This window comes from Chryseobacterium sp. MEBOG07 (assembly GCF_021869745.1).
Taxonomy (GTDB): Bacteria; Bacteroidota; Bacteroidia; order Flavobacteriales; family Weeksellaceae; genus Chryseobacterium; species Chryseobacterium viscerum.
The window spans coordinates 57,672-519,044 of the sequence record NZ_CP084579.1; the positions used below are offsets into that span (position 1 = coordinate 57,672).

Consider the following 461,373-nt stretch of genomic DNA (forward strand, 5'->3'; position numbering starts at 1 on the left):
GCAGGAACCTGATGCATCATCTTTTCCTAACGGAGGTATCAGAAATACTTTTGAAGCAAGAGGTTATACAGCTTGGGATCCTACATCTCCGGCATTCATCATGGGAACTACATTGTGTATTCCTTCAATCTTTATCTCTTATACCGGAGAAACATTAGATTACAAAACACCACTTTTAAGATCTCTAAGTGCTGTGGATGATGCTGCTACGAATGTAATGCAGTATTTTGACAAAAACGTTACCAAGGTAACTCCTACTTTAGGTTGGGAGCAGGAATATTTCCTTGTTGATTCAGCATTATACCAGTCACGTCCGGACCTTGTATTAACAGGTAAGACATTATTAGGACATTCTCCTGCAAAAGGACAGCAGCTGGATGACCATTATTTCGGTTCTATTCCTACAAGAGTAATGAACTTCATGAAAGAATTGGAAATCGAATGTATGAAATTGGGAATTCCTGCAACAACAAGACATAACGAGGTTGCTCCAAACCAATTCGAGCTTGCTCCAATGTTTGAAGAAGTGAACGTTGCTGTAGACCACAACTCTTTGTTGATGGACATCATGGCAAGAGTAGCTCACAAACACCATTTCCATATTCTTTTCCACGAAAAACCTTTCGCAGGAGTAAACGGAAGCGGAAAGCACAACAACTGGTCTTTGGCAACAGATACAGGTGAAAACCTATTAAGCCCGGGAAAAAATCCAAAGAAAAACTTACAGTTCTTAACATTCTTTGTTAACACAATTAAAGCTGTACATGAATATGCAGATCTTTTAAGAGCAAGTATTGCTTCTGCAAGCAATGATCACAGACTTGGTGCCAACGAAGCTCCACCAGCAATTATTTCCGTATTTATCGGAAGTCAGTTGTTCAGTGTGTTGGAAGAACTTGAAAAAGTAACCAACGGAAAATTATCTCCGGAAGAGAAAACAGAATTAAAATTAAACGTAGTTGGAAAGATTCCTGAAATCTTATTAGACAATACTGATAGAAACAGAACTTCTCCATTTGCATTTACAGGAAATAAATTTGAAATCAGAGCTGTAGGTTCTTCTGCTAACTGTGCAGAATCTATGACTGTAATGAACACTATTGCAGCGAAGCAGCTGAATGACTTCAAAAAAGAAGTAGATAAACTTATCGAAGGTGGATTAAAGAAAGATGAAGCGATATTCAATATATTAAGAGAGTACATCAAGCAATCTAAGAACATCATGTTTGAAGGTGATGGATATTCTGATGACTGGGCAAAAGAAGCTAAGAAAAGAGGATTGAACAACCTGAAAACTACTCCGGAAGCTCTTAAACAGGAAATGGACAAAAAATTCTTAGACCTTTATGAGGAAATGGGAATTTTCAACCACAGAGAAGTTGAAGCGAGAAACGAAATCAAATTAGAAAAATATTCTACCGTTATCGATATTGAAGCAAGAGTTTTAGGTGATATCGCAAGAAACCACATCATTCCTTCTGCTTTAAACTATCAGAACAGATTGATTGAAAACGTAAAAGGTCTTAAAGAGATCTTCGGAGATAAAGATTTCAAGCCATTGGCGAAAGAACAGATGAGCTTAATTACAAGCATTTCTGAAAATGTTTCTAAAATCAAGCTTGGTGTTGAAGATCTTCTTAAAGCCAGAGAAACGGCAAAAAATATATCAGACAGCCAAAAACAGGCAGAACAATACTGCAACAAAGTAAAACCATTATTCGATCCTATCAGAGAAGCTTCAGATGCTTTGGAAATGATGGTAGATGATGAGCTTTGGCCAATGACAAAATACAGAGAAATGTTATTTACAAAATAACCTCTGTAAAGTTCCATATTAGTTCAAATTCCCCGGTTTTCCGGGGAATTTTTTATTTTATTTAAAACACTAATAGACAAAGACTTCCACAACTTCAAAATTGGTACAGAATTTAATTTTACCTTTGTTTTCATTATGAAAATCCTCATCGTAGAAGACAACAAAGAGCTCGCCCAAAGCATGGAATATTATCTTGAAGGCGAGAACTATATCTGTGAATGTGCTTACCATTACAGTGAAGCCCTGGAACGTCTGAGCTTCAATTCATATGACTGCATTTTACTGGATATTATGCTGCCCGACGGAAACGGATTGAACATTTTAAATTACATTAAAACCGAAAAAATCAACAGCGGAATTCTCATTATTTCTGCTAAAAATGCATTAGACGACAAAATAAACGGACTGGAAAAAGGAGCCGACGATTATATTACAAAACCTTTCCATCTCCCAGAACTGCATGCCAGATTAAGAGCTGTTTACCGCAGGAAAAAAATGGATGGCTACAGTGAAGTCAAATTCAATGAAATACTATTAAATACAGATACATTCGAGGTTGCCATTCATAAAGCAAGACTGGAAGTTACTCAAAAAGAGTTTGAATTATTGCTCTATTTTCTCGTCAATAAAAACCGCGTATTATCAAAGCAATCCATCGCCAATCATCTTTGGGGCGACTATACAGATAATTTGGCTAATTTTGACTTTGTGTATCAGCACGTCAAAAATCTGAGAAAAAAAATAGGGGCTGCCCAGGGAAATGACTATATCGAAACCATCTACGGTTTGGGCTACAAGTTTAATGCTTTAAAATATAATGGTTCATGAATTTATTGAATAAAATATCGGTCTGGTTTATTGCCATTGTATTGCTTGTCACCCCTGTAAGCATGTATATTTCGTACACCAGTATAAAAAAGCGCCTTGACAGTGTTGAAATCGAAAGACTTAAAAACGTCAATAACTACGTCATCAACCAGATAAAAAAAGGTGAAGCTCCCGCAAAAACTTCCCAGGGACTTCCAATTTCTGTAAGCTTATTTAAAGGAAAAAATATTCCCGCAGAACCTCAGGTTATTCACACCTGTCTGGAAAACAAAGGCGTTTCAAAGAATGAATGTAAAATTCTGATCAATTCCTACGCAAAAGTTGACAACACAACTTACAGGATATCTTCATACGGTTATATTACCGCCACCCAGCAGATCATGGACGGAATGCTGGTTGCATTTTTTTGGAAAGTACTATTAATCACAGTCATCGTTTTCATTACCGCAAGAATTCTATCTCGATTTATTTTAAAACCTTTTCACCATGCCATCAATGGATTGCAGCAATTCAGTATTCAGAAAAAAGAACGCCTGCAGCTTTTACCCACAAGCACAAAAGAGTTTAAAAAATTAAATGAATTTCTGAAAACAATGACAGACAAGGCGCTGGAAGATTATGCTTCAATGAAAGAGTTTTCAGAAAACGCTTCGCATGAAGTTCAGACACCTCTAGCCATTATCCAGAACAAAATTGAACTGCTTTCACAAACAGAGATTAATGAAAATCAAGCTATTTTATTAACCGACATTCAAAACTCCATTGATAAACTGAGCAGAATAAACCGTTCATTAATTCTTCTGACCAAGCTTAACAACAATGAATTCCTGACCGATGATGAGTTGAAATTCTGCCGTGTGGAAAGAGAAGCATTATGCATGTATGCCGATCATCTCGCCCTGAAGAATATTACCTTAAACAGAAATTGTGAAAAGAGTGTTTTTGTCAAAATTCATCCGGCATTAGCAGAAATTCTATTGAGTAATCTCCTTTCAAATGCAATCCGTCATAATCTTGAAGGAGGGAAAATTGAAATCAATTTAACGCATAATTACTTTCAGATCAGCAACACCGGACTGCCACCCCATGTTCCCACACAGGAACTGTTTAAAAGATTCAAAAAAAGCAATCAGTCCCAAGAAAGTATAGGACTCGGACTTTCTATTGTGAAACAAATCTGTGAGGTAAATGACTTTTCTGTTCATTATGATTTTGCAGACGGATGGCACAGTATCACCGTATATTTCGACAATACCAAAGTACACAAATCATCAATTTCTAAAAGGATATTAACTGAAAATACAATGGCTTTTGAAAGCGTAGAACAGATAGTAAATTTTGCTAAATAACTGCCGCTTTCATTATTTTTTCTAACTTCAAATTTGCTTCAAAATGTATTTTTTACTTTGAAAAAAGAAAAATACGTTAAATGCTTTCAAGAGTTTTTATTCTCGCATTATTATCCGTCTTTTTTGTCAACAACGTACAAGCACAGGAAGTTCTCACACTTCAGTCTGCGCTGGAAACGGCCGTTCAAAATTACGGATCTATCAAAGCCAAGGAATCTTATCGGCAATCATCAAAGGAGTCGATAGAGCTGGCAAAACGGCAATACCTGCCTAATCTTAACATCAGTATTCAACAGGATTACGGAACAGTCAACGGACAAAACGGTCCTCTGTATGGTTTCGGAGGATATGGAGTAGCTTCATCCGGACTTCCGCTCCCCGATCAAAACTGGAATGCTTCTTTCGGAGCCTTATATTTAGCCAATGTCAACTGGGAGTTTTTCTCTTTTGGAAAAGCCAAACAAAGAGTGAAAGTTGCAGAATCTAAAAATCAGAGAGACACTAAAGATGTATCTGATGAAATTTTCCAGCACAAAGTAAAAGTCACAGCCGCTTATCTGAATGTTTTAGCCGCTCAAAAATTAAAACTTTCCTATGCCCGAAATCTCGGAAGAACCGATACGATCAGAAGAATCGTTGAGGTAAAAGAAAAAAACGGCATTGTTCCGGGAGTTGATTTATCCCTTGCAAAAGCAGATTACGCCAATGCAATGATCACCTACACCAAAGCAAAAGACAACGAGCAGGAGCAGGAAAACAAGCTCGCCCAATTGCTGGGAATTCCGGCTCAGGAGTTTGTGCTCGACAGCACTTTATTAAAAAGAATTCCTGAAGAGTTCCCTACAGAAAAGAGTTCTTCTTTGGAAAGCCATCCTCTATTGGCATTATATAAAAGCAGAATCAATGTAAGTGAACAGGAAAAACAATTCCTGAAAACACAATATTATCCGTCATTTTCAATGGTTGGTATTTTCCAGACAAGAGGTTCTGGATTTGGAAACGGGTATGCACAAAATCAAAATGACTATTCCACCTCTTACTGGGACGGCATTCACCCTACAAGAAGCAACTACCTTCTTGGGATCGGTGTTTCATGGAACTTCACACAAACCTTTAGGCTATCAAAGGAAATAAGCGCTCAGGAGTATGTAAGCCAGGGTTTACAACATGAATATGATCTTGCAGAGCAACAATTGAAAGCCCAGCTGGATCTATCTGATAATAAATGGAAAAACGCCATCCTGATTTATGATCAGGTTCCGGTTCAGCTTAAATCTGCCGGAGACGCTTATATTCAGAGGTCTGTTCTCTACAAAAATGGTTTAACAGATCTCGTTGATTTGTCTCAGTCCATTTATGCACTGGTAAGAGCCGAAACAGACAGAGATATCGCGATTACCAATGTGTGGAATGCTTTATTGTTAAAAGCTGCCGCCATGGGGGACTTCTCTGTTTTCGAAAACGAACTGTAAGATTAATATCAATTATAATCAATAGTATTTCAATGAACTTAATAAGATTTGCATTAAGAAAACCCATTACGATTTTAGTGATTGTTGCCGGGCTGTTTTTCTTCGGATTACGGTCGGTAAGCTCTATTAAAGTCGACATTTTTCCAAAATTGGATTTACCTGTAATCTATGTTTCCCACCCTTTCAGCGGATATACCCCGCAACAGATGGAAGCATTTTTTGCCAAACAATACATCAATATTTTCCTCTTCGTAAACGGGATTAAAAGTATTGAAACCAAAAATATTCAGGGACTGACTTTAATGAAAATTAATTTCTATCCCGGAACCGATATGGCACAGGCTGCAGCAGAGCTAAACTCTTTTTCCACCAGAATTCAGGCCGCCTTTCCGCCAGGCTCCAATCCTCCTTTTATCATCCGTTTTGATGCTTCTACTCTTCCGGTGGGACAGCTTGTTTTGAGTAGTGACAAAAGATCAAACAATGAATTGCTTGATCTCGCGAATGTATACGTCCGATCCACTTTCACCTCCATTCCGGGGATTGTTTCATCTCCTCCCTTTGGGGGAAATATCCGTACGGTGGTCATCAATGCCAACCCGGATTTGCTCCGTCAGCATAATATGACCCCCGATCAGCTTGTGGAAGCCTTACGTCTGAACAACCAGACAGCGCCTTCAGGAAACGTAAGAATAGGAGATAAATATTATATTACTCCGACTAATACGATGATTAAAAATGTAAAGGATTTTGAAAATATTCCTTTGTATAAGGGCAGTGTTCAGAATCTTTATTTAAGAGATGTTGCCACAGTTACCGATGGAGCAGATATGACTTCCGGCTATGCTTTAGTCAATGGCCGGCGTTCCGTTTATCTGAGTATTGCTAAAAGTGCCGATGCTTCTACCTGGGATGTGGTTCAGAATTTGAAAAAACAATTGCCACAGATTCAATCCAATCTTCCGGATGATGTGAAAGTCAGTTTTGAATTTGACCAGTCTACGTATGTAATCAATTCTGTTAAAAGTTTATTGAGTGAAGGAACCATTGGCGCCATACTCACCGGATTGATGGTTATTTTATTCCTCGGGGATATCAGAGGTGCATTGATTGTGATCCTCACCATTCCGACCTCCATTATTTCGGCAGTTTTATTTTTAAATCTTTTCGGTCAGACCATTAATATCATGACCTTAAGCGGACTTGCCCTCGCCATCGGAATTCTCGTGGACGAAAGTACCGTTACCATAGAAAATATTCACCAACATCTGGATATGGGCAAACCAAAATCTCTCGCGGTCTGGGATGCCTGTAAGGAAATTGCCTTCCCGAAATTGCTAATCTTATTCTGTATTTTGGCGGTTTTTGCGCCTGCATTTACGATGGGAGGAATTCCAGGATCGCTGTTCTTACCTCTTGCGCTGGCGATCGGTTTCAGTATGATTGTTTCTTATTTTCTTGCGCAGACCTTCGTTCCCATCATGGCCAACTGGATCATGAAAGTGAAGCATCACAAAGCAAAAGACGGACATATTCTGACAGATTCCGAGGAATTACAGGCAGCAGGCTTAAGTGATGAAAGTGATACATGGAGCCAGAAAGAAATTCTGCTCCAAAATGAAGACAGCAACCGTGATGGCAAAGTAAGCTTGTTTGAGAAAATACGTTTCCGTTACCTTAAATTTTTAGACCGGATCATGCCCTACAGAAAGATATTGGTTTCAGCTTATATTATACTGATGATGGCAATGGTTGCCTTATTCCTGAACAGTATCGGACGAGATGTTTTACCGCAGGTAAATGGAAATCAATTTCAGGTAAGAACGCGTATTCCTGACGGAACAAGGATTGAAAAAAACGAACTTCAAACTTTAAAACTATTGGATGGAATTAAAGAAATTGTAGGAAAAGACAATGTTTCGATCACCTCTGCGTATGTAGGAACACACCCTACTCTTTTCTCGGTAAGTCCGATTTACCTTTGGATGGCGGGTTCCCATGAAACAGTATTACAGGTTGGCTTACATGAGGATTATCACACCAACATGGATGATTTGAAAGACAAAATCAGAGAGAAAGCGAAAAGCATTAATCCTGATATGAAATTATCTTTCGAACCGATAGAATTAACAGAAAAAATCCTTAGCCAAGGTTCTCCAACACCTATTGAAGTACGATTGTCGGGAAGGGATAAAAGCATGAATGAAGCGTATGCTAAAAAAATAGAGACAGAGCTTAAAAAGATTCCGTATTTAAGAGATGTTCAGATAGGGCAATCTATAAAATATCCAGCACTAGACATCAGTGTTGATCGTGTTCGTGCGGCTCAATTGGGTATTGACATGTCTGATGTTTCACGTTCGCTGGTGGCTTCTACATCATCTTCAAGGTTTACAGAAAAAAATATCTGGACGGATGAAAAAGCAGGCTACAGCTACAATGTACAGGTTCAGATCCCTGAAAATAAAATGAACAGTAAAGAAGAAATTGCAGGAATTCCGTTGCTAAAAAACACCAACAGACCGAATTTGGGAGATGTAGCAACCATTAAAAACAGCTTTACTTACGGTGAAACCGACAACCTGGGAGCAATGCCTACATTAACGGTTACTGCAAACCTTAATCATACCGATTTGGGAACAGCTTCAAAAGATGTACAAAAAGTCATTGATAATATCGGAGAGCTTCCGAGAGGGCTTAATATCCAAATGATTGGTTTGAGCCAGACTTTACATGAAACCTTAAGCAGTTTACAAAGTAGCCTGATCATTGCGATCGTCGTGATTTTCTTAATGCTGGCTGCCAACTTCCAGTCTTTCAAAGTTTCAGCGGTTGTATTAACAACAGCTCCGGCAGTTTTAGTGGGATCATTGGCTTTATTAATCATCAGCGGATCAACGCTTAATCTTCAATCCTACATGGGAATTATCATGTCGGTTGGGGTTTCAATCTCCAATGCGGTCTTATTAATCACCAATGCAGAGCAATTAAGAAAACATAATGGAAATGCTTTACTTTCTGCCAGAGAAGCCGCAGCGTTGAGGTTAAGACCTATCGTAATGACTGCTTTAGCGATGGTTGTAGGAATGATTCCTATGGCTTTGGGATTGGGAGAAGCCGGAGATCAGGTTTCGCCACTTGGAAGAGCCGTGATCGGAGGTTTGGTCGCATCTACTTTTGCAGCCCTTTTCATTCTTCCGCTAGCCTTTGCATGGGGACAAGGAAAAGCAACCACTCAAAGTGTTTCCCTTGATCCTGAAGACGAAGAAAGCATTCACTTCATGCCCGAAATTGTAAAATAATAAGCTTTTAAAAATAAAATATGAATCGATTATATAAATATCTAATCCCGACAATACTTGTTTTCAGCTTGCAGAGCTGTGGACATGAGGAAAAAAAGGAAGTAAAAAAATCTGCAGAGCCTTCATCCCCTGAAATTGAAACGGTGAATCCCAAGCAGGAAGAGTTTTCTTCATCAACAGCCATTCCTGGGGAGCTGCAGCCTTATCAGAAAGTGGATGTCTATGCTAAAGTAAGCAGTTTTGTTAAAAAATTATACGTGGATGTTGGAAACGAAGTAAAAGCAGGACAATTGCTGGCCACTTTAGAGGCTCCTGAGATCAATTCTCAGCAAAGTGCTGCCTCATCGGCTTTGAAATCAAAGGAAGCGCTATATATTGCCAGTAAGGCAAAGTATGACCGTTTAAAAGAAACCAGCAAAACTCCGGGAACAATTTCTGCTCTTGATCTGGAACAGGCTTTAGCGGCTCAAAAATCTGACATGGCTCAATTGGAAGCTGCAAAAGCATCTTACCGTGAAGTGGCTGATGTTAAAAACTATTTGCAGATCAGAGCTCCATTTAGCGGAAACATTGCAACGAGAAATGTAAGTGCAGGAGCTTATGTAGGCCCATCAGGAAAAGGATCGGATCTTCCGATGTTCAGTCTGGTTCAGCAGGACAGATTACGTTTGGTTGTGAATGTCCCGGAATCTTACACCGGATTGCTGAATAAAAATGGAGCTATAAAGTTTTCAATTCAATCTATTCCGGGTGAAACATTCACAGCAAGTGTGTCGAGATTTGCAGGCGCTTTAGACAACAAATTACGTTCTCAATGGGTGGAAATGGATGTTTATAATAAAGACAAAAGACTTTTACCGGGAATGGTTGCCAACGTAATTCTTCCTTTAAGTGAAAACAACAAGTCATTGTCTGTTCCCACTTCTGCTGTTCTCAACTCTACCTTGGGGGTATTCGTTATTAAAGTAGAAAAAAACATAGCCCATTGGGTACCTGTAACTTCAGGAATTGCTAATGGCGATATCACCACGATCATTGGGCAGGTATCGTCAAGCGACGTAATTGTTAAGAGTGCATCAGAAGAAATCCGTGATGGACAAAGTATTAGAATTAAACTCCCAAAATAGGCTCATAACCATCTGTTTATTAACAAAAATTATAATCTGTCTTTCTGGTATAAAAAATTAAAAAACACACTCATGAAGGATAAAGTGAAATAAGTTTGTTAAAGAATCTTAATAAAAAAAACCGCACACTTACCAAAAACAGGCTGTTGCGGTTTCTTTTTCTTTAACATATGTAAATAATATGTTAAAATGTGTTAAAGTAAGATCCTGATAATTATCATAACAGGGGTCTTTTATTTGGAATCTCTACTTTTGTATTGCTTTTGAAAATAAATTTTCCTTTTTAACACGGATAATCAAATATATATGAAGAAAAGAGTTTTGTTTTATTTAGTTGCTTTAGTTACTACAGTTTCAATGCAATCGTGTGCTACAAATTATGTGGTTTCAAAACCAGCAACTTACGCAAAAGAATACAAAACAGATGCCAAACTAGCTTCTATAGATAACAAAAAAATGGAGCAGGATAAGCAGAAACTTATCGACTCTTTTCTTGCTGAAAAGGCTGCATCTATAGCAAATGCTAAAAAAGCAATTAAGAATTCTGAGATTGCGAAAGTAATCAAACATAATAAAACCATTGATGGTATCCTTACAGAAGCTGAAACATACCTTGGAACTCCTTACAGATACGGAGGGACTACAAGAAACGGTATAGATTGTTCAGCTTTCGTTCTTTCTGTATTCGGAGCAGCAGCAGGTCTTAGCTTACCAAGAGTAGCAGCATCTCAAGCTCAGGAAGGGGAAAGAATTGAAAAAGGAGAATTACAGAAAGGAGACTTAATCTTCTTTTCTCATGGAAGAAGAATTTCTCACGTAGGTATTGTAGAAAGTGTTACTGAAGAAGGTGAGATCAAATTTATTCACGCAGCAACTTCAAAAGGAGTCATGATTTCTTCACTGAATGATTCTTATTGGGGACCTAAGTTCAGATTCGCGAAAAGAGTAATCAATGAAGAAGGAGAATCTTACAACAACTTAGCATCTGTAACTCCTGCTACACCCGCAAATTTTTAATTTTATAAATAATTGATTTAAATAATGAAGCCATCAGATTCCTGATGGTTTTTTTATGTGCTTTATTTATAGTAATTTTTGGTAAAGCCAATGGAATAGATAACTAAAGAAAAAAGCGGACTAAAGCCCACTCCTATTGAATCAATATTATATTTTTTATAATAGCCAGTACATGGCTAGGGACATCAGCTGTGCTTATCAATTTCAATATCCAGCTTATATAACAGTCCATATATTTCGGAAAGGGAAAATTTGGCCTTTTTAAGCCTATTTAAAGCCGGATCTATTGAATAGTTGACCGAGGTTCTGAAATCTGCCTTTTCGAGGTTTGTATTATCGAAAACAGCGCCTGACAGATCACAGTTACTGAAGACTGCATTGGATAAATCACATTCAGCAAAGTCTACCTCAATTAATTTAGAGTTTTTGAAAACTGCTTTCTTAACGGATGTTTGATAGAAAACAGAATTATTCAAAGCACTTGCATCAAATCTAAAAGATAATCCGAATGGATTACAATCATTAAACTGAAGCCCAAACATTTTGCATTCTTTGAAAATCACATTGTGAAAAGCAGTCTTGATAAGCTTTGCCATGCTGAGGTTGCACTCCACAAATTCACAATCTGTAAAACTGAATCCCGACAGGTTAGCATATTCAAAATTACAGTTCCTGAATGTACAGTTTTCATACTCACCTTTTTCAAACTGAGAAACATCTGTATTTTCAAAATCCTGATCCAGGATATAAGCTTCTTTCATATTTTTTATGATTTATAAAATGAGAACACACTCCGTCATCTGACCGATTTTTAAACAACAGTAAAAACTTTCGTCCTTTTTGCGATTTTGTATTTCCGCTTCAAAGACAGTTATACCAGGCTGTTCTTATCCGAATAATTAAGCTTAAAGAAGATAAAAGTCATGATAGAGAATGCCAGCAAAGAACTTCCCCCGTAACTGAAATACGGAAGAGGAATCCCAACGGTAGGGAAAAGCCCCATAACCATCCCCAAATTGATTGAAAAGTGCATCATTAGAATAGATGCAAAGCAATATCCGAATACGCGGTTAAAAGCAGATTTCTGTTTTTCTGCGAGATAGTATATTCTTCCGATATAGACCATATAACACAGGATAAGGGTAGCACTTCCTAAAAAGCCCCATTCTTCTCCTACCGTACAGAAAATATAATCCGTTTCCTGCTCTGGCACAAATTTCCCTTGGGTAACAGATCCTTCACGGTATCCTTTCCCCCAGATTCCACCGGAACCTATAGCTGTTTTGGAATATAATAAGTTGTATCCTGAAGTATCTCTGAATGCTTTCTCACCTTTATAAAGAACCTCAATTCTTTCTCTCTGGTGTTTAGGAAGCTTTTCTAGAACATAAGGAGAACCGAAAGCCAGTCCACATAATAAAATAATAGATCCGGCAATTCCTGAAATTGAAATCACATCCCATGACATTCTATGATAATTCATAGCAATAAGAACACCAGCAATCAGCAAAATAGCTGCTGCAACATAGATGGGAGGAATCGCTAATGACACCAGAAAAACTCCGGCAAAAACAAATCCTACACCGAATAAAAGACCATTAAGCCCCTCTCTGTATAAAGCGATGAAAAATGCAATAAACACAAGCATGGAACCTACATCCGGAATAGCCAGAACAACCGCTGCCGGAATACCGATAATCGCTAAAATAGTCCATAGAGACTTCTTATTTTTAAGATTAAAATCCGGTCCGGAAACATAATTGGCCACCATAAGCGCTGTCCCGATTTTTGCGAACTCAACAGGCTGCATGGTAAAACTACCAAACTTATACCAGTTCTTTTGCCCCAGGATCTCCTTACCAAATGGAAAAAGCCCTACCAGTAAAAGAACACCGCCAATATAAATAATTCCGGACATATTTTCGAAGAACTTACTTCTTCCAACGAATATAATAAGCCCCACAAATAAGGAGATACAGAAGAAAACCAATTGTTTCTCCCCCAGTTTCTGGTCAACACTGTAGATATTTGCAATCGCAAAAATACAAAGCAGGAAATACAGCCCAAGGCCCAGTTTATCTATTCCTTCTGTCCATTTCATTGCTTTACAGGTTTAGCGGATTTATTCTTTTTAGTTTCTTCGTCTATTCTTTTCTGCAGTTTGGCTTTTTGTTGTTTCACAAACTCCAGACTATCCTTTATTCTTTTTTGTTTAATCGAATCAGGTTTAGGGTCGACATATAAACCTTTACGTTTAAGGTCAATCACCCATTGTCTCTTATATTCGGGCATGAAACTGGAAGTGATCATCTTTTTGTAAAGATTTTCACGTTTCAGATCTCCTGTGATATATTTTTCTGCAATTACTGTAGAAGCAGGGCCTGCCCAGGTAGCCCCAAATCCGGCATGTTCCATTACTGCAACCACCACAATTTTGGGTTTATCAGCAGGAGCTATCAATACAAAAATTGAATTATCTTTTCCTTGCGGAACCTGTGCTGTACCTGTTTTAGCCAGCTGGGTAAAGTCATTTGACTTTAATCCACGGGCTGTACCTCTCAAAACTACCGCTTCCATTCCTTTTAAAACCGGTTCGAAATGCTTAGGATCTACAAGTGTCTTATGTTTTACTTTAAATCTCGGATCAGGATTTGGCTTTCCATCAACACCTTTTACAATATGAGGGGTATAATACCAGCCTTTATTTGCGATTGCAGCGACATAGTTAGCCAGCTGAAGAGGGGTGATCATAATATCTCCCTGCCCCATTCCGTTGAAAACGGCTCCTGTCGCTAAAGGATCCCAGTTTTTATAATCTTTTGTTGAACCACTCGCCTTAAGAATAGATTTCATTCTTTTCTCATAAAACTCACCGCTTGGAATTTTTCCTCTTGCACCTGAGGCCAGATCATTATTTAAAAATTCCCCGACTCCGAAACTGTTCATGATTTTTTTCCATTCATCAACCCCTTTGGAAGGATTTCCAGGATATTTATTGACAATTGCTAAATAAGCATAAGAGAAAAAACAGTTACTGGAAATCTGAATGGATGGAATTAATGGGTCTGCTCCCCCGTGTCCTTTAATTCTTAATCCACGATAATTAAACCCACCGCCACAAGGGAAAACTGTATTTTCGGTCATTACTCCCATTTGCATCGCAGCAAGAGCTGTCAGCAGTTTGAATGTAGAACCTGGAGGATACGCTGCCTGAACAGACCTGTCAAACATGGGCTTATTTTCGTAAAGCGTATCTTTATTTAAAGCGTAAATATTTTTGGATTTATAGGGTCCTGTAAATAAATTAGGATCCACATCAGGACCTGTTGCCAGGGTTAAAATATCCCCGTTATTCGGGTCGATGGCAACAATGGCTCCATGCTTATTAACAAGCATTTCTTCTGCTGTCCTTTGAAGATCATAATCAATTGTTAAAGTAATATCCTTTCCGGTAATAACGTCTTTATCTAAAGTCCCATTTTTGTAAGAACCAACGTTTCGGAGTCTGATATCTTTTTGGATATATTTTACTCCTTTTACTCCACGAAGTTCTTTTTCATAGGATTTTTCAATCCCTTTCTTACCGATAAAATCACCAGGAAGATAATATGTAGAATCTTTTTTAATTTCGGGTTCATTTACTTCGCTGGTATATCCCAAAAGATTTCCAGAAGTAGAAACTTCATATTGACGCTGAGGTCGCTGTACAATAGTAAAAGCGGGATATTTAAAAATAATTTCCTGAACTCTTGCAATATCTTCTCTGCTGAGATCTTTTAGAAAAGTCATCGGAGTCAGCTTTGAGTAATATTTTTCTTTTTTAATGATATTGATTCTTTGGATAAAATCTGCTTTATTGATCTTCATCAGACTACAGAATCCAAGTGTATCAAAATCCGGTCTCATTAATCCCTGCGTAAAAGATATCTCATAAGCAGGCTGGTTTCCCACCATGATTTTACCGTTCCTGTCAAAAATAACCCCGCGCTGAGGGATAACATACTCAGTCTTAATGGAAGTATTGGCAGCATTCAGTGCGTAACGGTCTGTAAACAACTGCAAATACGCAAGCCTCGCCACAAAAATAAGGGCGATGGTAACAAGGATGGAAAAAATTTTAAAATAACGTGTGTTCAAACTTTTTGTTTGATTTTAAATATTAATGCGTAGATGACTATAAAGATAAACGAAATTACACTTGTCACCAAGACATTAAATAATATTTCAAAAAACCTGCTAAACTTAAAGAACTCGATATACTGTAATAAAAGCTGATGCAGGAAAATACTTGAAAATAAAAACAGCAAAAACTGCGCCCATTGAAGGGACTGAAAAGAGAAAAAGTCGGTAGACGTATCTGTGGAAGTCCTGAAGATCAACGTTCTGAAATAAGCAATCAACGTTGTCGCAAATGCATTGATCCCCCACGTATTAAGGAAACCGTCAATAGACAAGCCTATTAAAAAGCTCAATGCCAGGAACTGAAATTTATTTCTAAAAAATGGATAGAACATGACAAACACAGGATATAATACCGGAGTATATTTCCCGAAAAGCGTAATCCTGTTCAATACAAATATCTGTAATGCCACAAGAAAAATCATGATCAATATATCAGTAAATAAAGTCCTGCTAATCATTTTCTTTTTTTATTACAGCCTGCATAGTATCCTGAATCTTCTGCACTTCTGCTTTCTTAAGATTCTTCACTACATACACTTTATTCAACGCTCCCATTTTTTCACTCAGCTCAACGGATATATCCCAGAAGCCGGTTTTGTTGTCTACAGAATACCCTGCAATGGTTCCTATGGTAACACCTTTAGGAAAAATAGCAGATTTACCATCAGTAACAACGGTATCTCCTACTTTTAATGCAACATATTTCGGAATGTCTGCCAGGTGCATGACCCTTGAATTATCTCCATTCCATGTTAAAGTACCAAAATATCCTGAGCTTTTAAGTGCTGCATTAATTCTGATCTTATTTACACTTAAAACCGATTGAACTAATGCATAACTATCTGTAGAATTGATTACAATCCCCGCAATACCTTTTGGCGCCATTACCCCCATTTGAGGAAAGACTCCGTCTCTTCGGCCACGATTGATTGTAAAATAGTTATTTCTTCTGTTGATACTGTTGAAAACAATTTCTCCATCAACAAAAGTATAGATCTGCCCTCCACCAATGGTATCATGAACTCTTTTGAAAACAGGATTCTTCGTCCCGTCTTTTCCATAAAGTTCAGTCATAAGGGCTTTATTCTGAACTACAAGATCTTCGTTGATCTGTTTTAGTTTCAGATAAGAAACTCCTTCATCAATATACCCGGAAACCCATGAGTTGAACGCAGCCGTTTGACCCGCTACCCATGATTTCTGCATTGCATTTCTGGAGAATATCAAAACCAAAGCAATAATTTGCAGGAATATAAAGAAGACGAAAAGAGTGTTCTTCGAAAATAATCTCAGCAAAAATCCCATTCAGATATAAAGTCGTAAAAAGTTAAAATTATTTAATTAAGAAATTGAACTTGTCCATATTCTTAAGGGCAATACCTGTTCCGCGAACTACAGCTCTCAACGGATCTTCAGCAACAAATACAGGAAGACCTGTTTTTTTGTGGATTCTGTCCGCAAGACCTCTTAGTAACGCTCCTCCTCCCGCAAGATAAATACCTGTTTTGTAAATATCAGCTGCCAATTCCGGTGGTGTAAGAGAAAGTGTTTCCATTACTGCATCTTCGATTCTGATGATCGATTTGTCTAATGCACGGGCAATCTCTTTATATCCAACCATAATTTCTTTAGGTTTACCTGTAATAAGGTCTCTACCTTGTACCGGGATATCCTCGATGTCTACATCAAGATCTTCTACTGCAGAACCTACTTCAATTTTGATTCTTTCAGCAGTTCTTTCTCCGATATAAAGGTTATGGTGAGTTCTTAGATAATAAGCAATATCATTGGTAAATACGTCTCCTGCAATTTTTACGGATTTATCACATACGATACCTCCTAAAGCTACTACAGCAATTTCCGTAGTACCTCCACCTATATCGATGATCATATTCCCCTCAGGCTTCTGCACGTCGATTCCTACTCCAATTGCGGCTGCCATTGGTTCGTAGATCAATCTTACCTCTTTTGCGTTTACTTTCTGAGCAGAATCTCTTACCGCTCTTTTTTCAACTTCAGTGATACCAGAAGGAATACAGATTACAATTCGTAATGCTGGTTGTATGAATCTACCTTTGATCCCAGGAATTTTTTTGATAAACTCCTTGATCATGTGTTCAGAAGCATGGAAATCTGCAATAACCCCATCCTTCAAAGGACGGATTGTCTTGATGTCCTCATGAGTTTTACCTTGCATATGCTTAGCTTGTTCCCCTACAGCAATGGGTTTACCCGTAGAACGTTCAATTGCAACAATTGACGGTTGATCTATAACAATTTTATTATTATGGATGATTAGGGTATTAGCCGTTCCGAGGTCTATCGCAATTTCTTGCGTAAACATATCAAATAAACTCATATTTTTCTTCTGATTTTAAGTTTACAAAGATATAAATTTAAGACTACTAAAGAAATTTCCCACCAACTTAATTTGGTTAAAGTTTTATTAAAATTTACAATTCTTTATTAACTTTCAATTTAGATGTTTACAGACTTTGAGTTCAACTAAAATTAATGTGACGTTGAAAGGGCGGAAAAGCAAAATTGCAAATGAGAAAAACGGTAAAGAAAACAATATGATCGAGAAATTTAATACGCGAATTTGAAAATTGTTTTTGGGGTATAGGGCAGCAATTTCCGTCTAATTCAAGAATAACCTTATTTAACTGACTCAAAATCAAATTTTTAAAATAACATTAAAAGAGTATTTCATTTTTAAAATTTCACCAACAAGATCTGTAAGAAAATCCGCTTTTTCACCTTTTTGCACTTTTGCCCTTACTTTCTGGCGTCATATCAACCTTCTCTATTCTCTTAGCTTCTGACAAAATCGTTTACTTCCTATAGTTTTTTACGATAATTATCATATACACTATCAGAGAATGATTAATTAAAAAAAGCGTAAATTTGCGACTGCTTATGTTACAGTATTCCAACATCCATCAAACGTCAAATTTTGCCGTGCTTTCTATAAGCTACGAGAAAGCCGACGTAGAAACGAGAGGAAAGTTTGCATTCTTTGATGAAAACATCAAAAACTTTGTTTCCAGGGTTCACCAGGAAGATTTAGGGGATGCATTTGTGGTTTCCACTTGTAACAGGACCGAGATTTATACCACGTCTCCCAATTACCTTTTAGTCGCTGAAGAGTATTGCAAAACCATTGGAGTACATCTGACTGATTTTCTTCAATTTGCCAATATTCTTACCAAGGAAGAAGCGTTGATTCACCTTTTCAGAGTAGCGGCAGGTCTTGAAAGCCAGATTATCGGAGATTTTGAAATCATCGGACAAATCAAAAAAGCATATAGCCGTTTCAAAAAAGAAAGGCAGAATTCTAACCCTTATCTGGAAAGAGCAATCAATGCGGCGATTCAGATTTCGAAAAGAATAAAAAACGAAACAGGTATTTCCAATGGAGCTGCTTCTGTTTCTTATGCTGCCGTTCATTATATTTTAAACAGCCAAAAGAGAATCGCCGAAAAGAACATCCTTCTTTTAGGAGTAGGAGAAATTGGACAAAATACGGTTGAAAATCTGGTAAAACATGTTTACCAGCCCAAAATTAAAATCGCCAACAGAACTCAGGAGAAAGCTGAAAAGATTTCCCAGAAATACAATATCCCTCACGTTGATTATTCTGATTTTGACCAGGAATTAAAAAACACGGATATTCTTATTGTAGCAACAGGAGCCAAACATCCTATTGTAAACCAGTCTCATTTTCCCAATGGGAAAGAAACACTGATCATTGACCTTTCCATTCCTCACAACGTTGAAAAGAACGTTACCGAAAATAAAAACGTAACATTGATTGATGTAGATGAGCTTTCAAAACAGATCCAGGAAACAATCCAGCAGCGGGAAAGAGAAATCCCGAAAGCGGAGAAAATTATCAAGGAACTGATGAAAGACTTCATTGAGTGGGAAAAAAAGAGAAAATTAGCACCAAATATTCATCATTTCAAAGCCGTTTTAAAGAATATGGAACGCAATGAAATGCATAATTTTTATAGAAAGAACAAATATATAAACATCACGGACATGGAACTTTCTGATAAAATGATCCAGAAAATCACCAACCGTTTTGCAAAATATATCATTGACAATCCTTTAAAAGCCGAAGAAATTAGTAAATTAATGCACGAAATATTAGTTGAACAACCAAACAACGAATTCAATGAAAAGCATTAGAATCGGAACGAGAAATTCCGCACTTGCACTTTGGCAGGCTAGAGAGGTTGCGAGGCACCTTCAGAACAACAATTATTTAACGGAAATTGTTCCTATCGTTTCTTCTGGCGATAAGAACCTTAATCAACCTTTATATTCTTTAGGAATTACCGGGGTTTTCACAAGAGACCTTGATATTGCCTTATTGAATGATGAAATTGACATTGCCGTTCATTCTTTAAAAGATGTTCCTACTCTATTGCCTCAGAATATCGAGATGATCGCCTATCTGGAAAGAGATTATCCCCAAGACATCCTGATCAGAAAAGAATCTGCCAGGAATAAGGAGTTCCATGAGCTTAAACTGGCAACCAGCAGTTTGAGAAGAAGAGCGTTTTGGCTGAGAAATTATCCAAACACAGACTTCTCGGATATCCGTGGAAATATTCAGACACGACTTCAAAAATTGGAAGACGGGAATTTTGATGCGACCATTTTATCTTTGGCCGGTATCAAAAGAATGAAAATGGAAATCGATTATGAAATGCTTCCATTAATGATTCCTGCGCCGTCACAAGGAGTAATCTCTGTGGCCGGACACACGGACAAACCTGAGATCAACGAAATTGTACATCAGATCAATCATAAACAGACTCAGATCTGTGTAGAGATTGAAAGAAACTTCTTAAGCACTTTAGAAGGCGGTTGTACTGCACCTATTGGAGCTTTTGCAGAAATTATCGGTGACCAGATCCGCTTCAAAGCAGCACTTTGCTCTTTGGATGGAAAAAACTGTATTGCTGTTGACGAAAACTTTGTCTATACTCCAGCAGAGAATTTTGGAGAAAAGTATGCAAAAGTAGTTCTTGAAAACGGTGGAAAAGAATTAATGGCAGAAATCAAAAGCCAAATCTAGAAATCTCTGTTATAGATTTTACATTCTTTATAACCGCATTTTTTCATCTTCTTAATTTTACCTACAGACATGAAAATCTTATTTACCAAAAATATAGACCAAACCATTATATCCAAAGAATTAGGAGAGGATAACATGGTTGACTGTATTGAGGTAATTAAGACCAAACCTATTATGATCAGTCCTTTTGATCTGAAAAACTATTCTTTGATTTTTACCAGTGTCAACGGAGTAATTTCGTTTTTTAAAAACAAGTTTAAGCCCAATGAAAATTTCACTACAAAAAATTACAATAAGATCTATTGTGTTGGCGAAAAAACGAAAAGGGAATTGAGGAAACATGGGTTTGGAACATTTAAGGTTTTGAAAAATGCTGAAACTCTTTCGAGGTTTATTATCGGAAAATGCCAGCAAGAGCAGTTTCTCCACTTCTGTGGGAATCTTGCCATTAATGTTCTGGACAAGGAACTTCCTTTACAAAACATTAAATACAAAAAAGTTACGATTTACAATACCGAAGAAATCAATCCTTTAATAACTGAAAAATATCATGCTGCAGTATTTTTTAGTCCGAGCGGAGTTCGTAGTTTTGCAAGGCGAAATTCTCTGGAAGGGATGACGCTTTTTTCAATTGGTGAAACTACTTCTGGTGAGTTGAGAAATTATACGCAGAAAGAAATTTTCACTTCTGAAGAAAATACACTGACTTCGATCTTTGAGCTGATAAGAAGAGAAATCAGGAATAAAATTTAGAATATCAGTTGCCGAACATAGCCGGTAATATTAGTTTAAATAGATTATGATAAAAAACGACCTATATTTAAAAGCACTTCGCGGAGAAACCGTTGAAAGACCTCCTGTCTGGATGATGAGGCAGGCTGGAAGATATCTGCCGGAATTCATTGCTTTAAGAGATCAATATGATTTCTTTACAAGATGTCAGACCCCTGAACTTGCGGCTGAAATTACCCTACAACCGATCCGTAGATTTCCGTTGGATGCTGCGATCCTTTTTTCAGATATTTTGGTAGTTCCTCAGGCAATGGGAATCGATTTCAAAATGAAGGAATCTGTTGGCCCATGGTTAGATACTCCAATCAGAACGATGGAACAGGTTCAGAATATTGAAACTCCGGATGTGAATGATACTTTAGGCTACGTTTTTGATGCTATTGAACTGACTCTTCAGAAGCTTGACAATGACATTCCATTGATCGGTTTTGCTGGTTCTCCATGGACTATCCTTTGTTATTGTGTGGAAGGAAAAGGAAGTAAAGCTTTTGATATTGCAAAGTCTTTCTGTTTCCAACAGCCTGAAGCTGCTCATTTATTATTACAGAAAATTACAGATACTACGATTGCTTATTTAAAAAGAAAAGTAGAGAAAGGAGTTTCTGCAGTACAGGTTTTCGATTCTTGGGGAGGAATGCTTTCTCCGACTGACTATCAGGAATTCTCATGGCAGTACATTAATCAGATTGTTGAAGCATTAAGCCCGCTTACCCATGTTGTTGTATTTGGAAAAGGATGTTGGTTTGCTCTTGAAGAAATGACCATGTCTAAAGTATCTGCTTTAGGTGTTGACTGGACCATTAAGCCGGAACTTGCAAGAACATTAACAAACCATACAATGACGCTTCAGGGGAATTTTGATCCTGCAAGACTTCATTCTACTCCTGAGACGATCAAGAAGATGGTAACTGAAATGATCAACCGTTTTGGAAAAGACAGATACATTGCCAATTTAGGACACGGAATTCTACCTAATATTCCTGTTGAAAATGCTGAAGCATTCATCAGAGCTGTTGTAGATTGGAAACCAAACATTTAAGGTTTATTTCATACAAAATAAAATCCCTTTCAAAATAATTGAGAGGGATTTTTTATAAGAAAAAATCAGTAATTAATTCACTTCGGTAATAAAAGCTTCTTTAGGCTTTCTCACTTTCGTAAGATTCACCAACCAGTCTGATTCCGTATTTCTGTACCCGATTGGTAGCAACAAAACACTTTTCAACCCTTTTTCTTTTAAGTTTAGCACTTCATCTACCGCATCAGGTGAAAATCCTTCCATGGGTGTAGAATCTACTTCTTCAAAAGCAGCTGCGATAATGGCAGCCCCGAAGGAAATATAAGCCTGTTTTGCAGCATGGGTAAAGTTTTCTTCAGCAGATCTTTGAGGATATGTTCCCAACAGCATTTGTCTGTAGTTTTCCCAACCTTCATTTTTAATGCCTCTGATCTCATTGGTAAGATCAAACATACTGTTGATTCTTTCTTCTGTATAATTATCCCATGCAGCAAATACCAAAAGATGCGAACAGTCTGTGACTTGTGGCTGATTCCATGCATGAGGCTTAATTTGCTCTTTTACCTCCTGATTAGTGATTACAATGATCTCAAAAGGCTGAAGCCCGCTGGATGTGGGCGCCAGTCTTGCAGCTTCTAATATTTTATCCACTTTTTCCTGTGGTACTTTTTGACCGTTCATTGCTTTGGTTGCAAATCTCCAGTTCAGTTTTTCTATTAATTCCATTAAATTAAATTTAGACTAAGGCAAAATTACTCCAAGAAGAAAGACGAGCAGATATAAAAATTCCTATCTCAGAGATTGTCAAAGTCTATTATTTACGAACTGGTTCCTAATATTCCATGAATTAAACTAATAAACCCTCCAAAGTTTGGAAGATTTATTAGTTTTCCCGTGATATTTTTAATTATCTTCATATCACCATTAACATTTTAAATCATTGAATATGAAAAAATTAAACAAAGACAAAATGAAAAGTATTATGGCCGGAGGAGAGATCTGCCTTGAATGCGCGATTGGATATTATCAGGTTATTATTAATGGCCGATGTAATTGTATTCCGTGGGAATAAAAAAAGCAGCTTAATAGCTGCTTTTTAATTTATATAATAATGAATATTGTATGATTAGCTCAACATTCTTTGTGCCTTCTTAACTCCTTCTACCAGGCTGTCAATTTCCTCGAAAGTATTATAAACAGCAAAACTAGCTCTTACTGTTCCTGCAATATTAAAGAAGTTCATGATAGGCTGTGTACAGTGGTGTCCTGTTCTTACCGCAATACCCATTTTATCAAGGATCATTCCTACATCAGACGCAATCCCTACTCCTTCTAGATTAAAGGAAACCACCCCTGTTCTTTTTGCTTTTTCACCATAGATTTTAATTCCTTCTATTTCCAAAAGCTGTTTCTGGGCATATTCGAGTAAAGCATTCTCATGATTCTGAATATTAGCATGGCCTACATGGTTCATAAAATCAACAGCAGCTCCTAAAGCAATATTTCCTCCTACATTCGGTGTTCCTGCCTCATATTTAAATGGAAGGCCTGCATAAGTAGTTCCTTCGAAAGAACATGTTGCAATCATCTCCCCTCCTCCATGAAAAGGCGGCAGGGCTTCTAATATCTCACGTTTTCCATATAAAATACCCGTTCCCATAGGAGCATACATTTTATGACCTGAGAATACAAAGAAATCACAATCCATCTTCTGAACATCAATATTGAAATGCGGTGCAGATTGAGCTCCATCAATAACAATATAGGCTTCCGTATTCTTTCTTGTTTTAGCAATAATCTCTTCAATAGGATTCACAATTCCCAACGCATTGGAAACCTGGTTTACAGAAACTACTTTAGTCTTTTCGCTTAAAAACTGATCAAAATGATCCATTTGAAGGATCCCATTTTCATCAATAGGGATCACTCGAAGTTTTGCTCCCGTTCTTTCGCAAAGCATCTGCCAGGGAACAATATTGGAATGGTGCTCAAGATATGAAATAATGATCTCATCATCTTTCTGCAGTTTCTGTGTTAAAATATAAGCGATAAGGTTCAGCCCTTCTGTTGTTCCTTTTGTAAAAATCACTTCAAAATCATGCTCAGCATTGATGAATTTCTGGATTTTTCTTCTTGAAAGTTCCATTTCTTCTGTAGCCAGCTGGCTCAGGGTATGAATCCCTCTGTGAACATTAGCATTAAGTTCTGTATAATATGTGTGACAGACATCCAAAACTGAATTTGGTTTTTGAGATGTAGCTGCATTATCCAGATAAACCAAAGGCTTACCATTCACTTCTCTGTTCAATATAGAAAACTGACTTCTTATTTCCTGAATGTCAAACATTTATTTATTTTTTAAATTAAAACGTCCTTATTTAGAACACTTCAAATTTACGGTTTTTTTTCTGAAAGAAGGCATGGGGTTGCATGCTGATACTTGTCAGCTGATAGAAATATTCGATGGTTTGTGGTGGAGAAAAACAATGAGATAAAGGAAGGTGAGAAGGATCGATGTACAAATTCACTTATTTATCTTCCACTATAATATAAATAAAAAACCCGCCAAAATTGACGGGTTCTTATATTGTTTAAATAAGCAATTCTTATTCTGCTGCAGTTTCTGCTGCTTCAGGAGCTGCACCTTCTTCAGTTGCAACTTCTTCATCCTCATCATCTTCCTGTACTGCACCACCTTTCATTGCATTTCTAGACATCTTAACAGCAACTACTACTGCGTTGTCAGGGTGAACGAAAGAATATCCTACTGTTTTGATGCTACCGATGTAAAGTTTGTTACCGATTCTTAATGGAGTAACGTCTACAACGACTTCATCTGGCAAGTTAGCAGGGATAGCTTTTACTTTTAGCTTTCTGAAAGACTGACGTAAAACACCACCAGCTACAACACCTTTAGAACGTCCAACAAGTCTTACTGGAACTTCCATAACAACTGGCTTATCGTCAGATAGTTGATAGAAGTCTGCGTGAAGAATTTTGTCCGTGATTGGGTGAAACTGAATATCTTGAAGAACTGCTGGAATTGTTTGACCATCAACTTCAATAGATACCGTGTGTGCTTCAGGAGTGTATACTAACCCTTTGAAAGCTCTCTCTTCAGCAGAGAAGTTCAATGGTGCACCACCTCCATAAACAACACAAGGAACTAATTCAGCATCACGTAAAGCTTTTGTAGACTTTTTGCCCACGCTTTCTCTTTTTGTACCTTGAATTGTAATAGATTTCATTTATAAAAATTTAAAAAATTGTTCTAATTATAATTTGCAATTCGCTTAAAATCAATTAAATAACAAACTTACTGCTAATTGATTTGTGCTCATGAACCATTGTCATAACATCTGCAAATAATGGGGCGCAAGATAGCACTTTTATTTTAGATGACAAATTATTTTTAACAGGAATTGAGTCAGTTACAATAACTTCCAAGAGTTTTGAGTTCTCAATATTATCGTAAGCCTTTCCTGAAAGCACTCCGTGAGTTGCCATTGCTCTTACTGTTTTTGCTCCTTTTTCAATTAAGATTTCTGCTGCTTTGCAAAGCGTACCTGCAGTATCAATCATGTCATCAATAAGGATTACATTTTTACCTGTCACGTCTCCGATAAGGAACATTTCTTCTACAACGTTTGCTTTTTTTCTTTCCTTATAAGCAATTACTACTTCAGCACCAAGGTGTCCTGCATAGTTTTTAGCTCTTTTTGCACCTCCCATATCCGGAGAAGCAATAGTAAGATTATCAAGATTCAAAGATCTGATATAATCTACGAAAATAGAAGATGCATACAGATGATCTACCGGGATTTCGAAGAATCCTTGAATCTGATCTGCGTGAAGATCCATGGTCATCACTCTTGTTGCTCCCGCTGCTGTAAGAAGGTTGGCAACTAACTTAGCACCGATCGGTGCTCTTGGTTTGTCTTTTCTGTCCTGTCTGGCAAGTCCGAAGTAAGGAATTACAACGGTAATGCTCTTTGCAGAAGCTCTTTTCGCTGCATCAATCATTAGAAGAAGCTCTAAAAGATTGTCTGCAGGAGGGAATGTAGATCCGATTAGGAAAACTCTTCCTCCTCTTACAGACTCGTCCAAAACAGGCTCAAATTCCCCGTCGCTGAACTCCTGAAAGTTGATTTTTCCTAATTCTTTCCCATAATTCTGGGCAATTTTCTCTGCCAAGTCCCTGCTGGTTCTTGTACAAAATAGATAACTTAACTGATCGGCCATTTTTACTTTTTAAAAGATTTTGCAAATTTAAAAAAAAACCACAAGATTTACTCTTGTGGTTTCTAAGTTTTTATTTTATCAATAATTAAGGGAATTTAACTCCTGAATATTTGTTCGGATCTACCTGTGGAAGTGTAGAACCATATTTTGCATTAATAGTTTTGATAAATTCATTAGCTACAATACCGTAACCACGTCCTGTAAGGTGTACCCCATCTAAAGAGAAAGCTCCTCCTGTAACGAATGTTGCTGTATATTTCACGCCATCCCACATAATTCCTGATTTGGAATTCAGCTCCTGCATTTTAGCATCCATATCTACGAAAGCAATTCCTTTATCCGCGGCTGCCTTTTTAATAGCATTGTTATAACCAGTGGTTGCAGCAATTACTTTTGCAGTCTCAGCTTCTGTAAGTACAAGTTTATCCTCTAAAGGAACTGAAGTACCACCACCTGCTTGCGGAGTAAGAACTTTACTTGCCGGTAAAAGAATTAAATCTTTAGCTGTAGTCTGTCTGTATTTTGGAAGTCCTGGAACTGTTGAAAGATCTTTATCTACAATAACCGCTCCGTTAACCGCTGCTCCTGCAGTGAATTTAATTAATCTTCTCTGGTATTCAGCATCGTTGATCGCTCCCAGGGTTTTAGCCTGAAGTAATCCTGCATTATACTGACCATATCCTGTATTCAACTGAGTTACCTGAGCATCTGTTAATCCTGTTAATGGCATTGCAGGAACTCTTGTAAAATAAGGTACATTGGTAACAGTTGGAATATTCGCAAGAATTCCTTTTCTTTTTGTTCCAGCAGGGAATAATTTATCTACTAAATATGCATAGGTATTACTGAATCCTACTCCTACAGCACCATCTACCGGTGTAATTGGAATATTGGGATCAGCACCTCCTGAAGTTGCATATAATAAAACATCATTATTTCCAATCCATAAAGAAACAAAGGTAGGATCCTGCTTCAACGCATCTTCTAATACAGAAGCTGTTGTTGTTGATGCAAATCTTACAAAATAAGGATTGGCTGTAGCTGGTGTAGATGTTAATCCAGCTGGATTTCCATATCCTGGTGCTATTAAATGAGCTACTCTTGCACCTGGAACTCCCATATTCTGGTAAGGACCACCTGAAGAGACATTATCTAATGCTCCACCAGGAGCTGTTGGACCTGGAGTTAAAGCACCGTTAACAACACTTAACACATATTTACCTGCAAAATCTCCAGTTGCCGGGTTAAATAGATTGGTAAATCCTCCGATATCATTAGGCATCATAGGCTGCTTAAAAGCACCACCACCAGCCAATTGCATTTGTGCTGCAATCATGCTTGGGTAAGATTCATTCTGCCCGCTGCTATAAAGAGCTCCGTCTCTATAACCAGCAGTTAGTGAGTTTCCTAAAGAGATATATCTTGTAAAGTCTGCGTCTCCTTTTGTTACCTGGATATCTTTCACATCCGTATCGAAATCCGTATTACAGCTTGTTACTGTAAAAAGAAGTGCAGAAACTGCAATTGTCGATATTATAATTTTTTTCATAGTCTTCTAAAATTAAAAAGGATTATAAGATAAACCTAGACCCAAGTAGAACGCTGTTGCTTTCGACTGTCCGTAGAAACCTAGACCAGCGTTATTTACATTTCTGTATTGAGGCATTGCATATCCTCCTGCGATATCAATTCCGAACTGCTTCAATTTGATACCTATACCTCCTGTTACCACATAAGTATCGTATGAAGGTGTTTCCGGAATAAAGTTATCTGTAGTATAAGGCGCTTCATCATAATAAGCTCCCAAACGTCCGTAAATCATATTGGTGAAGGCATATTGAGTCCCCAATCTGAATGTTTTGGAGTTTTTGAAGTTCTTAGGACTTGTAAGAATAGTCGGATCCGATGGATTATTTCCGATAGGTGCATTCTCGAAATCTAAAGTAAGTTTGCTGTATCTTTCCCATCCGTGGTAGTTAAAGTCTGCAGAAACCTGCCATTTCGGTGTTACTCTATATGTTAAACCGATTGTATATTCTTCAACAAGAGGAAGAACTGCTGAGAAGCCATCCTGTCCTGCTGCATTCAGCTTCAACTGTGTATAAATAGATTGAGACGGGAACTGGAATGTTGCTGTACCGTTTTTAGCTTTCATATCTATTGCAGAGCGGTAAGCAATACTCACGTCTAATTTTGGATCAGGTCTGAAATAGAAACCGAAACCATATCCATGTCCGCTTGCTTTTTTATCATTGATATTCACCTGCCCACCGAATTGTGTTACAGCTTTATCCCAATCTACAACTCCTTTTGCATAAATATAACTTGCACCAAAAGATACCCAAGGGGCAAGTTTCACAGAAACCATCGGCTGGAAGTAGAAACTCTTCAGTTCCAGTTTCTGAACCATTTCTCTACCTTCCCAGTTTTCCGGCCACTTAATTGTACTTCCAAAAGGTGTTGTAACACTAAGACCTACTGTTAGTTTTTCTATTGGTCTATAAGTAATCGCAGCATAGAAAGGAGTTCCTACAGGGTTATCTGTTTCTGTACTTTGTAAAGTATTAAAGTTTTGAAAAGTAACCTTGTTACTTGCAGCAAACCCTCCAGCCACTACACTCAGTTTGGAAGGGATAAATGACATACCCGCAGGGTTAAAAAATGTCACACTCGCGTCTTCGGCATGAGCACTAGTATGCGCCATTGCCAATTGTTTCACCCCTTGCAGGGAAACTCTGAAGCCTCCTGCGTAAGATAGAACTCCCGCCAATAAAGCAGTTGATACTAATATTTTTTTCATAGACTATTATATATAAGTCAAATATAAAATTATTTTGAATACGTCTGTTAATATTTCCTAATATTTTAAACAATATCTTAAAAGAAAACTATGTTTAAAATAACACATTGAAATAAAGGCAATACAATATTTTAATTATTAAACACTTAAGCACACTATAAAATAATTAAAATCAAACTGTTTAATATTAAACAACTGTTTAACTATTAAATAATCTTACTCCAAAAAAATGAAGCGGGAGGGTAAATGATAATAAATGTTAATTTAAAAAAGAAGTCAAATAAAAGATATTTATTATTTAATATCTTCTCCTTTTATCCCTCTGTGACATCCTTATTTCAGTTTCGAGCTCTTATTCTTACTTAAAATACCCAAATGTTTTATACCGAATTCAGGTTATTTAAGTATTTTAGAATTGCATAAAGATAAAAATACATAAATTTGCAGATTATAAATAATAGTAATATATGAGTTGTGGATGTAAAACATCCGGCGATTCTGCACATTCTTGTGGTCCTAAAAAAACTGCAAGTGGCTGTGAAAGTGTAAATACCTGCGGGAATAGTTATAAATTAAGTGTTTTTGACTGGCTTTCTGACATCAACAATCCGGCACCAAACAGGTGTGATTTTGTGGAAGTTAGATTTAAAAATGACAGGAAATCGTTTTATAAGAATGTAAATAATATTCCTTTACATATAGGTAGCGTAATTACAGTAGAATCAAGTCCGGGACACGATGTAGGTGTTGTAAGCCTTACAGGAGAACTAGTAAAGATTCAGATGAAAAAGAAAAAATTTTCTGAAGAATCTGCACTCAAAATATACAGACAAGCCAACCAAAAGGATCTTGAGGTATGGCAGGAAGCAAGAAAAAAAGAAGATGGTGTAAAACTTGAAGCGAGAAAAATCGCTCAAAGATTAAACCTTGAAATGAAAGTTACTGATGTGGAATATCAGGGTGATTCTTCAAAAATCACTTTTTATTACACAGCTGATAACCGAATAGACTTCAGACAGCTAATCAAAGATTTCGCTGGAACTTTCCGAACTAAAATCGATATGAAACAAATCGGTTTCAGACAGGAAGCTGCAAAAGTAGGTGGAATAGGGTCTTGTGGACGTGAGCTTTGCTGCTCTACATGGCTTACAGATTTCAGATCTGTAAACACCAATGTTGCAAGATACCAGCAATTGAGTATTAACCCTCAAAAACTAGCTGGGCAATGTGGAAAGCTAAAATGCTGTCTTAACTATGAACTTGACAGTTATTTGGATGCATTGAGCAATTTCCCATCTTCTTCAACAATGTTGGAGACGGAGAAGGGGAAAGCATTCTGTATCAAAATTGATGTTTTCAAAAAGAAAATGTGGTTTGCCTACGTAGATAGTTCTATGGCATGGTACGATTTTGACATTGATCTTGTGAAAAAGCTGATTGCAAAAAATAAAAGAGGAGAAAGAATACTTCCTCTGGAAGACCTGAAACAGCCGGAACCTTCTACTCACAATATTGACCTTATCCAGGAAAATAATGTGGATCGTTTTGAGAAGAAGAACAGAGGAAACAGGAACAAAAACAACCAGAATAAGCAAAATAACAATCAGCAGGCACCGACCGCACAAGGACAAGGGCAAAAAAGAAACAGACCGGAGAGACAAGAAAGACCGGAAAGATCTGATAAAGCCGAAAATCCAAATGCTCAGTCTGGAAATCAGCCTAGACCACAAAAACAACAGCCACAGCAAAAAGGACCTGTGGAAAAAGTAGAAGGCAATTCTGATGCTGACAATAAGCCACAAAACAATCCGAACAAGAAGAAATTCAAAAAGAAATTTCCCCCAAAAAAAGATAAAGATGCGTAAAATTTTAGGATTATTTTCCCTTATCCTTTTCTTTAGCTGTAACTCTTCTTCAGGAGGAGATGTTATCATGAATTCCGTTGATAGTAAATGGAATAAGAAAAGTGAGCAAAAATTTAATCTTGAAATTTCAGATCCGCAGAATCCTAAAAATATTATATTTGTCGTAAGAAACAACAGTAGTTATCCTTACAGCAATATAAGGTTCATTGTAAATTTCACCAATCTCCAGAACAAGAAAAAGGAAACCGACACCTTGAATTATGTTTTGGCAAAACCAAACGGAGAATGGCTTGGTACAGGCTTTGGTGATACAAAGGAAACATTGTTTCAGTATAAATTAAACTATAAATTTCCGGGAAAAGGAAAATATGAAATCGGCTTGATTCAGGCGATGAGAAACGATAACCTTCCGGGAATTGAGGATATTGGGGTAAAAATAGAAACGGCTAAACCGTAACCATAAATGGAAGAAAACAAAAAAAATGCAGGAAATAAGGGGAAAACATTTCCTCTGCCTCCCAAAAAAAGAAAGATACCTCCTGGAGAAAATGGGTTTCATTTATTTGGATTGGACTCATTGCAGTAGTGCTGGGAATTTCGGGGCTTTTCTTTGCGGTTTCCCAAGGATTCGTTGGGGAAATGCCTGATGTAAAAGAACTGGAGAACCCAGATATCTTTGTCGCTTCTGAAATTATTTCTTCAGACGGAGTTACTTTAGGTAAATTTGAAAAAGAAAAAACGCAGCCTATCGTTTATAAGGATCTTCCTCCTTATCTTATTTATGCTCTTCAGGCTAAAGAAGATGAACGTTTCAAAGAACACTCAGGAATCGACTTATATTCTGTTGCCAGAGCTGTAGCCTATGGTGGTGGACGTGGTGGTGGTTCTACCATTACCCAACAGCTTGCAAAACTTCTTTTTACAGGGAATGCTTCTCAAAACAAAGTTGAAAGAGGATTCCAGAAATTAAAAGAATGGGTTGTAGCAGTAAGTCTTGAGAAAAGATATACGAAAGAAGAGATCATCACTCTTTATTTCAATAAATTTGATTTCCTTTTCAATGCTAATGGTATTGAAATGGCTTCCAGAGTTTATTTTAACAAAAAAACTTCGGAACTTACATTACCTGAAGCTGCAACATTTGTAGCAATGCTTGAAAATCCAAGAAAAAACAATCCTTACAGATATCCTGAAAAGGCAAAAGAAAGAAGGAATGTCGTATTGGATCAAATGCAGAAAACCGGATATATTGATGCTGCTACTTATGAAAAGGCTGCCAATACTCCGATTCAAGTAGACTTCCACCCTATTAAAAGCATTACTGACGGATATTCTGCTTATTACAAGTTTTATCTGAGAAAAGAGATTGACAAATATCTTGACGCTAATGAAAAAGAAACGGGTAAGAAGCTTAACCTTTACAAAGACGGTTTAAAAATATATGTAACCCTTGATTCTAAAATGCAGAAGTATGCAGAAGAGTCTATCAAGGAACACTTAACTGATCTTCAGAAGAGATTTGATGCAGAGCAGAGAGGAAGAAAAAACAGACCTTTCTATTATCTGAACGATAAACAAATCCAAAGCGTGATGCTTCAGGCCATGAAAAGAACCGGCCGATATAAGCTTTTAAAAGCTGACGGCATGCCTGAAGATTCTATTATGATGGAATTCAAGAAACCTATCAAAACTTCAAGATTCACATGGAGTGGCGAAGAAGAGGTAGAAATGTCTCCTTGGGATTCTATCAGATATCACAAACAAATTGCACAGGCCGGCCTTATGTCTATGGTTCCCGGAACAGGAGAGATCAAGGCATGGGTAGGTGGTATAGATTGGCAGCACTTCCAATATGACCACATCAAGCAAGGTAAGAGACAGGTAGGATCTACCTTCAAGCCTTTCGTATATGCAACTGCTATTATGAAACTGGGAATGACTCCTTGTTCAGCTGTTTCTAACGGAACTTATGATCATAACGGATGGCATGTACCGGGAAGAGGAGGAATGCTTACTTTAAAAGATGCATTGGCACACTCTCAAAACCCTGTTGCTGCAAGACTTATTGAAATGACAGGAGTAGACGCTGTAATCCAGACCGCAAGAGATCTGGGAGTAACAGAAGATATTCCGAGAAACAATACAATTGCTCTAGGTTCATCAGACATTACAATTTACGAGATGCTAGGAGCTTATAGTACTTTTGCCAACTATGGTAACCACAACAAACCGGAAATGATCTGGAGAATTGAAGATGCCAATGGTAGAGTAATTAAGGAAGTAAACGTAGAACCAAAAGAAGTGATGAACCCAATGTATGCTTACACCATGATTGAACTGATGAAAGGTGTAGCACAGTACGGAACTGCTTCTGGAGAATTAGGAAGAAGAGGAATCTCAAAAGCGGTAGAAATTGCTGCTAAAACAGGTACAACTCAGAACAACTCCGATGGATGGTTTATGGGAATCACTCCAAAATTAGCAACCGGAGCATGGGTTGGATGGGAAGACAGAGCAACTCACTTCTTCGGCACAGGTGAAGGTCAGGGTGCGAAAATGGCATTACCGATCTGGGCAATCTTCATGAAGAAAGTATGGGCAGATAAGAGTTTAGGAATAACTCCTGACGATAAATTTGTCAAACCTTCAGACTGGAAAGATGGTTGTTCAAACCTTAAAGGCTTAAGTGGAGGATATGGAGATGATGGAAGTCTTCAGACCATCGATGAGATTAAAAATCCAAGACCGGCAGATCCTACCCCTAAAAAACCTACAGAAAAGAAAGAGGACAACGTCAATGAAAACCTTCATTCCAATGATGAAGTAGATTTCAATAAATAAATTCTCTTTTAGAAATACACAAGACCTTTCAATTATTTGGAAGGTCTTTTCTTTTATAATTAATACCTTTGAAGCATGAATATCGAACGTATCAGACAGCCTTTCATTGAGAAATTCCCTGGTGATTTCTCAAACAATTCTATGCAGAGAAATACTCCAAAGGTTTTATTTGCCACCACTAAACCTGCTGGCTTTGACAAACCTGAACTGATTGCTTTTAATGAAGCTTTATCAGAAGAAATAGGATTGGGGAAATTTGAAGATAAGGACCTGAATTTCCTGGTAGGAAGTAACCTTCCTGAAAACGTTCAAACCTATGCTACAGCCTATGCAGGACATCAGTTTGGAAATTGGGCAGGCCAACTTGGAGATGGAAGAGCGATCCTTGCAGGTGAAATTACCAATGAAGCCGGCAAAAAGACAGAAATTCAATGGAAGGGTGCAGGAGCCACACCCTACTCCAGACATGCTGATGGAAGAGCCGTATTAAGATCTTCAGTACGGGAATACCTGATGAGCGAAGCCATGTATCATTTAGGAGTACCTACAACCAGAGCGCTTAGCCTGGCATTTACAGGAGAGGATGTGATGCGCGATATTATGTATAGCGGAAATCCACAACTTGAAAAAGGTGCCGCAGTCATCAGAACGGCTGAAAGTTTTATACGCTTTGGACATTTTGAATTGATGTCTGCCCAAAGAGAATATAACACTTTACAGGATCTTGCCGATTTTACCATTGAAAACTATTTTCCGGAGGTTACATCTACCGACAGTCAGAAATACAGAGACTTTTTTGAAAGCATCTGCACCCGGACTGCCGATATGATCGTGGAATGGTTCAGAGTGGGGTTTGTACATGGAGTTATGAATACAGATAATATGTCTATTCTCGGATTAACGATTGATTACGGGCCTTATTCTATGATGGATGAATATGATTTGAATTTCACGCCCAATACAACCGACCTACCCGGAAGAAGATATGCATTCGGAAAACAGGGACAGATTGCTCAGTGGAATCTCTGGCAGCTTGCCAATGCCCTTCACCCATTAATTAAAGATGAAAAATTTTTAGAAGACACCTTGAATAGTTTTGGAACATATTTCTGGGAAGCCCATGATCAAATGCTTTGTAAAAAATTTGGGTTTGATCAACTTCAAAAAGAGGATGAGGAGTTCTTCACCAATTGGCAGGGATTAATGCAGGAACTTCAGTTAGACTATACCTTGTTTTTCACTCAACTGGAAAAAATAACTCCGGATACCGATATAAAAGAACACTTTAAAGACGTCTCTTATGTTGCCATTAATGAAGAAAAACTTTTAAAACTTACCAGCTTTATAAAGAACTACGAAGCAAGATTAAGCTTAAACTCTATTTCAAGAGAAGATTCTTTAGCGATGATGAAAAAAACAAACCCCAAGTTTATTCTTAGAAATTATCTCCTTTACGAATGCATTGAAGAGATCAGTAATGGTAAAAGAGAAATGCTTGAAAAACTCACCAAAGCATTAGAATCTCCTTATCAGGAAATACATCCTGAGTTCTCCGTCAAAAGACCATCCGGCTATGATGACACAGCAGGATGTTCTACACTTTCATGCAGTTCTTAAAAAATTAACAACAAAAAATACACTTATCTAGTATATTTTCAACATATTAAATATTTTCACTACATTTAGAAAAATCTTTAATATGAAAAAAATTGTATTTTCTCTAGCATTGGCATCATGCTTTTACAGCAATGCCCAAACCTTGCTTTCGGAAAGTTTCGAAGGAGCGACATTTCCCCCAACAGGATGGACCAGGTCTAATACAAACGCGACAAGGGCCTGGGATTTAACCAATGCTGTTTTTATCGGGACTTCCGCAAATTCTCTCGAGTTAAAAGCAAGATTTACTATTCTCGGAAACAATTCTGCTACTATTGACTGGGTCTCCGGAGCCAATACTGCGAATCTTGTAAGTCCGGCATTCAGCTTAGTCGGAGCGACAAGCCCCATCTTCAGCTTCAAAGTAAAAGTAGGCTGGGGATATATGATAAGCTTGAACAAAGGTAACCTGGTAGCACAGATCTCAACAGATGGAGGAACCAACTGGACTACCCTCTGGAATGAAGACAGTGAACCCGCTTTTACCGACGATGGTGACGGAAATATAGACACCGACCTTTACAACACTGTTATTGTACAGAAAAGTCTTAGCACCTATATTGGACAAGCTAATGTAAAAGTAAGGTTCCAATATGTTGCCAATGATGCTGATGCCGTTTCAATTGATGATGTAGTGGTTGTTGCCAACGGAGTTCTCGGCACCAATGAAATTTCAAAAACAAAGGCAAACAATCTTTCTGTTTATCCTAATCCTTCAAAAGGAGAAGTCAATATTAAGTCTGATAAAAAAATCAAATCAACATCCGTGATTGATATGTCAGGAAAAACCATTAAGGTGAGCGATTACGGAAATACAGATATTTCTTCACTTCCAAAAGGAACCTATCTGTTGAAAGTAGATTTCTCAGATGGAACTTCCACCACAGAAAAAGTGATCAAACAATAACAACGTTTATACAATCTTTATACAACCACCAATTTTGGTGGTTTTTTATTTTACTTTTGCAAAAAATTTGACACGTGTCTTTTATCAAAACAAAAATCATCAGTTTCCTTAAACTAGTTTTCCCTTCCACCTATACCGAGCTGGCTGTTTTCCTGTTTTTCATTACCTGCTATGGAATTCTAGGTTCCTATATTGCCATTCATTACAGAATCATATTTGACAGCAGAATACCGTGGGATGCTTATTTTAGCTTTGATAACAAATCTATCCTTATGACTGGAGGAAGCTTTGAAAGACACCCGCTATCCTATTACTTTTTCAACTGGGTAAGAGAATTTTCATTATTCATTTCAGGCGGAAAAATGGATGTGAACTTCAGACTCACCCTCGCATGGCTTAGCAACATTATTATCAGCTTGAATATTATTCAGGTTTTCAAATACTTAAAGAATATCATCTCTCTTCCACTGTGGTTAAACGTTTTGATCATTCTATTCTTTGGAACATTTTCAACCAATATCATCCTATCCTTTACTCCGGAAAATTTCACGTATACCTTATTTTTATTATCCTTATACAATCATTATGCGGCGATAAAACTAAGGAAAGAAGAAAAAACACCTGCTGCAGCTCTTACTCTTGCAGGAATTACCATTGGAGGGCTTACCATTACCAATTTTGTAAAAGTTTTCATTCCCCTTCTTTTTGAAAAAAATCTTTTCAGAGACTGGAAAAAATTCGGAAATGCTGTAATCAGAGTAGCTATAGCCACCATTTGCTTTATACTCCTTTACCTGAACAGAATAGATTTCAAATACCAGACTATCTTTTCTAAAACAAACCAGCAATATGAGAAGTTTTCCAATGTAGAATCTATTCCGACATGGGATATGATTAGCTCATTTTTTTTCGGAGGCAATATTCTTTTCCCAGGATTCATTCTTTCGGACAAACATAATATGAAAGGATTCGATTTCAAGGGCCTTTACATGGATGTTTATTCTTCAGTTTTCCCTTACCTTTTTATAGCGGTATTATTAGCCCTTATAAGTTGGAGTTATTTTAAAAATTTTAAAAATAAATGGGTTCAGGTTATTACTCTTTCATTCATTGTTGACATTGTCATTCATTGTGTTATGAGATTCGGACTTCATACATCATACATCTACGGAGGACACTTTGTTTTTGTATATCCTCTTCTCATAGGATGGCTTTTTTATGCATACAGATCATCACCAAAAACACTCTCATTTTTAACATTGACAGTAGCCATATTGTTTGTTTATCTTCTGGCCAATAATCTATTTAGAATGTCAGAATTTTTCTGGTTTATGGAAACTTATTACCAATAAAAAAGCCGAGAAATTTTCTCGGCTTTTTGTTTATTTTAAAAAGAATCTCTTCTATTTTGCTTCTGCACAGAAAATCCTGTACTGTACTGGTACTGCAGATTTGAAGTACTCTCTTATTTTTGAAAGATCTCCCGCAGCACTTTGTTTAGTGAAATAACTTCCCGCCAAAATTTTATAATTCGGTCTTAAAGAAGCATCCGTTTCTACTTTCAGATTAGGAAATCTTTTTCTGAAATAAGACTTCACTTCGTTGGCCTCTTCATTACTTTTTACTGTTGTAATCTGAATTTTAAATCCTAAAATTCTTGGATTTTTCTTACAAATTTCAGCATTGGTAAGTTCCCTGTTTGGAATATAAATTTTGGGAGGCTTCGTAATTGTCCCTGTAGAAATTCCACTATCAATATTCGTAATATCTTTAGAAGAATTATTGGTGACAACTTTAGAACACTTTCCTTCGATTCCTTCCAAAGCAGCATTTATTTTGGAGTCCATTGTCATGACAAGCTCTGTTCCTGAAAGAGTGTCCTTCTTAACAACCTGCTGTGCTTCAATATTATAAAACCAAAACAATGATAATATCGAAAATATTTTAATCAAATTTCTCATTTAAACTTGTTTGCGCAAATTTATACAAATTAAAAAACTATACCAAACTAGTTATTTAGAATCAATACAAATTAAACGTAAATGATATTTTCCCTTTTGGATATACCGTTAAATTCCTGTTAAAAATATTATTTTTGCGGAATTGATTGAATGTTCAATAATTTACTAACATAAGATAATTTAAATGATTAGTTGGAGAAAGCATTATAAAAAAACGTTGATTGCAATAGGTTTATTGTTATCAACCAGTGCTTCATTTTACGGGCAAGACGGCGATCCTAAAAACGGAGAGAAACTTTTCAAAGCGAATTGTACTGCATGTCACGCGCTGGACAAACAAGTTGTTGGACCACCATTGAAGGGGGTTGTGGAACGAGTAAAGACAGAAGGTGGTGTAGACAAAGATTGGCTTCACAAGTGGATCAAAGACAACAAAGCTCTTAGAGCTTCTGGGGATAAATACGCCAATGAGATTTTTGAAAAGTTTAACAAGACTGAAATGCAGGTCTTTCCAAATCTTACAGATAAGGATATTGACGACATTTTAGCTTTCACGACTAATCCTCCTGCTCCGGAAGAGAAAAAGCCGGAAGCAACAACTGCAACTGACGCTGCTGCGGCAGCTCCTGCAGACAAAACTACTACAAACATAGTAATCATTTCACTTTTAGCGATCGCAGGTTTACTGGTTTGGATCTTAGTTAAACTAAGACAATTGGTAACTTTAGGTCAGTCTGAAGAATTAGCAGGACTCAACGAAACAAGAGTTCGTTCGTTCAGTGAAATGTATGAGAAGTTCCACTTTATTGGTAAGGGCTTATTAGCTATTCTGGCTATTTTAGCGGCTTATGGAGTATGGAACTGGTTAATGTGGATTGGGGTTTATAAAGGGTACAAACCTGAACAGCCTATCTACTTCTCTCACAAGATTCACGCTGGAGAACAGAAAATTGACTGTCAATTGTGTCACTCTAGTGCTAAATACGGAAAAGTATCTGAGATTCCTTCTATGAACGTTTGTATGAACTGTCACAGAACAATTTCTGAATACAACAAAGATCACTACATGGAGCCAGGAAAAGACAAGGCTTTCTATGACGGAGAAATCCAGAAGATCTACGCTGCAACAGGTTGGGATGCTGCTAAACAACAGTACACAGGAAAAACACAGCCGGTTGAATGGACAAGAATCCACAACATGCCAGATTTCGTATACTTCAACCACTCTCAGCACGTAGTAGCAGGTGAACAAGCGATCATCAATTCTTTCAACAAAAAGAATCCTAACAACAAAATTGACGTTGTATGTAAAGCTTGTCACGGTAAAATTGATACAATGAATGTTGTTCAGATGGCTAATGACTTTACTATGGGATGGTGTATTGAATGTCACAGAACGACTGAGGTTGATATGAACAACGGTTATAATAAAGAGTACTTCAAAAATCTACACGACAAGTTGAAAAAACAATATCCACAAGATGGAGGTAAGATCACTGTAGATGCAATTGGAGGTCTTGAGTGTGGTAAATGTCATTATTAATAACTAAAAAATTAGAAGTATAAATGGCTTCAAACAAAATACAATTCAGAAGTATTCATGAACTTAAAGACCCAGCTTTAAATGGTAAGCTGGCTCTTAAAGAGTTTCAGGAAGAAATTCCGGTAGAAGATTTCCTTGGAGATGCTGAACAAAACGGATCAAGTACTTCAAGAAGAGATTTCCTTAAATTATTAGGATTCTCTACAGCAGCAGTAACATTAGCTGCCTGCGAAGCTCCGGTAATCAAAACAATCCCTTACGTGGTAAAACCACATGATATTATTCCAGGGGTTCCTAACTATTACGCATCAACATATTTTGACGGTTTCGATTTCGCTAGTGTTTTAGTAAAAACCCGTGAAGGGAGACCCATCAAAATTGATCCAAACCCAGCTGCTGGTGATTTAGGAAAAACAAACGCAAGAGCTCAGGCAAGTGTACTTTCTCTTTATGACAATGATAAAGTAAAGCAGCCTAAACTAGACGGTAAAGACGAAACTTTCGATAAAGTAGACAGTTTTGTTCTTAAAGGTCTGGAAGAAGCTAAAGCGTCAGGTAAAAAGATTGTGCTTTTATCACACTCTTTTGCTTCACCTACTTTCAAAAAGCTATTTGCTGAGTTTAAGTCTAAATATCCTACAGCAGAATTAGTAACTTATGATGCTTTCCCTTATTCTGCAGCTCTAGATGCTGCTCAGGAAGTATTCGGACAGAGAGCATTACCTGTTTATGACCTTAAAGGTTCTGAACTAGTAGTTTCTTTCCAGGCTGATTTCTTAGGGGATTATAACGCTTCAAGCTTAGAAACATCTTATGCAGCAGCTAGAAAGCCTGGTCAAAACATGTTGAGACACATCCAAGTGGAATCTAACATGTCATTAACTGGTGCTAACTCTGACTCAAGATATAGATTAAAACCAAGTGCTGTAAACAAAACTTTAGTTGAAGTTTACAACGCAATCGTAGGTGGCGGTACTACTGATAAGACTGCTACTGAAATTGCTAACGAACTTAAAGCAAAAGGAAGCAAAGCTGTTGTTTTAGCTGACGGTTCTAAAGGAGCACAGGTTTTAGCACACTTAATCAACCAAAAATTAGGATCAGTAGCTTTCACAGGTAAAGCAAACTTCCTTAAAGAATTTGATAAAGCAAGATACCAGGAATTCTTAGGATGGGTAAATGCAGGTCAGGTTGGCGTATTAATCGCAAACAACGTAGACCCTATCTACTCTCATCCAAAAGGTGAAGATTTCAAAAAATCTTTATCAAAAGTTTCTTATGTAATTGCTGTAGCTGATAAGAAAAATGAAATGTACAAAGCAGCGAAAGCTGTAATTCCAGTGGCAAACTGGCTAGAGTCTTGGGGAGATATCGAACCACAGACTGGTGTATATTCATTAATGCAGCCTACGATCCAGAAGATCTACAAATCAAGACAGATTGAAGAGTCTCTATTGGTTTGGAAGAACGGTAAAAACAATGCAGCAAATAATTACTATGATTATTTAAAATCAAGTGCAGCTTCTATCTTAGGTGCTACTTCTTTCAACAAAGCATTGTACAACGGTATTACTACTTCTAATAATGCAACAACATTAGCTTATGCAGGTGGAAACGCTGCTCAGGCTGTTGCTGAACTAGGAAACTTCAAAGCTTCTGAATTAGAATTGGTATTATATACTAAGACTTCAATGGGAGATGGTACACAATCTAACAACCCTTGGTTGCAGGAGTTACCAGATCCATTGACAAGAATGTCTTGGGATAACTACTTAACAATTTCTCCTAAAGATGCAGAGAAATTTGCAATTGATAACGATCTTAATGCAAGAATGCAGTTGGATGGTTCTATTGTAAACCTTACTGTAAACGGAGTAACAATAAAAGATGTTCCTGTATTTATTCAACCTGGTCAGGCAGAAGGATCTGTAGGTCTTGCACTTGGTTATGGTAAGAAAAACTCAGGAGCAACTGCAGATACAGGGGTAAACGCTTATCCTTTATTTGACGGTTCTAATCTTGCTGTTTCAGGTGTTAAAATTGAAAAAACAGGAGAAGACCACGAATTTGCAGGTATCCAGCTTCAAAATACATTAATGGGTCGTTATGAAATCGCTAAAGAAGTTCCTTTGGCTGAGTTCATCTCTGTTCCTTTTGATGATGAGCACAAAGGATGGAACAAGCCTTTGGAATACCACACAATCAGTGGAGCTCTTCCAGCAAGAAAAATTGACCTTTGGGATGCTTTCGATGATACAGATGGACCTCACTTCAACTTATCAATCGACTTGAACTCTTGTACAGGTTGTGGAGCATGTGTAATTGCTTGTCAGGCTGAAAACAACGTTCCTGTAGTAGGTAAAGAAGAGGTAAGAATGTCTAGAGATATGTATTGGTTAAGAATTGACCGTTACTATTCTTCAAGACAGAAAGTAGAAGTATACGAAGGATTGAAAGAAGGAATGGCTGTACCAGAATTGTACGGTACTGCTTTCGGAGACGGAGGTGCATTGAACCACCCTGCAGACAATCCGGATGTAATCTTCCAACCAGTAATGTGTCAGCACTGTAACCACGCTCCTTGTGAAACTGTATGTCCGGTAGCGGCTACTTCACACGGTAAGCAAGGTCAAAACCATATGGCTTACAACAGATGTATCGGTACAAGATATTGTGCAAACAACTGTCCGTACAAAGTAAGACGTTTCAACTGGTTTACGTATAACCTAAATGATAAGTTCGATTTCAACATGAACAACGATTTAGGAAGAATGGTACTTAACCCAGACGTAGTTGTAAGAACTAGAGGGGTAATGGAGAAATGTTCAATGTGTATCCAAGAAACTCAGGCTACTATTTTAGCAGCTAAGAGAGAGAACAGAAAAGTAACAGATACAGAGTTCAAGAACTCTTGTGCTTGTGCTGCTGCTTGTTCTACTGGAGCAATGACTTTCGGAGACATGAATGATAAAGAGTCTGAAGTTAGAGAATTGTATTCTAGCAACAGAAGATATTATTTACTAGAGGAGATCGGAACAAAACCAAATGTGTTCTATCATACTAAAGTAAGAAACAGAGTAGAAAAATAAAGTTTAAATAATAAATAGGTAAAAAATGTCAGGACATTACGAAGCTCCGATAAGGGAACCTCTAATTATTGGTCACAAAACTTATCACGATATCACAGAAGATATTGCACGACCTATCGAAGAAAGAGCAGGTAAATTATGGTGGATCTCATTATATGCTGCGCTAGTTCTCTTTCTCTATGGATTCGGCTGTATCGCTTATACTATCGGGACAGGTATTGGAGCATGGGGGCTTAACAGAACTATTAACTGGGGTTGGGACATCACCAACTTTGTATGGTGGGTAGGTATCGGTCACGCCGGAACCTTAATCTCAGCAGTATTATTATTATTTAGACAGAGATGGAGAATGTCTGTAAACAGATCTGCAGAGGCGATGACGATCTTTGCGGTTGTACAGGCAGCAATCTTCCCTGTAATTCACATGGGTAGAGTTTGGGTTGGATACTGGGTATTCCCTTTACCAAACCAATTCGGTTCTCTTTGGGGGAACTTCAACTCTCCTCTACTTTGGGACGTATTTGCGATCTCTACGTATTTCTCAGTATCAACTGTATTCTGGTTCATGGGATTAATCCCTGACTTTGCAATGATCAGAGATAGAGCTAAAACTCCTTGGACGAAGAAAATCTATACATTCCTAGCATTCGGTTGGGGTGGTAAAGCAAAACACTGGCAGAGATTCGAAGAGCTTTCTTTGGTTCTTGCAGGTTTGGCAACTCCCCTTGTATTCTCGGTACACACAACCGTATCTTTTGACTTCGCAACTTCAGTTATTAAAGGATGGCACTCTACAATCTACCCTCCTTACTTCGTAGCTGGTGCGATCTTCTCAGGATTCGCAATGGTACAGACTCTATTGTTGATTGCTAGAAAAGTGTGTCACTTAGAAGAATACATCACAATGTATCATATCGAAATTATGAACATCGTAATCGTTCTTACAGGTGGTATGGTAACGGTAGCTTATGCTACTGAATATTTCATCGGATGGTATTCAGGATCTAGATTTGAAGATTTCACATATCTTTCTCCAGGTGCTGCAGTAGGACCTTACTGGTGGGCATTCTGGGCGCTAATTACTTGTAACTTGATTGTTCCTGCATTATTCTGGTTCAAGAGAGTAAGAACAAATATTATTGCTACATTTATTATCGCGTTAATTATTAACATCGGTATGTGGTTTGAGCGTTTTGATATCATCGTTATCAACCTTTCAAGAGATTACTTACCAGGATCTTGGACTATGTTTAAGCCAACGATCATTGATGTGGGTGTATATTTAGGAACAATCGGATTCTTCTCTGTATTATTCTTACTATACGCAAGAACATTCCCTGTAATTGCACAGGCTGAATTAAAATCGATTCTGAAAATTTCAGGTGAAACTTATAAAGCAAAAGAAGGAGATGAGCACCACTAAAATTGTATACGGACTTTATGCTGACGACGACGATTTAATGAACGGCGTTAAAGCATTCAACGATAAAGGAATCGCAATAAACGAGGTTTACACTCCGTTTCCGGTTCACGGACTAGACAAAGCTTTAGGGTTAAAGAAAACTAGAATTTCTGATGCTGCTTTCTTCTATGCTCTTTATGGTGTTACTATCGGTGCTACGGTTACCTGGTATGTAATGAATCATGACTGGCCTCAGAATATTGGTGGTAAACCAGCTTTTGACTGGGCTCACAACATGCCAGCATTCGTAGTTCCTATGTTTGAATTAATGGTATTCTGTGCTGCTCACATGATGTCTCTAACTTTCTTAGTTAGAAACAAAATGTATCCAGGGTCTCCAGCTCAGAACCCAGATCCAAGAACTACCGATGATAAATTCATGATGGAATTTGTAACTGAAGATGTAGAATCTGTAAAGCAGTTGCTTATTGAAACTGGAGTTGAAGAAATAACTGTTAAAGACGCTTAAAATGAAAAAGAATGTATTAAAAATTACAGCAGTTTTAGGTTTAACAACAGTTTTACTTAACTCTTGCGGTCCAAAAGAAAATACACCACTGGTATACTTCCCGGATATGTATTTTCCGGTAGCTTATGATCCATTGATGAAAGCGCAGGATGCTTATTCAGATCATGAAAATGAAATTCCCGCTTTTGTTAAAAATAATGGTGCAACAGGTCTTTCTCCCGTAGAAGGATCAGTTCCTCAGAATAAAGACGGAGTTTTTGAAGAAAGTTTATTACCAAAGAATGTTGACCAGTACAACGCAGGATATGATGCTTCTAAAAAGCTTAATGTTTCTCCTCTAAACCCAGCGAATGCTGCTAAGGATATTGAAAGAGGAAAAGTATTGTTTGATCATACTTGTGCTGCATGTCACGGAACAGGAGGTGATGGACAAGGACCTATCGTACAAAGTGGAGCATTCTCCGGAGTGCCAAACTATGCTGACAGAGAAATTACTGTAGGATCTGTTCATTATGTATTAACAAACGGTAGAAATGCAATGGGATCTTATGCGGGACAATTGAACGCAGGAGACAGATGGAGAGTAGCAATGTATGTGATGAGTGCTTTCAAAAAAGGAGCAGCAGCACCGGCAGCAGCTACAGCGGCGGCACCAGCAAAAACTGAAACGACTACCGAAACTAAAAAATAAGAAAAGAAATGTATAGTTTTTCACCAAAATTAAAATCAACTTCTATAATACTTCTTGTTGTAGGTTTAGTTCTTTTCGGTATTGGTTTCTTTTTGAACAAAGGAATTTCTACTGAGAAAATAGAACAAATGATGGAAGCTGTTCATGCTTCAGGTCACGACGCTCCTACACACTCAAGTGAAATGGTGGGACCTCAGGATCACGCAGCTCATTTAGAGCATACTGAGCTTCAGGTTCACAACCAGCCATTGGCATCGCTGCACTTTGTAGCTGTCTTTTTCTTTGGAGTAAGTTGCGCTGTACTGTTTTTCTACTGTATTCAGCACGCAGCTCACGCAGGATGGCCGATTATCATCACAAGAGTAATGGAAGCCATCGCTTCTTATATTCCTTATGGAGGTGCTATCTTGATTATCATGATGATCTTAAACATCACTCATAATGGTCATTTATTCCACTGGATGGACCCTGAATTGACAAACCCGGATTCTCCGCATTTTGATGTGATCTTATTCGAAAAGAAAAGATTCTTAAATATTCCTTTCTATGCTATCAGAACGATCATCTATGTAGCAGGTGCTTCTTTCTTCGCATGGAAATTGAAAGCTCAGTCTAAAAAAGTAGATGAGACTAAATCTAAAGTTGAATATCAATTCCTTTACAGATGGGCAGTAGGATATATTGCATTCTTCGGATTTGCTTCTGCAGCTTGGGCTTGGGACTGGTTGATGTCTATTGACCCTCACTGGTATTCTACAATGTATATCTGGTATTCAATGGTTAGCTGCCTTTCAAGTGGTATTGCTGTAATCATTCTATTAAGTGTTTATCTTAAGAAAAATGGTTTCTTACCACAGTTCAATGACAACCACTTACACGATTTAGGAGTTTTCCTTTTCGCAACAAGTATGCTTTGGACATATACATGGTTTGCACAGTTCATGCTATACTGGTATGCAAACGTTCCGGAAGAGGTAAATTACTTCTTCGGAAGATTCCAACACTATGGTACTACATTCTTACCAATGCTGATTGTAAACTTCTTATTACCATTATTGGTACTAGTGAGCAGCAGCATCAAGAGAAATTACAAAGTAGTAACAATAATGGCGGTTGTAGTTATTTTAGGTCACCTTTTAGATTACTTCAATATGGTAATGCCGGGAACGGTAGGGCCATACTGGAAAACTCCTGAAGTGTTCTTATTAATTGTTGGAGCTGTATTATTTGTTGGAGGATTGTTTATGTTTACTGTACTTTCAGCTTTATCTAAACTGAAGTTGATCCCTACAGGAAACCCTTACCTACACGAATCTGAAATTTATGAGTATCCTTTCTAAGGACTTGTAACAAAATAAAATTATAAAAGACTGATTGTTAAACAATCAGTCTTTTTTTTGCATATTAATCACCAGGCAACCATTCTGAACTTTTTGCGTCTCTATAATGAGATGAATAACTAAACCAAATTCTTATTATGAAAACAAAATTTTTCCTTTACTCGCTATTCATATTCCTGTTCGGCTTGATCCAGGCTCAGACGATCACTTTCGTTTCTGAAAAAAACAATCAGCCCCTTCCAAGAGTTTCGGTGTTTGGAAAAGACGGAAGCATACTCGCTTTTTCTGATATCGACGGAAAAATTGATAAACATGCGTTATCTCCGGCTCAGGAAAAATTCCAGCTGGTTTATAATAATTTTCCAGTAGCCACACTATCCTATTCAGACTTTGATCAGCCCATCATTAAAATCAATGATCAGGTAAAGGAAATTGAAACTGTGGTTATCAAAAATAATAAACCGGCTAAGTACATTTTCATCAAAGGAAATTTTAACGCCTATGTAACGGTAAACAATAAACTGAATAGTTATACAGACGGAATTGTAACTTACATTTTTGATAATAAGTCCAAAAAACTGAAAAGCACCAATGTTGAACAATACAGAGTTTTCAGACTGACAGATTCTAAAAATGAGAAAAAAGAAACTTCCTCATGGGATTATGGCAATTCTCTGCAGCTCCCAAAACTTAAAAATGTAGGAAATCCCGAAGACTATAAAACAAAAAGAAATACCATTAAAGAATTAAAAGGCGAACGTAAAGATCAGATCGAAGTAACGGATGCTGCCCTTCAGGAAAAAGAATTTTCATTATTCGGATTTCGATTCTATGATATCAGAACCATCCTGAATATGTCTTTCGAAAAAGGATCAGAAAAAACACTGAAAGATTTCCTGGAATATAATGAATTAGCTTTTGTAAAACTGAAACATAAAAGCGAACCCGATTACAACCAGATCATTCTGTATAATAATTTTTATCCTACAGAACTTAGCTTCAGCAATGACAATGATGTTGAGAAAGTAAAATTTGATAAAGACAACAGCAATTACAAAATACCCTACTGGCAGGATCCTTCATTCCCCAATATGCAGACTATTTTCAGCAGCTTTTTCAAAGGAGAGCTAAAAGAGCAGCCTAAAAAACAATAATACGCTCTAAATTAATATGAAAACAGCATTGAGATTTCCGGGAGAAACAATAAAATCAGCTTGAAAACATAAAGTAAAAAATAAAATCCAGTATTAATAAAGGTTTTATTAAATTTGCAACAAACCAAATAAAAATGAAAAAGTTTTCTTTTCTACTTGTTTTCAGTCTGTTGCTTTTTACAGCATGTAAGAAAGATCATGTAGATGCTACGAATACTAAAACACTACAGTCAAGTATCAATGATATGACTGCCAGTTTACCTACCATTAAGCAGATTAAGTTTAATGAAGCTCTTTATATCCTTAAAACATTTGGTGTAGAAGCTGATGGCGATATCAATGAGCTAAAAGCGCTTGGAAAATTGATCAACGGGAAAAAAGTTCCCGAAGTTATGGCACTTGCAGACGAAGTTGCACAGAAAAACGGAATAGAATGGGCAAGTACTGCCCCACCATCGCTTGGAGAAATGAATATCTTCGGGGATGATAAAGCCAAAGAAAGCGATCCTAATGACGTTAAAGCCGGTTCATTAACCCTTATTACAACCCCTACAGGAGATGACGGATCTGGAGCAGCTACGGCAATTCAGATTGTTCCAAGACTTGTGGATGCGGCTGGAAAGCCTGTTGCCTTCACTGGAGCAGGTCTGGAAGCTACATTGGAAGTCTTCAGTAATGGAGTAAGACTTGCTACGGCAAAGAACCTGATGCAGGATAATAATTTTAAAGGATTCAACTTAAAGTTCTCCTCTATTCCTGCGGCAAAAGTAGTAGACAACAAAATTGATATCACGGTTTCTGTAAAAACAACTGCCAAGACTTTCAAAATGTCAAAAATCGGGCTTGATGTAAATGCAGCAGCTCTGAAAGTTCCTGCAGTTCCTAAAACTGATACAACTGCAGTACCGGAACAACCAAGTGCTGTGATAGATCCAAATAATCCATCAGCGACTCCAGCAACCACTACAGATCCAGCGACAGCTACTCCAACAGCTTCAGCTTCTCCAAAACAGCCAACTACAGATCCTAAAAATACAGTAAATAAATTTTTGAACAATGTAAGTTCACAGAACTTGAAAGCAGCTTATGAAACAGCCAGCAATCCAAGCTGGGGAAGTTATGAGTCTTTCTCAAATCCTACTTCAGGTTTCGGATCTGTGAAAAATGTAAGTGTGAAAAATATTACAACAAACGGAGCCACAGCAAACGGGGCCAGTGTAAACGCCACTTATGATGTAACGGATAAAAGCGGTAAGACGACTTCTTTAAAAGTAACTTTCGGCCTTAAAAATGTAAACGGAGACTGGAAAATTTCCAGCTATAAAATCAATTAATAAATGGCTTCAGCAGAACTGATCAAAAAATTAGAAGAAACAATTGAAAATATCCCTGATTTTCCGATTCCGGGAATACAGTTCAAGGATATTTCGCCCATCTTTTTAGACCCAAAACTTTACGAAGATGTTATTGCAGACCTTGTTACCTTCAGTAAAGGAAAAGTAGATGCAGTCTGCGGAATAGAAAGCCGTGGTTACTTGTTTGGGATCGCCATTGCTGTAGCATTAGAAGTTCCGTTCATCCTGATCAGAAAAGCAGGAAAACTTCCACCCCCTGTCATTTCAGAAAAATATGACCTGGAATATGGAAGCGCTATTATCGAAACTCGTGAAGGACAAATAAAACCCGGACAAAGAGTTTTGATTCACGACGATCTTTTAGCAACAGGAGGAACTACTGAAGCAGCAGCAAAATTGGTAGAAAAACAAGGGGCTACTGTTTCCCAATTCAGCTTCCTTATTGGCTTAAAAGGCTTGAATGGAGATGAAAAACTGAAAAAATTTGGTGCAGAGATCTACCACATTTTAAATTATTAAGAATTTACCCTAACAATATATTTTGACTCCGCTCAGTATGCCAATCAGTACAAAACTGTTTCTCATACTGAGCGGAGTTGATGCTTTTTACAGTAAATAAAAACAAATTCACAACATTTATACAATAATCGCAATAAAGTATTTTGTAAATCTCTCAGAAACAATTAAATTTGCATTTCAATTTTTAAAAACTTATGGCAAAATTGGGAAAGAGTGCTCAGAACGAGCAAGAAGGTAAAGAAACAGTTGAGTTCTTTAAAGACCTTGATAGAGAAGCTTTAAACACTGAAAGATTTGTTGAAAAATATTCAAAGCCACTAGGTTTTGTATTTGGAGTATTGATTTTGGGAGTTTTAGGATTCTTTGCTTACAAGCAATTTGTAGTTGCTCCGAAGAACACTGAAGCTGTGAAAAGTTTCCTTTCTGCTCAAAAAAGCCTTGCTGAAGGTAAAGATAAAGACGCTTTGGGAGGAAAATCTGCAGCTAACCCAGGTTTTATAGGTACAGCTAATGAATATTCTTCAACGGAAATCGGTAAACTTTCTTCTTACAACGCTGGTTTATTAAAATTCAAAGAAGGAAAATATCAGGAAGCTTATGATCTTTTAGACAAGTTTTCATCTGACAACAAAACATTAGTAGCAATGAAATTCGGAGCTATGGCAGATGCAAAATCAGGTCTTAATAAAAACGACGAAGCTTTATCTTTATTAGACAAAGCGGCATCAGCTTCTGACGATCCTTACACAACCTATTACTTCACAAGAAAAGCGGGTATTGTTGCTTTAGGATTAAAGAAAAATGCAGAAGCTAAAAAATACTTCTCTGCAATTGACGAGAAATATCAGGACTACGACAACGGAATGTCTGATTCTTATATTGAAATGACTAAATATTACTAAAAATGGCAACAGTTAATCTTTCGGATTACAAGCCACTTCATATAACTAATGCCGAAGAATTTTCTATCGGCATTGTTTTTTCTGAGTGGAATGATTTTGTAACGTACAATCTTCGTGATGCAGCTTTGGAAATTCTTGAAAAAGAAGGCGTAAAACCTGAAAACATCAAACTTTTCCCTGTTCCCGGAGCTTTTGAATTAAACTATGCAAGCATGCAGCTTTGCAAAGAGAGAAAATATGACGCAGTAATCTCTATCGGATGTGTAATCCGCGGAGAAACGCCTCATTTCGATTATGTATGTTCTGCAGTAGCACAGGGAATCAAAGACTGCAACATCATGACTGATACTCCTACTATTTTCTGTGTATTGACAGATGACACAAAAGAACAATCTATCGCTAGAAGCGGTGGTGATCTTGGAAATAAAGGAGTGGAAGCAGCTGTAACAGCTCTAAGAATGATTGATTTCAAAAAGAAATTATCTGATAAAAAAGGAAATATCGGTTTCGGGCATTCTTAACCGAAGATCAACCTTAACGAACACATAGGGACTATTTTTTAATAGTCCTTTTTTATTGGGATAATTTTAAATCTAAAATCTCATTAATAAACAGGATGTTTTTGTTTTTTTCCATCAAAAGTTCTGTACAAAAACTATCTTTGTGAAACTAATATAGACAGTCAATACATGTTTTTAAAAAAAATAAAGCCGTTCCTATATTTAGGAGTTTTCTATCTTATTATTTCGTTGATAATAAGAACAGTATTCTTTTTTCATCCTATTACAACAGCTAGTTTTGGATTTTTCGAAATCGTAAAGGTTTTGCTGATAGGTCTGGTGAATGATATTTTCGTTTTCATTCTCGCCAGTTCCATTCTCGCACTCTACTTTCTCTTCCTTTCCAATTCAAAATATAAAAAACCTTACGGCTATATTATTTTTGGAGCGCTTGTTTTATTTTTTCTCTATATCTGGCTTATTCCCAATAATATTTTCAAGCAATATGGAGGTTCTGTAACGGAAGTAGCCCTTGTTTTTGTAGGAATAAAGACTTTTTTCTTTGGACTAATGCTTTTCCTTCCCACACAAAGGATCAAAATACGCAATACACTGTATTTCATAACATTATTATTATATGTTCTTCTGATTATTTTCAACGGGGTAAGTGAATACTTCTTTTACAATGAATTTGGAGTACGCTATAATTTCATTGCAGTAGATTACCTTATCTATACAAATGAAGTTATTGGAAATATCATGGAAAGCTATCCTGTTATTCCATTGTTTTCTGGCATCATGATCGTTACCCTTACCATCACGTGGTTTATTTATAAAAGAACAAAAGATGAACTGCTGGAACTTCCGGATTTTAAGCAAAAAATGGTTCTTTTAGGAAGTTTCATAGTACTTGGTGCTCTTAGTTTGCTGGCAATACCCTCTCTAATGCAAATTAAATCTGATAATGTTTTTGCAGATGAAATTGAAGCCAACGGAATCCCAAAATTCTATTGGGCCTTTACTCATAATGAGCTGGATTATTTTCAGTTTTATTCACAGATCAACCAGCAGCAGGCAGAAAAAAATTTCCTAAGTCAATATCCGCAACAGACCTTATCAAGAAATATTGTTGCTGAGCAGCCTGATATGAAGAAAAATGTAGTGTTGATCTCTATTGAAAGTCTTTCTGCAGATTTCATGGAACATTATGGAAATACACAAAAAATCACTCCATTCCTAGACAGCCTTGCAGACAAGTCAATGATGTTCACCAATCTGTATGCTACCGGAAACAGAACGGTACGCGGACTGGAAGCTTTAACATTGTGTATTCCTCCAACAGCTGGAGAAAGTATCATCAAAAGAGATGATAACAAAAATAAATTCACAACCGGGAGCGTTTTCAAATCCAAGGGATATGATGTTAAGTTTTTATATGGTGGTTACAGCTATTTTGACAATATGCAGGACTTCTTCAGTGGAAACGGCTATGGCATTGTAGATAGAAACAACTTTAAACCTGAAGAAATCAGTTTTGCCAATGTTTGGGGAGTTGCTGATGAAGATATGGCTAAAAAAGCGATTCAGGTAATGAATGCTGAAGCTAAATCAGGGAAACCATTCTTCAATCACTGGATGACCGTTTCCAATCACAGACCTTTTACTTATCCTGACGGAAGAATTGATATTCCCGGAACAGCAAAATCCCGTGAAGGAGGTGTAAAATATACAGATTACTCCCTGAAATTGTTCTTCGATATGGCCAAGAAACAGGATTGGTATAAAAACACCGTTTTTGTCATCATTGCAGACCACTGTGCATCGAGTGCCGGAAAAACCGAGCTTCCGATGGATAAATACAGAATTCCTGCTATGATTTTTTCAGAAGGATTTATTCAGCCTCAAAAGTTTGATGCGTTGATGTCTCAGATAGACCTAATGCCTACCCTTTTCGGATTATTAAACTTCAGCTATCAATCTAAATTCTTGGGTCAGGATGTCTTCAAACAGGAATTCCAGCCCAAGGCATATGTTGCCACTTATCAGGATCTTGGACTCATAAAAGATGGGCGATTGACCATTATCTCACCGGTAAAAAAGGTGAAGCAATATTCTTTAGAACTTGAAAAAAGTGATCTTGCTCCGGCATTTAAGCTGTATTACGACGAGAAATTATTAAAAACAGAAGATCCAAAACTGGTAAATGATGCCGTATCCGCGTATCAATCTACCTCTTATTGGCTTAAAACAAAACAACTTAACAAATAAAGATTTAAATATTTTACCGCTATAGTTTAGCTTAAAATATTTAAATTAACCAATAAATTTATTAGTATGAAATGGACAGACGACAGAGGCGGAAACGTTGATGACCGCCGTGGTTCCGGAGGCGGAGGTGGTGGTATGATCGTAGGTGGCGGACTTGGAACTTTAATTATAGCAGCTATCGTATTCTTTTTGGGAGGTGATCCATCCGGTATTCTGAATTCCGGCAGTATGCAGTCTTCAGGAAACTCCGGGGAACAAAGAGAGCTTACAGCCGGTGAAAAACAAATCGGACAAATGGTCAAAATGATGGATGCATGGAATAGCCAGACCTGGAATCAGATTTTTAAAGAAAATGGGATGACTTATACTGATCCGGGTATTGTTCTTTTTGAAAATACAACTTCTTCAGCATGTGGTACAGCTCAGTCTGCCATGGGACCATTCTATTGCCCCGCTGATCAGAAAGTCTATATGGATATGAGTTTTTTTGGTGAACTACAGCAAAAATTCGGGGCTAAAGTAACGGAATTTACGGTAGCTTATGTTTTGGCCCATGAAGTAGGACACCATGTGCAGACTCTTTTAGGTACTACTCAAAAAGTAGATGCATTAAGAAGAAGCGGAAGATATTCTGAGGCTGAAATGAACAAAGTATCTGTTGCTACAGAATTACAGGCTGATTTCTATGCCGGAGTCTGGGCGAAAAGAACCAATGACAGCAAACATATTCTGGAGCCCGGAGATATTGAATCTGCAATAGATGCAGCGGAAGCTGTAGGAGATGATAATATTCAGAAAAGAGGGCAAGGATATGTTAACCAGGAAAGCTTCACTCATGGATCATCTGCACAACGTAAAGAATGGTTTATGAAAGGCTATAACACCGGTGATATCAGACAGGGTGATACTTTCAATCAGCTTTTGAAATAATACTGAACCATTAAGAGTCGTTAAAAAGTTAAGTATCATTAAGATAAAAGCTAAAGCTATTGATAAGCAGTCTGCTTTATCATCTTGGAAAGATGAATCTTAATGGATCTTAACCATCAATTTTCTTAATGTTTTAAATAGCATACAAAATAAAATGCGGTCTCAGAGTGAGACCGCATTTATTATTTATTGCAATTCGATTGGGTTAGAATTTTTCTTCGCTTCTTCTTTTACCCTTTCTTCCATTCTTTTCTTAAAATCGCCAGGATTTTGATTTCCGCCTCCTCCAGGTCCTCTTCCTCCCCCAACTCTCACTGTAGTCGAAAATCCACCTTGTCCGCCGCCTTGATTCATGAATGACATAGGGTCACTAATAAATTTCTGCTGCTGCTTTAAATAATCTGTTCTTTTCACTTTCAACGTGTTTCCAAACTGGTTTAATGTCGGAAGTTCTGGAATCTTATAATTTTTCATTAAATCAAAAGAATATTCTCCTTTGTCATCTTCTACTTTTACAATCAATCCTGGAAGGCCTCCAAACTTGTAAGGTCCATCCTGATAAGGAAGATCAGTGGTAAACCATGCAGTCCATTTCCTTCCGCCAAAGTCTGCTTCAGCTTTCTGAACTTTATATTCTCCTATTTTTCTTGTCTCCGACTCAATTTTCCAGTTCAGAGGTCTGTCTTCTTCATACGAATAAACATCACGGCCAATTCTGTCTTTAAAATACGTCTTTTGGTTCTTTTTATCCTTTTCTATAGAATAGTTGATATTCGTTCTCAAGCCTTCCATCTGATCTCTGTTGATGCTTCCTCTTCCACCTCCTCCCTGAAATGCTTTTTGCATGATAGAGTCTCTTTTGATTCTGTTTTCAGAATAAAATACAGATTTTTCGGAAGAAATATCCAGATATGCATTTTCTGTTTTGATATCTGTTTTGTTTTCTGCATCCGGTTTCATAGTCACCTGATACACAAACCTATTTGTCTGTGCAGAAACATTCTGGATGAAGAGTGCCAATGCGATGATACCTAATTTTTTCATTTATATTTTTCTTTTATTTTAATTCAATTGGATTCTGGACCATACTCCCCGTAAAAGAGTGACTTTCTATAGATGAATTCTGCTGTGTAGGAAAACTTTGGCTTTCTCCACTCATTCCTCTATGCATTCCGCCACCTCCGTGACCTCCGTCTCTCATTCCTCCTCCATTCATGCCGCCACCGCCCATACCGTTTCCGCGTCTTCCTCCTTCAAGATTCATATTTCCTCCTCCATTATTTCCGGCCATAGATCTTCTGTTTTTACCAAACTCCATCTCCAGCGCAGCTTTATCTCCATGGAAATTAACTCTTGTACTTTGTTTTGCGTCAGCGTTTATCTGTTCTTCAAAAGCATTTTTGACTATCATTTTTTTAACAAGATCAAATTTATAATCCCCCTTGTCATCTTCCAGTTTTACAATCAATCCAGGTAATCCTGAAAATTTGTACGGTCCGTCAGAGAGAGGTATCTCTTTTGTAAACCATGCTGTCCAGACTCTGCCTCCAAACTCCGTGACTGCCTTTTGAGCAGAATATCCATTTTGCTTCTCAACAATATTGGTCGTTTCCCATTGTATGGGTTTGTCTTCCTGATAATAAATTTGTTTTCCGGCCGCCTTTTCGTAGTAATATACTTTCTGATCCGGAACACTTTTAGTAATAAAATATTCAAAGAAAGTAGGTTCAAGATTTTTACCTCCTTCCGGTTTTGAAAAATCTTTTTCCTCTTTTTTATGAGTTTCCTTCATTTCTGACCTTAAGGAAGCAAAAAGAGAGTCTCTTTTCAATTTATTTTCACTAATAAATAGAGAATGATCTCCTTTAATATCCAGAAAAGTTCTTTCACTTTTCATACTTACCAGATTGATTGAATCTGGGTTTACTAGGGTTTCATAAACAAATCTTGTCGTTTGTCCATAAGACACTGCGGTGAAAAACAGCACAAAAAAAACAGTTATTTTTTGTTTCATTACCAATTTTATTTATAGATCGAAAATACGATTCAAGGTTAAAGCTAGAAATAAAATCTTCACACAAGGATAACAATTTTATCTATTTTTAACATAAATGATCCCTCCAAAGTCGCTATTAATATCATAATCATTAAAATAGACATCTTCGATTTGAGATTGCGGAAATTAGTTCGTATTTTTGCATCATTAAATCATTCTAAATAAATACAATGATAAAAGTATCAGACTATGCAAAGGAGAAAGCCATCCAGTTGATGACGGAAGATGGTTTTAACCCTGCTGAAGATTATATAAGAGTAGGGGTGAAAAGCGGCGGATGCTCTGGTTTAGAGTATGTTTTAAAGTTTGATAACCAAAAAACAGACGCAGATCAGATTTTTGAAGATAATAACATCAAAATTATCATAGATAAAAAATCCATCCTTTATCTAGCAGGAACAACTCTTGAGTATTCAGGAGGATTGAACGGAAAAGGGTTTGTTTTTAACAACCCGAATGCATCCAGAACATGTGGATGTGGGGAATCATTTAGTCTTTAGTGAAAAGACATTAGATCCTAGATTTCAGATCTCAGAGTAACTTCTGAATTCTGAAATCTAAAATCTGAAATCTAAAAAAAATAATGAGTAAATATACAGAAGACGATTTAAGAGTCGATCTAGAAAATAAAAAATATGAATTCGGTTGGGAAACGAAGATAGATTATGAAGACTTCCCAATTGGTTTGAATGAGGATATCGTCCGTGCAATTTCTGCTAAAAAAGAAGAGCCGGAATGGATGACTGAATGGCGACTGGAATCTTTCAAAATCTGGCTGAAAATGGTAGAGCCTACCTGGGCAAATATCAAATATCAAAAACCAGATTTCCAGGCAATCCGTTACTACGCTGCTCCAAAAGCAAAACCTGAACTGGAAAGTTTAGACGAGGTTGATCCTGAATTATTGGCAACTTTTGCCAAATTAGGAATCAATATTGAAGAGCAAAAAAGACTCTCTGGTGTCGCTGTAGATATTGTAATAGATTCAGTTTCTGTGAAAACTACTTTCCAGGATACATTGGCAGAAAAAGGAATTATTTTCTGTTCAATCTCTGAAGCGATTAAGAATCACCCAGATTTAGTAAGAAAATATCTAGGAAAAGTAGTTCCAAGAGGAGATAATTTTTATGCAGCATTGAATTCCGCAGTATTCTCTGACGGAAGTTTCTGCTATATTCCTAAAGGGGTAAGATGCCCAATGGAACTTTCCACTTATTTCCGTATCAACCAGGCAGGAACAGGACAGTTTGAAAGAACTCTTGTGATTGCAGATGAAGGAAGCTATGTTTCTTATCTTGAAGGATGTACAGCACCATCAAGAGATGAAAACCAGCTTCACGCAGCAGTTGTAGAGCTGATCGCGATGGATGATGCTGAAATTAAATACTCAACCGTTCAGAACTGGTATCCTGGTAATGAAGAAGGTAAAGGAGGGGTATTCAACTTTGTAACGAAAAGAGGGCTTTGCGAAAGAAATGCAAAAATCTCATGGACACAGGTTGAAACGGGTTCTGCAGTAACATGGAAGTATCCATCTTGTATCCTTAAAGGGGACAATGCAATTGGAGAGTTTTATTCTATTGCTGTAACCAACAATCACCAGTATGCTGATACAGGAACAAAAATGATTCACATTGGTAAAAATACCAGGTCAACGATTATTTCAAAAGGTATTTCTGCGGGAAAATCTCAAAATTCATACAGAGGATTGGTAAAAGTAATGCCTTCTGCAAAAGGAGCAAGAAACTTCTCCCAGTGTGACTCTCTATTGATGGGTAATGAATGTGGAGCACACACTTTCCCTTATATTGAAATCAAAGATCCTACTGCACAGTTAGAGCACGAGGCAACGACTTCAAAAATTGGGGAAGACCAGATTTTCTACTGTAACCAGAGAGGGATTGATACAGAAAGAGCTATCGCTCTGATTGTAAATGGATTCAGTAAAGAAGTTTTAAACAAGCTTCCGATGGAGTTTGCTATTGAAGCTCAGAAATTGTTAGAAATTTCATTAGAAGGTTCAGTAGGATAAATCCTTCAAAAAGGATCTCTCAAATAAAAACTAACTGATATAATGGCAAGGTTTTCAGCGTTTTTATGAGATCAAAAACCGTTATAAACGGAAATATAAGTTCTAGTCTTCACAGAAGATTATAACAAACATAAAATATAAAAAGCTTCTATCCGTCTGTTGGAGAAATTTCCAAATAAAGACATAATGTATATACAGGAGAAGCTCACACAATTATAAAAGCAAAAGTTAGCAAGAATGTTACAAATTAAAGACCTTCACGCCAGAATTGAAGATGGCGCAGAAATATTAAAAGGTATTAATCTTGAAATAAAGCCGGGCGAAGTTCACGCTATCATGGGACCCAACGGAGCTGGTAAGTCTACCCTATCTTCTGTAATCGCTGGAAAAGATGATTACGAAGTAACTGGTGGAGAAATTCTTTTCCAAGGGGAAGACATCAGCGAAGACGCTCCAGAAGATAGAGCTCACAAAGGGATTTTCCTTTCTTTCCAGTATCCAGTGGAAATTCCGGGAGTTTCTGTAACGAACTTTATCAAAGCTGCTTTAAACGAGACTAGAAAAGCAAACGGACTGACAGAGATGCCGGCAAAAGAAATGCTTGCATTGATCCGTGAAAAATCTGAAAAGTTGGGTATCAAGAAAGATTTCCTTTCAAGATCATTGAACGAGGGATTCTCAGGAGGTGAAAAGAAAAGAAATGAGATTTTTCAGATGATGATGCTGAATCCTAAATTGGCTATTCTTGATGAAACCGATTCCGGATTGGACATCGATGCACTAAGAATCGTTGCAGATGGGGTAAACCACTTTAAAAATGAAGGAAATGCAGTTCTTTTGATTACTCACTATCAGAGATTGCTTAACTATATTCAGCCTGACTTCGTTCACGTTTTAGCTAACGGAAAAATCATCAAAACGGGTGATAAATCTTTAGCGTTAGAACTTGAAGAAAAAGGGTACGACTGGCTTCTTAACTAAGAAGAATATATTATTTCAGAGATTAAAGTTTTCTGCGATTATTCATGAAACGTAACAAAATGAAGAATCTCTAATATTAAAAATTGGGTTCCACATTGTTTGGAATAACAATATTTTAATTCAAAATAAAAAGAAAAAATGGTGCAAACCACAGATATACCAGTAATGGCATTAAAAGAACAAATTATAGAGAACCATAATGAATTTTTGGAGAGTCTTCGTCACAGGTTTCTGGATGATGAAAGAAAAGCGGCTCTTCAGAGATTTGCAAACATTGGCGTTCCAACAAAAAAAGACGAAGAATATAAATATACCAATCTAAAGGAGATCACGGAAAAAAGCTATAACTTCTTCCCGAAAGAGAGCCACAATATTACTAAAGAGCAGTTTGATGAATTGCACCTTGGAGAGGAAAATTTTGATTGGATTGTTTTTGTAAACGGTAAACTTCACAAGGAACTTTCAAAAGTTTCTATTGAAAATGTAGAGTTTCTTTCATTCAACTACGCATTGAACGACGAGAAGCATAAAGAAGTTTTTGAAAAATATTTCAACACGGCAGCTTCTAAAGACGAGGCTTTTACCAACTTAAACCTTGCTTACTGCAAATACGGTTTCTTCCTTAAGGTTCCTAAAAATGTAGTGATTGAAAAGCCAATCCACGTTTTTTATATTTCTCAAAATCAAGAGGAAAATACGTTCTACAATACAAGAAACCTCTTGATCGTAGAAGAAGGAGCAAAAGTAGAAGTGATTGAAAGCCACCATAATTTTGACAGCACATATGTATTGACTAACTCTGTAACGGAGATCTTTACTTATCCAAACGCAAAAGCAGATTGGCACAAGCTTCAAAATGATAACAATACAACTTATCTTATTGACAGTACTTTCGCAAAACAGGAGAAAGACAGCGTAACGACTGTAAATACATTCTCTTTCGGAGGTAAACTGGTAAGAAATAACCTGGATTTTATTCATAATGGATCAAACATCAATTCATTCATGAACGGAATCACCATCATCGGAAAAGATCAGTTGGTAGATCACCATACAGCGGTTCACCATAACTTCCCGAACTGTGAAAGTTACCAGAACTACAAAGGAATCTTCGATGGCAATGCTCACGGAGTTTTCAACGGAAAAGTTTTTGTAGATAAAATTGCTCAGAAAACAAACGCTTATCAGCAAAACAACAATGTATTGCTAAGTGAAGGGGCAACCATTGATACAAAACCTCAGTTGGAGATCTTTGCAGATGATGTAAAATGTTCTCACGGATGTACGGTAGGTCAGCTGAATAAAGATGCTTTATTCTACCTGAGAGCAAGAGGAATCTCTAAAAAAGAAGCTCAGGCATTGCTTTTATATGCTTTCGCAAATGATGCTATGCAAAATATTGATATAGAGCCTCTAAAAGAAAAAATTTCAAAGCTATTGGCTGAGAAACTAGGAGTAGATATAGAATTTTAAAACTTTATATATATTGATACATAAAAGCACTTCTTTTGAAGTGCTTTTATAGTTTTAGCTGGTTTATTTCCGCTTTATTTCTTTAACCAGCCTTGGTTATCTTTATTATCTGAACGTTTCTTACCGTTATCAAAGTTATAGGCTAAACCTACGCCTAATGTCTGCTTCAACTGTGTTTTCCATATCTGGTTATGATCATACAGCAAATCCAGGGTAATATTGGATGAAATATACTTATTGATCTTCATATTTAAGATCGCTCCATAAGCCAACACCAATCTATCTGGATGATCCAGATAATTTGAAAATACAGACGCTGTATTGGTCAGGTTAATATTCTCCATGATTTTGATCTTATAGATAGCTGTCCCAAGGAAACCAAACTGGAAAAGTGATGAATCACCATTATTTTTAAGACCATACGTTCCTGCAGTTTGAAGATCTTTATCCAGGACAAAAGTCCATCTTCCATTGGCCGGACGTAAAGTCACTGTCAAATTATCATTAGGACGGTAGGTAACCCCTGCACCCACATTTAAATATCCCGGAGCCATGAAATTGGAAATCTTCTTAGCATCAGGATTGTTCCCATCTTCATATCCCGGAGCAAACTGAGTCTGAAGCCCGACTCCTCCTGAGAAATACCAGCTTTCAGCAAATTTTCTACCATAGTTTGTAGAAAGGTTGATGACATCCTGAGTTTTTCTCACTCCCGTTCCCTGAGTATTGTTCTGTCCGTAGCCCAGAATAATAATATTTTCCCAAAGATCTTTCCCTTTTTCATAAGTCATGTTGTAATTGACACCGGCAAGCCATCCCACGTTGTTGGCTCCCCCACCTACCCAGTTTGAAAAGGCAGCCTGATTAAGCATTAATGTGTTTTGTCCCTGAATAGACCAGGCTTTAACGGTGTCTACTGCCGGAGCATCTGTTTTAGTCTCTTGCGCCAAAGCTATCGCTCCAAAAGAAATGGAACTGATCAATAAAAGTTTTTTCATAATGTCGATTTATTACAAATGTATAAATAATAATTTACGCCGGAAGAAAATTCACTTTAAAATGAATTTAACATAAGCGAATTTAGCCTCATAACACCATGAAAACAACTCGTTTAAAGATAACCCATATCCATTATGAACTTAAACCAACTTAAAACGACAGTATTTTAAAAGCAAAAAACACCTCATTTCTGAAGTGTTTTTATCTATTGAATATATGATTCTATATTATTTTTTTATCCACCATTGGCTGTCTTTACGCTCAGATCTTTTCACCCCATTATTCAGGGTATAGGCGAATCCAATTCCAAGGGTCTGTTTCAGCTGCGTTTTTTCTATCTGATTGTGATCGTACAGCAAATCTAATGTCACATTGGATGAGATATACTTGTTTACTTTCAGGTTCAATAATGCTCCATACGCAAGGACCAATCTGTCCGGACGGTCAAGATAATTTGAAAAGACAGAAGCTGTATTCGTTAAGTAAATATCTTCCATTATTTTCAGTTTATATATTGCCGTTCCCAGAAAACCGAATTGTAATAAGGAAGTATCACCATCGCTTTTCAAACCATAACTTCCTGCCGTCTGAAGGTCTTTGTCTAATACAAAAGTCCATCTGGCATTGGTAGGACGTAAAGTGACCGTAAGATCATCATTAGGTCTGTACGTGATACCCATACCGACATTCACGTAACCTGGTGCCATAAAATTCGATATTTTCTTTGCTTCAGGATTATTCCCATCTTCATACCCTGCGGCAAACTGGGACTGAAGCCCTGCTCCTCCAGAGAAATACCAGCTTTTTGAAAACTTCCTCCCATAATTGGTAGAAACATTGATAACATCCTGGGTTTTTCTTATTCCCAATCCCTTCGTATCATTCTGCCCATAGCCCAGTATAATAATATTCTCCCAAAGATCATTATCCTTTTCATAGGTCAGATTGTAATTGACACCGGCAAGCCATCCCACGTTGTTGGCTCCCCCACCTACCCAGTTTGAAAAGGCAGCCTGGTTGATCATTACTGTATTTTTTCCTAAAACTGACCAGTATTTTACTGTGTCTACCACTACGGAATCTTTTTTCAATTCTTCTTGTGCACTTGCATAAATTCCCATAAAAATGGAAAGAATCAATAAAAACTTCTTCATTACTGTAAATAATTTTCGGTACAAAAATATTAATATTTTTTTTTTAAAGGTAAATTCTGCTTTAAAGAATCCAATTTCCTTACAGTTGAATTACTTCTAAAACTTATATTTCTATAAAATCAATGCCAAAATAATAAGTTTGAAAAATAAATTTGATACCTTTTGTCTTAAAACCAGTTTGATAGATCCATATTCATCGACAAATTTTCCGAAATTTATCATTGGCTTTTGATTTGACGTAAAATCCTCATGTTTAAAAATGTAATTTCCAAAAAAGCAGTTATATACCCATTGTTGATGCTATCTGCGATGTGGTTCGGGTATTTTTTACAAATGCAGGGCTTTTTTCAAAGCTGTTTTGGAGCCATCATTCCGCTTTTGCCAGAAGGACTGCTGGGTATAGTTACATCTCCCCTTTTACACGGAAATATCGATCATATTATAGGAAATTCAATCCCGATAGCGGCATTGATGTTTCTGCTCTATCAGTTTTATCCTTTAGTTGCGAACAAGGTTTTCATTATCGGCTGGCTAGCAACAGGACTTTTGGTGTGGCTGCTTCCTCCTATTGACATTCTCACCGGCGAATATATGTACACCTGTACCATCGGAGCCAGTGGTGTGGTATATGTTCTTGCATTTTTCCTCTTTTTCAGCGGCGTATTCAAATGGAATACAAAACTTCTGACCATATCAATGCTTGTCGTTTTGTATTATGGAAGTTTAGTGTGGGGAATGCTTCCGGAAGAATTGTTCTATAATATGCAGGAACCGAGTAAGATTTCATGGCAGGCCCATCTTTCCGGAGCGGTAGTGGGAAGTATCATTGCATTTGCTTTTAAAAATGTTGGGGAAAAGAAGAAAAAATTCATTTGGGAATTCCCTAATTATTATAATGAAAAGGATGATAAACTGTGGCAGGAATACAAGGAAAATCACCCGGAAGACTTCATGGAGCTTCCTTACAAGAAAAGAGATGACATCTGGGATCATTTGGATGAATTAAGAAAAAGATAAAGCTTATTTCACTACATTTGAAAAAACACACACATGATCTCCGAAGAATATTTTTACGCCATCGCTCTCCGCGAATGCAGCCAGATTGGCGACATCCATTTTCACAGACTGGTGCGTACTTTCGGAAGTGCTCAGGAAGCATGGAAAAGAGCAAAGAAAGAATATAAACAACTTGATGGAATAGGACAAAAAACTGTTTCTGATATTGGCAACAAGGATCATTTGAAATTCGCAGAAGAAGAATTAAAATTTTGCGAAAAGCATAATATCCAAATCAAGCTTAGACACCTTAATGAAATTCCTTCTCTCCTTAATGAATGTACGGATGCTCCAGCTATACTTTACCAAAAAGGAAGCCTTGATGATACTCTTTCCACAATAAGCATGGTAGGATCCAGGAATATGACAGCCTATGGCCAACAGTTTATTGCGGATTTTTTTGAGGCCACGCAATCTTCAAAATATATATCGGTAAGCGGCTTGGCATTAGGAGTGGACAAAGAGGTTCACGAGCAGTCTATTCATCACCAAAAACCTACAGTAGCAGTTCTTGCCCATGGTTTTCAATATTTATATCCGGCAAAAAACAGAAAACTTTCAGAAAAAATTCTTCAGGAAGGAGGAGCATTAGTAACAGAGTTCAGTTCTTCCAGAAAACCAGACCGTGAAAACTTCATCCAGAGAAATAGAATTGTGGCGGGAATATCACCTTCAACTATTGTCGTGGAAACCGGTTTTGGGGGAGGCTCAGTAAGTACAGCAGCTTTTGCCAATGACTACAACCGTGATGTTTTTGCCTTACCGGGAAAAATCACAGACCTCTGCAGTCAGGGGTGTAATCAACTGATTTTCCATAACAAAGCGACAGCCATTTCTACCATAAAAGATCTTATCGGCTTACTGGGGTTGAATGGTCCTAAAGAAAAAATTGAAGAGTTATTTCCTTACAGCGAGACCATAATAAAACTGTCTGATAATCAACATTTAATATATCAATCTATAAAAGAGCATCCCCAGATTTCTCTGGACGATTTGTCACAGAAAATGGATGTCTCTACTCACAAAATCTTACCAATAATTTTAGAATTGGAACTTTTAGGGAAAGTAAAATCATTTTCCGGGAGGCAATTTGTGGCAATTTAAGAATTAATGATTTCTTAATATTGCATTATTTCATACATAACATTTCATTTTTAATAAAATTTAAACACAAATTATCAATTTAATAATATTATGAAACATTATTATTTAATTTTTAACAATCTTAAAATATAGTGTTGTGAATCTTGAAAAAAAAATTAAATTTGTTGACAATAATATTCAACCTTAATATATGGAACAATATAATATTGACCAGAAAATCCAAGAGTTTATTGCAAAAATTGAAGCAAAAAATCCTAACGAACCAGAGTTCTTACAGGCCGTAAAAGAAGTTGCCGTAACTGTAATTCCGTTCATTGCTACTAAAAAAGAATATACCGGAATGAAGCTGCTTGAAAGAATGGCTGAAGCTGAAAGAATTATTATTTTCAGAGTTCCATGGGTTGATGACAAAGGAGAAATTCAGGTTAACAGAGGTTTCAGAATTCAGATGAACTCTGCAATTGGTCCATACAAAGGAGGAATTCGTTTCCACCCTACTGTAAACTTATCAGTTCTTAAGTTCTTAGCTTTCGAACAAGTATTCAAAAACTCTCTGACAACTCTTCCAATGGGAGGTGGTAAAGGAGGTTCAGATTTTGATCCACAAGGAAAATCTGATATGGAAGTAATGCGTTTCTGCCAGGCTTTCATGACAGAACTATGTAAGCACATCGGTCCTGAAACAGATGTACCTGCAGGAGATATCGGTGTTGGAGCAAGAGAAATCGGATATTTATTCGGACAGTACAAGAAAATCAGAAACGAGTTTACCGGAGTTCTTACAGGAAAAGGTCTTGCTTACGGAGGTTCATTAATCCGTCCTGAAGCTACAGGATACGGTGTTGTATACTTCGCTGAGCAGATGCTTAAAACTATCGGACAAAATTTCCAAGGTAAAATAGTAACTGTATCAGGTTTCGGAAACGTAGCTTGGGGAGTTATCAAAAAAGCAACTGAACTAGGGGCTAAAGTAGTAACGGTTTCTGGTCCTGACGGATATATCTACGATAAAGATGGTATCAGCGGAGAAAAGATTGATTATTTATTAGAGCTTAGATCTTCAGGAAATAACAGAGCTGAAGATTATGCTAAAAAATATCCATCTGCTGAATTCCACGCTGGAAAACGTCCTTGGGATGTGAAGTGTGATGTTGCTTTCCCTTCTGCAACTCAAAACGAATTAGATTTAGATGATGCAAGAAAACTAGTTGAAAACGGATGTGTTTGTGTAACTGAGGCGGCTAACATGCCTTCCACATTAGATGCCATCAACTATTTCTTAGACAATAAAGTATTATTCTCTCCTGGTAAGGCTTCCAATGCTGGAGGTGTTGCTACATCAGGATTAGAAATGACTCAGAACTCTATCCGTCTTAACTGGACTTCTGAAGAAGTTGACGCAAGATTAAAGGAAATCATGATCGGTATCCATAAAGCTTGTAGAGACTACGGAAAAGACGAAGACGGTTATGTAAACTACGTAAAGGGTGCAAATATTGCCGGCTTCGTAAAGGTAGCAGAAGCAATGTTGGCTCAAGGAGTTGTGTAACAGAAAAAAATAAAGGTTGGGAAAAATTCCCGACCTTTTTTGATAAAGCCTGTTCCCGGGATAATGGGAAAAAAGTAAAAAGTGAAAGGAGAAAGCGCTGCTATATGCAGCGCTTTTTTTTATTTTTATGTCATGAAAAACACTTTTAAAAATATAGATGAATACATTCTTCTATTTCCAATAGAAGTGCAGGAAAAACTGCTTGAGCTGAGACAAGCCATTCACTCACAGGTTTCGGATCTGGAAGAGTATATTGGATACCAGATGCCTACTTTCAGGTATAAAGGAAAACCTTTGGTTTACTTTGCAGGGTATAGAAAGCATATTGGTTTCTATCCGGGGGCTGAAGGCATCAGCAATTTTGAGAAAGATTTTGAGGAAAGAAATTATAAATTTTCAAAAGGAGCTGTACAGTTTCCGATTACCGAAGATCTTCCGCTGGATTTGATTCATGCAATTGTTCAGTTCAAAGTAGAAGAAACGGAACATAAAAAATCCTGAAATACAAGATTTCAGGATTCTGACTAGTGTTTACTAAAGTATTTACTTTTTCTTCTTTTTGTCTTTCTTTCCTTCTTTAGGAGCATCTGCAGGCTTAGTGGCATCCGTAGGTGTTGTACTTACCGATGGATCAGCTGCGGGAGAAGTCTCCATTGTGGTAGCGGGTGTTTTTTCCTGTTGATTCTTTGGATCCGAAGGACTTGTAGTCTGTGTATTCGGTTGTTGAGTTTGAGTTGTCGTTGGTTTATTAGTGGAGGTATCAGCTGGCTTTTGTGGTGTTGATTGTGCTGATACTGCGATTACTCCGACTAATGTAAACGCTGCCGTTAAAAATAACTTTTTCATAATGTAATATTTAAATGATTGTTTAACTTAAACGAGGTATCATTTATAAAATTATGTGTAAGAAGCTTATTTAACGTACTTTATAATTATTTAAGAGGATTTTGCAAAAAATTATTTTGCTATATTTTTCATCATTCTTTCTACAAATTCAAATGCTGCGGGGCAGATTACTGTATTTTTCAGCATCAGATTATTAATCTGATAAATCTTCTTACGGTCTGTATGAGGGTATTCTCGGCAGGCTTTGGGTCTTACTTCATAGATAGAGCAGGTATTATCAGTGTTCAGGAAAAAGCAGGGAAGATTCTGTAATACTTTGTCATTATCTTCATCTACCCTTAGAAACTTGGCTTCAAAGTCTGCAGACTTCATGCGGAGATGCTTGGCAATACGTTCAACATCCTTTTCAGTATACAACGGACCGGTTGTTTTGCAGCAATTGGCACATTGTAAACAGTCTATTTCATCAAAAACTTCCTCATGGGTTTCCTGTACGATATAATCAAGGTTTTTGGGCGGTTTTTTCTTTAATCCGTCCAGAAACTTTTTGTGCTCTTTCTGTTTTTGTATCGCTTGTTTTTTATAAAAATCTAAATTCATTTATTCTTTATTTCTCACGGCATCCGGAAGTTCTTCTTTCTTATATTCATTGATTTTATCCAGATCCAAAACAGTCGTGATATTTTCTCTGCTTGGATAATACATCGGGATAAATCTGGCTCCATAAATAATCTCTCCTGTAGTGTACGAAGATCTTTGAACTACTGTATTTGAGAACACTTCATCAAACGCCCGTACCTGTACAATAAGCTCAATATCCGTATTTTTAAAATCATCTTCAGAAAAGCCATAAAACGGGGAATTCTCATCAATTTTATGCACAACGGTCCAGTTGAGTGCCAGAGTATTAATCTTATTTAATTGAGTTTCCAGTCTGTAAAAATTGCTTTTAGCAATACCATTTTCTATTACTTCAATAGCCGCCGACAAGATCACATCAGCATCTGTCAATGCATTATTTTTATAAGGAGCAAGCCTGAACATTAATGCTGAAGATTCCTGAAAAGGAGCAATAACAGCTATATCAGAAAACCTCAGGTATGCTCTCGGTCTTGAAAACCGTCCGTAAAAAAGTCCTGTTGCAATGGCAAAGGTAAGCAATCCCAGAAAAGCTTCAAAAGTAGCCACAAGACTGGCTAAAAACCCCACAGGAGCTATTCTTCCATACCCAACTGTTGTAAAGGTCTGGGAGCTGAAGAAAAAGACATCAATAAATTCATTCAACGGATCACTTTTATCAATTCCGGTAAGATGCTCCACCCCGATCAGGTAGTAGATCATGGCAAAAATAATGTTGATCACAATGTAAGCAATGACCAGATAGGAAATAAAACGAAATGAAGAGAGATTCAGCATGGTATGATACCAGCTGAGCCTGTTGAAAACATTCACTCCTCTTCTCTGAACATTCGGAAGGCCGTCTTTGTTGATAAATCTTCCGGATGCATTGGTTCCGAAGCCACTGTTCTCCGCATTTTTCTGGCGGATTTTTTTTCTGAATCCTCCTGTCATTTTTTAATCATTTTGACTGTGTTATATAATGATTTCTCTGCAAACAAGCCGGTTGATGATCAGCTCTTCCCTTCTGTTTTATACTATTTAAAAAAGCAAAGTTATGTTTTTTAGTCATCATTTCTTTAACATTCATCATTCAGATGACAGATTATTTTCCCAAAGATCTATATGATGTTTTTACTCAAAATAACCTATACAAAAACAGCAGAAAGTTTTTGAATTCCTGCTGTTTATACAATATTGATTATAGTGACTTTATATCGTTTGTGCAGGCGACTCTATGACAGTAACACTTACATTGCTGACAGATTTTACAGTCCCCGACTCTCCGTGTATATCAGAAAGAAAATTAGGAAAGTCTTCAATAGGAAAAGCCCAATAATAATGCCCATTGACCGGAGAAGAAAAGTTGGCTTGCAATCTTCCATTCAATTTCATTGGTACAAAGTATTCTACAGAAGACCCTTTTAATTTCGTTAGGATAGCAATGGTCTTTTTAGAGTGCGCCGGAACAATCGTTTTATAAGTACTGGTTTCTGTAATTTCTTCAGAATTTTCTGTGCCTTCCGTTGTATCTCCTCCTACAACAACTTTAGTGCTTGCTGAAGCTTTTGCAACCAACGGAATATCAACGGATACGGATGCCGCCACTTCAAATGATCCTGAAACAGTACGTTTCCACGAGGTAGAATATCCCTTTTTGTAAGAATAGGATACTGTAATTTCGCTTTCACGATCTCCATTATTAATAGCTTCTGTAGTATAAGCATTATCCGGCAAATCTATTCCGTCTGTTTTTATCGTTACCTCAGGAGTTCCCAAAACAATGGAAACATTAGGATTAGGAGCTGTATTCCGGGTATCTCCATCTACGGACAGATCGGGATTAAAGATAATACCATCCGGAATTTGGCCATTGTATGCAAAAACATTTTTTAACCTCGTTCTTTCTCCGGAATAATTGATATCATATCCTATATCTTTCAAATGGTTAGACTTGAAAGGGATTTCACGCTCTTCATTGACCAAACTGTTTACAACCAGACTATTATTATCCGGCAATTTAAACTCATCTACAATTTTCCAGCCTTTCTGCAGCATCTCAGCCTCTGTCAGCTGTACTTTCTTTACTTCAGCAGAATTTACCTTTGCTGAATCATCATTAATTGCACTCACTTCATCTCTTGAACATGACACCGAAAACATCAATAAGAGAAACCAAAAAGAATTGATTTTTTTAATCATTTTAATAATTTTTTAGTGTTTAATAATTAAATTTACAAAAAATGAACTTTTTTAAGCCATTTTTTTGCGAATTAATCAAATTTTAATGTTTCCCAATTTTCCATCTGATTATCCTATATTTTGCTCTAAAATGCTGTTTATATGAAATTTATCAATTTAGAGACTGGATTTTTTTATATGATTTATACTAACTTTGAACTATGAAAAAGCTTGAATCACGAGAAGATATTGAAGACCTAGTCAATGCATTTTACAATAAAGTCGTTAAAGATGAAACCATAAGTTTTTTCTTTAATGATGTCGCTAAAGTAGATTGGGACCAGCATCTTCCTAAAATGTATTCTTTTTGGGAGACTATTCTTTTTGGACAGATGACCTATAAAGGTAACCCAATGGGGGTACATTTCCCCATCAATGAGATACAGGCCATGGAGCAGAAACATTTTGACAGATGGCTTGAGCTTTGGCGAACGACAATTGAAGAAAACTTCGTTGGAGAAAATGCCGATATGGCGATTTACAAATCCGAAAACATAGCAAAGCTGATGGCTTTCAAGATGGATTTGGCAAGAAGACTTTAGCGAGTTCTTGGATCCGGGATTCTAAATTTCGAGGATTTATTTTGTAAATAAGTGCAAATGCGATTGTATCATTACATCCTTCTAAGGAACGATTACCGTAAAGATATAGGCCGCCAGATTCACTAACAGAACTGTTCCATAAAGGATATTGGTCTTTCCGCGGCTCAATGAAAGCATTACAATAAAGACTGATAAAGAAAGAAGGATAATGTCTTTCTTGTCTAAGCCCAGTACCAGTGGAATATCATACATAATACACACTGCTGAAACGGCAGGAATACTCAATCCGATACTTGCCAGAGCTGAACCTAATGCCAGGTTTAAACTAGATTGTATCTGATTGGCTCTTGCGGCACGAATCGCGGCTACCCCTTCAGGAAGCAGGACTACAGCGGCAATAATTACCCCAACCAAAGATTTAGGAGCTCCTACACTTTGTACCATCCCTTCAATAGTACCAGAAAGTCCTTTTGCCATTAACACAACAATGATCAGGCAAACGACCAAGAAGGCAAAACTGATCAGGGTTTTTGTCAATGACGGGATATAGTGTTCTTCAGGATGTTCATCAGGAATGATAAAATAGCTTCTGTGGCGCACTGTTTGTACCATCAGGAAAATTCCGTAGATCACCAGACAGGCAATGGATATAAAAATAAGCTGTGCTTCGTTATAGAAAGGACCGTTTACACTTGACGTAAAATTGGGAAGAACAAGGGTAAGCACCAGGATGGAAACAATACTTACCAGATAAGTAGTAGCAGAGGTTCTTGCGAAGAACTGCTCATGATATTTAACACCGCCTACAAGGATACATATTCCCAGAATTCCATTTAGAATAAGCATGACAGCGGCAAAGACTGTATCTCTGGCCAGCGTGATCGCCTGATCTCCGCCGGCAACCATGAGCGAGATGATAAGCGCGACTTCAATAATGGTGATACAAAGAGCCAGAATAATGGTTCCAAAAGGTTCTCCTACTTTATGAGCCACTACTTCTGCATGATGTACTGCTGATAAGACACTCCCGATCAATAAAATACCGGCAATGACATCATAAAGAACTCCTCCCCCCATCAATCCAGAAAAGTAGTAACCTACCGCAAGGACAGGGAAAATATAAGTATAATGTAAGAATTCTTTAGGTCTCATAAGTGACTACAAAATACAAAAAATCTATTGAATTTTCAATATTAAAAGAAAATATTAATAATATTTTAATGAGGCCAGAACGTAAAGTCCTGAAAATCTGTCAACATATGAAAAAGAAGCCCGATTCCAATAATTCTGATATTTCCTTTAAAAAACAACATCAAAAAATACACCGCAATGGCATAATATGAATGTAAAAAATGAAAACCGATGCTTCCTCTTGAAGGATCAAAAATAGGATTGGCAAAAAGATGATCCAAATCTACCAGCATTGTCGCCAATAGGATAAGATATACTTTCTTCCAGTTTTTAGGATAAAAAACCAATGCAATAAAGACTGGAAATACAAAATGTAAAAAATAATGTGTGCATGTTTTGAGCAATGCAATGTCTGATGGAGCCATTAATAGGTATTTATTTTTCGGTTTCTATGCTTACCACCGTAAAATTAAGGGTAATTCTCCTTTCTTGGCTTTTATTTTTACCCAATAATTCTGTGACTTATTCCCATACAGCACATAATCTATGTCGGAAATGATCTTTTTTTCAGTATTATTCAGCATTTTCAAAGAAGAATACAGCAGGGAATTGTTTCTGATGAAAATATAGTTTTCGTTGAATTGAGCCGATAACATCACGGGGTTTCTGGTCGATTTTATTACAACTCCGCTATTATTTTGGCTGATTTCATTGGGTTGAAAGGGAATTGCGGTGAATTGATTTTCCGTATTAATCCACTTTTTAGACTGAAAGTATTCCCATGTCTGTGCAGGGTTTCTAGATTGGATATCGATGATATAATTAGGCTGTGTTATCTTTTGAAAGGTCTTCTTTTCAACTTCATTGAAATTGTCATCATACTCATAACTGATAATGGTGTCATTAACGCGTTCAAGATCTACCGCCGCTTTAATGTAAGATGCCTGCGAAGAATCCGCAATGCTTTTATTGAAAAACCGGCTGAAGTTCCTGATATTTTCTTTATCTAATTCCAATGTCAGGAAGTGGCTTTCCTTTTGAACTTTAGAAGCCATCGAATTAAAGATTTCCTGATTTGCATTATTTTTTATTTCAATCTCATCATCATGTAATTCAATCGAAAAGTTTTGAATGTTCTCTCCTGAAATGAAAGAAAGGCTCCCCAATGTATTATCAATAAACTGATCTGCATTCCAAACACGATTTGCGGAAGTTTGCAGAAGTTTTTTTCGAATGGCTTCAAAAGCCTGGTCAGAAGTTCCCGCAATACAGCGGTCCCCATTAAGCATAATGAAAATCTGGTCCTTCTGAAAGCGATTGTTCCCTTTGTCTGTAAATTTTTGCTTCTTTAAAAAAGCAATGAATTTCTGTGGATCTTTAAGTTCTATTACAGTGTACCATTCTGAAAACTTACTGTCTTTTACATGGAAGATCTGTAAAAAATCCGGGATTCTGATTCCTGAATCTTTCAATGACCCGGAGCTTTTACCTTTTGTTTTGCTTCCGGACCAATGTGAAGGATGGGTTATCCAACTGAAAAGATATTGCCCCGTTACTTTCTTGATATCAATTAAAACAACTGCATCTGCGTTCTCAGGAATATATCTGAGGTTCTTATCTTTATGAAAAACCACAAAATATACTGCAACAGCGAGCAATAAAAGTAACGGGACAATAATTTTCTTTTTCTTCATTTATAAAATTTGTGGCTTCTCTTCTTTTTCTTTTGTTTTAAAAACCTGCTCGAATACATCAAAGAAATACATCAAGCTGTTTTCAGAAGAATCTTTAATATTATAATTCATTTCAGTCTGGATACTTTCTCCTTTTACTTCAGTTTTATAATACAATTCGCCTACATTTTTTCTGATTGCCTCTAATGTTTTTCTTTCTTTAGGACTTTTGAACTCTTTATCTAAGCCTGTTAAAAGTTTCTGAATATCCAATCTTCCGGATAAAGGATACTTCGCGGAATCTTTCGCCCATTTTCTGGAAACATCAGACTGGCTGACAGGCAACATATTATCAGCAGAACTCATCATATACACCACACCGTCTTTTACGGTAAAGAATAGTTGATCAATATACCCTCCGTTTTTCTCTTCTTTAAAAGTGTAGACGTTTCCTTTTTTAGAGAATCTTTTAGCCAGTTTTTTATTGGTTGCGAGTACATCAAAAATACGGTTCCAATATCCTTCATTTTCCGTTGCAAAAGCAAAAGTGAAGTTAGGAACAGCGATCTCTTTGGTTTTCTTTACTTCTTTTTCATTAAAATCAGCATCGTATTCGTAATCAGTATATTCTACTTTTTTGGATTTCAGTTCGTTTAAAACAAAGATTCCGTTTCCTGGTGCTATTTTGGTAATGGCTTCTTCATCCAAAACGATTTTCATGGTTTCCATGATCAGTTCCATTTCTTTTTTGTACTCATTTTCTCCGGAGTTCTGAAGAAGGCTGTACATCATGTCAAAACATTTCGCCCCATTGACGTTCATTGCATAATAGCCAACGCTTTTTTCATTGATCAATTCCAGCAATTTTTTGTTTTTCTTGCCTTTATAAATGGCAGAGATATTCTTTTGAATGTCAGCATCTTTGTGCTGATAATTATTCACCAGCCTTACTTTGTCTTTATCAAAATACAGATTATAAGCATAGTTAGAGTTGTAAATATTTTTGAAGAACTGTCCATAACTATAGAACTTCGCCATCTTACCATAAATTCCTTCATTTACAATTCTGCCGTAGTCTGTATAGACAAAAACATCGGAATTGCCATCTCTGAAAGCCAGCATTTCTTTAGGAACTTCTATTTCTAAATTTGAACTGAAGTATTGGTCAAAACGATCTTCTGCGTTCTTTTTAACGATCTTGAAGTTTTCTCTGCGGATAGAATCCTGCTCTTTTTGGAAGGCTTTCCCATCATCTTCATATCCCTCATCAGGCATATTTTCATCCTCATGCTGCTCTGCATTTTCTTTTTCCTGTGGGTATTTGTGATGCTTCTGCAGGTATTTGATATCTTTCTGAATTCTTGCGATCTCGTTGTTATTATCTTTAATGCTTTCTTTCAGATATTTAACATCTTGCTTCAGGCTTTTAATTTCTTCTTTATAATTAAAAGGCTTTTCCGGCTCATCGGTATAAGCACTATCTCCTGCCTCTGCATAAGCGGTATCAACAACAACGGCAGCACTATCTGCAACAGCTTCCGTTGTCCAAAGGTCTTTGTAAGGTTTGGTATAGCTTATCATGCTAAGCACCGCACGGCTTCCGTTCCAGGCTACAAAAACATCATCATTGATATCAACGTAGGAATAGTTGGGCTTCTTAGAAACTTCCTGTCCTTTTTTCTTCACAGAATTAACGAATTCCTGAAATTTCTCTTTATTATCAATGATAAAATGGGTATTGTAGGTCTTAATGGAATCATTAAAACTTGCATAATGGTATTGAACAGCATCGTATTTAATTCCTGTTTTGGAATAATCTGTCCATGAAAGTGTTTCTTTGCTCTTTTTGCTGAGTTCGTGCAGCAAAGGATTCAGTTTATTCCAATTGATTTTATTGTTAAGCTGTTTTCCGTTGACTTCCATATAAAATACGGCGTCAGACGGGATTTTCATACTATTTTGAGCAAAAACCAGTGTAAGCCCAAAGAGTATAAAAATAATTTTTTGTGTTTTTAATAAGATAGATTTCATGACGATAGTTTAGAAATTTATTGAAAAAGAATTGTGTTTTGTATTTGTTTTTTCTGAAGAATCAGATCCAGGATATCAGCCTCCAGTTTGAGTGCTTTTTTGTTGGGAGAAAGCACATACGTATTATTCGTCTGTGATTTCACTGTACTTTCGAACTGCATAATGGAAGTATATTTTGCATCGTTAAAAACCTCCTTATCTGCCTTGCTCATCTTGTCGTAATCTGCTTTGAAGGTATTGACTTTATTCCTTGTCAACGTCTTTTTTTCAAGATTCTGGCTGTAGACTTGTGTTGGAACCATTTTGCCCAATATATTCTGAGCTTTCAGTTTTTCCAGGCCGGCATTGATATTTTCGATCTTTTTGAAATTACAGCTCAGTTTAATGATATAATTATCAAAATCCATGGATGTTTTCACATTGCTGATTCCGGGAGTTCCTTTGAAAATTTTTGCAGCTTCATTGATTTTATTCTCAATTTCAGCCTTTTTCGGAACTTTTTTCCCGTTGATGGTTTCCATTTTGGAGATGGATGCTAGTCTTGTTTTGCTTTTACTGGCGTTAAGAATAATAGTATATTCCCCTGTTCCGTCAGCCTTTACATTCACTTTATCAAGGATATCGAAGCAACTTGTAAGGAATAGCAAAGGAAAAAATAGAAGAAATAATCTGAGAAAATTTTTCATGATTGGTTTTAAAGCCACAAAATTACTCAATTTTGACCTTAAATCCTTATCATCTTTGATTTTTCGAGCATAAATAGCTGTTTTCCGGTACTTTTTTAAGACAGGAAACGACACCACTTTTGGTTTTATTCTTTTTTAAATACGTCCTTTCAAATAATCCTGGCGAAGATCTTCGTCCAGCTTTTCAATAGCGTACCGAAGGCAGGTTCTGGGCATTTCTTTATAATACTGATTCAGATAGCTGATCAGTGCTCCTTCATTTTTATTTCCCATTTCCCTTAATAACCAGCCATTTGCTTTATGCATCAGATCATGAGGATGTTTCAGGTTTCTGGTTACGAATTCCTTAGTAAGATCAAACGATCCTTTTTTTATGTAATGCATTGTCCCCACAACGGCTATTCTCTTATGCCACATTTCTTCAGATCCCGAAAGTTCTCTAAGAAGGTTTTCTTTCTGATTTTCAAAAGCATACCTGCCTAAAATTTTATAACAGGTAGAGTCTACCAGATCCCAATTGTTGACATAAGGAAGGTGATTAAGATAGAAAACGACCACTTCTTCTTTTACAGCTTTATCCTTTGTTTTTTCAAACTTTGAAATCAGCATAAAAAGAGCTGTCAGCCTATGTTCATGATATTTTGAAGAAAGTAAAGTACTGAGGTCTTCTAAATTGATTTTCGAATAATGCTCTTTGGCTACAGAGCGCTGATCCGGAACTTTTACGCCCAGAAACAGATCTCCTTCTCCATATTCTCCTTTTCCGGTTTTAAAAAATCTTGGAAAGAATTCTGCCTTTTCAGGAATGGATAAAACAGCTAAGGCTTCCTGTATTTCTTTGACAATACTCATATTTCTGAACGATTGTTACTTCTAGGCTTTCTCCTCTGCCGCAAGGCTCTCCTGCTCCTGCTCTTCTTCTTCTTTTGCAATCTTGTTAGGATTAGCCACTTTAGCAATAGTAAGCCCCTGAACAATGATAGAGAAAACCACTACACAGTAGGTAATACTTAAAATAATCTCACTGTATTCACTTTTAGGAATAGACATTGCCAGCGCAATAGAAACTCCTCCACGAATTCCTCCCCAAACCAGAACTTTTACAGTCTGCGGGCTGAAACTTTTTCTCAGAGAGGTAAATTTTGTAGGCCCCCAAATGGAAATAAATCTTGCCAAAAGAACAACAATAATTGCCAGTAAGCCAGGAACCATAAAATGTTTCAGATCTTTAATCATCAAAAGCTCAAATCCGATGAATAGGAATAATACAGCATTCAGAATTTCATCAATCAGTTCCCAGAACTTAATCAGATAATCCTGAGTGACCGATTTCATTTTAAAACTTCTATTGAAGTTCCCCATAAATAGTCCAGCTGCCACCATTGTTAATGGCCCTGAAATATGCATTTGACGGGCAATAAGATATCCTCCCATTACAACAGAAAGTGTCACCAATACGGAAATAATATAATCATCCACTTCACGCATAAGTCTTGACGTAACCCATCCAAGTAAAACTCCCAGTAAAAGACCTCCTCCTGCTTCTTTAAGCAGAAGTAACCCTATTGTTTCAACACTCAGATCCACTTCTTTCCCTACCGCAAGCTGTAATATCACTGTAAAGACTACTACCGCCATACCGTCATTGAAAAGAGATTCTCCAGCTACTTTTGTTTCCAGTGATTTGGATACATTAGCCTGTTTTAATACACTCAGAACAGCTACCGGATCAGTAGGTGAAATCAAGGCTCCAAAAACAAGACAGTAGATAAAAGGAAGCTTAACACCCACATAAGGAAGCAGATAAAACATTCCAAATCCTACCACAAAAGTTGAAATCACAACACCTACTGTGGAAAATATAACAACAGGTCTGAATTGTTCTTTCAGGTCGTTAATATTAATATGAATTCCTCCTGCAAAAAGAAGAAAATTAAGCATAGCTCCCATCAAAACCTCCGTAAAGTCGATGCTGTCCATTAGGTTGTGAAGGTGCCCGAAAGTTCTCGGAAGCACTGTTTCTCCGAACATTACCAAAAAAATAGAAACCACAATTGCGATCACCATAATTCCGATGGTACTCGGAAGTTTTAAAAACCTGTAATTGAGATATGCAAATATTGATGCTAATACGATTAACGCTGAAAATGAATAATATAATTCCACTAAGTGTCTTTATTTTGAGATTAATTGGTGAGTTCCCAATAGAGTATTTTTATGTAAATCTTTGTACCATCTTTTTCCCAGATATCAAACATACCATCTTTAACCGTTTTTGAGTTTCTTTTGTAATCCTGCCCTATGTTCAGAATGTTCAGCAGAATGTACTCATCTCCTACGGAATTAACGATATAAGCCGTCTTCTCAGATTTCCCGTCCCCAGAGCTTTTTATGCCTTCAGTAATCGCACGGAACTGATTCAAATGGTGTATAAAATTGTTGCCGTCCTTTACAGAGTCATAAGCCCTGAGAAGGATCAGCAGGATATCCAGATTTGTTGGATCTTTATTATACAAAGCTTTCCCTTGTTTGATACAGTCTGCAAAATTGTTCTGCTTAAAGGCATCTACAAGGTTTTTAAAGCTTTCTTCTGAAGTAGTTACTTTATCTTTTCTGAAATTTCTTCCATAATAAAGATATTGTGACTCTATACTATCCAAAGACTTTGGATATCCTTTATACTTGAAAATAAGCTTCTCGTAATTATAAGGAGAGTCAGAATTTTGGAGACTTTTCTCAATAGCTTTTAAGTCTATTTTCGAGTTCTGACCGAAGCCAAAAACCGAAAATAGAATGAATAAAAGGAAAAATTGGTATTTCATTAATTGTCGCTTTCTTCTTCCTCGTCGTTATCGAAATATTCGAAAAGGAAATCGTTGTATGGAAATCTCGAAATATGAATTTTCATAACCTCGTCGTAGATCATTTTCTTCATTTCCGGGAAGTTTTCCTTCGTTAAGGCAGAAATGAAAACTGTTGGATATTTCGATTTTGCCATCCATGTTTTTGTCCATTCTTCCAGAGAGATATTTTTACGGGTTGACGGCGTAAGATCATCATCATCCTTTTTCTCATAACTGAAGTCATCAATCTTATTGAAAACCATAATCATAGGCTTCTGGTGAGCATTGATTTCCATCAGAATATGATTTACAGATTCTATATGGTCTTCAAAGCTTTCGTGAGAAATATCCACCACATGAATCAGAAGATCAGCTTCACGAACCTCATCCAAAGTAGATTTGAACGATTCTACCAGCTGCGTTGGCAATTTTCTAATAAATCCTACGGTGTCTGTAAGCAGGAATGGTAAATTTCCGATCACCACTTTTCTTACAGTCGTATCCAGTGTTGCAAATAATTTATTTTCTGCAAAAACCTCAGATTTTGAAAGAGAATTCATCAAAGTAGACTTACCCACGTTGGTATACCCTACTAAAGCTGCACGAACCACTTTTCCACGGTTGTTACGCTGAGTAGCCATCTGCTTGTCAATCGTCTTCAGTTTTTCTTTCAGCAATGTAATTCTGTCACGGATAATACGACGGTCAGTCTCAATTTCCGTTTCACCGGGACCTCTCATCCCAATCCCCCCTTTCTGACGCTCAAGGTGGGTCCACATTCTTGTCAATCGTGGTAAAAGATATTGATATTGTGCCAGTTCCACCTGAGTTCTTGCATAAGAAGTCTGTGCTCTTTGGGCAAAAATGTCAAGAATAAGATTGGTACGGTCCAGAATTTTAACCTCCATATCTCTTTCCAGATTTTTAAGCTGTGAAGGAGAGAGTTCATCATCGAAGATTACGGTCCCGATCTCGTTTTCTTTTACATATTCTTTTATTTCAATAGCCTTTCCACTTCCGATAAAAGTTTTGGAATCAGGCTGAGTCAGTTTTTGAGTAAAACGTTTTTCTACGGTTGCTCCTGCTGTGAAAGCTAAAAACTCAAGTTCATCTAAATACTCCGTCAGTTTATCTTCGTCCTGATTTTGGGTAATAACACCCACCAAGACTGCTTTCTCATAGTTATGTTCTTTCTTTTCTAACATTAAGTTCGGTCTATGTTTATGATTTTTACAAGTTAATATTTTTCAGAAAAAAAACAAAATCAATTTTTATTTAATAACATATTTTAATATAAATTTAAGTTTACATGAGGAAGATTCTACAAAAAATCAATAACTTTATATAATAAATTTCTGATTTTTAAATATTTAAATTAAAAATAATATCCGGAATATCATGATTAGCCATATAAGATGTATGATTATTGATAATGATGAACTGGACAGGCTGGTTCTTCAGCATTATATCAGACAATATCAAAACATTGAGATTGTCGCCTCTTTTGATTCTGCAGAAAAGGCTGTTCCCTATCTTGATCTCCCCATAGATCTTCTGATCACCGAAACCAATTTGCAGGGAATGACCGGGCTTGAATTCCGGAAGCTGGCTCATAAGATCCCTGCCTGCATTTTTGTAAGTTCCCATCCTGAATTGGCTGCCAGAGTTTTTGAGATCAATACATTAGATTTTATTACCAAACCTCTTACTGCCGAGCGCTTTCATTATTCTATGCAGAAGCTTTTCGATTTTTTTGAAGTCAAAGAAAAATGTGAATGCTATGATGCTATGGTAGGTGAAAATTGTATTAAAATAAAAGAGGGTGGAAATATTTTTCAACTCAAAATGAAAGATATTCTGTATCTGGAGGCTTTAAAAGATTACACCCGGATCATCACCCTTGAAAAAAATCACTGTATTTTAAATTCTCTGGGGAATCTCCTCCAAAAAAGTTTTTTCGATTCTTTTGTCAGAATACACAGAAGCTATGCTGTACCACGCCATCTCATTCGCGGGAAAAACTGTCATGAAATAGAGCTTACCCATCACATAAAGCTTCCTATAGGCCGTACATACAAGGATAATCTTTCTTTTTTCAATCCTTAAAAACCTAACCGGACATTCAACCAATAATTCATAAAATGCCATTGGTCGATTATTTCTGCCGTTGGTCTATTTTCCTGTCATTTGATTAAGATAGATAGTAATTTAGTCTTCCCAAGTTACCCCACATTATAACACTGAAACCTAATACTTTAAAAACAACTCTCTATGAAAAAAAAATCTATCTATTCTCTCATTTTTTGCAATTCCGTATGTTGATTCTAAGTTTTGGCAGCAGATCCGATTTTCTAAACAGGGACTTGATGTAAAAAGCAAGAATGTAAAAACAATATCTTTATTTGAACTCTTGGAAAACTTTGTTCCAACATCCTAAATTTCGACTATTTTAAAAAACTATGACCAACAGGCATGCCCATCATACTATTATAAATTCTAGGAACACAAATACAAAATTTATTGAATTAATCATTATATAGACAAGCACATAAAAAAACTATTCTCAAAAACTAATAATCTTCAGAACTAGTAACCCTCAAAAAGCTGATAACCAAACTAGATTTTTTAAACAAAAAAGTCCGCTCCGGCGGACTTTTATATTGTAAAACGGGAATCATTAATCCCAATCGGCTGCTACAAATTTCATTGAAACTCCTTTATCATCGGATAAAGTGAGAAAATGTCCTTCTATCGAATACCTGGTCATGGTTTCAATTTTTTTCTGAAAAGATGTTTCAAGATCCATATCCTGACAAGCCTTCATGGTACTCACTCCTTTTGAGATTTTCACTTTTCCTCCTTTTTTAAACTCGGATACAAAAGACATTTGATTACAACCCATATAGGTACTCGCTTGAATTTTACCATTATTCATACTGCCTGTCAGATTCATTTCGGCTTTATTGGCTATCAATTGATCTTTTGAAAAACCATCAAAAGAAACCAGCATCCATTGCCTTTGAAGGGAGGGATTTTTATCAGGTACAGTGGAGCAATTTAAAACAACTCCTAAAAGTAAAACGGCAAAAAGTGGTAATAGTATCTTTTTCATAGAGGTTATCCTCCCATTTTCATACCAATCCGGGACAGAATCTCGTAAAAATTAGTAAATTAGCGACACAAAAATTATTTTATAAAATGAAAAGACTATTTCTACTATTCACTTTCTTATTGGGCTTTGCTCAGATGAGGGCGGATGAGGGGATGTGGCTGCTTATGCTCATCAAAAGACTTAACGGTGTTGATATGCAAAAAGAGGGTCTACACCTTACGCCTGAAGAAATTTATTCGGTAAACAATTCAAGCTTAAAGGATGCTATCGTAAGTTTCGGTGGTTTCTGTACAGGTGAGATTGTTTCTGATAAAGGACTTATATTTACAAACCACCACTGTGGTTACGGTGCTGTTGCTGCTGCTTCCACACCGGAAAAAGATTATTTGAAGAACGGTTTCTGGGCAATGAAACAGAAAGACGAGTTCAATGCAAAGGATCTTTACGTAAGATTTTTAGTGAGAATGGATGATGCTACTCAAAGGATCACTTCTAAACTAAACAACAATATGACCGGAGCAGAGAGAAAAGCTGTTATTGATGCTGAGACTAAAGCAATCCAGACAGAAAACTCTGAAAACGGAAAATATACTGTAGTGGTAAGAGATTTCTTCAACGGAAATGAATTCTACTATTTCGTATATCAGGATTATAAAGACATCAGATTGGTAGGTGCGCCACCTTCATCATTAGGAAAATTCGGAGGAGATACAGACAACTGGGAGTGGCCAAGACATACTGCAGACTTTACCGTTTTCAGAGTGTACGCTGATGCTGCAGGAAACCCTGCTGAATATTCTCCAAGCAATACTCCTTTGAAGCCTAAGCATTTCCTTCCTGTTTCTCTTAAAGGAATTAAGCCTGGTGACTTCTCAATGATCCTTGGATACCCTGGAAGAACAAACCGTTACCTGACTTCTTACGGAATTCAGCAGATGGTAAACAAAGATTACCCGGCTTGGGTTGAAGCTTCTAAACTTGCTATGGACGTAATGAAAAAGTACATGGACAAGGATAAAGCGACTCAGCTTAACTATGCTTCTCAATATGCTTCAGTAGCAAACTACTGGAAAAACAGACAAGGTACTATTGATGCAGTAGATAAGAACGGAACCATTGCTGACAAGCAAAAAACTGAGGACATTTTCAGAAAATGGTCTATGACAGCTGGTAATGAGGCTTATGACGGAATTTTGGAAGACATTGCCATGTACTACAAGCAGGTTTCTGAAAGAAATGTTGAAAGAAACTACGCTTCTCAGTTCTCAAGAAATGCAAAATACATATCACTTGCTCTACAAGTAGGATCTGTTCTTAAGGCTTATGCTGCTCAGGATATGCAAGGAAGACTGGCTATGAAAGCTAAAACTGAAGCGGCTATTAAAGCAGCTTATGAAAACATTAATCCATCTTTAGAAGGAGAAATGCTTACTTCTATGGTTAACTTATACCAAACAAGAGTTACCAATAAAGACATTGCTTCTGCTACTATTTTAGGTCTTGATGCTAAAACAGTTTCTAACTTGGCATATTCTTCAATTTTTGCCAACAAAACTTCTGCAACGAACTTCTTATTGAACCCAGATGCATTGAAGCTTGATGCTGATCCACTTTGGAAGGCGGCTAACGGAATTGCTGCTGATCAAAAAATGAGTACTGAAAGATATGTTCAGGTAGATGATAATTTTGCTAAAAAGAACCGTATGTTCTTAGCTGGTCTAATGAAAGCTATGCCTGAGAAAAAATTCTATCCAGATGCTAACTCTACGATGAGATTAACTTACGGTACTGTAGATAAACTTCCTGTAAGAAATGACAGAAACTATTTCGGTATTACGGATAACTATTATACAGACATGACTGGTCTTGTTGGAAAATACAAGAAAGGTGATGAAGAGTTTGATCTTCCTCAAAGAGTGATCGATCTTTATAACCTTAAAGACTTCGGACAGTATGCTGATGCTGCAGGATATATGCCTGTAAACTTCCTTTCTAACAATGATATTACGGGTGGTAACTCTGGTTCTCCGGTAATTGACGGAGACGGTAACCTTATCGGTATCGCTTTCGACGGAAACAGTGAAGCATTAAGTGGTGATATCGTATTCGAGCCTGAATGGCAGAAAACAATCAACGTAGACGTTCGTTTCGTTCTTTGGACAATCGATAAGTATGCAGGTGCAAGAAGATTAGTTGACGAATTGAAGCTTGTAAGAGGTGAAAATACTCCAGCTGATACAAAAACTAAAAACTCTGGTACTACTACAACCCCTAAGAAAATCAATAAAAAATAATCTTATCTGATTTATTTTTAAAACCGTGAAATTTACTTTCACGGTTTTTTTATTTTTGACTATTAAAATTTCTCATCATGAAGTCTCAAACTATCAAATTCACAGCTGCTATACAGCAAAACGGAGAGATGGATGCTGCGTTTGTGGAATTTCCCTTTTCTACGGAAGAACTTTTTAATAAAAAAGGTCAGGTAAAAATTAAAGCTCTATTTGACGGTAAAGTTGAATATCGCGGAAGTCTTGCCAAAATGAAATCGGACTGCCACATGCTTGGTCTCACGCAGGAAGTCAGAAAACAGCTTGGTAAAACGTTCGGAGATCATGTCTCTGTTTCTCTTACTGAAGATAAAGAAGAAAGAGTGGTAGAGGTGGCCGATGATATTGTTTCTGTTTTTAATGAAAGCCCCGAAGCAAAGGCTTTATTTGACAAGATGAGTTATACGCACAAAAAGGAATATATCCGTTGGATAGAAGAAGCCAAGAAACCGGAGACCCGAGAAAACAGAAAGATAAAAATGATTCAGATGATTCTGGATGGAAAAAAAGGAATATAAACCTATCTGCACTCCCCTTTCACTCACTAAAAAATCTTTAGGCAATACGATAAGTTTGCTCATTTGTATGAATTAAAAACTGAAAAACATCTGGCTTTTCCCTCATGTAAAACCCTTTTTGCATAACTCCAAAACTTACGTATCATTTTATCTGGTAAAAAATATTTATTATTTTTTGTCAGGATCTCAAAAAGTAGTCGACTATAGTTACAGATATCAATTATAACTATAAAAAAATTACTTTTATGAACAAGTTTATTTTCAGAACATCAGTTTTAGCGGCAGCTACTCTAGCTGCATTTACTCTTTCTTCATGCAATGATTCGGATAACGACATGATGATGGATATGGCTTTTCAAAGAACTATTACTTTTGAAAACGTTGTAACTCCTAAAGATTTTGTAGAAAGCGGGAGTTTTCAGGGAGTGGGAACTCCTCCTATTATTTTACCCGGGCAATCTGTTTCTGTTAAATTCAGTGCAGGAAAAACACAAGCTTTAATGTTTGCCACCATGTATGGAGCTTCAAAAGACTGGTTTTTTGCTTCCCAACAACCAGGCATCAAATTGTTTGACAACAATGGAAATGCCATTACCGGAGACGTTTCTTCAAGCGTACGATTATGGGACAACGGAACGAAAGACGATGTATCCGGGCAAACGGAAAGTAAACCCATCATGCCGGTTGCTAATGTAAATGCAGCTCAGCTTATGAAACTTAATCTGGCTTACAATGACGTTTCTTCTGAATTCACCCTTACGATCACCAATACTTCTGGCGGAACAGCCAACGAGACTCCTTTTTCTCCCGGAGTATGGGCGGTTTCCAATTACAATGGTTCTCAGCTGCTGAACAGTGCGCCTTTCTTTACCCCTAATGCTTTATCCAATCCTGAAATCACAGATATTGCTCAAATGGGGAATATCAGCAAGATGATGACTAAACTGAATGCCAACACAGGAATTATGACTGGTCTTTCTCCTGCATTGGTGGTGGTATACCGTGGAGATAAAAATCCTATTTATGAACTGGGAAAAACAGACAGCGGAATGGGACTGAAAGACATTGCTCAATTTGGAAATGTAGCCAAGCTTCAAAACAGTCTTAAATCCTTACCGAATGTAAAAGGGGTATATGTTGCAGGGAGTGCTCCTGTAGCGCCGGGAAGTAAAGTGACAACAAGCTTTAATGCTGATCCGGGTGATAAAATTGCCTATGCAACAATGTTTGGTTTTTCCAATGACTGGTTCTATGCCAACGAGCAAAGTATTGACGCAAATACTAAAGGGGATCTTACTTCAAAAACCTCATTATTTGATTCAGGGACAGGGATTGACCAATATCCGGGAGCTGGAAATCACCAGGCTTTGTTTGGTGGAACTCCACAGGCTGAGAATATGGTTATTTCCAAAGTTGGAAATCACTATCCGGTTCCTGCTGTTCAGAATGTAGTGAAGGTAACAGTAAATTAAAATTAACCTTCAGATAAAGAAAAGGCCGAACATTAATAATGTTTGGCCTTTTTTAATGGTAAAATATAATGATTTCCGGAAAGGAAAATTAGCCTTCTTATATTTTCAATTCCCCTTCCAAATATTGTTTTCCGCCACCATTGGTAATGGTTATAAAACCTTCATAATGGCTTACTTTCACCCCTAAATCATTAATTACTTCTTTAAAATAGCCTGTTTTTTCTCTGTTACCTGAGATGATATCTCCCTGCCAAAGAAATCTGGCTGACAGTCCTGTTTTATTCTGAAACGTGAGTACTCCTAGTGGGTTTATAAATCCCCAGGATTTAAGATCAATCACGGCACTCTCATTGGCCGCAAAATCTTTAGACAATACAATAAAATTATTCATTTATTATTATTTACTTTCAGTTGATAAGGAAACAGAGCAGTGACCTCATTTTATTACGAGACAAATATCAGTCTGTATTACGACAAAACTTGACGCTTCATTTATTCTATTAAAAATTTGTACGCCCCCATAACCGGGTCCGGATAAAATTCTTTTTTCAATAGAAAAGCCCAAGCAGAATCTGTTTGGGCTTTTTAAATCTTCAAATATTATTCAACCTGAATTCCGAGGTATTTTAGGTAGGAATCCAATATTTTTTTATCAAATACCGGTTCCTGAATATCTGAGCCTTCCAGAAACTGAATGACATTGGAACAATCCCATACATAGGTATTCTGATAAAGCTCTACAGTGGATAACCCTTCGTGCATATTGTCCCTGAAAAGACTCGTCAGTGGATACAACCTATTTTTGCTGTCATCTTCCCATTGTTTTCTCCATTCTTTATAAGGAAGATCTTTCAGCGTGAAAGGATAATATTTTTTCATAAGTCCAAAGAAATCTTCCAATGTAAGATTGGTTTCCGGGCGGGCAATCAGGTTGAATTTTTTGCCTATCGCTTCTTTATTCTTTGTAATATGAGCCATAGACTTCGTCATATAATCTACTGTGATAAGACCTTCTCTAAGTTCTGTCAATGCCGGATAAGATTTGAATTCTATGCAGTTTTTCACCAATCCAGACCACCATTGATAAGATGCACTGGCTCCCGTTTCACTATGGCACATGGCATAACCAAGACGATAAGTAATCAATGGCAGCCCTTCTTTTGCTGCTAAATCTGCGACTGCTTCCATTACCCATTTGCTTCTTACATAGCCTATATCTTTACTTACCGACATCAGGTTCTGTTCGATATCATCAGATTCAAGCATCACTGTTTTCCCTGTAAACAGATGTCCCCAACTATACACTGAAATGGTAGATAATAAAGCAAGACATTTTGTTCTTTCTGCTCCTGCCAGTTTTATGATTTCTCTTAATCCTTTTACATTCGGGGCTTTCATATAAGAATAAGGTTCAATAAAGTTTACTGAACTTCCTGAATGGTAAATCAGATCGGTTTGCTTTGCTAATTTTCTGAATGTTTCTTCTGACAATCCTAATGAAGGCAATGCTAAATCTCCAATTACAGGGATAATTCTTGATTTCTGTTCTTCTTTTTGAGGGATATGGTATTGTTTAAAACATCTCTCAATTTTTTCCATCGCGTAAAATTCATCCTGCGCTCTTACGAGGCAATAAATATCAGCAATTGTCGTATCCAGAAGTTCCTGTAAAAGATGAATCCCTACAAATCCTGTAACTCCGGTTAGAAATATTGTCGTTGGGTTTTCTATCTGTTTAGGATCAAATCCTCCCGCAAAAATAGTTCCTGGGGCAAGATAAACGTCTTTCTGCAGTTCGACATATGGTTCCATATCTTCCATGGGAAGAGCTTCCCTGGTTTCTCTGGCTCTTTCTATAAGCACTTCCGATAGCTGCTGTAATACCGGATATTGATAAACATCCCTGAGATACACTTTTACATCAAGCTTTCTTTGTAATGTGACAGCAACCGTTGCCACCAGCAAGGAATTTCCTCCAATATCAAAAAAGTTATCTGTGATATTAATCACAGGACGTTCCAGTGCTGAAGCCCAAACATCTACGATAATTCTTTCGGTCTCATTAGTTGGTGGCTCAAATGAAATAAGTTCTTTAGCTTCTTTATCGGCCAGATCTCTTAGCGACTGAGTATCTGTTTTACCATTTGCTGTTACGGGAAATTTATCTATAAAAATAATCTGTGCAGGGATCATATAACCCGGAAGTTCTTCTTTCAAGGCATTCCGGACTGATGCAATATCTTTTTCAGCTTCTGGTTTTAGAACAATAAAAGCAATAAGATATTGAGTACTCCCTTCTGTTTCTCTACTGATGACTACGGCTTCCGTGATATCATCCTGCTGAACCAATGTACGTTCTATTTCTCCCAATTCAACCCGGAATCCACGAATTTTCACCTGATTATCTATTCTTCCTAAAAATTCAATATCGCCATTCGGCTGCCATTTCGCCAGATCTCCGGTACGATATAATTTTTCCGTTTCATTAAATGGGTTGGTAATGAATTTAGATTTTGTGAGTTCTTCATTATTAAGATATCCTTTCGCTAAAATATTTCCGCCGATGCATAGCTCTCCAACCGCTCCCAATGGTAACAATTCCATATTTTCGCTTACAATATAGGCTTTGGCATTGGCAATAGGTTTACCTATTGAGGAAATATATTTACCATTCGTGTCTTTCACTTTTTTGAAAGTAGCATATACTGTACATTCGGTGGGACCATAATAATCTACCAATTCGTAACTTAATTCAGAAGTCAGCACCGGTTTTAGCTTTTCACCACCGGTAAAAAGATATTTTAATTTCAGATCATTATAATTTCGGGTACAATTGACTACAGATGGAGCCAGAACAGATGGTACGAAACCGTGTGTAATCTGATTTCTTCTATAGTAATCTACCAACGCGTGAGCATCTGTCCTATCCTCATTATCTGCAATACAAAGAGTTGCTCCGGAGGTAAGTGCCGACCAAGTTTCCCATACCGATATGTCAAATGCCAATCCTGCAACAAGGGTCAACTTTGAACTGTGATCCACATGGAAATGATGATTATGCCATGTTACCAGATGCTGTATCGCCTGATGGCTTACCATTACTCCTTTCGGCTTTCCCGTTGAACCCGAAGTATAAATTGTATACGCCAAATCATTCTGGTGAATGTTAGTTTCCGGATATTCTGAAGGTAAGTCGTTAAGATGATCCATACTGCTCAAATCCAATACTTTTACCTTTTCTTTTTCAGATAAAAGACCCTGAAGATTTTGATTGGTAATGATTATATCAGAAGCGGTATCTGAAAGTATATATTCCACTCTTTTAACGGGATAGGCAGGATCTATTGGAACATAGGCTGCTCCTGTTTTAATAACTCCAAGCACCGCAACAATCCATTCTAAGGAACGATCCAGCCAGATAGGAACATACTTTCCTTCTTTGATACCCTGGCTCAATAATGTATTGGCAACCTGATTGCTTCTTTGGTCTAACTCTCTATAAGTGATCTCCCGATCCTCATAAATAACGGCAAGCTTATCGGGATGAAGTATTGCCTGTTTCCGGAAAAGAGACTCCAATGTTTCTTCATGGTGATAGTCCCAACCGGTTTTATTAAATCCATTTAAGAGCTTTTCTCTGTCTTCAGCTGACAGCAATATAGCAGCACCTATGGATAAGGTTTCGAGTGAGGGAATTGTATTTGACATTTTAATAGTGTGATTTGGTTAAAAATTTTGTAGTCAATAAATTTCTTTCTCTGTGAATCTGATTTTAAACTATAAGAAAAGATGAAACATCAGGGCATAAGCTATAGGCACAGTTTATTTACTAAATGTGTTTTCATAATAGATTATTAAAAATCTGATTTACAATGATTTTAAATTGATCCACTTAATAAGCAGAACCGTAAACAACTTGAAAAACGTTATTTATTGCAATCGAAAAGTAGGAAGAATATATTTTCATTATTCTTCAGAAGTTAGATCTACCCCCCTACACAGTGTTTAAGATTTTTATTTTCATAATGTAATATTTTAAATAATTTGGTAATCAAACTTAACATAATAAATTAGACCAATTGTTACATAATTACTATTATTTGCCACAATCGCGAATTGACATTCTAGAATAAAATATTGAATTTTAATCTATTACAACTATAACATTCAATATCAATCCACCTATCGATCAAGGTATGGGAATAATCTTTAAATTTGCAAGAAAGAAAAAAACACTTCATTTTAATATGGATCACAAACTGAAGAGAGAGCATGGATTTATACATATTCCATGTCATGAGCTGGATATTTTTATACTTTCTGACGGGTATTTTGGTATTGGTTACCATCAGCCGATTTTAACACCCGGTATTCCTCAAAACAAGGTAAAAAATGAGCTCCGAAATCTTTATTTATCGGACTCTTATTATGAAGCACCCATTAATGTAATGCTTGTCAAGAAGGCCGACCGCATTATTTTAATAGATACCGGAGAAGGGTTTTATGATGAAGAAAATGCAGGGCAACTGCTGCACAGCCTTGCGGCGGCTGGATTTGCACCTGAATCCATAACGGATATTCTGATTACACACGCCCACAGGGATCACATTGGAGGAATTCTTTCTAAGAATGATGAGATGATATTCCCGAATGCGAATTATTATATTTCACGTCAGGAATTCGATTTCTGGATAACTAATGAACCCGATTTTCAGAAAAGCAAAAACCCGGAAGGAGGAAAACCAAGTATTCCATTGGTGAGAAAAATCCTTTCCATCATTGGTAGCCGACTTACAACATTTGAAATGGGAGATCTTCTGTTCTCGTGTATTCAGACACAGGCTGCTCCAGGACACACTCCAGGACATATTATTTATACCGTAAATGATGGAGATATTTCAATCACCAATGTAGTAGATGTCTTCCATTCTCCCCTGCTTATTGCAAAACCTGACTGGGGAACGCAGTGGGATATTGATTTTGAAACAGGTGTAGAAACCCGTAAAAAGGTTCTGGAAAATTGTTATAATAACAGAACACTTATCTGCTCCGCTCATCTTCCATGGCCAGGGATTGGGTATATTAATAAGGTGAATGATCAGTTTCAATGGATTCCAAAAGTTTACAACCATCCTTTTTTAATCAATCTTAAAACAGATCTTGAAATAACTACATAGATAATTTCAGAAATAGAAGTCCTGATCAGCCATTCCAAAACTCCCGGTCAAGACTTCTATACTGTATGGCTTCGGAAATATGAGAAGAAAGGATGTTTTGAGATTCTTCAAGATCTGCAATGGTTCTGGACACTTTCAGGATTCTGTCATACGCTCTTGCCGAAAGGTTTAGTTTCTCCATTGCTAATTTTATGAGATTGAAAGAGGCCTCATCCAAACTGCAAAATTCTTCAATTTCTTTGGGGCCTATCTGAGCATTGCTGCTGATATTGAGGTTCTGATAGCGTTTATTCTGAATGTCTCTCGCTTTCAATACCCGTTCTCTAATGTCTTTGCTTTTTTCTCCTTTCCTTTTTTCAGAAAGCTGTTCAAATTCTACTTTCTGGACTTCGATATGAATATCAATCCTATCCAGAAGAGGTCCCGAAATTTTATTCATATACCGCTGCATCTCATAAACAGAGGATGTATTGTTAGGATCATCCGGAAAGAATCCGCTCGGACTGGGATTCATTGAAGCGACGAGCATAAAACTTGCCGGATAGTTTACGGTAAACCGGGCTCTTGAAATAGTGACTTCTCTGTCTTCTAAAGGCTGTCTCATTACTTCCAGTACTGTCCGTTTAAATTCAGGCATTTCGTCCAAAAATAGTACCCCGTTATGAGCAAGAGAAATCTCTCCGGGTTGCGGGTAGCTTCCCCCTCCTACTGTAAATTAGCAAAGAAAACGAGAATATTTACGCGATATTGAGCTTCATTCTCGTCTACTATGCTGAATAAATTGCATAGTAAATAAGAATAGTTTAACTTTTAAGCTAAGTAAATGCGAATAGTTCAGAATAAAGTGAGAAAAATTGGCTTAAAATATCGATCATTATCAGGACGCTTTTATAGTGTAAAAAATAATTCGGAAGTAATATTCGAATCCTCATTGGAGCGGGATATGATTATGATGATGGAAATGGATAATTTTGTCCATAGCTATTATGAACAACCTGTAAAAATCATTTTTACAGATAAAACAGGAAAAAAGCGAAGTTACACTCCTGATTTCTTGATGCACTATCATCCCGGGCTCAAATCTGAGGGTTTAAAGCCATTGCTTATCGAAGTAAAATTTAGGAAAGATCTGAGTGAAAACTTTGCTAATTACAAGGAAAAATTCAGAGCTGCAATTGATTTCTGTAAAATCAATAACTACGAATTTAGAATTATGACGGAAAACGAAATCAGAACTCAGTTTTTAGAGAATGCATCCTTTCTCTATCGTTATAAAAAAGATAATCAATTAGATTTTGGTCATCCTGATGTAGAACTTTTATTGAAGATAATGTGTAACTTACAGTATACAACTCCAAAAAAACTAATAAATTTATCAGCACAAGACAAAGCAAAGCAACAAGAACTGATCTATGTACTATGGTACTTAGTTTCCAGGAATATAATTTGTTGTGATTGGGACTCTCCAATTAATATGCATAGTGAAATATGGATTGATGATTTATTTGCAAACAGATATGACAAGGAATAGCAAATGAATAATATATTAAACGTACAAGAAGGCGCTAAAGTACTCTACAAGGGTTTAGAATGCAAAATTTTCCGCGTAATTGATATCAAAAGGATAAGCATACAAGAAATCGCTACAGATATCATCCATACTGTAAGACTTGAAGAAATATCCCTTCCCTTAAGCAACAAACAAAATGTTCGAGACTTTATTGATTTTACAAAAGAGGAATGGGATAAAGTTCAATTTAGATATGATATTATTTCTCCTATCCTTAATAATAAAGGGGATTCTAAATTAATACTTAGAAAAGCTAAAGAAGCCAACGTTCACCGTTCTACCCTCTATAGATGGATTAACTGGTTTGAATCAACTGGTCAAAAATATCCATTACTTGGAGATCGTAAAACAGGCGGAAAAGGAAAATCTCGTTTAAATAAAGAACAAGAGGAAATTATAAAAGAGTCAATAGAGGAAGTTTATCTCAATCCATTACGGAAGTCAATTTATGCCGTTATAATTGATATAAGTAGAAAATGTAGAGAAAGAGAAGTTCCCCCCCGCATGAATCAACTATTCGTAGAAGAATACAAGCTATTTCAAAAAAGGAAGCTATAGCAATGCGATATGGAGCTAAAGTTGCAAAGGATAAATTTGCTCCTTTGCGAGGATCTTTCCCTCATGCAAACACCCCTCTATCTGTTGTTCAAATTGATCATACTCCTGTTGATATTATTCTTGTTGATGAAGTTTTCCGAAATCCTTTTAACCGCCCACATTTAACCCTAGCAATAGATGTCTTCAGCAGAATGATTGTTGGTTTACATTTATCTTTTGACCCTCCTGGTGCAGCCGGTACGGGAATATGCATTTCAAATTCAATATTACCTAAAGAAATGTACCTTGAAAAACTTAGCATTAGTGGAGAATGGCCATGCTGGGGAGTAATGCAGACCATCCACGTAGACAATGCAAAAGAATTCAGAGGGAATATGTTGAGAAGAGCATGTGAGAATTATAATATAAATCTTGAGTTCCGTCCTCCTGCAACTCCGGAATACGGAGGTCATATTGAAAGACTTTTGGGGACATTGTCCAAAAAAATTCATGACCTGCCAGGAACTACATTCTCCAATCCACAGCAAAAAAGCACTTATAAATCCGAAAAGCATGCTTCATTTACTTTGGAAGAATTTGAAAAATGGTTAGTAACCTATATTGTTAATGTATATCATAAACAAATCCACTCAGGTATAGGAATGTCTCCAGAGAAAAAATACCAAATTGGAATTGAAGGAGATGAAACGACTATAGGAACCGGAATTCCCCCAAGACTCCTAAATGAAAGAAAAATAAGATTGGATTTTATGCCTTATTATGAAAGAACTATTCAAAAATATGGCATTATTATCGATCACATATACTACTACTCTGATGTTTTAAAAAATTACATTAATATAAAAAACAATAAATCTTCTGTTTCCCCCAAATATATATTTAGAAGAAACCCAAAGGATATCAGCACTGTTTATTTTTATGATCCGGAAACGAATGAATATTACGACATTCCATATCGAAACTCAACATATCCACCAATCTCAATCTGGGAATATAGAGCTGCAATAGAAAATTTAAAAAAGCAAAATATAAATGATATAGACGAACAAAGTATTTTTGATGCTTATCAGAAGTTAGAAGAACTAGAAATTAAATCTATTAACTCTACCAAGAAGATGAATAAAAAATCAAGACGCATTCTCAGCAAAAAATTTAATACAAATAATGATTTTTTAGATGAGATTATTAAAGGAATAGAACCACCCACTTCAAAACAATCACCTCAAAAGGAACAACCTCGTTATACAGACTATAGTTATTTAAAACCTAATGTAAATTTAGATGATGAAGCATTTAACTCTTAGGACCAAAGAAGCTGCACAATTAAGCAAAGAGGAAAGAATCAATTACCTACTTAAACCTAAGTGGATCCCTTATCCTCGTGCCCAGAATATTATCAAGAAAATGGAAGATATGATGAGCTATCCTACTGTTGACAGAATGCCAAATCTTCTAATTGTTGGTCAGACAAATAATGGTAAAACAGCCTTAATTAGACATTTCGAAAAAAACAATGCTCCATATATCAATAAACATGATGAAAAACTTGTTTTACCAGTTCTTCTTATCCAGGCTCCACCGGAACCTGATGAAAGAAGCTTTTACAACAAAATCCTTGAAAAACTAAATGTACCTATCGTTAACAGCGAAAAATCTGATAGCAGAAGAAGAAGAATCGTATTTTTTTTCAAGGAAATGAATATTAAGCTTTTAATTATTGATGAAATACATCATGTTCTTTCTGGAAGTGCACATAAACAAAGATTGTTTCTTACTGTTCTAAAATACTTAAGCAATGAATTAAGAGTATCAATAGTTTGCGCTGGAATTTTAGATGCATTTAATGTTATACAGTCAGACCCACAGCTTTCTAATCGTTTTGATAACAAAATGCTTGATACATGGTTGGAAAATGAAGATTATTATCAATTACTGGTTAACTTTGAGGCTCTTTTACCATTAAAAGAACCTTCCATGCTTATTGAAAATTCTATTGCCACAAAGATTCTTCAACGTTCTGAAGGTTTAATTGGGGAGATCACAACCATATTAACACTTGCGTGTAAGCTTGCAATAGAAACCGGAAGAGAAAAAATTACTCATGGAATTTTAGATAGTATAGATTATACATCTCCCCAAGATCGTAAAAAATCATTTAGAAGATTTTCATAATTTAAAGCTCACAGGCATTTAATTTCTTTATATATTTGCTGCAACATATAATAAAACGTAAAGCGTAAGCTATCGTATTGGACAAAGAAAACCGCTAATTTTCAAAAAATATCCAAAATTCGATAGACTTACGCCCATGTCATATATTGGCGTGGGCTGAGTCTTTTTGGATATTGGGTTCTTAGCGGTACCTCTTTGTCAGATTGATGTCAGTTCCACGCTTTCTGTTTTTCTTAAGAAAGATTACACGCCAATATTATGAAAACAATTTACCATGCATCTTTAAGCATCCTTCTGGTATCAATACTTAGCTGTAATAATGCTAAAAAAGAAAATACTTCAGATAACCCTTCATCCATTCAAAAGCTAATCAATCCTGCTGACGATCTTTTAGGATTCTATTCAACTAAAAAAGACAAGATCAAAGAAATTGATTTTAAACTCGTTAAAGAGTCAGGGAGATACATTTTATATAATTACAATAAAAATAAAAGTTCCTGGGTCTTGTACACTGAAATGACACCTATTTCAGGAGAGGATACTAGAGCATTTGTAGGGTTCTCAATATTTAAGAACCTATTAAACGACACAGGTCTTTATAGTGATAAGACCGGAGGTATGGGCTTTTTTAAAATAAAACAAGGAGCTGAAGTCCGTACAACCTGGGCTTCGGGAAAATCAGCTTCAGAATATCTTTTAATATCCTCTAACGGGAGTGCAAAAAATGCGTTTAAAGTAACTCAGTAAACACCTTAAGTTATTAAATGGTTTTTGTACCAGACCTCCAAAAAGATGTTTGGGGAGGTTATATCCCTCCCTATAAAGATGAAATATTCTCCAGTTGGTTTTTTAGACTTTCTCAAGCTCACTTATTGAAGAGTCACAGTTTCAGTAAGGCCGTTTTGAAAGGTTACTCAATGTGGAACAGAGATAATGATTTGGCAGCTAACGAAGATTTAATTCAGATACTAGCAGACAATACCCCCTTACATACAACAGAAATTAATAATCTTTTTTTAAAGAGTTATGAAGGATTCCTATATGAAAAACTTAATATTTTCGGTTTTACAACAGGAATAATTCCACTTAAAATTTACCATAGAAAGAGAAAAGGGAATAGTATCATGTACTGCCCTTCTTGTCTTCAAAATAAGCCATATTATAAAAAGCAATGGAGGATTTTCTATTCTATAGCCTGCACAGAATGCGGTGTCGAGCTTAATGATCATTGTACACAATGTAAAAATCCGGTAACATTCCACCGCTTGGAACAAGGATACAAGTATGAAATCCTTCGAATTCCTCTCAACCATTGCGCTTATTGTGGTTATGACATTTCTCAAAACCCTATCAGAGCCAGTAAAATACAGTTAATGTTTCAAAAAAAGATTAATTTTTATCTAATGAAGGGATTTACAGAAAATTTGAATTATTCGCATCTATATTTTAGCATGTTATATAAAATTTGCTCCTTAATAAGCAGAGAAAATGACCAATGGGGGCGCCTTCGAAAAGCTTGTTGTATAGAATTTGGTCATCTACCGGATATTAAAGACAAACCATTTTATCTTACTAACCTTGAGGGCCGTAAGGAGATTATTTTATTATCACATAGGTTAATTCAGGATATCGACCTTTTAGAAAAAATAATAAAAAAATACAATGTAAGATTATCAGAATTTACCAAAGATAAAGAGATTCCTTTTTACTACCTTAATAAATTAAAATCTGCAACATAATTCGTACAGTATTATTAATTACGGGTTTCCGTAATTATAGATGTATAATGATTACTATCTTCGTTGATTAAAGTACATATTTGTTTAATGTACGTCAAAATATAATTTTATATTTATTTCTATAATAACAAAAATATGGTTGAGCAATTAGACTTTTTAAAGTGTTACTACAGACCTGCCTTTTTTCAAATTAAAATTGATTTACCTGTAGATTTAGGTAACTTACAAGAGGCTACAGATGCCACTCTTTCTTTATATCTACATGAATACATACATTTTATTCAAGATCTTTCAACTATTTATGGTCTTATGAATATTTCAACTATAAACTATTATTTACAAGATTGTGCTGCCCGAATCTCAAAACAGGAAGAAAAAGGTTTTGAAGTACCTCAAAAGCTTGTTAAAAGAGACGACTTTGGCTATTTAAACTTTAATTTGAGTCCAATATATCTTGGTAGTGATATCAATCCTAAATATAAAAAGATAACATATTTATCCTACCAAAAAGAACAGAAGAAAGTAGATAATAATGATATAGACACAATCATTATTTATTTTAGAGATGAAATTTCTGGTGTAGAAAAAAAAATCTACTTAGGAGGAAAGATAATAACTGAAGGAATGGCCTATTTAGCAGAAAGGTATATCTATGAAAAAATATTAGCAGAACAAAATATAAATATTCCCGTTGACGAGTACCCTTATTGTTTAGTAGAGAAAATAGCTAATTCTATCTATCCTGAAATTGCGGAAGATATTATTCTTATTGCAATATGTGATTGTTGCTTGATGACTTATCACCCAGGATTAAGTTTCATTAGAGCTATTACCTTTTTAAAACAACAGAATTTTATAGAAAATAATGCAGACAATCCCGATTTTATTGAAGAACTATATTCAATTTTGGAGGCATATTTAAAGGGAAGTCATGTTTCATTCGAAGTTATTTTAGAAGATGTAAGAGCCTCTATTAAAAAAAGTTTTAAAGCTGATATCTTAGAAGAAAACAACCAATGGATAGATATCATATTCAACAGGATTAAGTCTGCCCGAACAACTAGACCTCCCTTTATCGTTGATTTTTTACAATTTGGAGAGTTAAAAAACAATCAATTTTTTTCAATAGTTCATAAGTCACTAGGCTCACCACTAGTTTTAAATAGTGAAAATATTGCTACAATTACCTTACCTACAGGATTTACTCCTACTAGCTTTCATCCATACTTATTTTGGGCTATTAATCAGACGTTGAGAATTTTTTCGAAGCCTACAACCTCACCATGCGAAATGAAAGATTTTTGTAAAAAAAGTAACAAAATATCAGATCCTAATATTATTGTAGATAAAAGATGCGATACAGAACCATGGACCCGTTATAACGATCGAAATTTATGTCCCATGGGAATAATGTGGAAACATTGGGGATTATCAGGCTATTTTCCAATCTATAAATAAGAATAGATTAAAATTTTATTTTTAATTTATTAACTTATGAAAAAATTCACGAAACGATTATCACAAAATTACATATAAAAAAAACTAATAATTAATGCAAAAAAAATTTAGCATAGATGCACGCGCTCTGATTCATTTGGGCCGTGAGAGTATAAAAAACCATACAACAGCGTTAATTGAGCTTGTAAAAAATTCCTATGATGCTGATGCTAATGTCGTAGAAATTGACATAAATACAGACCCTCAAAATAGTTATGTGAGAATTTCTGATGACGGAGATGGAATGACAGAGGATGACATAGACAATAAATGGCTTAGAATCGGTTTCTCACATAAAAAAACAGAAAAATCATCAAATACTAAACAGCGCAGAAAAACGGGAGAAAAAGGAATTGGAAGACTATCTGCTGATAGACTTGGAGAGGTTTTAGAAATAAAAACAAAAACAGATGAAACTGAGATCTTCGGGTTAAAAATAAATTGGGAAATGTTTAATCAGGATGGACTTGACCTAACTGACATTCCTATAGATGTAATAGATGAACCAGATTTACAGTTACCAAGACTAGCCAGAAAAGAAACTGGTACAGAAATGTTAGTGTATAACCTCAGAGAGAACTGGACATTTGAAAATATTGAAACCCTTTACAATGAGCTTTCAATTTTATCTTCACCCTTTGCAGACGTAGAAGACTTTGAAATTTTTTTAACTAATGATGTAGCTAAAGAATTTAATGGTAAGATCAAACCTCCCCAACAAGTAAGACCTGAAATTGAAATAGAACTAGATTATGACGGGGAATCCTTTGATTTAGCTTATTCTATACGAGATAGATCCAGTGAAGAGGAATTTATTGATGTAATTAGCTGGCAAAATTTAATGCAAAAAGTAATTGATCCTTTCAATTACCAATTTACAGATAAGCTCCTGTGTGGGCCTGTTAAAATAAAACTATTGTTATACCCCAGAACGAAAGCTTTAGCGGAAGGTACAGATTTCACATTAACAGAACTTCGCGAATATGTTAACAAAAATGTTGGCGTAAAGATATATAGAGACCAGATAAGTGTAAAACCATATGGATTTACAAATATACAGCATGGTGGTGATTGGCTAGGATTAGCGGAAAGGCATTCTAGAAACCCAGCTGGTGTAGATAGAGAAGGCTACCGTGTATTGGGAAGCCAATTAGTTGGGGCAATTTTTATTGAACGGGACAAAAACCCTTTACTTACGGATAGTGCTTCAAGGGAAGGTCTTGTAGAGAATGATGCCTTCTACGACCTGCGTGCATTAACATTAGGAGCATTAGCTCTTTTAGAAAACAGGAGGCATAAATTATTTAAAGATCAAAAAGGCACCCAAAAACCAAAAACACCTTCAGAAAAATCGGACATCTTTAAAAGTAAAATTGACAATGTTAAAAAAGATGTAGATGTGATTAAAAATACAGCTAATATTCCAGATGAAGTTAAAAATGCTGTCGACAATATCGAAGAATTTATAGACCTATCTCAAGAAACATCTGTTGCTCTGGATGAAGTACTTAACCATAATCGCGTTTTAACAGGATTAGCTACTTTAGGAATATCCTCAGCGGTATTTGCTCACGAAACTCAAACTGCTATTACCGGGTTTAACAGTGCGGCAAAAGTTGCAAGAGACTGGTTAGAATACCCCAATCAGGTAGCAAAAGTAAAGAAAGAGTTGGATAAGGCTATTGATTATGGAGATCAAGTGTCAAGTTGGGGAGCTTTTGCATTAACGAGAGTCCATACAGAAAAAAGAAAAAAAGAACCCAAACAAATTGATGATATAATTGAGAAAATATTAAAAGACTTGGAAAAGGTTTTCTTAGCAGTAAATATTATTGTAGAGACTAATATATCACCAGTAAAGGCAAAAGTTTTTCCAATGGATATTGAATCTATAATATTAAATGTGCTAACAAACTCCTATACTGCCTGCCTACAAAAACCTGCCGATCTACGAAGAATTGTGATTGACCTAAGTGAAGCAGAAAGAGAAAATATTAAAGGATTTAATGTAACAATATCAAACTCGGGACCTTTTATCGACGAAAGTTTATTAGAATGGATATGGAAACCATTAAATACGTTAAAAAAAGATTCTGAAGGAAAAGAGACTGGTACTGGATTAGGACTATTTATCATCAAATCGACAATTGAATCAATTAAAGGTAAATATGAAGTACTTAATAATACAGATAATGAAATGGTTGATTTTAATTTTTGGATTCCTTTAAAATAATCTTATGGCTGGAATTTGTATAATTGATGACAGAGTAGACATTCGAGAAACTCTGCAAAATAGGATTGAGCTTATTTTTCTACGTAATAATTTAAACTGGCATGTTATAAGCAATGATCCTTTTTCCGACAAAATGGAATACTTAAACTTTATTAAGGAGCATGATATTGCCGTGTTAATTTTAGATGAAAGATTACATGAGTCAAGTGGTAGCAACGGAAGCGTTAGCTACAATGGAAGCCAGCTGGTAACTTTTCTAAGACAATATTTAAAAAGTTTTCCAATTTATTCAGTAACAAGTTTTCACTTAGACAATGATTTAGAAAATCAATTCAGTGAATTTGATGAAATAATAGCCAGAGATACTTTCTACGCAAAACCAGAAGAATATGTAGCTAGATTTATTCGAGCCGGCCAAAGGTTTCATGAGGCAAACAGTGAACAATTACTGAGATTATCTATTCTATCAGAGTTAATTGCAAAAGGCACTGCTACAGAGCAGGATTTAGCAGAGCTTAGGGTTGTTCAGGAAAATTTAAATATTCCATTTAGTGATTACGGCTTCTCACATAGAGAAAATTGGTTAAATGAGTACGAGAGTAACATTAATGAGTTATCTACTCTTAGTAATGATATTTCTGAATTTTTAAAACAAATTGAGGATGTGGAAAAGGATACCTAAAGAAGTGTCAACATGCCCTACAGAAGGGATATATTCAGATTGGAAACCTAATTTATCGGTAGAAGGATATCATCAGTGTGTTTATTGCTTTGTTAGTGAGACATATTTTGGCGGAATAAGAAATTTTCACGTAGAACATTACAGACCCAAAAAGAAATTCGAAGAATTAACTAACGATTATAAAAATCTCTTTTATGCTTGTTCTATTTGTAATTCTTTTAAATCGGAAGATTGGCCTAATGAACCTAACGCGGAATATGATATTGCTTTTTATCCTAATCCATCTGTAATTGATTACTCTGAAATTTTTGAAATAGATGCTAATTCATTTGATATAACGGGAAATAATTTTACATCCCGATATTTAGTTAATAGACTATTTTTAAATAGAAGACAGCTTATTGTTTACCGCAAAAGTAATTTTGTTGAAGAAAAATACAGAACAGAAATAGAAAGAGCTGGGCAAATAAAGGAGTTATTATTTCGAAAAATAGAACAGCAGAAAAATCCTACTCAATGTGTGGGTTATTTGCGTAAATTTGAAGAAATATTAAATAGACTTCAGAGTGTCTATAGAAAAAAGAAACAACCATTCCTTATACTCGTGAAGACATAACTAAGACGTGAATAATAAGAAAAATACAGGATCATATTATACACCTGCATATTTAGCTTCTTTTATAACTAAAAGGGTAATAAGAAATTTATCCTCAAAAAAGTTTGAAATTTTGGAGCCGAGTGTAGGTGATGGCTCATTTATAGAGGCATTGCAGGAATGTAGCGAAAAAGATATTTCTGTAACGGCACTCGACATCAATAAGAAAGAGCTTCAAAAAGCATCTACAAAGTGGATAAATAATAATTCTTTTATTCATCAAAATTTTTTAGACTTTGCAAGTGTAAAGAAGTTTTCTGCTATCATAGGTAACCCGCCGTACATCAAAAAGAAACTTCTTACTGATGAGGATTTACTTAAAATTAAAGAGATCCATTTCAATTCAAATTTAACTGAAAACTCAATTAGTAATATTTGGACAGCTTTTTTAATCAAATCAATTTCCTTACTTAAAAGTAATGGAATAATTTCTTTTGTTTTACCATCTGAGCTTTTACAAGTAAAATATGGAGAGGAAATCAGAAGATTTTTAATTAGTCAGTTTGAGCGTATAGAAATTTTCACTTTCAATGATCTTATGTTTGAATGTAAAGGGCAAGATACAATCGTTGTTATTGGATATAAAAAGCATAGAACAAAAGGACAATATTTTGTTAATATTGAATCACAAGAACAGCTAAATAACAACAATTTTTCACTTCAGAAAAATGATATTTTAGTGCGTAATGATACAAAATGGTCGCATCATTTTCTGAATGAGAGGGAGCTCAATGTAATTGTAGAATTAAAAAGGAATCTCAACGAAATAAAGTATTATATTGAGTCAAAGCCCGGCATTGTAACGGCTGCAAATGATTTCTTTATTGCAGACTCAGAAACTATAGAAAAATATGATTTAAGAAACTTCGCTGTCCCTATCATTAAAAGGGGTCTATATGTTAATGGTAGCGTTGTTTTTGATAATAATAATTTGAGACAATTAAGCGAAAATAATATTCCTACAAACTTTATCTACATCAAAGAATCTGATCAATTATCAGATAAAGCAAAAGATTATATAGAAATTGGAGAACAGCAAGAGCTACATAAAAGGCATAAAACTTCAATAAGAAAAAAATGGTATGCTGTTCCAAACGTAGCCTCTGCTCCTAAAGCTTTTTTCTTTAAAAGATCTCATTTATATCCAAAGCTTGTAAAGAATAATTCTGATGCCTACGTTACTGATTCTGCTTATAAAATTGAAATGAAAGAGAACTTCAATATTAACAGTTTTATATTTTCTTTTTATAATTCTTTAACACTTTTGTTTGCAGAATTAGAGGGTAGATATTATGGCGGTGGAGTCCTTGAACTTATTCCTAGTGAATTCAAAAAATTACCTATACCCTTTATTGATATTAGTGAGGAAGATTTCAACGAATTTGTTATAAATTTTGAAAATAAAAGAAATATTGAGGAGATTCTGGATAAATATAACTACCGAATATTAAACCAAGCTTTAGGATTAACCCAAATAGAAATAGATCATATTGAGATGATCCGAAGAAAATTAGTTGATAAAAGAACGAGAAAATAATCATTTCAGATATAAAAAATAAACCAATTTGTTTATTTTTTATATCTTTTTCTTTTAGCAATAAATAGTATCATTTGACTTAGAAAATTTAAAAGCAAGAATCTTGTTTATTTAAGGCAAGAACTAACTACTTATAATTGCCATAATTCTCTCAAATATTTTTTCTGACTCCTTCTTATAAAAATCATAATCAGCATTATTATCCACACCTCTATTGATCGAAACACCAAATTCCATCCCTTCAAAAGCATAATTACTTTTTCTCCATGGCAGCCAACTATTGAAATTATGATTTTTAACCGAATCAATGACATTCTTCAGTTCTTTTTCTGAATAACGAGACAATGTTATATGATAAATAACTTGAAGTCGTTGCCCAAACGCATCAATAAAATACACGAATTTATCAGTATCTTTTTTGTTAATTTCTACAAAATCAATTCTTGTATTATCTCCAAGTACATAATAAAATGAATAAACCTTAAAATCATCAAACTCCATAGTAAAGACCTTTATAACTTCTTTTAAATAAGTTTTGGTTTTCTCTTCATTTCTGCTATTATTATCACTATTTTCAGTATTCTCAGTACTCGTTTTTATACTTCTCTTTTTACTGTCTTTCTCTCCGTTTTCTGGATGCAGACTATCTCCGTCTGAGATTTTATTTTCAATAATAATTTTATCAGTTATAAGTTGAACTGTGGATTTTCTATCACTATACTTTTCAACAGGAATAATATCACCAAATCGTTTTTTTTCTTGTATCATATTCCTTGGTTTGAAAGATGAATTTGAGGGATATGAACCGTAAATTTCTAATGAATCTATTGCTGCTTGGTTTTTAATACTTGGTCTTCCTATAGCATCCTCAGGTTTTCTCAGACCTTTTAAAGAATACTCAATGTCTGGATGGTATTCAATCTTATCTACAGTAAATAAATTTTTCATACTAGATCCTTTGGTTTCAAAATCTAAAATCTCCTTAATTAAAAAGATTCCAATACCATATTTATCTTTAAAATAATTTCCTCTCACTTTCAATTTTAATTCTGCATCAATAGGAATTTTGTAATGAAAGGGAATCTTATATGGATTATGATAAACAGATCTCAAATTTTGATTAAATGAATTATATAGAGCCTTTATTAATTGGTCATTTTTAGAAAATAGAAAATTACTTGCCGCTGATAAAACATTATCATTCTTGCACTGTTCCCACTCATAAAAAAATTTCCCGATTTTCAACCCATCCCGATATTCTATATTTTCTCTATTATAATTTCGGAAAATATATTTCAAATTGATACTATATAACAAATTACTAAAATCACTTTCCAGAAAGTAAAAAAATTGGCCTATAACACTTGCTGGCAAAATAATAACGTTCTTTTGTGAAATCACTTTCTCATTATCTTTCTTATCATAATCAAATAGATCGTAATATAGCATTCCATCTGAAGAGCAATTTAAAGGGAACGAATCTCCCAAATTTAAAAAATCCAAGTGGTTGTAGACTTTCATTTCCAACTTATCTGGTTTGGTTACAATATTCCATTCTAAAGTTTTTAACCGTTTTTTTTTAATTCCTCTTCCTTCAAGGTCAAATTCATCACCAGCAGTGATATACATCATATATTGTAAAGGATACGGATTAACTATCCTATCACCAAAAATATATTTTTCAAGCATGAGATCATAGATCACATGTACAATTTCAATCTTAACCCAAATATGATGATCTGAGTGCTTAAAACACTCCAAAAAGTCTGTTATTAACCAGAACCCATTATCTTTGTCTGGAACGTCAATATTAACCCTTATACTCATTTAATATTTTCCATAGGATCATGTTAAACAATAGGCTAAGCTTTGATAAATTACACTCTAGAAGGTATCCAACAAAATTATTTTTCTCTTTATAACTTGTTGAAAGATCTATTCGCCTTTTAGTGTAGGGCCCATTCCCCAAACTGACAGATAATAATAAAAGATTACTCTCAGTAGAAAATTGATTTGATTTTTTCTTCATATTGTAATTGGATATTGTGTAATTGATTTTGTTATCTTTGTAATACAAATAGCCGAATAGACTAAGAATTTTTTCTTAATCTTCAGCGATATAGTTTAAGATCCACTTAAGTGTTCCTGCACAGTGGATTTTTTGTTTAACAAATATATTAAGTTCATCAATTACTACAAAAATATAGTCCGATTCTTATAATCTGTTTTCAAAAACTAGAATTTAATATTTGAAATTAGCCTCAAGAAGCTAAAATACTTACTTTAACAAATATCAACATTAAGAAGTAAACCCTTCTTAAGATTCAGCTAATTTATTGTTGATTCAGAAACACAAGCCTACAAAGAAGTAACAGTATCCTTGATCTTAAATAGTATCCCGTTCCATACAAGGGAACTTAATATGCTCTTGGTCCTACTAAAGATATAAACAATGCTAATAAGAGATAAAATAGTGTGATAATAGAAGTGTTAATTTTAAAATTAACACTTTTGGATGGTATTGAAACATTTTGTACCTTCGTTATCGAAGACAAAGTCTCTCGCTCAGCGAGGGGCTTTTTTTTTGCGCCCTATAAAAACTAAAATTTGGGTTGAATGTAATATTAATTTTTATGAAAAGTGTTAAACGCTGTATACTTTTTCCGGGACAAGGTGTATTACACAAGTATATTTTTTAATGCTTTAGAGAAAAGTTGAATATTAATAATAAATATTTTTTACATATGGAAACATTTTTAATTGTAGTAGTAATAGGATTGTTCGTCTTATTCACAGTAGGAATTCTCGGTAAGAGAAAATTTAAAGGTTCGATAGAATACGAATCATTTAAAATGGGAATAGAGGCAGAGGATTAGCCTCAATAAAAAGATTAGGCAGAATTATCTGCCTAATCTTTTTGCTTTAATTTTAATCCGCCATGTAAATTGTAAGGAGGCCTTCTTATTTTTTTAATTTCTTTTTAATTGAAAGCTTCTGATTCCTAAGAAAATTAAAATTTATCTAGTTCGATATGGTCTTCCTCAAACTCTTGTTCTGCTTTACGTAAATCAAAAGCAGACTGTAATCTAATCCAAAAGGCAGGATTTCCTCCAAAAACTTTAGAAATTCTTATGGCCATAATAGGAGTAATTGCACTCTTTCCATTAACAATATTTGATAATGTAGGCCGAGTAATACCCAAATGTTTAGCAGCCTTATCGACTGTCAAATTATTAGCTTTAACAATTTGGTTCAAAAGGATTTCTCCTGGATGCGTATTGTGCTTTATACCACGAGTTAAACTCTTCATAATTCTTTTATATTTTTATACAATTTACAATTATAAATAAAGTAAATACATCTTAGTTGCCTCTAAAATTTATTTTTGATTATATAGAATATATATATTAACTTTGATAAACTAATGACAACAAAAGTATTACATATCAATAAGCCAAGTAAAGACGCTCTTAATGTTTTTATGAGACTCCGTATTGAAAAAGAGGAAAAAATAAGATCTGTAAAAGAATCTAATCTTTATAAGACTTTTAAAAAGATATAATAATTGGAATTAGAAATTCTCTTTGAAAAAAAGAAGGGAATAAATATGTATTACATTTCTCTTCTTTCAACGGTACACCAACAAATACAACCAATGGTAGATATTCCTTTAAGAATCTCTGAATAATTGCACAAAAAAAACTTACAATTTACAAATGCCAGGAATTCTCACATTTCTGGCATTTTATCACACAAATATTGCCTTTAAATTCTAAATAATCAATTTTTAACTATAAAATTTGTTTTTAATAATTGCATAGTGTATATTTGCACTATACAATTCAACAATAATTAAATCATAGCACGAACCATGAATACAAAAAAATTGATGACACGGTATAGGAACCGGAATTAAAAATTATTGTTATGGCTATAGCCCACATTAAGCATAAAGGCTTATATAAGTTATTCGTCGAAGGAGACGGAAGTAAAATTCAACCACACTTGGTAAAAAAATTAAGTTTATTACTTATTGTGATTGATACTATGGAAAGTATTCCTGAAGATCTGGATAGACTTCAACATTTGGACCCCCATAAATTAAAGGGTAAGCTATCTGAATATTGGTCTATCTCTGTATCAGGGAATTACAGATTATTATTTAAATTTGATAATGATACTCAAACAGCATCTCATCTTGATCTGGTGGATTATCATTAATCATAAGAGTTTTATTATATGGCAATCAAAAGACACAAAAGTCTATATGTCCACCCTGGTACAATATTAAAGGATTTAGTAATTGAACCAGCTGAATTAAGCATAGGTGAAGCAGCTAAGCATCTAAAAACAACAAGGCTGACTTTATCTAATATTCTAAACGGTAAATCTGGAATTTCACCAAATATGGCGATCAAAATCAGCATTGTTTTTGGTGGAAGCGCTAAACTGTGGGTTAAACTGCAAAGAGAATACGACCTTTTTAAGGCCGAAGAAGAATTTAATGAAGAGTTAAAAAGGTTTTCACACCAGGACTAATAAGGATTATAGTGTAAAACATGAAACTCTTTCCACAATCAATTACTCTAAAAAAGATAAGGCTTCTCTAAGTGAGAGGCCTTATCTTTTTGTTTTTTTCCTTCAGTTATTTTACACAAATGGGTAATTGTTCACTCTTTTTATTATCGTGAAATTTGAAGACACATAAATCATTATCGAACTGACTATAAAAAACTATTATTAAATAAATATCAATTTTGTAAATTAGAAAAACAAAACATAACCATAATTAAATTAACAATAAAAGCAGAATAGAATCATTATCCCTACCTATCCACATATTGATAGTAAACGCTAATTTACCTAGCATAGAGTATAGAACGAACAGCTGGCCACATTAAACCAATACGCTAGCAGTTAACCGGACCAGAATCAATACCTGGCTTTTCGATTAATATTTTATTACCAACAAAAACAAAATAATCCCTAATGAAAACTCGAACAATCACATTACTATTGATTGCTTTATCTCTCGTTGCCTGTGAAAGCCAAAAAGAAAAGGAAAGAGAAAAGCTAAAGGAATTCACAATATCCCAAAAAGGCTACAGTATAACTAAAAGCGCAACTCCTTTCATCGCTATAACATCTTACAGTATATATTACAACCCATTATCAAATGGAACAGTTAAAATAACACTGGAAGATGGTTCAGCTTATACCTCCAAAAATTTAGAAGGAAGCAATATTTCTGCAGTTATTTTACTGCTAAAAGACTCCCGAACAGTATTCGATACTAATAGAAAAGAACTCGCCATTAGAGAAGCCATTGACAAATAGTAAAAACATAAATCATGAAAATAATAACTTTTATAGTACTTACTTTACTTGTGTCCTCATGTAACGCAAAAAAAACAGTATTTGCTGGACAAAAGGTCTACAAATATGTGAATAGACAGGGACAGGAAGACGGCAAAGATCAGATTATTGAGTACACTGTAACCAAAAAATTCGCTACAGTACTTAATGACAGAACAACCCGGTTTGAAATACCTGAAAATATTAAAGAAAACATTTCCCAAACAGATATCGTTGACGTAGAACCTGAAAATGTTGTGCTATATAAAGGGATGGAAAATATTTATTATACTTCTGAAGTCAGAAAATTTGCTAATAACAAGTATTTTGAACAGAAACCATTTCACTTCTACTATAGTAAATTTTCACTTACCGCTCTGACAGTTCCATTAAAATTCCGAAAAGGAATTGGTGATGAATTGTTAAATCCTCCAAATGTGGAGACTGGATTTAATGTGAATTTTGCTCCTGCCTACAGATTGAACTATAGCAGCTTTAATCCTTCAAAAAAATTTCTGGGCTCCAATATAACTAACTATTCAATAACTTTTGGCGGAATATTCGGTATTGGCGGAGTGGATCTAAAGACTAAATCAAATGCTCCAGGTCTTATCTCTGATAGAAAGTCAGCAGCTTTTACATATGGTGGAACTGTTATTTTCGGGCTTAATTCAATAGGGTTAGGCTATGCATTTGGATTTGACAATGTATTGGGAACAGGTAGGAAATATTGGGTATATCAGAATAAAATCTGGCATGGTATCATTGTATCTGTAGACTTAATAAAATAAATCTTTTGAAAATCTCAACCTTAAATGGATTATTTTCTATAGAAAAGAAGATTTTGGAAAAGATTTTAAGAAAAATGGAATTGAGAACTATGCTTAAGGTTTATGGGCAAAAAATTCTAGTTTTTGCCAGTGGGAATAAAAGCAGTTAGAAACCTAACTGCTTTTATCATCATTAAGAATCTCCTTTATTAAAGCAAGTTTTTTATCATCTATCCCCAACTTTTTTATACTTTCTAAAATATTAGTTTTTGGTTTAATTTTGGTAAGTATAGAAAGTTCATCTTTATAAGAAAGGAAAGGTTCATAAATTTTATGAAAGGTTTTTCCAATAGCTCCCTGAAACATAACTAATTTTGGATTTTTTTAATATTTAAACCATTTTTCAGCGTATGCTTAGAGGCAATACCCGGATAAGGATCTGAATTGGTATTTGAAAGAAGAGATAAAACGTATTAAAAATATTGCAATGATTGAATTCCATCTTTTCTGGCTTCTCCAGAAAAATAGTATCTAAATTATTTCTTATTATGTTTTCAGGTAAATATAAATTTTATTCTCGTTTACTTTGATAATATTCGCATTTACTTTGAATATTCTCGTTTACTTTGAAAATTAACACCTACTAAAGCAACATCAGAAATCGTGTGGTGTGGCGATCTGAAGGGACGAACGGTCATTAATGAGGCTTCGGTTCCTATCTTTCCTGCTACAGAATGAATTTTGGTGGTTTCTAGTGCTTCTCTCAATGTTAATGGCGGTAAAATACCGGGAACTCTTTTAGCCAACATCGTCTTTCCGCTTCCGGGAGGTCCGATCAAAATGATATTATGGCCGCCTGCTGCTGCCACTTCCATCGCTCTTTTGGCGGCTTCCTGACCTTTAACTTCAGAAAAGTCAAAAGGAAAGTCGTTGATTTTCTCCTGAAATTCCTTTCTCGTATCCAATATAACTCTGTCCAGAGGCTTTCCTTCATTAAAAAAGTCAATGACCTCTCTGATATTCTCTATACCATATACTTCAAGATCACTTACAATGGCCGCTTCTCTGGCATTTTGCTTTGGGAGAATAATGCCTTTATAACCTTCTTCTTTGGCCTGAATAGCAATTGGTAAAACGCCTTTAATAGGCTGCAGACCTCCATCGAGAGACAGCTCCCCCATAATAATATAGTCTTTAATATTTTCTGCCAGTATCTGATCTGAAGCCGTTAAAATACCGATTGCAATACTCAGGTCATACGCGGAACCTTCTTTCCTGAGATCTGCCGGAGCCATATTAATTGTAATTTTTTTCCCGGGAATTTTATATCCTACATTTTTTAAGGCGGCAGAGATTCTATAACTGCTTTCCTTAATAGCATTATCGGGAAGACCCACCAGGTGGTATCCTATTCCACCGGTATCTACATTCACTTCAATTGTTATAGTCTGGGCAGCTACTCCATGAATGGCACTTCCATAAATTTTGATCAGCATGGTGTGTTTTTGAGGTAAAAATAATCAATATATTATTTTGAAAATCTGAGAGTTACTTTAATGATTTTCTATAGAAATAAGTATATTTAAAAAGATATCAATAAAAGAGCATTGAGAGTTGATTTTCAGAGCGATCAGGCCTGCATAAGAGACTTATTCCAAATTATTTTTGGACGAAACATTATGCAAAATATTCTATCACTTTCAAGTCAGGAAAAATATTCCTTCCCTATAATTATCTACCCAATGAGATCCTTTTTTACGGTCTTCTCTTTATTTCCCATAGCATACATCCTAATAAAAATCAGGTTTTAAAGGAGAAATAAAACCATCTCACTGTTTAGAATTAGTATAAATAAAGTTATATTTGTAGCTTATTTATTTTTAATAAGACTAAATAGATATAAAAATGCAGCAGACCGCCATCAAGAAATCCAAAGGTACCTTCAAAAAATATATTCTGAAAGCTCATTTATGGCTCGGATTGTTTTCAGGTATCATTGTGTTGGTAATTTCTCTGTCAGGTGCATTTTTTGTTTTCAATGAAGATATTACCGCTGCCCTGCGCAAGGAAAATACTTTTCATGGAGAAAAAGATATTCAGCATAAGAAGCCCATTCCTATACGCGAGTTAAAAGATCTGGTGAATGCCCAGCTGAAAAATGAAATTGTAAAAACAGATGAAGTAACCATTCCTATAGATCCTGCCCGCTCCTACCAGTTCGGACTCATTAAAACGAATCCCGATGGCTGGAATCACTTCAATACCTTCATTATTTATAAAAACGTTTATGTAAATCAATACACGGGAAAGGTCCTCGCCATATACGATGTAAAAAACAATCCTTTCTTTATCTGCATGATTTTGCACCGCTCTCTGTTACTGAGTAATAAAATTGGGGGTACTATTGTGGGGTATCCACGATTATCTTTGTAATAATGCTGATTACCGGGATTATCCTATGGTGGCCGAAAAATAAAAAAATGCGTAAACAACGTCTATGGTTCCGTTGGGAAAAGGTAAAAGGCTGGCGACGCAAGAATTATGATGTACACAATATCCTTGGCTTTTATGCCTCTTTTCTTGCAATCGTTGTAGCGATTACCGGTATTATGTATTCGTTCCGTATTACCCAAATGTGGCTATATGCATTACTCAATGGTTTTTCTTCTGCTACACCAGATTACAGTCAATATAAAACAACCGCACCGGAATCTGTGGAAACCGTAACCACCATAGACCGTATCATAGAACAGGTAAAAACTCATTATCCGAAAGCTTATTCTTTTGGGATTGATCTTGAAGACCATGCTGAAGCAGACCACAAACACGACAATTTAAGCATCTGGATCAAGGATAAAGAATTCACTTATGCTGAGTCTTCCATGATGATTTTTGATGAGCATTCAGGGAAGCTTTTATTTAATCACCCATACGAAGACAAACCTATGGCTGAAAGAGCTACAGACGCTACGTATGATTTGCATGTAGGAGCTTTTTTCGGAATGCCTGGGAAAATATTGGCATTTATCATGAGTTTATTCTGCGCCTCATTGCCCATAACCGGATTTATGATCTGGTGGGGCAGAAAAAATAAAAAAAAACCAACAACCTAAATCTATTATCATGAAGAAACACTATATATGGCTCCCTTTAATGGCGAGCCTGAATGCCTACGGACAGACAGAGAGCCAGAACGATTCTTTACAGACAGATAAAATCTCCGAGATTAGCGGCATTGTAGTAAAGGGGAGTAAAGTCGTTTTCCAGCAAAAAGCTGATAAAATGATTTTTAATGTAGAGAATAGTGTATTATCTGATGGTACTACTGTTTTGGAATTGCTGGGCAAAACACCCGGTGTGGTCGTTTCGCAGGAAGGTGAACTTTCTTTACGGGGCAAAAAAGGAGTAAGTGTAATGATCAACGGGAAACTCAGTTCGCTTTCAGCAAAGGAGCTGGCCAACCTGTTACGCTCTACCAATTCCACATTGGTAAAAAATATTGAAATTATAGCCAACCCTTCCTCCAAATATGATGCTGCGGGAAATGCCGGTATCATTAATATTATACTGAAAAAGAGCTCATCGGAAGGACTGAGTGGTAACTATTATCTAAACGGAGGAAGAGGCCGTAAAAGCAGAGTAAATACAGGATTAAGCCTGAACTATACTCATAACAAACTCTCTCTACACGGAGACTACAGCTATACTTTCCGTGGTGAGGAAGAAAGAAGGGACTTCAGTCAGATTTTCTTCGATGAAAAACAACCTCAGCAAATGACTCGGAGAACCGATCAAAATTCAGTAACCAATGAGCCTTTAACTTCTAATAATTTTAAATTCGGGGCTGATTATGCTTTGAGTGACAAAACAACTATTGGTGCTTTATTTGATGCTAAAATAGGGCGATATGAAGATTTTTCGAAAGGGGAAAACAGAATATTTCAGCCCATAGATAATCTGTTTGCTCATGTACTCTCAGATAATAAAAGCAAGGAAAACTGGTACGATTATACCTACAATTTAAAGGGTACCCACATCTTCAACGACAAGGATTATAAGGTAGATGTGGATCTGGAATACGAAACTTCACGTTTCTCTTCCCGCCAGAATCAGATTTCAGATGCATTGGTGAATCTGGGAACAGAGAAATTCAACAATAGAAGAGGCAGCATTGCTTCCCGTCTGAAAGTCTTCAATGCTAAGGTAGATTTTACCCTGCCTTTTAGCGATATGCATAATCTGGAAACAGGGTTGAAATCTACTATAAAGTCTAATAACAATCCTTCGGAGTATTTTATACAGCAGGGTGACGAATGGATTAATGATGATAAAGCAAGTAATGAATATGCATACAAAGAGCAGATCCATGCATTGTACGCCAACTACAAACTTAATCTGACAAAATGGACATTCCAGCTGGGGCTGAGAACGGAGATGACCCATACGGATATCAACCAGAAAACTTCCCAGGAACAGCGAAAAAGAAATTACACCAACCTTTTCCCGAGTGCCTCCATCAAATATCAGATGAATGATCAGCATGGATTTTATGCTTCATACAGTAAAAGAATCAACAGACCAAGTCACTTCGATCTGAATCCGTTCCGTTTTTATGACGATCCTTTCAACTACTGGCAAGGAAACCCTAATCTGAATCCGGAATTTACACACGCAACAGAATTGGGATATACCTGGGGAAAATACATTATTGCATCGGCCTATTTTAGTGTTACAAATGATGTAATGACAGAAGTATACAACTACCAGCCGGACACAGGAATCCTCGTAAAAACGCAGGACAATCTAAACAAATCTTATGTATATGGAGCCAATATTACCGCCACTACAAAGCTTTTCAAATGGTGGTCGCTGACCTCTATGCTGAATGTATTCAACAATGAATATAAGGGTAATTACCAGAATTATTCGATCAACAGTTCGCAACTGGCATTTACCCTAAACGCACAAAACAGCTTTACTATTGCAAAAGGAGTAAAAGCAGAGGCTAATGCTCAGTATTTTTCGAAATCTAACATTGGCTTGTTTATCCGCGATGCTTACTTTGACCTAACCCTTGGTATTTCTAAAACATTATGGAAGGATAAAGCAACCGTAAAACTTGCAGTGACCGACTTATTGAAGACCAATAATTACCGTGTAACAGGAAATAACTTCAGCTCTACAATCCGACAAAAATACAATCTGGACAGCCGGGTGGTAACACTGTCATTCAATTATAAGCTTTAAAAGAGCAAATTATTGTAGTAGACCCTTGTCAAGGTTTATAACCTTGACAAGGATCTACTTTAAACAAATAAAAAACAATGCATTAAGCAACAAAAAGCAGTTCTCAAAATTTTTGAGAACCGCTTTTTTAATCAAATAAATATTCTATATTTTCTACGAAGTTTATAGGCTATAATTAGTCATATAATTTATCGAAACGGGCAAACCCGGAAATACTATTAGGAAGCTTCATCCCTTTAGTTACTTTATCAGTCTGCGGATCGTAAATCCATACATAGTTCCCTACTTTATTGGTATTTACAGCAATATATAGCTTTTTATTCTGAACAAACATGCCTTGTTCATAAGGTTCATCTCCCGGCAGTTCGTCCAGAACCCGCACCAACTGCTTGGTTTCAATATCTACAATAGCATATCGACCATTGTAACTGCTTCCTAATGCCGGATCACGGTACAGAACTACCATTTTATTGTTCCCAATATATTCTATAACGGTTTCCAGAGGCTTGCCGCCAACTACATTGGTAAGATTGATCTGATAGCCTGCATCAGGTGAAGTTGCTCCTTTGAGAGCCCTGAAAAGGTAAATATCACTTGTTCCGGCTCCTACACGTGGAAAACATGTATAATAAAAAGCTTCTTTATCTTTTGTAAAGGTAGTTTTGAAATAAGGAGAACCATTGGCTATACCAGGGCTTCGGCTATCCGTTATAGAGTTTTTCACTTTGAAGGTTTTATAATCTATTACCGCAAAATTGTAATATTCAGGAGTGAGCCATTTACCATCACGGAAGCTGTACTGCAGGTAGATCTGCCCATCCATATAGGTCATAGCACCCACCGAATAGAAATTATAAACATTTGGGAAAGGCTGAAACCCTTCGATCTCACCCTGACGGATAATACTAAGGTCGGCAGCATTGAAAACAGTATAGCGTATATGCTGACCATCCCCTGTTTCTCCAACGATAACCAACGTATTATCATCTATCCAAACATAGCTGGAAATATCACTTATATAGGTATAAGGTACTTCTTTTACGGTCGTCAGTCTATCCTGTGTATATTTAAATTTTTTGAAGATCCCCTGATCGGTTTTATAGTTATAGATAAAACCATTTTTTACAATGTAGGAGTAGGTTCCTTTGGAGTTAATTTCATCTCCTTCTTTGGTAATATCCATTTCCCCTTTTGTAAGGTCGTTGGTAGCTGTCATATAATGAACAGTATTGGGCCAGCTTCCAAGAGCGGAAAGTAAAAAGTATTTATAGTCTTTTTCACCGCTTTCAGAGTCACCTAAACCGGGTTCTCGTTCACAACTCATGATGGTTAAACATGCGAGTATTAAAAATATACTGTTTTTGATATATTGTGTCATAATCTTTTACTTAAGTAGGTATCTGAATTTTATATAGAAAGCACGTCCCTGCTTCTGAAGTTTGAAGTTATCATATGCCAGTGCATCCCCAACGTTGCTTACATCGAACGCCAAATTATATCTTCCCTTCTTCATAGAATAACTTATCCCTATGTTGTGAAGGGTTTGTCGTGGAATAATCGGAATGTTTCGTGGGTTTCCATAAGATTTCCAGTTTTTGTAGAACCACTCTGTCATCTGTAGTCCGTAGTAAAGTTCTATTCGGCTGTCTTTCTGAAACCAGTCGTCTTTACCAATGCTTACATTTACATTTCCAAATAACCAAGGCTGGTTAGGAACATCTTTTTTGTAAGTAGCGGAAACTACATCATCACTGTTGTTGGCAAATTTTGTATTGTCAGAAGCTTTGTTGTAGCTCACATTCATTAACACATTCAGGAGTCTTTTATATTGGTAATTTATCTCTCCTTCCAGTCCGCGTGTAAAGATATTGGACAGGTTTTCATATTTGAAAGTACTGTTATATAAATTAGGAACGGTATAGATAAAATCCTTTGTATCCCGAATGTATCCTGCCCCTTCTACACGGAAAGCGTGTTCCCCCCAATGGTGGCCATAGTAAAACCCTACATTTACATTATTGCTGGTTTCAGGCTTCAGATTCATATTACTGGTTACAGCAACACCATCTCCGAAAATTTCCTGTGGTTCTACTAAACGATAAGAACGTTCAAATGATCCTTTTATCCCCAATCCTTTTGTGATTTTCACCGTGGTAGCAAAGCCGTACCCCCAACTGCTAAAATGATCCTTTGCCGGGTTATCAGTTCTGGTCACCGGATCGAAAACCATTTTCTGAAGTCCTACCTGATAGTATTTAGCAAAGAAAATATTAGTCCAATGCTTATTGAAAAACTCCTGTTGATAAGCCATAGACAAGATCTGTTTGGTCATCTTCGCCGGAGGTACATTCTTTTTTTCCTCTTCAAGTTGATTGAATGTGGTATTCTTAAGATAGTCAAGTACATAATTGAAGATAAGCTTGTGATGCTCAACTATTTTGTAAGTAGCCCCTACCTGTGAGTAAAGACGGTCTTCATGCTGCATGATAATAGTCCGTCCTCCTTTTTCACTTGTTGCGGAAGGCTCAAAAGTGTTATCCCAGCTGTATTTACGCATAAGGGTATCTGTGGCTTTCTGAACGCTTTTTGAGAAACCTGCATACACATTCACATCCAGATGATCATTGAACAGGTTCGCTTTTTTATACTTCATAAAGTAGTTATTAGCTTCTCCGTTTTGTTTTACCCCGCCATACACTACTTCCTGATTGGAACCGGTCTGTATCTGTTTATCAAAAACCGATTGTGACATTCCTACAAAGAAAGAATCTGCCCAGCTTTTGTTTTCTAATCCTACCTCAGCCATTCCAAAAACAGATTGATATCTGTCATTAAAACGTTTCAGGTCTCTTAGCTCATATTCATTTTTGGCAGCATTCCAAATTTTCATATCCTTCATCAGATAGTTGTTATCGGAATGATTATAAAAACTGTTGATACGCAGGATAATTCCGGTCTTATCATCTTTAAACTGTCCATTCAGATTGATACGCTGTGTATTAAAAGAACCTAGACTTATACTTGCATCCAGGTAATTTTTGCTGCTTGCCGGCGTAATAATATTGACCGCTCCCCCCATAGCATCCGTACTTAAATGGATAGGAACAACCCCTTTGTAGATCTCTACACGGTCGGCCATATTTACAGGCAATGTACTCAGATCCACTCCTTTTCCAAGCATTTCCAAAGGAACACCATCTATAAAGAATTTCACGGCTTTTCCAGACATTCCGTTGATAGAGAAGTTATAATCGGAACCTATACCACCCTGCTGGCGGACTTTAATCCCTGTGCTTCTGTTCAGAACCTGATTAAGATCTGCCGTGGTATTGGCCAATTTAGCAACATCTATAGTATTAACAGTAAAAGCACCGTCTTGCAGTGCTTTTACTTTACCTTTGCCGTGTACTATAACTTCTTGCACAGTCGCATGATCCTCAGCTAACTGAATATTTACCAGAGATTCTTCGCCACCGAAGTTTATTTTCTTTTTGAGCTTTTTGTAGCCATCCAGACTGAATACTAATGTAGCTTCTCCTTTCTTGTAACTAATTTTGAAATTTCCGTTTTGATCGGTTTTTGCTTTTATTTTTGTGTTTTCAACAAAAATGTTTACTCCATTTAATCCCTGCTTTGTATGATCCTGTACAACTCCCTGAACCGAAAAGCCAGTATCCTGTGCTTTGATGAGGAAAATTGTAAGGGTAAAAATGAGAAAGATAAAAATACGCTGATACAATTTCATTATTTATAATTATAAAGCGCAAAATTAGAGGTTACCTTGTAAATTCCCAAACGAAAAAGGATTTTATTTTTAATTGTTCTAATTATAATTAATGGTTGTTTATATATAATTTTACCTTTCAAACCGTAACAAGCTTACATTCAGATATCAATATAAAAACATCGTGATACTCTATCTTGTCCGTATGAAAAAAGTCATACGAAGAGCAAAACATACCACTAGAGAATATTCATCTTATAGATTTAAAAGAAAGAAGCAGCCATAAACAAGCTGCTTCCTGTAATTGAATAATTGTGAATCTTTTCTTATAAAAAATCATTTAATAGGCTAAAGAAATTCCGGCTCCCCATCCCATATCACTGTCATAGTGGGCACGAATACTCACATTTTTATTAAGAATATACTTTAGTTCGGTCATGTATTCTTTGTCGGTATTCACCATAAAGCCTCCTCTCAATCGTTTTGATATTGGAATATCTTCTCTCATCAACTGTAAACGAACGATCCCATCATGATATACTTCTGCCTGAAAGTTGACCAACATCGGAAGGGTGTATATAAAACCTAAGCTGACCGCTCTTCGGGTGTCTTTTTCGTTCTTTTGTCCAAAGATATTTTTCTCCTGTTCATCCATTCCCATTTTTCTATAACGGAAATCAAATCCTACAAACGGCATAAACCACTGCATTTTCCCGATGTATCTTCCCAAGTGCGTTTCTACTTCATATCCGTGCATATCATTGTATCCCAAACGCCATTCTGTAGAGAGGTTCCATCTTGCATTCTGAAGCATGGCATCCCCGTCGTTTCCATTGGTTGCAAAATCGTTCTGAATCATGAAATGGGGCATATTGCTTTCTTTTTGAAGCATATTATACGCCTCTTTTTTGTCTGGTAAATACGGATTTTTGTAATCATCCACCGCAAAAACTCTGTTCATCCCAGCCATCATATGATACAGGATATGGCAATGGAAGAACCAGTCTCCTTCTTCATTGGCCAGAAACTCGATCGTATCGGTTTCCATTGGCATCACATCCAGTACATTTTTCAGGGGAGACTTCTCTCCTTTGCCGTTAATCACTCTGAAATCAAAGCCATGTAAATGCATCGGGTGTCTCATCATGGAATTATTATAGATGGTAATCCGCAATATCTCTCCCTTCTTTACAGGAATTTTATCGGTTTCTGATAAGATTTTATTGTCCATGCTCCATACATAACGGTTCATATTTCCAGTGAGGATAAATTTTAATTCTTTTACCGGAGTATTTTTGGGAAGTTCAGTGTTATAAGGAGACTGAAGCATGGCATAATTCAAGGTCTTGATGCTGCCTAAAGCATTGGCATTATATCGATTGCTGTCCATGTTCATTTCCTTATCCATTCCTTTATCTGCATTCATATTGTGCTGACTGTGATCTACCTTCTTACTGCCATCTCCGGTGATCTCAGGATACATAACCACATTCATATCCATTTGGTTGAGGCTCATTTTCATCCCCATATCATTGAGGTCTCCGTTCATTTTCATCATATCATTCATCATTTTCATTCCTTCAAAATATTTAAGTTTGGGAAGAGGAGAAATGAGCTGTTTTATACCATTCCCTACGAAGTAGCTTGCGGACTGGGTTCTGTCTTCTGTGGTGGCTAAAAATTCATAGGCAACACCGTCCTGAGGAATTGTTACCACAATATCATTGGTTTCAGAAACAGCAATAATCAGCCTGTCTACTTCTACAGGTTCCACGTCATTACCATCGTTGGCAACAACTGTAATTTTACCTCCGGCATAGCGTAACCAAAAATAGGAGGAAGCACCGCCATTTGATATTCTTAACCGTACTTTATCTCCCGCTTTCAGTTTTTTTCCATCTACGGTTTTTAAATCTGTATTGTTGTTTCCATTGATTAACACTTTATCATAATACACATCACTTACATCCATTGCCAGCATACGTTTCCACTCATTGGTAAGTTTTGTTTTAAGATGTCCTTCTTTAATGGCTTCTACATAAGACTGTGTCGCATTTTTCTTAATGGCAGCCCAGTCATTGGCGTTATGCAGCATTCTGTTGATATTGTCAGGGTTCAGGTTGGTCCATTCGCTTAAAATAATGGGAACTGTCGGCAGGTCATCAATTCCTTTTCTGAAGGTTTTGTCATCGGCTCTTTTTTTCATGATGAAACTTCCATACATCCCAATCTGTTCCTGAAGCCCGGAATGTGAATGATATCAGTGTGTTCCATGCTGAATAATTAGGAAACGATAGGTATAGGTGGCCCCTGCCTTTATAGGTTTTTGGGTGAGCCATGGCACTCCATCTTCTTTATTGGGTAAAAATATTCCATGCCAGTGTAATGATGTACTCTCCTTCAACTGATTGTGCACCACAATCTCTGCTATATCTCCTTCTGTAAAGGTAAGAGTAGACATTGGGATCTGTCCGTTGACGGATATGGCTCTTTTTTCTTTCCCGGCGTAATTGACCAGGGTATCTTTTACATACAACTCATATCGTACTACTTTTTGTGCAAAAATACCCTGCCAGCAGAAGAGGATCAAAGCTACCTGAAGTAGTCTTATCGTGATATTATGAGGTATATTCATTGTACTATTTTTATTCATAAACTTTGTTCTGTGCGTTTAACCAATCGGTTATCTTTTTAATTTCATCATCACTCAGCTTTGCTTTTCTGTGCATTAGAGTATATGATGACAATGGCATTTTTCTGTTTACAATCTGTTCTTTTATTGAATTCAACAATCTTTCCTGCTTTCGGCTTGAATAGGTATCCCATTCGCTGAAATTAAGGTCATCTTTTGCCTCTCTAATGTGATTTTCTACAAGTGTTCTTGCAGGCTGTATGTAATCGTACCAAGCATACTCGGTATTGTTACTATGACAGTCATAGCATGAATTCCGAAACAAAGTTTTTACTTCATCCGGCATTTTATAAACCCTTGTAAAATCTTTTGTAACAGCCTGTCCTTTATCTACATTTAAGGCAGGCTGATACAGTTGTATTGCAATAAAAATGAACAGAACAAATACCAAAATTCTTTTTAGTATTTGTTTCATTTTCAGAACTCTTTTTTCACAGAACCACAGCTTAACATCTGATTTCCATAATATGGATTTTTGATCGCTTTGGTTTCACTGATCCATATCGCTCCTTTACCGTCATTAAACATTGGGCAATGATCCTGATACAGTTTTTGTGAGCTTCCAAATAAGGTAACAAGGTCTGAAACATCTTTACTTAAAAAAGCAAGATGCTCTCGCTGATGGTCAATCTTTCCTGCATTATCACTTATATGTTCAGCATTTTCCCTAGCGTCATCTGCTATTTCTTTATATTCTTTTTGCTTTCCGGAAGGAATGCTTTTAACATCTACATTCTTTAAGGTATTCAGCAATTGTTTTCCTGCATTGGATGCACCTTTATCATTATCAGCTATCAACGCATTTTTAAGGGCTAAATAGTCTTTAATAATAGGGTCAATGGTAAAGCTTTGGGATTGAGCCTCTATTTTAACCGTTTCAGCTTTCTGAACCGGAGCGCTTACAGGTTCAGCAGAAGCAGCTGAATCATGTAATGGCAATGTCTTTGTTTCAGATACTGATGTGCTATCCTGTGTCTTTAATTCATTGTTTTTATTTGGAGATTTTTTGCAGGAAACTACTGTTAATGCTGCGGTTGTTGATATGATGATTGATAAGATTATATTTTTCATTGTATTGATATTTACTTATTAAGTCCTTTATTATTTGCTGTTAATCGTTTCCTGAACACTTCCACAGGTAAGCATTTTGGAACCGTAAAACGGATTTTTGATTGCTTCTTCTTTACTAAGCCAGTTCGCTCCTTTTCCATTATTAAACATTGGACAGTGCTGATAATAAACAGGTTCGTCCTGTTTTGAAACTTTGGTAAGGGCATAGATATTTTCAGACAGAAGCGCAAAAGTGTCTCTCTGTTTTGAGATATCTTTGGTGGCTGCCATCTTTTCTGCCTGTGCTGTAAGTTCTTTTAAAACTTTCATCCAAACGGTGTGCTCTTCATTGGAAAGCTTACTCATTTCAACGTTTTGAATGGCTTTTACCAAAGAGGTGGCTTTTGCAGATGAGGTGGCTGTATCAGTATTTACAAGAGCATCTTTTAAGGCAAAATAATTGTTGAAAACCACACTAAGCTGGGAAGCGTTCTTATTTTCAGAGCTATTGGACTGGGTCATTTTACTATGATCATGATTTGAATGTTCATTATTCATATCCATTCCTTGATCTTTATCCACGCTGGCGGGTTTTAGCTCTCTTTTGTACTGGCAGCAGCCCGCTAATTTATTGTAGGCATCATCCGGTGCTAAGAATTTTTCGCTGTCATAACCGGCTAAAGCAATACGCTTGAGGATTTCATCTTCATTTGTCTTTTGCGCGTCATAGCTCAGCGTAGCCATTTTGGTGTCTTCATTCCATTCTACGGATGAAATGTTCTTTAGATTACCTGCTTTTTCGATATTAGTTTTACACATGTCGCAGTTGCCATATACTTTTATGGTTGATGTTTTTACATTTTTTATCTGTGCAAAACTTAGGGTGTATGATAGTAATACCGTGATTACCATCAATATTTTTGATATTGATTTCACTTTTTGATTTTTAAAAATTAAGAATTGGAGTACAATAGATTGTCCGAAAACAAAAATTTTGCTTTCGACAAGACATATTTCTGGCTGTTAAACCAGGAGTTACCCTATTTTGGGAGGTTGCCAGATGGAAGAAAAACCTGAAGAATAATAGGTTTGGCTGAAACTAAATTTAAGTTTCCTTTCTTCTATAAAATGATTTTTGATTTTTAGATCGGACATCACAGGCAGGCCTGTTAATGAGATCACGGTTCCGCATCGGCAAGAGTTGTGTTTGCATTTGCCATTGCAGTCATTATGGTCTCTGTCTTTTTTACAAAAACCAGGCTGGCAGCAGAATTTATCAGAAAAAGTTCTGGTTTGACACTTATAACCTAAGGTTTCATCCTTTTTTACATTTTTCTTGGTACAGGCAAAACTTAAAGTAGGTACTAAGAAAAGCACCAAGCACAGGATAAGAATGTGACCAATATTTTTGTTATAAGTTTTCAACAAAACAAAGTTACAATTTTTATCATTTATATGTTTTTTTATCAAATTATTTTCTAAAATTTTATTTTATTGACGAGAACAGGCAGGTATATTTAGCCAAGAAATCCTATCAAAATTTTCCACGGAAAGCTTATTCCAATGGGTAAAATAAAAAAATCGGTACAAATAAATTTGTACCGATCCAACCATTATTAAAACTAACGAAAAGATTCTTTATCTGAATTTTGCATAAAAAATGTAAGTCAGGAAGACGGATGCCAAAAAGAGGGCTCCTTTGGGGGTAATTATGACCGTCTTAGATTAACAAGGATGAACTTTATCTATTGAGCGTAAAGTACCAGAATAAAAATACTTTAGTCCTTCTTCAATACAAGGAACATCCCTCCTCTGACATCCTTTCTTCCTTCCCACAATCAATCTTTAAACATCTTCAGATTCTATAATCCTATTTCTTTATAAATCTATTTTTGTATTCACTTCCATCTGCACTTTTAGAAACAATGATATAATTTCCGGGTACCAGCTGGCTCACATCAATTGCCTGATTATATCGGTGGTCATTTTTCTTCAGAACAAGTTTTCCGGACATGTCTATAATGGTAACTTCCTTATAGACTTTATCTGATTCTTTCCCAATATAAAGGTGCTGCGCGGTAGGATTCGGATAGATTTTCAAATTGTTATCTTTAATTTTTGTATCTCCAGTTCCCAGATTGCTGCAGAATTCCCAGTTTCCAAAATTCACCTCCACAAAAGCAAAGGGGTCTAACATCTGACATTGATCCGGGCAGTATTCTGTACAGGCATAAAATCCATATTTCCCTGAAGTTGTTGCTACATAGGTATCTCCTATTACGCCAGGAATAATGCAGGGATCTCCCGCAACCGGAGGGTTACTGCTTGGGACACATCTGAACCAGGTATGCTTGCCATATACTACAGGAAAGATGTTGTCAAACTGTACAGAAGCACCGTTGCAAACATTCACTGTTCCTCCATTTTCCTCATACGTTCCGGGAGTATAAGTGGTCATCATAGCCGGAAGACCATATACAAAACCATCTGCCATTGCTGTGGTACTTTCTGCTGTACAGTCTCCTTCTGTAACCACTACTTTAAAATAGTTCAGCTGATCATTCCCATTGATGGTTAACTGTTGTGAGGTAGCCCCCGGAATCAAAACCCAAGGATTGTTATTGGGGGTCTGCCAGGTCCATTCCTGTTTATACCATTGGTAACTGGCGTAAGTCTGTGTAGTGGAAAGTATCTCATCTTCCGTATCACAGAATAAAATCGTTCCAGGGTATTTTTGCCCTAATCTCGGGCTGGTAAGTGTAGGGGTACATTGTGCTTTTACATTCAAAATAGTGAATAATAAAACCACTAAAAAAATTAGCTTTGTTTTCATATATAGATTATTAAGTTTGGTGTTATAATAAAATCATCTACATTCAATCCAGCAGCACTCTGATCCCGAATTTCATATTAAAATGAAGCGGTTTTTCTTTATAAATTGTATTGGGAGCTTCTTCTTCCTTAAAATGATATCCTATTCCCGGTTCTGCATACACTCCAACTTTATCAATGATTTTCAGCTGAAATCCTACTGCTGTATTGACAGAAAACTGTAAGGGTTTGTGATCCAGACTTTCCTTCGAGGATTCTTTTATTTCATCATTGACAACATAAGTCGTTGTAATGCTTCCTGATACGGGTTTCTCTATGAGTGCTCCTCCCGTAACATATCCTGTAAATCTTCCTTTCTGAATAACATTGTAGTTGACCTGAACAGGAATTCCTATATAATGAACGGTCTGGTCTCCTTTTATATAGTTATTATCACTTCCCGAATGCAGCTCAGAAGCCAGTTTGGTATAATTCAAACCTGTCCCGATTCCCCATCTTTTCCCCAAATTGTAGTAAAGGGATAATCCGAATGTTACAGGTACTTTATGCCTGATTCTCGCTTCTACCGGCTGACTCTGATTTGCCAGGAATATTGCTGTCAGAGGATCATCATTATATTCAGCCGTACTCCACAACTGCTCAACATTCATTGCTTTTCCCGTAATCGAAGCATACCCCGGAAACTGCTGTTCTGCAGAGTTGGAAGCAACATTTCCTGTAAGCATACTCAGCATCCAGGACTTTTTATCACGGGATTTTCCAGTATTACGCTTGGTATTTTCAGCATATAATTCCTTTGGTTTCTCCTGTTCAAAAGGAGTCGCATCGGTTTCCTTTTCTCCAACCGGATCTTTTACTGTATCCTCAGTAGGAGCTATTTTCTGAGCCATCTTACTTTCCTGCTGAAAGGACTCGGCTCCTGTCGAAAGCCTGAAGATATCCTGAACATTCTGATTATTTCCGGCTTCATTTCCTTCTCGGCTATTAGAATATCTTTGGGTTAAAATTTTCTGCGGAACTTTTGTATTCAGCATATTGTCAGCTAAAAAAGCATCTGATCCTGATTTCACTTCACTGCTTGAAATACTCTCAGTTTCTATAGGTTTTAAAGAATTTCCTCCCTTTCCCTTTTCCACATCTTCCGGCTTCTGAGACAAGGTTTTCTCTATATCTGTATCATTCTGTGGTCCTATTTTCGTCAGTAAAAACAACAATGCAATAGCAGCAGCAATACCTCCTATACGATAGAATAAAGATTTTCGTCCTGCACTGGCTATCTTTTCTTTTTTCTTCGCTCCCCCTTCATGAATTTCTGGAATAAACCCGGGAATGCTGTTTTTTTCTTCCCCGGAGAATAATTCATCTTTGATGTCATCCCACAACCCTTCCGGAACGTCCTCTTCATGGTCATCCATTCTGCTTCGCAGGTTATTTAGCCACTCGTTATTCATATTGTGCTTTTTTTGACATTTTAAATTCTTTTATTTTCTGAACAAGCAGTCCTTTTGCACGGTGAAACTGAGATGCAGAAGAGTTTTCTGCAATCCCCAGCAGTCCGGCAATCTCTTTATGGCTTTTTTTCTCAAACACATACAGGTTAAAAACAGTTCTGTATCCTTCGGGAAGAGCTTTGATCATCATCATAATATCATCACGCGGAATCTCTTCAAAATCCGGTTCTTCTTCATTGGGAATGTCCGGAAGATCATCTACTTCAACAGCAGATTTAAAATCGCCTTTCTGTTTTATATGCTTCAACGATTCATTGATGGTGATACGGGTCATCCAGGCTTTTAAAGAGCCACTTCCTCTGTACTCAAAAGATTCTATCGAACGGAACATTTTGATAAAACTGTTTTGGAGTACATCATGAACATCTTCTTTCTCCGCTACATAACGAGAGCATACATAGGACAGATTTCTGGAATAAGCCCCAAAAAGCTCTTTCCAGGCAGCTTCCTCCTTCTTCAGGAGATGCTTTACCAAAATCTGTTCTTTACTTTCTTCCATATATGCTGCCGCCGTATCCAGTGGATGTTATAAAACTGTCAAGCAAAAATAGATTGCATCTTATTAATAAAGTGCAATCCATTGATGATAATATCTATTAATTAATTTTTTATACAGAAAGGAAAATTATAATTAATAACCTCATATGGTGTAATCAACGTACCATCTACGGTAATCTTTTCTGCTGTGACAGCAAACCTCAGCGATTGATCCAGTCCTACATAATATCCTTTTTGCTTAGAGACGAATTCTACAACCGTCTTTTTATTAACACCATCTACAGGAATCTGAAGTTCCAAAGCTTTTGGCGCTAAAGTCAGCTCAATTACATTATTCGCTGTATTGATCGCTGCTGCATATTTTAGATCATACTTCACTTTTGCCATTGCTTTTAATGCAGCTTCCGCTTTTACCGGGTTTTTCACTACTGTTTTTACAATTTCCTCTATTGGAAATTCAGCAAATGAGATGGTATCTTTTTTTACTTTAAACTCTTTTATGCCTTCTCTTTTGCTATTTCCCTGTACTATAACCAGCTTTCCTTTATAATTTCCTGGTAAATTTTCCATTTTTACAGGTGGAATATCCGGACCTTCATTATCATTGCATGCGGATAGGGCAAATCCTGCTAAAACCATTAAAACTGTTATAAAAAATCGGGGTACTGTCAATTTTTTCATTGCATTACTTTTTCGTTAAACATTAATTATTTTCGAGTACTCATCTATATAAATCTCACTTTCTAAAAATCTTGCATGATTTCTTGAAAAAAAAGATAAATTTTCCATAACCATTTGATTTTATGGAGATAAAATTTCATCACTTCTTTGCAAATTCCGGACCTGATGTAAAAATTTCATTTTATTTACCCTCATAAATAACAAAAAAGGAAGCTACATCACATAGCTTCCTTTTATTATTTATCATTTACATTTTACTGTACTCCTCCGCCAAGTGCTCTGTAGAGGTCTACCTCAGCATTTAGTCTCTCCAGGGTTACATTAATCGCTTCCAGATCATTCTGAAGTTTATTATTCTGAGCGGTGATCACTTCAAGATAGGTAGCCATACCGCTTTTATACAGCTTAAGCGCATCATTGATTCCTTTGTCCAGAATGGCTGTTCTCTGGTCTAAAAGCTGAAGTCTTTCCGAAGAACCTTTAGACTTAGCCATGGCATCAGAGACTTCTCCAACAGCAGTCATTACAGATTGTTTAAAATTGATGGCTGCTTTTTCCTGTTCAATCAAAGCTGTTTCGTAAGCTGTTCTCAGTTGTTTTTTCTGAAAAATCGGAGCCGCTAAATTCGCAGCTATTGCTTTGGTAATGGATCCCGGAATATCAAACCACGAGCTGAATTTATTGGAATTCACTCCTATCTGCGGACTCAGACTGATACTTGGATACATCGCTGCCTTTGCCAGTCCGGTTTTAGAATTTAAACTGATTACGTTAAATTCTGCTACTTTCAGATCCGGTCTCCGGCTCAGCAGTTGTGCCGGTAATCCTTCTGACAGCTTATTTTCAGGAATCATTGTTTTCAGATTTCCTTCCCTTTCTATCTGGGTTGGATATCCTCCGCAAAGAATACTCAAAGCATTTTCCTGGATAGAAATATTCTGTTTCGCCAAAGGAATCAGCAGTTCAGCTGTTTTCTTTTGTGCTTCTGACTGCTGAATAGCCAATGATTTAATCTGTCCTGCCTTAAACTGAAGATTCATCATTCTAAGAGTATTATCACTCAATTCAATATTCTGTTCAGCAATTTTCAGCTGTTCATCCAGACTTATAAGGTTGTAATAAGCCTGTGCTACCTGAACAACAATTCTGCTTTTGATGGCATTTAAATTTTCTTTTTGACCAAAATATTCTGCAGCAGCAGATTCCTTTTGCATTTTAGCTTTCCCCCAAATATCTACTTCCCAGGAAAGTTTCAACGCAGCACTAAAATCATCTATGTATTTTGTCCCTACAAACTGTTCGTTAAGAGAGCCGTTAAGTGTATTGGGAGAAGCCCAGCTTCTGTTGGCTCCCGCAGTGAAATCCAGTGTTGGCATCAATCCTAGCTTCGCTTGCTTATAAATCAGATCCAGCTGTTCTATATTCTTCAGGGCTACATTCACTTCATTATTTCTGGAAAGGGCTTTATCTATTAATCCTATCAGTTTAGGATCTTTGAAAAAGGTCTTCCACGGCAGTACTACTGTATCTCCCGTTACCTGTACAGATTCTTTGTATGTTTCGGGAACCTGAAGATCTGTTCTTGTATATTTTTTCCCTACGGCACAAGACACCAGCAGTGATGCCATTGCGCCTGAAATAAGGAAATTCTTTATATTAAATATTCTCATTTGTCAATTGATTTTCTGTCGTATTATACTTCTTTTTGGTAGAGAATTTCTCATCCAGATACTGAAAGAACATGTATAGTACAGGAATTACAAAAACTCCTAAAACCACTCCACTCAGCATCCCCATTGCCGCACTCGTACTGATGGATTTGTTTCCTGAAGCCATCCCTCCTGTGGAAATCATCAGCGGAATCATCCCCACAATAAAGGCCAGTGAAGTCATGATGATCGGACGTAATCTTGCTTTTGCCCCTTCCAGTGCAGAATCCAGAATCGAAAATCCTGATTTTCGCCTTTGAATGGCAAATTCTACAATAAGGATGGCATTCTTGGCCAAGAGACCAATAAGCATGATCAATCCTACCTGTACATAGATATTATTATCCAGTCCAATTGCTTTTATTCCTAAGAATGCCCCTACAATACCTGTCGGAATGGAAAACATTACTGCCAGAGGAAGAATATAACTTTCATATTGTGCTGCCAGCAGCAGGTATACGAACAGTAAACATAATCCAAAGATGGCAATCGTCTGATTTCCTGCAGATTTCTCTTCCAAACTCAATCCAGTCCATTCGTAGCTGTAGTCAGAAGGTAATTTGCTTAATGTCTGCTCCAGCTTGCCCATTAATTCTCCGTTACTTACTCCAGGTTTCGGAGACACATTGATATTTAATGAGTTGTAAAGGTTATAACGCTGAACGGATTCCGGACCGTAGACTTTTTTCAAAGTGATCAGTGTATTCACCGGTACCATATTTCCTTTGTCGTTCTTTACGAAAATATCATTGAACGCCTGTTCATCCATTCTGAAAACTCCGTCCGCTTTAATATTGACTCTGTAGAACTTTCCGAATCTTGAGAAATTCTGAGACTGGTCTCCTGAAAAATAGGTCTGAACAGTTCCCAATAGATTTGAAATACTTACTCCCAGCTGTTTTGCTTTATCTTCATTCACTTCAAGCTCCATCTGAGGGTAATCTGCTCTGAACATTGTGTAGGCGAATCCCACTTCCGGAACCTTCATCAGCTGACCGATCAGTTCGTCTGCTTTGGCTTTAAGAACCTGAGGATCTCTACCCATACGGTCCTGAAGTACAATTTCGGCATCATTCGTCATTCCATATCCTTCTACCGGAGGCATTCTGAAGGTCATTACGCTTCCTTCCTTAATGACACCCAACTTTTCATTAGCCATATCTACAACCGCCTGGATATCCTGAACCTCACCTCTTTCTTTTTTAGGTTTCAGCTTAACAAACCCCATTGCATAAGCCGGTCCTGCACTGTTACTAAGAAGGTTGTATCCTGTAATGGATGTATTTTCCTTCACCGCATCTACCCCTTTTAAGATTTCATTGATCTTATTGGAAACTTCTGTCGTTTTTGTCAATGCTGTTCCTGGAGGCATACTTAAGGTATACATGAAGAATCCATCATCTTCCATCGGTACAAAGCTTTTAGGTGTGCTTGACATCAGCCATCCTGCAACACCGATAATGGCGATCACCAATCCTCCTGCAATCCATTTTCGTCCGATTAAAAAACGAACTCCTTTCGCATAGCGATTGGTCATATTACTGAACCCGGCATTGAATGCTACCGCAAATCTCTGTCCGAATCCTTTCGGTTTTTTACCTTCTCCTGTGTGGTTGTTTTTCAAAAACACAGCACATAAAGCCGGAGTTAAAGTCAGTGCGTTGACCGCTGAAATAATAATTGCGATGGCCAATGTATAGGCAAACTGCTTATAGAATAACCCTGCTGAACCGGACATAAATCCAATTGGAATAAATACCGCTGACATCACTAATGTAATGGAAATAACCGCTCCTGTGATTTCACTCATCGCTTTGTGGGTAGCCTCTCGTCCTGAAAGGTCTGTTCCTTCCATATTACTGTGAACGGCTTCCACCACTACAATGGCATCATCCACTACAATACCGATCGCCAGTACAAGGGCAAAAAGCGTCAGTACATTGATGGTAAATCCTAAGACCAAAAGGAAGAAGAAGGTACCAATAATGGCTACCGGAACAGCTATTGCCGGAATAATGGTAGATCTAAAATCCTGTAAAAAGATAAATACTACGATAAATACCAGAATAAATGCTTCTATCAGGGTAGATTTCACCTGTCCTGTCGCTTCATCCAATCTTTCTTTGGTACTCATTACATTCGTAAACTTAATTCCCGGAGGAAACGATTTTGACAGTTGAACAAGGGCTTTGTTTACTCCTATTTCAATCTGATTGGCATTGGATCCTGTGGTTTGCATGATCGCTACCGTCACCGCATTTTTCCCATTGGAAAGGTTATCTCCTGTATTCGAAATAGCCCCGAATTCTACGCGGGCCACGTCTTTAAGTCTGATTACCTGACTTCCGGTATTTTTAACAATGATATTCTCATATTGTTCCGGCTTGTTCTTTTTCCCTTTATATCTGATAACATATTCCAGGGCTGCATCTGACTCTTCCCCCAATTTACCCGGAGCAGATTCCAAACTGTGGTCGGCTATTGCTCTGGAAACATCAGCCGGTTCAAGTCCGTAGGAAGACATTTTCTGAGGATTAAGCCATATTCTCATGGAATAATCTTTCAATCCAAAAACCATGGCCTGCCCTACTCCTTTTACCCTTTTGACCTGTGGAATAAGGTTGATGTTCGCATAGTTCTGCAGGAAGGTTTCATCATATTGTTTATTATCTTCAGTATAAATATTGAAAATCAATACCATACTGTTCTGCTGTTTGGATGTGGTAAGCCCCATTCTCACTACCTCCTGCGGAAGTATCGGGGTGGCCTGCTGTACTCTGTTCTGAACATTTACGGCTGCCTGATCGGCATTCACTCCTTGTTTGAATATAATGGAGATGGAGAAGGTACCGTCATTACTTGCGGTAGACTTCATGTATTCCATGTCTTCCACTCCGTTGATCTGTTCTTCCAGCGGAGTTACCACGGAACGGATTACGGTCTCACTGTTCCCTCCCGGATAAGATCCTGAAACAGTGATTGTAGGTGGAGAAATATCCGGAAATCTGGTTACCGCCAGCTGGTTTAATCCTATAGTCCCTAAAATAACAATGATAAGGGATATTACTGTCGCCAATACCGGACGGTCTATTATCTTTTTTAACATTTTTGAATTTTCTATGAATGGTTATACAACTATTTCAAAGGAACTGTTTGAGCAGCAACCTGTGCACCATCTGTAAGAGCATCAATCCTGTTGATGGCAATCTTATCTCCCGCATTCACTCCTTCTTTGACAAAGTAATCCTGAGATGTACTTCCTGAAATGGTAATCTGGGTCATTTTCACTTTGTCTTTACCGTTCAGTTTATAGACAAAAAACCTGTCCTGAATGTCTTTCACGGATCCTTTTGGAATCTTGATCACTCCGTTCAGTGCATTATGAATCATTACTCTTGCTGTTCCCCCGGCTCTCAATAATTTATCCGGGTTTTGGAAAACAGCTTTCATCTGAATACTTCCGGTATTTTTGTCGAAGTTTCCACTGGCATTTTCCAATTTTCCTTTAAGAGAATAGGTGGAACCATCTGCAAGGATAAGCTCTACATCTTCTGCTGCATTTCCTGAAGTTGCCGCTTTGCTGTGTGCAATAAAATCTGCCTCATTCATCGAGAAATAAACATTGACACTGTTTATGCTTGAAAGTGTTGTCAACGGAGACGCATCCGACGGACTGATGAGATTTCCTACTCTATTGGGAATTCTTCCTATGTATCCGCTAACGGGTGCTTTGATGTACGTAAAGTTGGCATTGATTTTTGATGAACCTAAAGAAGACTGTGCCTGAGCTACCTGTGCTGATGACGCTTTGTAACTCGCCTGAGCTGTTTTCAGCTGCATATCAGAAACTACTTTTCCTTCTACCAACGGTTTCAGTTTTTCAACTTCAAGTCTCGCTGTTTCCTGTGCTGCCAAAGCTGACTTCAGAGCTGCGGCATTGGTATTTACCTGCTCATTGTACACCGATGGATTTATTCTGAAAAGGGTCTGTCCTTTACTTACATACTGTCCTTCTTTGATATATACCGCCTCCAGATAACCTGTCACCTGTGCCTTAATGTCTACATTGTCCTGCCCTTCTATGCTTCCAGGGTATCCCGTAGATACATCTGCATCTCCGGATTTCACCTGAATAAAATCTGTTGGAAACGCCTGCTGCATCTGCTGGGCATTTTCCTGGCCATTCCCCGAACCACACGAGTATAGTATCGCTGCAGCTGTAAGTGAAAGTACCAGATATCCTTTTCTGTAATTCATAACATTGGTTTTTAAATTTTACAGCAGCAAAATAACTTCATCTTATAGTGATATTCATTCAGAAGTTGGGTGAAGTGTCGTTAATCGCAGGTGAAGCGTATCATACTAAAAATGAAAAGAAAACATGCATTTCAGCGTATAAAAACGATAGAAAAACCTCTTTTTCGGTTGAATATTTCAAAAATACGGTTGAGATTCAAATTTATACGGTTCACATTTAAAACTCTCGGTTCAGGGCATTTACGGGCATAATTTCGCAGTATCAATACAACAAAAAATAAGTTATTAATTTAAATTTTTATCAAATGAAAAAGTTTTTAGCAATCACGGCTCTTGTATTCGGTTTGGGAGTACAGGCACAACAAACAAAGGAAACGAAAAAAGAATCCGGCATAGAACTGATTCCTAAAGCGGGGATCAACTTTGCCAACCAGTCTATTAAAAATGTGAATGGAGAAAAATCCAAAGTATCCTTCCAGGCAGGTTTAGGGGTAAATATACAGACAGGCGTGAAGAATTTTTCCATACAGCCGGAAGTTAACTTTATCAGCAAGGGAACCAAGTTTAAAAACAGCTTCGGAAACGAAACTTACAATTTCAATTATATCGAGGTTCCTGTATTGGCTAAATACAGCTTTGGTCCGGTATATGTAAATGCAGGTCCTTCTATTGGCTTCCTGATGGGGAAAAGTGATAAAATAAAGGCGGCCTATGGGAAAACCAAGACTATAGATTTCGGTGTACAAATGGGTGCCGGTATAGCAATTCCGGCCGGTCCTGGTAAAATGATTATCGATGGAAGGTATAATTTGGGACTAAGCAATATTTCTGATGAAAAAGGGGTTGATGTGAAAAACAGAGGTTTTACTGTTTCTTTGGGTTATGCTATTCCTTTGTAAGGCTAGATTGCTAAAAGGCTAAATCATAAAAAAGTAAATTTACTGATCTGCTTTTTACAAGTATATTCTTTCTTTATATTTCTGATCTCCTCAAACTTTATGAGGAGATCATTTTTTATCATGTCGACCTTATAGAAAAATAAAAGTTGCCCTCTGAAAAGGCAACTTTATGTACTTTATCTTATTTTGTTGACTAATAATCCATCCAGGATTTGAAAATAGAGGCTTTTTCTCTGCTTACAATCACGTCTATATCTGGTTGTTTTCTGAGTTCCAGCTTCAGTTTTCCATTAAAATGATTGAAAATTTGTTTTACAGAATCTATGTGAATGATAAACTGTCTGTTGGCGCGGAAAAAGAATTTCGGGTCTAACTGCTTTTCCAGTTCTTCCAGAGTCTGAGGAAGATTTTCCACTACTCCGGTAGTCAGCATGGCTTTACTGATTCCCAATTCAGTATAAAAGTATAAGATATCTTCCGCCAACACGGTTTTATATCCGTCCCGGTGAGTAATCAGAAAGCGTTTTCTGTAATCTTTGGGCTGGATATAATTCAGCAGTCCTTCAATAGCTGTTCCCAATACCGGGACAGAATCCATAAAGGTTTCATAGCGTTTTAAAGCTGCATCCAGCTCTTCTTCTTCAATAGGTTTCAGAAGGTAATCTACACTGTTGTATTTAAATGCCTGTACTGCATATTCATCGTATGCTGTGGTGAATATGACGGCACTCTTAATTTCATGCTTGTTAAATATTTCAAAGCTGAGTCCATCTGCCAGGCGGACATCCATCATAATAATATCCGGAACCACGTTATTTTCCAACCAATGTACCGTTGAGGTAATTGAATCTTCTACAGACAAAATCTCGATATGGGGTCTTAGCTTCAGCAATAGTCTTTTTAATCGGTCTGCATTGGGTCTTTCATCCTCAACTATTAAAATTTTATTAATCTTCATATCAATGGAAGTTTTACAATAAATTTATCTTCAGTTTTTTCAATAACAGGTTTAGGATATCCTAAGATTTCGTACCGTGCAATGATATTGGTAAGCCCTACTCCAGAAGAATCCGGCTTATTGATCAAGGGCAGGAATGTATTGGATACCACCAGCTCTCCTTCAGGATTAGTATAAACCTCTATTTCCAAAGGATTTGCCTTTGATGTCTGATTATGCTTAATGGCGTTTTCAACCAGCAGCTGTAAAGACAATGGAAGGGTATACATCGATTTGTATTTTTCCTGAACATCTATTTTAAATACTACTCCTTCACCAATTCTTTTTTCAATCAGAAAAATATAGGATTCTAAAAATTTCAGTTCCTCTTCCACTGCAATGATGTCTTTTTTGGAGTTGACCAACAAGTATCGGTATACTCTTGCAAAATTCTCCGAATAGTCATAACCTAGCTGCTGATCTTCCAAAATAAGCTCAGACAATACACTTAAGTTATTGAAAATAAAATGAGGATCTATCTGCAGCTTGAGCGCCTGAAGCTCTGCCGCCATAGCTACTTGCTTATGTTTGGATGCCCTCAATTTATGCTGAGCTGCTTCCACAGCTGTTTTTTTCCAGTTTTCCAGTAAATAATCCACGGTATTGAATGCGCTGATAATCAAAGATATTACTAGATTGGTTGCAATCCACTGCCCCAGGAGTGTATATTCTTTGCGGGAATCCATCTCAGGTAATTGCAATGAAGTACAGTCTACAATGGCGTTAATAATAATCACAATCATAACACTTCCCACGATCTGGAGTAAACACTGAATGAGCAGTCGTTTTATGGTTCTGTCTCTCCAGGGAAGCAGTTTATTAAGAGTCCTGTCTATAAATATACTTACCTCTGAAATAATGATGGAAAAAAAGATAATCCATGTGGCATCTTCCAGGATCATTTGCAGCGGAGCTTCCAGATATCCTTTCCAAACGGGATCAAATGGATCAATAAGATAGGAAAAAACACAGAAAGTGACCACTGCTACCGCCCAGATCACGAGCCTTCTCTTCATGGTAGAAAGAATCTTCTTATTCCGTACTATATTTTTCCTGATGGTAGAAATCCTATTCATATCCGGGATTTTATGAATGTAAATATAGAAATAGATTTTATATGAGTGCTCCCTATTTTGGCCGAGACCGCCAAAACCGTCCCTGAAACGTAAAATAGAAGACTTAAAATGGAGGCTAACGTTTCATCACCTGAAAAAGACATTTCATCATCATTTTATGCAACATCACATTATTTTTATCACTAGAAATCAATGGTCTCTCCTAGTTTTGCAGTATTAAATCCGGTACAATGAAAACAATAATTGTCTGCACAGATTTTTCCCCTGAAGCTGAAAATGCTACCCATTATGCAGCTTCTATGGCTAAAGAAAATAAATACAGAATCGTACTGTTTAATCTACAGACTATTTCTATTCATGCTTTGAATGCTCAGGCTTCAGCAGATTTTTTCTATTCCCAGACTTTTAAAAATCAAAAAAAACTTGAAGATAAAGCCACTGAACTTAAGGTGCTATACACTATAGAAACCGACCATCATCTGGCTTCCGGTAATTTCATTGAAGAACTGGAAAACTGTATACAGCTCCACGGGGGTGATTTTATTGTTATGGGAATGACAGAAAAGACCCTTGAACAAAGGCTTTTGGGCAATAGTGTAACAAGGGCCATCCATAGAATACAAAAACCGATATTAATTGTTCCTGATCATATAGAATACACAGGAATCAGGAAAATTCTCTTTGCTTACGACAATCATAAAAATATGACCTGGTCTGCGATGAATGACATTTATTATTTCATTAATGAATTTAATGCTGAGGTAGAGGTATTCAACGTAAGTGAAAGGCTGGAAGATTTTGCTGAAGTGATCCATGATATCGATCTGAATTCGGGGCATGATCTGGATGATATTAAATACAGCTTTAAAATGATTCAATCCATCGAGGTGATCAAGGCTATTGAAGAAGAAATCAGATTGACGAACCCAGATCTTTTGACTATGGTTCCCTATAAGTACAACCTTGTGGAAGCTCTTTTCCATCGAAGCAAAACAGCTATTATGGCTTATAAAAATAAAATACCATTGCTATCAATTCCCCTAAACGTAGATTAAGATCAATAAAAATCTGTACACATTTTGAATTATCCTTTTTTGCCTTTGAAGGCTAAATTTTACACTTAATCTTGTTTAACAGGACCGGAAAGAGGTTTCTGGTCCTGTTTTTATTTTAATTTCATATTATTGATAATCAAATAGATAAAACTATACCATTAGAGCCATTAAAGCCTCATAATAGTTTTCTAATAAACGGTGATCTCCATTCAGAAATAAGTAAGGTTCTATCAGCTCCAATTCCATTAATTGAAATGAATTGCTGATTAAAACACCATCTACTCTTGCATAAAGTGTCGCTTGTGGCAGGCTTTTCAAATAGGAACCCGCTTGTTCTATGTGTAAGGGATCCGGAGCAGGGTAACTGATGCTTCCTCCATGATAATGCTGCACTCTAAAATCTCCTTTTTTAGGTGTTTTTAATGAACAATGGCTATATTTTCCATTAAAAAACAGGAAAGACCATTCTCCGTTTCTGATCTCATCTACAAATGGCTGTACCATATAATCCTGCTCTTTCAAAAGGGTTTCAATTTCCACAGAACGTTCATTGAAATTATCTATGCTTACCGTGATTGTATTTTGTGCTCCTGCACTTACGCAGGGTTTTACAACCAGCTTATCCGTATTGAAATACGCAAAGAAACGGTTGTCAAATCCGGAACCTTTTTCAATATATTCAGCAGGGATAACAGGAAGTTGTTTTTCTGCAAGATCTTTCAGATAATGTTTATCGCTATTCCATTGAATGATCTCAACAGGATTTAATACCCTTACTCCTAATTTTTCAAGGTTGTCCAGCCAGTTTACGAATTCATTTAAGTGATTGTGGTAATCCCAGGGAGATTTGATGACAACGACATCGAAACTGCTCCAATCAACATTTCTATCATTCCAGATGGTGGGAGCAACGTCTAAGCCTTTATGTATTAAAAAATTAATCAGTTCTGTATCTTCATCATTGGCAACCCCCTGCGAGAACCTCTCTTCTTTTTTATAACCTACTATTGTGATTTTCATGCTTCTGTTTTTGAGTTTTATTTCAACCTCAATTTCGGGAAACCTTAAGAATAAACTCAGACACAGATTTTTATATTTTTAGGGGTACAATTGGGATTTTTTCTGATAAGGAAAACAAATTGACAATTCCTATCCATCTGAATATCAAAAAGTCGTAGATTTATTAAAGGATAAAAAACAGTGTTTTCCCTCTTTTTTATAGTTATACCGTTCGCTAATTTTGTTCAATAAAATTAAAAACCATAAAAATGAAAACTTCCTTTTTTACTAAAATCTTAAGTCCGCTTTGTGCAGCATTTGTTATCGCTTTTTGTTTACTAAGCTGTACCCGCTGCTCCGAACCTCCTAAAGAACCCTTTAGCAACAGTTATAAAAAGAAACTGATCAGCTATCGTGAAGGCCGGGTTCTTTTTGATGAATACACGAGAACCAATCATGAAGCTCTCACCAAATACAGGAACGGTGAGCCAGATTCCCGATGGTACTGGTTTTCGCTGGAAGATATGGAAGGATATATTAAATATGTAAAAGAAAATGCCAAAAAACAAAATTTAAAAAATCCGGGAATCAGGATTTACATGGGAAAATATCCTTTGAATCATCCTAAAAACCGAATGGCAAAACCTGAATATGCAGGCTATCAAACCATATTTTTGGCCCCTACTGCCCAAAAGAAAAAAAGAGACAATGCCATGTCGAGATCCGCAACATCCGCAACATCCGAGGAAAATACAGATGTACCTTCAATAGAATCTATGAATATGACCAATCTGGCTCCGCCACCAAAAACTTTGTCTGGAACAATGCCATAAAAAAATAAAACTATGAACTGGAATATTGAAATAGGAAAACAGATATCTATGGTCATCTCTATTGTAGTCATGATTTTAATGATTATAAAATATAGAAAAACGGGAAAGGAAAATTTGTTTTTTATCATCGGATATCTGTTGTTTTCCCTGATTGATATTTTCTGTTATTTCTACTTTGCGCTGAAGAGTCTGCCTACGGATATATTCTATGTCATTGGTTTTTTGATGGTCGTATTTTTTTTATACTTACTGTATTATTATCATTTGTTGTATGTTCCGCTGCTCAAAAAAATACAGATGCTTATTCTGATGCTTTTTGTCCTCAATATTGCGGTAATGTTTTACACGGAAGATGATCTGCTTCATCATTTTTCTTTTAATATGCTGTATGTAGATATTCTGCTGCTGCTATTTTCAATTATTTTGTTCCTGTACCAAACCTTTAATTCAGATAAAATACTAGAAATCAAAAACTACCTGCCCTTCTGGATTTCAGTAGCTTTACTGATCTTTTTTATAGGAAGTATTCCTATTTTCTTTTTCAGGACTACGGTTTCGGAGAATATTTATTTCTTCATTTTATTTATGTTGAATTTGATCAGCAACAGCATCCTTATATTGGGTTTAATTTGGAACAAACAAGACAGAAACAGATAAATGCTTCTTAGATATGGAAGAGAATAACTTGGTCATCATCTTTACCATTACTTTATTCATCGTTGTTTTGACAATGATCTTCATTTATGCTGTTTTTATCAAGAAAAAAACAACGCTGCTGATAGAGCAAAAGGAAAAAGATCTGCGGTTTGAAAAAGAACTGGCCACTTCTCAGGTGGAAATGAAGGAACAGACCCTCAATTATATCGGGCAGGAATTGCATGATGATCTTGGGCAAAAACTTTCCGTGGTCAGGTTACGACAAAATCAACTGATTACGAAGTTAAAAAACACGGAAAAAGAAGATCTGATGGAACTGAATGACCTTTTAGGCGAATGTATACAGGATATAAGAAACTTATCCAAAACATTGATTACCGAACAAATCATTCATTTCGGACTGGCAGAATCCATAGAAAGAGAGGTTCAAAGGATCAAAAAACTGAAATTATTAAAAATAGAATTCGTCACTCAGAAACAGGACATTGATATTTCGCCGAAACATGGGCTGATCCTCTTCAGAATCATCCAGGAAAGTATCAATAACGTTTTGAAACATTCAAAAGCCAAAAATGTTTCTATACAAATGGAAGATGACTGTGAAAAATTACACATTAGTATCTCAGACAATGGAAAAGGCTTTGATACGAGCAATATTCAGGACGGTTCAGGATTGAAAAACATGAAATTGAGGGCCAAGCTTATTCATGCTGAACTGTCTATACAATCGGAACTGAACAAAGGAACACAAACTTTGATAACCTATCACAAAAATTTATTATGAAAACCATTCCCATAGCCATCGTGGATGATCATACTTTAATTTCCAAAGCATTGGAAAATATGATCTCAGAAAATCCTCAATATAGGGTGATCATGAACCATCCCAACGGAGAAGATTTTATTGCTGGCATAGAAAAAGCGTCCGAATTGCCGGATGTTGTATTGATGGATGTCAACATGCCTTATAAAAACGGCATAGAAACTACAGAATGGCTTAGTGAGCACTATCCTGACATCAAAGTCATTGCTTTGACAATGGATGATGATGAAAAAACATTGATTAAAATGCTAAAGGCAGGAGCTAAAGGATACTTACTCAAAGACATGCAGCCTTCTATCCTCTTTCAGGCGATCGACACTGTATTTGAAAAAGGGAGTTTTTATACTGATTTTGTGGCCCAGAAACTTCTGAAAGTAAAAACAGAAGAAATAAAAACTGCCTCTTTACTTTCGGAACTGAAAGACAGGGAGAAAGATTTTATAAGATGGGCCTGCAGTGAGCTTACCTACAAAGAAATAGCAGACAAGATGTGCCTCAGCCCCAAAACAATTGATGGCTACAGAGATTCCGTTTTTGTAAAACTGGATATAAAAAACAGAGCCGGTTTGGTGCTCTTTGCTTTAAAACACGATCTGTGTTGATAGAATATTTCAATTTTCTGATCTTATTTTATCTCATAACATAAACATCCTTACATCCTACTTACCCATCCGGCAGCTTTTCAAGCTGCCGGATTTTTTATAACATAACATCCTCATACAGAATTAAAAAGGGGCTTTTCCCTTTACTAAAATACGGTTTTATCCTCTGTTTTTGTTCTGTAGAATGACGGAATTTTGTCATAGAAAAACAAAGGAAGGCAGAACCCGAAAAGCCGAAACAGAGTAGGGATTATTTTAAAACTAATACAATGAAAAAAGCACTCATCGTAGGAATCAATGATTATGCACCTATCGGATACGGAGGACCGGATCTTAATGGCTGCGTAAATGACGCGAGGGATATGGCCAACACATTGGTGATCTGTGGTTTTAGTCCGGCAAAGATTAAAATCCTGACCAATCAAAATGCCACAAGAGCGAATATATTAAACTATCTGAAATCGATCATCAGTACCAGTGTAAAAGGAGATTCTCTTGTTTTTTATTATTCAGGACACGGAACCCGAGTGGCTAATATCGGGTTAGATCTGGAACTGGATGGTCTGGATGAAGCTATTTGTCCGCACGACTATGCCAATAATGGGGTCATCCGTGATGATGATTTTAAAACCGTTCTCAGCAAGCTAAAACCAGGAGTGAATATGGAGGTCATCTTCGACTGTTGTTATTCCGGAACTGGAACCCGAAAAATGGATCTTGGACTGGAAGCAGACCTCCTTAATGAAACTGCCCGTTATATTCCTCCAATGCTTGAGGATGAATTTTATCTGACATATGCCAGTGAAATGGAATCTTCTAAAAATGCTAAAAAATCAACTGTTCTGACTAAAGCATTGATCCCTGTTGCCGGAATGAATCATACGTTATGGGCTGCCGCGAAAGACAATCAGGTTTCTATGGAAGGAAATATCAGCGGTCAGATACGAGGGTATTTCACGTATCACTTCTGTAAAATATTGCGTGCGACCAATGGTAATATCGTCCGAAAAATCCTGGATAAGCAGGTTGCTATCGCATTAGCAGCAATGGGAGCCGCTCAGATCAACCAAACGGAAAGCATCCCGGCAGAATTTTCACAAAAAATATTCACCTAATCATAAAACCACTACCGGCGGAATCCGAAAAGCCATCAAAAGAGTAGGAATATACCAGATTAAAAATAATAATCATGTCTAAAATTGAAAACAACAACCCAATGACAGCAGAAGAAGTTTTAAGACTTAGAGCTGTTAAAGCAAAACTAACTGAAAAACCTGCAGCAATTGAAAAATTATTCAGCCAGCTTCCAGCCATGGAAACCATTAACGGAAGAACTTTTCCTAAAGGAATGAAAACAATAGGAATGCCCATGGATGAAAAAACAGCAGAAAACCGATCGCTGGAAACTGACCATTTCTATCCTACCCATGCTGATTTTGAATACAATCCCAAACTGGAACCCAAAAGAGACCGTAAACCTAAATTCATTGACAGAGATTCTTTCCTGACTCCTGAAAATGCAAGAACTATTTTCGGTGCAGATCAAAGAAAAGTATATAATTCTACTGCTTATCCGTGGAGATGTGTGGGCAGAGTAGAAAGTTCTTTAGGCTCAGGAAGCGGTGTAATGATCGGACCAAGACACCTTCTTACCTGCTCTCATATTGTAGACTGGCAGCCTAATAATACAACAGGATGGCTGAAATTCACACCCATGTATTACAACGGAAGCGCTCCTTACGGAACTGCCTGGGGTACATTAACGTATTATAAGTATAAAGTAGCAGGCCCTAGCATTGATTCGACAGAGATACAATATGATTATGTAGTGATTGTATTAGACAGACCTATCGGAAACAGCACAGGCTGGTTAGGCTCAAAATCATATTCCGATTCTTGGGATGGAGGTGCTTACTGGACTCACGCAGGATATCCGGGAGACCTTACAGGAACCCAAAGACCCACTTACCAAACAGGAATTGCTCTGGACGGAGACTTCTGGAGTGCAGATGATAACGAAAGCATGAGCCACAAAGCAGATATATGGCCTGGACAAAGCGGCGGCCCTTTCTGGGGATATTGGGACGGCTCTCCGTATGCTGTAGCCACTCAAAGCGCTCATAATCCGAGTGATAATTTTGCAAGCGGAGGCTCAGATTTAGTAAATCTGGTCATCAAAGCAAGAAATGAACATCCTTAATTTATTTTTTAGTTTAAATAGCCCGGCAGCCTTTAAAGGCTGCCGGGTTTTACATAAGCATGATATTTTAGAATTATTAACTAAAATATCATGCTTATGATTCTATCCAGAAAAACTTATATTCTAAGTTAATGTTTTATAATTATTTTTCTTGACACTCTCATGTTTTCAAAAGTAATGTTTATAAGATAGTTTGAATCAGGAATAGAACGTACATCTACTCTATTGGAGTTCCCCTTTTGTACCATTTTTCCGGAAAGGTCATACATTTCCCAGGAAATTACTTTTTCCTGATCTGTATTAATATCAAAATATGTTGATGCAGGGTTCGGGTAAATTTCAAAATTTGAATTTGAAATTATTTTTTCGTCATTTCTTTTACTAGAATAGTTTTCAATGTCTGAAATTGCTGCCATGCGTTCTTCGCTTTTTAAATCTAAAGAAATTAAACCATTTTGTCTCTGGGAAGATGTAGGAGAACCTCCAGAACAATCACCGATATAGGCATGAAACAAGCTATTACTATCTGTTGCTTTCACACTAAACCCTGGTTGGAGAGATACATAATTTTTTGCTTTATACTTTACCAGTAATCCATCACTAATATTTGACAATGCAACAATAGAATTACTAGCCTGATAAATATTATTTTTTATTACCGGTGTATTTATTGTCAAATCAGGAGCACATTGAGTTCTAAAACTAATTGTTCTAACATCATTATTTTCATGATTATTTAAACAAGCATGGGCAACTGTAAAAGTATAAGGAGTATCAGGGCTAAGATCGGTGTAATCTTTTTGTAAAGGATGATAATTATTACTATATACTAATGTCCCTGTTGAATTATTATATAATCTAATATCATACCATAGCCCTGTTCCAACAGCTACATTCCATTCTAATCTCACCGAAGTATCTGTTAAATTTGAATATTTCAGCATAGTAGGTGGTGGTAAATTACAATCATTAGAACCTGAACCTGAATTACCATCATAATACATTTCAACTTTATCAATATCTACGTATTCTCTAAAATTTAGAGTTGTATTCAAATTGGATGTAATCCACAAATACTTATAAGACTTATTAGGAATTATTTGTCCTTGTTCTTTAGATTTTACTTGACAAGTATATGTATCCTGCAAGACCTCCCCATTATTAAAAGTAAGAATTTTCATCTTTTCTGATACATTCGGGAATGTTTCTTCATCACAATTATTATTTGACTTTTCAATCATACCATTGGCAAGATATACATCAAAATTAATGGCTCTATTGGGGTTATGAGGTAAGGAATAACGATAGGAAACGATTATTTTATATTTTTTAGAAGTATCAATATTGATCCCTATATTATTTAAATCAATAAATACTCCCTCTGATTTTCTATTTGTAATATTATCATTTTTACTATATAATCGAACCACTTTATTACCACAGCCTAAATCTATAACATTAGGACTTCCATGGCTGGGCTTCCACTGATTATTATAGTTTCCCATTAAGTTATTACATTGAGAAGAAGCAAATGGAGTTGGCGTAAAGGCTGGGAGTGCTTGAGACTTGCCTAAATAAAAGGATAAAAAAAGTAGAATTACAAATAATCTTTTCAAGTGCATTTGGGTTATGTTTTTTTCAAAATTAACGTTTTCTTCTGTAATAGAGGACAAATTCAATGATCTCTTTATTGTAAAATATCATATACATTTCTCAACTCTTTAATCTTCAAATATTTTCTTAATTTCTCAATATTTTAATACATTTGTTATTAAACATATTTCAGATGAATTTCGAGCAGATCAACTTACACCTTGAGGCTTACAAAGAGCATGACCAGATTTTGGATGCTGCAAAATATCTGATCCATTCTTTTGATCTTGAACATGAGAACTTTGCAGGATTTGGATTCAGGGAAGAGCTTTCTCCCACTTCAATGCTTCTTACAGCAGAAGGAGGTCTGGGTGGACCGCAAACGGTAATGATCCCAAGAAATTTATTTGATTTTGACCTGAACCTTGTTCTGAATATGGTGGCTCACGAAATGCTTCATGTAAGACAGAAAGCTCCCGGACAGGTAATTGAAGACAAAAATGAAAGAGAATTTCAGGCGTATTATGAGATGCTTTTTCACAAAGTATTTCCGCAGATTCCGGAGGTTTCAGATTTTCATAAAAAATTCTTCGGCGGAAAAGCGTTGGAATATTACAAAAGAATGGGTGAAGGATCAGTATTACAACAAAAATATGCAGAGCAGAAAACAGAAGTAGAACATTTAATCAACGAATTACCATGACAGTAAAACCAGACATCTCCTGGGCAGATTTTGAAAAAATAGACATCAGATGCGGAACGATAATTTCAGTGAATGATTTTGAAAAAGCAAGAAACCCATCTTACCAGCTGGAAATAGACTTTGGAGATCTGGGAATCAGAAAATCATCGGCACAAATTACTTCTCTTTATGAAAAAGAGGAACTGGTAGGAAAACAGATTTTAGCCGTGGTTAATTTCCCTAAAAAGCAGATTGCCAACTTCTTCAGCGAATGTCTTGTTTTAGGATTGTATGGTGATGATAAAAAAGATGTTACTCTTTTAGCCCCTTCATTGCCTGCAAAAAATGGAATGCAGGTAGGATAGATACCAACAAAAACACATATGATACAGACCATACCCTTAGAAAGAGTTTTATTCCTTGATATTGAGACGGTTCCACAGTCAGGATCCTGGGACGAATTATCCGAAACAGAGCAATATCTGTGGGACAAAAAGACCAGATTCCAGAGAAAGGAAGAAATCTCGGCAGAAGAATTTTATGAACGAGCCGGTATTATGGCTGAGTTTGGAAAAATCATCTGCATCACCATCGGGATGATTGAAAAGAATGATACTTTAAAAATAAAAAGTTTTTCCGGACATGATGAAAAGAAAATGCTTCAGGAATTTGGAGAAATTTTCAACAGTCCCAGGCTCTATAATGTTATTCTGTGTGCTCATAACGGAAAGGAATTTGACTTTCCCTGGATTGCCAGACGATACCTTATCAATGGGATGCAGCCCCCAGCTCCGTTTCAGATGTTTGGGAAAAAACCCTGGGAGGTTCCTCATATAGATACTATGGAACTGTGGAAGTTCGGGGATTATAAGAGTTTTGTATCACTGGAATTACTGGCGCATGTCTTTGGCATTCCAACTCCGAAAGATGATATTGACGGCTCAATGGTTTCATCAATTTACTACATAGAAAAAGACTTGCAGAGAATTGTTGACTATTGTGAAAAAGATGTCTTAACTTTGGCAAATATTTTCCGGCGCATGCGTCAGGAAGATTTGTTGAAAAGGAATATCAATCTAGATTAAAAATGAAATTTACAGACGATCAAATTGCTGACATTGGTGAGGAAATCATTGGTGTACTAAAAACCGTATATGACCCCGAAATCCCGGTAGATATTTACGAATTAGGACTGATTTATGATGTCCAGATCTCCGATGATGCTGACGTAAAAATTATAATGACACTTACGACTCCCAACTGTCCTGTTGCAGAAACGCTACCACAGGAAGTAAAAGATAAAGTGGCTGAAGTAGAGCTTGTAAAAAGTGTAGATTTAGAGCTTACTTTCGAACCGAGCTGGAATAAGGATATGATGAGTGAAGAAGCGAAGTTTGAGCTTGGAATGCTTTAATTACTCTTAACAATATAAACCCCTGAAAGAATTCTTTCGGGGTTTTGTTTTTTAAATATCTTTTGCAATTTCTTTCCCTTCTCTCCTGCTCCACTCACTCCAGGATCCTACGTACAGATCCGGCATTGGAAAACCTGCATAATCCAGAGCCAAAATAGTGTGGCACGCAGTAACGCCTGACCCACAGTGAATGATAAGATGCTCAGGGTTATTTTGTAATAACTGACTGTATTTTTCTTTTAAAACTTCTGGACTCAGAAAATTACCGTTTTCATCAAGGTTTTCAGAAAAAGGAATATTGATCGCTCCCGGAATATGCCCCGCAACCAGATCTATTGGTTCAGACTCACCTCTGTATCGATAGGCATCTCTTACATCAATGACCGTAGAAGAATCGTTTTTTAATTCATTTTCAACAATTTCCAGGCTCGAAATCGGAAGGTTCCATTGATTTTTTTCAATCAAAACAGCCTTATTAAAAACTTCTTCTCCTGAAGAAAATTCAAAGTTATTTTTTTCGGCTGCCTGCATTCCGCCATCAAGAACCTGAACATTTGCAAGGCCGAAAGATCTTAACATCCACCATGCTCTTGCTGCTGCATTCGAAGCATTTTTATCGTCATACACAACAACGTGAGAGTTTTCAGCGATCCCTAGGTTTGACAATGTTTCAGCAAATTTTTCTACGGAAGGAAGCGGATGTCTTCCACCAAAAGCAGCATCTTCTCCTATCTCAGCCAGATCTTTATCCAGATCAATAAATCTTGCTCCTTTAATATGCTTTTCAAGATAGTTTTGCCTTATCTCTTTTCCTGTTCTTGCATCAAGAATGATAAGATTTTCTGTAGAAAGGTTCTTTAATTCGGAGGGTGAGATGATTGGAGACATTTTGTTGATTTTGGGGTTAATTTAATTATGTTTTGGCTAAAGCCATGTGTATCTTAATATAGCAAAGCGGGCTAAAGCCCGCTCCTATTGATTTTTTTATTCTTTATAACTATTTAAAAATGAAAAATATCCTTCGCTTTGTTATAAGAACTTTCAAAGTTCAGGAGGTTCAGCTTATGTTCTGCTTTTTCAACACTCATAAAGTTGATTACCTGCTCGGTAGGCATATTTCCTACCAGATCATCTTTAGCCATAGGACAGCCGCCAATTCCTTTGATAGCACTGTCAAATCTTCGGCAGCCTTTATCATAAGCCGCTTTTAATTTCGAGTAAGAATCTTCATAACGGTTATGAAAATGTCCTCCGAAGTTGATCTCAGGGTATTTTGAAGGTATTTTTTCGAACAAAAGAGCAATGGTTTCCGGAGTTGCCACACCGGTTGTATCTGACAATAAAATGTCTTTCACACCGATATCTGAGAATCTTTGTGCCCACTGGTCTACATCTTCCCATTTCCACATTTCACCATAAGGATTCCCAAAAGCCATGGAAAAATAGATATTCAGTTGTTTTCCCTCACCTCTTGTCAGCTCAAGCATTTTAATAATCTCCTCAAAAGCTTCTTCCTGACTTTTATTGGTATTTCTATGCTGAAAGGTTTCAGAAATAGAAAACGGAAAGCCCAGAATATCTACGGATGAGTGTTTCAATGCTTTTTCGGCACCTCTGTAGTTTCCGATAATTGCAGAAACTTTCGTTTTGGAACGTGATTTATCAATATTTTCAGCCACTTCATCAGAGTCAGCCATCTGTGGAATTGCTTTTGGAGAAACAAAACTCAGACAATCCAGCACATCAAAGCCAACATCCATCAAGGAGTTGATATAATCGATTTTTTTATCGGTAGGGATAAATTCTCCCCATCCCTGCATCGCATCTCTAGGACATTCGGTAAGAAACATTGTTACTTTTTGATTTTCTCAAATATAATAAAACTAAACTACTTAGTATACTGTACATACAAATCTAACACTATTTTGATTTTCAAAGTTTTATATCTGATTTATAATTTCAATAACTGATATTAACTCTCAAATAATGTATTCTGAGCATCAAATTTGCTAACTTTGTTAAAATTTATGATAAATCTGATGAGTACAATAGAATTCAACCCAATGTGGAAAGAGAAATTACTGAACCGTTTTCTTAGCTATGTAAAAATATATTCAACCAGCGATGCAGAAAGTGAAGCAACACCTTCTACTCCGCGCCAGTGGGATATTGCCAACTATATTACTGAAGAACTGAAGACTATCGGTCTGGAAAATGTTTCAATTGATGAGCATGGTTATATTATGGGATATGTTCCTTCTAACCTTGAAAATGATGACAGACCTACTATCGGATTTATTTCACACTATGATACTTCACCGGATTTCAGTGGAGAAAATGTACAGCCTCAGGTTTGGGAAAACTATGATGGAAATGATCTTCTTTTGAACCAGGCAACAGGATTCACATTATCCCCTTCAAGATTTGAAAGCTTAAAAAAATACGTCGGTAAGACCTTAATTACTACTGACGGAACAACCCTTCTTGGTGCTGATGATAAGGCAGGTTGTGCAGAGATTGTAACTGCTGCAGAATACCTTATCGCTCATCCAGAGATCAAACATGGAAGAATCGCTATAGGATTTACTCCGGATGAAGAAATCGGAAGAGGCGCCCATAAATTTGATGTCGCTAAATTTGGTGCAGAGTGGGCTTATACCATGGACGGTGGAGAAGTTGGAGAGCTGGAATATGAAAACTTCAATGCTGCCGGAGCTGTTGTAAAAATCCACGGATTGAGCGTTCACCCAGGTTATGCATATGGAAAAATGATCAATGCAGCTCTTTTAGCAGCTGAATTTGCTCAAACACTTCCGGCTAACGAAACTCCTTCAACAACAAAAGGTTTTGACGGATTCTACCATTTAATGGATATTACGGCTGACATCTCTGAAGCAAAACTTCAATACATCATCCGTGATCATGATGCAGAGAAATTTGAAGCCAGAAAGAAATTCATGGAAGGGAAAATCGGTGAATTCAACCAGAAGCATGGCGAAGGAACCGCTGAAGTGGAGATCAAAGAGCAATACAGAAACATGAAGCAGCAGTTTGAAGGTAAAATGCACATTGTAGATCTTGCTGCAAAAGCAATGACTGAAGCTGGTATTGAGCCTAAGATCAAAGCGATCAGAGGAGGAACGGACGGTGCACAGCTTTCTTATATGGGGCTTCCATGTCCGAATATTTTCGCAGGAGGAATCAACTTCCACGGACCCTACGAGTATGTAGCATTGGAAAGTATGGAAAAGGCAACTGAAGTAATTATTAATATTGTAAAAGCTTAATAAATCATGAAAAAGGTCTTAGCATCAGCATTCATTTTCACTTTTATTTTCGGCAGCGCCCAGATTTCTGAATTTCAAAGGGCAGATTCCCGCTATGAAAGAAAGAAAGCGGCTCTGTATAACAAATATCCTAAGCCTAATGATTTAAAAACCAAGAAAGAATGGCTTCTGACCGAGGATAAAATTGCAGCCTACAAGGATGCTTTGGATAAAGCTTCAGTTGAGGATAAGAAAATGATCGCTGCAGATCCACCCGCAAAAGGAAAGGTTACTAAAGAAGCTGAATACGATAAAGGTAAAGCCGCTTTCCAAAAGCTTTTAAATGAAGCAGTGGATCTTGGCTTTCTCAACTTTTCTTCAGATGCTTACAAAGCAACAATCACTTTTGTTGTAGACTCCAAAGGAAATGCTCTTGACCCCAACGTAAAAGGAAATAATGAAGATGTAAATGCATTCATTGAAGCCGCTTTTTACCGTATAAAAGACAAAGGCAAGTGGAAGCCGGCAGAAGATAAAGGAAAACCGGTATCTTCTACTGTTTCTATTCCTTTAGCATTGATTTTAAAAAAATAATCTATACAAACCCGCTCTCATCGAAGCGGGTTTTTCATTTCCTATATCTTGGAAATTCGTATTCACGATTAACGGGACAAAATGTAAATCTCACTGAAAATCATTATGTTATTGACAGTAATTTAATATAATTCTTTTGGGAGCGTTAAATAATTCATCTAAATTAGATAGAAACTTAAAATCACTGTTTATGAAAATGAAATCTAACCTCTTCAAAATCAGCAGAAAATTTTATATCTCTATCTTTTTTTCTATTTTCTGCTTGTTTCTTTTAACGTCTTGTTCTCAGGATGATCCAATGGATATTCCTGTTGAAAATTCTACACAGTCTGTTCCTATGAAGACATTAGGAAAACTGACTTTACAGAAAAATGTTATTATCTTGAGTGATGAATCGGTAAATGCAATTTCTGCCCACAATGACGGGGAAATTACATTTAACCGCAGTACTCCACAAACAGACAGTATTTTGGCAGGAACTGTTATTGTCGGTACAAAAGTAGAAGGTAACCAGGTGAGCACAATACTTTCAAAAGTGAGCTCTGTTTCCAAATCAAATAACGGCTTCACGGTACAAACTTCCAGTGCAAAACTTGAAGAATTTATCTATAGCGGAACCCTGAGCGGAGTGTATGATCCATCAGATAAAGCGCCCATTAATATCAATGGAAAAATGGTGAATTATGTTCCCGTAGAGGGTTTGGTTTCTCAGGAGATCAATCGTAAAATACTTTCTATTGAAGCCAGGAATCTCCAAAATCAAAAAGTAGTTGCTTTCAACCGTTTTGATTTTGATAAAACCTTTTCATTTCCCTTATCCTCGGCAGGAACTTCCAGTGTGAACGTAAAGGGCGGATTTACTCCAAAAATTGATTATAATATCACTTTTTCGTGGGGTCATTTATCTGATTTTTATGTCAACCTCATCATGGATGACATTAAACTTCAGAGCTCTGCAAGTATTGTAGGAAGCCTGGGCTATACAGCCAGCACGACAGATTATCTGAATATTCCTATCGTTCCTATTGTCTTGGGGCCTACTGGTCTTATTTTAAGCCCCACCATTTCTGCAGGACCATTTCTTGGAGTACAGGCAACAGGAAAGGTACAGGGACAGCTTTTGGATCTTGAAGGAAATGCCAACTTCCTGATAAGCAAAACTCCGGCACTGAATATCAATCTTCAAAAGAAATCAGATCCCGCCATCACCGGTGTGGAAGGAAACTTATCTGCTGAAGCAGGTTTAGAGGCTAAAGGAGCCGTAGGACTGCTATTTATTTCTATTCCTATTGCCAATTCCGGATTAAGAGGAAGAGCTTCTGCCCTTTCATCTTTAGGATTGACATTTATTCCTGAAAGAAAAGGAGTATTTTCTGTAAAAGGCAAAATTCAGGCAGATATGTTTTATGGTTTTGGAATAGCTCCTCTCAGGTATGAAGGGACTATCCCTCTTTTCAAAAAAGAATATCTGCTGTATCAAAAGGATTTCAGTTTCTAAAACGGAGCATATCATCTATCTCATTATCAATAAGCCACTCTTGAAGTGGCTTATTTTAGTATAAAAAAACACCATACATATAATTCATTTACAATTAATTAACGCAATTTTATTATATTTACAAGGATGTACAATTTTAAACTATAACATTTAATACCAAATTTAATCATGAAAAAAATGAAAAAACTTTTGAGAAAAGACTTATCTGCAATTCTGGGCAACGGTATCGGAGGCTGTCATATGGGAGGAAATTCCTATAATTGTCAGGATGACTGCCAGTGTGCCTGGGGAAATGCCTGTGAAATGTATGAAGACGGAAGTCCGGGACAATGCATCGCTGTAGGAGGTGGTGGAAATCCTGGCGGAGGCGGAGGTGGATGCATTCCTCCTTCTATCTGTGAAGAACAACCTTATTAGTAATAGAAAGCCGGGAGTAGCAAACTTCCGGCTTTTATTTTTCACCCGAAAACAGAACCTTGTCAAAGCATCTCTGCCGTTCATCAAATAAAATTTCATCTCCTGCTTCATAATTGTTGTTTTGCATCAGATTTTTAACAACACTTAATTTATGAAGCAGCAATTTTTAGCCTTGAGCTCTCTATTATTGTGCATTTCCTGCACCATAGACATTAAAGCACAGCAAACCCCAGCTTTTCACATCGGAATAAAGGGAGGAACAAATTTTACAAAAACCTCAACGGAATCTTCTTCCTTGGAAGGGAAATACGGCTTCGGTTATCAGGCGGGAGTTATGACAAGAGTAGACCTGGGAAGCCTGTATGTACAAGGAGAAGCACTCTTCAACAAAAGGAAAACATCATTCGAGTCCCAAGACGGAAGCTCTTCAAAACTTTCATGGAACGCTATTGATATCCCTGTAATGGTAGGATATAAATTCATTAAGACTGATGATTTCAATGTAAGGGTATTCGCCGGAGGTGTTTACAGCTATGCTTTTAATAATAATTTATCTACTTCTCAGGCTCTTCAGGAAGGTTTTAAAAAGTTTGACAAATCCAATATTGGAGTTACGGGAGGGGTAGGATTAGACTATAAAAATTTCACGGTAGATCTAAGATATGAGACCGGCCTTACAAGCATTAGTAAAGAATTTAAGTCCAAACCCCACAGTTTTTCCCTCGGGATAGGTTATTTCCTATTCTAAAAAACTTAAATTATCTTTACCTGTTAGAAACTGTTTTCCCTGCAGTTTCTAATTTTTTTATCAATCTACTTTATAACCACCCATGACAAGATCTTTTATTTTAAGAAAATATATTTTCATCGCTATTTTCTGGCTCGTTTTTGCGGTGGCAATCTGGAGTAATTTTCAGGCTACATCCGATGGATCTACAGCTGTATTTCAGACTGTAGTGATAACCGTTACCTCTTTCTTCTTCACTCATTTTCTCACGACAAAGCTTCTTCCAAAAGCATTACGTTTAAAGAAAATGAGATTATTCCTCATTCAAGCAACTCTTATTATTTTTGCATTAAGTTTTATATACTCTCTGATATTTACTTATGTCGAAGGGAGTACTCAAACAGTGCTTCCCGCCTCTTTTTCGGAACAGATTCCTATTTTATGGAAAGGATTTTATATTGCTCTCCCTGCCTCTTTCCTTATTAATGGGGCTGCCTGCGGAATTAAATTTTATCAGGAACACGGGGAAATAGAACGTGATCACATTCTCCTTCAGCAGGCTCATCTGGAAAACCAGCTTAAGCTTTTGCAGGATCAGATCAATCCTCATGTGGTATTTAATATTCTGAATCATATTCATATTCTGATGAAAACGGATACGCAGCTTGCAGATTTTCTACTGATGAAATTTTCGGATATTCTCCGGTATCAGCTGTATCATTGTAACCAAGCCATGGTTCCTTTGGATAAAGATGTTGAATACCTTCAAAACCTTGTTGAGGTAGAAAAACTGAGATGGGGAAATGAGCTTGATGTGAAAGCAAACTGGGAAATCGGGAATAGGAAAGCCTTTATTGCGCCACTGCTTCTCGTTCCTTTTATCGAAAATGCATTTAAATACGTCTGCAGGCTGCCCGGCCATAAAGGGTATATAAAAATCTCCTGTAAAGAGAAAGACAACCACCTCTATTTCTATGTTGAAAATTCCTATTCGGATATGGCTACTTATAAAAAGAAAGACGGAACAGGAGGAATTGGTCTTCAAAATGTAAAAAAACGTTTAAAACTACAATATCCGGATTCCCATGATCTGAAAATTGAAACAGATAATCATATCTTTAAAATAACTTTACGACTAACGCTATCTGACCATCATGAGTAATATTATTCCTAAAATGAAATGCCTGATTATAGATGATGAACCTCTGGCAAGATTCCATCTTAAAGAACTGGCTGATCAGATTGACTTTTTATCGGTTGAGGGAACCTGTGCCACAGCCCTGGAAGCTGACACCAAAGTAAAGGAGAGTGAAATAGACCTCCTTTTCCTGGATATCAATATGCCTTATCTTTCCGGTCTGGAGTTTCTGGAACAGCTTGAAAATCCGCCTTTGTGTATTCTTACCACAGCTTATTCCGAATATGCTTTGGAAGGATTTCGTCTGCAGGTAGCAGATTATCTTTTAAAGCCTATTGCTTTTAACCGTTTTTATCAGGCAGTAAATAGGGCACAACAGCAGTTTATCATCAGTGAAAAACTGAAAAAGAATACTTCACTGGATGATCCTTTTCTATACGTGAGGCAGTCCGATTCCTTTATTAAGGTTTCCTGGGTAGATATTCTTTACATTGAAAGTATGCAGAATTATACCAAGCTTCATTTTAAAGATAAATCGCTGATTATCCATCAGACGATGAAGGCTATTGAAGAATCGCTTCCTTCAGATCACTTTTTCAGGATTCATAAGTCATACCTCATCAATATCACCCATATCGATATGATCTCCGGAGGGCGGCTTTTCATTAATAAAATTGAGCTTCCTATTTCCCGTACCCGAAAAGAAGAATTACTTAATCAGGTGGTGTACAAGAAACTGATCAGCAAATAAAGAAATAACTTATTATAAAAAGGGAAGGTGTTTTAATACCTTCCCTTTCTTATTTTATGGCAGATTCCAGCGCAGTGATACTGCGGCGTAGAATGTACTTGCAAATTTTGGATCTGCTACTTTTTTGTCTCTGAAAATACTTTTGATCTTTCGGTCATTTTCGCTGAAGCTTCTCAGTATTGCTGTTCCACCTGTGAGACGTAACGTAAGTCTGTCATTGATTTTCAATTCCGGTCTAAGTCCTGCAGTGATCTGCTGGTAACCCAGCAACATAGATTTTCCGCCTACATTTCTCTCAACAGTCATCCCGTTAAGGTCTACAACAGCTTTTAAAGCAAATTTGTCTGAAAACATATAACCGGCTTCCATTCCTTGTGGGAAATTGAGGCTGAATTTTATCTTTCCATTCGTTTTCCAGTCAAGATAAATCCAGGGTAAAATCATAGGAACTCCAAAAGCAGTGGTAAGTACCGGCCCTCCACCCAATGAAAGATTGGGGTTAAAATGTCTGATAAACAAAACTCCTCCCTGCCCCAGTACATCATCAAAACTGACTCTTTCAAGGTCTGTATAAACTCCCACGGATGCGGTCATCATCATACTCCATTTTTTACCCAAAGGTCTCATATGCTGTATTCCGACTTGCGCATTCAACATCTGATCCGGAAATAATTGGGTTTCGTAATTTTTGTGTGTCATCTTTGCATAAGACCCGCTCAGCAGCATAGACCACAATCTTACTTTCCCATCGGTATCTTTTTTTACAGATAACGGAATACTCAGATTAAGATCGATCCTTTTAAAATCACTTTTAGAATTCGTCTTTGTGCTGTCTTCAGGGCGGATATAGTTTGAGCCCGGAATATATTCTGTTTTCAGCTCCGCAGAGAGCCCTGATTGTGCACTTACCCAATACCCTAATGGCATTAAACAGCATAAAACCGTCGAAAGGGTTCTTTTCATATTTTAAATTTTATGCAAAGAGAACCCTTTGGTGATTTTTTACAAAAATTACTTGATTAAGTGTCCGGATAGTATGACAACAGGATCAAATAAGAGGATTAGTTTTTCTGTTGTATGAGAACAGATACTTAAGCTGTTACTTTTTGAGCCTTAAAAATACGGTATCCGAACCACACTGCGATTAATGCCATTGCAGAACGTGTCACCACCATCGGGATGATGGAATCTGCTTCTAAAAGACCTATCAGCCCTGACATTAAGAATGTAACCATCAATTGCATGAATCCAAGTAATGCAGCTGCTGTTCCTCTTCCTTCTTTAAATGGAGATAGCGCATGGGCTGATGTGATAGGAAACAAAATACCGATGGCCAGTAATGACAGATAAAGCATTGCAATTTCCAGGGCTACAGAAACGTTTTCTGCAGCAATCAGAATATGGAGAGAACACACCACCAGCAGTACAATGGTAGCCGTAAATAAAAGCGTTGAGTTACTAATTCTTTTGATCAGCTTAGGGGTAATATACGCTGCCGTTATCAAGGCCAGAGAGTTAAAAGCAAATATAAAACTGAACACACCGCTTGAGAACCCATGGATTTCCATAAACAGGAATGGTGCATTCGAAATGTAGATAATAAGGGATGCAAAAGCAAGACTTCCTACCATCGTACTGTTGATAAAATCTTTATTGGAAATGATCATTTTCAGCTGATCTTTTAATCCTTTTTCATTCAACAGTTCATCATCCGGAAGATTAATTCTGCTATTGGTTTCCGGTACATATTTGTAAACCATGAAAAGCGTTATCAGCCCCATGATGCATAAAAAAGCAAAAGAACTGTTCCAGCCCCAGAATTTAAGGAAAACACTTCCCAATAGAGGTGCGACAATGGGAGCAATACCACTGATCTGAGACTGCTGGGAAAAGATCGTTACCGATTTCTGTTTATCGTAAAGATCAATAATGATAGCCCTGCCAATAACGATTCCGGCACTTCCTCCGAACGCCTGCAGAAAACGCATTGCCCATAAAACATAAATATCTGAGGTAAAATAGATGGCTGCTGTTCCTATAATAAAAAGTAAAAGCCCACAATACAGCATAGGTTTACGTCCTTTTTTATCGGACAAAGGCCCCCACAACAGCTGCCCGAAAGCAAACCCGGCAAAGAACACCGAAATGGATATCTGGATATGACCGATATCGGTATTAAAGATTTGGGCCATACTTGGGAAAGCGGGAAGATAAAGATCTATACTTAGCGACTCCAATGTGTTGAGCAGTGCTAAAATAAACACTACAATATTCAAATTCTTCTTCATAAATAACATAAGCCCTCACGGGCGATTTTTCAGCTGCAAAGTTGCTGTAAAAAGCTTAGTTTTTCAATAAAAGAACTGAAGGAAGGATAGCACAAACTGAAGATTTATGTACAACAATAAATAAAAAACATTAGTTTAAGCTTGTCATTATAGTAAATATTGAAGATTACTTTTTTTCATTATTCTTAAAATAGTCGGGATTTTGGCCAGTATGTTTCTTGAAAAATCTTGAAAAATATGAAGTATCATTAAAGCCAAGCTTAAAAGCAATTTCCTTCACCGTGAGCGCTCCAAAGCTAAGTTCTCTTTTGGCTTCCAGGATAAGGCGCTGAGAAATCATTTTTTTTACAGTTGTACCTCTTAAAAGGCGCACAATATCATTAAGATGATGGCTGCTTATCTTTAACTGGCCAGCATAGAAATTGGTTTCTTTATGTACGATATAATGTCTCTCAATAAGCCCTATCAGTTCCTGAATACGTTGACGGTCATTCTGTAAAGGTTCCTGAGGATTAATTTGTTCTCCGATGATGATACAAAATGCTTTCAGATAAGCCTTTAAGAGTTCTGTTCTTGCTGTTGTTTTATATTCCTGCTCCATTAATGCTATAATTGTACTGCAGGTGTTTTCATTTTGGGGATTTAAAAAAAAGGGAAGCTCTCCTCCCGTAAGTACCGATTCTATATTACAGGCCTCGTTGAAAATTTCCCTGCTTATTGCCATTGCATATCCTTCCTCTCCTTCTAATTTCATATTGAATGCCTGCCCTGGAGCAATGATGCAGATTTGATTGTTCTCAAGGGTATAGCTTTCAAAATCCAATTCTAAACGGCTGTTTTCATACACCTTTCTAAACCAGATAATCTCAAAAAAATTATGCCTGTGAACATCGTGAAAATTTTCAGGACCTGCCGCACTTAGCGTACTCATCTGAAATTTTTCAGAAGTGAGATGGTGAACCGGGATTTCTTTTTCTGGTGTAATCATCACTATATAATAAAGTAATTAGCTATAAACAAAAACCGCAGCAAAAAATACTACGGTTTTCTTACAATATTTAAAATTAAATATAATTTTTCGATTTTACTTCCCTAAAAAAGCATCCCATCCCTGAGCTGTAAGGGCCACAAGCTGGTTAGATCCTCTTGCTACCATAAAGTTTCCTTCTTCATTTTCTACCGCATATCCGATGATGGAAAAATCAGGGTGGTTTCTAATTTTATCAAAATCATTGGGTGAAATAGTGAACAAAAGTTCATAATCTTCTCCTCCACTTAAAGCAGTCATTACCGGATTCAAATTCATTTCATCTGCAGTAGAGATCGTAAGGTTGTCCAATGGAACTTTTTCCTCATACAATCTGAATCCTACTTTTGACTGATCTGAAAGGTGAAGGATTTCAGAAGCCAGACCGTCTGAAATATCAATCATTGAAGTGGGTTTAACATCCAGTTCCTCCAAAATATTTTTAACATCTGTTCTTGCTTCAGGCTTCAGCTGTCTTTCCAGGATATAATCGTAGCCTTCCATTTCCGGCTGCATATTAGGGTCGGCAAGGTATACAGCATGTTCTCTTTCCAGAATCTGTAAGCCCATGTATGCTCCACCCAAATCTCCTGTTACCACAAGAAGATCATTTGGTTTTGCACCGCTTCTTTTGACGATGTTTTCTTCATTTTCAATTCCTACAGCGGTAATGCTCATTACCAGCCCTGAATTGGAACTTGTTGTATCTCCTCCTACCAGATCGACTTTATATCTTGAACAAGCAGCCTGAATCCCGGAATAGATTTCTTCCAAAGCTTCCACCGGAAAACGGTTTGAAACCGCAAGGGAAACCAATATCTGGGTAGGCGTCGCATTCATTGCAGCAATATCGCTTAGGTTTACCACCACAGCTTTATAACCTAAATGTTTTAATGGAACATAGCCCAGATTAAAGTGTACTCCTTCCGCCAGCACATCTGTTGTAAGAACTACTTTTTTGTTATCAGGATTAATAACTGCCGCATCATCTCCTACTCCAAGCTCCGAAGATTCATTGGATAGAGGAAAATGCTCTGTCAAATGTTTAATAAGACCGAATTCTCCTAATTTCGAAATGGGCGTCAGCTCCTGTGATTTATCTTCAAACATAAATTTCTGTTTATAAGTGATCTTTGAGAAATGATAATTGATACATCATGAATACAGATTTTCATCGTATATCATTGATCAATCATCATTCATCATTTATATATTAATCTCTGCCGGGTCAATATTGTGTGGGTGGAAAGGAAACTTTTTGAAATCTTCTTTCGACAATACAACGGTTTCCGGGCTCTTATACTTATTCATTGCTTCCACAACGTCATCCGGCGGAGTGGTCATTTTTCTAAGCATCATATCGATCCATACTCCTGTTGCTTCTGCTGTAGCACAGTGTAGCCCATCCGGAGTATAGAATTTGTGAACGAAACGGTAAATAGAAGAATCTTCCGAGCATCCGTCAATTTCTACACTTACGATTACGATCTGATCTGCATAAATCTCTTTGAAGAAAGAATATCTTTCGTGCAGAATTACCGGACCAATTCCCCATCTGCTTAGCTGGGTAACTCCCATTTTCTCTTTAGTCATAAAAGCCATTCTGGCTTGCGCACAATATTGTACATATGATGAATTGGCTAAGTGCTTGTTGGCATCAAGATCGCTCCATCGCACTTCAAATTTATGGTAGAAAATCATTTGAAAATCGTTTTTGGTATGATTAAATTATAATCTTCAAAAATACTCAAATAAGATGGTTTATAAAAATTGTACTTTTGAAAAAATAATCTTCCGCATAGGATTACATAGACATGAAACAGATCATTATTATCGGAGGCGGTGCTGCAGGCTTTTTCTGTGCATCCAATCTTGACGAAAAAAAATATACAATTACGATTTTAGAGCAGAACTCTGATGTTCTTCAGAAGGTTAAAATTTCCGGAGGCGGACGCTGCAATGTAACCCACGCCTGCTTTGATCCAAGAGAACTTGTTCAGTTTTATCCTCGTGGAAACAAGGAACTGCTAAGTGTTTTCAGCAAATTTCAGCCTGGTGACACGATGGAATGGTTTGACCAGCGTAATGTTCCCTTGAAAATTGAAAATGACAACAGAACTTTCCCTGAAAGCAATTCTTCACAGACTATCATCAATACTTTTTTGAATGAGACCCAAAAGAAAAATGTCTCTATACAAACGAAATGTTCGGTAAAAGAGATTGAAAAACAGGATGAAAAATATATTGTAAAGACCTCTTCAGGAGATTTTGAGGCAGATTATATCGTGTATACTACCGGAAGTTCTCCAAAATCGTTGAAAATGGTTGAGAATCTTGGGCATAAGATTGTAGATCTTGTTCCTTCCCTTTTTACTTTTAATATTAAAGATAATTTACTAAAAGATCTTCCGGGAACAAGTTTCGAAAACGCGGGAATTTCCATTCCGAAGCTGAAAACTGAAGAAAGCGGACCGTTGCTTATTACCCACTGGGGACTTTCAGGACCTGCTGTTCTGAAAATTTCTGCATGGGAAGCAATAAGCCTGGCAAAGCTTAAATATAACTTTGAAATTGAAGTTAATTTTATTTCCATAGAAACGGATGAAGCGGAAGAAATTTTTACTCATTTCAAACAAAACAATCCTAAAAAAACCATCGGACAGTCTAAGATTTTTGATATTACGAACAGATTCTGGCAAAAGATTTTAGATATTTCAAAAGTCGACCTCAACAAACAGGTTGCGAATATTTCCGGAAAGGAAATGCAGAAAATCATTGAAAACCTTTGCCAAAAAAAGTTTCAGGTTACCGGAAAATCAACCTTTAAAGATGAATTTGTAACAGCCGGAGGCGTTGATTTAAAGGAAATTAACTTCAAAAACATGTCTTCAAAACTGCTTCCTAATTTTTATATTGCAGGCGAGGTTCTCAATATAGATGCTGTAACGGGAGGGTTCAATTTCCAGGCATGCTGGAGTGAAGGATGGCTAATTGCGCAGGATCTCAATAACTTATAAAAAACACTAAAACTAAACACATGAAAAAAATACTAGCACTCATTTTATGTCTTGGATTTGGGCTTGCATTTGCTCAAACAGAAGAAAATACAACACAACCTGTGGAGAATCATTCCGGAGATCAACTTAATCCAGAACAAAGTAAACCTGCAAAATATCCTGGTGGGGTTCAGGCATTTATGCAAGAGGTCTCTCAAAAAATTAAGATTACCAGAATAAAAGGAGCCAATGGTATGGTACGTTCCAAAGCAAAGTTTTCTGTCAATGTTAAAGGTGACATAGAAACGATTATTGTAACCGGGGAAAATGAATCTCTTAATCATGAGGTAGAAAGAGTAATGAAATCTATGAAAACCAAATGGACTCCCGGAGAATACAAAGGATATCCTATAATGATTTGGTTTGCCCTTCCATTCATTGTCAATTTTGATTAATTAAAATGCTCTCTGCTAAAAGAAATATATCTACCCTTTTTAAAATCCTTCTCATCATAGGATTTGGATACTTCTTTTGGCTGATGCTGAAGATTACGTTAGAATATATTCCTTTTAATCCTGAAGCCAGTTTTCTGATGATTAAACAAACGGAAGTGGTAGAAAGAACCGAGTATCTTGCGTTTTTCTATACTCATGTCTATACAAGTATTTTTGTACTTCTTTCAGGGTTTCTGGCTATTCTCAGACGGAATATGGGATTAAAAAACTTCCACCGGAATATGGGAAAAGTGTATATTTTTCTCATTCTGATCTGTGCTGCACCATCGGGAATTTATATGGGAATATTTGCCAACGGAGGCATCCTATCGAAGATTTCTTTTGTTATTTTGGGCATTTTATGGTGGTTTTCAACGTTTAAAGCCTATCAACTGGCAAGGCAGAAAAAGTTTAAAGAACACAAGCAATGGATGTGGCGGAGTTTTGCTTTTACATTATCTGCTATTACTTTGAGAATGTGGAAAGTTATTATTGTATATTTATTTCATCCCAATCCTATGGATGTCTATCAGATCATTGCATGGCTGGGCTGGGTTCCTAACCTCCTTATTATTGAATATTTAATCACAAAAAAACATATATGAAAATTCTAAATTACACTCTCATTTCTTTACTGACAGTTTCTTTGGTAAGCTGCAAAAAAGATGGGAAGACCAATGAATCGGGAAAAGATTCTCTAACCGCAAAAAAGGATTCTGTTGTTGTTCCTGAAGTTCATAAAGAATACTATGGAATTTATACCGGTGAATTTGCAGGAATGGAAAAGGTAGTTGACGAAATGGACGGTTCGGAATATGATGTCAATAATTATAAAAGAATTTCTTTGAAGATCAACAGGATCACAAAGGACAGTGTTTACGGACAAAGTATTGTGAATGGAAATCAGCGCCCATTCCGAGGAGTTTTCAATGAAACGGCAGCCTCTTTTGTTCTGGATGAACCTGGAAATGACAAAACAGACGGAAGATTCGAGGTAAAACTGAAAGGTGACAGCTTAACCGGAAAATGGAATGCCTTCAATAAAACATCGGTAAAAGCGCCTTCAAAAACACTTAAGCTGACAAAAAAAGAGTTCGTTTATAATCCTAACTTTATGCTGGATAAGGATTCTGATATCGTAGACTGGTCAAACCCTAAAGAGTTTACAGAAAAGTACAAGGACGAAGAAACCGGAAAAACAGAAAGCTATAAAACTTCTAAAAACCGTATCGCCTCAGAAGCGATATTCAAACTGAATGCATCCAAGCAGAAGCTGACGGAAAAAGATCTTAAAAACTTAAGAAAACTTGATCTTGAAATCATCAAAAATTCTGTATTTGCAAGACATGGCTATTCTTTTAAAAAAGAAACTTACAGAAACTTCTTTGAGCAGACAGATTGGTATATTCCTGTTTCCAGTAATGTAGATAATGATCTTTCTCCTATGGAAAAGGACAATGTAGCTTTACTGAACCGCTTTACCAAGTATGCGGAAGATAAATATGATAGTTTTGGAAGATAGGTGTTAGGTTGCAGGTATTAGGTATTAGGTATTAGGGGTCGAGGTTAAGCCATCATTGTTTGTCGCCTTTACAAAAATATAGAGAATTAGGCAGCCTACGGCATAACACAGATTATCAATCCACGAAAAAGAATTTCCGATGACAATATACATTAGGCTTCCAGGACGGAAGCCTAGTTTTTCTGCAATATGGAAATACTGGGCAAATTCTACCAGAAATGAAAAAATCAGAATTCCGAGGATCAGCTTCTGGTCATTTACTTTTACAAAACTCTTCACAAAGGTGTACATAAGCATTACCACAATAACATCTCCAAGATAGGCTCTGATGAAGAAAATATCGCTCAGTTTTGTAGCGATTAAAATTTCTACAAGAAAAATAAGAAGCGTCAGAAGGAGATACTTCAGGCTGAACTGTAATTTCATTTCAAATTGGGTTTAAGGCATAAAAAATCGGTATTCTAAGAACACCGATCGTATTGTAGGTAAGCAAATATATTATTTCTTTACTTTGATTGTACATCCGATGGCGACTGTTTTTGTCATTTTTACAGCATCTCCTTTTATTAAAGCATTTACAGCATCCTGAGCATAATATTCTGATACATCATTCGGATTATCATAATTGTTGTCGATAGCACCAATATATTTTACCATATTCTTTCCGTTTTCCTTTTTCAATACAAAAACATGCGGAGTCTTTGTAGCCCCGTACTGTGGGTAAATTTTCTGCCCTTCATCCACTAGATATGGGAAAGTAAAGCCCTTCTGCTTGGCTCTTTCGATCATCTGCTGATAACCGTCTTCCGGCTGTGCATTAGGATCATTAGGATTAATGGCAATCACCGGATATCCCTGAGCTTTGTATTTTTTATCCAGCTCAATGATTCTATCTTCATATTTCTTTGCATAAGGACAGTGGTTGCAGGTAAATACCACAATGAATCCTTTTGCACTTTTAAAATCGCTCAGAGAGACCATTTTCCCATCAATATTCTTAAGCTTAAAATCAGCAGCTTCATCTCCTACTTCATAGCCTTTTACAGTTGAAACATTCTCTTTTTTATTTTTGCCTTTATCGTGATCCGTTGTCGTAAAGCTCAGTAATCCAAGCCCAACAATGAATGCCGTCATTACAATTTTCAGGTTTTTCATAATAGATTATTTATTGTAGATTTTCTTTAATTGTTTTTTCAAGATCTTCTTTGCTCATTTCACCATCATTAAAATGAATTTTCTCCCCATTTTTATAGAACAGTGTTACCGGAATATTCCCATCCCAGTCTTTTTCTAACCTTGGGATCCAGGTATTCATTCTTTTGATATCATCCAGCAGAATTACTTCAGCCGTAAGGTTTTTATTTTTAATGAATTTCAAAACTCTTTCTTTATCTGCAAGCCTGTCCAGTGAAACCAGGATCATTTTAAATTTAGGATTTCCTGCATATTGATGATTGACCTCCATAAAATGAGGCATCTCCTTTACACAAGGGCCACAGGTGGTTGACCAAAAGTTGACCACAAGAAGTTTATCTTTCTCTTCCTGAATTCGTTTTTCCAGATTTTCATATTTCACCACTGAAATTTCAATCTGCTGGGCTTTAAAAACCGTACAAAATATAAATACAGCCAATATTTTTATTAAACTCTTCATATTAAAATTATAAAATACTACAATTCAACAATGTACAAAAAAAATAAATTTTACCTATTTCATAAATTATTTACAAATGAACAATTTATTTTTATCATGGATACATTTTTTAATACTTTTACAGCCTTAAAAAATTAAAACCATGAAAAAAACTTATTTGCTTCTGCCAATATTCTTTTTGGCATCATGCTCCAGCAGTAACAATGATGATGATTCATCCAACAACAACGGGAACAACAATGATAACAGTCCGGTTTTGGTAACAAAAATGACGATGGACGGAGATGTTTTAACGTTTTCTTATAACGGGTCAAAAATTTCCCAGATCAAAAATCTTACTGAAGGAAGTGTAACTACATTTATTTATTCAGGTGATCTTATTTCCCAGTCTGTAGTCAGTGGTTCAAATACATCTCTTACTACGAAATTTACCTACGACGGAAATGGCAGATTATCAAAGAAAACAATTAACGGTATTGATTTCGGTGGACAATGGAACTCAGAATCCAACTATACTTATCAAGCGAATAACAATGTGAAAATAGTATACACTGCGTCTACTTCAGCATCAACAAGAACCGAAACAAGAAATGCTGTCCTGAATGCTGATGGATCGATGAGCAGCTGGACTGGTACTCTTTCAAGAACTCAAAATAATACTACTGAAACAGCAACTTCTACCTTAAAAACAGTGGTATATGATACAAAAAATGCTCCTTTAAAAAATATTACCGGATACCTAAAGATCATTGACAATGAAGATGAAAGCGGATCTGCTCACAATACATTAAGCTACAATCACATCGTCAGTTACAATAATGGAACCGGAACTGAATGGACAATATTCAAATCCAATTTTGAATACAATGCCAGTGGTTACCCTACAAAAGAAATTCGAAGCTATTACGAGAAAACAGGAAATACACCTTCTGGTTCCACTGATGTTAATACTTACGAATACAATCATTTATAAAACACAGAGCGCTTAAGGCGCTCTTTTTTATAGAAGAAGATCGCGACATTAAAATTCACAAACACCTTATAATCAACAACATATAAAAATAGGTTTTATATATTTTACAAATAAACAGTTTATTTTCATCAGCAATTCATTTTTTTGATATTTTTACTGCCTTAAATTAAAACCATGAAAAAAGCTTATTTACTTCTGCCAATTTTCTTTTTGGCATCCTGCTCTAGCAGTAATGATGATAACGAATCATCCAACAATAACGGGAACAACAATGATAACAGTCCGGTCTTAGTTACAAAAATGGTTGCTGACGGAGACACTTCAACGTACACTTACAATGGCTCAAAAATCTCTCAGATTAAAAATATCACCAATAGTGAAGTTACCCTATTCAGTTATTCAGGAGATCTGATTACCCAGCAGGTAACTACCGGTTCAAGCACCAGCTACAAAACCAATTATACCTATGATGGAAACAGCAGATTGAGCAAAAAGATATATGTTGAGAATAATCTTTCATCCGGAACTGTTTCTACAGTAGAAACCAATTATACATATCTTTCCAGCAATAGTGTAAAAATTACCTATACCGCAAACTTTACAGGGTCTCCTGCTATGAGAACCGGTACGAAAATGGCAACATTAAATGCAGACGGCTCACTGAGCAGCTGGACAGAAACAGCATCAGTTCCTGCTAACACGGGAGGATTTCATAGTGCAACGGGATCTTTACAGCCTATCCAATACGATACTAAGAACATTCCTTTTAAAAATATAACCGGATTTTTAAAAATTATTGATACCGAAGATGAGAACGGATCTACCCACAATATCCTAAGCTATAATAATCTCCTTAATTATAACAATGGCTCAGGAAGTGCTGAATGGGATATCTTTAAGTCTACTTACGAATACAATACCAGCAATTATCCTACTAAAAATGTCAAAACTTATTATAATAAGACCGGCACAGGGGTAACGAACAGCGAATTGAATACTTACGAATACAATCATTTATAATAGAAAAGAGAGCTTAATGCTCTCTTTTTGTTTTCGTTAACACCTATGTTAAATTTTTCCCAATCTATGGAATTATATGAATGATTTTGTATATTAGCTCTGAATCAAAACTAAAAATTACCATGAAAAAATTAAACATTCAAAAAAGAAAATTAACCAAAACTGAGTTAAAAGAAATTAATGGTGGAGCACTTCCTCCGAGATGTCTCCGCGGATTCTGCACACTCCCTGACTCAGGAGAGATGGTACCCGGGCTTATCGGAAGAGATGGATTTTGCTGCTAATCAAAAAATAATACTAAAAAACTAATCAAACTAAAACTACCATGAAAAAATCAAACATTCAAAAAAGAAAATTGACAAAAAGTGAATTGAAAGATATCAAAGGAAGCGGAAGATTATGCTTTGATGGATTCTGCCGTATGGGAGAATTTGAAGAATGGCAGCTTGGCGCTGGTGACAAAAATGGATTTTGCTGCTAATCATTAACACTTTAATAATCAATTATCATGAAGAAATCAAACATTCAGAAAAGAAAACTGACAAAAAGCGAATTGAAGGAAATAAACGGAGGTAACGGACCTATCGTTTGCCCTGAAGGATTATGCAAAATAGGTGATGACCAATATGTTATCGGTCCTGTAGGTAGAGACGGGTACTGCTGTTAATATCACGTAATCTTGTTAGATAAAATAAGGATTGAGGAAACCCCTCAATCTTTTTTTGAATTAATATTTTAAACCTAAAAAAAGTTAACAATTTGACTCACAATATTTTGAACATAATAAAATAACTTGTAAATTAGCTTTTACCAAATTAAAATTATTATGAAAAATTCAAAAAATCAGAAAAGAAAGCTTAGTAAAAATGAGCTGAAAGAGATCAGCGGAGGAGCCAACAGACCTATCTGCCCAAGAGTAATAAGCTGTACAGATCCTAATACCGGAGAGGAAAGATCTGGAGTTCCCGGGATGCAGGATGGATTTTGCTGTTAATTAAGCTTTAATTTTATAACAAAAAAAATGATTGGATTATTTTCCAATCATTTTTTTTATCGCATTCAGCTTCATCAAAGCTTCAATCGGTGTCAAAGTATTGATATCTATTTTCGTCAGTTCCTCACGGATATTCTCCAGAACAGGATCATCCAGCTGGAAGAAAGAGAGCTGCATATTTTCCTCAGTCACTCTTTTGATACTCTCAGACGTATTTCCTCCCTGCGTTCTGCTCGCTTCAAGTGTTTTAAGAATTTCATTCGCTCTGTTCACCACTTTGGATGGCATTCCGGCTAGTTTTGCAACATGAATACCGAAACTATGTTCACTTCCTCCTGGTACCAGCTTTCTCAGGAAAATGATATTTCCTTTGTTTTCCTGGATAGAAACGTGGAAATTTTTCACCCTTTCAAAGTTGATGGTCATTTCATTCAGCTCATGATAGTGGGTAGCAAACAGGGTCTTCGCCTGCGTTGGATGCTGATGAAGATATTCTGCAATAGCCCATGCGATAGAAACCCCGTCATAAGTGGAAGTTCCACGGCCGATTTCATCCAGTAAAATCAGGCTTCGTTCTGAAATATTATTCAGAATGTTGGCCGCTTCATTCATTTCTACCATGAAAGTAGACTCTCCTGCAGAAATATTATCTGTGGCCCCTACCCTTGTAAAGATTTTATCCAGCATTCCGATTTCAGCATGCTTTGCAGGCACAAAACTTCCGATCTGAGCCAAAAGACATACAATAGCCGTCTGCCGTAGAATTGCCGATTTACCGGCCATGTTCGGACCTGTAACCATAATGATCTGCTGAGAATCTTTATCCAGGAAAATATCATTCGGAATGTACTTTTCTCCCAACGGAAGAGCATTCTCAATGATCGGGTGCCTGGCTTCTTTTAGATCGATCGCATAGCCGTCATTCAAAACAGGCCTTGTATAACTCTCAGAAACAGCCAGTTCAGACAAACCGGCAGCCACATCAAGTTGTGCAGTGATATTGGAGTTCCCTTGAATCTGATCAATATAGATCATCGTTTCTGCACATAAATTCCTGTACAGTGAAGTTTCCAGAACACCGATTTTTTCTTCGGCTCCCAGAATCTGGTTTTCATATTCCTTTAGCTCTTCGGTAATATATCTTTCAGCATTCACTAAAGTCTGCTTTCTTACCCAGTCATCCGGAACTTTATCTTTATGGGTGTTTCGGACTTCAATATAGTATCCGAAAACATTATTAAAATCAATTTTAAGACTTGTAATTCCCGTTCTTTCAATCTCTCTCTGGCACATATCATCCAGAAACCCGCGTCCTTTACTCTGCAGGTTTCTTAACCTGTCCAGCTCTTCAGAAATACCAGCTTTAATAATGTTTCCTTTGGCAATGTTTACCGGAAGTTCTTCATTAAGGTGGTTTTCCAGGAATTTAATTAATTCTTCCAGATCAAATAACGGTTCCAGCCACGCCAGCACTCCTGCATGAGGATGCAATAACGCTTTGATTTTATGGATATTAATCAAACTTTGACGCAGATATCCCAATTCTTTGGGTGAAATTTTTTCTGCAGCCAGTTTTCCCATTAATCTGTCAAGATCTGAAATCGATTTCAAAAGCTGGCAGATCTCATATTTCAGAGGTTCATTTTCGTTTAAGAAATCAATCAGAGAAAGTCTTCTCATAATCTCATCCACTGATTTTAAAGGAAGAATAATTCTCCTTCTCAATAATCTCCCTCCCATCGGAGTAGAAGTTTTGTCAATGATATCCAGCAGAGATTTTCCTTGTGGATTGCTTGGATAAACGATTTCCAGGTTTCTCAGGGTAAAATTATCCATCATCAGATAATCTTCCTGTGGAATGATCTGAAGTTTTGTAATATGGGAAAGCAGGTTATGGTGAGTATCCTCCACCAGATAAGCAAAAATAGCCCCTGCTGCAGTAATCGCCAGTGGAAGGCTTTCTACCCCAAATCCTTTTAAAGAATTGGTTTTAAAGTGATTCGTTAATTTTTCGTAGGCAAAATTATATTGGAAAGCCCAGTCTTCCAGTTTGAAAGCATTTTTATTTTTTATCTGCTCCGGAATCTGTGTACTTCTCTGGAAAATAATCTCGCTGGGATCAAAAGTATTGACAATATGCAACAGTTTTTCCAAAGTTCCTTCACTTACCAGAAACTCTCCAGTAGAGATATCAACTAAGGCCATTCCGTATTTCTCTTTTTCTTTGTGTAAAGAAAGAAGGAAATTATTCTTTTTTGAATTTAAAACCTGGTCATTGAAGGTAACACCGGGTGTAACCAACTCCGTAACGCCTCTTTTTACAATCCCTTTCACTGTTTTTGGATCTTCAAGCTGATCACAGATTGCCACTCTCATGCCTGCCCTTACCAATTTTGGAAGATAAGAATCTACAGAGTGATGTGGAAATCCGGCCAGCTCTATATGCCCATCACCATTGGCCCTTTTGGTAAGCACAATCCCCAGAATCTGAGAAGTTCTGACAGCATCCTGCCCAAAAGTTTCATAAAAATCCCCAACCCTGAATAATAATAGCGCATCAGGGTATTTCGCCTTGATGGTATTGTACTGCGTCATTAATGGGGTTTCTTTCTTCGCTGCTTTTGCCATAGTAAAAAATGAGCCCCAAATTTAGAAAAATAAATTCAGGGTATGAGAATTGTTTATCAGTTAATCTTTTATACTTTTCTTTATCAGCAATTAATCGTATTTTCACCATCAAATCACATTATTCATGGAATTTCCTGTTTTAGAAACTGAAAGGCTTATTTTACGTCAGCTTACTTTTGATGATACCCAAGACTTGTTCGAGTATTTTTCTCTGGATGAAGTTATGGAATATTATGATCTGGATACTTTTAAAACAGAAGAGGATTCCCGACGTATTATTCAACATTTTAACGATGAATTTGAAAAAGGAAAAGGTTTCAGATGGGCTCTGGAACTGAAATCCAATGGAAAAGTCATCGGAACTTGCGGTTACCACAACTGGTACAGAGAACACTTCCGGGCGGAAGTCGGCTATGAACTTAATCCCAAATTTTGGCAGCAATCTTATATGAAAGAAGCCATTCTCCCGATTCTGACCTATGGATTTGAAACAATGAGACTGCACCGTATAGATGCATTCATTGATCCCTCCAATATCTCTTCTGAAAGACTGTTATCTTCTTTAAATTTCAGCAAAGAAGGTACTTTAAAAGATTTCTTTTTTGAAAAAGGGAAATTTGTAGATGCCACAATCTTCGGGCTTATTAATAAATAAGCAGGAAGCACGAAGATGGAAGTTTCGATTGGTCGTTTTAAGTACTGCCTATCCTTTAAATAAAAATGAGATCCAGTAATACTAAGCTGTGAAGAGGCTTCCCTCCTCCAGCTTCCTTCTCCTCTTCCATTTTATTTTTCTGTTTCCAGATGTTTTTCCAATGCTTCTGAGCTCTTTTTATGAGCCCATTTCTGCTTGTAATTTACCCATTTGGCTTTGAAAAGCTTACGCATGAGTTTATCTGTATATCTCATAATAAAGACATGATACAGCATATTGGCAAAGACATTAGGCTTATTGGGAAGGGCTCTTAAAGAGAGTGAAAAACCGGGCTCCAGATATCTGTTGAAGTGCCAGAATGCCCCAGGAATAAAGAGCGCATCACCATGTTCCATGAAAATTTCATAACCTTTCGCATATTTCAGGGCGGGAAATTTTTCATAATCCGGATTCTCATAATCCAGTTCATAAATGGTATGAACCGATAAGGGAACTTTATATAAAAACGGAGATTGCTTCTGATCAAATAGCAGGATTCTTTTTTTTCCTTCAAAATGGATATGCATAAAATCACCCAGATCCACATCATAATGCATTAAAACATGAGCTTCACTTCCCCCGAAGAATAAAGTAGGCAGTCTTTTGAAAAACTTCATCCCCAAATCCGGATAGGTGAAATTTTTCAGTAACTCTGGAAGTTTGTCTGTGATGATATAGAAAAAGATTCGCAGATCTGAAGGTTTACTTTTTATAGTATCAATATACTCCTTCATTTTCATATGGGTGACCGGAGCATCTGAGCTTTTCGCAGCATCAGCCGGCTTATTGTTGTACAACGGAACCTCCTGATCTCCTGCTTTTTCCCGGATATATGACAGATTCCACTTTTCAAAAGCATCCCATCGGCTGGCGAAATTCTTGATTAAAAGAGGTTTCTGTTTTTTAAAATAGTTCTTCTGAAAATCTTCTTTACTGATATCATTTACAATATCTACGTTTTCGAGGATCATGTATTTTATATTTAGTGCGAACTAAAAATAGTCTTTTTTTGAAACCTGCAAAAATTTTAAAAGAAGAGATAAAAACTTATTTTAATAAATACAGCAGTATGGAAATGATTCCTCCCAAAAAAATGACAGCACAGCCCGGAGAACTTTTGCTTCCCCTTCCTCTGCCGCGGGTATTCACATAATGACCGCTTACCCAGGTTCCGTTTTTTTTGAAGTGTCCCTTTCTATAATAACCCATGTTTTAGTTTTTAAAGCAAAATAAAGAGGTCTTTCAGGATAAATTTTACGGTTTCCCATAAGTCAGCACTAAATGAAAAAAAATTATATTTGTAGTAATAAGTCAACTTATGAGAGCCTACAATACCAAACATTTCATTAAAATCCTTTTCAGTTTACACAAAAGCGATACCTTAAAAATTCTTTTCCCGAGTATGGTTCTTGTAGGATTGTATTCCTGGGGCATTCAGTATCTGGAGGTAGGATATTTCCATCTTACTTCAAAATCAGGAATCAGCAATGTGGGAATGATTCATTCTCTGCTGGGTTTTGTTCTTTCTCTTTTACTGGTTTTCAGAACCAACACGGCTTATGACAGATGGTGGGAAGGGCGTAAACTTTGGGGGAAACTGGTAAATGATACAAGAAACTTTGCTATAAAGATCAATACCATTTTGGGGGACAATCGTCAGGATGCAGAACAAATTGCACGATATTTAAAGTTTTTTCCACACTTTTTAGCCAAACATCTTTCTAAAGAATCTACAAGGCTGGCTTTGGATGAAGATTATTCTGAAATAGAAAATTCTTTAAAAAATCATGGTCCGAGTGAGATGATTATTCTGATGAGCCATAAATTGAACCTATTAAAGAAGGAAGGTAAGATTTCAGAAATTGAAATGCTGTATTTAGACACTCAGCTTTCGGGGTTTCTGGATGTATGTGGCGGTTGTGAGAGAATCAAAAATACACCGATTCCCTATTCTTATTCCTCTTTCATCAAGAAATTTATTATCCTGTACGTTTTTGCACTGCCTATTGCTTATGTCATCACCATCGGTCTTTTTATGATCCCGCTTACAGTTTTTGTCTATTATGTACTGATGAGTCTTGAGCTTATTGCGGAAGAAATTGAAGACCCTTTCAATAATGATGAAAACGATATTCCTATGGAAGCATTAGCACAGAATATTGAAAAAAATGTACATCAGATTATGAACAGAAAATAAAAAATCAAGCTTTTAAAGCTTGATTTCTTTTAATTCTCCGTCTTGTTTTATTTCTACAAACTTGCTTTCCCTGTTTGCAGCAGAATAGCCGTAGAAAAATGTATTATATATAGGAGAGGAATACATATATCCTCCCATCCCATTATAAGTATCTGTGGTTCCTGTCTGCTTCTGATAACTTGCCGTCGCTGTAAAATTGATAATCGTTTCAAGATAATATTTGCCGGGTTTCAGTTTTTCAAACTTAAATCTGCCGCGGTCATCCGTTAATGCCTCTACTCTATATTTAAAAGCCTCTTCAGACATATACACCGTATTTTTTTTGTTTTCATATTTCCTTCTCATGTCATAAAACTCTTCAAAATAAGGAGTCACCGGAAAGAGCATAATTACTGTTCCTTGTTTTGCATAATGTTTTTCCCCCAGCAAAGGTTTAATGCCCAGAGCTGTTTTCTGCTTGGTAGAAGCCACTCCTTCAATGGTAGAATTCCCGAATCCAAGCATATCACGGGCCATTTTTTTATCAAAAAAAGCTTGAGGATAATACGTGTTTTGTGCTCCCAGGTATACAAACCCCAACATCAGTATGAATAATGTGAATGATTTTTTCATAGTATATTTTTGAGTCAAATATAAGTATTTTACTATTTTTGAAATAAAAATAGCTATGAAGTACATGTTTCTATTGTTCTTTTCCGCTTCTGCTATCGTTATGGCACAGAAACCTTGTGGATATAAAGACGGATTACAAGAGGGATCTTGTAAAGAATTCTATGATAACGGACAGGTAAAAAATACCGTAGAATGGAAAAAAGGGAAAGTGGATGGCGATGCCGTTTTTTATTACGACAGCGGAAAAGTACAGTCAAAAGGAGAATACAAAAAGGGATTCAAAGTAAAAGAATGGTCCTATTTTGATAAGAACGGAGTACTCACATCTAAAGAAGCTTTTAGAAATGGGGAAAAGAATGTTTATGACAACAGTCTTACGGCTACTTTTTATTCTCCTGCAGGTAAAATAACTGAAATTTCGAATTATAAATTCAATAAATTACAGGGTGAAAGCAAAACCTTTCATGAAGACGGAAAATCATTGAAAGATATCGGGCAGTATGACAACGGCCTTGCTACCGGAAAATGGAAAGCGTTTTATCCATCTGGAAAACTACAGCGTGAGACGGAGCTTGTCAACGACAAAAGAAATGGCAACAGGGTTCATTACCGTGAAGACGGAAGTATAGAAAAGACCGAGGTCTATAAAGAAGGAAAATTAATCTCAACAAAATAATACAATTGGTACAGAAACTAAAACTGGAAGAACTTAACAGAATAGATGTAGAAACATTTAAGAAGGTTGAAAAAATTCCGTTGGTCATCATTTTAGACAATATCAGAAGTATGCACAATGTAGGTGCAGCTTTCAGAACGGCAGATGCCTTTTTAATTGAAAAAATCATTCTTTGCGGAATTACTCCCCAGCCTCCTCATCGTGAAATTCATAAAGCAGCATTGGGAGCTACGGAAAGTGTAGACTGGTCTCATGAATCAGACACCAATACGGCGATTGCTGATCTGAAAAGCAAAGGGTACGAAATCATCGGAATTGAGCAGACGACCAGCAGCAGGCTTATTACTGATTTTATGATTGACAGATCGAAGAAATATGCCCTTATTTTAGGAAACGAAGTAGAAGGAATCAGTGACGAAGTACTGCCTAATATTGATATATTCTTAGAAATTCCGCAGCTTGGAACCAAACATTCTCTTAATGTAAGTGTATGTGCTGGAATTGTGATGTGGGAATTTGCAAAAGCTTTAAAATAAAAAAACTGCATATGTCCTTAATAGACAGTGCAGTTTGAAATAAATCTAATAAAAAGTAAAAATGAAAGGCGACAAAGGTACTTTTTTTTCTTTACTATCAAATTTTGATGGCATTTTTTTTGTTTCATCTTAAAAAAAGTGGTGTTTTCAGAAAAAGATTCATTTAATTTTTTATAAATTAGCACAATGTTTATCAAGGACTATATCTCTAAAGACTTTCCGTGTTTTAGCCTGTCTGACTCTATAGAGTCGGCCAGAAACATATTGGAAGATTTCGGATATTCCCATGTTTTCATCAAAAAATCCCATCACTTCTACGGAGCCATTGCAATGGACTTTCTGTATGAAGAAGAGGGCGGAACCCTGAAGGACCTGGAACGCCAGATTGAGCGGTTTGCTATTTTGGAAGACAATAATATTATGGACAGTATCCGTCTGTTTTATACATTCAGTTCCAACGTGATTCCGGTGATTAATAAGAATGAAAAATATCTGGGATATATTACCTGTGAAGATATCTTTCAGGACCTTTCCCGTTATCCTCTATTTTCAGAATCAGGAGCTATTCTTACTGTAGAAACTCCCGCCAGAAAATATTCAATGACGGAAATTGCCAGTATTGTAGAAACCAATAATGCTAAATTCTACGGTGGGTTTATAAGTTTCATGTCTGACGAGGTGATCCATGTAACCATAAAAATCAGTAGTGAAAATCTGGCCTCGATAGACTCAACTTTTGATCGGTACGACTACAGAATTGTTGAAAAATATTATTCTGACGAGAAATCCGATCTGTTTAAAGACCGTTTTGGTTTTTTACAAAAATTCATAGAAATATAACATGAAGGCAGCCATATATTCTCAGAAAAAAGATCTCGATACTTTTTTATATTTAAGCAAGTTTATCTCTGAACTTGAAGCCAGAGATGTAAAATCTGTTCTATATGATGAAATGGCTGAAGCACTTCAGTTTTCAAAAATCTTCGAAACATTCAACTGTAAACAGGATCTTCTGGATAAAGAAGTAGATCTGTTTTTCACTTTTGGCGGAGACGGAACGATCGTAAACTCATTAACATTCATTGAAGATCTTGAAATTCCTGTTGTAGGAGTGAATACGGGAAGACTTGGATTTTTAGCCTTTTTCACGAAAGAAGAAGCCTTTAAAGAACTGGATTCCATCTTAAAAGGGGATGTAAAAACAAGCCGCCGTTCTGTCATTCAAGTCGTATCTCCCAATCTGGAAGGTTTTTTTCCTTATGCATTGAACGATGTCACTGTTTCCAGAAAAGAAACCACCTCCATGATTACGGTAGATTCTTACATCAATGATGAGTTTTTGAATGTATTCTGGGGTGACGGTGTGATCATTTCAACACCTACCGGTTCTACCGCCTACTCTTTGAGTTGTGGTGGACCGATCATTTCTCCGAACAACGAAAATTTTGTCATCACTCCTATTGCCCCTCACAATCTGAATGTGAGACCATTGGTGGTAAATGATAAAGTAGAAATAAAATTCAAGGTAGAAAGCCGTGTACCTCAATACTCCCTTTCTTTGGATTCCCGATTGATCCATATCGAAACTGATAAGGAAATTATTATCAAAAAGGCGGGATTCCAGCTTCTTCTGGTACAGCCCAACGGTTTGAGTTTCTATGAAACCATCCGTCAGAAGCTACTTTGGGGCAGGGATAAAAGAAATTAGTAATTTCTTAAAAATGATTACCTTTACACAAAATTAAAACACCTAATAAATTTATAATAAAAAGTAAAACATGAGCAGAATTTTTCCGGCAGGAGTTGCCACAGGTCAGCTAGTTACTGATATCTTTCAGTATGCTAAAGAAAACAAATTTGCATTACCTGCAGTAAACGTAATTGGATCAAGCAACATCAATGCTGTGATGGAAACTGCAGCGAAATTGAACGCTCCTGTAATTATTCAGTTTTCAAATGGTGGAGGTGCATTCAACGCAGGAAAAGGATTAAACAATGACGGACAAAAAGCTGCCATCTTAGGATCTATTGCTGGTGCAAAACATATTCACACTCTTGCTGAAGCGTACGGAGCAACAGTAATTCTACACACAGACCACTGTGCAAAGAAATTACTTCCTTGGATCGACGGATTGATGGATGCTAACGAAGAATTCTTCAAGCAAACAGGAAAATCTCTTTACTCTTCTCACATGCTGGACCTTTCTGAGGAATCTTTAGAAGAAAACCTTGAGATTTCAGCTCAATATTTCGAAAGAATGGCAAAACTTCAGATGACTCTTGAAGTAGAAATCGGAGTTACTGGTGGTGAAGAAGATGGTGTTGACAACTCAGACGTTGATAACTCTAAATTATATACTCAGCCTGAAGATATAGCGTATACTTATGAAAAATTAAAAGCTATTTCTGATAACTTTACCATTGCTGCAGCATTCGGTAACGTACACGGAGTTTACAAGCCAGGAAACGTAGTTCTTACACCGAAAATCCTTGACAATTCTCAGAAATATGTTCAGGAAAAATTCGGAACGGCAGCGAAACCTGTTAATTTTGTATTCCACGGAGGTTCAGGATCTACTTTAGAAGAGATCAGAGAGGCTATCGACTACGGAGTAATTAAAATGAATATCGATACTGACCTTCAGTTTGCATATACAGAAGGCGTTAGAGATTATATGGTAAACAATATTGAGTATTTAAGAACTCAAATCGGAAACCCTGAAGGAGAGGAAAAACCTAACAAAAAATTCTATGACCCAAGAGTTTGGGTAAGAAAAGGTGAAGACACATTCTCTACAAGATTGGTGAAAGCATTTGAAGATTTAAATAACGTAAATACTTTAAAATAAGACTGTACATTTGTACCGATGTAAAAGTATTCATGAGAAATACATTTACATTGGTACATTTTACATTTATACATTAATACAAGCAAAAATGGCATTCGACTGGTTTAAAAGAAAAGCAAAAAACATTACCACTTCTACTGATGAAAAAAAGGACGTTCCCAAAGGTCTATGGCATCAGACTCCATCCGGAAAAGTTGTGGAACATGATGAACTAAAGAGAAATAACTATGTTTCTCCTGAAGACGGATTTCATGTAAGAATAGGAAGTTCGGAATTTTTTGACATCCTTTTTGACGGTGGTAAATTTACCGAACTGGATGCTAATGTTGAAAGTATTGATATCCTAAACTTTAAAGATACAAAACCTTACAAAGACCGTTTAAAAGAAGTAAGAGCGAAGACAAAACTTACAGACTCTATCAGAAATGCTGTAGGAACTGTAAAAGGTACTGAAATGGTAGTTTCTTGTATGGATTTTGCTTTTATTGGTGGATCTTTAGGATCTGTAATGGGAGAAAAAATCAGAAGAGCAGTAGATTACTGTATTGCTAATAAACTTCCGTATATGATTATCTGTCAGTCTGGAGGAGCAAGAATGCAGGAAGCAACCTACTCTTTGATGCAGCTGGCAAAAGTTCAGGCTAAATTAGCTCAGCTTTCTGAAGCAGGACTTTTATACATCGCTTACCTTTGTGACCCTACATTCGGAGGAATCACAGCTTCTTTTGCAATGACCGCTGATATCATCATGGCAGAACCGGGAGCATTGATCGGTTTCGCAGGGCCAAGAGTAATCCGTGAAACGATCGGTAGAGACTTACCGGAAGGATTCCAGACATCAGAATTCTTACAGGAAAAAGGATTTGTAGATTTCATCGTAAAAAGAACTGAAATTCAGGATACTGTTGCCAAAACAGTTAATTTATTAGCTGTAAAAGCATAGTATCTGTAACAAAAACAATACAATCTCTCTCTAATTAGGGAGAGATTTTTATTTATGAGGACTTTTAAGATATTTTTCAATACCATCAGAAGTATGAGTTTTAAAAAGATTATGCGTCTTTTATCACTTATCCTTCCCCATCCTCTTTTTGCCCTATTGAGTTTTCACGCTACAGTAAAAGCATTTACTATTGCACAGAAAAAATTCCCAGAAACAGCCTCCAATAATGGAATTGGGAATGCTTTCAGACATGCTCTGTGGTGCTGCTTCATTATGATGTACTGCTGCAAGGTCTCTTCTCCTAAAAAAGCACTTGATTTTTGCAAAAGAATTACAGATATGCATGAAGAACTATTCCCGAATGAGCCTTTGGAAACAAAAATGGACCTCCACAACAATAAAATCGGAATGGACTATTTCATGGAGATCCTGCCAGGCATTCACCGACAGTTTTTTGAAAAAAGCTTTTTTGTAGAGGCATTGGTCAAAAAAATGAATGATGCCAAAGTTCTGAAGAATTTGGACGACAATTTTGAGGGGCATCTTGTATATTTAGAAGAGTAGATCTATTTTTTTCAGCCACAAAGTTTTATTTAGAATAACACTTTAGAACACTTAAGTAAGTTTAATAGGATACTGAATAAAAAAGTACACATAAGCAGAAAATCATAGATTTTTAAAAACTTAAGTGCTCTTCTCTGCTGTATAATATTTTACTTATGAAAACTTAAATGTTTAATTCTTTTGTGACTTTTGTAGTTTAAAGTATTTTTGATAAGTTTAAACAATTAAATCAATCAGATGGTTCTCAGCAGAATTTGGTCGGCTTTTATTATTATTGCCATTGCCATTGCCAGTATAAAATACGTTTCATCAGCTCACTACAAAACTATTTTCAATGATATGGTTGTGGGAAAAGGTGGTGATACCGTGAAGGTTGTGTCTCAACCGATGAACAGCCTCTCTCCTGTTATCAGAGACAGTCTGATGAAAAAAAATGATTTTGCAGACAGCAGAATTCACTACAAAACAGATTCTTTAAAACAAAATGTAAGCGTTTATCGTGTTCAGGAGGCTGATGGAGTGATCGGAACCTCAGAAACAGCAGTAAAGATCTGTATTGGCCTTATCGGAATCATGACCCTTTTCATGGGATTCATGAGTATTGCTGAAAAAGCAGGAGGAATCAATCTTTTAAGCCGTTTGATCCAGCCGTTTTTTTCCAAATTATTTCCTGACATCCCTAAAAACCATCCCGCTTTCGGGCATATGCTGATGAATTTCAGTGCCAACCTTCTGGGATTGGATAATGCAGCGACTCCTTTTGGGTTAAAAGCAATGGAAAGTTTACAGAGTTTAAATCCCAATAAAGATACCGCCAGCAATTCGCAGATTATGTTTTTATGTCTCCATGCCGGAGGGATGACCTTAATTCCTGTATCCATTATTGCGATCAGAGCATCCATGGGTTCAAAGACCCCTACTGATATATTTCTGCCCTGTATGATTGCTACTTTTGCGGCTACATTGGCTGCGATGATTATCGTTTCTTTATACCAGAAGATCAACCTGCTTCGTCCTGTCGTTATTGCTTATGTAGGAGGAATTTCAGCCGTTATTGCTTTACTGGTGATATATCTTGTACAGCTAAGTAAAGATGAACTGGATGACTTCAGCAAGGTATTAAGCAATGGACTTATTCTCTTTATTTTCCTTGCCATAGTACTTGGAGCTGTTTATAAAAAAATCAATGTTTTTGACGCTTTTATTGAAGGAGCAAAAGAAGGTTTTACCACCTGCGTCAAGATTATCCCTTATCTGGTTGGAATGTTGATTGCCATTTCCTTATTAAGAACTTCCGGCGTTTTTGATGTGATCATTGACGGAATGAAGTGGGTGGCCAACGTGGCTAATATGGACCCAAGATTTGTTGATGGGCTTCCAACGGCTTTAATCAAACCTTTATCCGGTTCAGGAGCAAGAGGAATGATGGTGGATACGATGTCAACATTCGGAGCTGATAGTTTCCAGGGGAAATTAGCGGCCGTGCTTCAGGGAAGCTCAGATACGACGTTCTACGTGATCGCGGTTTATTTTGGCGCCGTTGCCGTTAAGAATACAAGATACACGGTAATTGCTATGCTTCTGGCCGATTTAGTCGGTGTTATCACTGCAATTGCCTTAGCTTATTTGTTCTTTGCTTAATTAAAAGCTGCTGGTTGAGACCGATGTTATTAATTTTAAACACTAAACTTAAAACTTTAAATCATTATGATTACAGATAAAGAATTTACTTTAAGACTTATTCGCCAATTGACTCAGGCGCTAGAAAAACTGATCCTGGATAAACCTGAAGAAAGCTTAATGCAGAAAGAACTGGATTTTGATACTTTGATGAGAGATATTTTCAAGATAAGTTTCACAGAAGTCTCTTCTAAGACCAAAGAAGAAATAATTGCTATCGTTAACGAAAGACAGGAAAGGGATCACAAAGATTATTATGAAATGCTTGGAAACCTTTTCTACTTCAACAGCAGACATGATCAGAATAAAGATTTTCAGGATAAAGCAAAGACATTTTATGAGCTGTATCTACAGACCAGCGGTATTTTTGCCCTTCCGATTATCAACAGAATAAATGAATTAAAAAAAGCACTTGAATAAAGTGCTTTTTTATTTTAGAATGTAATTTTATAACTTCCGGTTGATGATGTATTGGCTTTCTCTGCCTTTACATATTTCTTCACCCAGGCCACAGATGTAGAAGATACACAAGGGTCTGAAACCCCTCCGGCTCTTCTTGCAGACACCACATTTCCTGCTTTATCTACAGTATAAGCAATGGTAATCGATCCGCTTACAGTACAGCTGTGAGAAGGCTGAGCCCCTCCTCTTCCCATTGTTCCGGGAATATAGCCCACGAGCTTTCTATCAATTCCAACTTTACTGTCTCCGTTTCCATCTCCTCCCAAAGGATCTCCTGCATTTCCAATACCCTCTCCTGTCCCTTGGCTTCCTGCTTTTGTACCTCTTCCTTTAATCAGGTTTCCAATAGCAGCATTTCCTTTTCCATCCCCGTTTCCGGTTTTTGAATTGGCTGTAGCAGCACCTGATTTCTTGGTATTTTTTGAAGCGCTTGTTGCGCTTGTTGCTTCTTTTTTCTCAGCTTTTTTTGAATCTTCCTTTTTAGGAACTGTTGCTTTTGAATTGTTTCCCGTAATAACCTTCTCCTTAACTTCTGTTTTCTTTGGTGCAGGAGTAGGTACCGGCTCTGGTTTTACTACAGTTTTTGTTTCCGGAACAGGTGTTTCTGCTGGTTCCGGTGTCACTTCTTCTGTAGCTGCAGCAAGACTTCCCGGCTGCTCAGCAGGCTCTTCAATACCCTTACCGTTTCTGTTATCTCCGAAGTTCACCAACATAGTCGTTATCACTTCAGGATCTTTATCCAGTTCAGGTTTTAATTTATATAAAAAAACAAAAAGCAAAACGGCAGCCCAGATGAGAATAGAAAGCACGGCGCTCTTTATCCTATCTTTGTTTTCGTCGTTTCTGTTTGCTGTATAGCTTTTCATCTTAAAAAGTAATTCTTTCCGGAAATCCGGATCTGTTATTTATCTTTAACCGTTGCAATAGCAATGTTAAATTTATGTTTTTCAGCGATTTCCATGACAAAAACAACATCTTTATGCAGTGTATTTTCGTCGGCTCTGATCGTGAAAGATTTATTCGTCTGACTGGCTAATTTATCAACAATAATCTTCTCCAGTTCTCCTTTATTAGCAGGATTATCATCTACAAAGAATGAGCCATCCGGCTTGATACTTACCGTAACAGGATTGGGTATATTATCGTCAACAGCTCCGGCTTTCGGCAGATTCACATCAATGGCGCTTTGATTGGCGGCAGAAGAGGTGATCATAAAGAAGATCAGCATTAACAGGATAACGTCTGTCATCGCTGCTAAACTGAATTCCGGGTTTGCTTTATTTCTTCTCTGAATTTTCATCGTAAGAAATTTTATAAAGGTTTATTGATAAGGTCTAAAAATTCTCCTGACATATTCTGAGCTTTCAGTACAAACTTATCAATCCTTGTCAAAAGAATGTTGTAACAGAAATTAGCAGGAATTGCTACTGCCAAACCTACCGCAGTCTGTCCCAAAGCAGTATAAATACCTTCTGAAAGTGTTTTTGGAGAGAAAGATCCTGTTGCGTGGGATAGATTAAAGAAAGCAATAATCATCCCGATTACTGTACCCAAAAGACCTAACATCGGCGCGATACTTGGTACTACAGCGAGAAGGTTCAGGTTTTTCTCCATATTAGCAACCTCTACCTGAGCCTGCGATTCCATGGCACTTACAATATCAGAAACAGGACGTCCCAATCTTGAAATTCCTTTTTCTAAAATTCTTCCTTCCGGAGAGTTCTGTGTTTTGCAATAATCTGCCGCAGCCTCTATTTTTCCAGCTTTTATAAAGTCTTCGATATTGTTCATGAAGTTGGAATCCGTTTTTGAAGTGAGTCTTTTGATAAAGAAAAATCTTTCAAAAAACAGATAGAGAGAAAATATCCCCAACAGCAACACAATGGCCATCACTATTTTAGCGAATGCACCCCCATGGAACATGATTTTCCAGAATGAGAACTCTAAGTTGTCTGCAGCAACTGCAGGTGTGGAGATTTGTGCAAATAAAATCTGAGAAAGTTCCGTTAACAGCATTAAATGTGAATTTTATTAAAGTTTCAACGACAAATGTAATAGAATATTATGAATTGAACTCTTAAAAATTGCTTAAAAACAACTTAAAATTTGTTATTATTTACCAATAGCAAATTTCTTTCCAAAAATAATTTTGAAAAGAAATTCGATAGTAAAAAAGGAACAAGGCTTCTGTTAATCCTCGTCTACCTCAATATCATCCTGCTTGAATTCGCATTTTAATCTAAAAGGAATCGGTGTATCAGATCCGGTATAGAAATCATCAATGGTGCCCTTCCAGATGACCTGAAGCTCTCCTTCTTCATTTCTTTCGAAAAGAAGCTCGTTGTCGTAGATATAAGCATCTTCGTCATCGAAAAGATCTACTTCTGTGTAGGTTTCTTCATCAGAGTCATTGATTTTGATAGTTTTTCCTTCTATTTCCGTCGATTCAATAGGCAAATCGAAAACTTCAAGTGAAAGCTGCGGAAACTTGTACTGTAGTGAATCATCGTCTACGTGATCCAAACTGTCATCCGTAATAACTTCAACCTCTAAAAAATGTTGTTGATTGCTGTAGACGGCTTTACAATAAGTATTTCTGATATTGTATTTTAGCGTCTCCTCCGGATGGTAAATTTTTAAAATCCCTTTCATTATTTCTTAAAAAAGAGCTGTAATAATATGATTGTTAAACGTTTTAGACAAAGATAAAAAATTGATTCAAAGTTGAAAGGATTTTAAAAATAATTTTTTCAAAATCAATTCATACCATAAGTCTGAATACCCCAATAATACTTATTTTTGTTTTCATAAAGATTCTGAAAATGAAAAACATTTTATCAAAAGGTATTCTAGGACTAGGATTGATGATCGGTCTTGCTTCATGCAAAAAATCGGATTCTCCCCTTACGAAAGTAACGCCCAGCAACCTGGACTCTATTGCTTCCAACTACTACGAGCAGTATTTGAAGCTATACCCTTTGGATGCTACTTCTCAGGGAGATACAAGATACAACGACCAGCTTCCTATCAATATTGATAAAGATTTTATCTCGGGGGAAGTCGCTTTCTATAATTCTGTACAGAAACAACTGGAGCATGTAGATTACAAAACGCTTTCTGATGAAGAAAAAGTAGTATATGATGTACTGGATTATACTTTAAAGGATAAAATTGAGGCATATGCTTATCATCCTGAATATATTCCTTTTACCCAATTCGGAGGTCTTCCGCTTACTTTTCCATTGTATGGAAGCGGACAGGGAAGCCAGCCTTTCAAAACTGAAAAAGATTACAGTGATTGGTTAAAAAGAATGGAAAAATTCCCGGAATGGATGAATGCAGCCGCAGATAACTTCCGTGAAGGAATCAGCAATAAGGTAGTCCTTCCTAAAAAACTGGTTGTCAAGATGATTCCTCAAATGAAAGCTGAGGAAATAACAACCTCTGACATGGAAAAAAACATTTTCTACGGACCGGTTAAAAACTTTCCAAAAAGCTTTACTCAGGATCAGAAAGACAAATTTTCAGCACTTTATAAAGATGTTATCACGAAAAAGATCATTCCTGCCTACACAAAAATGGGAGTATTCTTAGAGAAAGAGTACCTTCCAAAGGCAAGAGATACAGATGGATACAACAGCCTTCCTAACGGTAATGAAATTTACAACTATTATGTAAAAAGCTGGACAACCACCAAAAAATCTCCCACAGAGATCAATAAAATCGGACTACAGCAGGTAGCGATGCTTCGTGCGGAAATGGAAAAGGTAAAACAGCAGGTAGGTTTCTCCGGAACACTGGAAGAATTTATCACTTTTGTAAAAACAGATCCTAAGGCAATGCCTTATAAAACTTCTAAAGAGGTTTTGAATGCTTTCAATGGTATTCTAACGAAGATTACGCCAAAGCTGAAAACGATGTTTAACGTAACTCCGAAAACAAAATTTGAAATCAGACAGACGGAGAAATTCAGAGAAGCAAGTGCCAGCGCAGAATATATTCCCGGAACTCCGGATGGAAAAAGAGCGGGGATATTTTATGTTCCGCTACCCGATCCTACCAAATTCAATGTTACTTCAGGAATGGAATCTCTTTTCCTTCATGAGGCAATTCCAGGGCACCATTACCAGATTTCTCTGCAACAGGAGAATACAAAACTTCCTAAATTCATGAGGTTTGGATGGTTTGGAGCATATGGGGAAGGATGGGCACATTATTGTGAAACACTAGGTCCTGAGTTCGGTTTGTATACAGATCCTTATCAGAAAATGGGATACCTGAGCGACCAGATGCTGAGAGCCGTAAGATTAGTAGTAGATACAGGACTTCATACCGGAAAAATGTCAAGAGAAGAAGCCATCAAATATTTCTTAAGCAACATTTCTTATGACGAGGGATCTGCCACAGCAGAAGTAGAAAGGTATATGGTAATGCCGGGGCAGGCTTTAGGCTACAAAATAGGTTCTTTGAGAATCCGTGAGTTGAGAGAAAAATATCAGAAAGACCTTGGAAAGAAATTCAATCTGGCGAGCTTCCATGACGAAGTATTAAGCCAGGGATGTCTTCCTTTGGATGTTCTGAACAGAAAAATGGAGCTTTGGGCTCAAAAACAAAAATAAACTTACGTTAATAAAAAAGGATACTTCATTCAATCGGTATCCTTTTTTATTTCGTTCTTTCTAAATAAACAAAATTGATATGATCACAGAAAGCCTCAGATCTCTTTACAACAGAGATTTAAACAAACTAAAAACAGAGATAGAAGCCTATCAGAACGAAGAAAATCTTTGGAAAATTGATAAAAACATTGCCAATTCTGCGGGTAATCTAGTCCTTCATTTGGTGGGAAATCTCAACCATTTTATAGGAACCCATCTTGGAAATACAGGATATGTAAGACAACGTGACCTGGAGTTTTCATTAAAAGATATCCCAAGAACTGAGCTTATTGAAAAAATAGAGGCAACAGCAGCAATGATAGAGTCTTCTCTTGCTCCATTATCAGAAGATGATCTGAAAAAAGAATATCCACTGGTTGTTTTCGAAAATACAATGACCACAGATTACTTTCTGATCCACCTGCTTGCTCATTTGGACTATCATTTGGGGCAGATCAACTATCACAGAAGGTTGCTGGATATTTAATTTCCTTTTACTTTCTTTTGGATGATCTTTTATACCCTGTCAAGGTTTAAGATCTTGACAGGATATAAAATTCAAAATTTTTCAGAGAAAACTATTTCTCAAACATCATTTTCGTAATAAAATCCTTCTCTCCTTTTCCTCTTGCCGGAGAATATTCTCTTCCGTAGAAAATAATCTGAAGATGAAGTTTATTCCACACTTCTTCAGGGAATAAATTCTTTGCATCGCGTTCAGTTTCTACCACATTTTTTCCGGAAGTAAGCTTCCATTGTGTCATAAGACGATGAATATGGGTATCCACAGGAAAAGCAGGAAATCCGAAGCCCTGGCTCATTACCACCGAAGCAGTTTTATGTCCTACTCCCGGCAGCGCTTCCAATTCTTCATACGTTTGGGGAACGATACCATTATGTCTTTCCAATAATAGCTCGGCCATTTTTTTTAGGTTTTTGGCTTTTGTATTGGACAAACCTATTTCTTTGATCAATTCTTTAATTTGAAACTCCTCTAGTTTTGCCATTCTCTGAGGGGTTCCTGCAACCGCAAAAAGATCAGGGGTAACCTGGTTTACTTTTTTATCAGTTGTTTGTGCAGAAAGTGCCACAGCAACCATTAATGTATACTGATCAGTGTGATCCAACGGAATAGGTGTTGTAGGATATAATTTCTCCAGTTCTATCTGAACGAGCTCGGCTCTTTGCTTTTTTGTCATGTAACCCTTAAATTTGAACAAAATTAAATCATTATGTTGAAAGTTGGAGACAAATTACCTGAATTTGAAGGAACCAATCAAGATGGGGAAACAGTAACCTCATCAAAATTAATGGGAGAAAAACTAGTGGTTTTCTTCTATCCACAAGCAAGTACCCCAACATGTACCGTTGAAGCCTGCAATCTAAGTGACAATTATACTGAGCTTAAAAAGGCTGGATTTCAGCTATTGGGAATAAGTGGTGATTCTGTGAAAAAACAGAAAAATTTCCACAGCAAATTTGCTTTTCCTTATGATCTTATTGCAGATGAAAATCGTGATATCATTGAAAAATTCGGAGTGTGGCAGGAGAAAAAAACGTTTGGAAAAACGTATATGGGAATTGTAAGAACAACCTTTATTTTTGATGAAAATGGGGTATGTATAAGAGTGATTGAAAAAGTGACTTCAAAGACTGCTGCTGAGCAGATTCTGGAAGGATAATTCTTTTTTTAAAACACAGATATCACAAATCTTTTCACAAATAACACAATTATGTATCTGTGTTATTTGTGAAAATATTTTTTTTATGGATGTATTATTCTGTTTCGTAATAGTTTAATTCTTCGGTCTCTTCAGGAAGAGTCACGTGTTTTTGAAACTTTAAACCTAGCTTTTCGATCAACTTTTGGGAAGAAATATTATCTTTTGAAATGATTGCAGAAATCTTGGATAATCCAAAATCGTCCATCCCTATAGATTTAACTTTCTGAGCCGCTTCAAAAGCATATCCTTTTCCTTCAAACTCTTCCAGTAAAGAATATCCGATGTCTAACACATCAAGCCCTTCTCTTTCGAAGATTCCCACTGCTCCTATTTTTTCATTTCCTTCTTTGGTTACTAAAAGATAGTTTCCAAATCCTAGTCTTTCAATCTGTGGGGCAAATCTGTTTAGGATATAATTTTCAGCGTCTTCAATGGTATTAACATTACGGTTGCCGATATATTGAATAAATTTTGGTCTGTTATAAAGTTCAAAGACAAAATCTCTGTCTTCACGAGACATCGGACGTAGTATTAATCGCTCAGTCTCATAGGTATTATTTGCGCTTGGGTGTTTTTCTAGGCTCATCTTTCTTTGGTTCTTCCTTTTTTTCGATTTTTAAAAGTCTCGGGTTATTAGCACATTTTTTATTGTAAAGCTCAATATAAGTACCATTGTTCTTTACATTGCTTACAGCACCTGTAGATTTATTTACGGTTACTGTATAATGCGTTTTCTGGTAAGGGCACTCTTTTGAAGTAAGTTTTCCAAGATCCAGATAATAATTTGATTTGTCTTCATGATAGTTACCTGCAAGATCTTTGAATTCCTCATCTACCATGTATCCGTCAGCGGCTAGCATTATAGATGCTTCCTCGGCATTATCAATTCTGTCTACAAACTTTTTAAGTCCTTCTATATCGGTAATGTAGTTTATTTTACCTCCTTCTGAATAGGCGATATAATAAAAACTGTCTTCACTGGGAAACAGATTGAATCCTGAGAACTGAGGGGTATAATTCACCTTGCCCGAACTCTTTATTTCTTCTCCTTTTCCATAGCTATTGTATACCAAAACCCATGAGTCAACTTTGTTACTTGGGTTGATCTGTTGTAAAATACCAGGAATGCTTGAAAACTTTTTCTTCTCCTGAGAATATCCTAAGATTCCCAAAAGTAAAAATATAAGAATTGTAAATCGGGTTGCAGCTTTAATCATAATTAAAAAATGAGCAGAAAATATACCAAATATTACATAAACTTCTCGCCCTTCTTAAAGTTTTTTAAGTCAAGAACATAATCTTTAATGAGCTGGTCATTATCCCTCGGACAAATAAGAAGTGCTTTATCGGTATCTACTACAATATAATTTTCAAGACCATCAATGATTACGGCCTTGTTATTATTCCTTAAACGGATAATATTTCCTTTTGAATTATAAGAAAGTAAATGTTTCAGTGTTACCGCGTTTCCGTCTTTATCCTTTTCAGTATTTTCAAACACTGACGTCCAGGTTCCAAGGTCACTCCATCCTAAGTCTGATGGAATTACATATACATTCTTTGCTTTCTCTAAAATCCCATTATCAATGGAGATTTTCTGAACCTTAGGATAAATGGTTTCAATACAGCTGTTTTCTTTTTCCGAATTATACTCACACGCCATAAAATGCTGCATCATCTCAGGAAGATAAAGGTCAAAAGCATGATGAATACTTTTTACATTCCATACAAAAATACCCGCATTCCAAAGGAAATCCCCACTTTCTAAAAAGCTTTGGGCAATCTCGAGAATCGGTTTTTCTGTGAATGTTTTTACTTTAAAATATTCAGAGGCTTTCTTTTCTACAAACTGAATGTATCCGTAACCGGTATCAGGCCTTGTAGGGGTAATACCCAATGTTACCAAATAATCATGCTGTGAAGCTACCTCAAAGGCAAGCTCTACTTTTTCCAAAAATACATCTTCTTTAAGAATCAGGTGATCTGCCGGCAACACAATCATGGTAGCATCCGGATTGATCTCAGCAATCTTATTTGCCATATACAGATTACAGGCAGCTGTATTTTTCATAAGCGGCTCACCCACAATATTTTCTTCAGGAATCTCCGGAAGCTGCTGATGGGATAGAGTAACATACTCTTTGTTCGTAATCACGAAAATCTGCTCCTTAGGAATCACTTTACTGATTCTGTCATAGGTTTGCTGAATCATCGTACGTCCGGTTCCTAAAATATCCTGAAACTGTTTTGGAAATTTCTGCGTACTCATCGGCCAGAATCGGCTACCGATTCCTCCCGCCATTATAACACAGTATCTATCTGATTTTAACATTATTAACTACATTTTTGCACCCTTGCTAAAGGTTTGAAAGAATACTTCCTTCCAGTAGCCAGGTTCTTACAAAGATAGTTTTTTTTAACTAGACCTTCCAATAAATACTTTTCGTTGCGGTATATAAAAAACTCACCCTTCTGAAGTTCTTCTACAAAATGAAGACTACTATCCTGTTTTTCAGTATGAAAATACCTTACCAGATCAGGGCTCGCCATGAAATTTGCTTTGGGTGATTTGGAAAACTTTACGATGATAGGTTTGAGGTCTTGATCATAAATTTCAAGACTTTCAAGAAGCATATTTCTAAAAGTTTCTTTCCACTCGTTGCCATGAGGAGAAATTCTTCGTCCATATTTTTCAAAGGCAATCAAATGAGCCAATTCATGGGTCAATACAAAGAAAAAAAGTTGTGGGGTAAGCGTAGAGTTTACCGTAATTTCATGAGAATTATCCGGAAGCTTTCTGTAATCTCCCAGTTTTGAATTTCTATTTCGTGTAACTTTTATATGTATATAGTGATCTGAAAACCAGATTCTTAAATATTCAAGAGTATTTTGAGGTAAATATTTTTCTAATGATTGGATAGACATTTTACAAACTTAATGGAATTCCCGCATAGAAATTCAATAGTTTAAGACTGAATAGATAATTATATTTCGCCTGTGCTACTGATCCCTGTGCATTTGCATAATTATTTCTTGCCACGTTGACGTCATAGATGGTTGTTCTTCCTGCAGCATAGCTTTTATCAGCAAAATCAAGAGCCAGTTTGGAGCTCTTTTCTGCTTCCACAGCTGCCAGATAGTTTTCATAGTTGGCATCTGCATCAAACTGAGCTTTCTGTATATTCTGTCTTACCGTTTGTTTCTGCTGTTCAAGGGTAATTTTGCTCACGCTTTCATTTAATTTGGACTGCTCAACCTGTAATTTTGTTTTCCCTTTATTGAAAATAGGAATATTAAGGGATAATCCTACATTTTGTCCAAACTGATCTTTATATTGTTCGAAAAAAGTTCCCTGTACAATACCTGGAGGAACATTAAATTGTCTATTATAGAAAGTGTTAAGACCAGCACTTGCTGTTAATGTAGGCCAGAATGCTGTTTTACTTATCTCAGTTTGTGCTTCAGCAGATCTTATTCTGCTTTCGGCTGCTTTTATCTGGGGTTGTACATCATAGGCTTTTGTAAGAACCTCGTCAGCAGTTACCAATTGTGAATCTAATGCTTCTGGAATATCTACATTTTCCACATCAAAATCTTTATAATCTGAAAGCTGTAAAAGCTGAGCGATCGCAAACAGAGCTCTTCCTACGTTTACCTCTGCCGTCTTAAGATTTTGCTTTTCTCTCGCCCAGGCTGCATCTGCTTCCGCTAAAACAGTCTGTGCGGTAGTCCCAACCTGAGTGGTTATACTTGCTCTGTCACGCTGTTTTTTGGCATTTTCTACAGCGCTTTGAGAAATCTTAACAATTTCTTTATTCAATAAAGCAGTTAAATATTGTTGTGCAATTTGTACCGAAATATCATTTTTGATGGTTTCAATATCATACTGGCTGGCTTCTACATCAAACTGGAGTTTTCTTACATTCTTCTCCAATCTCCCATTATTATAGACCAAAATATCGGTACCTATACCAACACTGTTATTGAATCTATCATTTCTATAGCTTCCTGCTCCTAATGATCCTTGTCCGAAACTCACCCCACTCGTAATACTCCCCGATACGGAAGGCAAATAGTCTTTTTTTGCTGCTTTAAGGTTGTATTCTTGGTTTTGTTTGGTATACTGATTTTGGATAACCTGAAGATTATGCTCCACTGCATAGCTTACACATTCTTTTAAGGACCATTTCTTCTGAGCACTTAAACCCAGATAACCTAATCCAAAAACGATGATCCAAACTTTTTTCATATGTATATGTTTATTTGTTTTTAATGGTCATATGGAATCGTGTCATCTTCATCAGTATTGTAACTTGTAAATCACAACGATTTCATATTAAGATTTTTCAATATTAGACGAATTAAATATAAAAAAGTTACAGATTGAAAAATTATATTTTATTTTAAAAAAACTTTTGAGAATTTTGTACCATGACAAACGAACAATATCAGGAAGCTATTGACTGGCTTTTCGTACAGATGCCCAACTACCAGATCGATGGACAGCAGGCTTACAAACCCGGGCTTGATAATATAACTAAGCTTTGTGCTTTCTTTGGAAATCCCCAGGATAAGATCAAATGCATCCATATCGGTGGGACCAACGGAAAGGGCTCTTCAAGCAACATGCTGGCATCAGTTCTTCAGGAAGCTGGCTATAAAATAGGACTATACAATTCTCCGCATCTTATCGATTTCACAGAACGTATTAAGGTTAACGGGGAAAACTGCAATAAAGAATTTGTCTTTGATTTTATTCAGAAACTGAAGACAATTCCGGAAGATATTCGTCCTTCGTTTTTTGAGTTTACCACGATTATGGCTTTTGAATATTTTTATCAGCAGCAGGTAGATTTTGCCATTATTGAAGTCGGATTGGGAGGAAGACTGGATTCAACCAACATTATTAAGCCTCTTATCTCCGCCATAACGAACGTTCAGCTGGATCATCAGAATATTCTGGGAGATACGATTGAAGAAATCGCAACGGAAAAAGCGGGAATTATTAAAAGCAACATCCCTATTATCTCGGGTGACGATAACGAAGTAGTGAAAAATATCATCAGAGAGAAAGCAATTAAAGAAAATGCTCCGTTTATAGATGCCACCTATATCGATACTTCTCTTTCTTCCGACCTGAAAGGAAACTACCAGAAAAAGAACATCAGAGTTGTACTGGCTGTCGTAGAAGAATTAAGAAAACAGGAAGTCTCTATTTCCGATAAAGATCTGGAAAACGGACTACTTCATGTTCATCAGAATACAGGATTCATTGGCCGTTGGTTTGAATTTTCAAAAAATCCGCTTACAATTTGTGATACGGGACACAATCAGGCAGGTTTGGAGTCTGTTTTTTCACAATTAAATTCAATTGACAGGCACAAGCATGTCATTTTGGGGTTTGTAAATGATAAAAAAATAGATGATGTGATGAATTTACTTCCTGAAAATTCTGAGTTTTATTTTGCAAAACCATCTGTCAACAGGGGAAGACACCCGAAAGATTATGAAAATCTGCTTCAGGAGGCGAAAATTTTTTATAAAATTTTTGATTCCGTACAGGAAGCGTATCTAGCTGCAAAAGAACGTTGTACAAATGAAGAAATGATTTTTATTGGCGGAAGTAACTTTGTTGTGGGAGATTTTTTAGAAAAAAATTTGGAGATTTCTGAATAAGTTGTATATTTGCACCACTCTAAACGAGGAAACAAGTTATAGGGGCTCTTAGCTCAGTTGGTTCAGAGCATCTGGTTTACACCCAGAGGGTCGGGGGTTCGAATCCCTCAGGGCCCACACAAAGGATACTGAAGCCTTTAAAAAAATTTCAGGGCTCTTAGCTCAGTTGGTTCAGAGCATCTGGTTTACACCCAGAGGGTCGGGGGTTCGAATCCCTCAGGGCCCACAAAATCTCTCAGGAAACTGGGAGATTTTTTTGTTTTATCCCTATTACAAAAACTCTTTTTTCTTTTATATTTATTTACCTTTGCCTGCATTTGAATTCGCTCACGTGAAGGAACTCCATATCATATCATTCAACTATCCCTACCCTCCTTCTTATGGTGGAATTATTGATGTTTATTATAAGATCAAGAGTTTACATGATCTGAAAGTAAAGATCTATCTTCATTGTTTTGTAGACCAGGTTCCTAAAACGATTGATCCGGAAATTAAAGAGATTACCGAAAATGTATTTTTTTATAAAAAGAAAAAGAACCCTTTCCTTTATTTTTCAGGAACACCATTTGCCGCTGCGATCAGAGATTCCCAAGCCCTCCTTCAAAATCTTGAAAAGATAAAGGCTCCGATCTTATTCGAAGGCTTGCAGACAACCCGAATCATCCAGTTTCTGAAAAGTAACGAAACTCCACTCTATCTCCGCCATCACAACAACGAAACGGAATATTATAAAGGGCTTTCTTTGTCAGAAAAAAACATATTCAAAAAGATTGTGTATAAAATTGAATCTTTAAAATACACAGGATATCAAAAAAAGCTTCTCAAGAGATTTAAAACCGTATTCTGCCTGTCTGAAAAGGAGTACAACGAAGTCAACAATTATTCGAAAAATGCGCAGCTTATTCATATTTTCCACGGCAACCAATCGGTAAAACAATTGGACAAAAAAGGAAATTATTTTCTTTTCCATGGAGATCTCACTACCGCCGATAATAAAAAGGCGCTGAATGAAACTATAGATTTATTTAAAACTCTTCCTCAATATAAGCTGGTTGTCGCATCTGACCGTGCCAGTGAAGATATTAAGAAGAAAATTTCAGCCATTGAGAACATCAGCCTCACTCCTATTCAAACTACTGAAAACCTTCATCACCTTCTGGAAAATGCCCATGCAAACATTCTGTTTTCTTATCAAAATTCAGGAACCAAAGTGAAGCTTTTTAACACCCTTTACAACAGCCGGTTTGTTATTATTAATGAAAATATCACAGATGATCACACCCTGATGAGTTTATGCCTTTATGGTACTGATATGGCAGAAATTCGCCAACAAATCATCACTTCAGCTGAAAAAGACTATGATACCGCCAGAAACAGGAAAGAAATCCTGGAAAAAAGACATTCAGATCATTCCAAAGCCGAAGAAATGGTAAAAATTATTTTTAAAAATTAACCCTATTTATTACTTTCTGAATATTAAACTCTTCCAGGCAAGCCCAGTCGCCTCTGTAACACTCTTTGTCCCCAAAAACAGAACATGGTCTGCAGGTAAGATCCTTTACCTGAACAACATCTTCTTCACTCTGTCCGAATCCTAAAAATCCGGCATAAGGATGGGTTGCTCCCCAAATAGAAACACATCTGGTTCCCACAAGACTGGCAAGGTGCATATTGGCAGAATCCATAGAAATCATCAGCTCCAGTTGAGCGATTTGGTTGAGTTCTTCAGTAAGATTTAGCTTTCCGGAAAGGTTTTTTGTATTAGGAATTTCAGCTTCCCATTGGTCAAGGGTTTCTGTTTCTTTTTGCCGCCCCCAAAGAAATAGATCGTATGCTTCTTTGCCAGAATTCTGACCAGTTCGTATGATTTCTCTAAAGGAAGCATCTTCCCTCTATGTTGGGCAAAAGGAGCAAAACCAATCCCCGATTTGTACTCTGAAATAGGCCTTAGTGAATGTGAAAGCTCTACTTTGAATCCCATTTTACGAAATACATCAGCATAGCGCTCCACTGTTTTTTTCAGCTGTACTTTATCAAGATTCCACACATCCGTAAGATGTTCTTTCTCTTCTTTTCCTTTATCTATTTTGAAAACTTTCAGCCCTTTCCTTCTGTATATCCTATCTAAAATCTTGGTCCGGATTACATCATGAAGATTGGCAACACAGTCGGGATTAAACTCCCGGATCAGTTCGTTGCTCAGTTTTCGCAATCCGAACAGACCTTTATAATCATCCAGATCAATTCCTTTAAAGATAACATTGGGAATTCCGGCAAATAAGGCTTCAAAGTTCTTCCTTGAAACCATAATAATTTCCACGCCGGGGTTCTGCTCCAGAAATTCTCTGAAAACAGGCGCAGTCATCGCAACATCTCCGAATGCGGAAAAACGATATGCTAAAATTCTAGTCACGGTTATGATTTCAGTTGATAAGCAACAGCATAAAATTTGATTTGCTTGGTCATTGCCATCAATCCATTCGCTCTCGATGGCGAAAGAAATTCCTGCAATCCTATTTCTGCAATAAATTCGAAATCAGAATCCAGTATTTCCTGAGTGGAATGCCCACTGTAAATACTGACTAAAAGAGACACGATCCCTTTTGGTAAAATACCATCAGAATCTGCATTAAAGAAAAGTTTACCTTCTTTATATTCAGCATCTATCCAAACCTTACTCTGACAGCCCTTAATCAGATTGTCTTCGGTTTTCCTGTCTTCCGGTAAGCCTTTCAGTTCTTTTCCAAGATCGATAATGTACTCGTACTTTTGCTCCCAATCCTCAAGAAATGCGAATTCATCGATTATTTCCTGCTGTTTTTCTTTAATGGTCATTTTAAATCAAATTTCTTTATGCAAAGATAACCAATTTTGTAAAAATTATTTAAGGGATGCCTTTTCAAAAAGTTGTAGAATTTTCAATTCCTCATTCTCCCAGCAAAATACGTCTGCAGCTTTATTAAGTTCGCCCTGATAATACAGTCTTCCTCTTTCAAGAACCAGATTAATTGCTTTCTCAATAGTTTCTGGCTGATGATCTGTAATGATTTCTCCTACATCAAACTGATTTTTGATTCGCTGCATCTCAGGAAAATTAATCATTACAAGCGGTACTCTGGATTGAATATAGTCACAAACCTTATTAGGAAGAGAATAATAATAGCTTACCCCATTATTTTCCTCAAGACTGAAACCCGCATCTGCCGTTTTAGTTATTTCTCTGAGGTTTTCCGGTTTCAGCTTACCCAGAAAGAAGACTTTGTCTTGCAGTTTTTCCTGAGTAACCAATTCTTCATATGTTTTTTTCTTTGGCCCGTCCCCTGCGATTTTCAGAACAGCATCTTTAATATGATGCATCGCGACAATCATCTTTTCAATTCCCCGGGACTGATTGATTGCTCCCTGATACAGAATTATTTTAGGCTGGTTTTCCGGAATTTCCGGCAAAGAAAGAATTTTTCTCGGAATATTTCTTACCACAACAGGATCCACATTGTATTTTTCATGGAACCATTCGGCGTAGCTTTCACTTTCTGTCATCATGAATTCTATTTGAGGAACCAGTTTCTTTTCCAGTACTCTCCAGAATTTCTGTGAAAATCTGTTTTGGACCGATGGCATTTCTGTGAAAATTTCATGACTGTCAAAGACCAAAGGGATATTCAGTTTTTTGGCAATGAGATAATTTGGCAGAAGTGCATCTATGTCATTGGCATGAAGGATAGTATCTTTGTCAGCTTTTTTCTTTAGCTCCTTATACAGCTTCCAGTTGAATTCAAAATAGGCAGTCTTTAGACTTTTTGACTTCAATTCTATTCTGGAAAAGGGATAAGGACGCTCCATTTTCTCATTTCCTTCCCAGTCATTTCCTATAAGTTCTATGGGATATCCGTTATCAAAAAGGGTTTTACACACCTTTTCTATTCGTTGGTCGGTATACAGGCTGCTAAAAGCTGAAGTGATTACTTTTTTCCTCATTCCTTTTTCTTGCCTAGTATTAAATGATAGATCTGGATAAGGCAGATCAATCCGTTTGGAATGATAACCGGCCATAACGGCCCACTAAAAAAGCCATAAATGACAAAACAAAAACAGCCAATCATGTTGACAATTCTAATTTTTCTTACATCTTTCAGTATGAAACTCAGCACGATAAAAACTGAGGCAGAATATCCGATATAAGTAGTAGATTCGGGGCTCATGAGAAATTTTTAAGGATAACAAACTTAATCATTTTCAATAAGATAATAAAATTTTTTACTGCCATAAAGTCATTAATTGATTTTTGGTAAAATATTTGTAATTTAGATAATGAATAAATGGCAACGTTGCCATTATTCTAATGAGATATATTATGGATTATAAGTTTTCACAAGGTTTGAGCCAAGTGTTCAAACAAAGCAAAAGCGAAGCTAAACGGCTGAAAAGTGAATTTCTTAATACAGAACATCTACTTTTAGGTATTATAAAAACGGAAAACTCTGCAAAAGAAATCCTTCAAAACCTTAATGCGGATTTAACACAAATCAGAAGAAAAATTGAAACTTTAAATACAGCAAGTCTTAATCCTATTTCTGAAGAGGTTACCAATATTTCTTTCACCAAGATGGCGGATCATGCCATTAAACGTGCAGAGTTAGAATGCCGACAATATAAAAGCAATGAAATTAATACCGTTCACCTGCTTTTAGGTATTCTTTATAAATATGAGGATCCTACTTCAAATATTCTGGGAGCTTATGACATCGATTATGAAGGAGTTTCAAGAGAATATCAAACTATGCTTAAAAATTCAGGGCAGTCACCACAGATGAGTGCTTATGATGATGATGATGAGAGAGAAGAATTTGAGCAAATGAGAAAGCCTACAGGAAACTTAGGTTCTGCAAAAAGTAAAACGCCTACATTGGATAACTTTGGTAGAGACCTTACTTCTTTGGCCAGAGACGGAAAACTGGACCCAGTAATCGGACGTGAGAAAGAAATTGAGCGAGTTTCTCAGATCTTATCCCGTAGAAAGAAAAACAATCCGCTTCTTATCGGGGAACCGGGTGTTGGTAAATCTGCGATTGCGGAGGGGTTAGCATTAAGAATTCAACAGAAAAAAGTATCCAGAGTTCTTTACGGAAAACGTGTGATCACTTTAGATTTGGCAAGTTTAGTTGCCGGAACAAAATATCGTGGTCAGTTTGAAGAAAGAATGAAGGCCATCATGACGGAACTGGAGAAAAACAGAGATGTCATTTTATTTATTGATGAGCTTCATACGATTGTAGGAGCAGGAAGTTCTACGGGAAGTTTAGATGCTTCCAATATGTTCAAGCCGGCTTTAGCAAGAGGTGAAATTCAATGCATCGGGGCAACTACCCTGGACGAATACCGCCAGTATATTGAAAAGGATGGTGCTTTAGAAAGAAGATTCCAGAAAGTAATGGTAGAACCTACCAATATTGAGGAAACTATTCAGATTTTGAATCAAATCAAGGATAAATATGAGGAACATCATAATGTAATTTATACTCCTGAAGCAATTTTGGCGTGTGTCAATTTGACATCAAGATATATTACAGATCGTTTCTTACCGGACAAAGCAATTGATGCGATGGATGAAGCAGGATCTCGTGTTTATATTAAGAATATGAAAGTTCCTACAGAGATCATTGATTTTGAAAAGAAAATCGAAGATATCAAAGAAATGAAGCAGAAAGCAGTAAAAGCTCAGGATTATCTTGAAGCAAGAAAGCTTAAAGATGAAGAAGAACGTCTTCAGATGGAACTGAATTCTGCTCAGGAAAAATGGGATAAGGATGTAAAAGAGAAAAAAGAAACCGTAACGGAAGAAAATGTAGCAGAAGTGGTTTCTATGATGAGTGGTGTTCCGGTAACGAAAGTTGGTAAGAACGAGCTTGACAAACTTGCCCAGATGGATGAAAAGCTGAACGGAAAAGTGATTGGTCAGGAAGATGCTGTGAAAAAAGTCGTTAAGGCTATTCAAAGAAACAGAGCAGGTCTTAAAGATCCGAACCGTCCGATTGGTACATTTATTTTCCTTGGAACAACCGGGGTTGGTAAGACAGAATTGGCTAAAGTAATGGCGAGAGAGCTTTTTGAATCCGATGAATCTCTGATCAGAATTGACATGAGTGAATACATGGAGAAATTTGCTGTTTCAAGATTAGTTGGTGCGCCTCCGGGATATGTAGGATATGAAGAAGGAGGTCAGTTGACTGAAGCGGTAAGAAGAAAACCTTATGCTGTAGTTCTTCTGGATGAGATTGAAAAAGCTCACCCTGACGTCTTCAATATTCTGTTGCAGATCCTTGATGAAGGACACGTTACAGATAGCTTAGGAAGAAAAATTGATTTTAGAAATACGATCATTATTCTTACTTCAAACATCGGAACAAGAGATCTTAAAGATTTTGGAGATGGTGTAGGATTTGGAACCTCAGCTAAAAAGACCAGTTCAGATACCAGAGCGAGAAGCACCATTGAAAGTGCCCTTAAGAAAGCTTTTGCTCCTGAATTCTTGAACAGAATTGATGATATTGTAATCTTCAACTCTCTTGTACAGGATGATATCAAGAAAATCATTGATATTGAACTGAACAAGCTTTATGGCAGACTTGAAAAATTAGGATATAAAGTTGATCTTACTGAAGAGGCTAAGGACTTTATTTCTGAAAAAGGATGGGATAAAGATTTTGGGGCAAGACCATTGAAACGTGCGATCCAGAAATATATTGAAGACTTATTGGCAGAAATGCTGGTAAACAAGCAATTGAATGAAGGAGAAACCGTAGTTCTTGACCTTAATGAAGCAAAAGACGGACTGATTGGAAAAGCGCAGAAAACGAAAAAATCAGCGGCTGAGAAGTCTTCTCAATCTTAATTAAATAAATAATTTAATTTTCATAGAAAAGCCCAGGGAAATTTCCCGGGGCTTTTTGTTTTTATACATTTTCGCTGAAGCAAATAGCATTTTGAATATTGTATTGAACGGACCAAAGCCCACTCCTATTGATTGAATTATAAGATTAAAGCCCCACAACAAAACCGATATTAGGAACCAAACCGCTTGAAAACACACTGGAATTTTGTTTCCAAAGTACATTATACATGAGTCCCAGCTGCATAAAGGAGTTATTCCCGATCCTCTGCATATATCCTCCTCCTAGAAACAGGGCATTTTCTTCTGTATTGTATTTATAATCAAAGTATTTATCCTTATAATCAACAAAATAGTGCTGATAGTTCGCTCCCACATAAAATGATCTGGCGAAATAGTAATTCATAAATGGTCCCACTCCAAACATGGTAGATTTATAATAATCTGATGTCTGCCACGAAACAGTTCCTATTACTCCACCTTCAAGATCATTGGTAAGCCTGTAGCCTACTCTGGGTGAAGCCGACAAATTAAAAGCGCTGTTGCTTCCGAAACCCACTCCAATTCCACCACCGAAAGTCCATTTGCTGCCTTCCTGTGTTGGTGTACCCACAGAAACCTGGGAAAAGACGGATCCTGAGCCAATCAGCATTAGAGAAATAATAAGCTTTTTCATATATAGATATTTTGTTTTTGTAATATTCTTTGCTTTCTCCACTTATTCTGGTGGATGATAGTGGTGGTTACGATTAACATCGTTTTTATCAATGTTTAAAATTATGGTTTTTTTACGAATGTTTTTAATTGTATTTTTGCCGCATCAAACTAAGAACTCCCGTTAAGAGTTTCGTAAAATTGAAATACAATGAAAATAGTAGTAGGCCTCTCTGGAGGTGTAGATTCCAGTGTTACAGCATATTTGCTACAACAACAAGGTCATGAAGTAGTGGCTTTGTTCATGAGAAACTGGAATGATGCTTCGGTAACATTAGAAGATGAATGTCCGTGGATCGAAGACAGTAATGATGCCCTTATGGTCGCTCAAAAACTGGGCATCCCATTTCAGGTAATAGACATGAGTGAACTGTACAAGGAACGTATCGTTGACTATATGTTTGCTGAATATCAAAAGGGAAGAACGCCAAACCCCGATGTATTGTGTAACAGAGAAGTAAAATTCGATGTTTTTATGAAGACCGCAATGTCATTGGGCGCGGATAAGGTGGCAACAGGACATTATGCAAGAGTAAATTCTACTTTTGATCAAAATGGGAAAGAAATTTTCCACCTTCTGGCAGGGAAAGACAACAATAAAGATCAGTCTTATTTTCTATGCCAGCTAAGCCAGGATCAGCTTTCAAAAGCTTTATTCCCAATTGGAGAATTGACAAAACCTCAGGTAAGAGAAATCGCTAAAGAAATTGGATTGGTAACTGCTGATAAAAAAGATTCTCAGGGATTATGTTTTATCGGAAAAGTAAGCCTTCCTCAATTTCTTCAACAGCAATTGAAACCCAATGAAGGTGAAATCGTAGAAATTTTCAAAGATTCACCTCTGTTTTCGGAAGAAAAACCTGAATTTTCATCTAAAGAGGAGGAACTTGAATTTTTATCCAGAAAAATCGATTATAAAAAAGCTGACGGAAAAGTAATCGGGAAACATCAGGGAGCCCAATTTTTCACGATCGGACAAAGTAAAGGTCTTGGAATAGGCGGTCATAAAGAAAGCTGCTTTATCATCTCAAGAGAAATGGAAAACAACATCATTTTTGTAGGAGAAGGAAGCCATTTCCCCGGACTTCACAAAAAAGCCCTGAAAATTGATAATTCTGAACTGCATTGGGTTCGTGAAGACATGAAGCTTCAAAACGGAGAGTCTATGGAAGTACTGGCCAGGTTCAGATACAGACAATCTTTGCAGAAAGCAACCATTTATCAGTTTGAAAATGCTTTTTATATTGAATTTGATGAGCTGCAGTCTGCCATTGCTGAAGGACAATTTGCATCATGGTATATCGATGATGAGCTTATCGGAAGCGGGGTGATTGCATAAAAAGATTTGGAATTCAGTTTGCGGGAACGCAGTTTAAGGTTGTCTTTTTAAAAGAAAATAATTTTTTTGAAATTTTCTGTAACGTTTTTTAAGTTGTCATACTTACTGAGTAAATAACAATAAAAAATAGTACTATGAAAACAACGACAAAAAACCAGTATGCCTATGCAAACAATATCCTGATCTCAATTGTATCCGCTGTTTTTGGATATAACCTTTATCAGGCAATTGTACATCCGGAAAATTCAAATATTGCGATAAGCCTTATTTTGATAGTCCTGACCTCGATTATGGTTCGTAAGTATGGTTACCAGCCCACAGAGGAAAAAAAGAAAAATATTTAATATTAATAACTCATTATAAAACCCGGGACATTTTTGTTTCGGGTTTGTTTTTTTATTACTATTTACCTGATCTTTTTATTGACATGAGCCAACATAAAAAACACGGTGACAATACATTCTGCTATTAAAATCATGATCAAAAATCCGATAGGCTTTCCCAGTAGCATTCCTCTTATCAGTTTTATAATTCCCAATAAAAAAATAAGACCTCCGAAATACAGTGTTGTTTTCGGAATTGTTTCTGTCAGAGAATTTATCATAAAAACAGAAGCATAAAATCCTAGAAGCAGGATAATATAAAACTTCAGGAAATCTGGCCCTTTAAGAGTAAAAGGATTAAAGGTCTGACATGTTGCAAAAAGCCATATAAAGCTTATTACAACTGGAACTGAGTGAATGGTTATTTTTTTCATAATTATTCATTTTTTATCCACCGCAGCCTCCACATCCACCACCACAACCTCCGCCACAGCTTCCTCCTCCGCTGCAACCAGAGCTGCCGCTACAACTTCCTCCTCCATCAGGGCTTTGCTTATCCTTTTTACCAGGATCAGAAGTCTCCTGATCTCCCATTATTGACGTCATAGCTCCCAGGATAAAAATAATCACAAATACTACAGCCGTGATCAGCAATCCCGTAAACCCTGTTCCCTCTGTACAGGAATACAGCAGAAGTAAAATAAAGATCGGAGCAAAAAAAGTCATCCTTTTTATCCAGGACTGCACTTTGGATTTTTTCTTCAGTTCTTTCCATATCTCTTCAGGGGCTTCCTGTTGAAATACTTTCCGATACTGTACCAATGTATCTTCGAACCAGTTCTGGTGTTTCTTTTTCTCCAAAGCACCCCCTTTAGAAGGATGATGATGAAGTGATTTCTTTAAAATATGGGGGCAAAATTCTTCCCAATAATTCTGGGTATAAATGAGGTGCATATGCCATACCTTATCCACCGTTTCACTTGGTGAAGCTCCGTTTGGCAAAATACAGCATAAGTAAACGAATCTTTTATATTCTTCTATCGCTTTCTTCGCAAAATCCTGGCTCCAGCGTTCTTCTTTTGCCAGTTTTTTTGAAAACGGAAATGCAGCGTCTGCTTTATCAATGGAAAAATCTGAGATTCTTTGCCATAACTCGTTATCTGTTGCTAATTTATTCGTATTCATTTTGTGATTATTTAATTGTTTTTTTTTTGATCGTTTTTAATCTCTATGTCTTCATGTATGTACTGCTCTTTATAATTTAACTGGTGTCACTTTTAAGGTATTTAAATCTCTTTTTTAGACTTGATTATGTTTGGTTTTAAATCATTAAACTTATTACTGAAGAGAATCTTAATGCTTAATCTTGAGTCGTATCATCAAAGTTTCTCTTTTCCACTTTTTTTACCGGCTTTTTGGCATCTATCTGCTCTAAAAGCTTTAGACCCAGCAATCCGCTGATTCCCCCGTTTGCAGAGTCTCCTCCTCCGATTAGGATATCCGGCATTATCTTAACATTTTGATTGGCAATAGATTCCATTACTTTGAGTTGGGTAAAGTTGTCTTCACCCATTGCGTCTACCGACAGCTTATAGGCTTCCGCATTGGATTTACCGATGGCCAGGATTTTTTCGGCTTCCGCATTCCCTATTAAAGAGATCTGTTCGGCATTGGCTTTGGCAAGCAATCTTGTTTTTTCAGCTTCCCCATTGGCTTTTTTCACAGCTGCTGCGGCAACACGTTCTGCAATCAATACTCCCTGATCGGCCGTTACGATTTCTTTTTGGATATCTGCAACTGCGGTTTCCTTTTCAAGGCTTTGGCGGGTTTCCTGTGCCAGTTTCTGAACCTCGAATGTTGTCTTTTGTTCTTCCGCGATCTTCCTGTCTGTGAGAGTTTTCATTAGTGTTTCAGGAGGAACAATATCTCCAATCAGCGTATCTACTGCGGAAACGTTGTACTGTTCCAATACATTGCTGATATGCTCTCTTGCCGATTGCTGGCGTTCTTTTCGGCTTCCAAGGAAAGCGATCACATCGCTGTCCTGAGCAGAATTTCTGAAGTAATTCCCAATGGTAGGTTCTAAAACCTGCCCCACCAGATTCATCATATTTCCGAAGCGGGCGATTACTTTTGGAGCTTCATTGGATGGAATGTGAATGATCTGGGAAACATCAAGATTGAACGGGAAGCCGTCTTTACTTCGTACTGTGATTGTTGAAAGATTTTTATCCAGCTGATGAGATTCACTTCTTGCCGAGGCCCAGTTTAATACAAGGTTTGTCGTAGGAACCAGCTCTGTCTTCATAATGTATGGGTTGACAGGATATTTACCAGGTCCTAGTGCTTCTCCCCAGACTCCCTTGCAGCCTTTTTCGACAATATTTCCATGCTTAAATTCTATTCCGCTTAGATCTTTTCCTTCATTTCCTACATAACTTATGACAACTCCTACAGAACCTATTGGAATTTCAGTCATTTTTACCATTTCCAGAATAACAAACCAGGGGTTTAAAAAATAAGAGCCGGCTAAAATAACCTGCTCCTGCAATCCTTTATACCCTCCATTATTCAAAAAAGAATCTACATCCTGAAACTTATTATGTTCTTCCACTATTTTCCCCGCGATCTTCCCTTCTTCCAAAGGTTTTCCTTCTAAAGTAGTAATAACTCCGACTGCATTATCCGGAATCTGCGTCATATCCGTTAATGAAACTTCAAATAATAAAGTATTTATCCGGTATGATCCCGGTGCAATGACTGCGGTCTGCCTTCCTTTTCTTCCGCCGGTTTTTAGAAAAGCTTCTGCGTCCTGAAAGGAATCGCATTCTACTTTTCTTGCCAGAATTCTTCCTGTTTCCAGCTCTCTCCCGTCTCTCGCTAAAATTAAACCTATCTTTCCTGTCGGAATAATTGTAAAAGGCTGAAAATGGATAGAATACTGCCATATCCATTTCCAAAAGTAGATCCCCGGAGCCAAAGTCTGGGCCTGAAATCCTGCTTCACCGTTTGTGGCTATAATTCTGCCCTCCGGTAATTCCTGCTTTCCAATTAATACAAATTTCTTAGTGACCAGTCCTATCTTATCTTCGGGAATAATGACCAATCCGAAGAATACTCGTAAAATGAGTTTATAAAATAAGAGGCTTCCAATGATAACAACTGCTGGTATTAACCAAGCTGATTGTAAAATGTTTTCTATTTCCATGATGTTTATTTTGTTTGTATTCAAATATCATTGGATTTTAAAATATAAAAGTCTTGCCGCAGTATTTTTTAGTCTGATAAAAATCTTAAATTAGTCTCATAAAATAAAGCCCATGAAAAAGGACGATATTCTGCATCTTGAGAAACTCATGAATTTTTTAAGCCGGCAATTTTTAAAGAAAAACCATTGGGAAGATGTTACCAAAACAGAATGGTCTTATGTCTGTGCTGAGCTGAATGATCTCATTATTAATGATCTTTCAGAAAAAGGAATAAAAAAAGAACCTGATCTTCTGGGAACCAATTACCTTTATGAACACCTGATCATCAATAAACTGAAAAAATTCAGGCAGAATGAAAATGCTGTTCCGAGCAGACCCAATCTTGCTAAGCTAAGCCAGATTGTCAAAGTTTTGGGGTATTCCAATTATATAGATTTCATTAATTCTAATACGGAATCATTCAATTTCAATGATCTCAGAATTGATATGAATAATATAAACCAGAATACCGCTCTTTTAGACCGTTTAGTGGGCTGCTGGTATTCATACAATAGAAACCTACCCGACAACCCTTTGCTGGCAAAAGAAGACCGGATATGGCGTTCTGCAATGGAAATTTATAAGTCTGAAACAACCGGAGAGTATTTTATTGAAAGAAGCGGTGGTGACCAGCATAAGTATTTTGGTAAGGTAACAGCATATTCTGATTATGTTTTTATCATCATGAACAGCAATACTTTTATCCGGCAGAGACATTTTATTTCAAGAATAAAAGATATTAAAGAAAAACTTAAGAACCCAGACTATAAACTCCACGAAATCCATTTCATAAGCACCTGTATAAGTTTCAATCAGGAACCGATTGCTTTGTTTGAAATCTTCCGAAAAGCAGACAGAAAAAACTTTATTTCAGATTCTATCAGCTTCCCGATTGACAGTGATGAGATTCCTGAATCGATCATTAAACAGCTTGAAGACACTGAATCTAACAGAATAGATTACAGATAATTAAGAATTAAAAAAGACCTTAGCATTTTTGAAAGCTGTTGCAACGGATTTAAAACTGTCATCTCACTGGATCAATAACAATAAGAAACATCATTATCAATTCATATATACACCTCCCCGGAACAAAACTGCTCCGGGGATTACCATTTTTCTCCTATGCTTTGAATATATTTAACCTTTAAAAATCAATACATTACAGCAATATTTCTCTAAATTGAGAGTTCTAATTATGAATCCTCAATCCTCTTGCTATGGAATATTATGAATTGTATGAAGTTTTGAAAAGTCATTTTGATTCCGGAAAAGCGATGATTGAAATAAAGGAATTGAATGTTAGTATTGAAGCCATTTCTTTTGAGTCCAAGGCTTCTGAGCTTCTTTATGGTCCGGAACATCAACGTTGCGGCCAACACAATAAACAACTAAAAATCAACGAAAAAGAACACCATTTTCATGATCACCCAGCTGTAGACATCAACGATTTTGATATTGAATGCAATAAAAGATTTGAATATTATATCCTTAAGAGGTCTGATGTGGAAACAGCGAAAGGATGTATTTTTTTCTTCCATGGTTTGAATGAGAAGAAATGGGACAAATATTTACCCTGGGCCTATGAATTGGCTCAAAAAACACATAAAGCCATTATCCTCTTTCCCATAGCTTTTCACATGGACCGGGCAGAACCTATCTGGAGTAACCGTCATCATATGATGGAAGTGGTAAGTTTTAGAAAGAAAAAATTTCCAGAGAATACGAATTACTCTTATGTGAATGCCGCGATAAGTTCCAGGCTGGAGGCTCATCCACAAAGAATTTTTTGGTCCGGGCTTCAGACCTACTCGGATATTACGGAGGTCGTAAAAGATATTAAAAACAATAAAATCGGAAGCATTTCTCCTAATGCAGATCTGGATTTATTTGGATATTCTATTGGGTCTTTCCTTTCTCTGATCATCAAAATGGCTGATCCCAATCATTATTTCACCCAATCCAAAGTTTTCTGTTTTTGTGGAGGAATGACGATAGACCGGATGTTTCCGATATCCAAATACATTATGGATACACAGGCTGCCATTAAAATGCAGTCTGTTTTTACCGAACTACTCAGCTCAGATTTCAAATCGGATACCCGTCTGAAACATTATCAGAATGAAGGTTTACATCCTCAGGAAAGCTGGTTCAAAAAGATGCTCCGTTATAATTATTTTCAAAAGGAAAGGGAAGAAAGAATGCATGAAATTCAGTCTCAGATAAAAGCATATGTCTTGGAAAAAGACAGTGTTGCTCCTCCGATGGAAGCTTTAAATACTTTACAGGGAGGCTACAGGAATATTAATGTTGACGTTGAAATTAAAGATTTCCCGTATGAATATTCACATATGGTTCCATTTCCTTTGACCCATAAACACAAGAAAGAGGTTACGGAAGCCTTTCATCAGTTTATAAAATCTGCCAGCGATTTTTATAATTCTTAGTTATTATTTATAAAAAAGAGACAGAAATAGTTTAAAAATCAATAATATAAGATCCATGGTGTTTGTTTTTGGAGTGATGAGGAAGCATGATCAAACATCTTCCTTCTTTATCAGCTGACTAACCAGTCTTTGAAATCTTTCACGCGATCTCTGCTTACCGTAATCTCTTCTTCGGGCTGAAACTCCATATCTACTTTATAATAAGGCGAAGTATGGATGTTTTTGATGTAATCTGAGCTGATAATAAACTGTCTGTTGACGCGGAAGAATTTCTTTTCATCCAGAACATCTTCCAATTCATCAAGGGTAAAATCTGACGGATATGTACGGTCTCCTGTCTGAAGATATACGATTTTATTCTCACTGAAAAAGCAGCTTATTTCCGGTGTCTGTATAATTTTAAGGTTGTACCCTATTTTAACCAAAACCCTGGAAAGAGTAGACTTTTCTTTTCTGATCAGCTGTTTTATATCCTGAGAGCCATTCGTGTCATTGGCAGGAATGAATGATTTAAATTTCTCCACCGCTCCTTCAAGATCTTCATCAAGAATAGGTTTTAAAAGATAGTCAATGCTGTTCAGCTTAAATGCTTTCAGTGTGTACTGGTCAAAAGCTGTCGTATAGATAATGAATCCTTTGGTAGGAACTTTTTCAAAGATATCGAAAGACAATCCGTCACCCAGAACGATATCAGAAAAGATCAGCTGCGGGTGTTCGTTTTCAGAAAACCAGGCTACGCCTTCTTCTACTGATTCTATTTTGGTAACCACCTCAATTTCAGGAAATTTACTCAGCATTCTTTCTAATTTCCTTGAAGCAGGTTTTTCGTCTTCTATAATGACAGTTTTGATCATCGATCTTTAATTTTGGTTTTTAGATTTTAGAAAATAAAGTTAGATAAAAGTGGGCAGATTTTAATATTTTATCGGCTTTTTCTCTTTTTCAAGCTCTTTTTCGATCATATTTCTTTCCCATTCAGAATCAAAAAGAAACAGTTTTGATGCTTTTATAAGGATGATAAATCCCCAGATCCCAAGGATGGTATATCTGTCAAACAAATTGAAGCTGATAATCTTTTCTCCAAAAATATCATCGGGAATGATAAGAACAGCAAAAATTGCAAAAATAAAAAGGCTTTTATAGAATCTTTTGATACTTCTTGTTCTTGTAGCAGCTGTTTCGTAATCCATGATTGTATAGGTTTTTAGTTATTTTATTCGTTTATAATGTTTTTATTTTCCCTTTTTCTTCTTTCTCCATCAGTTCTTTTATTTTTCTTTCTTCCCAGCCTTTTCCTATTCCGAATACCCCTACTGCATGAAATGCAATACCAATTCCCCAGCCCATTGCCGGCCATAAAAACCATAAATATCCCGGAGCAGTCAAAAGATTTAATATGGCTAAAAAAGGAATCACCAGGCAATAAGAAGTAAGGTTTCCATAGAATTCTTTCAGTTCTCTTACTCTTCTTGAAGCTTTTCTGTAAGCAATTGTTTCTTTATTTGGTAAAATTTCCATAATGTTTTGTTTTAAAGGTTAATTTGTTTTTTCTTGAGTCAAAGGTAGGTCAGGAAAAAGCTCAAATCAATTTTATATTACTGAATGGTAGAAAATGCTATCCGAATGGTAAAAGCCTGTCATTAATAGATAAACGGGATCAGTTTCTTTGTATTTTTCCTGTATTCTATGTATTCATCACCGAACTTTTCCACCAAAGCCTGTTCTTCGATTTTAATCCTGTAAGCAAAGGCTAAAAACGGTGGTACAAAAGCGAAGATTAATGACAGCCAGTTATTCAAATACAAACCAAGCCCAATGGAAGTCAACAAAGAAAAAGCGTAGGAAGGGTGTCTCAGAAATTTATAAAAGCCTTCTTTTTTGATCTGATGATCCTGTCGGATGGTAACATCTACTGTAAAATATTTTCCCAGTGATCTGATGATTATATATCTGACAATAATTCCGATCAGAATAAAAAGCTCTCCCAGATAAAGAATCCAGCTGCCATCCACCATCGGAAAATGAGTATAAGTAGAGATGATGATTGAGGTTGCAATAGAAAAAGGGATGGCCAGCCATAGAATATTCAAGGTTGATTTATCCTTGTTCTTTTGGTCCTCTTTACCAGATTTCAGCATGTTTTTATAGAGAAATTCACTGAGAAACCAGGCAGCCATTGAAATGTAAAATAGTATGGATAAGGTGTTCATTTTTCAGTTTTTTTAAGGTTAAAAGGGCAAAATTGCAAAGCAGCTTTATAAGGATTGCTTTTTACTATTTTGTGTCTAATGATTTTTCTGTTTATCCATCAGCTCTTTAATCTTCTTATCTTCCCATTTTCTGATAAAGTTAATCTGAGGCACAAAAACCGTAACGGCATGTGCCACAAGCCCTATTCCCCAGAAAGTGGCTGTAAAGAAGTTTTTAAACTGAAAATAACTTTCTCCAGGCTTCAGATGGTTATAATTATACAAAACGATCATTACATTCACTGCCAAATAGGCAAATAGATGTCCGTAAAAGCCGCGTAGTTTTTCTACCTGTCTTTTGGCGCGTTGATATTCAATATCATTTTCATCAAATGTTTCCATCGATTTATTTTTTTTGTTTGTTCATTATTTCACGAATCTTTTTTTCCTGCCATGAATCTCCTACTCCAAACACCTGAAAGGCGTGGGAAGCAACCCCGATTCCCCATCCAAGAACAGGAAACCAGAACCATTGCGTTCTGCTGCTCGTAAAAAGATTGATAAAGATTAAAAAGGAGCAAACCGTACAATATGAAATCAAGTTCTTATAAAATCCTTTGATCTCTTTTACCCTTTTCTGTGCTCTTTTGTAAGCCGCAGTTTCATCCTCAGGTTCCGAACTGGAAACATGAGGCTTAGCTAAAAGCATCGGAAGTTTCACTTTAAAATAATTTTCAGATTTTTCTATAAACACATTCCGGTCCGTAAGCAGGGAATAACGCTGTACAATATTGGAAAGACCAATGCCTGAGCTTTCTTTGATCTGTTCTCTTACCTGTAAGTTGTTCTCAATACAAAGCGTATTTCCGTCTGAAAAAATTCTGATGATCAAAGGTTTTGATGATGTAGCAAAATTATGCTTGATACAATTCTCTAACAGCAGCTGTAAAGCCAGCGGAACAACATATTTCTGATAGTCTTCCTTTGGAACATCAAACGTAAAACCTACGCTGTCTTCAAACCTGGTTTTTAACAGTTCACAGTATGTTTTGGCAAATTCTATTTCATCTTCCACCGTTACCAGCTCTTTATCTTTCTGTTCAAGTACATACCGGTAAATCTTTGACATTGAAGCAGTAAACTTCTGAGCCTGTAGTGGGTTTTCATCAATCAAAGAACTTAAGACATTCAGAGAATTGAAAAGGAAATGAGGATCCAGCTGATTCTTTAAACTTTCAAACTGAGCGTTTGCCGACTTAGCGATAAGCTTCTGCTCTACTACTTCTTTTCGGGAAGTCTTCTTCAGTTCTTCCATGAAGCTTCTGGCATGAAGAAATGCTGATATCAACAATGCAATATTGATCGTAAACCAGTTGAGGAAATTATATTTTCCCCAGAAAAACTCTTCTGTAGTCGCTGCTTTTTGAATGAGTACAAAATTGACATAATTACAAAAATAGACGAGTACAAAATTGGCTACAATAATAGAAACAATACTTATAACTGCTCTTTTAGTAGTAGCTTCAGACCACGGAATTCTTTTATTCAGAAAGCTATTCAGCATTCCGTTTCCTCCTCCCAATACAAAAGAATAAATAAAAGAGATAAGTATGGTATAAAAAAAGTTTTCAAAATTCTTTTCTTCTGTAAAAACAAAAAAGAAAAACATCGAGACTGTAAGCGATACCCAGAATAGTATGATAAAATTTTTCCGTTTCATGATCTTTTTTCTTGACTCAAAATTAGCTTTTATTAAAGGTATCAAAAATTAATTCTTACCGAGAGGCTTATTTTCTTCTCCGAATGGTATAAAAAAACCTTCACGAATGAAGGTTGATTTTGTATATGAAAAGTAGAAATAGGACTATTTCGCTTTTTCAGCCGGAAGGCTAATGAAGTAATCCGCTTCTCCTTTTCCCCAATTAGGATCTAAAGCTGTTTTTGTTTTGTAAGCTTTAAATTTTGCCTGAGCATCTTTGAACATTTCCAATCCTTTGGTTTTACTTCCTCCGTACTGTTCAGGAGTAAAATAAATATCTTCTGCTTTGATAAGAGCGATTCTTGGATTCGCAGGCTCTAATTTCTCTGCAATATTAAGTTCTTCGGCAGCTCTTGCACCGTCTGTCATATATCGCTGCTGGGGATTTACCATCATTCTAAGAGAGTAAGACATTTTTCTCAACAGGTGAATTTCTGCATTATCTGCTCCTGCAAGATTCTGAGCCATTGACAAATGTTTCTCAGCCTGGTCTGCAATACCATCCAGTTCCTGCATTTTTCCGTCTCTCATCAATGTTCTTCCTTTCTGAATATAAGAAAATGCTGCATAATAAGCCGGAAGCCATTTGGAACTCTCTTTACTTCCTATTCTCTGGAAATCATTGGCCAGTGTTTGGAAATCTTCAGCCGTTTTGCAGGTTTCAATTTTGGCAATTTTCTCAGACATTATTTTGTCGTAATCGGCCTGTGCAAAAGCAGTTAAGCTTATAAAAGCTAAAGCAAAGCTTAAAAGGTATTTTTTCATGATATCAAATTTTAAAAGTTAGTTATGTTTGTTTGTCCTAAGTTATGTTTTTTATAAATTATTATTGATGGCATCATCGGTTTTATCCACCCCAAAGCTTATAAATGCTCCTATGAACACAAAAGTATTTACCGGAGGAACGACTGCTGAACTTCTGGATCCATCCGCAGAAAAGTTATAGCCATATATATTCTTTGATCCTAAAATATTACTTACACTCAATACAAATACAGGAAAAGCCTTCGCATTTTTCTTACCAATATTAGGCAGGTAATTGATACTGAAGTTCAAAGCATTGTAATCTTTCATTCTACCTTCGTTTCGGGTATAATTAACTGCTGTTCCATTCTCAAAAGTAGAAGCAATATCATAATAGGGACGCCCTTTTGCATATGTGTATGATAGATTTACCCCAAGTTTCCATTCCGGAATAAATCTTTTTGCGACAGCTGAAAGTGTATGTTCAGCAGCAAAACTTGGTTGAAGGCTGACCGGATAATTGAGAAAATCTCTTTTGGAATCCAGGAATGAATAGCTGATCCAGTAGTCGATATTTTCAAACGTTTTTTTGTTGTCTCTCCAGAAAAATTCAACGCCTTTTGCATAGCCATACCCACTGTTATTCAAAGCAGTCTGAATCTGCTGATTCTGTTCTTTATTCGGTGTTACATTAAATGTTTTGATCAACTGGTCATACTTTTTATAAAATGCTTCCAAACGTAACGTTCTGCCTTCTGAAGCTCTTTGAACCTGAAAAATATAATGCTGTGATTTCTGGAAACCAAGATCTGCAGGACCATTGATATATTTACTTTCAGGATTCTGATAAAAAAGACCGTAAGCTAATGAAGTTGTCCAGTCTTTTGCCAGACGATAAGCGATAGCAAAACGCGGGGCAATATTGCTCTTTCCTAAGAAAGATGAATTCTCTGCCCTTACTCCGATTTTCGCAGACAAAGCATTACTAAAGCCAAGGTCTGTTTCTACAAAAGCCGAAGAGATTAAATCTTTATAATTTTTCTGTACTTTTTCAAAGTTTAGATTTTCATCGGTATTATTCAGTTCAAAACCTCCTCTTACAGCACTGATTTTGTTGATCTTTCTTTCCAGGACCGCTTTAAAATTCAAATAATTTCCATCGGTAAGAAGCTGGCTTCTGTTGGATTCTACCTCATTCGTTTCTGTAGAAAAATGAAGATCTGATTTGTTGTAAGAATAAGACCCACCTACATTCAGAAGGTATCTTCCAAATTTCTGTTTAAAAGACAGATTATGAAACGTATTTTTACCATTAAGCTTTACCAGACTGAAATCATATCCAGGTTCAAGACTTTCTGATCTTACTCCCATTTTATTGGAATTGAACATCCCGTAATATTTGAAAAAGCCCCCTGATTTTGTTTTGAATCTAAAATTCATATCCCCATTAAGCCCTTGTGGTGCTTCCACAAAATCGGTATTAAAATTCAGGACTTTCTGCATCAGGCTTAAAAGAGAATATCCTGCTGTAGCTCCGTAGGAATAGTTTTTATTGTCTCCCAGCTTCTGAAATCCGGCACTCAGGAAAATAGGCGATATACCAAGGCTATAGGAACTTTCATCCGGAAGATCAACACTTTCCAGCATCAAAGCACCTGAAAGAGCCTGCCCATACAATGCAGAATAGCCACCACTTGAAAATATATTCCCTTTGAAAAGAGAAGTATTGAACTGATCCCTTCCTGCAATTCCCGGAACAGAGTTAGAAAAATAATTGTTGATAAGGCTTCCATCCATAAAAATCTTAGATTCAGTGCCTGTACCTCCACGAATAAACAACCCTTCAGTTCCTCCTACTTTCTGTACCCCAGGAAGATAGGTCAATGCTGAAGAAATCTGTCCGTCTGCTCCTGCGGTGGTATAAATATCAATTGGGGAAAGCAGTGCAGTCGCTCTTTTCTTATCACTGGCTTCAATAGAACCTGCAGAAACGACTACCGCATCAATCTCGCTGATCTGTTCTTTAAGATCTACATTCAAAGAAACATCCTGGTTATCAATAGTGATTGTTCTTTCTATGTTCTCATATTTCGGATGGGTAAAGGTTATTATGTGAGATCCTTTTTCTGAGGTCTCGAAAGAAAAGTTTCCCTGGGCATCGGTGGTAGTACCATCATAGGTATCCTTCAGGGTTACATTTACTTCACTTACTCCTTTATTTTTAAAGGCTACTTTTCCTGAGATTTTCACTTGTGAATATCCCATTATGGAAATGATAAGGAAAATCAGAAGCAGTAGATTTTGTCCTTTTGTTTTCATTGTTATTATTTTCTGAGTCAAAAATAGGATGAGAAATGCCTTTCTGGAAAAAAATTTTGACCGAAAGGCATTCTTTTGTTACCGAATGGTAATTAATGGATTGGAATGCAAAAATCCACGATCATTTTTCCTTCCGGATGTTCTTTAAAGTTGGAATGATAGATTTCAAAAGGAAGGGTTCTTCTTATGCTGTATTTATTTTCATTCATCCATAAAAATAAAGAAACCCAGCATTGTTCAAAATCGTCGAGGGTAACTTCACCACTTCCTACAATAAATCGTCCGGCATCTATGGTTTCGGCAAATACTTCTCCCTCCTGCTGTGCCAGTTTTTCATCCAAAAGCATACAGGCGTGAATCCTTACTTTATCCAGAGGTGTTATTTTGCAGCTGTCATGATACACTGAAATCATCTTGACGTTTTCCCTTGGGAAAAGAGCTTTCTTACTTGCCCAGTCTATTAAAATATTGAAGGAAGGCTCCACATTTGCAATTCCCAGGCTCATCACTGCTGCCAGATTCATTTCCGGCATTTCTTTTACTTCGATTTTTAAATTCATGTTCGTCCAATTTAATAGGTTTTCGATATTGCAAATGTATTGGCTGAAAACTGTATCAATTTGTCCGTTCTTGCTTTGTGTTTGTAAAATCTTGTGAAATATTTTGGGAGCTGATTTACGGAATTCTGTAGGAGGCAGACCGTAATGTTTTTTGAATGTTTTGCAAAAGGCTGAGTGGTTTGAAAATCCAAGATTCCAATAGATCTCTTTGATCTCCATATGTTTATACAGCGCCAGATGAAGAGCGCTTTTCTCTATTTTCTTCCTGATAATGTAACTCTGAAGGGTTTCTCCTGTAATCTGCTTAAATATTCTGTGGAAATGAAACGGTGAATAGGCACTTATCTCTGAAACCTTTTCCAGAGACAAATCTGCATCAATATGATTATCAATATATTGAATTGTCTTTACAATTCGCTTTTTATACTCTTCCAATTCAAAATTGTTAGTTAACAAAGATATTTTTCTGCCCTGGAATTCTGTTGTCTTTTATTGCTATTGTCAAGAGAACTTTTCATTTTTTTACTGTACAATATCCTCTTCAAAATGTTTAAAAAAAGGAATTACGTCTTTAATATTCGGATCTGAAGAGGCAATATAACTATGGTAGTCTTCATGAATAAAAATCTCTTTGGTAAAGAATTTTTCATCCTCAATGACGCATTCGTTATTAATTATTTCAAAAGAATCCAGAGGAAGCAGCATCCCTGCTCCGTGCGCTTTTATGACAGCCTCTTTTCGGGTCCAATAGGTAAAGAAGCTTTCTGTTTTATCTTCAGAAGTATCCATTTCCTGAAACTCATTTGCTGTCATTTGGAATGTAAAATCCAGATAGCTGGTCTTAGGATTATTGAATTCTACATCTATTCCCAAGGGATATTCTGCAATAGCACAAGCCACAAGATCTTTGGAATGCGAAATATTAAAATGAAGGTTTTGGTCTTTTAAGTAGGGTTTTTTGTTGGGAAGTATACCCGTTTCTGCTTGAGGGATGTTATAATAAGTCCTCAATCCATATTGCAAAAGAATCTTTCCCAGTAAAGAAAGCTGTGCATCCTGCCATCTTCTGTATCTCAGAATATCCTGTTTAGCTTCCTGAGAAAATGCAGGCAGATATTTGTCTAAAAGAGACTCATGTTTTTCTTCACTGATGAATGCATACAGAATAATCATTTTCTTTTTTCCTGCCAGAGATACCGGATTTATAAATTGCTTTCTGACGACTAAAATAAGCTTTTTTTCATCTCTTTTTAAATAAGTTAACCATCCTGTCCAAGTTTAAAAATTTAAGGTTAAAAGCAGCCTAATTGCGTTTATTATTTACACTATCTTTTTAAAAAAGACCCGGATCATAAAGCGCTTTGGAAAATCTTTTATAAATTTATCGTAAAATCACTATAAATCATTTAAAAAATGAAAGTACAAACATTAGCACTATTGGCGGGATTTGCATTTTTAGCAGTTTCATGCGGAACAACAAAAATGTACTCCGTAAATGCCAAAAGCGGAACACAGACAGGAGGAACTGCGAAGTTTACCCAAAATGGAAATGGGGTAACCATGAAGCTTGATATCACGAACCTTACTCCTGGAATCCACGCAGTACACATTCATGAAAAAGGAGACTGCTCTGCAGCAGATGGAACTTCCACCGGAGGCCACTGGAATCCTTCCAAGAATGATCACGGTAAATGGGGTGCTGAACATTTCCACATGGGAGATATAGGAAACCTGGTTGCTGATCAGAGCGGAACTGCCACATTGACTTTCAAGACAGACAAATGGTGTCTGGGTTGTACAGATGAGTCTAAAAACATCATCGGAAAAGGTCTTATTGTACACGCAGCAGCAGATGACTTCCATACTCAGCCTACCGGAAATGCAGGAGGAAGAGTGGGATGCGTAGAAATTAAGTAATCTTTTTACTCAATAAAAAACCGCTAATTTTCATTAGCGGTTTTTTTATGTTTAGGATTTAGCTCCCATATCTGATACAATATTCATTGCTTCCTGCAGGTAAAGATCTTTTTTCAGATTCTTAATCCACATTTCAGATTTTTTCTTGAAAGCTTCGTCTTTTTTCTCTCTTTCAATCTCACTTGGATACATCATAAACTGAAGTCCGTTCTCAAATTTAGTCAAAGCCTTGAACTTTTCAATCTGAGATTTTCTGTTCTTCATCAGCTCATTGAACTTGTTTATATTCAAGGTGATATTTTCTTCTTTATCTAACCTTTCTCTCCATTGAGCAGACTCTAGTAACAATTGATAATTGCTGTTTTTAGCCATTCTGTCTGCACTTGCTTTTTCCAGCGCCTGAATATTGAAGTAGTTCAGTTTCTGGAATTTTGTAGAAGGAATTTTATCCCATGCTAAAGCATAATCGTCATATCGCTCTCCTACTTCAGCATACGTGAAGAAATCTTTCATCTGAATATCAGAAACAATTCCTTTTCTCTGAGTAGATTCTCCGGTGATTCTGTAGAACTTCTGAATCGTTAGTTTTAAAGATCCGAAATCATCTTCCGTGTTCAGGAATCTGTTTAGGTCTACAAATGTCTGAACGGTACCTTTTCCGAAAGATTGCGGAGATCCTATAATCATTGCTCTTCCGTAATCCTGCATTACTCCTGCAAGGATTTCTGAAGCTGAAGCTGAAAGTTCATTTTGCATGATGACAAGAGGTCCTGTCCAGATAGGCGTTTCATTTTTATTTTTAAGGGTCTGTATTTTCCCGTTTCCGTCTTTCACCTGAACATAAGGTCCTGCCTCCATGAAAAGCCCCATAATATCCCCTACTTCAGTTAAAGAACCTCCTCCGTTATTTCTAAGGTCAAGAATGATTCCTTCAATATTCTGTTCTTTCAGTTTAATGATCTCATTTTTGATGTCATCAGAAGCATTTCTTCCTTTGGCATTTTCAAAATCAGCATTGAAACTTGGAAGATTGATGAACCCATATTTCTTACCGTTTGCTTTATTTACAACAATACTTCTTGCAAAAGTGTCTTCAATAGCTACTTCCTCACGAATCATTGTTACATCCTTGGTAGTACCATCTTTTTTCTGAACAGTAAGCGTTACCGGTGTTCCTTTCTCTCCTCTGATCAATCTTACTGCTTCATCAGAAAGCATTCCTACAACATTTACAGCATCTTCTTTCGGTTTGGATCTTACTTTTAAGATTTTATCTCCTTCTGAAAGCTGTTTAGACTTCCATGCCGGTGCACCAATGGTAAGAGCCCCGAGATAAAGGTTTCCTTTTTTCTCCTGGATCAATGCTCCGATACCGATTACTTTTCCGGTAAACTGAGTATCAAAGTCTTCTTTATCTTTTGGAGAATAATAGTTGGTATGTGGATCGAATACTTCTGTATAAGCATTCATATACACTGTAAACCAATCCATTTTCTTTCTCTTTTTGAATCGGGTAAAGGTATCTTTTACAAGATCTTTTACTTCATCAGTCGCTTTTTTGATCTTTTCATCCTGAGTAAGAGGCTTAAACTTGATCGTATCTTTAAGCTTGTACTTCTGAACAGAGTCTTTCTTTTCTTTCTGAGCCTCTTCTTTGCTGTTCATCGATTCAACTTCCTGAAGGATATTGTATTTGATGAATTTTTTCCACTCATTATACTGTTCCTGCTTGTTGGCAGGTACTTTCTTCAATTTTGGCTCAAGGGTAAGCGCTTCATCTTCCTGAAGGTTGATTGGTTTGCTGAAGATATCCTGAGTGATTTTATCGATCTCATCTACTCTCTGATACAATCTGTCGATTGTAAGTTTGTAGAATGTCAGGTCTCCTTGCCCAATATAATCATCAAGCTTTGTTTCATGCTTGCTGAATTCATCCATATCAGATTGTACAAAATATCTTTTTGCAGGGTCTACCAATTCGAAATAATGCTTATAAACATCCTTAGAATAGGCATCATTGATAGATTTTGGGCTATAATGCAGATAAGAAAGTGTATTTTTTACGCTCACCATTATTGTTTGCATCTTTTCATCGTCATTCTTTGGCGAGTTGAAACAAAACATTAGACTGGTTAATGGAATAAGAAGTAAAAATTTATTCAGTTTGAAATTTTTCCACATAAACTGTCTTTAATTTATTAATTTTTAAAATAAGTATAATAATTAGTAGCAACAAGTTTGATACTGTTACAAACGATCAAATTTAATACCTTATTTACAAATATCAGATAGTTTTAAATATTTTTTTATTAAAGGAATACAATTTCTGTTCATACAGAGATAATCTGACACAAAAAAGCTTGATCAGAAATATCATTCTATTTTTACATCTATAATTGGATAAGAAAAATATACGCACTAAAACTTTATAATCTAATAAAAGTATAAGACAAGAATATGACATTAAAAAAAGAATCTTATTTAACAGTTTATTGAGATTAAAATTTATAAAAATTGGGGCCAGATTTTAAAGGAAAATACTTTTTTCAAAGTTTCTCCCTTACCATAGATATAAAAATTCAAAACATTCAGTTTTCTACAACTTTACACTCTGTAAATATGATAGTTACACAAATGTCATATATGTGTAATACACATTGTTTATCAAAAAACAATGATAAATAATTACATTCACAGTCAAAAAGTTTGAGGACTCATAGGTCAAATTGATTTTGTATAACGATTCACTTCTTTCAAAAGTGAAATAATAAATACTAAAATATATTTTCTATTTGCATCCTGATAAACATTTCAAAAAACACATTTTTAAACTCATAAATATGAAAAAAAATATTCAATTGTTGTAGCAATTGCTGCTTCAGCGATGCTTAATGCACAAGCCAGTGCTGTAGGCATAAACACTAGTACTCCAACAAACACATTAGACATTAATGGCACAGCCCGCGTAAGAACCTTATTTCCCAACACTTACGTTTCTGGCGTTGATAAAATAGTAGTTGCAGATGCAAACGGAGTATTAAAATCTGTTCCTGAAAGTGCTATTCCTGCCACTCGTTCATATGATATTTTATTTGATCTAAATTCTTTAGGAATTGCTGCTATTGATGATTCCGACACCAGTGCAAGCAATGTCAGAACTCCTACTGAAATTCAAAGTAAAACTATAACCCTTGCGAAGGATGCCTTGGTACAGATTAATTTTTCTATCCCTCTTAATAAAATTTACGAACATGGTACTTCTCTGCCTCCAAAAGACGGAAGAATCAAAATGCTTAGAACCAATTTGGTTGTGGATGGTAACATCGTTACAAAATCAACTAACACAGCTACTAATTATGTAAATCCTGATGAGCCTACTCCTCCGCCTGCTTTAACTGGTGTTTTTTTTAACACTGGCAGTTTCTTCATCAATCTAACAGCAGGAACCCATACGATTAAAGTGGAAGGCACATGCAATCCATACATATCCTGTGAACAGGGAGGTAATATATCAGGATCCCGATTTCAGGCTGTAGCCTTTTATTAATAATTTTTTTACAAAAAATATTTTAACCTTAATTTTTAAATTAAATTCACGATGAAAAAAACAATTTTGGCAGGTGTATTACTTGCAACATTAAGCACTTCGTTACTTATGAGTGCAAACACAAAAGAACTTAGAACTAATGCTAACAGTGAAAAAACACTCTGTTGTTGGTTTAAAGTTTGTTATGAGGCCAGACAAGAAGGTTCTTGTACAGTTACATATAAAGTTGTAACTAAGTATTTTCTTTGCTGCCCATTAGGGACTACCAGAACAGTTTCTTCAAAAAGTTGCACTTCTACTACTATTCCTACCAATCCAGGAAATCCTGGGAACCCTGGTGGGGCAAATAAAACTGCAAAATAAAGTATTACTTATTTTAATTTTTAATTATTCCCTTCAGGTATAGCGTGAAGGGAGTTTTGTTTATATTCAATAATTTAAAAACAGATACCACAAAAATCAGTTTTCACCCATAAGGGCATAAAATATGATAGTATTACCATATACAAATTCAAAATATTAAGTTATGAAAAGTTTACTATGGTTAGTCGCAGTCATCTGCATAGTTGTTTGGCTATTAGGAATGTTGGGAATAGTTCCTGGAATTAGTACGGGTTATTTAATTCACATTTTACTGGTTATTGCCATTGTTGTTATTCTTTATAATATTATTTCCGGTAGAAAACCTCTTGATTAGTTTATTATTTTGTTAAACCACTTAAATCAAGACCGTCAAGCTTAGCAGGTGTTTTCGGATAATAAGAAATTATGTCTGTAAAAACACCTGCAAAGCTATGATGTAAATGTGATGAAGATATTAGTCTTTATTAATTTTTCTTCATTTCAGTTTCATGTTCTGAACTTTAAATTCATCTTACACTCCACTTTCATCCTCATTTCATCGTTAAAATATTGATATATTAATTCTAAATACACTATACTTAATAATAAACCTCTGTTTTATTGCGTCTTATTTTTAACTACATTTGATGTGTTGAAATTCTATTTGTTCGATTCTGAAAATGAACAAACTCACTCTATTTGAATAAAAAAATATTAAAGATAATTTATGGAAAGACCGCTTATTCTGGTTACTAATGATGATGGAATTACAGCTCCTGGTATCAGAAATCTTATCAGTTTTATGAATGAAATCGGAGAAGTTGTTGTTGTAGCCCCTAACTCTCCCCAAAGTGGAAAAGGCCACGCTATTACCATCAATTCTACCCTAAGCTATGAAGAAGTTACGCTGGATGGTCCACAGACTGATTTTTCATGCAGTGGAACTCCTGTAGACTGCGTAAAAATGGCTCTTGATAAGATTATGTCAAGAAGACCTGATATTGTGGTTTCAGGAATCAATCATGGAGCAAATTCTTCAATCAATGTGATCTATTCAGGAACTATGTCTGCAGCTGTAGAAGCTGGTGTAGAAGGAATTCCTGCTATTGGGTTCTCATTATTGGATTTCAGCTGGGAAGCAGATTTTACTCAGGCAAAAGAATTTATTCAGAATATTGTAAGAAGAACGCTGGAGCACCCAATGCCAAAAGGAGTTGTTCTGAATGTCAATATTCCGAAACTTCCTGCAGCAGAAATAAAAGGAATAAAAGTATGCAAACAGGCTAACGCAAAATGGGAAGAAAGCTTCGACGAAAGAATAAATCCACATGGTAAAAATATTACTGGCTGACGGGGTATTTCAACAATATGGATGATTCTGAAGATGCTGACGAAACTGCATTGGCGAACGGATATATTTCCATCGTCCCTGTAAAGTTTGACATGACTGCCTATGAATATATGAAAACACTGGAAGAGGTGATGACCTTTGAAAATGTAAATGAGGTGAAATAATCTTATTAATCATTTGCTTATTAAACAGTATAAAAAACTTCACTTCAGCAGATATCAGAAGTTGAAGTTTTAACGATAACACGGCATGAAAAATGGTATTTCATGCCGTCTTTTTATGTCATCTGTGACAAAATACATCCATTCAAAAAGCATCCGCTTCGGATTATTCACTACCTTTATTCTGACAAATAATTACAAAATGCGTATAGAATATGACATAAAATTAGGGTTCAAGGATGTAATGTTCCGCCCTAAACGTTCTACTTTAAAATCCCGGTCAGAAGTTGATTTACAAAGAGAATTTACCTTTAAACATACTAAGAAAAAATGGACAGGAGTTCCGATAATTGCCGCCAATATGGATACGGTAGGAACTTTTGAAATGGCCGTAGAACTGGCAAAAGAAAAAATTATTACAGCTGTTCACAAACATTATACTCCCGAAGAATGGAGCCAGTTTCTGGAAAGCCAGCCCGATAGTATTCATCAGTATATTGCTTTAAGCACAGGAACAGGAAAGGCTGATGAGGAAAAGATAAGACAGATCCTCGAAAAGCATCCAAAAATTGAGTTTCTCTGTATAGATGTAGCCAATGGCTATTCTGAGCATTTCGTTGGATTTGTGAAGAAAGCAAGAGCCAATTTTCCCGATAAAATTATCATCGCCGGAAATGTTGTGACCGGAGAAATGGTAGAAGAACTTCTTCTGGTAGGTGCAGACATTATAAAAGTAGGTATTGGCCCTGGATCCGTTTGTACGACCAGAGTAAAAACGGGGGTAGGTTATCCTCAGCTTTCTGCCATTATTGAATGTGCTGATGCTGCTCATGGCTTAGGAGGACATATCATCGCAGATGGTGGCTGTAAAGTCCCGGGAGATGTTGCTAAAGCCTTCGGTGGGGGTGCAGATTTTGTAATGCTTGGCGGTATGTTTGCCGGACACGACGAAAGCGGTGGAGAAATGATTGAAGAAAATGGTAAAAAATACCGTCTCTTCTATGGAATGAGTTCCAAAACAGCTATGGATAAACATTCCGGAGGTGTAGCAGAATATCGTTCTTCCGAAGGAAAAACCGTGAAAGCAGCTTATAAAGGTCCGGTTTCAGAAACGGTAAAAGATATTTTAGGAGGAGTACGCTCTACATGCACTTATGTAGGGGCGTCCAAGCTTAAGGAACTTTCTAAGAGAACTACTTTTATCAGGGTTCAAGAGCAGGAAAATCAGGTTTTTAATTAGTATTGACTTTACAAAGAATGAAAAAGGCTGCAAATATGCAGCCTTTTTTATATTTTAAGTTAACATTCCACCGTCAACGTTTAATGTTTGTCCGGTAATGTATCCTGACATTTCGCTTCCAAAGAATACACATGCATTTGCGATATCTGCAGGCTGTCCACCTCTTTTCATCGGAATCTCTTCTCTCCATCCCTGAACTGTTTTTTCATCCAGAACAGCTGTCATTTCTGTTTCAATAAATCCAGGCGCAATTGCATTACATCTTATATTTCTTGAACCTAATTCCAATGCCACAGATTTTGTAAATCCGATAACCCCAGCTTTAGAAGCTGCATAGTTGGCTTGTCCGGCATTTCCTTTCACCCCTACTACAGAAGTCATATTGATGATAGATCCTGATCTGGCCTTCATCATCGGCTTGATTACCGCTTTTGTAAGGTTAAAAACTGAATCTAAATTTACCTTAATCACTTTATCCCAATCTTCTTTGGACATTCTCAATAACAGGTTATCTTTTGTAATCCCTGCATTGTTTACCAAAATATCAATCTGCCCAAACTCTGCCATTACATCCTCTACCAACTTCTGAGCAGCATCATAATCTGATGCGTCGGACTGATATCCCTTAATTTGGGTTACAGAACTTAAAGCTGCTTCTAATTCTTTTGCTTTGTCTACAGAACCGGCATAGGTAAATGCTACTTTTGCCCCCTGTTGAGCAAACATTTCAGCAATCCCTTTCCCGATTCCTCTTGTAGCTCCGGTAATTATTGCTACTTTTCCTTCTAATATTTTCATATCTATTGATAATTATTTTCTTTTATAACTCATTCAGCTTGTGACAGCTGACTCTTTTAGTTCTTATACATTCCTTTCCGGAATTAAACGGTTTGCAAAGATATTATAAATTGTTATTCAACCCATTTAAATTGTTAAAATACTGATTTTTTTAATGTTTATTTAGCTTTTATTACAGCTGAACAGAATTATTTCTAAATCTAGTGAAATAAATGAAGTCTATTTTTTTATCTTTATCCAGTTTCAGAACTTCTTTCTGCCAAAAATATTTATCATAAATAATTTCCTTTAGAAGTTCATTCTGGAAATTTGAAACTCCGAATTTTCCTTCTTTTCTTACCACAATTTCGTTTTCAGCATTCCCGAATGTGATGATATCTTCGTAAACAAAGGGTACAATTTCTGTTCCTTTTCCATCCAGAATGCCATAAAAGCTGGCTGTATTTTTACAGACCAAAGGTTTTGAATATTGATTAAGAGGATTAAAGTACTCAACATCCTCATTTTTTATCTGACTGATGTTTTTCAGCTCCTTCATCGAGTGATCTACTACCGAAAACGTATAATATTTATCTTGTTTCTCAAGGATAAGACTCTCAGGATAGAAACCGAAAATTTGTACTCCATCTCCTACAATATTCTTAAGGTCTTTATCCAGAAATTGTTCTTCATTCCCTTTTTTAAGATAGATAAAATCTTTTCCGGAAATGGTAAAACTCCTGATGAAATCATATTCCTGCGGGAGAATGATATTCCCCTGAAGATCAATAATACCGGATTTTTTTACTTTATCGTTATAAACACTGAAGAAGTTATTCAATAAAGGATTTAAATATTTAAAAGTCTGGGGATACAAATTCCTGTCTTTCTTATTAAAAACAGTTGTTTTTCCTTTTTTTTCGAGGTAAATATATTCTTTTCCGCCAAAATATTCCGGGGTGATATCACTATAGATTTCTTCAGCAATGGTATTTTCCTCAGCATCGATTAAGCCATACTTACCCGTACTCTTATTCCTGGTAATCAGATAGGGATAAGCATTGATGTTCATCACCTGTTTAGAAAATTGATGTAAAGTATGTCCATTATCTCCAATGATTTCACTTTCATTATTATCATTGATAATCAATGCTCTACCGTCTTCAAAACTATAATCTTCTTTAAATTCCCTTCTGGTGACCTGCTTTCCATTGAGATCATATAGAAACCACTTTTTATCCTTTAAAACAAAAAATCTGTTCTTCCCTGAAAAACGGATCTTTTCTGAATAAGGAATAATTTCCTTTCCATTGTAATCATAAACTGCTTCTTTGTCTTGTTTTGAAGAAATAATGCGCTCCCTACTCCACCATGGTGTATTAAACTCCTGATTATCCAAAGAGATAATTTCTTTTCCTTTCTCGTCAATAATAGCTGATTTTCTATTGTTTCCTTCTTCAGAATAAAGGATAAACCTGTTTTTAAAAACATGCAGAATTCCCCCTTTATAAGGAGATTCAAAGGTAATGGCACCCAGAGAATCTACAATTCCCTGTTTTTTGGTCCCTGAGTCATATATTGTTCCATATCCGTCCGAATAGGAATTGACCTCCTTCCCTATCTTTTTTGACAGGATAACCTTCATATATTGGTTAGTCTGTGCTGTACAAACTACAGAACACAATACAAAAACTAATTTCTTCAAGGAAAATTAAATAGAATTATTGACTATAAGAACGATTTCTCCCTTTAAAGTTTTACTCTTGGAAAATTCAATTAACTCGTTGATTGTTCCTCGCTTAGTTTCTTCAAATTTTTTGGAGATTTCGCGGCTCAAACTTGCCTTGGTTTCTTCTCCAAAGAATTCTTTGATCTGCTCCAGAGTCGTATTGATTTTGTGTGGGCTTTCGTAAAGAACGATCGTCTTTTTTTCTTCAGCAAGCTGTTTTAGCTTTGTCTGTCTTCCTTTTTTTTGTGGTAAAAATCCAGCGAATAAAAATTCATTATTGGGAAGTCCTGAAACTACAAGTGCCGGAATTAAGGCTGTCGCTCCCGGAAGGCAGATCATATCAATCTGATTATCTGCGCCTGCTTTTGCCAGTAAATATCCCGGATCCGAAATACCCGGTGTTCCGGCATCGGTAATAATAGCGATATTCTGACCGCTTTTAAGATCTCCAATTACTTTCTCTGTTGCCTGATGCTCATTGTGTAAATGATAAGATTTTAAAGGCTTGGAGATTTCAAAATGTTTTAAAAGTATTCCAGAAGTTCTGGTGTCTTCACATAAAATATAATCTACTTCTTTCAGGACTTTTACTGCCCTGAAAGTCATATCTTCAAGGTTCCCAACGGGTGTGGGAACAAAATATAGGATTCCGCTCAAAATTATAAGAATTTATTTTCCACCAATATCCAAAGTCTCTGGGCATATTCATCCACTTTATTCCATTTTCTTTCGTAGTACAGATCACTAAGATATTCTTTAGCTTCTTCCATCGTTTTGAATTGGTTCAGCTGGAATACGGCATCATTAAGATCGATCTGGCTTCCTTCAAACAGCATTTTTGAGAAAGCAATTCTGTCATTCAGATCAAGCTTAAACTCAGGTTTCTGCTTGTCTGCTTCCATAAAGTTCGTAGGAATATTAGATTTCAGAATGCTTCCTGTATCTTCTTTTACAACCGAAACAGGAGTTTCTTCCTTAGGAAATTCCCTTTCCAGGTGATCGTCATCAAAAAGTGACTGAACAGCCTTCATTCCTTTGATATTGGCTAATTTTATTTTTTTCTCCCGATGATATTCTTCTAAATTTTCGAAGCTTTCATCGGAACGATGTTTATCTGTTTCTTCAGGAACAGGTTTGTCAATTTCTACAATTTTTCTTCTGTCATAGACTTCAGCAAGGATACTCTCTTCCTTTGTATTTTCTTCAGAATGGTCATTTTTGATCTCACTTAGAATATTTTCCACGTTGGAAGTTTCTGTAATCATCTCTCCTTCTTGTATTGAAATGTTTGAGGTAACAAATTGTTCTTCGTTTTCCTCGATCAGTATTTCATCTTCCAAAGTTTCAGTATCAAAAATACTAGGAATAGTTTCTGTTACTGCTACTTTAGCCTCATTTACAACAGCAGAATCTGTTTCTTTTTTGGCTTCTGATTCGGAGATTTCCTCTTCTGTATCGTCTATTTCATTCAGCTGATTATTGAAAATAACTTCTTCCTCAGTCACTTCATCATAAAACAAATCTTCATTGAGGTCTTCATCAGAATCCGGTGTAGCATCAGCAAGAATTTTATCTTCGTCTACAAATTTCAGAACAGCTCTCTGCTCTTCAGAAATTTCGTTTTCGTCAATTTCATTCAACTGATTATTGAATACGGCTTCTTCTTCAAGAATTTCATGATTAGAAGCGTGTTCCTGAGTGTTTTCAGGTACTATTCCTTCGTGATTTTCTTCTACAAAGCTTACCATATTTTCATGGAATTTATTTTCAACAATTTCATTCAATTGGTTGTTGAAAACGGCTTCCTCTTCTTCAGATCCGTCTGAAAAAATTTCATTTTCATCAATTTCGTTCAGTTCATTATTAAAAATAGCTTCCTCTTCCGTCACTTCATTCCCTGAATCATGATATTCTGTTTCTCCTGATACAAAAGAGTGGTGTTGATGAGCCTGATCATCTGCTACGAAATATTCAATATTTTTTTCCAGCAGTTTCAAAAAAGAAATTCTGTTAGCAAGCTCATCTACAAGATCTTGCTTGGAAAGTAATTCGTCTATATTACTTATTTTGTCCAGATTATCAATGATATTCATGGATTCAAAAAAAATCTTTTCCCTTAAATCTTGGATATTCTGCATAATAAGATTCTTATTAAAATTGCTTACTTTTGATGTTAAAAATATACGGCTAATTTAACAAATGTTTTTAGAAAATACAATTAATCATTCCAAACAAAGTGGTTGGATGGAAGTAATTTGTGGCTCTATGTTTTCCGGTAAAACCGAAGAACTGATCCGCAGATTGCGAAGGGCAGAGATGGCAGGACAGAACGTGGAAATTTTTAAACCCAAATTGGACATACGATATTCTGAAGAGGACGTAGTTTCTCATAATCAGAATAAAATCCGTAGTACAGCAGTAGAAAACCCTAATGAAATTCTTCTGTTAGCTTCCAATTGTGATGTAGTAGGAATTGATGAAGCTCAGTTTTTCGATGAAAGTATTGTTGATATTGCCAACCAACTTGCCAATAGCGGTGTAAGAGTGGTTATTGCAGGATTGGATATGGACTTTTTGGGCCGTCCATTCGGGCCTATGCCCAATTTGATGGCTACAGCCGAGTATGTTACAAAAGTGCATGCTATTTGTAAGAGAACAGGGAATCTTGCCAACTATTCTATGAGAACTTCCCAGGGGGATAATCTGGTAGAGTTGGGAGAAACTGAAAGCTATGAAGCAGTAAGCCGCCGTGTTTTTATTGACGAAGTACTTTTAAAAAGAAAATAAATTGCAAAACAGCAAAAGCTGAATGCACCAAAACATACATTATATTCACTAATATAAATGAAAAGCGAAAAAGCAGCATTGTGAAATTTCAAAAAGGAGAAGTTAGCTTATAAAAACTTTTTCTTCCTCTTTATTATTTTACCTTTTTGCCATTTCGCCTTAAAAATAAAGCAGAAAGGGTACCAATGGATTATACAGTACAACACATTGCAGAGATCACCAATGCACAAATCATTGGAGACGGAAATTTATTGATCAAAAATATAGCGTACGACAGCAGGATTATTTATTCTACCAAGAATACTGCATTTATCGCGATCAACACCTCTAAAAATTCGGGTGAAAAGTTTATAGAATCTGCAATAGACAGAGGGATCAATATTATTATTTCTGAGCATCATTATCCCGGGTTTGAAAATATAACCTGGATCATTGTTGAAAATTCTGTAGACTTTCTTCAAAAATTAGCAAAGTACCATTTCGAGAATTCTCACATACAATCTATCGGAATCACCGGTAGTAATGGTAAAACTATTTTAAAAGAATGGTTATATCAATGCCTGTGGAATGAATTTCCTACTGTAAAAAGTCCCAAAAGTTTCAATTCCCAGATTGGCCTTCCGCTCTCTCTTCTCCAAATCAACAGCTCTTATCAGCTTGGAATTTTTGAAGTGGGAATTTCAAAACCTCATGAAATGGAAAAACTTGAAAATATTTTCCATCCTCAGATCGGTTTGCTTACCCATATAGGAACGGCTCATGCTGCCAATTTTTCTTCCGAAGAAGAACTGATTGATGAAAAGATCAAACTTTTTAAAGATTCTGAAGTCATCATCTATAATGGTGACCATTCTTTGGTAGATCAAAAAATTAAAAATTCCTATTCTGATAAAAAATTAATTTCTTACGGTTTTAAAAAAGACAATCAGGTTTTCATCAAAAATAATATTTCAAAGGATGAAAACATCATTGTTGAATATTTTGGGGAAGAAATCAGTTTTCCCGCCCACCAAAGAGACGAAGCGACATTAACCAATGCTATGGCGCTCATTACAGTCCTTAAGGAACTTCATATCGAAAATAAAAAGATCGTTGAAAAAATCAACCTTTTAAAAGCCGTTGAAATGAGGCTTGAAGCGATTGAAGGAAATAAGAGCAATATCGTTATCAACGATTCTTTTAATCTTGACCTCGATTCTCTGAAAACTGCCCTTCAGTTTTTGAATGAGTATAACAAACCTAAAAAATCTCTGGTCCTAACAGATATTGTAGGAGTAAACAGCAATTCTCAGGAATTGTATGAAGAAGTCTCCGAACTGGTGAATGAACAAAATTTTGATTCCGTATTTTTAATCGGCGATGAAATATCATTATTTAGTGAATTATTTAAAACTAAAACATATACTTTCATTGACACTAGAGAGTTAATTGAAAGTAAATATCTTACTGAATTAGAAAATCAGATCATTCTGCTGAAAGGTGCCAGAAAATTTGAGATCGAAAGACTAAAGGATATTCTTGAACTTAGAAAACACGATACGGTACTGGAAGTAAACCTTAATGCAATTCTCCATAATATCAACTATCATAAATCTCTGCTGAAACCAGGAACCAAAATGATGGCAATGGTGAAAGCCAATGCTTATGGACTTGGAAGTTATGAGGTATCAGAATTTCTTCAGCATCATCATATTGATTATCTAGGGGTGGCCTATGTTGATGAAGGTGTTGAACTTCGTAAAAAAGGAATTACAACCCCCATTATTGTAATGAACCCTGAGCAGCACAGTTATCATACCATTATAGAATACAACCTTGAGCCTGAAATTTATAGTTTCAGAGTGTTGGAATTGTTCTATGAAGCTGTTCAGAAGTCAGGGCATGATAAAAAATACCCGATCCATATTAAGCTGGAAACGGGAATGCACCGTCTTGGTTTTAAAGATTTTGAACTGGATCAGCTAAGCGAGACTTTAAGTCAAAAAAATCTAAAAGTCCAAAGTATGTTCAGCCATTTATCATCTTCTGATATGCCTGAAGAGAAAGAATTTACTTTGAAGCAGCTTGCCGTTTTTGAGAAAAATTCCAGCTACCTAACTGAAAAACTAGGCTACACTCCTATCCGCCACATTCTGAATTCATCCGGGATAACGAGTTATACGGATCATCAGTATGACATGGTAAGAATTGGTATCGGTATGTTGGGAGAATCTCCCGATGACGAAATACAGAAACAATTACAATCTGTGGTAAGCTTTAAAACAGTAATTTCACAGATATCAATGGTTGAGAACGGAGAATCTGTTGGTTACAGCAGAAAATATAAAGCGGATCACCCTACAAGAATTGCAACAATCCCTGTAGGATACGCAGACGGCATTCCAAGGCTGATAGGAAATCAGGTAGGAAATTTAGGGGTCAACAAAACGCTTGCCCCTATTGTTGGAAATATCTGTATGGACATGATGATGATCAATGTGGACAATATTCCGAATGTAAAAGAAGGTGATACAGTAACTGTTTTCAATGCCAAACCAAGTTTAAAAGAATTTGCAGGATACTGCAAAACGATAACCTATGAAGTATTAACCTCCATTTCCCCTCGGGTGAAACGGATTTATATAAAAAATTAACTATGAGAAAACTCCTGATTCTGCTTTTCATATTCCCACTGCTATTGATCCATTCTCAGGTAAAAAAAGATTTGGTGATTCCGAAAAACCCAAAGATAGGACTCTCCCTCGCCGGTGGTGGCGCCAAAGGCTTTTCACATGTCGGAGTTCTTAAAGTATTAGATTCATTGGGAGTAAAGGTGGATTATATTTCGGGAACAAGCATGGGAGCCATAGTTGGAGGACTCTATGCGGCAGGCTATTCCGGAAAAGAAATTGAAAAAATAGTCATGGATACAGATTTCTATTCCTTGATTATGGATCCGAAATCACGACAGGAAGCCAGCTTTTTCAACAAATCTGTAGACAAATACCTTTTATCCATTCCACTCAAAAATGGAAAAATTACACTTCCCTCTTCTATCAGTACCGGCCAGAGAAATGTTTATCTTCTGAAAGAACTTTTTAAAAACGTTTCCAACATCGAAGATTTTTCTAAAATGCCCATTCCTTTTCTTTGCGTTGCCACCAATCTGGAAAGTGGAAATATGCAGATTTTTGAAAAAGGAGATCTGGTACAGTCTATTATGGCGAGTTCTGCATTTCCTTCTTTAATGGATCCTATTAAAATTGGTGACAGCATATATATTGATGGAGCAATGACGGTAAATTACCCTTCGAAACCTTTAAAGGATAAAGGAATCGATATTGTCATCGGTGTGGACCTGAATCAGGATCTGTCAAAAAGAGAGGATTTAAACAACATTATATCCATCCTGAATCAGGTAATCGATTTCGGAATTAAAAAAGATACCCGAAAACAGTATAAATATACAGACATCAATATCAAACCCAACCTGAAAGGGATGTCAGCTACAAGTTATGATGATAAGAAGAAAATTCTGGACAGCGGATATGTAGAAGGACTGAAATATTCTCAAATATTGGATCAATTACCAAAGCGCCCATTTGATCGTCTCAGACAGCGTGTAAACCCTATCTATTCCAACGTATATAAGATCGACAGTATTTCTATTGAAGGAAGCAAGATATACGGAAAAAACTATACGCTAGGGAAAATGGGACTACGTCTACCCTCTTTACAGACTTATGGTAGCATCAATAAAATGGTCGATAAATTGGTTGCTACAAACAATTATAGTTTTATCAATTATGATATCGTTCAGGAAAATGATGCCAACTATTTAAAGCTTTATGTAACCGAAGATGATACCCGTCATTTTTTAAAATTCGGATTGCATTATGACGAAGTTTTTAAGACCGGGCTTCTTTTGAATTATTCTGCAAAAAGACTTTTATTCAAAAACTCAAATCTTTCTTTTGATTTCGTTGTGGGAGACCGATTACGATATTATCTGAACTATTTTATAGATAACGGATATATCCCTGGATTTGGTATTTATTCATCAGGAATGAGCTTTGACCTGAAAAACGTCGACAATTATGTTATCGACAGATGGGAATGGAGCAGAAATGAAGTTTATATACAGTCTATATGGAAGGATAAATTTGCCATTGGAGGAGGTATGAGCCACGATTACTTTAAGGCGGAAAACAGCAATGGAGACAACAGACGTTACAGCCGTTTTCTGAACCCTTATGTCTTCATAAAAACAGATACACAGGATGACAAAGAATTCCCTACCAAAGGGGTTTATTTTGCCGCTGAAGGAAAAGTTATAGACCTTTTAAAATCTGAAGTTGACAAAAGGATTATTCAAATCAAGGCAGATCTTAAAATCAATATTCCTCTTGGCAAACAATTCTCTTACCGTCTTAATCTATTTGGAGGGATTACACTTGGTGAATATCTTCCTGCCTATTATCAATACAGATTAGGGGGAATTTTTGAACAAAATCTTATTAATTTCAAAAGCTTCGGAGGATTTTATTTTGCCCAGCTTTATACAAATAATGTAATATTAGCATCTAACGATATTCAATTTAAATTCAATAAAAACTATTTCATCAGTGGAAACTTCAGCTTTGCTAACTTATCAAACGATATCAAGTTTGAAGATGCAGTTAAAGTAAATTACAGCTCACTGGGATTAACAGCTGGTTACAAATCTCCTTTCGGGCAGATTAAAGTAAACTTCAGCCACTCACTTAAAAATAACCAAAAAGGTATATTCAGTGTTATTTTAGGACACTGGTTTTAAAAAAATGATACAGTTCTTTTACGAAAACTTACCAGAGTCGGTAAGTACAGATTACAAAAAATGGCTGGAAGATCTTATTCTTTCAGAAGGAAAAAAACTAGGAGAAATCAATTATATTTTCTGTGATGACGAATATCTTCTTAAGATCAATCAGGACTATTTACAGCATGATTATTATACGGATATCATCACTTTTGATTATGTAAAAGGCAAGACAATAAGCGCTGAGATTTTTGTATCTTTGCAGCGCATTTCTGATAACGCCTCTACCCTTTCCCGAGATTATGAAGAAGAATTAAGAAGGGTTTTAGCCCACGGAATTTTACACCTTGCAGGCTATAAAGACAAGACGGAAGAGGAAGAAAAAGAGATGCGGAGAATGGAAGATTTGTACTTGACCAAGTATCGGGATTTAAAGATTTAAAATTAAACAATCACTTAAGGTCCGTTATCTAAAGTACTCTATTCTAGCAGTAATATAAGCTTACCTAGAGTGCATTCTTCAAAAATGTTTCACGTGAAACATTGGTTATAAAGATAAGATTAAAAGCTTAAAACAAGCGAGATAAAAATGATTTCAGAAATATATGATGTGATCGTAGTAGGTGCCGGACACGCAGGTTGTGAAGCCGCTGCCGCAGCAGCCAACCTTGGTTCAAAAACACTACTCGTTACAATGAATATGCAGACCATCGGACAGATGAGTTGCAACCCGGCAATGGGCGGAATCGCAAAAGGACAAATCGTAAGAGAGATTGATGCAATGGGAGGATATTCCGGAATTATAGCAGACAAATCTGCTATTCAATTCAAGATGCTAAATCTTTCAAAAGGTCCAGCGATGTGGTCTCCGAGAACCCAAAATGACAGAATGCTTTTTGCCGAAGAATGGCGCTTAGCATTAGAGAATACTCCCAATCTTGATTTCTTTCAGGATATGGTGAAACAACTGATTGTTGAAAATAATAAAGTAACCGGAGTCGTTACTTCTTTAGGAATTGAGATCAAAGGAAAATCTGTTGTTCTTACTAACGGAACTTTTCTTAATGGATTAATTCACGTTGGAGATAAACAGTTAGGCGGAGGAAGAATGGGTGAACCAAGAGCATTTGGAATTACAGAGCAATTGGTCACTTTAGGTTTCGAAGCAGGAAGAATGAAAACCGGTACTCCACCAAGAGTAGATGGAAGAAGTTTGGATTATTCAAAAATGGAAGAACAGAAAGGAGATGAGAATCCCCAAAAGTTCAGCTATCTTGATACTCCAAAATTGACAAAACAATTAAGCTGCCATATCGTATATACAAACGAAACAGTACATGATATTTTGAGAGAAGGTTTCGATAGAAGCCCAATGTTTAATGGCACGATTCAAAGTTTAGGTCCAAGATACTGTCCAAGTATTGAAGATAAAATTAATCGTTTTGCAGAAAGAAACAGACATCAGCTTTTCGTAGAACCGGAAGGATGGAAAACTGTAGAAATCTATGTAAACGGATTCAGCTCTTCACTTCCGGAAGATGTACAGATCAAAGCTATGAAACATATTCCAGGATTTGAAAACGTAAAAGTATTCCGTCCCGGTTATGCTATTGAATATGATTACTTCCCTCCTACCCAATTGAAACATACTCTGGAAACAAAATTAATTGATAATTTATATTTCGCAGGACAGATCAATGGAACAACAGGATATGAGGAAGCAGCAGGTCAAGGTTTAATTGCCGGTATCAATGCCCATAACAAAGTTCATGAAAAAGGCGACTTTATTCTAAACAGAGATGAAGCTTATATCGGAGTATTAATTGACGACCTGATCACCAAAGGAACTGAAGAACCTTACAGAATGTTTACTTCACGTGCTGAATACAGACTTCTTTTGAGACAGGATAATGCTGATATCAGGTTAACTGAAAAAGCTTATCAATTAGGATTGGCAAAAGAAGAAAGATTAAGAAAAGTAGAAGCTAAAATATCTGAAAGTCAATTACTTGAAGAGTTTCTTCGAGAAACTTCTTTAAAACCAGGTGTTATCAACCCTATCCTTGAATCTATAGAAAGTAATCCGGTAGATCAGGCTTACAGAGCTGCTCAAATATTGACCAGACCTAATATAACTTTGAAAAAACTGGATGAAATAGATTTCATTAAAGAGTTTTCTTCTCAATATAATGACGAAGTAAGAGAACAGGCAGAGATCAATATCAAGTATAAAGGCTATATTGAGAAAGAAAAAGAAAACGTAGCAAAATTAAACCGTCTGGAAAATATAAAAATCCCAGAAGATTTTGATTATACTAATCTTTCCAGCCTCTCTACAGAAGCAAAACAGAAGATGTCTAATGTACGTCCGAAGACAATTGCCCAGGCAGGAAGGATAAGCGGGGTTTCTCCAGCCGATATCAATGTCTTATTAGTATATTTAGGACGTTAAAAAGAAATGTTTCACGTGAAACATTAAAAAATAAAACAAGAATTAAGGTATTTTGAGTGTATAATAGTCTCTGAATATCTTAATTTTTTTTAATAGATAAAAAAGATACCGATTTCAATGAAAATAAAAGATCATTTTCTTTCACAGGAAATATTTGAAATACAAGAAACAGAAACAAAAGGTGTATTTAAAACCACCCCTACTCCATCCAATATTTCCAGATATTACGAAAGCGAAGATTATATTTCTCACCACCAGGATTCCGGAAGTCTGAAAGAAAAGCTTTACAAATTTCTACAGTCTTTTAATCTGCAGTACAAAAAAATATTCTTATTGATAGAATTAAGAAAGGATCAAAAGTTTTGGACTACGGATGCGGAGCCGGAGAATTTGTAAAATATATAGAAAATGATTTTGAAACCTTCGGTTTTGAACCTGATGCCGACGCAAGAAAAGCTGCACAAAGTAAAATCACAAAAGCAGCAATACTAGACGACATTAGTAAAATTGAAGATAAAAGTTTAGATGCGATTACACTCTGGCATGTTTTTGAGCATATCGAAAACCAAAATGAAATGCTAAACATTTTTCATAATAAACTAAAGGAAAAAGGAATTCTTATTATTGCAGTTCCCAACCCTACTTCTTATGATGCTAAACATTATAAAGAATATTGGGCAGCCTATGATGTACCAAGACACATCTACCATTTTTCTAAAAACGGAATGGAAAATTTAATTTCTAAAAAACCAGACTGGAAATTAAGAAAAATAAAACCTCTTGTACTAGATTCGTATTACATCTCAATGTTAAGCGAAAAATACAAAAAATCACCCCTATTTTGGGCAAAAGCGGTCATTCACGGAACAATTTCCAACGTAAAGGCGTTATTTTCAAATGAATTTTCGAGTTTGATATACATTATCGAAAAAAGATAGAAAATCGATTTTTGACCCATTTATGAAGGTCAGTTTTCAGCATTTTCACTATAAAATTTAAAAAACTCAGGAAAAAATCCTGAGTTTTTTATTTCATCGAAATTAGTTTTTATCCATTTTTAAGCTTTCTAAAAAATACTTTAACTGGGATCGAAAAATTTTACATTGCATTTCTTAATTTTTAGAATCTTCTCCCCTACTCCATTTCATACGAAAACAAAAATCAATGATCAATAATTCTCTTCTTTGATTTCTTAAAATTTTCCACCTGCTTGCAAAAATTCACTTTTTAAAAAAATTTTACATAAAATTGATTGCAATGGAAAAAAATAGAATTTTAAAAACCAAATTCTTTCAGAATTATGATTAATTTCTCCTAAAACATACTTAAATGTGTTGGTAGTCGGAAAAGTATAATTTATTGATTTAAGAAGTATTTATGAAAGTCAATTTTATCACCTTACAAAAGTAAAAACCGGAATTGATCCGGTTTTTGTTATTTATAAATCAACAATCAAATTACTTAATAAGCTTGAATTTGCTGGAAAGGTAAAAGGAGTCATATTATCAACTTTAAATCTCACACTTAAAGGTGCTGTCGTTCCAAAAGTATGTGCGTTAAAAAAAAGTTCAGGAAAAGGATAGGTAGGTTGAATCGTGTACATTGCCCCTACTCTTCTATGACTATTGGAAAGTACAGGGCTGATCAAAGCTGATGTCATTCCATTAATAGTGGGTACAGGAGTATTTATCTTAGATAAAATATATTTAGCTTTATTCGATGGATCTGCTAGAAATACAGCTGAAGGAGTAAATTCCACTTTAGGTTGATTAGAGATATACACATTATCTCTGATGGTAGTAGACTGAATAAAATCACTTGTAATACTGATTACGTCTTCCATCGTAGACACCGGTATAACCAACGCATTATCAGATATTAAACAGTAATTTACTCTTTTAGCAACCATTGTTATCAACTTAGAAATGGCTGTAAAATGATTTCTGGAAACCTTTATGAATGAATATTCTGCATATTGACCGTTAATTTCATCATGATCCTTATCAAATAAGAAGCCCAAATAATGGCCTACAAATTGATTATCAGTGATTTCCAAGGACACTGTGGAAGCTAAAACACCTGCAGCATATCTAGAATAGTCTCCCTCTGTATAGAGAATATGTGAAGTGTTATTCGTCACTGCAACTCTCTCACATTTACCACCTTTACCTTGAATAATAAATAAACACTGTCCTCCATTATACAACATCCCTTTTCCTTGTACATGAAGATGCTTAATGTTATTAGAAGTAATAAATACATTAGAGATTGTACAATTTTTATCCGGCCACAGGTATACACCTGAATTAACAATTTCAGCAATATTATCTGAGATTGAAATATTTGTAATATTACCCTTTTCAGTGTAAATTCCAGCCACAAAATTCATTCTAGTATAATTGTACACCTTATTATTGGTAAAGGAAGAATTACTTCCGTGAATTTCGCAGGCACATCCAATTAATCTCGTCCGTTCATTACCTAAGAAGACATTATCATGCACCGATAAAAAATTAACATTTCCATAGATTGTAGAGTGATCATTATTAATAATTTCATTACTCTTAACCAAATCTTCGAAGATACAGTTTTGAATGGTAACTTTGCTGCCATTCTGAGACCAACCAACACTTATACAATTGGTTAGATCACCGTTAGTCCAATAAATTCCATCTATATCAACATTAGTACAATTGCCGCCTTCAAAGCCAATTCTACGCATATATGAGCTTCTCATTTGTGACAATTCACCACTAAAATTAATGACTCCCCTGCCCTTCATCGTAATATTATACAAAGGTTTAAACTTTGAACTGTCACTATCATTAAAACCGGAGAATAGAACAAAAGGCTTATCATCAAAAAAATCACCAACTTTTATGACGCTATATTCTTCAAATTCAATATCCAGATAAGATCTTAATTCTAAAATATTAGCGTGTGCAATAACTAATTCAGGCCTATCACTGTAAGAATTTATAAGAAAATGACCATTTGGAAAAACCAATTTCAATCCAAGCTTGGAACTAACATCAAAGGCTTTTTGAATGGCTGGTCTTTGATCTACAGTATATGAAGATTTTACACCAAAAGTCGTTACATAGACTCTTTTAGAAGAAAAAACTACGGTATTTACATAGTAATCATTCCCCCTGGATCGGTAAATAATCTCATCTTCCAGAACTTTGGGATCGTTAATAACGAGAATCGTTTCATCAATCCAGATGCTTACTTTTTGAAAAGTAACGCTTTCTCCTGTAAAGCTATCGATCAGCTGCACTAAATTGTCATTGGGAGCAGTATTTCCAACGGCGAAAAACTCATTTGTATACATCATAATATTTTAATTTGATACTGCAAATGTATTCGCTGACAACGTCAAAACTTGACGTAAAAAAAATATAATCTGAACAAATAATTTTATTATTACATTCAAGAAGAAAAAAAATCTGTCTTAAAAAGCGCATACGCTACATATAACCTCAGGTTATATCTGTAATCATTAGAAAACTACGATCAATAAAGGATTTTCTTCCTGTTTTAGAAATAAAAAAAGTCTGCTAATATAATTAGCAGACTTTAAAATATTTATTTTATTTTCTCTTAATTGTTGATTGCTGCTACCCCAGGCAACTCAAGTCCTTCAAGACTTTCAAGCATTGCTCCACCTCCGGTAGAAACATAACTTACCTGATCAGCATATCCAAATTGCTTAACAAAAGCTACACTGTCTCCTCCTCCAACTAAAGAGAAAGCTCCTAATCTTGTAGCTTCGGCAATACTTTCACCAAGAGCAATCGTTCCGCCAGCAAAATTTGACATTTCAAAAACTCCAATTGGGCCATTCCAAAGAATAGTTCTTGAATTTAACAATACATCATTGAACTGATCTCTAGATTTATGACCAGCATCAAGTCCCATCCACCCTTCAGGGATTGCATAGATATCAACCTCTTTTCTTTCTACCTCATTACTAAAGCTTTCTGCAATGATTGCATCAGATGGAAGATATACTTTTACTTTATGTTCTTTTGCTTTTCCTAAAATCTCAAGAGCTAAAGGAAGCTTATCCTCTTCTACTAAAGAATTTCCAATTTTTCCTCCCAAAGCCTTAATAAAAGTGAATGCCATACCCCCTCCAATGATCAGATTATCTACTGCAGGAAGGATATTTTCTATAATGGTGATTTTAGTTGAAACTTTAGAACCTCCCAGAATAGCTGTAACAGGTCTTTCTCCACTCTTTAATACTTTATCGATTGCCTGAAGCTCATTAGCCATCAGCAAACCGAAATATTTAGTTGACTCGAAATACTGAGCAATCACTGCTGTAGAAGCATGAGCTCTGTGTGCAGTACCGAATGCATCATTTACATAAGCATCCCCTAACTTAGAAAGCTTCTCAGCAAAAGCAGCATCTCCTTTTTCTTCTTCATCATGAAAACGCACATTTTCTAATAATAAGATTTCCCCTGGTTTTAGTTCAGCAGCAGCTTGCTCTGCTTTTTCCCCAATACATTCATCCACGAACTTTACTTCCTGTCCTAGAACATTAGAAACTTCGCCAAGAATATGTTTAAGAGAAAATTCATCTTTAACCTCCCCTTTAGGTCTCCCAAGGTGGGTAATTAAAATGACAGAACCACCATCATTAAGGATCTTCTCCACTGTTGGTTTTACAGCAACAATTCTTGTGTTGTCTGTCACCTTTAGCTGATCGTCCTGAGGAACATTGAAATCCACTCTTACCAGAGCCTTCTTGTCTTTAAAATTAAAATCATTGATTGTTTTCATAAGTAGATTTATTTTTTTCTAAGTTTCATGAAACCGCCGTGGTCAAAGCCCGGGATTCATTCCGGAAAATCTCGCAACGATAATTTCATAAATCTTATTGAATTTCTGTTTCACAAATGTAAGGTTTTAAACTTTTTCAACACTTTCATTAAAATAAAAGTTTTCAAAAACTTTCCCCAAACCCAATCACCCACTAATCAACAAATTTATCTCTTTATAGAAAAAGAATAATGTAGTTGTTGTTGTATGTTGTTAGTTTAGGGGATAAGTTTTAGCTTAAAAGTTGGTAACACTCAACTTGTATTGAATTCATATTTAACTCACAATATAAATCCTTGTAAACCCGCTATTTCACATACTTATTAACAAATGTTGGTAACTTTGAAAAGAATCAATTATTAGTTATTTTATTATGGAGAAATCTGGGGATAGCTGAAGAAAACATCTGGAAAGTTGTGGTGAAAATTTGCTGAAAGATTTTCTATTACGAAATAAATTGATCTTTAAAAATAGAAAGTTGATAAAAGTTTTCCACAGTTATTAACATACCTTTTCACAATTAACTCACGGTTTACTAACACGAATTGTTATTATTCTTACCTTTGTAAGGAAATAGAATCTAATAAAGCTTAATAAGAGTATTATGAAAAGAAAAATTGCGATTGCAGCGGACCATGCAGGCTATGAATATAAGGAGATTGTTAAGAACTACCTTTCAGAACGTTTTGAAGTACAGGATTTTGGAACGTTTTCCACAAACAGTGTGGATTATCCGGACTTTGTACACCCTGCTGCAACCTCTGTGGAAAACGGAGAAAATGAGCTCGGAATTTTGATCTGCGGAAGCGGAAATGGGGTTCAGATCACTGCGAACAAACACCAGAAAATAAGATGCGCACTTTGCTGGATGCCGGAGATTGCAACACTGGCAAGACTGCATAATGATGCCAACATGATTTCAATGCCGGCAAGATTTATATCAAAGGAACTGGCTCTTGAAATTGTAGATAAATTTCTTTCAACAGACTTCGAAGGTGGAAGACACCAGAACAGAGTTGATAAAATTGCTGTTTGCTAAATATACTAAGGCTTGTAAATCGTATTACAAGCCTTATTTATTTTTTATTCGTACATTTGCAATGTCCAATAGAAATTACACTCTATTATTCTCCAAAGCCTTTCTTATATTTGAAATATATTTAATAGAAGGTTTTTCTCTTTTCTTCTCAAGAATTGTATTAAATTTATACAAAACTAAAGCTCCCGTTGTAAGTAAACTGAAAGATAAGTTCTGATGATTTACACAAAGAATCTAATGATGAAATTGAATAATCTTTATAAGGAATAAAGAAGGAAGATTAGAAAAAGGTTTTATTTTAACTAAGACCAAAACATTTAAAAAGAAAATTAAAATGCCAAAAAAGGAAAATATATAAGTCATAAAAATGATTTAAAAATGATGGAGATCGGAAGATTGATTCTCCGTTTTATGAATGCAAATGCATCTAAAATTTATAATTATAAGCAGATCTCTGACGGTATAGATTACAAAAATCCGAGACAAAGAGAACTTGTAATCCAGGCACTGCACAAACTTCAGGGATCTGAAAAGATCAAAGAAGTAGAAAAAGGGAAGTATATCGTGAACCTGAAAATAGCAGGAACCCTAACTGGAATTATTGACTTCAACCAAAGCGGAAATGCGTACGTAAAAGTGGAAGGATTGGAAGATGATGTCTTTGTACATGCCAAAAATGTGAAGGATGCTTTGCAGGGAGATAAGGTTCTTATTATAACTTATCATTATAAAGGAAAGAAACTGGAAGGTTCTGTTCTGGAAGTTTTGGAAAGAACCAGAACTGAATTTGTAGGAATATTTCAGAAGGTGGCTCATAAGGATTTCGGCTTTGTTGTTTGTGATAAAAAATCAATCAACACGGATATCTTTATTTCAAAAGCAAAGTTCAACAATGCTGAAGATGGAGATAAGGTAATTGTAAAAATGACCGAATGGAGACCGGGAGATAAAAATCCAGAAGGTGAAATCATTCAGGTGTTGGGTGCTCCGGGAGAACATGAAACGGAGATCCACTCTATCCTTGCAGAATATGGTTTGCCTTATGAGTTTCCACAGGAAGTGGAAGCAGATGCAGATAAAATTGACAGAAGTATTACTGACGAAGAAGCTGCAAAACGATGGGATATGCGTAACATCTGTACGTTTACCATTGACCCTAAAGATGCTAAGGACTTTGATGACGCTTTATCAATGAGAAAACTGGAAAATGGAAACTGGGAAATCGGTGTTCATATTGCAGATGTGTCCCATTATGTAGTTCCGGGGACTATCCTTGATGATGAAGCGTATAAGAGAGCTACTTCGGTATATCTTGTAGACAGAGTGGTACCAATGCTTCCGGAAGTTTTGAGTAATGATGTTTGTTCCCTTCGTCCACACGAAGATAAATATACTTTTTCAGCTGTTTTTGAATTAAATGACAATGCAGAAATTCAGAAAGAGTGGTTTGGAAGAACAGTTACTCATTCAGACAGAAGATTTACCTATGAGGAAGCTCAGGAGCGTATAGAAAGCGGACAGGGAGATCTTGCTGAAGAAATCAATGTTCTTGACAGACTTGCGAAGATCATGCGTAATGAGCGTATCAGAAGAGGTGCTATTACTTTTGACAGAAGTGAAGTAAGATTTAATCTGGATGAAAATAATCAACCGATCGGAGTTTATTTTAAAATAAGCAAGGATTCCAATCACCTGATCGAGGAATTTATGCTTCTGGCCAATAAAAAAGTATCTGAGTTTGTATCCCTGACCAAAAAGAAAGAGATCACAAACAATACATTTATTTATAGGGTTCACGACGATCCGGATCCGGCAAAACTAGAGTCATTAAGAGACTTTGTAGCTACTTTCGGATATAAAATGGATCTTGCCAATACCAAGAAGGTTGCAGAATCTTTAAACAAACTTCTTCATGATGTGAAAGGGAAAGGAGAAGAAAATATGATCGAAACACTAGCGATGAGAAGTATGAGTAAAGCGGTGTATTCTACAGAACCAATTGGCCACTATGGTTTAGGTTTTGAATACTACAGCCACTTCACCTCTCCTATCCGTCGTTACCCGGATTTGATTGCCCACCGTCTTCTTCAGCATTATCTGGATGGAGGAAAATCTCCGGCCAAACCTGAGCTGGAGGAAAAAGCTAAACATTGCAGTTCAATGGAAAGATTAGCAGCTGATGCGGAAAGAGATTCCATCAAGTATATGCAGGTGAAATTCATGGAAAAACATCTTGGAGAAACTTTCACGGGAGTAATTTCAGGGGTTGCTGAATTCGGATTCTGGGTAGAAATTCCAGAAAACGGTGCTGAAGGTCTGATCAAATTAAGAGACCTGGTAGATGACTCTTATATGTATGATGCCAAAACTCACGCTGTTTATGGATCAAGACATGGAAATAAATATCAGTTGGGAGATCAGGTTCAGATCAAAGTAGTGAAAGCGAATTTGATTCAAAAGCAGCTTGATTTCAAGATTGTAGAATAAAAATAGGTCTTTAACAGACTGTAGATAAAATTATAAAAAGGCTGATTTGTTACTGAACAATCAGCCTTTTGTTTTTTAGGCTGAAAAAACTTTTGAATGCCCTATTCTATCATCTTTTCATATAAATCTTTACCTTAAACTCTTATTAAAATCCAGTTGATATATCACAGCTTTATTGAATAATTAAATCATAAAGTATAACTTTGTATAAAACGGAATGAATTTTTATTCATTTTAAAATACCACTTAATGCTAGAACTTGTACTATCTGCCGTCATATTAGGATTTATGCTGAGCCTGGTTTTTATAGGACCTATATTTTTCCTGTTAATTGAAACCAGCTTTTCCAGAGGCCCAAAACATGCCTTATCACTGGATCTTGGCGTTATTACTGCAGATTTATTATGCATTGTAGCGGCGTATTATGCCAGTACAGATATTGTTTCCTTAATAGATAAACATCCCGGGTTCTATAGAATAACTTCTATTCTTATTTTTATTTATGGGATTGTGATGCTGGTGACCAAGACCAAAATGCATATGCCGGGTGAAGAAAAGATTATTGGCCAAAATTATATTAAAACATTTTTCAATGGTTTTTTCTTTAATCTTTTAAATGTTGGAGTTATCCTTTTCTGGCTGGTAACGGTAATTTCCGTAAGGAATCAATACCCGGACACCAGCAGTTTTATTTTATACATAGGCATAGTATTGGCAACATACCTTTCTATAGATCTTGCCAAAATATTTCTTGCTAAACAATTTCACGATAAGCTTACACAGAAACTGGCCAACCGGATCAGAAGAGTTGTTGGCTGTATTCTTATTGTCTTCAGTTTCTTTATCTTCCTGCAGAGTTTCAAAAAGTTCAATCAGTTTGAAAGACAACTTGAAGAAGCAGAAAAGAAAGAAGTAAAATATCAAAAAACAAAATGAAAAAAATGATCTTTCAAAAGTTCCTTAAAAAAGGCGACAAAATAGCTGTTATTTCCCCTGCAGGAGCGGTAGATGCCACTCAACTGGAAAAGGGAATAGAAATGATTAAAAGTAGAGGTTTTGAACCCATTATCGGGGAACATCTTTACACCAAATTTTCAAACGGATATAATTATGCCGGAACAGAAAAGGAAAGAATAAAAGACATCAACTGGGCCTTAAATGACCATGAAATTAAAGCGGTTTGGGCTTCCAGAGGAGGCTATGGATGCCAGCATCTGATTCAGCATCTGAAGTTGAAAAACTTTATAGAGAATCCAAAATGGTACATTGGCTATTCCGATAATACAGTGATACAAAGTTATCTGTTGAAAAAAGGTTTTGTTTCGATCCACGGGCAGACCATCAAAACATCAAGTTTTGGAGTTACCGACGAAAGCTATGACCTGATCTTTGATATTCTAAAAGGGAAAACGCCAAAATACACCCTTGAATCTCATCAATTGAATAAAGAAGGCAATATTGAAGGAGAATTGGTTGGAGGGAATTTAGCCCTTATCTATGCCCTTCTGGGAACTAAATATTCTTTCGACTTTAAAGATAAAATCCTATTTATTGAAGATATCGGAGAAAACTACTATGCACTGGACCGTATGATCATGAGTCTCGAGCTGGCAGGAGTCTTCAATAAGATCAAAGGACTTATCGTTGGGGGGATGACCAATATGGGAGATGAAAAAGAAAATAAAAACTATGAAGAAAGCTTTGATGAATTTGCCTATAAACTGATCTCTGAGAGAATTTCAAAGTATAAATTTCCTGTGGTATTTGCTTTTCCAAATGGACATATTAAAGACAACAGACCACTTCTAATCGGAGGAAATGTTAAAATGAAAATTGGAGCTAAGGTAAAGATCGAATTTTAAAAGAGCACCACTCTCCTATCTCCAAACTCTTAAACATACAATATGGCTGATCATAATGATTTTGGAAAAATAGCAGAAGATCTGGCTGCCAATTATCTTCAGAAAAACGGCTATAAAATTCTTATCAGAAATTTTAGGTTTCAGAAAGCTGAGATTGATATTATCGCTGAAAAAAATGATCTAATTATCATTATTGAGGTGAAGGCGAGATCTACAGATACTTTTATGCTGCCCCATGAAGCGGTAACCAAAACAAAAATAAAATCAATTGTTTCTGCTGCCAATCATTATATGGAAGAATTTAATAAAGATAATGAAGTCAGATTTGACATTATCTCCGTTCTTCCCGATGAAAATAAGAACTTAATTATTGACCATATCAAAGATGCTTTTCAGGCCTTTGATGCCAATTAATAAAACAATTTTATGAAGACAATATTAATCACCGGAGCGACTTCCGGTATAGGAAAAGCCACTGCTGAGCTTCTTGCAAAACAAGGAAACAGAATTATTATTTGTGGAAGAAGAAGTGAAGTGTTGGAGGCTGTGAAATCAGAGTTATCTCAATATACCGAAATATTTAGTTTATTGTTCGATGTAAGAAATCTTGAAGAAGTGGAGACCGCTGTTAATTCTCTTCCTGAAAACTGGAAAGATATTGATGTTCTGATTAATAATGCTGGGAACGCCCATGGGCTAGACCCTCTTTCGGCTGGTAAGACAGATGACTGGGATTCTATGATCGACGGAAATGTAAAGGGACTCCTCTATGTTTCTAAAATGATCATCCCAAACATGAAAACTAAAAACTTAGGTCATATAATAAACATCAGCTCTGTGGCAGCAAGGCAGACGTATTCGAATGGGGTAGTGTACTGTGCAACGAAGAAAGCAGTAGATGTTATTTCGGAAGGAATGAGACTAGAGCTTACCGAGTTTGGCATCAAAGTAACCAATATTCAGCCTGGAGCTGTAGAAACCGATTTCTCTTTGGTAAGATTTAAAGGAGATAATGAGAAAGCTTCAACGGTTTATGCAGGGTATGATGCTTTGAAAGCTGAAGATATTGCCGATGCCATTGCTTACTGTGTAAATGCCCCGAAACACGTTACCGTTTCAGATATGACCATCTATCCAAGTGCTCAGGCAGAACCGAGAACGATTTATAGAAAATAGTCCAAAATAATGGATTAAATTTGCAGAAAATTGAAAGCGATTTTGCTCTCGCAATTTTGCATTTAGCTTAAAACAAAAAAATGAAAATTCTATATCTGGAAACATCTTCCAAGAACTGTTCAGTAGCAGTATCAGATAACGAAAAGCTGCTATGTCTGTGTGAAGAAGTTTCTGAAAACTACAAACAGTCTGAAAGTCTTCATTCCTACGTAGAATGGGCATTGGAAGGAGCAGGAATTTCAATTAAAGATATTGAAGCCGTTTCTTTGGGAAAAGGTCCCGGATCTTATACCGGTTTGAGGATTGGAGCAGCATCTGCAAAAGGATTCTGTTACGGACTCAAAGTTCCTCTGATTGCTATCAATTCTCTTGAAAGCATGATAGAACCTTTTTTAGGGGATAACTATGACTTTGTAGTGCCATTGATTGATGCGAGAAGAATGGAGGTGTATACGGCCGTTTATGAAGGTAATACAGGAAAGGAATTGTCTCAGACAGAAGCTAAAATTTTAGATGAGACTTCTTTTGAAGAATTCAAAGATAAAAAAGTTCTGTTTGTAGGGGATGGGGCTAAAAAAGCAAAAGAGATACTGAATCTTCCTGATGCTGTTTTTAAAGAGGATGTGTATCCTTCTTCCCAATATCTTATCAAGAAGACCCTGGAAAAGATAGAAAGCAAAGAGTTTGAAGATATCGCTTATTTCGAGCCTTTTTATCTCAAAGATTTCCATGGAGTAAAGAAAAAGAATTCTTAAAATTCTGTATAATCAGAAAAAAGACAACACATAAAAAAGCGAAGAGTATATCTTCGCTTTTTTGTTTTTATTGAGGTCTCGGTGGTGACTTTGACGATGGTTTGGTTTCGTTTGATTTTTTTGGTTTTTGCTGGGCTGGATTTGATACCTGTGGAGTCGTATCCATATTCAGGTTTTGTATATTCTCCAGTTTCTGTACTTTCCCGTTATTCATTTGTGGGATTCCCGTACCCTGGTTACTGGAAGTAGGTTGTACAGGAGGTCCTCCCGGTTGTTGAGGTACAGCATTTCCTTTGGTGTCCGTAGCCTGGAAGCTGAGATCACTTTTCAGGTAATTCAGCATTTCTTTAGCCCTTATTCCTTCCGGTGTCTTAGAATAATTCAGAGCGATCTGTTCCAGTTGGAGAATCATTACTTCTTTTCCGCTGGATTTTCCCGCATTGAATGCATTTAAAAGATATAATTTAGGAATAAGTGCATCCTTCGGGAATTTCAGAATAGTCTGATCGATGATATCCTTACTTTCTGCAAATTTTTCCGATTCGAATAAGGCGTATGCTTTTTTATACTCATTCTCAACTTCTTCCGTTGATTTTACGAAGGACTTGTTTTTAGGATTTCTTGCAAATTCAGCATAAGAAGTGTATGGATAATCCGCTAATAGAATTTGTTTTGCTTTTTCGGACGCCTGTGGATTTTTCTCATAATTCATGGCAAAAATCTCATACAATGCCTGCAGCATTACTTTTTCTTCCGGCTTTACATCCACAAGATCATACAGCGTTTTGGTCGCTAGGGGAGTATTGGTAAAATAGTTCTGATACATGATTCCTAAACCTAAAGAAGCGGTATCTCTGTCCTTTTTTAGCTGAGATAGCTTGCCTTGATCCGTAGGAATCTGCTCAATATAAAAAGCAGGTTCAAAACGTCTTGGATTAGGAGCTGAAGTTACCCCCAGCGCTTCATTCTTCATATCTTCAATAGAAGCCATTTTTTTGGAAAAACGCCAGTTATCAGCAAGAGCACGGTCTCCCCATACTTGCTTAAACGAAGATGTACCTTTGCTTACAGTTCCTGTATTACTGAAATAAAATCCTTTGGTTGTCACTCCAAAATCCTCAAAAGCATTAGAACTCTTAGCAAAAATAGAGTTGGCACTATAGTCTCCGGTATCAAATCCTTTGCTTCTTTCTGCACGCCTTCTCTCTTGTTCTTCTCTTTCTTCTTTAACCTTTAATTTTTCAATATATTTTGTGAAATAGTCTGTTTTCTGAGTGTTATCCATTTTTGCCAGGGAAAGAATACTGTCATTCTTTTTGATCAGATAGTAGTTCCTGGATATCTTTTTAATGTAGGCAGACTGATCTTTTAATAAAATCCTTGAAGGTTCATAAGTCATTACAGCCAGGGCAGAATCATAATAGCTTCCAGCTCCGATATAATCGTTCTTTTCCAGATAGCTTTTCCCTATTTCATAATAAGCCAACCCACGGATCTGAGGGTCAGAAACCTTTTCAAACAAGGATTTTCTGAAAAATTGCTGAGCTTCATCTTTCTTTCCCGCTTTGTTGGCCATCAAACCTAAAGCATAGTAAAATTCATTCTTTCTGGAGACATAAGTTCCTTTTTTACTGATTCCTTCCAGATAATTTTTTGCTCCTGCATAGTCTCCTTTACCGTTAAAAGTTTTGGCAATGGCGATCTGAGATTTTACTTCAAATTCAAAATCATTAGCATATTTGTACGCTGCAGTATAACTTTCTCTTGCTTTATCATTTTGATTCAGGTTTTCAAGAACCTGTCCTCTTAGGTAAGCAATTCTGCTCTTCAGTTTTCTATTGGAATTTAGTTCAAAAGCATTGTCAAGCTCTTGAGCCGCTTCCTCTTTTTTACCTGCATCAAGCAGAGACTCAGAATAGTATATGCTTAGCAGTTTTGCATAGCTTTTATTAATGTCTTCTCCTTTCAGTTTTGCAAAAGTTTCATGGGCTCTGTGATAATCCTTGATTTTATCATACGCAAGCCCCTGATAAATTCTTGCCAGTGCTATCCTTTTATCATCTTTCATGTGGGTGAAGACATAATTAAGAGCATCCAGCGCTTCCAGGGATTTACCTCGATAGATTCTCGATTGTACAAGGATCATATAAGCGTCAAAAATCGTCTTGTTTTTTTCTTCACCATTTCTGGTCACAGAATATTTATTAATTGCTTTTAAAGCTTTTGCTTCCGCAATTTCAAGCGTTGTTGCTCCTTTACCTTGTTCGCCATCGGGTCTCGCAGGGCCATTTCCAGAAGATCCGCCAGGTCTGTTGGGTGCTCCGGAATCACCTCTTCCAGAAGGTCTGTTGGCTACTTCAGCCATCTTCATAGAATTCTCGGCAAAAGCCTCTGACTGTCCAAGATCACTTCCTAAAGGCTGTTCTTCGTACGTAAGAATAGGAATATAAGGCGCATAGAAATTGTCTTTGTGCCCTTTGTCTCTGGTCGTAAATTCACTGTTTAATGCATCTTTCGCATTAAAAAGAGTGTTGTAATATGTGGAAAAACCTTTCAATAGCTTTGATCGCTGCTCTGGCTTTTTTGTTTTGGTAGCACAGGATGCAATAAGGCATATTACTAAAAGGAATAATATATTCTTTTTCATTATTCAATATAACTTGCTAATCTGCTTTTTATTATCAGCAGGTTGATGATTTTGTAAAAATAATAAAATTTTATAATGAATAATATTTATATTTCTTGCGGAAATATTTATTTCTTCTTTAATGGAGTTCTGGAACCTTAATAATTTTTTTAAATCAGTGAGGTTTCTTTCAATATTTTGTAAACAAGATGAGTAGGGAGTCCCATAATCGTATAGAAACTTCCTGTAAGACTTGTGATCTTCGCCATTCCCAACCATTCCTGAATACCATAGCTTCCGGCTTTATCGAAAGGCTTATAGTTTTGAATGTAATACTTTATTTCTTCATCGGTAAGTACATTCAGGGTCACATCGGCTACATCTGTTTCTGTAAAGGATTGATTAGCAGTTTTGATGGTAATTCCGGTGTAGACCTGATGGGTTCTTCCTGAAAGGCTCTGAAGCATCTTAAAGGCATCCGCTTCATCTTTAGGTTTTCCAAGAATCTGATTGTCGATGGCTACCACCGTATCAGCGGTCAAGAGGACTTCATCTGCCTCCAGGTTTCTGAAAGCCGCCGCTTTTAAATCAGAAAGATAAGCAGCAGCGTCTTCTATTTTGATCTGTTCCGGAAGAATTTCTTCACAGTCTATTTTTACCACTTCAAATTCAAAACCAAGGCTGGAAAGAAGTTCTTTTCTTCTTGGTGATTGTGATGCTAAAAGTAATTTCATATCGGTTATACAGATTGTGTGTTATCATCATGCCAGTTCCCCTGAATTTTCATCACCTGTTCGATCACGTCACGTACCGCTCCGGTTCCTCCTTTTTTCGGAGAAATATAATCGGAGATTCCTTTTACCTCAGGAACTGCATTTTCAGGACATGCGGCAATAGCTGAATTTTCCATGATATGAATATCCGGAAGATCATCACCCATGGTCAGAATTTCTTCATTTTTAAGATTATATTTTTTCTTAAAATCTTCAAAATCCTCAATTTTATTGTGAGACTTCGGGTAGTAATCCTGAATACCAAGATAATTGATTCTGTGTTTTACCATTTCATCATTTCCGCCCGTAATCACACCTATTAAATAATTGTTTTTTAATGCTTTTACTACGGCATAACCGTCCAGGACATTCATCACTCTGCACATATTTCCACCCGGAAGAAGATAAACACTTCCGTCTGTGAAAACGCCGTCAACATCAAATACAAATGCCTTAATATCTTTTAATTTCTCTTTATAACTCATACATTTTCTGAATAGAATGATTCATTGTTTTATAAATTTCAAGACTTTCATCTTTTAATAACTGTTCATGCAGCTGTAAAATTCTTACATCATTTCTTACTGCAGGTCCGGTCTGCGCCATTTTTGGTTCAATTTCATAGATTTTCTGAACCGTTTCATCAATTAATGGAAAGAAATAATCAAACGGAATTTCTTGTGAATCTGAAATTTCTTTAGCCCTTGAAAAAAGATGATTCACAAAATTGCACGCAAAAACAGCGGTCAGATGAATATATTTTCTTTTTTCGTGGCTGCTTTTCATTACCTTTTCTGAAATCTGAGAAGCAAGAGCAAGCAATATTTTCTGATCCTCTTCATTCTCTGCTTCTACAAAAAACGGAATTTTTTCATATTCCAGTTCTTTGGATTTTGAAAAAGTCTGTAAAGGGTAGAAGCTGGCTTTCCTATAGTCACCAGCCAGGACTTCTTTTGCAAGTGATCCTGATGTATGGGCAACCAGACAGTCTTTTCGGGTAATGACCTTTGAAACTTCTTCCACAGAATTATCACTCACACAGATGATATAAAGATCTGCCTCTTCCAGATGATCTTTGGAATAAGGAATGTGTAATTCTTCAGAAATTTTACTTAATTCTTTTTCGTTCCTGCCAAAAATCTGGGCCAGGGGAATACTTTTCAAAGTGAAAGCTTTTGCCATATGATAGGCAACATTTCCGGAACCAATGATTACAATTTCCATATAACAAATATAAGATTTTAAGCTGAGCCGGAAAAGGATGATGATTTCAGAAATGCTGTACCTCAATATAGGCACGTTTCTTGCGTAAGTGTCTCATATTATTTTTAATATTTAAATTGAAAATTGAATTTTTAATTTAACTTTCAGTTACTTTTGTAATCCAAAACAGTGTAAGGCATCTTATGAAGATTAAGGACGCGGAGATTATTTCGTTGATGCAGAATCCACGGACCCAGGATAAAGGGGTCCGGGCCTTGATGGATGCCTATCAAAGCAGATTGTACTGGCACATAAGAAGAATTATTGTGGACGGAGATCTTGCACAGGATACTTTGCAGGATACTTTTATTAAAGCTTACCAGAATTTTCATCAGTTCAAAAATGATAGCCAGTTGTATACCTGGTTGTACAGAATCGCTACCAATGAAGCGCTGCAGCAGGTCAACAAAATGAAGAAAATGCAGAAGACTGATGAGGACCCGGAGTATCACATGCAGAATCTGGTAGCTGACAATGCGGGAGGAGATGCTGAAGAAATACAGATATTACTGCAGAACGCTATACAAAGCCTGCCCGAAAAGCAGAAACTGGTATTTATGATGCGGTATTATGATGATTTGCCCTACGAAGAAATATCAAAAATTGTAGATATGTCTGTGGGAACATTGAAAACAAATTATCATTATGCCAAACAAAAAATAGAAGATTATATTAAAGAAAATTACGAAAAATAATTTTTGATTCAACAAAGATGAAAGAGTTCGACATAGAAAAACTAGAGCGTAAAAACATTTACACAGTTCCTGATAATATGTTTGATAATATTCAGGAGAACGTTATGAATGATATAAAGACAAGTAAAAAAGCGCCTGTCTTTAAGCTGAACTGGATGTATGCAGCAGCGGCATCACTAGCTTTGATCTTTGGAGCAACTTATGTTTTCAATTCAAATAATGATTCCGTTGAACAAGAACTGAATTCTAAAACAGGATATATTGCTCATAATGAAGAGCCAAAAACAGATGGCCAACTCGCTTATGAAACCTTAAAGTCTGATTTAACTTCTGTTGAAAATAATAATCAAACAGTTGAAAATCAAAAAAGTAACAATGATTACGCTTTCAAAAGTGACAATGAAACTGAAAAAACAACAGAAACACCAAAACCGGTGAAAGCTGTGAAGAAAAAAGAAGAAACCCGTATAAATGACTATCTGGACTCGTTTTCTAATTCTGAGATTGCAGAATTAGCAAGTAACTCGACTCAGGACGTTTATTTGGATATATATAACTAAAAGAAGATGAAAAAGATACTATTGACGTTTTTGATTATTTATGGCTTTGGCTTAAATGCCCAAAGGACAGATTATGATTGGAAAAAGATGGATCCAAAACAAAGGAAAGAGGTCATCAATAATCTTTCTCCGGAAGAGAGGAAAGATCTCCTTAAGAAATTTAGGAACAATATGATCATGGATAATCTGAATGTTGATCCTGGTGATAAAGCAGAATTTACACAATTATATAACGAATATCTGGATAGCCAGAAGCAGATAAAAAGTCAGTTTAACTCAAGTTTTGACCCTGAAGCTTTGACGGATGATGAAGCGAAAGCTAAATTGCAGCAAAGCTTTGAAGTAGGGCAGAAGCTTTTGGATAACAGAAAAAAATACGCTGATAAAATGCAGCTTGTTATTCCCTGTCAAAAAGTTCTGAAGCTGTTTCAATCCGAAAAGATGATGAGAGATAAAATGGATGAAAGAAAACCTCACGGAAATAATAATGCTTCGGGGCCTAAGCAGAACCCATAATAGTTTATTTTTTTAATGTTGGACGGCTCTTACGGATATTTCTGTGAGAGCCGTTTAATTTTTACAACAAAAAAAATTACTTTTACCACAAAGTTTACCTATGAAAAACACACTTTTCTTTTTATTATTTTCGATAATATTATTGGGTCAGAAAATAGAAACAATTGATCTTTCAAAATCCATTAAAGACAGCAAAAATTTTATCAAAAGTCTTACGGTGATAGATCAAAGAGCCAATCAGGAAGTCGGAGTGGTCATGTATCATAAGGATGAGGTGAAAATTATTTTCGAAAATAATGCCAGTAAAGACATACAAGATTGGTTTTATAAATACAATCCGGTAAGGGGGAATAATGACATGGTTTTTTTGCTGGAAAATTTGAATATTTCAGAAGATAAAAAAGAAAAGTTCTCTATCGGAAAGCTTGAATTAAGAGCAAGTACGTTTATTAAGAAAGAGGATGGCTATCATCTTATTGATAGAAAAGATACGATAACAACAGTTTCATCACGTACAACACCTTATTTAGGACAAAATCTAGCAAGAAAAACGACTTTGATTCTTACTGATCTGTTTAAAGAATCTTATAAAAAAACACCGTGGGAATTTAGTGTTTCTGAAAATGATCTTCCTAACTATGCCACTTTATTAAAAGAAAAACTTAGTATTTTAACAGCTAACGAATTAAAAGAAGGGGTTTACAAAGATTATTACAGCTTTTTTACTCACAATCCTGAACCTGGGTTTACTTTACAGGCTAATGATAAAGGAATCGTTACAAAGGCAGTAAAAGGAGAGGAGAAGATGGGAATAAGACATTTTTATGCTTTTGTGTATAAAGGGATAGCATACAAGAATATCCCTTTTGGTTACACCGAGATTTTCAAAGATGAAAATGGTGTTTTTATTGAGGCAACAAAAGCAGAATTGTTTCCTGAAACGTCTGTAAGTGGTGTCACGATTGGTGTTGCTGCCGGCGGTCTGATAGGTGGCGTTATTGGTGCAGTTGTTGACGTCAGTTTATCAAATAAAAAGAAGAATACGTTAGGAAATAAAGTTTATCTTGATCCTTTTACAGGAAATTATTTGTTACCGGAAGACTTTGGTAAAACGAAATAATAGGTAAAAAAAATTGGAGAAATTTGGCTTCTCTTCTTATTGTTACCTGTGTTTCAGTTAAAAGAAAAAATTAAGAATGAAAAATTCTCTTTCATTTTCTTATCTTTGCAAATTACAAGATTCTTAAATGAAAAACATACGAAATTTTTGCATAATCGCTCATATCGACCACGGTAAAAGTACCTTGGCAGACCGTCTATTGGAGTATACGAATACCGTTACCCAAAGAGAATTACAGTCTCAGACGCTGGATGATATGGATTTGGAGAAAGAACGTGGGATTACAATCAAATCACACGCCATCCAGATGGATTATGAGTATAAAGGAGAAAAATATATTCTAAACCTTATTGATACACCGGGACACGTTGACTTTTCTTATGAAGTATCCCGTTCTATTGCTGCCTGTGAAGGAGCACTTCTTATCGTGGATGCTGCACAGAGTATTCAGGCACAAACCATCAGTAATCTATATCTGGCCTTGGAAAATGATTTAACGATCATTCCGATTTTGAATAAAATTGACCTTCCATCTGCCAATCCTGAAGAAGTAACCGATGAAATCATGAATCTGATCGGATGCGAATATGAAGATGTATTGAGAGTTTCTGGAAAAACAGGAGAAGGTGTTCACCATCTTTTGGAGCAGATCGTAGAAAGAATTCCTGCTCCTGTAGGAAATCCTGATGGTCCGCTGCAGGCTTTGATATTTGACTCTGTTTACAACCCGTTCAGAGGGATTGAAGCTTATTTCAAAATAATAAACGGAAGTATTACTAAAAACGAAAAAATTAAATTTTTCGCTACAGGAAAAGAATATGGTGCTGATGAAGTAGGAACATTGAAACTGAAGCAGGTTCCAAAGAAAACGATTCAGTGTGGAGATGTAGGATATCTGGTATCGGGGATTAAAGATGCCCGTGAGGTAAAAGTGGGTGATACCATCACTTCTTTTGAAAACCCTGCAGACGGTCCGATTGATGGATTTGAGGAAGTAAAGCCAATGGTATTTGCCGGTATTTACCCTATTGATTCTGAGGATTTTGAAGAATTAAGATTTTCTCTTGAAAAATTAAGACTGAATGATGCATCTCTGGTTTTTGAACCGGAAAGTTCTGCGGCTCTTGGTTTTGGTTTCCGTTGTGGATTCTTAGGAATGCTTCACATGGAAATCGTTCAGGAACGTCTTGACAGAGAGTTCAATATGAACGTAATCACAACGGTACCTAACGTTTCTTATTTTGGATATACTAAAAAAGAACCTGAAGTTCCTATCCTGATCAATAATCCGTCTGAAATGATGGATCCTTCAACGATGGATAGAGTAGAAGAGCCGTTCATTAAGGCTTCTATCATTACAAAATCCGACTTTGTAGGAGCGGTAATGACTTTATGTATTGAGAAGAGAGGAGAGATCGTTAACCAAAGTTACTTGACATCAGAAAGAGTTGAGTTAATTTTCAATATGCCTCTTGCTGAGGTTGTATTCGATTTCTATGACAGATTGAAGTCGATCTCTAAAGGATATGCGTCATTCGATTATCATCCAATCGGATTCAGAGCTTCCAAGCTTGTAAAAATGGATATCCTGATCAATGGTGATATGGTAGATGCATTGTCTTCATTGATTCACGATTCTAATGCGTATTACATTGGTAAAAGGATGTGTGAAAAACTTCGTGAGCTGATCCCAAGACAGCAGTTTGATATTGCGGTTCAGGCAGCATTAGGAGCGAAGGTAATTGCAAGAGAAACCATTAAAGCCTTGAGAAAAGACGTTACTGCAAAATGTTACGGTGGGGATATCTCCAGAAAGCGTAAACTATTAGAGAAGCAGAAAGAAGGTAAGAAGAAAATGAAGCAGATTGGTAGAGTAGAAGTACCACAATCAGCGTTCATGGCTGTATTAAAATTAAATGATTAATTCATTATAAAATAAAAACCGCTTCAGATGAAGCGGTTTTTTTATTAATTTATTTCTTACGAGTATATTTTATCTCCATTGTTTTGTACTCCTTTCCAGTCTTGGAATCGGGACCATACATTTCCAGTTTCTGAGTATTGTCATCCACAAAGGTGAAAACTTCTCTGAAATCACAATCCTTTCCAGGTCTTGAAGGATCAGTCATTTTTCCTTTAAACTCAACTGATTTTGTGGAAGCATTCCAATCTCCTTCACTATGCATCATTCCGGTTCCCATATTGTCAATCCATGTATTGACAAACTTCTTTTTTGAGTTGTCATATCCTACAATGCTCATCCCTTCAAAAGGCATTCCCATAAAGTCACCTTGTGATTAGTGATCTGATAACGTCCCCCATACATCATTTTATTAGTAGCTTCGGATTTACTTATCATAGGTTTTGCTCCGTTTTCCATCCACATGGTAGTTTCTCCGGTCCAGGTTCCGTCAGATTTGGCCAGCATTTTTTGCATTTCCCCAGGAGTAGCATACTCCATCCAGGATTTCATAGCCGTTGCAGAGTCTACAGGTTTCCATTCGGAATTTGCTGCTGTAGAGTCGTTTTTACCGGAACCATTGGCAGCAGTTGTTTTTCCTTTCTCACAAGCCATTAATAAAAAGGCAATAGAAAGAATTGATAATAAATTTTTCATAATGATTTAGTTTTAAGATTGTTAGATTTGTAACTTAAAGATATGAACTTTTATTATATCTGAAATTATTTTTTACTACGGGCATAAATCGTAACTTTGTGTATTCGTAACGCAAATCAATTTATGGAGTCTCCAAAAAAATTACAAGATATAAAAGTGGCTGTAGATGCAGTTATTTTCGGATATTTTGACAAAAAAGATCTTCAGATCCTTCTGATTAAAAGAAATATTGAACCTTTTAAAGGAGGTTGGGCACTGCCCGGAGGTCTTGTTCTTGATGATGAAAGTGTAGATGATGCCGTAAAAAGAGAACTCTATGAAGAAGCGGGCATAAAACCCGATTTTTTAGAACAACTCTATACATTTGGCAATCTGGGTCGTGATCCAAGGAATAGAGTGGTTTCTGTGGCTTATCTGGGCCTTGTGAATCCATCTTATCATGAACTGTTTGCTGATTCTGATGCTGAAGACGCACAATGGTTTAGTGTAAACAAACTCCCTTCAGTGGCTTTTGACCACAAAACAATCATTGAGACTGCCTTAAAAAGACTTCGTACAAAAATTCAATACCAACCCATCGGTTTCAATCTTCTCAATGAAGAATTTCCTTTTTCAGACCTTGAAAACCTTTATAAAGCCATTGTAGGACAGGAAATTGACAGGAGAAACTTCCGTAAAAAAATCATGAGCTATGGACTGCTTAACGAAACCAACAACGTTAAAAAAGAGGGCAGCGGCAGACCCGGAAAGCTTTTTACATTTAATAAGGAAAAATATAAAGAGCTGGAAGAACAGGGCTTTTATTTTGAAATTAAATAGCTTGTTCTAAACACAAATATCACAAATGTCTTGCACAAATTTTCACTAATATTTTGAAGTATTGTGAAAATTATATTACAAAATATAAAATTTAAAATATTCAATAGGAACGGGCTTTAGTCCGTTTTTTTTATACCCTATTCTATTGGCTTTAGCCAAAACCTATTAAAGATTTGTGTCATTGGTGATATGAATTTGTGTTATTCGTGTTTCATAAAAATAAATTTTTATCATTGTAAATCAGTTGATTATATTTATTAGTGTAAAATTAACGCAAATAAATTTGGTGCAAAGACTGATTTTCTTTTAAATTTGTGTAAAAATAACACAATCATGAATTACACCTTACACAATATTACAGAACGCTTTCAGAAAAAAGAAAGAATAAAATTTCTTTTTTTCTGGGGACACACAGCAAAAGATATCATTACCAAATCATGCTTTAGCCAGTGGTTTCCTGGAAAATTTGAAGAAAATGGGATTGTTTATAAAACGGCTGAACATTATATGATGGCTGGAAAAGCAAGACTGTTTAATGATGCTGAAATCGAAGAGGAAATCTTAAAGGCGGCTACTCCTAATCAGGCAAAAGCCCTGGGAAGGAAAGTAAAAAACTTTGATCCTACAATTTGGGATGAGCATAAATATGAAATGGTAACCCAAGGGAACCTTTTAAAATTCTCTCAGAATCAATATTTTAAAGACTTTCTTTTGTCAACAGGAGATAAAATTCTGGTGGAGGCAAGTCCTTATGATAGGATTTGGGGAATTGGTATGCAGGAAACAGATACCAGAGCACAAAATCCTTTACTCTGGAATGGAGAAAACCTCTTAGGATTTGCTTTAATGGAAGTAAGAGATGAATTAAGAAAGTAAAAACATAAGACCAGACACAAAATACTATCATGGAAAAAGTTGAATTACACACACAGATATTTCTGATTGAAGATTTTCTGACCGAAACAGAATGTGACCATTATATCAGCCTTTCACAGGAAAAAGTTTTTGAAGAAGCAAAAATCAATGTTTTTGGGCATCAGCAAATGAACAAAGGAGTCAGAAATAACGACCGGCTGATGATCTTTGACGAAAGAATAGCTGAGGAACTTTTTAAAAAAGTTGCTATATTTCTACCCCAGGAACATGATGGACATCAGCTTCTTAACTTTAATGAAATGCTCAGGGTTTACAAATATGCTCCCGGACAGCAGTTCAAAATGCACAGAGACGGAAGTTATATCAGGAATGAGAAAGAGAAAAGTTTTTACACCTTTATGATCTATCTGAATGATGATTTCGAAGGTGGTGAAACAGAATTTGAAAACTTATTTACCGTAGCTCCAAAGAAAGGAACAGCACTTATTTTTTATCATCCTTTAAGGCATGAAGGAAAAACCCTTATCAGCGGATTAAAGTATGTGCTGAGAACAGATGTAATGTACTCAAAGGAATAAAATCATTCGTAAAAAGAGATCGCATTACTATGCCTTGTTTGATTAGCGTAATATTAACACAAATAAAAATATTTGGTCATGGAAGATGAATTAAAACCAAGATTTATCGAATCATTACAAAGAAATAATGATCAGATCAGAGAAGACCGTGCACGGATCATCGGAGGAGATTCCGAATTGATTTACAGACGCAGAGTTGAAGATATAGAATTAAAAATCAAAAGACTCGAGCGCGAACAGGAAGGGCTTATTGATATCAGTCCTTTAGACAGAAACAGTCTGACTTTTGCGGATTTCAATCCCGAAGCATTCGTTCAGAAAGACATGGAATTATCATTAACAATCAGAAATCTGAATATTCAGCTCGAAGTAACTCAAAAGAGATTTGAATATTTATTTGGAAAAATATTATAGTCATGGGAAGTACAAGATACGATTTAGACGCTCGTTATGACAGAGCAAGCAAAGCAGGTTACGGAACAAAATCCGCGGGAGAAATTTTCACCCAAAACGCCAAAAGAATGGCTCATGAATCCATGAATCCACATGGTATTTCTTTCAGAGAATCCAGAGATTCAGAGATTCATCCCAATTCTGTTCCGATTATTTTAGGATTGGATGTTACAGGAAGCATGGGACATATTCCCCATGAACTGATCAGAGAAGGGTTGCCAAAACTGATGGGAGGAATTATCCAGGGAGGAGTTCCCGATCCAGCCTTGTTATTCCTAGGAATCGGAGATCATGAATGTGACGGCTATCCGCTTCAGGTGGGTCAGTTTGAGTCAGGAGATGAAGAACTGGATATGTGGCTTACCCGTACTTACATTGAGTCTGGAGGAGGCGGAAATGCCGGAGAAAGCTATCTTTTAGCCTGGTATTTGGCTGCTTTCCATACCAGAACGGACGCCTTTGAAAAAAGAGGACAAAAAGGATTATTGTTTACCGTAGGTGATGAACCATGTTTAAAAACGCTTTCTGCCTCTGCAATCAGAGAAATTATGGGAAAAGGGCAGCAAACTTATACTCATTTTGGACTGCTGGAAGAAGCAAAGAAAAAATATGAAGTATACCATATCAGTGTTTTGCATTCCGATCAGGCACTCAGAGCAGACAGAGGCTGGAGAGAATTATTAGGCCAAAACTGTATATCCATAGAAGATCACAGGGAAATTCCCAACGTTATCAAAGGGATTATCTGTGATAAGTTTAAAAATAAAACCTTTGGAACAACAGGAGCAGAAGGGTTAGATCAGTTTCAAATGCTTTAGAACTAATAAATTGCCATCAGTACAATTATAAAAACACAAATGAAAATGGCAATGGAAAAGGATCTCAAAAAATATAACAACATGAAAAAGGCGCAAATAATAATAGGACTTGGTTTTGGAGATGAAGGGAAAGGAATAACCACCGATTTTCTCGCTTCTCAGAATCCGAAGGCTGTCGTGATCAGATTTTCAGGAGGTCAGCAGGCGGCACATACCGTAATGATTGATGAAAGAAAACATGTACATTCCAGTTTTACGAGCGGAGCACTTCGCGGTCTGCCTTCTTACTTCACCGAGCATTGTACCATACATCCGGTTTTTCTGCTCAACGAAAGAGAAGAATTGAAAGCAAAGAATGGTAACATTGAACTGCATATTCATCCGTTAGCAAAGGTTACAACTCCTTTTGATGTATGGCAAAACAGAACAAATGCACGGAATCTGGAGAATGGAACCTGCGGAAAAGGAGTAGGCGCTACCATGAAAAGACACGAAAGTCCCTATAAACTATTTGCAATAGACCTCATAGCACCCAAAGAAATGTTGTTAGAGAAACTGAAAGGGATCGCTTATTACTATGGTTTTGTAGATGAAAGTGAGATCAGTAAACTTTTACAGCCTTTTTTAGATGCTATTGAAGCCATTGATTGGAATATAAATGATTATAACTGCCTGGCTTCGTTTGATCACCTTATTTTTGAAGGAAGTCAGGGAGTTTTACTCGATATGGATCATGGGGTTTTTCCCAATGTGACTTATGCTCATACCACTTCAAAAAATGCATACGAGATCTGTCGGCTTTTAAAAATTGAAGACATAGAAATGTATTATGTGACCAGAAGCTATGCAACGCGCCATGGAAACGGCTGGATGAGCAATGAAAAAGAAATGAATCTGAGAAATAATGAAGAGGAAACCTGTACATTTAATGAGTATCAAAAGGAATTAAGATTTGGAGAAATAGATTACAAACTGCTGAATTATGCCTTAAAGCTGAATGGAGCTTATGTATTTCCGGTTAAAAAGAACCTTGTCATCACTTGTCTGGATCAGATTGACGAACAATTTAAAATAGAAAACCTGGATGTTGAATTTAATACCGTTTATGGATCCTATTCTCCGTATTCAAAAGATTTTAAACAGATTTTTTAATTTCCAAAGAAGATATAGGCATAGGATAAAAGCATTAATTTTATATTTAATGATAGAAAAAATAACCATGAAAAGAATACAATATATAAAGGGTGATGCTGCCCGTCCTCATGCTGAAGGAAATAAAATAATTGCTCATATCTGTAACGATATAGGAGGTTGGGGAAAGGGGTTTGTAACTGCCATTTCAAAAAAGTGGAAACAGCCGGAACTGAAATACCGTGAATGGTTTAAAAACGGAGAAAATTTTAACCTTGGAGAAATCCAGATTGTTCAAACAGAAGAAGATATTTGGGTCTGCAATATGATTGCTCAGCATAAAATTATAACCCATTCAAGTGTTCCACCTATACGATATGAGGCCGTTGAAGAATGTTTATTGAAACTCAGTCATGAAGCTTCACAACAGAATGCTTCAGTGCATATGCCGAGAATCGGATGCGGTCTGGCGGGAGGAAAATGGGAAGAAATAGAACCGATTATTGAAAGAACATTGCTGACAAAAGAAGTAGAGGTATATGTGTATGACTTTGAATAAATGAACAACAATGAAAGAATTTGAGATAAGAGCAGACTATAAAAATGACACCTTGGTGGTATATCAGGCTTATAATAAGGCAATTGCAAAATCTGCTCTGGAACATCAGAAATTTACGGCTCCGTTTTCATTCAACAGGATGACCTGGATAAAGCCTTCTTTTCTTTGGATGATGGAACGCAGCAATTATGGACAGAAACCCAATCAGGAACATACTCTTGCATTACATATTAAAAGGGAAGCATGGGAAAAAGCCTTATACAAAGCCGTTCTTACTTCACCTGAAAAAAGAGCCTACCCTGATCCCCGAAATTGGGAAAAAGAGTTTGAAAACGCTGAAGTATATGTACAATGGGATCCCGAAAGGAATATCAAGGGAACTAAACTTAATTATCGCTCCATTCAGGTCGGGATTAGCCGTTCGCTGATCGAGGAGTTTAATGAAGAATGGATTGTTAAAATAGAGGATTATACCCCTTTGGTTAAGAAAATATTGAATCTTACCAAATCCGGAGAATTCGACAAAGCAAAGAAGCTGCTACCCATTGAAAAAAACTATCCCTTATTAAGTGAACTGGCTCAAAGAATTGGAGCTGAGGTTTAATGAGTAATAATCTAAATATATGAAGACAACCACATTATACAGACCGGTAGGAGAAAAAGAAATGATCTTGATTATAGAAAATGGATTTAAAAGATTCCCTCCAAGATTGGAATGGCAGCCCATCTTTTATCCCGTTCTCGATGAAAATTATGCTTCAGAGATTGCTGAAAAATGGAATACCAGAGACGAATCCGGAAACTATCTTGGTTTTGTAACTCAGTTTGATGTATTGGAAAAAGTGGTATATCAGTATCCTGCACAGAATGTAGGGGCTAGAAACCATAATGAATTATGGGTTCCTGCAGAAGAACTGGAGAGTTTTAATGAGGCCATTGTAGGGAACATCAAAGTAACCAAAGTATTTATTGGAAATGATTTTGAAAAAGCTGGAAATACTGAGTTAGAAGACCTGATTTTTAACATAAAAAACGAACGATGACAAATAAAGGAATGGCAAAAGATACATTGGATATCCTTGCCAAAAAATATTATATCAACGAACATAACGAAAAAATAAATATAGAAAACGAACTGGAAATCTGTAAAAAAGGAACCGTTCTTTTCACTCCGGAGCAACTTTCTGAAATGAAAGAATCTCCATTATCAGAAAATAATTTTGAAACCAAAATTGAAACCCGAAACTGTAGCTCTTTAAAAGCAATTTTACAATTAACCGAAGAAGAAGATCAGGAGAAAATCATGTGTCTGAACTTTGCATCAGCAAAAAATCCCGGAGGAGGATTTATCAATGGAGCAGAAGCACAGGAAGAAAGTCTGGCAAGAACTTCAGGTTTATATGAAAGCTTACTTCAGGCATGGGATTATTATACGATTCACCGTGCAATGGAATCCTGTTTTTATACAGATACAATGATTTACAGTCCGAAAGTTCCGGTATTTAGAAAAGATAAAGGTGAATTGCTTCCTAAACCCATTCTGTGTAATTTCATCACGTCCCCGGCAGTCAATGCAGGAGTGGTAAAACGTCAGGAACCGGAAAGAGCGCATGAAATTCTCGATGCCATGGATCTAAGGATGGATAAAATGCTTTCACTGGCTTTACAGCAAGGAAATGAAGTACTGATCTTAGGAGCCTGGGGTTGTGGGGTATTCAAAAATGATCCAAAAGAAATTGCCGGATTGTTCAGGAAACATCTTCAAGCGAAATATAAAAATAAATTTAAAAGAGTGGTTTTCGCAGTGCTTACGAAGAAAGAAGAAATGCTGAAGCCATTTGAAGAAATAAAATGAAAATTGAATTAATAAAAGGCGACCTCACAGAGATCCACGCCGATGCGATTGTCAATGCTGCCAATTCATCCTTACTTGGTGGAGGCGGAGTGGATGGAGCTATTCACAGAGCAGGAGGCCCACAGATCTTGGAAGAATGCAGAGTGATCAGAAGCAAACAAGGCAAATGCAATACCGGAGAAGCTGTAGTAACGAATGCTGGAAATCTCCCTGCAAAATATGTTATTCATACAGTAGGTCCGGTTTGGAATGGAAATGAGGAAAAAGAATCGAAACTTCTGGCAAACTGTTATCGCAATTCTTTACAATTAGCAGAAAGCCTAGGAGTAAAGACCATTGCTTTTCCTAATATCAGTACAGGCGTTTATAGATTTCCAAAAGAACTGGCAGGAAAAATTGCAGTAGATGAGGTCAAAAACTTTTATTCAGATATCATTGAGAAAGTTATTTTTGTCTGTTTTGATGATGATAATGAAATGATTTATAAAAAACTATTAGAATAAACCAATGAAAAAACTAACCATATTAAGCGGCGCAGGAATCAGTGCCGAAAGCGGAATAAAAACCTTCAGAGACGGAGATGGTCTCTGGGAAAATCATAATGTAACGGATGTGGCAAGTCCGGAAGGATGGAGAAAAGACAGAGCTTTGGTTCTTGAATTTTACAATCAGAGAAGACGTCAGCTGCATGAAGTACAGTTCAACGAGGCTCATCAATTACTGGCAGAGCTGGAAAAACATTTCGATGTTCAGATCATTACTCAGAATATTGATGACCTTCATGAAAGAGCAGGATCTACCAACATTCTTCATATTCACGGAGAATTGTTCAAATCATGTTCTTGTAACAATAAAAACCTGATTTATGATCAAAAAGAGGATATCAATATCGGAGATAAAGCAGAAGATGGGGCACAGTTAAGACCTTTTATCGTTTGGTTTGGAGAAGATGTTCCTTTGTATCAGACGGCAAAAGAAATTGTAAAAGAATCGGATATCTTACTGGTAATCGGAACTTCTTTGCAGGTATATCCGGCAGCCGGACTGATTCATGATATAAAAGATGACTGTCTTTTAATTGTTATCAACCCTAATGAAACAGGATTTGGATACGGCCAGAGAGCGGTTGTCATGAAAGAAACAGCCACTCAAGGAATGAAACTCCTGTTCGATAAACTGGTAAACCTTGCCTGATGGAAAACAAAGTAAAAGCAGGAATTATGGGTGTTTGCATTGGAGATGCTCTCGGTGTTCCTGTAGAATTTAAAAAAAGAGAAGATTTAAAACGTTTTCCAGTCACAAAAATGCTGGAATACATGTCCTGGAATCAACCCAAAGGAACCTGGAGCGATGACAGTTCTCTTACACTTTGTCTTGCAGAAGAACTTACCAAAGGCTATAACCTGGAAAAAATAGGACAAAGCTTTGTAAAATGGAATAAATACGGTCACTGGACTGCCCATGGAAGGCTTTTCGATATTGGAGGAACTACAAGGCATGCTTTGGCAAGATTAATCAAGGGGTAGAGTGCTAGATTTTCAGGAAATATTTTTGAAGAAGACAATGGGAATGGTTCTTTAATGAGGATTCTTCCCTTAGCTTTTTATCTTGAAAAGGAAGATGATATTCAGAGGCTGTATCTTACAGTAAAAGAAGTTTCAGCGATAACGCACGGTCATTTCCGTTCTGTTTTTGCCTGTTTTATCTATGTGATTTTTGCCATTCAATTGTTGAAAGGGAAGAACAAAAAAGAGGCCTATTCTCATACACAGGAAGTTGCGTTGGAATATGCAGAAAAGCAAGAATTTAACCCAAATGAAATTGAACTTTTTCATAAGATTTTAAAAAATAATATTTCCGATTATCCTGAAGAAGAAATCAAGAGTGGCGGATATGTCCTTCACAGTCTGGAAGCTTCCTTATGGTGTTTTCTAAACTCAGAAAGCTACTCAGAAGCGGTTTTAAAAGCCGTCAATCTCGGAGAAGATACCGATACTACCGGAGCAATCACAGGAGGCATTGCAGGAATTTATTATGGATTTGAAAGTATTCCACAGGAATGGATTGCTGAGCTGGTGAGGAAGGATGATATTGAAGTATTGTGCGAAAAACTACACGAAAAATTAATGAATTAAAAAACAAACCATGAACGAAATAGAAAAGAAAAAATAAGTAAATTTCTAAGCCTTATTCTCCGGCATCAGCCTGACAGCATTGGACTTACGCTGGATGAAAATGGATGGGCAGATATAGAAGAGCTGAGAGCAAAATCCGCCAAGAGAAGAATATATTTTACTTCCGAAGAATTAGATGAGGTTGTAGAAACTAATAATAAAAAACGTTTTGCTTTTAACGAAGACAAAACCATGATCAGGGCAAGCCAGGGACATTCTATTGATATAGATCTGGCTTTGGAAGCAAAGCAGCCCCCTGAATTCCTGTACCACGGAACGGCAGAAGCTAATATCACTTCCATTTTAGAAAAAGGAATTGAAAAAAGAACACGCCAGCATGTACACTTAAGTGCTGATAAAGAGACGGCTACAAAGGTAGGAATGAGACACGGTAAGCCTGTGATTCTCACCATCAGAACCGGAACAATGCATCAGGAAGGATTATCTTTCTATCAGTCAGCAAACGGAGTATGGCTGACGGATTTTGTAGATTCAAAATACATTTCGAAGTAAAAATGAGCAGAACATTAGTAATAGGAGACATTCACGGAGGATTTAAAGCCCTGCAACAGGTCCTTGAAAGAGCAGCTGTGACAGAAAATGATCAGCTGATCTTCCTCGGAGATTATGTAGACGGATGGAGCGAGTCCTCCCAAATTATACAGTTCTTACTGGAACTTTCCAAAAAGCAGGAATGCATTTTCATCAAAGGAAATCATGACGCATGGTGTGAAGATTGGCTGGCATTGGGACAAAATCCTGATGTGTGGCTTTTCAATGGAGGAAAAAGTACCATAGAAAGCTATGCTGATTATTCCCTTGAAGAGTTGGATATTCAGCTCGAATTCTTTCAAAGGATGAAAAACTATCATATTGATGATCAGAACCGGCTGTTTATTCATGCTGGATATGCTTCCATGCACGGCCCAGAAAGAGAAGTGTATTCCAGTAATTACCGCTGGGACAGAACCCTTTGGGAAACTGCGGTGGCAATGGATAAAAAACTTGAAAAGAATTCAGAATTATATCCCAAAAGGCTGCTTCTGTACAAAGAAATATTCATCGGACATACCCCTACGCTGGATATCGGAATCAAAACACCCGTCAATAAAGCCAATATCTGGAATATGGACACCGGAGCAGCCTATACAGGATCTTTATCCATTATGGATATCGACTCCAAACAATTCTGGCAAAGCGACCCGCTTCCTTCCCTGTATCCCAATGAAAAAGGGAGAAATTAATAGAATGGAACAAATAAATCAAGCTTTTAGTGCTATTAGTAACAAACCTCACAGGTTTTCAAAACCTGTGAGGTTTCTATTTTCAAAACAATTCTGTTAGTCAGCACATTCTCTTTTTTCACAAAAGATGATTAATTTTAAAGTCTGAAAATATGACTTCAATGAAACTGAAATATCTTTTATTCACGCTGAGTTCTACCTTGTTTTTGGCTCAAAAATCATTTCAGACCCCTTTTGAAAAAGGAAATGGAAACCAGACTGTTACCTACGATGAAATGAATAGCTATTATGAGAATCTGGCTAAGAACTTCAATACCATTCAGTACCTTAAAAAAGGAGAAGATGACAACGGAAAACCCATTTATGTGGTCGTTTATAATCCTTTTCCTGAAAAAGACCTTGAAATAGTAAGAAAAGACAAAGCCATTCTCTTCGTCAATAATGGGATTCACCCAGGAGAACCGGATGGAATAGATGCTACCATGATGCTGATGAGAGATCTTGCAGTCAAAAAAATCAAAACTCCGCAAAACTTTGTCATTGCCGCTATTTCCGCCTATAATGTGAGTGGAATGCTCAACAGAGGATCTTATTCCAGAGCCAACCAAAATGGTCCGGAACAGTATGGTTTCAGGGGAAATGCAAGGAATTATGATCTGAACAGAGATTTTATTAAAGCAGATTCTAAAAATGCAAGAAGCTTTCAGGAAATTTATCAGTGGCTTAAACCGGATGTTTTCATAGATAACCATGTGAGCAATGGAGCAGATTATCAATATACATTTACCTATATTTCTACCTTTAAAGAACGTCTGGGAAATACTCTTGGAGCCTATTTCTATAACGATTATCAGGCTAAAAATCTTGAAGATATGAAGAAACTGGGCTACGAAAGTACTCCTTATGTCAACATTCACGGAGATGTTCCTGAAGTGGGATTTGCTTCATTTGAAGACTCTCCGAGATACTCTACAGGATATACTTCCCTTTTCAATTCTTTAGGAACTGTTCCCGAAACCCATATGTTGAAACCGTATGACAAAAGAGTAGATGCTACTTACAAATATATGCTGGTCAACCTGCAGAATTTAGATAAAGAGTATCATACCATAAAACAGCTCCGCATTGAAAATTTAAAACAATACCAGGCAGGAAAACAATACGGAATCTGTTGGAAAATAGACTCCACGAAGTTCTCTACGATGGATTTTAAAGGTTATGAAGGAAAATACAAGCCAAGTGAAATCTCTGGTAAACCGAGACTGTATTATGACCGAAACAAACCTTTTACGAAGAATATAAAACTCTTTACCACTGCTGTTCCTACTGGATATATTACCATTCCGAAGTATTATGTGATTCCACAGTCGCAATACCGTGTGATTGCCGAATTTAAAAGAAATAAAATTCAGATGAAACCGATACAGAAAGACAGTACTCTAGCGGTTGAGTCCTATAAGATCAAAGATTTTAAAACTGTTAAAAACCCTTATGAAGGTCATTATCTGCATTTTGAAACTACGGTAGATACTTCTCGTAAAAACATGACATTTTCTGCAGGAGACTATTTGGTTTCTACCAATCAGCCTGGTGTGAAGTATATTATAGAAACCCTTGAACCTGAAGCATTAGACTCATTTTTCAACTGGAACTTCTTTGACGGAATTCTGGCTCAGAAAGAATATTATTCCGCCTATATTTTCGAAGATACCGCTGCGGAACTCCTGAAAAAAGACAACAAACTACAAGAAGCTTTTGAAGCAGCCAAAGCATCGGATAAAAAATTGTCTGATGATGGAGATGCACAGCTGGATTGGGTGTACAGACACTCTCCTTATTTCGAAGAAAAAACCTTCAGGCAGTATCCTGTTTATAGAGTCTTTTAATGTTCTGATATTCAATAATTAAACAAAAAAATGCGTTTCGACCGAAACGCATTTTTAATTATCTTGGTAAGCCTTTTTTAAGGCTAATTCTGCTCTTTCAACTGCTAATTTTTCTTTCCACTCCATGTAATCCTTTTTGAAATTGGCCTTCATTATATCGTCAAATTTTCGCTGTACAGTAAGATTCCACAGTGAATGTGCTTTTACTGCCCACGATTTGTCCCATGCTCTTAAGGAAATAGAGAAACTTCCGTCCAGATATTTCATCCAGTGCCACCATCCCCTAGGCATAAACAGAGTATCTCCGTGCTCCAGATAGCATTCAATGCCTTCTACACCATCCAGTGCCGGAAATTTTATGAAATCCGGATTTTCTATATCATAATCTTCCAGTGCATACGTAGCATAAGGAATCTGGTAAAGCCTTTCTCTCCATTTGTAATCGAAAAGGAGAATATGTTTTCTTCCATTGAAATGAGTATGGAAAATATGAGCCATATCAATATCAAAATGAAGGAACGTTTCAGATCCTTGTCCGCCGAAGAACATATTAGGATATTTATCAAGAAAGCCTCCCATGAGTTCTTTTGGGGCAATATAATCTTCTAAAAGCTTAGGAGCATATTTTATAGGATCGAAAAGAAATATTCTGAGATCAGTTGGTTCCCGCTGTATAAGATCTATATAATCTCCAAACTTCATTTTGGCAGCCGATGCGTTGATGGGGGCAGAAGGATCTGCCTTTGAACTGTCATATAGTGGAACTTCCACATCTCCTACAACCTCCTTCATATATTCCATCGTCCATTTTTGATAAGCAGGCCAGTTTTTTGCCATATTCCTGATGACAACGGGCCTTCTTGGCTTTAGATATTTTTCGTAGAATTCTTCTTTTGAAATGTCTTCTACAATATCTATAGGCTTTAAAATAATTCCCATTTTAGTAAATTTAATGTTACAAAATTATTAAATATATATTTATGTGCCCATTTTTAAGGTTTTTTTAATCTATAATTCAAATCAGATTTTACTATCTGGAATAGATAAAAATATTAAAATTTATACTTCTCTTGAAAAGTTCTCCTTTTTTATTTAATATGATAAAGTGTATTAAGATTTTGTTACCGAATTTTTAAAAATAAATGATGAAAATTTTTGGAGATTTTATACGCCAAATATAATTTTTGAAGGAAAATAATCAGCTGCATAAAAAATAGCAGACAGAATTAAAATGGATATAAAATAAGCACACTTTTTAAAAAAATTCAAAGGTTTAAAAAATATAACTATGTTTGTAGTGATAATGATTTAACTTTTGTCATTAAAAATCATCTTTATAAAAAGTGTAACAAAAAACTACAATGATTAACTAATTGAGCAAATAATAGGTATGAAAAAAAATATTTCTTTATTTCTGATGCTTTTCTTTACTGTGCTTACTTTTGCACAGAAAACGGTTTCAGGAAAGATCACTGATGATGACGGGGTAGCAATACCAAGTGCCAGTGTGACCATAGAAGAGCCTGGTAAAGATGCTATTCTGGCTTATGGAATTACCAATTCTAAAGGTGAATATAAAGTAACGTTCACTTCCGCTGAATCGAATGTGGATCTTAAAGTAAAAGCTTTCAATCAGAAACCTCTTACGAAGCAAATCAGCAACAGTGATCAGAACTTAAGTTTCAAAATGCAGTCTGAAGCAACAGAAATTAAAGAAGTACAGCTGAAAACAAAAATGATTACCGCAAGAGGGGATACCATTTCCTATGATCTTAAAGCATTCAACAACAAAAATGACAGAACCCTGGCAGATGTTATGAAAAAGATTCCGGGAATTGAGGTGAATACCGACGGAACAATCCTTTATCAGGGAAATGCCATCAATAAATTCTATGTGAATGGAAAAGACCTTATGGAAGGTGGCTATGGAACGATCAATAACTCACTTCCGAAAGATGCTGTACAGAAAGTAGAAGTTCTCGAAAATCACCAACCGGTAAAAATTCTTCAGGATAAAGTGCCTTCAGATCAGGCAGCGATCAATATCAAGCTTAAAAATTCTGTTACCATGACAGGTAGAGGAGAAGTAGGAACAGGCTTCGGAGATCCATGGCTTTGGAATGTAAAACTGACTCCCATGTTTTTCGGACAGAAAAGCCAATGGGTAGTCAATTATAAAACCAATAACATGGGTGAGCAGGTGGAAAATGAAGGGAATATCCTGGCATTCGGGAACAGATTTGAAGGCAAGAGAATCAATGCTTCTCAAAATGACTGGCTGAATGTAGAAAATGCAAGTACCCCTAATCTTCCGGTGAAAAGATATCTGATGAATAATGTTCATTACTTATCAGCCAACTATCTTACCAACATTGATAAGAAAAAAGAATGGGAGCTTAAAGCTAATGCAAACTATACCAATAATTCGGTAGAAAGAGAATCTTATAGCCAGACGGATTATTTTGGAGGAACTTCTAATATTATAAAAATCCTGAATAATTTTTATACAGATAAAGCGAAGGGAGAGTTAATATTTACAAAGAATGCAAAAAAAGGATTCTTTAAAAATACTACAAGCTTCTCTCAATACTGGAATGCAGACAGGGGAGTTGTTGACAGAACAGATGTGAAAGCTGGAATACAGAGAAACGCTAATGAAGGAGTTGAATCTCCTACAACATCATTCCAGAACTCACTAAGTACAATTATTCCTTGGAAGGAAAAAATGGTAAATCTTTTATCTTATGTAAGCTACCAAACAGATAGACAGACTTTGGAAGTTAACCCATCATCTTATTTGGACATCCCTGGATTCGAGTCTGTAGCTAATACAGAGTTTGCCACACAAAGTTTAAGACTTAAGACGTTTGAAGCTAATCATTCTGCAAATATTGGTTTTTCTGCTAAGGGATGGACGTTTACTCCTGAAGTTGGATTTAATTTTAAAAGTACAGATATGATGTCAGATTTGTCAAATATTAAAGCAATTCCATCTACCAATCCTAATACTCCTGACCCAAAACCTGAGGCATATAGTAATGACTTAAAGTATACCACAGCTACGCCATACGGAAGTTTAGGGATAAATTATAAAAGTGAATCATGGATGATCTATGCCAATCTTCCAGTAAATTCAAATAACATTAAAGCGGAAGACCCTCTAAGGCTTGTTTCAAAATCGGTAAATAAAGTAACGTTTGAACCTAATATTTTTGCTCAATATTCATTTGCATCATTCTGGAAAGCGTCCGTAAATGCTAATATTAATAATAATTTTGGAGAAATAAATACAGCATATTCTGGGTTTTTAATGACGTCTCCAGGAGGAATCATTGCAATGGATGTTAAAAACCCAATTCCTCAAAATAACAACAAATCTGCAGGAACAAGAATAGAATACAGAAATCCATTGAATAATTTATTCTTCAATATTAATTACAGATACTCTGATGCGAAGAGAAACTTAATTTCAAATCCGGAGATCAATGGAGCTGGATATACCATAATGAAATATAAAGAGCAGGATAATCATGTATTAAGTAATGGATATAGTGTAGAAGTTGGAAAATATTTTCCAAAGTTTAAAACGAACGCATCCCTTAGTTATAGTAACAATACGACAGAATCTGATGCATTCTTGAATGATAAATCCTATACTAATAAAAATAATGGACAGTCATTTGGTATTAAATTCAATAATACCTATTTCAGTTGGATGAGTATTGATTATAATGCTAGTCTTACTAGAACAAGACAAACAAGTGTCGGGGAATTAAACTCTAATGCCACCAGAACAGGATTTACTCATAATCTAGGTCTTTTCTTCTATCCTATGGAAAATCATACTGTTGGATTTAATTGGGATCAGGTAAATACAAATGCAGCAGATCAAAAATATCATAACGGATTCTATGATGTATCATATCAGTTTACTTGGGCTAAAAAGAAAATTGATTTTGAAGTGAAATGGATGAATATCGCGAACAAAAAAGTTTTCGAAACGTATGAAATTAATACTACAAATATTACGTATACAAGATATCAGCTCCGCCCTAGTCAAGTCATGTTTACCGTAAAATTCAACTTTAAATAAAAATAAAAACCAATCCATCCGGATTGGTTTTTTGTTGAGATATACTTAGGTATTAAAATTAAAAACTTTGCTGGTCTGCTGAAGGCCCATAGCTTCCCGGCAAAGGAATGTTGTTCAGTCTGTAATATACTCCCAGTTGAGCTCTGTGATGGGTGATCTGGTTCAAAGCATGGCGAATTGCTCCATATTTGCTCCAGCTTGCCAGTTCATGGCCATCATTTTTAATGGTCCAGCTGGGGTTCAGATCATCTTCGTTACTGTTTTCCAACGCCTTTTTACCGGCCTGAAAATCTTCTTCCAGTTTTTTCAGAAGATCTTCTCTCGTTGAAAGAACCGAAGGTTTGTAGTCTCCCTTGCCAAAATCCAGTTCGGAAGTATTTAAAATAGTATTCGGCCATTCAAAAACTTCTACAAGATGAGTGGCAAGCGGCATCATCTTCATGCTTTTTTCATGGGGGGCGAAGTCATTTTTTCCTTCGGGGAATAGTTCAATAAATTTTTTTGTGGTTTGGAATTCTCCCTCCAGTTCGGATTTTAATTGAGATAAGGTATCCATAATATTTTGTTTTTTAGAAACTTAAAGGTAAGCGTTTTAAAAAAGAAACTGTTTTAAGAGAATCATAATTTTTTAATCATCGGTTATCTGGAATGGGTGAATATTTTTATCAGAAAATAAAATTTCAGAAAAATTGTAACAAAACAAGACATATGAGCACTAATTATATAAACTTGCTACAATGAAAAAGTTATTCTCCGTATTTCTTATCGCTCTTTTTGCTTTTGCAGGAGCTCAGGAGTCAAAGGAAACTGCAAACCGTTTCTTTTACGAACTGACTTTTAAACCGAAAAAAGACTCAGCAAAGCTGGAAAAGATCATTACGATTCTTGATATTACTCCAAAAAAATCAATCTATCAGGATTACACAATGCCTGCTCAGGATTCTATCATTAAAATTCAGATAGAAGAGATGGAGAAAACCAAGTCTTTCAAGGATATGACCAAACTGATAAAATGGCCTAAATTTTCCTATAAAATTATCAAAAGCTATCCGGATATGAAAGCTCAGTATGTAGACAGAATCAGTAGAAACTTATTCTCATACGAAGACGATCCGAAACTGCAATGGAGCATTTTACCAGATAAAGAAAAGGTAGGTGCATACAATGCTCAGAAAGCAACTACAGAATTTGGAGGAAGAAAATGGACAGCATGGTTCAGTTCAGATATCCCTTTTCAGGATGGGCCGTACAAATTTAAAGGACTTCCAGGTCTGATTGTAAAAATTGAAGATGCTGATAAAAATTACTCATGGCAGCTGAGCGGAAATAAAAAGATCGAAAACTATGATGAACTGTCATACGCAGATAAGATCAATGCCAAGATGGGAATGATGAGCAATACAATAACGCCTACATCCAAAGAAAAATTCCTGAAATCTTACGAAGGATATAAAGCAGATCCATTCGCAGAATCAAGACCTTACATGACTGCAGAAAACATGAGCAGACCAATGCCTGGTACAGACGGAACGGTAGGAGATTTTATGAAGAGACTGGAAAAGCAGGTGAAAGATTTCTTTGGTTCTAATGACAATCCAATAGAAAAAGAACAAGCTTCTGAAAAGAAGAAAAAATAAGCATTCATATCAACTAAATTATATTTTGAATCAACCCAGATACAGCAATGTGTTTGGGTTGATTCCTTTTTGGTAGATCAATTCTATGCTTGATTAGAAGAAATTTTTAAAAATTATTCAGGAAAAATTTGATTTTGTTTTTTATTCTTTTATGTTTGTTAAAACTAATTTTAAAATTATACCATGAAAAAAATTCTTGTCACAGTTTTATTGACAACGTCAGCTCTGTTATTTGCTAAAAATGAATCTCCAACTAAAAATACGGAGTCCAAAAAAGCAACAGAAACTGTTTTAGTCGCTAAAAAAACGATCCAAACGGCAGATCAACAACAAAAACCTATTACAATATCTACAACAGCAAAAGAGATAGAATTGACTACAGCAGAAAAATGCGCTATTGAACTTGCTTTAGGTTCTGTAATTGCAGGTCCTCCTTACCACTGCTTACAACTTTAATCCTCAGAAGAAAATTCTTAATAAGATTCAAATCAACCCAGATACAGCAATGTATTTGGGTTGATTTCTTTTGTATTGAAACGTTATTTAGATTAAATTTAAATAGCGTATATTTGCAGGACTAAAAATTAGGCTTTGAAAGAGAAAGGATTACATAAATTAAGTGGATTCCCTAAGAATAAAATGGGGAAGATATTGGGGTATGATAATGACCATCTGAAAATGCCCAATAAAATTATTGAAATGGGGCTTCTTCCGGAGACCACTTTCAGAATTTTGTATCAGGCACCGTTCAATGGGCCTATGTATGTGGAGTTTGGAGCAGAAAAAAGCCGGATTGCTCTTCGTGAGGAAGAAGGAGATTATATCATTGTTGAAGAATTGAATTAATGCAGGAAAACAAGAAAAAACAGATACTTTTAGTCGGAAATCCTAATGTAGGGAAGTCAACGGTTTTTAACATGCTTTGCAACAAAAAGCAGAAGACCGGGAACTATGCCGGCGTTACCGTAGCAAGTCATTCTGGGAACTATGCCTATAAAAACGAAGATGTTGAGGTGATCGACCTTCCGGGTTCTTACAGTTTATATCCCAGTTCGGAAGATGAAGCTATTTTTTCCAAATATCTTATTGATGAGCAGAAAAACTATGCTGGAGTTGTTTATATTCTTGAAGCATTAAGTTTAAAAAGAGGACTGCTTCTGTTTCAGCAGATCCAGGATCTTGGTATTCCTATGATTTTGATTGTCAATCAGATTGACCAGGCTGAGAGAAGAGGAATTACCATAGATATTGAGAAGTTTTCCGATGCATTAGGCCTTACAATTATCCAGACCAATGCAAAAGAACAGATAGGAATTGATGAAGTAAGAGAAGCCATTTACAAAAATGAATTTGTAAAAGCAGATAAAGTTTCTTTTGAAACCCCAAACGAACACAAAGATTTTATTCAGAAACTGGCAGCACATAAAGGTTTCGACAACGAATATAAAGCCTGGATGAGTCTTTCATTGGGAACAAACCTGGGAAGAATAGGATCCGCAATGGAGCAGTTGAATGAAGCTGATACTAAAAGCTTGGTTCCAAAAGATTACAGGTTCAGGAAACCGTTAGAAGATATCAGAATGTAGATAGAATATTGGAGAATGTAATTTCCAAGAAAGCTCAGTTTAAAGAATTACTGACCGAAAAGCTGGATAAGGTTTTAGTTCATAAATTCTGGGGATATGTCGTCTTTTTATTGATCTTATTGGTTATTTTCCAAAGTGTATTCTTCCTTGCAGAATATCCAATGAACTGGATTGAAGAGACATTCTCGTGGCTGGCTGCATTTACCAGCGAACACCTGCCTGAAGGCCCTGTTAATTCATTGATCTCAAACGGAATTGTTCCGGGAATAGGAGGAATTGTGGTTTTTGCACCGCAGATTGGGATCCTGTTGTATTTCCTTTATCTCCTGGAAGATTCAGGATATATGGCGAGAGTGGTATTCCTTATGGACAGACTTCTTCGTCCATTCGGGCTTAACGGTAAAAGTATCGTTCCGCTTGTATCAGGAACTGCCTGTGCCATTCCTGCAGTAATTTCTACAAGAAATATTGAAAACGTTAAAGAGAGATTGCTGACGATCCTGGTAACACCGTTTATGACTTGTTCTGCAAGACTTCCGGTTTACAGCATCGTTATTGGACTGATCATCTCAGAAGGAACGTTTTTAGGAATAAAATACAAAGCGCTGGTTTTGATGGGAATGTACCTTCTTGGGTTCCTGGTTGCTTTATTCTCAGCGGCAATTCTTAAAGGATTTATTAAAAGCAAAGGAAAAACATACCTGGTAATGGATCTTCCGACCTATAAAAAACCACTTTTTGCCTATGACCTTAAAATGGTTTTAGGAAAAGTATGGGACTTTATTACCGGGGCCGGAAAAATAATTTTCATCGTAAGTATCATCATCTGGTTCCTGAGCTATTTCGGACCAAAACAGAAAGCGGATGAATTGGTAGCCGCCAATGTTCACCTTGACCATTCTTACCTGGCCAAAATGGGGAAAGGGATAGAACCTATTATTGCTCCATTGGGGTACGACTGGAAAATGGGAGTAGGAATCCTTACAAGTTTTGTAGCCAGAGAAGTTTTTGTAGGAACAATGTCTACACTATACAGCTTGGAAGATGATGCTCCGGAAGTAAAAGTAATTGATAAAATGAGACGCGATGTAAAACCGAATGGCGAAAAAGTCTTCAGTTTTGCAACAGGAATCTCAGTGCTTCTTTTCTATGCATTTGCAATGCAGTGTGTCTCTACACTTGCAGTAGTCTACAGAGAAACCAAAAGCTGGAAATGGACTGGCTTTCAGGTGGTCATGATGACAGGTTTGGCATACTTTGTGTCGATGATAGCATATCAGATTTTAAAGTAATGAATTCATCATTAATTTTTCAATACGTACTCATCTTATTGATTGTAGCATTCGCTTGTTACTCTCTATTTAAGGTGCTTAAAAAGAATTTTGCCCCTAAGAAATTCAGTTCCAAAAGAACAAACTGTGATAAAGATTGCGGCTGTTCTTAATATTGGGTTTATCGGATAATTGGAAAAAATAGAGTAAATTCATTTTTCTAATTTAAATTATTCGATTTGAATTTCTTAAAAACAGGATTATTAATATTATTTTCTTCATTTTCCACACAGGGAAAAGCACAATCCGATACCACGAATACCAAGTCCTATGCAGATCAGGTAATGATTCGTGTGAATCTTGATACCAATATCGAAAGCTATATTTTTTCAGAAGGAGAAGGGAAGAATGCAAATAAGACAATCCTGTCAATCAACAACAAAACCAAAACATCCCTTTCAGTCGATTATAGAATAATAAGTGCGACGTTATCATTTTCACCCAAATTTTTACAGGGAAATAGTGATGATCACATGAAAGGCGAAAGCTCATACACCGATTTTAGCTTCAGACTCTTCCCCGGTAGATTCATTCAGAATCTGTACTATAAAAATGTTACGGGCTTTTATATTGAAAATATGAAAGACCGGTTCCCGCAATGGCAGGAAGGTCGTGATCCGTACATTCAGTTTCCGGATCTTAGGGTACAAAGCTTTGGTGGATCCACCTCCTATATTCTTAATAAAAATTTTTCAGCAAGAAGTATCTACACACAGGGGGAATGGCAGAAGAAAAGCAGTGGAAGCTGGGTACCTTTTGTAGATTATGATCTTACTATTTTCAGAAATAAAATTGACGAAGTAAAAAGTAAAGAAACTCAATATAATATTGGAGGTAATATGGGGTATTTTTACAACTGGGTAATATGGAAAAATGTGAACATCTCACCGTATTTAGCTATTGGAATAGGAAGTAAATTCTCAAGCTACCGGAACTTTCAGAATGGAGGAGCAAAAGAAAATGCTCAATATGCCACCATAAGAATGCAGGGCGGTTTGCATGTAGGGTATAATACGGATCGGTTTTTATTCGGGGGTAAAATGAATTTTAATACATACGCCTACGATCAGAAAAACAACCAGGCAGTGGAGAATAATAACCTCTATGGCTTGCTGTATGTGGGATATCGTTTTGCACCACCGAAAGTTGTAAAAAATACCTACGATAAAATCCAAAAAAAGATTCCGGTTCTATAAGTTGAAAGGTCTTTTAAGTATCTTTGTCTGGTAAAATTTAGAAAATTATAAATTAAAAACATAATGTCGTTAATAAAATCTATTTCCGGAATTCGCGGAACCATTGGTGGAAAAGTAAATGATAACTTGACACCGCTTGATGTGGTAAAATTCGCTTCTGCATTCGGAACCTGGCTTCAGAATAATAAAAATAAAAAAGACCTTACCCTTATCATTGGAAGAGATGCCAGAATTTCTGGTCAAATGGTTTCTTCCTTAGTAACTGCAACATTGCAGGGATTAGGAATTAATGTTGTAGACTTAGGACTTTCTACAACACCTACGGTTGAAATAATGGTTCCTGAGCTGAATGCAGATGGAGGAATCATCCTTACCGCTTCTCATAACCCAAAACAATGGAATGCCCTTAAGTTATTAAACGAGAAAGGAGAGTTCATCACGGGTGAAAATGGAGCTGAAGTATTGGCTTTAGCAGAAAGTGAAGATTTCAACTATGCAGAAGTAGACGATCTTGGAAAATATGAAACAAGAGAGGATGCTTTTGATATCCATATTAAGCAGATTTTGGATTTACCAATGGTAGATGCAGAAGCCATCAAAGCTAAGAATTTTAAAGTAGTTCTGGATGCTGTAAACTCTACAGGAGGTATTGCAATTCCTATGCTTTTGGATACATTAGGATGTGAAACGGTCAAATTATACTGTGAGCCTACCGGACATTTCCCACACAATCCAGAACCCTTGAAAGAACATTTGGGAGATATCTGCGAATTGGTAAAAAAGGAAAATGCAGACTTAGGAATCGTGGTAGATCCGGACGTGGATAGATTAGCTTTGATCGATGAAAAAGGTGAAATGTTTGGCGAAGAATATACATTGGTAGCTGTGGCAGATTACTTGCTAAAGCACAAAAATGGTGCAGCAGTTTCTAATCTTTCTTCAAGCCGCGCCTTGAGAGATGTAGCACATACCCACAATTCTGAATATTTTGCAAGTGCTGTAGGAGAAGTAAACGTAGTTACTTTGATGAAAGAGAAAAATGCAGTCATTGGAGGCGAAGGAAACGGAGGAATTATCTATCCTGATTTACATTACGGAAGAGATTCTTTAGTAGGTGTCGCTTTATTTTTGACCCATTTGGCTAAAGAAAACAAAACGGTTTCTGAGCTAAGAGCAGGATACCCAAGCTATTTCATGGGGAAAAAGAAAATAGAACTGACTCCTGAGATTGATGTAGATGCAATCTTAAGCAAAATGGAGGAGGAATACAAAAATGAAGAAGTTTCTGTTGTAGACGGCGTTAAAATAGACTTTGAAAATAACTGGGTTCACCTTAGAAAATCTAATACAGAGCCAATTATCAGAATTTATACAGAAGCTAAATCTCAGGAAGAAGCAGATAAATTAGGAGATGACATCATTGCTAAAATCAAGAGTTTAATCTAAAAATATATGAAGAACGGACGCACTGTCCGTTCTTTTTTATATCAGGAATGTTTGAAAATATCAAAAACAGGTTTCCCTTTCCTAAAGAAAAATGGAGGAAATTTCTCGGCAGTTTCGAGCGTATGGAAGTTCCTGCCAAAACTTTGCTTTTAAAAGAAGACGAAGTTTCCTATAATGCCTATTACATTGAAAAAGGCATGGTAAGAGCCTGGTATAATAATGATGGGAAAGACGTTACATTCCAGTTTTTCCTGGAGAATACAATGTTCTCGTCCCTTGAAAGCTTTAGAAAAGGATTGCCAAGCATGGTTTCATTCGAGACCATAGAACCCTGTATATTATACAAAATCAAAAAACCTGATGTGGAAGCCTTCTTAGAAGAAGTTTATGAAAATCCTGAGCTCAGAACCCTGTTTATGGATGCTCTTTTCGAAAGGGTATTCGATTATATGAAGCATTTTTTTCATTTATTAAAGATACACCACAGCAGCGGTATATCAATCTGGTCAAAACCAAGCCGGAGATCATCAGAAGAGTTCCCCAGCATTATATCGCTTCTTATCTCGGTATTACAACGGTACATCTCAGCAGGATAAAAAGTAAGATCCTGAAAGAGAGACTTTAAGAGGTTGGAAGAAGGAAGTCAGAAGCTGGAAGTTAAAAAAACACTGTATAACTTCGGACTCATCTTAAACACGATGTCCGCAAAGAATAGTTTCCTTAATTGAAGAGGGTCGCAAAGGCGTTTCACTCAGCAATGTTGATTGTTCATTGCTAAACGAAGTGCCTTAACGAACACATAATACACAATATCCTGTCTACGCTTCTTAACTCTATTGTCCGCTTTATAAACTCCCAGCCTCCCTCTTCCAGCTCCCTTTCCTAAAACTGATAACAAATGTTATTGCTTTGCCGAGGTTCCCGGTAATAATTTTGTATAAAAATTTAGAGCAATGAAAGCAGCCGTAATATTCGAAAAAGGAAGAAGTCCTCAATATGCAGATTTTCCAGAGCCGGAAGCAGTAGCGGAAAACGAGATTTTAATATCAGTAAAAGCAGCATCTATTAAAAACCTTGATAGGGCAAGAGCGAGTGGAAATCATTATTCCATAGAGAAAGAAGAACATAAGCCTACCGTTATTGGTTCAGATGGCGCAGGATATCTTGAAAACGGAGATAAAGTTTATTTTTTCAGCAAAAAAGGGACTATAGCAGAAAAAGTGGTGGTCGATACAAAAATGACTGTTCCAATCCCCTCGGAACTGGATTTTTCTATAGCAGCAGCATTACCCAACGCGGTGATGGGATCTGCAATGGCATTAAGATTTAAGGCGGGCATACAACCTGGAAATACAGTTCTGATCAATGGAGCAACAGGAATTACAGGGAAGATCGCTGTTCAGATTGCCAGATTATATGGCGCAAAAAAAATTATTGTTACCGGAAGAAATGAAGATGCTTTGCAGGCCTTGCTTGAACTGGGGGCTGATGATGTGATTTCCCTCAAAGCAGATGATCATGATTTTAAACAAAAAATAAAAGAAATTCATAGCGAAACTCCTATAGATATTATCCTGGATTATATCTGGGGGCATTCCGTAGAAATGATACTGTCTGCTCTTAAAGGAGACGGAACATTTTCTCACCGATCAAAACTCGTTACCGTAGGCGGAATGAGCGGAGATACCATTCAGCTGTCTTCACAGATTCTCAGAGGAACCAATATTCAGATTTCGGGATCAGGATTGGGAAGCTGGACGAAAGAAGAATCAGCGCTTCTCTTTTCGGAAATCATTCCTGAAATGTTCCAGGCAGCTTTAGACGGAAAAATTAATATGGAGACGGAAAATGTTGATATTAAGGATGTTGAATCTATATGGAATGGGTATGTACAAAGTGGAAAACGGCTTGTCATAAGAATTTAACCCCAATTTGCGTTTTTTTATCCACAATCCTTTTATTGGTTTTCTTTTTTTACTATTTTTATAATAGAAATTAATGAAATGGAAAATTCAAAAAAAAGTTGCAACTTTGCATAAATATTTGAATATCAGTTTCAGATGTATTATTAACTAAAAGTTTGCCGAGGTTTGTAAGCAAATTCAGACATTGGGCCGACAGAGAGGACACTATTGGAAGAGTATTTTGGAAATGAACTTGTAAAAAAGTTCGAGGAAATGATGGAAAACAATGACGAATTCTACTTCGATACCGAAGAATTAGAAGATATTATTGTTTATTATTTGGAGCTTGGAGATTTTAATTACGCTGATATGGCGGTTACTTATGGTCTGAAGCTTCATCCCAATTCATTGGATATTAAGATTAAAAGACTTGAGATCCTTTTGGAGTGGGAAGAGTATAATGCAGCGAAAGAATTAATCAATGAGTTAAAAGGTGCTTCTATGGAGAACACAGACTTTTTGGTTTGCTACGCGAAGTATTATTCGAACCTAGGAAATCCTAGAAAATCCATTGAAATTTGTAAAAAAGCTTTGACATTAGAGGAAGAAGAAAACTTTCTCCACAACTTTATTGCGGATGAATATGTGAATCTTGGAGATCCTTTTAACGCTCTTAGACATTACAGAAAGGCACTTAAAGAAGATCCAACGGATGAATATTCGCTGGAGAATTGTATGGTGTGTTTCAGTGAACTGAATAAGAACGAGGAGGCTATTGCCTTTCTTAATGAATATTTAGATGAATTCTCTTATTCTGAAACCGCATGGTTTGAGTATGGACAATTCTATTTCAACAGAAAAAATTATGATGAAGCGATAAAAGGCTATGATTATTTGTTGGCAATCAACTCTACTTCTGTAGGGGTATATGCCAATAAAGCAGCCTGTTATGAAGCTTTGGGACAATACCAAAAGGCAATCGAGACGTATGAAGAGATGCTGGAGCTTGAATATACGAAGGCATTTACTTTTTATAAGATCGGACTATGCAATAAGGCATTAAAAAATCCTATTTTAGCTTTAAATGCATTCCAGAAATCATTGAGAGAAGACCCTCAGTTTTATCTTGCGATGATGGAACAGTCTTATCTTTACGAAGAAATGGGCGGAATGTCTGAAGCATTGCATTATGCTAAAGAAGCCACACAGCTGAATGAAAACAATCTTGATTATCAAAAGAGATTGGCTTTCTTATTCATCGATTCAGGGAAATTTGAAGAAAGTCTTTCCTGTCTTAAAAAACTCGTAGATGCTGAGCCCACAAGGTTCTACAACTGGTATGCCTATTCAGAAGTTTTGATGTTGGTAGGAGAATATGAAGATGCGGTAACGGTTTTGAATAAAGCGTTAAAAAATCACCACAGAGCGGAACTGTTTTATCAGTTAAGCAATTGTTTTTTTAACCTGAAAGACCAGGATAAAGGGATGGAAGCTCTTCAGAAAGCATTAGATCTGGATCCGTCTTTAGTAAAGGATATGCAGAAAAAGTATCCATATATTAAAGATGAGGTGAAAAAGGCTAAGGCAAGTAGAGTGAGAAAAAAGAACTAGATTGATCTAAAACAATAAAAAACCTGCAGAAATGCAGGTTTTTTTTATTGATAATTGTATTCGTACATAAATCGATCAGGAGCGCTGGTCATTGGGTTTCCATTGATATCAAGAGTTTGTCTGCTTTCTTCAGATGGATAACCGGCTGTATTAAATGTTGTGGTATACTTATGACTGCTGGTTCCGGTTCCAGTTCCGCCTCCGGCTGTTGTATTGGTGAATTGTCCTTTATAAGTACTTAAGCTGTTCTTTATATTCGAAAACAGCATGCTTACCCCGTCACTGCTTTCATTTCCATTGAATATAATTTTGTCAAAACCTTTTACATTTTTAAAAGGATAGTTTTTATCCGTATAAGTATAGGTCTCTTTTTCTGTGTAAGTAACGGTATTTCCATTGACGGTTCCGGTTCCCGATCCCACATTGCTTACCATATTTCCATTGTTGTATGTAAACACACTATTGATGGTAGAAGAACCTGCGATTCCCGAGTTCGTTTGTCTTTTCACATTGATCTCTGTAGTACTCGTATACGTATAGGTAAATGTAACCGTGTTTTGTACGGTACCGGTAGTAGAATATTCCTTAGTAACTGCTGAAGCCATACGTCCGCTGGAATATCCATATTCAACCGTACTTTCAAGAACGTTATTTTCGTAATTTTTGATGCCGGTAACGTAATCATCAGTATAAGTGAACTCAATTCTTTGTCCATGATTAATGTTGTTAATCATGCTGATGATTTTAGTTCCGTTGTAATTGATTTTCATGACAATACCATCCTTATTCATTTTTGTAGGAAGGATTACATTTTGAGTAGAAGGATCACTGTTATCAAAGGGAGTATCCTCAGAAGAAGTAGAACACGAAAGTGTAGATAAGGCTATAGAGCCATAAAGTAGAATTTTTTTCATAGTTATAAGTTAAATCATTCAAATATAATTTAATTTATAATATGATTTTATTTTTTTGGATTTGATCTTAAAAATATAAGCCCTGCAATGATAATTCCTGCTCCTGCAAACTGTAGGGAAGTCATTTTTTCACCATCTAAAATTCCCCATATAATAGCCACAATAGGCATTACTAAAGTAACAGTGGATGCAAAAAGTGGAGAAGAAACTTTCAGTAAACGATAATTCATCATCATCGCCAGCCCGGTTCCGAAAATAGAGAGTAGGCCAACGAACATTAACCCAAGCAAATTATCCTTTGAAAAACTAAACTCTGAGAAGAATCCGGTGCTTGTCAATGCAATTACGGAAGGAAATAATAAAACAAATGAGAAAACAAATGCAGACAAAACAGTAGAAGAAACCTCCATAAGCTTTGATTTTACCGTAGTTGTGCTCAAAGCATAGCATAAAGTGGCCAATAATAACAAGAGGATCGGAATCATCTTAAATTCCCCGCTGTCACCCCCTCCAAATGCCAGAATACAAACTCCCGTAAAGCTTATTAATATTCCTATAATCTGCTTTTTTGTGGTTTCGAACTTCCATACCAGTGCCCCTACAATAATCACAAAAATAGGCATCATAGAGTTGATGATTCCAGCAATACTACTGCTTATCTCGGTCTCTGCAATGGGAAACAGAAACATAGGAATAAAGTTTCCTGTAAAAGCAGCCAGAATCAGCCATTTCAAATGCTTTTTCGGGAAAAGCTTATAGTTGGAGATGGCAATAGGAAGTAAAATAATCCCGGCAATAAGAACCCTTAAAGATCCTACCTGAAACGGATTAAAATGTTCAAGTGATTTTTTGATCAAAATAAAGGATGATCCCCAGATGATGCTCAGGATAACCAGAAGAATCCATTTTTCTTTATCTGCGTTCATTATTTTCGTGTAAGATTTTTAGAAATTCTTTTTTAGCAATCATTTTTGCGCCCAAGCTTTCCAGATGTTCGGTATGAGATTGACAATCAATTAATTCAAGGGTGTTTTTGTTGCTTTCTACAAAATGAATAAATCCTGCTTTGGAGGCATTGCTCACTTTAGCAAACATACTTTCTCCACAGAAAACGTTTCCGATCTGCAGTCCGTAAAAACCACCCACGAGTTCTCCATTCTGCCACACCTCAATGCTTTTGGCCAAGCCATATTCATGAAGGGTAATAAATGAATTCATCAATTCATCAGAAAGCCATGTTCCAGACTGTCCTTTTCTGTTGGTTTGCTGGCAGTTCCTGATCACTTCCCTGAAATTCTGATTCTCTGAGAAAGTAAAAATATTTCTATTTAATATCTTTCTCATTGATTTTGAGACTTTTATTTCTTCGGGAAGAAGAACGAACCTTGGATCCGGGCACCACCATAGAATTTCTTCATCAGGATTGTACCAGGGAAAAATACCCAGCTGATAGGCAAACCAAATACGTTCTACAGACAGATCACCTCCGAAGGCAATCAGCCCGTCATGCCCGTCATAGAGCTCAGGATCGGGAAATGAAATTTCGTTTTCGTCTAATCGAACCATTTTTAGCAAAAAAATCCTACTTCAAAAAGCAGGATTTATATTTGATCTTTTATTCTTTTAATTAAAAAGGTAAATCATCGTCATCGTCACCAGCAAACGGATTCTCGTTAGAAACCGGTGATGCAGACTGCTGAGGCATTGCCTGAGTAGGTTCTGAAGCATTTTCAAAAACCTTCTCTATTTTCCACCCTGTAATAGAATTGAAATATTTAGTCTCACCCTGAGGAGAAACCCATTCTCTTCCTCTGATATTGATTCCTACCTTTACGTTTTCCCCTTCTTTAAGGTTATCTAATAAACTGATCTTATCAGATAAAAATTCTATGTTTATCGGCTGTGGATACTGCTCTTGAGTCAAAATAACCATTTCTCTTTTTTGAAATCCGCTCGCAAATGTTTGAGCATCAAAAAGTTTCTTTACCGTTCCTTGTAATTCCATATCGTAAATATTAACGATGTAAAAGTAAGAAAATGAAATGTAATAAAAGGTGTGGTGAAAAAAAAATGTGGAAATTTTATTTTTTTTTCCGGAAAAGTTTGCTGGTAAAGGAAATTGTCCTATATTTGCACTCACAAAAAAGAAGCAAGCTCTTTAAAACTTACAATATAAAAAAACCAGCGGATGTGGTGTAATTGGTAGCCATGCCAGACTTAGGATCTGGTGCCGTGAGGCGTGGGGGTTCGAGTCCCTTCATCCGCACTATGCGAAAATAGCTCAGCTGGTAGAGCACAACCTTGCCAAGGTTGGGGTCGCGGGTTCGAATCCCGTTTTTCGCTCCACACCATGCCCTGGTGGTGGAACTGGTAGACACGCAGGACTTAAAATCCTGTGTCCGCAAGGACGTACGGGTTCAAGTCCCGTCTGGGGTACAAGACCCTCTGTAATATCTTACGGAGGGTTTTTTGTTTTAATAGAGAGTGTTCTTTAAATAAAAAGTCTTATATTTGTAAGAAATATAGCCTGAATCTGTAAATTCAGATCAGCAAATCAGCGGATGTGGTGTAATTGGTAGCCATGCCAGACTTAGGATCTGGTGCCGTGAGGCGTGGGGGTTCGAGTCCCTTCATCCGCACTATGCGAAAAGACTCTTTCGAGAGTCACTGAAAAGGTTGGAACACTTAGTTCGGATCTTTTTTTTGCCCACACCATGCCCTGGTGGTGGAATTGGTAGACACGCAGGACTTAAAATCCTGTGTCCGCAAGGACGTACGGGTTCAAGTCCCGTCTGGGGTACAAAGTCCTCTGTAAGAAATTACAGAGGACTTTTTTGTTTACTACCTATACATTTTCTCTTCCTGTTTTTATACTTAAATAAAAAACCGTCTCACAGGCTGTGAAACGGTCAAAAATATATTGAGAGGTGATTAGTTGCCCAATTCAAGCTGATTTTTTACAAGACTGTAATAATCTGCTTTTCTGTTCACAAGCTCCTGGTGGTTTCCTTTTTCTACAACGGCTCCATTTTTCAGGACTATAATCTGATCTGCATTTTTTACGGTACTTAAACGGTGTGCTACGATAATTACCGTTTTTCCTTTGAAGAATTCCTGCAGGTTATCATGAATAATCTTTTCATTTTCGGCATCCAGCGCAGAGGTTGCTTCATCAAATAATATAAAATGTGGATTTTTATAGACCGCTCTTGCAATAAGGACTCTTTGTTTCTGACCTCCGGAGATTCCATTGCCGGCAGCCCCGATTTTGGTGCTGTATCCTAAAGGAAGATTATCGATGAAAGAGGAAATATTAGCTACTCTTACTGCATTTTCCATTTTTCTGGTGTTGATCTCTACTTCGCTGGTAGCAATATTTCTTTCGATGGTGTCTGAGAAAATAAAACCGTCCTGCATGACAACACCATAGTTTTCTCTGACACTTTTTGGAGATAGCGTTAGAATATCGTCCTCGTTATAATGAATGGTACCATGAGTTGGATTATAGAATTTCAATAACAGCTTCATTAATGTCGTTTTTCCGCTTCCGCTGGCCCCTACAATAGCAGTGACTTTACCTTCAGGGATAAACAGATTGACATCCTTTAAAACAAACTGAGATTTTGGACCTTCATATTGGAAAGAAACATTATTTAAGGTAATTCCTCTTTCTTCTTCTGAAGATGTACTATTAATTTCAAGGGCTTTCATTCCTTCTTTCTCCTCTTCTTCGTGATTCTGAACTTCATTTAATCTTGAAAGGCTCAGTTTTGCATCCTGTAAAGAGCGGAAGAAAGAAATCATTTGGTTGACAGGAGAGTTGAGCTGTCCGATGATGTAAGATATCGCCAATAGCTCACCAATAGTCATATTTCCTTTTACAACCTGCAATGCCGCAAAGAACGTAACGAAAATGTTTTTAAGCTGATTAAGGAACTCAAAGCCTGAAAACTGATACTGATCTACTTTTAAGATACGAAGGGTTGTTTTGAAAAGTTTATTTTGAATACCTTCCCATTCCTGTCTTTTATAGTCTTCAAACTGGTTCAGTTTCATCTCAGAAACCCCGTTCAGAATTTCATAAACGCTTTCCTGGCTTTGTCCTTTTTCTCTGAATCGGTAATAATCGAGGATTTCTCTTTTTTTAAGCCAATATTGAGCCCAAACCAATGATAATGCCGTCAGAGATGAGTAAATAAGCACGATTGTTACATTATAATACCAAAGCACTCCGAAAAATACAAGGAAGGTAACCATAGAGAAGAAAGTCATAAGACTCTGAGAGGTAAGGAAATCTTCTATTCTCTCGTTATCCTGGATTCTCTGGGTAAAATCTCCCTTCATTTTGGTGTCAAAAAATCCCATGGGAAGGAGAAGCATCTTTTTTAGGAAGTCTGAAATAATGGAAATACTAATTCTGGTTCCGATATAAAGCATCAGCCAGTTTCTGAGAATTTCTATCGTAATACTTCCTAAATACAACACTACCTGAGAGATAAGAATGATTGTAATCAAATCTACATCTTTCGTGTTAACTCCCTTATCAATAAGTGTTTGTGTAAGGAAAGGGAAGACAAGGCTCAGGCAGCTTCCGATAAGAAGCATACCAGACAAAAAGAGGAATTTGCTTTTATGCTCTTTGAAATATTTCATGGCAAAAGAAATACTCAATTTATCTTCTTCCGGGAATGTCTGCTGATAAAAACTATTGGTAGGACTTACGAAAAGAACGATTCCTGTTTCACCGTCTGACAACCAGCTTTTAAGAAAATCTTTTTCGTTCAGCCAGATCATCCCATGGCTTGGATCGGCAATTCTGTAACGTTTTTTCCCTGTGATAAGGCTTTTCTTTACATCAAGAAGGACAACGAAGTGGTTTTTATTCCAGTGAAGGATACAAGGCAGGCTGCCGTTTTCATCCAAAGTCTGTAATGTAAGCTTGGCAGGATAAGTTTCAAATCCAATATCTTCACATAGTTCACTGATGCTCAGTAAGCTAACTCCTTCTCTGGATAAGTTGGCATTTTCTTTTAAAAAATGTAACGGAATCTGCTTGCCAAAGTAGGAAGCCACCATTGCGATACATGCAGGACCGCAGTCCATTTGGTCGTGTTGAGGGATAAATTTTAGCTTCATGATACTAGATATTTTCTTTTGCCGATTTTCATTTTATAATACTTCTCTACAATTCCGTAGATGATCAGTTCGTGCATTCTGTGTCTGGATCTGATCAGCCTGTTGATATGCATATGAATAAAACTGCTGACTAATCTTTCTTTTTGAATGGTCTTCAGATTCTCTATTTCTCTGCAGTTTTCTTTGATGGAACTGACAAATTCTGAGAAATAAGGGCTGTTGTCTGTTTCTACAATCTCGCTGATGATGTTCAGGTTGTTTCTGTATTTCAAATCGAGTTGCTTCTTAAGGTTGCTGTCTACATTAAACTCCCGCTGAAACTGAGTATAAAGTTTGTTGATGACTTCATATCGTTTATCCAGATCCAGGTTGAAGACATTGAAGTATGTATCAATACTTTTGATGGTGTACAGCCAAAGGTCATCGTTATTGGGTATGTTTTTCAGTAGATTAACGGTCAGTTTGCTGTCATAATGGAAGATGTGTTCTGCGGCATCGATAAATTCACCTTCATATCTTTCATATTCTCTGTCATAGGTTCCCATTTCCACTTTATTAATAATTCCTTCGCTGATATATTTATCAAAATAATCGTTGAAAGTGGTAATGATCTGAGCGGTATTGGTGAGTTTACTGTCATTGATTTCCAGTCTCAGTCTGATGTGATTATCAGGGTCGCTGTATCTGATGTAAAACCATTTTTTGATCAGTTCTTCCTCACTGAGCTGAGGCAAAAGATCTGGGAAGACGTCCTGTAATATTTTGTCTGAGAACTTGTTGCCGCAATAGATTTTATAGTACAGCCACTTGTTTCCGGGAATAAACTTATTATCAGAAACGTTGATGTTGAAAAGATGATGGTCAAGCTCTGTTTTAAATGCTTTATAATTTTTGTTGATCATTGGGATGACAATCTCGTTGTTGAATTCGTCTGTCTCAAGATCATAAAGACATTCTGTAAGGGTTACCATTTCCTTGGATCTTAGTTCATCAATCAGGAATAATAAAAGGTTCTCATTTTCCGCGTCGATCAGTAACTTATTATCTCCCTGAGAAATAAAGAAATATCGGTTGACCTTTTTATCTGAAAGATATTCTTTTATCGTTTTAATGCTTTCGGTATTGTTTTTAGTCTTTACTCCTGATACTTCATTCTGGTATAATCTCCATAATGCCGGAGTAAAGATGATATCTTCGCCATACGTGATACGAGGAATATAATCATACATCAGATAGTTGGTATCTCCAATGTTTAAAACTAATGCAGAGGAGACATCCTGGTGCTGAAGGTCACATAAAAACTGATAGACCGGAAGCGAATTATAATCAAAATTGTGGGCGGTAGAATGGAAGATTTTAACCTCTTTATTCAGTCCTTTGTGGAATAATACAACTCTTTTATCAATCATTTTAATATAAAGATCCGTCAGGGCTATTGTATTTTCCGAAGCTGAAGATTTGGTAAGAAAGGAAAGCTGATTTCCTCTTTTCACCTGTCTCAGTAAGATATTTCCTACTCTGTTGTCTGGTAAATGAAGCAGCTCTGCGTAGATAAAATGATCATCATTCTGTTCTTCTTTGATAATTCTGTTCATTGGAGCCAGGATTTCTTCATCTTCATTGGAAAATCTGGCGATAAGATTGGTCCCGCTTGTTCCGCCTACAGAAGAGATTGCTATTTTATCAGAAACCTTTTCAATCATTACCGAAAGAGATCTTGCAAGGCTTACTTCTTCCGTATTCTGAAGGCTGTCGATATCGTGCTGGCTAAGGTCTATCGCAGTATCTCCATTGATATTGGCTTTGTTGATGAGTCTTCGCCAGAATTCATGAATTTTTTTATTGTAAGTGATGGAAAATGAATCATTGTTAGAATTAGGCCAGCTTAGAGTATCCAACAGGGAAGAAAAATCATTTTCATTGTTTTGCTCCTGAATATATCCGATGCCGCTTTCATTATCCAATACTTCAACCAAAGGCACCAGGCTTTCTTCATATCTTGTGTAAAAAGCAGATTTAAATTTTTCTAAATTTTCATTCACCGTTTCACTTCCTTTGTCCCAAAAGCAGGTTAAGGTATTGATTCCTTTTTTGATTTTGGAAAGATCTTCTCTGGTAACAGGTGAGAAGTCAAGATTTCTTTTTAAGGATGAGTTGATCAGATATTTTCTGTCATACAAAATCGAAAACTGGTTAGCAAGTGCGAATATCTCGTTGTAATATTCCTGAGCTTGCCCTATTCCTGAGTTCAGCAATTCCATATAGCCATCCATTTTGATGAGGGTTTCCAGATAGGTGTCGAGTTCAGGATGGATCCCTTTTTTTGAACTTAAATATTCAATAATCTGATACAAAGGAGAATGTTCATTTAAGCAGATGTCAAATCCGCTTTTAAAGAATTGGGCATCAATCAGGCTGAAAATGTAATATTTGGCATCTTCTTCAGAAACTCCTTCCACATTTTCTGCAACTAAGGCAACCAGGCTATCAAAAGAATAAGATTGGTCTGCTATGGTATCAACCAGAAAATCCAGAAGTTCATCTTTTTCCAATGAGCTTAAAGTGTAGACTCTTTTTTCGTTTTGTATTGTAGTTTCGATATATCGGTAATAATCACCTAACTTATAGATCGAGTCATTAAGTTCATATTCGTGAACTTCCGGAAAGTCTCTGTTGATTAATGTTATAACCTGAAAAAGGAAAGACAGATCCAGGGTAGTATACCGATGGATAGAATTCATATTTCCTGCTTCAATATTTTTGTTTTCTGAATTGAGTTCAAAAGCAGAGTGGGAAGCAAATGTTCCGAACGGAGTAGATCTGGTAGTAATTCTGATGTAGTATTTCAGAATAGAATTATTGATTTTGTTTCTCTTTACCAGAGATAAAGAAGGGTCGTTCTGGCACAATCTTGCCCATTCGTTATACAGCTCATAAGAGGCTAAAAAGATAGATTCTCTGAAAACTTGATCATTCCACAATTCCAGTACGAAATGATCAAGATCTGCCGTATTTTTCGGTATATTATTATATTGTTTGAATGAGTACAAAGAGTTCCTCATAAAGCCAATATTGATGTTATCTAACTGCGTTTTCATGTTGAATAGATTGTAAGTTGTAGTGATTGCTTATCGTTTCAGCGTTTTCTATTTTCTTGTCACTGTCGGGTTCTGTATCATATAAAATGAATTCATCGACGGACAGTTTTTCATCCAGTTTTTCAATCAGTTCAAAAAGCTCTTCAAAGTTGAGATTGAGAATTTTGAATGATTCGGATTCATCGGCATCGGATTTTATTTCGTTGACTTCCGAAAGATTGATGGCCAGTGCCAGCGATATTTTAGGAGCAAATCCGTTTTTCTGTACAAATGAGTCTCTGTATCTGTTGATCTCTTCTTTTTTATCTTCAAGATCTTCAAGGAATTTTCCGCTTCCATGAAATGCTGATACACAATAGTTTGAGTGTAAACTGATGGCGTCATCCAGATTGTTCAGAGAAGAAGAAAGATACCAGAGATCGGGGATCAGCCCGCCGTACGGAGGGATTAAAATTCCTTCTTTTTCGTTCTTTTCGGCTTCAGAATAAAACAATTCGTGAATTTCGTGGGCATTTTCTTTGAAAACCACTCCGGTGCCTCTTTCAAGGATATCCGGATTCAAAAGGTTTTTGGTATACGTGCTTTCAGGAATTCCTTTTGATAAACCAAGGTCTATTCTTCCGTTGAATATATTGTTGATCAGTTTATAATTGGTAGCGACAGCGTAAGGAGAATAACTGGGTACTGATGTTCCCGCTGATCCTACTCTTATCTTTTCTGTCATTCCGGCGATCATGGCAATCACGATATCCGGATTTGAAAATGCAAGATTCTTAAGGTGAGAATAATGATGCTCTGCCAGCCAGAATCTGCTGTATCCTAATCTCTCTGCATGAAGGGCATAATCAACTACATCGTTAAGAGCTGTGATGGAATCTTTGCCGCTTCTGTATCCTAGTTCTAGTAATCCTATGCTTTTTGTTTTCATGTTACAGTAAAAATTTTAGGTATTTAGTTTTGTCGATTTTATCATTCAGAGTAATCAATGCTCCGGTTTTCCCAAAGAGTAAAGAGCCGTCCTGCTCAGTAAGGGGTTGATCCAATTCGTTTTCCAGGATTTTCAGTGATCTTTTCACCCAGAAGTTTTTGGACTGTTTATAGTCCGGATGGGCATCTTTTTTATTGATCTCATCATAGAGCTGTACAAGTCCAGAAGTTCCATGGCAATATTGGATAAATTCTACGCCTGTATTGGCCATTACTCTTCTTTTTGTAGTTTCTAAACCCAGTTCATGGGCCATATCTCTGTATCTTGTTTCCTGCAGTGTTTCTCCTGTTTTATAAAGAAGATAAGAGAAGGAGAGGTCACTGTTGCACCAGCAAAGTCTGTTGTTGTGGAAAGGCTTCAACAGGTTTTCTGCTATTTTGTAATTGTATGGTTTATATATTCTGGCGTTTTCTACTTCGTGGACATCAAAATTGGAAATAATGAAATCCAGACAGGTGTTAATAATATGCCTTGCTTTTTCAGTCATTACCGGAAGGCTCAAAAGATTATTAACAATAGAAAGATAGCCATAGTTGAATCCTAAGTTAATACCATCTGCATAGCTGTCGTTCAGCTTATTTTCAAATGGGATAGGGTGGGAAATGCATTCATCATAAAGAATGTCTACAATTTCGCTGCTGTACTGTTCATTTCTGATGGTGTTGAAGTAATGAAGATTTCCTATCGGCCCATCAAAAAAAGTATAATTGTCTTCCTTCAGCATGGTAACGGATTGCTGGAAGATCAGTTCTCCGATGTCAGTAATCTGCTCATCAAAGTCATTTTGTATTAATCCGTCTTTTTTTAATAAATCCAGGATAATGCCCAATCCGGTCATTCCTTTGGATAGATTCGGGAGAGTATATACGTTGCTCTCTTTTTGCAGATTGCCATTCTCAAAGACTTCTTCAAGGATAGCTCCTACCTTGTTTACATAGATATCATTTCCGGAGATTTGATATTGTGTTAAGAAATAGAGCAGCAGTCCCAGTTTTCCATAAAGCAATCCATCAGATAAATTTCCATAATCAAAATCAAGAAGTTTTTGATCGTATTCATGAAGAATGGTCGTGATATTTTGAGATTGTAGAGTTTCCATTATAGATCGTAATTATAGAATGAGACGTAGTTATGATTGGTTTTAATGACATTGTTCATCAGGGTAATCCCGATTCCTGCTATGCCTTGGCCCAGGGCCATATTGATATTGTCAAACTCTGCATTGTAATAGGCTTTGAATCCTGCCCATTTTTCACTTTCATTATTTTTTGATTGAAGAAGATGCTCGTGCCAATATTCTTTGGCTTCCAAAAAGACATCCTGTTCAGTAAGATGATAGATTTTTTTGTACAAGGCGGATAATCCTGCGGAACCATAAATGAGTCCCGGCTCCAGGATGGCAGACTGATCAGTATCTTTAAATTTTGTAGTGTTGATCAATATTTGTAATCCTTTGTCGCAATACTCTTTATGTTCTAAGAGAATTCCGGCGTTGTAAAAAGTATAGCCGATTCCTATTTCACCGTAAGCTAAATTGTGATAATCTATGTAGACGTCTTCAAAGGCATTGAACGGGAAAAGCGTGATATTGTCCGTGTTGCTTTCTTTGCAGTTCCATATGAATGATAATCCTTTGTGAATGAGTTCCAGGGATTCCTGGTTGTAGATGTTATTTTTATAAAGGAATAATAAATAGTTGATCACTCCTGTGGTTCCATGTCCTAAACCTAGTTCTACATAAGGATTTTCTTTATCCCGAAGATCAAATTTCCAGTAGCTTCCGCTTTCATGAGGATGAGCAAGCGCAATGATTTTATTCAGCGTTTTGTCTATCAGATGTTTTTTGCCTTCAAGATTTCTCAGTACAAAATACTTGGCAAAACTCGGAAAGCCGCTTGTTAAGTCAAGATCTCCTTTTTCTGTTTGCTGGATCAGTATTTCTTCCAGAATTTCATCTATATTCTCCAGTAAAGAATCAATTTCGCTGTCTAAAACTTCTTCCTGTTTCAGGAACATAAGATATAATCCTAGCTCTCTTATTTCGTCATTAAAATGAAGACTTTTATAATCCTCTGTTAAAACAGACAGAGACTTCTCAATGTAATGGGTTACCAGTTCTAAAGATTCCGATTCTTTGGTCATTAGATAATGATAATAATAGAACATTGAAGCACTTAGAATCCCGTTATTAAGACCGATTCCGGTAAGGGAAGTATCTTTTTTGCGGATACATTCTTCTATTTCTGAGATGATTAGTTTTTCTTTTTGCATGATCTGAGAGCTATGAGATTATATAATTTTTTTTAAAAGAGGGAGGTCTGTGAAAAGTTCTCCCTCTTTTATAGGAATAGATTACTTTCTTGTTTGTACCACAGTGTTTCCACCACAAGAACATTGTCCACAAGACTGAGCTGCAGCCTGAAGACTGTTAACACCTCCTTTTAGGCTATTCATTTGCTCTTCCTGAAGTTTGCTGATTTGCTCTTTGTTGATTTGAAGACCCTTAGTTAATTTCATTTTGTTCATGATGTTTGATTTTAATTGTTATTGTTTATTTTAAATGTGATTTGGGAAGCTTATTATTGAGCTGCTCTTGTTTTTACGATTGTGTTTCCACCGCAAGAACACTGTCCGCAAGATTGTGCTGCCGCCTGAAGGCTGTTAACACCTCCTTTAAGGCTGTTCATTTGCTCCTCCTGAAGCTTACTGATTTGCTCTTTGTTGATTTGAAGACCTTTAGTTAATTTAATTTTGTGCATGATGTTTGATTTTTAGATTGTTATAAATATTTTCGAATTTTTGTGAGAATTACTTAGCAGCTCTTGTTTGTACCACTGTATTTCCACCGCAAGAACACTGTCCGCAAGACTGAGCTGCTGCCTGAAGGCTATTAACCCCTCCTTTAAGACCATTCATTTGCTCTTCCTGAAGTTTGCTGATTTGTTCTTTGTTGATCTGTAATCCTTTAGATAATTTCATTTTGTTCATGATGTTTGATTTTAATTGTTATTGTTTATTTTAAATGTGATTTGGAAAGCCGATTATTGAGCTGCTCTCGTTTTTACGATTGTGTTTCCACCGCAAGAACACTGTCCACAAGATTGAGCCGCTGCCTGAAGGCTGTTAACACCTCCTTTAAGGCTGTTCATTTGCTCTTCCTGTAGTTTGCTGATTTGCTCTTTGTTGATCTGTAATCCTTTTGTTAATTTAATTTTGTGCATGATGTTTGATTTTTAGATTGTTATTGTTTATTTTAAATGTGATTTGGAAAGCTTATTATTGAGCTGCTCTCGTTTTTACGATTGTGTTTCCACCGCAAGAACACTGTCCGCAAGATTGAGCCGCTGCCTGAAGGCTGTTAACACCTCCTTTAAGGCTGTTCATTTGCTCTTCCTGTAGTTTGCTGATTTGCTCTTTGTTGATTTGTAATCCTTTTGTTAATTTAATTTTGTGCATGATTTTAAAATTTTAGTATGGTTAGTTATGGTTATCTTTTCAAGTCATAAAACCTTTATTGGACCCTACTTGCAAGTATATATTTGATTAATTAATTCTGTTTCTTTCGTCCTCGTTTCCGAAGTTTCTCTGTTGTTCAGATTTTAGATTCTTGTTTCCGAACCTGTAGCTTAAAGAGACTCTTACCCCTCTTGTGTCACCATAGCTGCTGAAGTCTGTTTTTACACCATTCGATTCATAAGTGATCACAGGACGCTGGCCGTTCAAAAGATCCATACCGGTAACGGTAAGCGTCAGTTTCTTATCCAGGAGCAGGAATTTCATAGAAACATCCAGAATATTCATTGTTGAGATATGAAAGATCTGATACCGTCCCGGAAGCTGCAGCCCATAATTGGCACTGACGAATATGGTTTTAGACTTATTCAGCGTGAAGTCATTATTAGAATAGAAATAGGCATTATATCCGTCTATCGAGCTGATGAAATCTGTTTTGGACTTTACCTTCTGATAATTGACATTAAACCCTGTAAAACTGTTCCACCACGACCATTTATTAAAATTGTAATACGTTGAAACCCCGATCTGATAGGTGTTGGCATAATTCAAAGGCGTGCTTCTTGTGATATTGGTATTCTGATCCAGAATGGCAAGATCCTGGCTGAAGTCTGATACCTGAGAATAATACACTGAGGATACCCATTTTTGATTTCTTACGTATGAAAACTCAATATTGTCTATTATTGACGGCTTCAGGAACGGGTTCCCTTCCGAATAATAATAAGGGCTGGTGCGTACCACAAACGGATTCAGATAATCGAAATTCGGTCTGCGGATTCTTCTGCTATAGTTCAGCGAGAAAGAATTTTTATCATCAGGATTATAGGTCACATACGCTGTCGGGAACAATTTGACATAATCATTTTTGTTGGTTTGATTAAGATTATGCGAATATCCGGTCGTCTGTGTAGCCTCCATCCTCAAACCAGCCTGAGTTTCCCACTTTTCACCCAGCTTTTTGCTTGCAGAAACGTACAACGCTTCATTATGCTCTTTATAATTAAAAATATTAGACTGATCTGTATTTAAAACAGGTGCTCCGGTTTTATGATCCAAAACGACAAGGTCATTATTGGTATTTGTATACGTGTACTTCCCCCCGAAGGTTAAAGAAGCCCATTTCAACGGCATTTCCACATCCACTTTTCCAGAATAGTTTTCAATACGGTTCACGTTGGTATTCGTGGCTGAGAAAAACTTTCCAGGAAGAATATTTCTTTGAGGATCCAGCTCATTTCCTGCATAAAAGTTGTAATCACTTTTTCTGTAGTGGAAATAGTCAAAATCCGTGGTGATTTTTGTCCCTGCAGAATCTACTTTAAAGGTGTTGTACCAGTTAAGAGAATTCATATTAGGCTTATTGTTGGCATCCACATCAGACGTAATGTATGAGTTCACGGCTCCTGAAGGATTAAACCTTGAGGTGAAAGGACTGTTTGATGAGGTATTTCTGGTAAAACTGCCCAGATATTTTGCACCCGTTGTCCATTTATCCGATATTTTATAATCAATGCCAAACCCCAGCCCTAGATTGTTCTCTTCCGATTTATTTTTCACATTCAGGATCCATAGTTCATCCGGATAGTAAATCTTACTGTCAGATGTAGTCCGAAGCCTTTGGGAATTGGTATTGGCAGTGATTTGTAATGACAGCCTGTTGCGGTTGTAATTAAAGGCTCCCTGAACGCCTCCTCCTGCATAGGTTTTTTGGGTATAGTTGCCTCCGATATTGGCATTCCAGGAATTTGCCTTTCCTTTTTTCAATTTGATATTAATCAGTCCGCTGTCTCCTTCTGCATCATACTTCGCTGGTGGGGTAGTGATCACTTCAATAGACTGGATATTGTCTGATGGAATAGATTTTAGTAAGCTTGACAAATCATCCGGGGACATTCTCTGAATGCGGTCGTCAATCATGACCAGAACTTCACCCTTTCCAACAATAGAAACCTTTTCATCCTGAATACGAACCAGAGGAGTAGTTTTCAAAGCATCCAATGCCGTTCTTCCTGTTGCCGCAACCGAATTTTCTACATTGAAAACAAGACGGTCTATTTTTCTTTCAATCAGTTTTTTCTTTTTTGTCAGACTGATCGCCTGAATCTCCTGGCTTTCTTGCTGACTGTCTTTTATCGTATAGCTTCTTGTAATTTCACCTTCAATATTTTCATTTCCTTCATATACTTTGCTTCCGTTCAGGAAAAATTCCATTTTATAAGAATCAGCTTTCGGAAGTTTAATGGAGAAAAGTCCGTTTTCATCAGTGATCGTTGAGAACTTATCATTTCCTGCCAACAGGATCACTTCTACATAAGAAATATTTTTTGCCTTTTCATCAGATACTTTACCGGAAATACTCTGAGCATTAAGATGAATGCCCATTCCTAAAAAGGATAATAACGGTATTAAGTATTTCTTTGTCATGTCTTTTATTTTATATTTCAAATGTAGAATGTTGCGTTTTGAATGTTGCTACACGGAAGTGTAGTTTTAGGCGGTTTGTTTCAATACTACACTTTGGTGTAGGGCGCTCACCTGCTGTGTTGACATCAAATGACAGTTCTTATCAAAGAAGTTTTTCAGTCCATTATAAGTAAGCATTACAGGAATTGTTTCAGACCCCAGATAATGAATAGGTTCAGCCAGTATAACAGCTTCTATTCCCATAAGCTTAAGGACTTTCAAAAGCTTGGCATCACATTCAGCAATGGCAACAGAATTTTCATTCTGACAAACTTCATTAAGCGCATATGCCATTAACGTTTTGAAAATTCCAAAGCCTGTTTTATCAATTCCTTTTTTGATAGCAAATCTTCCGATGTGCCAAATGTTGGTTGTTTTATTTTTGATAAAAGAAGATGGATTGATCTGGAAAAGTTTTTCCAATGGAAGGATATCCTTATGATTCCATTTAAAAACTCTTATAGAACCATTGATCTTACCTTCGTGATCTCTGGAGACAAAAACCTTAGACTTTTTAAAGTTCTTTTCCTCATGATAGATATCCTCTACTTCAGCCTTAAACTGATCCGTATCAGAATAACTTTCATGATGATTAAAGTTTTCGGTAACAACAAATTCTGCTAATTCGTATAAGTTTTTATTACTTAAAGAATAAAAGTTAAGATGTTCCATATTTTTTTTATCTTTATAGTAAAATTATTACACTGAATAGTGGGATATGCTACACTTTAGTGTAGATTCCTTAAAGTCTACACTAAAGTGTAGTAACCTAAAAACTGTACCTTAAAAACTTAACTATGGAAGAGATTGGTAAATTCTTTTCGAAAAAAAACAGCATTGATGCGATCTCAGAGTCAGAGAATCATCAGACGTCTGATTACCTTGAGGTGATTAAAGCCTTTGCCAGGATCACTTATATGAGTTTGTATGTCATCGATTATCAGAAACAAAATTTTGAGTATGTCTCAGATAATCCTTTATTTCTTTGTGATCATACTCCCAAAGAGGTAGAAACAATGGGGTATGCTTTCTATTTCCGGCATGTGAAAAAAGAAGACCTGGATCTGTTGTTTAAAATTAATGAAGTAGGGTTTGAATTCTATGAGAATCTGCCCGTGAATGAGCGAAAATTATATACGATTTCCTATGATTTTCATTTAGTCAATGAAAGTAAAAATACCATCCTTATCAACCACAAGCTTACCCCGCTTTTCTTGTCTTCAGAAGGCAAAATGTGGAAGGCGATGTGTATTGTATCACTATCCCATAATCATGCATCCGGAAATATTTCTATTGTAAAGCAGGGAACAGATGAGATCTGGAATTATGATCTGAAAGACAACAGATGGATCAAAGAAGAGAAAGTAAAGCTCTCAGAAAGAGAAGCAGAGATACTGAGGTTATATGCCCAGGGACTTACCATCAATGAAATTGCCGATAAGATCTACGTGACAGGAGATACGGTGAAGTTTCACCGAAGAAAATTATTTGACAAAATGGGCGTAAGTAATATCACAGAAGCATTATCCTATGCAACCAATTACAAACTGATTTAAATTCCTGATATTTATTCGGAGATAGCGTTCATATAAAACTGAGGAAAAGTTTTATAAGGCTTTCCTGTGGCTATTTTGAACATTACATGCGTACACATTCCGGCAACAATCCATGAAGCGATCGCTAATTGAGGAGGAGGAAGATTTTCTTTTTCGTTCTTATAATCGTCAATAATATTTTCAAGCCACTCATTGGGAGTTCTCCAAAAGCGAAGATAACCCGCAATGTATTCTACCATTTTGAGTTCATTAAAATTATCATCAGAAAGAATGTCCAGAGGAAGACCATTAGGCTCCAGAACAGCTACTAAGCCTCCCCAACCAAGATTATAAGGATGCAATACATGCATGTCCTTTTCCTGACATATTTTGTCGAAGACCACAGGGATGTTGCTTGAAAAATCCAGTGCGTTGATTGCAATATCATGGTTGCCAATAATTTCATGAACATTATCCTGGGTGATAAATTCGCTCCGGTACCGAATATTGGCATCAGGGTTAATGCTTTTCAGACGATGGTATAAGGTTTCTGCTTTATAGGAAGAAATATCCTGATGGGTATAGTTTTGTCGGTTAAGATTAGACTGTTCGATGGTATCGCCATCCACAATGGTGATATTTTCAAAACCAAAACGCAAGGCACATTCGGCAATATTGCTGCCTATGCCACTTCCTGCCAGTAGAATAGAGAAGTTTTTTATTGCTGCTTGCTCTTCTTCCTGTACGTATAACCTGTTTCGAGAATATTTTGTTTCCATTGCTTCTATTTTAAAACAAAAATAGGTTTAAACGTCTTAATTTCGACTACACAACAGTTTAGTTTTAGGTCTGAAAATCAAAGTGTGCAAAACATACATTAAATATGGGTTTTGACACAATTGCAATATTTTATTATTCAATAATTGGTGATTAATTTAATGGTAGAAGCCATCTCAGTAATTTTACCATTCAAACGCTGTTGAATTGATGATTTAGTTTTTGAACTTATTTTCAAGATTTTCCAGCCTTTCAAAAATACCTGAGAAAATATTTTTATCTGCAGTAGAAACGTATCCTACAATCTTATAATACTCCTGATTATCAGTATTTTTGGTTTTTATTTCAGATCCGTATTGCAGGCTGCCGTCTGCATATACCAATAGATTAGATAAAGGATTGTTTTTCAGATCTGCTTTATTTAAAAATAAAACGTCTCCATAATGATATTCAGGAAGCAATTGTTTTTCAGGAGTAAATTCATAGACAAGGTCAACAGATGCTAATATTTTTTGCAATATTGGTGCGTTGGGATTAATATTGTCCGTTTTTGCCTGAACTTCTTTGCTGTTCTGAATAGCCAATTCAGGGAAAAGCATTAGCTGGTCTATGTCAGATACACTTACCAGTTGATTTACCTGTAGAGGCTCTGTCAGTAATTTATCAAGATTAAGGTTAAAATGATGGGCTACCTTTAATATCGTTTCGATTTTGGGTTCGGCACGCCCTTCCTCATAAGAGCTTATGACTCCTCTGTTTAGATCAAACATGTCTGCAAAGGCTTTTTGGCTCAGCCCTTTCACCTGTCTTATTTTCTTAATATTAGTTCCGAAGAAGCTCATTTTTGTCTAATATTTTTTGCAAAGATAGAGAATCTGAAATAAATAATTGCTAATAATATTTGCATTTTGGAAATTTTATTTTATATTTGTGTAGACGAAAAATAAAACACTAAACCAGCCATCATGAGAAATCAAATATTCAGTACGGTCAAAGAGTGGTTGTTAGATTATGAGTTTAACATCACGTTGGAGGATGAGGCTCAGAGAATCTTAATCATTGAAAAAGAATCCAACGGGATAAAAAATATGATCCTTATAATATCAGACTCTATTCTGATTATGGAACAGTTTCTTTTTGAAATCAAAAACCCATCCGAAAAAATATTCCTGAGACTGCTTCAGAAGAACAGAGATATCGTTCACGGCGCATTTGTACTGGACGGAACCGGAAGACGGGTAATTTTCAGAGATACACTTCCTACCGATAATATGGCTCAGAACGAAGTAATGGCCTCTATCAATTCACTGGGAATCCTTGTAGGAGAATTTACAACCGAAATGCTTGAAATGAGTAAGTAATTCACAAAAGATATTTAAAATGAACATTTTTAAAAGATTGTTAACAATAGGAAAAGCAGAGATCCATTCTGTGATCGAGAGCTTTGAAGACCCCATCAATTTAACGGAAGAGGGTATCCGTGAAATGAAAGAACAGCTGGGAAAAAGCATTGAAGCACTTGCTCAGTTGAAAGCACTTGCCATTCGCAAAAAAAATGAAGCGGAGACAGAAGAACAGACAGCTAAAGATTATTACAATAAAGCTATCGTAATCATTCAGAAAGCAGAAAAAGGAGAAGTGGAAACTGCAGAAGCAGACCGTCTTGCCAAAGAAGCCCTGAAAAAGCAGACTTCTTCACAGGAAAAAGCCAATACGCTTCAGAAAGAACATGAAAAATTGTATAACGAATGCGAAAAAATGCAGGGAAATATCAATCATCTGAAATCGAGCATTGCCAAGTGGGAAAATGAATTGAAAACCCTGAAAGCAAGAGTTCAGGTAAGTGAAGCCACAAAAGATATCAATCAGAAGATGACCCAGATGGATACCGGAAGTACGGTAAGCATGCTGGAAAAACTAAAGGACCGTATTGTACAGCAGGAAGCTCTGGCAGAAGCCTATTCGGATCTTTCAAAATCAGGAAAAAGCATTGATGAAGAAATAGATGCCATTGTAAACAATCACGATACAAAAGCTGAAGAAGCTTTAAACAGATTAAAAGAAACACTTAAAAAAGGCTAATATATGACCTTTCAGGAATTTTTAAATGTAGCATTTTCTCCGGTGAATACGGTGCTGACCGTCCTTCTTGGTCTTTCAGTGATCTATTGGCTCTTTACCATTCTCACAGGGCTGGATATCGATGTAGGAATTCATTCCGACCTGGATGCTGATACAGATATAGACGTTCCGCATGGGCACCTTCACGCTCCGGATCATGATCCTTCGGCATGGATGCATTTCCTGAAATTTCTTAATCTGGATATCGTTCCGGTGACCTATTTTCTTACGTTGTCATTGCTGATAACCTGGCTGGGGTCATTTTATCTGAATTATTTTATTCCACTTCCTACATGGGCCGGTATACTGATCCTGTTTCCATTGATGATTGGAGGAATGCTGCTGACCAAAATAATTCTAAAGCCCCTGAATCCCTTTTTTAAAGAAATCAACCATAAAGGCGAGCTATCATACGCCTTTTTAGGAAGAGAGGGAAGATTAAAATCAAGCATTCAGGATGATAAAATAGGAATGATGGAAGTCTTTATCGGAAGCGACCCTATGACGCTGATGGTGAGAAGTAAAGACGGAAGCAGGCTGGAGCATGGCACCCGTGTCATGATTGTAGATGAAGAACCGGAAAAAAGACTCTACTATGTACAGCGATCAATGAGATATTAAATATAAAGACTAATAACCATGTTAACCATTTTTTTGATCATGCTGAACTATATTCTGGAAATCCTTTTCCAGTATATCTAAACAAAAAACACATCTATATATAAACTATAAACTTATAAAACTATGAACTTACCTTTAATTGCTGGAATTATTGTTGCTGTCGTAGCAACAGTCGGATTGATTTTCTGGATTTTATCGATGTATAAAAAAACCGTTCAGGGAATCGTTATTTTAAGAACTGGCTATGGAGGTACAAAAGTCTTCTTTAATGCCGGTATTGTCATCCCCATCATTCACCGTATGGAATCTATTGATATTTCAGTAAAAAAATTGGAGATATCAAGAGAAGGAAGGGCGGGACTGATCTGTAAAGACAATATGAGAGCAGATATTCAGGTGGCTTTCTTTATCCGCGTTAACAAATCTGTAGATGATATTGTGAATGTGGGTCAAACGATTGGTTGTCAGCGTGCTTCGGATGCCCAGACCCTGAGAGAGCTTTTTGAGGCAAAATTTTCAGAAGCCCTTAAAACCGTAGGAAAGAAATTTGATTTTACCGAATTATACGAAGCCAGAAGCGAATTCCGTCAGGAAATTCTTGATATCATTGGAACAGACCTTAACGGATATGTACTGGACGACTGTGCAATAGACTACCTTGAACAGACTTCTATTGATAAACTGGATAAAGATAACATCCTTGATTCTGAAGGGATTAAAAAAATTACAGAACTTACAGCAACCCAGAATATCAAAGCCAATCAGGTTCGCCGTGATGAGGAAAAAACCATTACCAAGCAGAATGTAGAAGCTCGTGAAGCCATTCTGGAACTGGAAAAACAATTGGCAGAAAAAGAAGAATCTCAAAAGAGAGAAGTAGCCAATATCAAATCCCGTGAAAATGCGGAGATCTTAAAAGTAGGAGAAGAAGAACGTCTGAGATATGAAACCGTACGCATTGCAACGGAAGAAAAACTGCAGATTGCAGAAGAAAATAAACTTCGTCAGGTCGTTATTGCTGCTAAAAATAAAGAACGCGCAGACCTTGTAGAAACAGAAAGAGTATTAAAAGACAAAGCGCTTGAAGCTACCGAAAGAGAGAGGGTTGTTTCTCTTGCTCAGATTGAAAAAGAGAAAGCAATAGAACTGGAGAAGAAAAGCATTCAGGATGCCATCCGTGAGCGTTTGACCATGGAAAAAACGGTAGTTGAAGAGCAGCAGGGAATCAAAGATCTTGAAGCTTTCAAAACCGCAGAAAGAAACAAGCAGGTAGAAATTACCATTGCCACTCAGGAAGCAGAGAAAAAGCTGATTGAAGAAACCAGAGCTGCAGAATCCCGCAGATTGGCAGCAGAAAAAGATGCACAGAAATACGTCATCGAAGCACAGGCAAAAAGAGATGCAGCAGAAAAAGAAGCGGAAGCCCGTAAAATCATTGCAGATGCTAAAGCAAAAGAAGAAGCAACAGTAGGGTTATCAGAAGCTCAGGTACTGCATGCTAAAGCTGATGCTGCAGAAAGACAAGGGATTGTGGAAGCAATTGTTATTGAGAAAAAAGCAGATGCCAATAAGAAAGAAGGAATTGCACAGGCAGAAGTGATCAAAGAAAAAGCATTAGCAGAAGCAGCGGGAATCACCGAAAAGGCAGAAGCGATGAAGAAACTGAACGATGCCGGAAAAGACCACGAAGAATTCCGTCTTCAGCTGGCAAAAGAAAAAGATGTGGAATTGGCACAAATTGCTATTCAGAAAGATATTGCAGAAGCTCAGTCTATGGTACTGGCAGAAGCTTTCAAATCTGCAAAAATTGATATCGTAGGAGGGGACAATACTTTCTTTGATAACGTGATCCGTCAGGTTTCAGCAGGAAAAGGACTGGACAAGTTTATCAGCCACAGTGAGAATGTACAGATTGTAAAAGAAAGCCTTCTGGGTGATGGAGAAAACATCATTGGAAAAGTGATGGGAATGGTAGATAAATACAAGATTTCTTCAGAAGATATCAAAAACATGAGCATTGCTTCTCTGATCTTTAAGCTGAACGGAGTTGCCAGCCAACAGGAAAAAGGAATTCTGGAAAGAGCACTTGATATGGCGAAACATCTGGGCGTGGAAAACAAACCGGTGAATAATAACCATGTTTAATTCAACAATACTTTAGGGATACTTAAACCTTATAGGTTTTCAAAACCTATAAGGTTTCAATAAGGTAAAATTTCCAAAGTATCATAAGCTTATACAAGGATCTGCTGTCCATCAGCAGTCACGACAACCTAAATACAAACGATGTCAGAACAACTTAATTCCGGAACCTACGAAATCATTCAAAACCGTCTGAATGAGCAGAAAAATGACCTGATTCAGAGGCTTCAGAAGCTCAACGAGAGCCGTAAAAATATATTTGGAGGCGTAGATTTTTCTCTTATTGCTAACGAAAGAATTTCTACAGATCACACGTGTATTGCAAAAGATATCTATTCTTTGGGCGATCAGTTGATATTTGGTTCCAATGCACACCTTGGGCTTCAGACAGAAATCAACATTTCGGATGTTTTTTCAATCTATAAAATTAATAACAACCGTTTTGAACCTCAGGACTATATCTTAATCAATGATGAGGTGTTTATTGACGAGTTCAAAAACCTTTACAAATATTACAGAAATACATTCTTTGCCAGATTCGCCTTTACGGAAAACTATCTGTATATGGTTTTTCAACTGTCAGAAAGTACGACGGATATCAAAGCTTTTAAATGGCTTATTAAAGAAAATAAGCTTATTTACGTAAATTCCAGGAGTGCTTCAGAAACATCTTATCCTCCTCAACATGGTTTTGTTTGGACAAAGGCAACAAGAGATATGCAGCGGTCGGGAAAGCATCCGCATATTTCATTAGCAGATAAAGTTTTTGTAGAAAGTATTGGCGGAGATATTACCATCAAAGTAGAAGACAATACAGATACGGGAAAAGGGATTTATTCCGAAGATGTACTCCATAAAGACCAGAACCTGGATGATGCAGAGATCCATTTCTGCGATCTGGATAATCTTGTTTTGTTTAAAATAAAACCTTACCAGGAAACAGAACGTTATTTCATTTATAACCACAAAGAAAAAAAGGTTTCCAGAGCTGATGCTTTGAGATATTCAGGACTTTTGCTTCCGGAAAATCAAGGGGTATTATTTTCCAACGGATATGCCCTTCAGACCGGAGGATTAAAAGTTATTTCTCAGGACGAGAACAGGCTTTACTATCTGAAAACCGTTATAGAGCCTAATGGTGAGAATTTTTTATATGTTTTCTATGATGATAAAACCAACAATTATCAGCTGATTTCCTATAATATCATCACCCAAACCATAGAAACACCCATTAGATGCAGTGGGTTTACATTTCTCAACGACGGAAAGCTGATCTATCTCAGAGAAAGTATTGAAACAACCAAACACCATCTGGCTCAGATCTGGCAGACCCCATTTTCCAAAGAACTGGCTCCCAATATTGAAAAAGCAGACAGTTTATTATACAAAATCGGAAATAAAGATATAGTCCGGGTAATGGCAGAAAGCCAGGAACTGATCACACTTCTCAATAAAAAAGATTCATACAGTGGTCTTTATGATGATATTGTGAAGCTTTCCACCTTTATTTTGGATACATATTATTTCCTGAATGAAGATGAAGTTCAGAAGTTGGATGTCCCATTGAAAGAGATCAGAGGGATTGCCCATTCTGCAATCAATGAATACGAAAAAGTAGTAGAGCAGAAGAAGAACACAGAAGAAGCTTTAGAAAAGATAAAACAGGCCTGTGAAAAAATCCTTGACGATACCAAAAGGCTTCACTATTCACAGCTGACAGAATATATTGATGCCCTTTCGCAGATAAGAGCGTTAAGAGGAGATGTAACAGGAGCAAGAGAACTTAAATATGCGGATACCGCTTTGCTGGACTTACTGGATAAATCGCTTGCAGACCGTTATACGGAACTTTCAAATGCCTGTGTGGATTTTCTTTTGCAGGAAGGCGCATTGCTGCCTTATGAAGAAAAAGCTCAAAAGATCTCAGAAGATATCATTGCACTGCAGAAAGCAATTGATGCAAAAACAATTGAAGAAAATATCAATATCCTTTCCAGCCAGCTTGAATTACTGGTAGATATTGTCAATAATCTTAAAATAGAAGATACCTCTCAATCTACTCAGATCATAGAAAACATATCGCTGATCTTTGCGAGACTGAATCAGGAAAGGCTGGAACTCAGCAAAAGAAAAAGAGAAATTTCAGGAAAAGAACTGGCTTCAGATTTCCAGGCTCAGATTACCTTATTTGACCAGTCTGTGATCAATTTCCTCGAGCTTTCCCAAACACCTGAGAAATGTGATGATCATCTCACCAAACTTTCTATTCAGCTGGAAGAGATGGAGACGAAATTTATCGACTTTGAAGAATTTATCCAGCAGATAGAAACCAAAAGAGAAGAAGTCTACGGACATTTCCAGAACAAAAGAGTACAGCTTACCGAATCAAGAAATAAAAGAACTCAGAACCTGTTCGATTCCGCACAGAGAATTCTAAAATCCGTACAGACCAAAGCAGAATCTTTAGACTCTGAAAATGAGATTAATGGCTATTTTGCTGCAGATCTGATGGTTGAAAAGGTAAGAGATCTTTCAAGACAGCTCGCAGAACTGGAAGATTCGGCAAAATCGGAAGAGATTCAGACCCTTTTGAAAACTTCTCAGCAGGAAGCTGTAAGAAAGCTTAAAGATAAAAAAGAGATCTATACAGATGGTGAAAGCATCATTACATTAGGAGACTATAAATTTGCGGTTAACCAGCAGAAACTGGATCTTACCCTGGTTTTGAGAAATGCTCAATATTATTACCACCTTACCGGAACCAGTTTTTATGAACCCCTGAACTTCACGACAGAAGAATTCAAAGAAGTCTGGAATCAGGAATTTGTTTCAGAAAACAACAAGGTAAAAAGATTTGAATATCTTGCCTGGAATGTATTTTCTGCCCATAAGGAAGTGGCTACGGAGCAGCAAAACGAACAAGCTGTACAAAAATTCACGGCCGAGCATTTCGGAGAAGGTTTGGTAAAAGGAATTCATGATAAAGATGCCCAAAGCATTGTAATGAAACTTCAGCAGATGCACAATGAGCTGGGACTGATGAGGTTCACGGCACAGGAGAGGGCATTGGCACAGCTTTTCTGGTTTTTCCTTGAAAATGAAAGAAAAGAATATTATGCTAAACAGTTTGAAGCGGCAGCCATTATTGTTCAATCATTTACTGTAAAACAGGGATTTGAGTATTTAAGCAGGGAATTGTCACAGGAAATGAATGTTTTTGCATCATCTCATGGCGTTTTTGCAGATACAGATTATATCAGCGCTGCCTTGTATCTTAAACAGGAAGACAAAGACAACTTCCTGATATCAGAAAAAGCAGGTGCTTTATATGAATTATTCTTGAAAGAGCTGAAAGAAAAAGGCAGAGATCTTGAGTTTATTGCGCAGTTACAGGCTATGTATCAGTATCCTTCAGCATGTTATTATATTGCTGAAAGCGCATTACGGGCCTTTGATTCCGAAGCGGATCAAAATATCATAAAGGAGACCACAGCATTTATCATTACCCAAAAGTTTGATCCCAAAAATATCAAAAGCATCTCTTTTGAAGTAGCCATAAAAGAACTAAGATCTCTTGAAAAGGACACAGAATACCATCTTAACTATTTTGAATTCGTATCCCGCCTGAACCATTTTAATACAGACACTGTTCCAAAGTATAAAAAATTACAGGAATTAAAATACAACTGGGTAAGCGAAAAGAAAAAAGCACTCAAACTAGATACTTTTAAGACTCAGGTATTAAGCTCATTCGTGAGAAATAAACTGATCAATGATGTCTATTTTCCTTTGATTGGAGCCAATCTGGCCAAACAATTAGGAACATCAGGTTCAGACAAAAGAACAGACAGAATGGGAATGCTTCTTCTCGTATCTCCACCGGGATATGGGAAAACAACCCTGATGGAATATATGGCGGAGCGTATGGGATTGGTATTTATGAAAATAAATGGACCGTCTTTAGGGTATGATATCGTATCCACAGATCCGGCAGAAGCCAAAAATGCAGGAGCAAGACAGGAGCTTGAAAAGCTGAACCTTGCGCTGGAAATGGGGGATAATGTCATGTTATATCTTGATGATATCCAGCACTGTAACCCTGAATTTTTACAGAAATTCATCTCCCTTGCTGATGGGCAGAGAAAAATTGAAGGGATCTATAATAGGGAAAGTAAAACATACGACCTTCGATCCAAGCGATTCTGTCTGGTAATGGCAGGAAACCCATATACCGAGAATGGAGAGAAATTTAAAATCCCGGATATGCTTGCCAACCGTTCAGATACGTACAACCTGGGAGAAATATCAGGATCAAAAACAACTCTTTTTGACCTGAGTCTTATTGAAAATGCCTTGATGTCTAACAAATATCTGACCCGATTGACCCATCCGGGAATGGAGAATCTTTATGAATTGTATGACTGTGTGATGACCGATAATCCTGCTGATAACCTGAAAGGAAACTTTAGTTCAAATGAAATCGCTGATTTCAGAGCAGTATTGCAAAATACCATCATGGTAAGAAATATGGTTTTAAAGGTCAATAAAGAATATATTGCATCTGCTGCCATGTCAGATGATTACAGAAATGAACCGCCATTCAAACTGCAGGGATCTTATCGTAATATGAATAAGCTTATTGCGCAGATCCAGCCGATCCTGAAAACGAATGAAGTCATTCAGATTGTATTGAATCATTATCAGAACGAATCCCAGACTCTGACAACAGGAGCAGAATCTAATATCCTGAAATTGAAAGAGCTGATAGGTGCTATTTCAGAAGAAGAAATGGGGCGTTGGGAGGAAATCAAGAAAACTTTTGTAAAAATAAAACCCTAAAAGGTTTAGGAGAAAACGACAGGATGTCACAGATTGTGGCACTGCTGGCACAATTTGGGGATGGGCTGGAAGGGATCAAAGAAGCCTTGAAAAAAGCAGAACAATAACCATGAAACTTTAATGAGTATCAAACAGGCTGTTTCAGATAGAAGCAGCCTGTTTTGTATTTCTATCCTTTTGTCAATCTTACAGCCACCAGTTCTTCATGAGAAAAATCTGCACAATTTGCTTCATCTGCGAGAGTAAAAATGATTACATAAAAAATTCTGTACCCATAATATTGTATAGTTCTGTATCTGTATCCAAAATTAAATACTCCATAATTTTGTTTAGCTAAAGAAGAAAATATGGAAACCATCGTTCAACATCAGAAAAAATTCCAATATGCTGAAGCTTATATATCAGATATGTGGATGCTGAAAAATATTTTTCTGGAGACACAGAATTTAAAGAAAGCAGATCAGAATTTCGGACTTCCTTTTCTTTTGGCTAAAAACGGAAATAAAGTAGTTGCTTTTGCCAGTCTTATTATGAGTGAAAAAGGTGAAATCTCTTTTAAAATTTATGATAAACGTAGAATGTCAGAAGCAGAAATGGAGAACTTTTTTTCCAGTGCTGAAAGATATTGTAAAAAGAATAATACTCCCAATTTCAGAGATCCGGAACAATTGAAAAGCAGTATCAATCAAATGATCAGCTGGCTGAATCTTGAATAAAGCCCGTATAAAATTGTACATTTACTTAAAACCGTATTCATGCCGAAAGACGTTCTATACCTTAAAATAGCCAATTCTGTTACAGAGCAGATCAAAAGCGAAACCCTGCAGTTTGGAGACAGGCTGCCTTCGCTCAGAAGTGCTCAGAAATTGTATAACGTAAGTTTGAATACGATAAAGCAGGCTTATATGGAACTGGAAAGCCGCTCCCTGGTAGAATCACGCCCCAAGTATGGATATTATGTAAGCCAGACTTCCCAGCGAAAGCTGGCGCTACCGTCCGTTACCCAGATGAAGGTTTCGGAAAGTAAGAATACACCACAGGATTTGATTGATAAAGTATTTGGAAGCATCGGAGGAACAGATGTTACGCAGTTTGCACTAGGTATTCCCGGAAAAAGCCTTCTTCCGGTTGCCAAGATGAAGAAATGTATGATTGATGTGATGAAAAGGAAAAGTGACAGCGGAACCAATTACGAACCCGTACAGGGAAGCGAAGTGCTGCGTCGGGAAATTGCCAAATGGTCGATGGTCATGGAGGGGAGAATTACAGAAGATGATCTGGTCATTACTTCCGGTGCGATGAATGCTGTTTATAACTGTTTAATGGCAGTTACACAGCCAGGAGACTCGGTAGCGGTAGAAAGTCCCGTGTATTTCGGAATTCTTCAGGCGATTCAGTTATTAGGATTGAAAGCTGTGGAAATTCCTACTCACCCAATTACAGGAGTAGATTTGGATGCCTTGAAAAAGGTGCTTCCAAAGCTCTCTGCGTGTTGTTTTGTGGTGAACTATAATAATCCGCTGGGATTTCAGATGCCTGATGAGAACAAAAAAGAGCTGGTAAAAATGCTTACCGAGCACAATGTTCCTTTGGTTGAAGATGATGTGTACGGAAATATTTATTTCGGAGCAGGAAGACCGAAGCCTTGTAAATTTTATGATGAAGCAGGAATTGTAATGTGGGTAGGCTCTGTTTCCAAAACATTAGCTCCGGGTTTTAGAGTAGGATGGGTGGCACCCGGAAAGTTTAAAGAGAAAATTATCCGCCAGAAACTGGTTCAGACGGTGAGTGGACCTTCCTTGTTTTCAGATGTGATTGCGGATTTCCTTGCGCACGGACGCTATGATCATCACTTGATGACATTCAGGAAAAAGCTGTATGCTAATTATCTGCAGATTCAGAAGTCGGTGACTCAATATTTTCCGGATAATACCAAAATTTCAGAACCCAAAGGAGGTTTTATGCTTTGGCTGGAACTGGACAAGAGAATCTGTACAGAAGATCTTTATGATAAAGCTGTCAGCCAGAAGGTAAACTTTGCCCCTGGAAGAATGTTTTCACAATATAATCAGTATCAGAACTGTATGCGGTTGAATTACGCCCTGGAATGGACAGACCGCGTAGAAAATGATCTGGAAAAACTGGGAAAAATGATTAAAAATAGAATTTAATACCATTTAAAAAGATGAATGATATGAATAATGAAGTGACCATAATAAGGTATCAACCTGAATATAAAGAAGCTTTCAAAGTTTTGAATGAAGAATGGATCAAAACATTCTTTGTGATGGAAGCCAGTGATTATAAGCTGTTGGATCATCCTGAAGAACAGATTTTAAATAAAGGAGGATATATTGCTTTTGCTTTGCTGAATGGAGAAGCAGTAGGAACCTGTGCATTAGTGAAGGCGAAAGATGAGCCTCTTACTTTTGAGCTTTCCAAGATGGCAGTAAGCCCTAAAGCTCAGGGTAAAAAAATAGGATATTTACTGGGAATGACATTGATCGATCTGGCGAAGAACCTGAATGCTGAAAAAGTAGTCCTGGAAACCAACTCGGTACTGGTTCCGGCCATAAAGCTTTATGAAAAAATAGGTTTTGTACATGTTCCCATCGTAGATGCCGGCTATGACCGTGTAGATGTGCAAATGGAACTGACTCTGAACAGATAACAAAAAAAATATTAGAACTCGGATAGGAATATCCTTGTTCTAATATTAAAATTAAATCTAATTGCTTTACTGTTTTATTTCTTGATAAATGTCTTGGTCAGTGACTTTTTGCTTCCGTTGATTTTAATGAAATATACGCCTGCCGGAATATTTCCAATACTAATTTTCTCATCGTAATATCCTCTCGAAGACTGTAAACGGGTTGTAGAAACAAGAGCCCCTTTACTATCGATGATTTCTGCTTTAATTTCCTTATCATCAGACTTGTACTGGATTCCGATGAATGTTGAAACAGGATTTGGATATACCTTAAAATCATCAGTTGTTACCTTCGTTTCTTTTGTTGTCAGAACCTCGTTGATACAAGCAGGAATTCTGTTGATTCCATCAATTCCCCATGAAGATTGTACCGGAATACAAAGCCAGTTCAATACCGTAGGGAAGTGGTCGGTTTCTCTTGTTGTTGAGGTATAATCGTAAATTTTAAAATTGTTGACTGTATTGGCATTATAGGCTGGAGAACCTGTCACCGTCATGTTATTGCCATTTGGACTTGAATCTGTCAACGTATTTCCTGAGGTTTCATTACATCTCCAATTGCCCAATAGCTGAGAATAATAAGGATGCGAAGGTGTAATATCCTGGTTAGCCCAGTTCACGATGACATCATTGGGAAGAGCAGATTTCCAAACTCTTACATCTTTATAAGAAGCGGCAAGATTGATCCCGTAGGTATTGGTTCCATCCTGATTTAATGTGAAAGGAAGCCCGGAATCAATATTTCCAATGGTATTCATTTTAGCAAAAGTTACAGGAACACCATCTTCATAAAGGGTTACAAGACCATCTCTGTCAAAGCTGGCAGCAATATGTTTCCACTTATTGGTTTCCACTTTTCCGCCAACAAGATCAATTCTGTTCGTACCGTCACCAATATTCATCTTGAAAGTCTGCCCGGAATATCCTGAGAAGATAATCCCTTTATTTTTTCCGTTTGCCCAGTTTTTATTCCCGATCATCACCGGATCACTGGAGTAGGCTTCATTAGGCTTTACCCAAAATTCAATCGTAAAATCCTGATTCGATCCAAAATTAAAAGGAGTCTGGTTAGCAGGTTTTGCATAAGTTCCCGCCGGGAAATTCAACTGATTAAACGTTTTGTTAGATTCCAGAACGGTTTTGCTGATCTGCTGTGGTGTAAATCCGGGATTGGAATACACCGTAAAAATATTTCTTTCTGAAAGGTTTCCTCCTCCGTGAGAGCTTTCAATGGCTCCATGATCTGTGGTCAGTACTACCAGCCAGTCTTCATTATTATAGGAAGGCCTGTTTTTCATAGCGGCCACAATTTCTCCTATATAAGTATCTGTCGTCTGAATAGAAGACACATATTGTGGAACGCTGGAAGCAAAACCATAAGAATGTCCTGCATGGTCTACATCATCAAAATCTACGAATAGAATATCAGGATTATCATTCTGCAAAGCGGTTACGGCCGCATTTTTCACGGCAAGATCTGTTGCTAGATTAGTTTTTACATCAGCATTCTGTACAATCTTATCATTGATGGGGGCCCAGTGAGCAAGAGAAATCGTTTTCAGACTGGGATTGAAGGTTTCTGCTCTTGTTAAAAAGTCAGGATAATTGACATAGTTCGGATTGGTAAAATTATTGTCCTGAACATTGTGTTTGGTATGCCATACGCCTGTAAGCATCGTGCTCCATCCGTTTCCGCTCCAGGTAGTGGAAGCGCAAAGCCCGTCAATAGAATAGATGGACTGACTAATGAGGTTTTGGATGTTAGGAGTGGGGGTAGACATCATTACATCTGCACGGCATCCGTCAATACCGATAAAAAGAACTTTTTTGGTCTGAGCTCCAAGGAAACAGCTCATTACAACAGCCATTGAGAATAGTTTTGTTTTCATGGGGAAAAAGGGTTTTTAAATCGTAAAAGTTTACAAATAGTAATTTATTTTTAACTATTGTAAAATTAGTTTACTATTTGTAAACATGTGTGAACTGAAAATTAATTTATTGATAATTAAAAAAGCTTGAATGCTAACCACAAAAGTCACAAAAGAAAAATGACATTACTTATTGTAAGCTAAAGACTTAGTGAATAGAAAGTCCACAAAAGCTTGCTTGAAGTTTCTAGTTTTAATAAATATTCAATCGAACGTCCTATATTCCCATCCTTTGGAGGGGTGGCAAAAATTCAAAGAATTTTTGACGGGGTGGTTAAAAAAACACAAACATTTTCAATAGAAGTATCCATGAAAACATTTGTGCCAAGAAGTATTAAAAAAAATAAGTTGAAAAAGAGGATGCTAAAGAAGACCTTCAGCCTCCGAAATGGTATTCAGAATATAATCAGGCGACGCTTTTTGAAGCTCTTCTCTGCTTTGAGCCCCTGAAAGTACAGCAACCGTTAGTCCGCAGCCCGCATTTTTACCTTCTTCGATATCAATCACAGAATCTCCTGCCTTTAAAACCTTATTGGCTTCAGTAATATTGAATTTTTTCATCGCAAGAAGAATCATTTCAGGGCTCGGACGGCTTTCTGAGACATCATCTGCGGTAATCAAAGCATCAAAATGAATGCTTTCTTTCCAGTTGAGCTTATTCAAAAGCTGATGAGCGATTTCAGAAGTATATCCTGTATTCAAAACGATTTTTTTGTTTTGAGACTTCATGCTTAGAAGAAAATCCTCGGTTCCGTTAATAGGTTTTACCTCAAGGTTTTTATAGGATTCCTTTAGCTGGTCAGAAAAATTTTCAAAAATAGCAGGGGCATCCTCTTGATTGCCATTGATTTCCTTTAAAAGACTTGTAATGGCTTCCAGTTTTTCCATTCCGGCACAGCTGGATAATACCTTTTCCAGGCTTACCACATAGCCATAATCGTTCACAGCATTCGTAAGCGTTTTGTATACTACATTGTCCTCATCAATTGTTGTTCCGGCCATATCCAGAACCAGTAATTCTATATTTTTCATTTAAATTTTATGCGTAGATTTTTTCAATATTAAATTTGGAGAAGCCTCCGCTTCCCGTCATTCCTTTTCCACCGATACCCGTTACAATATGAATGTTGGCAGATGGGCTGTGCTCAAAAAGATCTTTTGTTTTGCACTGGGAATAGATTCCAAACCATCTTCTCTGGATTTCATATGTGGGAAGATCAATAATTTTTTTAGCCTCGTGAATCATAAACTCATCAATCTCCATATTGAGATCATATCCAAGATCATCAGCATTTTTAGCATCAGCATATTCATGAGAATCGCCTATGATGACAGAACCGTCAAGAGCCTGCTTGAATAAAATATGAACACCATATTTCTTCTCAAATGAATTTTGATCTTCTAAAGCCTTGATTTTCTGAAAAGAAGCACATTCACCGAAAGATTCATATCTTCTGATAGAAAGCCCCGTAAGAATATTTCCCTGAAGCGAATAGATTCCCTGCGGTTTGGTCTGAAGCATCTGAAGTTTGCTTACTTCCAGATCGCTGTCATTGAATACTTTAGGATATAAAGTTTTGAATTCGTGTCCTCCGCAGATAATGATTTTAGAAGCATTGAATTCCGTTCCGTCTGCTGTTACCGCCGTGCATTTCTGATCATCTTCATGGGTTTCCAGTACCGTTGTATTGTAGAAAATCTGCAATCCCATTTTTTCCTGAAGCAGCTTATGAAGCTTTACAATCATATCTGCAGAATCTACAGAAAGTTCCTGTGGGAAAAACAGACCTCCTTTGCAGTAATCGGAACGAAGCCCGTCAAACTTCTTGATGCAGTCGTTTTTTGATAGCAAAACAGATTCATAATCATTGTTTCTGTTGATTTCATAAAGCTCTTCAATCAGCTGAAGCTCTTCATCATTGGAAGCGATATATACAGATCCATTTTGTCTGATGGTAAGATCTGCCTGATCATGAAGTTCATTATATATGGCCAGACTTTCTCTTCCGAAATTCTGCCATTTAAGATCCATTCCGGAAGGCACTACCTGTCCGAAGTTTCTTACCGTGGCACCCTGAGGAACAGAATTTCTTTCCAGTAAAGCGACCTTAAGATTTTTCTTCAGCGCATGATAAGCGTGGAATGTTCCTAAAATTCCACCTCCTACAACGAGTAAATCAAATTTTGTTGTCATTGTATTATTATTTATAAAATTTTCGACGTATCGAAATTGATGAATTGATTAGAGTTTGAGTTTGATTTTGGCTTCGATTTATTTCTGAAAGCCAGAAAAGCAATCACCGAGAGAATTAAAACAGCGATTGTTATAATATAATTTAAGTTGATATAGAAATTAAGCCATGAAGTCTGAGCTGATCCGAAGTTTTTGTACAACAGAATCAAGACACTTCCAAGGTACCCGAATGAGTCTACAATGTAGATCAGAAAACCTACATTTCCTTTGATTTCAAATGCTGCAATCATTCGGTCAAAATAAATTCCGTTGAAAGGAATATAGCAGATATACATTCCGAAGCCAGAAATGGTCATCCATAAAAAAGGGGATAGTGAGCCCTGCTGAAACAGATAGGTAGAAAGTCCTACCGTAATAATTCCGGCAAAAAGAATATAATGATAGTAGGCAAACGCCTTTTTATTGTTCTTTACTTTTACCATAAAGCTTAAGATCAGCAGTACCATTACTGCAATAGGGATTTCCGTTAAGGTGAAAATAGAGCTGTCAAAACTAAAATGAAGGCCATCCCAGATTTCACGGTTGAAATTATCCCTGAAGTCCCTTAAAACCGTTAAACAGATATACAGAAATATAATACACACAATAGGAATAAAAAACTGCTGGATAAGTGCTCTTCTTTCTCTTCCATTCAACGGCTGTCTCTTGTTTTTAAGCAAAATATCCTCTTCCGTAGGCTTCGGGATTTTATTTAAAAGCAGTCCGAAAAGCAGTAAAGGGATGATGAAAATAAGTCCGGCAGCAAAGGGCATCCAGAATTCTGAAATGTTGAAAGTATCCATCAGAAATTTTCCCACAGATTTTGTAAAACCTGAAGAAACCACAAAGCTTGAACATAAAAATAACCCTATAATTTCTGTCGTTTTGCGTCCTTCAATGTAGGAGAAGACAATTCCCCAGATCATTCCCAACGGAATACCATTGATAAACATAAACAAAATGTTGTAAGGAGCAGGAACAACTGCAAATCCTAATAAGGCAAGTTCAGCAATAGCAATGAAAGTAAAGAGATAAGTAATTCTTTTCTGAGGTTTCAGTTCGGAAATAAATTTGATTCCGATGAATTTTGAGATGAAATACCCTACAGCCTGGGCAATAATAATCAGAATCTTATAATCAACCCCGAAATAGGCAAGTCCCTCAAATGAAGCTACAGTAAAAGGTTTTCGGAACCCGTACATGCAGAAGTAAACACCGAAAGCGGCAAAAGCTGCCCTCAGTGTTACTAATGTTTTTTTATTGATGGTTCTGGCCATGATTTAGAAGTTCAGTTTTATTCCAAGATTGAATCTTACGCCATAATATTCTACCTGCTCAGGACGGTCTTCATTTTTACCGAAATGATAGATCAGAGGCTTGTTCAGAATATTGTTCACATCTGCATACAAAGTCAGGTATTTCGTAAATTGATAAGAACCTCCGAAATCCAGATTGCTGTATTTACCATAATAAGAATCATTGATATCGTCTTCAGCATATTCTACAGCGTATTTTCCTTTATAGTTATAAGCCAGTCTTGCGTTGAATCCTTTTTTCTCAAAGAAAAGCTGTGCATTATACAATTCCTTTGCCTGGTACGGCAGAGCTACCTTTCTTCCGCTAGGTTTCTCCATTTCAGAAGTCATGAATGTGGCATTCAATTGAACTCCGAAATACTGTAAAAACCCTGGAAGGAAGTCGAATCTTTTATTAATTCCCAGCTCAATACCTCCCAGCCATGCTGCTTTTCCGTTGTTGGGAGCCGTAAACTGTACTCCATTCATTCCATTATAATTTCCGATAAAAGAATCCTGGAAAATAGGATCTGTAATCGATTTATAGAAAACGCCGCCACTCAGAATTCCTACATTGGAAAAGTAATATTCTCCCATCAGGTCAAAATTCAAAGAATACGTAGGATTAAGATTTGGATTTCCACCTTTAAACTCATTATCCGCTTCACTATAAGTACCACCAGGAGTCAGATCTCCAAAATTCGGTCTTGAAAAAGTTCTTGTCGCGGCAAAACGAAGGTTGGTTTTATCATTCAGCGTATATTTCAAATGAATCATCGGAAGCACTGCCAGGTAATTTTTGGTATTTTCTACAGGGGTTAGAACATCATCATTCACACTGTATCCTTTCACTTTAGTATTGGTGTTGGATAATCTGATTCCTCCTAAAATGGTGATTTTATCGTTCAGTTTATACGTGGCCATTCCATAAGCATCTGCATGTTTTTCAAGCACATCAAAGTTTCTTCCTAATGCTTTATTATATTCCAATGCTTCGGAATCTGCTGTATTGATCTTTAAATTTCCCTGATTCTGATACCAAAACTGGTTCATTCCGGTGGTAGAAAGTACCGGGCCAAAAGTATTGCCGATGTGGGCATTCATTTCACTTAAATATTTCGGTCCGTTGGCTTGTGTCGTGATATATTGCGAATAATCAGACAGAAGAGGAGCTGTTCCGCTGCTCCAGTTGTAGAAAATATCAGAGAATCTGGCATTACGCTCTTTATCCCTGTATTTAAAACCATATTTTAAAGTAAGCTTATCAGAAGCATTGATCTCATGGTTGAATGCTGCTACAATCTTATCTTTTTCCTCTACAAAAACCTTATAGAATTCAAGATCTGTAAATCTCATCTGAGAAGCATCCATTTTAAAGTTCGGATCGCTGTAGAAACCGAAAAGAGCATCCGGATTTTTATAATCTAACTTTCCGCCATCAGCTTTCCAGTAGGCTCTCGGCCCGTTTCCATGATTTGAAATATAATCAGGATTGATGCCTACACCGGATTGAGTATATTTAATAGCATAGTAAGAATTGTTCTGTTTGTCAGGAATATTTCCATACTTGAATTTGTTGTCGTAGTAAGATAGATCCCAGTCGATCTTTCCTTTATTTAAATTATGAATACCTCCCAAAGACACAGAAGTAAGTTCTGTAATCAATAAGTTGTGGATATTCTGAAGCTCCACTCTTGCGGTATTGTTGGCACTGCTGAATTTGTCAAATCGGATTCTGTGCTTATAATGTGTTTCATCATCCGAAAGCGTACCATACATTCCTTTTAAATAAAACGTGGTTTTTGGAGATAATACATATTCAAAAGCAGTATTGATCCCTGTTGTTTTTCGGACTCCGTTATAATCACGAAGCTCCAGTCTGAAAACCCCTTCATCACCACTTCTTCTCGCTTCAAAATTATCCGTAGACCAATTCCTGATGAAATGGGCAAAATTAAATAGATACCCGAATTTTTTATCCTTTGTTCTTCCGCCATATAAAAATCCAAGGTTGTAAACCCCTTTGTCAGACTTAGCATTATATCCGCTTCCTACCGTTGCTTTGAACTCTGTTTTCATAGGCGGCGTTTTGGTGATAAAATTCACACCACCTCCTATGCCGTCAGCTTCCATATCAGGGGTAAAAGACTTATTTACATGCACATAAGAGATCAGTTCCGTAGGAAAGAAGTCAAATGCTGTTGCTCTGGATGTTGTTTCTTCTTCAGCAGTAGGTAGTCTGTTCCCGTTGATGGTTGTAGAGGCCCAGAATGGCGGAAGTCCTCTCAGAGAAACAAATCTTCCCTCTCCCTGGTCTCTTTCGATAGAAACTCCCTGTACACGCTGTACCGTCTCTGCTGCATTTCTATCCGGTAGTTTCCCAATCCCATCAGAAGCAATTACATTGGTGATATTGATCGCATTTTTCTGAAGGTTTAAAGCTCTTGCTTCCGTATTTTTCAACGTTCCGGTAACAACAACTTCATCAATGTTTTTTCGCGGCTGAGAAAGTTTGATGATTCCCAAATCTACCGTTTGCTCTGATTTCAGATCAATATTGATGTCTGTAGATTCATAACCGATATAGCTGATTTGTAAAATATATTGACCTTCTTTGATATCGTTAATGGTAAATTTTCCTTCAATATCAGTCGCTATATTCTTAGATAAGCCTTTTATTTTGACTGTTGCCCCGGGGAGAGGCTGGCTGTCGTCAAGAACCGTTCCTATAATTAATTGTTTCTGCGCTGAAATAAAGACTATGAAACAGACAAAAACAAGGGTAAGTAATTTCTCTAAATTTGTTTTCATTTTTACATATATTAAATTTTTTATGCAAATCACGCCAATAATTTTAATATATATAAATATTTTGTGTTAAGTATTATTTAACAAATAAGTGCTATTTGTTACGCCTATTTTACTTTTAAACCCATTAATGCCAGCCTTTGAAAACAGGTTGAAAGAAAGTTTAAATTCACTATTTCAATACTTTTCGCAAATGTTTACTAAAAATAAAAGGAATAGAAATCTTCCGAAAACAAGCCTGTTTTGGTTAATATTTCGTTCATCTTGGAAGAAAATGGAAAAGTAAAAGTTGCATATTTGTAAACTTTTATATTTGAATAGAAATTGGAAATAGAAGAATGATAGGAAAAATAGATAAAAAAGTGATTATTATTTAAACGCAAAGTTTAATAAGTCAACGGATATGTTTTAAGGAAGCAAAGGTTGCGACGTTGTCGTTAATGAAGTGTAATTATTAGGTATACGCTTAGAAAGAATCAATGAAATTGATTCCATTCTTTGCTCTCTTAAAGGTCGTGGGTTTGCTAGATAAAAACTTTGCGTTAAAAAAGAACGCAGTTAAGCAGTATAAAAATAAAGAACAAGCATCACGCAGCTTTCATCGCTGATGCTTACCGGAACGTGAGGAAACTTTCCGTTGAAATATAAAGAATCACCTTCTTTTAAGATGATCTCCTCATTATCAATTAGATACTTTACTTCTCCTTTCAGGATATATTTGAATTCCCAGGCATCTGTAATTACCTTTTCTCTTTTAGAATGAGGTTCAAGAGTCAATAATACCGCTTCAAAACCCAAAGAATGAAGGCTTTTGCTGAAGATATGCATATACTTGAATCCTTCAGCCTCTACTTCTTTTTCTATGGTTTGCTGGCTTTCTTTCGGAACATAAATGAACTTGGCATGGGACTTTTTCTCCACTCCTTCGAAAAAATAACTGGCATCAATCTCAAGAGACTGAATCAGATCCAGTAAAACAGGGAGCGAAGGAATTGTTCTTCCATTTTCAATCCTAGAAACAAGACCGTTACTCACATTCGCTTTGAAAGCCAGTTCGTTGATGGTTAAATTATTCTTTTTTCTAATATCCTTTAATCTCTTACCGATACCTATTAAAAAGTCGTTCATACGCTGTGCAATTTAACCTGAATTATTTTTTCGTCATTCTATTAAAAGCAAAGGTAATATTATTCTATAGAGTTTGGACAAGGGCGGGAATCAATTCATTGAAAATTATTATAGAGGATGAAAAGCTGAAGGAGGCCAATGATGTGAAAGAACAACAAGGCAGGTTTTCTTTTGAAAAGAATTGAATCGCTAATTTCCCTTTTTGCCCATCCCAAGAAAATTTCCCTATTTTTGTAAAACTCCTTATTTCATCTATGAAAAAAATTATTCTTATCGAAGACGAAACCAGTGTAGTTTCTTTTATCAAAAAAGGACTTCAGGAAAATGGATATGAAATTTCTGTGGCTTTTGATGGTCGTACAGGAGTGCAATTGGTGCAGGCCAATGATTTCGATCTGGTAATTTTGGACATTATGCTTCCGGAAATGAATGGTCTGGATGTATGTAAAGAAATAAGAAAAACCAATCAGAGTGTTCCTATTTTATTCCTTACAGCTTTGGGAACATCTGAAAATATCGTTCTCGGACTGGAAAGTGGAGGAGACGATTATCTGGTAAAACCTTTTAAATTCATTGAACTGGTAGCGCGTGTGAAGTCTTTGTTGAGAAGAAGCAACAACAATGGACCTCAGGAAATCGCTGAACCGGAGCCTGATAATGAACATGTGTTTCAGTTTTCAGACCTGATGGTAAATGATTATACCAAGAAGGTGAGCCGTGCAGGAGAAGATATTTCTCTGACATCAACAGAATACAAACTTCTGCTGTATTTCCTGAATAACCCTGAAAAAGTAATTTCAAGAGCGGAAATTCTGGATGCGGTATGGGGAGTAAACTATGAGCTGGGAACCAATGTAGTAGATGTTTACGTCAACTATTTAAGGAAAAAGCTGGATCATCAGGATGATAACAAACTAATTCATACTGTAATAGGAATGGGGTATGTATTGAAAAAAACATAATGTATGTTTAATAAAGTGATTACAAATCAGACCAAAACGATGGTGCTTTTGATGTTGGTTTTTACAGCCATCATTTTGCTGTTCAGTGGTTTGGTGTACTTTTCAATCGTTAATTTTTCACATCAGAGATTTTATGAACTGCTAAAGATCAGAACGGCAACCATTGTTCAGATTGAAAAAAGCAAAGATCACCTCGATCTTCCGGAAAACTATGTTCTCAGCAGTCTGAATGATGAGGAGCTTCCGATGGAAAAAGACTACGTTTTCGCGGTGCCTACGGATTCCAATTTCAAGAAGATTTCTCAGGAAGTTCATATTCCGGATTATTTCTTTAAAAATATTATCAAACAAGGTGAATCCAATTATAATGATGAGGAATTTTATTATATAGGTCAGAGCTTCAGGTATGATGATAAAGATTATATTGCGATTGCTTCGGCTAAAAACCATTACGTCGTTTATTATCTTGGCTTTTTAAAAAGAACCCTGCTTACCTGTATTGTACTTTCGCTGTTCTTCAGTATGATCTTTTCTTTTTATCTGTCTAAAACTTTATTTAGACCGATCTTAAAAATTACAGGAAAAGTAAAGGAGATCAGTTCTGAAAACCTTCACTTAAGGCTAGAGGCTCAGGCGGACAATAAGGAGCTTAATGAATTGGTGGATACCTTCAATGATATGCTCAACCGTATTGAAACCTCTTTTGAAACCCAGAATCACCTGATCGGAAATGTATCTCATGAATTGAGAACTCCTCTTACATCAATTATGGGAGAGGCAGACGTTGCACTTTCTATCAGTAGAACAGCTGACGAATACAAAGAAACCCTAGGAATCATTCTGGATGAAGCCGAAAAGCTGGATAAAAAGATCAAAGCTTTACTAATGATTGCCCAAACCGGTTTTGACGGAAAGATCCAGAAAATGGATAAAGTAAGAATCGACCAGCTGCTTTGGGATGTCATTGAAACCCTGAGAAGAATTGATTCCAGAAATAATATTTACCTTGATATCAGTATGCTTCCCGATAATCCGAAGAAATTAAAGGTACAGGGAAATGAACAGCTTCTCCATCTTGCCGTTGCCAATATCATCAGTAATGGCTGTAAATATTCTAACTTCCAGCAGGTAAAAGTTTCTTTAGGAGCCACCAATACAGATGTCTACATCATTATAAAAGATAACGGTATCGGAATTCCTGAAGTAGAAATGAATAAAATCTACGACCCATTCTTCAGAGCCTCCAATACAAACAACTATGAAGGCTACGGAATCGGGCTTCCGTTGGCAAGAAACATCGTAAGAATGCACCATGGCGAACTGATCGTAAGTTCACACGAAAATCAAGGAACAACTGTACAAATGCGTTTCCCGAATTTCTATAGTATGATGCAGAAAGGGGAATAAGCGAATAGGCAGATAAGGATCTTCCTTTATGGGTGTTTTCAGCTTACGACACTCTTTTTTTTCTTTTATTAGTCTGAAAAACAATCTTATAGCAAATAACTTCTATAAGCCATTCGCCCTTTTGCGATTTTGCTTTTTTGCCATGTTAACACCCCCTTAACAATTTTCTAATCTCATTTTAATCTCTTTAATCACATTTTAATTCCATTCCAAAGATCTTCTAATTTGGTCGTTCTAGTTTTGTATTATCAAAAAGATAACACAATACAAAATAATAAAGAACATGGCTAAAACAATTTTAATTGCGACAGATTACTCTCTTGAGTCATTGAATATATTGAAAAAAGTACTTAAGGAGAAAGATGCATCAGAAGATCAGAATCAATATAATATCCTTCTGACTTCCGGATACGATTCGGGAGATTCTATCAGAGACCTTTTATTCACGACCAAAACATCGGTTTTCAATAAAATCAGACCTGAAGAGTTTTGTGATGCCTATGGAATAATCAGTAATAAATACCCTCATCTGGTGAATAAAGTTATCTGCGATGTTTTTACAGGAAGCTTCCAAAGAACATTCAACCAGTATGTAAAAGCGGAAAATATTGAAGAGGCATATTATTCTCCATCTATCAAAAGCAAAGGAAAAGGGAAATTCGACCTTATTCCTTATATCAAAAAATGCAAAGAGCTGCAGTCTCGTGAAATTACGGTTGAAGTAAGAGAAAGACTTCCGGAAAGAGGAAGACTGGCGGAGATCTTTGTAGAGGTCTAAAAATTAAACACTATTTAAAAAGATAAAAAATGTTAAGAAATTATAGTAACAGCAGGACACTGGGAGACAATATCAGGTTGGGGACGCTGACTGCCTTTACGGCGGGTACTATAAATATTGCTTCCCTATTGATATTTCTCTCTTTTACATCGAACGTAACGGGACACTACGCTATTTTGGCGGCAGAAATCAGTAAAGGAAACTGGACTCAGGTAGGCGTAGTAGGCGGATGGATATTTTTATTCTTCTTCGGAAGTTTTCTATCCAACTTTATTGTGATCAATTTTAATAAGAAAAGTAAATACTTTGCCCATTCTATGCCTATTGTGCTGGAAATTATATGTCTGCTTTTTGTAGGGGTGTATGGGCAGTTCTATTATCAGAAAACATTAGAAGAGACAGAATATTTGGTAGCCCTGATGCTTTTTGCCACCGGATTGCAAAACGGATTGACGGCAAGTATCTCCAATTTCTCTGTGAAGACCACCCACCTTACCGGAACAACCACCGACTTGGGAATCCTGGTATCTATGTTTACACAGAAAAAATACAGAAGAAACGGAGAGCTGATTGGTAGAGCAAAACTGCTGATGAGTATTATGCTTGCTTACGTCACGGGAGCCGTCTTCTCTGGATTGACTTATTATTATCTGGAGTTCAGGGTATTCTACGTGATCAGTTTATGTCTGTTGATTGTAATTGGGTATGATGCCTATAAAATTCATGTGCGTCACTTCAATACGAAGTACAGATACAACAGGATTTATAAAAAGGCTAACCTCTTGGCTTACCTTTATGAGAAAATCCATGGAATTCCTAAAAGAGAAGAAAAAAGAAAGCTTGTCTTTGAGGATTAAAATATAAAACACACTATTAATTTTTTGTATAAACTAGCTGTAAATGCCCTTATTTTATTATAAAATAGGGGCGTTTTTGTGAAAAATTATCTCGCATATCAATATTTTGGTTGTTTTTCGCCAATTTTCATTGGTATATAAATGAAAATTTTCGGATCAAATAAATAAACTTGCTAAAGCCCTTCATTACAAACATTAAAAAAAATGGTTGGGGATAAATGGGCAAAAATGTTGATAATTAAATATTAAATCACGATTTTAGTGTTTTAATTCCCGTTTTCATTGACTATTTTTGTAAGTTGATTTACGTTTTTATGTCAGATATTATTCAGCTTTTACCGGATCATGTAGCCAACCAAATTGCAGCGGGAGAGGTGGTGCAGCGCCCTGCATCCATTGTGAAGGAGCTTTTGGAAAATGCTATAGATGCAGATGCAACGAAAATTGAATTGATCATCAGGGATGCCGGGAAAAACCTTATTCAGGTGGTAGATGACGGAAAAGGGATGTCCGAAACAGATGCGAGAATGGCATTTGAGAGACATGCCACTTCCAAAATTAAAGCGACAGAAGATATCTTTAAGATTTCAACAAAAGGTTTCCGTGGTGAAGCTTTAGCTTCTATTGCAGCGGTTTCCCAGGTGGAACTTAGATCCAAGCAGAAAGACACCTCCATTGGGACTAATATTTATATCGAAGGTGGAGTTTTTCAGTTTCAGGACCCTATTCAGACATCAGACGGATCAAACTTTTTAGTAAAGAATCTTTTTTATAACGTTCCTGCAAGAAGGAAGTTTTTGAAAAATAATAATATTGAATTCAGACACGTAATTGATGAATTTCAGCGTGTTGCATTGGCTCATGAGAATTTGGAATTTTCTCTTTTTCATGATGATGAAGCTGTTTTCAGACTGAGAAAAGGAAGTCAGATGCAGCGTATTGTTGATGTTTTCGGAAGAAAGCTTCAGCCGCTTTTGATTCCTATCAAAGAAGATATTATCTGGTGCAAGCTTCATGGGTTTGTTGCCAAGCCTGAAGGTGCCAAGAAAGCAAGAGGCGAGCAGTTTCTTTTTGTGAATGGAAGATATTTCAGAAGCCCTTACTTCAATAAAGCAGTACAGGAAGCTTTTGAAGGACTTCTTCAACCTGGATATGTGCCGTCATTTTTCCTTTTCCTGGATCTTGATCCGGAGAAAATAGATGTGAACATCCACCCGCAGAAAACAGAGGTGAAATTTGAAGATGAGCACCTTATTTTTGCCTTGCTTCGATCAACCATTAAAAGATCATTAGGGATCTACAATGTTTCTCCAAGCCTTGATTTTGACAGAGATCCGGAATTAGATCAAATGATGAATAAGCCGATTCCAAGCAAAGGAAATGGTTTTGTAAAAATGCCTGAAATCATTGTAGACAAAGATTATAATCCGTTTCTGGAAGAAAAAATTGTAGTGCATCCAGAGGAAATTCAGAACCTTACGGAAATGTACCATCAGAATATTACGGCAGAGCCTTCAAAAATCAATTTATTTGAGGATGAAGATTTTGACGAAGATCTTATGAGACTTCCCAACGGGTACTGGCTTTTCAATAAAGGGGATGTGACACTAATGCTGGATTTGGGGAGAATGCATAGGTTATTAGTTTCTGATGGTAACAAATCTACCAGAAAATCAGGTACAAACAGTCATGCTCTTCTTTTTTCTCTGGAGTATCATATGAATGAGATTGAAAAGACAAAATACAATTCGATCAAAAAATATCTTCCGGAATTAGGGTTTGACATGAAAATTGCACATGAAAGTGTACTTCGAATAGATTCACTTCCTGAGGGACTGAAAGAAACACAGGCTATGCAGTTCCTGGAAAATCTTTTTGAAATTCTGGAATATAAGACAGAAGATGAATTTATGCAGTATTACCATAACCAATGGAATAAAATGCAGTCGAAGTCAAGATTTGACTTTATTTATAAAAAAGATGCGGAACAGCTTATCAAAGATTTTACAGCATTAGGCTTCCCGGAATTTTTACCGGACGGCAAGAGATGCTTCTATGAAGTTCCGTTTAATGATTTTAAAAACAAATTTTAAAAAATATGTTTAACAATATACCGCCGATTACAAGAAATCTCATTATTATAAATGTTATTGTATACTTGGTTGCAAATTTTTTGCTTCCGAATTTATACAATACACTTTCAGGTTTTTATCCTTTTTCTCCCAATTTTGAATCTTGGCAGATTATTACGCATATGTTTATGCATGCTCCGCTTAAGGAATCTGGAGGTATAATGCATATTTTATTCAATATGTTTACATTGTTCAGCTTTGGGCCCATTTTGGAACAGACATTAGGTGAAAAGAAATATCTGATATTATATTTTGCGAGTGGCTTAGGTTCATTTTTTCTATTTAACCTTTGGAATTTTGTAGAAGCTCAACAAATTATTTCCGGCCTACAAAGTTTAGGCTTAAATGCATCTGAAATTTACCCGAAAGCAGCCATTGACTATTTGGGGGATTTGAAAATCAGTGCAACTACAGCTGAAGGACTGGAACTATCAAGTCGCTATTATACATTGTTAAAATCTCCTATGTTGGGTGCTTCCGGAGCTATTTTCGGAGTAGTAGCAGCATTTGCAACATTATATCCGGATTCTAAAATTGGAATCATGTTTATTCCTGTTCCGATTAAAGTAAAATATCTGCTGCCTATTATTGTTGTTGTTTCTGTATACCTTGGTCTTTCCGGTAATGGGGGCGGCATTGCTCACCTTGCTCACGTAGGAGGAGCTTTGGTAGGATGGCTGTTGGCACTGAGTTGGAAAAAGCATTTGTATAGATTCAATTAAAATAACATTGTGAAGGCTTTCCGACTCATCCTATTTATTCTGCATCTTGGAATTCTATTTTTACTGCTGGGCACTTTATTGAATGCTTATGTTCCACCGAAGGTTTTTCCTTGGTTTAATCTGCTTTCTTTAGGTTTCCCGGTGCTTATTATCTTATATGTCATTCTAACAATATTCTGGGTATTCAGCTGGAAAAAGAGAGCTTTTGTATTCATGTTTATGGGGTTGGCTTTTATCAATCCTGTAAAACGATGGGTCAATTATTCCTCTCCTAAAAAAGGACAGTCTGAGATAAAAGTGGTTTCCTTCAATACCAGAGCTGGCGGCCGAGGAGGTGAAGAGATAGGACCTTATCTGAGATCTCAAAATGCGGATGTGCTTCTTTTACAGGAAGATGCCGGTGTAGTGTATAAGTTTGAAGGGTATCAAAAAGCAAATCCTACTGCGGGTCTTACCGTTTTAACTCAACATAAAATTATCAGTTACAAACTATTAGAACCCCAAGATGAAAATGTAAGGATTCCTGGGTTACAGGTCGATATTGAAATAAAAGGAAAGGTTTACAGATTTATTGATGTTTATCTTAATCCGTTCAGGTTTGAAAAAGATATGATAAAACCTGGCAAGGATGCGGATACCAATGAACAAAAGGTAAAAGATGTTATTAAAAGACTTATTCCAACCTTTAAGAAGCATCAGGAGCAGGTAGACCTGATCAGACAATCCATTGAAAGTTCACCGTATCCTGTTATTCTAACCGGAGACTTCAATTCTGTTCCTAATTCTTATGAATATTACCATCTTTCTGAAGGACTTGAAGATGCATTTTTAACAGCAGGAAAGGGAAGTGCTACCAGTTTTCATGACTATAAATTCCCAATCAGAATTGACTATGTTTTTTCTTCTAAATCATTACGTGCATTATCTTATGAAGTAGATCGTTCTGTCAGAATTTCAGATCATTATCCGGTGATTGTAAAGTTTTCAACAGAGGGCAAGTAATCATAAAAATAGTTAAAGTTTCACTGCTTGGTAGGGTTTTTGCTTAAAAACATCCGTACCAAGACCGTTTTTATGAAGTCGAATCAGATATTACTATTTATACATATCGTTGTTGCTGTTTTACTCTTATGCACATTAGGGAATGCGTGGATTCCTCCTAATCTTTTAGGGACCCTTAATCTTCTCTCTCTTGGTTTCCCTTACATAATGGCAACGTATCTTATTCTTACGCTGGTATGGGTCTTTAAAAGACAAAAAATTGCTATTGCCTTTGCTTTAGGGACTCTTGTTTTTATTAACCCGATTAGACGCTGGGTCAACTTTTCTCCCAAAACAGAAAATTTAAAAACAATTCGAGATATCAAAGTATTGACTTTCAATGTGAAATATGGAGAATATGGCTGGGATAAAGTAAAAGACTATATCAAAGCACAGGATGCTGATATTATCCTTGTACAGGAAAAAGACACCAATCGCGCATTGAGGAGAGATCTTATAAAATATCCTTCAGTCATTCTTAAAACAAAGCATAAAATTGTAAGACAGGCAGAGCTGATTGATGAAAAAGCACGAGGAAATTCGTTTTATGCTGATATAGATATCAATGGAAAAATTATCAGAATTATAAATGTCTATCTGGAGCCTTTCAGACTTCATAAATCGATGTTTACAAAGCTGGATGCACTAGGTTTTGGGAATGTTTCTACTTTACTATCTCATATGACGCCGACATTTCAGGCACATGAAGATCAGGTAAAAAGAATCAGAAAAATGGTAGATCTATCACCTTATCCGGTTATTCTAGCCGGTGATTTCAACTCTGTTCCCAATTCTTATGAATATTATAACCTCGGAAAAGATCTTCAGGATGCTTTTTTGGTAGCAGGAAAGGGAAGTGCAAGCAGTTTTCATGATTATAAAGTTCCTTTAAGGATCGATTATATCTTTACTTCGAAATCCATTATTCCACTAAGTTATAAAGTAGACCAGTCTGTGAAATTATCGGATCACTATCCTGTAATTGCAGAATTTCTGCTAAATTAGTTCCATGAAAAATTTACTGTCTGCGATTTTTATTTTTACAATTCTCTTCACCTCCTGCTCTAAGAAAGAATCTCCGGGTTTCGCTGCTGAACAGGATGTTAAGATGCATTATGATACTGTTGCTGTTGATTCCTTTTCTACAGGAGCTGTTTCAGTAGATATTGCCCGTAAGATAAGAATGTCTTCACCACAATATCTAGACTCTGTAAAACAGGCTAAAAAGCTTCAGGCAGAAGAAAGTAAGCTTAAAGCAGAGCTTGAAAAAGAAAACAAAGCAAAACAGGAAGAGGAAAAGAAAAAAACAGACGCAGAAAAGAAGAAAGCTCCAGAAGGGCCATCTGTACAAAATACCAAAACAGAATAAATCAATATCATTAAAAATATATAATATGAAAAAGCAAATCCTTGCAGCTGTAGTGATCTCAGTATTCACTGTAGCGTGCACAAAATCAACCACAAAAACAGAACAAGTAGAAGGTTCTGATGGCTCAGTTACAACAACAACAACTACAGTTACGGAAACGCCTAACGTTGTTGATAGTGCAAAAGTCAACAAAACAAAAGAGGACGTTAAGACTAAAGTAGATGAAGCTGGAAACAAGATAGATAATGCTGCCCAAAAAGCTAAAGATAAAATTGATGCTACTGCAGACAAGACAAAACAGGATCTTCATAAGGCAGGACAGGATATCAAAACTGAAGCGAACAAAGTTGGGAAAGATATTAAAAGCGGAGCGCAGGAAGTAGGAAAAGATGCAAAAGATGCTGCGAAAAAAGGAGCTTCAAAAGTAGAGGAAGCTGCTAAAAAAGTAAAAGAAGACTTAAGCAAGTAAAATAAGAAGCCGCAACTCAATGAGATTGCGGCTTTTTATTCATTAGTTTGAAAGGAAAATTCTTTCTCTTATTTATTCATTTCCAGCAAAGGTTCAATATATTCCCGGTCATTGCTCAACCTTGGTACTTTATTTTGCCCTCCCAGCTTTCCTTTGGCCTCCAGCCAATGATAGAAAAGGTTGTTTTTAGCGATGTGTACAATCGGTCTTTTAAGAGTTATATTATTGTATCTTTTCGCTTCATAATCGGAGTTGATGGTCTTTAAATGCTTATCAAAAGCATCAACGAAGCTATCCAGATTATCCGGATGCTGACTGAATTCAAAGATCCATTCGTGAGCACCCCCTTCATTTTCTTTCATAAACACCGGCGCGCCTGTAAAATCAGTGATTTGTGCTCCTGTAGCTTCACAAGCTCTAGCCAGGGCAGATTCTACATTAGTGATCATCAGTTCCTCCCCAAAAGCATTGATATAGTGTTTGGTTCTTCCTGTTATTTTTATTCTGAAAGGGTTTGTCGAAGTAAAAACTACTGTATCACCTATGAGGTATCTCCATAGACCGCCGTTGGTTGTGATAACCATAGCATAGTTTTTTCCAACTTCCACATCTTCCAGACTTACGACTTTTGGATTCGAAAAATGAAACTGATCCATAGGAATAAATTCGTAAAATATTCCATAATCCAACATCAGAAGCATTTCATCACTGTCAGATCTATCCTGTATGCCGAAGAACCCTTCAGAAGCATTATAAATTTCGTAGTAATTGATGTTTTTTCCGATGATCTGTCGGAATTGCTCCCTGTAGGGCTTAAAGCTGATTCCACCGTGAAAAAACACCTCCAAATTAGGCCACAGCTCGGAAACATTTTCTATATTGGTTTCCTTTAATACTCTTTGAAGAAGAACCATCATCCAGCTGGGTACCCCAAGGATACTCCCCACATCTTCATTTTTTACTTCAGAGGTGATCGCTTTCAGCTTGCTTTCCCATTCTCCCATCAAAGAAACCTTCTTGCTGGGAGTTGTCGTTATTTCTACCCAAAACGGGAGATTATCGATCAAAATAGCAGATAAATCGCCAAATTTGGTGTTAAAGTCTGCATACAGTTCAGAACTTCCGCCTAAACGTAAGTTTTTATAATTAAAAAGCTGATTTTCAGGATGATTATTGGCATAAATGGAAACCATATCTTTTCCGGCTTTCATATGGCAGTATTCAAGACTTTCCGCTGAAATAGGAATGAATTTACTTTTCGCATTTGTTGTTCCGGAAGATTTTGCAAAATGTTTGATATAACCAGGCCAGCTTACATCTTTTTGTCCCTGTCTTGCTTTTTCAATATAAGGCTCCATTTCTTCGTACGTAACAATAGGAACTTTATTTTTAAAATCCTGATAACTTGATATAGAATTGAATCCGTATAATTTACCATACTCCGTATCTTCTGCATGAAACAACTGAGAAAAGAGTATACCTTTCTGTGTTTCAATGGGATGGTCCATGAAATTTTGTATCTGATCTATCCTTTGACGGATAAACCAATTGACTACAGTATTGAAAAGTGCTTTGGTTGCCATTCCAACAAATATAATGATATTTGAATTTTCAGGAAATTTTTTCAGAAATTAAATAAAAAAACCGTTACGAAATATGTAACGGTTTGATATTTAGATTGTTGTTTCTTAACAATACTCATCGTATGCTGCCTGAAGGTTAGCTGCAATAGCTCCTGCAGGGTTTCCTTCGATGTGGTGTCTTTCCAGCATGTGAACCAATTCACCATCTTTGAAAAGTGCTACGCACGGAGAGCTTGGTGGGAATGGAGCAAGGTGTTTTCTTGCTTCTACCACAGCTTCTGTATCGAATCCTGCAAATACAGTTGTTAAGTGATCCGGTTTTTTATCTCCTGTCAAAGAGTATACTACCCCTGGTCTTGCAGCTCCTGCAGCACATCCACATACGGAGTTGATTACCAATAGTGTAGTTCCAGACTGCTTCAGTGCATCTTCTACCTGAACCGGAGTTGTTAAATCCTGGAAACCTTTATCTGTAAGCTCTGCCTTCATTGGCATTACTAAATCTGTTGGATACATATATTTTGTTTTTTATCGTTACAAAGTTAAGAAATTCTTTGCGTTTGTTCAATATATAAAAACTATCAATCGTTTAGTCATATAAAATTAACCAGATATTAATATTGTAATAATATTTAAAAAATGATGAATTAAAATTAGGAATAATAAAATATTAGTATTAAATTTGAAATGATTCTGAAAAACAAACGACCATGAAAAAAACATTTAAGGCTTTCCCTCGAGCAATCAATCACTTAAATACTTTCTGAAATATGGTAGTATCTTAATTCTTTTTTTAGTTTAGAATCAAAACTGATTAACAAACTTTAATATCCAAAGAAAACGAAGCCCGAAACTGAAAAGTTTCGGGCTTGTTTAATCAAATCGATATGCAAAGGTTGTATATCCTTAGTTATGGAATGAGATACGTGTTATGTGAGGTTTGAAATCAACCCAAATCCCGGAACACGGATCACATTATGAAAGGAGCTTCTTAACCATCTCGGAAATACTTTTTCCGTCTGATTTTCCAGCTAATGCTTTTGAGGCAGCTCCCATTACCTTCCCTAAATCTTTAAGAGATTCAGCTCCGGTTTCAGAAATAATGTTTTTTATTTCTGTTTCTAATTCTTCAGCAGAAAGCTGCTTAGGTAAAAATTTCTCAATGACTTTCATTTGAGCCTCTTCTACTTCCGCCAGATCCTGTCTGCCCTGAGCTGAAAACTGCTCAAAAGAATCTTTACGCTGCTTGATCATTCTTTGTAGAATAGCGATCTCCTGCTCAGCAGAAACTTCAACGCCTCTTGCTTCTGTTTTTAAAAGAAGAATCTGAGATTTTACAGCACGAAGAGAATCCAGAGCAACTCTGTCTTTTTCTCTCATGGCTGTTTTTATAGCCTCACTGATAATATTTTCTAAACTCATAAATATATAATTTGAGAATTTGAAAATGAAATAATTTGAAAATAATAAAAGCAATGGTAAATGATTGATTTTTATATTATTAATTAAAATAATTAGCTAATACATTAAATTCATAGTCCCTACCAATTGGTTAATTTTCAAATTCTCAAATTATTTCATTTTCAAATTAATTTTAGTCTACGTCTTTATTTAAAAATCTGTTTTCTCTGATCTGCATAGATCCATTGTTGTCAGATAGATAAGTGTTGATATTCTGGTCTGAAGCATTGGTTCCGTCGATCGAAATATTTTTTCTTTTGAAAGCAGGAATAGATTCAAATTCACTTTTGCTGTCAAAATTCTGGTAGCGTGAATTGAATTCTTTTAATTTATTTCTTCTTTCAACCACTCTGTCCTGATCCATCGTTTTATTCACAAACGTGAATTCCGATTCTTCAGTTTGAGGGGCTTGAATTTCTGTTTTATTTTCAAAAGTTGATCTTGTTTCTGCCTTTGGCTCTTCCTGTTTCTGGTAGAATGTTTCAATCTTTTGAGCAGGCTCAGCTACTGCAGCATTCGAAGGGGTATTAAATTCTGCTTTTGGCTGTCCAAAATCTGTATTAGGCTCATTTCTGACAGGTTCGTTGACAAAGAAACTGAATTCAACAGATTTTTCCTCTGAAAAAGAATTGCTGAATGTGTTTCCTGATTGCGGCTCATCTTTTTTATTTTCAAAATCAAATGAGAAAGATTGGATCTCCAGATCATTCGGATCTTCATTTTCTTCATCAATAGACAACAAGCTGTATTCCTGATCGCCTTCTTCTTCGTTTCTCCAGTGTTGTTCAGGGGTATTTACTGTGTTTTCCTCTTTATCAAAGAATCTTACATCAGTTTTAATTTCTTCCTCCTCAATAATCATTTTTTTTTCAATAGATGTCACCTTAAACTGTGGAGTATTATGGTCTTCATCATCTAATCTGAAATGATTGCTTCTATTGGTGTCATATGCGGTTTCTGGAGCAGATTCTCTTTCCTCTCTTGTTTTGAAAGGAGAGTTTTTTGGAGCTTCAAAACTATCGTTAAGACTGATTCTGATTTTCTCAGTAGGGCCTGCAAATTTCTTGTTATCATTAGAGAATCCTGTTGCAATAACAAGAACGCTTACAGCATCTCCCAATTCTTCATCAGCACCCACCCCGAAGATGATATCTGCGGTATTTCCTGCTTCTTTCTGAATATGATCCATAATAATACCGATCTCATCCATGGTTACTTCTTCTGCACCACTTCTGATCAACAATAGAACATTCTTAGCTCCTGTAATCTTATTGTCATTCAATAATGGGGAGTCAAGAGCTTTTCTTACTGCTTCTTCAGCTTTATTTTCTCCTGAAGCTGTTCCTGTAGACATAAGAGCTGTTCCGGAGTTTTGAAGTACAGATTTAGCATCTCTAAAGTCAATGTTTACATCAAAATAACCCGTAATAACCTCTGCCATTCCTTTAGCAGCGTTTGCTAAGACTTCATCAGCTTTGGAGAATCCCTGTTTGAATCCAAGGTTTCCAAACTGTTGTCTTAATTTATCATTGTTGATAACAATTAAGGAGTCAACATTATTTTTTAATTTTTCAAGACCATTTTCAGCCTGGTCTAGTCTTCTTTTCCCTTCAAAACTGAAAGGAACAGTGACAATACCCACTGTTAAGATACCCATGTCTTTTGCTACTTTCGCAATGACAGGGGCTGCTCCGGTACCGGTACCACCACCCATTCCGGCAGTGATAAACACCATTTTGGTGTTTTGGCCCATAGCAGCTTTGATATCTTCAATACTTTCGATTGCTGATTTTTCTCCCACTTCAGGATCGGCACCAGCACCAAGACCTTCTGTGATGGTTGTTCCTAACTGAACTTTATTAGCAACGGGGTTATTATCTAAAGTTTGAGCATCCGTATTACAGATCACGAAATCTACTCCGTGAATTCCTTTTTCGTACATGTGCTTCAGAGCGTTGTTTCCACCGCCCCCTACACCGATTACTTTTATGATGGATGAATTTCCTTTTGGCAAATCAAATGAAAATCCTTGTGTACCTATATTTTCCATAACTATACTTTTAATAATTGATAACTGATAGATGATAATTGGTGAATGATATTCGTTTTAAGTTAATAAATATTAATTTATTTTACGTATAATTCATCAAAATCTTTTATCATTTATATTTATTCTACTTCTTCAAAGAATTTTTTTACTTTTTCCATAAGCGACTGCCCGAAGGTTAGTTTCGCTTTTCTGTTTTCTTGCTTTTCTCTCTCAAAAGACTGTTGCTCCTGAACAGGTGTTGCCTGCTGAACCGGTTGAACAGTTTCTGTCTGTGCCACAGCGACTTCCGGTTTTGATTGTTCAGTGACAATTTCTACCTCTTCATCAATATTCTGTCTTTTGTCTCTGATTTTTAAACTCTCCATCAGTAACCCGATAGACGTAGCAAATTCAGGACCTTTCAGATATTGATTTTTATCGTTGGCGATATATTCATTCGCAAAACCGATTCTGCTGTCAAAACCTGTGGTATAATTGGCCAGCTGACGAAGATGCTTCAAGTTTGAACCCCCACCGGTAAGAACAATTCCGGCAATCAGTTTTTTCTTTTGTTCAAAAGCTCCGTACGCTTTCAGCTCTGTATTTACCATTTCCAAAACTTCTTCTACTCTCGCATTGATAATCTGTGCAAGGGTTTTTAAAGAAATTTCTTTATCCGGTCTTCCATGAAGTCCCGGAATGGTTACAAAAGTACTGTCTTTTTCTAATTCGGGAACAGCCGAACCAAACTTTACTTTCAGTTGTTCTGCATGTTTCTCTATAATGGAACAGCCTTCTTTGATATCTTCGGTAATAATTCCGCCTCCGTAGGGAATAACACAGGTATGACGGATGATATTATCTTTAAATATGGCAATATCTGTTGTACCACCACCAATGTCTACAATGGCTACACCAGCTTCTTTTTCTTCTTTTGTAAGAACAGCTTCTGAAGAGGCTAGTGGTTCCAACGTAAGAGCTTCCATTTCTAGTCCTGCTTCACGAACGCATCTTGCAATATTTCTGATGCTGCCCATTTGGCCTACTACGACATGGAAGTTTGCTTCTAAACGTTTTCCGTGCATCCCAACGGGTTCCTGAATTTCACCCTCGGAATCCACTTTATATTCTTGAGGAAGTACATGGATAATTTCTTCTCCAGGAAGCATGACCAGTTTTTTTACCTGATCTTTTAATGCTTCGATGTCGTCGTCTGTAATAAATTTATCAGGATGTTCACGCATAATATAATCGGAGTGCTGCAGAGAACGAATGTGTTTTCCTGCAATACCTACCGTAACTTTGCGGATAGGAACTCCAGCACTGGATTGTGCTTCGGATACTGCAGCCTTGATTGAATTAATGGTTTGTGAAATATTATTCACAATACCTTTATGAACACCAAGACTTTTAGCTTTTCCTACACCGAGAACTTCTATTTTCCCGTGTGCATTCCTTCTTCCGACAATCGCGACTATCTTTGTTGTCCCGATGTCCAGACCTACTGAATACTCTTGATTTTCCATTTTTATATCGATTTGATTTTTTCTACTTTTTTCCTTTAAGGAGGATCTCCTATTTGTGTATTAAATGTGCTGAATAACTTATTCTATTTTTACTTTTGCCTTTGGCTTTGGTTTGGACAGGGCCTTAGCGGTTGATTTTTTCTCTGTTTTTTTCGTCTCTTTTGTATGTGTTTTTGTACTCTCTTTCGGTTTTGCCGGTGCAGAGCTTGTTTTTTTTGTTTCTGCTACTTTTGGCTTGATTTCAGTCTTCTTGCCAGAAGTTGCAGAAGAAGGAGCTTTTGCCAGTTCCATTTTTCCAGCTTTCAAAATGCTGTCGTTTTCCTTAAAATAAGGGTTTAAAGTAGTGACAATCTGGTTCTGGTATTTTACAGAAACCATGCTGTACTTCTGAGGATCCTGATATACGAGGTATTTTTCCACGAACGTTTTAAATCCTTTTACTTTAAAATCAATATTATCAAGATCTCCGATCTCTACTCTGTAATTTCCTTCACTCGTCAGAAGATTATAGCTCTCTTTATATTTTGAAATCCCAATGAAGTATTTCTTGCTAAAATCGTCTTTGTCTATCTTTTCAACCAGTTCTGCCAGTTTCTCATATTCATCCGGCTGTACATTTCCGGTTACCAGCATGCAAGGGTGCGAATACGTCCTTGAAATAGGGAATTCAATTCCTTTTTCATCCACATAAAAGTCTTTCCCGTCTTTGTTAAGTCTGAAAACCGGGACTCTCTGCTTGATATCCAGATTCAACTTCCCATTCAGATTCAAGTAGACATTGGCACTATCAACAGCTGGAAGAGAATTAATCTTTTTTTCTAAAGATGGGATATTAAGATCTCCAACGTTTCCTGATGGGTTTTCTTTTTTTACAATCTCCCTGATATCCTTTTCATCGACGAAATACACCGGAGTTTTCTCACTCATTTTTACAGAAATCTTATTGTCCGTAATCTGTTGGTGGCTGAATCTCTTCAACGAGAAACTCAGTAACAATCCAAGGATGATTACAGTGACAGCAATTTTTAATATTCTGTATTTATTTTTCATATTTTTTTCTTCGCGAGCATTGCGTTTATACTCAAATTTTCTCGATCCATTCACAAATAGGGTCGTACAGGATGTCTATATTTCCTGCGCCTACTGTAAGGAGGATATCAAAATCTTTTTCTTTTATTTTTTCAAAAGCATCGGATAATGTCGATACCTCTTTTTTATCTAATGTTACTTTGTCCAGCAGCCAGCTTGAGGTAACTCCTTCAAAGTTCTCCTGAAGCTCTCTTGCAGGGTAAATATCAAGCAGAATAAGTTCATCTGCTTTGCTTAAACTCTCTGCAAACCCGTCTGCGAAATCTCTTGTTCTGCTGAAAAGGTGAGGCTGGAAGACTACCAGTAGTTTTTTATCAGGGTAAAACGTTCTGATGGAACCTATTACAGCATTGGTTTCTGTAGGATGGTGGGCATAGTCATCAATATAAATTTTACCGTTTGGATAAATATGTTTGGTATATCTTCTTTTAATTCCTTTAAAGTTGGCAATTGCTTTTTTCAGCGTATCAAAATCTGCGCCTAAATTATGCAGAATAGCCAGGGCTACAGTAGCATTTTCCACATTATGGATTCCAGGAATTTCCCAGACAAAATCCTTTATCGTTTCCGTTGGCGTATGGAAATCAAAATAGATTTTATCATGATCCATACGCAGATTGTCTGAATAATAATCTGCAGGCTCATTCACCGCATAGGTTTGATGTCCTCTGCCAATTTCTACTCCTTTTCTTACAAAGAGCTGCTTGTCTTGAGGCACCAAAGCGGCAAACTGTCTGAATCCTTCTTCAATATGGCTTTTATCTCCATAAATATCCAGGTGGTCAGCATCCGTAGAAGTTACTACAGCCCAATCCGGGGATAGGCTCAGGAAGCTTCTGTCATATTCATCAGCTTCCACTACAGAATAAGTAGATCCGTTGTACAGAAAGTTGGATTTAAAATTTTCAGAAATACCTCCCAAAAAGCATGAGAAGGGAAGATCTGCTTCTTTGCATAAATGAGCCACAAGGGTTGACGTTGTTGTCTTTCCATGGGTTCCTGCAATGGCGATGCAGTCTGTATTTTCTGTAATTAATCCTAAAACCTTAGCTCTTTTCAACACTTCAAACTGATTTTGGTTGAAATAATACAAAATTCCAAGCGTTTTGATGGCTGGAGTATAGATCACCAATGTATCTTCTTTCTGAAGGGAAGTGATCCTTTCATCAATATGATCTTCAAAAACAATATCAATCCCTTCGTTCATCAGATTCTGAGTCAATTTTGTATTGGTTTTGTCGTAACCCAATACTTTTTTCCCGGATGCATTGAAATAGCGCGCCAATGCACTCATTCCGATACCTCCGATTCCAACGAAGTAAAAAGTCTGATATGTTTGTAAATTATTCATTTATTTATTTAAAAATTTTCATCTTGTCATTCTGAATGAAGTGAAGAATGACAAACATTCATTTATTGTATCACTTTAAAAATCTCGTCTACAATCTCTTTTGCAGCATTAGGCTTGGCAAAATATTTCAGATTGTCGGACATTTCTTTTCTTACGCTTTCATTTTCGCAGATCTCTGATAATGTATTCCAGAATTTTTCCTGCATTTCAGAGTCTTTTACCATTTTGGCTGCATTTTTTTCAACCAGGTTCATGGCATTTTTGGTTTGGTGGTCTTCCGCTGCAAAAGGGAAGGGAACCAAAAGGACCGGTTTTTGTGCTACAGCCAGCTCTGAAATGGCAATGGCTCCGGCTCTCGAAACGATGATATCCGCTGCAGAATATGCAAGCTCCATGTCTTTGATAAATTCTAGGATCTGAATATTTCTGGTATCAGTATCTTTTGTTTCGTCTAAAATATCTTTATAATCAAGCTTTCCGGTCTGCCAGATCAGCTGATAGTCTTTGTCTACTATTTCTTTTAAATGAGATTTCCAGGCATTGTTCAATGTTCTGGAGCCTAAAGAACCACCCACAGATAATATCGTAAGCTTATCTTTATTCAAACCCATTTTTTCCTTTGCCTGAGCAGTGTCCTGCATTCCTGAAATAATGTTTTCACGAATCGGATTTCCCAGGAATTTTATTTTTTCTGCCGGAAAACCTTCTACTTTTGGATAGGCTGTGAAAACAGCTTTTGCTTTCTTGCTTAAAATTTTGTTGGTTACTCCCGCATGAGCATTCTGCTCCTGTATGAAAATAGGAATTCCCATTTTGCTTGCCTCATAAAGAGCCGGTCCGCTGGCAAACCCCCCTGTTCCTACTGCAAAATCCGGGGCGAAGTTTTTGATAACCCTTTTAGATTTTGATAAACTCTTCAGAATCTTGAAAGGCAGTCCCAAATTGGACAAAAGGTTTCCTCTGTCGATTCCGGCGATATCAATTCCTTCTATTTTATAGCCTGCCTGAGGAACTTTTTCCATTTCCATTTTTCCGTTGGCACCAATGAACAAAAATTCTGCATCAGGAAATCTTTTTTTGATTTCATCAGCAATGGCGATGGCAGGGAAGATATGTCCTCCTGTTCCTCCGCCTGATAATAGTATTTTCAATTTTTTGTTCATGTTAAGCGATATCGTTTATTTCTGCTACACTTTGTTTTTTGCCCATTCCTTCTTCATCATAAATCTGTATTCTTGAGCTTATATTTAAAATAATACCTAATTGTAAATAGGTTACCAGCATTGAGGTTCCTCCATAACTTATCAAAGGCAGCGGCTGCCCTGTTACCGGGATCAGGTTCACGGCAACAGCTATGTTTACCGAAAGCTGAATAAAGATCATTACCCCGAGACTGAGCACGAGTAAGGATCCAAAAAATGCAGGCATTTTACTGGCGATCATTACGATCCGTATCATCATAATCAGGTATAAACAGATCAGAAAAGCAGCGCCTATCACGCCATATTCTTCTACAATCACAGCGAAGATAAAGTCGGAGGCAGACTGTGGAAGCATCTGTTTCAATGCACTTTTTCCAGGTCCCATTCCGGTAATCCCACCATGTACAATGGCTGCTTTAGCCTGCATTACCTGGTAGTTTTTCGCTTTTATACTTTCATCATCTACATCGGCTGATTTTGCTTTGCTTGAGGTAAATGTTTCTACACGGCTCATCCATGTATGAACACGGTTTCCGCCGATCATGTTTGTATTCAGGGCTATTAATAAAAATAATACAATGGCTATGAATGAGGCAGAAATAAATCCTGCAATGTATTTCCAGTGAAGCTGTCCTATGACTAAAACAATCACAGAAACCATTAAAATCATTAATGCTGTAGAACCGTTATCTTTGGCTACCAATACGAAAACAAGAAGAATAGGTCCGAAAATATACATGATATTCTCTATCGGAAGTCTTTCTCTTGTTATCTTTTTGGTTAAATATCGGCACAGATAGATGATTAACATTAAAAAGGCAAACGATGAAGGCTGGAAGGAAATAGGGGTTCCCGGAATTTTCAGCCATCTTGAAGCACTGGCCCCATCAATGGTCTGTCCTGTAAACATGGTAACGACCAGTAAAACAACCATCAGGCCGAGCAGAATACTGCTGAGCTTTCCGATGTATTCGTATTTTACGGTTCCTGCCAGTCTCATAATTCCTAATCCTAAGACTACAAAGAACATATGTTTGATAACGTGACCTGTTGTGGTCCCGTTATTGACAATGTATTCGAGATTTGAACTTGCAGAGTATACAGGGAAAATAGAGAAAATGGAGATCACAAGGATGACCATCCAAAGTACTTTATCGCCCTTTAGAAATTCAAATCTGCTTTCTGTGTTCTGTTCGTCCATATTGATTGTATTGATGTATGATATACGAAGTAAAATGTACTTTTACATCCAACATTTACATTTATTTTAATACCTGCTCTTTAAACTGGCGTCCTCTGTCTTCATAGCTTTTGAACAAGTCAAAGCTTGCACAGCACGGAGATAATAAAACAGTATCACCTTTTTTAGCCAGTGATTTTGAAATTTTCACTGCTTCTTCCATGCTTGAAGTATCATAAATGAATTCTTTTTTGTCTTTAAAGAAATCAATGATCTTTTTATTATCAACACCCAGGCAAACAATTGCCTTTACTTTTCTTTTGACTAAATCTTCAATTTCAGTATAGTCATTTCCTTTATCTAATCCACCAACAATCCAAACGGTTGGTGTTTTCATACTTTCCAAAGCATAGTAAGTAGCATTCACATTGGTTGCTTTGCTGTCGTTGATGTATTTTACTTGATCAATTTCAGTTACAAACTCTAATCTGTGCTCCACTGCCTGGAATGTCATCAATGAATGTCTGATGCTTTCATTGTTGATTTTTAATATCTTACCGGCAATAGATGCTGCTAAGCTGTTGGCTACATTGTGATTTCCCAATAGAGACAATTCTTCAACCTTCATTGCGAATTCATCTTTCATTTTTACCACAATTTCATCTTCATTAACGAAACCTCCTTCCTGTAACTTCTCTTTTGTTGAGAAAGGAATCATTTTAGCCTTTATTTCAAGCTTTTCAAGAAGATTTTTGCTCATTTCATCATCTTTGTTGTAGATGAAGAAATTATCATTTTCCTGATTTTCAGTAATTCTGAATTTTGCCAAAGCATATTCTTCATAGTTGTAGTTGTACTGATCCAGGTGATCCTGAGACAGATTCAACAATAAAGAGATATACGGTCTGAAATTCTGAATATCATCCAACTGGAAAGAGCTTACTTCCAGGACATAATATTCATGGTTTTCATCTGCAACCTGCTTGGCAAAGCTATATCCGATATTTCCACCCAACCCTACATTCAATCCGTCATTTTTCAGGATATAATAGATCAGGGAAGTGGTTGTTGTTTTTCCATTGCTTCCTGTAATGGCGATGATTTTTGCGTCTGTAAATTCAGAAGCAAATTCAATTTCAGAGGAAAGTCTGATTCCTTTTTCATGAATTTTATAAATGATCTCCGCTTTTTTCGGAATTCCAGGGCTTTTTACGATCCAGTCAGCATTTAAAATCCTTTCTTCATCGTGGTTTCCTTCTTCAAATTCAATTTCATTATCGGTAAGAAACTGCTTATAGTTATCCTTAATGGCTCCTTTATCTGAAAGAAATACTTCCAGACCTTTCTTTTTAGCCAAATAAGCAGCGCCGCATCCGCTTTCTCCACCTCCTAAAACAACTATTTTCATATTATTTTGATGTAATGATTAAAAGATTAATGATTAAAAAATTCTTCAATGTTTCAATCTTTTAATTTTTAAATTGGTTTTATCTCATTTTTAATGTGATCAGACATACAATAGCCAGTATTACTCCAATGATGATCATTCTGTTCACGATTTTACTTTCGTGAAATCCTTCTTTCTGATAGTGATGGTGTAATGGTGACATTTTGAATAGTCTATTGTTTTGGGCATATTCCAACCCATATTTTCTTTTTCTGTATTTGAAAACAATGACCTGCAGCATTACAGATACGTTTTCAATCAGGAAGATTCCGCATAATACAGGAATCAACAATTCTTTTCTTAAAATAATGGCTAGTACAGCAATCACTCCTCCCAGCATTAAACTTCCGGTATCTCCCATGAAAACCTGGGCAGGATACGTGTTGTACCAGAAGAATCCGATCACGGCACCTACCATTGCCACCGCAAAAATGGTGGTTTCTCCCATGTTCGGAAGGAACATGATATTGAGATAGTCTGCAAAGATGATGTTCCCGGAAAGATAAGCGAAGAGAGCCAGCGAGAGTAGTATAATGGCACTGGTTCCTGCTGCGAGACCGTCTATTCCGTCTGTAATATTGGCTCCGTTTGAAACTGCTGTTACAATAAAGATCACAATAGGAATAAAGACAATCCATGCCCATTCATGAGCATCCTTATCATTCATCCAAAATAAAATTCCGCTATAATCGAATTCATTATTCTTTGCAAAAGGAACAGTAGAAACAGTAATTTTCTCTGTAGGCATAAAGTTTTGCTCTACATTGTTTCTGTTTACCACTTTAGCATCTGCATATTTTCTTTTAACGGTGATATCCGGGTGGAAATACATTGTAATTCCGACAATTAGCCCTAATCCGACCTGTCCTACAATTTTGAATTTACCACTTAGCCCGTCTTTATTTTTTTTGATTTTCTTTAAGTAATCATCAAGGAAACCAATGGCACCCATCCAGAACATTGAAACAAGCAACAGAACAATATACACATTGGTAATTCTTGTAAACAGCAATACGGGAATGATGGTTGCCAAAATAATGATAAGCCCTCCCATGGTAGGAGTTCCTTCTTTTTGTTTTTGACCATCCAATCCAAGATCACGCACCAATTCTCCCATTTGTTTTGTTCTCAGGTAATTGATTACTCTTTTTCCGTAGACAAGAGCAATAATAAGTGAGAATAAGACAGCCATTCCGGCACGGAAGGAGATGTATTTCAACAGTCCTAATCCGGGAACGTGAATTCCATGGTTGGTTAGATATTCGTATAGATAGTATAGCATAGTTTCAATTGTTAATAAATGATCATTGATAATAGATAAATGATTAAATCAGTTATTATTTATCGACTATCGTTTATAATTTATTTGGACATTAATTTCCAAAGCTCATTAATTACTTCTTTGTCATCAAAATGATGTTTCACACCATTTATCTCCTGATAGGTTTCGTGGCCTTTTCCGGCAACTAAAACGATATCTTTAGGTTCTGAAAACTTTATGGCCATCTTTATGGCTTCTCTTCTGTCCGGTATTGAAGTGTATTTGCTGAAGTTTTGGGGTTCAACGCCTGCTTCAATTTCTTTAATAATCTGTGCCGGATCTTCTGTTCTCGGGTTGTCTGAAGTGATGATTGCCAATGTTGATTTTTTAGAGGCAATATTTCCCATTTCAGGTCTTTTGGAATGGTCTCTGTCTCCTCCGCAACCGAATACTGTGATTAATCTTTCGTTTTTGGTTCTGATATCGTTGATGCTGTCCAGAATGTTTTCCAATGCATCCGGAGTATGTGCATAATCTACGATAAAGAAAATCCCACCATCGGATTTGAAAGTTTCAAATCTTCCGGAAACTCTTTTTAATTTGCTGATCGCCTGAAGAATTTCATCCTGCTCGAAGCCAAGTTCTACAGCAATTCCGAATACAAGCAGCAAATTGTATACATTGAATTTCCCGGTAAGTGTCGTCCAGAATTCTTTTCCGTTGAAGTTCAACAGCATTCCGTTGAAATCTACTTCCAATAATTTTCCGTGATAGTCTGCCATGGTTTTCAAAGCATAAGACTTCTTTTTGGCCTTAGTGTTCTGAAGCATGACATTTCCATTCTTATCATCCACATTGGTGATGGCAATGGCTGTATCTTCTAATTGATCGAAGAATCTTTTCTTTGTTTTTAAATATTCTTCGAACGTTTTATGATAATCTAAATGATCATGGGTAAGGTTGGTAAAACCTGCTATTTTGAAGTGTAACCCTTCAATTCTGTTCTGAGCAATTCCGTGTGAACTTACTTCCATAAAGGCAAATTCACACCCTTTTTCTACCGCTTCAGCCAAAATCCTGTTGATCGTAATCACATCAGGAGTAGTGTGTGTTGCCGGGATAATTTCTTCACCAATTCTGATTTCAACAGTGGAAAGTAAAGCAGAATCATATCCTAAGTTTTTGAAGACATCAAAAAGTAGAGTAGAAACAGATGTTTTTCCGTTAGTTCCTGTAACGCCAATCAGTTTTAGTTTCTGAGAAGGGTTTCCATAGAAGTTGGAAGCAAGATGCCCCAAAGCTTTAGAAGAATCTTTCACTTTGACATAGGTGACATTCTCTGCCAATGTCTCAGGAAATTCTTCGCAAACGATTGTTGCAGCTCCTTTTTCAATAGCAGATACGATGAATGAGTGACCATCCACCACTGTTCCTCTCATGGCAACATACAGAGAGTTTTCTGTAACCTTTCTGCTGTCAATCACCAACTCAGTAACCTCACGGTTGCTATCACCGTGGATTTCCAATACTGGGATTCTGTTTACTAATTCTGTTATAATCATCTTTATCAATAGAGCTTTACTCTATTTTGTTTTATATCACTCTTTTGGAGTTCTGTTTCTTTAATTTTGCAGAGACAAATAAATTCTCTGGTTCTTACTGATCGTTGTGCCTTCCAGCGGGAATTGTTCTTTGATTCTTCCCACTCCTTTATAGTCAACACGGTATCCTAAGTTTTCCAATTGTGGGATTACATTTTTACCGATTAATCCTACTACATTGGGCATTTGTTTATCATTCACTGCTACTTTTACGTTAGGCTCAACCATTTTGCTCAGGTTTACCTTTTTGTCTACGAGCATTTCTTTTTCAATATTTTGAGGGGTCTTCAGGAATGTTTTTCCTGCAATTTCCTTAAACACCGGTGCTGAAACGGGTCCTCCATAAAACCCTATAGATGTATTGGGCTCGCTTATCATTACATAACAGGTGTATTTGGGTGCATCTGCCGGATAAAACCCTGCAAATGATGCTCTGTATTTCATAGGACCTGGAAGCCAATATTCAAATCGGGCGGTTCCGGTTTTTCCTGCCATTTTAAGATTCGGGGTAAAGATGCTTCGTCCCGTTCCCTTTTCTACTGCTTTGGTTAAGGCGTTGGTCATCATTTTAATCGCTTTTTCGGAAGCCATTTTGTTGACCATTACTTCAGGCTTGGCATTGTACATCACCTTACCATCTTTCATGATTTTATCGATGAATAAAGGCTTAAGCATTTTCCCTCCATTAGCAACTCCATTGTAGAATGTTGTTAATTGCAGAAGATTGATATTAGAAGAGTATCCGTAAGAAATAGAGGCCAGTGTTGCGGCGTTCCATCTCTTATTCTGTGGAGTAACGATCTTTGGTTTTGTAATTCCCGGAAGTTCAATATCCATTTTGTCGAATAATTTCCAACGTTTCAGGTGGTCAAGGAAAATCTGTGGCTTTTCTGCGTAATACTTTGTGATCAGCTTTGAAGTTCCTACGTTGCTGGACTTCGCCAATACATCACTGATATCGTAAGTTCCTCCTCCGTGACCATCAGAGATTCTCTGTTTTGCATATACCCAGACACCGTTCCCTACATTTACTGTTGTATTTTCATCGATAAATCCATCATCCATTGCGGCTAAAAGCGAAATGGTTTTAAAAGTGGATCCCGGTTCAATATTATCTTTCAGTGCGTAGTTGTAAGAGTCTTCGTAATCTCCTGATTCTGTTCTTCTTAAATTTACAAGGGCACGTACTTTTCCGGTTTCAACCTCCATCACAATTACGGTCCCATGTTTTCCTTCAAAATGGATCAGCTGCTTCTCCAGAGCGGAGTGTGCAATGTCTTGAATTCTAAGGTCTAAGGTCGTATAGACATCTTCTCCATCTACAGGTTCCTGAACTTTCCAGAAGTCGATGGGTTTCCATTGTGAAGAGTTGATTCTCTGCTCCAGTCTTTTTCCGTCTTTTCCGGTTAGATATTTTGAGAAAGCTCCTTCCAATCCGGATCTAAGTTCTCCGTTATCCATACCAATGGTTCCGGCTCCGATTTCTGAAGTGGCCAATTCTCTTTTATAGTTTCTGTCAACGATGAATCCTCCTTTATTTTTACCTCTTTTGAAGATTGGGAATTTTCTGATTCGGTCGTATTGGTCAAAATCAAGACCTTTTACTAAAGTGTAGTATTGGTTTTTCTTTTTCTTCTGCTCGTCAAATTTCTGTCTGAATTCTCCTCTGGATTTTCCGAACATTTTGCTCAAAGAATCTGTCAATGCTCCAATGCTGTTGGAGTACACCGTATCTTTCATCGTTTTGAAGTCAAGATAGATGTCATATCGCATCACTGTTGTGGCGAGAATAGAACCGTCGGAAGCAAAAAGATTACCGCGGGCAGCCTTTAAAGTGGCTTCGCGATAATTTTTATTAATGTAATCATCTTTAATTTCCTGGACATTAGTATTCTGAAGGATAACAATCCTTGCCAAGAACATTACAAACACGCACAAAGCTACCACTGCAAAGAGGTAGCCCCATCGTAACGTTTTCTTACGCTTATTGTCATATTCATTTTGCTTTTGCATCTGTACTATCCAGTTTTATTAGCAATTTGTGAGGGTGGTTTTCCAGGGTCATCAATGAATCCCGGGCGACTTCTTTCCCCAGCTCTGATTCCATTTTCACTTTGATCAGCTTACTCTGGGCGTAAGCGTTTCTCGATTTATATTCTTCTGTTTCTTCCTTTAAGGCGTTTACAATTTTAATTTTCTTATTGACGAGATGATTCGTATAAATCATGGACATCATCAGTATAAACAACAAGAGAAAATACCTGTAATGTATTTTGATCTCATCACGATTCAGAAAGTTTCCTTTTATAATATCTATAAAAGTGAGTCTTTTCTGGGGGCGATTTGTTGTTCTTTTTGCCAAAGCTTTTTTTATAATTGATTAATGATAAAAGATAATTGATATCGCTTATCACTTATGATTTATCATTTATACCTTTATTCCTGTTCTCATTTTGGCACTTCTTGCTCTTGAGTTTTCTTCGATCTCCTGATTGTCAGGAATGATTGCTTTACTCTTTATCAATTCGAATGCCTTTTTATAATTTCCGTAGATATCTCTTTCCGGTTCTCCCTCGAACATTCCGTTTTTCAGGAATCTTTTTACCAAACGGTCTTCCAAAGAGTGGTAAGAAATAACGACTAATCTTCCTTCCTGTTTCAAGACATTGAAAGCCTGAACCAACATTTCTTTCAATACTTCCAGTTCCTGGTTCACCTCAATTCTTATCGCCTGGAAAAGCTGAGCATAGAACTTATTTACTTTATGAGGCGGAATATAGCTGAAAAGCTTTTTCAGATCCTCTGTAGTATTTATCGTTTTTATCTTTCTATGATGAACAATTTCTCTTGCCAGCTTTCTTGCTTCTCTTAGCTCTCCGTAATGATAGAAAAGATCTGCAAGCTCACTTTCTTCATAGTCATTGATTACTCTTTTGGCATCCAGATTCTGCATTACATTCATTCTCATATCCAAAGGAGCGTTGCTTCTTGTGGAAAATCCTCTGTCTGCTTCATCAAACTGGTGTGATGAAACACCTAAATCTGCCAAAACACCATCTACCTGAGAAATTCCGTACATCAGTAAAGAGTTTTCCAGAAATCTGAAATTCTGATTTACCAATGTAAACCGTGGATCATCAATTGTATTTTTAAGTGCATCCAGGTCCTGATCAAAACTGAACAATCTCCCTTTATCGGATAGTCTGCTCAAGATCTCTCTTGAATGGCCTCCTCCTCCAAAGGTGCAGTCCACATATATTCCGTCAGGATTCGTCACCAAATCATCAACACTCTGCTTCAACAAAACGGGGTTATGATACATGCTTAATTGTGTTTTTTATTTAATAATAATCAATTAATAACCTACTAAAGTTATTCTTCATCGAAAGAACCCATCACATCTTCTGCAAGGCTTGCAAAATCAGTTTCATTGGTGGAAATTACCTTTTCATAGGCATCTTTATCCCAAATTTCGAAGAGCTCTCCCGCGCTGGTAATCACAATATCTTTCTGAAGATTTGCGAAATTCGTCAGGTCTTTGGAGATCTGTAACCTTCCTGCATTATCCAATTCTACTGTCTTTACTCCTGCCGTAAACATTCGTATGAAATCAGCATTCTTTTTTATGAACCTGTTCAGTTTATTAATTTTGCCCATCAGTTTGTCCCACGCATTCATAGGATATACCTCCAGACAAGGTTGGAACACAGATCTTTTGACTACAAATGCGTTGTCTTCGAAGTCTTCCATCTGTTTGATTAAAGATGAAGGAACTTTTAAGCGGCCTTTGTCGTCAATTTTACACTCGTATGTTCCAATGAAATTTTTCATTTGGGACAAATTTATATAATAATTTCCAAAATTTCCCACTTTTTCCCACTTTTTGACTCAATGTTAATAAGTTTTATTAAAGATTGAATTCCAATAATGTAAAATACTGATATGAAGACACTTGCTAGAAGTGTTATTTTAGCCATAATAAAGCGGTTTTGAAAAAAAAAGTTAAAAAGGGGAATATTATATTATTTTTATCTTAAATTAGGATAATCAAAATTTTTTTGAGGTTTAATTTGTATTTTTGCAAGGCTTTATTAAGGCGTTTTATGATATTTAGTACAAAAAAAGAAAAGAAATATTCCTATGTAGAAGCAGGAGAAGGACATCCATTGGTGCTGTTGCACGGGTTAATGGGTGGTTTGAGTAATTTCGATAAAATGGTAAGTTTTTTTTCGGAAAGGGGCTACAAAGTATATGTGCCTCAATTACCCATCTATGATCTTCCGGTACTCAATACGAATCTTACCACTATCGCAAAATATATTATCAAGTTTATAGAAAGTCATATTTCAGAACCCGTAACCATTGTAGGAAACTCAATGGGAGGGCATGTAGGGCTTATTCTAACTTTAGCAAGACCTGATCTGGTAAAAAATCTTGTTCTTACGGGAAGTTCTGGATTATACGAAAGAACTTTCGGGGACAGTTTTCCAAGAAAGAATGACCGCTCTTATATCAGAAAGAAAACGGAAGAAGTTTTCTATGATCCAAAAGTAGCGACAGAAGATCTTGTAGATGAAGTTTTTGCAGTAGTCAACGATAGGATGAAAGGAATAAAAACAGTAATGCTGGCAAGAAGTGCTATTAAGCACAACATGCTGAATGATCTTCCGAAGATTCTGACTCCTACATGTCTGATCTGGGGAAGGCAGGATAATGTAACTCCTCCGGAAGTGGCAGAAGATATGCATAAGTTTATTCCGAATTCGGATTTATTCTGGATCGATCACTGCGGGCACGCTGCGATGATGGAAAAACCTGATGAATTCAATGAAATCCTATACAACTGGGTAAAAGATAAAGTTTAAAATATATAAATGACCATTAAGAGCTTTTCTTAATGGTTTATTTTTCTAAAATACATTCAAAAATGATTATTAAAACAGCAGAGTTTGTAAAGAGTAGCGGAAAATGGCAGGAATGCCCAGAGCCCAATATTCCCGAATATGCTTTTATCGGAAGGTCAAACGTAGGAAAATCATCACTGATCAATGCCATGATGAATCATAAAGATTTGGCTAAAACTTCGGGGACTCCGGGGAAAACTCAGCTGATCAATCATTTTTTGGTGAATGAAAACTGGTACCTTACCGATTTACCAGGATATGGATATGCAAAGGTTTCAAAAGTTCAGCGAAAGGATTTTGAAAAACTGATCACCAACTATATTCTGAACAGAAGAAATCTGGTAAACCTTTTTGTTTTGGTAGATTCAAGACATACTCCACAGAAAATTGACCTGGAATTTATCCAATGGTGTGGGGAAAGCGGAATCCCATTCTCAATTGTCTTTACAAAAGCAGATAAGCTAAAACCGAATATCGTTATCAAAAACGTAGAGGATTATAAGATCGAGCTTCATAAAACCTGGGAAGACCTTCCTGAATTGTATGTTACCTCAGCAGAAAAGAAAGAGGGAGGAGACAAGATTCTTGATTTTATACAAAAAACCAATGAATTTTTAACGAATAATAGTATAAGTTTCGATGAGTAATATTGTCTGGAAAATTAAAACGTTTGACGAGTTTACGGTTCCTGAATTATATGCTGTACTGAAAGCACGTATAGATGTTTTTGTTATTGAGCAGAACTGTCCTTACCCTGATCTTGATAATTATGATCAGAAGGGAGTTCATATCTGGGCGGAAGAAGATGGGCAGGTTCTTGCCTACTGCCGTGTTTTTGATAAAGGAATAAAGTTTGACGAGACTTCCTTCGGCAGAGTTCTGACTACAGAACAGGCAAGAGGAAAAAGCCTTGGAAAGCAGTTGATACAATATGCAGTAGAAACCATAGAAAACCGTTTTCATACTTCTGAAATCAAAATATCAGCGCAGGATTATCTGTTGAGATTTTACAGTGGATTCGGGTTTGTAGATACCGGAAAGAAATATCTGGAAGATGATATTCCCCATACGGAAATGATCAGAAAATAAATAAAAGCGAGGAATTAAATTTCCTCGCTTTTTTGATAGTTAAATATATGGAGTGTGTTTTTTATTTACCTGAAATGGCTTTTAAAATAATAGGTTCCAGGTTGGATGGAAGGTCGGCAGATTTGATCTGATAATTTTTGATTTTCATGTCTTTGAACCAGTTTTCCCAGTATTCTTTAATAACAGCTTCTTCAAAAGGATTTCCTTTTTCCGGATTGATTCCTAAGACGATGACCTCGAGATTACTAAGGTTTTCATTTGCTTTTACAAATCCATAGCCATTTTTTTCAATGGTATCTTTAAAGCCTGAGGTAGTTAGATTGTTATTTCTTATAAGTTTAGTTGTTAAATAGGAAGTTCTATAAGAGTTTTCCTTTTTCTCGTCAAATTTGGTGTTCTGATGATACATATATCCGTCTGTCAAAATGAACAGAATATTTCTTTTATCCGGTTTTATACAGTAATCGTTGACTTTGTTTTTGAAAAACTCCCAAATATCAGAGCCTACAAATGCTTTGTCTTTTATAGCCGACTGATAGATGTTTAAAGGTAATTCTGAATATTTTTTGTCTACAGAATCAAAATAACTTCTTTGAATATCTTTATTGAAAGATACTTTCAGCTCTTTTGTGAAATCATTTATTTTTGGATCGGAAGGTTCCGGGTTGAAGAAAACCTGCATCTGATCATCATATGTAATGATTTTCTTGGATTTGATATGGTTGATGAATCCCTTTTCAATGGCTTTGATATATTCTGTATCCCGTTGGAAGTATTGCATTGTAGGATTGGGATTAGCTATAGTATCAATTCTGTCTGATAAATCAATTAAAATACTTACATTGATATTGTTTGAATCAAATTCCGGTGGGCAATTTGTGCAAGGTGATGGCTTTGGCTCTTTACAACAGGAAACCAAAGAAACAATGAATAATAAATAGAATATTTTTTTCATAATTTTCAGTTATAAAGATGATAAATACACTAAATTCTGATTGTCGGAATTAGCACCCACAGTTTCCAAATTGGTATTGTAAGTGGCAATACAGTCATCAATCATCGTTTGTTTTTCCGTTCTTGAAACGGCTATTTTTTCACCGATAAAAGTGATCCAGCCCTGAACATATTCCGAAGCATACAATTTGTAATCTTTGGTCGGAATGATGACTCCGTCAATGATATTTTGAAGCTCTTCGATTCTGCCTCGTGTTTTAATAACGGTTTCTTTTATACTTCCGATGCCGACAAGAATTTCTTCAATTTCCTTCTTCAAAGCATTGATCTTTTCCTGAAAGAATTCAACTTTTCTCTGTCTGATTTCCTGTTCGTTTTTGATCTTATCCTTTTCTCTGTGTTCTTTCATTACAAAATCGAAAACCAATCCCCAGATAATGTAAACGATGAAACCGGCGAAAATAATCCCCCAAAACTGTATTTGGGTAAAGGCTATTTTAAGATCAAAAGGTGGAGAATCAAAAGTTTTATTTAATTCATATAATTTTGACTCGATTTCATATGCTAAAATGGAATCGAAAATAAATGTCACGATAAATAGTAACCCAAGTTTGATGTAATTCGCTCTCGTTTTATTCTCCCAAAACATGTGAATCAAATAACCTAGTCCGAGAAATACAAACGGAATCAAAGTTACAAAAGCACCCTCTATAACACCTTCGCTCCATGCTTTGCTGAAAGCCTGTGCATCCAAAACACTTTGAATAACGGTGCTTTTGGCATCAAAACTTTTAAAAAAAGCGGAGTAAGAAGTTGAAATATAAAACGTCAACAAATACAAACTTATAGGGAGCAAAAGGATAAAACCTATCCAAAACTTTGCAGAAGCTCCCTTTGAAGCTTTTACATTGTATTTTTCGGGGTTTCTCGGAAGATCAAGGATTTCTGCCTTTAAACCTTCAATAGTATGCTGATGATTTTCAACTTCTGTGTTTTTGCTTTTTACTTGTTCCTCTTTGGTTTCGTGCGAGACAGTTAAAGCTTTGATCTCAGTTTCCCGGTTTTTCTGTTCATTGACGTAAGATTCTTTCAGGTTCTTCTGTTTTTCAACCATTTCTTTTTCCTCATTCTGAAATTTTGAGTAAACGGCGTCCAGACAGATGGATAGGGTAGAGTGGTTTCCACTGGTTCGCGAACTGTCTCTGTATCCGGATTCGTGATAAGTCCTTTTTCTATTTTCTTCGAGAGATTCATTATTCTGATTGTCCTCGTTTTTGGGGAATGTTTCCTGTTCAGGTTCTATCGGAACAGATTTTAGTTTAAATAAATTTTTTATACTGGTGGTATCCATGATCAGTTAGTTTTTTAATTCATATAAAATTTCACTTTTATTTTTTCCGATTTTCACGGCTTCAATGAGATAATCTACAATTGCAGTTACGTTTTCTTCCAAAAAACCAAACATCAAAACGTATTTTTGCACCGCAGAATATTCGTTTGGGGAAACAATTCCATCTGCCCAGATCATGACTGTGAGATCATACAGATAATCAACTTTTTCTTCAATAGTTTTAGGAATCAATGATTTTAAATTGATAGGATTTAAAAGAATTTCGTCTAAATTTTTTGATGAAATCCCCCTTTCTTCCGCACATTTATAGAGCATTTTTAATTCTAATGCGCTGAAATCATCATCACAGATTGCCATTTGATACAATCTTAAAAAATGAGCTTTGAGGTTTTCCGTTATATGATTGTTTTCCATGATGGTTATTCTTCTTTTGGTTTTTTAGGATTAATGATTCTGTCTCTTGACACAGTTCTTTGATGTATTGGTGCTGATGGTTCTGAGGCTTCTTCAATAACTTCTTCTTCCTTTTTCTGTTCTTTGTTTTCTATAAAATTGATCAATAAAAATAAAATCCCCGTTATAATGTCAAGCGGCATCCATATGCCTTTTCTATAGAGATAAATAGGAAAAACGGGATTGAAAAGGATAAGAATGATCAGGAAAATTATACTGAAGTAATGCTGTTTAGAGCTTAAAGTATTGTATAAAACCAGTAAAGCTCCAGCGGAAACAAGAATTCTCAGGAAAGTATAATATTCTATGGGAAATCTGAAAATAGCGATGAAACAGCATAACGCACAGAAGGTGAGAAAGACTTTTAAGGGGTTCATTCTATTCTTTGTTTTGCTTCAATCTGCTCTTCATACCAATACTTCTGCGTGCTGAAATCTAAAGGCCAATCTTTTTGAGCTCGTTGCTTTATGGAATTATCTTCTATCGTTTCCATATAATCATAGGCTTCAATTTGTTCATTAATCCAATATTCTTGTGTAGAATAATCATTAGGCCAGTCTTTTTTTGCTTTTTCTTTTAATTTAAGTAGGATAGCCTCCTTTTTTGGATCGGTATGCTGTACTGCTATTTCCTGAGGATGAACATCAGAAGTTTCCAGTGAATTAAGACTTTTGTAAGAATTTTTACTTTTTTTATCATCCATACTTCCAAAGGCGATGAATACAAAAATGAAGAATAGGCCTGCAGAAATGATGTGTTTAACGTTTTTCATATATTTTAATGTTTAAATTATTTTTTGATAGATAATAAGGAATGCTTGCTCCAAGCAAATAAAATATAATATCAATGGGATCGAAGGTTCCGGGGATAAGTCTAAATAGCTGAAGAAATTCTGACAGAACAGCGGCAATAGGAATACTGAAGATCCAAAAAACATTTTGGCAGGTTATTGAGAACTTCCATATTTGCAAAGAAACTGCAACATAGGAAAATGTCCAAAGTCCATCCGGAAGACTATAAATAAACCAGCTAGGAAAAGAATAAATAGTTCTGATATTTTTGAGAATATTAATTTGATGAGAAAGACTTAAATATTCAAACCAATGAAACATTATAAGTCTTTCTGTTCTGAAGATGATGTAAATAAATCCACCTGCAATGACGGGAAGAAATAGTGCTGCTATTTTTAAAGCCCGGATCATTATTTTACATCTTTATAAAAAACATATCCTTTTTTTCCATTTGATTTAATCAGGACTTTATACCATGAACCTTCCTTTGAAAGCTGGGTCAGTTTGGTGTTTTTAGAGACCGTTGTTATTACTTTAGATGTAAGAGAAGGTTTTTCGTAAATATTTACAGCTTCAATTCCCGCAATGTATCTGTTGTTGGAATTTATATTGACCTTAACCTCATCAATAAATGCTTTTGGCGGTTTAGTGGATTTAGCTTTTGAGGATTCGTGCTTCTTAGATTTACTTTTAGTAGAGCTGCCCGAAGATGAACTTCTGCCGGAAGATCCGCCACGACAGACACCACAAGTTCCACCACTACTGCAGTGTCCGCATCCTGAACAGTTGGAACAAGCCGTACAATAAGCAGAACCAGTACATCTTCCACCATGTCCTCCTACACTGTCATTGGCTTTAAAACAAGAATTTAAAAGAAATAAAGTAAAGATAACTATGAGGAATGGGATTAGTTTTTTCATGGTTATTAATTTTTATGAATAATTCTCCAAAGTCTGATGAAGCTGGTTCCTGTAATTGTAGATTTCATCCAGAGTATTTAGTAAAACCTTTTCTCCGGCCTCTTTTCCGTTATGGAATGTTTCTAAATATTTATTCGCGGTATTAAAATGTAGTCTGCAAAGCGGTTTTCTATTATTATCATCCAGCAAAATCCCGAAATAGGATAAAGTATCTCTGTAGGCAATTCTGGAAGACGGAATTTTCTCTCTCAGAATCGCTTTTACGATCTGAAAACCTTCCAGCTCTTCCTCTGTTGTTACGATTTTAGAATCATTATTTTCATCAATAGGCTGTGATGTTTTTACTTCATCTTCCCTTTTTTCAATTTGTTCATTAATGCTCAATGCAGATTTTAACCGGAAACTGATTGATTCATTAATAGACGTTGTTAATGCTTTTTTGGTATACTCTTTAAAAGAAAGCATTCGGTTGGCTGTCATCGGTTTTTCAAAAATCTTCCTACCAATAGCTTTACCAATTCATCAGAAGGAGACTCTATTTCTTTTTCAAATTCCTTTCTTATCGCCTTAATATATTTTAATGCTTCAGCAGAGTCCAGAATACTTTCAAGGTTGTAATCCTTTTTAGTAAAGCTCTCCAGAATTTTGATAGAACTGTCTTTTAAGTCTTCCATATTGATCGTGAAAAATGGTTTTTCATCCATAATATTGGGCTTTTCAAGATCTGTATAGAAATTATAAATAATACCGTTCGTAAGAACACCAAATCTTGTTTTAGAAACATGGTAATATCTGTGAAGCTGAGAATTGTGAGCGTCTGCACTTTCTTTCCAATGTTTGCATTCGATGATGAAGATAGGCTCATCATTATTTTTGATCACATAATCTACTTTTTCTCCTTTCTTGGTTCCGATATCACAAACATGCTCGGGAATCACTTCTGTAGGATTGAAAATGTCATAGCCTAAAATTTGTATAAAAGGCATTACAAAAGCATTCTTTGTAGCTTCTTCAGTACCGATCTGCTCCTTTAAGCCAGTTACTTTTTGATGTAGTTGTTCTAGTTTTATTTTAAGATCCATAGTTTTAGTTTTTTAAAGTTTCATCAATGACTTCTGCTGTTGGAGCATTTGATTTTACAGAAGCAATACCATTTTCCAGTCCTGATTTTGAACTGTACATTTGACTGTTTCCAATAATTTCACCGTTTCTTGCTTTTAACACGAAATAATCTTTTCCATTTTTCGCTGCTCTTTTGTCGTATCTTGAAAGATCCTGTGAATTAACTTTTACGGATTCTATTCCTTTTTGACATGATGCTTTCTGAACATATCCTTCGCTGGTTAAAATAATTTCGCCATTTCCGGCTTTAAGATTAAACTGATACTCTTTGTTGACTCTTTGTGTGATTACGAATTTTCCCATAGTGGTTATTTTTTATTTTTAATAAATCTTTCTGAAATTTCTATTTCATTAAGAATTTGATGATTAGGTAAAATGATTTGAATTTCTCCTGAAGGATTTTCTATAAGGCAAGCGCCGGATCTGCAGTTTTGAAAACGATATCTGAATGCTTTTAATCCTGAAATAAATCCATCCTGTATTGTTTTTTCATACACATACTTAGAACAGCTGGTTCTGAAGATACATCTCCTTCTTTTTGACGGAGGAATGCTCCACCAATAAATTTTAATAAGAAGAATTAATAGATTTTTCATTTTCTTTTTTACTGAAAACCACCATTTGATAAGAAGTCATATAGCCAGGTTTATGACCAAGACCAAAGCATCCATCAATAGGTTGTATGTAAGTGGATACACTTTCCAGTCTTACATACTCCCAGCCGTCATTGGTATGAACTTTTATTAAATTGTCTAATTGTTCTGCAATGTTTTTTGCACTCATATTTTGTTGATTGGCTGTGGCAACAAATGGTATTACTTTGTATTCCATAATTGTTTTTTATTTAACAATCCAAAAATATGAGCATTAAATTTTGATCCGTTACGGAAAACCGTAATAGGGGCGAAAAATAAAAAACCTTTCAAAAAGTTTGAAAGGTTGTAAGTAAAATGAGTTGTCTTTATATAATCCCAATATCCTTGCAAAAGGCTACCAGCTGCTCGTTGCTGTTTATTTCAAGGTCTTCTTTCAGGCTGTTTAATCTTTTCTCAACGCTACTTAGACTGGATGGTTTAATATTTCTCTCCTCAAGATGGATAGGAATGTTTTTCTGTAAAACCCCTTTAGAAAGGAGTGAGACAAGTGTTATGTCAAACGTAGAAAACTCATAGCTATTGAACTTTTTCATATCCTGCTTCAGATCAAAAGATAAATAGTTTTCACCAATGTATACGGAGGCAATGGATTTTTTTAAATCTTTTGAATCGTTTCTGGCTTTACGAACATAACCGTTAATTTGGTAATCTGAAAAAAGGCTTTCTATTACCCCCGTTTTATGTTCCGCCGAAAATACGATAACTTTCAAATTGGGCTGTATCTCTTTTGCTTTTCTGATAAGGTCTTTTCCGTCTTTAAGATTCTGTTCATGATGATCATCCTCATAGTAAAGATCTGTAATCAACAAGTCGTATGGCTGTTCTTCCCGTAAAGATTTCTGTATTTTTCCTATAGCATCGTCGCAATAGTATACATAATCTACTTTAGGGATATTCAGACCCTCAAGGGTTTTCTGGACGGAAATATTGATGCTTTCATGGTCTTCGGCAATTAAAACTTTTTTGAACATGGTTATACGATTTAATTTTAAAAAATAGGTTATGACCTCAAAAGTATATTCATTTATTAATTAATTCTTACGGGTTCACGTAAAGGGAACGAAAAAAATGATATTTTCAACAGGTTTGATCAGATGAGGCCAATATCTTTGCAGATTACAATCATCTCAATATTGTTTTTGGCACCAATGCTGTCCCGGAGCTCATTCAATCTCTTTTCAATGGATCTGATGCCGTAAGGCATCATTCGATGCTCTTTCAGATAGGTACTTATTTCACTTTGTTTGTTCCCTTTAGCAAGGAGCTCAAGCAATTTAATATCATACATATCAAACTCAGAAGAAATATGGCGCATTGTATTCAGAACTTCCTGAGGAATAACAGTCTCTCCATTAAATATTTTCCGTATTGTGCTTTTCAGATCTTGTCCGTCGCGTCTTGCCTTGCTTACAAATCCGTCCACTTGATATATCTTGTAAAGATCATCAATTGTTTTAGCTTTCTTTTCTACAGAAAATACGACTACTTTTAAACCAGGCTGAACCTTTTTTGCCTCAAAGATAAGCTCTTGTCCGGAACGAAGTTTCTGTGGAATATGGTCTTTGTCAAATGAAAGATCAGCAATAAGCAGATCGTATGGATTTTTCCTTTCTAAAGATGTTCTGATTCTGCTTAAAGCTTCATCACAATACATTACATAATCAAAATCAGGGATATTTAATTCTTTTATGGTATTCAGGATTCCCAGGTTCATTATTTCCTGATCTTCAACGATTAAAACTTTTTTGAACATAGCTAAATGCTTAGGAAGCAGGGAATGAAAGATTTATCTTCAGCCCTTTTTCAATTTTCGTGTCAAAAGTAATAGTTCCGTTAATTGTTTCAATACGGGTTGCCGCGTTACTTAGCCCATTTTTATAAATAAGGTCTCCTGAAATTCCTATTCCATTATCTTTGTATTGAATATCAATTCTATTGTTTGTTTTTTCAAACTTAACGGCAACATGGCTGGCCTGGCTATGTTTTTTCATATTCACCATTAGTTCGCGAATCATTTGGTAAACTTCCTCTTTTACTGTAGCAGAAATAGGCTCCCAAATCGCAGGACTGTTTCCTGCTGTAAAGGTTTTTAACGTTTCATTATTGAAGGAGGCAATAAGTTCGGAAATTACTTTGCTAAACTCTTCTTCTTCTCCAATTTTATCATAGGAAATATCTCTGGATTTTTCATATACAAATTCCAGTTCATCAAGCGCTTTATCCCGATCAAAATCTTCCTGGTTTTCAATCTTTGTCATCACCTGATAGATACCGTTGGCGACTACATCATGAACCTTTTTAGACATTTTGAGCTGGGTGTTTTTTATTTCGATTTCTTTTTCTTGTTTTAATTTTAATTGCCTTCTTCTGTAGCCAATTACAATAAATATTATTAGAACAATTAATGTCACTACTCCAATCAAAAGTTTTAGAATACTATTATCCTTTTCTACATTTTCTCTTTTCAGTTTTTCAGAATCATATCTTTCTAAAGCAAATTGATTTTTAGATTTATTTCTGGCTGTTTCTAAGCTATCCTTCAAATTTTGATATTGTTTGAAGGTTGTTTTTATATTTTCAGGCTTTTCTAATTGTATTATTTTTTGGAGGGCTTCCAATTTATCATCAGGACTCTTGTTAACCGAAGCAGTCTGGAACATTTTTTTTGCATAAAAAAGAGCTTTTGTGGGATCGCGATTCTCAAAGTAGTCAGTTAAGTGAGAAAAACTGGCATTTAGTCCATCGCTATCTTTTATGCTTTCTCGTATATGTAGGGCTTTGTTCAGTTCATATTCGGCATTATATTTAGGATTTTGTTGAAATTTTGCAAAAGCAAGGTTATCATAAACTTTAGAGAAAATGACAGAGCCTTTATCGATATTAGAAGAGGATAAAATACTGTTATAAATATTAATTGCCTTATCGTAATCTTTCAAATATACAAATGAAACGGCCTTATTATTAAGAAGAGTGAATCGTTCAATCGGATTTTGAGCATATAGCGCAGCCTGGTTGTAAAATTCTGCAGCTCTTTTATAATCTTTTAATTTTTGGCAAGAAACACCAAGGTTATTGTAATTGGAAACAAGGTCTTGTGAATCCTTTTTTTTATCTAAGAATTTGATGGACGATAGAGCTGTCTCTTGCGCTCCATAATAATCTCCAGCCTGACACTGGATGATTCCCATCAGTACTAAACAATTTCCGGCAAAAGAAGGATATCCTTTTTGAATAAAGTCATCTTTTGCCTTATTTAAATATTTAAATGCACTGTCTTTTTTTGATGTCTCTAAATAATCATAACCTTTATCGTAATTTATTCGATCGGCTACTGATGGCTTCTTCCTTGAGCAAGAAAGTAGAGTAGATAAGATTAATAGAAGAGTTATATGAGTTTTCAATGGTTTTTTTTCAAATTTAATAAAAAAAGCGGAAGATAATTCTTCCGCTTTCTTTGTTATTTTCTTGGAGGTATAATTTGTCCTGTTTCTCCTCCCGTATCACTTCCCCCTGTCTCTCCTGTAGAGCCTCCTGTCTCTGTAGACTCTCCTTGAGATTGCGTAGTTACAGTTGTTGGGTTATTATCATTTGCTGTTGTTGCATTGGCATTATTGTTTGAGAATGCTAAACCGAATAGCATTAATATAATTTCTAACATTGTTCAAAAAATTTATTGTTAAAGCATTCGTATTCTTCCCTGCGAAGCAGATCGCAGATAGTGTTATACGTTTAAAAAAATTGAAGCGCTTCTAAATTTTTTGGGAAGTGAACCTTCAAAAACGGAGGAGAAACATCTGCTTCCCAACCCGGAGTTTTCCTCCGTTTTATCTGGTGATTTTTGAAATCAGGGTTTTGATTTTCTGTTTATTTTTTGTCCCTGATTTCTTTTACAAATATCCGATAGTACGTTGTCTTATGTAAGACAGCGAGTGGACAAGCAAAACCTTATAAAATGCTGTTTTTTACGGGAATCCGCAATTATAATGTCTAAAATGTGTCTAATTTGGACAGCATATTAATCCATTATGGAAATTGTATGTTTGAGAAAAGAAAATTGCTCATAAAAGCAGCATATGAAACCGCAAAAAAAGAACTTAAACTTGAAACAGATGTTTATAGTACTGTATTCGATTTTTTAAGCCAGAAACTAGAGGAAAAGTTTGGTTCTTCTAAGGATGGAAGGACTTTTGTACGATACTATAAAAGATTGGTAAAGAAAAATGAAGACTATCCTATTGATGCAATTACTTTAGACCAATTAAGTTGGTATGTTGGCTATGATAATTTTGATAATTTTTCTGAAAATTATACAATTAAAAAAGATCATGGAGAGACTCAGATAGAAATGAGAATTGGAAATGATGAAGATTCTTTGTCAGAAAGGCTTTCTAAAATAATTATAAACATTACGAATACACCTGTTTTCAATATTCCGCAGATGGCAAAAAACGGAATGGGAGTTGGTGCGATTGTTTTAGTTTTACTTACAAGTTTAAATGGCGGGTTAAAAATATCTGGGAATGATAATCAATGTATGTATTGGGATGGGGATGAATATAAATTAACCTCTTGTAATGATAAAAATCCTAAACATCAGTTATTGCCTGTTGACACTGTCAAGCTAAAATATTTTAAGAGAATTACCAGACCAGATACTCTGACAGTAGAAAACGGATTAGGTAACTCCTGGTATACAAAGTATGATAATGCGGTAGAGTTTTTTACAATGGATGGAATAAACCCAGGTAATGGTAAAAGTCTGAGAGATGCAACGAGACACATGATCTTAACATATGGCAAAGGAGAGTAACTTCCTTCACAATTATTTAAAATTCAATTAAAACAAATCCACAGCGATTCCCTTAATTTCGTCTTATTTTAAGATGAACAAAGGAATATTCACCGTTTTATTTTTTGTATTTGCCCTTTTTCAGGCGCAAAAACCTGTGCAGATCGCTTTTCTTTCCGATGTGCATTTTCAGGACTTGTATGGACGTTTTTCGGATCATGATTTTAAAGGAATTTTGAACCCTAAAACAGGAAAATCCACGATTCTGAGGACGATGGATTCCCAATTGCATTCCACAAGAATTTTCAATGAAAATTATTTTGCTTTTCTTAAGGCATTGGATGATATTGCTGCAAAAGGAATTAAAATTGTAGCCATGCCCGGAGATTTTTCTGATGACGGACAGGCTTATAACCTCCGTGGGCTTCATACCATTCTAGAACAATACCACCGGAAATACGGGATTAATTTTTATTTGACGACAGGAAATCACGATCCGGTAGGACCGTTCAGAAATAATGGCGGAAAAGATGATTTTCTTGGGCAGAATGGGAAGCCGCTTGGAATTTACAGCAAAGAAAATATCGGAAAATCAAAGGATAAAGTGATTACAAAAGATATTGCAGAATCCGGATACCTTGAAATTCTAAATGAATTAAAAGATTTTGGCTTCTATCCAAAAAAAGGAGATCTGTTTTGGAGTACACCTTTTGATCATGATTCGTTTAAAGATTATTCTTACGAAAAAGCGCTGCAATCGGCAGATTACTCCCAAAGAATGTATGAAGTTGAAAAAGGGTTTTCTGTTCCGGATTTAAGTTATGTTGTTGAACCCGTGAAAGATGTATGGATGATTGCCATCGATGGAAATACCTATATCCCGAAAAACCTCAATCAAAATGCCCAAAATGCATCCAACTACAAAGGAGCGAGTATTGGTTATAATAACGTACTGACTAACAAAAAACATGTAATACAGTGGGTAAAAAAGCTTGCTGATGAAGCTAAGAAAAGTAATAAAACATTGATTGCCTTTACCCATTATCCCATGATCGATTTTAATGATGGAGTCACTCAGGAAATTAAAAACGTATTAGGGGAAAAAAAATGGCAGTTGGAGCGAGTTCCTCAGGAAGAAGTAGCAAAAGTTTTTGCAGAAGCCGGATTGCAGATTCACTTTGCGGGTCATATGCACATTAATGACACTGGAATTAGGAGGGTAGGAGATCATGTATTGATCAATGTTCAGGTTCCGTCACTGGCGGCATATTTGCCCAGCTATAAAATTCTGACAATACAATCTCCGGACATCATGGAAGTACAGACCGAAGTTTTGAATGAGGTTCCGCGCTTTGATGAATTATTTCCTTTGTATGAAAAAGAATATAAAGCGTTGCAAAAAGATACAGGTAAAATACGTTGGAATAAAGATATTTTGAAAACGAAATCCTACCACGATTTCATGCTCTTTCATTTAAAAGAATTGGTTCGTCTGAGAATGATTCCGGACGATTGGCCAAAAGATTTTATTGAAAAATCGAAGAATCTGAATGGAGAAGATCTCCTGTTGCTTATTCAAAATAAAAATCAGCTGAAGGAGAAAAAGATTGTATCAGAAACCTTTAAAAAGTGGTCTGTTGATGATCTGTTATTGGATCTGTATAAGTTTCAGTCTGCTGATGAATTGGCAAAGAAAGATATTCCCAAAGAAAGATTGGAGCAGTATCAGGTATTGGAGCAATTATACCAGGAGATTCAGTCGCAGGATCCATTGATGATCCAGCTAAAATCTGTTTTTAAAATACTTTCACTGCTTTCTAATGGAGATCCGGCAGATCATTTTGAAATAGATTTGAAAAACCAAAAAATAAGAAGACTGTAATGTTCTTGTTTACCAAGGATTTTTACAGACATTTCTATTTATGAAAAATATTGGGGCATTTTGTGGTAAAAAAGAAAGACCATCAGCACTCTGAAGGTCATTTCTTTTCAATATTTAATCATGAATATATTATTTTCCCGTTACAGGATTCTTTCTTTCATAGGTGTTGTTCTCAAAGCTCACCTTATAATTGGATTTGAATAATTTGCTTGGATAATAATAATCGGTCGTAATAATCTGTGCACCGCTTTGCTTGGCCTTTTCAAACCTTGAATAATCTTCACTACGTGCTTCCATGGTGTCTGCATCAGCCCTCGTACGGATGATATAGCCTTTTTTTACCAGATCTTTGATGACCGTATCATCTTTCTTCGGCTCATTCATCAGCAAAACAGCGGCTTCAGGTGTTCCCGGATTAGAATTAGTGAAAATCATTCTCCCTTTTAATGAAGGATGGTCTTTAATGTACAAATCCCTGTTTTCACTGTTATTATCCAGTACAAAAAGGAATTTCCCCTTTACTTCTTTCACTTTTGGCCAGTTTTTCTTTATGACAGCTTCGTTTAAGGTGGTATAAGAACCGCGGATATCATCCGGAGCAATGATTTTGTCCCTCCCAAGATATTTTTTCAGTTCATTATCAAGATCGTCAAAAAGTTTTGAAGTATAATGCTCAGGTTCTGTTCCAAACTGGTTGGCTTTTCCGTCTTTAGGTTCAAGGGTTATAAAAACAGGATCGTGATCAGGATGAAGGTCAGACCATTTTTTCAAGTCTTTCAGGCAGTCTTCCAATGTATAATACCACGTCTGAAAATCAATATCTGTAATATGAATCATTTTGTAACCCGGTTTCTTCATTTTACCATCCGGATCAAAAGACTCAGTGGTTTTTACCAGATCCAGAATTTTCGGATGGGCGTATTTTCCCCCTTTACTATCAGCATATACATCAATTTCCAGGTTTCTCAATCCAAGATCCAATTGTTGGGGAATAGGAATATGTTCATATTGAATTCTCGGCAACGCTTTGAGACTGTCTTTCTGGGATAAATAAGCGTATACTTCAGGAAGAATAGCCTTTTTATAAGAATTGTGAGAACCAATTACCTGAATTTCATTGATTTTTGATTCGCTTATATTTTGCGTCTGTGACCAAAGAAAATGGATGGAAGATAAATAGATGCCTAAGAAAACAGCCTTTTTCATTTCGATGAATTTTGTCACTGCGAAATTAATGACTCTTCCCGATGAATGATTTATATATTATGTTAAGTCTTTTTTAAAAAATTGTAATTGCTGAAAAAATATCTGCCTATAAATACCTGAAAATTAGTCAATTTCTAATATCTCAAAATGAGATATTTATATTTTGTTGACTTTAAGATAATATTATGTTAAGATAGAATTGTGGTAGATGCTTTTACTTTGTATGCCGAAATAAAAACTAACCGTTGCCTGAAAAGAAAACCACTGTTGCGGGAACAACAGCGGATTTTTAATAAGCAATATAACGTCTTGCAATTACTTTACTTATTGATATGTACCACAAAATTAATTTTTTTAAGCTTAAAAAGCTAATTCCGGTTGCATTAATTTTTTTGGTGGCCAACCAAGCTGATGCTAAGGGATTTACCTCCAACTATCCTGTATTTTCACAGGTAAATGAAACGATTTCCGGAAATGTAACGGATCAGACTGGCTCTGCAATAGAAGGAGCGAAAGTTACCGTTATAGAAACCGGAGAAATCGCTACTACCGATGCGTCCGGGAACTTTACGATTTCCGCAAACATCGGGCAGACTCTATCCATTTCTTATGACGGATATGGGATTCAGACAATGAAGATTTCAAGTACTTCGATTGCTGTAAAATTACAATCTAAAAAAGAGGCTACCTCCATTGAAGAGGTCACTTTAGTCGGGTATGGTTCTCAGAAAAAATCAGATTTAACGGGAGCGGTAAGCCAGTTGAAGGCTGAGAACTTCAAAGAAGGAATGAATATTTCTGTCGACAACCTGATGCAGGGGAAAATAGCGGGAGTCCGTATCGTTCAGTCGAGTGGAGAACCGGGAGCGGGAGTGAATGTTTCGATCAGAGGTATTGGTTCCATCAGAAGTGGAAGTACCCCATTATTCGTTGTAGATGGCATTCCTTTGAATAATGATCCGGTGAGTGCACAAAGTCCGAATGTAGGATTGGGAAATACAACAGCAAAGAACCCGTTAAACTTTTTGAATACAAGTGATATCGAATCCATCACCGTTTTGAAAGATGCTTCTGCGGCTGCTATCTATGGAGCGAGAGGTTCAAACGGGGTAGTTTTGGTAACCACAAAAAGAGGAAAGAAGGGAGAACCTATGTTTACGTATGATACGTATTTAGGTTTTTCTTCAGTGATAAAAAAATTAGATCTAATGACTGCAGATGAGTACAGAGCTGCAGGTATTGATAAATCTTATGACCATGGCGGAAATACAGATTGGCAGGACGAAATCTACAGAAATGCAGTGTCGTCCAATCATTCGGTTTCCTTCTCAAAAGCGACAGATACAGGGAATTATTTCGCATCCCTTTCTCACATGGACCAGGATGGTATTGTGCTGAACAGCAGCTTTAAAAGAACAACTGCGCGATTGAATGCAGAGGAGTCTTTCTTTGATAACAAAAGACTAAAGGTGAAGCTCAACCTTACCGCAAGTGATATCAGAGAAACAGGAATTCCAAACGGTGGAAATGCCGGGTCTGATGGCCAGCTGATTATCCATGCTTTGATGGCGAATCCTACGCGTTCCGTATATGATCAAAACGGAAATTATACGAATTTCAATATGAACGCCCACTACAATCCATTATATTTATTGAGCGTTTACGAAGATAAAACGAATACTTTCAGAGTGTTGGGGAATACGGAAGCAACGTTGAGAATTTTACCGGGATTGAATTATAAGTTTAATTTAGGAGTTGACAGAAGCTTATCAGAAAGAAATACAACCATGTTCCCGAATATTACAGACAGAAGCCCGAAAGGAATTTATTCTCAGGCAAATCTGGATTCTTATAATATTCTTTTGGAGCATTATTTAACGTATGATCTTAGCTTAAACAGACATAACTTCAGCATATTGGGAGGTTTCTCTTATCAGAAATTTAAAGCCACGGCTACTTATCTTGGAGTCAGAAACTTTGTGAATCAGGGAGTGGGGATCTCACCAGAAATTAATCCCGGATATTCCGGAGACGTGTTTATTCCACAACCAGGAACCTCTCAGGAAAATGAATTACAGTCTTATTTCGGAAGAGTAAATTATAATTTTGATAAGAAATATTTCTTAACAGCTTCCTTAAGAGCGGATGGTTCTACACGTTTTGGAGATAACAATAAATATGGATATTTCCCATCAGTGGCTGTAGGCTGGACAATTTCAAATGAAAATTTCCTGAAGGGAGCTTCATTTATTAACGAATTGAAACTAAGAGGAAGCTGGGGAGAAACCGGAAACCAGGAGGTTCTCAATAAAATTACAAAAGCAAGTTATCTATTATCACAAAATGCGGGATATTATTTATACGATAACTTAAACCTGATCAATGGAGTTCAGGTGGTGAGAACACCCAATCCTAATCTGAAATGGGAAATTGTAGCACAAACCAATATTGGGTTGGATTTCAGCTTATTTAGAAACAAATTATATGGTTCATTGGAGTACTACAACAAAACAACTAAAAATCCAATATTATATATCCCTTCCACTCCGTTAAGTCCCACAGATTTCGTTTGGCTGAATGCTGATGGAAAAATTGTGAATAAAGGTTTTGAATTCTCTTTAGGCTCAGAAATTATTAAAAACGAAAATTTCACATGGAATCTTGATATCAATGGAGCTACAGTAAATAATGTGGTAAAAGATCTTCCGGTTTCAGGAATTAATTCTGGTGAGGTTTCAGGACCCGGACTTTCAGGAGTTACTGCAAATATCTACAGAAATGGGTATGAGGCAGGATCTTTCTATATGTATAATTACTTAGGAATTGATGCCAACGGAAAATATATTTATGAAGATCTGAATGGAGACGGAAAGATTGACGCAAATGACAGGAAAATCTTTGAAGGTGCTATTCCTAATTTCACTTTCGGGATCAACTCTTATATGAAATACAAGAAGTTTGATTTTGCATTCTCATTGATTGGACAAACAGGAGGATATTTGGTAAATAATACAGCTTTGGATTTAAATATCAACAATTTAGCTTCAGACAGAAACGTTTTGAAGAAATATTATGATTCAGGAGCAAGCTTTGCCAATCAGCCTCAGCTTTCTTCTTTATATCTTGAGAAATCAGACTTTATTCGTTTAAGCAATGTAAGATTGGGATATACTTTTGACATGAATCAATTGAAGTTTTTGAAAAGTATCAATCTGTATGTAAGTGCACAGAATCTATTTACCATTACCAGCTACTCTGGATATGATCCACTGGTTGACACGAATAAGCAGGTGCAGGGGAACCAGTCCCTGGGAATTGATTACACGACGTATCCGTCTGCAAAAACTTTCATTTTGGGAGCTACTATCAAATTTTAATTTAAGTTAAAAGAAATCATGAAATCTAAATTTTTAAATATTAATAAAGTCGTTTTGTCCATCGCAGTAATGTCTTTAATTGGATGTACAAATCTGGATGAAAAAGTAATTGATGAGGTAATGGGAACTGAAAACGCAGACCCTGAAGCTTCTCTTGCTGCTGCTTACGGACAGCTTGGTGACGGAACTTTTGTAGACCATGGAAGTGTGTTTGCTTTGCAGGAATATTCTACTGATGAAGCCATCTTACCTACAAGAGGAAGTGACTGGGGAGACGGTGGTAAATGGAGAGCCATGCATGAATTCACCTGGGATGCCAATAATGACGTTGTAAAAACCACATGGAACCAGCTGAACTCAGGGATTACGAAATCTCTGTTTGCTATAGGAAGTATCAACAAAAGTAATGGGAATAATAAGGCTTTATTTTTGGCAGAAGCAAAAGGACTGTTGGCTTTTTACACGTATACAACGATCGATTTATATGGGCAGGCTCCTTACAGAGATCCGGATAACTTAAATGCACCTATTCAGATCCGAAAAGCAGATACTACAATTGACGGCTTAATCACTGAAGTAGAAGGTCTTATTCCAAATCTGGCTGATATTAAAACCCAGAATACCCACGCAGGAAGATTTACAAAGCAGGCTGCATATGCATTACTGGCAGATATGTATCTGAACAGAGCTGTATTAAAGAATAAGTCGGGAGGTAATTTCGACTTTAAGGAACAGGCTGTAAGTGGAGGAGGGAATGATATGGATAAGGTGATCAAATATTCTGATATGCTGATTAATGGCGGGCTTTTCAGCTTAGAATCGAATTACTTCCACAATTTTGATATCAATAATGATACGAGTAAAGAAATGATCTTTACCATTGTTCAGAAGAAGAATTCAAACAGAAATGCAGACAATGACCTTGCGTATATGTCTATGGAAAGAATTCAGAAACCTTCACCGGATAACAGAGGAACCAATGCATCTTGTATCACTCCGGAATTCTATTATTCATGGAACGGGAATCATGATGACCCGCGTTTCCAGAGAACTTATCAATATGAAGACGGAACCTGGTTCAGAAATGACGGAACCGATGTAAGTGTACCCTCAACAAGTAAAGTGGAAGGAACGGGGAAACCGTGGTTCCATTTCAACAGAGGATTACAGGTGGGTCAGCAATACGGACCTAAAATTCTTCCGAACGGAAACTTTGATCTGACTCCAGACGGAAGAATCAAAGTATATAAATTATTCACAGAAAAGAATACTACGCTTGCCGCAGATTTTACTCCGGAACTCAGCTTTGATAATCCTTCAGAAGCTGTATTTACCCAGGCGCAGATCAACAGAGGGGTAAGAAACTTCAAGTTTGAATTCGACCCTGGTTACGGAAACAACGGAACAAGCGGAATGGATGTCCCATTATACCGATTAGGAACCATTTATATGATGAGAGCGGAAGCATTCTTCAGAAATGGAAATATATCGGCAGCTTTGGCAGATGTCAATAAGTTGAGAACAAGCAGAACCAATGATGCTTTAAAGAGTAATGCTCCGGGAGCTGCCATCGCTGCTTTGGATGCGAACACTCTTTTTAAAGAATCAGGGTATGAATTGTATTGGGAAATGTACAGAAGAAAGGCGATGATCAGATTCGAGAAATTTGATTTGCCGGGAACAGCGAAGCCTGCGACTCAGTCTTTCAGAAGAATTTTTCCTATTCCTCAGGCTACCATTGATGCCTCAAAAGATTTCAAACAAAACCCAGGATATTAGTCTTCTTCATATCAAACAATTATTTTTTGTGTAAACAAGAAGCGAAGAGATTTTTCTCTTCGCTTCTGTTATTTTATATCGATTTGTCTGTATCCGGCATCAATTCCCATAAAATGATAGTAAATATCAATAGGAGCGGACTTTAGTCCGTTTTATAGATGTATACAATCAATCCGGCTTTAGCCGAAACTTAAAAAATAGTTGAATCTTATTCTGCGTTCAGCATTCCCAATTCTCCATAGTATTTTTTAAACTTCTGGATTTTTGGTCCCACAACAGCGCTGCAGTAAGGCTGAGTAGGGTTGTCATTGTAATATCCCTGGTGATACTGTTCTGCAGACCAGAATTTGTCGAATGGTGTTAATTCCGTTACATAAGTTCCGCTCCATCTTCCTGATTCCTGAGAAAGTTTGATGGCTTCTTCAGCTTTTGCTTTTTCAGCATCATCTTTATAGTAAATAACAGAACGGTACTGAGTTCCGATGTCATTCCCCTGTCTGTTAAGTTGAGTAGGATCGTGAAGGAAGAAAAATACATCCATTAATTGTTCGTAAGAAATAATAGCAGGATCATAAGTGATCTGTACCACTTCGGCATGTCCCGTTTCGCCTGTGCAGACTTCCTCATAAGTAGGATTATCTTTATGCCCTCCCGAATATCCGGAGATTGCAGATTTTACTCCTTTCAGTAGGTTAAAGCAGCTTTCCACACACCAGAAGCATCCACCGCCAAAAGTAATTTGCTCTAAATTATTGTTGTCCATTCTAAGGTTGATTATTTTATTTATAAAATTCTTTTTTTCATTCTGTACGATTGAGAAAAAAGACAATCAAAAATAGGAAAAACTTTTTCATTTGAACATGATTTTAACTCCTTAAACTTAAATTACAATGATAGATGCTGCAAATGATTTTAAACACGATTATGAACCGTTTTATGAATAAATATAGGAATTCCCAAAGTGTTTTAAAGCAGTTAGTATGAGCCGTGTCATGCTGAGCGGAGTCGAAGCATCTCAATTAAGCTGAATTATATTCTTCTATTTTAATTTTAAACACAAATAACACGAATGTTTTCACAAATAAACACAAGAATAATGTAACCTGATTATCTGTGAAAATCTGTGCAATCTGTGGGCAAAAAAAAGCACCCTAAAAAGGATGCTCTATATTATTTAGAATGTATTCAGTTATTTTTCCCAAACTAAAGCACTTGCTCCAAGAATGGCGGCATCTGCTTCGTCAAGTTCACTGAAAACCAGTTGTACTTTATTTCTGAAGATAGGAAGAAGGTTTCTTTCCATATGAAGTTTAGCCGGCTTTAAAATAAAATCTCCTGCTTTGATCACGCCGCCAAATAAAAGAATGGCTTGCGGGGAAGAGAACATCACAAAATTAGCTATTGCTTCTCCCAGTTTCTGACCTGTGTATCTGAAAACTTCAATCGCAATTGGGTCTTCTTTCATAGCACATTCATATACTGTTTTAGAATTGATTTCGTCTTCAGGATATTGGTTTAGCATAGATTCCGGGAATTCGGCTCTCATTTTCTTGGCTGTAATGGTAATTCCGGTTGCAGAGGCATAGGCTTCCAGACTTCCTTCAGATCCTGTGCTCCAGTGTTTTCTACCGCCTGGTTTTACGATCGTGTGTCCCAGTTCTCCGGCAAACCCGTCATGTCCATAGATCAAGCTTCCGTTCGCGATAATTCCGCTGCCTACTCCTGTTCCCAGGGTAATCATGATAAAATCTTTCATCCCTCGTGCTGCTCCGAAAAGCATTTCTCCCAACGCTGCAGCATTTGCATCATTGGTCACGGTACAAGGCAGATTGAATTTTGCCGTCATCAGCTCAGCAAATGGAATCACTCCTTTCCAGGGTAGGTTGGGAGCCAGTTCTATCGTTCCTTTATAGTAGTTCGCATTGGGAGCTCCTACTCCGATTCCGTCAAAGTGTGCTTCAGTACCATACTTTTCCATCATTGGACGAACACTTTCATATAAAGCATCGATGAAATCTTCTACTTTATCATAAGCATCAGTTCTGAGATTTCCTTTATCCAGAACTTCTCCACGGTGGTTTACGATTCCGAATTTGGTATTGGTTCCGCCGATGTCAACTCCAAGGGCAACTTGTTTTGATAAATCTATTAATGACATTTCTATTATTAAATTCTAGGGGCTAAAATTATAAAAAAGATTGTATTAATGGATTATTAACTCTATTTTATTTAATATGTTAAACCGTTTTTAGCGGTTTTTTCTTTTTTCTTCCCCACCAGATCATAAATCCGGTAACCGGAAGAGAGGCACAGATAAGACTTACAATAAAAGCAATGATCTTGGTAGGAAGCCCCAGAATGGCTCCAACGTGAATGTCATAATTGGCACTCACTGTTTTCTCGCCAAAGTTTTTATCCTTTGGATCATGAGTGTGAAGCAGTTCTCCTGAGTTTTCATCAAAGATTAAGCTGCTGCTTTTGTGGTAAGAATAAGAAAGATGTTTCACGTATACCTCAAAGTTGGGATGTTCGTGGTCATCCATATGTGGGTGGCCTAAATCTATAGCAAAACCATAGGAATCAGGATATTTTGTTTGTACCGTATTGATGATTTTATCCAGTGTTCCTTCCGTTCTCAGCTCAATGGGAGCTTTTGTTTTAATATGGGAGAAGTCAGGATACTTTGTCTCTCCACCGGAGAATATCACATAGATCATGGCCTGAACAACAAAGAAGGCATAGAATAGTCCTGTAATAGAGAAGATCAAAGCAAATATAGAGGCATAAAATCCTAGTACATTGTGAAGGTCATAGTTCTTTCGTTTCCAGCTTTTAATGTTTTTCCATTTGAAGGCGAAACGCTGTTTTCTTGCTGCTTTGTTCTTGGGCCACCATAGAATGATCCCGGAGATCAGCATAATGATGAAGATGATAACCGGAATTCCCACTACATAGGTTCCCCAGTCCTGCTTCAACAGGTAGCTCCAGTGGATCATTTTTACAATGTTGAAGAATCCGTTTTTCTCATCATATACCCTTAGTACTTTCCCGGTGTAAGGGTTTACATAGGCTTGTTTATAGATAGGAAATTCATCAAAATAATTCCAGGCATCCGTATTGTGCTCGTACCAAAAGAACATGTAAGACATTTTCTTGTCGATAGGAACGTTTACCCAATGGATGGGGTATTTTTCTTTTACCTGCTCTGCAACAGCTTTTTCCATTACCCTGATGGGAAGCACCTGTTTCTGCTCTATATTCTGTTCCTGATGGTAAATAACATCTTTTCGGGTAATATTTTCTACCTCATCCTTAAAGACATACAATGCTCCGGTAATCGAGATAATAAAGATAAGAAACCCTATTCCCAATCCGAACCATAAGTGCAGTTTAGCAGACCATTTTTTAAAGAATCCTGGCTTTTTTTTATGATGATTTTTCTTCATATAGCAGTAAAAAGTAAAGCAAAGATATGCTTTACTTTTTATTTAGTTTAATTAAAATTTGTATTCAATCATGAACGTTCCTCTCAATCCAAGAGCGTTGGTGAAGTCACTGTCTCTTGCTGTCCACCATGAAATAGTGGGCTGATATACTTTGTTGAAAAGGTTTTCAATACCTAATGACAGTCTCCAGTTGTTGTTGACTTCATAGCTTGATTTGAAATTAAATACAGTATATTCTGGAACATATCCTTCACCGTAACCATACTGGCCTGTTTTAGCATTAGGCTCGAATCTGTTCTGCTGGAAAGAGTGAAGCATGTCTAAACCAACTGATAATGCCGGGATAGGTTTTGCCTGCACATAAGCGAGAACTTTAGGAGCAGAAATTCTGCTGTTGTTGATTTTTGCAGAATAATCACCGTCATCCTTTACTGATGTGATCCCTTCCATCCAGCTGTAGCTTCCTCCAAACTGAATCCATTTTGTAGGGGTAAAGTGTAAGAAACCTTCCACTCCGTATACAATTTCTGGAGATCTCTGAATCATTAATGCTCTGTCCGGGCTTTGCACGAATGATGCCCCAAGCTTAGAAGTACTTACATAAGAAGTCAATTCATAATTTAGCCAGTTGGAAAGTTGTCCTGTTGCTCCTAATTCGTAATTGTTGACAATAATAGGCTTGGTTTCCAGGTTTTTAATTGTCTCAGAAGTTGAGGTTCTTAAAATTCTTCCTAATTCGTTGATAGAGTAGGCCTGTGAAAAACTTGCAAAAAGGTTGATATAAGGTTCTGCATTGTAACGTATACCAATATTTCCTACTAAGGCATTATAATTTAACTTTCCACCTGCAACCGGAATACTTTTGGTGAAAGTTCCGTCACTTTTAAGGGTAGAAAGGGTATTGAAGTCATCTACATTAACTTTGATATTTTCGTAGCGAAACCCTCCTTTGATGGTTAATTTTTTGAAAAGATCAATTTTTGCCAATACAAAAGGAGCAATATTGGTCATATTCATATTGGGAGTCCAGAAACGTCCGTCTTCCAGTTTTTGTACAGTTTCATCATTCAGAATATCAGCTCCGTAGATGATTTCTCCCTGAGAATTGGCTGAGTTCCAAAGCTGGGTATCGAAATTTAATCTTGCCCCTGCTTTTTTTGAAATAACATTAGACTGTCCGCCATTGAAAAAGGTATCGCTGTATCCGTAAACGGTTTTAAAGTCTTGATAATAAAGATTAATATTTAAAGAAGTCCCAGCAAACAGGTTCTTATTATCATAGCTCACTCTGATGTTGTGGTTTTTCGGAGTTCCCTGAGGTGTAGTTTCCTGACCTTTTCCTATTCCTTCTCCAATAGTGGGCGTTATACCGTATTTTCCTGTTTTTAATCCTACATTGAGGTCTGATCTTGAAGAATAACCGATATAAGAAGCCTCGATTCTTTGATTTTCATTGATGTCATAGCCTAATTTCAACAAACCGTTGTAGTTGTCCATCTTGGCAATGCTATAGGTAGGGCTTATCAAAACTCCATCTCCATCTTTTGTATATCCTGTTCTTTCGTAAGCTAGTGAAAGGGTATAATCAAATTTTTTGATCTTTCCTGTTAAAAGCTGGCTTGCTCTTACACCTAAAGTACCGCCATAAGGCTGTCCCGTCAATCCGATCTGAGAAACCCCAGAGATCTTTTTATCTGTTTTGCTTCTTTTTGTAATATAATTGATGATCCCTCCGTCTGCTCCGTTTCCATAGATGGAAGAAGCTCCTTTGATCACTTCGATTCTTTCGATGGCTGAAGGGTCAATAGTTCTTAAATCTCTTGCTCCGTTACGAAGTGGAGTAGACTGTGGAATACCATCAATCAATACCAGAACCTGGCGTCCTCTTAAGGTCTGTCCAGAGTTGGAAGTCTGTCCGGAGTTGGTTCCTAAACTGGGAACGGTATACTGAAGGATGCTCGTAATATCTGAGTTAACAGTCAGCTGAGACTGAATCTGCTTTTCTCCGACAATGGTAATAGAGCTTGGTACCTCTTTTATATTTTCTTTTTTCCTTGAGGCAGTCATCACAACCTCATCCACATTCTTGGTCTGTAAAGTATCTTTAACCTGAGCAAAAACGGTAGTCGTTCCTAAGCAGGCAGCTGACAAAAGTGCTTTTTTCATTATATTTTTTTTCCTTTTTTCTTTCTTTTTCCCCACCAGACCAGAAATCCGGTTACAGGGAGTGATGTACAGATGAGACCCGCGATAAACCAGATGATTTTTCCAATAATTCCGAAATAAGATCCGGTATGGATATCATAATTGGCGTTAGAATATTTCTCGGCGGTATTGAGTTTGTGATGAGGTTTGTTGGCTAGTAGTTTTCCTGAATATTTGTCAAATGTCAGGATATTTCTTTCACTGTATCTTCCGTCAAGCCCGTATACGGTTACTGGAAGGCTTTTCAGTTCTTTTCCTTTTTTATTTTTCCCGTTTAGATTAATTCTGAAGCTGGAGGATTTTGAATACAATTTTTCTGTCTGAGCTGCAGCCAGATCAAAAACAGCTTCATTCTTCACCATCAGAGAGTCCGGAGATTTTCTTTCTTTTTCCTTTGGAAGTTCCCAAGAGCCTGATAATGCAAATGTGAACGTATTTTTTACATAGGGATAGGCAAAATAAAGCCCTGTAATACATAATAATAAAGCGATAAACGATGTATAAAATCCCAGGATATTATGAAGATCATAATTTTTACGCTTCCAGTTTTTTACATTTTCCCAATTGAACCAGAAACGTCCTTTTCTTGCATTTTTATTTTTAGGCCACCATAAGATAATTCCGGTGATCAGCATGATGATAAAAAGAACAGTTGGAATTCCTACGGTGTAGGGTCCCCATTCTGAATTCAGCAAAAGTCCCCAGTGGAGATATTTCAGAATACTGAAGACATCGTATTTTTCATTGTAAACAGCAAGGATTTCTCCGGTATACTGATTCACATAAACCAGCTTGTTAATACGTACCTGCTGAAAATAATTCCATCCTTTTTTGCTTTTTTCATAGTATTCAAACTGATAGGACTTGGTTTTATCCAAAGGAATTTCTACAGCACTGACAGGATACTTTTCATTAAGCTCCAGCGATACTTTTTCACGAAGCAGAGTAATAGGCAATGGCTTTTTCCCGATATCTTCTTTTTTGAGTTCAATGGCTTCTTTGCGTAAGCTATTATGTATCTCGTCCTTAAAAACATATAAAGTCCCCGAAAGAGAGACTATGAATACAATAATACCAACAGATAGACCAAACCACAAATGCAGTTTTGCGGACCATTTTTTTGAAGAAGCTTTCTTTTTATTGTGATGCTTTTTTCTCATAGCAAAAAGTTAACCCCGTGAGGGGCTAACCTTTGATTTTTTTAAAATTTATATCCTATTGATAATCTCCAGTTACGTGGAGCATTGTAGATCCAAGCATATTCGCCGGCATCTCCTCTGTATCCACTGTAAAGTTTTTTGTTAAGGACATTATTCAATATTAGGTTGACATCGAATTTTTTGGCAACATAGGAAACTCCGAAGTTGGTATCGAAATAATCCGGAAGGCTTTGATCTTTTGTCGCACCTACCCCAAACCAGGATTGTCTTCCTCCCTGATACTGATAACCAGCTGAAATTCCGAATCCTTTCATAAGACCATTTTCAAACCTGTAGCTTACCCAGGTATTTTGTACATTTTTCGCATTTCCCGGAGACTGGATTCCAATTCTTGTAGGATCTGTGTCTTTGATGGTTTTTGCATCTGTATAAGCATAGTTGATAACAATGTTCAACCCTTTGATGATTTCTCCTTTGATATCAGTTTCAAATCCTCTTGCTCTTTGTTCACCTGTAGCAACCTGGAAAGGATTTCCTCCATTTTGCTCTTTAGCTCCGGCAACAAGAATGTTTTGTCTTCTGATTTCGTAAACAGCAAAAGTAGAGTTCCATTTTCCTCCGAACCAGTCTTTCTTCAATCCGAATTCAATATTCTGCCCTCTGAAAGGATCTGTGATCTGAGTATTATTGATTCCTACTGCAGATTGCGGAACAAAAGTTTTATCATAGATTCCATACGCAGAGAAATCGCTTAGGATAGAATAGCTAAATCCTACTCTCGGAGTGAATTCTCCTGCTTGATTTCTTGGAACAACATTTCCTGGTGAATAATATGGATATCCGGCATAAGTGGTACCACTTGTATATCTTCCTGCTAATGTTATTCTAAGCTTATTGTTAAACATTTCAATTTGATCCTGAGCATAATAGGATGTATATTTTACGCCTTCATCATCATAAAACGGAGCAGATGAGTTTAAAGTGTAGAAGTCAGAAGAAGGAAGCTTGGAAGGATCTACACCATACTGAACATTATAAATATCAATTGGGAATGGTCCTCCTGCAAAAGATGAAAAGTCTGCATTGTACTTTCTATCTCCGTAATCAAATCCTGCAATTATTTTATGAACAATATTTCCGGTATTAAGCTTTCCTCTTACATAGGTCTGGAAAATGTGGTTTTTTCCTTTAGCCTGCCAGTTGCTTACTGTTCTGTTTAAAACATTTTTATTGTTAGGATCAAAAGTTCCCCACCATGAACCACCGTCATAATTCAGATCCATATAAGCATACTGCGTACTCCAAACCCAGTCTTTGAATAATTTCTGATCTAAACTTAAAAATAAGCTCTGATCCTTTACTTCAGTTTTCTTGAAGTTCGGATCATTAAAGTTGGTATGTACATTCAGTGAAGCGTATCCATCGTTAGACATCAGATAAGCTCCCGGCTGATTGAATTTTAAATATTGATAGTTGTACTGTGCAGTAAACGTAGTGGTCTTTGTTGGTCTGAAAGTAATAGACGGAGCAACAATAATTTTGCTTGTTTTATCATTTTCAACCCATGAATTGTTAGAGCTTCCCATTAAGTTGATACGGTAATCTAAAACTCCGTCTTTCACAAGAACTCCATCCAGATCCGCCTCACCTCTGAAAAGGTTATAGCTTCCGGTAGTGAAACGTACACTGTTGGCAAATTTCCCGGTTGGTTTTTTGGTTACTACATTATAAAACCCGGCAGGATCTCCCATAGAACCCATAAATCCGGCAGGTCCTTTTACGAATTCTATTCTGTCAATAATGGATGCATCAGGGTTAATAGGTCCCCATGTCGAAGAAACGTTCATCCCGTTCATGAACGTGGAAATACTTGCTCCTCTCATGAAAACATTAGAATACACATTATCCCAGTGTTCTACTTTTCTTGCACCACTCACATTACGAACAATACCCTCGGACATATTCAGTGTAAGCTGATCGGCAAGAACCTGTGAGCTTATAGATTGTACGTTCTGTGGAAGCTCAAGAATAGGAGTTTGGATTCTCAATGAACCAGAAACCTCGTTGAGTTTGTATTTCTGATAATATCTTCCGTTAACAACTACTTCTTCAATATCGTTGGATTTGATGGTGTCTTTTTTTTCCTGGGCAAAACTTAGCATGGATGCTAATAATGCAGCTCCTATTGTTATTCTTTTCATTGTTTATAAGGGGAATAAATTATTCTAACAGTTTAAAATTTATAAGTGAAGTTTCCTACAGCATTAATCAGTCTTTGAGGATTTGCTGTTGTATATCCGATCCAGTAATGCTGATTGGTCAAATTGTCTACCTTAACACCGATTCTGAATTTTTTAGCATCATAATAAGCGCTGGCATTCAAAACTATATAAGATGGCAACGAAAATACTCCATCTGCAGAATTATAGATTTTATTTTCGCTGGCGTAGTTACCGCCAAGTCCAAATCCCAATCCTTTAAGCTTTCCATCTAAGAATTGATAACTTGCATATAGGTTTGCCAAGTAAGGAGATCCTGATGTGTTAGGTCTTCTGTCTGCTACAGAAGGGTCTGCTTTTGTGTATTTTGAATCATTATAACTGAATCCGGCAATCGCTGTGAAACCTTTCACCAGATAAGCATTGATCTCAAGTTCTACACCTTTGCTTACAATAGTACCATCCTGTATCTGAGCTTGAGGATTACTTGCAAGTTGTAAGTTTCTTAAAACATCTTTTACTTTAATATTGTAATAACTGAACGTGGAAGATACTTTTCCGTTGAAAAGACTTGTTTTAATTCCACCTTCCATCTGATTGGCCTGTTCTGGTAATGGCGTTCTTGTTAATCCTGATCCGTCCACATAATATGACAGGTTTTTAAAACTGTTCTGATAATTTCCAAAAACAGAAACCTTGTCTTTTATAAGTTCATATACGATACCTAGTTTTGGTGAAAAAAATGTCTGATTTAATTTTTCACTTTCTACAGAACTTGAAGCACCTGTAATGCCCGGCTTGTTTGTGAAATTGTCTACCCTTAATGCCATTAACACATTAAGATTATCAGTAATATTTAGTACGTTTGAAATATATACAGCATAGTTTTCTTGAATTCCTTTTATAATATAAGGATTTTCGTTTCCTGCCATTGCGTTATATTTTGCCTGTAAAGCAGTACCATTGAAATTTGTATAGTCAAATCCGGCTTGATGTAAAGGAACAGGAATTGAGTTTCCCTGCGCATCCCTATCAAATCCATTGACATCGTAGAAGTTTTGATTATTATTTACTCTTAAGTAATCGAAACCTAAAACGACTCTGTTTCTCAGACTCCCAATGCGGAAATCACCATTAAAATTTTGTTGAAAATTAAGAGACTTCTTTCTACTATCTCTTGTAGACTGGTCACTTCTGTACATGTTATCTGCGCTATCCCCCATAAAGTATAGGTAAGGCATAAACCCATTAGAATAGCTGGAAGATGTGCTGAAATTAGAAGAAGAGGTAATGGAGTTTGAAATTTTATAATTGACCTGTCCGAAAAAGTTGATGCTTCTTCCTGTATTGGTAAGATCTTTTCCCAAATATGAATTTTTGTAATCGAGATTAAGATCCTTGATATTGTTTACTTTTTGCAGATAGCTTCCAGAGTAGAAGAAAAATGTTTGATCGCTCATATTCTTCATCTGGAATAACTCCATATCAAGATTAATACTTAATCGATCATTAGGCTTATAGCTTAAGCTTGGGGCAATTGCCAGATTTCTTCTGAATCCTTCTGTCTGAAAGGTTCCCTCATTGGTATAAGCAGAATTTAAGCGGAATAATAGTTTTTTATCCTGTGTTAAAGGAGCGTTGATATCTACAGCAGCTCTGTATGTGTCATAACTGCCACCAGCTACGCTGATATTTCCTCCAAATGTTTCATATGGCTTTTTGGTTACCCTGTTAATTACACCACCATAGCTTGATAATAGGCTTCCAAATAAAGTTCCTGACGGTCCTTTCAGAACTTCCAGTTTTTCAAGATTTATTGCGTCTATAGTTCCTGTTACGGCTCCGAGTACACCGTTTCTTAAAGAATTGGCAGATACAAAGCCTCTTAAACTTACATATGCACCTCCATCTCCTGCTCTTCCATTTGAAGTCCACATGGGCTGCAAACCAGTAATGTTTTTAAAAGCGTCATCTACCGTATAAATTCCTTGATTTTCTAAAATGCTTTTGTCAACACTTGAATAGACTTGTGGATTTTCAATAGCCTTTAGTGGCATTTTATTTGAATATTCACTGTCCTTTTTAATATAAGTGTTTATCAGTACTACTTCATCAATGCTTTTGGTGGTTAATGAATCTTTTTTTTGGGCAGAAACCAGCATTGTTCCCAGTGCGGAAGCACAGATCAGTACATTTTTCATGAAAGTCAAATTTTCTGCAAATATATTATTTTTAACTGTTCTAAATAAATAATAAAATTGATATTTATCATAAATTATTATATGTTAAGTAAGAAAAAACCGCTCTAGCCAGTGCCAGAGCGGTTTTTATATGATTTTATTAAAATTTTCTTAAGCTGGGATTTCTCCTTTGTATAAGAAAGAAATAATCTCTTTGTTCAATTTGTCAATCATTTCACTGAATAAGTGGAAAGATTCTTGTTTGTAAATCACAAGTGGATCTTTCTGCTCGTAAACAGCTCCCTGAGAAGACCTTCTAAGATCATCCATCTCACGAAGGTGAAGCTTCCAGTTTTCATCGATGATTGATAAAGTGATGTTCTTTTCGAAGTCATTCACTAAACTTTCACAATTAGTATCATAAGCTTCTTTAAGATCAGCTACAATAGTCATTGTTTTGTGTCCGTCTGTAAAAGGAACCTGAATCATTTTAAACATTGAACCTTGATTTTGATAAACATTCTCAATAATAGGGAATGATTTTTCTTTCAATAAGTTCAGCTTCATGTTATAATCTTCCTGAGCAGCTTTGAATAAGATATCCGTTAATTCCGGAACTTGTTTATTGCTGAAATCACTTTCAGAAACAGGAGAAGCCATTGTGAAATGTTTGATTATTTCAAATTCAAAATCTTTATAACTTCCGTTTGCTTTACCTTTTGCAACAATAGAGTTAGAAACATCGAAAATCATATTCGTGATATCGTATTTCAAGTGATCTCCGAATAAAGCATTCTTTCTTCTCTTATAGATTACGTCACGTTGCTTGTTCATAACGTCATCGTATTCAAGAAGTCTCTTTCTTGTTCCGAAGTTATTTTCTTCTACTTTTTTCTGCGCTCTTTCGATAGATTTACTGATCATAGAATGCTGAATAACTTCACCATCTTTATGACCCATTCTGTCCATCATTTTAGCAATTCTTTCAGAACCGAACAAACGCATTAAGTTATCTTCAAGAGATACATAGAACTGAGAACTTCCCGGATCTCCCTGACGTCCCGCTCTACCTCTTAACTGTCTGTCAACACGTCTTGAATCGTGCCTTTCTGTACCTATAATAGCTAAACCTCCGGCTTCTTTTACTTCTTTAGAAAGCTTGATATCCGTACCACGACCTGCCATGTTGGTTGCGATTGTTACCACTCCCGGCTGTCCTGCTCCTGCAACAATTTCTGCTTCCTTCTTGTGAAGTTTCGCATTCAATACCTGGTGCGGAATTTTTCTTAATTGAAGTGCCTTTGATAATAATTGAGAGATTTCAACAGAAGTTGTACCTACCAAGACAGGTCTTCTTGCTGCTGTTAATTTTTCAATTTCTTCAATTACGGCATTATATTTTTCTCTGTTAGTTTTGAAAACTAAATCTTGTTTATCATCTCTTAAAATAACACGGTTGGTAGGAATTACCACTACGTCTAATTTGTAGATCTCCCAAAGTTCTCCAGCTTCCGTTTCAGCAGTACCAGTCATCCCCGCAAGTTTGTTGTACATACGGAAATAGTTCTGAAGCGTAACTGTTGCAAAAGTTTGAGTAGCAGCCTCAATTTTTACATTTTCTTTCGCTTCGATCGCCTGGTGAAGACCGTCAGAATAACGACGTCCCTCCATGATACGACCTGTCTGCTCGTCAACGATTTTTACTTCACCATCAATTACTACATACTCATCATCTTTTTCAAATAATGTATACGCTTTCAATAGCTGGCTCATCGTGTGAACACGTTCAGATTTTTCAGCAAAATCAGAGAAAAGTCTTTCTTTAGCTTCAAACTCTTCTTCTTTGGAAAGGTTTTTAGCTTCTACTTCAGCAATCTCAGTTCCGATATCCGGAAGTACGAAGAAGTTAGAGTCAGAGTTTCCTTGAGACATGTATTCAACACCTTTGTCTGTAAGGTCTACCTGATTATTTTTCTCCTCAATTACGAAGTAAAGATCTTTATCTACGATCGGCATATCACGGTTGTTGTCCTGCATATATTGCGATTCAACTTTCTGAAGCAATGCTCTGTTTCCGCTTTCCGATAAGAATTTGATTAATTGTCTGTTTTTTGGAAGACCTCTGTATGCCTGAAGCAATTTGAATCCTCCTTCTTTTGTATTTCCTGCAGCGATTAATTTTTTCGCTTCATTAAAAATAGCAGAAACTGTTTTCTTTTGTACTTCAACAATTCTGTCGATAGAAGGCTTCAGAACATCAAATTCCTGTCTGTCTCCCTGAGGAACCGGACCAGAAATGATTAATGGTGTTCTTGCATCATCTACCAATACAGAGTCAACTTCATCCACGATAGCAAAGTTCAATTCTCTTTGTACCAGTTCTGAAGGTGAAGTCACCATATTATCTCTCAGGTAATCGAAACCAAATTCGTTGTTGGTTCCATAAGTAATATCTGAGTTGTATGCTTTTCTTCTTCCGTCTGAGTTCGGCTGGTGGTTATCGATACAATCGATAGACATTCCGTGGAACTGATACAATGGACCCATCCAAGCGGAGTCTCTTTTTGCAAGGTAGTCATTCACGGTTACAACGTGTACTCCTCTTTCCGGAAGTGAATTTAAGTAAATAGGTAATGTTCCTACCAAAGTTTTACCTTCACCGGTTGCCATCTCGGCAATTTTTCCGCTGTGAAGAATAACCCCTCCGATAAACTGAACATCATAGTGGACCATATCCCAAACTACAGGAGTTCCGGCAGCGTCCCATGAGTTTTTCCAAACAGCTGTGTCTCCTTCGATCTGAACGAAATCTTTTCCTGCAGCAGCCAGTTCTCTGTCCCAGTCATTAGCAGTTACACGGATTTCTCCATTCTGAGCCCATCTTCTTGCCGTTTCTTTTATCAATGCAAAAGCTTCGGGAAGAACCTGAATCAGAACTTTTTCTTCAACTTCGTATGATTCTTTCTTTAGAGACTCAATTTTTGAGAAAAGAGCTTCTTTTTCGTCAACGTTGGTTGAATTTTTTATCTGCTCTTTAATCTGTTCTATCTGAGCTGTGATCTTACTGGTTGCAGATTTTATATTCTCTTTAAACTCAGCCGTTTTTTGTCTCAGTCCATCATCCGTCAATTGTTGGATGTTGGGTTCAACAGCCTTGATTTTTGTTACAACTTTTTTTACTTCTTTTAGGTCCTGCGCTTTTTTGTCTCCCAAAAACCCTTTAAGAACTTTGTTTAAAAAACTCATAAATTTTTTGCTTTATGCTTAATGCAAGATGCTTTAAGCGTTTTAAATGACACGCTTATCGTGTAAATTAATATATAAAAAGGGCAAAAAAGCTCTAAGCACGCAGCCTAAAGCTTATCGCTTTATTAATATTCGTCCTCGTTCCAAAGGAAATCCTCGTCAGTAGGGTAGTCACTCCATACCTCTTCGATAGATTCATAAATCTCGCCTTCATCTTCGATTGCCTGAAGGTTTTCAACTACTTCCATAGGTGCACCAGTTCTGATCGCGTAGTCAATAAGCTCTGCTTTTGTCATTGGCCAAGGTGCGTCACTTAAATATGAAGCTAATTCTAATGTCCAGTACATAATTTTCTAATTTTTTGCAAAAGTATAAAAATAGGTTGTATAATAAACTTTTTTATACTTGATTTTCAATTCTTTTTATAATATTTTTCTATAAATGGCTGTTACAAACTGAATGAAAGCTGTGTCAGCAATTTACTTAATGTCGTTTTCTCAAAAACCATTCCACAAATTTTTTTATGCCATTTTGGAGGTCTGTGGCCGGTGCATACCCTATTAAATCCTTTGCTTTTGTAATATCGGCATTAGTTTTTGTGACATCACCGGGTTGCATTGGCAGAATTTTTTTCGTGGCAGTTTTTTGCAATGCCTTTTCTATGGTAGAAACCATCTCAGATAAAGTGACCACCTGGTTTTCTCCCAGGTTAAGGATTTCGTATACTCCGGAGTGATGCTCTAAATAAGAAACTGACTTGATAATTCCGTCAATAATATCATCTATATACGTATAGTCTCTGGCTGTAGTTCCATCACCATAGAAAGGAATTTCCTGATCCTCTGAAATAAGCTTCACAAACTTGTGTATAGCAAGATCCGGTCTTTGTCTGGGACCATATACCGTGAAGAACCTAAGCTGGATCATATCTATATGGTATAGATTGTGGTAAACATGTCCTATAATCTCTCCGCTTTTTTTGGTGGCAGCATAAGGAGAGATCGGGTTGTCTACATTATCCGTTTCTGCAAACGGAGTCTTTTCATTATTTCCATAGACGCTTGAAGAGGAAGCGCAAATAAATTTTTTAATATTGAAATCTTTACACAGTTCCCAAAGATTCATCGTTCCACGCACATTTACTTCTTCATATTCCAAAGGACGTTCAATAGACGGACGTACACCTGCAAGCGCCGCCAAATGAATCACCATGTCGATGTGATGATTTTTAAAGATACTTTCAAGACCTTTTTTATCCCGGATATCCTGCCAATAGAGGGAATATTGGTCAGAATGGGAGAGGGAGATCAGATGTTGGATATCCTTCTCTTTGTCTGAGAATTCAAAATCCGAAATTTTGTCAATTGACTCTAAAGTATTTTTAATTTTCACCTGATAGTTATAGAAATCATCAAAATTGTCAATGTTTATGACAGAATGTCCATTTCTTAATAATCGTTCAATTAAATGGGATCCGATGAACCCACTACCGCCTGTTACAAGATAAACCATTTGTATTTTTTATGAGTACAAAAATATAAATTTTACTTTTTGAAAAATATAATCATTAAATTTACTTAAAAAAGTAATATAAATATAATATGCAGTTTCAAGGGCAAATTTTAAAGATGACAAGCTACGATGCAAAACCCATCCAATACTACCTAAATCTTTCAGGGGATCTGATCCATATGAATGAGCTGTTAGGAAAGGAGTTAAGCATAAAACATACGGGATTTCAATGTGTGAATTGTGGTAAAAATAAGCCTATTTACAGAATGGGATTCTGCAAAAGCTGCTTTTTTGAAAGTCCTTATGCCAGCGATACAATTATTCGACCGGAACTCTCTACGGCACATTTAGGTGTTGCAGAACGTGATCTTGAGGTAGAAAAACAAATTCAGCTTCAGCCGCACACAGTTTATCTGGCGTATACAGGAGATGTAAAAGTAGGAGTTACCAGAAATACACAGATTCCTACGAGATGGATTGATCAGGGTGCAACTTTTGCATTACCCATTGCAAGAACAGAAAACCGATATGAAGCAGGAATGATAGAAGTTGCTTTGAAAGAACATTTAGCAGATAAAACCAATTGGAGAAAGATGCTGCAGGATGATTTTGAAGGAGAAGTGGATCTTGCTGATTTCCGACAGAAGATAAAAGAATATTTCCCCGAAGATTTTCAAAAATTCTATAGAGAAGAAGAAGAGCTGTGGATGTTCGATTACCCTTTTGAAAAACCGGAAAAGGTTTCATCATTTACTTTGGATAAAAAGCCTGAATTTACGGGAAAACTTACCGGGATCAAAGGACAGTATCTAGGGTTTGAGGGTGGAAACTTTATCAATGTAAGAGGGCATGAGGGGTATGTTATTGAGCTTGATATAAAGAACTGACCAATAAAAATGTAAAAATCAAATCACAAAATATGAGAAAATGGGTTAAAAGACTATTGATAAGTTTCGGAATCCTGGCAGGAATTCTTCTTGCCGCGAATTTCGGACTGAATATATGGCTTAAAACCCAGCTTCCCGACTATATAAAAAAGAATACAGATTATAAGGTTTCCTACAAAACCCTGGATGTAGATTTAGGATCGGGAAATATCTTTGCCACCGGAATTTCTGTCAATAGTAAAAATCCTCAAAACACAGATGTTATTGGGCTGCAGGGAACTATTGATACCTTAAAAATAAACCGTTTTGGGATTTATGATGCTATTTTTAATAAAAGAATAAGCTCATCGGATTTGCTGCTGGCAAAACCTAATTTAAATATCATTCTGGCAAAACCGGTCCTTCGTAAAACTGGAAAGAAAAAAAATCCGTTTTTATTTGAAAATATAATGATCAATAACGGAAAGATTGCAATTTTCAGACCTACCAAACAGAAATTCTTATCCGTTGAGCAACTGGATCTATTCGTTGAAAATCTACAGATGACAGAAGAATCTGTAGAAGATAAATTACCCGTTGTTTTTGACAGCTACAGTATAAAAGGACAGAGATTCTTTTTCCGTCCTGATGAAACCTATGCTATTACCATTAATAGTATAAATACTGCTGATGGGCAAGTATCAGTGGGAGATTTCAAACTGATTCCACTTCTTTCTTTCGCTCAGTTTAAACGATTTTATCCTAAAAAAGCTCAGCTATTTGAATTTTCAGTTCCGAAAATGGAATTCAAAGATGTGGTTTTGAATAAAAATAAGGTATCCCTTAGCAATGCAGAATTTCAAAATCCCGTTTTTACAATCCATAATACAGGAGTAAAAACGAAAAAGAATGAAAAAAAATCAAATTTTGAAGTTGATTTAAAAAATATAAAACTGAATAACGGTAGAGTTCGGGTTAATAAACCGGATGGCAATACACTTTTGTCTGTCGGAAACTTTAACGTAAATATCAATCAGTTGATGTTTAATAAAGAAACCTCAGATCAGATTGTTCCCGTCGGTTATAAAGATTTTACACTAGCAGGAAACGATATTGTATATTCTAGTCACCAGAATATCGCTGTAAGAAGTATTGCGCTGAAGCCTACCAGCGGTGAAATAAGAGATGTTGTATTAACGCCGGGTTCTCCTGCGATTGAAAAAACAACAATGGATTTAAAAGTGAATCATATTGCTTTTAATATCAATAAACTGGAATTCGTTGATGAAAAACTGAATCTAGATCTTAAAGACCTTCTTGTAGAAAATGTAAACGGAACCGTTAAGGCAGGTGAAAAAAAACAGAACAAATCTCCTCAGCCCAATAGTATCAATTCAATCATCATAAGAAAAGCCTCATTAAAAAATTCAAACCTTACTTATGAAAAAGGAAAACAACCACTGGCTTTTCATGATCTGAATGCAACATTTAATGCTATTGAACTATCACCTAAGCCAAACCAGCAGGGGCTTTCTTTTACAATAAAAGACTATTATCTCACCACCCGGAATTTTGCTTACAAAACACCATTCTATAATCTTAGTATTGGTCTTTTGAAATTGAATAAGAATAAAGTTCAGATCAATAATTTTGCGATGAAGCCTCTTGTTTCGAGAGCGCAGTTTATCAAAATGATACCCGTTGAGAGAGATCTCTATGATTTGAAAGTCGGACAAATAAGCGCTGAAGGCAACTGGGATCTGTTTTCTCAGCATAAAATGGTGAATGCTTCCCATGTAACCATCCAATCAGCAGATGCTAATATTTTCAGAAGTAAAATCCCGAAAGATGATCCAAAAGTAAAGGCTTTGTATTCAAAAATGCTGAGATCCATTAAAATTCCGATGACAATCAATACTCTTGATCTGAAAAACTCAAAATTAGTCTATGAAGAAGATACTCCGGAAAGCATGGGTCCCGGAAAACTGATATTCAGTAATTTTAATATGAATGTTAAAAATCTGAACTCAGCTAAAGTAAAAGGAAAACCTACCAGAGTAGATATTAAAATCAATTGCTCTTTCATGGACCTGTCGCCGCTATCTGTAAACTGGAACTTTGATGTTGCTGATCAGAATGATGCCTTTACGATTTCAGGGAAAACTTTCAATCTTCCGGCCAGCGGAATTAATCCTTTTATCAGACCTTACCTTCATGTGACGGCTACTGCAGGGACTATTCAGGAGATGCTCTTTAATTTTAAAGGAAATCCGGCAGGGCTACATGGAACCTTTAATCTTAAACATAAAGACTTAAAGATTGCTGTATTAAATAAAAATAATCATGAAAAGAAAGGTTTTCTAACGGCCGTTGCCAATATTTTTATAAAATCAAACTCAGGAAGCTTTCCTGAAGCCGTTGCTGTAGAAAATGTGGAACGTGATCCCACAAAGTCTTTCTTTAACCTCTTCTGGAAAGGAATTGAACAGGGGTTAAAGAAAACGCTGATAGGTGCAAATGTCGAAAAAACAGAAAAAAAAGTGAAAGAAGCCGTTTCTTCCGTAAAAGAAATGAAGCAGTCTGTAAAAGAAATAAAACAGAAAATCAAAAATAAAAATGAAGCTTCCCCGCCGGAAGGAGAGAAAAAAGAAAAGAAAGGATTTCTGAACAATATATTCAAGAAAAAGGAGAAATCTGAAGAATAATTCTTTAAACCACTAAGATGTAATTATGGATTGCTGAGTATATAAATACAACTATTCTTTTTAATTAAAACAACCTTAATGGTTTAAAAAATTAATATAAGATAGATTCAGTTAAAAATTGAACTCGTCACTTTCTAAAATAGGAATATCCCTTAAGAACTTATCAAACGCTTCGCCTGGATAATTGCTGTCTGCCCCGTAAGAATCTATGATCATTCCACGATTTCCATTATTGTCTTTTAGTACATAAAGAACCGCACTGTCATCTGGATTGCTGTCTCCTTCAAAACGGTAAGTTTTTAAAATAACCAATTCCGCAGGCTGATAAATTTTGTCAGAATTTTCAAACTTCATTTCGCAATTTTCATTCATCCTGAATTCTCTCTGTATTCCTCTTTCAGAAAGCGTTTTCATGACTTCACTTAAGGTCGTCATTCTGTCGATGTTTTCTGGATTTTCCATAATAATATTTTTCTTGTTAAGTACAATAATTAAACCATTGCAATTTCTAAATATAAGAAAAATAGCAGATTATAATTTTCCTAAAAATAAACTTTAATGTTAACAAAATTTATAATTTAGAAAAATAGAATAGGTATACTTTTTGCAATCGTATCAATAATAAATCAAAGAAAATATGAAAAAAGAGATTGGAGTTTTACTGGCAGGGGGAGTTGGTCTTTTGGCAGTATTAAGCTTAATAAGTATTAAAAAGATATTAACTAAAAAAGATAAAAAATATAGTGATTCCTATTCGGACCATCACAGACACTTTGATGAAAAGTACAATGAAGATGAACATCACGGAGTGGAATTTTACGCACTGAAGTAGTAAAAAAATATATTTAATTATGTTTAAATCCAACGCTTTTGAAAGTGTTGGATTTTTTTTGTGGAAAACTTTAGTGTTAAAACTCATTATTTTATGAAAATTCCATTCTAATTTTACATCGCAATGCAAAACGAAAATTTCATAAAAGGTCAGGGAGCTCAGCGAAACGTAATCAACCGTTTCGACAGGTATACCTATGAACCTGAAGATGAAGATTTCGAAACTATAAAGACTTCTTTTACTGAGGTTTTCCCTAAAACCATTGTAAATCAGGTGAAAAGCGAAGACTTACCCATGGAATATTCGATGAACCCCTACCAGGGATGTGAACACGGATGTTCTTACTGCTTTGCAAGACCTACCCACGAATACTGGGGCTATAGTGCCGGGATAGATTTTGAAAGAAAAATCATGGTCAAGAAAAATGCTCCCGAATTATTGGAGAAATTTTTCCAAAAAAGAGGCTATAAAGCTGCCCCAATTCTTTTATCCGGAAATACAGACTGCTATCAGCCAGCCGAAAGACAATTTGAAATCACCAGAAAAATACTGCAGGTTTGTCTTGATTACAGACATCCTGTCAATGTTCTGACAAAAAATGCACTCGTATTAAGAGACCTTGATATTCTAAAACCAATGGCGGAACAGAATCTTGTTTCTGTCTCTTTAAGTATTCCAACAATCAATGAAGAACTGAGACGAAAGATGGAGCCAAGGACTAGCTCTGCAAAAAATAAATTAAAAGCCATAGAAATTCTTTCCGAAAACAAGATTCCCGTACATGTAATGGTGGCTCCCATCATTCCTGGACTCAACAGTGATGAGCTGTTGAATATATTAAAAGCAATTTCTGAGGCAGGCGCTTCCGGTTTTGGATACACTCTCGTAAGATTAAATGACACCGTTGAACCCGTTTTTGTCAATTGGATAGAAACTCATTTTCCAGACAGAGCACAGAAAGTATTAAATCTCATCCGCTCTATGCGGGGAGGGAAGCTTGGTGATAAAAGATATTTTGAAAGACAAAGAGGAGAGGGGAATATCGCAGAAATGATTCACACAACATTTAAGATTGGCAGAAAGAAGTTTTTCGAGGGTAAAGAATTTCCAAAACTATCTACTGCTAACTTTACAGGAACCCGTGATCAGCAATTGAGATTGTTCGATTGATGTGATTTCTCAAAAGTCCTATCTATTATATATAGTATATGTGGATTTATCTTTTCTAACCATTTTTTATTACTCGTAGATCATATATATAGTATATCATATTTCTTAGGAGCTCTTCCTGCTATCCATTTCTACTCCTCGCTCCAACGCTCTCCGCCCCTCCAACCCATCCACTCTCCAACACAAGCTGCGGGGTAACCATTCCTATCAGGGCTAGGGGAGGTCTAATTATAAATTATAAATGATGAATGATGAATGATGATTTTCGGGTTTTTCGTTCCGGGTTTTTGGTTTTGAGATTACAATTCTATGTTTTAGGTTATGAATAGATGTCTTCTGTATCATCAACTTTCTCTCTTATCTATATTATATCCATCATTCTCTGTGCAAATCCGCGCGATCAGTAGTTGATGATCCTATCAACAAGTAATCATTATCCTCACCCAGATAATCACCCAGACTATAAAAATTCAATAGAAACGGGTTTTAACCCGTTTAATAAAAAGAAAACCTCCTTGTTGGCTTTAGCCCCAACGTAAATAAAGAATATTTGTTTTCAAAAAAGCCACTTCTATTATATATAGGTATACCTTCCATTATACATTATACATTATACATTATACATTATACATTTATCCTATCCTGAATCCCTCCCAAAACACTCTCCGACCCTCCAACTCTCATACCCACCGGTCACCCATGCATTCTTTCAAACAAATGTTTAAAATTTTTCTCTCTGCCAGTCAGTGTATTAGGTTTAAATATTAATAAAAGGTAAAATTTATGTTAAATAAAGTTGCGTGGTGTGTAGTAAGTATCTATCTTTGCCCCACTGAAAAACGAAAGACATTCAGTAGCGCAGAAGAGCTTTTAGATAAGCAGAAACAATAAGAAACTTCAAAAGGGAAGAGCAAAAAAAACTTCAACATTTTTATTTAAAAAGTTGCGAGTTGAAATAAAGTTCTTATCTTTGCAGTCCCAATTAAGGGAGCGCAGGAGTGGAAGATTAGGTGATGAGAAGAGGGATTAAGGTTACTTAAAAAACTTTAAAATTTTCTTCAAAAACATTTGGTCAAATAGAAATAAAGTTTTACTTTTGCACTCGCAAATACGGAGCAACACTGACAGAGAAGATTGCATCGTTAAAAAGCGAAAGATATAAAGATCATTGACATACAATATAACAACCAAGTAAGGAAAAACTAAAGCGTCAAAACTTTGAGTGAGTCAGACAAACATACAATGGAGAGTTTGATCCTGGCTCAGGATGAACGCTAGCGGGAGGCCTAACACATGCAAGCCGAGCGGTAGAGATTCTTCGGAATCTTGAGAGCGGCGTACGGGTGCGGAACACGTGTGCAACCTGCCTTTATCTGGGGGATAGCCTTTCGAAAGGAAGATTAATACCCCATAATATATTGACTGGCATCAGTTGATATTGAAAACTCCGGTGGATAGAGATGGGCACGCGCAAGATTAGATAGTTGGTGAGGTAACGGCTCACCAAGTCTACGATCTTTAGGGGGCCTGAGAGGGTGATCCCCCACACTGGTACTGAGACACGGACCAGACTCCTACGGGAGGCAGCAGTGAGGAATATTGGACAATGGGTGAGAGCCTGATCCAGCCATCCCGCGTGAAGGACGACGGCCCTATGGGTTGTAAACTTCTTTTGTATAGGGATAAACCTACTCTCGTGAGAGTAGCTGAAGGTACTATACGAATAAGCACCGGCTAACTCCGTGCCAGCAGCCGCGGTAATACGGAGGGTGCAAGCGTTATCCGGATTTATTGGGTTTAAAGGGTCCGTAGGCGGATCTGTAAGTCAGTGGTGAAATCTCACAGCTTAACTGTGAAACTGCCATTGATACTGCAGGTCTTGAGTGTTGTTGAAGTAGCTGGAATAAGTAGTGTAGCGGTGAAATGCATAGATATTACTTAGAACACCAATTGCGAAGGCAGGTTACTAAGCAACAACTGACGCTGATGGACGAAAGCGTGGGGAGCGAACAGGATTAGATACCCTGGTAGTCCACGCCGTAAACGATGCTAACTCGTTTTTGGGTCTTTAAGATTCAGAGACTAAGCGAAAGTGATAAGTTAGCCACCTGGGGAGTACGTTCGCAAGAATGAAACTCAAAGGAATTGACGGGGGCCCGCACAAGCGGTGGATTATGTGGTTTAATTCGATGATACGCGAGGAACCTTACCAAGGCTTAAATGGGAAATGACAGGTTTAGAAATAGACTTTTCTTCGGACATTTTTCAAGGTGCTGCATGGTTGTCGTCAGCTCGTGCCGTGAGGTGTTAGGTTAAGTCCTGCAACGAGCGCAACCCCTGTCACTAGTTGCCATCATTAAGTTGGGGACTCTAGTGAGACTGCCTACGCAAGTAGAGAGGAAGGTGGGGATGACGTCAAATCATCACGGCCCTTACGCCTTGGGCCACACACGTAATACAATGGCCAGTACAGAGGGCAGCTACACAGCGATGTGATGCAAATCTCGAAAGCTGGTCTCAGTTCGGATTGGAGTCTGCAACTCGACTCTATGAAGCTGGAATCGCTAGTAATCGCGCATCAGCCATGGCGCGGTGAATACGTTCCCGGGCCTTGTACACACCGCCCGTCAAGCCATGGAAGTCTGGGGTACCTGAAGTCGGTGACCGTAATAGGAGCTGCCTAGGGTAAAACAGGTAACTAGGGCTAAGTCGTAACAAGGTAGCCGTACCGGAAGGTGCGGCTGGAACATCTCATTTTAGAGCGTCTTTAGACGATAAACAAAATTAGTATCGCAAGATACATGTACTTACTTAAAGTATAGCTTTAGTTTTTTGTTTGGTTGGTTATATTAAAAATACAAAACCCACTAGAAATTAGTATAGGGAAGAGATTGAGAAATGGAGAGAGTACTTACTTATCCCCATTACTCATAAAAAGTCTCGTAGCTCAGCTGGTTAGAGCGCTACACTGATAATGTAGAGGTCGGCAGTTCGAGCCTGCCCGAGACTACTAATTATAGGGAATTATAGATTAAGAATTATAGATTTTAAATTACGACATTGCTGTTTCATTTAAAATTTATCATTTAAAATTTAAAATTTCTACTAGAGGGGGAATTAGCTCAGCTGGCTAGAGCGCCTGCCTTGCACGCAGGAGGTCAAGGGTTCGACTCCCTTATTCTCCACAGTTTTGGAAGACTGATTTAAAAGTTACGGATAGAGCCAAAAACAATATCTGTTCATCAGTTGGACAAGAAGACATTAAGATCATTGACATTAACGGTAAAGACATCACAAAGAGATAACCGAGCACTTTCGAGTGCCGAGTTTATAAAAATATCGATAAATTTTAATTTATCAAAAAATACTGAACTAATATAATTATTAGGAAAGAAATCGTTAAGGGCGTATGGCGGATGCCTAGGCTTTCAGAGGCGACGAAGGACGTGGTAAGCTGCGAAAAGCTGCGGGGATTGGCACACACGAATTGATCCGCAGATGTCCGAATGGGGCAACCCGGCTGGTTGAAGACCAGTCACCTCTTAGGAGGAGCAAACCCGGAGAACTGAAACATCTAAGTACCCGGAGGAAAAGAAATCGAAGAGATTCCGTAAGTAGTGGCGAGCGAAAGCGGATTAGCCCAAAAGCTAATATATGTTTAATAGAATGTTCTGGAAAGAACAGCCGTAGAGGGTGATAGCCCCGTAAATGAAAGGCATATTTGAGTGATAAATGAGTAGGGCGGGACACGTGAAATCCTGTCTGAATATGGGGGGACCATCCTCCAAGGCTAAATACTCCTGAAAGACCGATAGTGAACAAGTACTGTGAAGGAAAGGTGAAAAGCACTTCGAATAGAAGGGTGAAATAGAACCTGAAACCGTACGCCTACAAGCGGTCGGAGCACCTATATGGTGTGACGGCGTGCCTTTTGCATAATGAGCCTACGAGTTAATTTTACTAGCGAGGTTAAGGTATTAAGTACCGGAGCCGGAGCGAAAGCGAGTCTGAATAGGGCGTATAGTTAGTAGGATTAGACGCGAAACCTTGTGATCTACCCATGGGCAGGTTGAAGCTCTGGTAACACAGAGTGGAGGACCGAACCGGTTGACGTTGAAAAGTCTTCGGATGACCTGTGGGTAGGGGTGAAAGGCCAATCAAACTGGGAGATAGCTCGTACTCTCCGAAATGCATTTAGGTGCAGCGTCGTATATAAGTTTATTAGAGGTAGAGCTACTGATTGGATGCGGGGGTTTCACCACCTACCAATTCCTGACAAACTCCGAATGCTAATAAATGTTCTACGGCAGTGAGGGCATGGGTGCTAAGGTCCATGTCCGAGAGGGAAAGAACCCAGACCAACAGCTAAGGTCCCAAAATATATGTTAAGTTGAAGCAACGCGGTTGGACTGCATTGACAGCTAGGATGTTGGCTTGGAAGCAGCCATTCATTTAAAGAGTGCGTAACAGCTCACTAGTCGAGCGGTCCGGCATGGATAATAATCGGGCATAAACATATTACCGAAGCTATGGATTTATACCTTAGGGGTATATCTGGTAGGAGAGCATTCTATTTGCGCTGAAGCAGTACTGTGAGGTATTGTGGAGCGGATAGAAAAGAAAATGTAGGCATAAGTAACGATAAAGCGGGCGAGAAACCCGCTCACCGAAAGACTAAGGTTTCCTCAGCCATGCTAATCAGCTGAGGGTTAGTCGGGACCTAACGCGAACCCGAAAGGGGTAGTGGATGGACAATGGGTTAATATTCCCATACTTGCTCACACTAAAAAGGGGACGGAGTGCCGTACTTACTGGAGACTGACGGAATAGTCAAGGCCTAGCCTTCGGGCGAAGCTGCTGTAGGGAAAGTGCTTCCAAGAAAAGCCGAAGTGAAGCAACCCGTACCAAAACCGACACAGGTAGTCGAGGAGAGAATCCTAAGGTGCTAGAGTGAATCATGGTTAAGGAACTAGGCAAAATAGTCTCGTAACTTCGGGAGAAGAGACGCCATCAGCAATGGTGGCCGCAGTAAAGAGGCCCAGGCGACTGTTTATCAAAAACACAGGACTCTGCAAAATCGAAAGATGCAGTATAGGGTCTGACACCTGCCCGGTGCTGGAAGGTTAAGGAAGGTGCTTAGGGTTAAACCGAAGGCATTGACTGAAGCCCCAGTAAACGGCGGCCGTAACTATAACGGTCCTAAGGTAGCGAAATTCCTTGTCGGGTAAGTTCCGACCTGCACGAATGGTGTAACGATCTGGGCACTGTCTCAACCATGAGCTCTGTGAAATTGTAGTCTCGGTGAAGATGCCGAGTACCCGCAATGGGACGAAAAGACCCTGTGAACCTTTACTATAACTTCGTATTGACTTTGAGTAAGTAATGTGTAGGATAGGTGGGAGGCTTTGAAGCTTGCACGCTAGTGTAGGTGGAGCCAACGTTGAAATACCACCCTTTACTTACTTGGAGCCTAACTTCTTAATAGAAGGACATTGCGTGGTGGGTAGTTTGACTGGGGTGGTCGCCTCCAAAAGAGTAACGGAGGCTTTCAAAGGTACCCTCAGCACGCTTGGTAACCGTGCGTAGAGTGTAATGGCATAAGGGTGCTTGACTGTGAGACCAACAAGTCGATCAGGTGCGAAAGCAGGACATAGTGATCCGGTGGTTCCGTATGGAAGGGCCATCGCTCATAGGATAAAAGGTACTCCGGGGATAACAGGCTAGTCTCCCCCAAGAGCTCACATCGACGGGGAGGTTCGGCACCTCGATGTCGGCTCGTCACATCCTGGGGCTGGAGAAGGTCCCAAGGGTTGGGCTGTTCGCCCATTAAAGTGGCACGCGAGCTGGGTTCAGAACGTCGTGAGACAGTTCGGTCTCTATCTATTGCGGGCGTTAGATGTTTGAGAGGGCTTGATTCTAGTACGAGAGGACCGAATTGAACAAACCTCTGGTGTATCAGTTGTACCGCCAGGTGCACTGCTGAGTAGCTACGTTTGGAAGAGATAAGCACTGAAAGCATATAAGTGCGAAACTCGCCTCAAGATGAGACATCTTTTAAGGGTCGTTGGAGATGACGACGTTGATAGGCTATAGGTGTAAAGACAGTAATGTCATAGCCAAGTAGTACTAATTACCCGTAGATTTATAGCCTAATATGGCGCACGGAAGTGCAGCAAGGTTACCTCTTTGTGAAAGTTTTTATCGAAAATAAACCAGGTAGCAGATGTTAGCTATTAGGAAGCAGGGAAAACCTGCCGCCTTTTACCTACGACCTGCAACCTTATATACAACCTTTAGGGTGGTTTTAGCGGTGGGGCTCACCTGTTCCCATTCCGAACACAGAAGTTAAGCCCACCAGCGCCGATGGTACTGCTAACGCGGGAGAGTAGGCCGCCGCCAGTTTTTATTTTATTTTTAAAAAGTCCTTTATCATACGATGAAGGACTTTTTTTGTTATATACATACAGCAAATAAGCAAGCAGATCGTTATTATAATAACATCCAATCCTCCTATTATCTTCTATTCCTAATCACTCCCAATTGCTGGTTACTTATCTTTCAATCTTTAATTGAGGCTTATTATTTATTTTCTTCAGTCAATAGGATTATCCCAATGATAAGTTTTGGCTAAAGCCAGATGGAAATAGCGTTTTTGACCAGAACGGGCTAAAGCCCGCTCCTACTGAATCTCATAAATGTTGAATAATCAAAGCTGATCAATTGCAGCCTGAATCTCGAAACCTGAAACTCATCATTCATAACTTATCATTCAATAATCTATCATCGTTATTTTAGAGGCATAAACAGCTTATCATCGGTAAAGGCTACTGGAATTCAAAAAAGAAAGATAAGCCTTCAGAACCCATCTTATTTTAATCCACAAGAAATAAAAAAACCGTCTCTGTAAAGAAACGGTTCTGATTTATGACATCTTGATTTTAATGCTTACATATCATTGTTTGTATCTGGACATTTGAAATCATCGCTGCAAGTAGCGCAAACAATAACTCCACTGCAATAATACATGCAGAAGTCTGCTTCAGGAAGTTTAGCTCCTCCACTAATGTTTTTTAATTGGCCTTTTTGTAATTTTTTTAAATTTTTCATATTGTTTTAATTAAAAATTTGTAGGTAAAGTAAATTTAATTAAAAAATTTTTAATTAAACAGAAATAATATGTTAAAAAACAAATATTAATATAAATAATTAGTCAATAGTCTTTAATACTACTGAATTTAGTTTAAATATTTGATTATTAATAAAATAAATATTATTTTTAAATAAGCGTTATCCGAAAAGCTTATAGAGTAGGAAATACCAAAAAATTAAAAACTATGAAAAATCTAAAAAAACTTTCAAGAGAAGACAAGAGAGGTATTATGGCAGGAGTAAATTTGCCAGCCTATTGTTTTGAAGGCGGAGGGCCTGGTGAAGGGGGATGCTCTGCGGGAGAAATCTGTTCAGGTGGAAAATGTGTGCCCTATGGAGGAGAGCCAGGTGGTGGTGGAAATCCAGGTGGTGGGGATAGTTATACCTGTATCTGTCCGTGGGGAACTTTTACGCAACCTACTCCGTGTCCGGAATTTTATTGTATAACAGGATAGAATAAAAAAATAGTCAATAATTAATCTGGCTAATACCATTGCTGATATTATTTATATGCAGATTAATTATTGACTATTATACTATTATTTTTTAATCAATCCCAGTTCGATCAATCTTTCATGCAGGAATTCTCCGGCAGTAGTATCTTCGTACAATTTTGGATTGTTTTCGTCTATACAATTTTCAAGTGCATTTAAAGACATTGCACTTACTGGATGCATAAAGAAAGGAATAGAGTATCTCGAAGTACTCCACGATTCTCTTGGTGGGTTTACCACTCTGTGGATGGTAGATTTCAATTTGTTGTTGGTATGTCTTGAAAGCATATCTCCAACATTGATCATCAACTCATCTGGTTCTGCAATAGCATCAATCCAGTCCCCATTGTGATTCTGAACCTGAAGACCTTTACCCTGAGCGCCCATTAAAAGAGTAATAAGGTTGATGTCTCCATGGGCAGCTGCTCTTACAGCATCATCCGGTTCTTCTGTAATTGGTGGATAATGAATAGGTCTTAAAATAGAATTTCCTTCTGCAATTTTGTTGTCAAAATAAAATTCATCTAAACCAAGGTGCAAAGCTAAAGCTCTTAGCACATTCTGTCCTGTTTTCTCAAGCATTTGAAATGCCTCTTTACCTACTTCGTTGAATTTCGGAAGTTCTTCAACGATTACATTGTCTGGATACTCCTTTTTGTATTCTGAATCATCAGACAGATATTGTCCGAAGTGCCAGAATTCTTTTAAGTCTCCTCTTTTGAAACCTTTTGCAGTTTCTTTACCAAAGCCTACATACCCTCTTTGGCCGCCGATTCCTGGAATCTCATACTTCTTTTTCGTTTCAACGGGTTGTTCAAAAAAGTTTTTTACCTCTCCATACAATTCATCTACTAATTGATCATCAAGAAAATGGCCTTTTAAGGCTACAAAACCAATTTCTTCATAAGCTTTTCCGATTTCATTTACAAATTTCTGTTTGCGTTCCGGGTTGCCCGAAAGGAAATCACGCAGGTCTACACTAGGTATTTTATCCATTTTTAGAAATTTACGAATAGCAAAATTACATTTTTTTTAATTGAAATGATTTTAAAATCATTATTTATAAGTTAAATTTGCTGTATGAAAAAATATTCTTCTAAGAGAAGTATCCAAATACTCGCACATCTTCTTCAACAGTACGGAATTGCAGATATTGTAATTTCTCCGGGGTCAAGAAATGCTCCTTTGGCCATTCATTTTTCAGAGATAGATAGTTTCAACTGTTACAGTATTGTAGACGAAAGAAGTGCTGCTTTTGTGGCAATGGGAATGGCAAAAAGCGAAAAGAAACCGGTAGCAATTACCTGTACCAGTGGATCAGCGGTAGTTAATTATTATCCTGCGGTTACTGAAGCTTTTTATCAGAATATTCCCCTTTTGGTACTGACTGCTGACCGGCCGACCGATTTTGTTGATTTATTCGACGGGCAGACGATTAGACAGAAAGATGTTTTTCATCAGCATTCCTATGGTGATTTTCAATTGTTGGAAGACAGCAAAGAAAATGCAGAAGATATTAATTTTGAAATCATTAAAAAAGCGATCGAGCTATGCTTTGAAAAGCAGGGCCCGGTGCATATTAATATTCCTTTAGAGGAACCTTTATACGAACTTGTATCGGAGCTTCCTACTTTTCCTACGGTAGAAAAAACAATCAAGCATAAAGAATATGAAATTCCATCTAATCTGATTGCGGAATGGCATACTTCCCAAAGAATTATGCTGTTGGTAGGAACGAGAGATTACAGCCCGGAACTGGAAAACCAATTGACACAGCTGGTGAAAAATCATTCTGTTGTGGTATTGAGTGAAGCCAATTCTAATCTGTATCATGAGAAGTTTTTCAGACATATAGACCGTTATATTTTTAATTTTACGGAAGAAGACTATAAGACATATGCTCCGGATTTATTGATTACCGTTGGGCAGAATGTAGTTTCCAAAAAAGTAAAACAATTCCTGAGAAGTGCCCGTCCGAAACAACATTGGCACTTGGATGAAGTATGGCAGCCGGATACTTATTTCTCATTAACAGAAAAAATAGAGGTTAAGCCTGAAGTTTTCTTCTCAAAATTGTTGAAATTTATTAATCTTGAGCCTAGACCTTATTTTAATCTTTGGGATGTTTTAAGGGATAAAAAAGATGCTAAACACGAGCAATTTTTAAATACTGTTGAGTTCTCAGACTTTTATTTCTTCAATAAGGCCTCACAGACAATTCCTGAAAATTATAATATCCATGTCAGTAATTCCTCCGGGATCAGATATGCACAGCTATTTGATTTTGGTAAAAGAAAAATATACTGTAACAGAGGAACGAGCGGTATTGACGGTTCTACTTCCACCGCGATGGGATTTGCCATTAAAAATGAAAAACCTACTTTGTTGATAACAGGAGATTTAAGTTTCTTCTACGATATCAATGGACTTTGGAACCAATATATTCCACCATTTGTAAGAATTATGATCTTCAATAATGGGGAAGGAAATATCTTTAAAATCATTCCGGGACCTGGAAATGCCAACCCGAATACATTAGACGAATTTATTGCTACGAAACACCGTAAAAATGCAGAATCTTTGGCTAAACATTTTGGATTCTCTTATATCAGAGTAGAGGATGAGCCTACCCTGGACAGAGTTCTTGAGAATTTCTTTAAACCTGATGCACAGCCAAAAATCCTGGAAGTAAATACTCACGGGAAAAATAGCGCAGATGTACTGAAGTCGTACTTTGAATTTATGAAATAAATTTAAAGATCAAGATATTCTTCACTCCCCGGCAGATTGGTAATTCTGTCGATAGGATAGATAAACATATCATCGAAATCATTCAACGCATTAATGATCTGGAAATGGGTGAATTGCTTTATATTCTGTAAAGTGATCTCCGTTTCTTTGATCTTTTTATGCTTTAAAAGATGCTGTCTTTGTACTCCGTTCAAAAGATAGGTAGAAGGCGTAAACCAGTCTTTTCCTTTTAAAAATAAAATGTTGGAAAAAGAGGTATCAGTAATATGATTGTTTTTGACAATGATAATTTCCTCAGCCTTGGCTTTCATCTTCATTTTTTCCAGCTCTTTTCGATCTTCGAACTTGAATGAATAATCGAAGCTGTTGTTTTCTACCAATTTGAAATCCTGTATCTCAGGAATAGCATAAGGAATCATTTGTGTCCTGATTCTCTTGTCTAGATCATAGGCAATTCTTAATTTAAAAAGACCATCCTCATCATGCTGCAGGTTTTTATAGATCTTGGCCAGATCGATAGAGTCTTCCTTCCCGAAATGGGAAAATGTTTGATTGACACGTTTCTGGTGTAGATCCAATAGAAAAATCTCCTTATCTTCTACTTTAATGCTTTCAATGAATTGGGACATAGATTTTATTTTTCATTTCCTGATATTCGTCTTCTAATTTACTCATATGCGTTATACCGCCTCCGCTCTTGAAATAAAGTTGATCTCCATCTTTTTCAATAAAGCGTATCATTACACAGCTGTCGACATTCTGGCCGTCAAACCAGCCGCAGACTCCTGTGTAATATCCTCTGTCATATCCCTCCGCATCCAGAATTATTTCCAGTGTTTTAGGTTTAGGAGCTCCTAAAATAGAGCCCGCAGGAAGCAGTTTCTGCATAATACTTCCTATTTTTCCGTCATATTCAGGCTTTATCATTCCTGAAATCTCGGAACTCATCGCATACAAATCCTTCTGTTGGGTTTTGATGAAATCTATATGCTGAAACTGGTCTACTTTTACATCATCAGCTACCATACTCAGATCATTGCGAAGTAGGTCTACAACGGTATAATGTTCTGCTTTTTCCTTTTTATCATTCTTCAGTATTTCTGCTGCATTTTCAATGGAAGCATCAATGGTTCCCTTCATGGGATAAGTCAGAATTTTGCCCTCAATGATCTTTACAAAAGTTTCAGGAGAAAAAAATACAAAAAAATCTTTATAAAAAACTTTATACTTTGCATTTGAATGATAAAAAATTTCTTCTAACGTTAAATTCGTCTCTATCTTCGTTTTTCTGGTGTAGTTTGTCAAATAAGAGTTTCCTAAGCGAATATTTTTCTGAACTTTGTCGAAACCTATTTTAAAATTTTCCTTTGTTTCTGGAAATGATTTCCATACTATTTTTTTGCTTAACGCTTGTTGTTGCTTTGTGTTTGCAAAATTTTGAAAATCAATAATTAAGCCTGATTTTTCAATTTCATTTTCCGGGTATATTTCGACATTCTCCGAAAGAAAGTCGATCATGAAGAAATAGGGAACCTTCTGCAGAGAAAGCGCATCCATTTCCATAAATTTTTGATTATTCACTGAAAACATTCTGCAAAAATAATTATTGATGTTTACTTTTGCATAAATTTTTTATGATGCAGAACAAATATCCCCAAAAACCGGGAATAGATTTTATATTGAAGCAGGCTTTTTTCTATTGGAATAAAACACTGGTTTTTCAGTTGATGTTTTCAATTATCTTTTTTGGAATCTTCCTTACCGCTATTATGCTTTTTGGGGGGAAGTATGAAATATTTTCTTACACTCAGCAGTTAACAGAAGCTTTTAAGCAGGGTACAGAAGCTTATATGGAGAAAATGGCAGCGCTAAGTGCTACAGAAAATTTTCAGATGTTTAATCTGGCCATCTGGGCAACTACAGCATTTTTATATCCTTTGAATCTTGGTATGTTCCAGATTTTTAGAAAGATTGATCTTAAAGAAAAAATTGTAATTGGCGATTTATTTGCAGGATACAATGGGCTGAACTTTTTTAAGTATGTGGGGTATTTCCTTTTCTGGTTCTTTGTTTACAGATTTACTGCTCCAACCATTATATTGGCGGTAATTTGGGTTGCTGTGACAATATTTGTAGCGCCACTCATGTTTTTCACCAATAAAAGGATTTTTGAAGCCATTTCTCTTAATTTTAAAGCACTTAAAGTGTATTTTGTAGAAATAATGGTGTGTGTGATCGTTGCTTTTCTATTTAAGTATTTAGGCTTTGCCTTGTTTTTGATAGGAGGTCTTTTCACATTTCCTTTTTGGAATGCTATGATTTACTCCCTTTACAAAACAGTTTTTTCAGAGAAAAGTTAAATATTCCTGCATGTTTAACATATTTTTTACTAAAAAAAACTAAATTTGGTAAAATCATTAAATATTTAAACTATGTCAGAATTTAACGAATTTGATCAACAGGGCTCTGTCCCTAACAGAGATACGGGATCAATTATTTCTCATGCTTTTGAAATGTACAAAGGTGTTTTCGGATACGGAATCGTCGCTATGATCATTTATTTAGCCGGAGGATTTGTGATTCAAATGCTTACAGGATTTGACTCTGCTTCAATGATGGAGGAAATGAAATCTTCGGGGGGTGACTTTAATTATTGGAGTGCTCCGGGGCTTCCATTGTACATGGGTGCTTCCGGCCTTTTTGGAATTTTATTGTCTCCTTTGTATGTAGGATTGATATACATGGTGAATAAGTATAATACCAAAGCTCCGATTGAGTTTTCTGATCTTTTCATCGGATACCGTCAGAATTTTGTAAACATATTGATTTACAGTCTTCTTTCATGGATTATTTGTTCTGTTGCACTTGCTTTGTGTGTTTTACCTATCATTTTTGTGTATCCTTTTCTTTTAATAGGATATCCTATTCTGTTATTTGAAAATGCTTCAGCTACAGATGCTTTAGGGAAATCTTTCAATATTGCTAAAGAAAATTATGGAACGTTCTTGCTGACAGGATTTTTAGGATTTCTGATCTCTATGGCAGGAGTTATTCTTTGTGGAATAGGAATTATCTTAACCGCTCCGTTTATTATGATTGTAATGTACTCTGCGTATTGTGCTTTCTTAGGAAAACCAAGACAAATTACGTACAGTAAATAAAAATACCAAAAATACATGATGAATAAGGACAAACAAATAAGCAGTGTTGCGATAAAGCAGATGTCGTTGCTGGCCATTATTGTGATATTGGCAGGACTTATATGCTTTAATCTGGCATTGTTTATTCCCTCAGTTCTGGGGGCGATTACCATTTATGTAGTCTGCAGGAAGTATAACTTTTATCTGCAGGAAGAAAAAAAATGGAAACCGTCACTGGCTGCCCTTGCATTAATGTTTGCAAGTCTTATTGTCCTCATTCTTCCCATCTATTTTATTGCTGATCTGATTATCGATAAGCTGGGAAATGCACAGGCTTATATGGCTAAGTTTAATGTTTTCCTCGACAAGATCCATTCTTATATTTTCTCTAAAACAGGATTTGATATTCTGAGCAAAGAAAATATGAACAAACTGAAGGATTCTGCAGGAAAAGTTTCAACATCAGCAGTCAGTGGAACATTCAATACTCTGACAGTAGTAATGTCCATGTATTTTATTCTCTATTTTATGCTGGATAGACCAAGGCTCTTCGAAAAGATCCTTACTACTTCCGCACCCTTGAAGAGATCCAACATTTCTTTGATTGGCGATAAAATGAGAAAACTGATTATGGCCAATGCTATCGGAATTCCGGTTGTTGCAGTAGGACAAGGGATAGTAGCTCTTATTGGTTATCTTATTTTTGGGGCACCGGGAGCTGTACTTCTTTTTGCATTAACGGCTGCAGCTTCAGTGATTCCTGTTGTAGGAACAGCTATTGTGTATATTCCGGTATGTATCTTTATGATTGCAGAAGGAAATACCGGACAAGGACTGGGGCTGGCTATATATTGCCTTGTAGTCGTAGGTCTTACCGATAATCTTCTCCGTTTTACCCTTTTAAAGAAGCTGGAAAACATCCATCCTTTAAATACCGTATTTGGAATTATTATGGGAATGAACTTGTTTGGCTTTATGGGGCTTATTTTTGGGCCTATTCTCATCTCATTGACACTTCTCCTGGTTCAGGTATACAGAAATGAATTTTCGGATGAAAATACCCCTCCGGAGCTTGAATTGCCCGGACAAGATGATATTAAAGAAAAATTAATTTAATTATATAAAAACGTGGAGGGAATCAATCCGGAAATATTAAAAGAAATCTGTGTATTTAAAATGCCGTTCGGTAAGTATGAAGGGACGGTTTTGGTAGACCTTCCGATAAGTTATCTGGAGTGGTTCAACAGAACCGGAATGCCCAAAGGAAAACTGGGAATGCAGCTTTCAACAGTTTATGAGATCAAACTCAATGGTCTAATGGATCTTTTGACTCCCATCAGAGCTTCAGTGAGAAATGGATTGTAACACTTAAAATATACCGATCTTAGTGTAAAGTTTCGGCGGCATCGAAGATGCCGCCGAAACTTTTTTAGTATAAGTCCTGTTAAGCTTTCAAAGCTGCAATTTCATCTCGTAGCTTAGCTGCTTTTATAAAGTCAAGGCTTTTAGCTGCAGCCTCCATTTCTTTCTGTTTCTGGGTAATCATTTTCTCAATATCCTCACTGGCATAGGTAGCCTTTGTTTCCGCAACTTTTTGCATGATTTCCTTTTGAGTATATTTCTGATCAGGAAAGTCTTTGCTTCTTCCGACAAGATTTTCAGAAATCTTTTTATTTAAAGCTGTTGGCTTAAGGCCGTGATCTTCATTATATTTCATTTGTTTAGCACGGCGATATTCTGTTTCATCTAGAGTAGCCTGCATAGATTTGGTGATCTTGTCAGCATACATGATCGCTTTTCCGTTGATATTCCTTGCGGCACGTCCCACAGTTTGAATCATCGATCTTCTGCTTCTTAGCATTCCTTCTTTATCTGCATCCAGAATCGCAACCAATGATACTTCCGGTAAATCCAATCCTTCTCTTAATAGATTTACTCCGATAAGAACATCAAAAAGTCCTAAACGAAGATCCTGCATAATCTGAATACGCTCCAGAGTTTCAACATCGGAATGGATATACCTCGTTCTGATCCCGAACTTGATAAAATATTTGGTAAGTTCTTCCGCCATTTTCTTTGTTAAAGTAGTTACCAGAACTCTTTCATCAGCATCAGATCTTTTGTGGATCTCTTCCATTAAATCATCAATCTGGTTGAGACTAGGTCTTACTTCAATAATTGGATCAAGAAGTCCTGTAGGACGGATAATCTGTTCTATATAAGATCCTCCTGTTCTCTCAAGCTCATAATCTGCCGGTGTTGCAGAAACATAGATGACCTGGTTTTGTATCGCTTCAAATTCTTCAAACTTCAAAGGCCTGTTGTCCATAGCTGCAGGAAGCCTGAATCCATATTCCACCAATGCTTCTTTTCGGCTTCGGTCACCACCGTACATGGCGTGAACCTGCGGAATCGTTACATGGCTTTCATCAATAACCATCAAAAAATCCTTTGGAAAATAATCAATCAGGCAGAAAGGTCTTGTCCCCGGAAGGCGGCCATCCAGATATCTGGAATAGTTCTCAATTCCTGAACAATAGCCCAATTCCTTGATCATTTCAAGATCCAGTTCAGTTCTTTCCTGAAGTCTTTTTGCTTCCAGGGGCTTTCCGATAGAACTAAAGAAGTCGACCTGCTTTACCATATCATCCTGAATCTCTTTGATCGCACCGTTTAAGGTATCCTTTGAGGTTACGAAAAGATTGGCAGGATAAATTTGAATTTGTTCAAAATTATCCTCTACATTCCCTGTAACAGGATCAAAACTTTGGATCTTTTCAATTTCATCCCCAAAAAACTGTATTCTGATGGCATTGTCAGCATACGCCGGGAAAACATCTATCACATCACCTTTTACACGGAATGTTCCCCTTTGGAATTCACTTAGCGTTCGGGCATATAATGCATTGACTAATGAGTGAAGAAGGGCGGTTCTCGTCACCTTTTCACCAATAGCTATGGAAATTAAGGATTTATGAAATTCAGTTGGATTTCCGATACCATAAATACACGAAACGGATGCTACAATCAAAACATCCCTTCTTCCTGAAAGAAGACTGGCAGTCGCAGAAAGACGTAATTTTTCGACTTCTTCATTGATGCTCAGATCTTTTTCAATATACGTTCCTGTTGTAGCTATATAAGCCTCAGGCTGGTAGTAATCATAGTAGCTAACAAAATATTCCACGGCACTTTCCGGGAAAAATTCTTTAAACTCCATAAACAGCTGTGCTGCCAGAGTTTTATTGTGTGCCAATACCAGAGTGGGACGTTGTACATTTTGTACAACATTCGCCACGGTAAAGGTTTTCCCAGATCCGGTTACCCCTAGAAGTGTCTGATATTTCTCACCGATCTCAATTCCTTCGGTAAGTTTTTCAATGGCTTGAGGTTGGTCCCCTGTAGGTTTATATTCTGATTGAAGCTTAAAATTCATAGAAAAGAATGTATAGAACAAAAATACGAAAGAAATTTTTAGACAGGATAATGTTTTGAAGATGAATATTTTGATAATATAATTTTAACAGTCTAAGCAAGGATAATTAAAAAAATAAAAAGCGCTAAAAATTAGCGCTTTTGTTATTATGGACGTGTAAAAGTCATGGTTGCGGGGACTTTTAGGACCGAAGCAATGGCTTTGCCATCTTTCGTAGCGGGTATCCAGACTGTGTTATTACTTATTGCACTAACAGTCTTAAGAAGTTCCCGGTTCAGGATTTCATTGTCTCCCGAAGTCGTTACCTGAGTTGTTTTTCCTGTTTCGTCGATGTGAATATAAGCCGTCGACGTTATAGAACCATTTTTAGATTCAAGATTGCTGGTATCGATGCCCTTATTTATTTGCATCCTTAAGTTCTTATCCCCATCAGCATATTGTGCCGGAAATTCTTTAGTATTGATCGTTGTGTTTTCACTTAAGCTATTTTCTCTTGGAATTATGGTGTCTGAAACAGCTTTTAACCCTGCACTTTTGAATCCCATGATGACAGACGATTTTCCTTCTTCTCTGGTCTTCTCAAAATAAGAATGAGTCATTAAGGTCACCTGGTAAGGCTGAGGGTTTTTTGTTGTTCTTGCATTTGGAGAAACTTTGCTGATGTAAACATTTGAAAAATCGTTTTTTGTATAGTTTTTCAAAATATCGTTTTCTATTTTTTTTGAATCAATCCAGACTGCGTAGCTTTTCTTGTTTAAAAATGATTTCAATTCATTGTCTGTAGGAATTCTCTTTTTCAATTCAGGCATCGTAAAGAAAGTAATCTTCTGCTCATTTCTCTGATTTTCATTGAGCAAAGGATAGAGCTCTTTCAATCTTTTTTTATCACTTTCGGAGACCTTTTTTGCGAAGTCAGCATATTTTTTATGGCTCAGGAGATCGGTATATTTAGCTAATATGTCTTTGAATTCCTGATAAGGATCCTGTCCGTTGGCTGGAACACTGGCTTCTGTTGTTTTTTCAGAAATCTGAGCATTTGCAGGATTACCAGCATAAGTTCTCTCAGAGAATAAAGCAACTGCTGCAATCAAAACCGTTATTCCTGTGGCTTTTCTTAGCAGGCTGAATTTTGTTTTTTTGGTTTTCATCATAATAAATCTTTTTTTGGTATTATTAAAATTGAATGAATGGGTCAAAGGTGGGTTTTGATGACTAAGAATTTCTTCGAGGATCAGACTCTGGTATTCTTTAATGTTATAATTACTTTTCATAACAGCCTCATCCGCTAAAAACTCATGATTAGTGATCACTGCCTTTTTATATAGGAATAGAACAGGATTGAACCAGGTGAAAATTTTTAAAATATTCAGAAACAATACATCTATACTATGTTTCTGTTCAATGTGAGTTTTTTCGTGAAGGAAGATTCTTGGATCAATGGTGTCATTTTTCATATAGATTTCCCCATATAGATTGTATTCCAAAAACTAAAAGGGGAAAGGTTTTCTTTTGTTAATATGACATTGTGGTGATGGTAAATATGGTTTTCTCCCTGTATTCTTCTGACAGCCAGAAGGGCAAAAAGGCTTCTCAGTAATAGAAAAAGAGTGATAATTATGTAAACGCCCCACACAATATTCATCCAGTTAAAACTTTCCTGCACTGGCTGCTCGATAAAAACCATTTGCTGGGCAGTTTCTTCCATAATCAGTTGAGGATTATTCTCTGTTTCCGGTCTTTGTGTGGTGATCGTAACAAATGGAATCACATAAGAAAGCAACAGCGAGCTTAATAAATAAAGCCGGTTGAATCTGTACATTTTTTCTTTTTCCAGAAACAAATAATAGACAGCTATGAAAATAGAAGAGCACAGAACTATTTTAAAAATAATGGCAGACATAGCTATTCTTTTATCTGTTCATCTATAATATCACGAAGTTCTTTCAGTTGCTTTTGGCTGAGTTTTGCATTTGAAGTAAAAAATGACGCAAACTGCGTTACCGAGCTATTGAAAAAACGGTCAATCATGGAAGTCATCTCTTCCTTGAAATATTCCCCTTTTTCTACCTTTGGATAGTATTCACGGGAATTTCCATACAGTTTATAGCCTACCAACTCCTTATTTTGCATTCTTTTAAGCAAGGTAGCAATAGTTGTAGGTGCAGGTTTGGGTTCCGGATAAGCATCCAGAATATCCTTCATGAAAATTGTTTTCTTTTCCCAAAGAATTTCCATGAGTCCTTTTTCGGAATCTGTTAATTTAATCTCTTTCATTCTACAAGACTGTAATTTGTTCTACAAATGTAGAATAAAAATTAATATACACAAACTTTATGGCATTATTTTTCCATTCAATGTAGAATCACCTAATCGTAATATTATGAAAATCAATCAATTTTATGTTCCGGCGCTCAGCCTTTTTCTTATTTTGTCCTCATGCAAAGAAAATCATGCGAATGCTCAGAAGACCGGAAATGACGGAAGTGTAGAGACAGAAAGTCCCAATTCAGACTACAAACCGGCATTTAAAGGGCAGACAAGAATTACTGCAGTAAAAACAAAAACGGCTTACCATGTAGAGGTATTAAATAAAGATTTGGGAAGACCTTGGGGAATTATCAATTTGCCTGACGGAAGATTTCTCATCACTGATAAGAATGGCCATATGAATGCTGTTTCAACAGACGGAAAACAAGTTTCAAAAATAGAAGGCTTTCCAAAAGTGGATTCAAAAGGGCAGGGAGGAATGTTGGATGTAGCCCTTGATCCTGATTTTAAAACCAATACTATGATTTACTTCAGTTTCTCGGAACCCTTTGGAAAAGGAAACTTGACTTCTGTGGCAAAAGGTAAATTGTCTGGCGATTTTAAAAGTATTTCAGACGTAAAAGTGATTTTCCGTGCAGAACCTTCTTATGATGGAGATAAGCATTATGGAAGTCGTCTGGCTTTTGATAAAGAGGGAAATTTATTTGTAAGTACCGGGGAAAGATCAGATAAGGTGACGAGGGTTTATGCCCAGAAAACAGATAATTATCTTGGAAAAATTCTAAAGATCACAAAAGACGGCAAACCCGCTCCCGGAAATCCTTTTATTGGAAAGCAAGGCTATAAACCGGAAATCTATGCCTATGGCGTTCGAAATCCACAGGGTATGGCTATTGATCCACAAGGAAACCTTTGGGACGTGGAAATGGGACCAAGAGGGGGAGACGAAATCAACCTGATCCAGCCCGGGAAAAACTATGGATGGGGAGATGTTACCTATGGAATTGAATATTCCGGGGATAAAGTAGGACAAGGAATCACCCAAAAAGAAGGAACCGAACAGCCCGTTTACTATTGGGACCCTGTGATCTCACCAAGCGGAATTACTTTTTATACCGGAAATATTGAGGAATGGAAAGGAAATCTGTTTATCGGATGTTTAAGTGGTGAGCACATCGACAGAATTATCATGAAAGATAATAAAGTAGTAGGAGAAGAACGTCTTCTTACAGATCAGAAAGAACGTTTCCGGGATGTATTGAACGGAATTGATGGTAATTTGTATGCGGTAACAGACAGCGGTAAGCTTTATAAAATTTCAAAAAAATAGAAAAAGCCTACTGATTTTTCAGTAGGCTTTTGTAATAAAGTTGGAGGTTGGAAGTTATTGGAGTTTAATATAAATTTCTATCTATCGTAAGTTCCATCTTCCATCATTTTTTAAAACTTAAAGTTAAGTCTGGCGAAAACCTGTCTTCCGGCAAATCCCATCTGTACAGGATCAAAAATACCTCCGGATTCTGTGTTTCCACTGCTCACCTGGGTGGTTTGTAATGTCGGATATCTGTTGAATAGGTTTTTACTTCCTAAAGTCAGATTCAGATTTTTGCAGAATTCATAGCCAAAGGAAAGATCGGTAGTTACTTTCGGGTTATAAACCTGTTCTACCTCATCATAACCGATTAAAGTTGCTTTATCAAATCTTACCATTTGCAGATTCACATTGAATTTGTTGACCTTATAATTAAGATTCAAATTAACCTTAGTTTTCGGAGCAGAAGCAAGAATGAATCCTCTTTCTCTTTTGCTCAGATAAATGTTTTCTTTTCCTGCCAGCTGCTCAGAAGTATTTACTTTCGTAATTTCCATATCATTATAGTTTCCGGCTAAAGTTGCCGTTAACTTTCCGGATCCAATGTTTTCAGTATAGCTTAAAATAAGATCTATCCCTTTTGTACGCGTATTGATCGCATTAGAAAAGAACTGTGCCTGGTCAATATAAGGATAATCTGTCTGAACATCTCCAGGCAGATCATCTCTTGAAAAGTTTCCTGTAAGAACAATTCTGTTTTTTACGTTGATATAATACCCATCTATTGTTGCTGTGAATTTTCCTGTATTATAAGTGAAACCAGCACTTCCGTTTACGGATGTTTCCTGTTTTAGCTGATCAATTCCCACTCTCTTGGCCAGATCGCTGTCATTAGAAGCCAGTTGTATGGTAACCAGCTGACCGCCCTGGAAGTTGGTAAACTGCTGGCTGTAATATTTCTGCGCTAGTGACGGAGCTCTGAATCCGGTAGAAACAGACCCACGGAAGGCAAACTGTGGAGTAATGGCATATCTTGTAGCGAATTTTCCGTTCAGAGTGCTTCCGAAATCATTATAATTTTCAAACCTTCCGGCAATACTTATCATCCAGTTTTTTGTAACATCCAGCTCAGTATCTACATAGGCAGCAAAGTTATTTCTGTTTTTGCCTAAATCAATAGAATAGCCGGGAAATCCTTGTGAGCCCCCTGGACGATAACGTACAGGATTAGAACCAGGAACTGTTATCAATTGATTTTGAGGAGTATTAGGAGTCACAATATTTCCATTCACATCATACATTGCATAAGATGCCTCCTGGCCTTTAATAATATTGAATTTTTCATACCTGAACTCTGATCCGAAAGCAACATTAAGCCCTTCCAGTACCTTGAATTGTTTAACAGCATTAAAACCTGTTGTATTTTGGAGTAATGAATGCCCTCCTGCATTAAAGCTTGTCGGTGATTTAATTCCTAAAGTGGCATTGATCGTATTGTCAATCTGATAAGTAAATCTATTGTTGCCAAAAGCATTATAAAAATCTACATCCCAGTCAGCAACTTTGAATTTTAAGCCGTTGTCAAACGTGAAATCTGTAATACTGGTGTTTTCAATTGGATTGAATCCTGTAGGGTAAACCTCAGGAATATTTCCGTCTGCATCCGGTGTTCTGGTCCAGGCATATGCCTTAGTATTTCTATGTGAAAAGCCTTGACGGGAATAGAACTTTAGTCCATCAGATAAAGGAACTTCAATATTTCCGAAAAAGTAAATGTTTTGAGCTTTAGCATCTCCAAAACGTTGTCTTGGTGCGGTATACATGTCCGGATTTGCATTTCGTATCGCATAATCTTTGTTGATAAATTCTACCGTAAAGTTTCCAAAACCACCTTTTGACCCTATTTTCGTTCCTAGATTTCCACTAAAATCAAAGGTTGTACCATCAATTTTATGATCAGAAACGATATCATTATTTCCAGGACTTTTGAAAAGGTTCATCCCTGTGAATAGATTCCCCTCAAAACCTTTATCACGGTCATTAAGAATAACATTGATTACCCCTGCGATAGCATCCGAACCGTATTGAGCTGAAGCCCCGTCACGAAGAACTTCCACTCTCTTGATGGCACCGATGGGAATAGTGTTCATGTCATACCCTGTATTTCCTCTTCCTTTGGTTCCGAAAAGGTTGATCAATGAAGATTGATGATATCTTTTTCCATTCAAAAGGAGTAAAGTCTGGTCAGGACCCAAACCTCTTAAAGTAGCAGGATCTACTGCATCAGCACCGTCAGATCCTGATTGTTTATTGGAATTGAAAGAAGGGGCAGAAAACTGCAGCAATTGGTTGATTTCCACCTGTCCTGTTGACTGGCTTACCTGTTTGATATCGATGATATCAATAGGAACGGGAGTATTAACGACTGTTCTTTTCTTATTCCGGCTTCCGGTAATGGCAACTTCGTCTATCTTTGATTCCTTCAGAGTATCCTTTATTTGCTGGGCATAGGAAAAGGTAGTTGCTCCAAGTAAGAAGAGGCTGATGTATTTTATTCTCATATTAATAATTTTGCATAGTGATTCCATCAAAATTATTAATATTTATTTTTAAATAGGTATTAAAATAAAATAATCGATACGAATATATTAATTTGGTATCGATTTGTATAGGATTTAGAAAAATAATAACATGATATTGAAATTTAATGAAAAATTTTAATGCTAAAAACTGGTGATGATTCTATTAATTCCTTCTTCTAAAATTTCCTGTGATGTAGAAAAGCAAATTCTGATATGACCTTCTGCTCCCTTTCCAAACCATCTTTCTGATCCGGGAACAATGGCCACTTTTCCTTGTGTTAAGACATGTTGGGCGAACTCATCGCTGGACATTCCGTTTTCAATCTTTGGAAATAATACAAAAGTGGCTTCGGGTAGGTTAGGCGTTACAATTTCTGAACGGCTCAATAATCTAAAAGCAAGATCTCTGTTGTTCTGTAAATGATTTAAAAATTCTTTATACCATGGTTTTGCTTTCTCCAATGCCACACTTCCGGCAATCTGTGATAAGGTGGAGACTCCCTCTATCGTAGAGTTGAAATTGGACTTTTCTGTAAAATCTTCAAGAATATCCTGGTCGTTACACAATACTGCTCCGATTCTCAGTCCGGCGATCCCAAACGATTTTGAAAAACCATAGACGGTAAAGCTCTTTTTCTTTGCTTTTTCAGAAACGGAAGAGTAGGTGTGGAAATCTTTGTTGTCATAGATAATATCACTCCAGATCTCATCACTCATTACCCACAGATTGTGCGCTGAAGCGATCTCAGCAATTTTTATTAATATTTCTTTAGAATAAACCTTTCCCAAAGGATTGTGTGGATTGCATATGCTGATAAGCTTGGTCTTGGAACTGATTAAAGAAACCATTTTTTCGAAATCAATTTCTCCGGTAGTGGTGTCAACAGGGCAAAGTACTACCTTTCCACCAGCTGTTTCTACCGATTTTTTGAATAGAAAATCTACAGGATCCAGGATAATGGCTTCATCACCTGGATTCAGAACATAGGTGGCGATTAGGTACATTCCCTGGGCTGCGCTGTTGACTGCTAGTATGTTTTCAGGAGAAAAGGTGCCCTGTTTTTCTTTGTTAAAATGATCTGCAACGCTTTTCTTGAATTCAGGAAGTCCGGAGAACGGTCCGTAGCTCAGGTAGCCGTCTTTAAGATATTCTATAATTCCCTGCTCTATTTCTGGGGCAGTTCTAAAATCAGGGTCGGCTGCCGTCAGAGGAATGATTCCTTCTTCCAGGGTTGCCCATCTTCCGTTGTAGGCTTTTCTTTTTAGTGCTTCAAAGTTGATATCGTTATTGGTAAACATTTTTATTTGTATGATATGGGTAAAATATTTTCTGTTTGCTGGTCAAGCGGAAGTAGAAACTGATTCAGTAATGTCCTTCCGTTGTTGATGTGGACTTCAATTTCCGGTTTCCTTTCGGCTTCATATTTACTGAAAGCTTCTGTTGTATTATTCTTTTCAACTAAATGTTTAGTTAGTGTAAATGAATCTTTCAGTGCTGAAGTAACTCCCTGACTTGTAAATGGAATCAGTGGATGTGCTGCATCGCCGATGAATACAATATTGTCTTTATAAAATGGATTCAATTTTTCCAGTTCATAAACGCGCCATAAATGTACGTTTTTGTAGTCTGATTTTTTTATGATTGATGGGACTAAAGGATGCCATTTTTCAAAAACTTCAAGCATGTATTTCTTTAGATTGTCGGCAGAACACTCATTGATACGGTATTTCTCGTTGTCAAACTGCGAATACCAAAGAATTGTATCTTCGGAAAGTTTGAGGATTCCGAAAGTCAGTCCGCCTCCTTCATGATGAAATTTCATAAAATCATTTTCAAGGGATTCTGCAATCTCTTTATTTTCAATGATATTTACCACTTCACTTTCCCTTACAATTCTTATTTTTTCATCTTTAAAAAGTTCCTTTCTGATGTGGCTTCTGGAGCCGTCAGAAATAATAATGATGTCACCATCAATATCAGTTCCGTCAGAAAGTTTCACTTTTCTACCCTGCTTATCATCGGAAATGATGGTTTCCTCGTAAGTTATTTTTTCAGAGGAAATGTTTTGGGATAGGAGATCAATTAATTGATGTCTGGAAATAGCAAAAACACTGTCCAGTTCCTTTTCTGCAAGTATTTTTCCTGTATGGGAATATTGTATGTATTTTTTCAGGAAATTTCCATGCTTATGAAGGAGGCTGGGATCAATAATCTGATAAAGATAGTTCATCCCCTCCTGCGGAATGAGAAAGCCGTGGCCTGCCAAATCTTCTTTTTTTCTTCTTTCGTAAATGTGATAATCTATCTTATATTTTTCTAAGTAATTCGCCATGCTTAAGCCGGAAATACCAGCGCCCACGACAGCAATTTTGTTCATTTTCGGAATAACGGATTTTCAGGTTGGTTTTTTAAGTATTTTTAAATCTACTTCATTAGATCAGTACAAAATTAAAATTAAAAACAGTTACTATTGATAAAAATGAAATTATTTGATTTTGATTTTGAGAAAAATAGAATGAAAAGCATGGTGTATGCCTGTTCATAAATATATATGGTTGATTTATACGTATTTATAAAATATGTGTATTGCTATATATGAATAATTTTTATTAAGTAAAATAACCTTTAAAGAGATGAGAATTTGTTTCTGTAATATGCTTTTAAACATAATGCATAAAAAAACCGGAAAAAATTCCGGTTTTATCATTAAGCTTTTTCAAGCTGAACTGTAAAGTGTCTTAAGATTTCCGGTTCCCAGACGATTTTATATCCTTTTGCTATTTCTTCACGTCTTTCATATACGTTTTTTATAGCTGCAGCAATATAATCCATATGGTTATTGGTATAGGTTCTTCTAGGAATTGCCAGACGTACCAATTCTAATTTCGGATAACGGTTTTCTCTGGTCGCAGGATCTCTGTCAGCCAGTAACGTTCCGATTTCTACGGTTCTGATCCCTGCTTCTTTATAAATTTCAAGGCCTAATGTCTGTGCCGGATATTCTTCACGGGAAACATTCGGAAGGAAGTTTAAAGAATCGATAAATACAGCGTGTCCTCCAATTGGTTTCTGAACAGGAATTCCATATTCAATCAGTTTATTTCCAAGATATTCAACCTGAGAGATTCTGCTTTCAAGGTAAGCAAATTCAGTTGCTTCATCCAGACCTACTGCCAATGCTGCCATATCTCTTCCAGCCATTCCTCCATAGGTAATAAATCCTTCGTAGATGATGGTGAAGTTGGATGCTTTTCTGAAAACATCTTCATTATTCAACGCAATGAATCCTCCGATATTGACAAGACCGTCTTTTTTGGAGCTCATGGTCATTCCGTCTCCGTAAGAGAAAATTTCTTTGCAGATTTCCTTGATGCTTCTGTTTTCCTGCCCTGCTTCTCTTTTTTTGATGAAGTAAGCATTCTCAGCAAATCTCGCCGAATCGAAGAATACAGGAATCCCATACTGATCTGAAAGAGCTTTTACAGCTTTCATATTTTCCAAAGAAACCGGCTGGCCTCCTGAAGAATTACAAGTGATCGTAATTAAACAGAAAGGGATACTCTCTTTAGAATGGCTTTTATAAACTTCTTCCAGCTTTTCAAGGTTGATATTTCCTTTGAATGGGTGAAGATCATTAATGTCAAAAGCTTCGTCTATCGTACAGTCGATGGCATGTGCCTTTCTGATCTCGATATGTCCTTTTGTAGTGTCAAAATGCGAGTTCCCGGGAACTACGTCACCTTCTTTTACCAATACTGAGAAAAGAACGTTTTCAGCAGCTCTTCCCTGGTGAGTTGGTAATAAATATTTGAATCCGGTGATGCTTTCTACTGTTTTTTGCAATTGTTCAAAAGAACGTGATCCTGCATAACTTTCATCTCCAGTCATTAGGGCACCCCATTGTCTATCGGACATTGCTCCGGTTCCGGAATCGGTAAGAAGGTCAATATAAACGTGTGAAGATTTTAAATTGAAAAGGTTATAATTAGCTTCTTTAAGCCATTGCTCTCTTTCTTCTCTGGTAGATTGGTAGATTTCCTCCACCATTTTAATGCGGAAAGGCTCCGCGTACGGTAATTTCATGAGTTAAAATATGTTTTAAATTGTTTTTAAAGAAAATGTGTTTGAAAATAATTTTCAAAATTCATCAATGTATACATAAGACGCAGGAAAGAATTATTCCGGTGCCTTAAATATGTTTTCATCAGAATGGAATCCGGCTACACCGCCACTCACTGCAAACTTCATTGCAGAAGCTGCTGTCATTCCCACTACAGGTTTGATGTTTTTTTCTTCAGTAACAATTACCCAGCCCGAGATGGCGTACGAGTGGGGAAGATATACCGCAACGTAATTATGCTTGTCAACGTCCGACATTTCTTTTTGAGTTAAAAAACCGATTCTCCAGATTTCCGGATTTTCATTGGTTTTTACCCATACAGGATCGTTGAATTTTTTCTTGTCGCCTACGAATGAAGACATGACATCTTTCGTAGGAGTGTAAATATGTTTTACTCCCGGAGTTTTCTCCAGTAAGCTATCCATCGTATCGAAAAAGAACCTTCCGACTACGAATTTATTTCCTAAAAATCCTAAAATTGCTGTAAACAGTATGATAGATACGAAAACAAGCCCCGGCACCTGCTTGGCAAGAGAGGGAATAAGATTGTCAATAGCACTTACCACATACCAGATGACAAAAATGGTAAGCCCGATAGGACCAATGATCACTAATCCCTGAAAAAAGTTTTTCAGAAATAAATTGGCGATATTTTCAAAGCTTGGCTTCTTCAACGTTTACTCTTTATTCTTTACTGTTTATATTTTAACCGTGAATGGTTTCTTTATTTCCGTAGGATTTGATAATACTGGCTTCATATTCCAGCCATTCTTCCCAACGTTTGTTTACCTTTTCGATATCGCCCAACTGTCTCGCGAAACCAATGAAAGTCGTATAGTGGTTCGCTTCTGAGATCATTAATTCTTTATAGAAAGTTTTAAGCTCTTCATCTTTAATGTTTTCAGTAAGAACTTTGAATCTTTCACAACTTCTTGCTTCAATCATTGCTGCGAAAAGCAGCTTGTCAACAATCAGATCTTCTCTGGTTCCTTGAACAACAAACTTAGCCAGTTCATTGACGTAATCATCTTTTCTGGCTTTTCCGAAAACAAACCCCCTCTTTTTGATAATTTCGTGAACCTGGCTAAAATGGTCAAGCTCTTCCTGCGCAATGGCAATAAGTTCTGTGACGATTTCCGGATGTTCGGGGAGCATATTGATTAAACTGATGGCATTTGTTGTGGCTTTCTGTTCGCACCACGCATGATCCGTTAAAATTTCTCCTATGTTTCCTTCTGCAATATTTGCCCACCTTGGATCGGTAGGAAGTTTCAACTTAAACATGTTTTGAATTTTTTGTAAAATTAAAATAAATTGCGATAATAAAGATTATTTTATTTCAAATTGACTGCTAATCTGTTAAGAAGCCGTTTTTTTTCTTAAAAACCCTAAGATTTGCCATCCCAGATCGTCTACCTTTTTTAATCCTGCAGCGAGAATGAAAGCAAGAATGATATTAAGAACATAAATGAAGACCATCAGAATCCACCAAGGCATATTTTCTTTCAAAGGAACGACCAGGAAATAAACCAATGATGAGCTGATCCCTTGTGCAAAGTAGAAGAAAATAGCATTCTTTCCAATATGGGTGATAAGGCTTTCTTTTGTGATTTTTAAACGGTTATAGAGAACAAATAATGTTACCAGAGAGAACAATGCCCAGATGATATAAGGAATTTTGGGTGGAAATTTATTTTTATTGATCTTATAAAAAATCTCTCCTCCATAATACCAAAACATCCATACAAGAGCTGCTCCAACAATTGCATATAATACAGGAATTGCTTTGGTAGGTATTTTTTTTCCACGCATTTTGTTACCGATTAGAAAGACGGCAAGATAAAAGGCAACATATCCCACCTGTCCTGTCGGATAATATTCCGGGAAAATGTTGAATAATAAGGTTAATGCGATGCTAAGTCCAATGAACCAGTTGATGTGCTTCGGGAAAAACCTCAGTATAAGTACTCCGAAAACAGTAAGGATAAAATATACTTTCAGATACCAAAAGCTTCCCATGACCACCGGAAATGTATCTGCATTGGTATACTGATGAAGATACCAATTGCCCAGGTTTTCCCATTGAGGATAGATCGAAATACTGGTCGTGGAATATTTGGACCCAAATGTTGAATAAAAACTCTGTAGCCATTCCATGGAAAAGAAACTGAGCCCGAAAACTTTAAAAAAGTAATCTAAAAAGAATAGGAAAGTCACAAAAATCATATAAGTGATCTGCAGCTTTAGAAGACGGTAGAATGTTTTTTCAATATTGGCTCCTGAAGTAATACCACTGAGTGCATAAAATAGAGCCACATCAAAAACAAGAGAGAAGACTCTTACTTCTGCGGGAATATAAAACTGCCCAGACCAGAAAGCTGTATGGATGAAGATAATGGAGAGTGTTGCCAGTCCTTTGGCGAAATCAATATAGAGATCTCTGTTCATTTTAGATTGATTGGAAGTTCTTTTGTTATTTTTTCAAAAATACAAACAAATTGATTTTATAAAACATAAAAAGGTTTTTAAAACAAAAAAAGGGGCGGAACATACTGCCCGCCTCCTTTCTTAAATATGCTAAAAATGAATGTTCTCGTTTATTTAAGATGTTTAAATTCTTCTGCAGAAATTTCTCCTGACTGAATTTTTCTCAGCTCATCGATATACTGACTCATGTATGCGTCAATTTCAGGATTTACTGTGTTTTTAGCCATCTTATAGGTACCATTTAATACTCCTTGATAGTAATAGAAGAAGTTATAATCAAAATTTGAAGCATTAAGATCATACTGTCCTAAAAGAAATCCTAGACGGACTGCAGATCTTCTCTGTGCAGGGGTTCCGTGGTGACCAGGACTGTTTGTTTGATAATCTCCAATACTTTGTGCAAACTCGTAAGCAGCGGCAATTTCAGAGAAATTGGTTTTGTTGTAACCATTTGGTCTTCTCAAATAGTACCCTGCGAAACCGTCAGCTTCAAGCTCATTAGGTCTTGCTGTATTTTCATTTACAGAAGGAAGTCCAAAGATATATTGCAGCTGATGTCCATACTCATGAGCAAGGATCATTGCATTGACAATATCGCCTCCTTTTGCTTTTGCATCATAATAGATGGCATACCCATAATAGATTTTCCCTGTAGAATAGGAAATCGCATTATACGTTGAATTGAAATTGGATGGATCATTCACAAATCTCAACGTAGGATTGCTTCTTCCCCATAAGCTTGCAATTTTAGTCATCTGTGAGTTCATAAAATTGGTGTCTGTGGAGTTTTGAAGTCCTGTCACTAAAACTGAATTGGAACTCCAGTTGTTGTCTACATAGTAACAGATTTTTTCAAGATCTCCCGGTTGATCAATTTTTGCACTAAGTGCTTCTGGCTGAGGTTGAACATTGTTGTCCATTTGGTCATCACTACATGCTGTTAATGATGTAACAGCAATGGCGCCTGCTAATAAGCAGAGATTAAAGTTTCTTTTCATATATATAAATTCAATTTGGTAAAACGAATGTATGAAATTATCTCTTAAGTGTGAGTACTTTATTGTAAAAAATTATTCAAAGCATAGTGAATAGGATTTATATTAAAAAAACATTGCTTTGATTGTAAGCTAATTAGAAATTTATATGTATATTTGCACCTCGAAATAACTAAAAATTTATAAACAATGTTTGCAATTGTAGAAATAGCAGGGCTTCAATACAAAGTTGAGCAAGACCAGAAGTTGTTTGTAAACCGTTTAAAAGGAGATAAAGGAGGAAAAGTTTCTTTCGATAAAGTTCTTCTTACTGTAAACGGAGCAATCACTGTAGGCGCCCCAGCTGTAAACGGAATCACTGTAGAAGCAGAGATCCTTGACCACGTAAAAGCTGATAAAGTAATCATCTTCAAAAGAAAAGAAGAAAAGGTTACAAAGTGAAAAACGGTCACAGACAATCTTTAACTCAAATCGTAATCACTGGTATTACAGGTTTTGAAGCAGGAGCTAAGAAAGCTGCTAAAAAAGAAACTGTGAAAGGTGAAGTTCTTTCAGACAACGCAACTGTTAACTTTGGTGAAGATCACGAGCTGAACTATCACTTAAAGAAAAACAACTTGTCTCAGTCTAAAGAGAACAGAGAAACTTTAATTACTTTAGGTAAAGCAGTTAAAGTTGAATTAGAAAAGAATATTCTTACACATGAAGAAGTAGATGCTGCTATCATTAAGAATATCGATCAATTTAAAGCACTTAATAAATAATCCAGTAATAAAATGGCACACAAGAAAGGAGTCGGTAGTTCCAAGAACGGTAGAGAGTCTCACTCTAAAAGATTAGGTGTGAAGATTTTCGGAGGACAAGCAGCTATTGCCGGAAACATTATTGTTAGACAAAGAGGTACTCAGCACCACCCAGGTGATAACGTGGGAATCGGTAAAGATCACACTTTGTTTGCATTAGTAGATGGTAAAGTAGTTTTCAGAAAGAAAGCAAACAACAGATCTTTCGTATCTGTAGAAGCAAACGCATAATTAATTAAGCGTTTTATAAAAATTAAAGCCTCAGTATTTATTTACTGAGGCTTTTTTTTTGTTTTATTCAATTTCAACAAAACATTTTCATAGATATTCATTTCTTTGTGAAATATTTTTATATTTGTTAACTGTCCAATTATGAATCAGTTGCGAAGGCCGAAAAGCATAAAGAGTAGGCGACAAATTAAAACAAAATATCTATGAAAAATCTAAGAAAATTAACCAAGAAGAATTTAAAAAGTATGACAGGTGGAGTAGCAGCAACCTGCCCATCCATGTTTCAGTCTTGTGATGAATGGTGCAGATGGTCTCCATGGCAAAAATCACACTGCATGCTTTCTCAGCCCTGTACAGAATGTTTTGAATAAGCTTTTTGAAGTATAGATCAAAGCTGAATATTTAACAATGTTCGGCTTTTTTAGTTAAAAATTCTTAATAATATCCTATAATAGTGAAATATTTATATATTTGTCCGTATCAAATAAAAAATCATTGCGGAAGCCGAAAAGTAGAGAGAGTAGGCAACAAATTAAAACTAATTTATCATGAAAAATTTAAAAAAATTAACGAAGAAGAATCTGAAAGAAATCAATGGAGGAGCGACTTTAGGATTGTGTCCACCAAAACCAATCAGATCATGTGATATCTGGTGTGGTATGACAAAAGAACAGAAAATGCGTTGCCTTCTTGATGTAGAAGAGCCTTGTGAGTGCTTTTAATCATCATCTCTGACTTTTTATAAAGCTGAAAATAAAGGATCGGCGGCTTCAAAGAAGCCGCCGATCTTGTTTTATATTATTTACTGTTTAGAATCCTACCTGGAATCCTGCTTTAACACCGAATTTTGAAATATCCGGTCTGTCGAGATAGTTTCCTCTCCAGTTGAAATCAACTCTGAAAATTCTTAGGTTTCCGATTCCTATATTTTCAATCCCGAAACCATACTCGTAATAAATGTGCTCGCTTGGTGCAGAGTATTTAAAGCCTTCTACATTGATTGCTTTGGAAGCATCGCTTAATGTTCCGTAAGCAGCTCTGATAAAAGCAACCTCTCTTAGCTTCAGTTTTTTAATCAAAGGAAGATAAGAAAGTATTTTACCATTAAAATGATGTTCCAAATGAAGGGTGGTATAAGCATCAGCAACAAATTCATAATAGTTTAGCTGAGAAAATGTATTAGGTGCCAGCCCATAGGAAAGATTGGCAGGAATGATATTCTGCAATGCCAAAGGAACGGTATTGAAGTTTTTCCCTGCTTCAAAATTAACAATCAATTTTCCCATACTTCCAATCAAAAATGGTTTATAAAGCATGAACTGAAGCTTGTCATAATTGAAATCCGCATTGAAAAGCCCTTCTATACCTCTCGTATATCTTAAAACAATTGTAGGGGCCAGGTTTTTTGCCTGATATCGGTCAATACCGGTTTGTGAAAATTTTGCTCCGGGTTTTGCTATTAAACTGATTGTTACGTGAGAATCATTTGTTGTTTGTCTCAGCTGTCCATCCTTAAAATACATAAGGTTGAATTTTTCAGGAATAGCCGATTTAACGCTCTGCATCACTCCGTCTACTCTTATCTGGAAATTTTTCCATGGTTCAATGGCGGCAAAAACATTGGTCTGGTTTACAGAACTTAAAGAAATATTTTCTCCTCTCGCAAAGAAAGTACTGGAAGATAAAGAACGGGAAGCAACTCCATCTCCGGCAGTAAGCTGCCCGCCAAGCTGAACAATGTCTCTGCTGGTTCCTGCCCCAATCATGAAGCGGTTGAGCCTATTGAACATATATCTCGCTTCCACTCCGTATTTGAACTGGTGATCTTTGAAACCGTAAGCAGTATAAAACTGAACTCTCCACGGATCATTCAATCCAAAATAAGATCTTGCTCCTAGTCTTATCCTATCTCCTTCTACTTCATTTCTTCCATAAATTGAAAAAATAGGACCGATATCTATCCCTTTAAAGGCGTTGTAATAACGGGAACCAAGGGTTTCAACCAGCTTTACCATTCGATTGAATTTTGGAGTCTGCTGAAGCTGATCAAGCATGTTGTAAACACCCTGTTCTGCTTTAGATAAAGTGTCAGGTCTGGCTTTGGTCCAATAGGCGTCGTCTTTATTTGTAAACTTGTCCTCATATTCTTCCTCCGTGCGTTTGAAGACTTTTGGATCAAGAGGTTTGTTGAATTCATAATCGGAGTAATCTACTGATCTTTTGGCTATAATACTTTTAGACCCTTTCTTTTTTGAAAAAGGACTCATTTCAAATTCTGTAACCAATTTTTTAGGAAGAAATGTTGATTCATCCGGATTATCATATTCCACCTGCGTATACACACTGTTGATGAAGTTCACGCCAATTTTCTGGGTTGATTTTAAAGTCGCTCCCAATACAGCATAGGTATCAGTGTCAATATATAGATTTCCCTGGAATGCAAGAACATCTTTTCTTTTAGGTTGATATCGTATTTGAAAAGCCTTCTCACCGCGGATGGTAATAGTATCCATCAGGTTGTAATCATAGGTTCCAAATCCGTCACTTCCTACCGGGCTCTGGAATCCGATATCAAAATAATTCAGCGTATTATCGTAGATATTAATGTCACGATATAGGTTTTTAGCGGAAACGGTAATTACCTGATTGTCCTGAAATCCTGAAGTCTTTTGCGCTACCAGTGTTCTTTTACTGTTCTTGTCGGGTCTGTTTTTACCATAATTTTCATAGACGGCTTCATTCAGGAAGATAGGAAGACCAAGCCTTCCGCTCGCGGTAGAATCTGCATAATTGAAAATGAAATCCAGTTTATTGAAAATCTTTTTCTTCATGAATGCGCTGTCCAGATTGTTAAGGTCAAACTGGGTTTTCTCGTATTCTTTGTATGAATAGGTATCAAACTTTTCTAACCCATTATTTCTTTTTTGTGCCCATACTTTCTGCATAATGGCATAAGCAGGGTTTTCTTTTTTGTTCTTGTATTTGGTTTTTCCACCTTGTAATACCACTTCCTGGATGTCACTTACTTTAGCCTGGGAAAGCTGTACGAAAACATTTTCAGCATTTTCTGGAGTGATATCAAGCGTTTCTGCAGTGTAATTTTTTCTGGAAAATTTTAACTTATGGATAATGCTGTCTGATTGTACAGTGAAACTTCCTGATGTCGTCGTCAGGGAAGGCGTTTTATTATCGTTGATAAAAATATCAACTTTAGTGAGCTCTTTGTTGTTTTTTTCGTCAACTACCTTACCGCTGGCTTTGTTTTGGGCAGATACCGAACTGGCGAGGACTAGGAAAAAAAATAAAAGATAGTGTTTTTGGGAGTTATTGTTTAACATCATTCGTTTCTTCAGGCAATTAGCATAAACAAAAAGCATGCAGTTTATTTAAAAAATAAGGTAAAAAAATAAAATATTTTTATTCTACTATATAAAACGACAAATGTAGCAAAAATTATATATGTGTTTGGTAAAATTAATTGGGAAATTTTAATGCTTATAAGGATAAGAATCAGTGAATTAATGACAATTAAAACATCCTGCTATTTATGAGTTATCCTGATGTTCTTTTTAAGGAGTTTATTCATAAAAAAAGACCTACATTTCTGTAAGTCTTTTTTGCTCCTCCTCTTGGGCTCGAACCAAGGACCCTCTGATTAACAGTCAGATGCTCTAACCAACTGAGCTAAGGAGGAATGTTCTTTGTTTTAAGTGGTGCAAATATAATAGGAATATCCGTACCAAGCAAGTTTTTATTCTCGAATATTCAGTGAAAAAAGCTATCTTTTTATTTTTCAATAAATTAAATTTTAAATATTTTTTTGTGACAGGTCGGAGCGCATCAATTTGCCATTCATGACTTCATAAATTCCAGCCTATAGGCCTTCGGACTTTTTCCATGCTGAGTTTTAAAAAATTTATTAAGATGACTCTCATCGGTAAATCCCAGTTCATCCGCAATTTCTGAAATTCGGTTGCTGCTGTGTTTTAAACGATGCTCTATTAAAGTCATTTTATAATTATTGAGATAAGACTGCAGTGTTTCACCACTATGTTTCTTAAAATATTTCCCTAAGTAATTTTCAGAAAAGCCGAACATTTTACAAATATTTTCAGTTCGTATTTTTTCAGGTTCATAAATATTAGCCTGAATGTAATTGAGAATGTTAATAATTCTTGATTCAGAGGTTTCGTCTATTTTCTGAGGGAGATACTTCGCAATATTACGGGCAACGATAACAATAAGCGTATTAATGAGTTGGGCCGTTAGATCGCTGTGATACACATCTTTATTTACAGCCTCTCTTATAAGAGCTTCTACGATAGGACGGACAAGTGTTTTGTCTGTCTGATTTTTTAAAATACATCCAGGTTTATGATTGGCATTTTCCAGAATAAACTCCAGCCTTTTGATATTCTCTTTTGAAATCTTATCATTTTTTAAATAAATATTGCTGAACCTCAGGAAGAAAAACCGTGTTTTAGTATCAATCCAGAACTGGCTGCAATCCTGTGGGGTCAGAAGAAACATATGATTGTCCGAATACGAAAAGCTGTGCTTATTAATACAGTGCTGTCCTGTTCCCGATAAAATGAAGACAAGTTCAAAAAAATTCTTCCTGCTTTCCTTATCCGGGAATGTTTCTAATGTTTCAAAATGAATGCTGTAAGGTTCATATAATACATCTCTGTTCATGAGTGTTATTTTATCTACTTGGCAAAATTATACAAAAATAAAGAAGTTTTGTACCGGTAATTTGCTAATTATCAGTATAATTTTGCCCTATCTAATATTGATTTTTTCTACTGAAATAAAAAAGTGGCTCCATACAGGACTAAACTTCAGTATTAAAAATTAAAATATAATAATTCCACATACAAATGAAAACCAATACATTATTTTTTATGTCTTCAATGGCATCTCTATTTTTCTTCAATGCAGCTTCGGCTCAGCAGAAAGTACTTCAAACCGATTTTAATAAAGGAACCTGGGAGCAGGTTGGGAAAGGGTTGCAGCGTAAATGGGTGTCCGGCTCGGAAAGTACGTTTGCCTTTTGGAAAATGGACAAGGGTGCACATGTATCTCCCCATAATCATCCGAATGAGCAGGTGACCTATATTAATAAAGGAAGTGTAAAAGTACTTATGAATGATAAGGAATATATTGTAAAAGCTGGTGGTGTGCTGGTAATCCCGGCTGGTGTTACCCATGAGTTCTTCTGTCTTGAAGAAGGAACTGAAGATCTGGATTTCTTTACTCCCGTGCGTAAAGACTGGATAGATGGGTCGGCTTCTTATCTTTCAGAGCAGGGGAAAAACCTTGAAATAGTTGCGCGGTTCAATGACGTACGACCGGGAAATGTAGCTGTAAGCCATACTGGTAGGGTGTTTGCGACAATGCATCCTTTATCCGGTCCCAAACAGCAGTTGGTTGAAATTGTCAATGGTAAAGCAAAACCTTTTCCTTCGGCTGATTTGCAGAAAAATGGCCAGCCGGCTGACAACAGCAAATTTGATACTCCGCTTGGGGTTACTGTAGATAAGGAAAATCGTCTTTGGATGATTGATATGGGCTTAGAGCTCGGAAAGACTCGTCTGTGGTGTTTTGATCTGAAAAAGAATAAAATAGCAGAAAAAATAGAGCTGCCCAATGATATTGCTCCTAAAGGCAGTTTTGTACAGGATGTTGCCATTGATGAAAAGAATGGATGGGCTTACCTTGCAGATATAGTCAATCCGGGGATTATCGCTTTAAACCTAAAAACGAAAAAAGCCAGAAGATTTAGTGGTCATCCAGCTTTGCAGACGGAAGAGGTAGATATGATCATTGATGGGAAAGTTATTGATTTTGGGGGTAAGCCATCCCGTGTAGGAATTAATCCTATTACGCTGTCAGATGACAGGGAAACACTGTTCTTTGGTTCTATGAACGGAACATCATGGTACGAAGTTCCTGCCCGGCTTTTTAGGGAAAATAAAGATGATAATGTGATTGGGAATGCTATTAAGAGATTTGGAGAAAAACCTGTGAGTGACGGTGTTGCAACAGACAAACAAGGGAATCATTATATAACAAATCTTGGAGGTCATGGGATCAGTAAGCTGGATAAAAATGGAAAACTGACGGAGTTTATTAAAGATCCAAAACTACAATGGCCTGATAATATTGCCGTTTCCGATGATGGTTACCTGTATATTTCGGTCAATCAGCTTCATACAACAACTGCGTTTTCAGGACAGCCGGATGCCGGAAAGCCTCCTTATTTTATATATAAGGTTAAATTATAAATATTTAAAAAATAATTACATAAAAACATTACTATAATGAATAAGGAATTTAAGTCGGTGGCGGTACTGAAATCTAAACCGGAGAAAAGAGAAGAACTAAAAAATGCGTTACAACAACTCATAGAGCCTACCCGCAATGAAGCCGGCTGTATCTATTATATTCTTTTTGAAGATAAAAAATCTCTGGGTACTTTCTACATGTGGGAAGCATTTAAAGATGACAAAGCTTTTAAATTGCATACCCAAACCGAACATTTTAAAAATTTCGCAGATAGGATGGATGAATTGATGAGCGATCCCATACAGGTAATTGAGCTGGAAAGAATTTCACAAGAATAAATGGGTGTTTACAATAGAAAATCCATACTTAATATTTAAAATAGAACAAAAAAGACTTACAGAAATGTAAGTCTTTTATTTTTATGGTTTTTGAAATTTTATTTCTTCAAATCTTTAAGTATTTCCTGAACAGCTCGTTCCAATTGAGGATCGTTGTTCTGAAGTCGGTCCATAAAGGTGTTTTTAACATAGATATCAGGTTTTACTCCTGTTTTTTCCAGATTTTGTCCGTCCAAAGTATAGGTTCCCCATGAAGGAAGTCTGTAAGAAGAACCGTCCACCAGGCCTTTAGCCGAAGTGAAAATAATCCATCGGTAAGTATCCTGACCAATAATTTTACCCAATTTCAGAGCTTTGAAACCAGCGGCAGTCATTTCTGCGTCACTTAAAGAAGCTTCATTGATCAATAGGACAATAGGCTTTCCGGAAGGAGCAAAGTTCGGTTGTGTTGTTATTTTTCCTTCACGGTATTTCCATTGTAAATAAGGTTTTTGAGAAAGGAAATTCAATACTTTATCATGAACATTTCCACCTGTATTATAACGTAAGTCAAGAATAACAGCATCTTTTCTGTTTTCCTGCTCTACCATATCCAGCAGGAAGTGGTCAAGCTCATCAGTAGACATGTTTTTCATGCAAGAATACGCAATACGGTTATTGCTCAGTTTGTCAACACGCTGATGATTGTTGAATATCCAATCGTCGTAAAGCAATCCTTTCAATTCTACATTGGAAATCGGGTGTACTTTGGTTGTTACCTCTTTTCCATCACGGCTGAAAGTAAGAAGGAGTTCATCCTGCTTCTTTGGAGTGGCGAAATAAGACTCACGGTTTTCATTAGAATCAACCTTTTTCCCATTTACAGCAGTCAGCTGATCACCTGGCTTAATATCAACACCAGAGCGGTAAGCCGGGGATTTTTTTACAATACTTTCTACAATATAAGGCTGATCTTTTTTAAATATGATCCCTGTTTCGTTGGTAAAATAGTTCAGATACCTTGTTTCTTCTTTTCCGGTTGATGAAAATCCGGTATGGGAAGAATTAAGTTCACCCAAAAGATCATTTAATAAAATTCGCAGATCATTTCTGTTGTGTACATAAGGAACATATTTAGCATATTGCTCCTTTTTAGCTTTCCAGTCTATACCATGGAATTTTTCATCGTAGAAATTCTCTTCCACACCCGTCCAGGCTTCAGCATACATTTGAGTGAATTCGGAAGCCAGATCTTTATCAAAAGTATATTGAATATTTATTTTCTCAGGCTTTAAAGCAGCCAGAGTTGTTTTATAGACATTACCCTCTATCAGAGCAAATAGGCTTTTCTCATTTTTAGTGATATAATAGGCTGCTTTATCAAAAACTTTTTCGGATTTAGCAGGTTCAAAATCTGTGAAAACCTTCTTGAACAGCTGTCTTTTACCATTATCCTGATTAGAATTAAATAATAGAATTTCCTTCTTGTCTTCAGTGAAAACGGCAGGGTCATCCTGGTATCCATATCGGTCGGTAACCAGTTCGATTCTTTCTAGCGTATCTTCAGGATTAACTTTCAGTTCTTTGATTACCGGTTCTTTTTCCTTCTCTCCCTTTTTATCTTTATCCTTGTCTTCCTCTTTTTTATCCTTCTTATCCTTGCTGTCTTTGTCTTTATCAGCAGATTTTGTTTCCTTCTTCTCTTCAGTGAAAAGATTGTCGAATTTTTCAGATTTAAAAGGTTCGTCAAACCAGTCTAATGCCATGCGGTAGATATTAGACTTTTGCATGCCTAAAGGATAAGACGGGTTAGTTCTGTCGCTGGCAAAATAAATGTATTTTCCATTTGGTGACCAAACAGGATCTTCTTCTGAAACTCCTGTGTTGGTAAGGTTTAATGTCTGTCCTTTTTTGATGTTATAGATGAAAATATCCAGTTCAAAGTTTCTTTTGGCAGAAAATAAAACATATTCATTGTTAGGCGAAAATGAAGGTCTTGAATTTTGGAATGCCCAGATTTCGTCCTTTACAATAGTTGTAGAGTTGAAGGTTTTCAAATCTAGAAGTCTTACTTCATCACGACCGCTTAAGTAAACTGCTTTTGTAAGATCACTATTAAGAGTGATGCTTCGGTTATTTCGTAAATCCTGAGTTAACTGCTTTGGCTGTCCTTTTCCGTCTGCAGAAATGGTAAACCAGTTTTGATATCCATTGTACGTCTGGCTGTAAAGCAGTGTTCGGTTATCTTTCAGCCATTTTACTTCCATTGCTCGCTCTTTTCCATCAGAAACCTGTTGTGCGAATTTCCCTTCAATATCTGAGACAAATACAATACCTCGGCTTATAAAGGTCATTTTTTTACCATCCGGAGAAACATCATAATAAGAAATGTTATTTTCCACATTGAAGTTTTGTTCTTTTTCCAGTGTTTTGTTAGTATTCAGACTGATATTAAGAGGTTTTGTGCTTTTTGAGGCTATATCGTAAGTATAAAGCTGATAATCCTTTTCAAAAATTACTTTGGATCCGTCTGCTGAAACAAAAGGCTTTTTAATAGAAGTATCAAATTGAGTTAAAGCCGTTTTCTTACCATTTTCGATTTTATAAAGATTGTATTCACCATTATTCTCGTCTGAAATAAAGTAAATAATCCCATTTTTATCTACACTTGGGTTGAAGTCTTTCCCTTCATAGTTGGTGTACTGTTTGAAAGAATTGCTCTTTGGGTTATATCCCAGAATGTCAGGATTGTTTTCTCCTTTATAACGCTTACGCTGTACCTGATGAGCACTTTCTGAAGAACTTGTAAAAAGATATTCTCCAGCCGGAGTCTCTACAAGGCCATTGGTGTTATTAAAGTAATTGTTGAAAAGCTTTTGAGGTGTTTTTCCTTCAATTGTTGTTTTAAAACTGCCAAAATTATTATTTCTGCTGGAAGTAAAATAAATCGTTTTGCTATCCCATCCCCAGTTTTCCATTTCATCTCTTCCGGTATGGAAGGTCAGTTGCTTAATCGTTCCCCCTTCGGCAGGCATTACATAAACATCATAATTTCCGTATTGATTGGAACTGAATGCAAGCCATTTTCCATCCGGGGAAAGACGAGGATTGATTTCCTCACCATCCAGAGCAGTAATTCTTGAAGCATTTCCTCCATTGGAATCTGCTTTCCAAATATCACCGTCATAAGCGAAATAAGCTGTTTTCCCGTCTGGGCTCAAAGATGGACTGGATAGAAAATAAGACTTTTCCTGTGCCGAAATCCCGATAATAGAAAATGCCGTTAATAGCGAAATAATAGTTTTCTTCATGGTATAACTGGTTATTTATACAATACTATAATTGATTTTATGGTTTTTTGGGTTATAGAGTATTATAAAACGTAATTATACTGCGAATATTTCTCAATATAACACGCTTTAAAAAAGAATAGTCGGATTATTGGGCAAATAGTTACACATATCCAGACTAATGATAGGGATGATTGTATATCCGATGTTAAAATAAAGAAGAGTTGTAGGTGGGAGGGATGATAATTTCTTGAATAAGATAATGCTACATAAAAAACCTAATATGAGGGGCAAAGATCTATTTGTATAGAATTGACTAGATTTTTAAAGTAAAAAAGACTTACATTTCTGTAAGTCTTTTTGCTCCTCCTCTTGGGCTCGAACCAAGGACCCTCTGATTAACAGTCAGATGCTCTAACCAACTGAGCTAAGGAGGAATGTCCCTTATTTTAGGTGGTGCAAATATAGGACGAATATTTATACCCTACAAATATTTTTAAGAAAAATTTTTAAAAATTATAATTTCCCTGTAAATACCTTGAAAATATCACTTCCGAAGATCAATAACATCAATCCTAAAAGGAAGATAACTCCAATCATCTGTGCGTTTTCCAAAACCTTCTGAGGAACTGGTTTTCCTACAATAATTTCATATAATGTAAACAAAACGTGTCCACCATCAAGTCCCGGAATAGGAATAAGATTCAGGAATGCCAACCATATAGAGAACATCGCTGTAAAGCTCCAGAAAGCAACCCAGTTGATCTTAAAGCTTCCGTCAGCATTTTTATCCACAGGCATATTTTTTACAATAGCAATAGGACCTCCTACATTTTTATACCCCTGAACTTTAGAGTTGAACATGATTTTGAACTGCTTCACCTGAGTAGTTAACGCTTCAATCGTTCTTGTAAACCCTCTTGGAATAGCTTCTCCAAAAGAATATTTTTTATTGGTTACAATAGCTTTTGCAATGCTTTTTGTTTCAATAGCGATTCCTAGTTTTCCGTTTTTATCAACAGAAACTGCTGGTAAGGTCTGCAAAGCTCCGTTTCTTTCAACGTCTACAGAAACTGTTTTTCCTTTATTTTCACTTAAAAGAGTACTTACTTCATCAAAGAATGCTGCTTTTTTACCATTGATTCCTACAATTTTATCCCCTTTTGCCAATCCTGAAGACTGAGAAGAAGGAGTTGCCAATGAATCAATCACCATAGAAACTCTTGGAGTGATGTAAAGTTTTGCTTCTCTCTGTTTAAGAACATCTGCTACACCATCTGCATTCACCGGGAAAGTAACTTCCTGGCCATTTCTGTTTACAGTAACATGATCTCCTAAAAGAATATTGATAGAAGTGTTTTCAAGTCTTTCTGCCGGTTTTCCGTCTACGCTGATGATTTTGTCACCATTCTGGAAGCCCATTTTCTTTCCTGCTGAAGTTGCCTCAATACCATTGTCGAATTTCGAGATATCTGTATACGTTTCTCCGTTGAAGAAAGATAGACAGCTGTAGATCAACCATGCAAGGAAAAAGTTTACGGTAACTCCACCCAACATAATGATCAATCTCTGCCAAGCCGGTTTAGATCTGAATTCCCATGATTCTGCCGGTTTTTTCATTTGAGCAGTATCCATACTTTCGTCCACCATTCCGGCAATCTTCACGTAACCTCCGAAAGGAAGCCATCCGATACCGTATTTGGTTTGCTCAGGGTGTTTTCTCCAGTCGTTGTCCGGAAGTTTTGATATATCGATAGGAACTTCTTCCTTCTTTCCGTTGACCTCTATCACTTCAGAATCAGGCAGGTTCTTTGATAAAAACTTATACTGCCATTTTCCGTTGATTTTCTTCATGGAGAATATGGAGAAGTAAGGATCAAAAAACAGGAAAAATTTCTCTGCTCTGGTCTTGAACCATATTGCGGGTAAAAAATGCCCAAGCTCATGAAGAAGCACAAGTATAGAGATGCTCAGAATGAACTGAAAAAGTTTGATTGCTATTTCCATTAATAAATTTTAGATTTTAATTTGCAAAGGTAACAATTATCAAAACTATGCCAAATAAAAAAGCTCCTCGAAACGAGAAGCTTTGTCATATTTAGAGACGTTTTGATTATAAATTGAAAGAAACCCCAAGGCTGCCGTTATTACCTACCTCTGCAAACACCCCAATTTTCTCTGTGAAGAAATATCGGGCTCCGATGTGAGCACCAATTCCGAAGTCTTTTCCAAGAACTCCAAGATCCACTCCAGGGTAAATGTCCCATTTTGAAGGCAAGTTCAGCGCTTCCTGTAAATGAAAATTCAGCCTTCCAAAAACAAATACACGATTGTCTTTATCATTGTTTTTATAATTGCTAAAATAACCATTAATTCCAGCTCCTACTGAAATAAGTTTGTTGAGTCCATAGTCGTAAGTTCCCGTTACTCCGGTTCCATATCCCCAGGCACTCAGCCCCAGTTGTACTTTCTGATCTCCCTTTCCTGTCCAGGCCTGAGCATTGGCCATTGCTCCAAAAAAGAAAATCATCACCATAAAAAACAATTTCTTCATAAATTTTTAATTTTTAAGGATATTAATAAAAAAATAACTCTATCAAAAATGAAACCGAAAGAGAATCTGTATTATAAAAATGGAAGACTTTAGTAAATTATTAAGAAATAAAGCGCAGCAGTTGAGGAAAAGACGCTGTTTTTCTACTGTTTAATTCGCCTGAAAGTTTTCTTTTGTAATGATAAAAGCTGTAATTTTATCAATCAGATTTGAAATAATTAAAAAAAATAAAAGATGAAAGTTGTAGGGCTAAATTTAGATATCATCTGGAAAAATAAAGCTGAAAATTTTAAACTCATAGAAAACGAACTTCAGAATGTGGAAGCAGATCTGTTTCTTCTCCCCGAAATGTTTTCAACAGGTTTCTGTATGGATGCTTCCGAAGTGTCGGACAGAAATGAGGAGTCCTTGGCGTTTTTAAAGAAAATCTCAAAAGAAAAAAATGCTGCATTCTGTGGAAGCGCTCCGGTAGAAAAAAACGGAAACTTTTACAACAGAATGTATTTTATAAAACCCGGTGGTGAAACGGTCTTTTACGATAAAAGACATTTGTTTTCCTTTTCAGGAGAAGATAAAGTCTACACTTCCGGAAAAGACAGAGTGATTGTTGAGTACCAAGGAATACGATTTCTGCTTCAGGTTTGTTATGATCTCCGTTTTCCGGTTTTTGCCAGAAATAATGATGATTATGATGCTGTTTTGTATGTGGCTAACTGGCCTGAGAAAAGGGTAGGGGCATGGGAACATTTATTAAAAGCCCGGGCTATTGAAAACCTGTCTTTTGTGTTTGGCTTAAACAGAATTGGAACCGATGGAAATAACCTTTTTTATCAGGAAAGCTCTCACTGTTTCTTCGCGGATGGAAAAGAAATTTCCGAAAAGAAAGGTAATCTTGTATCTGCAGAACTAAATATGGAGGAATTGAAAGATTTTAGAACGCACTTTCAGTTTTTGAATGACAGAGATCATTTTTCAATTGAAGTATAAATAAAAAAGAGGCTGAAATTCATTGAATTTAAGCCTCTTTTTTGTCTTTTGTTATGCGTATTGCTGCAGAAGGTTCGTTAACGTATTCACATCATGAACACCACTTTCCTTCCATAATAGTTCTCCTTTTTTGAAAATCGCCAGTGTAGGTACTCCACGAACTCCGTATTGAGCGGCTAATGCGGGATACTGGTCTACATCTACCTTGATGATTCTGGCTTCTTCACCAATATTTTCCTTTACCGTATTTAATACTGAAGACTGTACTTTACAAGGCTGGCACCATGTTGCGAAAAAGTCGATCAGTACGGGTCTCTCGGAATCAATGATTTCCTGAAATTTTTGTGACATATTTTGGGTTTATTAGTTTATCTTTTTGGATGTTTCGTCCTGAATAGCCTTTACATTTTTCCAGCTTGTACCATCATAAGCTTCCACTCCGTTTTTCTTCAAGATTTCCATAGCTTGATCTGCCTGGATTCCTTTGTTGCAGAAAACCACAACTTTTTTACCCTTAAGACTTTCTATACTGTTCTGAATCTCTGCCAATGGAATATTAATGGCATTTTTTGCCGTTCCCGCAGCATATTGTTCCGGAATTCTGACATCCACCAACGTTACATCAGAACTATTGACAACTTCCGTAATGCTGACTTTGGGTGTCTCTGCAATATGAGATGTTTTACAGGCACTTAGCGTAAAAGCTAATGCTAAAACAAGTCCAAAAAACCGAATCTTCATGACCTTACGACGTTTTGGATTGACATACAAAATCCGAAGTGGGTAATTTTTCCGTTTTTTTGATTCCGTTAAAACCTCCTTCGATCTCAGTGAAATTTCTGATTCCGTGTGAGTTAAGGATGCTTGCGGCGATCATGCTTCTGTATCCGCCAGCACAGTGCAGGAAGAAGTGTTCAGAATCATCCATCGTACGGGCCCAGTCACTGATAGCGTCCAATGGTTTGTTGTAAGCATTATCAATATGTTCTGCAGAATATTCAGTCAGTTTTCTTACATCAACTACTGTAGCATCTTCTGTAAACTGTTCAGCAAATTCAGCAGGGGTGATTCTTTTGATCTCATCCGTTTCTTTACCTGCATTTTTCCAGGCTTCAAAGCTTCCTTTTAGATAACCTACTACATTGTCAAAACCTACTCTGCTTAATCTGGTAATTACTTCCTCCTCAGTTCCCTCGTCTGTTACCAGTAATAAAGGATGCTTTACATCCACGATAAGGTTTCCTACCCATGGGGCAAAGTCACCTTTCAATCCTATATTGATAGAGTTGGGAACAAATCCTTTATGGAAGTCCGCAGCTCCTCTTGTATCTAAAATTAATGCTCCTGTTTCTTCAGCCAGTGCTTCAAAATCTTCCGGTGCAACAGGTTGTAGCCCTTTGTCCATGACAACATCCAGACTTTCATATCCACCTTTGTTTAGCGCTACATTCATTCCGAAATATTTCGGTGGAGCTGTTAAACCATCAAGAACTTCTCTGATGAAAGATTCTTTATCAGGTTGATTAAGTGCGTAATTGGTCTTCTTTTGATTACCTAAAATATCTACAGTTTCCTTCTGCATATTCTTTCCGCATGCAGAACCAGCTCCGTGAGCAGGATACACCGTGATACTATCAGCCAATGGCATGATTTTGTTCTGAAGGCTGTCGTACAGAATTCCTGCAAGATCCTCCTGAGTAAGGTTGGTCGCTTTCTGAGCAAGATCCGGTCTTCCGACATCACCTAAAAACAGGGTGTCACCGGTAAAAATTGCCGTTTCAACGCCATTTTCGTCTATTAAAAGGTAAGTGCTGCTTTCCATCGTATGTCCCGGAGTGTGCATTACCTTTATTTTTACTTTTCCAATCTCAAAAATCTGATTGTCTTCCGCAATAATTGCTTCAAATTCAGGAGCTGCAGTAGGTCCGTATACAATCGGAGCTCCTGTTTTCTTGCTTAAATCCAAATGTCCCGATACGAAATCAGCGTGGAAATGGGTTTCAAAAATATATTTTAAAGTGACATTATCTTTTTCCAGACGATCCAGGTAAGGTTTTACCTCTCTTAAAGGATCTATAATGACTGCTTCATTTTCTGATACAATATAATAGGCACCCTGAGCCAGACAGCCCGTATATATTTGTTCAATTTTCATTGGGGTCTTTTTTTAATGAGTTAAAGATACAAAGTATTAGATAAATTCTAAATGAAATGTTAAATTCCAGTGATAGTTTCTTTCAATATTTTGTTAAACGAACGTTTAGTACTTTTTGTTTTTAAGCAAAAAGAATGCCTTACATAATGATAATTTAAAAATGCTGTTTTTTATCATGTTTCTTCGGATGAATGAGCTTAATATCTAGGAATTTAATGGTCGTGGTTTAGAATTTGCTTAGCAGAGTTAAATTTATTCTTCCGGAGAATGGAGAAAAGTTCATTGTAAAATATTTAAAAATATCTTCTAAAAAATTTTATATTTATAAGTTAAAAACAATCAGATGGCAGACAAAGCACAATTTATTGAAGAATTAAATGCTAGATATACTCCGAAAGGAGAACATATTATATTAGGAAAAGGAATGTTGGATGGAGATGTCGTTACGGAAGTAAACGTAACAATTCCCCTGAAAACGATCAACCGTCATGGTCTTATTGCCGGAGCTACCGGAACAGGTAAGACGAAAACATTGCAGGTATTTGCAGAACAGCTTTCCCATGCGGGAATTCCCTCATTGGTTCTTGATATTAAAGGCGATTTCTCAGGGATTGCTGAAGCAGGACAGATGAATCCAATCATTGAAGAAAGATATGCTAAAACACAGCTTCCTTATAATCCACAAGGATTTCCGGTTGAATTGATGAGTATTTCCGGAGGAGAAGGTGTGAAATTAAGAGCCACTGTTACAGAATTCGGACCTGTTTTACTAAGTAAAATCCTTGAACTTAACGATACTCAGCAAAGCATCATGTCTATTGTCTTCAAATATTGTGATGATAAAGGACTTCCATTGATCGATCTTAATGACCTGAAGAAGGTATTGCAGTATGTAACAGATAATGCACAGGGAAAAGCTGAGCTTGCTGCCAATTACGGATCTATTGCTTCTGCTTCTTTGGGGACTATTTTAAGGTCTATTGTTGCATTGGAACAACAAGGTGCTGCAAGTTTCTTTGGTGAATTAAGCTTTGATGTTCAGGATTTACTGGAAACAAGAGACGGTAAGGGAGTTGTCAACATTTTAAGAGTATCAGACATTCAGAATAAGCCACAACTTTTCTCTACATTCATGCTTTCACTTTTTGCTGAAATTTATATGACATTTCCGGAAGAAGGAGACAGTGGAAGACCAAAGCTGGTATTATTCATCGATGAAGCTCACCTGATTTTTGATGAAGCATCAAAAGCCCTTCTTTCACAGATTGAGACCATGGTAAAACTGATCCGTTCCAAAGGAGTAGGGATCTATTTTATTACCCAGATTCCTGGTGATGTACCCGAAAATGTGCTTTCTCAATTAGGATTGAAGATACAGCATGCATTGAGAGGGTTCACGGCAAAAGATAAAAAAGAGATTAATAAAGCGGTAGAAAACTATCCTACAACAGAATATTACAATGCTTCCAGCCTGATCCAGAATTTAGGAATTGGAGAAGCATTTATAACAGCGTTGGATGAAAAAGGGATACCCACACCATTAGTACACACTTACCTGATCTCTCCGGAATCAAGAATGGATGTATTAAGTGGTGCGGAAATCTCAGAACTGACTTCTAAATCGGCTCTCGTTGCAAAGTATGAAGAGGCAATTGACAGAGAATCTGCTTACGAAATGCTAACTAACAGAATGGAACAGGCTACACAAAATCCTGCTCCGACACAAAAAACGAGACCGGTAAAAGAAGAGCCAGGAATGTTTGAACAAGTATTACAAAGTAAAGCGGGCCGTACTTTCACCAGCACATTAATGAGAGAAGGAGCCAAGGCGATTCTCGGTATGCTTGGTTTGGGAGGTAGAAGAAGATAATTTTGAAGTATAAACTGCTATATTTTGACATATTTTTTGTTATTTTAGCAGGTTATCTTTACATAACAGTAAAATAGAACCGGAACTTATTGGGGAATAATACACGGTTTTACAAATAAACTAAAAACAGCAGTTAACACACATTCAATGTATTCGATTATAGATATAGAAAGTAATGGTGCAGGTTATAGAGACGAATGCATTATAGATATTGCCATCTACCGGTATGATGGTCAGAAAATTACTGACCAGTTTATATCTTTGGTAAATCCTGAAGGAAATATTACTCCTTTTGTACAGAAACTGACCAATATTACCCCTAAAATGGTCAAAACTGCCCCAAAATTTCATGAAATAGCCAAAAGAGTTATTGAAATAACTCAGAATACCACTTTGGTAGGTCATAATATCGATTTTGATTACAGGATGCTTCGCCAGTCATTCAAAAGATTAGGCTATGATTTTAAAATCAATACTTTAGATACCATTCCTTTAGCAAAGAAGCTGATTCCTGATGAGGTAAGTTATTCATTAGGGAAACTGGTAAAATCACTTGGGATTCCTTTGACCAATCATCACAGGGCAGACGGTGATGCAAGAGCAACATTAGACCTTTTCAAACTTTTGATTTCGAAAGATACTGAGAATGAGATTATTCAGGAGCAACATGAAGAGTCAAATGCAAAAACTTACATCAACAAGATCAAACAACTTACTCAGGACCTTCCTAACGATAAGGGCTTTGTTTATTTTCAGGATGAGGTGGGGCGTATCATGTTCTCAGATTATGTTCAGGATATCAACAAGTTTTCTAAAAAAGTTTTCAATTCCAAATCAAAAAAATGGGAAGAGATTCAGAAGGATGTTGAGCAGATTAACTATGAACTTACCGGAACAGATATTATTGCAAAGCTGATTCTGAACTCTAAGAATATTAAAAAGAAAGAAGTTTTACCTTTTGGACTTTATTTCAGGAACAGTAAATATATTGTTGAAAAAAATAACCTCAATAAAACAGAAAAACCGGTTTTAAAATTCAGATCATTTACCCAAGGAACAAAAGCAGTTCAGTTTATTGGTTCTCAGGAAGAGTTTAATGATTTTTCTGTGCTGAAACAGAAAATTGAATTCAGGAAAAGAAATGAATTATGGCTGGGGCAAGGACGAAAATTGGGCGAAAAACTATTTCTAATCATTGAAAATGGAAAAGTGATTTCTTTTGGATTTTATGAATTGTTTACGCAGATTCAGACCTTAAGCAAGCTGGCTAAGTTAAAAATTGATCTTCCATTATCTTCCACAGACTTGAATAATGAATTGCAGCTGGCACTACTTCGTGGTGATTTTGAGACTCTGCCGTTACCGAAATAATAGAGGAATTTACACGTTATTAAGAAGATGCTTTTCAAATCATTTTTCTTAAAATAAAAAATAAATAGTATTTTTGTAAAAAATAAGTATAAGCAATGCAAAATTTTAAACAAATTAAAACTGGAAAAAAGGGAACTGTAAAGTTCTCTAAGGTTTGGAATATTTAAAAGAGTTGTCTTGCATAAAAAATAATCAATGTGGCAGACTCTTTTTTGGAAGAATCTGCCTTTTTTTATGTTAAAATGAAATTATGAATTCAAAAGAATTATTAAAGATTGCCAATGAGTTTGGCACACCAGTGTATGTTTATGATGCCGAGTCCATCAAAGTTCAATACGAGAAACTTACATCTTCTTTTTTAAAACATACAAAGTTCTTCTACGCAGCGAAGGCATTGACAAATATCAATATCCTTAAGTATGTCAAGAATCTGGGTGCATCTTTGGATTGTGTATCTATTAATGAAGTCAAACTTGGAGTAAAAGCAGGATTTACGAAAGAAAAAATATTGTTTACTCCCAATTGTGTTGACTTGGCTGAAATAGAAGAGGCAATGACTTTTGGAGTTCATATTAACATTGATAACATTTCTATTCTTGAGCAATTCGGGAATAAATACGGGAATACATATCCTATTTTAGTAAGAATCAATCCACATATTTTCGCCGGAGGTAACTATAAAATTTCAACGGGGCATATCGACAGTAAATTCGGTATTTCTATTCACCAGGTTCGTCACATCGAAAGAGTGATGAAAAGTACCAATCTGAATGTTGAAGGGCTTCACATGCATACAGGAAGCGAAATCAAAGATCCGGATGTATTTCTGCAGGCTTTGGAAATTATGCTTGAACTTTCTGAGCATTTCCCGAACCTGAAATACCTGGATATGGGAAGTGGATTCAAAATTCCTTATCAGGATAGTGAAGAGGAGACCGATGTGAGAACATTAGGTAAAAAAGTTGAAAAAGTAATTTCTGAGTTTTCAAAATCTACCGGTAAAAAATTTGAATTATGGTTTGAGCCGGGGAAATTCTTAGTAGGAAAAAGCGGATATTTATTAGTGAAAGCTAATGTAATCAAACAAACTACAGCTACCGTTTTCGTAGGTGTAAACTCAGGATTCAACCATCTGATCCGTCCCATGTTCTACGATTCTTATCATATGATTGAAAACTTATCCAATCCAAAAGGAGCAGAAAGAATTTATACTGTAGTAGGAAATATCTGTGAAACCGATACATTCGCGTGGGACAGAAAACTGAACGAAGTAAGAGAAGGGGATGTTCTTGCTTTCCATAATGCAGGAGCCTATGGTTTTGAAATGAGCTCAAACTTCAACTCAAGATTAAAACCTGCAGAAGTGTTGTTCTTAGATGGAAAAGCTCACTTGATCCGTAAGAGAGATGAGTTTGAAGACTTATTGAGAAATCAGATCGAAATAGTAATGTAAACGTAAGATATACTAGATAAACAGCCGCCTTTTTGGGTGGCTGTTCTGTTTTTAAATCAATTCGGTTAGACTTTGCTGATGGGCTAAACCTATAAGGTTTGAAGAAGAAGAAAAAATACACCAAAATAATGGGGTTTTTTCCTAAAAATAATAAGGTTTTATGATAAAATTACAAAGTTTTAACATTGAAATGGGACTGTGTTTTCAACTATATTAGCTAAATTTGATAGAGATAGGGATTTTTTCATCCATATCAATCACTATTTTTCATAAAAAACAACCACCAAAACAGATTAATTATGGCCAAAAATATTGCAGAGCAAATTGTTGAAATGCTTGAAAAAGCCAATGTGAAAAGAATTTATGCAGTAACCGGAGACAGCCTCAATCATTTGAATATTGCTGTCAAGAAAAGCAGCATTCAATGGATTCATGTACGGCACGAAGAAGTAGGGGCTTATGCAGCGGCTGCGGAGGCTGAGCTTGATGGTCTGGCAGTATGTGCCGGAAGTTGTGGGCCTGGGCACGTTCATTTAATTAATGGCGTTTATGAGGCACATCGTTCTCATGTCCCGATGTTGGTGATTGCTTCCACGATTCCCAGTGACGAAATGGGCATGGATTACTTTCAGGAAACCAATACCATAAAGTTGTTTGACGATTGCAGCTACTATAATCAGATGATTACACGACCGGAACAGGTACAGAGAACCTTTCAAACTGCCATTCAGCATGCAATTTCCAAAAAAGGGGTTGCTGTGATCGGTCTTCCTGGAGACGTTTCTGAACTGGATGCGGAAGAAGGACCTACTTCCCCGCAGATATTTAAAACCAATCCTATTATAAGACCCTCAGACGATGAGCTGAAAAGCTTGTCAGCATTGGTCAATCAAAGCAAAAAAGTGACCTTATACTGTGGAATCGGGGCTGCTGAAGCAAGTGAAGAGGTTATCGCATTGTCTAAGTTCTTAAAAGCGCCTGTAGGATATTCATTCCGTGGGAAAATGGCTATTCAGCCCAATAATCCAAATGAAGTAGGACTTACAGGGTTGCTGGGGTTTCCTTCCGCTTATCATGCGATGCATGAAGCAGATCTGGTAATTCTTTTGGGGACAGATTTTCCTTATCAGAAATTCATGCCGGTAAAAAATAAAATCGTACAGATAGACGAGAGTCCCGAAAGACTGGGAAGAAGAGCAAAATTGGAATTAGGACTTACAGGAGATATCAAAGAAACGATTAAAGCATTACTTCCCCTGCTTGAAGAAAAAACAGATGATCATTTTCTCAATCAACAGCTGGCATTTTATGACAAAGTAAAAGAAAACCAGTTAGATTATGTAAAAGACTTTGGAAAAGAAAATGCGATACAGCCGGAATATGTAGCACATACTTTAGACAGGCTTGCTAAAAAAGATGCCATCTTTACCGTAGATACCGGAATGTGTTGTGTATGGGGAGCCCGATTTATTACAGGAACCGGAGAAAGAAAAATGCTGGGATCTTTTAATCATGGATCGATGGCTAATGCAATGCCTATGGCAATTGGAGCAGCTCTGGCACATCCGGAAAAACAGGTTATTGCGATGTGTGGAGACGGTGGGCTGTCTATGTTATTAGGAGATATGGCAACAATTTTTCAATATAAATTACCGATAAAACTGATTGTTTTCAATAACAGAACACTCGGAATGGTAAAGCTGGAAATGGAAGTAGGCGGTATGCCCGATAATGAAACAGATATGATCAACCCAGACTTTGCGATGGTAGCACATGCGATGGGTTATCCTGGAAAAAACGTACATCTTCCCGAAGATGTTGAAGGGGCCATCAAAGAATGCTTAGATCACAATGGTACTTATCTTCTGAATATCTTTACCAATCCCAATGCGCTTGCCCTTCCTCCCAAAATTGAATTTGATCAGGTGATGGGAATGACCAAGTCTATGGCACAGCTCATGCTTGGGGGTAAAATGGATGAGGTTTTTGAAACGGTAAAGAGCAATTACAAACATATCAAAGGTTTGTTATAAGAAAAAAGCAAGCTAATATAAAAGGCTATCTGAAACTCAGATACAGATATTGTAAAACTTCGTACTTTGTGTGAAGTTTTTCTTTTTTATAAATGCGCTAAATATTTACCTTTGTTTATTATTAGCAAACAAAGTTATGAGAACTCTATTTTTATTTTTAGCTTTATGTGCAGCGAATTTCTCATTTGCACAGGATCAGGAAGAACGTGATGACTCTTTTATCAGAGACAGCAACAAGAATCTTTTGAAAATAGATATTAAAGAACCTTTTATGCAGGTTGCGGTGAAATGTAATGATTTTAAACCGGCAGCTTATGAAGGAGGGGTTGCGGCTTATAAAGATATCCTGAACAAATATATGTATGCTTATCTGAATTCAGATTTTTACGCTCTTACAGGTGACTTTATATTTACTTTAGTGCTTGATGCTAAAGGAAAAGTAGTTGATGTGAAAGGGATGCCTAAGGTTTCTAACAGTGAAGTGTTTTTTGACGATATGCAGTATGTCGTAAGAAGAATAAAGAAAAACTGGACTCCTGCATCTTGCAACGGACAGCCTGTAGCTTCACAGATCAAAGTTAAAATGAACTTCTCTTCAATTTCAGCAGACATAGACTAATACCCAATAAATGAAAAAATACCTTATGGTTTTACCCTTTTTACTTTTAAGTTTTAAAGGGTTTTCACAAGAAACAAAAACTCAAATTCAAGTACAGCCAGGAGAAGATTTCAGAAAAGCAGAATTCCCGGGAGGTGAAGATGCCTTTAGAAAGGAATTTCTGAATATGGTGCATGCTTATATAGATGTTGCTTTATATGCAATTCAGGGAGAAGTAACTTTCTTATTTAATATTAATTCAAAAGGGAAAATTGATAAAGTCGATATACTTCCCAGATTCAAAAATGATGAAACGTTTATTGATGATATGAAGTTTGCTCTTAAAAAAGTAAAAGGAAAGTGGCAGCCGGCTACAAAAAATGGGATACCGGTTGATTCAAAGTTGATCATGAAAATTCGTTTTAACAACAATGCTTATGACCATGATTAATTGTGGATTCAAATTATTTGTACAACTTTAGATTTTGTTAAAATAATAGCGCTGACAATCTGTCACAATATTTTGTATCTTTGCAAACTTATTTGTTCGTAATTTAAAATTGCGGACCTTAAATCGATTATCGTGCAGGAAAAATATATAGATGAAACAAAACAGGGCGAAGCTTTTGCTATTGCAGAAAGGCCGGAGAACTCTAAAAAACTGTTTTTGGAAAGCTATGGTTGTCAGATGAATTTTTCTGACTCTGAGATTGTTGCATCCATCCTTAATGAACAAGGATATAATACAACAATGAAGGTAGAAGAAGCGGACCTGATTCTTTTAAATACTTGCTCCATTCGCGAAAAAGCAGAGCAGACTGTAAGAATGCGTCTTGCCCAGTTCAAAAATCTTAAAAAAGAAAGACCGAATATGACGGTTGGCGTTCTTGGATGTATGGCGGAAAGGTTGAAAACCAAATTCTTAGAAGAAGAACAATTGGTTGACCTTGTTGTGGGTCCTGATGCCTATAGAGATTTACCCAATCTTTTAAAAGAAACGGATGACGGAAGAGATGCTATTAATGTAATTCTTTCCAAAGAAGAAACTTATGCAGATATCAATCCGGTACGTTTAGGAGGAAACGGAGTTACAGCTTTTGTTACCATTACAAGAGGTTGTGATAACATGTGTACATTCTGTGTAGTTCCTTTTACCAGAGGAAGAGAAAGAAGCCGTGATCCACACTCTATTATAGACGAATGTAAAGACCTTGCCAACAACGGATATAAAGAAATTACCCTTTTAGGACAAAACGTAGACTCTTATTTATGGTATGGAGGCGGTCCTAAAAAAGATTTTGTCAAAGCTTCTGAAATGCAGAAAGCAACAGCGGTTAGTTTCGCTCAATTGCTTGATTTAGTGGCTAAAGCTGTTCCTGAACTAAGAATCAGATTCTCAACTTCCAATCCTCAGGATATGAATCTTGATGTGTTCAGAATGATGGCAAAACACGATAACATTTGTAACTATGTACATCTTCCTGTACAAAGCGGAAGCAATAATATGCTTGAAGCGATGAACAGACAGCATACCCGTGAAGAATATCTGGAACTGGTTAAAAAAGCGAAGGAAATTGTTCCGGAAGTATCGTTTTCTCAGGATATGATCGTAGGATTCTGTAATGAAACGGAACAAGATCACCAGGATACCCTAAGTCTGATGAAAGAAGTAGAATATGACTACGGTTATATGTTTGCTTACTCAGAAAGACCAGGAACTCCGGCTCATAAAAAGATGGAAGACAATATTCCTGCTGATGTAAAACAGAGACGTCTTGCTGAGGTTATTGCCCTTCAGGGTGAGCTTTCAAGACAAAGAATGAAAACTTACGTCGGAAGAGTACACGAGATTCTGATTGAAGGAATTTCTAAGAAAAATAAAAACCAATGGAAAGGAAGAAACTCTCAGAATGCCGTATGTGTCTTTGATATGCTTGAAGGACAGAAAATAGGTGACATTGTGAACGTTTTTGCTTATGACAACACACAGGGCACACTTTTAGGGAGAACAGTGGAATAAAAATTAAGTTTTGATCAAAGCGATTTATCTTTTTGCCCTATTTTCTTTTGCTTTGGTATCTTGCCAGACAGAAAAAAATGCAAAAAAATATCCCGGCACCGTAGGAGATATTGAGTTTGATAAAAAACTGGATGATCCTGATTTTAAAAAATGCGGAGCCGGAAAACTAGCCTCTTTTAGCTTACAATATTACCAAGGTAAAGAAGGGTTTAGTTACAAAGGAGAAAAAATAGCGATCGCTGAAAAACTTAAAAAAGAATATATATATTCTGAAAAGAAAATCAACGGTTATATTACCGTAAGATTTTTAGTAAATTGTGAAGGAAAGGCAGGGGTATTCAGGTTACGGCATATGAGCTCAGATCTGAAAGATATTGCCTTAGATGAAGAATTGGAAAATAAGCTGCTGCAGTTTACAAAATCACTCGATGGCTGGATGCCCAAAGAGATAAAAGGTTTAAAAGTAGATTATTATCAGTATTTAACCTATAAAATTGAAAATGGAAAAGTTTCAGAGGTATTACCTTAGCTTTTTGTTACTTATAGTTTACACCAATACTATTGCACAGGTCAACTGTAATGCAGTAGAGGGTGAGAACTGCAAAAAAGCGTGTGAGTTATACAACTGGGCTTCAGATTTACAGGGTTTCGCAGCATCTCAGGAAGGCTTTGACAAAGCCATTGAATTGTGTCCCGATTTCTCTCATGCTTATATGGAGAAAGCCGTTCCTTATCTAAAAAACGGAGATTTTGTAACCTGGAAATTTTTAATCGATAAAGCGGTTGCTTTAAATCCTCAAATGTATCTTGGCTACAGAGGCTGGTGCAGGTTTCAGTTTGTAAGAGATTACAGTGGCGCTATACAGGATTTAAATGATTTAAAAAAATATTATCCCGAAGACTTAGGGAGATCCCAAAACGGAGATTATAATCTGGACGTGGTAAGAGCAATGTCCTACAGTGCGTTAGGGGAGAAAGACAAAGCCGCAGGGATTATTGAGCAGCTTCTGACCACCAGAGGTTATGTGAAGGGAATGTATGATCATTACCAGTTAGGAGTTACCTATTTCGAACTGGGAAGATATGATAAAGCCCTTGAAAATTTTGAAAAACAAAGCAAAGAATACGACTTTGCTGATAACATATACTTTAAGAGTAAAGTTTCTAAGATCAGAAACAAAGATTATTTGGATTTAAAGAAGTTAGCCTTACAAACGTATGATGAAGGAAAGACTATGAAAGATGTCTATACCCATCATTTTAACAAAGTCTACAGAAAACAGATTGAAGAGCTGTAGAAGATTAACATTAAATCAATAATCAAAAATTTACTTATGAGCAACGAGCTACAAAACATAAAAAACCGTTTCGGAATTATCGGGAACTTTCCCGCACTCAACCGAGCCCTGGAAAAATCTATCCAGGTCGCACCCACAGATATCTCTGTGCTGGTGATTGGAGAAAGTGGGGTGGGAAAAGAATTTATTCCGAAAATCATCCATTCAGAATCCAAAAGAAAACACCAGCCTTACATCGTAGTAAACTGCGGGGCTATTCCGGAAGGAACCATCGATTCTGAGCTATTTGGACACGAAAAAGGCGCTTTTACGGGGGCTACCACTACAAGAAAAGGATACTTTGAAGTAGCAGACGGTGGAACCATCTTTTTGGATGAGGTAGGAGAGCTTCCATTACAGACTCAGGTTCGTCTTTTAAGAGTTTTGGAAAGTGGAGAATTTATGAAAGTAGGGTCTTCACAGGTGCAGAAAACCAATGTAAGAATTGTGGCTGCTACCAACGTTAATATGATGAAGGCTATTCATGATGGAAGATTCCGTGAGGATTTATATTACCGTTTGAATACTGTTCAGATTGATATGCCACCTTTGAGAGAAAGAAAGGGAGATATTCATTTGTTATTCAGAAAGTTTGCGATAGACTTTGCAGAAAAGTACAGAATGCCGGAACTGGAGCTAGAACCTAGTGCAGTTCATTATATAGAAAGCTACGCGTTCCCGGGGAACATCCGCCAATTAAGAAACTTAGTGGAGCAGATGACCGTTGTGGAAAGAAACAGAAGCATCACTGCTGAGAAACTTGCGGAGTATATTCCTATGGAAACACACCTTCCGATGGTGGTAAATACCCAAAATGCTCCCAAACAAAACGACTTCGGAAGTGAAAGGGAAATCATGTATAAAATTCTATTTGATATGAGGAATGATATTAATGATTTAAAATCCTTAACTTCGGAATTGATCAAGAACAGAGGTACAGCAGATCTGAGCAATCATGAAAAAAGCCTGATTAACAGGATTTATACCCCTGAAAGTCAGCCACAGGTGAATAACTCAGGATCTTTATTATATTTTGAAAATAATAATGATACGCCGGCAGTTCAGACACCGACAATCATTTCAAGCCCTGAAGACAGCTATGAAGATTTTGAAGATATCGAAGTGGAAGAAAACAGACCAGAATCACTTTCTCTTCAGAATAATGAAAAAGATTTGATAATCAAAGCATTGGAGAAGCATAGGGGACGCAGAAACAGAGCGGCAGATGAATTGGGGATCTCACAAAGAACTTTATACAGGAAAATAAAACAATATAATCTGGAAGACTAGCACACCATAAATAATGAAAGTAATTTTAACACCTAAACCGATCAATTTTAAACTCGGAGAATATATTAATAAAGGTTTCGAACTTTTAAAGAAAGATTTCGGGAACATTTTTATAGCATTTTTAGTATGCTTTATCATGTCGATCATTCCTTTCTGTGGACTGTTAGCTATGGGTAATTTATACAAGTACCTTCAAAAGCTTAATAGAAAT

The 461,373-nt window shown here is 36.5% G+C and carries 408 protein-coding genes, 11 tRNA genes, 3 rRNA genes and 11 pseudogenes (2 of these 433 running past the window's edge); 228 read left to right on the forward strand and 205 right to left on the reverse strand.

What is annotated here, in order from left to right:
- The 7 genes from LF886_RS00265 to LF886_RS00295 form a co-directional block, all read left to right on the forward strand.
- Window positions 1-1,816 carry the 3' portion of a glutamine synthetase III gene (locus LF886_RS00265; protein WP_236852140.1) on the forward strand. The gene continues 380 nt to the left of window position 1, outside the view, so the window shows 1,816 of its 2,196 coding nt (coding positions 381-2,196); the start codon falls outside the window, past its left edge; the stop codon is at window positions 1,814-1,816.
- Window positions 1,817-1,951: 135 nt separating this feature from the next.
- Window positions 1,952-2,644, forward strand: coding sequence for a response regulator transcription factor (locus LF886_RS00270; RefSeq protein ID WP_103231756.1), 693 nt, complete (start codon window positions 1,952-1,954; stop codon window positions 2,642-2,644).
- Window positions 2,641-3,993, forward strand: coding sequence for a sensor histidine kinase (locus tag LF886_RS00275; RefSeq protein WP_236852141.1), 1,353 nt, complete (start codon window positions 2,641-2,643; stop codon window positions 3,991-3,993). Before LF886_RS00270 ends, LF886_RS00275 begins: the two co-directional genes overlap by 4 nt.
- 80 nt (window positions 3,994-4,073) lie before the next feature.
- On the forward strand, window positions 4,074-5,465 hold the full coding sequence (locus tag LF886_RS00280) for a TolC family protein (RefSeq protein ID WP_236852142.1): 1,392 nt from the start codon (window positions 4,074-4,076) through the stop codon (window positions 5,463-5,465).
- A 32-nt stretch (window positions 5,466-5,497) separates the two neighbouring features.
- Window positions 5,498-8,767: an efflux RND transporter permease subunit gene (locus tag LF886_RS00285; protein ID WP_236852143.1), complete on the forward strand. Its 3,270-nt coding sequence runs from the start codon at window positions 5,498-5,500 to the stop codon at window positions 8,765-8,767.
- 20 nt (window positions 8,768-8,787) lie between these two features.
- A complete protein-coding gene (locus tag LF886_RS00290) occupies window positions 8,788-9,894 on the forward strand; it encodes an efflux RND transporter periplasmic adaptor subunit (RefSeq protein WP_236852144.1) in 1,107 nt (368 codons plus the stop codon).
- Window positions 9,895-10,200: 306 nt separating this feature from the next.
- On the forward strand, window positions 10,201-10,911 hold the full coding sequence (locus tag LF886_RS00295) for a C40 family peptidase (RefSeq protein ID WP_236852145.1): 711 nt from the start codon (window positions 10,201-10,203) through the stop codon (window positions 10,909-10,911).
- Window positions 10,912-11,096: 185 nt separating this feature from the next.
- Here the strand turns inward: LF886_RS00295 and LF886_RS00300 are convergent, their stop codons facing one another.
- The 6 genes from LF886_RS00300 to LF886_RS00325 form a co-directional block, all read right to left on the reverse strand.
- Window positions 11,097-11,672, reverse strand: coding sequence for a pentapeptide repeat-containing protein (locus LF886_RS00300; RefSeq protein WP_236852146.1), 576 nt, complete (start codon window positions 11,670-11,672; stop codon window positions 11,097-11,099).
- 110 nt (window positions 11,673-11,782) lie between these two features.
- Window positions 11,783-13,012, reverse strand: a complete 1,230-nt coding sequence (gene rodA / locus LF886_RS00305; protein WP_236852147.1) for a rod shape-determining protein RodA — start codon at window positions 13,010-13,012, stop codon at window positions 11,783-11,785.
- Window positions 13,009-15,048, reverse strand: a complete 2,040-nt coding sequence (locus LF886_RS00310) for a peptidoglycan D,D-transpeptidase FtsI family protein (protein ID WP_236852148.1) — start codon at window positions 15,046-15,048, stop codon at window positions 13,009-13,011. Before LF886_RS00310 ends, rodA begins: the two co-directional genes overlap by 4 nt.
- Complete coding sequence (locus LF886_RS00315) at window positions 15,045-15,551, reverse strand: rod shape-determining protein MreD (protein WP_105683113.1); 507 nt, start codon at window positions 15,549-15,551, stop codon at window positions 15,045-15,047. Before LF886_RS00315 ends, LF886_RS00310 begins: the two co-directional genes overlap by 4 nt.
- Window positions 15,544-16,398, reverse strand: coding sequence for a rod shape-determining protein MreC (mreC, locus tag LF886_RS00320; RefSeq protein WP_124532627.1), 855 nt, complete (start codon window positions 16,396-16,398; stop codon window positions 15,544-15,546). Before mreC ends, LF886_RS00315 begins: the two co-directional genes overlap by 8 nt.
- Before the next feature lie 28 nt (window positions 16,399-16,426).
- A complete protein-coding gene (locus LF886_RS00325; protein ID WP_103231746.1) occupies window positions 16,427-17,452 on the reverse strand; it encodes a rod shape-determining protein in 1,026 nt (341 codons plus the stop codon).
- A 560-nt stretch (window positions 17,453-18,012) separates the two neighbouring features.
- Between LF886_RS00325 and hemA the strand changes: the two genes are divergently transcribed.
- The 4 genes from hemA to hemE all read left to right on the forward strand — a co-directional run bounded on the left by hemA (window position 18,013) and on the right by hemE (window position 22,013).
- Window positions 18,013-19,287, forward strand: coding sequence for a glutamyl-tRNA reductase (hemA, locus tag LF886_RS00330; RefSeq protein WP_236852149.1), 1,275 nt, complete (start codon window positions 18,013-18,015; stop codon window positions 19,285-19,287).
- A complete protein-coding gene (gene hemC, locus LF886_RS00335; protein WP_236852150.1) occupies window positions 19,274-20,182 on the forward strand; it encodes a hydroxymethylbilane synthase in 909 nt (302 codons plus the stop codon). The genes hemA and hemC overlap by 14 nt, the downstream gene beginning before the upstream one ends.
- 69 nt (window positions 20,183-20,251) lie before the next feature.
- A complete protein-coding gene (locus tag LF886_RS00340; protein ID WP_236852151.1) occupies window positions 20,252-20,935 on the forward strand; it encodes a uroporphyrinogen-III synthase in 684 nt (227 codons plus the stop codon).
- Between the two features lie 46 nt (window positions 20,936-20,981).
- The gene (hemE, locus tag LF886_RS00345) at window positions 20,982-22,013 is read left to right on the forward strand and encodes a uroporphyrinogen decarboxylase (RefSeq protein ID WP_103235412.1); all 1,032 of its coding nucleotides are present in this window, start codon (window positions 20,982-20,984) and stop codon (window positions 22,011-22,013) included.
- A gap of 72 nt (window positions 22,014-22,085) precedes the next feature.
- Here the strand turns inward: hemE and LF886_RS00350 are convergent, their stop codons facing one another.
- A complete protein-coding gene (locus LF886_RS00350; RefSeq protein WP_236852152.1) occupies window positions 22,086-22,718 on the reverse strand; it encodes an NAD(P)H-dependent oxidoreductase in 633 nt (210 codons plus the stop codon).
- Window positions 22,719-22,938: 220 nt separating this feature from the next.
- On the opposite strand from LF886_RS00350, the gene LF886_RS00355 reads away from it, so the two are divergent.
- Window positions 22,939-23,064, forward strand: coding sequence for a GNAT family acetyltransferase (locus tag LF886_RS00355; RefSeq protein WP_236852153.1), 126 nt, complete (start codon window positions 22,939-22,941; stop codon window positions 23,062-23,064).
- Window positions 23,065-23,118: 54 nt separating this feature from the next.
- Here LF886_RS00355 and LF886_RS00360 read toward each other — a convergent pair whose 3' ends face one another.
- The 5 genes from LF886_RS00360 to LF886_RS00380 all read right to left on the reverse strand — a co-directional run bounded on the left by LF886_RS00360 (window position 23,119) and on the right by LF886_RS00380 (window position 29,034).
- A complete protein-coding gene (locus tag LF886_RS00360) occupies window positions 23,119-24,339 on the reverse strand; it encodes an aminotransferase class V-fold PLP-dependent enzyme (protein WP_236852154.1) in 1,221 nt (406 codons plus the stop codon).
- Between the two features lie 259 nt (window positions 24,340-24,598).
- Window positions 24,599-25,240 carry a 50S ribosomal protein L25/general stress protein Ctc gene (locus LF886_RS00365; RefSeq protein WP_236852155.1) on the reverse strand — a complete coding sequence of 214 codons (642 nt, stop codon included), beginning with the start codon at window positions 25,238-25,240 and terminating at the stop codon, window positions 24,599-24,601.
- A 55-nt stretch (window positions 25,241-25,295) separates the two neighbouring features.
- On the reverse strand, window positions 25,296-26,234 hold the full coding sequence (locus tag LF886_RS00370; protein ID WP_109737822.1) for a ribose-phosphate pyrophosphokinase: 939 nt from the start codon (window positions 26,232-26,234) through the stop codon (window positions 25,296-25,298).
- Between the two features lie 85 nt (window positions 26,235-26,319).
- Window positions 26,320-27,783: a G-D-S-L family lipolytic protein gene (locus LF886_RS00375; protein ID WP_236852156.1), complete on the reverse strand. Its 1,464-nt coding sequence runs from the start codon at window positions 27,781-27,783 to the stop codon at window positions 26,320-26,322.
- Window positions 27,784-27,795: 12 nt separating this feature from the next.
- On the reverse strand, window positions 27,796-29,034 hold the full coding sequence (locus LF886_RS00380) for an OmpP1/FadL family transporter (RefSeq protein WP_236852157.1): 1,239 nt from the start codon (window positions 29,032-29,034) through the stop codon (window positions 27,796-27,798).
- Between the two features lie 467 nt (window positions 29,035-29,501).
- Here LF886_RS00380 and LF886_RS00385 point away from each other — a divergent pair, with 467 nt between their 5' ends.
- The 6 genes and pseudogenes from LF886_RS00385 (at window position 29,502) to LF886_RS00410 (ending at window position 37,655) form a co-directional block, all read left to right on the forward strand.
- Complete coding sequence (locus LF886_RS00385) at window positions 29,502-30,899, forward strand: stage 0 sporulation family protein (RefSeq protein WP_236852158.1); 1,398 nt, start codon at window positions 29,502-29,504, stop codon at window positions 30,897-30,899.
- Entirely contained in the window at window positions 30,892-31,356 is a 465-nt protein-coding gene (locus LF886_RS00390; RefSeq protein ID WP_236852159.1) for a gliding motility lipoprotein GldH, read from the forward strand. The genes LF886_RS00385 and LF886_RS00390 overlap by 8 nt, the downstream gene beginning before the upstream one ends.
- A gap of 6 nt (window positions 31,357-31,362) precedes the next feature.
- Window positions 31,363-33,740: pseudogene (locus LF886_RS00395) on the forward strand (transglycosylase domain-containing protein).
- Between the two features lie 75 nt (window positions 33,741-33,815).
- A complete protein-coding gene (locus LF886_RS00400; protein ID WP_236852160.1) occupies window positions 33,816-35,357 on the forward strand; it encodes a protein adenylyltransferase SelO in 1,542 nt (513 codons plus the stop codon).
- A gap of 82 nt (window positions 35,358-35,439) precedes the next feature.
- Entirely contained in the window at window positions 35,440-36,303 is an 864-nt protein-coding gene (locus LF886_RS00405) for a T9SS type A sorting domain-containing protein (protein WP_236852161.1), read from the forward strand.
- A 74-nt stretch (window positions 36,304-36,377) separates the two neighbouring features.
- Entirely contained in the window at window positions 36,378-37,655 is a 1,278-nt protein-coding gene (locus LF886_RS00410) for a DUF6080 domain-containing protein (RefSeq protein WP_236852162.1), read from the forward strand.
- Between the two features lie 51 nt (window positions 37,656-37,706).
- Here LF886_RS00410 and LF886_RS00415 read toward each other — a convergent pair whose 3' ends face one another.
- The gene (locus LF886_RS00415; RefSeq protein ID WP_103232296.1) at window positions 37,707-38,264 is read right to left on the reverse strand and encodes a sporulation protein; all 558 of its coding nucleotides are present in this window, start codon (window positions 38,262-38,264) and stop codon (window positions 37,707-37,709) included.
- Between the two features lie 184 nt (window positions 38,265-38,448).
- Between LF886_RS00415 and LF886_RS00420 the strand changes: the two genes are divergently transcribed.
- The 13 genes from LF886_RS00420 to LF886_RS00480 all read left to right on the forward strand — a co-directional run bounded on the left by LF886_RS00420 (window position 38,449) and on the right by LF886_RS00480 (window position 54,486).
- Complete coding sequence (locus tag LF886_RS00420; RefSeq protein WP_236852163.1) at window positions 38,449-39,807, forward strand: c-type cytochrome; 1,359 nt, start codon at window positions 38,449-38,451, stop codon at window positions 39,805-39,807.
- 23 nt (window positions 39,808-39,830) lie between these two features.
- Window positions 39,831-42,896, forward strand: a complete 3,066-nt coding sequence (locus LF886_RS00425; RefSeq protein WP_236852164.1) for a TAT-variant-translocated molybdopterin oxidoreductase — start codon at window positions 39,831-39,833, stop codon at window positions 42,894-42,896.
- A 25-nt stretch (window positions 42,897-42,921) separates the two neighbouring features.
- Window positions 42,922-44,319 carry an NrfD/PsrC family molybdoenzyme membrane anchor subunit gene (gene nrfD / locus LF886_RS00430; RefSeq protein ID WP_034724187.1) on the forward strand — a complete coding sequence of 466 codons (1,398 nt, stop codon included), beginning with the start codon at window positions 42,922-42,924 and terminating at the stop codon, window positions 44,317-44,319.
- Window positions 44,306-44,827 (forward strand): DUF3341 domain-containing protein, encoded by a 522-nt coding sequence (locus LF886_RS00435; protein ID WP_236852165.1) that lies wholly within the window; start codon window positions 44,306-44,308, stop codon window positions 44,825-44,827. The genes nrfD and LF886_RS00435 overlap by 14 nt, the downstream gene beginning before the upstream one ends.
- Window position 44,828: 1 nt before the next feature.
- Entirely contained in the window at window positions 44,829-45,518 is a 690-nt protein-coding gene (locus tag LF886_RS00440) for a c-type cytochrome (protein ID WP_236852166.1), read from the forward strand.
- 8 nt (window positions 45,519-45,526) lie between these two features.
- The gene (locus tag LF886_RS00445; RefSeq protein WP_152289130.1) at window positions 45,527-46,858 is read left to right on the forward strand and encodes a quinol:cytochrome C oxidoreductase; all 1,332 of its coding nucleotides are present in this window, start codon (window positions 45,527-45,529) and stop codon (window positions 46,856-46,858) included.
- Between the two features lie 137 nt (window positions 46,859-46,995).
- A complete protein-coding gene (locus LF886_RS00450; protein ID WP_236852167.1) occupies window positions 46,996-48,012 on the forward strand; it encodes a hypothetical protein in 1,017 nt (338 codons plus the stop codon).
- A 134-nt stretch (window positions 48,013-48,146) separates the two neighbouring features.
- Window positions 48,147-49,346 (forward strand): hypothetical protein, encoded by a 1,200-nt coding sequence (locus LF886_RS00455; protein ID WP_236852168.1) that lies wholly within the window; start codon window positions 48,147-48,149, stop codon window positions 49,344-49,346.
- 3 nt (window positions 49,347-49,349) lie between these two features.
- Window positions 49,350-49,886 (forward strand): adenine phosphoribosyltransferase, encoded by a 537-nt coding sequence (locus LF886_RS00460; protein ID WP_124532664.1) that lies wholly within the window; start codon window positions 49,350-49,352, stop codon window positions 49,884-49,886.
- Window positions 49,887-50,080: 194 nt separating this feature from the next.
- Window positions 50,081-50,788 carry a hypothetical protein gene (locus tag LF886_RS00465; protein ID WP_103233697.1) on the forward strand — a complete coding sequence of 236 codons (708 nt, stop codon included), beginning with the start codon at window positions 50,081-50,083 and terminating at the stop codon, window positions 50,786-50,788.
- Window positions 50,789-50,790: 2 nt separating this feature from the next.
- Window positions 50,791-51,309 (forward strand): 6,7-dimethyl-8-ribityllumazine synthase, encoded by a 519-nt coding sequence (ribH, locus tag LF886_RS00470; RefSeq protein WP_103233698.1) that lies wholly within the window; start codon window positions 50,791-50,793, stop codon window positions 51,307-51,309.
- A gap of 168 nt (window positions 51,310-51,477) precedes the next feature.
- A complete protein-coding gene (locus LF886_RS00475; protein WP_236852169.1) occupies window positions 51,478-53,556 on the forward strand; it encodes an LTA synthase family protein in 2,079 nt (692 codons plus the stop codon).
- Between the two features lie 66 nt (window positions 53,557-53,622).
- The gene (locus LF886_RS00480; protein ID WP_236852170.1) at window positions 53,623-54,486 is read left to right on the forward strand and encodes a neutral zinc metallopeptidase; all 864 of its coding nucleotides are present in this window, start codon (window positions 53,623-53,625) and stop codon (window positions 54,484-54,486) included.
- A gap of 186 nt (window positions 54,487-54,672) precedes the next feature.
- Here the strand turns inward: LF886_RS00480 and LF886_RS00485 are convergent, their stop codons facing one another.
- Complete coding sequence (locus tag LF886_RS00485; RefSeq protein ID WP_236852171.1) at window positions 54,673-55,530, reverse strand: GLPGLI family protein; 858 nt, start codon at window positions 55,528-55,530, stop codon at window positions 54,673-54,675.
- Window positions 55,531-55,543: 13 nt separating this feature from the next.
- Window positions 55,544-56,500, reverse strand: coding sequence for a GLPGLI family protein (locus LF886_RS00490; protein WP_236852172.1), 957 nt, complete (start codon window positions 56,498-56,500; stop codon window positions 55,544-55,546).
- Between the two features lie 212 nt (window positions 56,501-56,712).
- On the opposite strand from LF886_RS00490, the gene LF886_RS00495 reads away from it, so the two are divergent.
- The 4 genes from LF886_RS00495 to sufD all read left to right on the forward strand — a co-directional run bounded on the left by LF886_RS00495 (window position 56,713) and on the right by sufD (window position 61,028).
- Window positions 56,713-57,042: a HesB/IscA family protein gene (locus LF886_RS00495; protein ID WP_045491822.1), complete on the forward strand. Its 330-nt coding sequence runs from the start codon at window positions 56,713-56,715 to the stop codon at window positions 57,040-57,042.
- An 83-nt stretch (window positions 57,043-57,125) separates the two neighbouring features.
- Complete coding sequence (gene sufB, locus LF886_RS00500) at window positions 57,126-58,574, forward strand: Fe-S cluster assembly protein SufB (protein ID WP_124532675.1); 1,449 nt, start codon at window positions 57,126-57,128, stop codon at window positions 58,572-58,574.
- Between the two features lie 237 nt (window positions 58,575-58,811).
- Entirely contained in the window at window positions 58,812-59,555 is a 744-nt protein-coding gene (gene sufC, locus LF886_RS00505; RefSeq protein WP_236852173.1) for a Fe-S cluster assembly ATPase SufC, read from the forward strand.
- 165 nt (window positions 59,556-59,720) lie between these two features.
- Complete coding sequence (gene sufD, locus LF886_RS00510; RefSeq protein WP_236854350.1) at window positions 59,721-61,028, forward strand: Fe-S cluster assembly protein SufD; 1,308 nt, start codon at window positions 59,721-59,723, stop codon at window positions 61,026-61,028.
- 74 nt (window positions 61,029-61,102) lie between these two features.
- On the opposite strand, the gene LF886_RS00515 is transcribed toward sufD, so the two are convergent.
- Entirely contained in the window at window positions 61,103-62,026 is a 924-nt protein-coding gene (locus tag LF886_RS00515; RefSeq protein WP_236852174.1) for a DUF3078 domain-containing protein, read from the reverse strand.
- 228 nt (window positions 62,027-62,254) lie between these two features.
- Window positions 62,255-63,181, reverse strand: coding sequence for a DUF3078 domain-containing protein (locus LF886_RS00520; RefSeq protein WP_236852175.1), 927 nt, complete (start codon window positions 63,179-63,181; stop codon window positions 62,255-62,257).
- 249 nt (window positions 63,182-63,430) lie between these two features.
- On the opposite strand from LF886_RS00520, the gene LF886_RS00525 reads away from it, so the two are divergent.
- The 4 genes from LF886_RS00525 (at window position 63,431) to LF886_RS00540 (ending at window position 67,391) form a co-directional block, all read left to right on the forward strand.
- Entirely contained in the window at window positions 63,431-64,198 is a 768-nt protein-coding gene (locus LF886_RS00525) for a rhomboid family intramembrane serine protease (RefSeq protein ID WP_236852176.1), read from the forward strand.
- A 33-nt stretch (window positions 64,199-64,231) separates the two neighbouring features.
- Window positions 64,232-65,341 (forward strand): DNA-processing protein DprA, encoded by a 1,110-nt coding sequence (gene dprA, locus LF886_RS00530; protein ID WP_236852177.1) that lies wholly within the window; start codon window positions 64,232-64,234, stop codon window positions 65,339-65,341.
- Window positions 65,342-65,531: 190 nt separating this feature from the next.
- Window positions 65,532-66,890 (forward strand): NADP-specific glutamate dehydrogenase, encoded by a 1,359-nt coding sequence (gene gdhA / locus LF886_RS00535; protein WP_103234953.1) that lies wholly within the window; start codon window positions 65,532-65,534, stop codon window positions 66,888-66,890.
- Window positions 66,891-67,022: 132 nt separating this feature from the next.
- Window positions 67,023-67,391 carry an iron chaperone gene (locus tag LF886_RS00540; protein ID WP_236852178.1) on the forward strand — a complete coding sequence of 123 codons (369 nt, stop codon included), beginning with the start codon at window positions 67,023-67,025 and terminating at the stop codon, window positions 67,389-67,391.
- Between the two features lie 42 nt (window positions 67,392-67,433).
- On the opposite strand, the gene LF886_RS00545 is transcribed toward LF886_RS00540, so the two are convergent.
- The 4 genes from LF886_RS00545 to LF886_RS00560 all read right to left on the reverse strand — a co-directional run bounded on the left by LF886_RS00545 (window position 67,434) and on the right by LF886_RS00560 (window position 70,556).
- Window positions 67,434-67,736, reverse strand: a complete 303-nt coding sequence (locus LF886_RS00545) for a hypothetical protein (protein ID WP_236852179.1) — start codon at window positions 67,734-67,736, stop codon at window positions 67,434-67,436.
- 111 nt (window positions 67,737-67,847) lie between these two features.
- On the reverse strand, window positions 67,848-68,336 hold the full coding sequence (locus LF886_RS00550) for a YkgJ family cysteine cluster protein (RefSeq protein WP_236852180.1): 489 nt from the start codon (window positions 68,334-68,336) through the stop codon (window positions 67,848-67,850).
- Window positions 68,337-69,308 (reverse strand): ion channel, encoded by a 972-nt coding sequence (locus LF886_RS00555; protein ID WP_236852181.1) that lies wholly within the window; start codon window positions 69,306-69,308, stop codon window positions 68,337-68,339. It abuts the gene before it with no gap.
- A 258-nt stretch (window positions 69,309-69,566) separates the two neighbouring features.
- Entirely contained in the window at window positions 69,567-70,556 is a 990-nt protein-coding gene (locus tag LF886_RS00560) for a hypothetical protein (RefSeq protein WP_236852182.1), read from the reverse strand.
- 200 nt (window positions 70,557-70,756) lie between these two features.
- Between LF886_RS00560 and LF886_RS00565 the strand changes: the two genes are divergently transcribed.
- Window positions 70,757-71,137 (forward strand): group III truncated hemoglobin, encoded by a 381-nt coding sequence (locus LF886_RS00565; protein ID WP_236852183.1) that lies wholly within the window; start codon window positions 70,757-70,759, stop codon window positions 71,135-71,137.
- An 81-nt stretch (window positions 71,138-71,218) separates the two neighbouring features.
- On the opposite strand, the gene LF886_RS00570 is transcribed toward LF886_RS00565, so the two are convergent.
- The 9 genes from LF886_RS00570 to hflX all read right to left on the reverse strand — a co-directional run bounded on the left by LF886_RS00570 (window position 71,219) and on the right by hflX (window position 80,706).
- A complete protein-coding gene (locus tag LF886_RS00570; protein ID WP_236852184.1) occupies window positions 71,219-72,289 on the reverse strand; it encodes a calcium:proton antiporter in 1,071 nt (356 codons plus the stop codon).
- A gap of 65 nt (window positions 72,290-72,354) precedes the next feature.
- The gene (locus LF886_RS00575) at window positions 72,355-72,693 is read right to left on the reverse strand and encodes a DUF6122 family protein (protein WP_185145110.1); all 339 of its coding nucleotides are present in this window, start codon (window positions 72,691-72,693) and stop codon (window positions 72,355-72,357) included.
- Window positions 72,694-72,723: 30 nt separating this feature from the next.
- Window positions 72,724-73,962 (reverse strand): hypothetical protein, encoded by a 1,239-nt coding sequence (locus LF886_RS00580; protein ID WP_236852185.1) that lies wholly within the window; start codon window positions 73,960-73,962, stop codon window positions 72,724-72,726.
- Window positions 73,963-75,972: a hypothetical protein gene (locus LF886_RS00585; protein WP_236852186.1), complete on the reverse strand. Its 2,010-nt coding sequence runs from the start codon at window positions 75,970-75,972 to the stop codon at window positions 73,963-73,965. It lies immediately after the preceding gene.
- Between the two features lie 17 nt (window positions 75,973-75,989).
- Entirely contained in the window at window positions 75,990-76,658 is a 669-nt protein-coding gene (locus LF886_RS00590) for a hypothetical protein (protein ID WP_236852187.1), read from the reverse strand.
- A 135-nt stretch (window positions 76,659-76,793) separates the two neighbouring features.
- Window positions 76,794-77,510, reverse strand: a complete 717-nt coding sequence (locus LF886_RS00595; protein WP_236852188.1) for a DNA alkylation repair protein — start codon at window positions 77,508-77,510, stop codon at window positions 76,794-76,796.
- 21 nt (window positions 77,511-77,531) lie between these two features.
- Window positions 77,532-78,824, reverse strand: a complete 1,293-nt coding sequence (locus LF886_RS00600) for a cation:proton antiporter (RefSeq protein WP_236852189.1) — start codon at window positions 78,822-78,824, stop codon at window positions 77,532-77,534.
- 20 nt (window positions 78,825-78,844) lie between these two features.
- Entirely contained in the window at window positions 78,845-79,480 is a 636-nt protein-coding gene (locus tag LF886_RS00605) for a DUF4919 domain-containing protein (protein WP_236852190.1), read from the reverse strand.
- Complete coding sequence (hflX, locus tag LF886_RS00610; protein WP_236852191.1) at window positions 79,480-80,706, reverse strand: GTPase HflX; 1,227 nt, start codon at window positions 80,704-80,706, stop codon at window positions 79,480-79,482. The genes LF886_RS00605 and hflX overlap by 1 nt, the downstream gene beginning before the upstream one ends.
- 193 nt (window positions 80,707-80,899) lie before the next feature.
- Between hflX and LF886_RS00615 the strand changes: the two genes are divergently transcribed.
- Window positions 80,900-81,607 carry a LytR/AlgR family response regulator transcription factor gene (locus tag LF886_RS00615; RefSeq protein WP_236852192.1) on the forward strand — a complete coding sequence of 236 codons (708 nt, stop codon included), beginning with the start codon at window positions 80,900-80,902 and terminating at the stop codon, window positions 81,605-81,607.
- A gap of 571 nt (window positions 81,608-82,178) precedes the next feature.
- Here the strand turns inward: LF886_RS00615 and LF886_RS00620 are convergent.
- Entirely contained in the window at window positions 82,179-82,613 is a 435-nt protein-coding gene (locus tag LF886_RS00620; RefSeq protein ID WP_236852193.1) for an META domain-containing protein, read from the reverse strand.
- A gap of 86 nt (window positions 82,614-82,699) precedes the next feature.
- Between LF886_RS00620 and LF886_RS00625 the strand changes: the two genes are divergently transcribed.
- The 3 genes from LF886_RS00625 (at window position 82,700) to LF886_RS00635 (ending at window position 86,933) form a co-directional block, all read left to right on the forward strand.
- Window positions 82,700-84,907 (forward strand): S46 family peptidase, encoded by a 2,208-nt coding sequence (locus tag LF886_RS00625; RefSeq protein WP_236852194.1) that lies wholly within the window; start codon window positions 82,700-82,702, stop codon window positions 84,905-84,907.
- A 77-nt stretch (window positions 84,908-84,984) separates the two neighbouring features.
- Window positions 84,985-85,461, forward strand: a complete 477-nt coding sequence (locus LF886_RS00630; protein ID WP_236852195.1) for a YdeI/OmpD-associated family protein — start codon at window positions 84,985-84,987, stop codon at window positions 85,459-85,461.
- Between the two features lie 245 nt (window positions 85,462-85,706).
- A complete protein-coding gene (locus LF886_RS00635; RefSeq protein WP_236852196.1) occupies window positions 85,707-86,933 on the forward strand; it encodes a spondin domain-containing protein in 1,227 nt (408 codons plus the stop codon).
- Window positions 86,934-87,030: 97 nt separating this feature from the next.
- On the opposite strand, the gene LF886_RS00640 is transcribed toward LF886_RS00635, so the two are convergent.
- Window positions 87,031-87,324: a hypothetical protein gene (locus LF886_RS00640; RefSeq protein ID WP_236852197.1), complete on the reverse strand. Its 294-nt coding sequence runs from the start codon at window positions 87,322-87,324 to the stop codon at window positions 87,031-87,033.
- A gap of 209 nt (window positions 87,325-87,533) precedes the next feature.
- Window positions 87,534-90,641 carry a non-ribosomal peptide synthetase gene (locus LF886_RS00645; protein WP_236852198.1) on the reverse strand — a complete coding sequence of 1,036 codons (3,108 nt, stop codon included), beginning with the start codon at window positions 90,639-90,641 and terminating at the stop codon, window positions 87,534-87,536.
- 539 nt (window positions 90,642-91,180) lie between these two features.
- On the opposite strand from LF886_RS00645, the gene LF886_RS00650 reads away from it, so the two are divergent.
- Window positions 91,181-92,110, forward strand: coding sequence for an MBL fold metallo-hydrolase (locus tag LF886_RS00650; protein WP_236852199.1), 930 nt, complete (start codon window positions 91,181-91,183; stop codon window positions 92,108-92,110).
- Window positions 92,111-92,135: 25 nt separating this feature from the next.
- On the opposite strand, the pseudogene LF886_RS00655 reads toward LF886_RS00650, so the two are convergent.
- Window positions 92,136-92,819 (reverse strand): annotated as a pseudogene (locus LF886_RS00655) (YifB family Mg chelatase-like AAA ATPase); the annotation flags it as partial.
- A gap of 135 nt (window positions 92,820-92,954) precedes the next feature.
- On the opposite strand from LF886_RS00655, the gene LF886_RS00660 reads away from it, so the two are divergent.
- The 11 genes from LF886_RS00660 (at window position 92,955) to LF886_RS00710 (ending at window position 104,753) form a co-directional block, all read left to right on the forward strand.
- Window positions 92,955-93,641, forward strand: a complete 687-nt coding sequence (locus LF886_RS00660) for a TnsA endonuclease N-terminal domain-containing protein (RefSeq protein WP_236852200.1) — start codon at window positions 92,955-92,957, stop codon at window positions 93,639-93,641.
- A gap of 3 nt (window positions 93,642-93,644) precedes the next feature.
- On the forward strand, window positions 93,645-94,238 hold the full coding sequence (locus LF886_RS00665; protein ID WP_236852201.1) for a hypothetical protein: 594 nt from the start codon (window positions 93,645-93,647) through the stop codon (window positions 94,236-94,238).
- 2 nt (window positions 94,239-94,240) lie between these two features.
- Window positions 94,241-95,542, forward strand: coding sequence for a Mu transposase C-terminal domain-containing protein (locus tag LF886_RS00670; protein ID WP_236852202.1), 1,302 nt, complete (start codon window positions 94,241-94,243; stop codon window positions 95,540-95,542).
- Window positions 95,520-96,410, forward strand: coding sequence for a TniB family NTP-binding protein (locus LF886_RS00675; RefSeq protein WP_236852203.1), 891 nt, complete (start codon window positions 95,520-95,522; stop codon window positions 96,408-96,410). The genes LF886_RS00670 and LF886_RS00675 overlap by 23 nt, the downstream gene beginning before the upstream one ends.
- Window positions 96,411-96,668: 258 nt before the next feature.
- Window positions 96,669-97,157 carry a hypothetical protein gene (locus LF886_RS00680; protein ID WP_236852204.1) on the forward strand — a complete coding sequence of 163 codons (489 nt, stop codon included), beginning with the start codon at window positions 96,669-96,671 and terminating at the stop codon, window positions 97,155-97,157.
- Window positions 97,158-97,174: 17 nt separating this feature from the next.
- Complete coding sequence (locus LF886_RS00685; protein WP_236852205.1) at window positions 97,175-98,149, forward strand: TniQ family protein; 975 nt, start codon at window positions 97,175-97,177, stop codon at window positions 98,147-98,149.
- Between the two features lie 135 nt (window positions 98,150-98,284).
- Window positions 98,285-99,607 (forward strand): hypothetical protein, encoded by a 1,323-nt coding sequence (locus tag LF886_RS00690; protein ID WP_236852206.1) that lies wholly within the window; start codon window positions 98,285-98,287, stop codon window positions 99,605-99,607.
- A 94-nt stretch (window positions 99,608-99,701) separates the two neighbouring features.
- Entirely contained in the window at window positions 99,702-101,879 is a 2,178-nt protein-coding gene (locus LF886_RS00695; protein ID WP_236852207.1) for an ATP-binding protein, read from the forward strand.
- A gap of 4 nt (window positions 101,880-101,883) precedes the next feature.
- Entirely contained in the window at window positions 101,884-102,561 is a 678-nt protein-coding gene (locus tag LF886_RS00700) for a hypothetical protein (RefSeq protein WP_236852208.1), read from the forward strand.
- Window positions 102,542-103,177 carry an HNH endonuclease gene (locus LF886_RS00705; protein WP_236852209.1) on the forward strand — a complete coding sequence of 212 codons (636 nt, stop codon included), beginning with the start codon at window positions 102,542-102,544 and terminating at the stop codon, window positions 103,175-103,177. The genes LF886_RS00700 and LF886_RS00705 overlap by 20 nt, the downstream gene beginning before the upstream one ends.
- 7 nt (window positions 103,178-103,184) lie before the next feature.
- Window positions 103,185-104,753 carry an Eco57I restriction-modification methylase domain-containing protein gene (locus LF886_RS00710; RefSeq protein WP_236852210.1) on the forward strand — a complete coding sequence of 523 codons (1,569 nt, stop codon included), beginning with the start codon at window positions 103,185-103,187 and terminating at the stop codon, window positions 104,751-104,753.
- Between the two features lie 123 nt (window positions 104,754-104,876).
- Here LF886_RS00710 and LF886_RS00715 read toward each other — a convergent pair whose 3' ends face one another.
- Window positions 104,877-106,580, reverse strand: coding sequence for a hypothetical protein (locus LF886_RS00715; protein WP_236852211.1), 1,704 nt, complete (start codon window positions 106,578-106,580; stop codon window positions 104,877-104,879).
- Between the two features lie 1,183 nt (window positions 106,581-107,763).
- Complete coding sequence (locus LF886_RS00720) at window positions 107,764-108,063, reverse strand: HigA family addiction module antitoxin (protein WP_236852212.1); 300 nt, start codon at window positions 108,061-108,063, stop codon at window positions 107,764-107,766.
- 617 nt (window positions 108,064-108,680) lie between these two features.
- Between LF886_RS00720 and LF886_RS00725 the strand changes: the two genes are divergently transcribed.
- From LF886_RS00725 to LF886_RS00740, 4 genes are all read left to right on the forward strand, one after another.
- On the forward strand, window positions 108,681-108,974 hold the full coding sequence (locus tag LF886_RS00725) for a type II toxin-antitoxin system RelE/ParE family toxin (protein WP_236852213.1): 294 nt from the start codon (window positions 108,681-108,683) through the stop codon (window positions 108,972-108,974).
- Window positions 108,975-108,992: 18 nt separating this feature from the next.
- Window positions 108,993-109,292 (forward strand): HigA family addiction module antitoxin, encoded by a 300-nt coding sequence (locus tag LF886_RS00730; RefSeq protein ID WP_236852214.1) that lies wholly within the window; start codon window positions 108,993-108,995, stop codon window positions 109,290-109,292.
- Between the two features lie 450 nt (window positions 109,293-109,742).
- The gene (locus tag LF886_RS00735; RefSeq protein WP_236852215.1) at window positions 109,743-110,090 is read left to right on the forward strand and encodes a hypothetical protein; all 348 of its coding nucleotides are present in this window, start codon (window positions 109,743-109,745) and stop codon (window positions 110,088-110,090) included.
- A 14-nt stretch (window positions 110,091-110,104) separates the two neighbouring features.
- On the forward strand, window positions 110,105-110,899 hold the full coding sequence (locus LF886_RS00740; protein ID WP_236852216.1) for a hypothetical protein: 795 nt from the start codon (window positions 110,105-110,107) through the stop codon (window positions 110,897-110,899).
- 153 nt (window positions 110,900-111,052) lie between these two features.
- Here LF886_RS00740 and LF886_RS00745 read toward each other — a convergent pair whose 3' ends face one another.
- The gene (locus tag LF886_RS00745) at window positions 111,053-111,244 is read right to left on the reverse strand and encodes a hypothetical protein (protein ID WP_236852217.1); all 192 of its coding nucleotides are present in this window, start codon (window positions 111,242-111,244) and stop codon (window positions 111,053-111,055) included.
- 272 nt (window positions 111,245-111,516) lie between these two features.
- Window positions 111,517-112,374, reverse strand: a pseudogene (locus LF886_RS00750) (YifB family Mg chelatase-like AAA ATPase); the annotation flags it as partial.
- Window positions 112,375-112,783: 409 nt separating this feature from the next.
- On the opposite strand from LF886_RS00750, the pseudogene LF886_RS00755 reads away from it, so the two are divergent.
- Together LF886_RS00755 and LF886_RS00760 are read left to right on the forward strand one after the other, a co-directional pair.
- Window positions 112,784-113,991, forward strand: a pseudogene (locus LF886_RS00755) (PepSY-associated TM helix domain-containing protein).
- A gap of 10 nt (window positions 113,992-114,001) precedes the next feature.
- Window positions 114,002-116,125, forward strand: a complete 2,124-nt coding sequence (locus LF886_RS00760; RefSeq protein ID WP_236852218.1) for a TonB-dependent receptor domain-containing protein — start codon at window positions 114,002-114,004, stop codon at window positions 116,123-116,125.
- Window positions 116,126-116,300: 175 nt separating this feature from the next.
- Here LF886_RS00760 and LF886_RS00765 read toward each other — a convergent pair whose 3' ends face one another.
- The 14 genes from LF886_RS00765 to LF886_RS00825 form a co-directional block, all read right to left on the reverse strand.
- A complete protein-coding gene (locus LF886_RS00765; RefSeq protein WP_236852219.1) occupies window positions 116,301-117,449 on the reverse strand; it encodes a DUF4374 domain-containing protein in 1,149 nt (382 codons plus the stop codon).
- A 60-nt stretch (window positions 117,450-117,509) separates the two neighbouring features.
- A complete protein-coding gene (locus LF886_RS00770) occupies window positions 117,510-119,870 on the reverse strand; it encodes a TonB-dependent receptor (protein WP_236852220.1) in 2,361 nt (786 codons plus the stop codon).
- Window positions 119,871-120,189: 319 nt separating this feature from the next.
- On the reverse strand, window positions 120,190-122,073 hold the full coding sequence (locus LF886_RS00775) for a multicopper oxidase domain-containing protein (protein ID WP_410685303.1): 1,884 nt from the start codon (window positions 122,071-122,073) through the stop codon (window positions 120,190-120,192).
- Between the two features lie 36 nt (window positions 122,074-122,109).
- Complete coding sequence (locus tag LF886_RS24060) at window positions 122,110-122,484, reverse strand: multicopper oxidase domain-containing protein (protein WP_410685305.1); 375 nt, start codon at window positions 122,482-122,484, stop codon at window positions 122,110-122,112.
- Between the two features lie 10 nt (window positions 122,485-122,494).
- Window positions 122,495-122,956, reverse strand: a complete 462-nt coding sequence (locus LF886_RS00780; protein ID WP_236852221.1) for a heme-binding domain-containing protein — start codon at window positions 122,954-122,956, stop codon at window positions 122,495-122,497.
- Between the two features lie 2 nt (window positions 122,957-122,958).
- Window positions 122,959-123,612 carry a DUF3347 domain-containing protein gene (locus tag LF886_RS00785; protein ID WP_236852222.1) on the reverse strand — a complete coding sequence of 218 codons (654 nt, stop codon included), beginning with the start codon at window positions 123,610-123,612 and terminating at the stop codon, window positions 122,959-122,961.
- A 30-nt stretch (window positions 123,613-123,642) separates the two neighbouring features.
- Window positions 123,643-124,527: a DUF3347 domain-containing protein gene (locus LF886_RS00790; RefSeq protein ID WP_236852223.1), complete on the reverse strand. Its 885-nt coding sequence runs from the start codon at window positions 124,525-124,527 to the stop codon at window positions 123,643-123,645.
- Between the two features lie 934 nt (window positions 124,528-125,461).
- Window positions 125,462-126,424: a T9SS type A sorting domain-containing protein gene (locus LF886_RS00795; RefSeq protein WP_236852224.1), complete on the reverse strand. Its 963-nt coding sequence runs from the start codon at window positions 126,422-126,424 to the stop codon at window positions 125,462-125,464.
- 43 nt (window positions 126,425-126,467) lie between these two features.
- Window positions 126,468-127,874 carry a porin family protein gene (locus tag LF886_RS00800; protein ID WP_236852225.1) on the reverse strand — a complete coding sequence of 469 codons (1,407 nt, stop codon included), beginning with the start codon at window positions 127,872-127,874 and terminating at the stop codon, window positions 126,468-126,470.
- Entirely contained in the window at window positions 127,867-128,433 is a 567-nt protein-coding gene (locus LF886_RS00805; RefSeq protein ID WP_103231158.1) for an RNA polymerase sigma factor, read from the reverse strand. Before LF886_RS00805 ends, LF886_RS00800 begins: the two co-directional genes overlap by 8 nt.
- Before the next feature lie 101 nt (window positions 128,434-128,534).
- Entirely contained in the window at window positions 128,535-129,113 is a 579-nt protein-coding gene (locus tag LF886_RS00810) for a DUF4840 domain-containing protein (RefSeq protein WP_236852226.1), read from the reverse strand.
- 254 nt (window positions 129,114-129,367) lie between these two features.
- Window positions 129,368-130,783: an efflux transporter outer membrane subunit gene (locus tag LF886_RS00815; protein WP_236852227.1), complete on the reverse strand. Its 1,416-nt coding sequence runs from the start codon at window positions 130,781-130,783 to the stop codon at window positions 129,368-129,370.
- Window positions 130,770-133,928 (reverse strand): efflux RND transporter permease subunit, encoded by a 3,159-nt coding sequence (locus LF886_RS00820; RefSeq protein ID WP_236852228.1) that lies wholly within the window; start codon window positions 133,926-133,928, stop codon window positions 130,770-130,772. The genes LF886_RS00815 and LF886_RS00820 overlap by 14 nt, the downstream gene beginning before the upstream one ends.
- A 29-nt stretch (window positions 133,929-133,957) precedes the next feature.
- Entirely contained in the window at window positions 133,958-135,079 is a 1,122-nt protein-coding gene (locus tag LF886_RS00825) for an efflux RND transporter periplasmic adaptor subunit (RefSeq protein ID WP_236852229.1), read from the reverse strand.
- A 305-nt stretch (window positions 135,080-135,384) separates the two neighbouring features.
- On the opposite strand from LF886_RS00825, the gene LF886_RS00830 reads away from it, so the two are divergent.
- Window positions 135,385-135,978, forward strand: coding sequence for a porin family protein (locus tag LF886_RS00830; RefSeq protein WP_236852230.1), 594 nt, complete (start codon window positions 135,385-135,387; stop codon window positions 135,976-135,978).
- 193 nt (window positions 135,979-136,171) lie between these two features.
- Here the strand turns inward: LF886_RS00830 and LF886_RS00835 are convergent, their stop codons facing one another.
- Both LF886_RS00835 and LF886_RS00840 read right to left on the reverse strand, forming a co-directional pair.
- Window positions 136,172-136,936, reverse strand: a complete 765-nt coding sequence (locus LF886_RS00835) for a LytR/AlgR family response regulator transcription factor (RefSeq protein ID WP_236852231.1) — start codon at window positions 136,934-136,936, stop codon at window positions 136,172-136,174.
- The gene (locus LF886_RS00840) at window positions 136,933-138,051 is read right to left on the reverse strand and encodes a sensor histidine kinase (RefSeq protein WP_236852232.1); all 1,119 of its coding nucleotides are present in this window, start codon (window positions 138,049-138,051) and stop codon (window positions 136,933-136,935) included. The genes LF886_RS00835 and LF886_RS00840 overlap by 4 nt, the downstream gene beginning before the upstream one ends.
- Window positions 138,052-138,281: 230 nt before the next feature.
- Between LF886_RS00840 and LF886_RS00845 the strand changes: the two genes are divergently transcribed.
- A complete protein-coding gene (locus LF886_RS00845; protein ID WP_236852233.1) occupies window positions 138,282-139,106 on the forward strand; it encodes a universal stress protein in 825 nt (274 codons plus the stop codon).
- A gap of 150 nt (window positions 139,107-139,256) precedes the next feature.
- Here LF886_RS00845 and LF886_RS00850 read toward each other — a convergent pair whose 3' ends face one another.
- Complete coding sequence (locus LF886_RS00850; protein ID WP_236852234.1) at window positions 139,257-140,126, reverse strand: RimK family alpha-L-glutamate ligase; 870 nt, start codon at window positions 140,124-140,126, stop codon at window positions 139,257-139,259.
- Window positions 140,127-140,374: 248 nt separating this feature from the next.
- On the opposite strand from LF886_RS00850, the gene LF886_RS00855 reads away from it, so the two are divergent.
- The 6 genes from LF886_RS00855 (at window position 140,375) to LF886_RS00880 (ending at window position 145,220) form a co-directional block, all read left to right on the forward strand.
- Window positions 140,375-140,938 (forward strand): hypothetical protein, encoded by a 564-nt coding sequence (locus LF886_RS00855; RefSeq protein WP_236852235.1) that lies wholly within the window; start codon window positions 140,375-140,377, stop codon window positions 140,936-140,938.
- 12 nt (window positions 140,939-140,950) lie between these two features.
- Window positions 140,951-141,595 (forward strand): hypothetical protein, encoded by a 645-nt coding sequence (locus LF886_RS00860; protein WP_236852236.1) that lies wholly within the window; start codon window positions 140,951-140,953, stop codon window positions 141,593-141,595.
- A gap of 13 nt (window positions 141,596-141,608) precedes the next feature.
- The gene (locus LF886_RS00865) at window positions 141,609-142,379 is read left to right on the forward strand and encodes a sensor histidine kinase (RefSeq protein WP_103231146.1); all 771 of its coding nucleotides are present in this window, start codon (window positions 141,609-141,611) and stop codon (window positions 142,377-142,379) included.
- Window positions 142,376-143,020, forward strand: coding sequence for a response regulator transcription factor (locus LF886_RS00870; RefSeq protein ID WP_124532773.1), 645 nt, complete (start codon window positions 142,376-142,378; stop codon window positions 143,018-143,020). The genes LF886_RS00865 and LF886_RS00870 overlap by 4 nt, the downstream gene beginning before the upstream one ends.
- A 269-nt stretch (window positions 143,021-143,289) precedes the next feature.
- Window positions 143,290-144,135 (forward strand): caspase domain-containing protein, encoded by an 846-nt coding sequence (locus tag LF886_RS00875; RefSeq protein WP_236852237.1) that lies wholly within the window; start codon window positions 143,290-143,292, stop codon window positions 144,133-144,135.
- Window positions 144,136-144,209: 74 nt separating this feature from the next.
- Window positions 144,210-145,220 carry a trypsin-like serine peptidase gene (locus LF886_RS00880; protein WP_236852238.1) on the forward strand — a complete coding sequence of 337 codons (1,011 nt, stop codon included), beginning with the start codon at window positions 144,210-144,212 and terminating at the stop codon, window positions 145,218-145,220.
- A 128-nt stretch (window positions 145,221-145,348) separates the two neighbouring features.
- On the opposite strand, the gene LF886_RS00885 is transcribed toward LF886_RS00880, so the two are convergent.
- Window positions 145,349-146,842 (reverse strand): 3-coathanger stack domain-containing protein, encoded by a 1,494-nt coding sequence (locus LF886_RS00885; protein ID WP_236852239.1) that lies wholly within the window; start codon window positions 146,840-146,842, stop codon window positions 145,349-145,351.
- Window positions 146,843-147,006: 164 nt separating this feature from the next.
- Here LF886_RS00885 and LF886_RS00890 point away from each other — a divergent pair, with 164 nt between their 5' ends.
- The 4 genes from LF886_RS00890 to LF886_RS00905 are packed head-to-tail and all read left to right on the forward strand — an operon-like array spanning window position 147,007 to window position 148,909.
- Window positions 147,007-147,516 (forward strand): hypothetical protein, encoded by a 510-nt coding sequence (locus LF886_RS00890; protein WP_077413315.1) that lies wholly within the window; start codon window positions 147,007-147,009, stop codon window positions 147,514-147,516.
- Window positions 147,513-147,860, forward strand: coding sequence for a tRNA-binding protein (locus LF886_RS00895; protein ID WP_236852240.1), 348 nt, complete (start codon window positions 147,513-147,515; stop codon window positions 147,858-147,860). The genes LF886_RS00890 and LF886_RS00895 overlap by 4 nt, the downstream gene beginning before the upstream one ends.
- An 18-nt stretch (window positions 147,861-147,878) precedes the next feature.
- Complete coding sequence (locus LF886_RS00900) at window positions 147,879-148,580, forward strand: 3'-5' exonuclease (RefSeq protein ID WP_236852241.1); 702 nt, start codon at window positions 147,879-147,881, stop codon at window positions 148,578-148,580.
- 2 nt (window positions 148,581-148,582) lie between these two features.
- Window positions 148,583-148,909 (forward strand): SUF system Fe-S cluster assembly protein, encoded by a 327-nt coding sequence (locus LF886_RS00905; RefSeq protein ID WP_109737844.1) that lies wholly within the window; start codon window positions 148,583-148,585, stop codon window positions 148,907-148,909.
- A gap of 51 nt (window positions 148,910-148,960) precedes the next feature.
- On the opposite strand, the gene LF886_RS00910 is transcribed toward LF886_RS00905, so the two are convergent.
- On the reverse strand, window positions 148,961-149,797 hold the full coding sequence (locus tag LF886_RS00910) for a sulfurtransferase (protein WP_236852242.1): 837 nt from the start codon (window positions 149,795-149,797) through the stop codon (window positions 148,961-148,963).
- Window positions 149,798-149,910: 113 nt separating this feature from the next.
- Window positions 149,911-150,759 carry a hydroxymethylglutaryl-CoA lyase gene (locus tag LF886_RS00915; protein WP_236852243.1) on the reverse strand — a complete coding sequence of 283 codons (849 nt, stop codon included), beginning with the start codon at window positions 150,757-150,759 and terminating at the stop codon, window positions 149,911-149,913.
- A gap of 189 nt (window positions 150,760-150,948) precedes the next feature.
- Between LF886_RS00915 and pepT the strand changes: the two genes are divergently transcribed.
- The 7 genes from pepT to LF886_RS00950 all read left to right on the forward strand — a co-directional run bounded on the left by pepT (window position 150,949) and on the right by LF886_RS00950 (window position 157,300).
- Window positions 150,949-152,196 (forward strand): peptidase T, encoded by a 1,248-nt coding sequence (gene pepT / locus LF886_RS00920; protein ID WP_236852244.1) that lies wholly within the window; start codon window positions 150,949-150,951, stop codon window positions 152,194-152,196.
- 6 nt (window positions 152,197-152,202) lie between these two features.
- The gene (locus tag LF886_RS00925; protein ID WP_236852245.1) at window positions 152,203-152,769 is read left to right on the forward strand and encodes an energy transducer TonB; all 567 of its coding nucleotides are present in this window, start codon (window positions 152,203-152,205) and stop codon (window positions 152,767-152,769) included.
- A gap of 196 nt (window positions 152,770-152,965) precedes the next feature.
- Complete coding sequence (locus LF886_RS00930) at window positions 152,966-154,267, forward strand: hypothetical protein (protein WP_236852246.1); 1,302 nt, start codon at window positions 152,966-152,968, stop codon at window positions 154,265-154,267.
- 177 nt (window positions 154,268-154,444) lie between these two features.
- Window positions 154,445-154,684 carry a hypothetical protein gene (locus LF886_RS00935; RefSeq protein ID WP_236852247.1) on the forward strand — a complete coding sequence of 80 codons (240 nt, stop codon included), beginning with the start codon at window positions 154,445-154,447 and terminating at the stop codon, window positions 154,682-154,684.
- Window positions 154,685-154,835: 151 nt separating this feature from the next.
- Window positions 154,836-155,432 (forward strand): porin family protein, encoded by a 597-nt coding sequence (locus tag LF886_RS00940; protein ID WP_236852248.1) that lies wholly within the window; start codon window positions 154,836-154,838, stop codon window positions 155,430-155,432.
- Window positions 155,433-155,514: 82 nt separating this feature from the next.
- Window positions 155,515-156,573, forward strand: coding sequence for a sensor histidine kinase (locus LF886_RS00945; RefSeq protein WP_236852249.1), 1,059 nt, complete (start codon window positions 155,515-155,517; stop codon window positions 156,571-156,573).
- Window positions 156,566-157,300, forward strand: a complete 735-nt coding sequence (locus tag LF886_RS00950) for a LytR/AlgR family response regulator transcription factor (RefSeq protein ID WP_103233902.1) — start codon at window positions 156,566-156,568, stop codon at window positions 157,298-157,300. The genes LF886_RS00945 and LF886_RS00950 overlap by 8 nt, the downstream gene beginning before the upstream one ends.
- 54 nt (window positions 157,301-157,354) lie before the next feature.
- Here the strand turns inward: LF886_RS00950 and LF886_RS00955 are convergent, their stop codons facing one another.
- The 5 genes from LF886_RS00955 to LF886_RS00975 form a co-directional block, all read right to left on the reverse strand.
- On the reverse strand, window positions 157,355-158,263 hold the full coding sequence (locus tag LF886_RS00955) for a DUF6268 family outer membrane beta-barrel protein (protein WP_236852250.1): 909 nt from the start codon (window positions 158,261-158,263) through the stop codon (window positions 157,355-157,357).
- 128 nt (window positions 158,264-158,391) lie between these two features.
- Window positions 158,392-159,588, reverse strand: coding sequence for a multidrug effflux MFS transporter (locus LF886_RS00960; protein ID WP_236852251.1), 1,197 nt, complete (start codon window positions 159,586-159,588; stop codon window positions 158,392-158,394).
- Between the two features lie 166 nt (window positions 159,589-159,754).
- On the reverse strand, window positions 159,755-160,576 hold the full coding sequence (locus LF886_RS00965; protein ID WP_236852252.1) for a helix-turn-helix domain-containing protein: 822 nt from the start codon (window positions 160,574-160,576) through the stop codon (window positions 159,755-159,757).
- Between the two features lie 96 nt (window positions 160,577-160,672).
- Window positions 160,673-161,725 carry a thiamine-phosphate kinase gene (thiL, locus tag LF886_RS00970; RefSeq protein ID WP_236852253.1) on the reverse strand — a complete coding sequence of 351 codons (1,053 nt, stop codon included), beginning with the start codon at window positions 161,723-161,725 and terminating at the stop codon, window positions 160,673-160,675.
- A gap of 96 nt (window positions 161,726-161,821) precedes the next feature.
- Window positions 161,822-162,316, reverse strand: coding sequence for an acyl-CoA thioesterase (locus tag LF886_RS00975; RefSeq protein ID WP_236852254.1), 495 nt, complete (start codon window positions 162,314-162,316; stop codon window positions 161,822-161,824).
- Between the two features lie 113 nt (window positions 162,317-162,429).
- Between LF886_RS00975 and LF886_RS00980 the strand changes: the two genes are divergently transcribed.
- From LF886_RS00980 to LF886_RS00995, 4 genes are read left to right on the forward strand one after another with little or no spacing between them, the layout of a single operon-like run.
- Window positions 162,430-163,632: an NAD(P)/FAD-dependent oxidoreductase gene (locus tag LF886_RS00980; protein WP_236852255.1), complete on the forward strand. Its 1,203-nt coding sequence runs from the start codon at window positions 162,430-162,432 to the stop codon at window positions 163,630-163,632.
- Between the two features lie 20 nt (window positions 163,633-163,652).
- The gene (locus LF886_RS00985; RefSeq protein WP_236852256.1) at window positions 163,653-164,066 is read left to right on the forward strand and encodes a hypothetical protein; all 414 of its coding nucleotides are present in this window, start codon (window positions 163,653-163,655) and stop codon (window positions 164,064-164,066) included.
- 5 nt (window positions 164,067-164,071) lie between these two features.
- Window positions 164,072-164,710, forward strand: coding sequence for a DUF2306 domain-containing protein (locus LF886_RS00990; RefSeq protein WP_236852257.1), 639 nt, complete (start codon window positions 164,072-164,074; stop codon window positions 164,708-164,710).
- On the forward strand, window positions 164,707-165,627 hold the full coding sequence (locus LF886_RS00995; protein WP_236852258.1) for a YARHG domain-containing protein: 921 nt from the start codon (window positions 164,707-164,709) through the stop codon (window positions 165,625-165,627). The genes LF886_RS00990 and LF886_RS00995 overlap by 4 nt, the downstream gene beginning before the upstream one ends.
- A 24-nt stretch (window positions 165,628-165,651) precedes the next feature.
- On the opposite strand, the gene LF886_RS01000 is transcribed toward LF886_RS00995, so the two are convergent.
- From LF886_RS01000 to LF886_RS01010, 3 genes are all read right to left on the reverse strand, one after another.
- Window positions 165,652-166,053, reverse strand: a complete 402-nt coding sequence (locus tag LF886_RS01000) for a DUF2809 domain-containing protein (RefSeq protein ID WP_236852259.1) — start codon at window positions 166,051-166,053, stop codon at window positions 165,652-165,654.
- A gap of 72 nt (window positions 166,054-166,125) precedes the next feature.
- Complete coding sequence (locus LF886_RS01005; protein ID WP_236852260.1) at window positions 166,126-166,782, reverse strand: thioredoxin family protein; 657 nt, start codon at window positions 166,780-166,782, stop codon at window positions 166,126-166,128.
- A gap of 10 nt (window positions 166,783-166,792) precedes the next feature.
- The gene (locus tag LF886_RS01010) at window positions 166,793-167,281 is read right to left on the reverse strand and encodes a TlpA family protein disulfide reductase (RefSeq protein ID WP_236852261.1); all 489 of its coding nucleotides are present in this window, start codon (window positions 167,279-167,281) and stop codon (window positions 166,793-166,795) included.
- A 142-nt stretch (window positions 167,282-167,423) separates the two neighbouring features.
- Here LF886_RS01010 and LF886_RS01015 point away from each other — a divergent pair, with 142 nt between their 5' ends.
- The 5 genes from LF886_RS01015 to LF886_RS01035 all read left to right on the forward strand — a co-directional run bounded on the left by LF886_RS01015 (window position 167,424) and on the right by LF886_RS01035 (window position 170,268).
- The gene (locus LF886_RS01015) at window positions 167,424-168,254 is read left to right on the forward strand and encodes a hypothetical protein (protein ID WP_236852262.1); all 831 of its coding nucleotides are present in this window, start codon (window positions 167,424-167,426) and stop codon (window positions 168,252-168,254) included.
- A 174-nt stretch (window positions 168,255-168,428) separates the two neighbouring features.
- Window positions 168,429-169,274 (forward strand): hypothetical protein, encoded by an 846-nt coding sequence (locus tag LF886_RS01020; protein WP_109737853.1) that lies wholly within the window; start codon window positions 168,429-168,431, stop codon window positions 169,272-169,274.
- 325 nt (window positions 169,275-169,599) lie between these two features.
- On the forward strand, window positions 169,600-169,755 hold the full coding sequence (locus LF886_RS01025; protein WP_236852263.1) for a hypothetical protein: 156 nt from the start codon (window positions 169,600-169,602) through the stop codon (window positions 169,753-169,755).
- A gap of 27 nt (window positions 169,756-169,782) precedes the next feature.
- Window positions 169,783-169,941: a hypothetical protein gene (locus tag LF886_RS01030; RefSeq protein ID WP_153816314.1), complete on the forward strand. Its 159-nt coding sequence runs from the start codon at window positions 169,783-169,785 to the stop codon at window positions 169,939-169,941.
- Window positions 169,942-170,100: 159 nt separating this feature from the next.
- Complete coding sequence (locus LF886_RS01035; protein ID WP_109737854.1) at window positions 170,101-170,268, forward strand: bacteriocin; 168 nt, start codon at window positions 170,101-170,103, stop codon at window positions 170,266-170,268.
- Between the two features lie 36 nt (window positions 170,269-170,304).
- On the opposite strand, the gene mutS is transcribed toward LF886_RS01035, so the two are convergent.
- On the reverse strand, window positions 170,305-172,896 hold the full coding sequence (mutS, locus tag LF886_RS01040) for a DNA mismatch repair protein MutS (protein ID WP_236852264.1): 2,592 nt from the start codon (window positions 172,894-172,896) through the stop codon (window positions 170,305-170,307).
- A 124-nt stretch (window positions 172,897-173,020) separates the two neighbouring features.
- Between mutS and LF886_RS01045 the strand changes: the two genes are divergently transcribed.
- On the forward strand, window positions 173,021-173,551 hold the full coding sequence (locus LF886_RS01045) for a GNAT family N-acetyltransferase (protein WP_236852265.1): 531 nt from the start codon (window positions 173,021-173,023) through the stop codon (window positions 173,549-173,551).
- A 131-nt stretch (window positions 173,552-173,682) separates the two neighbouring features.
- Here the strand turns inward: LF886_RS01045 and LF886_RS01050 are convergent, their stop codons facing one another.
- Entirely contained in the window at window positions 173,683-174,561 is an 879-nt protein-coding gene (locus tag LF886_RS01050) for a cupin-like domain-containing protein (RefSeq protein ID WP_236852266.1), read from the reverse strand.
- Window positions 174,562-174,637: 76 nt separating this feature from the next.
- The gene (locus LF886_RS01055; RefSeq protein ID WP_236852267.1) at window positions 174,638-174,799 is read right to left on the reverse strand and encodes a hypothetical protein; all 162 of its coding nucleotides are present in this window, start codon (window positions 174,797-174,799) and stop codon (window positions 174,638-174,640) included.
- 109 nt (window positions 174,800-174,908) lie between these two features.
- Here LF886_RS01055 and LF886_RS01060 point away from each other — a divergent pair, with 109 nt between their 5' ends.
- Window positions 174,909-175,787 (forward strand): bestrophin family protein, encoded by an 879-nt coding sequence (locus tag LF886_RS01060; RefSeq protein WP_124532849.1) that lies wholly within the window; start codon window positions 174,909-174,911, stop codon window positions 175,785-175,787.
- Window positions 175,788-175,799: 12 nt separating this feature from the next.
- Here the strand turns inward: LF886_RS01060 and LF886_RS01065 are convergent, their stop codons facing one another.
- Window positions 175,800-176,399, reverse strand: coding sequence for a hypothetical protein (locus tag LF886_RS01065; protein WP_236852268.1), 600 nt, complete (start codon window positions 176,397-176,399; stop codon window positions 175,800-175,802).
- Between the two features lie 55 nt (window positions 176,400-176,454).
- On the opposite strand from LF886_RS01065, the gene LF886_RS01070 reads away from it, so the two are divergent.
- The 9 genes from LF886_RS01070 to LF886_RS01110 all read left to right on the forward strand — a co-directional run bounded on the left by LF886_RS01070 (window position 176,455) and on the right by LF886_RS01110 (window position 184,067).
- Window positions 176,455-177,075 carry a toxin-antitoxin system YwqK family antitoxin gene (locus LF886_RS01070; RefSeq protein WP_236852269.1) on the forward strand — a complete coding sequence of 207 codons (621 nt, stop codon included), beginning with the start codon at window positions 176,455-176,457 and terminating at the stop codon, window positions 177,073-177,075.
- 5 nt (window positions 177,076-177,080) lie between these two features.
- A complete protein-coding gene (locus LF886_RS01075) occupies window positions 177,081-177,611 on the forward strand; it encodes an RNA methyltransferase (RefSeq protein WP_236852270.1) in 531 nt (176 codons plus the stop codon).
- 186 nt (window positions 177,612-177,797) lie between these two features.
- Complete coding sequence (locus LF886_RS01080; protein ID WP_109737857.1) at window positions 177,798-178,451, forward strand: CBS domain-containing protein; 654 nt, start codon at window positions 177,798-177,800, stop codon at window positions 178,449-178,451.
- Between the two features lies 1 nt (window position 178,452).
- Window positions 178,453-179,319, forward strand: a complete 867-nt coding sequence (locus LF886_RS01085; RefSeq protein ID WP_236852271.1) for an NAD kinase — start codon at window positions 178,453-178,455, stop codon at window positions 179,317-179,319.
- Between the two features lie 70 nt (window positions 179,320-179,389).
- On the forward strand, window positions 179,390-180,460 hold the full coding sequence (gene fbaA, locus LF886_RS01090) for a class II fructose-bisphosphate aldolase (protein ID WP_103233191.1): 1,071 nt from the start codon (window positions 179,390-179,392) through the stop codon (window positions 180,458-180,460).
- Between the two features lie 88 nt (window positions 180,461-180,548).
- Window positions 180,549-181,403 (forward strand): acetyl-CoA carboxylase, carboxyltransferase subunit beta, encoded by an 855-nt coding sequence (gene accD / locus LF886_RS01095; RefSeq protein WP_236852272.1) that lies wholly within the window; start codon window positions 180,549-180,551, stop codon window positions 181,401-181,403.
- Window positions 181,404-181,457: 54 nt separating this feature from the next.
- Window positions 181,458-181,967, forward strand: coding sequence for a DUF6973 domain-containing protein (locus LF886_RS01100; protein WP_236852273.1), 510 nt, complete (start codon window positions 181,458-181,460; stop codon window positions 181,965-181,967).
- A 237-nt stretch (window positions 181,968-182,204) separates the two neighbouring features.
- Window positions 182,205-183,608, forward strand: coding sequence for a nucleoside recognition domain-containing protein (locus LF886_RS01105; protein WP_236852274.1), 1,404 nt, complete (start codon window positions 182,205-182,207; stop codon window positions 183,606-183,608).
- A gap of 66 nt (window positions 183,609-183,674) precedes the next feature.
- Window positions 183,675-184,067, forward strand: coding sequence for a hypothetical protein (locus LF886_RS01110; protein ID WP_103233187.1), 393 nt, complete (start codon window positions 183,675-183,677; stop codon window positions 184,065-184,067).
- A gap of 14 nt (window positions 184,068-184,081) precedes the next feature.
- Here LF886_RS01110 and LF886_RS01115 read toward each other — a convergent pair whose 3' ends face one another.
- The 4 genes from LF886_RS01115 to LF886_RS01130 form a co-directional block, all read right to left on the reverse strand.
- Complete coding sequence (locus LF886_RS01115) at window positions 184,082-184,975, reverse strand: ferric siderophore ABC transporter substrate-binding protein (protein ID WP_236852275.1); 894 nt, start codon at window positions 184,973-184,975, stop codon at window positions 184,082-184,084.
- A gap of 35 nt (window positions 184,976-185,010) precedes the next feature.
- Window positions 185,011-185,409, reverse strand: a complete 399-nt coding sequence (locus LF886_RS01120) for an ExbD/TolR family protein (RefSeq protein ID WP_103233185.1) — start codon at window positions 185,407-185,409, stop codon at window positions 185,011-185,013.
- An 11-nt stretch (window positions 185,410-185,420) separates the two neighbouring features.
- On the reverse strand, window positions 185,421-186,125 hold the full coding sequence (locus LF886_RS01125; RefSeq protein WP_236852276.1) for a MotA/TolQ/ExbB proton channel family protein: 705 nt from the start codon (window positions 186,123-186,125) through the stop codon (window positions 185,421-185,423).
- Between the two features lie 174 nt (window positions 186,126-186,299).
- A complete protein-coding gene (locus LF886_RS01130) occupies window positions 186,300-186,761 on the reverse strand; it encodes a hypothetical protein (protein ID WP_236852277.1) in 462 nt (153 codons plus the stop codon).
- Between the two features lie 170 nt (window positions 186,762-186,931).
- Between LF886_RS01130 and LF886_RS01135 the strand changes: the two genes are divergently transcribed.
- Together LF886_RS01135 and LF886_RS01140 are read left to right on the forward strand one after the other, a co-directional pair.
- Window positions 186,932-188,728, forward strand: coding sequence for a DUF885 domain-containing protein (locus LF886_RS01135; protein ID WP_236852278.1), 1,797 nt, complete (start codon window positions 186,932-186,934; stop codon window positions 188,726-188,728).
- A gap of 79 nt (window positions 188,729-188,807) precedes the next feature.
- Window positions 188,808-189,254, forward strand: a complete 447-nt coding sequence (locus LF886_RS01140) for a DinB family protein (protein WP_236852279.1) — start codon at window positions 188,808-188,810, stop codon at window positions 189,252-189,254.
- A 91-nt stretch (window positions 189,255-189,345) separates the two neighbouring features.
- Here the strand turns inward: LF886_RS01140 and LF886_RS01145 are convergent, their stop codons facing one another.
- Entirely contained in the window at window positions 189,346-189,966 is a 621-nt protein-coding gene (locus LF886_RS01145; RefSeq protein WP_152289045.1) for an endonuclease III domain-containing protein, read from the reverse strand.
- 33 nt (window positions 189,967-189,999) lie between these two features.
- Between LF886_RS01145 and bcp the strand changes: the two genes are divergently transcribed.
- The gene (gene bcp / locus LF886_RS01150) at window positions 190,000-190,449 is read left to right on the forward strand and encodes a thioredoxin-dependent thiol peroxidase (RefSeq protein ID WP_236852280.1); all 450 of its coding nucleotides are present in this window, start codon (window positions 190,000-190,002) and stop codon (window positions 190,447-190,449) included.
- Window positions 190,450-190,543: 94 nt separating this feature from the next.
- Here bcp and LF886_RS01155 read toward each other — a convergent pair whose 3' ends face one another.
- From LF886_RS01155 to LF886_RS01175, 5 genes are read right to left on the reverse strand one after another with little or no spacing between them, the layout of a single operon-like run.
- Window positions 190,544-191,077 (reverse strand): GNAT family N-acetyltransferase, encoded by a 534-nt coding sequence (locus tag LF886_RS01155; RefSeq protein ID WP_236852281.1) that lies wholly within the window; start codon window positions 191,075-191,077, stop codon window positions 190,544-190,546.
- Complete coding sequence (locus tag LF886_RS01160) at window positions 191,046-191,708, reverse strand: hypothetical protein (protein ID WP_236852282.1); 663 nt, start codon at window positions 191,706-191,708, stop codon at window positions 191,046-191,048. Before LF886_RS01160 ends, LF886_RS01155 begins: the two co-directional genes overlap by 32 nt.
- 32 nt (window positions 191,709-191,740) lie before the next feature.
- Window positions 191,741-192,823: a mannose-1-phosphate guanylyltransferase gene (locus LF886_RS01165; protein WP_228409946.1), complete on the reverse strand. Its 1,083-nt coding sequence runs from the start codon at window positions 192,821-192,823 to the stop codon at window positions 191,741-191,743.
- A gap of 2 nt (window positions 192,824-192,825) precedes the next feature.
- Window positions 192,826-193,416, reverse strand: a complete 591-nt coding sequence (locus LF886_RS01170; protein WP_236852283.1) for a SprT-like domain-containing protein — start codon at window positions 193,414-193,416, stop codon at window positions 192,826-192,828.
- Window position 193,417: 1 nt separating this feature from the next.
- Entirely contained in the window at window positions 193,418-194,740 is a 1,323-nt protein-coding gene (locus tag LF886_RS01175) for a TolC family protein (protein WP_236852284.1), read from the reverse strand.
- A gap of 182 nt (window positions 194,741-194,922) precedes the next feature.
- On the opposite strand from LF886_RS01175, the gene LF886_RS01180 reads away from it, so the two are divergent.
- The 4 genes from LF886_RS01180 to LF886_RS01195 all read left to right on the forward strand — a co-directional run bounded on the left by LF886_RS01180 (window position 194,923) and on the right by LF886_RS01195 (window position 197,620).
- The gene (locus LF886_RS01180) at window positions 194,923-196,167 is read left to right on the forward strand and encodes a bifunctional folylpolyglutamate synthase/dihydrofolate synthase (protein WP_236852285.1); all 1,245 of its coding nucleotides are present in this window, start codon (window positions 194,923-194,925) and stop codon (window positions 196,165-196,167) included.
- A gap of 42 nt (window positions 196,168-196,209) precedes the next feature.
- A tRNA-Val gene (locus tag LF886_RS01185) sits at window positions 196,210-196,284 on the forward strand.
- Window positions 196,285-196,318: 34 nt separating this feature from the next.
- Window positions 196,319-196,393 (forward strand) — tRNA-Val (locus LF886_RS01190).
- Between the two features lie 105 nt (window positions 196,394-196,498).
- Complete coding sequence (locus tag LF886_RS01195) at window positions 196,499-197,620, forward strand: hypothetical protein (protein WP_236852286.1); 1,122 nt, start codon at window positions 196,499-196,501, stop codon at window positions 197,618-197,620.
- Here LF886_RS01195 and LF886_RS01200 read toward each other — a convergent pair.
- From LF886_RS01200 to LF886_RS01215, 4 genes are all read right to left on the reverse strand, one after another.
- Entirely contained in the window at window positions 197,610-198,035 is a 426-nt protein-coding gene (locus tag LF886_RS01200) for a glycosyltransferase family 9 protein (RefSeq protein ID WP_317207674.1), read from the reverse strand. The genes LF886_RS01195 and LF886_RS01200 overlap by 11 nt on opposite strands.
- 547 nt (window positions 198,036-198,582) lie before the next feature.
- The gene (locus tag LF886_RS01205; RefSeq protein ID WP_103231849.1) at window positions 198,583-199,002 is read right to left on the reverse strand and encodes a SufE family protein; all 420 of its coding nucleotides are present in this window, start codon (window positions 199,000-199,002) and stop codon (window positions 198,583-198,585) included.
- A gap of 45 nt (window positions 199,003-199,047) precedes the next feature.
- The gene (locus LF886_RS01210) at window positions 199,048-200,145 is read right to left on the reverse strand and encodes a glycosyltransferase (RefSeq protein WP_236852287.1); all 1,098 of its coding nucleotides are present in this window, start codon (window positions 200,143-200,145) and stop codon (window positions 199,048-199,050) included.
- Window positions 200,142-200,369 (reverse strand): uroporphyrinogen decarboxylase, encoded by a 228-nt coding sequence (locus LF886_RS01215; RefSeq protein ID WP_109737861.1) that lies wholly within the window; start codon window positions 200,367-200,369, stop codon window positions 200,142-200,144. Before LF886_RS01215 ends, LF886_RS01210 begins: the two co-directional genes overlap by 4 nt.
- A gap of 152 nt (window positions 200,370-200,521) precedes the next feature.
- On the opposite strand from LF886_RS01215, the gene LF886_RS01220 reads away from it, so the two are divergent.
- A complete protein-coding gene (locus LF886_RS01220) occupies window positions 200,522-203,059 on the forward strand; it encodes an ATP-dependent Clp protease ATP-binding subunit (protein ID WP_124532892.1) in 2,538 nt (845 codons plus the stop codon).
- A 145-nt stretch (window positions 203,060-203,204) separates the two neighbouring features.
- Here the strand turns inward: LF886_RS01220 and LF886_RS01225 are convergent, their stop codons facing one another.
- Window positions 203,205-203,732 carry a hypothetical protein gene (locus LF886_RS01225; protein ID WP_103231846.1) on the reverse strand — a complete coding sequence of 176 codons (528 nt, stop codon included), beginning with the start codon at window positions 203,730-203,732 and terminating at the stop codon, window positions 203,205-203,207.
- Between the two features lie 189 nt (window positions 203,733-203,921).
- Here LF886_RS01225 and mnmA point away from each other — a divergent pair, with 189 nt between their 5' ends.
- Entirely contained in the window at window positions 203,922-205,109 is a 1,188-nt protein-coding gene (gene mnmA, locus LF886_RS01230) for a tRNA 2-thiouridine(34) synthase MnmA (RefSeq protein WP_236852288.1), read from the forward strand.
- 134 nt (window positions 205,110-205,243) lie between these two features.
- Window positions 205,244-205,453, forward strand: a complete 210-nt coding sequence (locus LF886_RS01235; protein ID WP_236852289.1) for a hypothetical protein — start codon at window positions 205,244-205,246, stop codon at window positions 205,451-205,453.
- A gap of 62 nt (window positions 205,454-205,515) precedes the next feature.
- Here the strand turns inward: LF886_RS01235 and LF886_RS01240 are convergent, their stop codons facing one another.
- The 3 genes from LF886_RS01240 to LF886_RS01250 form a co-directional block, all read right to left on the reverse strand.
- Window positions 205,516-205,866 carry a hypothetical protein gene (locus tag LF886_RS01240; RefSeq protein ID WP_236852290.1) on the reverse strand — a complete coding sequence of 117 codons (351 nt, stop codon included), beginning with the start codon at window positions 205,864-205,866 and terminating at the stop codon, window positions 205,516-205,518.
- 13 nt (window positions 205,867-205,879) lie between these two features.
- Complete coding sequence (locus tag LF886_RS01245; protein WP_236852291.1) at window positions 205,880-206,617, reverse strand: glycine-rich domain-containing protein; 738 nt, start codon at window positions 206,615-206,617, stop codon at window positions 205,880-205,882.
- Window positions 206,618-206,792: 175 nt separating this feature from the next.
- Window positions 206,793-208,640 (reverse strand): SPFH domain-containing protein, encoded by a 1,848-nt coding sequence (locus LF886_RS01250; RefSeq protein ID WP_103231841.1) that lies wholly within the window; start codon window positions 208,638-208,640, stop codon window positions 206,793-206,795.
- 112 nt (window positions 208,641-208,752) lie between these two features.
- On the opposite strand from LF886_RS01250, the gene LF886_RS01255 reads away from it, so the two are divergent.
- Entirely contained in the window at window positions 208,753-209,649 is an 897-nt protein-coding gene (locus LF886_RS01255; protein ID WP_236852292.1) for a hypothetical protein, read from the forward strand.
- 251 nt (window positions 209,650-209,900) lie between these two features.
- Complete coding sequence (locus tag LF886_RS01260) at window positions 209,901-211,127, forward strand: DUF6051 family protein (RefSeq protein ID WP_236852293.1); 1,227 nt, start codon at window positions 209,901-209,903, stop codon at window positions 211,125-211,127.
- A 110-nt stretch (window positions 211,128-211,237) separates the two neighbouring features.
- Here LF886_RS01260 and LF886_RS01265 read toward each other — a convergent pair whose 3' ends face one another.
- The 10 genes from LF886_RS01265 to LF886_RS01310 all read right to left on the reverse strand — a co-directional run bounded on the left by LF886_RS01265 (window position 211,238) and on the right by LF886_RS01310 (window position 219,871).
- Window positions 211,238-211,981 (reverse strand): LytR/AlgR family response regulator transcription factor, encoded by a 744-nt coding sequence (locus LF886_RS01265; RefSeq protein WP_236852294.1) that lies wholly within the window; start codon window positions 211,979-211,981, stop codon window positions 211,238-211,240.
- Window positions 211,982-212,041: 60 nt separating this feature from the next.
- On the reverse strand, window positions 212,042-212,317 hold the full coding sequence (locus tag LF886_RS01270; protein ID WP_236852295.1) for a 2TM domain-containing protein: 276 nt from the start codon (window positions 212,315-212,317) through the stop codon (window positions 212,042-212,044).
- A gap of 31 nt (window positions 212,318-212,348) precedes the next feature.
- The gene (locus tag LF886_RS01275) at window positions 212,349-212,645 is read right to left on the reverse strand and encodes a 2TM domain-containing protein (protein ID WP_236852296.1); all 297 of its coding nucleotides are present in this window, start codon (window positions 212,643-212,645) and stop codon (window positions 212,349-212,351) included.
- 122 nt (window positions 212,646-212,767) lie between these two features.
- Window positions 212,768-213,337 carry a methyltransferase family protein gene (locus tag LF886_RS01280; protein ID WP_236852297.1) on the reverse strand — a complete coding sequence of 190 codons (570 nt, stop codon included), beginning with the start codon at window positions 213,335-213,337 and terminating at the stop codon, window positions 212,768-212,770.
- A gap of 75 nt (window positions 213,338-213,412) precedes the next feature.
- Window positions 213,413-213,718, reverse strand: a complete 306-nt coding sequence (locus LF886_RS01285) for a 2TM domain-containing protein (protein WP_236852298.1) — start codon at window positions 213,716-213,718, stop codon at window positions 213,413-213,415.
- A 4-nt stretch (window positions 213,719-213,722) separates the two neighbouring features.
- On the reverse strand, window positions 213,723-215,036 hold the full coding sequence (locus LF886_RS01290) for a 2TM domain-containing protein (protein WP_236852299.1): 1,314 nt from the start codon (window positions 215,034-215,036) through the stop codon (window positions 213,723-213,725).
- Window positions 215,037-215,180: 144 nt separating this feature from the next.
- A complete protein-coding gene (locus LF886_RS01295; RefSeq protein WP_236852300.1) occupies window positions 215,181-215,840 on the reverse strand; it encodes a hypothetical protein in 660 nt (219 codons plus the stop codon).
- 51 nt (window positions 215,841-215,891) lie between these two features.
- Complete coding sequence (locus tag LF886_RS01300) at window positions 215,892-218,138, reverse strand: TonB-dependent receptor (RefSeq protein ID WP_236852301.1); 2,247 nt, start codon at window positions 218,136-218,138, stop codon at window positions 215,892-215,894.
- Window positions 218,139-218,230: 92 nt separating this feature from the next.
- Window positions 218,231-219,133 carry a GyrI-like domain-containing protein gene (locus LF886_RS01305; protein WP_236852302.1) on the reverse strand — a complete coding sequence of 301 codons (903 nt, stop codon included), beginning with the start codon at window positions 219,131-219,133 and terminating at the stop codon, window positions 218,231-218,233.
- An 87-nt stretch (window positions 219,134-219,220) separates the two neighbouring features.
- Window positions 219,221-219,871, reverse strand: coding sequence for a 4'-phosphopantetheinyl transferase family protein (locus tag LF886_RS01310; protein ID WP_236852303.1), 651 nt, complete (start codon window positions 219,869-219,871; stop codon window positions 219,221-219,223).
- A gap of 240 nt (window positions 219,872-220,111) precedes the next feature.
- Here LF886_RS01310 and LF886_RS01315 point away from each other — a divergent pair, with 240 nt between their 5' ends.
- Window positions 220,112-220,615, forward strand: a complete 504-nt coding sequence (locus LF886_RS01315; RefSeq protein ID WP_103231828.1) for a superoxide dismutase family protein — start codon at window positions 220,112-220,114, stop codon at window positions 220,613-220,615.
- A 51-nt stretch (window positions 220,616-220,666) separates the two neighbouring features.
- Here LF886_RS01315 and LF886_RS01320 read toward each other — a convergent pair whose 3' ends face one another.
- On the reverse strand, window positions 220,667-222,796 hold the full coding sequence (locus tag LF886_RS01320) for a carboxy terminal-processing peptidase (RefSeq protein ID WP_124532929.1): 2,130 nt from the start codon (window positions 222,794-222,796) through the stop codon (window positions 220,667-220,669).
- Window positions 222,797-223,499: 703 nt separating this feature from the next.
- Between LF886_RS01320 and LF886_RS01325 the strand changes: the two genes are divergently transcribed.
- The 5 genes and pseudogenes from LF886_RS01325 (at window position 223,500) to LF886_RS01345 (ending at window position 227,256) form a co-directional block, all read left to right on the forward strand.
- A complete protein-coding gene (locus LF886_RS01325; RefSeq protein ID WP_236852304.1) occupies window positions 223,500-224,162 on the forward strand; it encodes a hypothetical protein in 663 nt (220 codons plus the stop codon).
- A 51-nt stretch (window positions 224,163-224,213) separates the two neighbouring features.
- Window positions 224,214-224,525, forward strand: a complete 312-nt coding sequence (locus LF886_RS01330) for a hypothetical protein (RefSeq protein WP_236852305.1) — start codon at window positions 224,214-224,216, stop codon at window positions 224,523-224,525.
- 163 nt (window positions 224,526-224,688) lie between these two features.
- Complete coding sequence (locus LF886_RS01335) at window positions 224,689-224,859, forward strand: lmo0937 family membrane protein (RefSeq protein WP_236852306.1); 171 nt, start codon at window positions 224,689-224,691, stop codon at window positions 224,857-224,859.
- 372 nt (window positions 224,860-225,231) lie between these two features.
- A pseudogene (gene surE, locus LF886_RS01340) lies at window positions 225,232-226,019 on the forward strand (5'/3'-nucleotidase SurE).
- Between the two features lie 199 nt (window positions 226,020-226,218).
- Window positions 226,219-227,256 carry a GMP reductase gene (locus LF886_RS01345; protein WP_236852307.1) on the forward strand — a complete coding sequence of 346 codons (1,038 nt, stop codon included), beginning with the start codon at window positions 226,219-226,221 and terminating at the stop codon, window positions 227,254-227,256.
- Between the two features lie 54 nt (window positions 227,257-227,310).
- On the opposite strand, the gene fabG is transcribed toward LF886_RS01345, so the two are convergent.
- The 4 genes from fabG to LF886_RS01365 form a co-directional block, all read right to left on the reverse strand.
- Entirely contained in the window at window positions 227,311-228,054 is a 744-nt protein-coding gene (gene fabG / locus LF886_RS01350; protein WP_236852308.1) for a 3-oxoacyl-[acyl-carrier-protein] reductase, read from the reverse strand.
- Between the two features lie 172 nt (window positions 228,055-228,226).
- Window positions 228,227-229,738 carry a WG repeat-containing protein gene (locus tag LF886_RS01355; RefSeq protein ID WP_236852309.1) on the reverse strand — a complete coding sequence of 504 codons (1,512 nt, stop codon included), beginning with the start codon at window positions 229,736-229,738 and terminating at the stop codon, window positions 228,227-228,229.
- A gap of 6 nt (window positions 229,739-229,744) precedes the next feature.
- Complete coding sequence (gene rsmI / locus LF886_RS01360) at window positions 229,745-230,419, reverse strand: 16S rRNA (cytidine(1402)-2'-O)-methyltransferase (protein WP_103233754.1); 675 nt, start codon at window positions 230,417-230,419, stop codon at window positions 229,745-229,747.
- A 2-nt stretch (window positions 230,420-230,421) separates the two neighbouring features.
- Window positions 230,422-231,900, reverse strand: coding sequence for a hypothetical protein (locus LF886_RS01365; RefSeq protein ID WP_236852310.1), 1,479 nt, complete (start codon window positions 231,898-231,900; stop codon window positions 230,422-230,424).
- Window positions 231,901-231,961: 61 nt separating this feature from the next.
- Between LF886_RS01365 and LF886_RS01370 the strand changes: the two genes are divergently transcribed.
- From LF886_RS01370 to LF886_RS01395, 6 genes and pseudogenes are all read left to right on the forward strand, one after another.
- A complete protein-coding gene (locus LF886_RS01370; RefSeq protein WP_103233752.1) occupies window positions 231,962-232,549 on the forward strand; it encodes a thymidine kinase in 588 nt (195 codons plus the stop codon).
- A 185-nt stretch (window positions 232,550-232,734) separates the two neighbouring features.
- Entirely contained in the window at window positions 232,735-235,182 is a 2,448-nt protein-coding gene (locus LF886_RS01375) for a bifunctional UDP-N-acetylmuramoyl-tripeptide:D-alanyl-D-alanine ligase/alanine racemase (protein ID WP_236852311.1), read from the forward strand.
- A gap of 2 nt (window positions 235,183-235,184) precedes the next feature.
- Window positions 235,185-237,344, forward strand: a complete 2,160-nt coding sequence (locus tag LF886_RS01380) for a patatin-like phospholipase family protein (RefSeq protein ID WP_236852312.1) — start codon at window positions 235,185-235,187, stop codon at window positions 237,342-237,344.
- A gap of 4 nt (window positions 237,345-237,348) precedes the next feature.
- Window positions 237,349-237,768 (forward strand): rRNA maturation RNase YbeY, encoded by a 420-nt coding sequence (gene ybeY, locus LF886_RS01385; protein ID WP_103233749.1) that lies wholly within the window; start codon window positions 237,349-237,351, stop codon window positions 237,766-237,768.
- Window positions 237,769-237,915: 147 nt separating this feature from the next.
- Window positions 237,916-239,778, forward strand: a complete 1,863-nt coding sequence (gene mnmG / locus LF886_RS01390) for a tRNA uridine-5-carboxymethylaminomethyl(34) synthesis enzyme MnmG (RefSeq protein ID WP_236852313.1) — start codon at window positions 237,916-237,918, stop codon at window positions 239,776-239,778.
- Window positions 239,779-239,895: 117 nt separating this feature from the next.
- A pseudogene (locus LF886_RS01395) lies at window positions 239,896-240,716 on the forward strand (class I SAM-dependent methyltransferase).
- A 500-nt stretch (window positions 240,717-241,216) separates the two neighbouring features.
- Here the strand turns inward: LF886_RS01395 and LF886_RS01400 are convergent.
- Both LF886_RS01400 and LF886_RS01405 read right to left on the reverse strand, forming a co-directional pair.
- Entirely contained in the window at window positions 241,217-243,115 is a 1,899-nt protein-coding gene (locus tag LF886_RS01400; protein WP_236852314.1) for a hypothetical protein, read from the reverse strand.
- A gap of 266 nt (window positions 243,116-243,381) precedes the next feature.
- Window positions 243,382-244,572 carry a phosphoglycerate kinase gene (locus LF886_RS01405; protein ID WP_236852315.1) on the reverse strand — a complete coding sequence of 397 codons (1,191 nt, stop codon included), beginning with the start codon at window positions 244,570-244,572 and terminating at the stop codon, window positions 243,382-243,384.
- A 643-nt stretch (window positions 244,573-245,215) separates the two neighbouring features.
- Between LF886_RS01405 and rpiB the strand changes: the two genes are divergently transcribed.
- From rpiB to tsaB, 7 genes are all read left to right on the forward strand, one after another.
- Complete coding sequence (rpiB, locus tag LF886_RS01410; RefSeq protein ID WP_103234702.1) at window positions 245,216-245,650, forward strand: ribose 5-phosphate isomerase B; 435 nt, start codon at window positions 245,216-245,218, stop codon at window positions 245,648-245,650.
- A 378-nt stretch (window positions 245,651-246,028) separates the two neighbouring features.
- On the forward strand, window positions 246,029-248,137 hold the full coding sequence (rnr, locus tag LF886_RS01415; protein WP_236852316.1) for a ribonuclease R: 2,109 nt from the start codon (window positions 246,029-246,031) through the stop codon (window positions 248,135-248,137).
- Between the two features lie 249 nt (window positions 248,138-248,386).
- Complete coding sequence (locus LF886_RS01420) at window positions 248,387-249,073, forward strand: LysE family translocator (RefSeq protein ID WP_103233417.1); 687 nt, start codon at window positions 248,387-248,389, stop codon at window positions 249,071-249,073.
- Window positions 249,070-249,999, forward strand: coding sequence for an LD-carboxypeptidase (locus tag LF886_RS01425; protein WP_236852317.1), 930 nt, complete (start codon window positions 249,070-249,072; stop codon window positions 249,997-249,999). Before LF886_RS01420 ends, LF886_RS01425 begins: the two co-directional genes overlap by 4 nt.
- Window positions 250,000-250,041: 42 nt before the next feature.
- On the forward strand, window positions 250,042-250,413 hold the full coding sequence (locus LF886_RS01430; protein WP_236852318.1) for a YraN family protein: 372 nt from the start codon (window positions 250,042-250,044) through the stop codon (window positions 250,411-250,413).
- Window positions 250,414-250,425: 12 nt separating this feature from the next.
- Entirely contained in the window at window positions 250,426-251,175 is a 750-nt protein-coding gene (locus LF886_RS01435) for an SDR family NAD(P)-dependent oxidoreductase (protein WP_236852319.1), read from the forward strand.
- An 80-nt stretch (window positions 251,176-251,255) separates the two neighbouring features.
- Window positions 251,256-251,930: a tRNA (adenosine(37)-N6)-threonylcarbamoyltransferase complex dimerization subunit type 1 TsaB gene (gene tsaB, locus LF886_RS01440; protein ID WP_236852320.1), complete on the forward strand. Its 675-nt coding sequence runs from the start codon at window positions 251,256-251,258 to the stop codon at window positions 251,928-251,930.
- A gap of 67 nt (window positions 251,931-251,997) precedes the next feature.
- Here tsaB and LF886_RS01445 read toward each other — a convergent pair whose 3' ends face one another.
- From LF886_RS01445 to LF886_RS01460, 4 genes are all read right to left on the reverse strand, one after another.
- Window positions 251,998-254,577 (reverse strand): tetratricopeptide repeat protein, encoded by a 2,580-nt coding sequence (locus LF886_RS01445; RefSeq protein ID WP_236852321.1) that lies wholly within the window; start codon window positions 254,575-254,577, stop codon window positions 251,998-252,000.
- A 149-nt stretch (window positions 254,578-254,726) separates the two neighbouring features.
- Window positions 254,727-255,290, reverse strand: a complete 564-nt coding sequence (locus LF886_RS01450; protein WP_236852322.1) for a Maf family protein — start codon at window positions 255,288-255,290, stop codon at window positions 254,727-254,729.
- Between the two features lie 5 nt (window positions 255,291-255,295).
- Window positions 255,296-255,814 carry a KdsC family phosphatase gene (locus LF886_RS01455; protein WP_236852323.1) on the reverse strand — a complete coding sequence of 173 codons (519 nt, stop codon included), beginning with the start codon at window positions 255,812-255,814 and terminating at the stop codon, window positions 255,296-255,298.
- A complete protein-coding gene (locus LF886_RS01460; RefSeq protein ID WP_236852324.1) occupies window positions 255,804-256,553 on the reverse strand; it encodes a Rossmann-like and DUF2520 domain-containing protein in 750 nt (249 codons plus the stop codon). Before LF886_RS01460 ends, LF886_RS01455 begins: the two co-directional genes overlap by 11 nt.
- Before the next feature lie 182 nt (window positions 256,554-256,735).
- Between LF886_RS01460 and LF886_RS01465 the strand changes: the two genes are divergently transcribed.
- The 5 genes from LF886_RS01465 (at window position 256,736) to lepA (ending at window position 261,407) form a co-directional block, all read left to right on the forward strand.
- A complete protein-coding gene (locus LF886_RS01465) occupies window positions 256,736-257,287 on the forward strand; it encodes an RNA polymerase sigma factor (RefSeq protein ID WP_103233409.1) in 552 nt (183 codons plus the stop codon).
- A 17-nt stretch (window positions 257,288-257,304) separates the two neighbouring features.
- Complete coding sequence (locus LF886_RS01470) at window positions 257,305-257,847, forward strand: hypothetical protein (RefSeq protein WP_236852325.1); 543 nt, start codon at window positions 257,305-257,307, stop codon at window positions 257,845-257,847.
- A gap of 6 nt (window positions 257,848-257,853) precedes the next feature.
- Window positions 257,854-258,363, forward strand: coding sequence for a hypothetical protein (locus LF886_RS01475; RefSeq protein WP_103233407.1), 510 nt, complete (start codon window positions 257,854-257,856; stop codon window positions 258,361-258,363).
- 100 nt (window positions 258,364-258,463) lie between these two features.
- Window positions 258,464-259,483, forward strand: coding sequence for a hypothetical protein (locus tag LF886_RS01480; RefSeq protein ID WP_236852326.1), 1,020 nt, complete (start codon window positions 258,464-258,466; stop codon window positions 259,481-259,483).
- Between the two features lie 127 nt (window positions 259,484-259,610).
- A complete protein-coding gene (gene lepA / locus LF886_RS01485; RefSeq protein WP_236852327.1) occupies window positions 259,611-261,407 on the forward strand; it encodes a translation elongation factor 4 in 1,797 nt (598 codons plus the stop codon).
- Window positions 261,408-261,456: 49 nt separating this feature from the next.
- Here the strand turns inward: lepA and LF886_RS24065 are convergent.
- A pseudogene (locus LF886_RS24065) lies at window positions 261,457-262,100 on the reverse strand (DUF1579 domain-containing protein).
- 123 nt (window positions 262,101-262,223) lie between these two features.
- On the opposite strand from LF886_RS24065, the gene LF886_RS01500 reads away from it, so the two are divergent.
- From LF886_RS01500 to LF886_RS01575, 16 genes and pseudogenes are all read left to right on the forward strand, one after another.
- Complete coding sequence (locus LF886_RS01500) at window positions 262,224-262,919, forward strand: NUDIX hydrolase (protein ID WP_124532986.1); 696 nt, start codon at window positions 262,224-262,226, stop codon at window positions 262,917-262,919.
- A gap of 333 nt (window positions 262,920-263,252) precedes the next feature.
- The gene (locus tag LF886_RS01505) at window positions 263,253-263,795 is read left to right on the forward strand and encodes an NADAR family protein (RefSeq protein ID WP_236852330.1); all 543 of its coding nucleotides are present in this window, start codon (window positions 263,253-263,255) and stop codon (window positions 263,793-263,795) included.
- 29 nt (window positions 263,796-263,824) lie between these two features.
- Complete coding sequence (locus LF886_RS01510; RefSeq protein ID WP_236852331.1) at window positions 263,825-264,373, forward strand: 2OG-Fe(II) oxygenase; 549 nt, start codon at window positions 263,825-263,827, stop codon at window positions 264,371-264,373.
- Window positions 264,374-264,451: 78 nt separating this feature from the next.
- The gene (locus LF886_RS01515; protein ID WP_236852332.1) at window positions 264,452-264,787 is read left to right on the forward strand and encodes a hypothetical protein; all 336 of its coding nucleotides are present in this window, start codon (window positions 264,452-264,454) and stop codon (window positions 264,785-264,787) included.
- Between the two features lie 2 nt (window positions 264,788-264,789).
- Window positions 264,790-265,644: a hypothetical protein gene (locus LF886_RS01520; protein WP_236852333.1), complete on the forward strand. Its 855-nt coding sequence runs from the start codon at window positions 264,790-264,792 to the stop codon at window positions 265,642-265,644.
- Window positions 265,645-265,725: 81 nt separating this feature from the next.
- A complete protein-coding gene (locus LF886_RS01525) occupies window positions 265,726-266,796 on the forward strand; it encodes an adenylosuccinate synthetase (RefSeq protein WP_236852334.1) in 1,071 nt (356 codons plus the stop codon).
- 67 nt (window positions 266,797-266,863) lie between these two features.
- Window positions 266,864-267,334 (forward strand): macro domain-containing protein, encoded by a 471-nt coding sequence (locus LF886_RS01530; protein WP_236852335.1) that lies wholly within the window; start codon window positions 266,864-266,866, stop codon window positions 267,332-267,334.
- A gap of 10 nt (window positions 267,335-267,344) precedes the next feature.
- Window positions 267,345-267,938 carry a DUF4291 domain-containing protein gene (locus LF886_RS01535; RefSeq protein ID WP_236852336.1) on the forward strand — a complete coding sequence of 198 codons (594 nt, stop codon included), beginning with the start codon at window positions 267,345-267,347 and terminating at the stop codon, window positions 267,936-267,938.
- 19 nt (window positions 267,939-267,957) lie between these two features.
- A complete protein-coding gene (locus tag LF886_RS01540) occupies window positions 267,958-268,377 on the forward strand; it encodes an ADP-ribosylation/crystallin J1 (RefSeq protein WP_236852337.1) in 420 nt (139 codons plus the stop codon).
- Window positions 268,374-269,189, forward strand: a complete 816-nt coding sequence (locus LF886_RS01545) for a TIGR02452 family protein (protein WP_236852338.1) — start codon at window positions 268,374-268,376, stop codon at window positions 269,187-269,189. Before LF886_RS01540 ends, LF886_RS01545 begins: the two co-directional genes overlap by 4 nt.
- Complete coding sequence (locus LF886_RS01550) at window positions 269,186-269,692, forward strand: O-acetyl-ADP-ribose deacetylase (protein WP_236852339.1); 507 nt, start codon at window positions 269,186-269,188, stop codon at window positions 269,690-269,692. Before LF886_RS01545 ends, LF886_RS01550 begins: the two co-directional genes overlap by 4 nt.
- A gap of 4 nt (window positions 269,693-269,696) precedes the next feature.
- Window positions 269,697-270,383 carry a Sir2 family NAD-dependent protein deacetylase gene (locus LF886_RS01555; protein ID WP_236852340.1) on the forward strand — a complete coding sequence of 229 codons (687 nt, stop codon included), beginning with the start codon at window positions 269,697-269,699 and terminating at the stop codon, window positions 270,381-270,383.
- A gap of 26 nt (window positions 270,384-270,409) precedes the next feature.
- Window positions 270,410-271,324 (forward strand): annotated as a pseudogene (locus tag LF886_RS01560) (ADP-ribosylglycohydrolase family protein).
- A gap of 54 nt (window positions 271,325-271,378) precedes the next feature.
- Window positions 271,379-271,876 carry an RNA 2'-phosphotransferase gene (locus LF886_RS01565; protein ID WP_410685645.1) on the forward strand — a complete coding sequence of 166 codons (498 nt, stop codon included), beginning with the start codon at window positions 271,379-271,381 and terminating at the stop codon, window positions 271,874-271,876.
- Window positions 271,877-271,878: 2 nt separating this feature from the next.
- A complete protein-coding gene (locus tag LF886_RS01570; RefSeq protein ID WP_236852341.1) occupies window positions 271,879-272,607 on the forward strand; it encodes a metallophosphoesterase family protein in 729 nt (242 codons plus the stop codon).
- A gap of 161 nt (window positions 272,608-272,768) precedes the next feature.
- Complete coding sequence (locus LF886_RS01575) at window positions 272,769-274,493, forward strand: hypothetical protein (RefSeq protein ID WP_236852342.1); 1,725 nt, start codon at window positions 272,769-272,771, stop codon at window positions 274,491-274,493.
- 54 nt (window positions 274,494-274,547) lie between these two features.
- Here LF886_RS01575 and LF886_RS01580 read toward each other — a convergent pair whose 3' ends face one another.
- Complete coding sequence (locus LF886_RS01580) at window positions 274,548-275,432, reverse strand: cupin-like domain-containing protein (RefSeq protein WP_236852343.1); 885 nt, start codon at window positions 275,430-275,432, stop codon at window positions 274,548-274,550.
- A gap of 451 nt (window positions 275,433-275,883) precedes the next feature.
- Between LF886_RS01580 and LF886_RS01585 the strand changes: the two genes are divergently transcribed.
- The gene (locus tag LF886_RS01585; protein WP_236852344.1) at window positions 275,884-278,586 is read left to right on the forward strand and encodes a hypothetical protein; all 2,703 of its coding nucleotides are present in this window, start codon (window positions 275,884-275,886) and stop codon (window positions 278,584-278,586) included.
- Between the two features lie 58 nt (window positions 278,587-278,644).
- Here the strand turns inward: LF886_RS01585 and LF886_RS01590 are convergent, their stop codons facing one another.
- On the reverse strand, window positions 278,645-279,142 hold the full coding sequence (locus tag LF886_RS01590; protein ID WP_236852345.1) for a DinB family protein: 498 nt from the start codon (window positions 279,140-279,142) through the stop codon (window positions 278,645-278,647).
- 181 nt (window positions 279,143-279,323) lie between these two features.
- Here LF886_RS01590 and LF886_RS01595 point away from each other — a divergent pair, with 181 nt between their 5' ends.
- From LF886_RS01595 to LF886_RS01635, 9 genes and pseudogenes are all read left to right on the forward strand, one after another.
- A complete protein-coding gene (locus LF886_RS01595) occupies window positions 279,324-280,223 on the forward strand; it encodes a GLPGLI family protein (protein WP_236852346.1) in 900 nt (299 codons plus the stop codon).
- A 183-nt stretch (window positions 280,224-280,406) separates the two neighbouring features.
- A complete protein-coding gene (locus LF886_RS01600; RefSeq protein ID WP_236852347.1) occupies window positions 280,407-280,679 on the forward strand; it encodes a hypothetical protein in 273 nt (90 codons plus the stop codon).
- 183 nt (window positions 280,680-280,862) lie between these two features.
- On the forward strand, window positions 280,863-281,069 hold the full coding sequence (locus LF886_RS01605; RefSeq protein ID WP_051934272.1) for a ferrous iron transport protein A: 207 nt from the start codon (window positions 280,863-280,865) through the stop codon (window positions 281,067-281,069).
- Window positions 281,069-283,101, forward strand: a pseudogene (gene feoB / locus LF886_RS01610) (ferrous iron transport protein B). The gene LF886_RS01605 and the pseudogene feoB overlap by 1 nt, the downstream one beginning before the upstream one ends.
- Window positions 283,102-283,319: 218 nt before the next feature.
- Window positions 283,320-284,336 carry a DUF4421 family protein gene (locus tag LF886_RS01615; RefSeq protein ID WP_236852348.1) on the forward strand — a complete coding sequence of 339 codons (1,017 nt, stop codon included), beginning with the start codon at window positions 283,320-283,322 and terminating at the stop codon, window positions 284,334-284,336.
- A 63-nt stretch (window positions 284,337-284,399) separates the two neighbouring features.
- Window positions 284,400-285,782 carry a phosphoglucosamine mutase gene (gene glmM, locus LF886_RS01620; protein WP_236852349.1) on the forward strand — a complete coding sequence of 461 codons (1,383 nt, stop codon included), beginning with the start codon at window positions 284,400-284,402 and terminating at the stop codon, window positions 285,780-285,782.
- Between the two features lie 47 nt (window positions 285,783-285,829).
- Window positions 285,830-286,378, forward strand: coding sequence for a Crp/Fnr family transcriptional regulator (locus LF886_RS01625; RefSeq protein ID WP_236852350.1), 549 nt, complete (start codon window positions 285,830-285,832; stop codon window positions 286,376-286,378).
- 357 nt (window positions 286,379-286,735) lie between these two features.
- Window positions 286,736-287,707 (forward strand): zinc-binding alcohol dehydrogenase family protein, encoded by a 972-nt coding sequence (locus tag LF886_RS01630; RefSeq protein WP_236852351.1) that lies wholly within the window; start codon window positions 286,736-286,738, stop codon window positions 287,705-287,707.
- Between the two features lie 207 nt (window positions 287,708-287,914).
- Window positions 287,915-289,297, forward strand: a complete 1,383-nt coding sequence (locus LF886_RS01635) for a tetratricopeptide repeat protein (protein ID WP_124533030.1) — start codon at window positions 287,915-287,917, stop codon at window positions 289,295-289,297.
- A gap of 44 nt (window positions 289,298-289,341) precedes the next feature.
- Here the strand turns inward: LF886_RS01635 and LF886_RS01640 are convergent, their stop codons facing one another.
- From LF886_RS01640 to LF886_RS01655, 4 genes are all read right to left on the reverse strand, one after another.
- Window positions 289,342-290,211, reverse strand: a complete 870-nt coding sequence (locus LF886_RS01640; RefSeq protein WP_236852352.1) for a hypothetical protein — start codon at window positions 290,209-290,211, stop codon at window positions 289,342-289,344.
- 47 nt (window positions 290,212-290,258) lie between these two features.
- Window positions 290,259-291,137, reverse strand: a complete 879-nt coding sequence (locus tag LF886_RS01645; RefSeq protein ID WP_236852353.1) for a DMT family transporter — start codon at window positions 291,135-291,137, stop codon at window positions 290,259-290,261.
- Window positions 291,124-291,777, reverse strand: coding sequence for a leucyl/phenylalanyl-tRNA--protein transferase (gene aat / locus LF886_RS01650; RefSeq protein ID WP_236852354.1), 654 nt, complete (start codon window positions 291,775-291,777; stop codon window positions 291,124-291,126). Before aat ends, LF886_RS01645 begins: the two co-directional genes overlap by 14 nt.
- A 61-nt stretch (window positions 291,778-291,838) precedes the next feature.
- Window positions 291,839-292,216, reverse strand: coding sequence for a DUF3127 domain-containing protein (locus LF886_RS01655; RefSeq protein WP_236852355.1), 378 nt, complete (start codon window positions 292,214-292,216; stop codon window positions 291,839-291,841).
- A 179-nt stretch (window positions 292,217-292,395) separates the two neighbouring features.
- Here LF886_RS01655 and LF886_RS01660 point away from each other — a divergent pair.
- From LF886_RS01660 to LF886_RS01680, 5 genes are all read left to right on the forward strand, one after another.
- A tRNA-Leu gene (locus tag LF886_RS01660) sits at window positions 292,396-292,477 on the forward strand.
- A 4-nt stretch (window positions 292,478-292,481) separates the two neighbouring features.
- Window positions 292,482-292,557, forward strand: a tRNA-Gly gene (locus LF886_RS01665).
- Window positions 292,558-292,563: 6 nt separating this feature from the next.
- Window positions 292,564-292,647, forward strand: a tRNA-Leu gene (locus LF886_RS01670).
- Between the two features lie 121 nt (window positions 292,648-292,768).
- Window positions 292,769-292,850, forward strand: a tRNA-Leu gene (locus LF886_RS01675).
- Window positions 292,851-292,927: 77 nt separating this feature from the next.
- Window positions 292,928-293,011, forward strand: a tRNA-Leu gene (locus tag LF886_RS01680).
- 131 nt (window positions 293,012-293,142) lie between these two features.
- On the opposite strand, the gene LF886_RS01685 is transcribed toward LF886_RS01680, so the two are convergent.
- The 12 genes from LF886_RS01685 to LF886_RS01740 all read right to left on the reverse strand — a co-directional run bounded on the left by LF886_RS01685 (window position 293,143) and on the right by LF886_RS01740 (window position 306,084).
- Window positions 293,143-295,347, reverse strand: coding sequence for a peptidase domain-containing ABC transporter (locus LF886_RS01685; RefSeq protein ID WP_236852356.1), 2,205 nt, complete (start codon window positions 295,345-295,347; stop codon window positions 293,143-293,145).
- Entirely contained in the window at window positions 295,344-298,445 is a 3,102-nt protein-coding gene (locus tag LF886_RS01690) for a lantibiotic dehydratase (protein ID WP_236852357.1), read from the reverse strand. The genes LF886_RS01685 and LF886_RS01690 overlap by 4 nt, the downstream gene beginning before the upstream one ends.
- A complete protein-coding gene (locus LF886_RS01695) occupies window positions 298,426-299,373 on the reverse strand; it encodes an LLM class flavin-dependent oxidoreductase (protein WP_152291493.1) in 948 nt (315 codons plus the stop codon). Before LF886_RS01695 ends, LF886_RS01690 begins: the two co-directional genes overlap by 20 nt.
- 1 nt (window position 299,374) lies before the next feature.
- A complete protein-coding gene (locus tag LF886_RS01700) occupies window positions 299,375-300,532 on the reverse strand; it encodes a lanthionine synthetase LanC family protein (RefSeq protein ID WP_236852358.1) in 1,158 nt (385 codons plus the stop codon).
- Complete coding sequence (locus LF886_RS01705; RefSeq protein ID WP_236852359.1) at window positions 300,532-301,704, reverse strand: lanthionine synthetase LanC family protein; 1,173 nt, start codon at window positions 301,702-301,704, stop codon at window positions 300,532-300,534. Before LF886_RS01705 ends, LF886_RS01700 begins: the two co-directional genes overlap by 1 nt.
- Window positions 301,705-301,785: 81 nt before the next feature.
- Window positions 301,786-301,950, reverse strand: a complete 165-nt coding sequence (locus LF886_RS01710) for a class I lanthipeptide (RefSeq protein WP_175579922.1) — start codon at window positions 301,948-301,950, stop codon at window positions 301,786-301,788.
- Window positions 301,951-302,012: 62 nt separating this feature from the next.
- Window positions 302,013-302,192, reverse strand: a complete 180-nt coding sequence (locus tag LF886_RS01715) for a class I lanthipeptide (RefSeq protein ID WP_076595230.1) — start codon at window positions 302,190-302,192, stop codon at window positions 302,013-302,015.
- 49 nt (window positions 302,193-302,241) lie between these two features.
- Window positions 302,242-302,421, reverse strand: a complete 180-nt coding sequence (locus LF886_RS01720; protein ID WP_124533050.1) for a class I lanthipeptide — start codon at window positions 302,419-302,421, stop codon at window positions 302,242-302,244.
- A gap of 53 nt (window positions 302,422-302,474) precedes the next feature.
- On the reverse strand, window positions 302,475-302,654 hold the full coding sequence (locus LF886_RS01725) for a class I lanthipeptide (protein WP_076595230.1): 180 nt from the start codon (window positions 302,652-302,654) through the stop codon (window positions 302,475-302,477).
- A 55-nt stretch (window positions 302,655-302,709) separates the two neighbouring features.
- Window positions 302,710-302,889, reverse strand: coding sequence for a class I lanthipeptide (locus LF886_RS01730; RefSeq protein WP_076595230.1), 180 nt, complete (start codon window positions 302,887-302,889; stop codon window positions 302,710-302,712).
- An 87-nt stretch (window positions 302,890-302,976) separates the two neighbouring features.
- The gene (locus tag LF886_RS01735; protein ID WP_236852360.1) at window positions 302,977-305,373 is read right to left on the reverse strand and encodes a TonB-dependent receptor domain-containing protein; all 2,397 of its coding nucleotides are present in this window, start codon (window positions 305,371-305,373) and stop codon (window positions 302,977-302,979) included.
- 66 nt (window positions 305,374-305,439) lie between these two features.
- Window positions 305,440-306,084 carry a hypothetical protein gene (locus tag LF886_RS01740; protein ID WP_152291197.1) on the reverse strand — a complete coding sequence of 215 codons (645 nt, stop codon included), beginning with the start codon at window positions 306,082-306,084 and terminating at the stop codon, window positions 305,440-305,442.
- A 125-nt stretch (window positions 306,085-306,209) separates the two neighbouring features.
- Here LF886_RS01740 and LF886_RS01745 point away from each other — a divergent pair, with 125 nt between their 5' ends.
- Window positions 306,210-306,968 carry a response regulator transcription factor gene (locus tag LF886_RS01745; RefSeq protein ID WP_103234627.1) on the forward strand — a complete coding sequence of 253 codons (759 nt, stop codon included), beginning with the start codon at window positions 306,210-306,212 and terminating at the stop codon, window positions 306,966-306,968.
- Between the two features lie 11 nt (window positions 306,969-306,979).
- Here LF886_RS01745 and LF886_RS01750 read toward each other — a convergent pair whose 3' ends face one another.
- Both LF886_RS01750 and LF886_RS01755 read right to left on the reverse strand, forming a co-directional pair.
- Window positions 306,980-307,726 (reverse strand): ThiF family adenylyltransferase, encoded by a 747-nt coding sequence (locus LF886_RS01750; RefSeq protein ID WP_236852361.1) that lies wholly within the window; start codon window positions 307,724-307,726, stop codon window positions 306,980-306,982.
- Window positions 307,727-307,939: 213 nt separating this feature from the next.
- Window positions 307,940-308,566, reverse strand: coding sequence for a helix-turn-helix domain-containing protein (locus LF886_RS01755; RefSeq protein ID WP_236852362.1), 627 nt, complete (start codon window positions 308,564-308,566; stop codon window positions 307,940-307,942).
- 123 nt (window positions 308,567-308,689) lie between these two features.
- On the opposite strand from LF886_RS01755, the gene LF886_RS01760 reads away from it, so the two are divergent.
- From LF886_RS01760 to LF886_RS01795, 8 genes are all read left to right on the forward strand, one after another.
- Window positions 308,690-309,085 (forward strand): molecular chaperone Tir, encoded by a 396-nt coding sequence (locus tag LF886_RS01760; RefSeq protein ID WP_103234624.1) that lies wholly within the window; start codon window positions 308,690-308,692, stop codon window positions 309,083-309,085.
- A 19-nt stretch (window positions 309,086-309,104) separates the two neighbouring features.
- Window positions 309,105-309,806, forward strand: a complete 702-nt coding sequence (locus LF886_RS01765) for a PspA/IM30 family protein (RefSeq protein ID WP_236852363.1) — start codon at window positions 309,105-309,107, stop codon at window positions 309,804-309,806.
- A gap of 3 nt (window positions 309,807-309,809) precedes the next feature.
- Window positions 309,810-310,466 carry a hypothetical protein gene (locus LF886_RS01770; RefSeq protein ID WP_236852364.1) on the forward strand — a complete coding sequence of 219 codons (657 nt, stop codon included), beginning with the start codon at window positions 309,810-309,812 and terminating at the stop codon, window positions 310,464-310,466.
- Between the two features lie 123 nt (window positions 310,467-310,589).
- Complete coding sequence (locus LF886_RS01775) at window positions 310,590-312,611, forward strand: SPFH domain-containing protein (protein ID WP_236852365.1); 2,022 nt, start codon at window positions 310,590-310,592, stop codon at window positions 312,609-312,611.
- A 141-nt stretch (window positions 312,612-312,752) separates the two neighbouring features.
- Entirely contained in the window at window positions 312,753-317,447 is a 4,695-nt protein-coding gene (locus tag LF886_RS01780) for a DNA repair ATPase (protein ID WP_236852366.1), read from the forward strand.
- A gap of 347 nt (window positions 317,448-317,794) precedes the next feature.
- Window positions 317,795-318,163 (forward strand): hypothetical protein, encoded by a 369-nt coding sequence (locus LF886_RS01785; RefSeq protein ID WP_236852367.1) that lies wholly within the window; start codon window positions 317,795-317,797, stop codon window positions 318,161-318,163.
- Between the two features lie 39 nt (window positions 318,164-318,202).
- Window positions 318,203-319,618 carry a PLP-dependent aminotransferase family protein gene (locus LF886_RS01790; RefSeq protein ID WP_236852368.1) on the forward strand — a complete coding sequence of 472 codons (1,416 nt, stop codon included), beginning with the start codon at window positions 318,203-318,205 and terminating at the stop codon, window positions 319,616-319,618.
- Window positions 319,619-319,632: 14 nt separating this feature from the next.
- Window positions 319,633-320,118, forward strand: a complete 486-nt coding sequence (locus LF886_RS01795; RefSeq protein WP_236852369.1) for a GNAT family N-acetyltransferase — start codon at window positions 319,633-319,635, stop codon at window positions 320,116-320,118.
- A 74-nt stretch (window positions 320,119-320,192) separates the two neighbouring features.
- Here the strand turns inward: LF886_RS01795 and LF886_RS01800 are convergent, their stop codons facing one another.
- From LF886_RS01800 to LF886_RS01825, 6 genes are all read right to left on the reverse strand, one after another.
- On the reverse strand, window positions 320,193-322,046 hold the full coding sequence (locus LF886_RS01800) for an alkaline phosphatase family protein (protein WP_236852370.1): 1,854 nt from the start codon (window positions 322,044-322,046) through the stop codon (window positions 320,193-320,195).
- Between the two features lie 402 nt (window positions 322,047-322,448).
- Window positions 322,449-323,117 carry an HAD-IA family hydrolase gene (locus LF886_RS01805; RefSeq protein WP_236852371.1) on the reverse strand — a complete coding sequence of 223 codons (669 nt, stop codon included), beginning with the start codon at window positions 323,115-323,117 and terminating at the stop codon, window positions 322,449-322,451.
- A 7-nt stretch (window positions 323,118-323,124) separates the two neighbouring features.
- Window positions 323,125-324,279 (reverse strand): TIGR03364 family FAD-dependent oxidoreductase, encoded by a 1,155-nt coding sequence (locus tag LF886_RS01810; protein ID WP_236852372.1) that lies wholly within the window; start codon window positions 324,277-324,279, stop codon window positions 323,125-323,127.
- Between the two features lie 11 nt (window positions 324,280-324,290).
- Complete coding sequence (locus tag LF886_RS01815) at window positions 324,291-325,595, reverse strand: DUF5690 family protein (protein WP_236852373.1); 1,305 nt, start codon at window positions 325,593-325,595, stop codon at window positions 324,291-324,293.
- Between the two features lie 3 nt (window positions 325,596-325,598).
- The gene (locus tag LF886_RS01820) at window positions 325,599-328,424 is read right to left on the reverse strand and encodes a TonB-dependent receptor (RefSeq protein WP_236852374.1); all 2,826 of its coding nucleotides are present in this window, start codon (window positions 328,422-328,424) and stop codon (window positions 325,599-325,601) included.
- A 555-nt stretch (window positions 328,425-328,979) separates the two neighbouring features.
- Entirely contained in the window at window positions 328,980-329,549 is a 570-nt protein-coding gene (locus LF886_RS01825; RefSeq protein ID WP_236852375.1) for a helix-turn-helix domain-containing protein, read from the reverse strand.
- Between the two features lie 254 nt (window positions 329,550-329,803).
- Here LF886_RS01825 and LF886_RS01830 point away from each other — a divergent pair, with 254 nt between their 5' ends.
- From LF886_RS01830 to LF886_RS01875, 10 genes are all read left to right on the forward strand, one after another.
- Window positions 329,804-330,511, forward strand: coding sequence for a response regulator transcription factor (locus tag LF886_RS01830; RefSeq protein WP_236852376.1), 708 nt, complete (start codon window positions 329,804-329,806; stop codon window positions 330,509-330,511).
- A gap of 3 nt (window positions 330,512-330,514) precedes the next feature.
- Window positions 330,515-331,918 carry a sensor histidine kinase gene (locus LF886_RS01835; RefSeq protein ID WP_124533086.1) on the forward strand — a complete coding sequence of 468 codons (1,404 nt, stop codon included), beginning with the start codon at window positions 330,515-330,517 and terminating at the stop codon, window positions 331,916-331,918.
- A gap of 283 nt (window positions 331,919-332,201) precedes the next feature.
- A complete protein-coding gene (locus LF886_RS01840; RefSeq protein WP_109737888.1) occupies window positions 332,202-332,696 on the forward strand; it encodes a hypothetical protein in 495 nt (164 codons plus the stop codon).
- Window positions 332,697-332,725: 29 nt separating this feature from the next.
- Window positions 332,726-333,553, forward strand: coding sequence for a YoaK family protein (locus LF886_RS01845; RefSeq protein ID WP_236852377.1), 828 nt, complete (start codon window positions 332,726-332,728; stop codon window positions 333,551-333,553).
- Between the two features lie 314 nt (window positions 333,554-333,867).
- Complete coding sequence (mutL, locus tag LF886_RS01850) at window positions 333,868-335,646, forward strand: DNA mismatch repair endonuclease MutL (RefSeq protein WP_236852378.1); 1,779 nt, start codon at window positions 333,868-333,870, stop codon at window positions 335,644-335,646.
- Window positions 335,647-335,651: 5 nt separating this feature from the next.
- Window positions 335,652-336,407 carry a rhomboid family intramembrane serine protease gene (locus LF886_RS01855; protein WP_236852384.1) on the forward strand — a complete coding sequence of 252 codons (756 nt, stop codon included), beginning with the start codon at window positions 335,652-335,654 and terminating at the stop codon, window positions 336,405-336,407.
- A gap of 9 nt (window positions 336,408-336,416) precedes the next feature.
- A complete protein-coding gene (locus tag LF886_RS01860) occupies window positions 336,417-337,409 on the forward strand; it encodes an endonuclease/exonuclease/phosphatase family protein (protein ID WP_236852386.1) in 993 nt (330 codons plus the stop codon).
- 72 nt (window positions 337,410-337,481) lie between these two features.
- A complete protein-coding gene (locus tag LF886_RS01865; protein ID WP_236852387.1) occupies window positions 337,482-338,453 on the forward strand; it encodes an endonuclease/exonuclease/phosphatase family protein in 972 nt (323 codons plus the stop codon).
- Between the two features lie 4 nt (window positions 338,454-338,457).
- A complete protein-coding gene (locus LF886_RS01870; protein ID WP_236852389.1) occupies window positions 338,458-338,817 on the forward strand; it encodes a hypothetical protein in 360 nt (119 codons plus the stop codon).
- Between the two features lie 25 nt (window positions 338,818-338,842).
- Window positions 338,843-339,286, forward strand: coding sequence for a hypothetical protein (locus LF886_RS01875; protein ID WP_236852390.1), 444 nt, complete (start codon window positions 338,843-338,845; stop codon window positions 339,284-339,286).
- Window positions 339,287-339,354: 68 nt separating this feature from the next.
- On the opposite strand, the gene LF886_RS01880 is transcribed toward LF886_RS01875, so the two are convergent.
- The 16 genes from LF886_RS01880 to mraZ form a co-directional block, all read right to left on the reverse strand.
- Window positions 339,355-340,869, reverse strand: coding sequence for a GH3 auxin-responsive promoter family protein (locus tag LF886_RS01880; protein WP_236852392.1), 1,515 nt, complete (start codon window positions 340,867-340,869; stop codon window positions 339,355-339,357).
- Window positions 340,870-340,974: 105 nt separating this feature from the next.
- Window positions 340,975-341,385, reverse strand: a complete 411-nt coding sequence (locus tag LF886_RS01885; protein WP_103235094.1) for a BrxA/BrxB family bacilliredoxin — start codon at window positions 341,383-341,385, stop codon at window positions 340,975-340,977.
- Between the two features lie 459 nt (window positions 341,386-341,844).
- Complete coding sequence (locus LF886_RS01890; protein WP_236852393.1) at window positions 341,845-342,291, reverse strand: GatB/YqeY domain-containing protein; 447 nt, start codon at window positions 342,289-342,291, stop codon at window positions 341,845-341,847.
- A 172-nt stretch (window positions 342,292-342,463) separates the two neighbouring features.
- A complete protein-coding gene (gene ftsZ, locus LF886_RS01895) occupies window positions 342,464-344,380 on the reverse strand; it encodes a cell division protein FtsZ (protein WP_236852395.1) in 1,917 nt (638 codons plus the stop codon).
- 119 nt (window positions 344,381-344,499) lie between these two features.
- A complete protein-coding gene (gene ftsA, locus LF886_RS01900) occupies window positions 344,500-345,885 on the reverse strand; it encodes a cell division protein FtsA (protein WP_236852396.1) in 1,386 nt (461 codons plus the stop codon).
- A 78-nt stretch (window positions 345,886-345,963) separates the two neighbouring features.
- Window positions 345,964-346,935: a cell division protein FtsQ/DivIB gene (locus tag LF886_RS01905; RefSeq protein WP_236852398.1), complete on the reverse strand. Its 972-nt coding sequence runs from the start codon at window positions 346,933-346,935 to the stop codon at window positions 345,964-345,966.
- A gap of 31 nt (window positions 346,936-346,966) precedes the next feature.
- On the reverse strand, window positions 346,967-348,325 hold the full coding sequence (gene murC / locus LF886_RS01910) for a UDP-N-acetylmuramate--L-alanine ligase (protein WP_236852400.1): 1,359 nt from the start codon (window positions 348,323-348,325) through the stop codon (window positions 346,967-346,969).
- 62 nt (window positions 348,326-348,387) lie between these two features.
- Window positions 348,388-349,488, reverse strand: coding sequence for an undecaprenyldiphospho-muramoylpentapeptide beta-N-acetylglucosaminyltransferase (murG, locus tag LF886_RS01915; RefSeq protein ID WP_236852402.1), 1,101 nt, complete (start codon window positions 349,486-349,488; stop codon window positions 348,388-348,390).
- 1 nt (window position 349,489) lies between these two features.
- Entirely contained in the window at window positions 349,490-350,728 is a 1,239-nt protein-coding gene (locus LF886_RS01920) for an FtsW/RodA/SpoVE family cell cycle protein (protein ID WP_236852403.1), read from the reverse strand.
- Window positions 350,729-350,789: 61 nt separating this feature from the next.
- Window positions 350,790-352,115 carry a UDP-N-acetylmuramoyl-L-alanine--D-glutamate ligase gene (gene murD / locus LF886_RS01925; protein ID WP_236852410.1) on the reverse strand — a complete coding sequence of 442 codons (1,326 nt, stop codon included), beginning with the start codon at window positions 352,113-352,115 and terminating at the stop codon, window positions 350,790-350,792.
- Between the two features lie 79 nt (window positions 352,116-352,194).
- Entirely contained in the window at window positions 352,195-353,436 is a 1,242-nt protein-coding gene (gene mraY / locus LF886_RS01930) for a phospho-N-acetylmuramoyl-pentapeptide-transferase (protein ID WP_236852412.1), read from the reverse strand.
- A gap of 80 nt (window positions 353,437-353,516) precedes the next feature.
- The gene (locus LF886_RS01935; protein WP_236852414.1) at window positions 353,517-354,977 is read right to left on the reverse strand and encodes a UDP-N-acetylmuramoyl-L-alanyl-D-glutamate--2,6-diaminopimelate ligase; all 1,461 of its coding nucleotides are present in this window, start codon (window positions 354,975-354,977) and stop codon (window positions 353,517-353,519) included.
- A 60-nt stretch (window positions 354,978-355,037) separates the two neighbouring features.
- Window positions 355,038-357,029, reverse strand: coding sequence for a penicillin-binding transpeptidase domain-containing protein (locus tag LF886_RS01940; protein WP_236852420.1), 1,992 nt, complete (start codon window positions 357,027-357,029; stop codon window positions 355,038-355,040).
- Window positions 357,013-357,378: an FtsL-like putative cell division protein gene (locus LF886_RS01945; RefSeq protein WP_103232134.1), complete on the reverse strand. Its 366-nt coding sequence runs from the start codon at window positions 357,376-357,378 to the stop codon at window positions 357,013-357,015. Before LF886_RS01945 ends, LF886_RS01940 begins: the two co-directional genes overlap by 17 nt.
- 66 nt (window positions 357,379-357,444) lie before the next feature.
- Window positions 357,445-358,338: a 16S rRNA (cytosine(1402)-N(4))-methyltransferase RsmH gene (gene rsmH, locus LF886_RS01950; protein ID WP_103232133.1), complete on the reverse strand. Its 894-nt coding sequence runs from the start codon at window positions 358,336-358,338 to the stop codon at window positions 357,445-357,447.
- Between the two features lie 50 nt (window positions 358,339-358,388).
- Entirely contained in the window at window positions 358,389-358,847 is a 459-nt protein-coding gene (gene mraZ, locus LF886_RS01955; RefSeq protein WP_103232132.1) for a division/cell wall cluster transcriptional repressor MraZ, read from the reverse strand.
- A 272-nt stretch (window positions 358,848-359,119) separates the two neighbouring features.
- Here mraZ and LF886_RS01960 point away from each other — a divergent pair, with 272 nt between their 5' ends.
- The 3 genes from LF886_RS01960 to LF886_RS01970 all read left to right on the forward strand — a co-directional run bounded on the left by LF886_RS01960 (window position 359,120) and on the right by LF886_RS01970 (window position 361,009).
- Complete coding sequence (locus LF886_RS01960; protein WP_236852422.1) at window positions 359,120-359,881, forward strand: alpha/beta fold hydrolase; 762 nt, start codon at window positions 359,120-359,122, stop codon at window positions 359,879-359,881.
- Between the two features lie 62 nt (window positions 359,882-359,943).
- A complete protein-coding gene (gene yihA, locus LF886_RS01965) occupies window positions 359,944-360,567 on the forward strand; it encodes a ribosome biogenesis GTP-binding protein YihA/YsxC (RefSeq protein WP_103232145.1) in 624 nt (207 codons plus the stop codon).
- Complete coding sequence (locus tag LF886_RS01970) at window positions 360,560-361,009, forward strand: GNAT family N-acetyltransferase (protein WP_103232130.1); 450 nt, start codon at window positions 360,560-360,562, stop codon at window positions 361,007-361,009. The genes yihA and LF886_RS01970 overlap by 8 nt, the downstream gene beginning before the upstream one ends.
- Before the next feature lie 61 nt (window positions 361,010-361,070).
- Here the strand turns inward: LF886_RS01970 and LF886_RS01975 are convergent, their stop codons facing one another.
- From LF886_RS01975 to LF886_RS02045, 15 genes and pseudogenes are all read right to left on the reverse strand, one after another.
- Window positions 361,071-361,964: a hypothetical protein gene (locus LF886_RS01975; RefSeq protein ID WP_236852424.1), complete on the reverse strand. Its 894-nt coding sequence runs from the start codon at window positions 361,962-361,964 to the stop codon at window positions 361,071-361,073.
- A gap of 9 nt (window positions 361,965-361,973) precedes the next feature.
- The gene (locus tag LF886_RS01980) at window positions 361,974-363,314 is read right to left on the reverse strand and encodes an ABC transporter permease (protein ID WP_236852425.1); all 1,341 of its coding nucleotides are present in this window, start codon (window positions 363,312-363,314) and stop codon (window positions 361,974-361,976) included.
- Between the two features lie 6 nt (window positions 363,315-363,320).
- Complete coding sequence (locus tag LF886_RS01985) at window positions 363,321-363,728, reverse strand: hypothetical protein (protein ID WP_236852427.1); 408 nt, start codon at window positions 363,726-363,728, stop codon at window positions 363,321-363,323.
- A 5-nt stretch (window positions 363,729-363,733) separates the two neighbouring features.
- Window positions 363,734-364,144 (reverse strand): DUF6804 family protein, encoded by a 411-nt coding sequence (locus LF886_RS01990; RefSeq protein ID WP_236852428.1) that lies wholly within the window; start codon window positions 364,142-364,144, stop codon window positions 363,734-363,736.
- Complete coding sequence (locus tag LF886_RS01995; protein ID WP_236852442.1) at window positions 364,141-364,539, reverse strand: hypothetical protein; 399 nt, start codon at window positions 364,537-364,539, stop codon at window positions 364,141-364,143. The genes LF886_RS01990 and LF886_RS01995 overlap by 4 nt, the downstream gene beginning before the upstream one ends.
- Window positions 364,526-364,969, reverse strand: coding sequence for a hypothetical protein (locus LF886_RS02000; RefSeq protein WP_236852443.1), 444 nt, complete (start codon window positions 364,967-364,969; stop codon window positions 364,526-364,528). The genes LF886_RS01995 and LF886_RS02000 overlap by 14 nt, the downstream gene beginning before the upstream one ends.
- Window positions 364,969-365,478 (reverse strand): SH3 domain-containing protein, encoded by a 510-nt coding sequence (locus LF886_RS02005; RefSeq protein ID WP_236852445.1) that lies wholly within the window; start codon window positions 365,476-365,478, stop codon window positions 364,969-364,971. Before LF886_RS02005 ends, LF886_RS02000 begins: the two co-directional genes overlap by 1 nt.
- A 12-nt stretch (window positions 365,479-365,490) precedes the next feature.
- Window positions 365,491-366,560 (reverse strand): annotated as a pseudogene (locus LF886_RS02010) (type I restriction endonuclease).
- A gap of 4 nt (window positions 366,561-366,564) precedes the next feature.
- Entirely contained in the window at window positions 366,565-366,903 is a 339-nt protein-coding gene (locus LF886_RS02015; RefSeq protein ID WP_236852446.1) for a YegP family protein, read from the reverse strand.
- A 5-nt stretch (window positions 366,904-366,908) separates the two neighbouring features.
- Window positions 366,909-367,196 carry a membrane protein insertion efficiency factor YidD gene (gene yidD / locus LF886_RS02020; RefSeq protein WP_236852448.1) on the reverse strand — a complete coding sequence of 96 codons (288 nt, stop codon included), beginning with the start codon at window positions 367,194-367,196 and terminating at the stop codon, window positions 366,909-366,911.
- Entirely contained in the window at window positions 367,168-367,431 is a 264-nt protein-coding gene (locus tag LF886_RS02025) for a hypothetical protein (RefSeq protein ID WP_236852449.1), read from the reverse strand. The genes yidD and LF886_RS02025 overlap by 29 nt, the downstream gene beginning before the upstream one ends.
- Before the next feature lie 130 nt (window positions 367,432-367,561).
- On the reverse strand, window positions 367,562-368,227 hold the full coding sequence (locus tag LF886_RS02030) for a response regulator (protein ID WP_236852451.1): 666 nt from the start codon (window positions 368,225-368,227) through the stop codon (window positions 367,562-367,564).
- A 119-nt stretch (window positions 368,228-368,346) separates the two neighbouring features.
- Entirely contained in the window at window positions 368,347-369,009 is a 663-nt protein-coding gene (locus LF886_RS02035; protein ID WP_236852452.1) for a DUF5932 domain-containing protein, read from the reverse strand.
- A gap of 10 nt (window positions 369,010-369,019) precedes the next feature.
- Window positions 369,020-370,657 carry a tetratricopeptide repeat-containing sensor histidine kinase gene (locus LF886_RS02040; protein WP_236852454.1) on the reverse strand — a complete coding sequence of 546 codons (1,638 nt, stop codon included), beginning with the start codon at window positions 370,655-370,657 and terminating at the stop codon, window positions 369,020-369,022.
- Between the two features lie 56 nt (window positions 370,658-370,713).
- Complete coding sequence (locus LF886_RS02045; protein ID WP_236852456.1) at window positions 370,714-370,914, reverse strand: hypothetical protein; 201 nt, start codon at window positions 370,912-370,914, stop codon at window positions 370,714-370,716.
- A 345-nt stretch (window positions 370,915-371,259) separates the two neighbouring features.
- On the opposite strand from LF886_RS02045, the gene LF886_RS02050 reads away from it, so the two are divergent.
- Window positions 371,260-372,066 carry a hypothetical protein gene (locus LF886_RS02050; protein WP_236852457.1) on the forward strand — a complete coding sequence of 269 codons (807 nt, stop codon included), beginning with the start codon at window positions 371,260-371,262 and terminating at the stop codon, window positions 372,064-372,066.
- 73 nt (window positions 372,067-372,139) lie between these two features.
- The gene (locus tag LF886_RS02055; RefSeq protein WP_236852459.1) at window positions 372,140-373,927 is read left to right on the forward strand and encodes a metallophosphoesterase; all 1,788 of its coding nucleotides are present in this window, start codon (window positions 372,140-372,142) and stop codon (window positions 373,925-373,927) included.
- Between the two features lie 129 nt (window positions 373,928-374,056).
- Here LF886_RS02055 and LF886_RS02060 read toward each other — a convergent pair whose 3' ends face one another.
- On the reverse strand, window positions 374,057-375,133 hold the full coding sequence (locus LF886_RS02060; RefSeq protein WP_236852461.1) for a phosphatidylinositol-specific phospholipase C1-like protein: 1,077 nt from the start codon (window positions 375,131-375,133) through the stop codon (window positions 374,057-374,059).
- Between the two features lie 332 nt (window positions 375,134-375,465).
- On the opposite strand from LF886_RS02060, the gene LF886_RS02065 reads away from it, so the two are divergent.
- Window positions 375,466-378,510: a SusC/RagA family TonB-linked outer membrane protein gene (locus LF886_RS02065; protein ID WP_236852463.1), complete on the forward strand. Its 3,045-nt coding sequence runs from the start codon at window positions 375,466-375,468 to the stop codon at window positions 378,508-378,510.
- Between the two features lie 18 nt (window positions 378,511-378,528).
- Window positions 378,529-380,289 carry a RagB/SusD family nutrient uptake outer membrane protein gene (locus tag LF886_RS02070; RefSeq protein ID WP_236852465.1) on the forward strand — a complete coding sequence of 587 codons (1,761 nt, stop codon included), beginning with the start codon at window positions 378,529-378,531 and terminating at the stop codon, window positions 380,287-380,289.
- 208 nt (window positions 380,290-380,497) lie between these two features.
- On the opposite strand, the gene msrA is transcribed toward LF886_RS02070, so the two are convergent.
- The 10 genes from msrA to LF886_RS02120 form a co-directional block, all read right to left on the reverse strand.
- Complete coding sequence (gene msrA / locus LF886_RS02075; RefSeq protein WP_236852466.1) at window positions 380,498-381,052, reverse strand: peptide-methionine (S)-S-oxide reductase MsrA; 555 nt, start codon at window positions 381,050-381,052, stop codon at window positions 380,498-380,500.
- A gap of 426 nt (window positions 381,053-381,478) precedes the next feature.
- The gene (locus LF886_RS02080; protein ID WP_103231942.1) at window positions 381,479-382,447 is read right to left on the reverse strand and encodes an ROK family protein; all 969 of its coding nucleotides are present in this window, start codon (window positions 382,445-382,447) and stop codon (window positions 381,479-381,481) included.
- A gap of 79 nt (window positions 382,448-382,526) precedes the next feature.
- A complete protein-coding gene (locus LF886_RS02085; RefSeq protein ID WP_103231941.1) occupies window positions 382,527-383,735 on the reverse strand; it encodes a PepSY-associated TM helix domain-containing protein in 1,209 nt (402 codons plus the stop codon).
- Window positions 383,736-383,786: 51 nt separating this feature from the next.
- On the reverse strand, window positions 383,787-385,901 hold the full coding sequence (locus LF886_RS02090) for a TonB-dependent receptor (protein ID WP_236852468.1): 2,115 nt from the start codon (window positions 385,899-385,901) through the stop codon (window positions 383,787-383,789).
- Window positions 385,901-387,100, reverse strand: a complete 1,200-nt coding sequence (locus LF886_RS02095) for a PepSY-associated TM helix domain-containing protein (RefSeq protein ID WP_236852469.1) — start codon at window positions 387,098-387,100, stop codon at window positions 385,901-385,903. The genes LF886_RS02090 and LF886_RS02095 overlap by 1 nt, the downstream gene beginning before the upstream one ends.
- A 41-nt stretch (window positions 387,101-387,141) precedes the next feature.
- On the reverse strand, window positions 387,142-389,301 hold the full coding sequence (locus LF886_RS02100) for a TonB-dependent siderophore receptor (protein ID WP_236852471.1): 2,160 nt from the start codon (window positions 389,299-389,301) through the stop codon (window positions 387,142-387,144).
- Between the two features lie 32 nt (window positions 389,302-389,333).
- Window positions 389,334-391,520 (reverse strand): TonB-dependent siderophore receptor, encoded by a 2,187-nt coding sequence (locus LF886_RS02105; protein WP_236852473.1) that lies wholly within the window; start codon window positions 391,518-391,520, stop codon window positions 389,334-389,336.
- Window positions 391,521-391,670: 150 nt separating this feature from the next.
- Window positions 391,671-394,745 (reverse strand): preprotein translocase subunit SecA, encoded by a 3,075-nt coding sequence (gene secA / locus LF886_RS02110; protein WP_236852475.1) that lies wholly within the window; start codon window positions 394,743-394,745, stop codon window positions 391,671-391,673.
- A 125-nt stretch (window positions 394,746-394,870) separates the two neighbouring features.
- Window positions 394,871-395,092, reverse strand: a complete 222-nt coding sequence (locus tag LF886_RS02115; protein ID WP_002662059.1) for a DUF2795 domain-containing protein — start codon at window positions 395,090-395,092, stop codon at window positions 394,871-394,873.
- Window positions 395,093-395,228: 136 nt separating this feature from the next.
- Complete coding sequence (locus LF886_RS02120; protein ID WP_236852476.1) at window positions 395,229-396,257, reverse strand: GDP-mannose 4,6-dehydratase; 1,029 nt, start codon at window positions 396,255-396,257, stop codon at window positions 395,229-395,231.
- A gap of 89 nt (window positions 396,258-396,346) precedes the next feature.
- Between LF886_RS02120 and LF886_RS02125 the strand changes: the two genes are divergently transcribed.
- Both LF886_RS02125 and LF886_RS02130 read left to right on the forward strand, forming a co-directional pair.
- Window positions 396,347-397,144 carry a DUF2797 domain-containing protein gene (locus LF886_RS02125; protein WP_152291153.1) on the forward strand — a complete coding sequence of 266 codons (798 nt, stop codon included), beginning with the start codon at window positions 396,347-396,349 and terminating at the stop codon, window positions 397,142-397,144.
- Between the two features lie 32 nt (window positions 397,145-397,176).
- Window positions 397,177-399,828 carry a hypothetical protein gene (locus LF886_RS02130; RefSeq protein ID WP_236852478.1) on the forward strand — a complete coding sequence of 884 codons (2,652 nt, stop codon included), beginning with the start codon at window positions 397,177-397,179 and terminating at the stop codon, window positions 399,826-399,828.
- 111 nt (window positions 399,829-399,939) lie between these two features.
- Here LF886_RS02130 and LF886_RS02135 read toward each other — a convergent pair whose 3' ends face one another.
- Window positions 399,940-400,290, reverse strand: coding sequence for a hypothetical protein (locus LF886_RS02135; RefSeq protein ID WP_103231933.1), 351 nt, complete (start codon window positions 400,288-400,290; stop codon window positions 399,940-399,942).
- A 175-nt stretch (window positions 400,291-400,465) separates the two neighbouring features.
- Here LF886_RS02135 and LF886_RS02140 point away from each other — a divergent pair, with 175 nt between their 5' ends.
- From LF886_RS02140 to rrf, 7 genes are all read left to right on the forward strand, one after another.
- Window positions 400,466-400,660, forward strand: a complete 195-nt coding sequence (locus tag LF886_RS02140) for a hypothetical protein (protein ID WP_124533170.1) — start codon at window positions 400,466-400,468, stop codon at window positions 400,658-400,660.
- Window positions 400,661-400,783: 123 nt separating this feature from the next.
- Entirely contained in the window at window positions 400,784-401,830 is a 1,047-nt protein-coding gene (locus tag LF886_RS02145; RefSeq protein ID WP_236852480.1) for a PA0069 family radical SAM protein, read from the forward strand.
- 1,239 nt (window positions 401,831-403,069) lie between these two features.
- A 16S ribosomal RNA gene (locus LF886_RS02150) occupies window positions 403,070-404,587 on the forward strand.
- A 179-nt stretch (window positions 404,588-404,766) separates the two neighbouring features.
- Window positions 404,767-404,840, forward strand: a tRNA-Ile gene (locus LF886_RS02155).
- Between the two features lie 101 nt (window positions 404,841-404,941).
- Window positions 404,942-405,015: transfer RNA gene (locus LF886_RS02160), tRNA-Ala, on the forward strand.
- Between the two features lie 204 nt (window positions 405,016-405,219).
- Window positions 405,220-407,980, forward strand: a 23S ribosomal RNA gene (locus LF886_RS02165).
- A gap of 144 nt (window positions 407,981-408,124) precedes the next feature.
- Window positions 408,125-408,232, forward strand: a 5S ribosomal RNA gene (gene rrf / locus LF886_RS02170).
- The 16S, 23S and 5S rRNA genes sit together here with 2 tRNA genes alongside, the layout of an rRNA operon.
- Window positions 408,233-408,775: 543 nt before the next feature.
- On the opposite strand, the gene LF886_RS02175 is transcribed toward rrf, so the two are convergent.
- The gene (locus LF886_RS02175) at window positions 408,776-408,937 is read right to left on the reverse strand and encodes a bacteriocin-like protein (RefSeq protein ID WP_236852482.1); all 162 of its coding nucleotides are present in this window, start codon (window positions 408,935-408,937) and stop codon (window positions 408,776-408,778) included.
- Between the two features lie 227 nt (window positions 408,938-409,164).
- On the opposite strand from LF886_RS02175, the gene LF886_RS02180 reads away from it, so the two are divergent.
- A complete protein-coding gene (locus LF886_RS02180) occupies window positions 409,165-409,434 on the forward strand; it encodes a hypothetical protein (protein ID WP_236852483.1) in 270 nt (89 codons plus the stop codon).
- Between the two features lie 84 nt (window positions 409,435-409,518).
- On the opposite strand, the gene LF886_RS02185 is transcribed toward LF886_RS02180, so the two are convergent.
- Window positions 409,519-410,469, reverse strand: coding sequence for an isopenicillin N synthase family dioxygenase (locus LF886_RS02185; protein ID WP_109739091.1), 951 nt, complete (start codon window positions 410,467-410,469; stop codon window positions 409,519-409,521).
- Between the two features lie 84 nt (window positions 410,470-410,553).
- Between LF886_RS02185 and menD the strand changes: the two genes are divergently transcribed.
- A complete protein-coding gene (menD, locus tag LF886_RS02190) occupies window positions 410,554-412,224 on the forward strand; it encodes a 2-succinyl-5-enolpyruvyl-6-hydroxy-3-cyclohexene-1-carboxylic-acid synthase (protein ID WP_236852485.1) in 1,671 nt (556 codons plus the stop codon).
- Between the two features lie 2 nt (window positions 412,225-412,226).
- On the opposite strand, the gene LF886_RS02195 is transcribed toward menD, so the two are convergent.
- Entirely contained in the window at window positions 412,227-412,853 is a 627-nt protein-coding gene (locus LF886_RS02195) for an aminotransferase class IV (RefSeq protein ID WP_236852487.1), read from the reverse strand.
- Entirely contained in the window at window positions 412,837-413,814 is a 978-nt protein-coding gene (locus LF886_RS02200; protein ID WP_236852488.1) for an aminodeoxychorismate synthase component I, read from the reverse strand. Before LF886_RS02200 ends, LF886_RS02195 begins: the two co-directional genes overlap by 17 nt.
- Before the next feature lie 44 nt (window positions 413,815-413,858).
- On the opposite strand from LF886_RS02200, the gene LF886_RS02205 reads away from it, so the two are divergent.
- The 4 genes from LF886_RS02205 to LF886_RS02220 all read left to right on the forward strand — a co-directional run bounded on the left by LF886_RS02205 (window position 413,859) and on the right by LF886_RS02220 (window position 416,729).
- On the forward strand, window positions 413,859-414,584 hold the full coding sequence (locus LF886_RS02205) for a hypothetical protein (RefSeq protein ID WP_236852490.1): 726 nt from the start codon (window positions 413,859-413,861) through the stop codon (window positions 414,582-414,584).
- Between the two features lie 72 nt (window positions 414,585-414,656).
- A complete protein-coding gene (locus LF886_RS02210; RefSeq protein ID WP_103231326.1) occupies window positions 414,657-415,385 on the forward strand; it encodes a beta-carotene 15,15'-monooxygenase in 729 nt (242 codons plus the stop codon).
- Between the two features lie 15 nt (window positions 415,386-415,400).
- Window positions 415,401-416,480 (forward strand): AI-2E family transporter, encoded by a 1,080-nt coding sequence (locus LF886_RS02215; RefSeq protein ID WP_236852492.1) that lies wholly within the window; start codon window positions 415,401-415,403, stop codon window positions 416,478-416,480.
- A 21-nt stretch (window positions 416,481-416,501) separates the two neighbouring features.
- Entirely contained in the window at window positions 416,502-416,729 is a 228-nt protein-coding gene (locus tag LF886_RS02220; protein WP_103231362.1) for a DUF3820 family protein, read from the forward strand.
- A gap of 79 nt (window positions 416,730-416,808) precedes the next feature.
- Here LF886_RS02220 and uvrB read toward each other — a convergent pair whose 3' ends face one another.
- From uvrB to LF886_RS02240, 4 genes are all read right to left on the reverse strand, one after another.
- Window positions 416,809-418,800, reverse strand: a complete 1,992-nt coding sequence (uvrB, locus tag LF886_RS02225) for an excinuclease ABC subunit UvrB (RefSeq protein WP_236852493.1) — start codon at window positions 418,798-418,800, stop codon at window positions 416,809-416,811.
- A gap of 146 nt (window positions 418,801-418,946) precedes the next feature.
- Window positions 418,947-420,254, reverse strand: coding sequence for a M56 family metallopeptidase (locus tag LF886_RS02230; protein ID WP_236852495.1), 1,308 nt, complete (start codon window positions 420,252-420,254; stop codon window positions 418,947-418,949).
- Entirely contained in the window at window positions 420,251-420,700 is a 450-nt protein-coding gene (locus tag LF886_RS02235; RefSeq protein ID WP_236852497.1) for a hypothetical protein, read from the reverse strand. The genes LF886_RS02230 and LF886_RS02235 overlap by 4 nt, the downstream gene beginning before the upstream one ends.
- Window positions 420,701-420,702: 2 nt before the next feature.
- Window positions 420,703-421,074 carry a BlaI/MecI/CopY family transcriptional regulator gene (locus LF886_RS02240; protein ID WP_103231334.1) on the reverse strand — a complete coding sequence of 124 codons (372 nt, stop codon included), beginning with the start codon at window positions 421,072-421,074 and terminating at the stop codon, window positions 420,703-420,705.
- A 106-nt stretch (window positions 421,075-421,180) separates the two neighbouring features.
- On the opposite strand from LF886_RS02240, the gene LF886_RS02245 reads away from it, so the two are divergent.
- Window positions 421,181-422,398, forward strand: a complete 1,218-nt coding sequence (locus LF886_RS02245) for a PQQ-dependent sugar dehydrogenase (protein WP_236852498.1) — start codon at window positions 421,181-421,183, stop codon at window positions 422,396-422,398.
- 110 nt (window positions 422,399-422,508) lie between these two features.
- Here LF886_RS02245 and LF886_RS02250 read toward each other — a convergent pair whose 3' ends face one another.
- The 8 genes from LF886_RS02250 to LF886_RS02285 form a co-directional block, all read right to left on the reverse strand.
- Window positions 422,509-424,941 (reverse strand): TonB-dependent receptor plug domain-containing protein, encoded by a 2,433-nt coding sequence (locus tag LF886_RS02250; protein ID WP_236852500.1) that lies wholly within the window; start codon window positions 424,939-424,941, stop codon window positions 422,509-422,511.
- A gap of 162 nt (window positions 424,942-425,103) precedes the next feature.
- Window positions 425,104-426,261, reverse strand: coding sequence for a pyridoxal phosphate-dependent aminotransferase (locus tag LF886_RS02255; RefSeq protein WP_236852502.1), 1,158 nt, complete (start codon window positions 426,259-426,261; stop codon window positions 425,104-425,106).
- A gap of 2 nt (window positions 426,262-426,263) precedes the next feature.
- Entirely contained in the window at window positions 426,264-427,340 is a 1,077-nt protein-coding gene (locus LF886_RS02260; RefSeq protein ID WP_236852503.1) for an FAD-dependent monooxygenase, read from the reverse strand.
- Window positions 427,341-427,669: 329 nt separating this feature from the next.
- Window positions 427,670-429,046, reverse strand: a complete 1,377-nt coding sequence (locus tag LF886_RS02265; protein WP_236852505.1) for a tryptophanase — start codon at window positions 429,044-429,046, stop codon at window positions 427,670-427,672.
- Between the two features lie 93 nt (window positions 429,047-429,139).
- Window positions 429,140-429,757: a DUF502 domain-containing protein gene (locus LF886_RS02270; protein WP_236852507.1), complete on the reverse strand. Its 618-nt coding sequence runs from the start codon at window positions 429,755-429,757 to the stop codon at window positions 429,140-429,142.
- 31 nt (window positions 429,758-429,788) lie between these two features.
- Entirely contained in the window at window positions 429,789-430,367 is a 579-nt protein-coding gene (locus LF886_RS02275) for a tRNA-(ms[2]io[6]A)-hydroxylase (RefSeq protein WP_236852508.1), read from the reverse strand.
- A gap of 75 nt (window positions 430,368-430,442) precedes the next feature.
- On the reverse strand, window positions 430,443-431,531 hold the full coding sequence (locus LF886_RS02280) for an acyltransferase family protein (RefSeq protein ID WP_236852509.1): 1,089 nt from the start codon (window positions 431,529-431,531) through the stop codon (window positions 430,443-430,445).
- Between the two features lie 149 nt (window positions 431,532-431,680).
- Window positions 431,681-432,568, reverse strand: a complete 888-nt coding sequence (locus LF886_RS02285) for a metalloprotease (RefSeq protein WP_103231342.1) — start codon at window positions 432,566-432,568, stop codon at window positions 431,681-431,683.
- A gap of 186 nt (window positions 432,569-432,754) precedes the next feature.
- Between LF886_RS02285 and rplU the strand changes: the two are divergent.
- The 4 genes and pseudogenes from rplU to LF886_RS02305 all read left to right on the forward strand — a co-directional run bounded on the left by rplU (window position 432,755) and on the right by LF886_RS02305 (window position 434,321).
- Window positions 432,755-433,329, forward strand: a pseudogene (gene rplU / locus LF886_RS02290) (50S ribosomal protein L21).
- Window positions 433,330-433,341: 12 nt separating this feature from the next.
- Window positions 433,342-433,599, forward strand: coding sequence for a 50S ribosomal protein L27 (rpmA, locus tag LF886_RS02295; RefSeq protein ID WP_236852511.1), 258 nt, complete (start codon window positions 433,342-433,344; stop codon window positions 433,597-433,599).
- Window positions 433,600-433,802: 203 nt separating this feature from the next.
- On the forward strand, window positions 433,803-433,970 hold the full coding sequence (locus LF886_RS02300; RefSeq protein WP_153816345.1) for a hypothetical protein: 168 nt from the start codon (window positions 433,803-433,805) through the stop codon (window positions 433,968-433,970).
- 177 nt (window positions 433,971-434,147) lie between these two features.
- The gene (locus LF886_RS02305) at window positions 434,148-434,321 is read left to right on the forward strand and encodes a bacteriocin-like protein (protein WP_236852513.1); all 174 of its coding nucleotides are present in this window, start codon (window positions 434,148-434,150) and stop codon (window positions 434,319-434,321) included.
- An 87-nt stretch (window positions 434,322-434,408) separates the two neighbouring features.
- Here LF886_RS02305 and LF886_RS02310 read toward each other — a convergent pair whose 3' ends face one another.
- The 3 genes from LF886_RS02310 to LF886_RS02320 all read right to left on the reverse strand — a co-directional run bounded on the left by LF886_RS02310 (window position 434,409) and on the right by LF886_RS02320 (window position 438,294).
- The gene (locus tag LF886_RS02310; protein ID WP_236852514.1) at window positions 434,409-436,940 is read right to left on the reverse strand and encodes a DUF5686 family protein; all 2,532 of its coding nucleotides are present in this window, start codon (window positions 436,938-436,940) and stop codon (window positions 434,409-434,411) included.
- 279 nt (window positions 436,941-437,219) lie between these two features.
- Window positions 437,220-437,293, reverse strand: a tRNA-Asn gene (locus LF886_RS02315).
- A 158-nt stretch (window positions 437,294-437,451) separates the two neighbouring features.
- Window positions 437,452-438,294 carry an AraC family transcriptional regulator gene (locus LF886_RS02320; protein ID WP_236852515.1) on the reverse strand — a complete coding sequence of 281 codons (843 nt, stop codon included), beginning with the start codon at window positions 438,292-438,294 and terminating at the stop codon, window positions 437,452-437,454.
- A gap of 185 nt (window positions 438,295-438,479) precedes the next feature.
- Between LF886_RS02320 and LF886_RS02325 the strand changes: the two genes are divergently transcribed.
- Both LF886_RS02325 and LF886_RS02330 read left to right on the forward strand, forming a co-directional pair.
- The gene (locus LF886_RS02325) at window positions 438,480-439,886 is read left to right on the forward strand and encodes an L-dopachrome tautomerase-related protein (RefSeq protein WP_236852517.1); all 1,407 of its coding nucleotides are present in this window, start codon (window positions 438,480-438,482) and stop codon (window positions 439,884-439,886) included.
- Window positions 439,887-439,922: 36 nt separating this feature from the next.
- Window positions 439,923-440,225, forward strand: a complete 303-nt coding sequence (locus tag LF886_RS02330; protein WP_236852519.1) for a putative quinol monooxygenase — start codon at window positions 439,923-439,925, stop codon at window positions 440,223-440,225.
- Between the two features lie 98 nt (window positions 440,226-440,323).
- Here the strand turns inward: LF886_RS02330 and LF886_RS02335 are convergent, their stop codons facing one another.
- From LF886_RS02335 to LF886_RS02350, 4 genes are all read right to left on the reverse strand, one after another.
- Entirely contained in the window at window positions 440,324-443,515 is a 3,192-nt protein-coding gene (locus LF886_RS02335) for a S41 family peptidase (RefSeq protein WP_236852521.1), read from the reverse strand.
- A gap of 342 nt (window positions 443,516-443,857) precedes the next feature.
- Window positions 443,858-443,931: transfer RNA gene (locus tag LF886_RS02340), tRNA-Asn, on the reverse strand.
- A 79-nt stretch (window positions 443,932-444,010) separates the two neighbouring features.
- Window positions 444,011-445,501, reverse strand: coding sequence for an RIP metalloprotease RseP (gene rseP / locus LF886_RS02345; RefSeq protein ID WP_236852523.1), 1,491 nt, complete (start codon window positions 445,499-445,501; stop codon window positions 444,011-444,013).
- A 106-nt stretch (window positions 445,502-445,607) separates the two neighbouring features.
- Window positions 445,608-446,048, reverse strand: a complete 441-nt coding sequence (locus tag LF886_RS02350) for a DUF6646 family protein (protein WP_109739107.1) — start codon at window positions 446,046-446,048, stop codon at window positions 445,608-445,610.
- Window positions 446,049-446,282: 234 nt separating this feature from the next.
- On the opposite strand from LF886_RS02350, the gene LF886_RS02355 reads away from it, so the two are divergent.
- Window positions 446,283-447,035 (forward strand): nitrilase-related carbon-nitrogen hydrolase, encoded by a 753-nt coding sequence (locus LF886_RS02355; RefSeq protein WP_236852524.1) that lies wholly within the window; start codon window positions 446,283-446,285, stop codon window positions 447,033-447,035.
- A 51-nt stretch (window positions 447,036-447,086) separates the two neighbouring features.
- Here LF886_RS02355 and LF886_RS02360 read toward each other — a convergent pair whose 3' ends face one another.
- The 3 genes from LF886_RS02360 to LF886_RS02370 are packed head-to-tail and all read right to left on the reverse strand — an operon-like array spanning window position 447,087 to window position 449,190.
- The gene (locus LF886_RS02360) at window positions 447,087-447,386 is read right to left on the reverse strand and encodes a thioredoxin family protein (RefSeq protein ID WP_236852526.1); all 300 of its coding nucleotides are present in this window, start codon (window positions 447,384-447,386) and stop codon (window positions 447,087-447,089) included.
- Between the two features lie 12 nt (window positions 447,387-447,398).
- Window positions 447,399-447,776, reverse strand: coding sequence for a rhodanese-like domain-containing protein (locus LF886_RS02365; RefSeq protein ID WP_236852527.1), 378 nt, complete (start codon window positions 447,774-447,776; stop codon window positions 447,399-447,401).
- Between the two features lie 4 nt (window positions 447,777-447,780).
- On the reverse strand, window positions 447,781-449,190 hold the full coding sequence (locus LF886_RS02370) for an MBL fold metallo-hydrolase (RefSeq protein ID WP_236852529.1): 1,410 nt from the start codon (window positions 449,188-449,190) through the stop codon (window positions 447,781-447,783).
- Between the two features lie 343 nt (window positions 449,191-449,533).
- Here LF886_RS02370 and LF886_RS02375 point away from each other — a divergent pair, with 343 nt between their 5' ends.
- From LF886_RS02375 to LF886_RS02425, 11 genes are all read left to right on the forward strand, one after another.
- Window positions 449,534-451,060, forward strand: coding sequence for a helicase HerA-like domain-containing protein (locus tag LF886_RS02375; RefSeq protein ID WP_236852530.1), 1,527 nt, complete (start codon window positions 449,534-449,536; stop codon window positions 451,058-451,060).
- Between the two features lie 147 nt (window positions 451,061-451,207).
- Window positions 451,208-452,431 (forward strand): PolC-type DNA polymerase III, encoded by a 1,224-nt coding sequence (locus LF886_RS02380; RefSeq protein ID WP_236852532.1) that lies wholly within the window; start codon window positions 451,208-451,210, stop codon window positions 452,429-452,431.
- 250 nt (window positions 452,432-452,681) lie between these two features.
- Complete coding sequence (gene lysA, locus LF886_RS02385) at window positions 452,682-453,884, forward strand: diaminopimelate decarboxylase (protein ID WP_236852534.1); 1,203 nt, start codon at window positions 452,682-452,684, stop codon at window positions 453,882-453,884.
- A gap of 299 nt (window positions 453,885-454,183) precedes the next feature.
- Window positions 454,184-455,917: a thiamine pyrophosphate-dependent enzyme gene (locus tag LF886_RS02390; protein WP_236852536.1), complete on the forward strand. Its 1,734-nt coding sequence runs from the start codon at window positions 454,184-454,186 to the stop codon at window positions 455,915-455,917.
- A gap of 136 nt (window positions 455,918-456,053) precedes the next feature.
- Window positions 456,054-456,536 carry an energy transducer TonB gene (locus LF886_RS02395; protein ID WP_236852537.1) on the forward strand — a complete coding sequence of 161 codons (483 nt, stop codon included), beginning with the start codon at window positions 456,054-456,056 and terminating at the stop codon, window positions 456,534-456,536.
- A 10-nt stretch (window positions 456,537-456,546) separates the two neighbouring features.
- Window positions 456,547-456,966 carry an energy transducer TonB gene (locus LF886_RS02400; RefSeq protein ID WP_236852539.1) on the forward strand — a complete coding sequence of 140 codons (420 nt, stop codon included), beginning with the start codon at window positions 456,547-456,549 and terminating at the stop codon, window positions 456,964-456,966.
- Between the two features lie 132 nt (window positions 456,967-457,098).
- A complete protein-coding gene (miaB, locus tag LF886_RS02405) occupies window positions 457,099-458,535 on the forward strand; it encodes a tRNA (N6-isopentenyl adenosine(37)-C2)-methylthiotransferase MiaB (protein ID WP_236852541.1) in 1,437 nt (478 codons plus the stop codon).
- Window positions 458,536-458,545: 10 nt separating this feature from the next.
- Complete coding sequence (locus LF886_RS02410) at window positions 458,546-459,064, forward strand: hypothetical protein (protein ID WP_236852542.1); 519 nt, start codon at window positions 458,546-458,548, stop codon at window positions 459,062-459,064.
- Window positions 459,036-459,833, forward strand: a complete 798-nt coding sequence (locus tag LF886_RS02415; RefSeq protein WP_103231456.1) for a tetratricopeptide repeat protein — start codon at window positions 459,036-459,038, stop codon at window positions 459,831-459,833. The genes LF886_RS02410 and LF886_RS02415 overlap by 29 nt, the downstream gene beginning before the upstream one ends.
- Window positions 459,834-459,869: 36 nt before the next feature.
- Window positions 459,870-461,162 carry a sigma-54 interaction domain-containing protein gene (locus LF886_RS02420; protein WP_236852544.1) on the forward strand — a complete coding sequence of 431 codons (1,293 nt, stop codon included), beginning with the start codon at window positions 459,870-459,872 and terminating at the stop codon, window positions 461,160-461,162.
- A 13-nt stretch (window positions 461,163-461,175) separates the two neighbouring features.
- Window positions 461,176-461,373, forward strand: the 5' portion of a protein-coding gene (locus tag LF886_RS02425) for a hypothetical protein (protein ID WP_236852545.1). Its footprint extends 507 nt past the window's final position; 198 of the gene's 705 nt are visible here — the first part of the coding sequence; it begins with the start codon at window positions 461,176-461,178; its stop codon lies beyond the right edge, outside the window.

Coding starts and splice junctions, on each gene's coding strand:
- LF886_RS00270 (WP_103231756.1), top strand. CDS start 1,952: ATGAAAATCCTCATCGTAGAAGACAACAAAGAGCTCGCCCAAAGCATG.
- LF886_RS00275 (WP_236852141.1), top strand. CDS start 2,641: ATGAATTTATTGAATAAAATATCGGTCTGGTTTATTGCCATTGTATTG.
- LF886_RS00280 (WP_236852142.1), top strand. CDS start 4,074: ATGCTTTCAAGAGTTTTTATTCTCGCATTATTATCCGTCTTTTTTGTC.
- LF886_RS00285 (WP_236852143.1), top strand. CDS start 5,498: ATGAACTTAATAAGATTTGCATTAAGAAAACCCATTACGATTTTAGTG.
- LF886_RS00290 (WP_236852144.1), top strand. CDS start 8,788: ATGAATCGATTATATAAATATCTAATCCCGACAATACTTGTTTTCAGC.
- LF886_RS00295 (WP_236852145.1), top strand. CDS start 10,201: ATGAAGAAAAGAGTTTTGTTTTATTTAGTTGCTTTAGTTACTACAGTT.
- LF886_RS00300 (WP_236852146.1), bottom strand. CDS start 11,672: ATGAAAGAAGCTTATATCCTGGATCAGGATTTTGAAAATACAGATGTT.
- rodA (WP_236852147.1), bottom strand. CDS start 13,012: ATGAAATGGACAGAAGGAATAGATAAACTGGGCCTTGGGCTGTATTTC.
- LF886_RS00315 (WP_105683113.1), bottom strand. CDS start 15,551: ATGATTAGCAGGACTTTATTTACTGATATATTGATCATGATTTTTCTT.
- mreC (WP_124532627.1), bottom strand. CDS start 16,398: ATGGGATTTTTGCTGAGATTATTTTCGAAGAACACTCTTTTCGTCTTC.
- LF886_RS00325 (WP_103231746.1), bottom strand. CDS start 17,452: ATGAGTTTATTTGATATGTTTACGCAAGAAATTGCGATAGACCTCGGA.
- hemA (WP_236852149.1), top strand. CDS start 18,013: ATGTTACAGTATTCCAACATCCATCAAACGTCAAATTTTGCCGTGCTT.
- hemC (WP_236852150.1), top strand. CDS start 19,274: ATGAAAAGCATTAGAATCGGAACGAGAAATTCCGCACTTGCACTTTGG.
- LF886_RS00340 (WP_236852151.1), top strand. CDS start 20,252: ATGAAAATCTTATTTACCAAAAATATAGACCAAACCATTATATCCAAA.
- hemE (WP_103235412.1), top strand. CDS start 20,982: ATGATAAAAAACGACCTATATTTAAAAGCACTTCGCGGAGAAACCGTT.
- LF886_RS00350 (WP_236852152.1), bottom strand. CDS start 22,718: ATGGAATTAATAGAAAAACTGAACTGGAGATTTGCAACCAAAGCAATG.
- LF886_RS00355 (WP_236852153.1), top strand. CDS start 22,939: ATGAAAAAATTAAACAAAGACAAAATGAAAAGTATTATGGCCGGAGGA.
- LF886_RS00360 (WP_236852154.1), bottom strand. CDS start 24,339: ATGTTTGACATTCAGGAAATAAGAAGTCAGTTTTCTATATTGAACAGA.
- LF886_RS00365 (WP_236852155.1), bottom strand. CDS start 25,240: ATGAAATCTATTACAATTCAAGGTACAAAAAGAGAAAGCGTGGGCAAA.
- LF886_RS00370 (WP_109737822.1), bottom strand. CDS start 26,234: ATGGCCGATCAGTTAAGTTATCTATTTTGTACAAGAACCAGCAGGGAC.
- LF886_RS00375 (WP_236852156.1), bottom strand. CDS start 27,783: ATGAAAAAAATTATAATATCGACAATTGCAGTTTCTGCACTTCTTTTT.
- LF886_RS00380 (WP_236852157.1), bottom strand. CDS start 29,034: ATGAAAAAAATATTAGTATCAACTGCTTTATTGGCGGGAGTTCTATCT.
- LF886_RS00385 (WP_236852158.1), top strand. CDS start 29,502: ATGAGTTGTGGATGTAAAACATCCGGCGATTCTGCACATTCTTGTGGT.
- LF886_RS00390 (WP_236852159.1), top strand. CDS start 30,892: ATGCGTAAAATTTTAGGATTATTTTCCCTTATCCTTTTCTTTAGCTGT.
- LF886_RS00400 (WP_236852160.1), top strand. CDS start 33,816: ATGAATATCGAACGTATCAGACAGCCTTTCATTGAGAAATTCCCTGGT.
- LF886_RS00405 (WP_236852161.1), top strand. CDS start 35,440: ATGAAAAAAATTGTATTTTCTCTAGCATTGGCATCATGCTTTTACAGC.
- LF886_RS00415 (WP_103232296.1), bottom strand. CDS start 38,264: ATGAGAAATTTGATTAAAATATTTTCGATATTATCATTGTTTTGGTTT.
- LF886_RS00420 (WP_236852163.1), top strand. CDS start 38,449: ATGATTAGTTGGAGAAAGCATTATAAAAAAACGTTGATTGCAATAGGT.
- LF886_RS00425 (WP_236852164.1), top strand. CDS start 39,831: ATGGCTTCAAACAAAATACAATTCAGAAGTATTCATGAACTTAAAGAC.
- nrfD (WP_034724187.1), top strand. CDS start 42,922: ATGTCAGGACATTACGAAGCTCCGATAAGGGAACCTCTAATTATTGGT.
- LF886_RS00435 (WP_236852165.1), top strand. CDS start 44,306: ATGAGCACCACTAAAATTGTATACGGACTTTATGCTGACGACGACGAT.
- LF886_RS00440 (WP_236852166.1), top strand. CDS start 44,829: ATGAAAAAGAATGTATTAAAAATTACAGCAGTTTTAGGTTTAACAACA.
- LF886_RS00445 (WP_152289130.1), top strand. CDS start 45,527: ATGTATAGTTTTTCACCAAAATTAAAATCAACTTCTATAATACTTCTT.
- LF886_RS00450 (WP_236852167.1), top strand. CDS start 46,996: ATGAAAACAAAATTTTTCCTTTACTCGCTATTCATATTCCTGTTCGGC.
- LF886_RS00455 (WP_236852168.1), top strand. CDS start 48,147: ATGAAAAAGTTTTCTTTTCTACTTGTTTTCAGTCTGTTGCTTTTTACA.
- LF886_RS00460 (WP_124532664.1), top strand. CDS start 49,350: ATGGCTTCAGCAGAACTGATCAAAAAATTAGAAGAAACAATTGAAAAT.
- LF886_RS00465 (WP_103233697.1), top strand. CDS start 50,081: ATGGCAAAATTGGGAAAGAGTGCTCAGAACGAGCAAGAAGGTAAAGAA.
- ribH (WP_103233698.1), top strand. CDS start 50,791: ATGGCAACAGTTAATCTTTCGGATTACAAGCCACTTCATATAACTAAT.
- LF886_RS00475 (WP_236852169.1), top strand. CDS start 51,478: ATGTTTTTAAAAAAAATAAAGCCGTTCCTATATTTAGGAGTTTTCTAT.
- LF886_RS00480 (WP_236852170.1), top strand. CDS start 53,623: ATGAAATGGACAGACGACAGAGGCGGAAACGTTGATGACCGCCGTGGT.
- LF886_RS00485 (WP_236852171.1), bottom strand. CDS start 55,530: ATGAAAAAATTAGGTATCATCGCATTGGCACTCTTCATCCAGAATGTT.
- LF886_RS00490 (WP_236852172.1), bottom strand. CDS start 56,500: ATGAAACAAAAAATAACTGTTTTTTTTGTGCTGTTTTTCACCGCAGTG.
- LF886_RS00495 (WP_045491822.1), top strand. CDS start 56,713: ATGATAAAAGTATCAGACTATGCAAAGGAGAAAGCCATCCAGTTGATG.
- sufB (WP_124532675.1), top strand. CDS start 57,126: ATGAGTAAATATACAGAAGACGATTTAAGAGTCGATCTAGAAAATAAA.
- sufC (WP_236852173.1), top strand. CDS start 58,812: ATGTTACAAATTAAAGACCTTCACGCCAGAATTGAAGATGGCGCAGAA.
- sufD (WP_236854350.1), top strand. CDS start 59,721: ATGGCATTAAAAGAACAAATTATAGAGAACCATAATGAATTTTTGGAG.
- LF886_RS00515 (WP_236852174.1), bottom strand. CDS start 62,026: ATGAAAAAACTTTTATTGATCAGTTCCATTTCTTTTGGAGCGATAGCT.
- LF886_RS00520 (WP_236852175.1), bottom strand. CDS start 63,181: ATGAAGAAGTTTTTATTGATTCTTTCCATTTTTATGGGAATTTATGCA.
- LF886_RS00525 (WP_236852176.1), top strand. CDS start 63,431: ATGTTTAAAAATGTAATTTCCAAAAAAGCAGTTATATACCCATTGTTG.
- dprA (WP_236852177.1), top strand. CDS start 64,232: ATGATCTCCGAAGAATATTTTTACGCCATCGCTCTCCGCGAATGCAGC.
- gdhA (WP_103234953.1), top strand. CDS start 65,532: ATGGAACAATATAATATTGACCAGAAAATCCAAGAGTTTATTGCAAAA.
- LF886_RS00540 (WP_236852178.1), top strand. CDS start 67,023: ATGAAAAACACTTTTAAAAATATAGATGAATACATTCTTCTATTTCCA.
- LF886_RS00545 (WP_236852179.1), bottom strand. CDS start 67,736: ATGAAAAAGTTATTTTTAACGGCAGCGTTTACATTAGTCGGAGTAATC.
- LF886_RS00550 (WP_236852180.1), bottom strand. CDS start 68,336: ATGAATTTAGATTTTTATAAAAAACAAGCGATACAAAAACAGAAAGAG.
- LF886_RS00555 (WP_236852181.1), bottom strand. CDS start 69,308: ATGACAGGAGGATTCAGAAAAAAAATCCGCCAGAAAAATGCGGAGAAC.
- LF886_RS00560 (WP_236852182.1), bottom strand. CDS start 70,556: ATGATTAAAAAAATCAATTCTTTTTGGTTTCTCTTATTGATGTTTTCG.
- LF886_RS00565 (WP_236852183.1), top strand. CDS start 70,757: ATGAAAAAGCTTGAATCACGAGAAGATATTGAAGACCTAGTCAATGCA.
- LF886_RS00570 (WP_236852184.1), bottom strand. CDS start 72,289: ATGAGACCTAAAGAATTCTTACATTATACTTATATTTTCCCTGTCCTT.
- LF886_RS00575 (WP_185145110.1), bottom strand. CDS start 72,693: ATGGCTCCATCAGACATTGCATTGCTCAAAACATGCACACATTATTTT.
- LF886_RS00580 (WP_236852185.1), bottom strand. CDS start 73,962: ATGAAGAAAAAGAAAATTATTGTCCCGTTACTTTTATTGCTCGCTGTT.
- LF886_RS00585 (WP_236852186.1), bottom strand. CDS start 75,972: ATGAAATCTATCTTATTAAAAACACAAAAAATTATTTTTATACTCTTT.
- LF886_RS00590 (WP_236852187.1), bottom strand. CDS start 76,658: ATGAAAAATTTTCTCAGATTATTTCTTCTATTTTTTCCTTTGCTATTC.
- LF886_RS00595 (WP_236852188.1), bottom strand. CDS start 77,510: ATGAGTATTGTCAAAGAAATACAGGAAGCCTTAGCTGTTTTATCCATT.
- LF886_RS00605 (WP_236852190.1), bottom strand. CDS start 79,480: ATGAAATACCAATTTTTCCTTTTATTCATTCTATTTTCGGTTTTTGGC.
- hflX (WP_236852191.1), bottom strand. CDS start 80,706: ATGTTAGAAAAGAAAGAACATAACTATGAGAAAGCAGTCTTGGTGGGT.
- LF886_RS00615 (WP_236852192.1), top strand. CDS start 80,900: ATGATTAGCCATATAAGATGTATGATTATTGATAATGATGAACTGGAC.
- LF886_RS00620 (WP_236852193.1), bottom strand. CDS start 82,613: ATGAAAAAGATACTATTACCACTTTTTGCCGTTTTACTTTTAGGAGTT.
- LF886_RS00625 (WP_236852194.1), top strand. CDS start 82,700: ATGAAAAGACTATTTCTACTATTCACTTTCTTATTGGGCTTTGCTCAG.
- LF886_RS00630 (WP_236852195.1), top strand. CDS start 84,985: ATGAAGTCTCAAACTATCAAATTCACAGCTGCTATACAGCAAAACGGA.
- LF886_RS00635 (WP_236852196.1), top strand. CDS start 85,707: ATGAACAAGTTTATTTTCAGAACATCAGTTTTAGCGGCAGCTACTCTA.
- LF886_RS00640 (WP_236852197.1), bottom strand. CDS start 87,324: ATGAATAATTTTATTGTATTGTCTAAAGATTTTGCGGCCAATGAGAGT.
- LF886_RS00645 (WP_236852198.1), bottom strand. CDS start 90,641: ATGTCAAATACAATTCCCTCACTCGAAACCTTATCCATAGGTGCTGCT.
- LF886_RS00650 (WP_236852199.1), top strand. CDS start 91,181: ATGGATCACAAACTGAAGAGAGAGCATGGATTTATACATATTCCATGT.
- LF886_RS00665 (WP_236852201.1), top strand. CDS start 93,645: ATGAATAATATATTAAACGTACAAGAAGGCGCTAAAGTACTCTACAAG.
- LF886_RS00670 (WP_236852202.1), top strand. CDS start 94,241: ATGCGATATGGAGCTAAAGTTGCAAAGGATAAATTTGCTCCTTTGCGA.
- LF886_RS00675 (WP_236852203.1), top strand. CDS start 95,520: ATGATGAAGCATTTAACTCTTAGGACCAAAGAAGCTGCACAATTAAGC.
- LF886_RS00680 (WP_236852204.1), top strand. CDS start 96,669: ATGAAAACAATTTACCATGCATCTTTAAGCATCCTTCTGGTATCAATA.
- LF886_RS00685 (WP_236852205.1), top strand. CDS start 97,175: ATGGTTTTTGTACCAGACCTCCAAAAAGATGTTTGGGGAGGTTATATC.
- LF886_RS00690 (WP_236852206.1), top strand. CDS start 98,285: ATGGTTGAGCAATTAGACTTTTTAAAGTGTTACTACAGACCTGCCTTT.
- LF886_RS00695 (WP_236852207.1), top strand. CDS start 99,702: ATGCAAAAAAAATTTAGCATAGATGCACGCGCTCTGATTCATTTGGGC.
- LF886_RS00700 (WP_236852208.1), top strand. CDS start 101,884: ATGGCTGGAATTTGTATAATTGATGACAGAGTAGACATTCGAGAAACT.
- LF886_RS00705 (WP_236852209.1), top strand. CDS start 102,542: ATGTGGAAAAGGATACCTAAAGAAGTGTCAACATGCCCTACAGAAGGG.
- LF886_RS00715 (WP_236852211.1), bottom strand. CDS start 106,580: ATGAGTATAAGGGTTAATATTGACGTTCCAGACAAAGATAATGGGTTC.
- LF886_RS00720 (WP_236852212.1), bottom strand. CDS start 108,063: ATGAAGAGTTTAACTCGTGGTATAAAGCACAATACGCATCCAGGAGAA.
- LF886_RS00725 (WP_236852213.1), top strand. CDS start 108,681: ATGGCTATAGCCCACATTAAGCATAAAGGCTTATATAAGTTATTCGTC.
- LF886_RS00730 (WP_236852214.1), top strand. CDS start 108,993: ATGGCAATCAAAAGACACAAAAGTCTATATGTCCACCCTGGTACAATA.
- LF886_RS00735 (WP_236852215.1), top strand. CDS start 109,743: ATGAAAACTCGAACAATCACATTACTATTGATTGCTTTATCTCTCGTT.
- LF886_RS00740 (WP_236852216.1), top strand. CDS start 110,105: ATGAAAATAATAACTTTTATAGTACTTACTTTACTTGTGTCCTCATGT.
- LF886_RS00745 (WP_236852217.1), bottom strand. CDS start 111,244: ATGTTTCAGGGAGCTATTGGAAAAACCTTTCATAAAATTTATGAACCT.
- LF886_RS00760 (WP_236852218.1), top strand. CDS start 114,002: ATGAAGAAACACTATATATGGCTCCCTTTAATGGCGAGCCTGAATGCC.
- LF886_RS00765 (WP_236852219.1), bottom strand. CDS start 117,449: ATGAGTTGTGAACGAGAACCCGGTTTAGGTGACTCTGAAAGCGGTGAA.
- LF886_RS00770 (WP_236852220.1), bottom strand. CDS start 119,870: ATGAAATTGTATCAGCGTATTTTTATCTTTCTCATTTTTACCCTTACA.
- LF886_RS00775 (WP_410685303.1), bottom strand. CDS start 122,073: ATGTATGGAAGTTTCATCATGAAAAAAAGAGCCGATGACAAAACCTTC.
- LF886_RS24060 (WP_410685305.1), bottom strand. CDS start 122,484: ATGAATATACCTCATAATATCACGATAAGACTACTTCAGGTAGCTTTG.
- LF886_RS00780 (WP_236852221.1), bottom strand. CDS start 122,956: ATGAAACAAATACTAAAAAGAATTTTGGTATTTGTTCTGTTCATTTTT.
- LF886_RS00785 (WP_236852222.1), bottom strand. CDS start 123,612: ATGAAAAATATAATCTTATCAATCATCATATCAACAACCGCAGCATTA.
- LF886_RS00795 (WP_236852224.1), bottom strand. CDS start 126,424: ATGAAAACAAAGCTAATTTTTTTAGTGGTTTTATTATTCACTATTTTG.
- LF886_RS00800 (WP_236852225.1), bottom strand. CDS start 127,874: ATGAATAACGAGTGGCTAAATAACCTGCGAAGCAGAATGGATGACCAT.
- LF886_RS00805 (WP_103231158.1), bottom strand. CDS start 128,433: ATGGAAGAAAGTAAAGAACAGATTTTGGTAAAGCATCTCCTGAAGAAG.
- LF886_RS00810 (WP_236852226.1), bottom strand. CDS start 129,113: ATGAAAAAATTGACAGTACCCCGATTTTTTATAACAGTTTTAATGGTT.
- LF886_RS00815 (WP_236852227.1), bottom strand. CDS start 130,783: ATGAGAATATTTAATATAAAGAATTTCCTTATTTCAGGCGCAATGGCA.
- LF886_RS00820 (WP_236852228.1), bottom strand. CDS start 133,928: ATGTTAAAAAAGATAATAGACCGTCCGGTATTGGCGACAGTAATATCC.
- LF886_RS00825 (WP_236852229.1), bottom strand. CDS start 135,079: ATGAATTACAGAAAAGGATATCTGGTACTTTCACTTACAGCTGCAGCG.
- LF886_RS00830 (WP_236852230.1), top strand. CDS start 135,385: ATGAAAAAGTTTTTAGCAATCACGGCTCTTGTATTCGGTTTGGGAGTA.
- LF886_RS00835 (WP_236852231.1), bottom strand. CDS start 136,936: ATGAAGATTAATAAAATTTTAATAGTTGAGGATGAAAGACCCAATGCA.
- LF886_RS00840 (WP_236852232.1), bottom strand. CDS start 138,051: ATGAATAGGATTTCTACCATCAGGAAAAATATAGTACGGAATAAGAAG.
- LF886_RS00845 (WP_236852233.1), top strand. CDS start 138,282: ATGAAAACAATAATTGTCTGCACAGATTTTTCCCCTGAAGCTGAAAAT.
- LF886_RS00850 (WP_236852234.1), bottom strand. CDS start 140,126: ATGAAAATCACAATAGTAGGTTATAAAAAAGAAGAGAGGTTCTCGCAG.
- LF886_RS00855 (WP_236852235.1), top strand. CDS start 140,375: ATGAAAACTTCCTTTTTTACTAAAATCTTAAGTCCGCTTTGTGCAGCA.
- LF886_RS00860 (WP_236852236.1), top strand. CDS start 140,951: ATGAACTGGAATATTGAAATAGGAAAACAGATATCTATGGTCATCTCT.
- LF886_RS00865 (WP_103231146.1), top strand. CDS start 141,609: ATGGAAGAGAATAACTTGGTCATCATCTTTACCATTACTTTATTCATC.
- LF886_RS00870 (WP_124532773.1), top strand. CDS start 142,376: ATGAAAACCATTCCCATAGCCATCGTGGATGATCATACTTTAATTTCC.
- LF886_RS00875 (WP_236852237.1), top strand. CDS start 143,290: ATGAAAAAAGCACTCATCGTAGGAATCAATGATTATGCACCTATCGGA.
- LF886_RS00880 (WP_236852238.1), top strand. CDS start 144,210: ATGTCTAAAATTGAAAACAACAACCCAATGACAGCAGAAGAAGTTTTA.
- LF886_RS00885 (WP_236852239.1), bottom strand. CDS start 146,842: ATGCACTTGAAAAGATTATTTGTAATTCTACTTTTTTTATCCTTTTAT.
- LF886_RS00890 (WP_077413315.1), top strand. CDS start 147,007: ATGAATTTCGAGCAGATCAACTTACACCTTGAGGCTTACAAAGAGCAT.
- LF886_RS00895 (WP_236852240.1), top strand. CDS start 147,513: ATGACAGTAAAACCAGACATCTCCTGGGCAGATTTTGAAAAAATAGAC.
- LF886_RS00900 (WP_236852241.1), top strand. CDS start 147,879: ATGATACAGACCATACCCTTAGAAAGAGTTTTATTCCTTGATATTGAG.
- LF886_RS00905 (WP_109737844.1), top strand. CDS start 148,583: ATGAAATTTACAGACGATCAAATTGCTGACATTGGTGAGGAAATCATT.
- LF886_RS00910 (WP_236852242.1), bottom strand. CDS start 149,797: ATGTCTCCAATCATCTCACCCTCCGAATTAAAGAACCTTTCTACAGAA.
- LF886_RS00915 (WP_236852243.1), bottom strand. CDS start 150,759: ATGTTTCTTACCGAATGTCCTAGAGATGCGATGCAGGGATGGGGAGAA.
- pepT (WP_236852244.1), top strand. CDS start 150,949: ATGAGTACAATAGAATTCAACCCAATGTGGAAAGAGAAATTACTGAAC.
- LF886_RS00925 (WP_236852245.1), top strand. CDS start 152,203: ATGAAAAAGGTCTTAGCATCAGCATTCATTTTCACTTTTATTTTCGGC.
- LF886_RS00930 (WP_236852246.1), top strand. CDS start 152,966: ATGAAATCTAACCTCTTCAAAATCAGCAGAAAATTTTATATCTCTATC.
- LF886_RS00935 (WP_236852247.1), top strand. CDS start 154,445: ATGAAAAAACTTTTGAGAAAAGACTTATCTGCAATTCTGGGCAACGGT.
- LF886_RS00940 (WP_236852248.1), top strand. CDS start 154,836: ATGAAGCAGCAATTTTTAGCCTTGAGCTCTCTATTATTGTGCATTTCC.
- LF886_RS00945 (WP_236852249.1), top strand. CDS start 155,515: ATGACAAGATCTTTTATTTTAAGAAAATATATTTTCATCGCTATTTTC.
- LF886_RS00950 (WP_103233902.1), top strand. CDS start 156,566: ATGAGTAATATTATTCCTAAAATGAAATGCCTGATTATAGATGATGAA.
- LF886_RS00955 (WP_236852250.1), bottom strand. CDS start 158,263: ATGAAAAGAACCCTTTCGACGGTTTTATGCTGTTTAATGCCATTAGGG.
- LF886_RS00960 (WP_236852251.1), bottom strand. CDS start 159,588: ATGAAGAAGAATTTGAATATTGTAGTGTTTATTTTAGCACTGCTCAAC.
- LF886_RS00965 (WP_236852252.1), bottom strand. CDS start 160,576: ATGATTACACCAGAAAAAGAAATCCCGGTTCACCATCTCACTTCTGAA.
- thiL (WP_236852253.1), bottom strand. CDS start 161,725: ATGTTTGAAGATAAATCACAGGAGCTGACGCCCATTTCGAAATTAGGA.
- LF886_RS00975 (WP_236852254.1), bottom strand. CDS start 162,316: ATGATTTTCTACCATAAATTTGAAGTGCGATGGAGCGATCTTGATGCC.
- LF886_RS00980 (WP_236852255.1), top strand. CDS start 162,430: ATGAAACAGATCATTATTATCGGAGGCGGTGCTGCAGGCTTTTTCTGT.
- LF886_RS00985 (WP_236852256.1), top strand. CDS start 163,653: ATGAAAAAAATACTAGCACTCATTTTATGTCTTGGATTTGGGCTTGCA.
- LF886_RS00990 (WP_236852257.1), top strand. CDS start 164,072: ATGCTCTCTGCTAAAAGAAATATATCTACCCTTTTTAAAATCCTTCTC.
- LF886_RS00995 (WP_236852258.1), top strand. CDS start 164,707: ATGAAAATTCTAAATTACACTCTCATTTCTTTACTGACAGTTTCTTTG.
- LF886_RS01000 (WP_236852259.1), bottom strand. CDS start 166,053: ATGAAATTACAGTTCAGCCTGAAGTATCTCCTTCTGACGCTTCTTATT.
- LF886_RS01005 (WP_236852260.1), bottom strand. CDS start 166,782: ATGAAAAACCTGAAAATTGTAATGACGGCATTCATTGTTGGGCTTGGA.
- LF886_RS01010 (WP_236852261.1), bottom strand. CDS start 167,281: ATGAAGAGTTTAATAAAAATATTGGCTGTATTTATATTTTGTACGGTT.
- LF886_RS01015 (WP_236852262.1), top strand. CDS start 167,424: ATGAAAAAAACTTATTTGCTTCTGCCAATATTCTTTTTGGCATCATGC.
- LF886_RS01020 (WP_109737853.1), top strand. CDS start 168,429: ATGAAAAAAGCTTATTTACTTCTGCCAATTTTCTTTTTGGCATCCTGC.
- LF886_RS01025 (WP_236852263.1), top strand. CDS start 169,600: ATGAAAAAATCAAACATTCAAAAAAGAAAATTGACAAAAAGTGAATTG.
- LF886_RS01030 (WP_153816314.1), top strand. CDS start 169,783: ATGAAGAAATCAAACATTCAGAAAAGAAAACTGACAAAAAGCGAATTG.
- LF886_RS01035 (WP_109737854.1), top strand. CDS start 170,101: ATGAAAAATTCAAAAAATCAGAAAAGAAAGCTTAGTAAAAATGAGCTG.
- mutS (WP_236852264.1), bottom strand. CDS start 172,896: ATGGCAAAAGCAGCGAAGAAAGAAACCCCATTAATGACGCAGTACAAT.
- LF886_RS01045 (WP_236852265.1), top strand. CDS start 173,021: ATGGAATTTCCTGTTTTAGAAACTGAAAGGCTTATTTTACGTCAGCTT.
- LF886_RS01050 (WP_236852266.1), bottom strand. CDS start 174,561: ATGATCCTCGAAAACGTAGATATTGTAAATGATATCAGTAAAGAAGAT.
- LF886_RS01055 (WP_236852267.1), bottom strand. CDS start 174,799: ATGGGTTATTATAGAAAGGGACACTTCAAAAAAAACGGAACCTGGGTA.
- LF886_RS01060 (WP_124532849.1), top strand. CDS start 174,909: ATGAGAGCCTACAATACCAAACATTTCATTAAAATCCTTTTCAGTTTA.
- LF886_RS01065 (WP_236852268.1), bottom strand. CDS start 176,399: ATGAAAAAATCATTCACATTATTCATACTGATGTTGGGGTTTGTATAC.
- LF886_RS01070 (WP_236852269.1), top strand. CDS start 176,455: ATGAAGTACATGTTTCTATTGTTCTTTTCCGCTTCTGCTATCGTTATG.
- LF886_RS01080 (WP_109737857.1), top strand. CDS start 177,798: ATGTTTATCAAGGACTATATCTCTAAAGACTTTCCGTGTTTTAGCCTG.
- LF886_RS01085 (WP_236852271.1), top strand. CDS start 178,453: ATGAAGGCAGCCATATATTCTCAGAAAAAAGATCTCGATACTTTTTTA.
- fbaA (WP_103233191.1), top strand. CDS start 179,390: ATGAGCAGAATTTTTCCGGCAGGAGTTGCCACAGGTCAGCTAGTTACT.
- accD (WP_236852272.1), top strand. CDS start 180,549: ATGGCATTCGACTGGTTTAAAAGAAAAGCAAAAAACATTACCACTTCT.
- LF886_RS01100 (WP_236852273.1), top strand. CDS start 181,458: ATGAGGACTTTTAAGATATTTTTCAATACCATCAGAAGTATGAGTTTT.
- LF886_RS01105 (WP_236852274.1), top strand. CDS start 182,205: ATGGTTCTCAGCAGAATTTGGTCGGCTTTTATTATTATTGCCATTGCC.
- LF886_RS01110 (WP_103233187.1), top strand. CDS start 183,675: ATGATTACAGATAAAGAATTTACTTTAAGACTTATTCGCCAATTGACT.
- LF886_RS01115 (WP_236852275.1), bottom strand. CDS start 184,975: ATGAAAAGCTATACAGCAAACAGAAACGACGAAAACAAAGATAGGATA.
- LF886_RS01120 (WP_103233185.1), bottom strand. CDS start 185,409: ATGAAAATTCAGAGAAGAAATAAAGCAAACCCGGAATTCAGTTTAGCA.
- LF886_RS01125 (WP_236852276.1), bottom strand. CDS start 186,125: ATGCTGTTAACGGAACTTTCTCAGATTTTATTTGCACAAATCTCCACA.
- LF886_RS01130 (WP_236852277.1), bottom strand. CDS start 186,761: ATGAAAGGGATTTTAAAAATTTACCATCCGGAGGAGACGCTAAAATAC.
- LF886_RS01135 (WP_236852278.1), top strand. CDS start 186,932: ATGAAAAACATTTTATCAAAAGGTATTCTAGGACTAGGATTGATGATC.
- LF886_RS01140 (WP_236852279.1), top strand. CDS start 188,808: ATGATCACAGAAAGCCTCAGATCTCTTTACAACAGAGATTTAAACAAA.
- LF886_RS01145 (WP_152289045.1), bottom strand. CDS start 189,966: ATGACAAAAAAGCAAAGAGCCGAGCTCGTTCAGATAGAACTGGAGAAA.
- bcp (WP_236852280.1), top strand. CDS start 190,000: ATGTTGAAAGTTGGAGACAAATTACCTGAATTTGAAGGAACCAATCAA.
- LF886_RS01155 (WP_236852281.1), bottom strand. CDS start 191,077: ATGAGCCTAGAAAAACACCCAAGCGCAAATAATACCTATGAGACTGAG.
- LF886_RS01160 (WP_236852282.1), bottom strand. CDS start 191,708: ATGATTAAAGCTGCAACCCGATTTACAATTCTTATATTTTTACTTTTG.
- LF886_RS01165 (WP_228409946.1), bottom strand. CDS start 192,823: ATGTTAAAATCAGATAGATACTGTGTTATAATGGCGGGAGGAATCGGT.
- LF886_RS01170 (WP_236852283.1), bottom strand. CDS start 193,416: ATGTCTATCCAATCATTAGAAAAATATTTACCTCAAAATACTCTTGAA.
- LF886_RS01175 (WP_236852284.1), bottom strand. CDS start 194,740: ATGAAAAAAGTTTGGATCATCGTTTTTGGATTAGGTTATCTGGGTTTA.
- LF886_RS01180 (WP_236852285.1), top strand. CDS start 194,923: ATGACAAACGAACAATATCAGGAAGCTATTGACTGGCTTTTCGTACAG.
- LF886_RS01205 (WP_103231849.1), bottom strand. CDS start 199,002: ATGACCATTAAAGAAAAACAGCAGGAAATAATCGATGAATTCGCATTT.
- LF886_RS01210 (WP_236852287.1), bottom strand. CDS start 200,145: ATGAGGAAAAAAGTAATCACTTCAGCTTTTAGCAGCCTGTATACCGAC.
- LF886_RS01215 (WP_109737861.1), bottom strand. CDS start 200,369: ATGAGCCCCGAATCTACTACTTATATCGGATATTCTGCCTCAGTTTTT.
- LF886_RS01220 (WP_124532892.1), top strand. CDS start 200,522: ATGGATTATAAGTTTTCACAAGGTTTGAGCCAAGTGTTCAAACAAAGC.
- LF886_RS01225 (WP_103231846.1), bottom strand. CDS start 203,732: ATGAAAAAGCTTATTATTTCTCTAATGCTGATTGGCTCAGGATCCGTC.
- mnmA (WP_236852288.1), top strand. CDS start 203,922: ATGAAAATAGTAGTAGGCCTCTCTGGAGGTGTAGATTCCAGTGTTACA.
- LF886_RS01235 (WP_236852289.1), top strand. CDS start 205,244: ATGAAAACAACGACAAAAAACCAGTATGCCTATGCAAACAATATCCTG.
- LF886_RS01240 (WP_236852290.1), bottom strand. CDS start 205,866: ATGAAAAAAATAACCATTCACTCAGTTCCAGTTGTAATAAGCTTTATA.
- LF886_RS01245 (WP_236852291.1), bottom strand. CDS start 206,617: ATGAATACGAATAAATTAGCAACAGATAACGAGTTATGGCAAAGAATC.
- LF886_RS01250 (WP_103231841.1), bottom strand. CDS start 208,640: ATGGAAATAGAAAACATTTTACAATCAGCTTGGTTAATACCAGCAGTT.
- LF886_RS01255 (WP_236852292.1), top strand. CDS start 208,753: ATGAAAAAGGACGATATTCTGCATCTTGAGAAACTCATGAATTTTTTA.
- LF886_RS01260 (WP_236852293.1), top strand. CDS start 209,901: ATGGAATATTATGAATTGTATGAAGTTTTGAAAAGTCATTTTGATTCC.
- LF886_RS01265 (WP_236852294.1), bottom strand. CDS start 211,981: ATGATCAAAACTGTCATTATAGAAGACGAAAAACCTGCTTCAAGGAAA.
- LF886_RS01270 (WP_236852295.1), bottom strand. CDS start 212,317: ATGGATTACGAAACAGCTGCTACAAGAACAAGAAGTATCAAAAGATTC.
- LF886_RS01275 (WP_236852296.1), bottom strand. CDS start 212,645: ATGGAAATTTTACCAAATAAAGAAACAATTGCTTACAGAAAAGCTTCA.
- LF886_RS01280 (WP_236852297.1), bottom strand. CDS start 213,337: ATGAACACCTTATCCATACTATTTTACATTTCAATGGCTGCCTGGTTT.
- LF886_RS01285 (WP_236852298.1), bottom strand. CDS start 213,718: ATGGAAACATTTGATGAAAATGATATTGAATATCAACGCGCCAAAAGA.
- LF886_RS01290 (WP_236852299.1), bottom strand. CDS start 215,036: ATGAAACGGAAAAATTTTATCATACTATTCTGGGTATCGCTTACAGTC.
- LF886_RS01295 (WP_236852300.1), bottom strand. CDS start 215,840: ATGAAAAAATACCTTTTAAGCTTTGCTTTAGCTTTTATAAGCTTAACT.
- LF886_RS01300 (WP_236852301.1), bottom strand. CDS start 218,138: ATGAAAACAAAAGGACAAAATCTACTGCTTCTGATTTTCCTTATCATT.
- LF886_RS01310 (WP_236852303.1), bottom strand. CDS start 219,871: ATGATTATTCTGTATGCATTCATCAGTGAAGAAAAACATGAGTCTCTT.
- LF886_RS01315 (WP_103231828.1), top strand. CDS start 220,112: ATGAAAGTACAAACATTAGCACTATTGGCGGGATTTGCATTTTTAGCA.
- LF886_RS01320 (WP_124532929.1), bottom strand. CDS start 222,796: ATGTGGAAAAATTTCAAACTGAATAAATTTTTACTTCTTATTCCATTA.
- LF886_RS01325 (WP_236852304.1), top strand. CDS start 223,500: ATGCTTAATGCACAAGCCAGTGCTGTAGGCATAAACACTAGTACTCCA.
- LF886_RS01330 (WP_236852305.1), top strand. CDS start 224,214: ATGAAAAAAACAATTTTGGCAGGTGTATTACTTGCAACATTAAGCACT.
- LF886_RS01335 (WP_236852306.1), top strand. CDS start 224,689: ATGAAAAGTTTACTATGGTTAGTCGCAGTCATCTGCATAGTTGTTTGG.
- LF886_RS01345 (WP_236852307.1), top strand. CDS start 226,219: ATGCGTATAGAATATGACATAAAATTAGGGTTCAAGGATGTAATGTTC.
- fabG (WP_236852308.1), bottom strand. CDS start 228,054: ATGAAAATATTAGAAGGAAAAGTAGCAATAATTACCGGAGCTACAAGA.
- LF886_RS01365 (WP_236852310.1), bottom strand. CDS start 231,900: ATGCAGAATATCCAAGATTTAAGGGAAAAGATTTTTTTTGAATCCATG.
- LF886_RS01370 (WP_103233752.1), top strand. CDS start 231,962: ATGTTTTTAGAAAATACAATTAATCATTCCAAACAAAGTGGTTGGATG.
- LF886_RS01375 (WP_236852311.1), top strand. CDS start 232,735: ATGGATTATACAGTACAACACATTGCAGAGATCACCAATGCACAAATC.
- LF886_RS01380 (WP_236852312.1), top strand. CDS start 235,185: ATGAGAAAACTCCTGATTCTGCTTTTCATATTCCCACTGCTATTGATC.
- ybeY (WP_103233749.1), top strand. CDS start 237,349: ATGATACAGTTCTTTTACGAAAACTTACCAGAGTCGGTAAGTACAGAT.
- mnmG (WP_236852313.1), top strand. CDS start 237,916: ATGATTTCAGAAATATATGATGTGATCGTAGTAGGTGCCGGACACGCA.
- LF886_RS01400 (WP_236852314.1), bottom strand. CDS start 243,115: ATGATGTATACAAATGAGTTTTTCGCCGTTGGAAATACTGCTCCCAAT.
- LF886_RS01405 (WP_236852315.1), bottom strand. CDS start 244,572: ATGAAAACAATCAATGATTTTAATTTTAAAGACAAGAAGGCTCTGGTA.
- rpiB (WP_103234702.1), top strand. CDS start 245,216: ATGAAAAGAAAAATTGCGATTGCAGCGGACCATGCAGGCTATGAATAT.
- rnr (WP_236852316.1), top strand. CDS start 246,029: ATGATGGAGATCGGAAGATTGATTCTCCGTTTTATGAATGCAAATGCA.
- LF886_RS01420 (WP_103233417.1), top strand. CDS start 248,387: ATGCTAGAACTTGTACTATCTGCCGTCATATTAGGATTTATGCTGAGC.
- LF886_RS01425 (WP_236852317.1), top strand. CDS start 249,070: ATGAAAAAAATGATCTTTCAAAAGTTCCTTAAAAAAGGCGACAAAATA.
- LF886_RS01430 (WP_236852318.1), top strand. CDS start 250,042: ATGGCTGATCATAATGATTTTGGAAAAATAGCAGAAGATCTGGCTGCC.
- LF886_RS01435 (WP_236852319.1), top strand. CDS start 250,426: ATGAAGACAATATTAATCACCGGAGCGACTTCCGGTATAGGAAAAGCC.
- tsaB (WP_236852320.1), top strand. CDS start 251,256: ATGAAAATTCTATATCTGGAAACATCTTCCAAGAACTGTTCAGTAGCA.
- LF886_RS01445 (WP_236852321.1), bottom strand. CDS start 254,577: ATGAAAAAGAATATATTATTCCTTTTAGTAATATGCCTTATTGCATCC.
- LF886_RS01450 (WP_236852322.1), bottom strand. CDS start 255,290: ATGAAATTACTTTTAGCATCACAATCACCAAGAAGAAAAGAACTTCTT.
- LF886_RS01455 (WP_236852323.1), bottom strand. CDS start 255,814: ATGAGTTATAAAGAGAAATTAAAAGATATTAAGGCATTTGTATTTGAT.
- LF886_RS01460 (WP_236852324.1), bottom strand. CDS start 256,553: ATGGAAATTGTAATCATTGGTTCCGGAAATGTTGCCTATCATATGGCA.
- LF886_RS01465 (WP_103233409.1), top strand. CDS start 256,736: ATGAAGATTAAGGACGCGGAGATTATTTCGTTGATGCAGAATCCACGG.
- LF886_RS01470 (WP_236852325.1), top strand. CDS start 257,305: ATGAAAGAGTTCGACATAGAAAAACTAGAGCGTAAAAACATTTACACA.
- LF886_RS01475 (WP_103233407.1), top strand. CDS start 257,854: ATGAAAAAGATACTATTGACGTTTTTGATTATTTATGGCTTTGGCTTA.
- LF886_RS01480 (WP_236852326.1), top strand. CDS start 258,464: ATGAAAAACACACTTTTCTTTTTATTATTTTCGATAATATTATTGGGT.
- lepA (WP_236852327.1), top strand. CDS start 259,611: ATGAAAAACATACGAAATTTTTGCATAATCGCTCATATCGACCACGGT.
- LF886_RS01500 (WP_124532986.1), top strand. CDS start 262,224: ATGGAGTCTCCAAAAAAATTACAAGATATAAAAGTGGCTGTAGATGCA.
- LF886_RS01505 (WP_236852330.1), top strand. CDS start 263,253: ATGAATTACACCTTACACAATATTACAGAACGCTTTCAGAAAAAAGAA.
- LF886_RS01510 (WP_236852331.1), top strand. CDS start 263,825: ATGGAAAAAGTTGAATTACACACACAGATATTTCTGATTGAAGATTTT.
- LF886_RS01515 (WP_236852332.1), top strand. CDS start 264,452: ATGGAAGATGAATTAAAACCAAGATTTATCGAATCATTACAAAGAAAT.
- LF886_RS01520 (WP_236852333.1), top strand. CDS start 264,790: ATGGGAAGTACAAGATACGATTTAGACGCTCGTTATGACAGAGCAAGC.
- LF886_RS01525 (WP_236852334.1), top strand. CDS start 265,726: ATGAAAAAGGCGCAAATAATAATAGGACTTGGTTTTGGAGATGAAGGG.
- LF886_RS01530 (WP_236852335.1), top strand. CDS start 266,864: ATGAAAAGAATACAATATATAAAGGGTGATGCTGCCCGTCCTCATGCT.
- LF886_RS01535 (WP_236852336.1), top strand. CDS start 267,345: ATGAAAGAATTTGAGATAAGAGCAGACTATAAAAATGACACCTTGGTG.
- LF886_RS01540 (WP_236852337.1), top strand. CDS start 267,958: ATGAAGACAACCACATTATACAGACCGGTAGGAGAAAAAGAAATGATC.
- LF886_RS01545 (WP_236852338.1), top strand. CDS start 268,374: ATGACAAATAAAGGAATGGCAAAAGATACATTGGATATCCTTGCCAAA.
- LF886_RS01550 (WP_236852339.1), top strand. CDS start 269,186: ATGAAAATTGAATTAATAAAAGGCGACCTCACAGAGATCCACGCCGAT.
- LF886_RS01555 (WP_236852340.1), top strand. CDS start 269,697: ATGAAAAAACTAACCATATTAAGCGGCGCAGGAATCAGTGCCGAAAGC.
- LF886_RS01570 (WP_236852341.1), top strand. CDS start 271,879: ATGAGCAGAACATTAGTAATAGGAGACATTCACGGAGGATTTAAAGCC.
- LF886_RS01575 (WP_236852342.1), top strand. CDS start 272,769: ATGAAACTGAAATATCTTTTATTCACGCTGAGTTCTACCTTGTTTTTG.
- LF886_RS01580 (WP_236852343.1), bottom strand. CDS start 275,432: ATGGGAATTATTTTAAAGCCTATAGATATTGTAGAAGACATTTCAAAA.
- LF886_RS01585 (WP_236852344.1), top strand. CDS start 275,884: ATGAAAAAAAATATTTCTTTATTTCTGATGCTTTTCTTTACTGTGCTT.
- LF886_RS01590 (WP_236852345.1), bottom strand. CDS start 279,142: ATGGATACCTTATCTCAATTAAAATCCGAACTGGAGGGAGAATTCCAA.
- LF886_RS01595 (WP_236852346.1), top strand. CDS start 279,324: ATGAAAAAGTTATTCTCCGTATTTCTTATCGCTCTTTTTGCTTTTGCA.
- LF886_RS01600 (WP_236852347.1), top strand. CDS start 280,407: ATGAAAAAAATTCTTGTCACAGTTTTATTGACAACGTCAGCTCTGTTA.
- LF886_RS01605 (WP_051934272.1), top strand. CDS start 280,863: ATGGGGAAGATATTGGGGTATGATAATGACCATCTGAAAATGCCCAAT.
- glmM (WP_236852349.1), top strand. CDS start 284,400: ATGTCGTTAATAAAATCTATTTCCGGAATTCGCGGAACCATTGGTGGA.
- LF886_RS01625 (WP_236852350.1), top strand. CDS start 285,830: ATGTTTGAAAATATCAAAAACAGGTTTCCCTTTCCTAAAGAAAAATGG.
- LF886_RS01630 (WP_236852351.1), top strand. CDS start 286,736: ATGAAAGCAGCCGTAATATTCGAAAAAGGAAGAAGTCCTCAATATGCA.
- LF886_RS01640 (WP_236852352.1), bottom strand. CDS start 290,211: ATGAAAAAAATTCTACTTTATGGCTCTATAGCCTTATCTACACTTTCG.
- LF886_RS01645 (WP_236852353.1), bottom strand. CDS start 291,137: ATGAACGCAGATAAAGAAAAATGGATTCTTCTGGTTATCCTGAGCATC.
- aat (WP_236852354.1), bottom strand. CDS start 291,777: ATGGTTCGATTAGACGAAAACGAAATTTCATTTCCCGATCCTGAGCTC.
- LF886_RS01655 (WP_236852355.1), bottom strand. CDS start 292,216: ATGGAATTACAAGGAACGGTAAAGAAACTTTTTGATGCTCAAACATTT.
- LF886_RS01685 (WP_236852356.1), bottom strand. CDS start 295,347: ATGAAGCTAAAATTTATCCCTCAACACGACCAAATGGACTGCGGTCCT.
- LF886_RS01690 (WP_236852357.1), bottom strand. CDS start 298,445: ATGAAAACGCAGTTAGATAACATCAATATTGGCTTTATGAGGAACTCT.
- LF886_RS01695 (WP_152291493.1), bottom strand. CDS start 299,373: ATGAAAACAAAAAGCATAGGATTACTAGAACTAGGATACAGAAGCGGC.
- LF886_RS01700 (WP_236852358.1), bottom strand. CDS start 300,532: ATGGAAACTCTACAATCTCAAAATATCACGACCATTCTTCATGAATAC.
- LF886_RS01705 (WP_236852359.1), bottom strand. CDS start 301,704: ATGCAAAAAGAAAAACTAATCATCTCAGAAATAGAAGAATGTATCCGC.
- LF886_RS01710 (WP_175579922.1), bottom strand. CDS start 301,950: ATGAAATTAACTAAGGGTCTTCAAATCAACAAAGAGCAAATCAGCAAA.
- LF886_RS01715 (WP_076595230.1), bottom strand. CDS start 302,192: ATGCACAAAATTAAATTAACTAAAGGTCTTCAAATCAACAAAGAGCAA.
- LF886_RS01720 (WP_124533050.1), bottom strand. CDS start 302,421: ATGAACAAAATGAAATTATCTAAAGGATTACAGATCAACAAAGAACAA.
- LF886_RS01725 (WP_076595230.1), bottom strand. CDS start 302,654: ATGCACAAAATTAAATTAACAAAAGGATTACAGATCAACAAAGAGCAA.
- LF886_RS01730 (WP_076595230.1), bottom strand. CDS start 302,889: ATGCACAAAATTAAATTAACAAAAGGATTACAAATCAACAAAGAGCAA.
- LF886_RS01735 (WP_236852360.1), bottom strand. CDS start 305,373: ATGACAAAGAAATACTTAATACCGTTATTATCCTTTTTAGGAATGGGC.
- LF886_RS01740 (WP_152291197.1), bottom strand. CDS start 306,084: ATGGAACATCTTAACTTTTATTCTTTAAGTAATAAAAACTTATACGAA.
- LF886_RS01745 (WP_103234627.1), top strand. CDS start 306,210: ATGGAAGAGATTGGTAAATTCTTTTCGAAAAAAAACAGCATTGATGCG.
- LF886_RS01750 (WP_236852361.1), bottom strand. CDS start 307,726: ATGGAAACAAAATATTCTCGAAACAGGTTATACGTACAGGAAGAAGAG.
- LF886_RS01755 (WP_236852362.1), bottom strand. CDS start 308,566: ATGAGCTTCTTCGGAACTAATATTAAGAAAATAAGACAGGTGAAAGGG.
- LF886_RS01760 (WP_103234624.1), top strand. CDS start 308,690: ATGAGAAATCAAATATTCAGTACGGTCAAAGAGTGGTTGTTAGATTAT.
- LF886_RS01765 (WP_236852363.1), top strand. CDS start 309,105: ATGAACATTTTTAAAAGATTGTTAACAATAGGAAAAGCAGAGATCCAT.
- LF886_RS01770 (WP_236852364.1), top strand. CDS start 309,810: ATGACCTTTCAGGAATTTTTAAATGTAGCATTTTCTCCGGTGAATACG.
- LF886_RS01775 (WP_236852365.1), top strand. CDS start 310,590: ATGAACTTACCTTTAATTGCTGGAATTATTGTTGCTGTCGTAGCAACA.
- LF886_RS01780 (WP_236852366.1), top strand. CDS start 312,753: ATGTCAGAACAACTTAATTCCGGAACCTACGAAATCATTCAAAACCGT.
- LF886_RS01785 (WP_236852367.1), top strand. CDS start 317,795: ATGGAAACCATCGTTCAACATCAGAAAAAATTCCAATATGCTGAAGCT.
- LF886_RS01790 (WP_236852368.1), top strand. CDS start 318,203: ATGCCGAAAGACGTTCTATACCTTAAAATAGCCAATTCTGTTACAGAG.
- LF886_RS01795 (WP_236852369.1), top strand. CDS start 319,633: ATGAATGATATGAATAATGAAGTGACCATAATAAGGTATCAACCTGAA.
- LF886_RS01800 (WP_236852370.1), bottom strand. CDS start 322,046: ATGAAAACAAAACTATTCTCAATGGCTGTTGTAATGAGCTGTTTCCTT.
- LF886_RS01805 (WP_236852371.1), bottom strand. CDS start 323,117: ATGAAAAATATAGAATTACTGGTTCTGGATATGGCCGGAACAACAATT.
- LF886_RS01810 (WP_236852372.1), bottom strand. CDS start 324,279: ATGACAACAAAATTTGATTTACTCGTTGTAGGAGGTGGAATTTTAGGA.
- LF886_RS01815 (WP_236852373.1), bottom strand. CDS start 325,595: ATGGCCAGAACCATCAATAAAAAAACATTAGTAACACTGAGGGCAGCT.
- LF886_RS01820 (WP_236852374.1), bottom strand. CDS start 328,424: ATGAAAACAAATTTAGAGAAATTACTTACCCTTGTTTTTGTCTGTTTC.
- LF886_RS01825 (WP_236852375.1), bottom strand. CDS start 329,549: ATGAACGACTTTTTAATAGGTATCGGTAAGAGATTAAAGGATATTAGA.
- LF886_RS01830 (WP_236852376.1), top strand. CDS start 329,804: ATGAAAAAAATTATTCTTATCGAAGACGAAACCAGTGTAGTTTCTTTT.
- LF886_RS01835 (WP_124533086.1), top strand. CDS start 330,515: ATGTTTAATAAAGTGATTACAAATCAGACCAAAACGATGGTGCTTTTG.
- LF886_RS01840 (WP_109737888.1), top strand. CDS start 332,202: ATGGCTAAAACAATTTTAATTGCGACAGATTACTCTCTTGAGTCATTG.
- LF886_RS01845 (WP_236852377.1), top strand. CDS start 332,726: ATGTTAAGAAATTATAGTAACAGCAGGACACTGGGAGACAATATCAGG.
- mutL (WP_236852378.1), top strand. CDS start 333,868: ATGTCAGATATTATTCAGCTTTTACCGGATCATGTAGCCAACCAAATT.
- LF886_RS01855 (WP_236852384.1), top strand. CDS start 335,652: ATGTTTAACAATATACCGCCGATTACAAGAAATCTCATTATTATAAAT.
- LF886_RS01865 (WP_236852387.1), top strand. CDS start 337,482: ATGAAGTCGAATCAGATATTACTATTTATACATATCGTTGTTGCTGTT.
- LF886_RS01870 (WP_236852389.1), top strand. CDS start 338,458: ATGAAAAATTTACTGTCTGCGATTTTTATTTTTACAATTCTCTTCACC.
- LF886_RS01875 (WP_236852390.1), top strand. CDS start 338,843: ATGAAAAAGCAAATCCTTGCAGCTGTAGTGATCTCAGTATTCACTGTA.
- LF886_RS01880 (WP_236852392.1), bottom strand. CDS start 340,869: ATGGCAACCAAAGCACTTTTCAATACTGTAGTCAATTGGTTTATCCGT.
- LF886_RS01885 (WP_103235094.1), bottom strand. CDS start 341,385: ATGTATCCAACAGATTTAGTAATGCCAATGAAGGCAGAGCTTACAGAT.
- LF886_RS01890 (WP_236852393.1), bottom strand. CDS start 342,291: ATGAGTTTAGAAAATATTATCAGTGAGGCTATAAAAACAGCCATGAGA.
- ftsZ (WP_236852395.1), bottom strand. CDS start 344,380: ATGGAAAATATAGGTACACAAGGATTTTCATTTGATTTGCCAAAAGGA.
- ftsA (WP_236852396.1), bottom strand. CDS start 345,885: ATGGAAAATCAAGAGTATTCAGTAGGTCTGGACATCGGGACAACAAAG.
- LF886_RS01905 (WP_236852398.1), bottom strand. CDS start 346,935: ATGAAAAATAAATACAGAATATTAAAAATTGCTGTCACTGTAATCATC.
- murC (WP_236852400.1), bottom strand. CDS start 348,325: ATGAATAATTTACAAACATATCAGACTTTTTACTTCGTTGGAATCGGA.
- murG (WP_236852402.1), bottom strand. CDS start 349,488: ATGAACAAAAAATTGAAAATACTATTATCAGGCGGAGGAACAGGAGGA.
- LF886_RS01920 (WP_236852403.1), bottom strand. CDS start 350,728: ATGGACGAACAGAACACAGAAAGCAGATTTGAATTTCTAAAGGGCGAT.
- murD (WP_236852410.1), bottom strand. CDS start 352,115: ATGAAAATAGTTGTTTTAGGAGGTGGAGAAAGCGGATGCGGCGCTGCT.
- mraY (WP_236852412.1), bottom strand. CDS start 353,436: ATGCTATACTATCTATACGAATATCTAACCAACCATGGAATTCACGTT.
- LF886_RS01935 (WP_236852414.1), bottom strand. CDS start 354,977: ATGATTATAACAGAATTAGTAAACAGAATCCCAGTATTGGAAATCCAC.
- LF886_RS01940 (WP_236852420.1), bottom strand. CDS start 357,029: ATGCAAAAGCAAAATGAATATGACAATAAGCGTAAGAAAACGTTACGA.
- rsmH (WP_103232133.1), bottom strand. CDS start 358,338: ATGTATCATAACCCCGTTTTGTTGAAGCAGAGTGTTGATGATTTGGTG.
- mraZ (WP_103232132.1), bottom strand. CDS start 358,847: ATGAAAAATTTCATTGGAACATACGAGTGTAAAATTGACGACAAAGGC.
- LF886_RS01960 (WP_236852422.1), top strand. CDS start 359,120: ATGATATTTAGTACAAAAAAAGAAAAGAAATATTCCTATGTAGAAGCA.
- yihA (WP_103232145.1), top strand. CDS start 359,944: ATGATTATTAAAACAGCAGAGTTTGTAAAGAGTAGCGGAAAATGGCAG.
- LF886_RS01970 (WP_103232130.1), top strand. CDS start 360,560: ATGAGTAATATTGTCTGGAAAATTAAAACGTTTGACGAGTTTACGGTT.
- LF886_RS01975 (WP_236852424.1), bottom strand. CDS start 361,964: ATGAAAAAAATATTCTATTTATTATTCATTGTTTCTTTGGTTTCCTGT.
- LF886_RS01980 (WP_236852425.1), bottom strand. CDS start 363,314: ATGGATACCACCAGTATAAAAAATTTATTTAAACTAAAATCTGTTCCG.
- LF886_RS01985 (WP_236852427.1), bottom strand. CDS start 363,728: ATGGAAAACAATCATATAACGGAAAACCTCAAAGCTCATTTTTTAAGA.
- LF886_RS01990 (WP_236852428.1), bottom strand. CDS start 364,144: ATGAACCCCTTAAAAGTCTTTCTCACCTTCTGTGCGTTATGCTGTTTC.
- LF886_RS01995 (WP_236852442.1), bottom strand. CDS start 364,539: ATGAAAAACGTTAAACACATCATTTCTGCAGGCCTATTCTTCATTTTT.
- LF886_RS02000 (WP_236852443.1), bottom strand. CDS start 364,969: ATGATCCGGGCTTTAAAAATAGCAGCACTATTTCTTCCCGTCATTGCA.
- LF886_RS02005 (WP_236852445.1), bottom strand. CDS start 365,478: ATGAAAAAACTAATCCCATTCCTCATAGTTATCTTTACTTTATTTCTT.
- LF886_RS02015 (WP_236852446.1), bottom strand. CDS start 366,903: ATGGGAAAATTCGTAATCACACAAAGAGTCAACAAAGAGTATCAGTTT.
- yidD (WP_236852448.1), bottom strand. CDS start 367,196: ATGAAAAATCTATTAATTCTTCTTATTAAAATTTATTGGTGGAGCATT.
- LF886_RS02025 (WP_236852449.1), bottom strand. CDS start 367,431: ATGGAATACAAAGTAATACCATTTGTTGCCACAGCCAATCAACAAAAT.
- LF886_RS02030 (WP_236852451.1), bottom strand. CDS start 368,227: ATGTTCAAAAAAGTTTTAATTGCCGAAGACCATGAAAGCATCAATATT.
- LF886_RS02035 (WP_236852452.1), bottom strand. CDS start 369,009: ATGTTCAAAAAAGTTTTAATCGTTGAAGATCAGGAAATAATGAACCTG.
- LF886_RS02045 (WP_236852456.1), bottom strand. CDS start 370,914: ATGTTAGAAATTATATTAATGCTATTCGGTTTAGCATTCTCAAACAAT.
- LF886_RS02055 (WP_236852459.1), top strand. CDS start 372,140: ATGAACAAAGGAATATTCACCGTTTTATTTTTTGTATTTGCCCTTTTT.
- LF886_RS02060 (WP_236852461.1), bottom strand. CDS start 375,133: ATGAAAAAGGCTGTTTTCTTAGGCATCTATTTATCTTCCATCCATTTT.
- LF886_RS02065 (WP_236852463.1), top strand. CDS start 375,466: ATGTACCACAAAATTAATTTTTTTAAGCTTAAAAAGCTAATTCCGGTT.
- LF886_RS02070 (WP_236852465.1), top strand. CDS start 378,529: ATGAAATCTAAATTTTTAAATATTAATAAAGTCGTTTTGTCCATCGCA.
- msrA (WP_236852466.1), bottom strand. CDS start 381,052: ATGGACAACAATAATTTAGAGCAAATTACTTTTGGCGGTGGATGCTTC.
- LF886_RS02080 (WP_103231942.1), bottom strand. CDS start 382,447: ATGTCATTAATAGATTTATCAAAACAAGTTGCCCTTGGAGTTGACATC.
- LF886_RS02085 (WP_103231941.1), bottom strand. CDS start 383,735: ATGAAGAAAAATCATCATAAAAAAAAGCCAGGATTCTTTAAAAAATGG.
- LF886_RS02090 (WP_236852468.1), bottom strand. CDS start 385,901: ATGAAAAAAGCACTTTTGTCAGCTGCCTGCTTAGGAACGACTACCGTT.
- LF886_RS02095 (WP_236852469.1), bottom strand. CDS start 387,100: ATGAGAAAAAAGCATCACAATAAAAAGAAAGCTTCTTCAAAAAAATGG.
- LF886_RS02100 (WP_236852471.1), bottom strand. CDS start 389,301: ATGAAAAGAATAACAATAGGAGCTGCATTATTAGCATCCATGCTAAGT.
- LF886_RS02105 (WP_236852473.1), bottom strand. CDS start 391,520: ATGAAAAATGTACTGATCTGTGCTTCCGCACTGGGAACAATGCTGGTT.
- secA (WP_236852475.1), bottom strand. CDS start 394,745: ATGAGTTTTTTAAACAAAGTTCTTAAAGGGTTTTTGGGAGACAAAAAA.
- LF886_RS02115 (WP_002662059.1), bottom strand. CDS start 395,092: ATGTACTGGACATTAGAATTAGCTTCATATTTAAGTGACGCACCTTGG.
- LF886_RS02120 (WP_236852476.1), bottom strand. CDS start 396,257: ATGGTTTATCTTGTAACAGGCGGTAGTGGGTTCATCGGATCCCATTTA.
- LF886_RS02125 (WP_152291153.1), top strand. CDS start 396,347: ATGCAGTTTCAAGGGCAAATTTTAAAGATGACAAGCTACGATGCAAAA.
- LF886_RS02130 (WP_236852478.1), top strand. CDS start 397,177: ATGAGAAAATGGGTTAAAAGACTATTGATAAGTTTCGGAATCCTGGCA.
- LF886_RS02135 (WP_103231933.1), bottom strand. CDS start 400,290: ATGGAAAATCCAGAAAACATCGACAGAATGACGACCTTAAGTGAAGTC.
- LF886_RS02140 (WP_124533170.1), top strand. CDS start 400,466: ATGAAAAAAGAGATTGGAGTTTTACTGGCAGGGGGAGTTGGTCTTTTG.
- LF886_RS02145 (WP_236852480.1), top strand. CDS start 400,784: ATGCAAAACGAAAATTTCATAAAAGGTCAGGGAGCTCAGCGAAACGTA.
- LF886_RS02175 (WP_236852482.1), bottom strand. CDS start 408,937: ATGAAAAATTTAAAAAAATTACAAAAAGGCCAATTAAAAAACATTAGT.
- LF886_RS02180 (WP_236852483.1), top strand. CDS start 409,165: ATGAAAAATCTAAAAAAACTTTCAAGAGAAGACAAGAGAGGTATTATG.
- LF886_RS02185 (WP_109739091.1), bottom strand. CDS start 410,469: ATGGATAAAATACCTAGTGTAGACCTGCGTGATTTCCTTTCGGGCAAC.
- menD (WP_236852485.1), top strand. CDS start 410,554: ATGAAAAAATATTCTTCTAAGAGAAGTATCCAAATACTCGCACATCTT.
- LF886_RS02195 (WP_236852487.1), bottom strand. CDS start 412,853: ATGTCCCAATTCATTGAAAGCATTAAAGTAGAAGATAAGGAGATTTTT.
- LF886_RS02200 (WP_236852488.1), bottom strand. CDS start 413,814: ATGTTTTCAGTGAATAATCAAAAATTTATGGAAATGGATGCGCTTTCT.
- LF886_RS02205 (WP_236852490.1), top strand. CDS start 413,859: ATGATGCAGAACAAATATCCCCAAAAACCGGGAATAGATTTTATATTG.
- LF886_RS02210 (WP_103231326.1), top strand. CDS start 414,657: ATGTCAGAATTTAACGAATTTGATCAACAGGGCTCTGTCCCTAACAGA.
- LF886_RS02215 (WP_236852492.1), top strand. CDS start 415,401: ATGATGAATAAGGACAAACAAATAAGCAGTGTTGCGATAAAGCAGATG.
- uvrB (WP_236852493.1), bottom strand. CDS start 418,800: ATGAATTTTAAGCTTCAATCAGAATATAAACCTACAGGGGACCAACCT.
- LF886_RS02230 (WP_236852495.1), bottom strand. CDS start 420,254: ATGAAAAATGACACCATTGATCCAAGAATCTTCCTTCACGAAAAAACT.
- LF886_RS02235 (WP_236852497.1), bottom strand. CDS start 420,700: ATGTCTGCCATTATTTTTAAAATAGTTCTGTGCTCTTCTATTTTCATA.
- LF886_RS02240 (WP_103231334.1), bottom strand. CDS start 421,074: ATGAAAGAGATTAAATTAACAGATTCCGAAAAAGGACTCATGGAAATT.
- LF886_RS02245 (WP_236852498.1), top strand. CDS start 421,181: ATGAAAATCAATCAATTTTATGTTCCGGCGCTCAGCCTTTTTCTTATT.
- LF886_RS02250 (WP_236852500.1), bottom strand. CDS start 424,941: ATGAGAATAAAATACATCAGCCTCTTCTTACTTGGAGCAACTACCTTT.
- LF886_RS02255 (WP_236852502.1), bottom strand. CDS start 426,261: ATGTTTACCAATAACGATATCAACTTTGAAGCACTAAAAAGAAAAGCC.
- LF886_RS02260 (WP_236852503.1), bottom strand. CDS start 427,340: ATGAACAAAATTGCTGTCGTGGGCGCTGGTATTTCCGGCTTAAGCATG.
- LF886_RS02265 (WP_236852505.1), bottom strand. CDS start 429,046: ATGAAATTACCGTACGCGGAGCCTTTCCGCATTAAAATGGTGGAGGAA.
- LF886_RS02275 (WP_236852508.1), bottom strand. CDS start 430,367: ATGTTTAAGTTGAAACTTCCTACCGATCCAAGGTGGGCAAATATTGCA.
- LF886_RS02280 (WP_236852509.1), bottom strand. CDS start 431,531: ATGAACAGAGATCTCTATATTGATTTCGCCAAAGGACTGGCAACACTC.
- LF886_RS02285 (WP_103231342.1), bottom strand. CDS start 432,568: ATGAAAAGAAACTTTAATCTCTGCTTATTAGCAGGCGCCATTGCTGTT.
- rpmA (WP_236852511.1), top strand. CDS start 433,342: ATGGCACACAAGAAAGGAGTCGGTAGTTCCAAGAACGGTAGAGAGTCT.
- LF886_RS02300 (WP_153816345.1), top strand. CDS start 433,803: ATGAAAAATCTAAGAAAATTAACCAAGAAGAATTTAAAAAGTATGACA.
- LF886_RS02305 (WP_236852513.1), top strand. CDS start 434,148: ATGAAAAATTTAAAAAAATTAACGAAGAAGAATCTGAAAGAAATCAAT.
- LF886_RS02310 (WP_236852514.1), bottom strand. CDS start 436,940: ATGATGTTAAACAATAACTCCCAAAAACACTATCTTTTATTTTTTTTC.
- LF886_RS02320 (WP_236852515.1), bottom strand. CDS start 438,294: ATGAACAGAGATGTATTATATGAACCTTACAGCATTCATTTTGAAACA.
- LF886_RS02325 (WP_236852517.1), top strand. CDS start 438,480: ATGAAAACCAATACATTATTTTTTATGTCTTCAATGGCATCTCTATTT.
- LF886_RS02330 (WP_236852519.1), top strand. CDS start 439,923: ATGAATAAGGAATTTAAGTCGGTGGCGGTACTGAAATCTAAACCGGAG.
- LF886_RS02335 (WP_236852521.1), bottom strand. CDS start 443,515: ATGAAGAAAACTATTATTTCGCTATTAACGGCATTTTCTATTATCGGG.
- rseP (WP_236852523.1), bottom strand. CDS start 445,501: ATGGAAATAGCAATCAAACTTTTTCAGTTCATTCTGAGCATCTCTATA.
- LF886_RS02350 (WP_109739107.1), bottom strand. CDS start 446,048: ATGAAGAAATTGTTTTTTATGGTGATGATTTTCTTTTTTGGAGCAATG.
- LF886_RS02355 (WP_236852524.1), top strand. CDS start 446,283: ATGAAAGTTGTAGGGCTAAATTTAGATATCATCTGGAAAAATAAAGCT.
- LF886_RS02360 (WP_236852526.1), bottom strand. CDS start 447,386: ATGTCACAAAAATTTCAGGAAATCATTGATTCCGAGAGACCCGTACTG.
- LF886_RS02365 (WP_236852527.1), bottom strand. CDS start 447,776: ATGAAGATTCGGTTTTTTGGACTTGTTTTAGCATTAGCTTTTACGCTA.
- LF886_RS02370 (WP_236852529.1), bottom strand. CDS start 449,190: ATGAAAATTGAACAAATATATACGGGCTGTCTGGCTCAGGGTGCCTAT.
- LF886_RS02375 (WP_236852530.1), top strand. CDS start 449,534: ATGGCAGACAAAGCACAATTTATTGAAGAATTAAATGCTAGATATACT.
- LF886_RS02380 (WP_236852532.1), top strand. CDS start 451,208: ATGTATTCGATTATAGATATAGAAAGTAATGGTGCAGGTTATAGAGAC.
- lysA (WP_236852534.1), top strand. CDS start 452,682: ATGAATTCAAAAGAATTATTAAAGATTGCCAATGAGTTTGGCACACCA.
- LF886_RS02390 (WP_236852536.1), top strand. CDS start 454,184: ATGGCCAAAAATATTGCAGAGCAAATTGTTGAAATGCTTGAAAAAGCC.
- LF886_RS02395 (WP_236852537.1), top strand. CDS start 456,054: ATGAGAACTCTATTTTTATTTTTAGCTTTATGTGCAGCGAATTTCTCA.
- LF886_RS02400 (WP_236852539.1), top strand. CDS start 456,547: ATGAAAAAATACCTTATGGTTTTACCCTTTTTACTTTTAAGTTTTAAA.
- LF886_RS02415 (WP_103231456.1), top strand. CDS start 459,036: ATGGAAAAGTTTCAGAGGTATTACCTTAGCTTTTTGTTACTTATAGTT.
- LF886_RS02420 (WP_236852544.1), top strand. CDS start 459,870: ATGAGCAACGAGCTACAAAACATAAAAAACCGTTTCGGAATTATCGGG.